Source organism: Bacillus sp. KH172YL63 (assembly GCF_011398925.1).
Lineage (GTDB): Bacteria > Bacillota > Bacilli > Bacillales > Bacillaceae_B > Rossellomorea.
Window position 1 is genome coordinate 301694 of record NZ_AP022842.1, and the last position, 461373, is coordinate 763066.

433 protein-coding genes, 3 rRNA genes, 4 pseudogenes, 7 riboswitches and 3 other annotated features (2 of these 450 only partly in view) are annotated in these 461373 nt (G+C 45.7%); of the genes and pseudogenes, 341 read left to right on the forward strand and 99 right to left on the reverse strand.

All coding sequences use genetic code 11. The annotated features are described in order from the left end of the window. The 69 genes from KH172YL63_RS01630 to purD all read left to right on the forward strand — a co-directional run. A protein-coding gene (locus KH172YL63_RS01630; protein ID WP_173104476.1) for a DEAD/DEAH box helicase family protein crosses the window boundary here: on the forward strand, positions 1–242 show its 3' end. It extends 3100 nt beyond the left edge of the window; the window shows 242 of its 3342 coding nt (coding positions 3101–3342); its start codon lies off the left edge, out of view; it ends in the stop codon at positions 240–242. Between the two features lie 101 nt (positions 243–343). Continuing rightward, entirely contained in the window at positions 344–2077 is a 1734-nt protein-coding gene (locus tag KH172YL63_RS01635; RefSeq protein WP_173104477.1) for an ATP-dependent nuclease, read from the forward strand. Positions 2078–2282: 205 nt separating this feature from the next. Beyond that, positions 2283–4136: a DUF262 domain-containing protein gene (locus tag KH172YL63_RS01640; RefSeq protein ID WP_197747085.1), complete on the forward strand. Its 1854-nt coding sequence runs from the start codon at positions 2283–2285 to the stop codon at positions 4134–4136. A gap of 170 nt (positions 4137–4306) precedes the next feature. Beyond that, positions 4307–5815, forward strand: coding sequence for a hypothetical protein (locus KH172YL63_RS01645; protein WP_173104478.1), 1509 nt, complete (start codon positions 4307–4309; stop codon positions 5813–5815). A 206-nt stretch (positions 5816–6021) separates the two neighbouring features. Beyond that, positions 6022–7110 (forward strand): hypothetical protein, encoded by a 1089-nt coding sequence (locus tag KH172YL63_RS01650; RefSeq protein ID WP_173104479.1) that lies wholly within the window; start codon positions 6022–6024, stop codon positions 7108–7110. 1 nt (position 7111) lies between these two features. Further along, positions 7112–9133 carry an McrB family protein gene (locus tag KH172YL63_RS01655; RefSeq protein WP_173104480.1) on the forward strand — a complete coding sequence of 674 codons (2022 nt, stop codon included), beginning with the start codon at positions 7112–7114 and terminating at the stop codon, positions 9131–9133. Further along, on the forward strand, positions 9117–10901 hold the full coding sequence (locus KH172YL63_RS01660) for a DUF2357 domain-containing protein (RefSeq protein WP_173104481.1): 1785 nt from the start codon (positions 9117–9119) through the stop codon (positions 10899–10901). The genes KH172YL63_RS01655 and KH172YL63_RS01660 overlap by 17 nt, the downstream gene beginning before the upstream one ends. Positions 10902–10969: 68 nt before the next feature. Further along, positions 10970–11983 (forward strand): hypothetical protein, encoded by a 1014-nt coding sequence (locus KH172YL63_RS01665; protein WP_173104482.1) that lies wholly within the window; start codon positions 10970–10972, stop codon positions 11981–11983. Positions 11984–12406: 423 nt separating this feature from the next. Then, entirely contained in the window at positions 12407–15919 is a 3513-nt protein-coding gene (locus KH172YL63_RS01670; RefSeq protein WP_173104483.1) for a UvrD-helicase domain-containing protein, read from the forward strand. A 700-nt stretch (positions 15920–16619) separates the two neighbouring features. Beyond that, positions 16620–19010 carry a DUF4084 domain-containing protein gene (locus tag KH172YL63_RS01675; RefSeq protein WP_173104484.1) on the forward strand — a complete coding sequence of 797 codons (2391 nt, stop codon included), beginning with the start codon at positions 16620–16622 and terminating at the stop codon, positions 19008–19010. A 172-nt stretch (positions 19011–19182) separates the two neighbouring features. After that, positions 19183–19338: a hypothetical protein gene (locus tag KH172YL63_RS01680; protein WP_173104485.1), complete on the forward strand. Its 156-nt coding sequence runs from the start codon at positions 19183–19185 to the stop codon at positions 19336–19338. Between the two features lie 64 nt (positions 19339–19402). Continuing rightward, positions 19403–20596 (forward strand): alanyl-tRNA editing protein, encoded by a 1194-nt coding sequence (locus KH172YL63_RS01685; protein WP_173104486.1) that lies wholly within the window; start codon positions 19403–19405, stop codon positions 20594–20596. A 603-nt stretch (positions 20597–21199) separates the two neighbouring features. Then, entirely contained in the window at positions 21200–21964 is a 765-nt protein-coding gene (gene cpaB, locus KH172YL63_RS01690; protein ID WP_173104487.1) for a Flp pilus assembly protein CpaB, read from the forward strand. 28 nt (positions 21965–21992) lie between these two features. Then, positions 21993–23141: a CpaE/TadZ family protein gene (locus tag KH172YL63_RS01695; RefSeq protein ID WP_173104488.1), complete on the forward strand. Its 1149-nt coding sequence runs from the start codon at positions 21993–21995 to the stop codon at positions 23139–23141. 26 nt (positions 23142–23167) lie between these two features. After that, the gene (locus KH172YL63_RS01700) at positions 23168–24553 is read left to right on the forward strand and encodes a TadA family conjugal transfer-associated ATPase (RefSeq protein WP_173104489.1); all 1386 of its coding nucleotides are present in this window, start codon (positions 23168–23170) and stop codon (positions 24551–24553) included. Next, on the forward strand, positions 24531–25454 hold the full coding sequence (locus KH172YL63_RS01705) for a type II secretion system F family protein (RefSeq protein ID WP_173108015.1): 924 nt from the start codon (positions 24531–24533) through the stop codon (positions 25452–25454). The genes KH172YL63_RS01700 and KH172YL63_RS01705 overlap by 23 nt, the downstream gene beginning before the upstream one ends. Positions 25455–25457: 3 nt before the next feature. Then, positions 25458–26399 (forward strand): type II secretion system F family protein, encoded by a 942-nt coding sequence (locus tag KH172YL63_RS01710; RefSeq protein WP_173104490.1) that lies wholly within the window; start codon positions 25458–25460, stop codon positions 26397–26399. Positions 26400–26416: 17 nt separating this feature from the next. Next, positions 26417–26635, forward strand: coding sequence for a hypothetical protein (locus KH172YL63_RS01715; RefSeq protein ID WP_173104491.1), 219 nt, complete (start codon positions 26417–26419; stop codon positions 26633–26635). A gap of 44 nt (positions 26636–26679) precedes the next feature. Beyond that, entirely contained in the window at positions 26680–28059 is a 1380-nt protein-coding gene (locus KH172YL63_RS01720) for a VWA domain-containing protein (protein WP_173104492.1), read from the forward strand. Between the two features lie 79 nt (positions 28060–28138). Further along, positions 28139–29428, forward strand: coding sequence for a hypothetical protein (locus KH172YL63_RS01725; RefSeq protein ID WP_173104493.1), 1290 nt, complete (start codon positions 28139–28141; stop codon positions 29426–29428). 48 nt (positions 29429–29476) lie between these two features. Beyond that, positions 29477–30280, forward strand: coding sequence for a hypothetical protein (locus KH172YL63_RS01730; RefSeq protein WP_173104494.1), 804 nt, complete (start codon positions 29477–29479; stop codon positions 30278–30280). Between the two features lie 11 nt (positions 30281–30291). Continuing rightward, positions 30292–30984, forward strand: a complete 693-nt coding sequence (locus KH172YL63_RS01735; RefSeq protein ID WP_173104495.1) for a hypothetical protein — start codon at positions 30292–30294, stop codon at positions 30982–30984. 18 nt (positions 30985–31002) lie between these two features. After that, positions 31003–31410, forward strand: coding sequence for a TadE/TadG family type IV pilus assembly protein (locus KH172YL63_RS01740; RefSeq protein WP_173104496.1), 408 nt, complete (start codon positions 31003–31005; stop codon positions 31408–31410). Continuing rightward, complete coding sequence (locus KH172YL63_RS01745; RefSeq protein ID WP_173104497.1) at positions 31400–32095, forward strand: Tad domain-containing protein; 696 nt, start codon at positions 31400–31402, stop codon at positions 32093–32095. Before KH172YL63_RS01740 ends, KH172YL63_RS01745 begins: the two co-directional genes overlap by 11 nt. Before the next feature lie 19 nt (positions 32096–32114). Next, complete coding sequence (locus KH172YL63_RS01750) at positions 32115–32321, forward strand: hypothetical protein (RefSeq protein ID WP_173104498.1); 207 nt, start codon at positions 32115–32117, stop codon at positions 32319–32321. Between the two features lie 88 nt (positions 32322–32409). Continuing rightward, the gene (locus tag KH172YL63_RS01755) at positions 32410–33795 is read left to right on the forward strand and encodes a VWA domain-containing protein (protein ID WP_173104499.1); all 1386 of its coding nucleotides are present in this window, start codon (positions 32410–32412) and stop codon (positions 33793–33795) included. A gap of 226 nt (positions 33796–34021) precedes the next feature. After that, positions 34022–34858, forward strand: coding sequence for a hypothetical protein (locus KH172YL63_RS01760; RefSeq protein ID WP_173104500.1), 837 nt, complete (start codon positions 34022–34024; stop codon positions 34856–34858). Between the two features lie 371 nt (positions 34859–35229). Continuing rightward, positions 35230–35442, forward strand: a complete 213-nt coding sequence (locus tag KH172YL63_RS01765) for a bacteriocin immunity protein (RefSeq protein ID WP_232066091.1) — start codon at positions 35230–35232, stop codon at positions 35440–35442. A 228-nt stretch (positions 35443–35670) separates the two neighbouring features. After that, positions 35671–36321: a pre-toxin TG domain-containing protein gene (locus KH172YL63_RS01770; RefSeq protein WP_173104502.1), complete on the forward strand. Its 651-nt coding sequence runs from the start codon at positions 35671–35673 to the stop codon at positions 36319–36321. Positions 36322–36353: 32 nt separating this feature from the next. Continuing rightward, positions 36354–36776, forward strand: coding sequence for a hypothetical protein (locus tag KH172YL63_RS01775; RefSeq protein ID WP_232066092.1), 423 nt, complete (start codon positions 36354–36356; stop codon positions 36774–36776). A 14-nt stretch (positions 36777–36790) separates the two neighbouring features. Further along, on the forward strand, positions 36791–37207 hold the full coding sequence (locus tag KH172YL63_RS01780; RefSeq protein WP_173104503.1) for an immunity 70 family protein: 417 nt from the start codon (positions 36791–36793) through the stop codon (positions 37205–37207). A gap of 124 nt (positions 37208–37331) precedes the next feature. After that, positions 37332–38138 (forward strand): pre-toxin TG domain-containing protein, encoded by an 807-nt coding sequence (locus KH172YL63_RS21555; protein WP_232066093.1) that lies wholly within the window; start codon positions 37332–37334, stop codon positions 38136–38138. Between the two features lie 124 nt (positions 38139–38262). Beyond that, positions 38263–38538, forward strand: coding sequence for a hypothetical protein (locus tag KH172YL63_RS01795; protein WP_173104504.1), 276 nt, complete (start codon positions 38263–38265; stop codon positions 38536–38538). A gap of 161 nt (positions 38539–38699) precedes the next feature. After that, complete coding sequence (locus KH172YL63_RS21560) at positions 38700–39266, forward strand: pre-toxin TG domain-containing protein (protein ID WP_232066094.1); 567 nt, start codon at positions 38700–38702, stop codon at positions 39264–39266. A 30-nt stretch (positions 39267–39296) separates the two neighbouring features. Continuing rightward, positions 39297–39431 carry a hypothetical protein gene (locus KH172YL63_RS21690; RefSeq protein ID WP_269475183.1) on the forward strand — a complete coding sequence of 45 codons (135 nt, stop codon included), beginning with the start codon at positions 39297–39299 and terminating at the stop codon, positions 39429–39431. 15 nt (positions 39432–39446) lie between these two features. Beyond that, positions 39447–39773: a hypothetical protein gene (locus KH172YL63_RS01810; protein WP_173104505.1), complete on the forward strand. Its 327-nt coding sequence runs from the start codon at positions 39447–39449 to the stop codon at positions 39771–39773. Between the two features lie 461 nt (positions 39774–40234). Beyond that, entirely contained in the window at positions 40235–40840 is a 606-nt protein-coding gene (locus tag KH172YL63_RS01815) for a hypothetical protein (RefSeq protein ID WP_173104506.1), read from the forward strand. Positions 40841–41256: 416 nt separating this feature from the next. After that, a complete protein-coding gene (locus KH172YL63_RS01820; RefSeq protein WP_173104507.1) occupies positions 41257–42030 on the forward strand; it encodes a vWA domain-containing protein in 774 nt (257 codons plus the stop codon). Further along, positions 41999–42469 (forward strand): hypothetical protein, encoded by a 471-nt coding sequence (locus KH172YL63_RS01825; RefSeq protein ID WP_173104508.1) that lies wholly within the window; start codon positions 41999–42001, stop codon positions 42467–42469. Before KH172YL63_RS01820 ends, KH172YL63_RS01825 begins: the two co-directional genes overlap by 32 nt. A 45-nt stretch (positions 42470–42514) precedes the next feature. Beyond that, positions 42515–42658, forward strand: a complete 144-nt coding sequence (locus KH172YL63_RS01830; RefSeq protein ID WP_173104509.1) for a hypothetical protein — start codon at positions 42515–42517, stop codon at positions 42656–42658. 110 nt (positions 42659–42768) lie between these two features. Next, positions 42769–43572 carry a hypothetical protein gene (locus KH172YL63_RS01835; RefSeq protein WP_173104510.1) on the forward strand — a complete coding sequence of 268 codons (804 nt, stop codon included), beginning with the start codon at positions 42769–42771 and terminating at the stop codon, positions 43570–43572. A gap of 59 nt (positions 43573–43631) precedes the next feature. Beyond that, positions 43632–44432: a hypothetical protein gene (locus KH172YL63_RS01840; protein ID WP_173104511.1), complete on the forward strand. Its 801-nt coding sequence runs from the start codon at positions 43632–43634 to the stop codon at positions 44430–44432. A gap of 261 nt (positions 44433–44693) precedes the next feature. Continuing rightward, a complete protein-coding gene (locus tag KH172YL63_RS01845; RefSeq protein WP_173104512.1) occupies positions 44694–46163 on the forward strand; it encodes a nicotinate phosphoribosyltransferase in 1470 nt (489 codons plus the stop codon). 71 nt (positions 46164–46234) lie between these two features. Further along, the gene (nadE, locus tag KH172YL63_RS01850; RefSeq protein ID WP_173104513.1) at positions 46235–47062 is read left to right on the forward strand and encodes an ammonia-dependent NAD(+) synthetase; all 828 of its coding nucleotides are present in this window, start codon (positions 46235–46237) and stop codon (positions 47060–47062) included. Between the two features lie 83 nt (positions 47063–47145). After that, positions 47146–47829 (forward strand): hypothetical protein, encoded by a 684-nt coding sequence (locus tag KH172YL63_RS01855; RefSeq protein WP_173104514.1) that lies wholly within the window; start codon positions 47146–47148, stop codon positions 47827–47829. 337 nt (positions 47830–48166) lie between these two features. Next, entirely contained in the window at positions 48167–49123 is a 957-nt protein-coding gene (locus KH172YL63_RS01860; RefSeq protein ID WP_173104515.1) for an AAA family ATPase, read from the forward strand. Position 49124: 1 nt separating this feature from the next. Then, positions 49125–50342, forward strand: a complete 1218-nt coding sequence (locus KH172YL63_RS01865) for a DUF58 domain-containing protein (RefSeq protein WP_173104516.1) — start codon at positions 49125–49127, stop codon at positions 50340–50342. After that, positions 50339–52543: a transglutaminase TgpA family protein gene (locus KH172YL63_RS01870; protein WP_173104517.1), complete on the forward strand. Its 2205-nt coding sequence runs from the start codon at positions 50339–50341 to the stop codon at positions 52541–52543. Before KH172YL63_RS01865 ends, KH172YL63_RS01870 begins: the two co-directional genes overlap by 4 nt. 40 nt (positions 52544–52583) lie before the next feature. Further along, positions 52584–52685, forward strand: a riboswitch (purine riboswitch). A gap of 127 nt (positions 52686–52812) precedes the next feature. Beyond that, the gene (gene guaA / locus KH172YL63_RS01875) at positions 52813–54366 is read left to right on the forward strand and encodes a glutamine-hydrolyzing GMP synthase (RefSeq protein ID WP_173104518.1); all 1554 of its coding nucleotides are present in this window, start codon (positions 52813–52815) and stop codon (positions 54364–54366) included. Positions 54367–54546: 180 nt separating this feature from the next. Further along, a riboswitch (purine riboswitch) is annotated at positions 54547–54648 on the forward strand. A 118-nt stretch (positions 54649–54766) separates the two neighbouring features. Then, the gene (locus tag KH172YL63_RS01880) at positions 54767–56101 is read left to right on the forward strand and encodes an NCS2 family permease (RefSeq protein WP_173104519.1); all 1335 of its coding nucleotides are present in this window, start codon (positions 54767–54769) and stop codon (positions 56099–56101) included. Between the two features lie 207 nt (positions 56102–56308). Then, on the forward strand, positions 56309–57151 hold the full coding sequence (gene glcT, locus KH172YL63_RS01885; RefSeq protein ID WP_173104520.1) for a glucose PTS transporter transcription antiterminator GlcT: 843 nt from the start codon (positions 56309–56311) through the stop codon (positions 57149–57151). 179 nt (positions 57152–57330) lie between these two features. Continuing rightward, a complete protein-coding gene (gene ptsG, locus KH172YL63_RS01890; protein ID WP_173104521.1) occupies positions 57331–59397 on the forward strand; it encodes a glucose-specific PTS transporter subunit IIBC in 2067 nt (688 codons plus the stop codon). Between the two features lie 455 nt (positions 59398–59852). After that, a 16S ribosomal RNA gene (locus tag KH172YL63_RS01895) occupies positions 59853–61045 on the forward strand. Between the two features lie 193 nt (positions 61046–61238). Next, positions 61239–64175 (forward strand): 23S ribosomal RNA (locus tag KH172YL63_RS01900). A 99-nt stretch (positions 64176–64274) separates the two neighbouring features. Next, positions 64275–64391: ribosomal RNA gene (gene rrf / locus KH172YL63_RS01905) — 5S ribosomal RNA — on the forward strand. The 16S, 23S and 5S rRNA genes sit together here, the layout of an rRNA operon. Positions 64392–65259: 868 nt before the next feature. Beyond that, the gene (locus KH172YL63_RS01910; RefSeq protein WP_232066178.1) at positions 65260–65793 is read left to right on the forward strand and encodes a DUF2179 domain-containing protein; all 534 of its coding nucleotides are present in this window, start codon (positions 65260–65262) and stop codon (positions 65791–65793) included. After that, positions 65790–65990, forward strand: coding sequence for an NETI motif-containing protein (locus KH172YL63_RS01915; protein WP_173104522.1), 201 nt, complete (start codon positions 65790–65792; stop codon positions 65988–65990). Before KH172YL63_RS01910 ends, KH172YL63_RS01915 begins: the two co-directional genes overlap by 4 nt. A gap of 86 nt (positions 65991–66076) precedes the next feature. Next, positions 66077–66178, forward strand: a riboswitch (purine riboswitch). 160 nt (positions 66179–66338) lie between these two features. Continuing rightward, the gene (purE, locus tag KH172YL63_RS01920; protein ID WP_173104523.1) at positions 66339–66818 is read left to right on the forward strand and encodes a 5-(carboxyamino)imidazole ribonucleotide mutase; all 480 of its coding nucleotides are present in this window, start codon (positions 66339–66341) and stop codon (positions 66816–66818) included. Then, positions 66805–67965 (forward strand): 5-(carboxyamino)imidazole ribonucleotide synthase, encoded by a 1161-nt coding sequence (gene purK / locus KH172YL63_RS01925; protein ID WP_173104524.1) that lies wholly within the window; start codon positions 66805–66807, stop codon positions 67963–67965. The genes purE and purK overlap by 14 nt, the downstream gene beginning before the upstream one ends. Further along, positions 67962–69173: an adenylosuccinate lyase gene (purB, locus tag KH172YL63_RS01930; protein ID WP_173104525.1), complete on the forward strand. Its 1212-nt coding sequence runs from the start codon at positions 67962–67964 to the stop codon at positions 69171–69173. Before purK ends, purB begins: the two co-directional genes overlap by 4 nt. Before the next feature lie 107 nt (positions 69174–69280). Continuing rightward, the gene (purC, locus tag KH172YL63_RS01935) at positions 69281–70006 is read left to right on the forward strand and encodes a phosphoribosylaminoimidazolesuccinocarboxamide synthase (protein WP_173104526.1); all 726 of its coding nucleotides are present in this window, start codon (positions 69281–69283) and stop codon (positions 70004–70006) included. Further along, on the forward strand, positions 69994–70248 hold the full coding sequence (gene purS, locus KH172YL63_RS01940) for a phosphoribosylformylglycinamidine synthase subunit PurS (protein WP_173104527.1): 255 nt from the start codon (positions 69994–69996) through the stop codon (positions 70246–70248). The genes purC and purS overlap by 13 nt, the downstream gene beginning before the upstream one ends. After that, positions 70245–70931 carry a phosphoribosylformylglycinamidine synthase subunit PurQ gene (gene purQ / locus KH172YL63_RS01945; protein ID WP_173104528.1) on the forward strand — a complete coding sequence of 229 codons (687 nt, stop codon included), beginning with the start codon at positions 70245–70247 and terminating at the stop codon, positions 70929–70931. The genes purS and purQ overlap by 4 nt, the downstream gene beginning before the upstream one ends. Further along, positions 70915–73149, forward strand: a complete 2235-nt coding sequence (purL, locus tag KH172YL63_RS01950) for a phosphoribosylformylglycinamidine synthase subunit PurL (protein ID WP_173104529.1) — start codon at positions 70915–70917, stop codon at positions 73147–73149. The genes purQ and purL overlap by 17 nt, the downstream gene beginning before the upstream one ends. Next, positions 73125–74546, forward strand: a complete 1422-nt coding sequence (gene purF / locus KH172YL63_RS01955; RefSeq protein WP_173104530.1) for an amidophosphoribosyltransferase — start codon at positions 73125–73127, stop codon at positions 74544–74546. The genes purL and purF overlap by 25 nt, the downstream gene beginning before the upstream one ends. Positions 74547–74557: 11 nt before the next feature. Next, positions 74558–75586, forward strand: a complete 1029-nt coding sequence (gene purM / locus KH172YL63_RS01960) for a phosphoribosylformylglycinamidine cyclo-ligase (RefSeq protein ID WP_173104531.1) — start codon at positions 74558–74560, stop codon at positions 75584–75586. Positions 75587–75622: 36 nt separating this feature from the next. Continuing rightward, complete coding sequence (gene purN / locus KH172YL63_RS01965; RefSeq protein ID WP_173104532.1) at positions 75623–76198, forward strand: phosphoribosylglycinamide formyltransferase; 576 nt, start codon at positions 75623–75625, stop codon at positions 76196–76198. 355 nt (positions 76199–76553) lie between these two features. Further along, positions 76554–78089 carry a bifunctional phosphoribosylaminoimidazolecarboxamide formyltransferase/IMP cyclohydrolase gene (gene purH, locus KH172YL63_RS01970; protein ID WP_173104533.1) on the forward strand — a complete coding sequence of 512 codons (1536 nt, stop codon included), beginning with the start codon at positions 76554–76556 and terminating at the stop codon, positions 78087–78089. Between the two features lie 246 nt (positions 78090–78335). Next, positions 78336–79610 (forward strand): phosphoribosylamine--glycine ligase, encoded by a 1275-nt coding sequence (purD, locus tag KH172YL63_RS01975; protein ID WP_173104534.1) that lies wholly within the window; start codon positions 78336–78338, stop codon positions 79608–79610. On the opposite strand, the gene KH172YL63_RS21795 is transcribed toward purD, so the two are convergent. Then, complete coding sequence (locus KH172YL63_RS21795) at positions 79588–79701, reverse strand: EYxxD motif small membrane protein (RefSeq protein WP_332066905.1); 114 nt, start codon at positions 79699–79701, stop codon at positions 79588–79590. The genes purD and KH172YL63_RS21795 overlap by 23 nt on opposite strands. A gap of 154 nt (positions 79702–79855) precedes the next feature. Beyond that, positions 79856–80326 (reverse strand): YgaP family membrane protein, encoded by a 471-nt coding sequence (locus KH172YL63_RS01980; protein WP_173104535.1) that lies wholly within the window; start codon positions 80324–80326, stop codon positions 79856–79858. Between the two features lie 123 nt (positions 80327–80449). Here KH172YL63_RS01980 and KH172YL63_RS01985 point away from each other — a divergent pair, with 123 nt between their 5' ends. From KH172YL63_RS01985 to KH172YL63_RS02070, 18 genes are all read left to right on the forward strand, one after another. Further along, a complete protein-coding gene (locus tag KH172YL63_RS01985) occupies positions 80450–82189 on the forward strand; it encodes an adenine deaminase C-terminal domain-containing protein (protein WP_173104536.1) in 1740 nt (579 codons plus the stop codon). A 40-nt stretch (positions 82190–82229) separates the two neighbouring features. Next, positions 82230–83267, forward strand: coding sequence for a DUF3048 domain-containing protein (locus KH172YL63_RS01990; protein ID WP_173104537.1), 1038 nt, complete (start codon positions 82230–82232; stop codon positions 83265–83267). Between the two features lie 20 nt (positions 83268–83287). Beyond that, on the forward strand, positions 83288–83587 hold the full coding sequence (locus tag KH172YL63_RS01995) for a YerC/YecD family TrpR-related protein (protein ID WP_173104538.1): 300 nt from the start codon (positions 83288–83290) through the stop codon (positions 83585–83587). Positions 83588–83764: 177 nt separating this feature from the next. Next, positions 83765–84451, forward strand: coding sequence for a heptaprenylglyceryl phosphate synthase (locus tag KH172YL63_RS02000; RefSeq protein ID WP_173104539.1), 687 nt, complete (start codon positions 83765–83767; stop codon positions 84449–84451). Positions 84452–84535: 84 nt separating this feature from the next. Beyond that, positions 84536–86761, forward strand: coding sequence for a DNA helicase PcrA (pcrA, locus tag KH172YL63_RS02005; protein ID WP_173104540.1), 2226 nt, complete (start codon positions 84536–84538; stop codon positions 86759–86761). Positions 86762–86812: 51 nt separating this feature from the next. Then, positions 86813–88819, forward strand: a complete 2007-nt coding sequence (gene ligA / locus KH172YL63_RS02010; RefSeq protein ID WP_173104541.1) for an NAD-dependent DNA ligase LigA — start codon at positions 86813–86815, stop codon at positions 88817–88819. Between the two features lie 15 nt (positions 88820–88834). Next, positions 88835–89986, forward strand: a complete 1152-nt coding sequence (locus KH172YL63_RS02015) for a CamS family sex pheromone protein (RefSeq protein WP_173104542.1) — start codon at positions 88835–88837, stop codon at positions 89984–89986. Positions 89987–91019: 1033 nt separating this feature from the next. Then, positions 91020–92528 carry a sodium/proline symporter PutP gene (gene putP, locus KH172YL63_RS02020; protein ID WP_173104543.1) on the forward strand — a complete coding sequence of 503 codons (1509 nt, stop codon included), beginning with the start codon at positions 91020–91022 and terminating at the stop codon, positions 92526–92528. 250 nt (positions 92529–92778) lie between these two features. After that, positions 92779–94368, forward strand: a complete 1590-nt coding sequence (gene aceB / locus KH172YL63_RS02025; RefSeq protein WP_173104544.1) for a malate synthase A — start codon at positions 92779–92781, stop codon at positions 94366–94368. Positions 94369–94580: 212 nt separating this feature from the next. After that, complete coding sequence (gene aceA, locus KH172YL63_RS02030; protein ID WP_173104545.1) at positions 94581–95861, forward strand: isocitrate lyase; 1281 nt, start codon at positions 94581–94583, stop codon at positions 95859–95861. 222 nt (positions 95862–96083) lie between these two features. Then, positions 96084–97118, forward strand: a complete 1035-nt coding sequence (argC, locus tag KH172YL63_RS02035; RefSeq protein WP_173104546.1) for an N-acetyl-gamma-glutamyl-phosphate reductase — start codon at positions 96084–96086, stop codon at positions 97116–97118. A 14-nt stretch (positions 97119–97132) separates the two neighbouring features. Further along, complete coding sequence (gene argJ, locus KH172YL63_RS02040; protein ID WP_173104547.1) at positions 97133–98362, forward strand: bifunctional ornithine acetyltransferase/N-acetylglutamate synthase; 1230 nt, start codon at positions 97133–97135, stop codon at positions 98360–98362. Then, on the forward strand, positions 98325–99137 hold the full coding sequence (argB, locus tag KH172YL63_RS02045) for an acetylglutamate kinase (RefSeq protein ID WP_232066095.1): 813 nt from the start codon (positions 98325–98327) through the stop codon (positions 99135–99137). The genes argJ and argB overlap by 38 nt, the downstream gene beginning before the upstream one ends. After that, entirely contained in the window at positions 99134–100294 is a 1161-nt protein-coding gene (locus tag KH172YL63_RS02050; protein WP_173104548.1) for an acetylornithine transaminase, read from the forward strand. Before argB ends, KH172YL63_RS02050 begins: the two co-directional genes overlap by 4 nt. A 90-nt stretch (positions 100295–100384) precedes the next feature. Next, the gene (locus tag KH172YL63_RS02055) at positions 100385–101449 is read left to right on the forward strand and encodes a carbamoyl phosphate synthase small subunit (protein ID WP_173104549.1); all 1065 of its coding nucleotides are present in this window, start codon (positions 100385–100387) and stop codon (positions 101447–101449) included. Beyond that, complete coding sequence (locus KH172YL63_RS02060; protein ID WP_173104550.1) at positions 101442–104519, forward strand: carbamoyl-phosphate synthase (glutamine-hydrolyzing) large subunit; 3078 nt, start codon at positions 101442–101444, stop codon at positions 104517–104519. The genes KH172YL63_RS02055 and KH172YL63_RS02060 overlap by 8 nt, the downstream gene beginning before the upstream one ends. Next, positions 104516–105460, forward strand: coding sequence for an ornithine carbamoyltransferase (gene argF / locus KH172YL63_RS02065; protein WP_442858749.1), 945 nt, complete (start codon positions 104516–104518; stop codon positions 105458–105460). Before KH172YL63_RS02060 ends, argF begins: the two co-directional genes overlap by 4 nt. 224 nt (positions 105461–105684) lie before the next feature. Then, positions 105685–106134 (forward strand): YueI family protein, encoded by a 450-nt coding sequence (locus KH172YL63_RS02070; RefSeq protein WP_232066096.1) that lies wholly within the window; start codon positions 105685–105687, stop codon positions 106132–106134. Between the two features lie 43 nt (positions 106135–106177). Here KH172YL63_RS02070 and KH172YL63_RS02075 read toward each other — a convergent pair whose 3' ends face one another. After that, complete coding sequence (locus KH172YL63_RS02075) at positions 106178–106534, reverse strand: cupin domain-containing protein (protein WP_173104552.1); 357 nt, start codon at positions 106532–106534, stop codon at positions 106178–106180. A gap of 1627 nt (positions 106535–108161) precedes the next feature. On the opposite strand from KH172YL63_RS02075, the gene gatC reads away from it, so the two are divergent. From gatC to KH172YL63_RS02095, 4 genes are all read left to right on the forward strand, one after another. Next, positions 108162–108452, forward strand: coding sequence for an Asp-tRNA(Asn)/Glu-tRNA(Gln) amidotransferase subunit GatC (gatC, locus tag KH172YL63_RS02080; protein ID WP_173104553.1), 291 nt, complete (start codon positions 108162–108164; stop codon positions 108450–108452). A 12-nt stretch (positions 108453–108464) separates the two neighbouring features. Next, positions 108465–109925 (forward strand): Asp-tRNA(Asn)/Glu-tRNA(Gln) amidotransferase subunit GatA, encoded by a 1461-nt coding sequence (gene gatA / locus KH172YL63_RS02085; protein WP_173104554.1) that lies wholly within the window; start codon positions 108465–108467, stop codon positions 109923–109925. A gap of 12 nt (positions 109926–109937) precedes the next feature. Continuing rightward, a complete protein-coding gene (gene gatB / locus KH172YL63_RS02090) occupies positions 109938–111368 on the forward strand; it encodes an Asp-tRNA(Asn)/Glu-tRNA(Gln) amidotransferase subunit GatB (protein ID WP_173104555.1) in 1431 nt (476 codons plus the stop codon). A gap of 358 nt (positions 111369–111726) precedes the next feature. Then, the gene (locus tag KH172YL63_RS02095; protein WP_442858763.1) at positions 111727–113340 is read left to right on the forward strand and encodes a M4 family metallopeptidase; all 1614 of its coding nucleotides are present in this window, start codon (positions 111727–111729) and stop codon (positions 113338–113340) included. Positions 113341–113385: 45 nt separating this feature from the next. Here KH172YL63_RS02095 and KH172YL63_RS02100 read toward each other — a convergent pair whose 3' ends face one another. Continuing rightward, the gene (locus KH172YL63_RS02100) at positions 113386–113541 is read right to left on the reverse strand and encodes a hypothetical protein (RefSeq protein WP_173104557.1); all 156 of its coding nucleotides are present in this window, start codon (positions 113539–113541) and stop codon (positions 113386–113388) included. 101 nt (positions 113542–113642) lie between these two features. On the opposite strand from KH172YL63_RS02100, the gene KH172YL63_RS02105 reads away from it, so the two are divergent. The 6 genes from KH172YL63_RS02105 (at position 113643) to KH172YL63_RS02130 (ending at position 117667) form a co-directional block, all read left to right on the forward strand. Further along, positions 113643–114071, forward strand: a complete 429-nt coding sequence (locus tag KH172YL63_RS02105) for a DUF4257 domain-containing protein (protein WP_173104558.1) — start codon at positions 113643–113645, stop codon at positions 114069–114071. Then, a complete protein-coding gene (locus tag KH172YL63_RS02110) occupies positions 114037–114201 on the forward strand; it encodes a hypothetical protein (protein WP_173104559.1) in 165 nt (54 codons plus the stop codon). Before KH172YL63_RS02105 ends, KH172YL63_RS02110 begins: the two co-directional genes overlap by 35 nt. 394 nt (positions 114202–114595) lie before the next feature. Continuing rightward, on the forward strand, positions 114596–115162 hold the full coding sequence (locus KH172YL63_RS02115) for a thioredoxin family protein (protein ID WP_173104560.1): 567 nt from the start codon (positions 114596–114598) through the stop codon (positions 115160–115162). A gap of 180 nt (positions 115163–115342) precedes the next feature. Beyond that, positions 115343–115723, forward strand: a complete 381-nt coding sequence (locus KH172YL63_RS02120) for a helix-turn-helix domain-containing protein (protein WP_173104561.1) — start codon at positions 115343–115345, stop codon at positions 115721–115723. 364 nt (positions 115724–116087) lie between these two features. After that, positions 116088–116855 carry a class I SAM-dependent methyltransferase gene (locus KH172YL63_RS02125; protein ID WP_173104562.1) on the forward strand — a complete coding sequence of 256 codons (768 nt, stop codon included), beginning with the start codon at positions 116088–116090 and terminating at the stop codon, positions 116853–116855. 14 nt (positions 116856–116869) lie between these two features. Further along, complete coding sequence (locus KH172YL63_RS02130; RefSeq protein ID WP_232066097.1) at positions 116870–117667, forward strand: arylamine N-acetyltransferase; 798 nt, start codon at positions 116870–116872, stop codon at positions 117665–117667. Between the two features lie 85 nt (positions 117668–117752). Here the strand turns inward: KH172YL63_RS02130 and KH172YL63_RS02135 are convergent, their stop codons facing one another. After that, positions 117753–118208: a DUF2269 family protein gene (locus tag KH172YL63_RS02135; protein ID WP_173104563.1), complete on the reverse strand. Its 456-nt coding sequence runs from the start codon at positions 118206–118208 to the stop codon at positions 117753–117755. 285 nt (positions 118209–118493) lie between these two features. Between KH172YL63_RS02135 and KH172YL63_RS02140 the strand changes: the two genes are divergently transcribed. Continuing rightward, complete coding sequence (locus tag KH172YL63_RS02140) at positions 118494–119408, forward strand: diacylglycerol kinase (protein ID WP_173104564.1); 915 nt, start codon at positions 118494–118496, stop codon at positions 119406–119408. Positions 119409–119652: 244 nt separating this feature from the next. Here the strand turns inward: KH172YL63_RS02140 and KH172YL63_RS02145 are convergent, their stop codons facing one another. Further along, positions 119653–120009, reverse strand: coding sequence for a hypothetical protein (locus KH172YL63_RS02145; protein ID WP_173104565.1), 357 nt, complete (start codon positions 120007–120009; stop codon positions 119653–119655). Positions 120010–120192: 183 nt separating this feature from the next. Here KH172YL63_RS02145 and KH172YL63_RS02150 point away from each other — a divergent pair, with 183 nt between their 5' ends. The 5 genes from KH172YL63_RS02150 (at position 120193) to KH172YL63_RS02170 (ending at position 122894) form a co-directional block, all read left to right on the forward strand. Beyond that, positions 120193–120498 (forward strand): antibiotic biosynthesis monooxygenase family protein, encoded by a 306-nt coding sequence (locus KH172YL63_RS02150; RefSeq protein ID WP_173104566.1) that lies wholly within the window; start codon positions 120193–120195, stop codon positions 120496–120498. Then, the gene (locus KH172YL63_RS02155) at positions 120498–120860 is read left to right on the forward strand and encodes a hypothetical protein (RefSeq protein ID WP_173104567.1); all 363 of its coding nucleotides are present in this window, start codon (positions 120498–120500) and stop codon (positions 120858–120860) included. Before KH172YL63_RS02150 ends, KH172YL63_RS02155 begins: the two co-directional genes overlap by 1 nt. Positions 120861–120990: 130 nt before the next feature. Then, the gene (gene rlmD, locus KH172YL63_RS02160; protein ID WP_232066098.1) at positions 120991–122367 is read left to right on the forward strand and encodes a 23S rRNA (uracil(1939)-C(5))-methyltransferase RlmD; all 1377 of its coding nucleotides are present in this window, start codon (positions 120991–120993) and stop codon (positions 122365–122367) included. A gap of 67 nt (positions 122368–122434) precedes the next feature. Further along, positions 122435–122665, forward strand: a complete 231-nt coding sequence (locus KH172YL63_RS02165) for an excisionase family DNA-binding protein (RefSeq protein ID WP_173104569.1) — start codon at positions 122435–122437, stop codon at positions 122663–122665. 34 nt (positions 122666–122699) lie between these two features. After that, positions 122700–122894, forward strand: a complete 195-nt coding sequence (locus tag KH172YL63_RS02170; RefSeq protein ID WP_173104570.1) for a YwbE family protein — start codon at positions 122700–122702, stop codon at positions 122892–122894. A gap of 158 nt (positions 122895–123052) precedes the next feature. Here the strand turns inward: KH172YL63_RS02170 and KH172YL63_RS02175 are convergent, their stop codons facing one another. The 3 genes from KH172YL63_RS02175 to pxpB form a co-directional block, all read right to left on the reverse strand. Beyond that, positions 123053–124195, reverse strand: a complete 1143-nt coding sequence (locus KH172YL63_RS02175) for an NRAMP family divalent metal transporter (protein WP_173108020.1) — start codon at positions 124193–124195, stop codon at positions 123053–123055. Between the two features lie 79 nt (positions 124196–124274). After that, the gene (locus KH172YL63_RS02180) at positions 124275–125279 is read right to left on the reverse strand and encodes a 5-oxoprolinase subunit C family protein (RefSeq protein ID WP_173104571.1); all 1005 of its coding nucleotides are present in this window, start codon (positions 125277–125279) and stop codon (positions 124275–124277) included. After that, the gene (pxpB, locus tag KH172YL63_RS02185; protein WP_173104572.1) at positions 125276–125995 is read right to left on the reverse strand and encodes a 5-oxoprolinase subunit PxpB; all 720 of its coding nucleotides are present in this window, start codon (positions 125993–125995) and stop codon (positions 125276–125278) included. The genes KH172YL63_RS02180 and pxpB overlap by 4 nt, the downstream gene beginning before the upstream one ends. A gap of 392 nt (positions 125996–126387) precedes the next feature. Between pxpB and KH172YL63_RS02190 the strand changes: the two genes are divergently transcribed. Both KH172YL63_RS02190 and KH172YL63_RS02195 read left to right on the forward strand, forming a co-directional pair. After that, positions 126388–127581, forward strand: a complete 1194-nt coding sequence (locus KH172YL63_RS02190) for an MFS transporter (RefSeq protein ID WP_173104573.1) — start codon at positions 126388–126390, stop codon at positions 127579–127581. Between the two features lie 244 nt (positions 127582–127825). Then, positions 127826–130564: a GTP-binding protein gene (locus KH172YL63_RS02195; RefSeq protein WP_173104574.1), complete on the forward strand. Its 2739-nt coding sequence runs from the start codon at positions 127826–127828 to the stop codon at positions 130562–130564. 118 nt (positions 130565–130682) lie between these two features. On the opposite strand, the gene KH172YL63_RS02200 is transcribed toward KH172YL63_RS02195, so the two are convergent. Then, positions 130683–131543, reverse strand: coding sequence for an STAS domain-containing protein (locus KH172YL63_RS02200; protein WP_173104575.1), 861 nt, complete (start codon positions 131541–131543; stop codon positions 130683–130685). Between the two features lie 232 nt (positions 131544–131775). Here KH172YL63_RS02200 and KH172YL63_RS02205 point away from each other — a divergent pair, with 232 nt between their 5' ends. From KH172YL63_RS02205 to KH172YL63_RS02215, 3 genes are all read left to right on the forward strand, one after another. Next, positions 131776–132591 carry a basic amino acid ABC transporter substrate-binding protein gene (locus tag KH172YL63_RS02205; protein WP_173104576.1) on the forward strand — a complete coding sequence of 272 codons (816 nt, stop codon included), beginning with the start codon at positions 131776–131778 and terminating at the stop codon, positions 132589–132591. A gap of 162 nt (positions 132592–132753) precedes the next feature. Further along, on the forward strand, positions 132754–133413 hold the full coding sequence (locus KH172YL63_RS02210; protein ID WP_232066100.1) for an amino acid ABC transporter permease: 660 nt from the start codon (positions 132754–132756) through the stop codon (positions 133411–133413). Beyond that, positions 133410–134132: an amino acid ABC transporter ATP-binding protein gene (locus KH172YL63_RS02215; RefSeq protein WP_173104577.1), complete on the forward strand. Its 723-nt coding sequence runs from the start codon at positions 133410–133412 to the stop codon at positions 134130–134132. The genes KH172YL63_RS02210 and KH172YL63_RS02215 overlap by 4 nt, the downstream gene beginning before the upstream one ends. Before the next feature lie 227 nt (positions 134133–134359). Here the strand turns inward: KH172YL63_RS02215 and KH172YL63_RS02220 are convergent, their stop codons facing one another. From KH172YL63_RS02220 to KH172YL63_RS02235, 4 genes are read right to left on the reverse strand one after another with little or no spacing between them, the layout of a single operon-like run. After that, the gene (locus KH172YL63_RS02220; protein WP_173104578.1) at positions 134360–134890 is read right to left on the reverse strand and encodes an RNA polymerase sigma factor; all 531 of its coding nucleotides are present in this window, start codon (positions 134888–134890) and stop codon (positions 134360–134362) included. A gap of 16 nt (positions 134891–134906) precedes the next feature. Next, complete coding sequence (locus KH172YL63_RS02225; RefSeq protein WP_173104579.1) at positions 134907–136883, reverse strand: DUF6449 domain-containing protein; 1977 nt, start codon at positions 136881–136883, stop codon at positions 134907–134909. Next, positions 136858–137757 (reverse strand): ABC transporter ATP-binding protein, encoded by a 900-nt coding sequence (locus KH172YL63_RS02230; RefSeq protein ID WP_173104580.1) that lies wholly within the window; start codon positions 137755–137757, stop codon positions 136858–136860. Before KH172YL63_RS02230 ends, KH172YL63_RS02225 begins: the two co-directional genes overlap by 26 nt. Beyond that, positions 137750–138139 (reverse strand): GntR family transcriptional regulator, encoded by a 390-nt coding sequence (locus KH172YL63_RS02235; protein ID WP_173104581.1) that lies wholly within the window; start codon positions 138137–138139, stop codon positions 137750–137752. Before KH172YL63_RS02235 ends, KH172YL63_RS02230 begins: the two co-directional genes overlap by 8 nt. Positions 138140–138317: 178 nt before the next feature. Between KH172YL63_RS02235 and KH172YL63_RS02240 the strand changes: the two genes are divergently transcribed. The 14 genes from KH172YL63_RS02240 to KH172YL63_RS02305 all read left to right on the forward strand — a co-directional run bounded on the left by KH172YL63_RS02240 (position 138318) and on the right by KH172YL63_RS02305 (position 154298). Further along, a complete protein-coding gene (locus tag KH172YL63_RS02240; protein WP_173104582.1) occupies positions 138318–139103 on the forward strand; it encodes an ABC transporter ATP-binding protein in 786 nt (261 codons plus the stop codon). 2 nt (positions 139104–139105) lie between these two features. Next, a complete protein-coding gene (locus tag KH172YL63_RS02245; protein ID WP_173104583.1) occupies positions 139106–140728 on the forward strand; it encodes a hypothetical protein in 1623 nt (540 codons plus the stop codon). 145 nt (positions 140729–140873) lie between these two features. Next, positions 140874–141686 carry a ZIP family metal transporter gene (locus KH172YL63_RS02250; RefSeq protein ID WP_197747086.1) on the forward strand — a complete coding sequence of 271 codons (813 nt, stop codon included), beginning with the start codon at positions 140874–140876 and terminating at the stop codon, positions 141684–141686. Between the two features lie 78 nt (positions 141687–141764). After that, on the forward strand, positions 141765–142307 hold the full coding sequence (locus KH172YL63_RS02255) for a histidine phosphatase family protein (RefSeq protein WP_173104585.1): 543 nt from the start codon (positions 141765–141767) through the stop codon (positions 142305–142307). A gap of 24 nt (positions 142308–142331) precedes the next feature. Next, on the forward strand, positions 142332–142658 hold the full coding sequence (locus tag KH172YL63_RS02260; RefSeq protein WP_173104586.1) for a thioredoxin family protein: 327 nt from the start codon (positions 142332–142334) through the stop codon (positions 142656–142658). A gap of 430 nt (positions 142659–143088) precedes the next feature. Further along, the gene (locus KH172YL63_RS02265) at positions 143089–143688 is read left to right on the forward strand and encodes an RNA polymerase sigma factor (protein WP_269475184.1); all 600 of its coding nucleotides are present in this window, start codon (positions 143089–143091) and stop codon (positions 143686–143688) included. Beyond that, positions 143669–144820, forward strand: coding sequence for a DL-endopeptidase inhibitor IseA family protein (locus tag KH172YL63_RS02270; protein WP_173104587.1), 1152 nt, complete (start codon positions 143669–143671; stop codon positions 144818–144820). Before KH172YL63_RS02265 ends, KH172YL63_RS02270 begins: the two co-directional genes overlap by 20 nt. 120 nt (positions 144821–144940) lie before the next feature. Continuing rightward, complete coding sequence (locus tag KH172YL63_RS02275) at positions 144941–145240, forward strand: hypothetical protein (RefSeq protein WP_173104588.1); 300 nt, start codon at positions 144941–144943, stop codon at positions 145238–145240. Between the two features lie 68 nt (positions 145241–145308). Then, positions 145309–145407, forward strand: a riboswitch (TPP riboswitch). Positions 145408–145480: 73 nt separating this feature from the next. Next, positions 145481–146077 (forward strand): energy-coupled thiamine transporter ThiT, encoded by a 597-nt coding sequence (gene thiT, locus KH172YL63_RS02280; protein WP_173104589.1) that lies wholly within the window; start codon positions 145481–145483, stop codon positions 146075–146077. A gap of 162 nt (positions 146078–146239) precedes the next feature. Then, positions 146240–147001: a threonine/serine exporter family protein gene (locus KH172YL63_RS02285; RefSeq protein ID WP_173104590.1), complete on the forward strand. Its 762-nt coding sequence runs from the start codon at positions 146240–146242 to the stop codon at positions 146999–147001. A 38-nt stretch (positions 147002–147039) separates the two neighbouring features. Then, positions 147040–147495: a threonine/serine exporter family protein gene (locus tag KH172YL63_RS02290; protein ID WP_173104591.1), complete on the forward strand. Its 456-nt coding sequence runs from the start codon at positions 147040–147042 to the stop codon at positions 147493–147495. A 998-nt stretch (positions 147496–148493) separates the two neighbouring features. After that, a complete protein-coding gene (locus KH172YL63_RS02295) occupies positions 148494–150635 on the forward strand; it encodes a beta-propeller domain-containing protein (protein ID WP_173104592.1) in 2142 nt (713 codons plus the stop codon). Between the two features lie 200 nt (positions 150636–150835). Then, a complete protein-coding gene (locus tag KH172YL63_RS02300; RefSeq protein WP_173108023.1) occupies positions 150836–152524 on the forward strand; it encodes an ABC transporter ATP-binding protein in 1689 nt (562 codons plus the stop codon). Next, on the forward strand, positions 152517–154298 hold the full coding sequence (locus KH172YL63_RS02305) for an ABC transporter ATP-binding protein (RefSeq protein WP_173104593.1): 1782 nt from the start codon (positions 152517–152519) through the stop codon (positions 154296–154298). The genes KH172YL63_RS02300 and KH172YL63_RS02305 overlap by 8 nt, the downstream gene beginning before the upstream one ends. Before the next feature lie 555 nt (positions 154299–154853). Here the strand turns inward: KH172YL63_RS02305 and KH172YL63_RS02310 are convergent. Further along, a complete protein-coding gene (locus KH172YL63_RS02310) occupies positions 154854–155276 on the reverse strand; it encodes a pyridoxamine 5'-phosphate oxidase family protein (protein ID WP_173104594.1) in 423 nt (140 codons plus the stop codon). A 124-nt stretch (positions 155277–155400) separates the two neighbouring features. Here KH172YL63_RS02310 and KH172YL63_RS02315 point away from each other — a divergent pair, with 124 nt between their 5' ends. Both KH172YL63_RS02315 and KH172YL63_RS02320 read left to right on the forward strand, forming a co-directional pair. Next, positions 155401–156045, forward strand: coding sequence for a uracil-DNA glycosylase (locus KH172YL63_RS02315; RefSeq protein ID WP_173104595.1), 645 nt, complete (start codon positions 155401–155403; stop codon positions 156043–156045). 66 nt (positions 156046–156111) lie between these two features. Further along, positions 156112–156627 carry a DUF421 domain-containing protein gene (locus KH172YL63_RS02320; protein WP_173104596.1) on the forward strand — a complete coding sequence of 172 codons (516 nt, stop codon included), beginning with the start codon at positions 156112–156114 and terminating at the stop codon, positions 156625–156627. Positions 156628–156661: 34 nt separating this feature from the next. Here the strand turns inward: KH172YL63_RS02320 and KH172YL63_RS02325 are convergent, their stop codons facing one another. Next, positions 156662–156919: an alpha/beta-type small acid-soluble spore protein gene (locus tag KH172YL63_RS02325; RefSeq protein ID WP_173104597.1), complete on the reverse strand. Its 258-nt coding sequence runs from the start codon at positions 156917–156919 to the stop codon at positions 156662–156664. 173 nt (positions 156920–157092) lie between these two features. Between KH172YL63_RS02325 and KH172YL63_RS02330 the strand changes: the two genes are divergently transcribed. Further along, on the forward strand, positions 157093–158550 hold the full coding sequence (locus tag KH172YL63_RS02330) for an alanine/glycine:cation symporter family protein (RefSeq protein WP_173104598.1): 1458 nt from the start codon (positions 157093–157095) through the stop codon (positions 158548–158550). Positions 158551–158599: 49 nt separating this feature from the next. Here KH172YL63_RS02330 and KH172YL63_RS02335 read toward each other — a convergent pair whose 3' ends face one another. Further along, complete coding sequence (locus tag KH172YL63_RS02335) at positions 158600–159085, reverse strand: hypothetical protein (RefSeq protein WP_232066102.1); 486 nt, start codon at positions 159083–159085, stop codon at positions 158600–158602. 176 nt (positions 159086–159261) lie between these two features. On the opposite strand from KH172YL63_RS02335, the gene KH172YL63_RS02340 reads away from it, so the two are divergent. Beyond that, on the forward strand, positions 159262–160425 hold the full coding sequence (locus tag KH172YL63_RS02340; RefSeq protein WP_332066906.1) for an acyl-CoA dehydrogenase family protein: 1164 nt from the start codon (positions 159262–159264) through the stop codon (positions 160423–160425). A 427-nt stretch (positions 160426–160852) separates the two neighbouring features. On the opposite strand, the gene KH172YL63_RS02345 is transcribed toward KH172YL63_RS02340, so the two are convergent. From KH172YL63_RS02345 to KH172YL63_RS02355, 3 genes are all read right to left on the reverse strand, one after another. Beyond that, positions 160853–161926 carry an aromatic acid exporter family protein gene (locus tag KH172YL63_RS02345; protein WP_173104599.1) on the reverse strand — a complete coding sequence of 358 codons (1074 nt, stop codon included), beginning with the start codon at positions 161924–161926 and terminating at the stop codon, positions 160853–160855. 119 nt (positions 161927–162045) lie between these two features. Continuing rightward, positions 162046–162372: a cyclic-phosphate processing receiver domain-containing protein gene (locus tag KH172YL63_RS02350; RefSeq protein ID WP_173104600.1), complete on the reverse strand. Its 327-nt coding sequence runs from the start codon at positions 162370–162372 to the stop codon at positions 162046–162048. A gap of 171 nt (positions 162373–162543) precedes the next feature. Continuing rightward, the gene (locus KH172YL63_RS02355) at positions 162544–163482 is read right to left on the reverse strand and encodes a glycerophosphodiester phosphodiesterase family protein (RefSeq protein WP_173104601.1); all 939 of its coding nucleotides are present in this window, start codon (positions 163480–163482) and stop codon (positions 162544–162546) included. A 215-nt stretch (positions 163483–163697) separates the two neighbouring features. On the opposite strand from KH172YL63_RS02355, the gene KH172YL63_RS02360 reads away from it, so the two are divergent. Both KH172YL63_RS02360 and KH172YL63_RS02365 read left to right on the forward strand, forming a co-directional pair. After that, positions 163698–164747, forward strand: coding sequence for an ATP synthase beta subunit C-terminal domain-containing protein (locus tag KH172YL63_RS02360; protein ID WP_173104602.1), 1050 nt, complete (start codon positions 163698–163700; stop codon positions 164745–164747). Positions 164748–165037: 290 nt separating this feature from the next. Then, positions 165038–166348 (forward strand): ATP-binding protein, encoded by a 1311-nt coding sequence (locus KH172YL63_RS02365; RefSeq protein ID WP_173104603.1) that lies wholly within the window; start codon positions 165038–165040, stop codon positions 166346–166348. Between the two features lie 39 nt (positions 166349–166387). Here the strand turns inward: KH172YL63_RS02365 and KH172YL63_RS02370 are convergent, their stop codons facing one another. Next, positions 166388–166987 carry a YczE/YyaS/YitT family protein gene (locus KH172YL63_RS02370; RefSeq protein WP_173104604.1) on the reverse strand — a complete coding sequence of 200 codons (600 nt, stop codon included), beginning with the start codon at positions 166985–166987 and terminating at the stop codon, positions 166388–166390. 94 nt (positions 166988–167081) lie between these two features. Between KH172YL63_RS02370 and KH172YL63_RS02375 the strand changes: the two genes are divergently transcribed. Beyond that, positions 167082–169331, forward strand: a complete 2250-nt coding sequence (locus KH172YL63_RS02375) for an ATP-dependent DNA helicase (RefSeq protein ID WP_332066907.1) — start codon at positions 167082–167084, stop codon at positions 169329–169331. 33 nt (positions 169332–169364) lie between these two features. Here the strand turns inward: KH172YL63_RS02375 and KH172YL63_RS02380 are convergent, their stop codons facing one another. Continuing rightward, a complete protein-coding gene (locus tag KH172YL63_RS02380) occupies positions 169365–169802 on the reverse strand; it encodes a ferritin-like domain-containing protein (RefSeq protein ID WP_173104606.1) in 438 nt (145 codons plus the stop codon). 147 nt (positions 169803–169949) lie between these two features. On the opposite strand from KH172YL63_RS02380, the gene KH172YL63_RS02385 reads away from it, so the two are divergent. Beyond that, positions 169950–170105 (forward strand): hypothetical protein, encoded by a 156-nt coding sequence (locus KH172YL63_RS02385; RefSeq protein WP_173104607.1) that lies wholly within the window; start codon positions 169950–169952, stop codon positions 170103–170105. Between the two features lie 60 nt (positions 170106–170165). Then, positions 170166–170405: a YkuS family protein gene (locus tag KH172YL63_RS02390; RefSeq protein ID WP_173104608.1), complete on the forward strand. Its 240-nt coding sequence runs from the start codon at positions 170166–170168 to the stop codon at positions 170403–170405. A gap of 52 nt (positions 170406–170457) precedes the next feature. Here KH172YL63_RS02390 and KH172YL63_RS02395 read toward each other — a convergent pair whose 3' ends face one another. After that, on the reverse strand, positions 170458–171420 hold the full coding sequence (locus tag KH172YL63_RS02395; protein ID WP_173104609.1) for a S8 family peptidase: 963 nt from the start codon (positions 171418–171420) through the stop codon (positions 170458–170460). Between the two features lie 329 nt (positions 171421–171749). Between KH172YL63_RS02395 and KH172YL63_RS02400 the strand changes: the two genes are divergently transcribed. Continuing rightward, entirely contained in the window at positions 171750–172268 is a 519-nt protein-coding gene (locus KH172YL63_RS02400) for a superoxide dismutase family protein (RefSeq protein WP_173104610.1), read from the forward strand. Positions 172269–172312: 44 nt separating this feature from the next. Here the strand turns inward: KH172YL63_RS02400 and KH172YL63_RS02405 are convergent, their stop codons facing one another. After that, on the reverse strand, positions 172313–173656 hold the full coding sequence (locus KH172YL63_RS02405) for a sodium-dependent transporter (RefSeq protein ID WP_173104611.1): 1344 nt from the start codon (positions 173654–173656) through the stop codon (positions 172313–172315). Positions 173657–173731: 75 nt separating this feature from the next. After that, positions 173732–173944: a binding site (T-box leader), on the reverse strand. A 195-nt stretch (positions 173945–174139) separates the two neighbouring features. Between KH172YL63_RS02405 and KH172YL63_RS02410 the strand changes: the two genes are divergently transcribed. Next, the gene (locus KH172YL63_RS02410) at positions 174140–175255 is read left to right on the forward strand and encodes an NAD(P)/FAD-dependent oxidoreductase (RefSeq protein ID WP_173104612.1); all 1116 of its coding nucleotides are present in this window, start codon (positions 174140–174142) and stop codon (positions 175253–175255) included. 96 nt (positions 175256–175351) lie between these two features. Next, a complete protein-coding gene (locus KH172YL63_RS02415) occupies positions 175352–176908 on the forward strand; it encodes an ABC-F family ATP-binding cassette domain-containing protein (RefSeq protein ID WP_173104613.1) in 1557 nt (518 codons plus the stop codon). Positions 176909–177234: 326 nt separating this feature from the next. Here the strand turns inward: KH172YL63_RS02415 and KH172YL63_RS02420 are convergent, their stop codons facing one another. Together KH172YL63_RS02420 and KH172YL63_RS02425 are read right to left on the reverse strand one after the other, a co-directional pair. Then, positions 177235–177918 carry a GntR family transcriptional regulator gene (locus KH172YL63_RS02420; RefSeq protein ID WP_173104614.1) on the reverse strand — a complete coding sequence of 228 codons (684 nt, stop codon included), beginning with the start codon at positions 177916–177918 and terminating at the stop codon, positions 177235–177237. Positions 177919–178025: 107 nt separating this feature from the next. Continuing rightward, complete coding sequence (locus KH172YL63_RS02425) at positions 178026–178871, reverse strand: YitT family protein (protein ID WP_173104615.1); 846 nt, start codon at positions 178869–178871, stop codon at positions 178026–178028. Positions 178872–179115: 244 nt separating this feature from the next. Between KH172YL63_RS02425 and KH172YL63_RS02430 the strand changes: the two genes are divergently transcribed. The 43 genes from KH172YL63_RS02430 (at position 179116) to thrB (ending at position 226688) form a co-directional block, all read left to right on the forward strand. Next, positions 179116–179568 (forward strand): MarR family winged helix-turn-helix transcriptional regulator, encoded by a 453-nt coding sequence (locus tag KH172YL63_RS02430; protein WP_173104616.1) that lies wholly within the window; start codon positions 179116–179118, stop codon positions 179566–179568. Between the two features lie 13 nt (positions 179569–179581). Next, complete coding sequence (locus KH172YL63_RS02435) at positions 179582–181183, forward strand: MDR family MFS transporter (RefSeq protein ID WP_173104617.1); 1602 nt, start codon at positions 179582–179584, stop codon at positions 181181–181183. Between the two features lie 436 nt (positions 181184–181619). Continuing rightward, positions 181620–182945: a phenylacetate--CoA ligase family protein gene (locus KH172YL63_RS02440; RefSeq protein ID WP_173104618.1), complete on the forward strand. Its 1326-nt coding sequence runs from the start codon at positions 181620–181622 to the stop codon at positions 182943–182945. 74 nt (positions 182946–183019) lie between these two features. After that, positions 183020–183988 carry a 1,2-phenylacetyl-CoA epoxidase subunit PaaA gene (paaA, locus tag KH172YL63_RS02445; RefSeq protein ID WP_173104619.1) on the forward strand — a complete coding sequence of 323 codons (969 nt, stop codon included), beginning with the start codon at positions 183020–183022 and terminating at the stop codon, positions 183986–183988. 16 nt (positions 183989–184004) lie between these two features. Continuing rightward, positions 184005–184361, forward strand: a complete 357-nt coding sequence (gene paaB / locus KH172YL63_RS02450) for a 1,2-phenylacetyl-CoA epoxidase subunit PaaB (RefSeq protein ID WP_173104620.1) — start codon at positions 184005–184007, stop codon at positions 184359–184361. Then, on the forward strand, positions 184334–185176 hold the full coding sequence (paaC, locus tag KH172YL63_RS02455; RefSeq protein ID WP_442858750.1) for a 1,2-phenylacetyl-CoA epoxidase subunit PaaC: 843 nt from the start codon (positions 184334–184336) through the stop codon (positions 185174–185176). The genes paaB and paaC overlap by 28 nt, the downstream gene beginning before the upstream one ends. Positions 185177–185179: 3 nt before the next feature. Next, entirely contained in the window at positions 185180–185668 is a 489-nt protein-coding gene (gene paaD, locus KH172YL63_RS02460) for a 1,2-phenylacetyl-CoA epoxidase subunit PaaD (protein ID WP_173104621.1), read from the forward strand. A gap of 58 nt (positions 185669–185726) precedes the next feature. Beyond that, positions 185727–186035: an EthD family reductase gene (locus tag KH172YL63_RS02465; RefSeq protein WP_173104622.1), complete on the forward strand. Its 309-nt coding sequence runs from the start codon at positions 185727–185729 to the stop codon at positions 186033–186035. After that, complete coding sequence (locus tag KH172YL63_RS02470) at positions 186028–186807, forward strand: enoyl-CoA hydratase/isomerase family protein (RefSeq protein ID WP_173104623.1); 780 nt, start codon at positions 186028–186030, stop codon at positions 186805–186807. The genes KH172YL63_RS02465 and KH172YL63_RS02470 overlap by 8 nt, the downstream gene beginning before the upstream one ends. 12 nt (positions 186808–186819) lie before the next feature. Next, on the forward strand, positions 186820–187593 hold the full coding sequence (locus KH172YL63_RS02475; protein ID WP_173104624.1) for an enoyl-CoA hydratase-related protein: 774 nt from the start codon (positions 186820–186822) through the stop codon (positions 187591–187593). 24 nt (positions 187594–187617) lie between these two features. Beyond that, positions 187618–189135 (forward strand): aldehyde dehydrogenase family protein, encoded by a 1518-nt coding sequence (locus KH172YL63_RS02480; RefSeq protein ID WP_173104625.1) that lies wholly within the window; start codon positions 187618–187620, stop codon positions 189133–189135. A 70-nt stretch (positions 189136–189205) separates the two neighbouring features. Continuing rightward, entirely contained in the window at positions 189206–190081 is an 876-nt protein-coding gene (locus KH172YL63_RS02485) for a 3-hydroxyacyl-CoA dehydrogenase (RefSeq protein WP_173104626.1), read from the forward strand. Next, complete coding sequence (locus tag KH172YL63_RS02490; protein WP_173104627.1) at positions 190078–191283, forward strand: thiolase family protein; 1206 nt, start codon at positions 190078–190080, stop codon at positions 191281–191283. The genes KH172YL63_RS02485 and KH172YL63_RS02490 overlap by 4 nt, the downstream gene beginning before the upstream one ends. Before the next feature lie 210 nt (positions 191284–191493). Beyond that, positions 191494–191715, forward strand: coding sequence for a hypothetical protein (locus tag KH172YL63_RS02495; RefSeq protein WP_173104628.1), 222 nt, complete (start codon positions 191494–191496; stop codon positions 191713–191715). Positions 191716–192221: 506 nt separating this feature from the next. Further along, positions 192222–193097 carry a phenylacetic acid degradation operon negative regulatory protein PaaX gene (gene paaX / locus KH172YL63_RS02500; RefSeq protein ID WP_173104629.1) on the forward strand — a complete coding sequence of 292 codons (876 nt, stop codon included), beginning with the start codon at positions 192222–192224 and terminating at the stop codon, positions 193095–193097. 112 nt (positions 193098–193209) lie between these two features. Then, a complete protein-coding gene (locus KH172YL63_RS02505) occupies positions 193210–194166 on the forward strand; it encodes an NAD(P)H-dependent flavin oxidoreductase (RefSeq protein WP_173104630.1) in 957 nt (318 codons plus the stop codon). A 300-nt stretch (positions 194167–194466) separates the two neighbouring features. Then, on the forward strand, positions 194467–195438 hold the full coding sequence (locus tag KH172YL63_RS02510) for an ABC transporter substrate-binding protein (RefSeq protein WP_173108027.1): 972 nt from the start codon (positions 194467–194469) through the stop codon (positions 195436–195438). Between the two features lie 67 nt (positions 195439–195505). Continuing rightward, the gene (locus tag KH172YL63_RS02515; protein ID WP_442858764.1) at positions 195506–196483 is read left to right on the forward strand and encodes an ABC transporter permease; all 978 of its coding nucleotides are present in this window, start codon (positions 195506–195508) and stop codon (positions 196481–196483) included. Beyond that, entirely contained in the window at positions 196458–197252 is a 795-nt protein-coding gene (locus KH172YL63_RS02520; RefSeq protein WP_173104632.1) for an ABC transporter ATP-binding protein, read from the forward strand. Before KH172YL63_RS02515 ends, KH172YL63_RS02520 begins: the two co-directional genes overlap by 26 nt. A 331-nt stretch (positions 197253–197583) precedes the next feature. After that, positions 197584–197979: a thioesterase family protein gene (locus tag KH172YL63_RS02525; RefSeq protein WP_173104633.1), complete on the forward strand. Its 396-nt coding sequence runs from the start codon at positions 197584–197586 to the stop codon at positions 197977–197979. A gap of 98 nt (positions 197980–198077) precedes the next feature. Next, positions 198078–199184: a Leu/Phe/Val dehydrogenase gene (locus KH172YL63_RS02530; RefSeq protein ID WP_173108028.1), complete on the forward strand. Its 1107-nt coding sequence runs from the start codon at positions 198078–198080 to the stop codon at positions 199182–199184. 978 nt (positions 199185–200162) lie between these two features. Further along, positions 200163–201227: a pyruvate dehydrogenase (acetyl-transferring) E1 component subunit alpha gene (gene pdhA / locus KH172YL63_RS02535; protein ID WP_173104634.1), complete on the forward strand. Its 1065-nt coding sequence runs from the start codon at positions 200163–200165 to the stop codon at positions 201225–201227. 1 nt (position 201228) lies between these two features. Beyond that, positions 201229–202224 (forward strand): alpha-ketoacid dehydrogenase subunit beta, encoded by a 996-nt coding sequence (locus KH172YL63_RS02540; protein ID WP_269475185.1) that lies wholly within the window; start codon positions 201229–201231, stop codon positions 202222–202224. Between the two features lie 15 nt (positions 202225–202239). Further along, complete coding sequence (locus KH172YL63_RS02545; RefSeq protein WP_173104635.1) at positions 202240–203400, forward strand: dihydrolipoamide acetyltransferase family protein; 1161 nt, start codon at positions 202240–202242, stop codon at positions 203398–203400. Next, positions 203401–204828 carry a dihydrolipoyl dehydrogenase gene (gene lpdA / locus KH172YL63_RS02550; RefSeq protein ID WP_173104636.1) on the forward strand — a complete coding sequence of 476 codons (1428 nt, stop codon included), beginning with the start codon at positions 203401–203403 and terminating at the stop codon, positions 204826–204828. Positions 204829–204945: 117 nt separating this feature from the next. Next, entirely contained in the window at positions 204946–206061 is a 1116-nt protein-coding gene (gene hppD, locus KH172YL63_RS02555; RefSeq protein ID WP_173104637.1) for a 4-hydroxyphenylpyruvate dioxygenase, read from the forward strand. Positions 206062–206219: 158 nt separating this feature from the next. Further along, entirely contained in the window at positions 206220–207329 is a 1110-nt protein-coding gene (gene hisC / locus KH172YL63_RS02560) for a histidinol-phosphate transaminase (RefSeq protein WP_173104638.1), read from the forward strand. Continuing rightward, positions 207330–207941, forward strand: a complete 612-nt coding sequence (locus KH172YL63_RS02565; protein WP_173104639.1) for a flavin reductase family protein — start codon at positions 207330–207332, stop codon at positions 207939–207941. Positions 207942–207947: 6 nt separating this feature from the next. Further along, entirely contained in the window at positions 207948–208913 is a 966-nt protein-coding gene (locus KH172YL63_RS02570) for a fumarylacetoacetate hydrolase family protein (protein WP_173104640.1), read from the forward strand. Continuing rightward, positions 208879–210024: a homogentisate 1,2-dioxygenase gene (locus KH172YL63_RS02575; RefSeq protein WP_173104641.1), complete on the forward strand. Its 1146-nt coding sequence runs from the start codon at positions 208879–208881 to the stop codon at positions 210022–210024. The genes KH172YL63_RS02570 and KH172YL63_RS02575 overlap by 35 nt, the downstream gene beginning before the upstream one ends. 580 nt (positions 210025–210604) lie before the next feature. Continuing rightward, entirely contained in the window at positions 210605–211504 is a 900-nt protein-coding gene (ilvE, locus tag KH172YL63_RS02580; protein WP_173104642.1) for a branched-chain-amino-acid transaminase, read from the forward strand. Positions 211505–211519: 15 nt separating this feature from the next. Then, on the forward strand, positions 211520–213187 hold the full coding sequence (gene ilvD, locus KH172YL63_RS02585) for a dihydroxy-acid dehydratase (RefSeq protein ID WP_173104643.1): 1668 nt from the start codon (positions 211520–211522) through the stop codon (positions 213185–213187). Positions 213188–213559: 372 nt separating this feature from the next. After that, positions 213560–215281, forward strand: a complete 1722-nt coding sequence (gene ilvB / locus KH172YL63_RS02590; protein ID WP_173104644.1) for an acetolactate synthase large subunit — start codon at positions 213560–213562, stop codon at positions 215279–215281. Next, positions 215278–215802, forward strand: a complete 525-nt coding sequence (gene ilvN, locus KH172YL63_RS02595; protein ID WP_173104645.1) for an acetolactate synthase small subunit — start codon at positions 215278–215280, stop codon at positions 215800–215802. The genes ilvB and ilvN overlap by 4 nt, the downstream gene beginning before the upstream one ends. Before the next feature lie 49 nt (positions 215803–215851). After that, entirely contained in the window at positions 215852–216883 is a 1032-nt protein-coding gene (ilvC, locus tag KH172YL63_RS02600) for a ketol-acid reductoisomerase (RefSeq protein ID WP_173104646.1), read from the forward strand. Continuing rightward, the gene (locus tag KH172YL63_RS02605; protein ID WP_173104647.1) at positions 216870–218417 is read left to right on the forward strand and encodes a 2-isopropylmalate synthase; all 1548 of its coding nucleotides are present in this window, start codon (positions 216870–216872) and stop codon (positions 218415–218417) included. The genes ilvC and KH172YL63_RS02605 overlap by 14 nt, the downstream gene beginning before the upstream one ends. A 50-nt stretch (positions 218418–218467) precedes the next feature. After that, positions 218468–219580, forward strand: coding sequence for a 3-isopropylmalate dehydrogenase (gene leuB, locus KH172YL63_RS02610; protein ID WP_173104648.1), 1113 nt, complete (start codon positions 218468–218470; stop codon positions 219578–219580). Positions 219581–219625: 45 nt separating this feature from the next. After that, positions 219626–221041 (forward strand): 3-isopropylmalate dehydratase large subunit, encoded by a 1416-nt coding sequence (gene leuC, locus KH172YL63_RS02615; protein ID WP_173104649.1) that lies wholly within the window; start codon positions 219626–219628, stop codon positions 221039–221041. Between the two features lie 11 nt (positions 221042–221052). After that, entirely contained in the window at positions 221053–221658 is a 606-nt protein-coding gene (leuD, locus tag KH172YL63_RS02620; protein ID WP_173104650.1) for a 3-isopropylmalate dehydratase small subunit, read from the forward strand. Further along, complete coding sequence (gene ilvA, locus KH172YL63_RS02625; RefSeq protein WP_232066103.1) at positions 221658–222641, forward strand: threonine ammonia-lyase; 984 nt, start codon at positions 221658–221660, stop codon at positions 222639–222641. Before leuD ends, ilvA begins: the two co-directional genes overlap by 1 nt. A gap of 758 nt (positions 222642–223399) precedes the next feature. Continuing rightward, positions 223400–224698 carry a homoserine dehydrogenase gene (locus KH172YL63_RS02630; RefSeq protein WP_173104651.1) on the forward strand — a complete coding sequence of 433 codons (1299 nt, stop codon included), beginning with the start codon at positions 223400–223402 and terminating at the stop codon, positions 224696–224698. Next, complete coding sequence (gene thrC / locus KH172YL63_RS02635; protein WP_173104652.1) at positions 224695–225756, forward strand: threonine synthase; 1062 nt, start codon at positions 224695–224697, stop codon at positions 225754–225756. The genes KH172YL63_RS02630 and thrC overlap by 4 nt, the downstream gene beginning before the upstream one ends. Next, entirely contained in the window at positions 225753–226688 is a 936-nt protein-coding gene (thrB, locus tag KH172YL63_RS02640; protein ID WP_173104653.1) for a homoserine kinase, read from the forward strand. The genes thrC and thrB overlap by 4 nt, the downstream gene beginning before the upstream one ends. A 58-nt stretch (positions 226689–226746) precedes the next feature. Here thrB and KH172YL63_RS02645 read toward each other — a convergent pair whose 3' ends face one another. Next, entirely contained in the window at positions 226747–227049 is a 303-nt protein-coding gene (locus tag KH172YL63_RS02645) for an AbrB/MazE/SpoVT family DNA-binding domain-containing protein (RefSeq protein WP_173104654.1), read from the reverse strand. A gap of 91 nt (positions 227050–227140) precedes the next feature. On the opposite strand from KH172YL63_RS02645, the gene KH172YL63_RS02650 reads away from it, so the two are divergent. The 3 genes from KH172YL63_RS02650 to KH172YL63_RS02660 all read left to right on the forward strand — a co-directional run bounded on the left by KH172YL63_RS02650 (position 227141) and on the right by KH172YL63_RS02660 (position 230944). Then, entirely contained in the window at positions 227141–228415 is a 1275-nt protein-coding gene (locus KH172YL63_RS02650; RefSeq protein ID WP_232066104.1) for a cation:proton antiporter, read from the forward strand. Positions 228416–228478: 63 nt separating this feature from the next. Further along, positions 228479–229801 (forward strand): ATP-binding protein, encoded by a 1323-nt coding sequence (locus KH172YL63_RS02655; RefSeq protein ID WP_173104655.1) that lies wholly within the window; start codon positions 228479–228481, stop codon positions 229799–229801. Between the two features lie 15 nt (positions 229802–229816). Further along, positions 229817–230944: a DEAD/DEAH box helicase gene (locus KH172YL63_RS02660; protein ID WP_173104656.1), complete on the forward strand. Its 1128-nt coding sequence runs from the start codon at positions 229817–229819 to the stop codon at positions 230942–230944. A gap of 166 nt (positions 230945–231110) precedes the next feature. On the opposite strand, the gene KH172YL63_RS02665 is transcribed toward KH172YL63_RS02660, so the two are convergent. Next, positions 231111–232718 (reverse strand): amidohydrolase, encoded by a 1608-nt coding sequence (locus tag KH172YL63_RS02665; protein ID WP_173104657.1) that lies wholly within the window; start codon positions 232716–232718, stop codon positions 231111–231113. A 157-nt stretch (positions 232719–232875) separates the two neighbouring features. Between KH172YL63_RS02665 and KH172YL63_RS02670 the strand changes: the two genes are divergently transcribed. Next, positions 232876–233421, forward strand: coding sequence for a GNAT family N-acetyltransferase (locus tag KH172YL63_RS02670; protein WP_173104658.1), 546 nt, complete (start codon positions 232876–232878; stop codon positions 233419–233421). A 661-nt stretch (positions 233422–234082) separates the two neighbouring features. Here KH172YL63_RS02670 and KH172YL63_RS02675 read toward each other — a convergent pair. Continuing rightward, on the reverse strand, positions 234083–234319 hold the full coding sequence (locus KH172YL63_RS02675) for a hypothetical protein (protein WP_173104659.1): 237 nt from the start codon (positions 234317–234319) through the stop codon (positions 234083–234085). Positions 234320–234564: 245 nt separating this feature from the next. Here KH172YL63_RS02675 and KH172YL63_RS02680 point away from each other — a divergent pair, with 245 nt between their 5' ends. Then, positions 234565–236817, forward strand: a complete 2253-nt coding sequence (locus KH172YL63_RS02680) for a UvrD-helicase domain-containing protein (protein WP_173104660.1) — start codon at positions 234565–234567, stop codon at positions 236815–236817. A gap of 45 nt (positions 236818–236862) precedes the next feature. On the opposite strand, the gene KH172YL63_RS02685 is transcribed toward KH172YL63_RS02680, so the two are convergent. Further along, positions 236863–237009, reverse strand: coding sequence for a hypothetical protein (locus KH172YL63_RS02685; protein WP_173104661.1), 147 nt, complete (start codon positions 237007–237009; stop codon positions 236863–236865). A 521-nt stretch (positions 237010–237530) separates the two neighbouring features. Between KH172YL63_RS02685 and KH172YL63_RS02690 the strand changes: the two genes are divergently transcribed. Further along, positions 237531–237848, forward strand: coding sequence for a MazG nucleotide pyrophosphohydrolase domain-containing protein (locus KH172YL63_RS02690; protein ID WP_173104662.1), 318 nt, complete (start codon positions 237531–237533; stop codon positions 237846–237848). Between the two features lie 60 nt (positions 237849–237908). Here KH172YL63_RS02690 and kynB read toward each other — a convergent pair whose 3' ends face one another. Next, on the reverse strand, positions 237909–238532 hold the full coding sequence (kynB, locus tag KH172YL63_RS02695; protein WP_173104663.1) for an arylformamidase: 624 nt from the start codon (positions 238530–238532) through the stop codon (positions 237909–237911). A gap of 24 nt (positions 238533–238556) precedes the next feature. After that, positions 238557–239840 (reverse strand): kynureninase, encoded by a 1284-nt coding sequence (gene kynU, locus KH172YL63_RS02700; protein ID WP_173104664.1) that lies wholly within the window; start codon positions 239838–239840, stop codon positions 238557–238559. 237 nt (positions 239841–240077) lie between these two features. Between kynU and KH172YL63_RS02705 the strand changes: the two genes are divergently transcribed. From KH172YL63_RS02705 to KH172YL63_RS02715, 3 genes are all read left to right on the forward strand, one after another. Next, positions 240078–241457 carry a sigma-54 interaction domain-containing protein gene (locus KH172YL63_RS02705; RefSeq protein WP_173104665.1) on the forward strand — a complete coding sequence of 460 codons (1380 nt, stop codon included), beginning with the start codon at positions 240078–240080 and terminating at the stop codon, positions 241455–241457. Between the two features lie 115 nt (positions 241458–241572). Continuing rightward, positions 241573–242955, forward strand: coding sequence for a YjiH family protein (locus KH172YL63_RS02710; protein WP_173104666.1), 1383 nt, complete (start codon positions 241573–241575; stop codon positions 242953–242955). A 49-nt stretch (positions 242956–243004) separates the two neighbouring features. Further along, on the forward strand, positions 243005–244378 hold the full coding sequence (locus KH172YL63_RS02715) for an aspartate aminotransferase family protein (RefSeq protein ID WP_173104667.1): 1374 nt from the start codon (positions 243005–243007) through the stop codon (positions 244376–244378). A gap of 353 nt (positions 244379–244731) precedes the next feature. Here KH172YL63_RS02715 and KH172YL63_RS02720 read toward each other — a convergent pair whose 3' ends face one another. Next, positions 244732–245586 carry a MurR/RpiR family transcriptional regulator gene (locus KH172YL63_RS02720; RefSeq protein ID WP_173104668.1) on the reverse strand — a complete coding sequence of 285 codons (855 nt, stop codon included), beginning with the start codon at positions 245584–245586 and terminating at the stop codon, positions 244732–244734. A gap of 285 nt (positions 245587–245871) precedes the next feature. On the opposite strand from KH172YL63_RS02720, the gene KH172YL63_RS02725 reads away from it, so the two are divergent. The 8 genes from KH172YL63_RS02725 to KH172YL63_RS02760 all read left to right on the forward strand — a co-directional run bounded on the left by KH172YL63_RS02725 (position 245872) and on the right by KH172YL63_RS02760 (position 254067). After that, positions 245872–247215 carry a GntP family permease gene (locus tag KH172YL63_RS02725; RefSeq protein ID WP_173104669.1) on the forward strand — a complete coding sequence of 448 codons (1344 nt, stop codon included), beginning with the start codon at positions 245872–245874 and terminating at the stop codon, positions 247213–247215. 90 nt (positions 247216–247305) lie between these two features. Then, the gene (gene gntK / locus KH172YL63_RS02730; RefSeq protein ID WP_173108032.1) at positions 247306–248817 is read left to right on the forward strand and encodes a gluconokinase; all 1512 of its coding nucleotides are present in this window, start codon (positions 247306–247308) and stop codon (positions 248815–248817) included. Positions 248818–248993: 176 nt separating this feature from the next. Beyond that, positions 248994–249713 carry a YebC/PmpR family DNA-binding transcriptional regulator gene (locus tag KH172YL63_RS02735; protein WP_173104670.1) on the forward strand — a complete coding sequence of 240 codons (720 nt, stop codon included), beginning with the start codon at positions 248994–248996 and terminating at the stop codon, positions 249711–249713. Between the two features lie 406 nt (positions 249714–250119). Then, positions 250120–251391 carry an ATP-grasp domain-containing protein gene (locus KH172YL63_RS02740; RefSeq protein ID WP_173104671.1) on the forward strand — a complete coding sequence of 424 codons (1272 nt, stop codon included), beginning with the start codon at positions 250120–250122 and terminating at the stop codon, positions 251389–251391. A gap of 60 nt (positions 251392–251451) precedes the next feature. Beyond that, positions 251452–253416, forward strand: coding sequence for a hypothetical protein (locus KH172YL63_RS02745; RefSeq protein WP_173104672.1), 1965 nt, complete (start codon positions 251452–251454; stop codon positions 253414–253416). 99 nt (positions 253417–253515) lie between these two features. Continuing rightward, the gene (locus tag KH172YL63_RS02750; protein ID WP_173104244.1) at positions 253516–253710 is read left to right on the forward strand and encodes a hypothetical protein; all 195 of its coding nucleotides are present in this window, start codon (positions 253516–253518) and stop codon (positions 253708–253710) included. An 11-nt stretch (positions 253711–253721) separates the two neighbouring features. Beyond that, positions 253722–253871, forward strand: a complete 150-nt coding sequence (locus tag KH172YL63_RS02755) for a hypothetical protein (protein ID WP_173104673.1) — start codon at positions 253722–253724, stop codon at positions 253869–253871. 4 nt (positions 253872–253875) lie between these two features. Then, positions 253876–254067 (forward strand): hypothetical protein, encoded by a 192-nt coding sequence (locus KH172YL63_RS02760; RefSeq protein WP_173104674.1) that lies wholly within the window; start codon positions 253876–253878, stop codon positions 254065–254067. A gap of 48 nt (positions 254068–254115) precedes the next feature. On the opposite strand, the gene KH172YL63_RS02765 is transcribed toward KH172YL63_RS02760, so the two are convergent. Then, on the reverse strand, positions 254116–255648 hold the full coding sequence (locus KH172YL63_RS02765) for a BCCT family transporter (RefSeq protein WP_173104675.1): 1533 nt from the start codon (positions 255646–255648) through the stop codon (positions 254116–254118). Between the two features lie 679 nt (positions 255649–256327). Between KH172YL63_RS02765 and KH172YL63_RS02770 the strand changes: the two genes are divergently transcribed. Genes KH172YL63_RS02770 through KH172YL63_RS02780 form a run of 3 tightly spaced genes read left to right on the forward strand, consistent with a single transcriptional unit; the run spans position 256328 to position 258328 of the window. Next, the gene (locus KH172YL63_RS02770) at positions 256328–257215 is read left to right on the forward strand and encodes an amidase (RefSeq protein WP_173104676.1); all 888 of its coding nucleotides are present in this window, start codon (positions 256328–256330) and stop codon (positions 257213–257215) included. A 15-nt stretch (positions 257216–257230) separates the two neighbouring features. Further along, entirely contained in the window at positions 257231–257884 is a 654-nt protein-coding gene (locus tag KH172YL63_RS02775; protein ID WP_173104677.1) for an NAD-dependent epimerase/dehydratase family protein, read from the forward strand. A 15-nt stretch (positions 257885–257899) separates the two neighbouring features. Then, complete coding sequence (locus tag KH172YL63_RS02780) at positions 257900–258328, forward strand: DUF1284 domain-containing protein (protein ID WP_173104678.1); 429 nt, start codon at positions 257900–257902, stop codon at positions 258326–258328. A 97-nt stretch (positions 258329–258425) separates the two neighbouring features. Here KH172YL63_RS02780 and KH172YL63_RS02785 read toward each other — a convergent pair whose 3' ends face one another. Further along, positions 258426–259280, reverse strand: coding sequence for a TetR/AcrR family transcriptional regulator (locus tag KH172YL63_RS02785; RefSeq protein WP_173104679.1), 855 nt, complete (start codon positions 259278–259280; stop codon positions 258426–258428). Between the two features lie 163 nt (positions 259281–259443). Here KH172YL63_RS02785 and KH172YL63_RS02790 point away from each other — a divergent pair, with 163 nt between their 5' ends. From KH172YL63_RS02790 to KH172YL63_RS02800, 3 genes are all read left to right on the forward strand, one after another. After that, the gene (locus KH172YL63_RS02790) at positions 259444–262563 is read left to right on the forward strand and encodes an efflux RND transporter permease subunit (protein ID WP_173108033.1); all 3120 of its coding nucleotides are present in this window, start codon (positions 259444–259446) and stop codon (positions 262561–262563) included. Between the two features lie 151 nt (positions 262564–262714). Further along, positions 262715–264031, forward strand: coding sequence for an oligosaccharide flippase family protein (locus tag KH172YL63_RS02795; protein ID WP_173104680.1), 1317 nt, complete (start codon positions 262715–262717; stop codon positions 264029–264031). 129 nt (positions 264032–264160) lie between these two features. After that, on the forward strand, positions 264161–266038 hold the full coding sequence (locus tag KH172YL63_RS02800; RefSeq protein WP_173104681.1) for a cation:proton antiporter: 1878 nt from the start codon (positions 264161–264163) through the stop codon (positions 266036–266038). A gap of 14 nt (positions 266039–266052) precedes the next feature. Here KH172YL63_RS02800 and KH172YL63_RS21695 read toward each other — a convergent pair whose 3' ends face one another. After that, entirely contained in the window at positions 266053–266181 is a 129-nt protein-coding gene (locus KH172YL63_RS21695; RefSeq protein ID WP_269475186.1) for a hypothetical protein, read from the reverse strand. Positions 266182–266278: 97 nt separating this feature from the next. Then, positions 266279–267007, reverse strand: coding sequence for a TspO/MBR family protein (locus tag KH172YL63_RS02805; RefSeq protein WP_173104682.1), 729 nt, complete (start codon positions 267005–267007; stop codon positions 266279–266281). Positions 267008–267190: 183 nt separating this feature from the next. Here KH172YL63_RS02805 and KH172YL63_RS02810 point away from each other — a divergent pair, with 183 nt between their 5' ends. The 11 genes from KH172YL63_RS02810 (at position 267191) to KH172YL63_RS02860 (ending at position 278304) form a co-directional block, all read left to right on the forward strand. Next, a complete protein-coding gene (locus KH172YL63_RS02810) occupies positions 267191–268978 on the forward strand; it encodes a M3 family oligoendopeptidase (RefSeq protein ID WP_173104683.1) in 1788 nt (595 codons plus the stop codon). Positions 268979–269161: 183 nt separating this feature from the next. Then, positions 269162–269509: a lmo0954 family membrane protein gene (locus KH172YL63_RS02815; RefSeq protein ID WP_173104684.1), complete on the forward strand. Its 348-nt coding sequence runs from the start codon at positions 269162–269164 to the stop codon at positions 269507–269509. A 47-nt stretch (positions 269510–269556) separates the two neighbouring features. Beyond that, a complete protein-coding gene (locus tag KH172YL63_RS02820) occupies positions 269557–270210 on the forward strand; it encodes a PspA/IM30 family protein (RefSeq protein WP_173104685.1) in 654 nt (217 codons plus the stop codon). A 462-nt stretch (positions 270211–270672) separates the two neighbouring features. Next, positions 270673–271404, forward strand: coding sequence for a cell wall-active antibiotics response protein LiaF (gene liaF / locus KH172YL63_RS02825; RefSeq protein ID WP_173104686.1), 732 nt, complete (start codon positions 270673–270675; stop codon positions 271402–271404). After that, positions 271401–272450 (forward strand): sensor histidine kinase, encoded by a 1050-nt coding sequence (locus KH172YL63_RS02830; protein WP_173104687.1) that lies wholly within the window; start codon positions 271401–271403, stop codon positions 272448–272450. Before liaF ends, KH172YL63_RS02830 begins: the two co-directional genes overlap by 4 nt. Further along, a complete protein-coding gene (locus tag KH172YL63_RS02835) occupies positions 272443–273075 on the forward strand; it encodes a response regulator transcription factor (RefSeq protein ID WP_173104688.1) in 633 nt (210 codons plus the stop codon). The genes KH172YL63_RS02830 and KH172YL63_RS02835 overlap by 8 nt, the downstream gene beginning before the upstream one ends. A 216-nt stretch (positions 273076–273291) precedes the next feature. Continuing rightward, positions 273292–274221: a hypothetical protein gene (locus tag KH172YL63_RS02840; protein ID WP_173104689.1), complete on the forward strand. Its 930-nt coding sequence runs from the start codon at positions 273292–273294 to the stop codon at positions 274219–274221. Between the two features lie 52 nt (positions 274222–274273). After that, entirely contained in the window at positions 274274–274942 is a 669-nt protein-coding gene (locus tag KH172YL63_RS02845) for a DUF4129 domain-containing protein (RefSeq protein ID WP_173104690.1), read from the forward strand. After that, the gene (locus KH172YL63_RS02850; protein WP_232066105.1) at positions 274939–276069 is read left to right on the forward strand and encodes a DUF4350 domain-containing protein; all 1131 of its coding nucleotides are present in this window, start codon (positions 274939–274941) and stop codon (positions 276067–276069) included. Before KH172YL63_RS02845 ends, KH172YL63_RS02850 begins: the two co-directional genes overlap by 4 nt. Continuing rightward, positions 276066–276995, forward strand: coding sequence for an AAA family ATPase (locus KH172YL63_RS02855; protein WP_173104691.1), 930 nt, complete (start codon positions 276066–276068; stop codon positions 276993–276995). Before KH172YL63_RS02850 ends, KH172YL63_RS02855 begins: the two co-directional genes overlap by 4 nt. After that, positions 276946–278304 (forward strand): DUF58 domain-containing protein, encoded by a 1359-nt coding sequence (locus KH172YL63_RS02860; protein ID WP_232066106.1) that lies wholly within the window; start codon positions 276946–276948, stop codon positions 278302–278304. The genes KH172YL63_RS02855 and KH172YL63_RS02860 overlap by 50 nt, the downstream gene beginning before the upstream one ends. Here the strand turns inward: KH172YL63_RS02860 and KH172YL63_RS02865 are convergent. Further along, positions 278299–279195: a stage II sporulation protein M gene (locus tag KH172YL63_RS02865; RefSeq protein ID WP_173104692.1), complete on the reverse strand. Its 897-nt coding sequence runs from the start codon at positions 279193–279195 to the stop codon at positions 278299–278301. The genes KH172YL63_RS02860 and KH172YL63_RS02865 overlap by 6 nt on opposite strands. A 102-nt stretch (positions 279196–279297) precedes the next feature. Between KH172YL63_RS02865 and KH172YL63_RS02870 the strand changes: the two genes are divergently transcribed. From KH172YL63_RS02870 to KH172YL63_RS21700, 3 genes are all read left to right on the forward strand, one after another. After that, the gene (locus tag KH172YL63_RS02870) at positions 279298–280107 is read left to right on the forward strand and encodes an RDD family protein (RefSeq protein WP_173104693.1); all 810 of its coding nucleotides are present in this window, start codon (positions 279298–279300) and stop codon (positions 280105–280107) included. 288 nt (positions 280108–280395) lie between these two features. Continuing rightward, positions 280396–282351 (forward strand): phospholipase D-like domain-containing protein, encoded by a 1956-nt coding sequence (locus KH172YL63_RS02875; protein ID WP_173104694.1) that lies wholly within the window; start codon positions 280396–280398, stop codon positions 282349–282351. 106 nt (positions 282352–282457) lie between these two features. Beyond that, complete coding sequence (locus KH172YL63_RS21700) at positions 282458–282583, forward strand: hypothetical protein (RefSeq protein WP_269475187.1); 126 nt, start codon at positions 282458–282460, stop codon at positions 282581–282583. A gap of 171 nt (positions 282584–282754) precedes the next feature. Here the strand turns inward: KH172YL63_RS21700 and KH172YL63_RS02880 are convergent, their stop codons facing one another. Together KH172YL63_RS02880 and KH172YL63_RS02885 are read right to left on the reverse strand one after the other, a co-directional pair. Next, entirely contained in the window at positions 282755–283042 is a 288-nt protein-coding gene (locus KH172YL63_RS02880) for a hypothetical protein (protein WP_173104695.1), read from the reverse strand. Between the two features lie 192 nt (positions 283043–283234). Beyond that, positions 283235–284035, reverse strand: coding sequence for a VLRF1 family aeRF1-type release factor (locus tag KH172YL63_RS02885; protein WP_173104696.1), 801 nt, complete (start codon positions 284033–284035; stop codon positions 283235–283237). 102 nt (positions 284036–284137) lie between these two features. On the opposite strand from KH172YL63_RS02885, the gene KH172YL63_RS02890 reads away from it, so the two are divergent. Next, positions 284138–284554: a GNAT family N-acetyltransferase gene (locus KH172YL63_RS02890; RefSeq protein WP_173104697.1), complete on the forward strand. Its 417-nt coding sequence runs from the start codon at positions 284138–284140 to the stop codon at positions 284552–284554. A gap of 26 nt (positions 284555–284580) precedes the next feature. Here KH172YL63_RS02890 and KH172YL63_RS02895 read toward each other — a convergent pair whose 3' ends face one another. After that, positions 284581–285015: an RDD family protein gene (locus KH172YL63_RS02895; RefSeq protein WP_173104698.1), complete on the reverse strand. Its 435-nt coding sequence runs from the start codon at positions 285013–285015 to the stop codon at positions 284581–284583. Between the two features lie 153 nt (positions 285016–285168). Here KH172YL63_RS02895 and KH172YL63_RS02900 point away from each other — a divergent pair, with 153 nt between their 5' ends. Both KH172YL63_RS02900 and KH172YL63_RS21705 read left to right on the forward strand, forming a co-directional pair. Beyond that, positions 285169–285402 (forward strand): hypothetical protein, encoded by a 234-nt coding sequence (locus tag KH172YL63_RS02900; RefSeq protein ID WP_173104699.1) that lies wholly within the window; start codon positions 285169–285171, stop codon positions 285400–285402. After that, on the forward strand, positions 285396–285518 hold the full coding sequence (locus tag KH172YL63_RS21705) for a hypothetical protein (protein ID WP_269475188.1): 123 nt from the start codon (positions 285396–285398) through the stop codon (positions 285516–285518). Before KH172YL63_RS02900 ends, KH172YL63_RS21705 begins: the two co-directional genes overlap by 7 nt. A 140-nt stretch (positions 285519–285658) precedes the next feature. Here the strand turns inward: KH172YL63_RS21705 and aldA are convergent, their stop codons facing one another. After that, positions 285659–287107: an aldehyde dehydrogenase gene (gene aldA / locus KH172YL63_RS02905; RefSeq protein ID WP_173104700.1), complete on the reverse strand. Its 1449-nt coding sequence runs from the start codon at positions 287105–287107 to the stop codon at positions 285659–285661. 191 nt (positions 287108–287298) lie between these two features. Continuing rightward, positions 287299–288321, reverse strand: coding sequence for an NADP-dependent oxidoreductase (locus KH172YL63_RS02910; RefSeq protein ID WP_173104701.1), 1023 nt, complete (start codon positions 288319–288321; stop codon positions 287299–287301). A 109-nt stretch (positions 288322–288430) separates the two neighbouring features. Here KH172YL63_RS02910 and KH172YL63_RS02915 point away from each other — a divergent pair, with 109 nt between their 5' ends. Then, positions 288431–289339, forward strand: a complete 909-nt coding sequence (locus KH172YL63_RS02915) for a phosphotransferase (protein ID WP_173104702.1) — start codon at positions 288431–288433, stop codon at positions 289337–289339. Between the two features lie 38 nt (positions 289340–289377). On the opposite strand, the gene KH172YL63_RS02920 is transcribed toward KH172YL63_RS02915, so the two are convergent. Further along, on the reverse strand, positions 289378–289881 hold the full coding sequence (locus tag KH172YL63_RS02920) for a peroxiredoxin family protein (protein WP_173104703.1): 504 nt from the start codon (positions 289879–289881) through the stop codon (positions 289378–289380). Positions 289882–290051: 170 nt separating this feature from the next. Here KH172YL63_RS02920 and KH172YL63_RS21800 point away from each other — a divergent pair. Beyond that, positions 290052–290144: pseudogene (locus KH172YL63_RS21800) on the forward strand (phospholipase); the annotation flags it as partial. Here KH172YL63_RS21800 and KH172YL63_RS21805 read toward each other — a convergent pair. Further along, positions 290145–290408, reverse strand: a complete 264-nt coding sequence (locus KH172YL63_RS21805; RefSeq protein WP_173104704.1) for a hypothetical protein — start codon at positions 290406–290408, stop codon at positions 290145–290147. A 450-nt stretch (positions 290409–290858) separates the two neighbouring features. On the opposite strand from KH172YL63_RS21805, the gene KH172YL63_RS02930 reads away from it, so the two are divergent. Then, positions 290859–291581 (forward strand): 5-formyltetrahydrofolate cyclo-ligase, encoded by a 723-nt coding sequence (locus KH172YL63_RS02930; protein WP_173104705.1) that lies wholly within the window; start codon positions 290859–290861, stop codon positions 291579–291581. Between the two features lie 252 nt (positions 291582–291833). Here the strand turns inward: KH172YL63_RS02930 and KH172YL63_RS02935 are convergent, their stop codons facing one another. From KH172YL63_RS02935 to KH172YL63_RS02945, 3 genes are all read right to left on the reverse strand, one after another. Next, entirely contained in the window at positions 291834–292391 is a 558-nt protein-coding gene (locus KH172YL63_RS02935) for a beta-class carbonic anhydrase (protein ID WP_173104706.1), read from the reverse strand. Positions 292392–292415: 24 nt separating this feature from the next. Next, complete coding sequence (locus tag KH172YL63_RS02940; protein ID WP_173104707.1) at positions 292416–292913, reverse strand: hypothetical protein; 498 nt, start codon at positions 292911–292913, stop codon at positions 292416–292418. A gap of 110 nt (positions 292914–293023) precedes the next feature. After that, a complete protein-coding gene (locus KH172YL63_RS02945; protein ID WP_173104708.1) occupies positions 293024–293674 on the reverse strand; it encodes a cobalamin B12-binding domain-containing protein in 651 nt (216 codons plus the stop codon). 349 nt (positions 293675–294023) lie between these two features. Here KH172YL63_RS02945 and queF point away from each other — a divergent pair, with 349 nt between their 5' ends. Further along, positions 294024–294521 carry a preQ(1) synthase gene (gene queF / locus KH172YL63_RS02950; protein ID WP_173104709.1) on the forward strand — a complete coding sequence of 166 codons (498 nt, stop codon included), beginning with the start codon at positions 294024–294026 and terminating at the stop codon, positions 294519–294521. A 240-nt stretch (positions 294522–294761) separates the two neighbouring features. On the opposite strand, the gene KH172YL63_RS02955 is transcribed toward queF, so the two are convergent. The 4 genes from KH172YL63_RS02955 to KH172YL63_RS02970 are packed head-to-tail and all read right to left on the reverse strand — an operon-like array spanning position 294762 to position 297953. Next, positions 294762–295088 (reverse strand): DUF3862 domain-containing protein, encoded by a 327-nt coding sequence (locus tag KH172YL63_RS02955; protein ID WP_173104710.1) that lies wholly within the window; start codon positions 295086–295088, stop codon positions 294762–294764. Between the two features lie 17 nt (positions 295089–295105). Next, on the reverse strand, positions 295106–295615 hold the full coding sequence (locus KH172YL63_RS02960) for a TlpA family protein disulfide reductase (RefSeq protein ID WP_173104711.1): 510 nt from the start codon (positions 295613–295615) through the stop codon (positions 295106–295108). A 3-nt stretch (positions 295616–295618) separates the two neighbouring features. Beyond that, positions 295619–296161: a MauE/DoxX family redox-associated membrane protein gene (locus KH172YL63_RS21820; RefSeq protein WP_173104712.1), complete on the reverse strand. Its 543-nt coding sequence runs from the start codon at positions 296159–296161 to the stop codon at positions 295619–295621. 22 nt (positions 296162–296183) lie between these two features. Beyond that, on the reverse strand, positions 296184–297953 hold the full coding sequence (locus KH172YL63_RS02970) for an ABC transporter ATP-binding protein (RefSeq protein ID WP_173104713.1): 1770 nt from the start codon (positions 297951–297953) through the stop codon (positions 296184–296186). Between the two features lie 738 nt (positions 297954–298691). Between KH172YL63_RS02970 and KH172YL63_RS02975 the strand changes: the two genes are divergently transcribed. The 10 genes from KH172YL63_RS02975 (at position 298692) to KH172YL63_RS03015 (ending at position 308835) form a co-directional block, all read left to right on the forward strand. Beyond that, on the forward strand, positions 298692–299564 hold the full coding sequence (locus KH172YL63_RS02975; protein ID WP_173104714.1) for an ABC transporter permease subunit: 873 nt from the start codon (positions 298692–298694) through the stop codon (positions 299562–299564). Next, on the forward strand, positions 299554–300570 hold the full coding sequence (locus tag KH172YL63_RS02980; RefSeq protein WP_173104715.1) for a peptide ABC transporter permease: 1017 nt from the start codon (positions 299554–299556) through the stop codon (positions 300568–300570). Before KH172YL63_RS02975 ends, KH172YL63_RS02980 begins: the two co-directional genes overlap by 11 nt. A 57-nt stretch (positions 300571–300627) precedes the next feature. Then, positions 300628–300867 carry a hypothetical protein gene (locus KH172YL63_RS02985; protein ID WP_173104716.1) on the forward strand — a complete coding sequence of 80 codons (240 nt, stop codon included), beginning with the start codon at positions 300628–300630 and terminating at the stop codon, positions 300865–300867. A 242-nt stretch (positions 300868–301109) separates the two neighbouring features. Next, positions 301110–301958, forward strand: coding sequence for a YitT family protein (locus KH172YL63_RS02990; protein ID WP_173104717.1), 849 nt, complete (start codon positions 301110–301112; stop codon positions 301956–301958). A gap of 126 nt (positions 301959–302084) precedes the next feature. Beyond that, positions 302085–303725 carry a DUF2339 domain-containing protein gene (locus tag KH172YL63_RS02995; protein WP_173104718.1) on the forward strand — a complete coding sequence of 547 codons (1641 nt, stop codon included), beginning with the start codon at positions 302085–302087 and terminating at the stop codon, positions 303723–303725. A gap of 77 nt (positions 303726–303802) precedes the next feature. Continuing rightward, positions 303803–303916 carry an RAxF-45 family protein gene (locus KH172YL63_RS21810; protein WP_098351140.1) on the forward strand — a complete coding sequence of 38 codons (114 nt, stop codon included), beginning with the start codon at positions 303803–303805 and terminating at the stop codon, positions 303914–303916. 220 nt (positions 303917–304136) lie between these two features. Beyond that, on the forward strand, positions 304137–306011 hold the full coding sequence (abc-f, locus tag KH172YL63_RS03000) for a ribosomal protection-like ABC-F family protein (RefSeq protein ID WP_173104719.1): 1875 nt from the start codon (positions 304137–304139) through the stop codon (positions 306009–306011). An 86-nt stretch (positions 306012–306097) separates the two neighbouring features. Beyond that, positions 306098–307072, forward strand: a complete 975-nt coding sequence (locus KH172YL63_RS03005; protein WP_173104720.1) for an NAD(P)/FAD-dependent oxidoreductase — start codon at positions 306098–306100, stop codon at positions 307070–307072. 65 nt (positions 307073–307137) lie between these two features. Continuing rightward, a complete protein-coding gene (locus KH172YL63_RS03010; RefSeq protein ID WP_173104721.1) occupies positions 307138–307653 on the forward strand; it encodes a GNAT family N-acetyltransferase in 516 nt (171 codons plus the stop codon). Positions 307654–307767: 114 nt separating this feature from the next. Then, the gene (locus KH172YL63_RS03015) at positions 307768–308835 is read left to right on the forward strand and encodes a nitric oxide synthase oxygenase (protein WP_232066180.1); all 1068 of its coding nucleotides are present in this window, start codon (positions 307768–307770) and stop codon (positions 308833–308835) included. Positions 308836–309243: 408 nt separating this feature from the next. Here KH172YL63_RS03015 and KH172YL63_RS03020 read toward each other — a convergent pair whose 3' ends face one another. From KH172YL63_RS03020 to KH172YL63_RS03070, 11 genes are all read right to left on the reverse strand, one after another. Then, positions 309244–309471, reverse strand: a complete 228-nt coding sequence (locus KH172YL63_RS03020; RefSeq protein WP_173104723.1) for a hypothetical protein — start codon at positions 309469–309471, stop codon at positions 309244–309246. A gap of 89 nt (positions 309472–309560) precedes the next feature. Then, on the reverse strand, positions 309561–310205 hold the full coding sequence (locus tag KH172YL63_RS03025; RefSeq protein WP_173104724.1) for a class F sortase: 645 nt from the start codon (positions 310203–310205) through the stop codon (positions 309561–309563). A gap of 75 nt (positions 310206–310280) precedes the next feature. Beyond that, on the reverse strand, positions 310281–311636 hold the full coding sequence (locus tag KH172YL63_RS03030) for a copper amine oxidase (RefSeq protein WP_173104725.1): 1356 nt from the start codon (positions 311634–311636) through the stop codon (positions 310281–310283). A 148-nt stretch (positions 311637–311784) separates the two neighbouring features. Then, positions 311785–312432, reverse strand: a complete 648-nt coding sequence (locus KH172YL63_RS03035; RefSeq protein WP_173104726.1) for an anti-sigma factor — start codon at positions 312430–312432, stop codon at positions 311785–311787. Further along, positions 312410–312721 carry an RNA polymerase sigma factor gene (locus KH172YL63_RS03040; protein ID WP_173104727.1) on the reverse strand — a complete coding sequence of 104 codons (312 nt, stop codon included), beginning with the start codon at positions 312719–312721 and terminating at the stop codon, positions 312410–312412. Before KH172YL63_RS03040 ends, KH172YL63_RS03035 begins: the two co-directional genes overlap by 23 nt. 330 nt (positions 312722–313051) lie before the next feature. Then, positions 313052–314056, reverse strand: a complete 1005-nt coding sequence (gene mreBH, locus KH172YL63_RS03045) for a rod-share determining protein MreBH (RefSeq protein WP_173104728.1) — start codon at positions 314054–314056, stop codon at positions 313052–313054. 319 nt (positions 314057–314375) lie between these two features. Next, the gene (locus tag KH172YL63_RS03050; protein WP_173104729.1) at positions 314376–316034 is read right to left on the reverse strand and encodes a methyl-accepting chemotaxis protein; all 1659 of its coding nucleotides are present in this window, start codon (positions 316032–316034) and stop codon (positions 314376–314378) included. Between the two features lie 22 nt (positions 316035–316056). Then, positions 316057–317034, reverse strand: coding sequence for a BMP family lipoprotein (locus KH172YL63_RS03055; protein ID WP_173104730.1), 978 nt, complete (start codon positions 317032–317034; stop codon positions 316057–316059). 390 nt (positions 317035–317424) lie between these two features. Beyond that, positions 317425–317928 carry an acyl-CoA thioesterase gene (locus KH172YL63_RS03060; protein WP_173104731.1) on the reverse strand — a complete coding sequence of 168 codons (504 nt, stop codon included), beginning with the start codon at positions 317926–317928 and terminating at the stop codon, positions 317425–317427. A gap of 92 nt (positions 317929–318020) precedes the next feature. After that, a complete protein-coding gene (locus KH172YL63_RS03065; RefSeq protein WP_173104732.1) occupies positions 318021–319214 on the reverse strand; it encodes a NupC/NupG family nucleoside CNT transporter in 1194 nt (397 codons plus the stop codon). Positions 319215–319358: 144 nt separating this feature from the next. Next, a riboswitch (purine riboswitch) is annotated at positions 319359–319460 on the reverse strand. Between the two features lie 186 nt (positions 319461–319646). Then, complete coding sequence (locus KH172YL63_RS03070; protein WP_082386245.1) at positions 319647–319775, reverse strand: YflJ family protein; 129 nt, start codon at positions 319773–319775, stop codon at positions 319647–319649. A gap of 356 nt (positions 319776–320131) precedes the next feature. Between KH172YL63_RS03070 and KH172YL63_RS03075 the strand changes: the two genes are divergently transcribed. Next, positions 320132–321172, forward strand: coding sequence for a hypothetical protein (locus tag KH172YL63_RS03075; RefSeq protein WP_173104733.1), 1041 nt, complete (start codon positions 320132–320134; stop codon positions 321170–321172). Positions 321173–321203: 31 nt separating this feature from the next. Further along, the gene (locus KH172YL63_RS03080; RefSeq protein WP_173104734.1) at positions 321204–322655 is read left to right on the forward strand and encodes a hypothetical protein; all 1452 of its coding nucleotides are present in this window, start codon (positions 321204–321206) and stop codon (positions 322653–322655) included. Positions 322656–322697: 42 nt separating this feature from the next. Here the strand turns inward: KH172YL63_RS03080 and KH172YL63_RS03085 are convergent, their stop codons facing one another. Next, positions 322698–323987 carry an MDR family MFS transporter gene (locus tag KH172YL63_RS03085; protein WP_173108036.1) on the reverse strand — a complete coding sequence of 430 codons (1290 nt, stop codon included), beginning with the start codon at positions 323985–323987 and terminating at the stop codon, positions 322698–322700. Positions 323988–324162: 175 nt separating this feature from the next. On the opposite strand from KH172YL63_RS03085, the gene KH172YL63_RS03090 reads away from it, so the two are divergent. Continuing rightward, positions 324163–324744: a DUF6944 family repetitive protein gene (locus KH172YL63_RS03090; RefSeq protein WP_173104735.1), complete on the forward strand. Its 582-nt coding sequence runs from the start codon at positions 324163–324165 to the stop codon at positions 324742–324744. A gap of 377 nt (positions 324745–325121) precedes the next feature. Here KH172YL63_RS03090 and KH172YL63_RS03095 read toward each other — a convergent pair whose 3' ends face one another. Beyond that, positions 325122–326366 carry an aminopeptidase gene (locus KH172YL63_RS03095; protein ID WP_173104736.1) on the reverse strand — a complete coding sequence of 415 codons (1245 nt, stop codon included), beginning with the start codon at positions 326364–326366 and terminating at the stop codon, positions 325122–325124. Positions 326367–326558: 192 nt separating this feature from the next. Between KH172YL63_RS03095 and KH172YL63_RS03100 the strand changes: the two genes are divergently transcribed. Then, positions 326559–326951 (forward strand): hypothetical protein, encoded by a 393-nt coding sequence (locus KH172YL63_RS03100; protein ID WP_173104737.1) that lies wholly within the window; start codon positions 326559–326561, stop codon positions 326949–326951. Between the two features lie 44 nt (positions 326952–326995). Here KH172YL63_RS03100 and KH172YL63_RS03105 read toward each other — a convergent pair whose 3' ends face one another. Further along, a complete protein-coding gene (locus tag KH172YL63_RS03105; RefSeq protein WP_173104738.1) occupies positions 326996–327454 on the reverse strand; it encodes an RrF2 family transcriptional regulator in 459 nt (152 codons plus the stop codon). Positions 327455–327615: 161 nt separating this feature from the next. On the opposite strand from KH172YL63_RS03105, the gene hmpA reads away from it, so the two are divergent. Continuing rightward, positions 327616–328794 (forward strand): NO-inducible flavohemoprotein, encoded by a 1179-nt coding sequence (gene hmpA / locus KH172YL63_RS03110; RefSeq protein WP_173104739.1) that lies wholly within the window; start codon positions 327616–327618, stop codon positions 328792–328794. Positions 328795–328960: 166 nt separating this feature from the next. Here hmpA and KH172YL63_RS03115 read toward each other — a convergent pair whose 3' ends face one another. Next, positions 328961–329128, reverse strand: coding sequence for a hypothetical protein (locus tag KH172YL63_RS03115; protein ID WP_173104740.1), 168 nt, complete (start codon positions 329126–329128; stop codon positions 328961–328963). Between the two features lie 203 nt (positions 329129–329331). Here KH172YL63_RS03115 and KH172YL63_RS03120 point away from each other — a divergent pair, with 203 nt between their 5' ends. Continuing rightward, positions 329332–329709 (forward strand): DnaJ family domain-containing protein, encoded by a 378-nt coding sequence (locus KH172YL63_RS03120; protein WP_173104741.1) that lies wholly within the window; start codon positions 329332–329334, stop codon positions 329707–329709. A gap of 154 nt (positions 329710–329863) precedes the next feature. On the opposite strand, the gene KH172YL63_RS03125 is transcribed toward KH172YL63_RS03120, so the two are convergent. Both KH172YL63_RS03125 and KH172YL63_RS03130 read right to left on the reverse strand, forming a co-directional pair. Beyond that, positions 329864–330043: a histidine kinase gene (locus KH172YL63_RS03125; RefSeq protein WP_173104742.1), complete on the reverse strand. Its 180-nt coding sequence runs from the start codon at positions 330041–330043 to the stop codon at positions 329864–329866. A 47-nt stretch (positions 330044–330090) separates the two neighbouring features. Next, positions 330091–331572: a methyl-accepting chemotaxis protein gene (locus KH172YL63_RS03130; protein WP_173104743.1), complete on the reverse strand. Its 1482-nt coding sequence runs from the start codon at positions 331570–331572 to the stop codon at positions 330091–330093. A 179-nt stretch (positions 331573–331751) separates the two neighbouring features. Here KH172YL63_RS03130 and motA point away from each other — a divergent pair, with 179 nt between their 5' ends. The 10 genes from motA to KH172YL63_RS03180 all read left to right on the forward strand — a co-directional run bounded on the left by motA (position 331752) and on the right by KH172YL63_RS03180 (position 345147). Next, complete coding sequence (gene motA / locus KH172YL63_RS03135; protein WP_173104744.1) at positions 331752–332543, forward strand: flagellar motor stator protein MotA; 792 nt, start codon at positions 331752–331754, stop codon at positions 332541–332543. Then, positions 332530–333321, forward strand: a complete 792-nt coding sequence (motB, locus tag KH172YL63_RS03140) for a flagellar motor protein MotB (RefSeq protein WP_173104745.1) — start codon at positions 332530–332532, stop codon at positions 333319–333321. The genes motA and motB overlap by 14 nt, the downstream gene beginning before the upstream one ends. Positions 333322–333600: 279 nt before the next feature. After that, positions 333601–334992, forward strand: coding sequence for an alanine/glycine:cation symporter family protein (locus KH172YL63_RS03145; RefSeq protein WP_173104746.1), 1392 nt, complete (start codon positions 333601–333603; stop codon positions 334990–334992). Positions 334993–335280: 288 nt separating this feature from the next. After that, positions 335281–336375 (forward strand): carbohydrate kinase, encoded by a 1095-nt coding sequence (locus tag KH172YL63_RS03150; RefSeq protein WP_173104747.1) that lies wholly within the window; start codon positions 335281–335283, stop codon positions 336373–336375. A 34-nt stretch (positions 336376–336409) separates the two neighbouring features. Then, positions 336410–337339 carry a pseudouridine-5'-phosphate glycosidase gene (locus KH172YL63_RS03155; RefSeq protein ID WP_173108037.1) on the forward strand — a complete coding sequence of 310 codons (930 nt, stop codon included), beginning with the start codon at positions 336410–336412 and terminating at the stop codon, positions 337337–337339. A gap of 140 nt (positions 337340–337479) precedes the next feature. Further along, a complete protein-coding gene (locus tag KH172YL63_RS03160; RefSeq protein WP_173104748.1) occupies positions 337480–339915 on the forward strand; it encodes a PAS domain-containing protein in 2436 nt (811 codons plus the stop codon). 432 nt (positions 339916–340347) lie between these two features. Beyond that, complete coding sequence (locus tag KH172YL63_RS03165) at positions 340348–341664, forward strand: FAD-dependent oxidoreductase (RefSeq protein ID WP_173104749.1); 1317 nt, start codon at positions 340348–340350, stop codon at positions 341662–341664. Then, on the forward strand, positions 341661–342650 hold the full coding sequence (locus tag KH172YL63_RS03170) for a class I SAM-dependent methyltransferase (RefSeq protein WP_173104750.1): 990 nt from the start codon (positions 341661–341663) through the stop codon (positions 342648–342650). The genes KH172YL63_RS03165 and KH172YL63_RS03170 overlap by 4 nt, the downstream gene beginning before the upstream one ends. 599 nt (positions 342651–343249) lie before the next feature. Beyond that, positions 343250–344566 carry a lysine N(6)-hydroxylase/L-ornithine N(5)-oxygenase family protein gene (locus KH172YL63_RS03175; RefSeq protein ID WP_232066108.1) on the forward strand — a complete coding sequence of 439 codons (1317 nt, stop codon included), beginning with the start codon at positions 343250–343252 and terminating at the stop codon, positions 344564–344566. 65 nt (positions 344567–344631) lie between these two features. After that, the gene (locus KH172YL63_RS03180; protein ID WP_173104751.1) at positions 344632–345147 is read left to right on the forward strand and encodes a type 1 glutamine amidotransferase domain-containing protein; all 516 of its coding nucleotides are present in this window, start codon (positions 344632–344634) and stop codon (positions 345145–345147) included. A gap of 80 nt (positions 345148–345227) precedes the next feature. Here the strand turns inward: KH172YL63_RS03180 and KH172YL63_RS03185 are convergent, their stop codons facing one another. After that, positions 345228–345452 (reverse strand): DUF1128 domain-containing protein, encoded by a 225-nt coding sequence (locus KH172YL63_RS03185; RefSeq protein ID WP_173104752.1) that lies wholly within the window; start codon positions 345450–345452, stop codon positions 345228–345230. Positions 345453–345631: 179 nt separating this feature from the next. Between KH172YL63_RS03185 and KH172YL63_RS03190 the strand changes: the two genes are divergently transcribed. The 16 genes from KH172YL63_RS03190 (at position 345632) to KH172YL63_RS03265 (ending at position 360081) form a co-directional block, all read left to right on the forward strand. Further along, positions 345632–346126 carry a low molecular weight protein-tyrosine-phosphatase gene (locus KH172YL63_RS03190; protein WP_173104753.1) on the forward strand — a complete coding sequence of 165 codons (495 nt, stop codon included), beginning with the start codon at positions 345632–345634 and terminating at the stop codon, positions 346124–346126. Beyond that, the gene (locus KH172YL63_RS03195) at positions 346113–346532 is read left to right on the forward strand and encodes a YtxH domain-containing protein (protein ID WP_173104754.1); all 420 of its coding nucleotides are present in this window, start codon (positions 346113–346115) and stop codon (positions 346530–346532) included. Before KH172YL63_RS03190 ends, KH172YL63_RS03195 begins: the two co-directional genes overlap by 14 nt. Positions 346533–346549: 17 nt before the next feature. Further along, positions 346550–347392, forward strand: coding sequence for a YihY/virulence factor BrkB family protein (locus KH172YL63_RS03200; RefSeq protein WP_173104755.1), 843 nt, complete (start codon positions 346550–346552; stop codon positions 347390–347392). 116 nt (positions 347393–347508) lie between these two features. After that, on the forward strand, positions 347509–349248 hold the full coding sequence (locus tag KH172YL63_RS03205; RefSeq protein WP_173104756.1) for a sensor histidine kinase: 1740 nt from the start codon (positions 347509–347511) through the stop codon (positions 349246–349248). After that, a complete protein-coding gene (locus tag KH172YL63_RS03210) occupies positions 349245–349961 on the forward strand; it encodes a LytR/AlgR family response regulator transcription factor (RefSeq protein WP_173104757.1) in 717 nt (238 codons plus the stop codon). The genes KH172YL63_RS03205 and KH172YL63_RS03210 overlap by 4 nt, the downstream gene beginning before the upstream one ends. A 167-nt stretch (positions 349962–350128) precedes the next feature. Next, on the forward strand, positions 350129–351577 hold the full coding sequence (locus tag KH172YL63_RS03215; RefSeq protein WP_173104758.1) for a carbon starvation CstA family protein: 1449 nt from the start codon (positions 350129–350131) through the stop codon (positions 351575–351577). A 322-nt stretch (positions 351578–351899) separates the two neighbouring features. Continuing rightward, entirely contained in the window at positions 351900–352097 is a 198-nt protein-coding gene (locus KH172YL63_RS03220; protein WP_173104759.1) for a hypothetical protein, read from the forward strand. 104 nt (positions 352098–352201) lie between these two features. Then, the gene (locus KH172YL63_RS03225) at positions 352202–352753 is read left to right on the forward strand and encodes a sigma-70 family RNA polymerase sigma factor (protein ID WP_173104760.1); all 552 of its coding nucleotides are present in this window, start codon (positions 352202–352204) and stop codon (positions 352751–352753) included. Then, on the forward strand, positions 352746–353381 hold the full coding sequence (locus KH172YL63_RS03230; RefSeq protein ID WP_173104761.1) for a hypothetical protein: 636 nt from the start codon (positions 352746–352748) through the stop codon (positions 353379–353381). The genes KH172YL63_RS03225 and KH172YL63_RS03230 overlap by 8 nt, the downstream gene beginning before the upstream one ends. Positions 353382–353432: 51 nt before the next feature. Then, positions 353433–353682, forward strand: a binding site (T-box leader). A 62-nt stretch (positions 353683–353744) separates the two neighbouring features. Next, positions 353745–354968 carry an MFS transporter gene (locus KH172YL63_RS03235; RefSeq protein WP_173104762.1) on the forward strand — a complete coding sequence of 408 codons (1224 nt, stop codon included), beginning with the start codon at positions 353745–353747 and terminating at the stop codon, positions 354966–354968. Positions 354969–354990: 22 nt separating this feature from the next. Further along, positions 354991–356016 (forward strand): hypothetical protein, encoded by a 1026-nt coding sequence (locus KH172YL63_RS03240; protein WP_173104763.1) that lies wholly within the window; start codon positions 354991–354993, stop codon positions 356014–356016. Further along, a complete protein-coding gene (locus tag KH172YL63_RS03245; protein WP_173104764.1) occupies positions 356006–356530 on the forward strand; it encodes a hypothetical protein in 525 nt (174 codons plus the stop codon). The genes KH172YL63_RS03240 and KH172YL63_RS03245 overlap by 11 nt, the downstream gene beginning before the upstream one ends. Before the next feature lie 47 nt (positions 356531–356577). Then, positions 356578–356782: a binding site (T-box leader), on the forward strand. Positions 356783–357081: 299 nt separating this feature from the next. Continuing rightward, positions 357082–358512, forward strand: a complete 1431-nt coding sequence (proS, locus tag KH172YL63_RS03250) for a proline--tRNA ligase (protein WP_173104765.1) — start codon at positions 357082–357084, stop codon at positions 358510–358512. Beyond that, complete coding sequence (locus KH172YL63_RS03255) at positions 358512–359105, forward strand: hypothetical protein (protein WP_232066109.1); 594 nt, start codon at positions 358512–358514, stop codon at positions 359103–359105. The genes proS and KH172YL63_RS03255 overlap by 1 nt, the downstream gene beginning before the upstream one ends. 94 nt (positions 359106–359199) lie before the next feature. Beyond that, positions 359200–359373, forward strand: coding sequence for a hypothetical protein (locus KH172YL63_RS03260; RefSeq protein ID WP_173104766.1), 174 nt, complete (start codon positions 359200–359202; stop codon positions 359371–359373). Between the two features lie 147 nt (positions 359374–359520). Next, positions 359521–360081, forward strand: a complete 561-nt coding sequence (locus KH172YL63_RS03265; RefSeq protein ID WP_173104767.1) for a GNAT family N-acetyltransferase — start codon at positions 359521–359523, stop codon at positions 360079–360081. 66 nt (positions 360082–360147) lie between these two features. On the opposite strand, the pseudogene KH172YL63_RS21540 reads toward KH172YL63_RS03265, so the two are convergent. From KH172YL63_RS21540 to fdhD, 3 genes and pseudogenes are all read right to left on the reverse strand, one after another. Next, positions 360148–360333, reverse strand: a pseudogene (locus KH172YL63_RS21540) (hypothetical protein). Between the two features lie 224 nt (positions 360334–360557). Beyond that, positions 360558–361568 (reverse strand): GTP 3',8-cyclase MoaA, encoded by a 1011-nt coding sequence (gene moaA / locus KH172YL63_RS03270; RefSeq protein ID WP_173104768.1) that lies wholly within the window; start codon positions 361566–361568, stop codon positions 360558–360560. Between the two features lie 22 nt (positions 361569–361590). Further along, on the reverse strand, positions 361591–362391 hold the full coding sequence (fdhD, locus tag KH172YL63_RS03275; protein ID WP_173104769.1) for a formate dehydrogenase accessory sulfurtransferase FdhD: 801 nt from the start codon (positions 362389–362391) through the stop codon (positions 361591–361593). 357 nt (positions 362392–362748) lie between these two features. On the opposite strand from fdhD, the gene KH172YL63_RS03280 reads away from it, so the two are divergent. From KH172YL63_RS03280 to modB, 10 genes are all read left to right on the forward strand, one after another. Continuing rightward, positions 362749–364008 (forward strand): L-lactate MFS transporter, encoded by a 1260-nt coding sequence (locus tag KH172YL63_RS03280; protein ID WP_173104770.1) that lies wholly within the window; start codon positions 362749–362751, stop codon positions 364006–364008. Between the two features lie 74 nt (positions 364009–364082). Further along, positions 364083–364442: a Na-translocating system protein MpsC family protein gene (locus tag KH172YL63_RS03285; RefSeq protein WP_173104771.1), complete on the forward strand. Its 360-nt coding sequence runs from the start codon at positions 364083–364085 to the stop codon at positions 364440–364442. 132 nt (positions 364443–364574) lie between these two features. Continuing rightward, positions 364575–366932 carry an FdhF/YdeP family oxidoreductase gene (locus KH172YL63_RS03290; RefSeq protein WP_173104772.1) on the forward strand — a complete coding sequence of 786 codons (2358 nt, stop codon included), beginning with the start codon at positions 364575–364577 and terminating at the stop codon, positions 366930–366932. A gap of 231 nt (positions 366933–367163) precedes the next feature. Continuing rightward, positions 367164–368174 carry a MoeB/ThiF family adenylyltransferase gene (locus KH172YL63_RS03295; RefSeq protein ID WP_173104773.1) on the forward strand — a complete coding sequence of 337 codons (1011 nt, stop codon included), beginning with the start codon at positions 367164–367166 and terminating at the stop codon, positions 368172–368174. A gap of 9 nt (positions 368175–368183) precedes the next feature. Then, a complete protein-coding gene (locus tag KH172YL63_RS03300) occupies positions 368184–369494 on the forward strand; it encodes a molybdopterin molybdotransferase MoeA (RefSeq protein ID WP_173104774.1) in 1311 nt (436 codons plus the stop codon). Further along, positions 369475–369948: a molybdenum cofactor biosynthesis protein MoaE gene (locus KH172YL63_RS03305; RefSeq protein ID WP_173104775.1), complete on the forward strand. Its 474-nt coding sequence runs from the start codon at positions 369475–369477 to the stop codon at positions 369946–369948. Before KH172YL63_RS03300 ends, KH172YL63_RS03305 begins: the two co-directional genes overlap by 20 nt. Beyond that, positions 369945–370178: a molybdopterin converting factor subunit 1 gene (gene moaD / locus KH172YL63_RS03310; protein WP_173104776.1), complete on the forward strand. Its 234-nt coding sequence runs from the start codon at positions 369945–369947 to the stop codon at positions 370176–370178. Before KH172YL63_RS03305 ends, moaD begins: the two co-directional genes overlap by 4 nt. A 15-nt stretch (positions 370179–370193) precedes the next feature. After that, a complete protein-coding gene (locus KH172YL63_RS03315) occupies positions 370194–370703 on the forward strand; it encodes a MogA/MoaB family molybdenum cofactor biosynthesis protein (RefSeq protein ID WP_173104777.1) in 510 nt (169 codons plus the stop codon). 17 nt (positions 370704–370720) lie between these two features. Continuing rightward, on the forward strand, positions 370721–371512 hold the full coding sequence (gene modA, locus KH172YL63_RS03320) for a molybdate ABC transporter substrate-binding protein (RefSeq protein WP_173104778.1): 792 nt from the start codon (positions 370721–370723) through the stop codon (positions 371510–371512). Beyond that, positions 371512–372171 carry a molybdate ABC transporter permease subunit gene (modB, locus tag KH172YL63_RS03325; protein WP_173104779.1) on the forward strand — a complete coding sequence of 220 codons (660 nt, stop codon included), beginning with the start codon at positions 371512–371514 and terminating at the stop codon, positions 372169–372171. Before modA ends, modB begins: the two co-directional genes overlap by 1 nt. Positions 372172–372210: 39 nt before the next feature. Here modB and moaC read toward each other — a convergent pair whose 3' ends face one another. Next, positions 372211–372711 (reverse strand): cyclic pyranopterin monophosphate synthase MoaC, encoded by a 501-nt coding sequence (gene moaC / locus KH172YL63_RS03330; RefSeq protein ID WP_173104780.1) that lies wholly within the window; start codon positions 372709–372711, stop codon positions 372211–372213. 73 nt (positions 372712–372784) lie between these two features. Between moaC and mobB the strand changes: the two genes are divergently transcribed. Together mobB and mobA are read left to right on the forward strand one after the other, a co-directional pair. After that, on the forward strand, positions 372785–373285 hold the full coding sequence (gene mobB / locus KH172YL63_RS03335) for a molybdopterin-guanine dinucleotide biosynthesis protein B (protein WP_173104781.1): 501 nt from the start codon (positions 372785–372787) through the stop codon (positions 373283–373285). A gap of 23 nt (positions 373286–373308) precedes the next feature. Then, positions 373309–373872 (forward strand): molybdenum cofactor guanylyltransferase, encoded by a 564-nt coding sequence (gene mobA, locus KH172YL63_RS03340; RefSeq protein WP_173104782.1) that lies wholly within the window; start codon positions 373309–373311, stop codon positions 373870–373872. A 101-nt stretch (positions 373873–373973) separates the two neighbouring features. On the opposite strand, the gene KH172YL63_RS03345 is transcribed toward mobA, so the two are convergent. From KH172YL63_RS03345 to KH172YL63_RS03370, 6 genes and pseudogenes are all read right to left on the reverse strand, one after another. Beyond that, positions 373974–375653 (reverse strand): hypothetical protein, encoded by a 1680-nt coding sequence (locus tag KH172YL63_RS03345; RefSeq protein ID WP_173104783.1) that lies wholly within the window; start codon positions 375651–375653, stop codon positions 373974–373976. A 221-nt stretch (positions 375654–375874) separates the two neighbouring features. After that, the gene (locus KH172YL63_RS03350; protein ID WP_173104784.1) at positions 375875–377596 is read right to left on the reverse strand and encodes a pyruvate oxidase; all 1722 of its coding nucleotides are present in this window, start codon (positions 377594–377596) and stop codon (positions 375875–375877) included. A gap of 373 nt (positions 377597–377969) precedes the next feature. Beyond that, positions 377970–378758 (reverse strand): endonuclease/exonuclease/phosphatase family protein, encoded by a 789-nt coding sequence (locus KH172YL63_RS03355; protein ID WP_173104785.1) that lies wholly within the window; start codon positions 378756–378758, stop codon positions 377970–377972. Between the two features lie 3 nt (positions 378759–378761). Next, positions 378762–380397, reverse strand: a pseudogene (locus KH172YL63_RS03360) (PTS transporter subunit IIBC). Positions 380398–380688: 291 nt separating this feature from the next. After that, positions 380689–382605: a heavy metal translocating P-type ATPase gene (locus KH172YL63_RS03365; RefSeq protein ID WP_173104786.1), complete on the reverse strand. Its 1917-nt coding sequence runs from the start codon at positions 382603–382605 to the stop codon at positions 380689–380691. Positions 382606–382818: 213 nt separating this feature from the next. Next, positions 382819–384003, reverse strand: a complete 1185-nt coding sequence (locus KH172YL63_RS03370; protein ID WP_173104787.1) for an MFS transporter — start codon at positions 384001–384003, stop codon at positions 382819–382821. 128 nt (positions 384004–384131) lie between these two features. On the opposite strand from KH172YL63_RS03370, the gene KH172YL63_RS03375 reads away from it, so the two are divergent. The 5 genes from KH172YL63_RS03375 to KH172YL63_RS03395 all read left to right on the forward strand — a co-directional run bounded on the left by KH172YL63_RS03375 (position 384132) and on the right by KH172YL63_RS03395 (position 389602). Further along, entirely contained in the window at positions 384132–384515 is a 384-nt protein-coding gene (locus tag KH172YL63_RS03375; RefSeq protein ID WP_173104788.1) for an OsmC family protein, read from the forward strand. A gap of 119 nt (positions 384516–384634) precedes the next feature. Continuing rightward, entirely contained in the window at positions 384635–385693 is a 1059-nt protein-coding gene (gene cax, locus KH172YL63_RS03380; protein WP_173104789.1) for a calcium/proton exchanger, read from the forward strand. A gap of 120 nt (positions 385694–385813) precedes the next feature. Continuing rightward, positions 385814–388330 (forward strand): MGMT family protein, encoded by a 2517-nt coding sequence (locus KH172YL63_RS03385; RefSeq protein ID WP_173104790.1) that lies wholly within the window; start codon positions 385814–385816, stop codon positions 388328–388330. A gap of 145 nt (positions 388331–388475) precedes the next feature. After that, the gene (locus KH172YL63_RS03390) at positions 388476–389324 is read left to right on the forward strand and encodes a YfkD famly protein (protein WP_173104791.1); all 849 of its coding nucleotides are present in this window, start codon (positions 388476–388478) and stop codon (positions 389322–389324) included. 104 nt (positions 389325–389428) lie between these two features. Continuing rightward, a complete protein-coding gene (locus tag KH172YL63_RS03395; protein ID WP_173104792.1) occupies positions 389429–389602 on the forward strand; it encodes a hypothetical protein in 174 nt (57 codons plus the stop codon). Positions 389603–389792: 190 nt separating this feature from the next. Here KH172YL63_RS03395 and yfkAB read toward each other — a convergent pair whose 3' ends face one another. After that, a complete protein-coding gene (gene yfkAB / locus KH172YL63_RS03400; RefSeq protein ID WP_173104793.1) occupies positions 389793–390920 on the reverse strand; it encodes a radical SAM/CxCxxxxC motif protein YfkAB in 1128 nt (375 codons plus the stop codon). Positions 390921–391035: 115 nt separating this feature from the next. On the opposite strand from yfkAB, the gene KH172YL63_RS03405 reads away from it, so the two are divergent. The 7 genes from KH172YL63_RS03405 (at position 391036) to rlmD (KH172YL63_RS03435) (ending at position 398153) form a co-directional block, all read left to right on the forward strand. After that, positions 391036–391218, forward strand: a complete 183-nt coding sequence (locus KH172YL63_RS03405) for an SE1561 family protein (protein WP_173104794.1) — start codon at positions 391036–391038, stop codon at positions 391216–391218. Between the two features lie 129 nt (positions 391219–391347). Beyond that, positions 391348–391794, forward strand: coding sequence for a GNAT family N-acetyltransferase (locus tag KH172YL63_RS03410; protein ID WP_173104795.1), 447 nt, complete (start codon positions 391348–391350; stop codon positions 391792–391794). A gap of 84 nt (positions 391795–391878) precedes the next feature. Beyond that, on the forward strand, positions 391879–393435 hold the full coding sequence (locus tag KH172YL63_RS03415) for a fumarate hydratase (protein WP_173104796.1): 1557 nt from the start codon (positions 391879–391881) through the stop codon (positions 393433–393435). 112 nt (positions 393436–393547) lie between these two features. Continuing rightward, positions 393548–394117, forward strand: coding sequence for a DUF4825 domain-containing protein (locus tag KH172YL63_RS03420; protein ID WP_173104797.1), 570 nt, complete (start codon positions 393548–393550; stop codon positions 394115–394117). A gap of 806 nt (positions 394118–394923) precedes the next feature. Beyond that, on the forward strand, positions 394924–395697 hold the full coding sequence (gene pdaA, locus KH172YL63_RS03425; RefSeq protein ID WP_173104798.1) for a delta-lactam-biosynthetic de-N-acetylase: 774 nt from the start codon (positions 394924–394926) through the stop codon (positions 395695–395697). A gap of 166 nt (positions 395698–395863) precedes the next feature. Continuing rightward, the gene (locus KH172YL63_RS03430; protein WP_173104799.1) at positions 395864–396733 is read left to right on the forward strand and encodes a DNA-3-methyladenine glycosylase family protein; all 870 of its coding nucleotides are present in this window, start codon (positions 395864–395866) and stop codon (positions 396731–396733) included. A 19-nt stretch (positions 396734–396752) separates the two neighbouring features. Further along, entirely contained in the window at positions 396753–398153 is a 1401-nt protein-coding gene (gene rlmD, locus KH172YL63_RS03435; protein WP_173104800.1) for a 23S rRNA (uracil(1939)-C(5))-methyltransferase RlmD, read from the forward strand. Positions 398154–398233: 80 nt separating this feature from the next. Here rlmD (KH172YL63_RS03435) and KH172YL63_RS03440 read toward each other — a convergent pair whose 3' ends face one another. Both KH172YL63_RS03440 and KH172YL63_RS03445 read right to left on the reverse strand, forming a co-directional pair. Beyond that, entirely contained in the window at positions 398234–399844 is a 1611-nt protein-coding gene (locus KH172YL63_RS03440) for a glycoside hydrolase family 43 protein (protein WP_173104801.1), read from the reverse strand. Positions 399845–399871: 27 nt separating this feature from the next. Continuing rightward, the gene (locus KH172YL63_RS03445) at positions 399872–401050 is read right to left on the reverse strand and encodes an ROK family transcriptional regulator (RefSeq protein ID WP_173104802.1); all 1179 of its coding nucleotides are present in this window, start codon (positions 401048–401050) and stop codon (positions 399872–399874) included. Between the two features lie 155 nt (positions 401051–401205). Between KH172YL63_RS03445 and KH172YL63_RS03450 the strand changes: the two genes are divergently transcribed. The 3 genes from KH172YL63_RS03450 (at position 401206) to KH172YL63_RS03460 (ending at position 404312) form a co-directional block, all read left to right on the forward strand. Beyond that, positions 401206–402507: an extracellular solute-binding protein gene (locus KH172YL63_RS03450; RefSeq protein ID WP_173104803.1), complete on the forward strand. Its 1302-nt coding sequence runs from the start codon at positions 401206–401208 to the stop codon at positions 402505–402507. Positions 402508–402595: 88 nt separating this feature from the next. Beyond that, complete coding sequence (locus KH172YL63_RS03455; RefSeq protein ID WP_173104804.1) at positions 402596–403474, forward strand: carbohydrate ABC transporter permease; 879 nt, start codon at positions 402596–402598, stop codon at positions 403472–403474. A 16-nt stretch (positions 403475–403490) separates the two neighbouring features. Next, positions 403491–404312, forward strand: coding sequence for a carbohydrate ABC transporter permease (locus tag KH172YL63_RS03460; RefSeq protein WP_173104805.1), 822 nt, complete (start codon positions 403491–403493; stop codon positions 404310–404312). 177 nt (positions 404313–404489) lie between these two features. Here the strand turns inward: KH172YL63_RS03460 and KH172YL63_RS03465 are convergent, their stop codons facing one another. Continuing rightward, positions 404490–405098 carry a YesL family protein gene (locus KH172YL63_RS03465; protein ID WP_232066110.1) on the reverse strand — a complete coding sequence of 203 codons (609 nt, stop codon included), beginning with the start codon at positions 405096–405098 and terminating at the stop codon, positions 404490–404492. A 247-nt stretch (positions 405099–405345) separates the two neighbouring features. Between KH172YL63_RS03465 and xylA the strand changes: the two genes are divergently transcribed. From xylA to KH172YL63_RS03480, 3 genes are all read left to right on the forward strand, one after another. Beyond that, entirely contained in the window at positions 405346–406671 is a 1326-nt protein-coding gene (gene xylA, locus KH172YL63_RS03470) for a xylose isomerase (protein ID WP_173104807.1), read from the forward strand. A gap of 19 nt (positions 406672–406690) precedes the next feature. Then, entirely contained in the window at positions 406691–408190 is a 1500-nt protein-coding gene (gene xylB, locus KH172YL63_RS03475) for a xylulokinase (protein WP_173104808.1), read from the forward strand. A gap of 112 nt (positions 408191–408302) precedes the next feature. Beyond that, on the forward strand, positions 408303–409286 hold the full coding sequence (locus KH172YL63_RS03480) for an aldo/keto reductase (protein ID WP_173104809.1): 984 nt from the start codon (positions 408303–408305) through the stop codon (positions 409284–409286). Between the two features lie 67 nt (positions 409287–409353). On the opposite strand, the gene KH172YL63_RS03485 is transcribed toward KH172YL63_RS03480, so the two are convergent. From KH172YL63_RS03485 to KH172YL63_RS03495, 3 genes are all read right to left on the reverse strand, one after another. Further along, the gene (locus KH172YL63_RS03485) at positions 409354–410385 is read right to left on the reverse strand and encodes an aldose epimerase family protein (protein WP_173104810.1); all 1032 of its coding nucleotides are present in this window, start codon (positions 410383–410385) and stop codon (positions 409354–409356) included. Positions 410386–410456: 71 nt separating this feature from the next. Continuing rightward, positions 410457–411887 carry a D-xylose transporter XylE gene (gene xylE / locus KH172YL63_RS03490; RefSeq protein ID WP_269475215.1) on the reverse strand — a complete coding sequence of 477 codons (1431 nt, stop codon included), beginning with the start codon at positions 411885–411887 and terminating at the stop codon, positions 410457–410459. 254 nt (positions 411888–412141) lie between these two features. Next, positions 412142–412903 (reverse strand): SDR family oxidoreductase, encoded by a 762-nt coding sequence (locus tag KH172YL63_RS03495; protein WP_173104812.1) that lies wholly within the window; start codon positions 412901–412903, stop codon positions 412142–412144. Between the two features lie 218 nt (positions 412904–413121). Here KH172YL63_RS03495 and KH172YL63_RS03500 point away from each other — a divergent pair, with 218 nt between their 5' ends. Continuing rightward, positions 413122–414219 carry a DUF2087 domain-containing protein gene (locus KH172YL63_RS03500; protein WP_173104813.1) on the forward strand — a complete coding sequence of 366 codons (1098 nt, stop codon included), beginning with the start codon at positions 413122–413124 and terminating at the stop codon, positions 414217–414219. Between the two features lie 53 nt (positions 414220–414272). Here the strand turns inward: KH172YL63_RS03500 and KH172YL63_RS03505 are convergent, their stop codons facing one another. Next, on the reverse strand, positions 414273–415541 hold the full coding sequence (locus tag KH172YL63_RS03505) for an MFS transporter (RefSeq protein WP_173104814.1): 1269 nt from the start codon (positions 415539–415541) through the stop codon (positions 414273–414275). A 113-nt stretch (positions 415542–415654) separates the two neighbouring features. On the opposite strand from KH172YL63_RS03505, the gene KH172YL63_RS03510 reads away from it, so the two are divergent. The 13 genes and pseudogenes from KH172YL63_RS03510 to KH172YL63_RS03570 all read left to right on the forward strand — a co-directional run bounded on the left by KH172YL63_RS03510 (position 415655) and on the right by KH172YL63_RS03570 (position 423522). Then, the gene (locus tag KH172YL63_RS03510) at positions 415655–416212 is read left to right on the forward strand and encodes a helix-turn-helix domain-containing protein (RefSeq protein WP_173104815.1); all 558 of its coding nucleotides are present in this window, start codon (positions 415655–415657) and stop codon (positions 416210–416212) included. A gap of 34 nt (positions 416213–416246) precedes the next feature. After that, a complete protein-coding gene (locus KH172YL63_RS03515; RefSeq protein WP_442858751.1) occupies positions 416247–416846 on the forward strand; it encodes a kinase in 600 nt (199 codons plus the stop codon). Positions 416847–417008: 162 nt separating this feature from the next. Continuing rightward, positions 417009–417281 (forward strand): annotated as a pseudogene (locus KH172YL63_RS03520) (nucleoside 2-deoxyribosyltransferase); the annotation flags it as partial. Positions 417282–417416: 135 nt separating this feature from the next. Further along, complete coding sequence (locus KH172YL63_RS03525) at positions 417417–417974, forward strand: AAA family ATPase (protein ID WP_173108040.1); 558 nt, start codon at positions 417417–417419, stop codon at positions 417972–417974. Between the two features lie 19 nt (positions 417975–417993). Further along, positions 417994–419130 carry a metallophosphoesterase gene (locus KH172YL63_RS03530; RefSeq protein WP_173104817.1) on the forward strand — a complete coding sequence of 379 codons (1137 nt, stop codon included), beginning with the start codon at positions 417994–417996 and terminating at the stop codon, positions 419128–419130. Beyond that, complete coding sequence (locus KH172YL63_RS03535) at positions 419123–420052, forward strand: alpha/beta fold hydrolase (protein ID WP_173104818.1); 930 nt, start codon at positions 419123–419125, stop codon at positions 420050–420052. The genes KH172YL63_RS03530 and KH172YL63_RS03535 overlap by 8 nt, the downstream gene beginning before the upstream one ends. A 36-nt stretch (positions 420053–420088) precedes the next feature. After that, positions 420089–420703, forward strand: a complete 615-nt coding sequence (locus KH172YL63_RS03540) for an HD domain-containing protein (RefSeq protein ID WP_173104819.1) — start codon at positions 420089–420091, stop codon at positions 420701–420703. Positions 420704–420743: 40 nt separating this feature from the next. Beyond that, positions 420744–420923, forward strand: coding sequence for a hypothetical protein (locus KH172YL63_RS03545; protein ID WP_173104820.1), 180 nt, complete (start codon positions 420744–420746; stop codon positions 420921–420923). Continuing rightward, complete coding sequence (locus KH172YL63_RS03550) at positions 420920–421306, forward strand: hypothetical protein (RefSeq protein ID WP_173104821.1); 387 nt, start codon at positions 420920–420922, stop codon at positions 421304–421306. Before KH172YL63_RS03545 ends, KH172YL63_RS03550 begins: the two co-directional genes overlap by 4 nt. 14 nt (positions 421307–421320) lie before the next feature. Continuing rightward, positions 421321–421665 carry a DNA-binding protein gene (locus tag KH172YL63_RS03555; protein WP_173104822.1) on the forward strand — a complete coding sequence of 115 codons (345 nt, stop codon included), beginning with the start codon at positions 421321–421323 and terminating at the stop codon, positions 421663–421665. A 60-nt stretch (positions 421666–421725) separates the two neighbouring features. Beyond that, positions 421726–422280: an ATP-binding protein gene (locus tag KH172YL63_RS03560; protein ID WP_173104823.1), complete on the forward strand. Its 555-nt coding sequence runs from the start codon at positions 421726–421728 to the stop codon at positions 422278–422280. Positions 422281–422450: 170 nt separating this feature from the next. After that, on the forward strand, positions 422451–422750 hold the full coding sequence (locus tag KH172YL63_RS03565) for a TIGR04104 family putative zinc finger protein (protein ID WP_173104824.1): 300 nt from the start codon (positions 422451–422453) through the stop codon (positions 422748–422750). 589 nt (positions 422751–423339) lie between these two features. Continuing rightward, entirely contained in the window at positions 423340–423522 is a 183-nt protein-coding gene (locus KH172YL63_RS03570; RefSeq protein ID WP_173104825.1) for a hypothetical protein, read from the forward strand. Between the two features lie 43 nt (positions 423523–423565). Here KH172YL63_RS03570 and KH172YL63_RS03575 read toward each other — a convergent pair whose 3' ends face one another. After that, positions 423566–425212 (reverse strand): ABC transporter substrate-binding protein, encoded by a 1647-nt coding sequence (locus KH172YL63_RS03575; RefSeq protein ID WP_173104826.1) that lies wholly within the window; start codon positions 425210–425212, stop codon positions 423566–423568. 99 nt (positions 425213–425311) lie between these two features. Between KH172YL63_RS03575 and KH172YL63_RS03580 the strand changes: the two genes are divergently transcribed. The 17 genes from KH172YL63_RS03580 to KH172YL63_RS03660 all read left to right on the forward strand — a co-directional run bounded on the left by KH172YL63_RS03580 (position 425312) and on the right by KH172YL63_RS03660 (position 437309). Further along, a complete protein-coding gene (locus KH172YL63_RS03580) occupies positions 425312–426574 on the forward strand; it encodes an MDR family MFS transporter (RefSeq protein ID WP_173104827.1) in 1263 nt (420 codons plus the stop codon). Between the two features lie 520 nt (positions 426575–427094). After that, the gene (locus KH172YL63_RS03585; protein ID WP_173104828.1) at positions 427095–427868 is read left to right on the forward strand and encodes a GNAT family N-acetyltransferase; all 774 of its coding nucleotides are present in this window, start codon (positions 427095–427097) and stop codon (positions 427866–427868) included. Positions 427869–427886: 18 nt separating this feature from the next. Continuing rightward, entirely contained in the window at positions 427887–428444 is a 558-nt protein-coding gene (locus KH172YL63_RS03590) for a cysteine hydrolase family protein (RefSeq protein WP_173108041.1), read from the forward strand. Then, positions 428441–428806 carry an ASCH domain-containing protein gene (locus tag KH172YL63_RS03595; RefSeq protein ID WP_173104829.1) on the forward strand — a complete coding sequence of 122 codons (366 nt, stop codon included), beginning with the start codon at positions 428441–428443 and terminating at the stop codon, positions 428804–428806. The genes KH172YL63_RS03590 and KH172YL63_RS03595 overlap by 4 nt, the downstream gene beginning before the upstream one ends. Beyond that, complete coding sequence (locus KH172YL63_RS03600) at positions 428803–429399, forward strand: GNAT family N-acetyltransferase (protein WP_173104830.1); 597 nt, start codon at positions 428803–428805, stop codon at positions 429397–429399. The genes KH172YL63_RS03595 and KH172YL63_RS03600 overlap by 4 nt, the downstream gene beginning before the upstream one ends. Positions 429400–429412: 13 nt before the next feature. Then, complete coding sequence (locus KH172YL63_RS03605; protein ID WP_173104831.1) at positions 429413–429868, forward strand: GNAT family N-acetyltransferase; 456 nt, start codon at positions 429413–429415, stop codon at positions 429866–429868. Beyond that, positions 429855–430841, forward strand: a complete 987-nt coding sequence (locus KH172YL63_RS03610) for a phosphotransferase family protein (protein ID WP_173104832.1) — start codon at positions 429855–429857, stop codon at positions 430839–430841. Before KH172YL63_RS03605 ends, KH172YL63_RS03610 begins: the two co-directional genes overlap by 14 nt. Before the next feature lie 37 nt (positions 430842–430878). After that, on the forward strand, positions 430879–431490 hold the full coding sequence (locus KH172YL63_RS03615; RefSeq protein ID WP_173104833.1) for a histidine phosphatase family protein: 612 nt from the start codon (positions 430879–430881) through the stop codon (positions 431488–431490). 20 nt (positions 431491–431510) lie between these two features. Then, a complete protein-coding gene (locus KH172YL63_RS03620) occupies positions 431511–431945 on the forward strand; it encodes a GNAT family N-acetyltransferase (RefSeq protein WP_173104834.1) in 435 nt (144 codons plus the stop codon). A 234-nt stretch (positions 431946–432179) separates the two neighbouring features. Then, entirely contained in the window at positions 432180–432893 is a 714-nt protein-coding gene (locus KH172YL63_RS03625) for an alpha/beta fold hydrolase (protein ID WP_173104835.1), read from the forward strand. A gap of 306 nt (positions 432894–433199) precedes the next feature. Further along, the gene (locus KH172YL63_RS03630) at positions 433200–433730 is read left to right on the forward strand and encodes a sigma-70 family RNA polymerase sigma factor (RefSeq protein ID WP_232066111.1); all 531 of its coding nucleotides are present in this window, start codon (positions 433200–433202) and stop codon (positions 433728–433730) included. Continuing rightward, positions 433730–434137: a PadR family transcriptional regulator gene (locus KH172YL63_RS03635; protein WP_173104836.1), complete on the forward strand. Its 408-nt coding sequence runs from the start codon at positions 433730–433732 to the stop codon at positions 434135–434137. Before KH172YL63_RS03630 ends, KH172YL63_RS03635 begins: the two co-directional genes overlap by 1 nt. Positions 434138–434140: 3 nt before the next feature. Next, positions 434141–435433: an FtsW/RodA/SpoVE family cell cycle protein gene (locus tag KH172YL63_RS03640; protein WP_173104837.1), complete on the forward strand. Its 1293-nt coding sequence runs from the start codon at positions 434141–434143 to the stop codon at positions 435431–435433. 257 nt (positions 435434–435690) lie between these two features. Then, positions 435691–436101: a hypothetical protein gene (locus tag KH172YL63_RS03645; RefSeq protein WP_173104838.1), complete on the forward strand. Its 411-nt coding sequence runs from the start codon at positions 435691–435693 to the stop codon at positions 436099–436101. After that, on the forward strand, positions 436098–436349 hold the full coding sequence (locus KH172YL63_RS03650; RefSeq protein WP_173104245.1) for a hypothetical protein: 252 nt from the start codon (positions 436098–436100) through the stop codon (positions 436347–436349). Before KH172YL63_RS03645 ends, KH172YL63_RS03650 begins: the two co-directional genes overlap by 4 nt. 97 nt (positions 436350–436446) lie before the next feature. After that, on the forward strand, positions 436447–436788 hold the full coding sequence (locus KH172YL63_RS03655; RefSeq protein WP_173104839.1) for a hypothetical protein: 342 nt from the start codon (positions 436447–436449) through the stop codon (positions 436786–436788). 137 nt (positions 436789–436925) lie between these two features. Then, positions 436926–437309, forward strand: a complete 384-nt coding sequence (locus KH172YL63_RS03660; RefSeq protein WP_173104840.1) for a DUF4183 domain-containing protein — start codon at positions 436926–436928, stop codon at positions 437307–437309. A 36-nt stretch (positions 437310–437345) separates the two neighbouring features. Here KH172YL63_RS03660 and KH172YL63_RS03665 read toward each other — a convergent pair whose 3' ends face one another. Next, positions 437346–437720 (reverse strand): DUF4183 domain-containing protein, encoded by a 375-nt coding sequence (locus KH172YL63_RS03665; protein WP_232066112.1) that lies wholly within the window; start codon positions 437718–437720, stop codon positions 437346–437348. Between the two features lie 169 nt (positions 437721–437889). Between KH172YL63_RS03665 and KH172YL63_RS03670 the strand changes: the two genes are divergently transcribed. From KH172YL63_RS03670 to KH172YL63_RS03695, 6 genes are all read left to right on the forward strand, one after another. Continuing rightward, on the forward strand, positions 437890–438267 hold the full coding sequence (locus tag KH172YL63_RS03670; protein ID WP_173104842.1) for a VOC family protein: 378 nt from the start codon (positions 437890–437892) through the stop codon (positions 438265–438267). 8 nt (positions 438268–438275) lie between these two features. Next, positions 438276–438863, forward strand: coding sequence for a YdbC family protein (locus tag KH172YL63_RS03675; RefSeq protein ID WP_173104843.1), 588 nt, complete (start codon positions 438276–438278; stop codon positions 438861–438863). A 298-nt stretch (positions 438864–439161) separates the two neighbouring features. Beyond that, the gene (locus KH172YL63_RS03680) at positions 439162–439941 is read left to right on the forward strand and encodes an SDR family oxidoreductase (RefSeq protein ID WP_173104844.1); all 780 of its coding nucleotides are present in this window, start codon (positions 439162–439164) and stop codon (positions 439939–439941) included. 21 nt (positions 439942–439962) lie between these two features. Then, positions 439963–440403 (forward strand): NUDIX domain-containing protein, encoded by a 441-nt coding sequence (locus tag KH172YL63_RS03685; protein WP_173104845.1) that lies wholly within the window; start codon positions 439963–439965, stop codon positions 440401–440403. A gap of 13 nt (positions 440404–440416) precedes the next feature. Continuing rightward, on the forward strand, positions 440417–441244 hold the full coding sequence (locus tag KH172YL63_RS03690; protein ID WP_173104846.1) for a class I SAM-dependent methyltransferase: 828 nt from the start codon (positions 440417–440419) through the stop codon (positions 441242–441244). Positions 441245–441418: 174 nt separating this feature from the next. Further along, positions 441419–442639 carry an MFS transporter gene (locus KH172YL63_RS03695; protein ID WP_173104847.1) on the forward strand — a complete coding sequence of 407 codons (1221 nt, stop codon included), beginning with the start codon at positions 441419–441421 and terminating at the stop codon, positions 442637–442639. 43 nt (positions 442640–442682) lie between these two features. Here KH172YL63_RS03695 and KH172YL63_RS03700 read toward each other — a convergent pair whose 3' ends face one another. The 3 genes from KH172YL63_RS03700 to KH172YL63_RS03710 are packed head-to-tail and all read right to left on the reverse strand — an operon-like array spanning position 442683 to position 444548. Further along, on the reverse strand, positions 442683–443048 hold the full coding sequence (locus KH172YL63_RS03700; RefSeq protein ID WP_173104848.1) for a GntR family transcriptional regulator: 366 nt from the start codon (positions 443046–443048) through the stop codon (positions 442683–442685). Beyond that, positions 443048–443701 carry an ABC-2 transporter permease gene (locus KH172YL63_RS03705; RefSeq protein WP_173104849.1) on the reverse strand — a complete coding sequence of 218 codons (654 nt, stop codon included), beginning with the start codon at positions 443699–443701 and terminating at the stop codon, positions 443048–443050. Before KH172YL63_RS03705 ends, KH172YL63_RS03700 begins: the two co-directional genes overlap by 1 nt. Beyond that, on the reverse strand, positions 443694–444548 hold the full coding sequence (locus KH172YL63_RS03710; protein WP_173104850.1) for an ABC transporter ATP-binding protein: 855 nt from the start codon (positions 444546–444548) through the stop codon (positions 443694–443696). Before KH172YL63_RS03710 ends, KH172YL63_RS03705 begins: the two co-directional genes overlap by 8 nt. A gap of 361 nt (positions 444549–444909) precedes the next feature. Between KH172YL63_RS03710 and KH172YL63_RS03715 the strand changes: the two genes are divergently transcribed. From KH172YL63_RS03715 to KH172YL63_RS03725, 3 genes are all read left to right on the forward strand, one after another. Further along, positions 444910–445131, forward strand: coding sequence for a hypothetical protein (locus KH172YL63_RS03715; RefSeq protein WP_173104851.1), 222 nt, complete (start codon positions 444910–444912; stop codon positions 445129–445131). Between the two features lie 120 nt (positions 445132–445251). Further along, a complete protein-coding gene (locus KH172YL63_RS03720) occupies positions 445252–445545 on the forward strand; it encodes a hypothetical protein (RefSeq protein WP_232066113.1) in 294 nt (97 codons plus the stop codon). Between the two features lie 46 nt (positions 445546–445591). After that, complete coding sequence (locus KH172YL63_RS03725; RefSeq protein WP_173104852.1) at positions 445592–446023, forward strand: hypothetical protein; 432 nt, start codon at positions 445592–445594, stop codon at positions 446021–446023. Between the two features lie 86 nt (positions 446024–446109). On the opposite strand, the gene KH172YL63_RS03730 is transcribed toward KH172YL63_RS03725, so the two are convergent. Further along, positions 446110–447795 carry a methyl-accepting chemotaxis protein gene (locus KH172YL63_RS03730; protein ID WP_173104853.1) on the reverse strand — a complete coding sequence of 562 codons (1686 nt, stop codon included), beginning with the start codon at positions 447793–447795 and terminating at the stop codon, positions 446110–446112. 60 nt (positions 447796–447855) lie between these two features. Next, a riboswitch (cyclic di-GMP riboswitch) is annotated at positions 447856–447939 on the reverse strand. A gap of 170 nt (positions 447940–448109) precedes the next feature. Between KH172YL63_RS03730 and KH172YL63_RS03735 the strand changes: the two genes are divergently transcribed. The 4 genes from KH172YL63_RS03735 to KH172YL63_RS03750 all read left to right on the forward strand — a co-directional run bounded on the left by KH172YL63_RS03735 (position 448110) and on the right by KH172YL63_RS03750 (position 450351). Beyond that, positions 448110–448382 carry a hypothetical protein gene (locus KH172YL63_RS03735; protein ID WP_173104854.1) on the forward strand — a complete coding sequence of 91 codons (273 nt, stop codon included), beginning with the start codon at positions 448110–448112 and terminating at the stop codon, positions 448380–448382. A gap of 135 nt (positions 448383–448517) precedes the next feature. Further along, a complete protein-coding gene (locus KH172YL63_RS03740) occupies positions 448518–448856 on the forward strand; it encodes a PadR family transcriptional regulator (protein WP_173104855.1) in 339 nt (112 codons plus the stop codon). A 1-nt stretch (position 448857) separates the two neighbouring features. After that, a complete protein-coding gene (locus KH172YL63_RS03745) occupies positions 448858–449199 on the forward strand; it encodes a DUF1048 domain-containing protein (protein WP_173104856.1) in 342 nt (113 codons plus the stop codon). Between the two features lie 360 nt (positions 449200–449559). Continuing rightward, positions 449560–450351 (forward strand): phosphotransferase, encoded by a 792-nt coding sequence (locus KH172YL63_RS03750; RefSeq protein WP_173104857.1) that lies wholly within the window; start codon positions 449560–449562, stop codon positions 450349–450351. Between the two features lie 41 nt (positions 450352–450392). Here KH172YL63_RS03750 and KH172YL63_RS03755 read toward each other — a convergent pair whose 3' ends face one another. The 4 genes from KH172YL63_RS03755 to KH172YL63_RS03770 form a co-directional block, all read right to left on the reverse strand. Then, entirely contained in the window at positions 450393–450767 is a 375-nt protein-coding gene (locus tag KH172YL63_RS03755; protein WP_173104858.1) for an iron chaperone, read from the reverse strand. 278 nt (positions 450768–451045) lie between these two features. Continuing rightward, the gene (locus KH172YL63_RS03760; RefSeq protein ID WP_173104859.1) at positions 451046–452413 is read right to left on the reverse strand and encodes a PTS ascorbate transporter subunit IIC; all 1368 of its coding nucleotides are present in this window, start codon (positions 452411–452413) and stop codon (positions 451046–451048) included. 27 nt (positions 452414–452440) lie between these two features. Then, positions 452441–452707 (reverse strand): PTS sugar transporter subunit IIB, encoded by a 267-nt coding sequence (locus tag KH172YL63_RS03765; RefSeq protein ID WP_173104860.1) that lies wholly within the window; start codon positions 452705–452707, stop codon positions 452441–452443. An 18-nt stretch (positions 452708–452725) separates the two neighbouring features. Further along, entirely contained in the window at positions 452726–454837 is a 2112-nt protein-coding gene (locus tag KH172YL63_RS03770; RefSeq protein WP_173104861.1) for a BglG family transcription antiterminator, read from the reverse strand. A 660-nt stretch (positions 454838–455497) separates the two neighbouring features. On the opposite strand from KH172YL63_RS03770, the gene abc-f (KH172YL63_RS03775) reads away from it, so the two are divergent. The 3 genes from abc-f (KH172YL63_RS03775) to KH172YL63_RS21825 all read left to right on the forward strand — a co-directional run bounded on the left by abc-f (KH172YL63_RS03775) (position 455498) and on the right by KH172YL63_RS21825 (position 459772). After that, on the forward strand, positions 455498–457408 hold the full coding sequence (abc-f, locus tag KH172YL63_RS03775) for a ribosomal protection-like ABC-F family protein (RefSeq protein WP_173104862.1): 1911 nt from the start codon (positions 455498–455500) through the stop codon (positions 457406–457408). A gap of 141 nt (positions 457409–457549) precedes the next feature. Next, on the forward strand, positions 457550–458071 hold the full coding sequence (locus KH172YL63_RS03780; RefSeq protein WP_173104863.1) for a DinB family protein: 522 nt from the start codon (positions 457550–457552) through the stop codon (positions 458069–458071). A gap of 41 nt (positions 458072–458112) precedes the next feature. Then, positions 458113–458196: riboswitch (cyclic di-GMP riboswitch) on the forward strand. 922 nt (positions 458197–459118) lie between these two features. Then, complete coding sequence (locus KH172YL63_RS21825) at positions 459119–459772, forward strand: methyl-accepting chemotaxis protein (protein ID WP_442858765.1); 654 nt, start codon at positions 459119–459121, stop codon at positions 459770–459772. Between the two features lie 39 nt (positions 459773–459811). Here KH172YL63_RS21825 and KH172YL63_RS03790 read toward each other — a convergent pair whose 3' ends face one another. Then, a complete protein-coding gene (locus tag KH172YL63_RS03790; protein ID WP_173104865.1) occupies positions 459812–460648 on the reverse strand; it encodes a LysR family transcriptional regulator in 837 nt (278 codons plus the stop codon). A 104-nt stretch (positions 460649–460752) separates the two neighbouring features. Here KH172YL63_RS03790 and KH172YL63_RS03795 point away from each other — a divergent pair, with 104 nt between their 5' ends. After that, positions 460753–461373, forward strand: the 5' portion of a protein-coding gene (locus tag KH172YL63_RS03795) for a sulfite exporter TauE/SafE family protein (RefSeq protein ID WP_173104866.1). The gene runs 219 nt beyond the window's last position; only the first 621 of its 840 coding nucleotides appear in the window; the start codon lies at positions 460753–460755; its stop codon lies off the right edge, out of view.

Below are 461373 nucleotides of genomic sequence, written 5' to 3' on the forward strand. Positions count from 1 at the left end.
AAGCCTTTTCAGAATTCCTAACCCATGAAAAGCTTAATATTTATCAAAGTAAGTTTGTGAAGCTTATTGTTGATTATGTAGTGAAAAACGGATTAATGGATAAAAAAGTCTTACAGCAAGATCCATTTAAATCTGTAGGTAGTATTGTAGAGCTGTTTAAAGATAATATGGATGATGCTCGGAAGCTTATTGGGGTTATTGATGAGATAAATAGAAATTCGGAAGTTAATACAACCGCATAGTACAGATTAATGTTCTCTCAAGTAAATGCACCTTTAATCCTTAAAGGTGCATTTACCATTTATACAGCAAAAAGAGAATTTATAAAGGAGAAGATGTAAAAATGAAGCTAGTTCGTATAAATATAAAAAACTTTAGGTCTATCAATAGTTGTAGTGTCCAGAATGGAAAAATAACTGCATTAGTAGGAGAAAACAATTCGGGTAAATCTGCTATTCTAAGAGCTCTCAATGCATTTTTTAATTATGAAGAAGAAGAATTGAACTTTATAAATGGGGTACATCAGTATTCAAATAAGAGTCTAGTTAGAATTGAATTAACATTTGAAGATACTCCTAATACAGAACTTTATCAAGATAAGAAACACAATGAGGAATTAATTTTACGGATGACCTATTCATTTACAACAAAGAAAAGGACTCTCCACTATAAAAAAAATGGACTGTATCATCAATTGAATAATGAATTTCTAATTTCATTAAAAGAAAATATTAACTATGTGCTGATTCCACCTAATAGAGATGAAAGAGAAATAATCTGGGCAGAAAATGCATTGATAAGGATAGTGCTAGAAGAATTTTTAAAAAAGAGTACTTCTAGAAGAGATACGCTATCGCCTAAAGTAAAGGATGCAGCTAGGAATTTAGAACGAATAGGTCTTTCAAAAGTACAAGAAGCAATTGAAAAAAATTATTCACTAAACAAAAACTTTGATTTTAAACTAAGCTTTGATAAACAAATTGACTATTCTCTCCTACTGAATGACATTGCTCTTGAAATAGAGGAAAAGGGCTTTAGGTATAAAATTACTGAGAGTGGAAGCGGTATTCAAAGTCTAACAATTATTGCATTATACAGATACCTAGCTGAATTAAGGCATAATAATATCATTCTAGGAATTGAAGAACCGGAAATTAATTTACATCCTCAAGCGCAAAGAGAGTTTATTAAGTCTATAAAAGAAAATAACTCAACTATTGAAGTTCAAATAATTTTCACAACTCATTCAGCTGTTATTGTTGACCAACTTGAACATAATGAAATTATCTTATTTAGAAAGGAAATGGATAGCTCTAGGGGGTTTAAAACTTCCGCCTTTCAAATACCTGCAAATTTTTGGGGAAAACATAATTTAGAAGAATTTAAATATTATCAATTCTACCGCTACAGGAATAGTGAATTCTTCTTTGCTAAGTTCATTGTTATTGTAGAGAGTAAAAATGATGCAGAAGTAGTAAAGTTTTTACTGTCCCAAAATAATATTGATCCTGACTTATTTGGGGTAAGCATCTTAAACCTAGAGGGAATTAAGAACTTATCATATCCCTATTACTTACTAAAATATTTAAATATACCAAATTTTATCATTCTTGATAAAGATTTTTTTGTGCCATACTCCCAGGATAAATTAGAGAATAGCAGATATGACAGTGGCTTTCCAAAGTACAGAAATGAATTTAAAGGTTCATCTCTATTAAATGAATTAATCCCTAAAGAAGTAGACCGAAATAGATTGCTTGGCTTATTTGGAAGAAACCACAGTAAAGCCATGGATTTATTAGAAAAATACAACATCATTTCTATGATGTATTGTCTTGAAATGGATCTCGTAGCATCTAATACGGCCACTAAAGCATACTATCAATTTATTAGTGTACCTGCAGCAGAGGCTGAAAATAAATCTGCAAAGTACTTATTGTTAAATAGGCACAAGCAGATAAAAAAAATCGAAAATATAATGAAAGTACTAAATGCACTACAACATAAAAACTTACCCAATTCTTATAAAAGAATAAAAAAAGTTCTGACAGATAAAATTAAAGAAGTTAACTCTTAATTTTATAAAAGCTTTTATTACAAAGTACAATTAGTTAGGTGTCTTAGTTATTAGACATTAAAGATTTTCATGGCAAAAAACTAAGTCAATCTACTTGAAATAGAAGATCCTATTTTTTCTTGAGTGAAGGGTTGAAATTTGTAAGTACTAATTAGGTAATAAATGGTATGATAATAGTAAAAAAATAAGAGAGGATGATTATTTTATGGGAATGGATGTAACTCCGGATAAACAAAATATCAATACAGTCTTTTCAAACACAACATACTATATCGATTTTTATCAAAGACAATATAAGTGGTCGAATGAACCTGTAAATAGATTATTGGATGATATTTTTTATAAATTTTGTATAGAATACGAGAAGCATAGGAACAATGATATCCCCCTTCACCAGTTAATTGAAGAGTACGGATGGTATTATCTAAATACATATGTGACAAATCCAGTTGGTGGGAAATTATATATTGTGGATGGTCAGCAAAGGTTAACGACTATTACGTTAATTTTAATAAAACTTATGCACCTAGGAGTGAATTTTGGCTCTCCGTTAGTCGATTGGATATCTCAAAAAATTGTTGGTTTCAATGGTTATGAAAAGGAGTTTTGGATGAAGCATGAGCATCACTTATCCACAATGAGGGAATTATATGAGAACAAGGATATCTCTTTAATTAATACCTCTAGTGGTATAACGGCGGTTAACATGGTAAATAATTATGGTGCTATATCCAGATTCATTGATGATAAGTTACAGGATAAACATCAGTATGAAAGTTTTGTTTTCTACTTTTTAAAAAGATTAGTCCTTATTAATTTAAATGTCGAACAAACAGATGTCCCTATGGTATTTGAAGTGATTAATGATCGTGGTGTGAAATTAAAGCCTTATGAAATCTTAAAGGGTAAACTCTTAGGACAGGTGGATAAAAAAGAACTTGAACACTTTCACCTAAACGACCTTTGGGATACTAATATTGGAATGATTAACAGAGACTTTAAAGATGAAGTCGATGAGTTTTTTATGTACCTACTTCGGTCAAAATTTGCTAATACTGTTGGCGAATCTAGAAAGTATGACAAAAACAATTACCACAGAACCATATTTGAAAATGAAGTAAATGCAAAATGGAAATTAAATCATAATGCAAAAGCGGTCAAAGAATTCTTATTGAATGACTTCAAATATTATAGTTCTCTTTATAACAAAACCTTAAATTATTATTCTAAAGAACATGAGCCATTTATACATGTTTATTATAACCGTTTAACTGAAATGGATAGCCAATTTTTATTAACTCTCTCAGTATGTAAATTAAATGATTCTCTAGAAGATGAAAAAATTAAACGAATTTCCTACGAAGTTGATCGCTTTTATGCCCTTTTACAGCTGCAAAAGGGCTATGATAGTAATGATTATAATGAAGCAATATATAAAATAAGTAATAGCATCAGAGAAGAAGATGACTTTAATAATATTCGAAGAGTATTTGACAAGCATTTAATTTCTATGCTCTCAGAGAACCGAGGATTAGAAATAAAAGAACCAATTAGTTATCAATTATTTAAGGATACTGGATTTGAATTAAATAAGAGGTTTAAAAGATATTTTTTTGCTAGAATTGAAAAATTCATTTCAAAGGAAACCAATATGCAAATGAGACATTCATTATACGATTTAGTTTCTAATACAGGTGCTGTTAATGGGTTCCATATTGAACATATTCTATCTGTAAATCCCACAAATTTAGATAAGTTTGATAACGATAATGATAGATTTGAACGTGAAAGAAATAGATTGGGAGGTTTACTGTTACTAAAAGGAAAAGACAATATTTCAAGTAGCAATGAAACCTATAGTGATAAATTAAAAACATATGCAAATACCCTATACTGGAATGAAACTTTAAGACAAGATACCTATAAATCCAAAATTGACTTTAAAAACATGATAAATAATCTTCAGTTAGAATTCGAAGCATTGGATGATTTTGGGCCAAATGAGTTAGAAAAAAGGCATAAATTGCTTTATGCTATTGTTAAAAATATTTGGAAATAAGTAATTTCAATAAAAGTCTAATGCTTTTAATAGTATTAGGCTTTTACTGTAATAGGAGAAAGTGAAATATGCATTCTAAATAGATATTTAGAATGGGCGAGGATTGCGAAAATGATGAACTGGATTCCAAGAGATGTCGAGCTATGCTTAAATGTCAGGGAGAGATTACAATGGGCCTATTCAACTTATCACTAGAAGAATATAAGAAAAAATACGGTGACTTTTTTGAGCCATTAAATAATGATAATGAATTCCTGTTAGAACTTGTTCATCTAGGAAATATAGGAATTAGAAATGGAAATAAAACGAATGAATTCCATAACAAAGTTACTAGATTATTGGAGTATTTACAAAGAACAGCAAATGCTGATCTTGCATTAGTACTTACTGAGACATTGCATGAAATCCGGTTATATACTAAGTTCTATGTTACTGATAATGCGACTAATGTAGGGCAATTATGCACTCTTTTCTCAATTCAATTCGTCCATTCTACAGATAAAATTTATTTTGAAGTTTTAAAGCTGCTAAATTACTGTGAAGGTACTTTAGGTAAAGCGAATATTGATTCTGTCCTTTGTTCAAATATTAAAAAGGTGGATGCTAATATTTATGAGTGGTTTAATTTGGATTTGTCATTAGAACTTTTGCACACATATTTAATTGTGGACCGTGATGCTTTAAAGACTCTGTTTATAGATATGAATGTTGATTGGGGGAATTTTGATGATCAAATAAACGAGAATACCTTTGAAAAATTATTGTGGTATGGGTTTCTATTGAATAATGAAGAACTTCTTAAGGAACAGGTGAACCAATATCCAGAGTTGATGAAGAGTGATAATTGGGGAGTGAAATTCTACCGTTACATTAACAAAAAATTATTAAAAAAAGATAAAATTAATCAAGAGAAAATCGAAGCGCTAATTAAACACTTTAAAAAGTTAGAAGGGTATTCGGTATTTGAAAAAGAAAAAATATCCGAAACAATAATCTCTAAATTAAAAGGTAATAGTTTAGAAATAAGTAAAGGCGATGTTGGTAAAAATAAACAATATAAAGGAATTAAAGAGATTTATAGACTTTCACCTTATAACCTTCCCCCTGGAATTAAATTAGAGGATGTAAATCAAAAAACTAAATTTGAATTGATGGTATATAAGGATGAAAAGATGAACCAAGTTATCAAAACAGTACCTGCAGAGGGTTTATTACATTCCGAGAGAGAAGAAATTTATATAACTAAACCAGTGATGAAAATATTGAATCATCTTGCAAAACCGGGATATATAAAGATTATTGATGACACTAAAAAAAGAAGAATTGAGATGAAGAAAAAAGAGGATCAATTATTTAAATGGCCATCTACTGATGTTTCTGGATCTGGGGAGAACTCTCATAATGAAACAAATGGTTTTGCAGAAATGAGTGCTTTAAGAAAAAGGGGGTATCAAATTACAAATACCACGAGGGAACAAAGGTGGCGTATTTTGCAACTTGCTGTTCCTGAAATAGGATTAAAGAAAGTAGCATACACTATTGCAGGAAATGTAAAGCTAAGAAAAGGCCAGAAAAATGGGACTAAAAAGTTCCGTTATGCTATCTCGGAATGGGAGCATGACTTGGCTAGGTTGAAAGTGAAGTATTATAAAAAAGATTTCATATGGCCCAACACATGAGAAGTAAAGTTCCACTGCCTGAATAGGTAGTGGTTTTTTCTTTATACCCATTCAAATATTTCATTAGGTAGTTCATTATAATTAATTTTTAGTAATATAATCCTATTTAAAGAGTACAAAGTCTTGTAATTATAGGGTACAATTATGTAGATATATGTAATTTTATTACATAATTTGAAGGAAATAGTTGAGGGGTAGGGTGAAAAATGGAAAGAGAGAAATGGAAAGAGGTATTTAGTTCACTATCAGATGAAGAATTAGTTGAAATGATTGGAATATGGGATTTGAAAGTGAAGGGATTTAGAAATATAAACAAAGATAATATTAAAGTTGTTAGGAAGATGGCAATCACTGAGGCTTTGAAAGTTAAGAACCTAAAGTTGATAAAAGGATTTTATAATGTGATGGCAAAAAGCGACAGTGACGAAGAGGATAAAACAGAAAAAAGTATAAGAGATTTAACTTTAGAAGAACTGATAGAATCTTATTCAAACGGGAAGGAGTTACACATTCTTTTAGGTGGACTCATTTCAAGTGAAGAGGAAAAACATCATCAGACCGCTGAAAAATTCATATCAGAAATTTTAAATGAAAATAAAGTGAAGTCATTGGAAGAGCTTACCTTAAATGAAGATTCAGTAGGTGGGTCTGAAGAAGATCCCAATAAAGAAAATAAAAGCGTTAATAGTGATTTAGAGAAAAAGTTTGAGAAAGTTGAATTAAAGAATCAAAAACTTCAAAAACAGAATAATGAATGGGAACAGAAATACATTAACCTGAAGAAGGAATACAAGGAAGAAAAACAACTTTGGATAAAAGAGAAGGCACAGTTACAACATGAGATGGGAAAAGAAAAATCAGATTTAGAAAAACAAATAGGAGAGTTTGAGTCATTAAGAATGGAGAACAGGAAACTACAAGAAGAAATCAAGGAACTTAAAGCTGAAAAAGCTCATTTGCATGCCCAGATGCTTAATTCTCATAAAGAAGTAGCTTTAGCTACGACTGTATCTGAAAAATATGAAGTTGAAAATAATGGAATCACTCAGGTGTTAATGATTGGTGATCCAAAAAATAAAATAATAAAATCATCAAACAATCCAAAACTTTGTGTTCATGAGCCTAATGGAGCAATAGAAAAGATAGATTCAAACAATTTTGATGAGATTTGGATTTTAGAATATCTTGTTTCACCACAAATGAAAAGAAGGATAATGAAAAAATATAAAGATAAAGTTAGAAGTTTTAAAGACTTTACAACATTAAGAAATTTCTTAGAGAAAGGAAGAATATAAGATGAGCACAAAAATATGGGAGAATGATTTAATAGGGGTTTTAGATGTTCCGAGCCTAGATGAAATTCCATACAGAGATTCGATCTTTATTAATAAACAAAATAGTCTTCAGTTTTTGGTTAGGATTATTTCTCAACCATCTGAGAGCTTTCCTAACGTAAAAACTGTTACGTCGTTTTATTCAGACCTTGAGCAGTGGGGTTTTGAAGATGATTATCAGGAGGATGAATATTTTCGTAAAGAAAGATTGAGGGAATGGTTAGATGATCGTCTGCTGGTATTTAAAGTCGAACGCAGAACTAAATATACTCATGAAGAAGTGTTTAATGCGAAGGATGTAAGGGTTTTACCTAAGCTCCCTAGTTTTAATCAAGAATTACGCTTAATTCCTGTCCCTATTTTTAATAAGAATTCTCATAGTATAGATCTTGATGAATTTGTTTATCGTCTTGCTAATAAAAAATTTGTCGGGAGAATTGAGAATATATCCCATGAGACTAATGATACTCCTTCCTTAGTTTTATGGAGGGAAGACCTTGAAGAGGATGAACAGTATAAAGTATTTGGGGAATTCGATAAACACCAGTATGCCTATGGAGGCTTCAGTTTTGAGTTAAGAGAAGATTTGAAAGAGATCAAATTCAAACAAGAATGGATGGATGAATGCTATTTTTGTAACAATATTGAAGAGTTAGTATATGTCCCTCTTTCAGTTTACCAGGAAATTACAGTAGAAATGGAAAATGCGCTTCCGATATCTTTTTCTCCACGAAGAGAAAACAACTTTCAAGAAGAAGTTGTAACTTCTGTTATTAAGAATAAGGAAGATATTAATGACCTACTTAAAAGTGAAAAAGAAGTAGCGGCTACTGCTCAAGAAGTGAAATCTGAAATGTTATCGAGCACACCTCCGTTGGTCAAAGAAGGAGAAAGAGAATTTCTTGAGTTATTTTATGCAAATACACAAGATTCTGGTCTATCTTACCATTTAGAAGACCTTATTAATTTTCACACTTCAATGAAGTCTTCTTCTCTGGTAATTCTATCTGGTATGAGTGGGACTGGTAAGAGCAAATTAGTTGATTTATATAGTTCTTCTTTAGGGTTAAAGGGGGACCAGCATACCGTCATTCCAGTAAGTCCTTCTTGGACATCCGATTCAGACCTAATTGGATACGCAGACACGATGCATATGGTATACCGTCCCGGAGACTCAGGCCTTATTAATGCTTTGAAGAAGGCTGAAAGTCAACAAGACAAATTGTTTGTTATATGTTTCGATGAAATGAATTTGGCAAGAGTAGAACACTACTTTTCACAATTTTTATCTATATTAGAAATGGAGCCAGGTAAGAGAGTTTTAAGGCTATATAATGATGATCTTGAAAGCAGACTTTACAACTCAGCTCAATATCCACCTACTATATCAATACAAGATAATGTTTTGTTTGTTGGTACAGTAAATGTTGACGAGTCAACGTATCATTTTTCAGATAAAGTGTTAGATAGAGCAAATGTTTTATCTCTTGAAGTAATGCCATTTAATCAGCTAAAGGCTCTACCAGAAAAGAAGAAACATATTGCAGGACGTAAAGAAGAAGTTGATTTTGAAACTTACAAATCTTTTAAAAGTGAAAATAGATTAGTAACATTATCAGATGAAGAGTTAGATTTGCTATGGGAGGTCCATCAAGCTCTTCAGCTAGTAAATCGTCAAGTTGGAGTAGGTCCTAGAATTGTTAAACAAATCGACCATTACCTTGCCAACCTTCCAATACAAGAATATGTTTCAAGAGAAGAAGGAATGGATCTTCAATTTGTTCAACGTATATTGACTAAGGTTAGAGGTTCCGAGGAACAATTAAGAAGTTTACTTGGTGTATATACTAAAGAGGGAGATGTAATTGAAAGTCAGTTAATTTCTTTATTGGAAAAATATAACACTATTTCAGCATTTTCACAAAGTATAAAGACAATTGAACAAAAAGCGAAAGAGTTGAAGTTGAATGGTTACACGTTCTAGCAACTTGGATTTCTCAATAGAATTTACACATACATTTAAGGAAGGCGAACAGGAAAGAGTCCCAGTGAGACATTTTGTCAAAGAAGTTCAGGACTGGGATGATAATCTACATTCATACACTATTGTCCGTGAGAATATTAACCTCGAATTATCGTTTAACAGTAAACTGGAAAATGCAAGATGTGCTATGGATGGATTTGATATCTTAAATGATGAGAAATTGAAATTTGATGAGAAGAACTTCCCTTATATTAGTCCGGGATCCCTTACACTATATAAGCATAAAGCTGTAACTGAATATTATCCTTATATTCCAGGAATCTACTGTTTGACTGTCACAATACAGGAGGAAAAATTTTTTTCTTTTATTAAGGTTATATCTAGTAGACTAACAGATGATCAGCTCCAATCAATGCGCATAGAAGTTGAAAATCAACTGAAGGGGTTGGCTCTTGACGTAGTAAGAAAACAAAGTGTTTTTCAAGGTTTGGAAGAGTTAAACCTCGATATGTCATTGTTCCAACAATTTAAAACACTGGATCATTATTTTGGGGATATCTCTACGATTATTGCTGACTTAACTAAAAGAGTGCGTTCTTCTTTGAAAAAAGAGTACATACTTCAGCCTGTTGAGAAGCCCTCTCATGTCGATCCTGTATCAATCCATTATCGATTAAAGCATCCCGAATCAACAAACTACTTAAAAACAAGAAAGAATATAGTAGATTATGATCTGCCTGAAAACAGGCTGTTAAAGCAAATTATTAACAAGTGGATTAGTGTACTTGTTGATTTTATCCAACAAATTGATTACAACTTAGAGAAGTTTAATGGTGACAATGAGATCTTTTCTTCATATACATCAAAAGGGAGGAGGAAAGATTTATTAATCGAATTGGATAGCTTCAGAACACGAGCGACTCAAATGAAAGCAGCTCTGAATCAGTTAAGGATCAGTCCTTGGTATCAAGAAGTTTCAGATAGAGCAGCTTTAGTTGTCACAAATAAAATGTTTATTGATATCAGGTATAACAAGATTTACAAAATCCATCAGCACTTGTCTTTCGAAGAAGTTGATTTATCTTTGCACCCTGGATGGAGTTTTCATTGGAAGAGGACGGATCAATTATATGAGATTTGGAGCTTCTTTAAGGTTCTAAATATCTTTAAAGCCTATCACTTTACGTTTGGTAACGTGCCCAAGTGGTTGCTCAATGGAAGTGAAGAAGGCTTAAAAGATTTAATGGTTATACCGACCATTCCTAAGGGTGCTAGCTTTGAACTACAAAAGGGAGACTTAAAACTGAGGATTGTTTATGATAGGGAGATTCCTAAAGAACCTTCTCAGACCGATCATAAACAAAATCCAATTTATACAACCGGTGAGAATAATACTCCTGATATTCGCATAGATGTATATATTCGAGAAATATTTATTGGAAGTATCATAATGGATTCTAAATACCGTAAAAAACACGTTTTAATGGACTCTAAGTACCAGCTTACTAGTTACGCAGATCATGTTCGGTCACCCTATATATATAACAAAAAACGGTGGGAACGAATTCGGCCGGTGCACCGGGTTTTAGTTCTTTATCCAGATAAGTGGGGAAAGACAGAAGTTGAATATTTGGATGATAAGAGCATCAGTTTGGTACCTTTAACACCTGAAACTGATTTTAAGGAAATTGGTAAGATGATTCAAGGGCTTGTGGATGAATTGGTGTTGGATGCTGAAGATGCGGGAGTTATTCTGTTAGAAGAGTAAGATTTTAATATGACAATGCAAGAGTAGATTAAAAGAGTTTTTTTATTTTTTATAAGGAGATGAACTATTTGAAAGAGGCATTATATTATCCTAGTTTCTATATTGATGATGAAAAGTGGTTAAAGTTTGCTTTGCTTTACTTGGGTGAAGTTGTAACTATTACCCCTAATGAAGCAAGCATTAATCACACGTATATGCATGAAATGGTATTAAGGGAAACAAATCTTTTTTCTAGTCATTCTCCTAGAGAGTCTGAGGTAGAAACAGCTGCATATGGATTAGGTGAGTTCGTATCAAGAATTTCTATGAATCCACTTTACGAAAATCCTCAAAAAAAATGGCGCAATAGAAGCAATAATGACTGGGAAATATACTACGGGAAGATGTCTTATAAGTTACAAGAAATGTTGCTTGAAAAAGAGTGGGCTATGAAAACGGAAAATGGGTTAAATGTAAATCCTGATTTGGCATCTCAGTATATGACTTTATTAGCAAATATTATTGCTGGCAATCGAAATATTCCTACTATCACAGATAAAAAAATGCCAGTGGATTTTTTAAGTATGAATCGGAATGTTAATAAAGAAATTAATAGAGATAACAGAGTGCTGACATTATCTAATGAAATAGAAATTTTTTTACCAAGAAACATAGAGGAAATAAGTATAGAAGAAATTATTGAATTTAGAAACAATCCGGAAAATAGCCGTAATTTAACTGAACTTCATAATGCAATAAAGGATATGAATAATTTAACTGAAAATATTTTTTCTGATAATGAAATGTTAAATCTAAAGAAGAATTTATTTGATGCAAAAAAGCAATATAAGAGTAAGTTAGCCAGTCAATTCACTGTAGGGGCAGGATCTGCTTTTGGGATATACCAGTTGATTAGTGGTGAGGCACCATATTTAGACTTTATAACAGAAGTTCTAGGCTTGGGGGTTATAAGTGGCGTTAGGTGTGTTTATGGCAATTTAAATGGTTATAGGACTACTAATAAAGCGATAGGATATTTATCGGATATTGAAAATTTAACAAAAAGAAGTAGAGGAAGGAGATATATATATCAAAGTAGTTAACAGCTAATATCGGATATATCGTAAAAATACTTTGTGTAAATTCCTCAACGCTTGAAACATAAAAAAGGTCGGGTACCTCGACAGCAAAACCTTGATATAACGCACTATTAGCACACAGGATGAAAGATATTGCACACTCTCACCTTAGGGACGGCATGATGATATCTGCTCCCTAAAAAATCCCTCTGAACTATTATGGTCTGGAGGGATTTTTTGTTGATTAATTTTAAGAGGATGATGGAATCTGATTTATTGATGATATTTAAAATATTTAGATAATTATATAAATTAAAAGTTACAAGCTCCCTAAAGTTTATTACCCCTAACCTTGTTGTTTAGAAGAACCTAAAAATTTTTACTAATATTTCTATTTAAGGTAAAATTGGTATAATTATAAATTTATAGGTATTAGAGGTGGATTTGTTGGGGGTAATCTTAGGTATAAAGATAAATGATGTGAAAAAATTGATTGAACAAGGTAATGCTAACGCAATCAAGAAAAAATTAGAAAAAGGTATGGATCCTAACTTAACAGATGACAATGGTTCTAGTTTGTTAACTCATGCAATTAAATACCAACAAGAAGATATCGCTCATTTGTTATTAAAAAATGGTGCAGATCCTTATTTGAAAAACAAATATAATCTTTCTCCATATGATATAGCATTTAACGATAGCCATAAATCGATATTAACCATGATTGCTAAATTTAATAAGGATATCTTAAAAAGAAAAAAGAAAACTATTTTTACATTTGAAAAAGGTGCTGATACTAAACATGTCCATTTAGAGTATTTAGCCTACCCTAAACTACATGATTTTGAACATCAGTATTATAAAGATACGATTGAGCTTATTGATGAACTTATTGATATCAAAAAGCAAAAACTTAAAACTGACGACTTAGGTGGAGCAAACAAGTATGCCAATGATATTTTATCTAAGGTTTTTGTTAAACAAATTGATGGAATTATTAAACAAAAGAAGAAACCATATTATGCTAGAGTGGATTATATGAACAATCACGGCAAGCTTGAATCTGTATATATTGGTTCTAAAGGAATGGAAGATGATCGATTTTACCCCCCACAATCACATTATGGGGGGCTATTCGCCCAGGGGAAGTTAGGGAAAATCAATCATCCGACTTTAGGTGAAATTGAAGTAACCCTTATTAGACAGATTGAGAATGAAAATGGACGAATTCAGGATATCTTTGATAAAGAGTGGGATGTCGAAAAAGGATATACCGATCTTATTCTTATGAAACGCCTGAATGATAAAGCGAAAGAAAAATTAAATCAGATTTGGGAAACCATCCAGGCCGAGCAAGATACAGTTGTTCGTCTAGGAATCTCAGAGCCAATTATTGTTCAAGGATCAGCTGGTAGTGGTAAAACCATGATTGCACTCCATCGACTTTCGTATTTACTTTATGAATATAAAGATAGGCTGGAAGAGCATAAAGTGATGATTATGGGTCCAAATCAAATGTTCCTTAATTACATACAAGAGGCTTTGCCACATCTGGATATCAGCCACATCAAACAAGCTACATTTGATAGCTTTGTGAAAGAAAGGTTACCTTTTAAAGAAAGTAAATATCAAATAGATTATGAGACTAACCTGGATCGACCAGATTTATATAAAGTCAGTAAATTGAAGGGGTCAATTGGCTTTAAAAGTTTCATTGAAAATTTCATGCAGCATGGTTCACACATTTTTATACCTACCCAAGGGTTATTCTTACATACACCTTATGGTAGTTTTAAATTTTCATTGAAACGAATTAAAGAACTGTTTGAACAATATCGTAAAAGAAGTTCAATAAGCCAGGTTAAAGAGCGTATTATACAAATTCTGAAACACGAAGCAAATAATTTTGTACGCGTGCTTGAATGGGAAGAGAAAAGACCGGAACTACACATAAGTAAAAAAATTGTAGCGAAATTGAACAAGAAAGTACAAGATTTTGAAAAGAGTTGGCATATACCTAACGCTTTTGAAGTGTATAATTGGCTAACCACAAATGAGCAATACCTTAAGAGGAATCTGCAAGTAAATGAAGAGTTGTTACTGAAACTAATATCTGTAAACGAAAGTCAAAAGGATAAAAGAGTCGTAACGAATGATGATTTAGCTGCTCTATTAACCATTCAGCAGTCACTCCATGGCTATACAGGTGCTAATAGTAAGGGGAATCCTCTTGTAATGACGAAAGAAAAATTCAATTATCTCATTTTAGATGAGGTACAGGATTATAGTCCTTATCAATTAGCCTTAATGAAAGATTATACCGTCAAAGGCCGAATCATGATGTTAGGAGATTTGGGGCAAAGTATCTATTCTTATAGGGGGATTGAAAGCTGGGGAGATGTTGCCAAGAGTTTAAATTATCAAAGCAATGAATATAAATATATAGAATTGTCCACGATTTATCGCTCTACAATTCAAATTGTTCGATTCGCAAACGATGTCATTAGACCTTTTGCGAATAGGCGCTACACACTTTCTGAGCCGGTTGGCCGTGATGGAGATAATCCTATTTTTAAAAGGTTTAATGATTATGATGAACAAATGTCGCATTTGAAAATGGAGATTAAAAGCTTCCAGAATGACGAATTTAAAAATATTGCTTTAATTACACGAGACCAACAAGAAGCACAGGTATTATACAAGAAGCTTCTTCAAGAAGGGATCGATTTAAGTCTTTTGATTAACCCATCAGATGAATACGATGGAGGTGTTATCATCACCCCCCTGTATTTATCTAAAGGAATTGAGTATGACGCAGTTATTTTAACAGATGCATCGATGAATAAATATCGAGACACAGATCTATCTAGAAAACTAGTGTATGTAGGGGTAACGAGAGCGCTGCATAAAGTGGTCATCTGTTATGAGAACGAGCTAGCTCTCCCTATATTAGAGATACTTGAACCAGAACGTGCTCAAAACATCAGATTAGAGAATAAAAAAGATGATTCAACGCGAAATATAAAACTACAAAACAACATTTCCTTAAATGATTCTAATGATTCATCGAAAATCGTATCAGAAATAGAAAGTCTTTTAGACCGATTGAAGAATGATAATAATGAAGAAATTATTAGCATGCGAAAGAGAGTGAATAGTTTAGAAGCGGAATTAGAGGAGTATAAAAATAAGAGTTACAATAGTATATATAACTCTTATTTACTTCATCATGCTACGATGGATGAATTAAAAAATTTCCTGACATATGTATCAGATCACCTTAAGAACGAGAATTGGATAACCTATTTAGAATTAATAGATGATTTTATTCGTGTGTCAAATGACTCAGCAGTTAGTTTGATTCTTGAATATATAGAAAAAAACCTTAATGGGATTTCTGAGGATGTATCTAGTCAGCTAATAAATTTAACGGAGTTGTTGTTTGCAAAATTTGATGGTTCTTATGAACATGTTAAAAGTATTTTGGAAAGTTCTATTAAAATCGCAAATCTTTTATTAAATGATGGATTTGATGTGAAGAATACTATATTAGAGTGGGAAATCGAACCAATAGTTGAATTAAATGATAAAGAGATTATCCTTGATTTGCTACAGTTATATACAGAATGTAATATTACAGATCCTATAAAAGAAACGTTAACAAAGCTTTTTCAAGACTGGGTGATATTTGAGCCACTTCTTAATGTTGACGATATGATTAAGTTGTTATGGTACTCAGTAGTTGTTAAGCAGGAAGGTATGTTTTTAAATGCTCTAGAGTATCCTCTATTAGATGAAAAGAATCGTATGGAGATTGAACAATATTTTAAAATATATGATGTTTTGAATGATAATAACTTAACCTTAGAAGATCAACATGGTTTTTTACATTCTAATTTATTTACTAATAAAGAAGGTGAAAATATAAACAAAATTTTGTTGGATAAGAAATATAAATAAATTAAACAGGTTAAAATAGATTGAATATTTTAATGCTGAAGCCAAAGTTTAATATGAATGAATATTATGAAAATTAAAAAACGAAACTTATGCCTATTAGTTAGTCAATCAATTATTGTAGAAGTTTCACAAGATGGTTATATGTATGTAAAAGGTTCAGCACCAAGAACACTGCCTCATATTTTATTTCCTAACAAAGTTTTTGAAGAAAAGAAAGAATTGCTAAAAACGTTAGATATTAAAAAGGATTTAGTACTCTTTCTTCGATTAATTATTTGCTAACATTTTGCTAACGCAATCCAGTGAATAACGATAAAATCTCGTTAAAGATGTTACAGAAAGAAATTAACAAAACCTTAATATAGCGCACTATTTGCATACTCAGTGTAAGATATTGCACACTCGCACCTTAGGGGCGGCATGATGTAATCTGCCAACCGTTTCACACCTGTGAAGCAGTTCGATAATTAAATACCTCCCCTAAAGACTACTTCCCAACCCAAGGAAGTAGTCTTTTTTCATTCACCCCAATCCCAAAAGTAGCGAGATCCACTCCACTATGAGATGCTACATACATAAGAGGGTATTTACCTTATAGCACATTCACAGTAAAAACTTGTATATATATGTTAATGGATGTAGTAGTATATGGGGTAAGTATGAGTCAGTGAAAGAAGACGGATCCTACAGGGTGGCAGACATGAATCGTAAGACGAGAGCGTTTATTATTTTTATGATGGTGTATATCCTTTCTTACTATCTATTGATTGGGTTGTTTCAGGGAAATAGAGAGTTGATGGTGTATATCGGGAGTGCGTTTCAGGTCATTGCCCCGCTTTTTTCCGGGGTCATGCTGCTGAGGCAATTTTATGTGCAGAGGGAAGAGAAGCTGAAGTATTATTGGTTGTTGACTTCGGTTGCTACTTTTAGCTATGCGGCCGGTACGGTCATTTTTAGATATAATTTAGCGGTTCATCATATTGGTACGATTTCCGTTTATTCTGATGCTCTTTGGTATTTGAGCATCTTTTCATTTATCTTTGCGTTGATTTTTGTTTTTTCGTTAAAGAAGGATACGTCGAAAACGATTCAGTATGTGTTTGATATTGTGATTGTGATGGTGGTTGCAACCTCGATCAGTCTGCATTTTGTGATTGAGCCGATTTTCAGTTCGATGTTGAACGTGGGGCTGTTTCAAACCATTTTGTATGTGTGTTATCCGGTGGGGATCCTTGTATTGCTGTTTGCGGTGTTGAGTCTGTATTATTCGAACGTGCCCGTGTTTCCGAGGAAGGTGCTTTTCACCAATTTGACGGGGTTCACGATTTTATTGATTGCGATTATGAACAATTTGTACTTAACGATCAATGATAAATATATGACCGATAATGTGAGTGATCCCCTATGGGCGTTGTCGATATTGTTGTTTGGCCTCGGGAGCTTGTATGATCACCAGAATGTGAAACGGGATTCGAATGTGGGAGAGGTAAGCCTGAAGTATTCAGGTGGAATTTTGAACAGGTTGACGTTGAGGCTGATCCTTCCTTATCTGAGCGTGATGATCATTTTCACGTTCATGATTTTTCAAGGGGTGTTGGAGTTTAACAGCATCGTCATCGGCTCGATCATCTCGACCTTATTGATTATTATCAGGCAAGTGTTCACGGTTATTCAGAATAGTGAGCTGCTGATAGAGACACAGGAATTGAATAAGAAGCTTGAAAGGAAAGTCGCAGAACGAACGAGGGAGCTTTACCTGAAAAATCAGGAATTGGAAGATTCGATGGAGAAGGTGGAGTATATCGCCTATCACGACAGCCTTACCTCTTTGACGAACAGGCGTTATTTCGAGGAGGCCGTGGAGCGGGCGATCGGGGAATCGTCTCCAGGGGAAAGGATGGCTGTTCTGTTCATCGATCTCGACCGGTTTAAATTTATCAACGATACTTTGGGTCACCATATCGGGGATTTATTGTTGATTGCAGTTGCCGATATCCTGAAGAAGATCGTCGGGGAAGATAATATCGTTTCACGCCAGGGCGGGGACGAGTTTATGATCTTATTAATGAACACGTCGAAAGAAGAAGCGGGCTGCATAGCGGATCTTATCGTGAAAGAGCTGGAGAATCCGATCGGGATCAACGGCAACGAGTTATTTATCACGTCAAGTATCGGCATCACCCTTTACCCCGACCATGGAAACGATGTGGATACATTAATCAAAAGGGCGGATATCGCCATGTATAGTGCAAAGGAACTTGGCGAAAATGGATACCAGTTCTTTAATGCCAGCATGGATGAACATATTACACTGCGGGTGAACCTAGAAAACGGGCTGAGAAGGGCGATTGAGCTGAACGAACTGAGCGCAGTCTACCAACCGAAGCTCGATTTGCGCGCCAATCAAATCATTGGCGTTGAGGCCCTGTTAAGGTGGAATCATAGCAAATATGGATTCATCTCCCCTGCTACATTCATTCCACTGGCGGAAGAAACGGGGCTGATTGTGAAGCTCGGGGATTGGATCCTCTACGAAGCTTGTGTGCAGTTGAAGAAGTGGCATGACGCAGGCTTGGATGATTTGTCGGTTTCGGTGAATGTGTCAACGATTCAATTTCTGCAGAAAGATTTTGTCGGAAAAGTAGAGCGGATCGTAGAAGAAGCAAACGTCGATCCGACATATATTGAGCTTGAAATTACCGAAAGCACGATGAAAGATCTTCATTTAGTCGTCGTGAAATTAGAGCAGTTAAGACAACTCGGCTTCAAAATATCGGTGGATGACTTTGGATCTGGGTATTCTTCTTTAAGTCATATTAAAAATCTTCCGATCGATATTCTGAAGATCGACAAAACATTCATTGATGATATTGAAAACGACGAAAGCAATGCAGCAATCGTCTCCACGATTTTGACGTTGGCCAGTAATCTGAATTTGACGGTGATCGCAGAAGGCGTGGAAAATGAGAAGCAATATAAACTATTAAAGGAAAGCGGCTGTGACCAGATTCAAGGGTATTTCCTCAGTAAACCACTACCTGCTTCCGAAATCACCGGCATCGTTTCAACGACATTTCTGATCAATCCATAAGAAGAGATCATTCCCTTGGGGGTGGTCTCTTTTTTGCATAACAGAGAGTTGAAAAGTTTATCTTCTACATAAATAGGAAAAAAGTATTGTATAAAACACATCCAAAAGACATAGATTTACGTATGCTTACACGTAAAACGAATGACAATACAAAATAACAGCAGGTGATCACATGAACTACACAACGATGAGGTTAAGGAAGCTAGTGGAAAGAATCATTGAAGGGGACGAATTGGCGAAAGCAGAATTCGAGCGTAGATGGGAGATCCCGTGGGAACAGGTGGGAACGGTACCGATTTGTACAGAAGGGAAGTACGTGCAGGACTGAATGGTTCTATCCCATTACTCTATGATAAAGTGATAGGGAGAACAGTTCAGAAAGAGGGTTACCGATGACAGCTAAACTTTATTACCAAGATTCCTATATGAAGACCTTCCAGACCTCGATCAAAGATCAGGGGGAGGATGAATCGGGCTGGTACGTTCTATTGGAGGAGACATGCTTTTATCCGACAGGAGGCGGCCAGCCCTATGATAGAGGATTACTGAATGACAAAAGAGTCATAGGAGTAGAGGAAGTGGACGGGGAGATCCGTCATTACATAGAAGACCGATTTGAAGATCTTTCAGAAGTCGTCGAAGGAAGGATCGACTGGGAGCGCCGATTCGACCATATGCAGCAGCATGCCGGACAGCATATCCTGTCCGCAGCCTTTGAAGAAGCACTCCAGTATGAAACGATCAGCTTTCATTTGGGACAGGACACTTTGACGATCGACTTACAGATCAGTGACCTCACTGAAGAGGAAGCGATGAAAGCAGAAAGGTTGGCCAACTCGGTCATTCAGGAAGCGCATCCGATCGAGACGAAATGGATAACGGAAGCGGAGTTATCCGACTATCCCCTCCGAAAGCAACCATCCGTCACCGGTCCGATCCGCCTCGTCATCATCCCGGACTTTGACTATAACGGGTGTGGGGGAACGCATCCCCGTTTGACGAGTGAAGTCGGGGCGATCAAGATCCTTGACTGGGAGAAGCATAAGGGACATATCCGGCTGCAGTTTATCTGCGGGGACCGTGTACTCGGCCGGCTGCACCGAAAGCACGGACTTCTCAAGGAGCTGACGGGCCGTCTGCAAACCCCGGAAGAAACGATGCTTCCGACCGTCGAGCGCCTGCTGACCAAGCAGAAAGAACAGGAAAAAGCTTTGGAAGGATTGAAAGACATCCTCTTAACCTATGAAGCAGAAGGACTGATCGGGGAAGCCGTCCCTCAGGGGGACTGTATGTTGATCCAGGCGGCATACTCGGAAAGGCCGATCCAGGAGCTTCAAAAAATCGCACAGCATATTGTTTCTAAGAGAGAAGACGTCATCTTGACGCTCGTCGTCCATAATGACGACAAATTGCAGCTGGTGGCTGCCAAGGGATCCGCCCCCGGCGCCAACTTAAGGGAAGTGGCGCAAAAAGTCTTTCCATTGATCAATGGAAAAGGCGGCGGAAAGGAATCCTTCATTCAAGGCGGAGGAGAAGCGGTCATGAGTAAAGAAGCGCTCCTTGAAGCAATGACAAGCCAACTATAGCAGAAATAGCCATCCGGCATAGGCCGGGTGGCTATTTTTTGTTGGAAAATGAGCGCATGAAGGAATATCAGCCCTACTCGGTCACACTTCATTCACAAATGATTCCAATTACCTACCAAATTTAATACTTGTAATAAAACACCTAATCATTACCACTCTTACATTTAAATCCAGGGTTGAAATTCCGGAACTGAATCTTTTGTAACTATACAAATGACCCATTTACAGCGACAGGAAAATCCATGACCTAGTTCAAAAATAACAGTCAAAATTCGACAAAATCCCGCCCTCATTGACGCCAATCTTCACCAGTGATAATTATTATATAGCAAAAAAGTATCAAGATTTTCATTTAAAAAAGTTTTAAACATGAAATTCGTGGTAAATAAGGATAGAATTAATTCCATTTTCTTCAAACATCATACGAACGAATCATTTTAAGCTGGATTTGAATCGTTTGATTTGCTGGTTCGTAGATAGGTGTGAAGCGAGGGGAAGATTCTTCATTTAACAAATGGTTGAATGCCATTTCAATTTCCACAACGTCTTAAGGTGGAATCGATCAGAAACCCATCTGCCAAGGGAAAGGAAGGAACGCATAGGATGCTTGAGTCAAAGAGGAAAGCGATTATTTTTATTGTCTTATCCGTATTATTAGCAGTAACAGCAGGTTTTCTTGTACTAAAGAAAGTGCAGGCATTAAATACAAACTTGGGTACAAGCGTGAAGATCTTTGTAGCAAGCAAAGAGATTTCATCCCGTTCTCTCATCACGCCTGAGAATGTAAAAACCGATGAGATCCCAAAGAAATTTCTTAAAGACTACCATATTACAAATGTAGATGAACTTGTTAATAAAGTGTCTGTCGTTCCCTTATCAGAAGGAGATGTCATCACTAGAAATATTTTGAAACAGGCTTCATCAGTCGTTGATGAACACAATCGACTGATTACCCTCATGCAAAACGAACGTGTTTTCTTTGATGAACCGTTAGAAGCATTAGATCGGGTGGACATCATTGTTTCACACCGATTTAACGGGAAAGAAGAAACGACTGTTTTCATGAAGGACGTTAAAGTAGCAAGGACGGCAAAAAAAGATAATAAATTCAAAGGTGTCCAATTGGAGGTTTCCATCGACAAAGCTCCGGAACTTATTCATATGCAAAATTACGCAGACAGCTTGAGGGTCATTAAAGCAAATGTAGGAAAGCAAGAAGCAGATGGAAATGAGGGGGAAGAAGAAAGTCCTCCGGCTGAAACAAAAACGGAGGAACAAAAGAAACCTGTAGAAGAACCTAAAAAAGAAGAAAAACCTAAAGAAGAGTCGAAGCCTACAAAGCCTGAAGAGAAACCTAAACAACAATAGTGAGTGAATTCGATAACGGAGGGACCTTATGAGTAAGGAATATCAGATCTTTCTCATTGGAGAAGAAAATGAATTGTGTCAAAAGTTAATGGGAGGTTTAAATACCACTTACGAAGTCATACACATACCTGCGGATTCCTGGGGCACTGATTTGCGAAAGTATGAACCGGGGGTCGTGATCTTTTATAAAGGTGAAACGGATTCGCCGCAATCTATGATAGAAGAACTGAATCGGGACTTCCCAAACGTCGCTTCTCTATATGTACATACTGAACAGGATTTTAAACTGCTTAGAGAAATGACCCGTGCAGGCGCCGAGGATTTCATCATCTTACCAGACGAAGAGAAATCACTTGGAGAACGAATCAATCATATTTTACAACGGTATCAATCACGAACTGAAACAGCTGTATCTTCTGGTACTTATAAAAGAGGAAAGGGTCAGATCTTTTCTTTTTACAGTGGAAAAGGCGGAGTAGGTAAAACGCTGTTAAGCACGGCTTTTGCTCAAACCTTAAAGCTTGAGTCGACGGCACAGGTTATTCATATCGACTTTAACCTGCAATATGGAGGATCGGAAACATACCTGGGGATAGAGAGCAATCGGTCTCTGATCGATTTGCAGCCGGTTATGAATGAATTAAATGAGCATCACATAAAGAATATTTCTGAAAGCGAGTCATTTTCAAAACTCGAGGTGTTAGTCAGCCCAAGAGATGCAGAAATGGCAGAGAAAATCGATGAAGAATTTGTTATCAGGTTATTGAGGGCCTGCAAACGTTGTTACGACTTTATCATCATCGATCTTCCTTCGACCCTGGATGTGAAAACGTACACGGCTTTAGAAGAAGCAGATCGCATCTATTACGTCATGACTCTAGACACACCATCCATACGGGTGTTGAAACATGTGGAGGATCTGTTAAAGCGCCTTGGACCTCACACGTTGGAGAACATGGAGCTGGTAGTGAATTTGTCAGGAAGAGAGAATGAACTGACAAAGAAGGACTTGGAACGATTTGTCGATCTTCCTGTCTCAGCGGAAATCAGGCGTGATATCAAGGGTGTCCAGGCAGCCATTAATCAGGGGCAGCCACTTAGAAAAGAAATTAAAGAGAAGAAATTGGTTGCACCAGCAAAAGATATACAAAAATGGGTTACTTCCATGTTGAAATAAACATTTGAATAGAGGGAGGTGGAACGATGTCACTCTTTCAACGAAACCCGGATAAGCAAGGCAACAGGAAATATGAATATGAAGGAAATTCAGCTTCAAGCTCAACTAATCCCTATATCGATGAGTTGATAGAGCACTATAAAACTAGATTGTTGACTGAAACTAACTTAGAGGAATTAACAAGCTTGCGAGATGGAGAGAGAAGACTGTCGATTGAGAGACTGATTAATCAATTTATGGCAGAAGAGAAAGTTGTCATTCCCAGCCATGAAAAAGAATCCATGCTCTCGAAATTAATCGATGAAAGTGTTGGATTTGGTCCACTGGAAGCTTTGTTAAAAGACGATACCATTACTGAAATTCTTGTGAACGGTCCTTCAGAGGTCTTCATAGAGAAAAGCGGTAAACTGGAGAAATCGACTATCACGTTTAAAGATGAAGAACATGTAAGACATATCATCGACCGGGTCGTGGCCCCACTCGGAAGGCGTATTGATGAGAGTTCCCCTATGGTGGATGCCCGCCTGCCTGATGGCAGCCGTGTCAATGCAGTCATTCCACCGATCAGTTTGAATGGGACATTGATATCAATCCGGAAATTTAAGAAGACGCCGTTTGAAATGGAAGATCTCATGAACTACAACACCTTTACCCATGAGATGGCATTCTTTCTTGAAGCGATTGTAAAAGCCAAAATGAATATCCTTGTCTCTGGGGGGACCGGTAGTGGAAAGACCACTCTGTTAAACGCCATGGCAAAATCCATTCCCTTGAAGGAACGGGTGATCACCATAGAGGATTCTGCAGAGTTGCGATTGAACCGGTCCAGTGTGGTAGGTATGGAAGCAAGACCGTCCAATGTTGAAGGCACTGGTGAAGTCACGATCAGGCAGTTGGTAAAGAACGCCCTCCGTATGCGTCCCGACAGAATCATCGTAGGGGAAGTAAGGGGTTCAGAGGCATTCGACATGTTACAAGCGATGAATACCGGTCATGAAGGATCCATTACGACGGTCCACGCCAACTCGCCTTCTGATGCCATCAGCCGTGTAGAAGGGATGGTTGTGATGGCCGGAATGGATCTCCCAACCCATATCATACGGGAATATATCGTGGGGGCCCTGGATTTCATCGTTCAGGCCGAACGCCTGTCAGATGGATCAAGAAAAATCATGAATATATCAGAAGTATATGTAAATGACCATAACAAAATCGAGGTGCAGGATATCTTCACTTTCGAAAGAACCGGACTTGGAAAAAACGGTGAGGTAATAGGAGAATTCGTTCCAACAGGGATACGTCCCCGTTGCTTGAACCGACTGAAGGTCCATGGGGTTGAAATAGAAGACAGCTTGTTCGAACCGAAGGAGGGAGTAAACCGTGCAGCTAATGATGGTATCTATTCTTTATAGTTTAGCTGTCCTTTGTTTGCTTTGGGGACTTTACTTCCTTCTTGGCTATCGTAACCAGAAGAAAGAATGGAAGCAGAAGATCAGCACGTGGTATCCGGAGCAAAAGCGAAAGAGTTCTATCAGTGTAATCGGCGATAAATTCGATCAATCCGAGACGGCTAAACCGTTGGCGTTCAAGTTGCAAAGTTCGAATATTGCGCTCCTTCCATCGGAATATTTAGGAATTCATATTCTAGGCGGGCTAGTACTATTGGTCCTGCTATTCAATATCTTTAAACTCCCTATGAATCTGGTCCTGCTCCTGATTCCGGGAATCTTGCTGACTTCACACTTTCTATTATTCTATTTAAGAAAAAATAAATATCAAGAGCGCTTCAACAGCCAGCTTGCCGACATTTGCCGATTACTCGGCAACGGGGCCAGGTCCGGACTTACCATCAATCAAGGAATTGAAATGGTAGCACGGGAGGTAAGTGCGCCAGCAGGAGATGAGTTTAAAAGATTGGCAAATGAACTCAAACTCGGGGTGCCTCTTGAAGTGGCATTGAGGTCGATCCAACAACGAAATAAATCCCGGGAATTTCAATTGTTCATCGCGACCATCCTCATCCAGAAGAAGACCGGGGGGAACTTAGCGGCTACCTTGGATTCTATGTCAAACACATTGGAAGACCGTAAAGTATTAAATCAAACGATCAAGACGATGACCTCTGAACAACGGTATATTTCTATCCTGGTTCCCGCCATGCCGATCTTTATCGTATTGATGATGAACAATATTATTGAAGGGTTCACCGATTCTCTGAAGACGGTGCCGGGAATGATCATCCTCGTCCTCTTTCTGTCAGGAATCGTACTCTCATTCTTCCTAATCAGAAAAATAACGAATATAAAGGTGTAGCCTATGGATGCCATTATTATCTTAGCAATCATTGTCTTTTGGATCACATTTGTCATCGCTATCCGGCATTATTCAGTCTATCTGAAAGAAAAGCGTATGTTACTAGCGCATATATCCGAAGTGACGGAAGTAAGTGCTTTTGATAAAAAGTCGAAAAAGAAAAACAAAACCAGCATCGTTCAAAAACTGACCAAGTATGCAGATGAATTCTCGGATCTTGGACAGCGGATCAATTTCTTCAGTGAAAATCATGATGTAAGGGACTGGCTTCAGAAATCCGGTAATAAATACGGATTAACTGTTGAGCGGTTCCAAGGAATGAAGATTGTTCTCTTAATCATCGGGTTTATCTCAGGAATGCTTTCCCTCGTAATAGGGCTACCATTCTCTCAATATGCGCTGATATTCAACCCGCTGATTGGTTACTTTCTGCCAATCATAGTAGTGAGAAATCAAGCGAAGAAAAGACAAGAAGCTTTGAGATATGACTTACCCGATTTTTTAGATACCATCAGCACCAGCCTGCAGGCAGGTGTCAGCTTAGACCAGGCTTTAAGGGAGGTGATACGGTTCTTTGACGGTCCTCTCAGGGAAGAGTTCTCACGATTCAATCATGAAATCGACCTGGGGGTACAAAGAGAAACCGCCTATCGCAATTTACTGGAAAGAAACGATAACCCTGAATTCCAAAGTCTCATCAAGGCACTGATGCAAGGATTGAAGCTCGGTGTCCCAATCGCTACGACCTTCAAAGTCCAAGCAGAAGACATGAGGCAGTTCAGAGAAGAACAAGTAAAAGAACTTGCAGCTAAAGCTTCCCCAAAAGTAACACTCGTCACCACATTCGTCGTGGCGCCGGTTTCCATACTTATGATTGCCGGGCTGATGTTACTGAACTTAATCTATGGGGAGAACAGCATCATTAAACTATTTGATAACCTATAAAACGGAGGAAAATAATAATGAAAAAACTAACAGAACTTTACACAAAATGCTCAATTAAATTGGATGGAATGATTCGCAATGAAAGAGGATCTCAAACGTTGGAGTGGATTGGGATTGCAGCGGTGATTGTAATTTTGGTTGGGGTTATTTCGCAGGCGTTTGCGAATGATACGTCAATTGGAAGAACTGTACTAAACAAAATTAAAACAATGATCGGCCAAATTGGAGGAGGATGAAAATTAATAATTTATTATAATGTCTGGGGGGTAGAGATCAGCCTATGAGAATTAAAACGATCATTCTCTTTCTCACTGTTTCTCTCTTATTGATAGGGTGTAGTGAAAATGATAATAACAGTGATGCTAAAAAGAATAGTGCACCAAAAGAAAAGGTTGAAGAGAAAGATAATCAAGGGCAATTATCATCATTGAGTGATAGCCGCTACTTCGAAGAACTTCCTGATATACCGCAAAATACACTTGAAGTGATAAATCAACCACCTGGCAAGTTTGCCAACAAAACAGTGTTTCAAGAAGGAGTAACTGAAATAGTTAATAGTGAAATTGAGGATATTCCTCCTCTTCCAGATAATCCAAGTGAAGAAGATTACAACAAGTATTTTAGGTATATCTATTCTTTGGGCGCAAATGATTTTCAGAATCCAGAAGATTTAGTGAAAAAATGGGAATTTTCAATGTTTGGTAGCCCATATCTTCAAGATCCTAAATATCAGTTTAAAGAGAATTATAATGTTGAAATAATATTGGATTCTAGTGGAAGTATGGGAGCAAAAGTTGGTGGGAAGACACAGATGGAGTTAGCAAAGGAAGCCATCAGTGAGTTTGTTTCTACCTTGCCTGAAGAAGTCAACATATCTTTAAGGGTATATGGCCATAAAGGGACAGGTCATGAAAAGGATAAAGAAAAATCTTGCTCCGCTATTGAACAGGTGTACGGTTTTAAAAATTATCAATCTGAAGAATTTAATAAGGCGTTGGACCATTTTCAGCCTAGTGGATGGACACCAATCGCCGACAGCTTAAAAGAATCATTCGCATCATTTAAAAAATATGACCAAAAGACCAATACTAATTTAATATATTTAGTTAGTGATGGAATTGAAACTTGTGATGGGGACCCTGTAAAAGTAGCAGAGGAATTTGCCGATTCAAACGTTTCACCGATAATTAACGTTATTGGGTTTAACGTTGACGCTAAGGCACAAAAACAATTGGTAAAGGTATCAGAAGCCTCAAATGGTATTTATACTACTGTTGGAAATAAAGAACAGTTATCCACTGAATTCGATAGAGCTCAAGAAATATTGCTGAGGTGGGAAGAGTGGAAGGGCAATGCCATGATTGATGCTGAGAGTAAGCGACTAGATAATAACCTTGATATTATGAAATATTCGAATGATTGGAATTTCTCTAAAGATGAACAAATGATCAGAATTAGCGAAATACTTTCTCTTCTAAGAGAACAAAAGAAAATTAACTTAAATCATGAAAAAGAGTTGAAAAAAAGATCTACTAAAGTCTCAAAACTAATTGAGAAGTCTCACAATGAGATATTAAGTGATATGAAAGAAACCAATAAAAAGGAAATTGAGACTTTAAAAGAAGCCATTAAAAACAAATACAACTCTGCAGCTGAATGATGTAAAAAACAAGACTAATCTTGGGGAATTCATCGATGAGTAAAGCATAAAACCTTACACATAGAAAGGAACTGGAACGATGATGGAACGAATAACCAAAAAGGTTTTTGTCCTGTTGGCTCTACTCATCGTTCTTTTCCAATCATTTTCCTTGCCTATATATGCAAGTGCCACCATCAAACCGTGGAACGGAAATCCGTGGACAGGTGGTTCTTGGGAAGGAAGCCAGTGGGACCCTCAGCAATTCAAGTGGGAGGGGAATCCCTGGGAAGGTAAGTCAACACAGGGAAATGATTGGGAAGGTAACGGTACTGAAGGTCAGGGAACTAACGGCCAAGGAACGAATGGACAATCCTGGGAAGGGGTTGATTGGTCAAACGCGCCTTGGTACATGGATCCTTGGGTATTGAATGGTTGGACGCCTAATGGGTTTCAGGGTAATGGAACGGATGGGAATCCTTTTAATGGAAATGGAACGAATGGCAACTCGTTTGGTGGGAATGGAACAAGCGGTAATCCTTTTAACGGTTATGGTACCACCGTAAATCCAATCGGGGGATATGGAACAATTTATGGACCCACCGCAGGTAGTGTGAGGAACTATTCACCGGAAGGATTTGATCCTACACAAGTAAATACGCCTCAAGGGGTAGAAATTGCAAAGTACATCTCAAATGATGTTATTGGCGGACAAGTCAATATGATAAGTGATTATATGAAAGACGGAGTTGACTTTAAGCCTAATGGTTCTTTCTTTTCTTCTTTGGTTCTGAATGGAGTGAAGGTTGGTTTAGGTGATAAAACACCGTCTCTTGTTAATGGAATAGCAGATATTCATGATGGTACTTTAAAGTCAATTGATGCTGCTAAGGCAGTTAAAGATTATAGATATATTAAAGATTTAACAGAGTTAAGAGATGGTTTAGACGCTGCAAGAGGTGTTATTGATGCAGGTAACATTGCAGGGGACTTACCTAATATTGGCGCTATTTCAAAATTAAATATCGCTACTGCTGCATTAGGTGCAGGATATTCCGCTTTTGAATTGGGCTTTAATGGAGCAAAAGCATATGATGTTTTTAATTCGAGTGCGGCTGGAAATGAGAAAGTGTCTGCTATAGCAGAGGCAAGTAGTAACTTGGGTGATTTAGCCATGAACGCCGGAGTAGTGGTTGCTGCAATTCCAGGATTTCAAGTGGCTGGAACTATTATGATTGCAGGAGGAGCGGCTCTTTGGGGAGCTTCTAAGTTAACCAAGCTAGTAGCTGACAATTGGAGTGGTATAAAGAAATTTGCAAGAAATCCAGTAAAAAATACTACTAAAGCTATTAGCAATGGTATAAGTAAGGTGAAGGGTTGGTTTAGTTAGTATCAATGGGAGGCTCTCTGTCTCCCTCATTAGTTAGGAGATATGTTTATGGATGTCCAAGTATTAAAAAGAAATGCAAATAAGCATAAGAAGCTTTTTGAAAATAAGGTATTAATTAATCCTTATAATTATAAAGTAAATAATGTTGGATATTATTTAGTGATTTACAAAAAAGGAGACAAGTTAAAAGGGTATTCGGTTATTTCTGAAAAGGAATACTCAGAGGCGGACGCAATTTTAGCTTTTGAGCAATTGGTAGGTTTCACAGCCCTAGTTAATAATTTCTTCGAACTTGAACAAGCAAAAATGAAACTATCACCAGATTCATTCAGTAATATTTCTATTGTTTTAAAAAAATATCTAGCTACGAATAATAATGATACTTTGTCTAAAGGTGTTGAGGTTTTAAACACTCTTGAATCGAATTTAAAAGATCTACAATATCAAATAAAAAGATACTCACAACATTATGATGACAAAATATTAGTTAGTAACAATATTGACCTAAAGGAAATAAGAAAGCTTATGGAAGTACTCTCACAATTGAATAGAATTCAATATTTACAAGGGAGTATACTTTTAGACACGCATGAAAGTTTGATAGAAGTCTATAAAGAAATGAAGAAGCAAAACTTAATTAAAGAGCTGTCTAAATATGATCAAACGGTAATAAAAGAATTGACAACTGATATCAAAGATGTAGAAAAAGGGGTTAATTCTTTAAAAGTTGAAGCTGAAATTGTAGATTTGCCGGTAGAAGAACAAATAGAAATTCTAATAGGAGAGTTTGAAAAAGCCATTAAAGAAAAACTCCCACGCTACAAACAAGACCTACGCTACCCCAAACCATGAGGTGACACAATATGGATAAACCAATAAGACACACTTTCTCCTTTATGGGGGAAAGGTTTGAAAAGATTTTAGTGATCATTCTCTGTGTGCAACTACCGTTATTGTTGTTGCATTCTCTTATTACGAATTATATCTATGCAGTTACTCCAAACGTAGGAACAATCTATTCTGTAGCGGATATTTATTATGCTCTATTTACCATTCTGTTTTTCATTTACGCTCAAATCCCGTTTGTGAAATATACGTTCAACGAATTAGAAGGCAGGGAGAATTCTTTACGAAACGCTTTATATACTTTTGTGGTAAAGGGCTTTCCTATTTTTATCTTTGCTTGTCTGATCAGCATTCTATCAATAATAGGTTTTGCATTTTTTATCATCCCAGGGATTGTGATTATGGCTGTGTTTATCACCGCACCAATCATTGCAATAGTAGACAACAAATCGGTATGGAAGTCTATTAAAGAAGCAGGTCTATTGTTTAAAAAGAAGTTCATTAAAATTATTCTTCTTCTATTACTATGGGGAATCATAGAGATGGTCGTAGGAATTGTTCTGAATGGGCTTGTTTTAAATATTACTTCTTCGTACGCGGCTATAGCAGGCGTGCAAATGATTACCAATATGCTATTCTACCCTGTTTTTTTAGTGCTATTAACAACCTACACATTAAAATGGAGAGCAGGATTACGCAAGCTTGTGTAGTGAGGATGTGAGAAGGTTATGTATAAGCTGAATGAAAAATTGAAAAGTGAAGAAGGTTCATCTACCATCGAATTCTTGGGAATCCTCCCCTTTATCCTGCTGGTCGTCATGATTGCCTGGCAGCTCATCATAAGCGTGCAAGCTGTTGTGGTTGCTCAATCGGCAGCAAACGAAGCTGCTAAAGTGTACTCAATCACTGAAGATTCATTCGAGGCGACGGAAGCAGCAAAAAGAATAGTCAATGCCGGGGGATCCTATTTAACTTTTTCAGGCGCATCAGGTATGGCTGACAAGGATTTTACAACAAATGTAAACGTAGAGATTGATTTGGTGTTTCTTCCGAAAAAGCTATTTCCAGGAGGGGCTACCCCGTCCATATCGTTTACTTCTACAGCCTCTGGCAAGGTGATCAAAAATGAGAGCTAGCGTTAAAGCGTATCTTCAGGAAGAACGAGGGAATGCGGCGCTCTTTATGATAGGGTTACTGAGTATCATGATGGTCTTGTTTGTCTTTGTATTTAACCTTTCCAAGATCTTCGCGGTGAAGGAAGAAGCGAATACTACCGCGCAGCAGGCAAGCTTAGCAGCCACGTCAGTCCTTTACGATCAATTGGACGAGGCTATTGAAGAATATGAGAAGGGATTAATCGGTACAGTAGACTCATATCCAGAATCTATCGGGCAGAAGATCGAAAAAAAGGAATCACAATTAAGATCTGATCCTGGGTACAATGATTATTCGGAAAATGAAATCAAGCTGGAAGCAATGGACATTGTTTTGACAGAGGAATTACGTCATGGTATCGGAAAAGAAGATCTTGATTATCAATTGGGACAAGATATTTACAACGGAATCTTACCGGAAATGGTCTCCCAAGCTAAATCTACTATATTAGAAAATGGCGGAAACCTAACTGATGCCACTTTAACGATAAAAAACGGACAAGTTTTTGTCCATGCTTCAAACACCATGGACGGAACCGCCTTTAAAGGTTTTTTTCAGGGTATCAAGGAAGATCTGTTTCAAACATCAGCTGGACCTAGAGCGGATTTTATTGAAGAGCTTTCAAACTTTCATAATCAAGAGGTAGAGAGATCCCTTGATTATTAATATGACAGGAGGAATGAAAATGTCCAAAAAAGAAAAACGCTGGAGAAGATTTTATTTATTCCTGATGATTTTCTTCTATGCGATATACGTCCCGGTTTCGGTACTGGAATGGCTGCTAGGCGATGGTGGCTTACCGATAACCGCAGTTGTAGTTGGAATGGCATTGCCATATATGAGGAAGAACCATCTTCATCAGATTCAGATGAAAGAAGGAACAGGAGCCTGAAGTGAACTTCAGGCTTTTTATTAGAAGTAAAATTAGTTTACAAGGTTAATTTGAACATTCTAAAGCATCTTTATTTGGAGGTAGAGAAATGAAGCGTTTGAAGGTACTTCAGATTTTAATAGTTTTATCGATTATTATGGGAGGTTGCGGAAATGAGAACAAAGAGAATCAAACTTCTCAAAAAAATACTTCCCAAAAGGTAGATGATGATAATAAATCATCTAAAAAAGAAACCTCTACTACTTCTTCGAATGAAGAAGTAGAGGTTTCTCCATTACCATCAACATATCAAGAATTAGAAAATTTGCCTGCCGGAAAAGATTCCGAGAGAATTCCAACTTTAACTGAAGAAGACAAGGATAAGGTTGTTGAAAGATTCAAGGATTTACCTGATATTCAGAATAATCCTTCCAAGAAGGAATTGGATTATTTTTATCAGGAATTGTTAAAGAGAGTTCAAAGAGATTTTAAAGGTCCAGATAGCTTAATCAAACAAATGAAGTTTCAGTCTTTCGGGGATCCCGAAATAGAAGATTCCAGGTATCAATTTAAAGAGAATCTAAATGTAGAAATCATTTTAGATGCCTCTGGAAGTATGGCACAGGATGTTGGCGGCACTACAAAGATGGACGCTGCAAAAGAAGAGATTAAGAAGTTCGTTGAAAGCTTGCCTGAAGGGACCAAAATGGGGCTTAGGGTATATGGGCACAAAGGCAGTAATGCAGATTCAGACAAAGAACTTTCTTGTAATAGTTCAGAAATGATGTATTCAATCGAGCCTTTAGAAGATTCTAAATTCCAATCTGCTTTAGACCTAGTTCAACCTAATGGCTGGACACCAATAACGCTTGCACTTAATGAGGCTAAAAAGGATCTATCTACACTTAAAGGTGAAAACAATACTAATATTGTGTATCTAGTCAGCGATGGAATAGAAACATGTGATCAAGACCCGGTAGCAGCTGCTAAGGATCTATATGATTCTAATTTGAAACCTATTATAAATGTTATCGGATTCAACGTGGATGCCGACGGTCAAAGACAGCTTAAGGATATCGCTGATGCCACTGAGGGCATTTATGAGAATGTTGAAGACCAAGCAAGTTTAAAATCGGAGCTTAAGAAGATCCAGAGTGTTGCTGAATCTTGGGAAAGGTGGAAAAGAAAAGGTAAGCAGTCTATAGAATTAAAAGAAGTACAAAACAGCTTGGACATATTTGGATACATTACACAAGAGAGTGTAAAGGTAACAACAGAAAAAACTCAAATAGACTTATTCTTATCTATTCTCGCTAATCATGGGAAGATGGATACAGAATCAAATACATATCTCTCAGAGAAAAACAGAGAGTATCATGAATGGATGTATGCTGAAGTTGAGGAATTTGAGCAAGAATTAAGAGCAATAAACGAGAAAAGTTATAAAGAAGCCATGAAAGCATTAGAGCAGAAGTACAACATTAATACTCAATAAAACTGTGGGAGGGTTACCGATACATTTATGACCCCAGTCACCCTCTAAATGAGGTCGAGCGATCGAGTCCGACGATTCATATAATGGAAGACAAGTTTCAAATTCGGGAAAATAGACTTTAGACGCCCTCGCTAAACAACAGTATTTTTTTCCGAACATTGTATTTTGGTGAGAGAGTTTACTACTGTAGGACCAATTACTACGAGGAATGGGAGGGTGACTGATTATGAACAAACAGGACATATCTAACATTGCTCAGGATCACAAAAAATTATTAGAAAAAGTGGATATATGTCCTTATGAATTTCATAAGGATAGTCATGTTTACAGAATGGCTCATTTTTATAGGTTAAGTTCAAAGTTGTATGGTAGTTTTGTGTTTACCCCATATGATATATCATTTGAAGATGTGAAAATGGTATTTTACAAATTCATCTTATTAGAAGAGTACATGAAAGATAAACTATCTAAAGTAAATGACTATGCTTCTACTGATTTTACTGCAAGCTACTTAGGTTACCGTCAAGAATTAAATGAGAAAATTGAGGACTCAAGCTTTATTGATGCACAGGAAATTATACAAGAAATGATAAAGGCAATCGATTTTTTTGAAAGTTCGTTAAAAAACATTAGGGAGACGTATTCGGATTTTAAAAAGATGATCAAGAAGATTGAAACTACTAATGTTTTTATTGAGGAGCAGCTATCCGATATTCAACGGTTATATGGTAAAGTACATGCCTATCAATTTCTCCAAGCAGCAAAACAAAAAGAGCTAATTCACTCTTCGAGGGAATTAGTTGTGTACATGGATAAAAAAAAGCTCTTTACTAATGGGTTGGTAAACTTTTATAAGAAAACTAAAATAATGGCGAGTGAAGACTCAGAAAATAGATTAGACCATTCTATAAAAGGTTTTGGTGATTACAAAGAAAACCTTACACTCACCTTTAAAGAATTAGAAGAGAAATTTGTTAAGAAAAATGAAAAGGACTTTTATCAAGCTTTAGATGAGAACTTTATTAAGAGGAGAGTTAGAAACCCTTCGGTACAGAAGTTGTAAGGTGATTTAAGCTTTTAGGGATAGTTGGATATTATATACTAATAAATTTTAGGGTGTCATCCTCCTCTCACTATTCTATTTCCTTTATTAATAATTAAATAAATACATACATTAGTAGATAGGTGTTTTCTATGGACATAGCTATCGAAATGAAATCAATCCCAAAATTCAATCCGTTAGTACAATACAGAAGTGGTACTGTGAGTAAGAACTTGACACGTTGGATCAGTTCTCTAATAGTCTTTTTCTACTCAGTACGATTCTCCCACTATCGACATCTGCAGACATACAGCCTTGGAAGGGAAATCCGACATACTTGATAAACGTTACCATTTTGGTAGATGAGCATCACTAAAAAAGGAGGTTATAACTTGAGACTTCATAAAGAAGAATTAATTAAAATTGTGGAAAAAATAATTAATGCTGAGGGTTCGGAGGAAGAACTTGATAATTTGATAGATGTTGTGGAGAAAAATGTTCCACATCCAAATGTTAGCGACTTGATATTTTGGAATGAAGATGAATTAAGTGCCGAGGAAATAGTCGAAAAAGCAATGAAGTATAGACCAAATCTACTTTCGTAGGATAAGTGAGGAACACGAAAAAAACTACTTTTTTGAGGTTACTTATAAACAGACAGGATTAAATAATATACTGTTGGAACGAAAATGAAAGTTTTTATGCTTACCATGATTGGCTATATGTCTTTTAAGGTTTTTCAAGTACTATTCAATATCGAGTAAACCACTCATTATAAAGATATGGATATCTGTCTTATTTGATCTTAGAACAAATAATAAAACGAAAGAATTATGGGGCAGTCCTCCTTCATACTATTGCGTAATAGTGACGGGGCTGACCCATTTTTCTCGGTCTTTCTTGAAGAGCTTGGAAATAGGGGATGGGAAGAAGAAGATATTGAAAATCTTCAATATACTGATCCTGACTTATGGGAATTCCTCACAAGCTCACAAGAATGGGAAAACTACTTCAAGCGTGTCGGGAACGGGCTGGGAGACACTGCAACCGGCCTATGGGAATGGATAAAGAGCAGCACCAAATCCATGTGGGATTATGTCTCTTCTGGGGACATCTTCAGCGATGCCAAACAATCCACCATAGACAAATTTCACTATGTCATGGATGGAGGGATTTGGAAGGACACAAAAAGCACAGCCCGCTACCTTTTTTCCAAAAACGCCTGGAACGATGTGAAAAGCGGCTTATTCTCCACATGGGAATACACGAAGAACATCGGAAGCTACCTCTTCTCCAAACAAGCGGTCAAAGACGCCTATCAATATGTCACTTCGGGTGAGATCCTCATGGATTACATGGAAGACTTTGAAAGCTTCGCGACAGGGGTCAACCCGGAAACCCAACAAAAAGTCTCAGGCATGGAACGAATCATCGCAGCCGGAAGCATCGTCTTCAAACCTATTAAAGCTCTCTCGATAAAATAGACAAAGTCGGGAAAGCAGTGGATAAGGCGAAGATGTTGGCGAAGGTTGAGGATAAGAAGAAGCCTGGGGTAGATTCTAGACCATCTTGGAGACAGTCTGAAATTGATGTAGAGAAGGATTTTCCTGAGTATAAAGCACAAAAATCCTTCAAGGAAGGTAAAGTAGTACCTTATGGAGAAAAAGGCAGTTCTAGACCAGACTTATATCAGGCTGGGCATAGTATTGAGGTGAAAAATTATAAGGTTACTACTATTTCGAGAGGACGGAGTAGGTTAGTTAATAATGTATCAAAGCAGGTAGAAAAAAGAGTAAATGATTTGCCTAAAGATACAAAACAGTCTGTAATAATTGATATTAGGGGACAAAATGTATCAGATGAAACACTAGATGAGGTATATAAAAAGATTATGGAAAAAACAAATGGTAACGTTGATATAAGATTTAAAACAAATTGATCGAGGTGAGAAAAATGGCTGTGGGATTTAAGGTGAAATTTTCCTGGTATCAAATTGGGCATGGTGATTTCTTACACTCTTTTTTCTCTAACATAAGTTATCATTTAGAGCAAGATGGCTGGGGCACTGAGTATCCATTATTATTAGTCGAACTCTATAATGGGAAACTTGAGCATAAGAAAATTGATCGTGCTATAAATGAATTAGAATCCATTAAAAAGAAGTTACAGAATTTTAGCCCTTCACAAGTAATCTGGGATATTGAAGACTTATCTAAACGACCACCGTGGGGTGATAATATTAGTAAGGATATTACGAATTTATCTAATTACTTTGTAACAAGTGATGGTGAGGACTTAATAGATATGTTAATGAAAGCATTAAATAAAGGACTAGAAACTAACTCAGATGTTTATATAGAGAGCTTATAAAATTCCTTCTATTAATGACCTTGATATATTTCAAGGTCATTTTTTATATTAACAGCGCGTAGAAAACTTCATCGCGTACATTACAAACAGCCATTAAGAACAGATAAGAGACAACACCAAATCCATGTGGGATTATGTCTCTTCTGGAGATATCTTCAGCGATGCCAAACAATCCACCATAGACAAATTTCACTATGTCTTGGACGGAGGAATGTGGAAGGATACAAAAAGTACAGCACGCTACCTCTTTTCCAAAAACGCCTGGAGTGATGTGAAAAGCGGGTTATCCTCCACATGGAAATACACCAAGAACATCGGAAGTTACCTCTTCTCCAAACAAGCGGTCAAAGACGCCTATCAATATGTCACTTCGGGTGAGATCCTCATGGATTACATGGAAGACTTTGAAAGCTTCGCGACAGGCGTCAACCCGGAAACCCAACAAAAAGTCTCAGGCATGGAACGAATCATCGCAGCCGGTAGCATCGTCTTCAAACCGATTAAAGCTCTTGATAAAATAGACAAAGTCGGGAAAGCAGCGGATAAGGCGAAGATGTTGGCGAAGGTGGAGGAACGTAAGGGTATTAAAAGAAAAAAAACAGTTGCTAACATCAATCCAAAGTATGTAACTGCAATTGATAACAAAGTAACAGTAAAAGAAAAAGATCATTTACCTGAATGGCTCAAGGAGACTTTTACAGATTCTCAATATAGAACAGTAATTACAAATGAAAACATAACAGTCTATAGAACTTACGGCGGAAAGGCAAATCCTAAGGGAGCTTTTGCTACTACAACTCCTGCATCGAATAGAATTAATAGTAAGATAGATTCAGCACTATTACCGGAATGGAAGAATAATAGAGAGTATGAAGCTGTTATTGAAATTCCAAAAGGAACAGAATTAAACATTGGTAAAGTAGAAAAGTAAACTACTAAAGGGGGTACACTTCTTGCCGGAGGAGCAGATCAAGTTCTACTACCTCAAAATTGGGATGAAGACTGGATAAAAGAAACAAGGAAAGTGCCAAGTCGGTAGAGGGGATGGATATTGGATGGATTCGAAAAAAATCGTCATACAGATAAAGAAAGCTTTAATTCTCCTGGAGGACAAGTATAAGTCAGAACCAACTGATATGCTTAAGATGATAATTAAAAAATATAGAGAGGCATGCTATATCTTAGAAAATAATAAAGTGGATCGTCTTTCCAAAGAAATGATTAGTTTACGTGGGCTGAGTAGAGCATATTTAGAAGCGTATAGTGATTATCTTAATCCTGTTTTAGATGAAATGAATAAAGTAGAAAAAATGATAGATAGCACTAATTGAATTTTAGTTAGTTATGAAGCACTGGGAGCCTAGTGCTTTTGTCTTTAACGTTAAAAACAAAGCACCAAATCCATGTGGGATTATGTCTCTTCTGGGGACATCTTCAGCGATGCCAAACAATCCACCATAGACAAATTTCACTATGTCATGGATGGAGGAATTTGGAAGGACACAAAAGCACAGCCCGCTACCTTTTTTCCAAAAACGCCTGGAACGATGTGAAAAGCGGCTTATTCTCCACATGGGAATACACGAAGAACATCGGAAGCTACCTCTTCTCCAAACAAGCGGTCAAAGACGCCTATCAATATGTCACTTCGGGTGAGATCCTCATGGAGTACATGGAAGACTTTGGAGGCTTCGCGACAGGCGTCAACCCGGAAACCCAACAAAAAGTCTCCGGCATGGAACGAATCATCGCAGCCGGTAGCATCTTCAAACCGATTAAAGCCCTCGATAAAATGGATAAAGTCGGGAAAGCAGCGGATAAGGCGAAGATGTTGGCGAAGGTGGAGGATAAGAAGAAGCCTGGGGTGGTTGTGGCTTGTAAGGGTATAGGTAAATATGATTATGGATGGGATACGCCTCGTGGTGGCGGTGAGATAGGTGGAAGAAGATATTCAGAACACTCACTAGAAAGAATGGCACCTCATACTATCCAAGTTGGGGTTGAGTTAGAAAAAAGAGCCCTTGAAAAGGGATTAAAGCCAGGTGCTAAAGAATTTTAAAATTTTGTTGACCCAAGGGGTGTTCCACCTATGGTTGTAGAGGAAACAATTAGAAATGTAAAACCTACTGCTGGAAATAGACCAAATACATTAAAATATGATGGTAAAGACGTTACTGTAATTACTAACACAAAAGGTGATGTTATTACGGTAATTCCAAAGTGAGTGAGGGGTGTTTGCATGGCAATTAAATACAATGAATATTTAATGCTGGAATTATTCAATAGTGAACCAATAATAATTGATAGAGAAGCTGAAATTTACAAATATCAAATGCAAGGTTTCCTAGGATTAGAATTAGCATTTTCTTTCTCGGTTTATGACCAATATGTAACAATAAGATTGGACCACAACCAACTCCAAAATCCATTATATGACATTGAAATACAAAATGTAGAGGAAATTAGGGTAGAGAAATCAAAACTAATAGTACTAAAGCAACAAAGTAAAGAGCCAGTAATCGAACTTAATATTACACCTAACTTTATGCTTGATTTAAGTATCTAACTAATAATAGGTCACGAGGATATTTTAGTTCTCGTGACCAATATTTTTTTGTAGACACAGTACCGAATAACTTACTCTTTATATTATAAAAAGTGTGATGAATAAAGGTGGCGGTGTTCTTCAACTATTACCATTATCTAATGTTTAATTTTAGATAGAACTAAGGGTACGGGTGAAGTTTCGAAGAAGGGTGCAAATAGATTTTTATATAATTTCGGGCTACCTAGTGCCGAATGGACCTTAATCCTGCAGAGTAGAAAGTGAGAATTTATACATGGTATATACGGCTCTTGTTAAAAGACTAGACCCACAAAGAGGGGGAGGATTCTTTAAGGCGGCAGAATATTTTTCATTTGTCTTTGGCGATAAAGCCACTCTCTACTATTTTTGTTCATAGTAATCGAAGGGAGTTTCAATGAGATTCTGTAATTAGGACAATGTTGGGATGGAGAATCAATTTTATGAAGAATGGATGGGTGAAAACAATGACTTTCAAAAAGAAGGTGCCTCTAAAAGAAAGTAGGATTGATACAATAGCTTTCCTTCTGATTTTGATGGGAGCCCTATGCAGTGTCGTACCTGACGGATCTTGGCTTTTATTTGGTTTGAACATGACTATTGCCATCATTGCATGCATCACTTCTTTTATTTTGTGGAAATTTAATCGCAATGACAGCGTAAGGTATTTCTCCTTGAATGCTTATGTAATGCTGGTAGCGTTGTCGCTTTATTTTGCCATCCCTTTATTTAGGGTGTTTACCGGAACCATCGTCTTTTGGGCGGGTTTGCTGGTCATTATCATTATGGCATTGGTCCCTTATCTTTTTGCTGAAAACATTGCTTATGGAGTAAAGAACCCAACACGAACAGCTTTGGGACGAGTATATATGGTGACGGTTCCTCTCATAATTACGTTTGGTTCCATCTTATTCACTAATGTGAGGGCCAGTGGTCACCCGAGTGCTGTGCCAATAGCGATTTTCCTTTATGTTGGGGCCTTATTCTTCCTGTTTATTGCTCCTATTCTTCTGATTACTCCTGAGAGGATGGAGGAATTAGAGAAGTGAAGTAACAGTTGAGTCTGAAATATCTACACTACCAAAAAACTGAACTTAAAAGGATAACAGGTTAATAGCTTATTCAAGCTTGAAAGCACATTTCAAGCTTTTTATTGATGGTTTTTCTTTAGTTATATTAATAATAGATACCCCTCTATGGCTTCCAAATAGTTCTTCCCCAACTCCCACTAGATAATAGGATGCATACAAACCCCTCAATCATTAAATTTCCACCAACAAGTTTCAAAACCCACCCCTGTGGTAAATAAGATATGAGTTATTACCAAAAAATTGAAAAAGTAATACATAAGTCTCATTTCTAACTATTTTTGACATCACATTCAATTGTGAACCGTATATAGGTCTATTGAAAAGAAATGAAGGGACCTATTATACAATCATCACCGCTCAAAGGAGAGAAAACTATGAAAAAGTTATTTACACTGTTGATTAGCTGTTCACTGATAGGGATGGTCGGGTGTTCGGGAGAAGAGATAACAAAGAAAGACCCGAAAGAAACATCCTCAGAGGAGGCAAAAAAGCCAAAAGGAAAAGAAGAAGTGGATTTCCCTGAGGCTCCGACTGACCCCGAAGAAATCGTCAAGCAGCCATATGGAGAGAAGATGCAGGATGTTGTGATGAAGGTGAAAAGTGGGGACGAAGCGGACATTGATAAAGTGGAAGACATCATGAAAGATTTCCCTGCTGAGGGGCTTAGTGTAGAGGAAATGTTTAACGGGGTGGTTAATTGGTTTGCCCTGGATTATTCGGAGCCCTATCAGGCATTGAAAAATTATGAGCCGGATTTCGGTAAATACGATATTGAAAAAAAGAATGATAAACGAAAGAATGTCGTCATACTCATTGACTCAAGCGGAAGTATGGCAGCAAAGGTAAGTGGCGGCCAGAAAATGGAACTTGCTAAAGAGGCTGTCAGTAAATTCGCGGCCGGTTTTCCAGAAGATGCTACGATCTCTCTTAGAGTCTATGGGCATAAAGGAACGGGGGCAGATGAAGATAAAAAAACATCCTGCTCCAGCGATGAACTGGTCTACGAACCCAATGCATATGATCAGTCCTCCTTTGAAAAAGCATTGACTCAGTTTAAGCCGAGCGGATGGACGCCGCTGGGGGCTTCGTTGAAGTCCTCCTACGAAGAACTCCGATTTGAACGCCCAAGTCAATATTATTGGATTTGATGTCGATGACAAAGGCCAGGAGCAGTTGAAGGCAGCGGCAGAGGCCGGAAAGGGTCAATACTTTACTGTAGGTAATAAAGTAGAGCTCGAGAAGTCACTACAGGAATTGCTGGATAATGCCGTTCAGCAGATCGAAGAGAATTTCACTAAAGCAAGCAACGGAATCGAGATCAATTACAAATCCGTCGAGCTCCAACAACAGGTGGATGACCTGGGCCGAACATTTGATGAACTTTCATCAGAGGAACGGACGATCTTTAACAAGGCCATCTTATCACTTCAGAATCAGGAGAAAATTGACCGGGATAAAGCGATGGAAATAGAAGATTTAGCAGATGAAAGACTTCAAGCATTGGAAGCTTTTGCGGAGGAACTGGAAAATGAGGCAAGGGAGAAAGTAAAGAATAAGAGGGAGAGTCTGTTTAAAGCGATGGAGTGAACGGGACATGATGAAGATGAATGAAAATGGAAGGGGCATTAAAACATGAATATGATCGATGCTAAAAAAAGAGTCAAAACTATGGGAATTGTGGCTGCTGTATTATTAGGGGGCCAGGTATTCTTCCTACTGGCAATTGTGACCCTGGGACAATCCTTTTTACCTGGATTAGATCGAATCTGGAAGTAGCGATCTAGAAGGGCAGGTTCCTTCAGGAAATACAAACATCAAGATTGAAGGAACAGGAAATTTACTCTTTTGGGTTTATTATTAAATGATAGAAAAGGAGGATTTGCAATTTGGATACTCAAATATTACCAGATAAAGCGAAAAAACATAAAAAGTTATTTGAGCAGGTATTTATTAACCCTTATGGCTACGAAGTTAATGGTAGTAAATATTTTTTGACTCTATACAAAAAAAGTAAAAAAACAACAGGATACTCCATTATTACTTCTGAGCAATTTAATAACGAGGATGCTATGGAAGCCTTTGAACATTTAATAATTTATACGATATTTGTTAACAATTTCTTCTCAATTGGTGAGAAAAGAGCCCGAATAAGTGCAGATTACTTTTTTATTCCTGCAAAAAAAATTGATCAATATCTTCAAGTCCATGGAATGGATGAGATTTTAAAGAAGGGTAAAAATATTTTAATTGAGTATGGGGATTTACAAGAAGAATTTAAAAATATAGCAAATGAATATACGCACTACTATGACACTACTATCCTAGGTAGGAATGAAATTAGTAAGGACGACATAAAACAACTGCTAACAGTGTTATCTCATCTCAATAGAATTCAATATTTACAAGGGAAAAAATTTATTGAATCATATAATGAGCTTAAATTGTTAGAAAAGGAAATGAAGGAAACGAATATTTCTAAAAGTATTCCTCCAGATAATCTAAAGTTCTTAACAGAATTATTAAGTAGCAAAAAGGATACTGAGATAACTTTAAGGGACCTAGATGTAGAGAAAGAAATAGAGCACTTAGAAGTAAATGAGCAAATTAAGATATTAGTGAGCGAATTTAAGAAGGCTGGGTATGAAAAAATGCCACGCTACAAACAAGACCTGCGTTATCCAAAACTTTGAAAAGAGACCGCTTGGGTTAACCAAGCATATACTATATCTTGCTTGAAAGGGAGAAGGAAATGAACCTGTCCACTCTAAAAATAGAAGCAAATAGACATAAAAAGTTTTTAGAAAATAAAGCGTTAATGAATCCTTATAGTTATAGAGTTAATAACGTTGACTATTTTTTGGTCGTCTACAAACGCAATGAAAAGTTTAAAGGTTATGCTGTCATAGCTGAGAAGGAATTTTGCGTTAATGATGCAAAGGCGGCTTTCGAGAAGTTGATTATATACAATGTGTTTGTAAATAGATTCTTTGAGATAGAAGAGGCAAAAATGAAACTATCTCCCGACTCATTTGGAAATATAGCTGTTATCTTAGAACAATTCCTTGAAACAAATAACAATAGCGTTCTTTTAGTTGGTAAGGATATTATAAGAAAGCTTGAACAATTGTTAACCAGTCTACAGAATGTAATCAAAGATTATTCCCATTATTACGATTGTAAAATACTTGAAGATAATGAAATTGATGACGATGAAATAGAAAAACTTTGGAGAACCCTTGCCCATATAAATAGAGAGCAATATCTTCAAGGAAGAGAATTAATAGAGAAATTCGATGAGTTAAGAAACATGTTTAATGAGATGAAAATACATGGTTTAGATAAAGAACTGTCACAATATGATTCTACAGTGTTGAAAGAATTGACCAAAAGCATTAAAGATACAGAGAGGACCATTAAGTCTTTAAATATTGAAAAAGAAATTGCCCCTTTACCAGTAGAAGAGCAAGTGAAAATGTTAATTGAAGAGTTTAAAAAGGTAGCGAGAGAAAAGTTGCCCATTTACAAGCAAGACTTGCGTTATCCTAAGTAACCTTGCTAGAAAGAAATGATGGAAGTGCCAAGTATGTGAAGAGGGGCGGATTTAAAAGGTCATATATCATTAATGACTGTACAAATTTAGATTCAGCCTAGTTATTGCTAAATTACTTCCTTCTATAAAGAATGTGAATTTTAATCAAGCGTTGTTTGTCCAAACCCAACCCTAAACCCTCGATATCCCACCCAATATTGGTTAAAATAGATAAGACACATCATGATCAACAAATGGCTATAGCTTAAAGGAGAGAAATACATGACGAACTATGCAGATGATAGTTTAGCGTTGCATACAGATTTGTATCAGATAAATATGACGAAGGCGTATTGGGATGATGATTTCCATAATCGAAAGGCTGTTTTTGAAGTGTTCTTTCGAAAGCTGCCTTTTGGCAATGGATATGCGGTGTTTGCGGGGCTTGAAAGGATCATTGAATATGTGAAAAACTTTCATTTTTCCGAGAGTGATATTGAGTATTTGCGTGAATTGGGGTATGAGGAGGCATTTCTGGCTTACTTGGCTGATCTTCGTTTCACTGGGACGATTCGATCGATGAAGGAAGGGGAAATTGCCTTTGGGAATGTTCCGCTTGTTCGGGTGGAGGCACCTCTTGCCCAAGCGCAACTTTTGGAGACGGCGATTTTGAACATTGTGAACTACCAGACGCTGATTGCGACAAAGGCGAACCGGATCAAGCAGGTGGTGCAGGATGAGGTTGTGATGGAGTTCGGAACAAGGCGTGCCCACGAGCTGGATGCGGCGATCTGGGGGACCCGTGCTGCGTATATCGGCGGTTTCGATGCAACGAGTAATGTCCGGGCTGGAAAGTTGTTCGGGATGCCTGTTTCAGGTACTCATGCCCATTCGATGGTTCAGGCGTATCGGGATGAGTATCAAGCGTTTCATAAATATGCCGAGAGCCATAGGGATTGTGTGTTCTTAGTGGATACCTATGATACGTTGAAATCTGGTGTGCCGACGGCAATTCAGGTGGCGAAGGAGCTTGGTGACAAGATTAATTTCAAGGGGATCCGCCTTGATAGTGGAGATATGGCGTACCAGTCGAAGAAGGCCCGTAAGATGCTTGATGAGGCAGGCTTCACGGAAACGAAGATCATCGCTTCGAACGATCTTGATGAATACACGATCCTGAATCTGAAAGCGCAGGGAGCGAAGATTGATGTATGGGGTGTCGGGACGAAGTTGATCACCGCCTATGATCAGCCGGCATTGGGTGCTGTATATAAGCTTGTGTCCATCGAAAACGAAGCCGGAGAGATGGAGGATACGATTAAAATATCGAGCAATGCCGAGAAAGTTTCGACTCCCGGGATGAAAAAGGTTTATCGGATCGTCAATACGGTTAATCATAAATCAGAGGGTGAATACATCGCGTTGGAGCATGAAGAGCCTCAGCGTCAGGAACGGTTGAAGATGTTCCATCCCGTTCATACGTATATCAGCAAATTCGTCACGAATTTTGAAGCGAGGGAGCTTCATGTGGATGTATTCAAAGAAGGAAAACTTGTCTTTGAAGCACCTCCGTTGGAAGAAATGAGATCGTTCGTCAATGAAAATCTCGGGTTGCTTTGGGATGAGTACAAGCGGTCGATGAATCCGGAAGAATATCCGGTCGATTTAAGTGAAGAGTGTTGGAACAACAAGATGAACCTGATTCAGCAAGTGAATGCTGAAGTGAAAGAAAAGCATAGCGGAAATTGGTAAGTTTGCCTGTGATTGGGTAATATAAAAAGATATACTGTGATGTAATATAACCTAACATGGAGTGTGAAAACATGGATTCTCTTCAAAAACAAATTGTAGAAGAAATGATGGTATCGCCTGAAATCAATCCCCAGGAGGAAATCCGCCGCAGCGTCGACTTTATGAAGGCTTACCTTAAGAAGCATTCATTTATGAAAAGCCTGGTCCTTGGGATCTCAGGCGGCCAGGATTCCACTTTGCTCGGAAAACTTGCACAGACGGCAATTGATGAGTTAAACAAAGAAACTGGCTCGTCTGATTATGCTTTCTACGCAGTAAGATTGCCGTACGGGGAACAGGGAGATGCCCAGGATGCCATCGATGCGGTGGAGTTCATCAACCCAACTGTATCCCTGACGGTGAATATCCAGCCTGCAGTCGATGCGAGCGTTGAGACATTGAGTAAAAGCGGGATCGAGCTGTCCGACTTTGTGAAAGGGAATGAAAAGGCCCGCGAACGGATGAAGGTGCAATTCGCCATCGCCGCTATGAAAAACGGCGTGGTACTCGGTACCGATCACTCTGCTGAAGCGGTCACCGGTTTTTACACCAAGTATGGTGATGGAGCGGCAGACCTTGTGCCCCTTTTCCGCCTGAATAAACGTCAAGGAAAGCAGCTGTTGATGGAGCTTGGCTGTCCGGAACACCTGTACAACAAGAAACCGACAGCGGACCTTGAAGAAGATCGTCCTCAGCTTCCTGATGAAGAAGCCCTCGGCGTCACATACGATCAGCTCGATGATTATCTGGAAGGGAAAGAAGTGCCTGCTGATGTGGGGAAAACGATCGAAGGCCACTATCTGAAGACGCAGCATAAACGTCATCTGCCGGTTACGGTGTTTGATGATTTTTGGAAATAAACACAATCTGGTTGATCTGCTTAGAGGTAGATCAACCTTTTTTTTTGAAGATGGTCAAATAAAGCTTAAGGAGAGAGTGTGAAATGATTGAAATGCAGGGTGGGGAAGACTTGCGGTATACGAACCAGCTGCCAGATTATGCTCTGAGGTTTCATAGAGGTTTAATCACCGTGTTTGGCGTCGCGTCCTTGGGGTTGCTTTGGTTAGTCTTCTATTTTTTAGTCTTGGATTTTATACCCGTTTTGGCAGGCTTGATGTTCTTTGTGTTTGCCTTATTGGCATTTTTGACAAAGTTTTGTTATAACAATTTAAAGCTTTATACGAACCTGACAATCGTTAAGCATCTCAATCATGAAGGTTATTATTTTTATTATAGAAATGAAAAAACAAAAGAAGAAATAGAAGAGCTCATTACATACGAGCAGATGGACCAAGTCATTATCGGCCATACGTTGAGATATATCCCGAACACGAGCACTGCCGTAAAGAGCCTTCGCATCATTGGGGCGAGGATCATCATTGTTTGGGAGAATGAAGGCGAAATGGATTTTCGGATTTTCGATATTGAAGTACAGGATCAGCTTGATGGTTGGATCGACAGACTTCGTCTCCATGATATCCCACTATACATGACCGAAAAAGATATAGGGAGTGTACCAGGAGATGAATATGTAAAGAAGTTCCTGGGGGAAGGAAGAGACCTGAAAGAATTATCAACTCCATTCACGGTCGGTGGAAGAACAACGGAGAAGCTGGAAAAATATTAATCTTTCTCAACATCTTTTGTGGGGTAGGGATTCCAGGGTGAGACAAAAGTTAATAGATCATGGAAAATCCGGATGATGATTCGACACCCTTTGGTGAAGATCGAATGCATTCGGATTTTTATGGTTTATACCTATTAAAGGAATCAAGGTTTCAAATTGTGATCACTCCTGATGAAAAAGCTTGTAGGTTAGATGTCAATAGGCGCCAGCGACGATTTCCCCCCCTCCCAATTTCCTATTCACCCACTATATTTTTCCCAAATAATAGAGGATTTTCGACTTTTTAAACGAAAGTAGTAATAGTTAAAGTCGATTTGAATCATTCAGGAGGGGTACGATGTCACACGAAATGGTAAATCCGAAGTTACAAAGTATCATCGATAATATAGAGAAAGTCATGATCGGAAAGAGGAATGTAGCGGAGCTGAGCATCGTTTCCCTGCTTGCCGGCGGGCATGTGTTGCTTGAGGACGTCCCAGGTGTAGGGAAGACGATGATGGTCCGGGCGCTGGCGAAATCGGTGGGGGCGAGCTTCAAGCGTATCCAGTTCACGCCGGACCTGCTCCCGTCAGATGTTATCGGGGTGTCGATTTACAACCCGAAGGAAATGGAGTTTACGTTCAGACCGGGGCCGATCATGGGGAATATCATCCTTGCCGATGAAATCAACCGTACATCGCCGAAGACTCAATCTGCCCTGCTTGAAGGGATGGAAGAGAGCAGCGTGACGATTGATGGGGAGACCCGGAGTCTGGATAAACCCTTTTTCGTGATGGCGACCCAGAACCCGATTGAGTATGAAGGGACTTATCCGCTGCCGGAAGCCCAGCTTGACCGTTTTCTGTTGAAGATGAAAATGGGCTATCCTGAACCGGAGGAAGAGATGGAAGTCCTGCACCGTGCACAACGGACGCCTCCGATTGATGAATTGGAGCCGGTGATGACCCTGGAAGAGTTGAGATATATCCAGGGAGATGTGAGGGAAGTGCTGGTGGATGACACCATTAAGAAATATATTGTGGAAATTGCGACCCGTACGAGAATGCATGCGAATGTGTACCTTGGCGCAAGTCCCCGTGGATCGATCGCATTGATGAAGGCTTGTCAGGCGTATGCCTATTTAAGGGGAAGGGACTATGTCGTTCCCGATGACGTGCAATATCTGGCGCCGTTTGTGTTTTCCCACCGGATTATTATGAAATCCGAGGCGAGGTATGAAGGGATCACGCCGGAGGAAGTTGTGGAAAGAGTGATGGCAAGAATCCCGGTACCGGTACAAAGGCTTGTGAGATAGGATGAAGAAGACATTACAATACCTTAAGCCGCTGGGGAAATTTCTGCTGCTCCTTTTCTTGATCGGCATCACCTTTTCGTTCGCGATGTTCCAAGGCGGGTTTGTGAGCTGGTTCTTGTTCTACAGCTTTATGCCATTCGCTCTTTATTCGTTGTTTGTATTCCTGTACCCCCTGTCGGCGTTCTATGTTGAACGGAGCTTTGAAGCCAATGAGTTCAAGGCGGGGGATGAGCTGAAGGTGACCGTCACCCTTTCGAGGAAGATTCCGTTTCCGTTGTTCTACATGGTGATGGAGGATGTGGTCACCGATTCCATGTTTCATCATTCCGGTTTTCAGAAGGCGAAGGCGATGATTCATCCGGGATTCAGGAAACGGATCACGCTGACGTATATCGTTGACGAGCTGCCCCGGGGAGAGCACATATTCTCTGCAGTTCGCTTCAGGACGGGTGATTTCTTCGGTGTGTTTGAAAAAGAGGCAACGGTTGAATGTAAAGATAAGCTCCTTGTCTATCCGTCGACGGTGGACGTGCCGTATCGTCCCCTCGAGAGCCGGTATGATCAGGGCATGACAACTTCCAATGTGAAGATACAGAAAGACACGACAATGGCAACAGGTATCCGGGAATATCAGCCGGGCGACCGGTTCTCCTGGATTCATTGGAAAACCTTCGCGAGGACCAATGAGCTGATGACGAAGGAGTTTGAAGAACGGCAATCCCATGATGTCTTGATCGTGCTCGACCGGGAAGTGTCCCCTGCTTTTGAGGCGATGGTGACATTCACGGCGTCGATGATCCGCTCCATTGTGAAAAAAGGGGCGCAGGTCGGTCTCGTCTCGATTGGTGAGGATCATGTTTCGTTTCCGATCCGGGGCGGTGAGGAACACCTGAGTCAGCTGTCCTATCACCTGGCGAAGGTGAAGCACGACAGCCGATTCGGATTGGGGAAAGTGCTGCAGGGGGAAGGGTTGAACTATTCCCAGTCGGCTGCTGTCCTCGTTGTCACATCGTCGGTTTCGAAAAAAATGATCATGAGTGTGAATCAATACGCAAAGCGAAACAGCTCGGTCGTGGTCTTTCTCGTGAAACGCGTCGGTGAAATGGTCACAGAGGAAGAGAAATCAGTGAAGGCTTATGCTTCGTCACGGGGCATCCGGTTGAAGGTATGCCATGAAGGCGACTTCTCTTCCGCGTTCTTGGAGGTGAAACGGGCATGAATCATGATCGATCAAAGCACCAATTTTTCAAGCTGATCATTTACGTGTTTGGGTTTTTACTTCTGTGGGAATGGCTGAAGCCCCTGAAGGTCGTGACCGATACAGGCAGTCTGACGTACTTTGTCGTATTTATCGCCATGGCCCTGACACTGTCCTATTTCAGGATTCATTACTATATCTCGGCACCTCTCAAAATTCTTTTTATCTTATACAGCCTGCACGCATTGTATTATAAAGGTTCGTTCATCTCACTCAAGTGGGTGCGGGATTTCGGCAGGAACCTGTGGGAAAACCTCGGCTTTACCCTTGGGCGTGAATGGTCGAATCTTTCATTTGAGTACCGGAGCCTGCTGTTCTTTATATTGCTCTGGCTGATGACGTATCTCATTTATTATTGGTTGTCTGTAAGAAAGACGATTCTTCTCTTTTATATCATGACGGTGACGTATATATGCCTCATCGATACATTTACTGCTTACGAAGGGGACAGGGCGATCGTCCGTATCGTCATATTCGGATTCCTGCTCATGGGACTTCTTGCATTGGAGAGGCTGATGCAAAGGGAGAACCTGTTTGGGTCCAGGATGAGCCGCCACCGTTGGGTTGTTCCTTTGACTGTCCTCCTTGGTGTGAGTTCGGTCGTCGCCTTCGCGGCCCCAAAAGCCGACCCCGTCTGGCCGGATCCAGTTCCTTATCTGCAATCTTTCTCTGAAGATGCAGGGGGGACCGGTGTGAACAAAATCGGCTATGACAGTGATGACTCCAAGCTCGGCGGTCCCTTTGTGGGGGATCCGACCGTTGTATTCAATGCCGAAGTGACAAGGGAGCATTACTGGAAAATCGAAACGAAGGACCTTTACACAGGGAAGGGATGGGAACAGTCCATTCCGGATGATCAGCAGTCTGCACTGCCTTTTAAATCAGGTGAAGCGGTACCGATCCCGTCATCGGAAAGCGATGAAGAGCGGGACCTGGAAAGTGAGAAGATTACTGTCGAGCGGAAGTATACCCATGTTGCCTATCCGTATGGGGTGGAAATGATCACCGGGAATGAAAATGGGTACTTCAGCTTTAATCCCATCAATGAAAAGGTGACGAGCTATAAAGAGCTTGATGAGACGGTGAAGCTGGATGGTTATGAGGTTTCCTACCGCTCTCCATTCTACTCACAGAAAAAAATGAAAGCGGCCAATGAGGATCAGGAGATCATGCAGGTTCCTGATTTCGTCGACCGCTATACCCAGATCCCTGATTCCACCCCGCAACGGGTGCTGGACCTCGCCTTTGAGATTACTGCGGAAGAAGACAACTGGTATGACAAAGTAAGGGCGATTGAAGGGTATTTTTCGAAGAAAGCGTATGTTTACGATCAGTTTGACGTCCCTGTCCCTGAAGAGGGAGTGGATTACGTCGATCAATTCCTGTTCGATACGCAGCGGGGATATTGTGACAATTTCTCCACCTCCATGGTCGTTCTCGTCCGTGCCCTGGGAATCCCGGCAAGATGGGCGAAGGGCTACACGGAAGGGGAATACAGCAGACAGGTGGATTCGGTCACGAAGCTTTATGAAGTGTCGAACAACAATGCCCATTCCTGGGTGGAGGTCTTCTTCCCGGAAGTGGGATGGGTTCCTTTTGAGCCGACCGTCGGCTTCAGCAACAACGTTTCTTATCAGTACGATTTGGACCTTCCTGATGCTGAGAAGGACGAAACACCGGCCCCCGAAAAGGAAGAGACGCCGAAGAAGCCTCTGCAACCTGATGAAGGCAGTATGGCAGAAAAAAGCTTTTCCCTGTCTAAGCTTTGGGACGACATGAAGTACTTCCTTGAGGAAAACTGGGGTAAGATTGTGATGGGGACGATCCTCCTTGTCATCATCATCATGGCTTTATTCCTGATGAGAAGACGGTGGATGCCGTACCTGCTGATATTCTATTACCGCAGAAAGTCGTCTGAAGACGCATTCCCGGATGCCTATCTCTCCCTCATGAAGCAATTGGAACGATATGGGATGAGGATAGAAGACGGGCAGACGCTGAGAGGCTATTCGAGACAGATAGATACCTTCTTCGGCACCCGGGAGATGACGAACCTGACCAATCATTATGAGCGCGTGCTGTACGGTCAGAACCCTGATTCGGGAGACTGGATTAAGATGAGGGAATTGTGGGAAAATTTAATTAAAAGAACAACTGGTTGACCCGGGTCAACACAAAGTATAAAATGATGTCAAATTCATAATAGTGTTCGTTAGCATCCTTCGTATATCCTCGATAATACGGTTCGAAAGTTTCTACCCGGTCACCTTAAATGACTGGACTATGAAGGCAGTGTTCTATTTTGACATCCGTGTATGCAAAAGACTAGAATTCTGCCTTTTTTTAGGCGAAGTCTAGTTTTTTTTATATTTTTTTGGAATGCTAACAACAATAGATAAGATAAGGTAAATAAACTGAAGAGGTGAACTGAATGCTTGGTAAAGAAGAATTGCACAATCAAGAAATGATCGTCGTTTTGGACTTTGGAAGTCAGTATAATCAATTGATCACGCGAAGAATCCGTGAGTTTGGTGTTTACAGTGAGCTCCACCCGCATACAGTTACCCTTGAAGAAATCAAGGAAATGAATCCAACCGGGATCATTTTCTCCGGCGGACCGAACAGCGTGTACGGCGAAGATTCATTCCGCTGCGATGAGCGCATTTTTGACCTGGACATTCCGATTCTCGGGATCTGCTACGGCATGCAGCTGATGACAATGCATTTTGGCGGCAAGGTAGAGCGGGCGAAGCACCGTGAATACGGGAAGGCAGCCATCAACATCGAGAAACAGTCAAAATTGTTCTCAAATCTTCCTGAAGAGCAGGTCGTGTGGATGAGTCATGGAGATTTAGTCGTTGAAGCTCCGGCAGGATTTGAAGTGAACGCAACAAATCCGTCATGCCCGATTGCTTCCATGAGTAACGAAGAACAAGGCCTCTATGCCGTTCAATTCCACCCGGAAGTACGCCATTCTGTACACGGGAACGAAATGCTGAAGAACTTCGTGTTCGAAGTGTGCGGCTGCACAGGTGACTGGTCAATGGAGAATTTCATCGAAATGGAAATGGACAAGATCCGTCAAACAGTCGGTGACAAAAAAGTTCTATGTGCGTTAAGCGGAGGTGTCGATTCTTCCGTCGTGGCGGTGTTGATCCACAAAGCAATCGGTGATCAGCTGACTTGTATCTTCGTCGATCACGGGCTTCTTCGTAAAGGCGAAGCAGACAGCGTCATGAAGACATTCGCCGACGGCTTCAATATGAACGTCATCAAAGTGGATGCACAGGACCGCTTCCTGAATAAATTAAAAGGCGTATCCGATCCGGAACAAAAACGTAAAATCATCGGAAACGAATTCATCTACGTATTTGATGACGAAGCAACGAAGCTTGAAGGCATCGACTATCTTGCCCAAGGTACGCTGTATACAGATATCATCGAAAGTGGAACGGCGACTGCGCAAACGATTAAATCCCACCATAATGTCGGTGGATTACCGGAAGATATGCAGTTCACCCTCATTGAGCCGTTGAACACATTGTTCAAAGACGAAGTGCGCGCACTTGGATCTGAACTGGGTATCCCTGATGAAATCGTATGGCGCCAACCGTTCCCTGGACCGGGTCTTGGCATCCGTGTGCTTGGAGAAATTTCTGAGCAGAAGCTTGAAATCGTAAGGGAATCTGATTATATCCTCCGTGATGAAATCAAAAAGGCCGGCCTTGACCGCGATATTTGGCAATACTTCACGGTTCTTCCTGACATCCGGAGCGTCGGGGTGATGGGGGATGCGAGAACCTATGATTATACAATCGGGATCCGTGCTGTTACGTCCATCGACGGAATGACGTCTGACTGGGCACGTATACCGTGGGATGTGCTCGAGAAAATCTCGACCCGCATCGTAAATGAAGTGGATCATATCAACCGCGTTGTGTATGATGTGACGAGCAAGCCGCCTGCAACGATCGAGTGGGAATAAGGCAAGAAAGCTAAGTGACGGGACCCTTCCGGCCGGAGTCGACAAATGTCGGCAAAGGCAGGGAGGTGCCTGTCGCTTTTTGTATTTAACGAACATTCTTCCGTTATTTATAATGAACGTTCGTATTTTAGGTTGACGGACACGGTTTCCCTTGGTACAATAGTACTGTAATCATAATAAAACATATCATAAGTATTACGTCGTATAATTTCGGGAATAGGGCCCGAGCGTTTCTACCAAGCTACCGTAAATGGCTTGACTACGAGGTGATGGATGATAGGGCCTTTTTTGGGTACCTGTCTATCTTGATCTTAACAGTCAAAGCCTCGAACTCTGGTAGTTCGGGGCTTTTATATTTGAAGTGTAGACTCTTACGACGACTCACTAGGAGGAGTGCAGAATGAAGAATTTCTTTCAGTTTGAGCAGTTAGGCACGAATTATAAAAGGGAGATCATCGGTGGCTTGACCACCTTCTTATCCATGGCCTATATCCTGATCGTCAATCCCCTTACATTGACGCTTCAGTCTGTTCCGGATCTTCCGGACAGCATGAGAATGGATTATGGTGCAGTATTTGTCGCGACAGCCTTGGCTGCTGCGATCGGTTCCTTGATTATGGGCTTGATAGCCAAATATCCGATTGCGCTCGCACCGGGGATGGGGTTGAATGCCTTCTTCGCGTACACGGTCGTTTTGACAATGGGTGTACCCTGGCAATCGGCTCTGACCGGCGTATTGATTTCAGGATTGATCTTTATCGCCCTCACATTATCGGGCATCCGTGAGAAAATCATCAATTCGATTCCGGCTGAGCTGAAATATGCGGTCGGAGCAGGGATCGGACTATTCATCACGTTCATCGGGTTCCAAAATGCAGGAATCATCGTCAACAATGAAGCTGTCTTGGTCGGCCTTGGGGATTTAACGAACGGCACGACACTGCTTGCGATTTTCGGCATCATCATCACCGTCATCCTGATGACTAGAGGTATCAAAGGCGGTATCTTCATTGGGATGGTTGTAACGGCCATCGTCGGCATGATCGCCGGTTTGATCGACACGCCGGAGAAAGTAGTGGACGCAGCGCCAAGTCTTGCGCCGACATTCGGTGCGGCACTTGACCCATTATTCAACGATGCCGGAAGCATCTTTACAATTCAGATGCTTGTCGTTATCCTGACATTCTTGTTCGTGGACTTCTTCGATACAGCAGGTACACTTGTAGCGGTCGCCAATCAGGCAGGGTTAATGAAAGACAACAAGCTGCCTCGTGCAGGCAAGGCGCTATTCGCAGATTCATGTGCAACAGTCGTCGGGGCGATCCTTGGGACGTCTACGACCACATCTTATATTGAATCCTCTGCAGGGGTTGCAGCAGGGGCTAGAACAGGATTTGCGTCCGTGGTGACCGCCATCTTATTCATTCTCTCGATTTTCTTCTTCCCGCTGCTTGCTGTGATCACATCAGCTGTGACAGCACCGGCACTGATCATTGTCGGGGTCTTGATGGTTTCATCACTGGGTGAAATCGACTGGAAGAAATTCGAGGTGGCTGTGCCGTCATTCCTGACGATCGTCGCCATGCCGCTCACATACAGCATCGCAACAGGGATCGCCATCGGATTCATCTTCTATCCAATCACAATGATCATGAAAGGCCGGATGAAAGAAATCCACCCGATTATGTACTTCCTGTTTGCTATATTCGTTCTGTATTTCTTATTTCTTGTGTAAATCTTATATTGAAAGCCGATCTTGTATGAGATCGGTTTTTTCTTATTTTTAAAAGGGAAAGATTGAAAGATAATAAAGGGAACAGCACTGCCCTTAGAGAAGATAGTACAAAAGAAAGAAGAATGAATTGAAAAAAGGGGAAAAATTCGTTAAAATCATGGAATCGGGTAGTGTCGAAAATGGTCGAATAAATAGGGAGAATTGCGTATGTCTACTTTAAATGTAAAAAAAGTATTGAATAATAACGTACTGATAGCCGTTCACGATAATTATGGTGAAGTCGTGCTGATCGGAAAAGGAATAGGATTCAACCGAAAAAAGGGAGATCCCATCCAAAATGATATCGCTGAAAAGATGTTTGTCCTTAAAGGGGAAAAAGAACAGGAGCAGTATAAAAATCTTCTTCCTTTCCTGAATGAGGATATGTCGAACGTCATCATTTCCGCTATCGAGCTGATCAGGAAACGGACCAACTCATTTCTGAATGAGCACATTCACATCGCCCTCACCGACCATATCCTTTTCGCCATTAACCGACTGATGAGAGGGATGGAAATCCGCAACCCTTTCCTGGTCGAGACGAGGACACTTTATCCTTTTGAATATGAAATAGCCAGAGAAGTGGTCGGCATGATCAATGACATGACCGATGTTCATCTGCCGGAGGGGGAAGTCGGCTTCATCGCCCTTCACATCCACAGCGCCATGATGAATAAAGATCTGTCTGAGGTCAACCAGCATTCCCAATTGATCGGCCGTTTGACAGGGATGATCGAGCAGCAGCTTGATGTTGAAATCAACAAAGAGAGTGTAGACTATATGAGGCTTGTCCGTCATATCCGCTATACGATCGAGCGGGTTTTGCGAGGGGAAAAAGTAGAAGAACCAGAAAAAATCGCAAAACTGTTGAAAGAAGAATACCCTGTCTGCTATAATTTATCATGGAAGCTGATTAAGATGATGCAGCAAACATTACAAAAGCCCGTTTATGATGCCGAGGCAGTTTACCTCACCATGCATCTCCAACGGATACAAAATAAAGTAAATTAAAGAACTTATCTTTCTTACGTGTTACTGATTCGATCAGGCATGAGTGAAGAAGATAATTGAAACGTGTATTTTGGGGTAGTCTATCCTTATACGTTCATTATCTCCTTTTCTCATGCCTTTTTTGTTTGGCGCAATCATCTAATTAGTCGAAAACAGAAAAAATAAGGGAGGAAACTCACATGTTTAAAAAGGCTTTTGGTGTACTACAAAAAGTCGGTAAAGCATTAATGCTTCCTGTTGCGATCTTGCCTGCAGCGGGACTACTGCTTGCGTTCGGTAATGCTCTTCAAAACCCGACGCTTCTAGACATTGCCCCATTCCTTAATAACGGCGGCGTTGAAACCGTTGCCAGCGTAATGGAACAAGCGGGTGGAATTATCTTCGGAAACCTGGCACTGCTCTTCGCAGTCGGTGTTGCCATCGGATTGGCCGGTGGAGAAGGGGTTGCCGGATTAGCGGCGATCGTTGGTTTCTTGATCATGAACGTCACAATGGGTACTGTAGAAGGACTGGCTATTCCTGATGTAACAGGCGACGGAGTAGATCCTGCCTACGCACTTGTCCTTGGGATCCCGACGTTACAAACGGGTGTATTCGGCGGTATCATCGTCGGTATACTTGCAGCTTATATGTATAACCGCTTCTTCCAAATCGAACTTCCTTCATACTTAGGATTCTTCGCAGGAAAGCGATTCGTTCCAATTGCAACAGCAGCATCTTCAGTTGTATTAGGATTATTGATGTTATTGATTTGGCCTCCGATCCAGGAAGGGCTGAACACATTCTCAAACTTCATGCTCGGTGAAAACAGAGCATTTGCAGCATTCGTATTCGGTGTAATTGAACGTTCACTTATTCCATTCGGATTACACCACATTTTCTATGCACCATTCTGGTTCGAATTCGGTTCTTACACATCTGCAGCGGGAGACGTTGTACGTGGAGACCAGGCAATCTTTATGAAACAAATTCAAGATGGTGTACAAGACCTGACAGCAGGTACATTCATGACTGGTAAATTCCCATTCATGATGTTCGGTCTTCCGGCAGCGGCATTGGCGATCTACCAAGAAGCTAAACCGGAACGTAAAGCAGTTGTAGGTGGAATCATGGCGTCTGCTGCCCTGACTTCATTCTTAACAGGTATCACAGAGCCAATAGAATTCTCATTCTTATTCGTAGCTCCTGTACTATTCGGTATCCACACGATCTTCGCAGGTCTTTCATTCCTGACGATGCATCTGTTAGATGTAAAGATCGGTATGACATTCTCAGGTGGATTAATTGACTACGTACTATTCGGACTGATCAATCCACAAACAAATGCTTGGATCGTCATCCCTGTAGGTATCGTATTTGCATTCATTTACTACTTCGGATTCCGTTTCGCGATCCGCAAGTTCAACCTTATGACACCAGGTCGTGAAGATGTGGATGAAGATGATGACGCACCGGCAAGCTCTGCTGGAGATCTTCCATACAACATCCTTGAAGCAATGGGTGGACAAGAAAACATCGCTCACCTGGATGCATGTATCACACGTCTGCGTGTTTCTGTAAATGACGTAAAACAAGTTGATAAAAACCGTCTGAAAAAATTAGGTGCATCAGGAGTCCTTGAAGTTGGAGACAACATCCAGGCGATCTTCGGACCGAAATCAGACACAATCAAATCACAAATGCAAGACATCATCCGTGGAAAAGCACCACGCAGAGTAGAAACAAGCGCAAATGAAGAAGTAGAACAACAAATCGAAGAAGTGAACCCTGAAGCACTTCAAACAGAATTGGAAAACGAAAAGTTCGTTGCGCCAATCACTGGTGAAATCAAAGACATCACAGAAGTACCTGACCAAGTATTCTCAGGCAAAATGATGGGTGACGGTTTCGCAATCGTACCGACAGAAGGAACAATCGTTTCTCCTATTACAGGTAAAGTCGTAAACGTCTTCCCGACAAAGCATGCCATCGGACTTGAGTCCAAAGCAGGCCGTGAAGTATTGATCCACGTGGGGATCGACACAGTCAAACTGGAAGGTAAAGGATTCGAAGCGCTAGTAAAAGAAGGTGACCAGGTAGAAGCAGGTCAACCATTACTAGAAGTAGATCTTGACTACATCAAAGAAAACGCACCTTCTATTATGACGCCGATTGTCTTCACTAACCTGAAAGAAGGAAAACAGGTAACACTCGAGAAGTCTGGTAATGTAAATCGCAACGACGAAAACATCATTAAAATCGACTAATCGATCAGAACGGCCCATTCTCCGTTAGGGGAGTGGGTCGTTTTTTTGTTTTTGTTTTGAGAGGTTTCTTGTGATTAACGGGTTTGATGAGGTTCCGCTTTCTTAAATTTTAGGCGGGGACATTTATATCTATCATACTTCTATTGAAAGACACCTCGCGTTTGATAGGGATGAAAGTTTAGGGATTCGTTAGAGTGAAAAGGAAGTTTTTAAAATAAATCTATTAAAACCATTGACGAAAGTCTAATAGCTTGATATACTTTAAAAACCGTCGCAAGAGAGCAGCGGGTTACATAATAGACAACAGCAAGTTTTAAAAAACATTTTAAAAAAGTTGTTGACAAACACACTGCATTCTTGATATGATGGTCAAGTCGCTTCGAGAGAAGCACTTACACATTGAACCTTGAAAACTGAACAAAACAAGACAATACGTCAACGTTAATTCTAGATTTATTTTAAAGAGCTGAGAGGATCCTGGCTCAGGACGAACGCTGGCGGCGTGCCTAATACATGCAAGTCGAGCGGATTGATGGGAGCTTGCTCCCTGTCAAGGTGAGGCGTTTCCGGAATTGTTGTGGCTTTAGCACTTAAGAAGCGCATTAGCTAGGTGGTTCGATGCGTTAGGGTGATCGGCCACAGACTGACTCCTACGGAAAGGGCCGCACGAAAGTCTGACGGAGCAACGCGTGATGAAGGATCGTAAATTAGGGGACAACTAGGGCGGCAACTACCTGCGTGCAGAAGAGGAGCAGGTGGAATTCTCAACCGTGGAGGGTCATTAGAACGAGTGAAATTGCGTAGAAATGCGTATATTTGAGGAACACCAGTGGCGAAGGCGACTTTCTGGTCTGTAACTGACACTGAGGCGCGAAAGCGTGGGGAGCAAACAGGATTAGATACCCTGGTAGTCCACGCCGTAAACGATGAGTGCTAAGTGTTAGGGGTTTCCGCCCCTTAGTGCTGCAGCTAACGCATTAAGCACTCCGCCTGGGGAGTACGGTCGCAAGACTGAAACTCAAAGGAATTGACGGGGGCCCGCACAAGCGGTGGAGCATGTGGTTTAATTCGAAGCAACGCGAAGAACCTTACCAGGTCTTGACATCCTCTGACAACCCTAGAGATAGGGCTTTCCCCTTCGGGGGACAGAGTGACAGGTGGTGCATGGTTGTCGTCAGCTCGTGTCGTGAGATGTTGGGTTAAGTCCCGCAACGAGCGCAACCCTTGATCTTAGTTGCCAGCATTCAGTTGGGCACTCTAGGATGACTGCCGGTGACAAACCGGAGGAAGGTGGGGATGACGTCAAATCATCATGCCCCTTATGACCTGGGCTACACGTGCTACAATGGACGGTACAAAGGGCTGCAAGACCGCGAGGTTTAGCCAATCCCATAAAACCGTTCTCAGTTCGGATTGCAGGCTGCAACTCGCCTGCATGAAGCTGGAATCGCTAGTAATCGCGGATCAGCATGCCGCGGTGAATACGTTCCCGGGCCTTGTACACACCGCCCGTCACACCACGAGAGTTTGTAACACCCGAAGTCGGTGAGGTAACCTTTGGAGCCAGCCGCCTAAGGTGGGACAGATGATTGGGGTGAAGTCGTAACAAGGTAGCCGTATCGGAAGGTGCGGCTGGATCACCTCCCTTCTAAGGAAGATTTACTAAAACGTTTGACAGTCGAAGTTTTGTTCAGTTTTGATGGTTTAATTATCATCAAAACTTTTTGTCTCTTCTGAGACAGAAATTTGTTCTTTGAAAACTAGATAAAGATAAATTGATAGTCAAGAAAATTACCGAGTATCGCCATTTTAGGTTTTAAACCTTATGTAACAACCAATTCGGTTAAGTTATGAAGGGCGCACGGTGGATGCCTTGGCACTAGGAGCCGACGAAGGACGGGACTAACACCGATATGCTTTGGGGAGCTGTAAGTGAGCTTTGATCCAGAGATTTCCGAATGGGGGAACCCATTGTTCGTAATGGAACAATATCCATACTTGAATACATAGAGTATGGAAGGCAGACCCAGGGAACTGAAACATCTAAGTACCTGGAGGAAGAGAAAGCAATTGCGATTCCCTGAGTAGCGGCGAGCGAAACGGGATGTAGCCCAAACCAAGAGGCTTGCCTCTTGGGGTTGTAGGACACTCTATACGGAGTTACAAAGGAATGGGGTAGACGAAGAAGTCTGGAAAGACTCGTCAAAGAAGGTAACAACCCTGTAGTCGAAACGTCATTCCCTCTTGAGTGGATCCTGAGTACGGCGGAACACGTGAAATTCCGTCGGAATCTGGGAGGACCATCTCCCAAGGCTAAATACTACCTAGTGACCGATAGTGAACCAGTACCGTGAGGGAAAGGTGAAAAGCACCCCGGAAGGGGGAGTGAAATAGAACCTGAAACCGTGTGCCTACAAGTAGTCAGAGCCCGTTAACGGGTGATGGCGTGCCTTTTGTAGAATGAACCGGCGAGTTACGATCCCATGCAAGGTTAAGTTGATAAGACGGAGCCGCAGCGAAAGCGAGTCTGAATAGGGCGAATTGAGTATGTGGTCGTAGACCCGAAACCAGGTGATCTACCCATGTCCAGGATGAAGTTCAGGTAACACTGAATGGAGGTCCGAACCCACGCACGTTGAAAAGTGCGGGGATGAGGTGTGGGTAGCGGAGAAATTCCAATCGAACTTGGAGATAGCTGGTTCTCTCCGAAATAGCTTTAGGGCTAGCCTCATGTGTAAGAGTCTTGGAGGTAGAGCACTGTTTGGACTAGGGGCCCTCATCGGGTTACCGAATTCAGACAAACTCCGAATGCCAAAGACTTATCCATGGGAGTCAGACTGCGAGTGATAAGATCCGTAGTCGAAAGGGAAACAGCCCAGACCACCAGCTAAGGTCCCAAAGTATACGTTAAGTGGAAAAGGATGTGGAGTTGCTTAGACAACCAGGATGTTGGCTTAGAAGCAGCCACCATTTAAAGAGTGCGTAATAGCTCACTGGTCGAGTGACTCTGCGCCGAAAATGTACCGGGGCTAAACGTATCACCGAAGCTGTGGATTGACACCTTTAGGTGTCAGTGGTAGGAGAGCGTTCTAAGGACTGCGAAGCTAGACCGTAAGGACTGGTGGAGTGCTTAGAAGTGAGAATGCCGGTATGAGTAGCGAAAGATGGGTGAGAATCCCATCCACCGAATGCCTAAGGTTTCCTGAGGAAGGCTCGTCCGCTCAGGGTTAGTCGGGACCTAAGTCGAGGCCGATAGGCGTAGACGATGGACAACAGGTTGATATTCCTGTACCACCTCTTTTCCGTTTGAGCAATGGGGGGACGCAGGAGGATAGGGTAAGCGCACTGCTGGATATGTGCGTCTAAGCAGTTAGGCTGATGATGAGGCAAATCCCGTCATCGTGAAGGCTGAGCTGTGATAGCGAGCGAATTATAGTAGCGAAGTTCCTGATTCCACACTGCCAAGAAAAGCCTCTAGCGAGGAAAAAGGTGCCCGTACCGCAAACCGACACAGGTAGGCGAGGAGAGAATCCTAAGGTGAGCGAGAGAACTCTCGTTAAGGAACTCGGCAAAATGACCCCGTAACTTCGGGAGAAGGGGTGCTCTGGTAGGGTGCAAGCCCGAGAGAGCCGCAGTGAATAGGCCCAGGCGACTGTTTAGCAAAAACACAGGTCTCTGCGAAGCCGTAAGGCGAAGTATAGGGGCTGACGCCTGCCCGGTGCTGGAAGGTTAAGAGGAGTGCTTAGCGCAAGCGAAGGTGCGAATCGAAGCCCCAGTAAACGGCGGCCGTAACTATAACGGTCCTAAGGTAGCGAAATTCCTTGTCGGGTAAGTTCCGACCCGCACGAAAGGCGTAACGATCTGGGCACTGTCTCAACGAGAGACTCGGTGAAATTATAGTACCTGTGAAGATGCAGGTTACCCGCGACAGGACGGAAAGACCCCGTGGAGCTTTACTGTAGCCTGATATTGAATTTTGGTACAGCTTGTACAGGATAGGTAGGAGCCTTGGAAACCGGAGCGCCAGCTTCGGTGGAGGCATCGGTGGGATACTACCCTGGCTGTATTGAAATTCTAACCCGCGCCCCTTATCGGGGTGGGAGACAGTGTCAGGTGGGCAGTTTGACTGGGGCGGTCGCCTCCTAAAGAGTAACGGAGGCGCCCAAAGGTTCCCCTCAGAATGGTTGGAAATCATTCGCAGAGTGTAAAGGCACAAGGGAGCTTGACTGCGAGACCTACAAGTCGAGCAGGGACGAAAGTCGGGCTTAGTGATCCGGTGGTTCCGCATGGAAGGGCCATCGCTCAACGGATAAAAGCTACCCCGGGGATAACAGGCTTATCTCCCCCAAGAGTCCACATCGACGGGGAGGTTTGGCACCTCGATGTCGGCTCATCGCATCCTGGGGCTGTAGTCGGTCCCAAGGGTTGGGCTGTTCGCCCATTAAAGCGGTACGCGAGCTGGGTTCAGAACGTCGTGAGACAGTTCGGTCCCTATCCGTCGTGGGCGCAGGAAATTTGAGAGGAGCTGTCCTTAGTACGAGAGGACCGGGATGGACGCACCGCTGGTGTACCAGTTGTCTTGCCAAAGGCATCGCTGGGTAGCTATGTGCGGAAGGGATAAGTGCTGAAAGCATCTAAGCATGAAGCCCCCTCGAGATGAGATTTCCCATCACGTAAGTGAGTAAGATCCCTAGAAGATGACTAGGTAGATAGGTCAGAGATGGAAGCATGGCGACATGTGGAGTTGACTGATACTAATCGATCGAGGACTTAACCACAAAGAGTCATATTTATATGAACAACAGGCTGATATTCGGCTTTCTTGACATCAATTCTTTATCTAGTTTTGAAGGAACAAACCTTCAATTAAATATTCGTCTGGTGATTATGGCGAAGAGGTCACACCCGTTCCCATGCCGAACACGGAAGTTAAGCTCTTCAGCGCCGATGGTAGTTGGGGGATCTCCCCCTGTGAGAGTAGGACGTCGCCAGGCAAATAGTAGGAAAGAGCAGCTCTTTAGGGGGCTGCTTTTTTTTGTGTTGGTTTTTTTGGAGTGGGGGCTTCCGGGGATGGTGGTCAGAGCTTGATTGGGTTGGTCGTGGGGAGCAGGAAGACGAAACAGGCGAAGAGATTTGCGGTACATCATTAGTAGCAGTTTTAGCGAAGATATTAGTTAGGGTTCGATATTAGACAGTTGGCCGTCGCCAGGCGAATAGTTAGAAGGGTGGCTCTTTGAGAGTTACTCTTTTTTAGTTGGTTTGAATGTGGGAGGGGAATGGTTGGTGAGAAGGGGGGCTCCCGGGGAATGAACGTTGTAGGGAGGTATAGAGCTAATATTGGTAAAACGGAGACTGATATAGATTGTGAGGAAATGGGCAATATTGTTAAAAGACTCATAAACCAAGTAAAGTGACGCATAAACGACCCAAAGAGACGCAAAAAAGAAAAAAACGACGCATAAATTTTTAAAATGACGCAATAACCACCGAAAACGACGCATAAATCGTTGGGGGGCCCTTTCTAATCATGGAATCAGCATGACTTTCAAGGGTTGCCGGCCCCAAATCATCAGTTGTGGAGAGAAAATCGACTCAAGTGCTTCATATTTAAGAGAAAAGATAGTCAATTTTTAATAAAAACCAATTCAAACTATATATGCTCACAAATTCACAATCATGAAGAGCACCATTCCCCCAAAAAAACTACAGCACCCTACCCACCCCTTCCAAAAACAACCAAATCAATTTCTTTTCCCCAAATGGTTCATATTCTGTCTTTTTTCTAGTAAAATAGGAACTTAATTTGAGCATACTACTGGTAGTAGTGAAGAGAGGAGCATCTTGGTGTTAGACAATAGTTTTATGATGGTCGCAATCATTTTAATCATCAATGTTGTGTATGTATCCTTTTTTACGATCAGAATGATTTTGACGTTGAAGGGTTATAGGTATATTGCGGCCTTTGTGAGTACGTTTGAGGTTGTCATTTATGTAGTAGGTCTTGGACTGGTGCTTGATAATCTGAATGAGATCCAGAATTTGATTGCCTATGCTGTCGGTTATGGTCTGGGTGTCATTGTCGGGATGAAGATTGAGGAGAAGCTTGCTCTTGGGTATATTACGGTGAATGTGATTACGAAGGAGTATGATAAGGCGCTTCCGAATGAGCTTCGTTCACGTGGATACGGGGTGACGAACTGGGAAGCGAATGGCCTTGAGGGGAACCGGATGGCGTTGCAGATCCTGACTCCCCGGAAGTATGAGATGAAGCTGTATGATACAATTAAGGAGCTTGATCCGAAGGCGTTCATCATTGCCTATGAACCGAAGGCGATTCACGGCGGGTTCTGGGTGAAGACGGTCCGAAATATTCGTAAAGGAAAGTTAAAAGAATGAGTAAAAAGAAGTTACTGTTTGAAGTGCAGGAAAATGAGACGATTTCCGACTGCCTCGATCGTATGAAGGAAATGGGATATATGCCGGTGAGGCGGATGGAGAAGCCCGTTTTTGAAGAGCAGCGGGAAGGGAATCAAACCGAGTATGTCCCTATTAGGCAGACAATTGTGTTTGAAGGGAAGAAGATTGAAGAGTAAACGCTTCAAAGCCGAACATTAATTTTCAGACATTTATTATCGTTCGATTTTTCGTTGACAGAGTGTCTATATCACGTTATGATGAAGACAAATAAACCGAACACCCTCATATAATAATGGGAATATGGCCCATGAGTCTCTACCTGACTACCGTAAATGGTCGGACTATGAGGGAAAGTAGATGTCTGGATACGGATGTCAAGGTATGGCCCCGGGCCTTATTTAGGGGACCCTTGTCTGTAAAATACCCAGATCAATTGCTTTCTCTCATGAAGTGGAGAGCAGTTGATCTGGGTATTTTTGTGTGATGGGGATTCGGATATACTACGGGAGGTGCCTGTCACCATTATGATTTCAGTGATCATGGGGAGTACGTCGGACTGGGAAACGATGAAGCATGCGTGTGAGGTATTGGAGGAGCTCGAGGTTCCGTTTGAGAAGCGGGTTGTATCGGCTCACAGGACACCAGATTATATGTTTGAGTTTGCAGAAGGTGCGAGAGAGAAGGGCGTGAAGGTGATCATTGCAGGTGCAGGGGGCGCAGCCCATCTCCCTGGGATGGTGGCCGCGAAGACGACGCTGCCTGTGATCGGGGTGCCGGTTCAGTCGAAGGCGCTGAACGGGATGGATTCATTGCTTTCGATCGTACAGATGCCTGGCGGTGTTCCGGTTGCGACTGTGGCAATCGGGAAGGCCGGGGCGACCAATGCGGGACTTCTGGCAGCACAGATTCTTTCGGTTGAAGATGAAGGGTTGGCGGCAAGGTTGGATGAACGACGTGAAGCGCTGCGGGAAAAAGTGATGGAAAGTAGTGATGACCTTGAATAAGAAAAGGATACTACCGGGACAGATGATCGGAATCATTGGAGGCGGACAGCTCGGCAGGATGATGGCCCTTGATGCGAAGTTAAGAGGCTTTCGGGTGGCGGTGCTCGACCCTTCCCCAGACTCACCGTGTGCCCAGGTGGCAGATCTTGTGATCACGGCAGGCTTCGACCAGTATGATGCACTGTACAGGCTGGCGGAAGAGTGTGATGTGATTACATATGAATTCGAGAATATTGATTATGAGGCCTTGAAGTGGCTGTCAGAACGGGCCTACGTACCTCAGGGAGCCGAGTTGATCCGGATCACGCAGGACCGGATCATGGAGAAGGAAGCGTTGACGCTTGCAGGGGTGAAGGTGGCTCCTTATGCTGTGATTAAACAACAGAAGGATATCTATGATAATATAGAAAAGCTTGGCTATCCAGTGGTTCTGAAAACAGCCCGTGGCGGTTATGACGGGAAAGGGCAGTATGTGATACGGGAAGCGGATGGAATAGAGGAAGCTGCACGGTTATTGGAGAACGGTCCATGTGTGCTGGAGAAATGGATTCCATTCGAGAAAGAGCTATCCGTGATCATGACGCGAAATCCCGACGGACAGCAGACGAATTTTCCGGTTGTGGAGAACATTCATGTTGATAATATCCTGCATGAAACGATCGCACCGGCGAGGGTGACGGAAGAAACGGCAGATAAAGCGATCGAGATGGCGAAGCGGATCAGTGAGACGCTTGATCTTGTAGGGACGCTTGCGATTGAGATGTTCCTGACAAGTGATGGGGACATCTACATCAATGAGCTTGCACCAAGGCCGCATAATTCTGGCCACTACTCAATCGAAGCATGTGATTTCTCTCAGTTCGCCCAGCACGTCAAGGCTGTCTGCAACTGGCCCCTTGTTCAACCTGTCTTATTAAAGGACGCTGTGATGGTTAACCTATTAGGAGAGCATATCGAGCCTATTATGAAGGCTGTTCCAAATCATCCAGACTGGTTCATCCATTTATACGGGAAGGATGTACCGAAGCCGAAACGGAAAATGGGTCACGTCACGCTGTTAACGAACGATGTGGAAGAGACGTTGACCGATATAGCGGAAGCTGGAATTTGGAAGGTGCAAGAAAAGATCGGAGGACAAAAGGTATGATAGAACGTTATACACGCCCTGAAATGGGGGCAATTTGGACAGAAGAAAATCGTTTTCAAGCTTGGCTTGAAGTGGAAATCCTGGCTTGTGAAGCATGGGCTGAGATCGGTGACATTCCGAAAGAGGATGTTGCGAAGATCCGTGAGAACGCCGGGTTCAATGTGGACCGGATTAAAGAAATCGAAGAAGAAACCCGTCACGATGTGGTGGCATTTACAAGAGCGGTATCTGAAACGCTTGGGGAAGAAAGAAAATGGGTTCATTACGGACTGACTTCAACAGACGTTGTGGATACGGCACTTTCGTATCAGCTGAAGCAGGCGAACGAGATCATTTTAAAAGATTTGGAGCGCTTTGTGGAAATCTTGAAGAACAAGGCGATAGAACATAAGCATACGGTCATGATGGGACGTACACATGGTGTCCATGCTGAGCCGACGACTTTCGGTTTGAAGCTTGCCCTGTGGTATGAAGAGATGAAACGTAACGTGGAGCGCTTTAAAGCGGCAGCTGACGGCGTGGAGTTCGGTAAGATTTCCGGTGCGGTCGGAACGTATGCGAATATCGAGCCATTTGTTGAATCGTACGTGTGTGAAAAGCTTGGCATCAAGCCGGCACCAGTTTCCACTCAAACACTTCAGCGTGACCGCCATGCCCATTACATGGGGACGCTTGCCCTGATTGCGACGTCCATCGAGAAGTTTGCTGTTGAGGTCCGCGGTCTTCAAAAGAGTGAAACACGTGAAGTGGAAGAATTCTTCGCGAAAGGCCAGAAAGGGTCGTCGGCGATGCCTCATAAACGTAACCCGATCGGTTCTGAGAACATGACGGGAATGGCCCGGGTGATCAGAGGATACATGATGACAGCTTACGAGAACGTGCCGCTGTGGCATGAGCGGGACATCTCTCATTCATCAGCAGAGCGTGTGATCCTGCCGGATGCAACGATCGCCCTTAATTACATGTTGAACCGTTTCGGAAATATCATCAAGAACTTGACGGTGTTCCCGGAGAATATGCAGCGTAATATGGACCGTACACTAGGCCTGATCTATTCCCAGCGTGTGCTTCTTGCCCTGATCGATAAAGGCATGACCCGCGAAGAAGCCTATGATACGGTGCAGCAAGCTGAAAGCAATGACTGCTTCGATTACAATTATCACTTAAAGCATGTAGATACAATTTTTGAACGTTGCGGCTTGGTATAAGTCCTTCTGATAAAAGAATAAGGCAGGGGTTTTTAACGGAATCCCTTCCTTTTTTTATGAAAATATAGACTGAAGATTGCTAATATTCAGGAATAGAGGGGATTTCCGTGGAAAAAGGAACGCTTTTATATGAAGGGAAAGCAAAGCAAATCTTTGCAACGAACGATGAAGAGGTTGTCTGGATCCAGTATAAAAATTCGGCGACGGCTTTCAATGGGGAGAAGAAGGCGGAGATCGACGGCAAAGGGGTTTTGAATAATAAGATTTCGAGTTTACTATTTTCAAAGCTTGCCGAGCATGGCATAGAGAGTCATTTCATCAAGCAGTTATCGGAGAATGAGCAGCTTGTCAAAAAGGTAGAGATCATCCCACTTGAAGTGGTGGTCCGTAACGTGATCGCAGGAAGCCTGGCAAAACGGCTCGGGAAAGAAGAGGGGACACCCCTTCCACAACCGATTATCGAATTCTACTACAAGGACGATGATCTTGGAGATCCTCTGATCACCGATGATCATATTGATTTCCTGGAAATCGCATCACGTGAAGAACGTGCCGGGATCAGAAAGATGGCGCTCGGTGTGAATGAAGTGCTTCAAGGGATTTTCAAAGATGCGGGCGTCACGTTAGTCGATTTCAAATTGGAGTTTGGCAAAGACCGTAATGGAAGAATTCTATTAGGGGATGAAATCTCACCCGACACATGCAGGTTATGGGATGCAGAGACGAACCAGAAGCTTGATAAAGATGTTTTCAGAAGAGATATTGGCAGTTTGACAGAAGTATACGCAATCATTTTAGAACGCTTAGGAGGAAAAGGATTATGTACAAAGTAAAGGTTTATATCACATTAAGAGAAAGTGTATTGGATCCTCAGGGAAGTGTTGTGAAACAGGCGTTGCACGCTATGGAATTTACGAGTGTGGAAGATGTGCGCGTCGGGAAGTATATGGAGTTGACGCTTCCGTCAAGTGTCGAAAACATTGAAGCTGCAGTGGAGGAAATGTGTCACCGCCTGCTTGCCAATCCGGTCATCGAGGACTACCGATATGAAATCGAGGAGAGTGTCGCCCAATGAAGTTCGCAGTGATTGTATTCCCAGGCTCAAATTGCGACATCGATATGTACCATGCGATCAAGGATGAAATCGGGGAAGAAGTGGACTACGTTTGGCACGATGCTGATTATCTGGAAAACTATGATGCAATTCTGTTACCAGGGGGATTCTCGTACGGGGATTACCTTCGTTCAGGGGCGATTGCCCGCTTCTCGAACGTGATGAAAGAGGTCGTGAAGGCGGCAGAGCAAGGGAAGCCGGTTCTCGGTGTATGCAACGGATTCCAGGTTCTACTCGAAACAGGGCTGCTGCCAGGGGCGATACGCCGGAATGACAGCCTGAAATTCATCTGTAAAACGGTGCCGTTGACCGTCGAAAACAATGAAACGATGTTTACCAATGGCTATGAAAAGAATGATGTGATTCAAATTCCGATCGCCCACGGTGAAGGAAACTATTTCTGTGATGAAGAGACGATGATGTCATTGAAGGAAAACAATCAAATTGTCTTCACTTACAGTGATGAAAATCCGAACGGAAGCGTGGAGAACATTGCCGGGATCACCAATAAAGCAGGGAATGTGCTCGGGATGATGCCTCATCCGGAACGGGCGATGGACACTTTACTAGGTAGTGAAGACGGGAAGAAACTATTTCAATCGATTGTGAAACACTGGAGGGAAAAACATGTCGTTAATGCTTGAACCAACTTCAACACAAGTGAAAGAAGAACAGCTTTACCGTGAGATGGGTTTAACAGACGAAGAATTTTCAATGGTGGAAAACATCCTCGGGAGAACGCCGAACTACACAGAAACCGGCCTGTTCTCGGTTATGTGGTCAGAGCACTGCAGTTATAAAAATTCGAAGCCTGTACTGATGAAATTCCCGACGACAGGTGAGCGTGTTCTTCAAGGACCTGGAGAAGGAGCTGGGATCGTTGACATTGGCGATGATCAAGCAGTTGTGTTCAAAATCGAGAGTCACAATCATCCGTCGGCGATCGAGCCTTATCAGGGAGCGGCAACGGGTGTCGGCGGCATTATACGGGATGTATTCTCGATGGGGGCAAGACCTGTCGCACTCCTCAACTCTTTACGCTTTGGAGAGTTGGATTCTCCTCGTGTTCAGTATCTATTTAAAGAAGTCGTAGCAGGTATCGCCGGATACGGTAACTGCATCGGGATCCCGACGGTCGGCGGGGAAGTTCAGTTCGATGCCGCTTATGAAGGCAACCCACTTGTGAACGCCATGTGTGTCGGTTTGATTGATCATAAAGATATTAAAAAAGGTCAGGCACACGGTGTCGGCAATACGGTCATGTATGTCGGGGCGAAAACAGGACGTGACGGCATTCACGGTGCCACATTCGCTTCCGAGGAATTGAACGAGGGATCGGAGGAGAAGCGCCCTGCTGTTCAGGTGGGAGATCCATTCATGGAGAAATTACTGCTTGAAGCGTGTCTGGAACTTGTAAAGAGCGATGCCCTTGTCGGTATTCAGGATATGGGGGCTGCCGGTCTTACAAGCTCATCAGCGGAAATGGCCAGTAAAGCGGGATCCGGGATCGAGATGGATCTTGATCTTGTCCCTCAGCGTGAAAGAGGCATGACAGCCTATGAAATGATGCTGTCAGAATCACAGGAACGCATGCTGATCGTCGTGGAAAAAGGCCGTGAACAGGAAATCGTTGATCTTTTTTCAAAATACGATTTAGAAGCGGTGTCGATTGGAAAGGTAACTGATGATAAACGTCTCCGTCTTCTTCACAAGGGTGAAGTCGTGGCGGATGTGCCGGTCGATGCCCTTGCCGAAGAGGCGCCTGTCTATCACAAGCCTTCTCAAGAAGCGGCTTATTATAAAGAGTTTCAAGCGATGGAAACAGTTGCACCGGCAGTCGCCGATCATAAAGAAACGCTTAAAGCGCTTTTGCAGCAGCCAACGATTGCAAGTAAAGAATGGGTATACGATCAATATGATCACCAAGTAAGAACGAGCACGGTTGTGACCCCCGGTTCTGATGCGGCGGTCGTACGGGTACGTGGGACGAGAAAAGCCCTTGCCATGACAACGGATTGTAATTCACGTTACTTGTACCTGGATCCGGAAGTCGGAGGAAAGATCGCGGTAGCAGAGGCAGCCCGTAACATCGTCTGTTCCGGAGCGATCCCGCTTGCGATCACCGACTGCTTGAATTTTGGAAACCCTGAGAAGCCTGAAATCTTCTGGCAGATCGAAAAATCCGTCGAGGGGATGAGCGAGGCGTGCCGTGAGCTGTCGACGCCGGTTATCGGAGGGAATGTTTCCTTATACAACGAATCGATGGGGACCGCCGTTTATCCGACACCAGTCGTAGGGATGGTCGGACTGATCGAGGATATTGATCATATTACGACGCAAAGCTTCAAAGAAGCAGGCGATGCCATCTATGTGATCGGTGACACACATGAAGAGTTCGGTGGAAGCGAGCTTCAGAAGCTGACAGAAGGAAAAATCTTCGGTCAGGCACCGAAAATCGATTTGAAAACCGAGCTTCGTCGGCAAATGCAGTTGTTAGAAGCGATTCAAAAAGGTTTTGTGGCATCTGCCCACGATATCGCTGAAGGTGGTTTCGCCGTGGCTCTTGCAGAATCGACGTTTGGAACAAAAGGGTTGGGAGCAGACGTTGTGATCTCAGGTGAGAACAATGTGGCAGACCTTTTCAGTGAAACACAATCGAGATTCATCGTATCGGTGAAACCGGAACATAAACATGAGTTTGAGAAGCTGGTTCCAGAAGCGAAGAACATCGGTGAAGTGACCGGCCTTGGAGCGGTCAAGGTATCATCACAAACCGGGGATGCTATTTTGGAAGCGGATGTTGAAGAATTAGAATCAGCCTGGAAAGGAGCGATCCCATGCCTGCTGAAATCAAAGGGTTAAACGAAGAGTGCGGCGTGTTCAGTATTTGGGGGCACCCGAATGCTGCACAGATCACCTATTACGGACTTCACAGTCTGCAGCACAGGGGACAAGAAGGAACGGGTATCGTCGTCTCCGACGGCTCAAAGTTACGGTGCTTAAAAGGGGAAGGCCTCGTGACGGAAGTGTTCCAGGAAGGTACCATCGAGAAGCTTGAAGGGAACGCGGCCATCGGTCATGTCCGATATGCGACTGCAGGGGGCGGAGGATATGAGAATGTCCAGCCCCTCCTTTTCAACTCGCAGAATGGAAGCCTTGCACTTGCCCATAACGGGAATCTCGTCAATGCGAACGCCTTGAAGCATCAGCTTGAAGGACAGGGGAGTATTTTTCAAACAAGTTCAGATACTGAAGTGCTCGCACATTTGATCAAACGAAGCGGTTATTTCAACTTGAAGGACCGTGTGAAGAACGCACTTACGATGTTGAAGGGCGCCTATGCGTTCGTCGTGATGACGGAAACCGAGATGATGGTGGCCCTTGACCCGCACGGTCTTCGCCCATTATCACTCGGTAAGCTTGGGGATGCTTACTGCGTGGCGTCTGAAACGTGTGCCTTTGATATCGTCGGGGCTGAATTTGTTCGGGATATCGAACCGGGGGAGCTTGTGATCATCAATGATGAGGGGATGACCTCAGAACGGTTTAGTTTTTCAGGGGGAAAGGCGATGTGCACGATGGAATATGTGTACTTCTCGAGGCCTGACAGCAATATACAGGGAATCAATGTCCACTCTGCAAGAAAACGGATGGGGATGGAACTTGCGAAGGAAGCGCCGGTCGAAGCGGACGTCGTGACGGGCGTGCCTGATTCCAGCATTTCAAGTGCGATCGGCTATGCGGAAGCATCGGGGATCCCTTATGAAATGGGGCTCATCAAGAACCGGTATGTCGGACGTACGTTCATTCAGCCTTCCCAATCTCTCCGTGAGCAGGGTGTGAAGATGAAGCTTTCACCTGTCAGAGGCGTGGTGGAAGGGAAGCGGGTCGTCATGGTCGATGATTCCATCGTACGGGGAACGACATCGAAACGGATCGTTACCATGTTAAAGGAAGCGGGCGCGAAGGAAGTGCATGTGTGCATCAGTTCACCGCCGATCAAGAATCCTTGCTTCTACGGCATTGATACATCGACTCATGAGGAGTTGATCGCCTCTTCCAACTCAGTGGAAGAAATGCGCCAGATCATCGGAGCGGACTCATTGACATTCTTGAGCACAGACGGTGTGATCAAAGCCATCGGCCGGGATGATTCTTCGGAAAACCGCGGCCAGTGCATGGCTTGCTTTACAGGCAAATATCCGACTGAGATTTACCCGGATACACTTCATCCACATGAAAAAGAGTTAGTGAAATAGGGGGGACCATGATGGCAAATGCGTATCGTCAAGCAGGAGTAGATATCGAGGCAGGATATGAATCGGTCGACCGGATCAAAAAGCATGTCAAACGAACGGCAAGGGAAGGTGTCCTCGGTCAATTGGGAAGCTTCGGGGGCATGTTCGATCTGTCGTCCCTGAACTTGAAGGAGCCTGTCCTGGTTTCTGGCACGGACGGGGTCGGGACGAAGCTGAAGCTTGCTTTCATGGCGGACAAACACGATACGATCGGGATCGATTGTGTCGCCATGTGCGTGAATGACATCGTCGTTCAAGGAGCGGAGCCACTGTATTTCTTAGATTATATAGCGACCGGGAAAGCACTTCCGGAGAAGATCGAAGGTATTGTAAAAGGGATTGCGGACGGATGTGAAATGGCGGGCTGCGCGTTGATCGGCGGCGAAACCGCTGAAATGCCGGGAATGTATTCAGATGACGAATATGATATCGCCGGATTTGCGGTAGGGGCCTGTGAAAAAAAAGAGATCATCACAGGTGAACAAATTTCTGAAGGAAATGTGTTAGTCGGACTGGGGTCGAGTGGTATACACAGTAATGGATACTCGTTGGTCCGGAAAATATTCTTCGAAGATCAGTCGTTCTCTTTGGAAGAATCAATCCCGGAGCTTGGGACCACACTAAAAGAGGCATTGCTTACACCGACAAAGGTCTATGTGAAACCAGTATTAGCGGCACTGAAACAGTTTCCCATCAAAGGGATGTCCCATATTACAGGCGGAGGCTTCATTGAGAATATCCCCCGGATGCTGCCGGATCATCTTCAGGCGGAGATTACCGAGGGAAGCTGGGAGATCCCGGGCATTTTCACTCTCCTTGAGCAGTACGGGAATATCCAGCGGAGCGAAATGTACAATATTTTCAATATGGGGATTGGATTTGTGTTAGCGGTTGAGGAACATCAAGCAGAAGACCTTCTTCGATTCTTCGGCGAACAGGGAGAAGAAGCCTATATCATCGGACGTGTGTCTGCCGGTGAAGGTGTCCGTTTAGTTCGCTGAAACGAAAGGTGAGCATGTCATTAACGGGGGCGAGTCATGAGACAGGTTGCCATATTTGCATCAGGAAGCGGAAGTAATTTTCAAGCATTGGTGGATGCGGTTCAAGCAGGGACGCTGAAAGCGAATATCAGACTGCTGGTTTGTGACCAGCCCGGGGCATTCGTTATTCACCGCGCCCAGTCGGCCGGTATCCCCACTTTCGTTTTCCGTGCGAAGGATTACGAAAATAAGCACGCATTCGAACAGGAAATCCTAAATGAGCTCGCTCATTTGGGTGTTGATTTTATTGTATTAGCAGGGTATATGAGGTTGGTCGGCCCTACGTTGCTCGAAAGCTTCGGCGGCCGGATCGTCAATATCCATCCATCGCTTCTCCCGGCGTTTCCAGGTAAAGACGCCATCGGACAAGCGATCGAGGGAGGAGTGAAGATCACCGGCGTCACGGTCCACTATGTGGACGCCGGCATGGATACAGGCGAGATCATCGCACAGGAAATCGTCCGCGTCACAGCAGGCGAAACCAAACAATCACTCCAGGACAAAATCCAGCACGTCGAACACCACCTATACCCAACAACCCTCAACCACCTCTTCCTCACCACCGGCTACTAACTGCCGGAGATGAGGAAAAGAGGTTGCTTTATCATGGTAGTGTGATAAAGTGGTGAGGGACGGACCTTGGATCGGGAACGTTTGAGTGAGACCGGTGGAGCGTGGCATGGTGAAATGCCCCATTGCCATGGCGGTGAGCGGCCTGGCTTTGCGGAGGCGCATCGGGAAGAACGGTGATGTGTCACTCTGGGGGCCAAGTGTATCGACACTATGGCGGGTATTGCGGCCTTTTTGCTGTAAGAAGTGAAGAGCGTGAAGCTGGGCGGACTCAAGAGAGTTCCTTGAAACCAAGGTTGAATCATAAAGAAATAATGGAATAAAATCAGCATTTCAGAAGTCAGAGGAGGATCAGACATTGAAAAAGAGAGCATTAATCAGTGTTTCAGATAAAAGCGGAGTCATCGAATTCGCAACCGAGTTAAAGGAATTAGGATACGAAATCATCTCGACAGGCGGGACGAAGAAGCTCCTTTTAGAAAATGGAGTGGACGTAATCGGTGTCGAAGATGTAACGGGATTCCCGGAAATCCTTGAAGGACGGGTGAAGACGCTCCATCCTAACATCCACGGCGGACTCCTTGCCAAGCGGGGTGAAGAAAGGCATCTGAAACAGCTCGAGGAACAGGGGATCGAAGGCATCGACCTTGTTTGTGTCAATCTTTATCCATTCCAGCAAACGATCGCAAAGCCGAATGTCGGCGTGGAAGAAGCGATCGAGAATATTGATATCGGCGGTCCGACGATGCTTCGTGCGGCAGCGAAAAACCATCAATATGTCACGGTGGTCGTGGACGCCCTTGATTATGATGAAGTGCTTGCGGAATTGAAGCTTCAAGGCGAATTATCTTTGGAGAAGCGCCGTAAGCTTGCTGCGAAGGTGTTCCGTCATACAGCAGCCTACGATTCATTCATCGCACAATATATGACCGACATTTCAGGTGAAGAAAACCCGGAGCGCTTCACCACAACATACGAATTGAAGCAGACGCTCCGTTACGGGGAGAATCCTCATCAGCAGGCATCCTTCTACCGTGCGCCCCTTGGGTCTGAATTCTCGATTGCCATGGCAAGGCAGCTTCACGGCAAGGAGCTTTCTTATAACAATATCAACGATGCGAATGCGGCACTTCAAATCGTGAAGGAATTCACTGAGCCGACGGCAGTGGCAGTGAAGCATATGAATCCGTGCGGTGTCGGCGTGGGAACATCGATCAGCGAAGCATTCTCAAAAGCATACGAAGCGGATTCCACATCCATTTTTGGCGGAATCATCGCGTTGAACCGTTTGGTGGACGGGGAAACAGCAAAGCAGCTACATGAGATTTTCCTTGAGATTGTCATCGCACCAGCTTTCAGTGATGAAGCGTTTGAGATTCTTTCAAGCAAGAAAAATATCCGTCTGTTGACGGTGCCGTTCGACTCTACGAACAAAATCGAGCGGAGACTGACGACTGTCGAAGGTGGGCTGCTTGTACAGGCTGACGACACCTTCACCCTTGACGATGCAGACATCAGGGTCGTGACGAAACGTGAACCGACAGAAGATGAATGGGCGAGCATGAAGCTTGGCTGGAAAGTCGTGAAACATGTGAAGTCGAACGCCATCGTCGTAACCGATGCACAGATGACCCTCGGCGTCGGTGCAGGACAAATGAACAGGGTTGGTGCAGCAAGCATCGCGCTCGAACAAGCGGGAGAAAAAGCAAAAGGGGCCGCGATGGCATCCGATGCATTCTTCCCGATGGATGACACCGTAGAAGCAGCCGCTAAAGCGGGCATCACAGCCATCATCCAGCCTGGAGGCTCCATCCGCGACGAAGACTCCATCAAAAAAGCCGACGAATACGGCATCACGATGGTATTGACGGGGGTTCGTCACTTTAAGCATTGATGAGTTGGAGTTTCTTTGGGGGATAGTTATTGGGGACGGACCTCACCAGTAGTTTCAGGGGACGGACCTCCAAAACCGGAAGCAATCCACATGACTTAAAACACGAAACCTTGCCACAGCAGGGTTTCACCATTGAAAGTATCTGCTTTCAAGGCAGCGACTGGAGGTCCGTCCCTCCAGTCTACAAACCTCTCCTCCGCCATCACGTCAGGGGAGAGGTTTTTTAAAAAAAGGGGGCTTTTCAAGATGAAGGTACTTGTAATTGGTCGCGGAGGACGCGAGCATGCGATTTGTAAGAGATTTGCGGAAAGTGAAAGTGTGTCGGAAGTTTTTTGTGCACCAGGGAACGCCGGAATTGCAACTGTTGCGACAAACGTGCCGTACAATGAATCAGATGTGGACGACCTTATCGGATTCGCGAAACGGGAAGACATTGCCTTTACGTTTGTGGGTCCTGAAAATCCACTTCTGGACGGCATCGTCAACCGCTTCAAAGATGAAGGCCTCAAGATATTCGGCCCAACGAAAGAAGCGGCCATCATTGAAGGAAGCAAATCCTTTTCAAAGGATCTGATGAAGAAGTACGGCATCCCGACCGCCGATTATGAAGTATTCACAAGTGTTGAAAAAGCGATCGACTATGTAAAGTCGGTCGGCGCCCCGATTGTGGTGAAAGCTGATGGACTGGCAGCCGGCAAAGGTGTCGTGGTGGCAGAAACCGAGGAGGAAGCGGTCGGCGCATTGGAAAACATGCTGCTGGATGAGAAATTCGGTGAGGCTTCTGCAAAAGTGGTCGTCGAGGAATGTCTGGTGGGCGAAGAGTTTTCACTCATGGCTTTTGTGAATGGTGAATCGGTTTATCCGATGGTGATTGCCCAGGACCATAAGCGTGCTTTGGATGGTGATAAAGGACCGAATACCGGCGGGATGGGTGCATATTCACCAGTGCCCCACATCCCGGATGATGTGGTCCAGAAAGCGGTGGCCACCGTTCTCCGTCCGACCGCACAGGCGATGATCAGAGAGAATCGTTCATTTACAGGGATTCTTTACGCCGGCCTGATGCTGACTGATGCAGGTCTGAAAGTCATTGAATTCAATGCCCGCTTCGGTGATCCTGAAACACAGGTTGTGCTGCCCCGTTTAACCTCGGATTTCGGTCTGATCGTGAAGGATTTGATCGAAGGGAAACCAGTGGAGCTGGAATGGTCGGAAGAGGCGGTCCTTGGAGTCGTGCTCGCTGCAGAAGGCTATCCCGGTGAGTATGAAAAAGGTATACCTCTGCCTGACATAGAGGGGACGGTCGATGCTGACACGCTTGTGTACCATGCCGGGACGGACCTGAATGAAGACGGTGCCCTTGTTTCAAACGGGGGAAGGGTGCTGCTTGTCGCGTCGAGCGCTGCGACAGTGGAAGAAGCCCAGGCTGACGTGTATAAGCAATTGTCCAAAGTGGAATGCAGCGGACTATTCTATAGAAGTGATATCGGCCAGAAAGCTATCGCGCGCGTCTCTTCCTAGACTTTCGCACATACACATACGTAATGGCCACAATGCCGCCGATCAGGGAAAACAGCACGTACGACATATCCGTCAAATACTCCCAGAACATACAGTACAACTCCTTTTTAATAAAATTAAATCAGTTGCCGGGGAAAGTCCTTTTTGGGGGACGGACCTCGGCATTTTGTGTTTCTAAACGTGCTCAAACTCAAAGGAAACGCGTCATAAAAGGAAAAGGAGGGGGAGGTACGTCCCCCAATCCTTTAAGAAGGAAGGTCCGTCCCTCTAGAAATTGTCCCTCCAGAACTTGTCTCCCCGTTCCCGCCGAGGGCGTCCATGACTTCTTGGTTGGTGAGTTGTTCGGGGTTGAAGTTGGTTTCTTTTTTGGTGTTGTTGAGCGGGTCTCCGCTGTGTTGTGTGTGTTCGGAACGGTGCTGGTCCGGTGTGGTTTTGTCGGTTTTGAGCATGTCTTTGAGGTTGGTCATGTCCATTCCTTTAAAACCTGCGAAACCGCCACTTCCGTTTCCGCCAGCTGTTTTCTCAAACAGTGCTGTGATAGGGCAGTAGCGGAGGATCCCTTCTCCGACTTTCATGGCGCCGATCACTGCCATGACCAGGTAGGAATCCCTCCATGGCCGTCTTGTGAGTTTCGATGTGCTCCATGCGAGGATGGTAAACCCGATGGTGATGCGGATGAGGGCGTTGATGATCCCGATATTTGATGATGCTTTCATGTTGCTTCCTCCTTAATAGAAAATTCACATAATTGTTGGAAACCTTTAATGCGTTAAATAGTAAAATATGTTACCATAAAATGAAACTTAACCTAATACCATTCCACTAGAGGAGTGTTCACATTGGAACAGCGCTACAGATGGAAGAACAAACAACTGCGAGAACATGTACAAGTACTGAATGGGGAATTGTCCCCGAGTCTTCTTTTGAAGAATGCAACGTATCTTCACTCAACTTTGAAAAAATGGGTGCAAGGTCACATCTGGATCTATCAGGACCGGATTGTCTATACAGGAGAAAAGCTGCCTGAAAACCTTGGGCACTGCGAAGTAGTGGACTGTGCCGGCCAGTATCTCGTGCCCGGATATATAGAACCGCATGTACACCCGTTTCAGCTTTATAATCCCCAATCCTTTTCCAAATATGCATCTCAGTCAGGTACGACGACATTCGTCAATGATAACCTGATGATGTTTTTACAATTAGAAAAAAAGAAAGCGTTTACTTTATTGAGTGAGCTCAATGAACTGCCGGTTTCGATGTACTGGTGGACACGCTTTGATTCCCAGACGGAGATGATGAATGAAGAAGTCACCTTCTCTAATGGTGAGGTGAAATCGTGGCTCGAGCATGATTCAGTCCTGCAGGGCGGTGAGTTGACTGCCTGGCCGAGACTGCTGCAGGGGGATGATCTCCTCCTTCATTGGATGCAGGAAGCGAAGCGTATGGGGAAAGTCATCGAAGGTCATCTGCCGGGGGCTTCCGACAAAACGATTGCCAAGCTGCGACTTCTCGGGATCGATGGCGATCATGAAGCGATGAGCGGTGAGGATGTGTATAAGCGCCTGATCCAAGGATTGACTGTGACACTGCGTCATTCTTCGATCAGGCCGGATCTTCCTGTCCTATTGGAAGGGCTTAAAGAGCAGGGCATCGATTCCTATGATTCCCTCCTGTTCACAACGGACGGATCCACACCTGGTTTTTATGAACAAGGGGTGCTGGATTTCATGATTAAAATGGCGATCGAGAAGGGGGTACCCCTGATTGATGCCTACAATATGGCAAGCTATAATGTGGCGAATTATTATAACATCACACACCTGCACGGAATGATCGCTACAGGCAGGGTCGCGAATATCAATTTCCTTTCTGCACAGGATGAACCGACTCCTGTCTCTGTCCTGGCAAAGGGTAAATGGGTGCGCTTGGCAGGGGAACAGGTGGAGGATACGACGACGATCAACTGGGGTGAGAATGGCTTCAAGCCCCTGGACCTCGATTGGGAAGTCGGATATGACGACCTCCAGTTCTCGATGCCGTTCGGGATTGAAATGGTGAACGATGTGATCACCAAGCCGTATTCGATTTCGATCAATCCATCCACTGATTTCCTTGATGGAGATCATGATCAGTCATTCCTCATGCTGCTCGACCGGAAAGGCGAGTGGAGGATCAGTACGATGATCAAAGGATTCGCAGGCGGCGTCATGGGCTTTGCGTCCTCGTATTCCAACACAGGTGACATTATCCTGATTGGAAAAAGCAAACCGGATATGATTGCGGCCTTCAGGAGAATGAAGGAAATCGGAGGCGGCATTGTCCTGACGGAAAATGGTGAAGTCCTCCACGAAATTCCGCTTCCGTTGAGCGGCCTGCTTTCACAAAAGGATATGCCTGAGCTGATTGAGGAAGAAAAGGTGCTTAAAAGTTTGTTGAAAGAAAGGGGCTATCGTTTTGCAGATCCGATTTATACATTATTGTTCCTTCAGTCCACCCACCTGCCTTATATCCGGATGACACAGAAGGGAATCTATGATGTAATGAAGAAAACGGTACTCTTTCCAACGATAATGCGTTAAAATAATAAAGTATAGGGAAAGTAATAGGGGTGTTTAAAACATGCTGAAAAGAGCTTTGATTATTGCGTTAAGCTCGCTTACACTTGTCGCATGTAGTTCAGATAAAGAGATAAAGAAAGAATCTGATAAAGAAACGGCAACGAATGCAGTGAAGGAAGAAACTGGCGTCGAAACCGAAGAGAGAAGTCAGGCACCTTTGACAGGGGTCGCCGAGGAAGAAGCGACGGCATCCCGGGCGGTTGCCGTCATGGTGAACAACCATCCGAAGGCCCGGCCCCAATCGGGTCTGTCACAGGCAGACGTCATTTATGAAGTGCTGGCGGAAGGGGATATCACCAGGTTCCTGGCGATTTTTCAAAGCCATCAGCCTGAAGAGATCGGTCCTGTCCGGAGTGCAAGGGACTATTATATAGAACTTGCGAGAGGGTACGACGGACTTTTTATCGCTCACGGTTACAGTCCCGAGGCGAAGGATATGTTGACGGGCGGTTATATCGATCATCTGAACGGTATGCAATACGACGGAACATTATTTGAGCGGGCAAGTTTCCGCAAAGCCCCTCATAATTCTTATATTTCATATAAGCATATTTCTGAGGGAGCAGAGAAGAATGATTTTGACATGGAGCGCACCCCGCAATCACTGAATTTCAGTGACAAAGGCGATGCTGGCGGGGAAGCGGCACAGTCGGTCATGGTCACTTACAGTCGCAATCAGTTGTTTAACGTCATGTATGACTATAATGAAGAAGAGGGCAAATATGAGCGATACTCGGACGGGGAACAGACCATCGATTACAACGGGAATGTCCCGGTGCTTGTAAAGAATCTTTTCATTGTGGAGACGGACCATACATTAGTGGATGATAAAGGAAGACGTGACATCGATCTCGAGTCCGGCGGTGATGCCTACTTGATGCAAGAAGGCAAGCTCAGGAAAGTTCAATGGAAGAACATCGATGGACGGATCCTTCCATATGAGAATGATCAGCCGGTCAGCTTCCTGAAGGGATCTACCTGGATCAATATCATCCCGAGTTCACCAGGATTGACTGGTGCTGTATCTTATCAACAATAGATGGAAAAGGAGTCTTATTCATGCAAATAAATAAATTAAGAGGTAAAGAGCTGGATCAGTTATTCAATGCTGTTCTGTCTCTGCAGGACCTGGAAGAATGCTATCGATTCTTTGATGATCTTTGCACAATCAATGAAATACAATCGCTTGCCCAGCGACTTGAAGTGGCACGCATGCTTCAGGATGGGAAAACGTATCATAAGATCGAAACCGAAACAGGCGCGAGCACGGCGACGATTTCCCGCGTGAAGCGCTGCTTGAATTACGGTAACGATACCTATCAGCTTGTGCTCGATCGGGTACATCAGAAAGAAAAATAATCAAAGGACCGCTGTCATCATGATGGGCGGTCTTTGTTTTTGCTGTAGTGAAATATGCCTCCAAGGAGAAAGAATCCATCCATTTTACGACAATTCTTAACAAAGGATGATCTAATGCGACTCCCTTCCACACATGATATAATACGTTAGATGGAAGTATGAATGGAGGAACAAAGCATGTATGATGTCAAAAAATGGAGCCATGTGTTTAAACTAGATCCGAATAAATCGATAGACGACGGAGATTTAGAAGCAGTTTGTGAATCAGGGACAGATGCCATTTTGGTAGGGGGAACGGACGGTGTAACCCTTGAAAAAGTCCTTGATTTGATGGCGCGTGTGAGACGATATACGGTTCCTTGTATTCTGGAGGTCTCGAATCTGGAGTCGATCACTCCGGGCTTCGATTTGTATTTCATTCCGATGGTGATGAACAGTCAGAACACGAACTGGGTGACGGGACTGCATCACCAGGCTGTAAAGGAATATGGAGAAATCATGAATTGGGACGAAATCCTCGTAGAAGGATATTGTATATTGAATCCTGACTGCAAAGCGGCACAGGTGACAGAAGCCGACACCGGTATTTCTGGTGAAGATGCGGCTGCTTATGCGATGATGGCAGAGAAGATGTTCAACCTGCCGATTTTTTACCTTGAGTACAGCGGAACCTATGGAGATGTTGAGACGGTGAAAGAGGTAAGGGATGCGCTTGTGGACACAACGCTGTTCTACGGAGGCGGCATCGAGACCGTGCAGCAGGCGAAAGAGATGGCGGCTGTATCAGATGTGGTCGTCGTTGGAAATGCTGTTTATGATAACTTGAAGGAAGCTTTGAAGACTGTTAAAGCGGTAAAGGGGTAAGAATCTGTACTGGAGGTCCGTCCCCCGATACGATATAATGGTATTAAAATATAGAACGTATGTTCGTTATGGTGGTGTGAGAGTATGCAATTTTTGACTGATCGATTGTTGAATGGAATGAACCCGCAGCAGGCTGAAGCGGTGAAGGCGACGGAAGGGCCGTTACTGATCATGGCAGGGGCAGGTTCGGGAAAGACGAGGGTGTTGACGCACCGGATCGCATATTTGATGGTGGAAAAAGGGGTTAACCCGTATAACATCCTGGCGATCACTTTTACCAATAAAGCAGCCCGGGAGATGAGGGACCGTATTGAAAACATCCTTGGAGGGGCCTCTGAGAACATTTGGATCTCGACCTTCCACAGTATGTGTGTGAGGATCCTCCGCCGTGATATCGACCGGATCGGAATGAACCGGAACTTTACGATCCTCGATTCTACGGATCAGCAATCCGTCATTAAATCAATTTTAAAAGAAAAGAATATTGATCCTAAAAAGTTTGATCCCCGTTCTCTGCTGGGATCGATCAGTTCTGCGAAAAACGAACTGACCACTCCTGAAGAATTATCGAAGCAGGTCGGCGGATATTATGACCAGGTTGTTTCTGATGTGTATACCGAGTATCAGAAGCGTCTACGTAAGAACCAGGCCCTTGATTTCGATGACTTGATCATGACGACGATCCACTTGTTCCAACGGGTACCGGAAGTGCTGGAATTCTATCAACGGAAATTCCAATATATCCACGTCGATGAGTATCAGGATACGAACCGTGCCCAATATATGCTCGTCAAGCTCATGGCGTCACGGTTCCAGAATCTGTGCGTCGTAGGGGATTCGGATCAGTCGATCTATCGCTGGCGCGGTGCGGATATCGCAAATATCCTTTCCTTTGAGAAGGACTACCCGAGAGCGAACGTCATCTTCCTTGAACAGAATTACCGTTCCACGAAGCGGATCCTTCAGGCGGCGAATGAAGTCATCCAGAAGAACTCGAACCGTAAACCGAAGAATCTGTGGACGGAAAATGATGAAGGGGAGAAGATCTCCTATTTCAGGGCGGATACAGAACAGACAGAAGCCCAGTTCGTCACCGGTAAAATCAAAGAAATGATGCAGGACGGGAAGCGGAAGTATGCCGATTTCGCCATCCTCTACCGTACAAATGCCCAGTCCCGTGTCATGGAGGAAGTGCTCCTTAAATCGAATATCGAGTACTCCATCGTCGGCGGCATCAAGTTCTACGACCGTAAAGAGATCAAGGATATCCTCGCATATCTCAGACTCATCTCCAATCCGGATGATGATATCAGCCTTCAGCGCGTGATTAACGTACCGAAGCGTGGAGTCGGTGCCACATCCATCGATAAAATCGCACGTTATGCACAGGAGCATGATATCTCCATGTTCCGGGCACTTGCAGAGGCGGACTTCATCGGCCTGAGCCCCAAGATCACGAAATCGGTGATTGAATTCATGGAGATGGTGAAAGGCTATACGAATATGCAGGAGTATCTGTCGGTAACGGAGCTTGTCGAAGAAATCCTTGAAAAATCAGGCTACACCGATATGCTCAAAGCGGAAAAATCGATTGAATCCCAATCACGACTTGAGAACTTGGATGAGTTCCTGTCTGTCACGAAGAGCTTCGAGGAAACGAATGACGATAAGAGTCTCGTGGCCTTTTTGACAGACCTGGCACTTGTCGCTGATATAGACAAGCTTGATGAAGATGATCAGCCGAAGGATTCTGTCATATTAATGACGCTTCACGCGGCAAAGGGTCTTGAATTCCCTGTCGTCTTCCTGATGGGGATGGAGGAAGGTGTATTCCCTCACAGCCGTTCCCTTATGGAAGAGGATGAAATGGAAGAGGAGCGCCGTCTCGCATATGTGGGGATCACCCGGGCAGAAGAACATCTCTTCCTCACGAACGCCCAGATGAGGACCCTCTTCGGACAGACGAAGATGAACCCTGTATCCCGTTTCATCAGTGAAATTCCTGCTGAATTGTTGGATGACGTCATGGCAGAAAAGAAAAGTGCCTTCACGCCTTTCGGCAAATCAGCTGCAAAATCGCCTTCACGGCCTGCACCGAGAAAGCCTGTTTCACGGCCGGTCCAGACGACCACAGGCGGAGAATCCGTTGCCTGGCAGGTTGGGGATAAGGCACAGCATAAGAAGTGGGGTACCGGAACGGTCGTCAGCGTGAAAGGATCAGGAGACAGTATCGAGCTCGATATCGCTTTCCCTAGTCCGACGGGAGTCAAGCGTCTCCTTGCCAAATTTGCGCCGATTGAAAAAGCGTGACACGGACCGTGTTTGAATAAATGACGATATAAGCAAGAAAGGGTTGTGGAAATGGATCGACAATCAGCCGAAAAGCGTATCAATGAATTACATGAACTGTTGAATCAATATAACTTTGAATATCATGTACTGGACAAGCCGTCCGTGCCTGATGCTGAATATGACCAGCTTCTTCGGGAACTGATCGGGCTTGAAGATGATTTCCCTGATTTGAAGACGGCAGACTCCCCTTCACAGCGTGTCGGCGGGGCGATCCTGGATGCATTTGAAAAGGTGGAGCACCGGAGTCAGATGCTGAGCCTTGGGAATGCCTTCAACGAAGAGGATCTCCGCGATTTTGACAGGCGCATCCGTCAGGCGGTCGGTGACGACTTCTCATATGTATGTGAGCTTAAGATCGATGGCCTCGCCGTGTCCCTCCGTTACGAGGACGGGGTGTTCGTGCAAGGTGCGACAAGGGGGGATGGATCGATTGGAGAAGATATTACATCCAACCTGAAAACGATCCGCTCGATCCCGTTGAAGATTTCTGAGCCCCTCACCTTTGAAGTGCGGGGAGAAGCCTTCATGCCTAAAGGATCCTTTGAGGCATTGAACAAAATAAAAGAAGAAAAGCAGGAAGAGCCTTTTGCCAACCCGCGCAATGCAGCGGCAGGCTCTCTCCGGCAGCTGGACCCGAAAATCGCTGCATCCCGAAATCTGGATATCTTCCTGTACGGACTTGCCGATATCGGGGATACGGGGATCGATTCCCACAGCGAAGGACTGGATACATTAGAGAAGCTCGGTTTTAAAACGAATCAGGAGCGGAAGAAATGTGCGACGATCGAAGAGGTGCTGGAGTTCGTCGGAAAATGGACAGATGAGCGGCCGAACCTTTCTTATGATATCGACGGAATCGTCATTAAAGTCGATTCCTTGGAGCAGCAGCAGGAGCTCGGAACGACAGCGAAAAGCCCGAGATGGGCGATTGCCTATAAATTTCCTGCTGAAGAAGTCGTGACCGTATTGAGAGACATCGAGCTAAGCGTCGGACGTACCGGAGTGGTCACCCCGACGGCAATCTTAGAACCTGTGCGCGTCGCAGGGACGACTGTTCAGCGGGCTTCCCTTCATAATGAAGACCTGATCAGGGAGAAAGATATCAAACTCGGCGATCATGTTGTCATTAAAAAGGCGGGGGATATCATCCCTGAAGTCGTCAATGTACTCGAAGACAAAAGAACAGGTGACGAACAGGAATTCAAGATGCCGACCCACTGCCCCGAATGTGAAAGTGAGCTCGTCAGGCTTGAAGGGGAAGTGGCGCTGCGCTGCATCAACCCAAAATGTCCTGCCCAGATCCGTGAAGGTCTGATCCATTTCGTGTCCCGGAACGCCATGAACATCGATGGCCTCGGAGAAAAAGTGATCAGCCAATTATTCCGTGAAAAGCTGATCGAAGATGTGGCCGACTTATATCGATTAGAGCGGGAACAACTTCTGCAGCTTGAGCGGATGGGTGAAAAATCCGTCGACAACCTCCTCGAAGCCATCGGGAAATCGAAAGGGAATTCTCTGGAGAAGCTGTTATTCGGCCTCGGCATCCGTCACGTCGGAGCAAAGGCGGCAAAGACCCTCGCCCAGGAGTTCGGGACGATGGATGCACTCATGATAAAAGGCAAGGAAGAGCTGACCAATATTAACGAAATCGGCGATAAGATGGCGGAAGCCGTTGTCGCATATTTCGAAAACGATGAAGTGAAAGAACTTATCCAGGAACTGAAGGATGCCGGTGTGAATATGGAATACAAAGGGCCTAAGCCAGTCGCAGCAAGCGATGTGGACTCCTATTTCGCCGGGAAGACCGTTGTGTTGACGGGGAAAATCGAACGGCTGAGCCGGAATGAAGCGAAAGAAAAGATCGAAATGCTCGGCGGCAAGGTCACCGGCAGTGTCAGTAAGAAAACCGATCTTGTCATCGCCGGGGAGGACGCCGGCTCCAAGCTTTCAAAAGCAAATGAACTGAACATCGAAGTGTGGGATGAGGACAAGCTGATGGAAGAACTTAACCGATAAGAGGTGTAACGAGTCATGAAAAAGAGGATATCGGTCGCGCTTTCCGCCTTCTTGCTTCTCGGCGGTTGCGCACCGACATTTGAAAAACAGGATCAGGTCGTCCAGGAAAACCAGGATAAAGAGTCAAAGAAGGCCATCATACCGAGCTTCCAGATCTCTAAAGACTATTATAAGACGATGCTTCCCTATGAAACGAGCAAAACCCGCGGGGTCGTCGTCAATGATTTAGGTTCCCGGTATGACATCAACGAAATTGAAACAGGCTTGCTCCGGGTTGCCCAAAAGCGCTTCTCTACGGATGAGTACTTTTTCAAGGAAGGCCAGTTCCTGACGAAGAAAAAAGTCGACAGCTGGCTTCAACGCAAGTATACGGCTGAACAGCTGAAGGAAAAAGGGTTGAAGGAGTCTGAAAATGTCGGGCTCAACCCTGTACAATCAAGCGGAGAGAACGCACCGATTTACCTTGCACATGTGATTGAACACAATTACCTGATGAAAAAGGAAGACAATAAGGTGCGCCTCGGCGGAGTGGCGATCGCCCTCTCACTGAACTCTGTACAGTACGAGACCAACCTTTCCAATGGGACAAGAACGGTGAATAATATAAGCAATGAGGTCCTGAAAGAGCAAGGGGCCAAAATCGCAGGCGAAGTCCTCGACAGGCTCCGTCAGCAAAAAGAGCTTCAAAAGGTCCCAATCATGGTCTCGCTTTATAAGCAGGCACCGAAAGATCAAGTTGTCCCGGGGCACTTCTTTGCCACGACCACCGTTGAACCGGGGGAATCAGGCATCCAGGACTGGGAAGGAATCAATGAAGATTACTACCTATTCCCTTCACCGGAAGCACAAGAGAATCATCCGAACGATTACAAAGTGTTCAATGAATTGAAAACCGACATAGAAAAATATTTCCCTGTTTACACAGGATTGACCGGACAGGCGCTTTATCAGGATCAAAAGCTGTCCACCATGAAGTTCGAAGTCGCCCTTTCCTTTGAAGGAAAAGCGGAAACGATCGGATTCGCACATCACCTCACCAACATGATCGGCAAACAGACGCCGGACAGCTGGGATGTGGAACTCCTTGTCTCCTCTTCCTACGGACCGGAAGCGCTGATCGTGAAGAAACCGGGAAGCAAAGAGACTTATCTGCACATTTATGAATAGAGAAGAGGGAAGGATCAACCTTGTTGTGGGGTTGGTCTTTTTTTTGTGAATGGCTGTTTTCGTAAAGATGGTTGTTATTACTAAACATTAATGTGAGCATCTTCGGTAATTTGAGACTGTGGAATAAAAAAATGCCATAGAAATGAATCAAGGGCATTGTATTTGAATGACATTGATCACTACTATTCAGAAGATGAATAAGCAGTTTATCCAATGAATTTTGGTTTTTATCTTCAATGGTTGATTGGAGCGGAAGATGCTCGACTCCTGCGGGAACTGATGGACAGGTGAGACCCCGCAGGACGAAGTCCGAGGAGGCTCACCGCCATCCCTGCGAAAGCGAGCATCTGGAGCGGAAATCAACCGCATCTCGCTTGTCTAAAAGCTACAATGTTAACGTAAACAGCCTTTTAAAATAAAACCCTGAAGAGAAACATTGAAAGGACCTCATCAACGATTTGCAAGGGGACAATACAATCAATATCACCCTCAAACATAATGTCAGTTCCATTCTGCAGTTTCAAAAAAACGATGATTGTTCCTTTCATCGATGACCTCATTTCCACTAAAAAATATCCCTCCATATGTCATGTATAGAATGAATCTCTTTGTTGCAAAATAAAATCGCTAACGTTAGTGAAAATAATGGAATTGAAACAGATTTGTGAACAAAAGGTAACTTAATTTTATAAATTTTTATGAATAGATATTGCTTAAATAGCGCTTTCATAAAAATATATGCATTTTATCTGTATAATTATTCATATGGGTAAATGTAATCAGAAAATTCAGTATGACTCGCCTGTGAATGTATGTTAGTATTAATAACGTTGTGAACTTGTTACGGAAATTCGCTTCGCAGAAAAAACTTTTTCAAACATTTATGAGTGAATAAGTTTACAACCCGTATGCATGGGGTAAAGAACTGTTGGAATGACATTTAATAAGTTCTTTTAGCATGGTTCTAAAGTTAGATTAAGCACCTAACGATTATTCAATTCAAATTCACTGAAAGGAGAATGCTAACTACACAATGGATATAGCTACTTTAGTTACATTTATCGTTTATTTAATTGGAATGCTCGCAATCGGTATTATTTCTTACAAATTAACAAGCAACTTATCGGATTACGTTCTTGGAGGACGTAGTTTAGGACCGGGGGTTGCTGCACTAAGTGCCGGCGCGTCTGACATGAGCTCATGGTTATTGCTCGGACTGCCTGGTCTTGCTTATGCAATTGGTTTAGGTTCAATTTGGTTAAGTATTGGATTGGTAATTGGTGCTTATTTAAACTGGAGGTTCGTTGCTTCAAGATTACGTTCATACACAGAGGTCGCAAACGACTCGATCACGGTTCCGGATTTCTTTGAAAATCGTTTTAAAGATGGATCCCGTCTTCTTCGTGTGATTTCAGCAGTGATTATTTTAGTATTCTTTACCTTCTATACATCTTCAGGTCTTGTAGGCGGAGCGTTATTATTCCAGGAAACGTTCGATATGTCTTACAATCAATCCCTTTGGATTGGTGCGATTGTAATCATCTCTTACACTTTCCTTGGAGGATTCTTAGCGGTAAGCTGGACTGACTTCGTTCAAGGGATCCTTATGTTCCTGGCACTTGTCATCACGCCTATCGTGGCAATCGCAGAACTTGGCGGCTGGAATGCGACAGTTGACGCCGTACGTGCTGTTGATCCTGCCAATCTGGATACAATGAATACGATGACAGGCATCGGAGTCGTTTCACTTCTTGCCTGGGGACTTGGTTACTTTGGTCAGCCCCATATCATCACTCGTTTTATGGCTCTTAAATCCACGAAAGATGTACCGAAAGCACGTTGGATCGGTATGAGCTGGATGACATTATCAATGATCGGTGCCGTATTGGTCGGTTTCTCTGGTCTTGCGTATTTCGCAGACATGCCATTGATCACGGCTGACGTTGATAATTCAGAGAAAGTATTCATCTTCTTTACGGATGTTTTATTCAACCCTTGGGTATCAGGTATCCTGCTGGCAGCGATCCTTTCTGCCATCATGAGTACAATCGATTCCCAGCTGCTGGTTTCATCAAGTGCATTGGCGGAAGATTTCTACAAAGCCATCATCCGCAAAAATGCGTCTGATAAAGAGTTGGTATGGGTTGGACGTATCGGCGTACTTCTCATCGCGTTCATCGCGATCATGCTTGCGATTCAAGGTAACCCTGCCAATGGCGGCGGTACGAAGATCCTTGATCTCGTCAGTTACGCATGGGGTGGATTCGGTGCAGCATTCGGACCGATCATCCTGTTGTCTCTATACTGGAAAGGCATGACACGAAACGGTGCACTGGCAGGTATGATCACTGGTGCTGTTACAGTTGTCGTATGGAAGCAGCTGACTGTAGCTGAAATCATTCCATTCTCACTGTATGAGATCGTTCCAGGATTCATCCTAGCGGTCATTGCAATCGTCATCTTCAGTAAAGTTGGACCACAGCCAAGCGCTGAAGTTCAAGCTGAATTCGACGAAGCCGTTGCAAACGACATCGTCAAATAATAGTACAATCATTCAAGAGGTCCGTCCCCCGTCACAAAAGTGACAAGGGGACGGACCTCTTTTTGTGTTGATGGCCGGTTTATATGTGCCTGATATTCAGCGATCCTGGGGTGGTTGCAAATTTTGTCGAAAGAAAAGTTGTAAAAAGTTGTTCCAAAATAATCCGCTCTGTTATACAATACAAACATGTTAATAAAACTGTATTATAACAATTGATTTGTGTAATACACTCAAGGAGTGAGGATGTTCCATGTCTACCAAAATGGTTGGAATCAATGTAACAGGAGAGATGAAGCCGGGTTTTGATGACATTTTATCCCCGGAGGCATTGCAATTTTTAGAACAGTTGGAGAGGCGATTCGGAGACCGGCAAAGGGAACTGTTGCACAACAGGGATCAACAGCAGGAACGGATCAACCGGGGAGAGCTTCCCAGCTTTTTACCGGAAACGGAATCGATTCGACAAAGTGAGTGGAAAGTCAGCCCGATTCCGCAGGCACTTCAGGATCGCAGGGTAGAGATCACCGGACCGGTCGACCGGAAAATGGTCATCAATGCATTGAATTCCGGAGCGAAATGTTTTATGGCATGCTTTGAAGATGCCACGTCACCAACATGGACCAACCTCATAGAAGGACAAATCAACCTCAGAGATGCTGTGCATCACACCATTGACTTCGAAACAAACGGAAAGCGTTATGAATTGAAAAAAGATCATGCGGTCCTCATCGTACGGCCGAGGGGGCTTCATCTGGAAGAGAAACATATTGAACTGGATGGGAAACCTCTTTCGGCAAGCCTGGTGGATTTTGGTTTATTTTTCTTCCATAACGCGACTTCTTTAACCTCACAGAATCAAGGCCCTTATTTTTACTTACCTAAACTAGAAAGTCACTTAGAAGCAAGATTGTGGAATGATGTGTTTGTCTACGCCCAGAAGTACGTCGGGATTCCGCAGGGCACGATCAAAGCAACGGTACTGATTGAGACGATCACGGCTGCGTTTGAAATGGATGAAATCCTTTATGAATTGAAGGAGCATTCGGCAGGATTGAACTGTGGAAGATGGGATTATATTTTCAGCTATATCAAAAAGCTCCGTGAGCAGGAAGATGTAATCCTGCCAGATCGATCATCGGTCACAATGACGTCGCCATTTATGAGAGCGTATTCACTACTGACGATCAAAACGTGTCACAGAAGGGGTGCCCCGGCGATTGGGGGAATGGCGGCGCAGATCCCAGTCAAGAATGATCCGGTCAAAAACGAGGAAGCGTTCAATAAAGTGAGAGCGGATAAAGAAAGGGAAGCCCGGGATGGCCATGATGGTACTTGGGTCGCCCATCCGGGACTTGTGCCTGTTGCGATGGATGTGTTCAATCAGGAAATGGAGAAGCCGAATCAAATTGATCTAAAGAAGCTTGAGGATCTGGAGGTATCAGCAGAAGAACTCCTCGCGGTTCCGGAGGGGCGTATCACCGAAGAAGGTGTAAGGCTCAATATCAACGTCGGCATTCAATATATTTCTTCATGGCTGAGCGGGCAGGGCGCGGCCCCGATCCACAACCTGATGGAAGATGTGGCAACTGCTGAAATTTCACGGGCCCAGCTTTGGCAATGGATCCGCCATCCAAAAGGCGTGCTCGATGATGGCCGTGACATCACCATCGGATTATATGAGCAGCTGAAGCAAGAAGAGCTCACCAAACTCAAAAGCCAACTGGGTGACGAACACTACAACCAAAGACGATTCCATGAAGCCGTCCAGCTATTCGACGACCTCATCCAGAACGATACCTTCACAGACTTCCTCACCATCCCAGGCTACCGCATCCTTTAGAGGGACGGACCTTGCAAGGGGAACGCACACTACAAAAAGGCGGCATGGTCAGGGAGCGATGCTTTAATGAATCATCGCTTCAGCGTGATGAGGGACGGACCTCGCTCCGGCCCGCACGCATCCCTGCACCCGCAAGGAAGCCGGGCAAAGCACCAAGGCCGAAGAACTGCTTTTTAAAATAAAAATCAAAAAACAAAAGGGAGAGATTTTCAATGGTAAAAGCAAATAACGAACGGGTAACAACGCTTCAGGAAGCTTGGGAAATGGATGAAAGATGGAAAGGGGTAACCCGTACGTACTCAGCAGAAGACGTAATCCGTTTACGTGGATCGATCGATATTGAACATACTTTGGCCCGCCGTGGATCTGAAAAGCTGTGGAACCTCCTTCATAAAGAGGATTATATCAACGCCCTTGGTGCATTGACGGGTAATCAGGCGGTCCAGCAGGTGAGAGCGGGACTGAAAGCGATCTACCTGAGCGGCTGGCAGGTTGCGGCTGACGCCAACTTATCAGGACACATGTATCCCGATCAAAGTCTGTATCCGGCAAACTCGGTACCATCGGTTGTCAAAAGGATCAATCAGGCGCTGCAGCGTGCCGACCAGGTTCATTATGTGGAAGGGGACGAATCGATTGATTGGTTCGTGCCGATCGTGGCCGATGCGGAAGCAGGCTTCGGGGGTCAGCTGAATGTGTTTGAATTGATGAAAGGCATGATTGAAGCCGGTGCATCAGCCGTCCACTTCGAGGATCAGCTTTCTTCTGAAAAGAAATGCGGTCACCTGGGAGGCAAGGTGCTCCTTCCTACGCAAACGGCAGTGAAAAATCTCATCTCTGCCCGCCTGGCAGCGGACGTCATGGGCGTTCCGACATTGATCGTCGCACGGACGGATGCGAATGCGGCAGATTTGATCACGAGCGATGTGGATCCTTATGATGCACAGTTCATCACAGGCGATCGTACGCCGGAAGGCTTCTTCCGTACCAATGCTGGTCTTGACCAGGCGATTGCGAGGGGGCTTGCGTATGCTCCGTATGCGGATCTTGTGTGGTGTGAAACGTCTGAACCGAATCTTGAGGAAGCCCGCCGCTTTGCAGAAGCGATCCATGCGGAACACCCTGGCAAATTACTTGCCTATAACTGTTCACCGTCCTTCAACTGGAAAAAGAAACTGGATGATGAGACGATTGCCAAGTTCCAGGTTGAGCTTGGGAAGATGGGCTACAAGTTCCAGTTCGTCACGCTTGCAGGCTTCCATGCCCTGAACCACAGCATGTTTGAGCTTGCACGTGGATATAAAGACCGTGGCATGGCAGCTTATTCTCAGCTTCAGGAAGCAGAGTTCGCAAGCGAAAAGCACGGCTATTCTGCAACAAGGCATCAGCGTGAAGTCGGAACCGGTTATTTTGATGAAGTGTCGATGGTCATTTCAGGCGGAACATCCTCTACAACAGCATTGAAAGGTTCGACTGAAGCCGCTCAGTTTTAATATTCCTAATATAAAATGAATGGTATACAGGAGGTCCGTCCCTCAAAGGTATTTAACCTTTGAGGGACGGACCTTTCGTGTTTCAGGGAGGACTGGTACTATCGGATTAATTTTGTGAATAGAGTAACATTTTAAAAATATTTATAAATATACTATTGATTTTATTAATATACATCCATATAATAGGACCTAATTTAAATTTATTATGTGTGGTGAATGTTTGTGAATGTTGGAATTGTAGGTAGTACAGGTTATGGAGGGGTAGAGCTGTATCGGTTGTTATCGAAGCACCCCCATGTGCATGAATGCATTTTGTATTCATCTTCTTTAGAAGGCACGCCTTATGTGGATCAGTACCCCCATCTGGCCGGTCTGTCACAGGAAATGGTGAAGCCGATCGTGATCGGGGAAATGCAGGAGCTTGATTTTGTCTTTTTGGCCGTACCGTCAGGCGTATCAAAAGAGTTGTCGCCGAAACTCGTCGGAAAGAAGGCGAAGGTGATTGACCTGTCCGGAGACCTCCGCTTAAAGGATCCGTCACAATATGAAGAATGGTATAAAGGAGAATCTGCACCGGAGGATATTCTGAATGAAGCGGTATACGGTTTGACCGAAATGAACCGGAATGCGGTCAAAGAGGCGAAGTTGATTGCCAATCCCGGGTGTTTTCCGACGGCGACCCTTCTCGGCTTAGCCCCATTGCTCCATCACGGGCTGATTGATCCCGGGTCGATCATCATCGATGCGAAAACGGGATTATCAGGGGCCGGAAGGAAGGCAAGCCTTGCCAGTCATTTTTCAGAAACGCAGGAAAATCTGCGAATCTATAAAGTTCATGAACATCAGCACATCCCGGAAATTGAACAGCAATTGAAGGAATGGAATGTAGAGACGGGACCGATTTCGTTTACGACACACCTTATTCCGATGACCCGGGGCATTATGGCGACGATGTATGCACAGTTGACGGATGACATCGCAACCGGAGCGCTGCATGACATCTACAGTGAATTTTATCATCATCAGCCATTCATCAGAGTGCGTCCGTCAGGTCAATTCCCGGGTACAAAGGAAGTGTTCGGCACTAACTTCTGTGATCTGTCGGTCAAGGCAGATCCGCGGACGAACCGGGTCACGGTCGTCGCGGTCATCGATAATCTGATCAAAGGGGCGGCAGGTCAGGCTGTCCAGAATATGAACGTGATGTTAGGGATCGACGAAACGACCGGCTTGCATCATGATCCAATCTATCCGTAAGAGGGGGAGAATCTATGAAACTAGTTAAAGGGCAAGCGGTCCAACAAATCAAGGGAGGAACGATTCTGACGCCTCGCGGATACAAGGCAGGCGGGATGCATATCGGTCTCCGGTACGCAAAGAAAGATTTCGGGGTCGTTTACAGTGAGAAACCGGCGCAGTGCGGGGCCGTGTATACACAGAGTCACTTTCAGGCAGCGCCGCTGAAGGTCACCCAGGAAAGCATCTCTGCATCAGGACAGCTGCAGGCGATCGTCGTGAACAGCGCCATCGCAAACGCTTGTACAGGAGAGCAGGGCTTAAAGGATGCCTATCAGACAAGGGAGTGGATCGCAGAGCGCTTCCAGATCGCAGAAGATCATGTAGCCGTTGCTTCCACAGGGGTCATCGGTGAGTGGCTTCAGATGGAAAAGATGGAGCAGGGCTGCCGGGAGATCGAGGTCGAGAGCGGTCAACAAGGCGCAGATGCGTTCCATCAAGCCATCCTGACGACAGATACGGTTGAAAAATCATCCTGCTATCAAGTGGAAATCGACGGAGAAACCGTCACGATCGGTGGATGTGCCAAGGGATCCGGGATGATCCATCCGAATATGGCGACGATGCTCGGCTTCATTACAACCGACGCGCATATCGATTCTGCCACGCTTCAACAAGCTCTTCATGCATCGATCAATCAATCATTCAATCAAATCACTGTAGACGGAGAAACGTCCACCAATGATATGGTCATTGTCATGGCAAACGGAATGGCAGGGAATGATCTCCTTCATGAGCATCATCCGGACTGGCTGCAGTTTCAACAAGGTTTGAACGCCGTTTGTGAGGACCTTGCGAAACAGATCGCACGTGACGGGGAAGGGGCAACGAAGCTGGTGGAAGTGAATGTCACCGGCGCCCATACCGATCAGGATGCCAATATCCTCTCAAAGAAAGTGGTAGGATCCAATTTAGTGAAGACGGCCATCTACGGCTGTGACCCGAACTGGGGGAGGATTGTGGGTGCCATGGGGCACAGCGACGTCACGATCGCGCCCCAGTTCTGTGACATCTATATCGGTGATACCCTCGTATTCTCAAAAGGGACGCCGCAGGCATTCAATGAGGAAGCTGTCAGCAATTATATGCAGGCTGAGAAGGTCGTCATAGATATCCTGTTGAACGATGGGGACGGAAAAGGAAAAGCATGGGGGTGTGACCTAACGTATGATTATGTCAAAATCAACGCCAGTTACCGGACGTAAGCCTGCAATTGTCGTCAAATTAGGGGGCAGCGTCCTCTCCAAGCTGACTGATTCCTTCTTCAGGAGCATGAAGGAGCTGCAACAGCAGTTTGAGGTGATCATCGTCCACGGCGGCGGGCCCCATATTTCATATATGCTTGCCAATCTCGATATTGAATCCACTTTTATAAACGGACAAAGAAAAACAACCAGGGATGTTTTCGGGGTTGCAGAACAGGTGTTGAAAGGAAAGGTGAACGGTGATCTGACCCACCGGCTGAATATGGCGGGACTGGACGCGGTCGGGCTTTCGGGATACGACGCCGGACTGCTGAAGGCATCCTTCATCGATGAGGAGACGCTCGGGTATGTCGGCAAGGTTGAAGAAGTCAATCAACTACTGCTGCACACCCTGCTTTCCCAGAACTATCTGCCGGTGATTGCGCCGCTCGCGACAACAACCGATGGGGAAAAACTCAATGTCAACGCCGATCTTGCAGCCTCTGCCGTAGCAGAAGCGATCCAGGCAGAAAAGCTTGTGTTTGTCACCGATGTTCCCGGTATTTTAAAAGACGGGGAGCTTGTTTCACGTGTAACAAAGGATGCGATCCTTCATTATATAGAAGCCGGCGTGATCTACGGCGGAATGATCCCGAAAGTTCAGGCGGCATTATCTGCTCTCGATGGGAATTTGAATGAAGTAATGATCGTCGGCTGTCAGGATGCATTCATCCAGGACGGGGAAATGGTAGGAACACGAATTACAGAAGGAAAAGAGGAGGTTGGGGCGGTATGAGTCATGTATTTCCGACATACAATCGATTGGGCATTGAATTGGTTTCAGGACAAGGCACGAAGGTTCAAGATCAACACGGGAAGTCATATTTGGATTTCATTTCAGGGATCGCCGTCTGTAATTTAGGCCACGTCCCGACAGTCGTGAAGGAAGCAGTCGAAGAGCAGCTTGGGAAGTTGTGGCATGTATCGAATCTGTTTCCGATTACGAAGCAGGAGGAGGTCGCGACCCTTCTTGCGTCCGCTACCGGCCTTGACGCGGTGTTCTTTTGCAACAGTGGGGCAGAGGCGAATGAAGCGGCGATCAAGCTGGCGAGAAAGCACACAGGGAAATCGAAAATCCTTACGTTCAAGCAATCCTTTCATGGCCGGACATTTGCAACAATGAGCGCGACCGGTCAGGAGAAGATCCACAGCGGGTTCGGTCCGCTGCTTGAGACATTTGAATACCTTCCATTCAACGATGAAACCGCCCTTTCCCACATCGTAGAAAAAGACACGGCGGCGATCATGGTAGAGGTGATCCAGGGCGAAGGCGGCGTGAATCCGGGAACCCTCACCTTTTTAAAGGCGGTGGAAGAAAAGTGCCGGGAGCTTGGTGCTTTACTTATCATCGATGAAGTCCAAACGGGCATCGGGCGTACAGGAAAGCCGTTTGCTTACCAGCATTTCGATCTCGATCCGGATATTGTCACTGCAGCCAAAGGATTGGGGAGCGGATTTCCGGTAGGGGCCATGATCGGGAAGAAAGAACTCATCCCTTCATTTTCGCCAGGTACACACGGGTCGACATTCGGAGGGAATCCATTGGCGATGGCCGCTGCGAAGGCGACGGTTGAAACGATTTTCGACGGGAGCTTCGAGAAGGAAGTGCAGCAGAAATCAACGTACTTCATCAACAAGTTGAAAAAAGAGCTGCAGGAATACCCAATCGTCCAAGAAGTGAAAGGAATCGGCTTCATGATCGGTATCCTGTTCGACCAGGAAGTGAATGACATCATTTATGAGCTGAGACAAAATGGATTGTTGACGCTACCGGCAGGGACGCATGTGATCAGGCTTCTGCCGCCGTTAACGGTCACCAATGATGAGCTTGATCAAGCAGTGAAGATTGTTGCAAATACGGTCAAAGAACTGCAGGCGGCAAGTGTTTCTTAGAAGTTTGTTCTGCCGGCAATGCAAATTTTTTTGAATATGAATGTATAAAAATACTTAAATATAATTAAATATTCAACAGGAGGTAAGCTCATGAAGAGTTATCTATGCTTGGAAAACGGCAGCACCTTTACAGGTGAGGTCACGTGGGATGCAGACGGGCCCGTTCAGGGTGAGATCGTATTTTTCACAGGAATGACGGGTTATCAGGAAGTGCTGACCGACCCATCTTATAAAGATCAAATCGTCGTCTTCACCTATCCGCTCATCGGACAGTACGGGGTGAATGAAGATGATTTCGAAAGTGAAAAGCCCCAGGTGAAAGGGGTCATCATGCTTCGGTCTCCTGAGCTTTATTCCCATTACCATGCCACATCGTCCTTGAAGGATTATCTCTTGAAGTGGAAGATTCCTTTCATGACGGGAGTGGATACCCGTGAGGTAGTGAAGGAAATCCGTAACGCAGGGAGTCAGAATGCATGTATCTCCCATACAAAAACGCTTCCCGACAAAAAGAAGCATACGGGACAGATTGAGCAAGTGGCCCTTTCACATATCCGCAAGCTCGGGCATGGTGACAAACATATTGCCGTCATTGACTTCGGCGTGAAGAAGTCGATCATATCGAGCCTGGTCAAAATGGATTGTCAGGTCACGGTCATTCCGTATGATCAACTGGACGTACTGGACCAATTGAACGTCGATGGCCTGGTGCTGTCAAACGGTCCCGGAGACCCGAAGGATATGATGAAATATCTGCCGGCGCTGAAAGAGAAGATGCTGAAGCTTCCGACACTCGGAATCTGCCTCGGTCACCAGTTGATCGCCCTTGCATTCGGTGGGGATACGGAGCGTTTGTTATTCGGTCACAGAGGGGCGAACCATCCGGTGATCGATACGGAAAGCGGAGAAGTGTTCATCACTTCGCAAAATCATAACTATGTCGTCAACCGGGATAGTCTGGACGGGACAGGATTGAAGCCCCGGTTCATGAATGTGAATGACGGTTCTCTGGAGGGCCTTCAACATGCGAACAAGCCGATCCTATCCGTTCAATTCCATCCGGAAGCGCGTCCGGGTCCGGAAGATGCTTCATGGATATTCGAACATTTCTATCAAAGTATCAAACAACCAGGGAGAGAGAAGATGTATGCCTAAAGAATCTACTATACAAAAAGTCCTGATCATCGGATCTGGCCCCATCATCATCGGGCAAGCAGCAGAATTTGATTATTCCGGAACGCAAGGATGCCTTGCCTTGAAAGAAGAGGGCTATGAAGTGATCCTGGTGAACCACAACCCGGCCACAATCATGACAGACACGACCTATGCAGACAATGTGTACTGTGAGCCGCTTACAATTAAAACGTTGACCGCCATCATTGAAAAAGAACGTCCAGACGGCCTCGTAGCCAATCTCGGGGGCCAAACCGCCCTTAACCTGGCAGTCGGCCTTGATGAAAAGGGGATTCTGGCCAAATATGGTGTCAAGCTGCTCGGCACATCGGTGGATTCTATCCAAAAAGGGGAAGACCGTGAAAAATTCCGGACCTTGATGAACACATTGGGGCATCCGACGGCAGAAAGTGCGATTGTCCATAATTTAAAGGAAGCCCTCGTTTTCGCTGAAACGATCTCCCTGCCGATCATCGTCCGCCCTGCTTACACCCTTGGAGGAAGAGGCGGCGGGATTGCCTCGACCCACGAAGAATATTGCAAGCTCGTCCAGACCGGGCTGAAGGCAAGCCCGATCACTCAGGTGCTGGTGGAGAAAAGCATAGCCGGGTTCAAAGAAATCGAGTATGAAGTGATGAGAGATTCGAAAGGAAATTGTATATCCGTCTGTAATATGGAAAACTTCGACCCTGTCGGTGTCCATACCGGGGATTCGATCGTCGTCGCACCATCCCAGACGCTGACCGATCAGGAGTTCCACATGCTCCGCACAGCAGCATTTGATATCATCAGTGCGTTAGAGGTAGTGGGAGGATGCAATATACAATTTGCTTTAGACCCTGACAGTAACCAATATTACGTCATCGAAGTGAACCCACGTGTGAGCAGGTCTTCGGCACTTGCTTCCAAAGCGACCGGCTATCCGATCGCGAAGATCGCCGTCAAGCTTGCCGTCGGCCAAACGCTGGATGAAATCATCAATCCGTTGACACGCACCACGTTCGCAAGCTTCGAACCGGCACTGGATTACGTCGTTGTCAAATTCCCGAGATGGCCGTTTGATAAATTCCCTGAAGCAAATCGCGTGCTTGGGACGAAAATGAAGGCGACCGGTGAAGTGATGGCGATCGAGCGTTCGTTAGAAGCAGCTTTCCAAAAAGCCCTGCACTCACTGGATCTGTCCCTCGAATCGATCAGTGACGGCTTGAGCCAATTATCTTCAGAAGAACTGTTCACGAAGATCGCGACGCCGACAGACCTCCGTTTCTTTGAATTGGTGGAATTGTTCAGACGTGGCCATACAATAGAAGAAATTCACGCTGCAACAAAAGTCGATGTGCTGTTTTTATCCATTCTCCAACATATCGTCTCGATGGAAAAGAAGCTTACCGGGGCGACGCTCACACCTGAGTTGTTGAAAGAAGCGAAGGAATATCGTTTTGAAGATGACATGATCGGCGCGCTCACTGGGAACGACGCCGGATCGGTTCACAAGCTGAGAGAAGAGCACGGCATACTGCCCGTCTTTAAGATGGTCGATACATGTGCCGGCGAATTCGAGGCAATCACGAATTATGCGTACTCAACCTATTATGGAAGCAATGAAATCGAACCGCTTCAAGGGGAAAAGAAGGTCCTGATCATAGGTGCCGGACCGATCCGGATTGGCCAGGGTGTCGAATTCGATTACAGTGCCGTCAAAGCGATCCAACGCTTGAAAGCACATGGTTATACCACCATTATGGTCAACAACAACCCAGAGACCGTCAGTACCGATTACGAAACGGCGGATCGTTTGTATTTTGAACCGATCACAGAAGAGTCGGTCCTGTCGATCATCGCACATGAGCAGATCGATTCAGTGCTCGTCCAATTCGGTGGACAGACGGCATTGAACCTTGCTGAAATACTGGAAGAAAAGGGTGTCAGCTTACTTGGGACCTCGTCAGACATCATCGACCGGGTTGAGGACCGTGAACGCTTTTATCAATTCCTCGATGAATGGCAGATTCCACGTGTAAAAGGGGATATCTGTCACAGTAAAGAAGAAGCGCTGCAGGTTGCCGGGCATCTTGCCTTCCCGCTCCTTTGCCGTCCTTCTTATGTCATCGGCGGGAAAGGAATGGTGAAAGTCCAGACCCCGGAAGAAATGCAAGCCTTTATCCAGGGGGCGGAAAAAGCATACTTCCCGATCCTGATCGATGAATTCAAAGAAGGCAGGGAAGTCGAAATCGATCTTGTGGGAGACGGAAAAACAGCGTACGTACCAGGCGTGATGGAGCATATCGAACGTGCCGGTGTCCATTCAGGCGACAGCATGTCGATCTTCCCTTCAGAATCGTTATCGAGAGCCGTCAAGGAAACAATCGAAGACTATGCCGGAAAAATCGTATCCGGCCTTCAATACAAGGGGATCATGAATATTCAATTCCTCCTGCAGGGTGAGGAAGTCCTCGTGCTTGAAGTGAACCCCCGTGCGAGCAGGACGGTACCGGTCATCAGCAAGATCATCGGTTATCCGCTGATCGATATGGCCACAGATCTGATCTGTGATCATCAGGCTGCGATCTATTGCTTTACCCCGCCGACTGAAATCGATTTGGTCGGTGTGAAATATCCTGTATTTTCATCCCACGCCCTGCCGGAAATCGATCAAATACTCGGCGCCAACATGAAATCGACGGGAGAGGGATTATGCCTCGGTGAAACCGTTGAAGAAGCGCTGTTCAAAGTGTTCGAGGAAGTCCACGAGGGCATCACGGCAGGCGGCACCATCTTTGTAGACAGTGAATGTGCAGACTTAAAGGCATATCAAACGGCAGGCGAATCCTCTTTTTATGAGTGGGTCGAATCAGATCACGCCACCGTCTATTACAGCCAGGAAGAAACAGCAGAAATGAAGAAAAGAAGGATGGCGGCACTGGAAGCGGGAATCACTGTATTAACAGAAGCGGACACGCTGAAAGCATTCATCCGGAGCGCGGATGCACCGAAAGTCCAGCCGATCCCGCTGGCCCAGTCCAAAACGATACAGGGAGTGAGCAGAGTATGATGAATTCACAACTTGCACCAACACCGGTCTCTCTAAAAGGGAGGGACCTCATCACGTGGCTTGATTATAGTACGGAGGAAGTGCATGAACTGCTGTCCCTTGCACAGCAATTGAAAAAACATCCCCACTCTAAGGCGCTTGAGGGAAAAACCCTGGCGATGATCTTTGAAAAATCGTCCACAAGAACCCGGGTATCCTTTGAAGTAGGGATGCTTCAATCAGGCGGGCACGCCATCTACCTGAATTCCCGTGATATCCAGCTTGGAAGGGGAGAATCGATCGCCGATACGGCGCGGGTCCTTTCATCTTACGTAGACGGGATCATGATCCGTACCTTTGAGACGGAGAAAGTGGAACAGCTTGCCGAATACGCAAGTGTGCCCGTCATCAACGGCCTCTGCGACACGTATCATCCATGCCAGGCATTGGCCGATGTCCTGACGATCCTTGAACTGAAAGGCAAGCTGAAGGGAGAAAAGGTCGTCTATATCGGGGACGGTAACAACGTCGCCCACTCCTTCATGATCCTTTGTGCAAAGCTTGGGATGGACGTCGTCGTCTCTTGCCCGAAAGGCTATGAACCTGCCGGGAAAATCGTCAAAGAAACAGAAGCCCTCGCAGCTGAAAGCGGCGGCAGTTTCTCACTTATTTACGATCCGGTCGAAGCGGTGAGCAGTGCAGGCATCGTCTACACCGACGTATGGGCGAGCATGGGACAGGAAGAAGAAGCGGCCAAACGCCTCGAGGACTTCAACGGCTACCAAGTCAACGAAGAGCTCATGGAACACGCAGCGGAAGATGTGAAATTCCTCCACTGTCTCCCGGCCCACAGAGAAGAAGAAGTGACAGCGGCCGTCATCGACGGACCAAGCTCCGCCGTCTTCCAACAAGCAGAAAACCGACTTCATGTTCAAAAAGCGATTTTACAATCCGTTCTGTAGAAATCCAGTGTCCGGACGATCCATTGAGATCGTCCGGATTTTTTTACAGTGGAAAGCGGAGTTTTGTCCGAAAATTGACAGGACGCCATATTCAATGGAAATCCGTCTGTTTTTTAGTTGCCTGAACGCCTTTTCATAAGAGAAAATGGGACATACCCGAATACACACATGGAAACATATAGTGTAGGAGAAACTGAGGATAGATGTTTTGGAGGTGCCGTGCATTGAACAGACCGACAGTCGATGATTACTTGGAAAATGGAATATACGGGCAGAAACAGACGAAGCCCGATGAAAGAAGAAAGTTCCTCGGAACCCTGAGGGAACGGATCGTCATTGCCCTCACCCAAAGTCAGGTAAGGGAAAAGGGCGTCTATAAGGAAGTCCAGGAAAGCCTGAAAAAGCATCCCGATGCCAAGCTTTTACTCAACGGGAATATGAGCTACACATTCCTGTCAAAATACATCAAGCTCGCAGATTCCCACCACGTCCCCTTCTCAATGGTGACGAACAAAGAAACCGAAACCGAAATCGGACTCGTCCTCGCCTACGACCACGCCATCGACAAGGAAGAAATCTACGTGAAGAAAAAAAGTGGTGACGGAAAACCGGCGGAACAAAAGAAAAAAAAGAATAGCCTGTTATCATCGCTTAAAAATAAGCTTCTTAAGTAGAAGGAAGGAGGGGCCGTGCAGCCGTTGGTCCCTCTTCATTTCACTAACGGACCGGTAGATAGCGCTCCGGGTCAAGCTTACCCCCTTCGGCCACAACCGCCGTCATCCCCTCATCTGAGCCTGACTCGTGCATTTCTCCTTTTTCCCAGTAAATCGCTGTACCGGGCCCGACCATGACTCTTTCTTCCCCCTCAACCCTCACCCACCCACGGCCGGATGTCACCATCAAAAGCTGATCGCACATCGCCGGATGCATCCCAAGGACGCTGTTTGCCTCTAAATAAAAATACCCGATTTGAAAAGATTCATCTGGTTTTAATAAAGGATGGATGGTCACATTTTGACTGTTGAATTGACCTATGGATTTTCCCGTTTGTTGATGAAAGCTGTATATTTTCATGAAATCACCTCTTGGTATAGGTTCGTGGTTGGGTGGGGGAATCCTTTAATGGGGAATGGTGCGAATACAGTTTGATTAGACGGAGAGAGCTGTCGAATATGAAGGGGAACCGACGTGGAAAAGAAGGAACTTCCTGGATTTTGGATGGGAAGTTACAAAAAATCTTTTTGTGAAATTGTCTTTTAACTACTTTTGGAGTGGGGGTTTTTGTGGAAAAGTGATTAGATTATAAGGGAGGGGGTGATGCATAAAGGGTAATGCTTCTGGATAAAAATGGTAAATGACGCAAATACCCTCTATTTAGACGCAATAAAAGAAAAAACGACGCAATCAAGGACGAAACAGACGCAATTAAGGTCCAGAATGACGCAATCAACACCAAAAACGACGCAATCAGAGACCGACAGCTGGTCATCATGACCGGGAACCGACCCTAGAAAGGGGGAAACTCCTAATTTTCGATGACAGCAATACCGATTACAAAAATCTTTTGTAATTTTGTCTATTAACTACTCTTAAAGCAGGAAATTTTACAAAAAACGTGATCAGATTATAAGGAAAGAAGGTGACAGAGGGAGTGACGCATAAAAAAGAAAAGTGACGCATAACAGGCCGAGACCGACGCATAAAACTGAGAACTGACGCATAAGGGCCAATACCCGTTATGTATAAAAATGGAAATATACGCAAATACATCCTATTCAGACGCAATAAAAGAAAAAACGACGCAATCAAGGCCGAAACAGACGCAATTAAGGTCCAGAATGACGCAATCAACACCAAAAACGACGCAATCAGAGAACGACAGCCGCCGATCATGACCGGGAACCGACTCTGGAAAGGAAGAAACTCCTAATTTTCGATGACAGCAATACCAATTACAAAAATCTTTTGTAATTTTGTCTATTAACTACTCTTAAAGCAGGAATTTTTACAAAAAGCGTGATCAGATTATAAGGAAAGAAGGTGACAGAGGGAGTGACGCATAAAAAAGAAAAGTGACGCATAAAGGTGATGTGGCGACGCATAAAAAGAAAAAGTGACGCATAACAGGCCGAGACCGACGCATAAAACTGAGAACTGACGCATAAGGGCCAATACCCGTTATGTATAAAAATGGAAATATACGCAAATACATCCTATTCAGACGCAATAAAAGAAAAAACGACGCAATCAAGGCCGAAACAGACGCAATTAAGGTCCAGAATGACGCAATCAACACCGAAAACGACGCAATCAGAGACCGCCAGCTGCCCACCCTGACCAGAAACCGACCCTGGAAAAGAACAAACTCCCCAATTTACCGCCAAAAAAGCCCTCCACCATTACCGAAACCCACTCCCAAAAGAAAAAACGATCCCAATTCCACAAAAAAACGCTCCCCAATCCCCCACCAACTTCTCGCAAACCCCAATCGCTCAATAAAAAAGAATTCACCGCCATCAGTACCCACCATCCCAACCCAAGGTCCGTCCCCCATAAAATCACACCGGCTCTCCTTTTCGTGATAGAATGGAGGGAGGTATGGACAACTGTTGGGGTCACTTATCATAGTTGCTTTAATGACGCGAATTTTGGTATTATCAATAGTATTGTGAGTGTTCGAACATATACGGAGGTGAAGAAGATGTCTAGAATTTCTGAAGAGCAGGTGAAGCATGTAGCGCATCTTGCACGACTAGCCATCACGGAGGATGAAGCGAAGAAGTTTACGACTCAGCTTGATGCGATTATTGGGTTTGCCGAGCAGCTGAATGAGTTGGATACAGCGAATGTGGAAGCGACGAGTCATGTGCTTGATATGAAGAATGTTATGCGTGAGGATGAGCCTGTTGAGGGTCTGCCACGTGAAGAAGTGTTGAAGAACGCACCAGATAAACAGGATGGACAAGTTCGCGTTCCATCGATCTTGGACTAAGGAGGGGAACTCATGTCATTATTTGACCATAAATTATCAGAGCTTCATGAGCTTTTACATAAGAAGGAAGTTTCTGTTACGGATTTAGTAGACGAGTCTTACAAACGCATTGATGCGGTTGAGGATAAAGTGAAGGCATTTTTGACTTTGGATGAAGAGAATGCCCGCAATAAGGCGAAGGAAATGGATGCCAAGCTTGGTACGGATGAATCGAAGGGGCTTCTTTTCGGAATGCCGATCGGGATCAAGGATAATATCGTGACGAAGGGTCTTCGTACGACTTGCGCGAGTAAGATTCTTGAGGATTTCAATCCGATTTATGATGCGACGGTCATCAATAAGTTACATAGTGCCGATACGATTACGATCGGTAAATTGAATATGGATGAGTTTGCGATGGGTTCATCTACGGAGAACTCCGGTTTCCAGAAGACGAGCAATCCGTGGAATCTTGATACGGTTCCAGGCGGATCTTCAGGTGGTTCGGCTGCTTCTGTTGCTGCAGGGGAAGTTCCTTTCTCTTTAGGTTCTGATACAGGCGGATCGATCCGTCAGCCGGCTGCATTCACGGGTACGGTCGGATTGAAGCCGACTTACGGACGTGTGTCCCGTTTCGGTCTTGTGGCATTTGCTTCATCTCTTGACCAAATCGGACCGATCACCCGTAATGTCGAGGATAATGCGTACCTGCTACAAGCGATTGCAGGACTAGATCCGAACGATTCCACTTCTGCAAATGTAGAGGTGCCGAATTACGCAGAGGCCCTGACTGGTGATGTGAAAGGCATGAGAATCGCTGTGCCGAAAGAATACCTTGGTGAAGGTGTCGGGGAAGAAGCCCGTCAAGCTGTTCTTGCTTCACTGAAAGTATTGGAAGGCATGGGTGCAACATGGGAAGAAGTGTCTCTTCCACACTCTAAATATGGCGTATCGACGTATTATTTACTTGCGTCTTCTGAAGCTTCTGCCAACCTTGCCCGTTTTGACGGTGTCCGCTACGGTTACCGCTCGCCGAACGCAGAGAATCTTCTTGATCTTTACAAGAAGACACGTGCGGAAGGATTCGGGGATGAAGTGAAGCGTCGTATCATGCTTGGGACGTTTGCGTTAAGCTCTGGTTATTATGATGCTTACTACAAGAAGGCCCAGCAGGCACGTACGCTGATCAAGAAAGACTTTGAAGATGTATTTGCGAAATATGACGTCATCATCGGACCGACGACACCGACTCCGGCTTTCAAAATCGGGGAAAAAATCGATGATCCACTGACGATGTATGCAAATGATATTTTGACGATTCCAGTGAACCTTGCAGGGGTACCGGGGATTTCTGTTCCATGCGGATTCTCTTCAACAGGTCTTCCACTTGGACTTCAAATCATCGGAAAGCACTTTGACGAAAGCACGATTTATCGCGTAGCCCATGCATTCGAGCAGGCTACAGATTTCCATACAAAAAAACCACAACTGTAAGGGGTGAAATCAATGAACTTTGAACCAGTAATCGGACTAGAAGTCCACGTAGAATTAAAGACGGACAGTAAGATGTTCTCTCCGGCACCGAACCATTTCGGAGCGGAGCCGAATACGAATACGAACGTGATCGACCTTGGATATCCTGGTGTCCTGCCGGTCGTGAACAAACGTGCCATTGAATTCGGAATGAAGGCGGCGATCGCACTGAACTGTGAGATCGCAACGGATACGAAATTTGATCGTAAAAACTACTTCTACCCGGATAATCCGAAGGCATACCAAATCTCCCAGTTTGATAAGCCGATCGGTGAGAACGGCTGGATTGAAATCGAAGTGAACGGTGAGAAGAAACGAATCGGTATCACTCGTCTTCACCTTGAGGAAGATGCAGGGAAACTGACTCACTCTGGCGACGGCTATTCTCTTGTCGATTATAACCGTCAAGGAACGCCGCTGATCGAGATCGTATCTGAGCCGGACATCCGCACACCGGAAGAAGCGTATGCTTATCTTGAAAAGTTGAAATCCATCATCCAATACACAGGCGTATCTGACTGTAAGATGGAAGAAGGGTCACTTCGCTGTGACGCCAATATTTCCCTTCGTCCGATCGGTCAGGAGAAATTCGGTACGAAAGCCGAGCTTAAGAACCTGAACTCCTTTAACTTTGTGAAAAAAGGATTGGAGTATGAGATCGTACGTCAGGAGAAGGTACTTTTATCTGGAGGATTGATTCAGCAGGAAACGCTTCGTTTCGATGAATCGACAGGTAAAACGATCCTGATGCGTGTAAAAGAAGGATCCGATGACTACCGTTACTTCCCTGAACCGGATCTATTACATCTTCACATCGATCAAGAATGGATGGACCGCATCCGTGCCGAGATCCCTGAACTTCCGGATGAGCGTAAAAAGCGCTATGTAGAAGAGATGGGACTGCCTGCTTACGATGCGATGGTTCTGACATTGACGAAGGAGATGTCAGATTTCTTCCAGGAAACGGTTGATGCAGGAGCAGACGCGAAGCTTGCGTCTAACTGGCTGATGGGTGAGGTATCTGCTTACTTGAACGCCGGACAGAAAGAGCTTGAAGACGTGAAGCTGACGCCACAAGGACTTGCGGGCATGATCAAGCTGATCGAAAAAGGAACGATTTCTTCGAAAATCGCGAAGAAAGTGTTCAAAGAATTGATTGAAAACGGCGGAAATGCTGAACAGATCGTGAAGGATAAAGGTCTTGTTCAAATCTCTGACGAAGGCGCCCTGTTGAAGATCGTGACGGAAACGCTGGATGCGAATCCACAATCGATCGAAGACTTCAAGAACGGGAAAGACCGTGCCATCGGCTTCCTTGTCGGTCAAATCATGAAAGCGACAAAAGGTCAGGCCAACCCGCCGCTTGTGAACAAATTATTGCTTCAGGAAATTCAGAAACGATAATCATATAGAAGAGAGCCCCATGGAAACGTGATGTTTCCATGGGGCTTTTTTTCGTTCGCGGCGTGGGATCGTTTCGACCAGTGGTTGTGTGTATGGATATTTATTCCAACAACGAGTGAATCAGGCGGTGCTCCCCCCATTCCGTTCAAGTTTTCCTAAAATGTGCGTTTTTTGCCCGTTTAGCATAGGTGATTGAACCCGCATTTGAAAAATGAAAAATCCGGGTCTTTAGGCTCGTTCGGAACGGGAGGGCTTTGTATTATAGTGTGATTAATGTTTTGAAAAGTTAGAAAATTCGGATGAAGAGGTGTTGTAATTGAAGAAAAAAGTCGTTGCGTTAAGTTTGACAGCCGGATTGATGATGAGCCCTGCATTGGCTCCGGAAGCTTTTGGAGCATCCAAGGTTAGCGAGAAAGTGAACTTTAATTCACAGATGGGGACGCCCCAATTCATTTCCGGTCAGTTGACAAAGGTGTCTTCAAAGGCCCCGGAAACGATTGTGTTCGATTATTTAACGGCGAAGCAACAGACGTTTAAATTTAAAGGGGACGCTAGATTGTCCTTCAAGGTAAAAGATAAACAGAAAGATGACTTGGGATTTACATATTTGCGGATTCAGCAAGTGTATAAAGGGACGCCTGTGTACGGTGCCGAGTTGACTGCCCATGTGAACAGTGATGGGGTCCTGACGGCATTATCCGGTGCACCGGTGGCAAACCTGGACGGCAAACAGGATCTGAAGAAGGCCAAGAAGATTTCTAAAAAAGAAGCCGTATCAACGGGTGAAGGAGATCTTGTGAAGGCAGTGGACGCTCAGCCTGAATATGAGTATGCCCCTACATCTGATTCGGTGATTTATGTGAAGGATGGAAAAGCCCATTACGCTTATCTCGTAAACTATAATTTCCTTGCACCGGAACCAGGGAACTGGCATTATTTCGTGGATGCCGCCTCCGGAGATATCCTTGATAAGGTGAATGAAATCCATGAGGCCGGTAAACCTGGCGGGGGTGCTGTAACAGGCGGTACGAATACGGTTGGTTCAGGTAAGGGCGTACTGGGGGATACGAAGTCATTGAATACGTATCTTGCTTCGTCCACTTATTATCTCCAGGACCTTACGAGAGGTTCAGGCGTCTTCACATATGATGCGTCAAATCGTACCCGCCTGCCGGGATCGCTTTGGGCAGACAGTGACAATGTATTCAATGCGAGCTACGATGCGGCTGCGGTAGATGCCCATTACTACGCTGGAAAAACGTATGATTATTATAAAAACACCCATAACCGGAACAGCTATGACGGAAATGGCGGTGCCCTCAATTCAACCGTACACTATGGGAAAAACTATAATAATGCATTCTGGAACGGTCAGCAGATGGTATATGGTGATGGAGACGGTTCGACGTTCATTTCCCTTTCAGGCGGATTGGATGTTGTGGCGCACGAGCTGACTCACGCGGTAACCGACACGACAGCCGACCTGATCTATCAAAATGAATCAGGAGCCATCAATGAATCCATGTCTGATATTTTTGGTACATTGGTAGAGTTCGATGCCAACCAGAATCCGGATTGGGAGATCGGAGAAGACATCTATACACCGAATAAGAGCGGGGATGCCCTTCGATCCATGTCTGATCCTGCGAAATACGGCGATCCGGATCACTATTCTGTTAGATACACAGGAACTCAGGATAACGGTGGGGTTCATATCAACAGCGGTATTGGAAACAAGGCGGCTTACCTGTTAAGCCAGGGTGGCACACACTACGGGGTGAGCGTTTCTGGAATCGGGACGGCTAAGACCGGGAAAATTTATTACCGTGCCCTCACTCAATATTTAACACCATCTTCAAACTACAGCCAGCTCCGTTCAGCAGCCGTGCAGGCGGCGACAGATTTATATGGTGCCGGAAGTGCTGAAGTGACAAGCGTGAAGGCAGCGTATCATGCAGTGGGCGTAAACTAAGTAAGAAAATGAAAGAGAAGGGCTTTCGGGCTCTTCTTTTTTTGGCTACATTTGCTGCTTCTTGGCTTTTTCAAGGATCTGCCTGGCCAGCCGGTAATACGTATCGGCTTCGACTTTCGTTTCTGCCCGTTTTAACTGCATCATATAGTTTTGGTATCGAAGTTTGTCGACAGCCGAGACTTTCAGCACAATTTTTCTCATAATGGGGCTCCTTTAGTGGACAAAATTGCGTCCAATTATCCATTCTGAATTTTCTGTAAATAATATATAATAATAGTAAATGATTCCAGAGGGTGGATAGAATGTCCTTATTCGAAGTGATTCTGTTGCCAATGTTAATGGGTGGTATTGGAGGCTTGGGACATATTCTGGTTTTCAAAAATGGTCATTTCACTTTTCCACGAAAGTTTATCGATGATCAAGGTGAGAAACATTATCTATTTGGTTCAACGAAGGATATTATCATAGGCGTTCTGGCAGGGTGTCTGTCGGTGTTGCCGGTGGTCGATACGGTCCCGATCTGGTATGTGATTTATATCAGTTTATTATCGGGGATCGGTGGAAGTTCCGTCATCACCCGTAAAATCGAACAAAATTTGGCGAATACGAAGGCATCCTATATTCAAGAGCTATCTCATTATCAGCTCGAACCGACCTCTAAGGGAGGATCACCAAACCATAATGAGGTGAAACCTGTTGGCGAAGTGGAAGAAAAGAAGAATCAAGGTTGAACTGCCACCAGAAGACTATGAAAAAGCGAATCAATATTTAAAGAGGCTGAAGGAGGCAGATAACCTAGTCGAGCTGAACTACTACTATAACAAAGTGACAAAAATAATTGAAAAATCACAGGATGTGTAAGGTGGTTCAATGAAAGGAGTCATCCTATATCCATCTACTTTAACCAAAAATATAAAGGATGAAACTGACAATTGAGTCAGCTTTTTTTCTGTAAAGGAAAGATGTATATGATTTCATTCTTTACTGAACCTTTCCCACCCCTCTGGAATAGGTAAGGAGTAGCGAGGCGCTATTCCTTTTTTTGTTGCGGTTACAGTCCAATCGAACCTGTTCAGTCTGGGGCTTTTCTTATATTATATTCCTACAGGCATATTCAGTACAATTGAAATTTAAGGATGGGATTGTAAGAAGATTCCCCTTGTGGATTGTTACAAACATGAATATGCTAGAGAGAGATGCCTGTTGAAGGTTTAGGTGCTTCGTCAATCGGTGAAGCGCTGAAGGAGGAATGAACATGAATGTAGAACAGTGGTTTGACAAAGGAATGACATCGGAAGAATACATAGATGGTATGAAGGTTCATAAAGAAAATGTGGAAGCGATCCGGAAAGGCTTTTCGATTCCCGTTGAAGACAAGGACGTACTGGACAAGCTTGGTGAACATTCACTGCGGGTGATTGCCATTACGGAAGATTGGTGCGGAGACGCCATGTTGAACATACCCATCCTGCTTAAAGTGGCAGGTGCAGCCGGTATGGACGTCCGCATGATCCTCCGGGATGAAAACCTTGAATTGATTGATCAATATCTAACAAATGGTACGTCGAGGGCGATACCGATTTTTATATTCATCGACACGGATGGAAACGAGAAGCTTGTCTGGGGTCCGAGAGCCCCGATGGTGAAGAAGATCGTCGATGATGAACGGGCAAAGCTCCCGCCGAAGGATCACGAACTTTTTCCTGAGAAGCAGAAAGAAATGGTTGGCCGCCTGACGGCCCAATATCGGGAAGATAAGGCGTTATGGCAGGAAGTATATGAAAGTTTGAAAACGAGTCTGGTTCAAAACATATTAATGTAGATTTAAGTAAAGGAGGAGGCGTTGGGTCTAAATGCCTGCCCCTCTTCTGTTCGGTTCAAGATGCCCTCATGTCCATCCTGATAACAGAATGGTGAAACACCCGGTGTGATGGCATTTTTTGCCGGTTCACGAATGGGTGAAATCACGTTAATATGGTATAGGATGAGGAGTTGAAGCATCATGATTCACCAAAAAACAAATACAATTGTCATAGAAGCGCTAGATAAATTTCCCCACAAAATTCATATTAAATTGGGAGAAATCCTGCGTGAAAGAGGATTGACACAAGGCGATTTACACCGCTTGACAGGATTGAGAGTGGCGACGATCAATGAACTGGTGAATTTCAAAAAGAAATCACTGACGGTTGCCCACCTGGTCTCGATTATGATCGCCCTTAGAATAACAGACATCCGTGACCTGATCGAAGTGGAATTCGATCAAGAAGTGCAGAACTACTTCAATGAAGAAAACCAACGGATGAAAAACGGTTTCACTCCAGACCTGATCAAAACCGCCGAACAAAACGTAAAGCGCATCGCATCTGGAGCAAACAACTAAGCACACCACACCAAACGGTCATCACAGATGACCGTTTTTTTTAGGTTTGACCTCCATTTCCCACCCGAAATCCCCAATATAATGATAGAAAGATAATATTGTACAAGGTTTATCCACAGGACAAATAGGATATTTTCATATAGTGGACGTAAAGTAAACTGCTTAAGAATGATGACGATATAATAAACGGCAAGGTCCGTCCCCAAAGAGAGGTCCCAAAAGAGAGGAAATCCTCATAAGGGTATCGAATATGTAAGGATGATGTGTCCTTTGGGACGGGCTTGGTTGTGGTTATGGTTGGCATTGACATGAAATCGTAACGTTCAGTTGTGTGAAAATCCATTATGATAGGGGAAGAGAGTGAATGGAAGTGAATTTGGGTAATATGGCCGTCGATTGTGCTGCGTTTTGTGAGGATGTCCCGCACCAATACTTTGATTCGTTGAAGATTAGGGGGATTGTGTGGGAAGGTAGGAAAGTGGCTGAGATCGGTTCAGGGACCGGTGCCCTGACGAGAAAGCTGCATAAGCGTGGAGCGGAAGTGATCGGGGTCGAGCCTTCCCAAGAACTTAGAGACACCGCCAAGGCATTGGAGAGTAAGCAATACCTGGAAATTCCATATCTTACCGGCACAGCTGAATCAACCAATCTCCCGGACTGCTACTATGATATGGCGATGGTACATAGAAGCTGGCATTTGTTCGACCGCCCGAAAGCGATTGATGAAATGCAGCGGATCCTGAAGGACGAAGGCACGTTCATCGTCAGTGATTCAGAAATTCTTTCAGATCATGAAATCGTCAAGGATACGATGACGTTTTTACAGGCACCGACAGGGGAAACACCGTCTCAATCACCGGATCAGGTCAATGGATTTCCGGTGGAGTGGTTGTTAGAATGGCAAGGAGCAGGCTTTATGGTGAAAGACTTCTATTCATTTCATTATCGGGTCGACTATTCGTTGAAATCCTGGTGTGAAAGGGTCGGGGCCTCACCGTGGCTCGGTCATATGGATGATGCGGAGAAGGAGGATTGCCTTCAATCCCTTCATGCATTCCTTGCGACAAGGCACGACGCTCTCCAAACCTTCTCCCTGCCGCACCGGTTTACGGTGTGCCTGATGAAAAAGTAGAAAGAGTGATCCGATTGGATGCAGTTAAGAGATATATAAACTATTTAAATATGGATATAGAGCGCCCTACACTGAACTATTTGCAGCGGCTGATTCAGCAGCACTTGATCAGGATCCCATACGAGACATTCAGTAAATTTTATTATTTCTCTAAAGGGGATTCCTTTGTGCCGTCCCTTTCCACTTTTGCAGAAAATCTCCACTTGAAAGGGTGGGGAGGGACATGCTTCACGTTAAATATCAATTTCGGGAGACTGCTGAAAGAATTGGGCTACGACTGCCGCTTTGTACGGGTGAACCCTGGACATCTCGGGTTGATGATCACGATTGATTCACGCAAGTTCTACGTGGATGTCGGCTACGGTTCGCCAATCATGAAACCGGTGGAGCTCGAGGCGAGGCAGCGACATCTTCTTCATGGATTCGGGGAAGAAATCACGTTCATCCAGAAGGATATCCGTGAATTCGAGGTCGACCGGCGCTCAAACGGCAAATCTTTTGTGAAAAAGACGATTGAATGGCTCCCCCTTGAGGAAGAAGAGCTGGAGGCTGATATCGAGGCTTCCTATCTGGATTCCGATGATAATATCACGATGAGAAGGATCACGGCTGTCCGCTTTCAGGGAAATCAGTGCTATTTCCTCCGCAACCAGACACTGAAAGTCATGACGTACCGGAATATAAGGGAATATCAAATGAAGGACGTTGAAAAATGGAAAGATATCATCGGGGAAGTGTATCACTTTGATACGACATCCCTTGAAGAATCCATACAATTCCTGCAGGAGCGAAATATAAAGCTATTTTTATAACCATTCAGAATATCACAGGGATATTCTGGATGGTTTTTTGTTTGGGCGCATCCCGTCAGAAAATCCACCCATTTTCCCCCACTAATCACGGTTTCAGGATCATACATATGAATAAAAGGACCCCAAGTGCAGATGTCATATACATGTAACGGTTGAAAAGGCTCAAATGCCGCTGAATCTCTTCAGGGGGCGCACCTGTCAGGAATTCATTTTCCGGCAGGGTGAGCCATGTTGAGACTTTCTTTGCATTCGGATTGATGAGGAGAAAGACCGACAGCTGGATTAGAAGGTAAAGGGTGAATGATCCCGCTATCCAAAGCTGGGTGAAAGGGCCGTAGTCCCCGGCAAAGAAAAGGATGAACCCGGTTAACAGAGCTAGGCTTCCCCCTATTTTCGGGAAGAATTCCAACCGCTGATACAGGGCCATTGAGACTTTTAGCTGCTCCACGTTCTGGGACGGGCGGGTGAGGACGTGGGTGAAAAAAGTAGGGCCGATCCCGATGATCGCAGACAGTACATGCACCAACACCAATGCTTTCATATGAGCACCTCCATGACGGGTTATCTATTAACTTTACGAGGGAGGGGCCCTAATTATGTATTTTTCATGAAGAGGTGCCGGAAATGTCCGTGACGGAATTGACAAATTTTATATTTCATTAGATTTTTCCAGAGAAAAGAGTTATGATATTGACCGGTAGAAGGTTTATGAAAAATGAACCTGCCGGACATACTTTGCATGAAAAAAATGATTTGGTATAAGATGTTAAAAGATGGAATATAAATGGACGATTTTTGTGAACTAATACAGATTAGGATGATGGGTATGAAACGAGCAAGAATAATATACAATCCTACTTCGGGACGTGAGCTGTTCAAGAAGCATCTTGCGGAAGTATTGATAAAGCTAGAGCAGGCCGGTTATGAGACCTCCGTTCACGCAACCATTTGTGAAGGGGATGCGACAGAGGCTGCCCGGATCGCGGTTGAGAGAAAGTATGATATCGTTGTCGCAGCAGGCGGCGACGGCACATTAAATGAAGTAGTGAACGGCTTGGCCGAACAGGACTACAGACCAAAGCTTGGAATTGTTCCGATGGGGACGACGAATGACTTCGCCCGCGCCCTCCACATTCCAAAGGATATCGGAGCGGCCATTGATGTCATTACCAAGGGTGAAACGATCCCTGTCGATATCGGACGCATGAACGAGCGATACTTTATCAATATCGCCGGTGGCGGAAGAATCACCGAACTGACATATGAAGTGCCAAGCAAGCTAAAGACAATGATGGGGCAGCTCGCCTATTATCTAAAAGGCATCGAAATGCTGCCTTCCATCAAACCGACCGACGTATCGATCGAATACGACGGGAAGTTATTTGAAGGGGAAGCGATGCTATTTCTCATCGGCCTCACCAATTCGGTCGGAGGCTTTGAACGACTGGCCCCGGACGCATCGATCAATGATGGATTATTCTCACTGTTGATCTTGAAAAAAACCAACCTGGCTGAATTCATCCGCATCGCGTCATTGGCCGTACGGGGAGAACATATACATGACCCGAACGTCATTTACACACAGGCCAATCGAATCAAAATCAAGGCAAAAGAAAAAGTCCAGCTGAACGTAGACGGCGAGCTCGGAGGCGTTCTTCCTGCAGAGTTCGAAAACCTCTACCGCCACCTGCAAGTATTCGTCCCGCTGGATAAAATCCGCCCGGAAGATAAAGCTGAATAAGGAAAAAGGAATGCCGTTTTGAGTGGCATTCCTTTTTTGTGTGGTTGTATGATTTGGGTGTTTCTTTTTAAAAGGGGTAAGGGGACTGAGATTGGGTTTATGCGTCACTTTTCAGATTTATGCGTTGGAATCCGGGTTTATGCGTCACTTTTCGGATTTATGCGTCGGAATCCGAGTTTATGCGTCACTTTCCCGATTTATGCGTCAGCACCCAAACCCAGCATCACGCCTCAAAACCCATCCATCACCATCCCCGAATCAGCAAAAACAAACCGAACATCAGCGGGAAGCCTATCAAAAATCCCCAGCCGATTCGCTGTTTGTGGCGGAACGGGAGCTTTCTTACGATCCATGACAGGATATGGGCGACGATGACGAAGGCGAACACCCAGATCAATTGTCCGACGACGAATACGAACAAATAGGCGAGGATGGATTCTATATTTAAAACGAGTGTGATTCCGAATCCGAAGGTCAAGGTTAGGAATGTGAGAGCTATGAATATGTATGGAAGCCACCATCTTCTTGATTTAAGGGCAAACAATACGCCAACAAAGACGTTCCCGATCAGGATCAGGTTTACTAAGAAGTCAGGGTTCATGTTAATCTACCTTTCCAGATTGAATGCACATACCATTTTACCCTTAGTTCATCGGCTGAAACGCGGTAAGTTTTGACAGGTTATCTAGGAAAAAGAAGAAATTTGTACTATTCTGTTTCCCTGGCACTCATTGGCTGTGGTACAGTGGATAAAAAGAGTGTGGCGTGGAGGAGGATGAATTCTATGTATATTGTACATTCAACGTTTGTAGTGCCGGATGAAAAGGCGGATGAGGTTATATCAATCTATCATTCACGGTCGGGTTTGGTTGATGAAGCTGAAGGGTTTCAGCGATTCCTTCTTTTGCAAAATGAGAAAAAGCCGGGTGAGATCACGGTCCATATGGAATGGGATACGAAGGAAGATTTCATGAGCTGGGTGCAGAGTGAAGATTATAAGCGGATCCACGAACTGGAGAAGAAATATCCGGATCAGCAGCTGGCCTCCATCGTCCCATCGATCGACCGCTACAAGGTGGTGGCTTACTGATGCAGACATATACAGCTGTGATTGATGCAGCGATAGAGAAACTGTATGACAGGTATCCTGAACTGGATGAAAAGTTCGGAGAAGCCGGCCGGAAGAAATGCTATGAAGACAATCTCCACCATTTCAACTATCTTAAAGCTGCTTCAGACGCAGGGGAATCAAAGGTATTCTCCGATTATGCCCTCTGGCTGAACAGCGTGCTCGTCAGCAGGGGCATGAAATCAGACCATCTGATTGATAACTTCAACTGCATCATCGAAGTATTTGAAGAAAATGAAATGGAAAAGGGAAAAGAATTCACATCCCACCTGAATGCAGCGATTCAATCGATCCAAAAAGCGGACAGTGAAAACACCCCCTGAACACCAAAAGCATCGGCTACACGATGCTTTTTTCATTTATGGGGACGGACCTCCATCAATTTCATTCTCTGCCGTCATTTATGGTACAATCAGTAGAGTCTTAAAAAGGAATTCGAAAAGGAAGATATCAGTGAGTAAAAAAGCACCAGTTCAAAAAAATGATTATATAGATGAAGCGGTATTCGAAGATCTGACCCATGACGGCAACGGGGTGACGAAAGTCGACGGATATCCGTTGTTCGTGCCGGATGCACTGCCGGGTGAGGAAGGCCGCGTGAAGGTCGTGAAGACGAGCAAGGGATACGGGTTTGGCCGTCTGACCGAGCGGACGAAGGAAAGTTCTTTCCGGCAGGATCCACCGTGCCCGATTTATAAGGAGTGTGGAGGCTGCCAGATTCAGCACATGACCTATGAAGGACAGCTGCTGGCAAAAGAAAAGAATGTCCGGGATGTGATGCAGCGCATCGGAAAGCTTCACGACGTTGACGTGCACCCTGTCCTTGGAATGGAAGATCCATGGCGTTACCGGAATAAAGCGCAAGTGCCCGTAGGCGAAAAGGACGGCAGGTTCGTTGCGGGATTCTATCAGAAGCGGAGTCATGAAATCATCGATATGGACAAATGCATCATTCAATATGAAAAGAATGATGAAGTGATCCAGCAGGTGAAGGATATTTGCGAAAAGCTGAAGGTCCGTCCCTACGATGAGAAGAGCCATAAAGGGACGCTCCGTCATATTATGACCCGGACGGCTTATACGACTGGGGAAGTGATGGTGGTGCTTGTGACCCGGACGCAGGATCTTCCTCATAAAGAGGCGATCGTTGAGGTGCTTGTGGAGAATATTGAGGGAATCACGTCGATTGTCCATAATGTGAACCCTAAAAGAACGAATGTGATCATGGGGGACACGACCCGCGTGCTGTGGGGAGAAGAAGTGATCCATGATTATATCGGAGACGTGAAGTTTGCGATTTCTGCACGTTCTTTCTATCAGGTGAATCCGGAACAGACGAAGGTGCTGTATGATAAAGCACTTGAATATGCGGATCTTCAAGGGGAAGAGACGGTCATCGATGCTTATTGCGGCATTGGGACGATATCGTTGTTCCTCGCCCAGAAGGCCAAGAAGGTGTACGGGGTTGAAATCGTTCCCCAGGCGATCGAGGATGCGAAGCAAAATGCGGCATTGAATGAGATGACGAATGTGGAATTCAAGGCGGGACCGGCAGAAGTGGTCATTCCCGATTGGTATGAAGAAGGAATACGTGCGGACGTCCTCGTGGTCGATCCGCCGCGTAAGGGATGCGACGAAGCGCTCCTCAATACGATCCTTGCCATGAAGCCGAAGAAAGTCGTATATGTCTCATGCAATCCGGCCACGCTTGCCAGGGACCTGAGGATCCTTGAAGACGGTGGATATGAGACGACAGAAGTCCAGCCTGTGGACATGTTCCCGCAAACGATGCACTGTGAAGCGGTCGCGAAAATAGAACTGAAGGAATAGCTGCTATGCAAACTGGCGATCAGTTTGCACAGGGCGGATCCTATAAGTAAAGTGAGGAAGAAATCGGATGTATCTCACCATTAAAGAAACGGCAGAATATCTGAATCTGCCTGAATCCTATATCGAAAGCCTCGTCCAGCAAAGGAAAATACGTGCGGTCCACGACGGGGAGCAGTACTTATTATACCGGGACCAATTCAATCAGCATCTGGAGCAGATGGAAAAGATGAAGCAGCAGCTTGCTGAGTATTTGAGTGAACCGATCCCGGAAGATATCGACGTGAAGGACGAGGATTAACCGCAGGAAACTACTTAACGAAATGGAGAATTCAATGAGCGGACAACAGCGTGCCAATATCAAACCCGGTCTTGAAGTGGACATCGTCCTGAAAAAAGACCAGCGTACGAATAAATTGACCCGGGGGATCGTGAAAGACATCCTTACCAATTCACCAAACCATCCCCACGGCATCAAAGTCCGGTTGACAGATGGACAGGTCGGCCGGGTGAAGAATATTATTCAGTAAGATAAGAGAGGGGCCCTTTGGGTCTCTTTTTTTATGTTTGAGCCAGTAAGGATTTTTGCAGGATTTCTATTACTTTTACAAAACAAAAAAACCGAACCCCTCCGATTTTCAATAAAGAATCTCGAGTAAGGGTTCGGATTTTTCTATGTTCAGTCAGCTTAACTGAATAACTGTGGAATGCCTTGAATGAGCGCATACACACCCATATAAGACATGGCCGCGACGATCAACACGCCGAAGACGGTCATCCAGACAGGATGCTTGTAGTCGCCGATGATGTTTGTTTTGTGGGCGGCGATCAGCATGACGCCCAGTGCGATCGGCAGGATCAAGCCATTCAGGGAGCCGACAAGGATCATGATGGCCACCGGTTTTCCGACAATGACAAAGACCAGGGTGGATATCGTGATGAATCCAACGATGAGCCATTTATGGTATTTTTCTAGCAGCGGGCTGAATGTACGAATGAATGATACTGACGTATAAGCTGCCCCTACGACGGAGGAAACAGCTGCCGACCACATGACGATCCCGAACATTTTGTACCCGATATCACCGGCGGCGAGCTGGAATACAGATGCCGGTGGATTGGAAGCATCAAGGGTGAACCCTTGTGCGATGATCCCAAGCGCTGCCAGGAAAAGAAAGATTCGCATGATCGAAGCAATCCCGATGGCAGATACGGAGCTCCTGGTGATCTCGGGGAGTGCCTGTTTCCCTGTGATCCCTGCTTCTAATAAGCGGTGGCCGCCGGCAAAGGTGATATACCCTCCGACGGTCCCGCCGACTAATGTGATGATGGCAAGGAAATCGATCGTGTCCGGTGCGAATGTCTTCGTCACAGCTTCTCCTACAGGAGGATTTGCGGTGAACATCACGTACACGGTAAGGATGATCATGAGAAAGCCGAGGATCTGTGCAAACCGGTCCATGAGTCTGCCTGCTTCTTTCACGAGGAAAATCCCTACGGCGACGATTCCGCTGAAAAGGGCCCCCATTTCAGGAGAAATCCCAAAGAGGACGTTCGTCCCTAATCCGGCACCGGCAATGTTCCCGATGTTAAAGGCCAGGCCGCCGGCGACGATGAGGATAGACAAGAAGTAGCCCAATCCCGGTAACACGTCGTTGGCGATGTCCTGTGCCCGTTTTTCAGAAATGGCGATGATCCGCCAGATGTTGAGCTGTGCCCCGATATCGATGAGGATGGAGATCAAGATGACGAAGCCGAAGCTTGCGGCAAGTTTCTCCGTGAAGACGGTTGTTTGAGTGAGGAAGCCTGGTCCGATGGCCGATGTGGCCATAAGGAACGCGGCTCCGAGCAATAAACTGAAATTTGATTTTTTCTTCAAGTGGTTCGCTCCTTTGCTGTTGTGAGTGGGCTTATGATGTGCATTTCAAGGCGATGCCCTGCTTTAGATGATTCAATTGTCTTTCCCGGTCTATGTATAGCTCCTGTGCCTGTTCATGGGAAATCATCGTGAACGTCAATTCTTCCCCGGGCTTTGTCTGGGCGATGATCGGGAGGTCCACTGAGGCAATGTATCCGATCCGTGGATAGCCCCCTGCAGTCTGCCGGTCAGCAAGCAGAATGATCGGCTCACCATTCGCCGGAACCTGGATCGTCCCGAACACCACCGCTTCCGATATCATATTGAATGCTTCTTCCAACTGGAGGGACGTACCTTCCAGGCGGTAGCCCATCCGGTCAGATTGTGCCGTGACCTTGAACGGCTTGTGAAAGAATTGTTGCCGGCTTTCTTCTGTGAATAGCTCATACTCGGTTCCAGGAATGACCCTGATCGGCTGCTTCTGGTGATAGGAGGAGATGAATTCAGAGGAAATCGACCAGTCGATTTCTGTGAAATCCTCTTCTCCAAGGTAAGGAAGCAGATAATTGATGATGTTTTTCGATTCTTGATTGAGGGGACCTGCTTCTAAGATGTCTCCTTCCTGAAGGGCACGCCCTGCCATTCCGCCGATTCCCGCTCTTATGTAGGTCGATCTGCTGTTCATGACAGGTGGGACATTGAATCCCCCTGCAACAGCTAGATAACTCCGACAGCCGTTTTTGGCAGATTTGAAACGGAGGGTGCTTCCGGCTTTAATTAATAATGATCTTCTGAGTGGGACAGGCTTTCCGTCAATGGACGGCGACAGATCTCCGCCACAGATCGAGATCAGGGAGGTTTCCTTGAACTGAAGTGCAGGTCCCATCAACGTGATTTCGAGGGTGGCTGCACTTTCTGGATTTCCCACCAATAGGTTCGAGATCTTATGGGCAAGGGGATCCATGCTTCCGCTTACGATGACTCCGTGCTTTTGATGACCGTACCTTCCGAGGTCCTGTATGGTCGAAAGGAGGCCGGGTTTTTTGACAGCAATCATTGTTCCTCCTCCAATGCTTTGAATTCTTCCGGTGAAATGGCCTTGAAGCGAATTTGATCGCCGGCTTTTAGAAGGCTTGGTTCATGCTCTTGTTCCGGTTTGAACAGCTTCAGCGGCGTCCTTCCGATCAGCTGCCAGCCACCAGGTGTTTCTATCGGATATACCCCTGTTTGCTCTCCTGCTATGCCGACGGAACCTGCCGGGATCTTCAGCCGGGGTGATTCCTTCCGTGGTGTGGCGATGTCAGGCGACATGCCTCCGATGTAAGGGAAGCCGGGGGCGAATCCGATCATGTAGACGAGGTATTCCCCGTTCGTATGTATTTGAATGACTTCCTCTTCAGTCATACCGTGATGGTGTGCGACTGATTCGAGGTCGGGTCCGAATGCTCCACCGTAGCAGACCGGGATGGTGATGACCCGGGACTGGTGCTGCCCGTTTACTGTCAGTGTGGAAAGCATGCGTTCGATTTCTGCGCAGACGACTGAGTATGGCAGGGTGTGTTGAAATGGTTTGTTGAGATCGGTGATGGTGATTGGGTCGTAAAGGATGGTGACGGTTGTAAAGGCCGGGATGATTTCAACGAACCAGGGGATTGTTTGGTTTTCGAGAAAATGTGTCACCGCTTTTACTTTTTCGTGGGTTTCCTGATTGATTGCATGTCCCAGCTCAATGACGACTGCATGGTCGCCTGATGGTCTAATCGTGTATTTCAATGATCTGCCTCCAGTCTGGATGTGATATGGTCTCACAAATGAGATTATTCAGAAATTTCGACCATGTTGCTATTATAGTATAATTTCAAGTCTTTTCAATGACTGGCTGAGGGAATGGGGCTTTGAGACTAAGAGAGTTGGTGATTTGCACAGCTCATCAGGCAAGGGAAATGTCTGGGGCATACAGAGGAAGAAAATGTGTTTCAGGATTATTTTATTGGATAAAAGAGCGGGCAGAATCCCCGAAGAGTGTGTAAAAAAACACCAGTCTCATATGAGTGCAATTCGTATCACAATTTTGTTTTATATGCTATTATTTAGTAATGCGAAATATTATCTTCCTTATGTTTTATGGGAGAATTATTGATAGATGTTGGAAGGGGGTTTTATGTATGGATAAGGTGAAAGATCGTCTGTGGACGAGGTCTTTTATTATGTTGATGGTCGGGAATTTATTCGTGTTTATGTCATTTCAGATGCTGATTCCGACACTGCCGCCTTATATTAAATCGATTGGGGCATCAGGTCTTGAGATTGGTCTGGTAACGACCTTGTTTTCAATCGGGGCTGTATTGAGCCGGCCGTTCATTGGTTTTATGCTGGAATACAGGGACCGGAAGCCGCTAGTGTTAATAGGGGTCATATCACTGTTGGCGATTACGGTCATTTACCCGTTGTCGAGTGTTGTATTCATATTCCTCCTGTTCCGGTTTGTCCATGGTCTGGCATGGGGATGGTCGACGACGGTGAACGGGACCGCTGCCGTTGATGTGGTCCCGAAATCCCGGTTGGGTGAAGGGATGGGCTATTACGGCTTGTCAATCACGATCGGGATGATCATTGCGCCAAGTCTTGGAATCTATTTATTCCAGGAGACGACGTTCACGAACCTGATCATCACGTCAAGCGCCCTTGGTGCCGTTGCCATCATTTTGCTAGGGATCGTTCATTACCGGACACCAAAGGCGGTGCAGGACACGAAGAAAGAGGATCTGACGTTTTCATATGTGGGCTCTTTGATTGAGAAATCAAGCTGGTTCCCGGCGTTCATCACCATCATGGTGACGTTTGGGTACGGTTCGATTGTCACGTTCATCGTCATTTTCGGGGAAGAACGTGGAATTCAGCACATCTTCCTGTTCTATCTGTGCAATGCGATCATGGCATCATTGTCGAGGCCGATTGCCGGTAAATGGTTTGATGAGCGGGGGCCTAAGGGGCTTGTCCGTTTCTGTATCGCGATCACATTCATTGGAATGTGGGTGTTATCCTATGCCCATTCTGATCTTTTGATCGTTGTGGCCGGAATCCTGTTTGGCGTCGGATTCGGTTCGCTCATCCCGACCCTCCAGTCATGGACGCTTTCCATGACACCGGACCATAGAAGGGGAGTGGCGAACGGTATGTTCTTCTCTTCCATCGATCTTGGTATCGGACTGAGCGGATTGGTATTTGGCGTTCTGGCCCAGTATGTCGAGACGGGGATACTGTTCCAGATTTCCAGTCTGTTCCTACTTATCGCCCTTGTCGTGGCCATACTTGAAGGCCGTAAACATAAAAAGCTCGTCCACCAGACGTCAAGCTAGTTTGATGCTTCAGGTTTGGTGGTAAGTAGAAAGGACTATCTGTCAAAAGGTGTTATCGAGCCTTTTGTAACGGGTGGTCCTTTTTTCTGTAATGGAAGTGATACCAACGCATCACGGCAGATAGTATCAATCGGCAAATGAAAAGGAAATGAAATTTTATCACGATGAAATTCTGTTAGAATGATAGAAATAGACAAGTCTGTGGGTCTGCCTGACGGGAGGTCCACATATAACGGAGGACATTATGACAGAAGAAAAATTACTGATGGAAAAGTCATTTTATGAAACATTTTTAGTGGATCATGACGTTGCGTCCCATCCCATCGATGTGCTTGGCCAGGCATTCGTGGAGGAGCAGCAGAATGAACCTTACGATTTGACGTTCATCCGCTTTGCACAGGGAGAAGTGTATTTTCACAGCAAGGATTATGAAGCAGCCATCTTTAAGTGGGAAAGCATCATGAATGACCTGGAACCGTGGGCGAAGAAGAATATTGCCGATTCGTACTATGAATTAGGTATGCTTTCGTCTGCAGAGGATGCTTACACCGCGATCCAGACAGAAAGCACGATCCTCACGATGGAAGTGTCCCTGCAATTATTCTCCCTCTATATTGAGCGGAATAAGTTGAAGTCTGCCTATCGCATCATTGAGAAGGCTTTATCTATCGACCCTGATTATCCGAATGTTTCTGCGCTTGCGCGAACATTTTATGAAGAGCAGGGAGATTGGAAGAAAGCCGTTGAACTTGCGGTACAGGAGGCGCTTCGGACAGGTGACCTTTCCTGGTTCGAGGTGCTGAAGGGATATGCCGAAGAAGGCCATACAGGTTCTTTTGCGCCGAATGATTTCTATGATGTATTGATCTCAGGGTATGAAAGGGACCGAAGGCAGTTCAAGGAGCTCGTATCAGCTCTATGGATGAGCTACAGAAGTCAATCGACCGGTCATATCGAATGGATGCAGACGGTCAATACGGTGTTCGAATATGTGGAAGTCCTTCCCAATGAACCGTGGCAGGACGTGCTTACACAATTCGAAGAAGCTTACCTTGGATTCCTTGAAGGTGACCACCTTGTGAAGGAACTGGAGAATTTCATGCCCGGCATGCTGACCAATTGGCTGAAAGTGAGCAGAAATCATGATCCGCTCTTCCCGGCAGCAGCTGTTCTGGCCTGGAACGATGTGTTTTCTTACAGCATCGATCAGGAAGTGACTGAAGAAGCTGAAGAAGTGGTCATGGAAAGTGACAAACATCAGGCCCGTTTCGAGGAAATCCTCCTGTTCCTGAACAAGATCATTGTTTGGTCTGAGCGTAACGATTCGCCTGTAGGCTATAAAACACAGTGGATCGCCGAACAGTTACTCGATCTCGGCGAACAGCATCTCGTAGTGGCAGGAAGCGGATCGAGCGGGAAATCTTCCTTCGTCCAATCTGTACTTGGCGAAAGCGTCGGGGAGGCAGAAGGATCCACCGTCATCTACCGTTATCACAACGAGCAGGTGGAAGTGCAGGAGATCCATGACAAGGGCATCCACAAGGTAGAAAGCATCGCAGATTTTGAAGAACTGATGCAAAGAGAAGCATTCATAGAGTATAGGATCCCATCTGAATTTCTTAAAGAAAACCGGACTGCGATCATCGATGTCCGGACTGGACAGAAGGATCTTGATGATCTGACTTCCTTCTATCCTGCGGCAGACGGATTACTCTATGTGCTGAATGCCGATGCCCCGTTCAATGCAGAGGACCGTCATATCCTCCGGAAATTATCAGACATCGGGCAGCCTGTGAATGTCCATTTCTTATTGAACAAAATGGACAAGGTATCGGATCACACGGAAGAAATCATTGAATCAACCCGGAACAAAGCACGTGAATGGTTCCCAGATGCAGAGGTGCTTCCGTACTCATCCCTCGAAGCTGTCCATCTCCAGCGCAGGGATGTAGACATGTTCATGAACGAACTGCTTGGGGCAAAGGAGCGCAACCTCAAGGCTGACCGGGCTGAGAAGTTATTTTATCTCGTGAGAAAAACGTTAAGAGACCTCTACTCTAAACGAAAGACACGTGAAAATGATTTGAAAGAGACGATTGCCAAAAATGAAGATATCCTTTCCCGACTGAACGGTTTCGAGCATTACTTAGGGGATATGCAGGCGGAAAAGGTATCGGTCATCAAAGATTCTTTCCACGAAAAGAAAGAAGCGATGAAAAAGGAAATCACCGAAAGGGTCCCTGCCATCCTCAGCGGCTGTTCCGAATTGATCAGTGAAGAAAGTGACTTTAGGCAGATTCACATGGAATTGAATGAGGCCATGAACAAACGGATCCAAGAGTATATACAGGGTGATCTGATGCCCCGCTATGTCGCATCCCTTGAAGAATGGCTGGCATTTTCAAAGCACGAACTCCAGGACAGCCAGGTGTATCTGGAGGAAATGAGCGAGACTTTCAATACCCTGTTTGGGAAGGATAAAGTCGTGCTTCAATGCGACTTTCAAGTGATTGATGACTGGCGCAGGGATGTGAACAGAATGGGAACAAGGGCGCAGATCGATAAAGAAAATATTCTTTTGAGATTCAAGCCTGCCCAATTCCTCCTGAAGAGTGCCGGGAAGCTACTAGGCGTCCTGCCCCAGAACAAGTCGCTTCTTCACAATCAATATAAACGCTATTTGGAGAACGAAGATTATCAAGATATCACAGCATCGGTTGTCGATAAATTCTTCCTTCAATTCGACCTGTTCGAGAAATCACTGCAGCAGGATGTCCATTCCTTCTTTGCGGAGCCTTTCAATCAGTTGAAGGTGACGATCAGCGATACGGAAAGAGATATTGCAGCAGATGAAGAGTCATTGAAGAAAATGAAGGCCAATCCGGAACGCTATTTCGATCCGATCACATTGTTTGAAGTGAAGCTGCTTCAGCATGAATATATGGTGAAGGCTGGGTTTGAGGGTTCGCGGAATTATTCTTAACAAAGAGCAGGAGATTCGCCCGATTCATACATGGTTACATTCATAAAAAAAATCCGAACGAATTCGATATTCTCAAGGAATATCGAATTGTTCGGATTTTCTTTTGTCTGCCGTCAGATTAGATCCCTGCGAACGCACCGTCCTGAATGACACGGCCAATAATCCGCTCAAGGGAGTTTTCGGTGTGGATGGAGGAGAAATCCAACCCTAAGTGAACGGCTGTCTGAGCGACTTCGGGGCGGATGCCGGTGAGGATGGTGTTCACGCCCAGCAGGTTTGAAGCATCGATGAGATGAAAGATTTGCTGTGCAACCATCGTATCGATCAGAATCACCCCAGAGAGGTCGATGACCAAGAGGGATAACTGGGCGTCTGCGCTTTGCTTAAGTGTAGAGTCAACGATTGTCCTTGCCCGGTCTGTATCGATGTCCCCGATGATCGGAAGGAGACCGACCCGGGAGGTCAAGGAAATGACAGGGGCGCTTAATTCTTTGATCAGCGCAGACTGGGCTTGAAGCCTGGTCATGAGGATCGACAGGAATGTGGATGTGAAGGTTTCTAAAATATAGTCCAGGGCGAAATTGAGCTTCCGTTCCCATTCGAAAACATCTTTCAGCTGGATGTCCAGTCCGCTTTCATTGACGAACTTTTCGATATATGTCCAGTAAATTCTTCTGAATATACCTGAATTATGAACCACCTCATCCAAGGTTGTATTTGACTTGCTGCGGTCAGAAGCCGTTTCCTTCGTCCAGTCGGAAATCAGAATCTTCGCCTCTTCGGTGGAAACGAGCAGGCATTTGGCCATTACTTTTACATAGTGCCCGTTCTGCTCCTTGATCTTGTCGAGAACTTCCTGAGGAGAATCAATAGAGTAGTCGGATCCGGGTTTGATCTTCTGGCAGCCCAGCCAGTCTTCAGTGATATGTGAGGCGTGACGTACTAAATAATCATGTAATTGAGACGAGTGTGTATGCATACATTCTCCCTTTTAAATCAGCTTATTCTTCTATTTTCCAATCTTATGAAAGGGCTGTCAATCACTATAGGGAAAAATACTTCCCTATGATTTCAACCGATAGAAAGATAGGATAAATGTCCCTTGAAAATATTCTCAATTCTAGTAATTTTCTAATAATAGTTGGTTTTATGAGAAAATGTATGTATAATTATAAATATTAGAAAAAACAAAAAACTTTAGGGGGACAACGATGAAAAAGAAATTCAAGGGATTATTATTAGTGGTAATGATAGGAATGGCAGGGGTTTTAGGGGCCTGCGGAAGCGATGAAGCGAGCGGTGATGGAGACAAAGCAAAAAAATTGGTCGTGGGAACAGATGCGGCTTTTGCACCATTTGAGTATATGAATAAGGGGGAAGTCGTCGGATTTGATATTGATTTCCTTGATGCAGTGATGGAAGAAGCAGGTTATGAATATGATGTGAAAAATATCGGTTGGGATCCATTGTTCGCGGCTGTTCAAGGCGGCAAGGAAGTCGATATGGGGATTTCCGGCATCACGATCAATGATGAGCGCAAGCAAACATACGATTTCTCAAATCCTTATTTTGAGTCGACTCATATGATCATGTTTGGAGAAGATGTGGATATCAAGAGCGCCAATGATCTAAAAGGCTTAAAGATCGGGGTTCAAAACGGTACGACCGGTCAGGAAGCAGCAGAAAAGATCGTCGGAAAGAACAGCTCTGCCATCTCGAAATATGAAAATAACGTCGTTGCCATCACGGCACTGAAGCAAGGACAGGTAGACGCGGTCGTGACGGACAATACGGTTGTAAATGAATACGTGAAAAACAACCCGCAGGATAATTTCAATACGCTGGAAGATCCGGAGAACTTTGAATCTGAATTCTACGGCTTGATGTTCCCGAAAGACAGCGACCTGAAAGCAGAGTTTGACAAAGCGATTAAAGCCGTGATCGAAAGTGGTAAATATGCAGAGATATACAAAGAGTGGTTTGGGAAAGACCCGAACACTGACACATTATTAGAGCAAGCAGAATAAGGAGCAAGGGGCATAGTGAAAGAGGTGAATGCTGGGCCTTCTTGACAGAAGTGAAGGAGGCCCTGATCCTTCTTGGACTATGCCCTTTGTGCATGTCTCATAACCTACTACTATCGAAGCGGTAAGCGGCAGAGCCGCTGACCAGACAAAAGGAGTCATACTATGCTGGATTTCAGATGGGATATTATTGGAGAATATTTACCCTTCTTCTTGAAAGGGGCACTATTGACAATCGGTTTATCGGTGGGCGGTATCTTTCTTGGGATGATTTTCGGACTCCTCATGGGGATCCTGCGGATTTCACCTTACTTGCTCGTACGCACACCTTTCATATGGTACATAAACTTTTTCAGGGGAACGCCTCTGTTCGTACAGATGCTCCTCATCCATTTTGGCGTCATGCCGATGATCATGTCGGAAATCAATCCGGCCGTTTCAGCACTTGTCGCATTGACGTTGAATGCGACGGCTTATATCGCCGAAATCTTCCGGGGCGGGATTCAGTCCATTGACCGTGGCCAGATGGAAGCGGCACGCTCCCTCGGGATGACCAATATTCAGGCGATGCGCTATATCATCATCCCGCAGGCATTCAAACGGATGATCCCGCCACTTGGCAATGAATTCATCGTACTGTTGAAGGATTCATCTCTTGCAGCGGTCATCGCTGCACCGGAGCTCATGTACTGGGGCCGTGCCATGCAGGGGCAGTATTACCGGGTATGGGAGCCGTATCTCGCGGTGGCAATCATTTATTTAATCCTTACTCTATCACTTACGTATCTACTAAACTACATTGAGCGGAGGATGGCAACCGAATGATTAAAGCAGTGAATCTAAAAAAGTCCTTTGGGGAATTAGAAGTATTGAAAGATATCAACGTAAAAGTGGAGCCCCAGGAAGTGGTCGTCGTCATCGGCCCATCCGGTTCGGGGAAATCGACATTCCTCCGGTGCCTGAATCTATTAGAATCGATCACCGACGGTCATGTATATATCAAGGGTCAGGACATCACCGATAAGAAAACGGATATCAATAAAGTGCGGACAGATGTCGGAATGGTTTTTCAACAATTCAACCTCTTCCCTCATAAAACCGTGATTCAAAACATCATGCTCTCTCCCATGAAGGTGAGAAAATGGTCCAAGGAAAAGGCAGAACAAAAAGCATTGGAACTTCTCGAGAAGGTGGGGCTTGCAGAGAAGGCGTACGTGTATCCCGACTCTCTATCGGGCGGGCAGAAGCAGCGTGTCGCCATCGCCAGGGCACTCGCCATGGAGCCTGAAATCATGCTGTTCGATGAACCGACCTCTGCACTCGATCCTGAGATGGTCGGAGAAGTGCTTGAAGTCATGAAGCAGCTCGCCAAAGAGGGGATGACCATGGTCGTCGTCACCCATGAAATGGGCTTCGCAAGAGAAGTGGGGGACCGGGTGATCTTCATGGACGGCGGCTTCATCGTCGAAGAAAACAAACCGGCCGAGCTCTTCGGAAACCCGAAACATGAACGCACCCAGGCATTTTTGGGGAAAGTATTATAGAAAAGAGTGCTTGTGAATGAGAGAGGTCCTGTATGGGGCCTCTTTTGGTGTATATATGTAAGTAAATATGGGGGTGTGACGGGTATATTTTCAAATCTCCCAGGTTTGTTTTCAAAAATGAGGATTTATTTTCAAAACGCGCAGGTTTATTTTCAAAAACAAACATTTATTTTCAATTCCACCCCTCATATGTTCGAAAAAGGAGCCCCACAGAGAGGCTCCTTTTCTTATGCAGACAAATTCCTGTGCACAATGGAGTAAAGCTGTTTACGTGCCCGGTGAAACCGGGTTTTGACCGTTGCGGGTGAGAGGTTCAGCATGAGGGCGATCTCCTTGTCACTCAGGTCGGACGTTACTTTCAGACGCATGACTTCCTGCTGGGATGCTGGCAGTCGGTCGATGTTGGATTGGACGCTGCTCTTGAGGAAAAGGGCTTCGACTGTCTCTTCCGTCCCGTTCTGTTCCTGAAGGGGATGCCGTTCTTCATGACTTTCAATGCACACTTCATTGCGCTTCGATTGTTTCCGCAGGAAGTCGATGGCCGTACAGCGGGCGATCGACGTGAGCCATGCTTTGATCTTCCTTCTGTCCATAAGCGTGTCGATTTTCATATAGGCTTTCAGGAAAGTTTCCTGGACGATGTCCTGAGAGAGGTGGACGTCCTTTGTCAGGTTGTATGCGATATGGTAGATCAGCTTGTGAAATTGTTCGTACATCTCCTCAAAGCGGGGAGGAGGTGATGATTCAAGAATATCCATTTGGTCACCTCGCGTTCTAGTGTAGGTTGTTTAATTGCTCCACGATACCAGAAGGTGCATCGTCGGCTTTCAAGCTTCTGATTTCAATTTGCCGGGCCATTTTATATTTGATGGCCACTAAATATTTATTCGCCTGTTGCGGATACCTCAATTGCTTCAAGAGCGGACCGATTTCGGCAGGGTCATCCAATTTGATTCCTTTGTTGTCCCTGATCAGATCCAGGACCTCTTGTTCTGCTTCCATACTGTTGAGAACTTGTTTGCCGTCGCGCTCCTGATCAATGACATACATCCAATCGATGTCGGAATCTTTGGTCGTCACATCATCGAAATACCCGTTGTCTTTCAACCAAGCTTCGAATGCTGTGTAGTCAGGGTTGATCTCTACTTGAAACCATTGGTCTTCTGAGAGCTCGAAATTGACACTGCAAAGGTTGACCCTGTCCCTGTCTTCAACCGTAGTGGAATAGATTTCTTCTTTTAAAATCTTTAATACTTCGTTGATTTGTCTCGGATCGGTGACCTCTACGCTTTCCCTCATGCCCATGTCAGGAGAAATCGTCAGCCTGTCGATCTTTTTTGGATTCACACTATAAATCTGCTCTGTATTTTCTTTGAAATCCTTCATTTCATAAAGTGAGGCGTAGGCGGCTGCCACTTCATCCATGTGAAGCGAATAATTTCTAACCAGTTTGCTGCCATCCTTCATTTTGTAATAAAGAAAGACTTGCTCCCGGCGGTCGTCCGTCGAAGAGATAAGTTCCTCTTTCCGGATGATTTCACTATGAAGATTGATCACGGCTTCAATCGCCTTCGGATCTGTCATAAACGGATCCTTGATCAGGTTATCCGGGTTGTCGACCAACGAGTAGTAGCTCTGACTGATGTGTACTTTTTCCACATCGGCGACATCCGGTACCTTTTCTTCATATTGAAAGAGGTCAGTCTGAATCAGGAAACAGATGAGGGCGAATGAAACGGCGAATCCTGCATAACCCTTCCAGTGGCGGAACACTCTCCAGTTCTTCTGCAGGATCATTTCTCCGATATAGTAACCTATGAAAGAACCAATGAAATAACCGAACCAGGACCACTCTTGCGACTGATACAGCGCAAAAAAATACGAGCCGCCAATGAGCGTAAAACATAATGCGACGCCGTATTGGAACACGGGTCTCAAGAAAGGATAGACAATGGTCTGTGAAGCGAACTCCGCTTTTCTTATGTCGTACAGCTTATATGATAAACCGTAGAATATGAGCGTGATTGCTGCGAACAGCACGATATCGGTCCGGGTGAACAGCGCATTCTCCAGGTATACCGCCTTGATGAGCGGAGAGTATTTCTCGATTTCGACATTGAAAAAATAATCCTCTGGAAATCCGAATAACAGAGTGTTCAAGCTGGAGGAGATGAGCATGAAGATCCCGGCCGGCAGCAGGAGCAGAATATACGTCAAGGCTCCCTGCACGGCAGTCAATCCTGTGATCATCGCCACAAAGGTTGCGAAAGTGAATAGAAGCAGGCTCATGATGGACATATCTCTGCACCATAAGAGGATGTCCTTGATGTCAATGTATTGTTGCAGGTCAGTGACCGTATATAGCGTGATCAGAATGATCGTATTGAGTACAATCGGTATGATGAGAAGGGCAAACCCCAACCATGTGTAATGGAAAAAGAGGGTTCCTCTTCTGATCGGGAGACTGTGCATGAAGTCTCCTGATTGCTTCACATGTACATAACGGAACAGGAATAATGAGAGAATGACCGGAATAAACAGCATCAATCCCATTTGGAACGGATATTGCACCTTGAATAAATTCTCGTATATCGCAACCGGATAGAATTGCGGGTCTCTCGATAATTGACCGATGATATTCACCGGCAGTGCAAACAGCAGTCCCACAAAATAAACGATGCCCACCCATCCAACATTCCGAAGGCTTTGTATAATGATTTCTTTATTAATCCATGATGTTTTGGATGGCATAGCCCACGTCCTCCATTTCATAAATGAATATTTCCTCCAGGGTAAGCGGCAGCAGATCAAAAATCACCGGATGATAGGTGTCGATGATGCTTCTTACCTGGGTTTCGTCGCCCCGGACAATGCATAGTGACACACTTCCGCGAATTTCCCGGTGCAGGAGGTCCAATTGCATGAACAGCTCTTCCGGTATGTCACCTTTGAATGCGAGCTGGACTTTATGGATGCCTGATTTGAGGTCATCAAGCTCCTTCTCGAGTAAAAATGTCCCCTGGTGCAAAATCCCGATATGATCACAAATGTCTTCCACTTCCCGCAGGTTGTGAGAAGAAATGATGATCGTCATGTCCCGGTTGGCCACTTCAGAAATCAGGACGTTTTTGACTTTTTTCCTGACGACGGGATCCAGTCCGTCCATCGGCTCATCCAATAGGAGGACATCCGGCTGTGTGGCGAGGGCGAGGATGAATGCCGCCTGCCTCTGGACACCTTTTGAGAATTTGTGAAGCTTCTTTTGCGGGTCGATCCCGAAAGAATGCGTCAAAGACTGATAGAATCCCTGATTCCAACGACTATATGTGCTTTGATAGAAACGCGCCATTTGGGTCAACGTATAATGGGCAAAGAAAAAGGGTTGATCAGGGATGAAAAACAACGTTTCCTTCGCATCGATATTTTCATAGACACATTCATTCCCCACGCTGACCTCGCCTTTTTCAGGATGAAGCACGCCGGCAATCGTCTTCAACAAGGTTGTTTTACCTGCGCCGTTTGATCCGAGCAGGCCATAGATTGAGCCCTGCTCCACGGAAAAGGTGATATCATGAAGGATTTCGGTATCTTCGAAAGATTTACTGACTTCTTTAATGTCAATCATCCGTTTGGTTCCCCCCTGTCGACGCCTCGATTTCTGCAATCATCTGCCGTAAGTCTTCCGGTGTGATCCCGAGATACAGCGCTTCAGATAATAATTTGGCCAATTCTTCTTTTACTTTCATGATTTTCTCACCGTTTTGAATGTGGCTTGAAGGATTAACAAAGCTCCCCCGTCCTTTCACTGAATAAATGTACCTTTGCGTTTCCAATTCTCTATACGCTTTTTGGATTGTGTTTGGATTTATGGTCAGCTGCTGGGCCAATGCACGAACAGAAGGTAACTGTTCGTCCGGTTTCAGCACTTCATTGATGATCAGTTCCTTTAATTTCTCGACAAGCTGCTCATAAATGGGCTTGCGACTTCTTAAATCAAGCTCAAACATATCCACCCTCCCAACTGTATGTACTGTACTATTTGTCTTAATACAGTTTAGTATATAGTAAGTTCTTCCATTTTAGAAGAGGGAAAATAAAAAATTTAAGGTCAGGTATCCGTATCCCTTCAGTAAAAGGAAATTTATGTTAGCATTAAATCATAACTTAGTGGAAAAGGAGATTCATATGAACGGACACGAACCGATTTTATCAATCAAAGATTTAAAGAAGAGTTACGGTAGTAAGGATGTGTTGAAGGGCGTCGACCTGGATGTCTTCGAAGGACAGATCATCGGCTACATCGGGCCGAACGGTGCAGGGAAAAGCACAACCGTCAAAATTATCCTTGGCCTAGAAGAAGGCTATTCGGGCCGGGTGACACTGTTCGGAAAGGATATTTCCTCCGGATCGGCAGCATACAAAAAAAGAATCGGGTACGTTCCTGAAATGGCAGACTTATATGATAATCTGACGGCAGAGGAATACCTTACCTTCATGGGCGAGTTATACGGGCTCGAGCAGGAGAAGGCGGGGGAGAAGGCCGGAAAGCTCATGGAGTTATTTGGATTATCCCAAGTCTATGACTCAAGGATCGCATCCTTTTCAAAAGGGATGAAACAGAAGGTCCTGATCATTTCGAGTTTATTACATAATCCCGATGTGTTATTCCTCGATGAACCGATCAACGGACTGGATGCCAATTCTGTCATGATCTTTAAAGAACTGCTGGCCCAGCTGGCCGCTCAGGGAAAGACGATCTTCTATTCTTCCCACATCATGGATGTTGTAGAAAAGATCAGTAACCGTATCATTCTTCTGCACAACGGACAGATCATGGCAGATGGAAGCTTTGAAGAGTTAAAGAATCAGAATATGGAAGGGTCCCTTGAAGAAATCTTCAACCAATTAACCGGGTTCGATGAACATAAGGAAACGGCTGCAGACATCGTCTCTGTCGTGCAAGAGGTGTGAGTATGAAGGAATTCCGTACACTGCTGTTCTTGGATTGGTTTCGCTGGTTGTTTACGAGATTGGGGGTTGATTACCGTCTGCTGAGAAAGATCCTGCAGGTGAAACTGACGATGGACCAAAGGCGGGTCCCGACGATTTTTCAGCAGCAAGGAAGCAGGCAGGGGAAGGATGAAAACCGCTTTATTAAATCCCTGTGGGTATATGCCCTGTTTGGGTTGTTCGTCATCCCGTTCATTCTGATGGAGGATCAATACCTCTTTCAAATGAGCATCACCTTTGCCGTTTTGATGTTCATCGTCATGACCTCGATGATTTCCGATTTTTCGGTCGTGCTCCTTGATATCCGGGACCATACGATTCTACATACAAAGCCTGTTGAAAGAAAAACGATCAGTCTCGCCAAAACACTTCATATATTCATTTATCTCTTTTTCCTGACGGGCTCCCTGACGGCGATTCCGCTGGTGGTGGCCTTGATCAATCAAGGATTTCCATTCTTCCTGATTTTCCTGGGGGAAATCATTTTGATGAACATATTCATTGTCGCGTTGACGGCCATGCTCTATTATTTCATCCTGCAGTACTTTGACGGGGAAAAGCTGAAAGACATCATCAACTATGTGCAGATTGGATTATCGATCGGGCTTGCGGTCGGGTATCAGGTTGTGGCCCGCTCCTTTGAATTTGTTGATGTGTCTATTTCGTTTACACCGAGCTGGTGGAATTTGTTTCTGCCTCCGATGTGGTTCGGTGCCGTATTTGAATGGCTGCTGAACGGGAATGGGCAGGGGATGATCCTGCTCCTCTCATGCATCGCCGTCATCGTCCCGTTCACTGCCCTGATGCTGTATGTGAAAGTATTGCCTGCTTTTGAGAAGAATCTTCAGAAGCTGTCTTCCCACAGCGGGAAAAAGAAGAAACGTTCCTTCCGGTTCGGAGACAGGCTGATGCAGGTCTTTTCCCACTCAAACGAAGAGCGGGCATTTTACCGGTTTGCCGGTGACATGATGAAAAATGAAAGGGAGTTCAAATTGAAGGTGTATCCATCCCTGGGATTCGCGATTATCATACCCTTCATTTTCATCTTCAACGGGCTGATGGGACGGTCAAGGGAGGATCTACTGACGTCCCCGATGTATTTATCGATCTATTCATGCTTCATCGTCATCCCGACCGTGGTGATGATGCTGGGCTATTCAGGTAAATACAAAGGCGCGTGGGTGTATAAAGTGGCACCTGTCAAAAGCAGGGCTTCCATTTATAAAGGCGTATTGAAAGCATTCCTGGTGAAGCTGTTCCTTCCGTTATTTGCCCTGATCAGTACCATATTTATCTTTCTATTCGGGTTCCGCATCATCCCGGAGATCATCATCGTGCTCATCAGTGCGTGTATCTTCACCGTCGCATGCATCGGTTTAATGAAGGGGAAGCTTCCTTTTTCCGAAAGCTTCGAAGGCATCCAGCAAAGCGACAGCTGGAAGGTGCTTCCCTTTTACCTGATCGCCGGCGTGTTTTTCGGCCTGCACTATGCAGCCCTTCAGCTTCCCTTCGGTGTCCCGGTCTATCTCATCCTCCTGTTGATCACGAACTTGGTTCTTTGGAAAACGGTCATCAAGGAATCATGAGCGCTGCGTCATTTGGGCTGCGGTGGTATAAAGTGCTACCGGTTTGGAAGGATAAATGATAGATCTTCTTATGCCTTATCTTTGACAAAGAAAGTTCATTGCGTGCAAAATGATAGTATTCAAAATATGAAGAGGGGAGGAGAGAGTGATGGATTGGTTCAGTGAATTAAATCCTGCTGTACAGGCTTTGTTCGGAGGCATGCTGACGTGGGGGCTGACGGCCCTCGGGGCAGCGACTGTGTTTTTCTTTACGAAAATTGAAAAGCATACGTTGAATATGATGCTGGGGTTTGCGGCAGGCGTGATGATCGCCGCATCGTTTTGGTCGCTGCTAGCTCCTTCGATCGAGTTCAGTGAGCAGAACGGCCAGATTCCATGGCTCGCTCCTGCCATCGGTTTCCTGCTTGGAGGATTATTTATCAGAGGATTGGATTTCGTCGTTCCCCATCTGCATCTCGGAAACGAATCGGAAAAGGCGGAAGGTCCTCCGACTAAATTCAAGAAATCCACATTATTGTTTCTCGCCATCACCCTTCATAATATACCTGAAGGCCTTGCCATCGGGGTGGCATTCGGTGCTGCTTCCCTTGGTCTCGGCGATGCAACGCTGGTAGGGGCGATCGGTCTGACGATCGGGATCGGCATTCAGAATATGCCGGAAGGTGCCGCCCTTTCGATTCCGCTGCGGGGGGACGGCATGTCCAGGGTGAAATCCTTTCACTACGGACAGCTCTCGGCCATTGTCGAACCGATTGCCGCTGTAATCGGCGCGGCTGCGGTCCTGTTGGTGCAGCCGATTCTCCCATACGCCCTGGCATTTGCGGCAGGTGCAATGATATTCGTCGTGGTAGAGGAACTGATTCCCGAATCTCAATCTTCTGGAAGTACGGATCTTGCCACCTTAGGCCTGATGCTCGGCTTCGTCGTCATGATGATCCTCGACGTCGCATTGGGATAAGTCAAGAAAGCATGCGGTTTCGGCCGGATGCTTTTTTCATTTCCAATAAATAGTATAATGGTGGGAGGAGGGGAATGTATGAAAATAGGACTCGTTCGTCATTTTAAAGTAACAAGGGGTTACCCGGCGTCACGTGTGAACAGCGAAGAGCTGATGAAGTGGGTGGAAGAATACGATGCCTCTGATGTAGAAGAGAATGAAGTGGATCTTGGAGGTGTCAACTGGGGGAGCTGCTATTCAAGTGACTTACAGAGGGCCCGAACCACTGCAGAAACCGTGTATGGCGGCGACATTCACTACTTGGAGGAATTAAGGGAAATCAGGCTTGCCCCTTTATTCCGTTCAGAGCGGAAGCTGCCACTCTTCCTCCATCTCTTGATGATAAGGCTCGCCTGGTGGTGTAACCACCGTTCGCAGCCTGAAAGCAGGCGTGAAGTGGAGAAAAGAATCAACATCATCGTCGACCGGCTCATCGAGGAAGGGAAGGATGTCCTCGTTGTGGGACACGGCGGCATCATGATGTATATTAGGAAAGCTTTGCTGAAGCGGGGGTTCACAGGTCCGTCTTTCAGAAGGCCCGCCAACGGAAAAGTGTACATGTATGAAGATAAAATCAGTTGATTCCGTAGAAAGGAGGCAGCATATATGGAAAGAGTACATTCATTAGACAGCATCCAATCCACACTGGAGAAGGAAACCATCGTTTTATTATACATATCAAGGCCGGACTGCTCTGTATGCTACGGACTCCTGCCCCAGGTGGAGCGGGTGTTGGAAGCGCATCAATCGGTCGTTTCCATCCAGGCAGATGCAGATGAAATCCCGGAAATCGCAGGAAGATTCTCTGTCTTCACCGTTCCCGTGATCATCGTATTTGTTGAAGGGAAGGAAATGTTCAGAAAGGCACGCTTCGTTCCTATAGACGAACTGAACAGCCAAATCGGCCGCCTCACCGGCATGATGGAAAATTAAACAAACGTTTGTTTAAGAACTGAAAACGTGACAACAGCAACCCTGAACGGACTAAACGATCGTTTAACAGATTGAATGAACAATCACCGGGAACAAAGTTTGGAGCTGGTAGTGGACGGCTCTTTTTTCTTTGTGGTGAGTGCTGTTCACTGGACACTGAAGGAGGGGAAGATACGCCATGGAGAAAAAGAAATGTATGCTTCACGTGAGTGGAATATTCATCTGTTTTATCATGTTCGTTTTAGGAATGATATTTTATGATCGATCCGCTCTATTTATTCTGATGGGAATATGGGGATTATCAGGTGCTTCTATTCTGTTATTCAGACTGTTAATGAAAAGGAATATTGGGGAATTCATCGATAAATGATTAAGTAAAAAGAGAATTAGCACCACAAGCCGGGTCCCGAAGTAAAAATTATCCCCACACTTGAAACCATTCCATCCGATCAAACGACTAATAAGGACAGTAAAGGAGGGGTGGCCATTGAAAGAAGATCATGCCGGGCTGGAAGAACTTTACGAAACGTATTTTAATGATGTGTATCATTATTTACTCTACTTCACCAACAATCAATCCGAAGCAGAAGACCTCACGCAGGACACCTTTATGCGGGTGTTCAAAAGCTACCACAGCTTCAATCATCATTCCTCGCCGAAAACATGGATTATCTCCATTGCCAGGCGTACAGCCATTGACCACTATCGAAAGCGAAAACTCATTTCACTGCTGCCGGACGTCATCTTGAATCTGCGGAGGAGTGAAGAGGGAATTCCTGATGAAGAAATGGAAAAGAACGAAGAATGGGAAGTGGTGCAGCAGGCCCTTTTAACATTAAAGCCCGATTATCGAAATGTCGTGATTCTCAGGGGTTTAAGAGAATACTCTGTGAAAGAAACCGCAGCCATCCTCGAATGCAAGCCATCGAAGGTGAAGGTGGATTATCACCGGGCAATCAAATTGTTGAAGAAGCAGCTGGGACATTCCATTGGAGAGGCGGTGCTGGAACATGAGCGGAAAATCCAATGATAAATTTCTTCAGTCTTTGAAAAACAGACCAGATCTTGCTCCGCGGAAAGCATTCAAGCAAGAGCTGAAAACCAAATTATTCGAAGAAATGGAAGGTCAGAAAATCAGCAGGCCACAATGGGGCAGGTGGATCCCGAATCTGCTGGCGGCAGCATTTATCATGGCGGGAATCCTTTTTACAGTTGAACTGATTGATTTCGGTAAAGACGGGCAGAATGCAGAACAGCAGGTAGACATTGTGAAACAAGACCCGGCTCCCCAGGAAGTAACTGAACTCAGTGAATCGCTCGCCGACAAACTGATCGCAGTGGCGTTCAACCGCTATGATTCCATCCTGAATGATGAGGGTGGAGAAACATTTACGTATAAAGGCGAAACGTACCGATATATGAGTGAGCCATTTGATTCAGAGGAAAAGGTGATCAGCTACCTGGCCGAAAGCTTTACCGTCGACGCTGCCCGGCAAATGATCAAGGATCATCCCTTTGTGGTGCACGACGGGAAACTGGCGCAGCCGGATGTCGCCTATCAAAGCGATGATATGTGGACTAATACGTTAGCGGTCAAAGTGAAGACAACCGACACGATGGGTGATGTCACCTATGAAATTCCCAATGCCGGGCACAGGGATGGAGTGACCGTCGAAAGCTTCAGGGTGATATTTGATCACGGATGGAAGTTCAGCGTGGTGATGCCATTTTCACACAATGAAATCGAGAAAAGCGATAATGACGGATTCTCTTTGACGGTGGAGGAAAAGGAAGCGTACCAGGCATTTGCAGAAGACCCGACCGAAGTCCATCTTCACGGACTGTCACCGATCAGTATTGCAAAGGTTTATGTGCAGGCATTATTGGACGGACGACCGGACCTTGTTTATGAATTGTACACAGACCGACGTGAATTTGTTCAGTGGTCAAAGGAAGAAGATGAGAATATGACCGCATCACACCGGGCTACAAAGGAACATATTCTGCAAACCTATAAGGGGATCGGCAGCGGAGAATTCATTCAAACGAGTGATAAAACTGGATATATCAAATATGATAACGGAAGGGAAGGTGGAGGCGGTTTTCAGATGGTGAAGGACGAAGACGGCTACTGGAGCGTAAGGTTCATGCCGATTCAATAGATGCATATTTAATAGTGAAAATGGGGGCTGCAGTTGAAGCAGCCCTTTTGTCATGGGAGGGGATAGGCATATAATAGATGGAATAAGAGTATAGTAGTCTTAAGGAAGGGGGAGTGTAGATTGATCAGGATATCAAGAGCGAAGAAAGTCTTATTGCTCACTTTGGCCATCATCATCTTCATCATCGCCAACCGGATCTCGAGCGTGCAGCATTTGACAGCAAGATTCGCCGCCAGTATGTATGTGAGCTTGAAATATCAAGAACTTGACCTCGAATACCAAAACGTGGAATATTCACCCCAGTTCGAAGATTACTCTGTCGCCTATAAGGACAGGGATGGCAGGGTATACGGCTTTATGGTCACTCCTAAATCAATGCCTGTCATCATCATGCATGATCCCCTCAGTGAGACTCCTTAGAAATACAAACTATTTTTCTTTCAATCTTTCACGAATCATGTATAATAAATGAATAATAACTTAATGAACGTAACCACAAGGGGAGCGAAAGCTGAGAGTGAACACATTGTTCTGACCCTCTGAACCTGTTAGTTAGGACTAGCGTAGGGATGTGGAAAATAAGCAATGAATGGTCTAATTCATGCTGTATCTTCATTCCCCCTTTATGGTTTCGGTTCAATATTCCAGGGGGATTTTTTTATGAAAAATTTACGTCTTGTCGTACTGCTGGAAGCTTCATTGATGGCGGCTTTCGCTGTGATCCTTGATCTGCTTCCTTCTATTAAACTGTCACCGAGCATCTCTATTTCAATCGCGATGGTGCCGATCTTTCTACTATCCTATCGAAGAGGCATGACAGCCGGTATCCTGGCAGGATTTGTTTGGGGGATCCTGCAGATTGCCCTCGGAGACGCCTGGATTGCGACACCTGTCCAAATGGTGATCGAGTATTTCATCGCCTTCGCTTTCATCGGATTTGCCGGGCTCCTTTCCGGTAGAATTCAATCGGCATTAGGAGAGAACAGAAAATCCAAAGCGATTCTGTGGGTGATCCTTGCTACGTTTTTAGGCAGCCTGGCGAGGTATTTCTGGCATTTCATCGCAGGCTTTATCTTTTTTGCCGAATATGCACCGGAAGATATGTCTCCGGTACTTTTCTCATTCGTCGTAAACGGCATCACGATGCTCGGCTCGGCGATCCTTTGTGCACTGACACTGGTGATCATCACCAATATCGCACCGAGACTGATCAAAGTGCGTACAGCACGTCAGGAAATGACCCGCAAAGCTTCTTAATATGCCGGACCGGTCCTTTTGGGGCCGGTCTTTTTTTGAGGAGAGATCATATTCAGCCTCTCATATTAAATCTCCGTTAAATCATGATGTTCCTCATTGCTTACACACTCTCTTTCCGATAAACTAAACCTATTCAAAAAATAGTACGTGTGGAGAGATCGTATGGAAGCAAAAATGATAAGAAGATATGACATTATGGAGGTCAGCCTCCTCGCAGGGAAGATCATGCTGCAAAGCGGGGCCGAGACTTACCGGGTGGAAGATACGATGATGCGGATCGCCGCTTCCTATGGTATCTCCGAATCCCATAGCTACGTGACCCCGACCGGGATCATCTTCTCGATTGAAACGTCTGAACCGACAAAAACGAAGCTGATTCGAATCAACGAGCGTTCAACGGACCTTGAAAAGGTGACCCTCGTCAACAGCATCTCCCGGCAGATCAGCCTGGGCCACCTTACGATTGAAGAAGCGTACAACGCCCTTGAAAAGTTGGATGAATCCGACCTGTCTTATTCACTCCTGCTTCAAGTCGCGGCAGCATCGATCGCCAGCGGCTGCTTCCTCATCATGTTCCAGGGGATCTGGAAGGATTTCATCCCGGCGTTGATCACTGGGGGCATCGGATTTACAAGCCTGATCTATTTCCACCGCTTCGTACCGATCAAGTTCTTTGCAGAATTCCTGGCGTCCTTCATCATCGGGATGCTTTCCTTCGGTTTCGTACAGCTCGGATATGGACAGGAATTGGATAAGATCATCATCGGATCCGTCATGCCGCTTGTACCCGGACTGTTAATCACGAACGCGGTCAGGGACCTCATGGCCGGACATCTCGTCTCCGGTTTATCAAAAGGGGCAGAAGCCTTCCTGACCGCCTTTGCGATCGGCACGGGCATCGCGGTCGTATTCACGCTCACGTAGAGTGAAAAACGTTAAGAAAGATTTGAGGTGAAAAAGGGATGCTCATCATCGAACAATTAATCACAAGCTTCATTTCCGCAGCGGCATTCGGCATCATCTTCAATGCCCCGAAACAATCCCTTTTCAAATGCGGAATTGTCGGGATGCTTGGGTGGATCATCTATATCATCATGATCCTGAACGAAGCAGACACCGTGCTTGCCACGCTGCTTGCCTCCTTTGTCGTCGCCGTGGTCAGCCAGGTGTTTGCAAAGATGTACAAAACCCCGGTCATCATCTTCTCTGTTGCCGGGATCATCCCCCTCGTTCCGGGAGGGCTTGCTTATGATGCAATGCGAAACTTTGTTCAGAACGACTACAACGCTGCCATCAACCTGGCGGCCAAAGCCTTCATGATCTCAGGCTCCATCGCCATCGGACTCATCTTCTCCGAAGTCATCAACCAGCTCATCCGAAACGCCAAACTGAACGCCAGCGCCCGGCGAATGAGATAGAGGGACGGACCTTGCTTGTGTGAGGTCTTTTTTTGAGGTTGGCATGGGGGTGTGGTACTGCTCGTCGTTGCGATAGCGATTTTTCGACAAAGAGATCATATATTGAGCATCACGCTCATATATCAGGATTCGAGCTCATAAATTAAAAATCCGGCTCATATTTTTCGAAAGCGGCTCATAAATAGTGGAAACCGGCTCATAAGTGAGGGAAGAGAGCCGGTTTTGGTCTGTCTGAAGGGTTCGACAGGTCTTCAATAAGGTGAATTCTGGTTGGATATGAGCATGAAATCGATTTTTCATCAAAAGAACAGCTAAAGTTGGACGGTTTTCTATAAAAATAAACTACCAGTAAAGCGGCAGACACTTGGATATGAATATCGTATAAGTGTTTAGCCTCGCACAGAGATTTTTCGACAAAGAGATCATATATCGAGCATCACGCTCATATATCAGAATTCAAGCTCATAAATTAAAAATCCGGCTCATATTTTTCGAAAGGGGATCATAAATAGTGGAAACCGGCTCATAAGTGAGGGAGAGAGCCGGTTTTGGTCTGTCTGAAGGGTTCGACAAGTCTTCAATAAGGTGGATTCTGGTTGGATATGAGCAGGAAATCGATTTTTCATCAAAAAAACAGCTGAATTCGGACGTTTCTCCATAAAACTAAAAGAGGCAGACACTCTGATATGCATATCCGTTAAAATCCTCATTGCCAACGATTTCTCGACAAAGAGATCACATATAAGTAACACCAATATAACTCAAGCTTCCGGCTCATAACTTGTCAAAACCACCTCACAAATGAGACAGCCAGTTCTTAACTCTCTGATCAGTCCGCCACCTCTCACATACCTCGCTAAACCCTACATAAAAACAAAAACCTATTTTCAAAAAGCTTTCCACCACAATTCCTCCCTTAAACCCGGACAACTCCCCATGTAACGAATCCCCCTTCACAACGTCTAATGACCTAATAAGACGTATAGGAGGGTCATACCATGAGGAAAAAGTACTTATTCATTATGGCAGCTGTTGTTCTGCTTTTAGCGCTAGGGACGTTTGTGTACAGCCAGAGGCCTGTAGTAGAGACGGATGGGAAGTTCGCTGATGAGTCTCTTTTGATGGAGAATGACGCATGGACATTGCGGTTCTCGAAGGCTCTTAGCAAAAATACCGTCACGCGGGAAAACATCTTTGTTGAAGACTCAGACGGCAGGAGGGTCGACGTTTCCCTGACGCTGAGTGATGACCGGAAGTCCCTGGAGGTGGCCCCGCCATCAGAAGGATATCCGTCAGGACAGCAACGATTCATCCTTCATATTTCTCCAAAAGTGAAAACCACATGGGGCCTTTCGTATGATGGAGACACGGAAATCCCCTTTACCGTCACCTCGCAATTACCAAGCATACAATCGAAACAGGCACTGACGAATTATTTTAAGAAAATCATCAAAGAAAATAAAAAGCATGCCGGTTTATTTAGAACGATGGAGTTGGAAACGAAAACGGCTGAGGATTCTGCAGAAATGGAATCTTCTCAATCGACCTCCGAGTTTTCAGGAACGAATAATCAGGTTGAGGGTGTCGATGAGGGAGATGTGGTGAAGACAGACGGCCGGTATATTTATCAACTGACGGACCGGAAGCTCGTCATTACGGAGGTAAAGCCTTTGAAGGTGCTCTCGACACTTCCGTTTAAAGAAAATTTCAACCCCCACCATCTCTTTGTGGAAAAAAATAAGCTGCTTGTCATCGGCACGAGCTGGTCACCCCCTTTTTATGAAAAGGGAGACCGGCAGTCCAGTCCGCCGATCATGCCGGTTGAAGGGATGACGGTCGCGATGATGTATGATATCTCGGACAGGGAGAAACCCGCCCTTCTCAGAGAGGTGGAGCTTGAAGGCGGGTATGTGGCATCAAGGAAAGTCGATTCTCATATTTACTTAATTTCAAATATGTCCCCGAACTACTGGATGCTTGAACAGGATGATGAGGTGGACTTGAGGCCCCGGGTGAAGGACAGTTTGAATGGGGAGGGAATGAAAAGGATACCTGCAGAGGATATACAGTACTTCCCACAATCTCAATCGCTTCAGTACACATTGATTACAAGCCTGGATATGGAGGAGCCGGAAGCTTCTATTACGGTTCAAACCTATCTTGGCGGCGGACAGAATGTCTACATGTCAGAAGAAAACTTGTACGTCGCCGTTGAAAAGTACAGGGAAAACGGAGATTGGGCGTCTGCTGATACGGGGATTCATAAGTTTGCCGTCCGTGACGGGGATATCCGCTATACTGCATCAGGGAGTGTAGACGGACGGGTGTTGAATCAATTCTCGATGGATGAGCACGAAGGAAATTTCCGGATCGCCACGACAGAAGGGGAAGCGTGGGACGATGATCACCCGTCATCCAATTCGCTTTATATATTAGACTCCTCTATGAGAAAGGTTGGGGAAGTAGAGAAGTTGGCACGGGGGGAAAGAATATATTCGGTCAGATTTATGGGAGATAAAGCGTATATCGTCACCTTCAAGCAGGTGGATCCGTTATTTGTTATCGATACATCGGATCCTGCCAATCCAAAAGTGGAAGGAGAGCTGAAAATACCCGGTTTCAGCACCTATCTTCACCCGATTGATGAGCATCACCTGATCGGATTCGGCTACGATACGAAAGTGATCAGTGAGAAAATGTCCGATGAGCCTAGAGTCAGCCGAAATGGAATGAAAATGTCTCTCTTTGATATCACCGATTTCGAGAATCCAAAAGAAATGGACACAGAAATCATCGGGGGAAGCGGGACCCATTCTACTCTGTTGGAAGACCATAAAGCCTTATTGCATATGAGAGAGAGAAATCTTTATGGATTTCCGGTCACTGTTTACGATGAAAAAGAAAAAAGCAGCCGCGAGCTGGATTTTGATTATCAGGGCGCACTCCTTTATGAAATCACCCCTGAAAAAGGCATCGTAAGAAGGGCAAAGTTCACCGAAAAAGAGCTCTATGAAGAGTGGGAGAACCAAATCCAGCGGCTCATCTATATTGATGAAGAGCTTTACACCGTTTCACACAGCGAGATCACTGCGTATTCGCTAAATGATTTTGAGAAAGTTGGTTTTATTGGGATTGATTGAAGAAATGGGCCCTCGGAAACGAGAGGCCCATTTTTTATTGGACAATGAGGAAAGCTGTTTTTGCCTTCGGTCACCTGGAGGCTCCCAACTACCCCGAAGACCTAAAAAACGGTAAAATGGTACACATATAGAAAACAGTTTGACGTAAGAGGGGTGTCGAGTTGAAGGTCATACATTTTTTGAAGCCTTACAAGGTGTCGATGGCGATAGCCTGGACGTTGATGCTTGTAGAGCTTGCCGTGGAATTGTTGAATCCGCTGTTTATGGCGCGGATCATTGATGATGGAATCATGAAAGAAGATATGGATGTTGTGCTGATGTGGGGGGCGGTCATGGTCGGGATGTCTCTCCTTGCCTTCGTTTCAGGGGTGACGAATTCGTTTTTTGCCGCTCATACGAGTCAGGGGTTTGGTTATGATGTGCGGGATCGTCTGTATCGGAAAGTTCAATCGTTTTCGTTTGCAAGCTTCAATAAACTTCCGGCTGCGTCTCTTATCACGAGGATGACGAATGACGTAAGGCAGCTGCAAAATACGATTTTTATGAGTCTTCGGATCATGCTCCGGGCCCCGCTGCTCGTCATCGGATCAACGATCATGGCTTTGACTGTGAATGCCCGTCTGTCCCTGGTTTTACTGCTTGTGATCCCAGTGCTGTGGGTGTTTCTGTTATGGGTGTTGAAAAAGGGATGGAGCCTGTTTGAAAAGGTTCAATCCCGTCTGGATAAAGTGAATGAGGTCATGAAGGAGAATCTATCGGGGATCCGGCTGATCAAGGCATATACCCGGAGCCGATATGAAGAGAACAGGTTTCATGAGGCGAGTGGGGAATTGAAAGATCGGACGGTCTCTGCCCTCCGCTTCATGGAGATCATCATGCCCCTGTTGATGCTTGCGATGAATATCGCCCTTCTTTTCGTACTGTGGTTCGGGAGTATCGAGGTTGCTGCAGGGGGAGCGGGTGTAGGGGAAATCGTGGCCATCGTCACGTATGTCACGAGGATTTCTTCGGTCTTTTCGATATTCTCCTTTATCATCACGAGCTTTTCCCGGGCCAGGGCTTCAGCCGCCCGGGTCGAAGAAGTCCTTCAGACGGAAGTCGATCTGATGGACGGGGAAGAAGTAAACCGGGAGGCAGTGGAATTGAAGGGGAGCATTCGCTTTCAAGATGTTTCCTTCCACTATCCTTCCACCCGGGGCGAAGTACTCCAGGATCTTTTATTTAAAGTGGAGGCAGGTCAGACCGTATCAGTGCTGGGTGCGACAGGGTCGGGGAAAACCTCCCTGTTCCAGCTCATTCCCCGTCTGTATGATGCGACGGCGGGGACGGTCGAACTGGATGGCAGGCCCGTCAAAAAGATTCCTTTGGAGGTGATCAGGGGGAATATCGGATATGTCCCTCAGGAAGTGATCCTGTTTTCCGGATCCGTTTCAGAAAACCTGCTATGGGGGAAGGAAGGTGCGACCCGGGAAGACATGATCCAGGCGGCAAAGGATGCACAGATTCATGGCACGATCATGAATCTTCCGAAAGGGTATGATACCGTCCTTGGTCAAAAAGGGATCAATCTGTCTGGCGGTCAGAAACAGCGGCTGTCGATTGCGAGGGCACTCATCCGGAAACCTAACATCCTGCTGCTGGATGACAGCACGAGTGCATTGGATTTGAAAACTGAATCCAGGCTGCTTCACGCCTTGAAGCAATATCGATGCACCACCATGGTCATCACCCAAAAAATCAGTACAGCGATGGAGTCGGATCGCATTCTGCTCCTTGAGGACGGCATGTTGATCGGAGAAGGTTCCCATGAGACCCTTCTGGCAGAATCCCGTCTGTATCAGCGCATCTATCATTCTCAGTTCGGAGAGGGGGAGGTCCATCATGTCTAGGCATGTCGGTAAAAAGTTGGGGAAGAAAGATAAAGCGAAAGACGCAAAGGGTACCCTCAGGCGTTTGTGGCACTATCTCTCTGAAATGAAAGTGATTCTGTATCTCGTCATTTTGATGGTCGTCATTTCATCTGCGGCTGCGCTGCTCGGACCGTTCCTTGTCGGGAAAGCGATCGATGAGTATGTGGTGACGAAGGAGCCTGCGGGATTGGCCGGGCTGGTTCTCGGGTTGATCGGGGTATATATGTTACATTCCCTCTCTGTATGGTTCCAGAACTATTGGATGATCGGCGTTGCCCAAGATACGGTCTACCGGATGAGAAAGGATCTGTTTCATCACCTTCACCGCCTGTCGATCCCGTTTTTTGATAAGCGGAAACATGGAGAGCTGATGAGCAGGGTGACGAATGATATTGATAATGTAAGCGCCACGTTGAACAGTTCGTTCATCCAGATCATATCGAGTGTCCTGACGCTCGCAGGCACCGTCTCGATCATGCTGTGGCTGAGCCCGCTCCTCACACTGATCACGATGACGATCGTTCCCCTGATGGTCCTTGGCATGAAGTGGATCACCAAGCGGACGGGACCATTATTCAAAGAGTATCAGCAGAATATCGGGGAATTGAACGGCTATATAGAAGAAACCATTTCCGGACATGCAATCATCAAAACCTTTTCACGTGAAGAAACGGCGATCAAGGATTTCAGTGAAAAGAATGAGCGCCTCAGGAAAGCTGCCTACTGGGCGGATACTTACTCAGGATTCATCCCGAAACTCATGAACGTATTGAACAACGCAAGCTTTGCCGTCATTGCAGGCGTCGGGGGCATCTTCGCATTAAACGGGATGATCACAATCGGGGTGATCGTGATCTTTGCTGAATATGCCCGTCAATTCACGCGCCCGTTGAATGAGCTGGCGAACCAATATAACACGCTGCTATCGGCCATTGCAGGAGCCGAGCGGGTATTTCAGATCCTCGATGAAGAGGAAGAAGCCCGTGATGAAGGGGATAGTGTTGAAATTGATGCGGTTGAGGGGGAAGTGGCGTTCCGTGAGGTTTCTTTTTCTTATGAAAAAGGAGAAAAGACGCTGCGGGATGTCTCGTTTTCGATTGCGCCGGGTGAGACGGTCGCCCTGGTCGGACCGACCGGGGCAGGGAAAACGACGATTACGAGCCTCTTGTCCCGTTTTTATGAGCCTACTGAAGGAAAGATTGAAATCGACGGAAGAAGCATCTCATCGATTAAGCGGCAGAGCCTCCGCCGGCAAATGGGATTTGTGCTTCAGGATAGCTTTCTTTTCAAAGGGACGATTGCCGAAAATATCCGGTACGGAAGGCTCGACGCCAGCGATGAAGAGGTGAGGGAAGCAGCGAAGCTTGCCAATGCCCATTCCTTTATCGAAAAGATGCCGGACGGTTATGATACAGAGCTCCGGCCGGACGGGAACGGGATCAGCCAGGGGCAGAAGCAGCTATTGTCCATCGCCCGGGCGATCCTTTCCGATCCAGCGATCCTCATCCTCGATGAAGCGACAAGCAGTATAGATACGATCACTGAGCTGAAAATCCAGGAGGCCCTGAAGCGGCTGATGGCCGGACGCACGAGCGTGGTGGTGGCCCACCGCCTGAACACGATCCGCCAGGCCGATCAAATCCTCGTCCTTGATCAGGGGGCGATCATCGAACGGGGATCCCATGAAGAACTGCTGAAGAAGAAAGGGTTCTATCACGGGCTGTATCATAGTCAGTTGAGTGAGAGCAGTTAGGTGTGGTGGCCGTTTTCGTTTTGAAAGTAAAATCCGGGAATTGAAAATAAAGTCGTGTGATTTGAAAATAAAAATGAATTTTTGAAAATAAAATCATATGTTTGAAAATATACACCTGCTTTTTGAAAATAAACGCCCGGAAACCCGGTCGAACACACGCCGAAACATAAAAAAACCCCTCAAAAGCAAAAGCTTTTGAGGGGTTTTTTTTGTCAAGGGCTGAACATCCTGTCAGTGATCCCTCACGTGTTGCCTTCATCGGATAAAGACAACTCTGTAACTTGCAACATCACAAGTAATATATTTATATCTTGAACGTTGTTTGCAGATAATAAACAGCCGCGGGCAATTCCTTGAGTCGTTTGATATACCTAAACGACGTAAGCCCTACCTCTCTTACATCCTAACGGCTCCGAAGCCGATCCAGTGTGAATAAGTTGTTAAATCAAAACAGAATAGAATTACGAATTATCTTCTATATCGTTTCAATGTATGTTACAAGATTACAATAAATAAATATAACATCATCATTGTATTATGTCAAGGGATTGTTGATTATAATTCAAGCGACTGTGGTGAATCTTCTTCATCGTTCATTAAGCGGATCGCAGTCGGTTCGATTTTCAACACGATATAGTTCGGGTCGTTCGGACCGTCGAACCACTTGTTCATATGTTCATTCCATAGTTTTTCCTTATAGTGGGCAGATTCTTCGATTGATGCCTTTCCTTCGACTTCGACGAATGTATCCCCGTAGCCTTCCCCTTCATATCCGAGAAGGATGTGGACATGTGGGTTCGCGTCGATCTCTTCTGTCTTATGGGTGTCTTTGTGAGTAGGCGTATACATCGTAAGGTCTTCATGTGAGAAGGTCATATAGCGTGAATGTGGCTTATTGTTTTTAACCGTTGCAAGGGTCCCGATCTTGCTTTCATCCAGAACCTTTAAGATTTGTTGCTTCAGTTCAGCTTGTGACACGTTCATCCATCTCCTTATTTCATCAGATAACCATACTATTCCTTTATTGATGTGGAAATAAACATGGAAATGTGTATAAAGTGCGGGAACCGGGAATAACGGAATCAATAAGAAGATAAGGAGGATGACCGTGCTGCCGGAGGAATTGATTGAACGATGTAAAAAGAGAATGGAACCTTTTCACTGTGAAGGATTTGTATATGGGAGAGGCCCTCATGATCCTGTCATCATGGTTGTCGGGGAAGCGCCGGGAGAGACTGAAATCCATAATGGCATGCCGTTCAGTGGACGTGCAGGGAAGGTGCTCGACGGGTTCTTTCATTATTTGGGGATTTCAAGGGAAGGGATTTATATCACTTCCGCTGTGAGGAGCAGGCCGTACAAGATCGTTCCGAAGCAGACCCGTGACGGGGAAATCATTCATAAGAAATATAACAGGGCGCCAAATGCAAAGGAGCAGCTTGCCCATGCACCGATTCTTGATTATGAAATCTGCCACATCCAGCCCGAGCTGATCGTGACGCTCGGAAATATCGGATTGCAGCGATTGTTGGGGAAGAGATACAAGATATCGAACGTCCACGGTGAGCTGATCCATTCTCCCGTAAGGCGTCTCGTGGATCCGGAGGGAGATGAGTGGACGGTGAGTGAGGAGACCTACCGCATCTTTCCTACTTATCACCCTGCGTCCATCTTCTATAATCGCTCATTGGAAAAGGAAATCTACAAAGATCTTGATGTGCTGAAAGGCATCATCGGCAAAAGTTGAACCTGCCATGTTTTAGCTCCCTGCTGAATGGGAAACGTAAGAAAAAAGAATGTAAGGTGATGACAGATGTTTTTTGGAACGTGGTATGGAATATATCGAATCATAATTGTAGGGGTGCTTGCCTACCTGTCCCTCGTTGTCCTGTTAAGGATGTCAGGTAAAAGAACCCTCTCTAAGATGAATGCCTTTGACTTGATCGTGACGGTCGGGATCGGCTCGGTCCTTGGTATCATCCTTTTAAATAAGAAAGTTCCCCTGATGGAAGGGATCACCGCGTACCTTGTACTGATCGGCATGCAGTATGTGGTCGCCTGGTTATCCGTTCGTTCACATACAGTCGATCAGCTGGTGAAGTCTTCACCGAGCCTGTTATATTACCGTGACCAATTCGTCGATGAGAAGATGAAAAAGGAAAGAATCGCCGAAATGGATGTCTTTCAAGCTGTCAGGGACTATGGTTACGGATCCCTGAATGATGTGGAGATGGTCATCCTTGAAGCGGATGGAGGGTTCTCGGTCATCGGTAAATCGAAGGAAACTGATGGTGAAGTGATGAAGCATGTGAGAGGATACTCTGAATGAAAAGAAGGCATTTCGTGGAGAAATGCCTTCTTTTTTATTGTTTTTTTGTCAAATTCTCCTGAGCCATCCGGACAAGCTCTTTTACCATGCTTCCCCCGATCCTCCCGCCGACTTTCCCGGCCTGCTCGGAAGTCAATTTTCCGTTATAGCCCCGTTGAAGAGGGATCCCCTGTTCTTTTGCAATTTCATATTTCGCTTCATTCGGGTCCTGTGTCCCTGACACTTTTGCTTTCAATTGATCCATGGCGTTCCGTGCTTCAGGTACGAGAAGTTTTCTTTTGGACATCATCATCACCCCTTCCCTTAGGTTGTCCCAAACTTTTTTTATAAGTAAAAAGTCTTGTTCTAAAAGGATTTTCATTTGGTGATAGGAAAAAAGGAAGAAAAAAAGATTGTCTATATTGTGTCAAATAAAATATAATTCTTAATAGTTAGATAATTTTGTAAAGAAAAGGGGGAAATGCCATGGAAGATTTCGTTGGCAAGTTGGTAGGGATTCTTTGGTCTCCGGTCATGATTTACTTCTGTTTAGGTGTAGGCTTACTATTTTCTATCTTAACGAAGTTTTTACAAGTGCGATTGATTAAAGACATGGTCGTTCAAATGTTCAAGGGAGGAAGCTCGAAAGCCGGGGTATCGTCATTCCAGGCGCTGGCACTGTCATTATCGGGACGTGTCGGGACAGGGAATATCGCCGGTACGGCAACTGCGATTGCTTTCGGGGGACCGGGTGCGGTCTTCTGGATGTGGACGATTGCGTTCATCGGTGCGAGCAGTGCCTTTATTGAATCCACTCTTGCTCAAATTTACAAGGTGAAGCAGGATGGAGAATACCGGGGAGGACCAGCCTACTATATTGAAAAAGGGATTGGCTGGAAATGGTATGCTGTACTCTTCTCTTTTGCAACCTTGCTTGCCATGAGTATTTTGATGCCCGGAATCCAGTCGAATTCGATTGCATTGGGTCTTGAAAATGCATTTGACCTGAGCACGACGGTAACGGGATTAGGTCTTGTCGTATTAATTGGAGTCATCATTTTTGGTGGAGTCAAACGGATTGCCGGAGTGGCTTCTTATGTTGTTCCATTTATGGCCATTGCCTATATCCTTCTTTCACTTATTATTGTGGGAATGAATATTACGGAAATCCCTGCAGTATTTTCTCTGATTTTCAAAAGTGCATTCGGCTTTGATTCAGCTTTCGGTGGAATCATTGGGATGGCCGTATCCTGGGGTGTGAAACGTGGAATCTACTCCAATGAAGCAGGTCAAGGTACAGGTCCTCACGCAGCGGCGGCTGCAGAGGTTTCCCACCCTGCCAAACAGGGTCTCGTTCAGGCGTTTTCGGTTTATATCGATACACTTCTTGTTTGTACGGCAACAGCTTTCATGATTTTGTTCACAGGTTCTTTCAATACAGAAGGGCCGGATGGGAACATGATCGCCAATAACCTGGAGGGGGTTGAAGCTGGACCGGGTTATACACAGGCAGCCATCGAAACGGTGCTTCCTGGATTCGGTGCTTCATTTGTCGCGATCGCCCTGTTCTTCTTCGCATTCACGACGATCATGGCTTACTATTACATGGCAGAGACGAATGTTGCATATCTGCTGAGAGGGAAGAACTCTAAGGCTGCGATGATCATCTTGAAGCTCGTCCTCCTTGGCGCCACTTTCTACGGTGCTGTAAGAGAAGCGGCATTGGCGTGGGCATTGGGTGATATCGGGCTTGGCCTCATGGTATGGCTGAACTTGATCGCCATCCTTATCCTGGCGAAACCTGCCCTGAAAGCCTTGAAGGATTATGAAGAACAGAAGAAGCAAGGGTTGGATCCAGTCTTTAATTCAACCAAGCTCGGCATCAAAAATGCAGAGTTCTGGGAACAGGAATATAAGGTGGAAGACAAAGAGAATGCATCATAATCAATAAGGGAAACCTGCTGCCGAAATGGCAGCAGGTTTCTTTTTGTACTTATGAAGTCTGACTTTTCCCTGCAAAATAAATCCTGTCCCCGATGTATTTTTGGAAAGCATACATGAAAAGGGACTTGAGAAAAAACAGAAGAGATAACTGGTACTGCTTTAGGTGGATCAACTTCCAAACGCCAAGCTTTTTGAAAAGAGCGTAAAACGGGTACGTAAAGAATGAGTCGATCAGGAGGTTCATAAAGAGGTAAAGATAAAAGTTCCCATAGAATAATTTAAGGATCCAGACTGAACCGCTCGGGAATATCCCTAAAATAAAGGGGATGATGCCATTGCCTTTCGGAAAGATTTTCGTCGTGATGGTCCACCATTTGATTTTTTCAGCCAAAACGCCTTCAAGGAATACGAGTCCTGACATGAACAGGGCCGCCGGCAGGTATTTTTTGATGCTTTCCTTTCCTGCCAATAAGAGTAATATCCAGGAGAGGGCCATCAATATCAATAAGTATCGTTTATTTTTATGATTGCTCACGGTGATTCCCCCTAATAAGAGATGTGGGTGGTTTATGTATAGAATGATACAGCGCTGTGGCTTTTATGCGGAAAGAAGAGAAATGTATTCCGATCAGATTACTGAACAATATTTTTGAGTTGAGACCCGAATTTGATTATGATAAAGAAAACGGAAGGAATCGGAGGTGCGTTTCAGTGGATTTATATGAACCGTTTATTCAAAGTGACCGACAAAGGAAGCTTGTGGAACTGGCTGCCGGACTGGCAGACGTGTTCGCTGGCCGCGGGGAGGCCTATGACCGGGAAGAGGCTTTTCCTTATGAAAATTTCAATGACTTAAAGAAAAGCGGTTACGGGGCGTTATCGATCCCGAAAGAGTATGGCGGCGAAGAGATCAGTTTATATGAGTTTGTCATGATCCAGGAAAGGCTTGCGGCTGGGGATGCTGCCACAGCATTGTCGATTGGCTGGCATCTCGGTGTGCTGATGGAACTGACGGAAACAAGGTCATGGAAAGAAGGGGTATTCAAGGTGCTGTGTGAGGAGATCTCTGCAAACAGCGCGCTCATTAACAGGGCTGCTACAGAACCGGCTACAGGAAGTCCGACACGGGGCGGGCTGCCGGAAACTAAAGCTGTGAAAGCAGAAGGAGGATGGACGCTGACCGGAAGGAAGTCGTTCACTTCGATGGCAAGGATGCTGGACTACTCCTTGGTATCGGCTACCCTGGATGATACAGATGAAAAGGGGTTCTTCCTCGTTGATCATACGAGGGAAGGAGTAAGCGTAGAAGAGACGTGGGACACGATTTCCATGAAGGGAACAGGAAGCGATGACCTGGTCCTGAAAGATGTCAGCCTCCCCGATTCCGCACTTGTAGAGCGGGACAGCGCGCAAGGGAAGAAGGGAGACCTCCCTAAAGCATGGCTCCTTCACATTCCTGCCTGCTACATAGGTGTAGCAATCGCAGCAAGAAACGAAGCGATCCGGTTCGCTAAAGAGTATTCCCCAAACAGTTTACCGGGACCGATCAAGGATGTGCCAGAAGTTCAAAGGAAAATCGGGGAAATGGAGCTGGAGCTGTTTAAAGCGAGACAGATTCTTTATTCAGTGGCTGATAAATGGGACAAGGAACCTGACAAGCGGCAGCATATGGCAGCAGAGCTTGCTTCTGTCAAACATATCGTCACAAACAGCGCGTTTCAGATCGTCGATACAGCCATGAGGATTGTCGGGGCGAAAAGCCTGTTCCGCTCAAGCCCGATGCAACGGTATTACCGGGACGTGCGGGCAGGGCTCCATAACCCGCCGATGGATGATATGGTCATCGGGATGCTTTCGAAACAGGCGTTGTCCTGAGTAATGAAATTCATTATAAAAAATCCGGACGGCCATTCGTAACGAAGCCGTCCGGATTTTTTATATTTATGCTGTTTTCGTAAACATTCTGGCTTTTAGACAAGCGAGATGCGGTTGATTTCCGCTCCAGATGCTCGCTTTCCGCGGGGATGGCGGTGAGCCTCCTCGGACTTTGTCCTGCGGGGTCTCACCTGTCCATCAGTTCCCGCAGGAGTCGAGCATCTTCCGCTCCAATCAACCATCGAAGATAAAAACCAAAAATCCACTCAATAATCTGCTGATTCATCTTCTGAATAGAAGTGATCAACTTAATTCATGTACATTGGCCTTGATTCATTGCTATGACAATTTTTCATTCCACAGCCTCAAATTTCCTAAGATGCTCACCTTAACGTCTAATAATAGCAACAATCTATGCGAATGATCTTCATTCAGGATGCAATGTCTTCTCCAATAACGTTTGATGCTGTTCCTCCAGGATGTGTACTTCATTAAGCTCTTCAATCAAATCATGAATCGACAGAAGTTCGTAGAGCATGACCGTTTCACATGAGAAATGGTGCTTCATGGATTGAAATGGCTTCATATGAAGGCCTTCATGATCTTCCCAGAACTCATCCAGCAGATTTTTCATCAGTGTGAAATGCTGCTCAGGTATATGGAAAGACGGGTGGTGCATGATCGCCTTGATGCTTTGGGTCGCCTCTAGTATCCGTTCTTTTTCATCGTCACTGAATGTGTATTGGACAGGGAGGTAGATCAGGTTGCCGATATGAAACAGGATTTGCCTCAACAGGTTCAGCTTCTTGTATTCATAATGAAAATAGCGCATCTCCTGACGGCTGTACCGGTGAAGTTTCCATTCTTCTTTCTGATATTCGCACAGGGTATCGGTTGATTCGATCTCCCTCAAAATATCATTGAAAATCAGCTTGGTGTCTTTATGGAGAGAATGATTCTGAAGAATCTCAGACCCTCTTTTCTCCAGTAGGTTCCCTGTTTTGAAATAGAGATTATGAATGTTGGTGGAAATGGTGTTGCTGTATTTTGGCGGCAGGATCCACAAGTTGACCAGTGTGGATACAATCAAGCCGATCGTGGTCGTTCCTAGCCGAATGAAAAACGTGGCCACATAGTGATCGTGTATCGTAGGGACCATCGCGATCCCTGTCAGGGTGGCAACGAGAATCCCTGCCCCGAGATGGAGCTTATGGCATGTAACGATGGTAAGAAGTGCAACGAGTGCATACGTGATGGCGTGATCCCCGAGTGCGTGGGTGATGATCACGGCAAACAGTGCTCCAATCGCCGATGCCGGGAAACGGATGAACGCTTTTTTGATAGAATTGGCAGCAGTCGGCTCGATGGTCACGATAGCGGTGATGACCGCAAAGGTAGCCGGCCAGTCCATCAGCTCACAAATCAGCGCTGTAAGGAATACGGCAAGTCCCGTCTTCGCAATCCTTCCTCCGACAAACTGAAATTTTTTAAGAAAATCCATAATCAAACCCTCTTTAACAGTATTCGATCACCTATATTATATAGGATGTAAAAAAAGATGGAAATGAACCGACAAAAAAGAACTGTTCGAAAGTGAACAGTTCTTTTATATATGATCACTCATCTAAGAGGCAGTGGCCTTAATAAAATCTTGATGGATTGAGGCATCTTACTTTCATTCTGAGCATCTTTCAAATACCTGAACATCTGTTTACCAGCGACAGAGTTAGCGGAATGAATGGTGATCCTTTCAGCGAATAACTGTTTTTCCACCATGTAATGTACGAGCATTAGTCCATTCCGGGTCTTGCTTTCCAAGTCGTGATCCAATGAAAGGTGATCGATCGAAAAATGAAGCAGAAGGTCAATACATTCATCGATATCTTTCGCGAGAATGTACCCTTCAGGACAGTGTCGATAGTCGTCTAAAAATACGTTTACTGTCATAGTTATTCTTCTTTCGTCATTTGACTTAATTCAACCCTATCAGATATTGACAAATACTTATATAGGCAAATAGTATGAAAAATACCAATATACTGGTAAATTTTTTGGTGGTGTATAGTGGATAATCATTGTAACAGATGGAGCTGATAAGGAAAAAAGTAGTGATACCGCTTATTGGGATAGGACTTCCATTAACAGGTCCGGTCGATCGGTAATGATTCCATCGGCACCGAGATCAACGAGTCTCTCCATTGTTTCTTTATCATTGATCGTCCAATAGTGAAGATAAAGGCCGATGCGGTGGGCCCCGTGTATCAAGACAGGGTTGGTCAGATCGAACCTTCCCTCCTGAAGTGGCAGCTGAAAGGCATCAACGTTCGATTTATATAAGTTTCTAAGGAATAGTTTATGAAGCAGGACGAATTTCTTCGCTTCCTGCTTCCCCCCCTGAGTCGCCACCCGGCCATTTGAGTGAGATTCGAAGAGGTTGATGATCTTCTGATCGAATGAAGCGATAAGAACTTTGTCTTCCATCTCATACTCCTCGATGAGCATCCATAACTTTTCAATGATTTCTTCCATCCTGTCTTCAGGGTTGTCATCTTTGATCTCTATATTGACTCTCATATCCGGAAACCGCTGAAACACTTCTTCAAGTGTCGGTACATAGACGTGCTTGCCCCGATAAGAGAAGTTCCCTTCAAGATCTTGAAAGTAGTACGCTGCATCCAAGTGCTGAAGCTCTTTCAGCGTGTAATCCTTCACAAAGCCGGTTCCGTTTGTGGTGGCATCCACCGTCGGATCGTGAATCGTTACCAAGTGGCCGTCCTTCGTAATATGTATATCCGTTTCAATCACATCGACGCCGAGCGCTGTCGCATTCCGGAATGCTTCGATTGTGTTGCCGGGAGCAAGGTGCTTGCCTCCTTGATGGGCGATGACGAGGGGACGGCCGTCTTTCTGTTGAAAGAACGGGGGAGGAGCGGCTTTTTGGACAGGCATCCAATATGAGATCACAGGCACCGAAAGAAAAAAAATGACAGCGAACATGATGAAGATGAAACGATGTTTTTTAGGAGATTTCGAGATTTTTGGATATGTCGGGTTCATTCCACGGTCATCCTTTTAATGTAAAAGTTTGTTATTTTCTATTATAAGTAGGAGGGTGGTCATTTAGGACAAGAAATTGTGGGGAGAGGGGAATCGTTCTTGGTTAAGTTCGGGTTATTACTTTAAGGAGTAAAATAATTACGTTTTAAGATAAAAAACTATTGCTTTTGAAAGTAAAATGAATTACCTTATTAAGTAAGGAGGGGATATTTTCCATGAAAGATCATTTACGCTTGAACGTTCCGCTGCTGCGCCGACGGGTGCCCAACCTGACGACTGCAGCCAAAACGGTCGGACTCCGTCCTGCCACTGTATCAAATTTATGCACAGGTAAAATTTCGGTCGGCCGAGCCGAAGTGAAGACGCTTGTGACGCTTGCCAACCTGGCCGAATGTACGTTGGATGAATTGATTATTCAAGGAGGGAAAGTAAGTATGATAGAAACGGGGATTAAACCGATTGACTTATTTGCACCGATTGTACAGGGGGGGACGAATGGATTCGTTGCCCGGTCACAGATCGGCCAGTTTGTTGTGTTGGCTGAACTGACAAGTGTGTTGAAGAAAAAGGGTTATCATTCGATTTTACTGACGCCGGACAAATCATATCCAGGCTTGAGCGACCTTGAAGCGTTCGTCGATGTAAAATGTCATGGCATTGACGATGCGTTTGCTGAAGTGTCCCTCATCGGGGATAAAGACAAGGTTCTGTTATACGTCGACCGTTCCTTTGTCCTGTCCGGCGAACTGTATGACCTGAGGGAACGTTTCGAAGCCGACGGTTATGCGGATATTACAACATTCTTATTCGACCCGAGCGGCGAAGCGGTTGATGAGGACGATCCATTCGGACCCCTTGATACACTGTGCTACTTCGATATAGACCTGGCCACGAGGGGAATCTATCCTGCGATCCATCCAGTACAGTCGACGTCTGTCCTTCTGGAGGATGATGCACTGGAATCAAGTCATACCTCGACGAATAAAAAGGCGAAAACATTACTCAGACGTTACAAAGAAATCCGTGTACTCATGAACACACTCGGCAAGGAGAAGATCCCCGAAGCCGATCTCGAGCGCTTCCACATCGGGGAGAGACTCGAAGCCTACTTAAGCCAGCCCTTCTATGTGGCAGAAGAATTCACCAAAGTCAAAGGCCAAACCGTCCCGGTCCAACACACCATCCAAGACATCCAACACATCCTGCAAGGCCAATACAACAACCAGGACCCCAAAGACCTTACCTACAAAGGCAAACTGACCTAAAGCCTGAGGGACAAAGCCTGAGGGACGGACCTCCCCGGTGAAGAGAATAAGCATCAAAAGTGGGTCAAAACGAGGAGGGACGGACCTCCTCGTTTTGACCCGATACCAGGAACCGAACCCGTTCCCAAGCCTTTTCAATGCCGGTAAGGAGTGGGAAACAGTTGATTTTGAGGCACGGACCTCTACTGAAAAGTGGAGGTCCGTCCCTCTTTTTTGGAAGATAAAAGAGGATTTAGGAGTATTTTGTCGTATGTGTATGGTAATACATTTTTTTCGTGGGAGATTTATTGATGCTGGTTGAGAAGTTGTTATTGCATGTATTGATCATATTGGCGCCTGTACTCGTTCAGACGTCTCTCCTTGAGAATCATAAGCTGGGGAAATCTCCTGTGTTCATTGGGGTGCTGCACGGGTTGGCGGCTTTTATGTGCCTGATCTTTGCATATGAAAGCTTCGGTTTGTACTGGGATTTTCGTTATATTCCCTTGGTTCTTTCGATGCTGTACGGCGGAAGGAAAGCGGGGGTCATCGTATTTCTGTTTATTATCGCTGCCCGGATCATCAATGGGGGGGATGCCCTCGTCTTCGGTTTCATCAGTGCGTTTTTGGCCGGATTCATGCCGTTTTTGATTTCCAATCAGTTCTGGTCTTTTTCCCCTAAAAAGCGTGTGACGTTCGCCGTCTTGCTTGGGTTCTGGCCAGCACTTGTCATGTTGGCGATCCTCCTGTCATATGCGTTCATCACGGGAGTCCCTGTGTCGGGGAATCAAGAGATGGGGATCTATGTCGTGATTTTCGGTGGCATCCAGGTATTGGGAGTGGGACTTGCAGCTCAGTTGAACGAATGGATGATTGAAAAGAAGCAGTTGAGAGAAGAGATCATGAAGTCGGAGAAGCTCAACACCCTCGGGGAGCTGGCTGCTTCGATTGCCCATGAGGTCCGGAATCCGTTAACGGTCGTGAAAGGCTTTCTTCAATTGATGAAAAAGCAGGTGAAGGGCGACCATGATGAATATTTGAAAATCGTGCTGAGTGAGCTTGGAAGGGCTGAAGATATCATCAATGATTACTTGAACTTTGCCAAGCCGGAGCTTGAAAAGGTTGAAAGGGTCAATGTGAAGGACGTCTTAATGGACGTCAATTTCCTTCTGAACGCCTATGCCTTGAAAGAAGGGGTTCATTTGGAGGCGGATGTGGAGGAAGAGGGTCTGTTGTGGACAGACCGGAACAAACTGAAACAGGCCTTCGTCAATATCATCAAGAACGCGATCGAAGCGACACCTCCGCAGGGAAGTGTGAACGTCAGCCTGGAAGTGAAGGACGCTTTGGCTCTGATCACCGTGAAGGATACGGGAAAAGGGATGACAAAGGAACAGGTTGCGAAACTTGGGACATTATTTTATACAACGAAAGATCATGGAACGGGCCTTGGTACATCGGTCTCCATCCGTATCATTGAGGCAATGGGGGGCAATGTCCGTTACTCAAGCGTTGTGGGAAAAGGAACGACTGCGGTCATCACCCTGCCGATGAATAGTGAAAAGATAGCCAGGTTACATCCTGAATCAAATAAAAAGTTCATGCATAAACAAAACGCTTAGCTTAAAGGACTAAGTGTTTTTTTGTTGATTTTAAATAGTTCAACTCCATTTCCCGTACATACGTTCCATGATAGGATAGAAGATATGAATGATGAAACCGAGCGTGCAGGCGACGATCACGGTGCCGATGCCGACCGCTCCATGGAAGACCATGGCGAGTGTGATGGCGATTGCCTCATTCAGCAAACGTGCATTCCGTAAATTCAAACCGAAACGATGGTGGATGGCGACCATGAACGTATCCATCGGGCTTGTAGGGAGTCCTGCCTGCAAGTAAACGGATATTCCGATGCCGAGTAACAATATCCCGGTCAGCACGAGGGTCAATTGTTGGCCCAATCCAACCGGTTCGACCATGACGAGGCCGATCGAAATCCAATAATCCACCATCATCCCAATGACAAAGATCGAGAGGGCGGCGAGCCACTGGATCCTTTCTTTCAGAAGTACGGCGTTGACGCAGATGAGGACGCATCCGTTCAAGAAGATGCATGTCCCAATCGAAAGCTGGAGGAGATTTGATTCCCCCACTGCCAGTGCGTCCCATGGGGCTGCCCCGAGATCCCCTTTGATAATGAGTGAAACACCCAATGATAAAGCAAGTAATCCTATGATATAAAAGACGAATCTTGTCTTCATTTTCCCAAATCCCCCGTTCCAAAAAGCTTGTCTAATGTATATGAGGTCAGGAAAAGAGTTAGAATCAAAAAAATGAAAGCCGGAGGTGATGAACATGAAAATCTCTGTCAGGGAACTGGTTGAATTTGTATACAAGGAAGGAAGCATCGATGCGCGCTTCCAATCCAGGTCTTCCATGACGATCGGAACCAGACTCCATCAGAAGCTGCAAAAGGAATACAAGGACGGCGATGAAAAAGAGGTATTTCTGAAGGGGGTCAAAGAGATCGAAGAGATTTCCTACCAGCTCGAGGGCAGGTGTGACGGCATCCATTATGAAGAGGGAAGCGTGGTAGTGGAAGAAATCAAATCCACGGCAAGGAAGCTGGAAGAAATCGACTCCGGTTCACGTGTCCACTGGGCGCAAGGGGAATGTTACGCATACCTTTTGGCGAAGGAAAAAGGGCTCTCTCATGTAGGGGTTCAGCTTACTTATATCGAAGTCGAGTCGGAAAATACGAAGTCATTCAACCGAATGTATGGGGTGGAAGAGCTTGAACTCATCGTGAACGAGATCCTGATCGCTTATACGCCATTTGCCCGGGTAAGACTTGAGAATCAGAAAAATAAGAAGAACAGCATCGAAAATCTTTCCTTTCCTTTTCCTCACTACCGGAAAGGGCAGAAAAAGCTCGCCGGTGCCGTGTACAAAACGGTTTCTGAATCCAGGACCCTTTATGCGAACGCGCCTACCGGAACAGGCAAGACCATTTCCACCCTGTTCCCAACCATCAAAGCGATGGAGGCTGATTCCCATTGGTTTTATTTAACGGCAAAAACGATTACCCGGACAGTTGCAGAAGAAGCGCTTCTCCTTTTGGAAAAAGGGGGTTTGTCCCATCGGACGGTTACAATCACGGCAAAAGATAAAATCTGTTTTAAAGAAGAGACGATCTGCCAGAAAGAATATTGCGAGTTTGCAAATGGCTACTATGATCGAATCAACGATGCACTGATCGATATCCTGAAGAATGAAAGTATCATCACCCGACCAGTCATTGAGACGTATGCGAGAAAGCATAGAGTTTGTCCCTTTGAATACTCGATCGATCTTTCCTATCTGGTCGACGGGGTCATCTGTGATTACAACTACCTCTTCGATCCAAAGGTTTCATTGAAAAGAATGGGAGAGGACCGGAAAAAAAGGACAACGGTTCTGATTGATGAAGCTCATAATCTTGTCGGGAGAGGAAGGGAGATGTACTCAGCCTCCGTGAAAAAATCAGCTTTCCTGGAAATGAAACGTCGGTATCCCGGGCACCCGGCGCTGAAGGACAGTCTGACCGGAATCAACAAACATTTCCTCCGGCTGAAAAAGGACCCGGGGGAGGACGTTCGGGAGGATCTGGATATGGAACTGATCGAAGCGTTGGAACTCTTTGTTGAAATCGCAGAGAAGCTTCTTGCGGAAGGGGACGGAGAATGGCCGGAGGAGTTTCTGCAGCTGTATTTCGATGCCCTTGCCTTTATCAGGATCTCTCACCTTTTTTCTGAGAACCATCGCTTGATCATCAACCGGAACAACAATGATGTGGAAGTGAAAATCTATTGTATCGACCCTTCAACACTGATTAAGCAGACAACAAAACACTATTCCTCTGCGGTGTTTTTCTCCGCCACCCTTCATCCTTTTTCTTATTACTTTCAGCAATTGGGTGGAGGGGAAGAGGATTACCGGTTCTTGATTCCTTCGCCATTTGAAAGGGAACAATGGCAGGTCGGTATCCACCCGATTTCGACCAGGTTCAAGGATCGGGAACGGACCCTCCCAAAAATCATCTCTTCCATAGAAGAGACATTCCGCCGGCATACCGGGAATTACCTTGTTTTCTTTTCCTCCTATGCCTATATGAAGGAGGCCTACGGGAGAATGGATATGACGGATGCGGTCTTGATGATGCAAGAGCCGAATATGACCGAATCTGAACGGGAAAAGTTCCTCGAAGAGTTCAGGAGCGGCAGGGAGTGTCCTGTCATTGGGTTCGCTGTATTGGGCGGGATCTTCTCAGAGGGAATCGATCTGAAGGGAGACCGGCTTGAAGGCGTGATCATCATCGGTGTAGGTTTGCCCCAGCCTGATATGGAGCAGGAAATCATCAAGGATCATTTTAATGAGCGGGGGCACAACGGGTATGATTATGCCTATGTCTATCCCGGATTGAATAAAGTCTTTCAGTCAGGGGGGAGGCTGATCCGGTCCGAGGAAGACCGTGGCGTACTGAAACTGATTGATGACCGGTACTTGTCACCTAAATACCAGTCGCTGCTCCTTGAAGAATGGATGAATTTCAACATCCACACATAAAAAAGACCGCTCCCGGGAGCGGTCTTTTATTTATCAGTTGAAAGAAGGGTCTTTCAATAAACGGTCAAATTCCTCAAGGTGATGCGTTTCGTCTGCGATCATATCATCAAGTTTGATGCCAAGCTCGACAAGGCCCAATTCTTCTGCTTGTTCTTTACGCTTTTTATAGCGCTCAATCGTATCCGCTTCTGCTTTGCGGCCTTCTTCCAGCATTTCTTTCACATTGTCAGTCTGCTTAACAGGAGCAGGCGTCGTTGTCGGCTGTCCGCCCAGTGTTTTGATTTTCTCCGCCAGGTATAAAGCGTGTCCCTGCTCGTCTGGGATTTCTTGTTCAAAGAAAGGCTTTAATACTTGTCGATATAAACCGCTGACTACGGCAGCGTAATTTGTATAAAGGATAACTGCAGCATATTCATTTGCTAAATCTTCATTTAAACCTTCAATCAATTCATTTAATTTTGCTTGATCCATGTAAAATACCACCCTTTTGATTTTTGTTATATACATGATTTACCCGGCACCGAAAAAAATAAACATACTGATTGGAATCTCGGCTCCTTCAAATATTTTGTCTGAAAGTGGGGATTCTAATTCTATAAAAGTGCGAGGAGGGATGATATGTCTAAACAGGGAAAGAAAAGTATGGACCAAACATCTGAGCAGCTTGCGAAACAAAAAGCAAAGAATGATGTGGAATTTGCATCAGACAGCGGTGTGACAAGCGGGAAAAGTTACAGTCAGAAAAAAAGTGGGACACAGGTAAATAAAAAATAATCGACGAATATCTTTTTCGTCAAAAGAAAAACTATATGTAGAAACAGGAGGTGTAAAGGCATGAGAATTGGTGTTGAACAATCCTTACAAAACGTCGTACAGGCCTTGCGTGAAAAAGGGCATGATGTAGTCGAGCTTAAACAGGAGTCAGATGCAAACGGATGTGACTGCTGTATCGTGACCGGGATGGATTCGAACGTCATGGGCATTCAAAACGTGGCAACCCAAGGTCCTGTCATTGAAGCGAGCGGATTAAGTGCAGATCAAATCTGTCAGCAAGTCGAAAGCAGACTTCATTAAGATTAAGCATAGAAAAAAGGACGGCGCGCCGTCCTTTTTTCTATGGATTCATTTATCCGATATGTGCAAGGGGCTGGTTCCTCAAATGCTCCCGTAAAAGGTCCGGTGCTGTCAGGAACAGCAGTCCATTCCCTTCCAGCGTTTTTGGGAAACCGATCGGCACCGTCCGCTTGATGAGTTGTGCATATACTTCACACTCTGAGAGCGTCCGGTCGAATGAAATCTGTTCATACTCTTTGATAAGGGCAAGTGCCCCGGATACGTGGGGTGCAGACATGGAGGTTCCGCTGAGTTTAGCATACTTGTCACCTGGGATTGTCGACAGGATTTGTTCCCCAGGTGCCACTAAATCAACTTCATTGTTGGAATTGGTGAAGTAGGACGATTTTCTTTGAAGGTCAATGGCCCCGACGGATATGACCTCATTGTATGAAGCCGGATAGGAGAACTCGTCGGTGTCGCTGTTGGCGTCACCTTCATTCCCTGCGGCGCAGACGACGGAAATATTCACAGCCACTGCCTGTTTGATGGCATCGTGGAGCGGGGCATAGTCAGAAGGACCGCCGAGTGACATGGATATGATGTCCACTTTTTGCTCGATCGCATACATTATGCCGTTAACGATCCAGTCGTATTGACCGCTTCCCCGGTTGCCGGCAAGTACTTTGATCACCACAAGATCAGCCAATGGTGCAACACCGATCACGCCGTCCCCGTTTTCCCGGGCGGCGATTGTGCCGGCCACATGTGTGCCGTGGCCACTGTAATCGGTCACGTTATCTTCTGCTCCGTCATCGTCATCGGTGAAATTCCGGAATGCTTTTACTTTCCCTGTAAGATCAGGATGATTCATGTCACAGCCTGTATCGAGGATGGCAATCGTCATCCCTTTTCCTTTACACCCATTCTTCCACATGCTTGGGGCCTGGATCAGATCGATCCCTTTAGGAATTTCGTTAGCATCAACCATTATTTCATGCGTGAAGTATGGAATTAACCTCATTTCACCCTGCATTTTCATCCCTCCTAAAATTCTTGTAGATTAGAAATCAGAAGTTTCTGAAAATATAACATTTTTTGGACGAAATGAAAAGGGATAATGGTAATAGGTAAATAAAACCAATAAAAATTCTTTCGTTAAACCAAGAAATAAAGAGCAGCTGCAGAAGCGGTTCAATTCAGGGTATGAAAAATTAACTAAACGTTTGATTAGTCCTGTAAACCCATATATACAAGGGTTTTCAGAAGTTAATCAAACGTTTGTTTAAATTTATAGTACCGTCTTTTTCAACATGACGGTCTGCTTTCATACATAAAATATAAGGATGGGAGGGGGAAGTGAATATGGATTATTATCAATACGGTTATCCTGCATATGTCCATTACAGGAATGTACCGAAGATGGCTTACGCCCATATTCAGGGAGGGCCGTTGGCTCCTGGTCTGAAGGGATTTGTATTCTTTCGGGAAATGCACAATGGGGTGGAGGTATTTGCGGAGGTGACGGGACTGCCTGCTTATCAAGCAGGAGAGGGGGGACAAAAGCCAATCGGTCCTCATGGATTTCATCTTCATGAAAACGGTGTGTGTGATATAGGGGATCCGTCAGAACCATTTAAAGCGGCAGGGGGTCACTGGAATCCGGCAAAGCAGCCACATGGGAATCATGCAGGGGATTTCCCGGTCCTTTTTTCAAACGACGGTTACGCAAAAATGTCTTTTTTCACTAATAAATTCAATGTGGGGGAAGTGATCGGCAAAGGGATCATCATCCATCAAAACCCCGACGACTTCCGTTCACAGCCTTCGGGTGATGCAGGAAAGAGATTGGCGTGCGGCGTGGTCATGGGGTATGGGATGTAATAGAAAAGGTCGACCCTATAAAGAGTCGACCTATTTACATTCAATTAAAATACACCAAGCACATCAAGCATCACGACAACGATCAGGATCGGTGCAACAAAGCGGATGAGGAAGAACCAAGTTTCAAATAATCCCTTTTTCAAGCCGCTTCCTTGCTTTAACTCTTCGTATAGAGCTGTTTTCTTCATTTTCATCGGCACGAATAGCGCAATGAGTAATGCTCCGATCGGAAGCAGGACATTGCTGACCGCGAAGTCGGCCAGGTCAAAGACCGTTTTTCCAAACAGGGTGACATCACCGAGAATCCCGAACGATAACGCAGAAGGAATCCCGCAGACAAAGATGGCCAGACCGATGATCCAGGACCACTTTTTACGCTCCTGTGCTTCTCCCTTTGCAATGACCGCCACGATGATCTCAAGCATGGAGAATGCAGAAGTCAACGCTGCGAATAAGAAAAGGACAAGGAATGCGATGAAGAAGAACATTCCGAAAGGCAATTGACTAAAGATCGTAGGCAGTACATTGAATAACAGTACCGGACCTGCACCAGGCTCCAAGCCGAATGAAAAGACGGCAGGGAAGATGGCCAAGCCTGCGAGCAGTACGATGAAGATATTCATCCCGACAATCGAGATGGCTGACTTCGGCAGACTCTGGGTTTTCGGTAAATAAGAACTGTAGGTCACCATTACTGATACCCCGACACTCAATGTGAAGAACGATTGCCCCATCGCTTCTAGGATCGTCTGTGACGTCACTTTAGAGAAATCCGGCTGCAGCAGGAAGGTGATCCCTTCAAGGGCGCCATCAAGTGTGACGGCACGGATGACTAAAAGGATAAATAAAATAAATAAAGCCGGCATCATAATTTTGCTCGCCAGTTCAATTCCTTTCTGTACGCCTTTTGCAACCACGATGATGGTCATCAAAATGAACAGGAACTGAACGAATACACTTGTAACAGGGTTTGAGATCGTCGCACCGAACACCTCGGCGTATTCATCGGATGTAAGGTGATTCAATTGTCCCGTTACGGCTTTGAATAAATACACCACAATCCAACCGCCGATTACACTGTAGAAGGAAAGTAAGATGAAGGACGTCGCCATCCCAAGTTTTCCGACCCAGTGCCATTTGGAACCAGGGGCGATTTTCCGGTAGGAATCGACTGCATTGCTGCCGGCAGTCCGGCCGATTGAAAATTCGGCAAGAAGTAATGGAAGACCGAGTAATAAAGTAAATAGGATAAAGATCAGGAAGAATGCTCCGCCTCCATTTTGCCCGGCAGTATAAGGGAACTTCCATATGGCCCCCAATCCGATTGCAGACCCGGCTGCCGCCAGGATAAAGCCGATTTTCGATGACCATTGTTCACGCTGACTCATATTCTTTCTCCTTTCTGATTGTATTGATGTGCGGGCAGGGGATTTCAGACAAATAAAAAAATCGCCCCTACATATCGTAGGGACGATTTGGATATCGCGGTACCACCCTAGTTATGAGAAACAAGTTCTCATCACTCTTCGCACATAACGGCATTCACCGTCTTTTGATCTCGTCAAAAGAAGCTCGGGAATCGAAATTCACAAAACATTTGTGTACCGGTTCACACCAACCACCGGCTCTCTTCCACAGGGAAATGTCTGCTACTGTCTTTCCTTCAAAGCTTATTCAATATTAGGTTATTCAATTTTTATCATGAATCAAAACGACTTGTCAATGTATTTCGGAAAAAGGTGTGAGAATTGTCTGGAATTGATGGATGTTTCTGGTGATGGGGGCGGGGTTAGAGACAGTGGACCTTCATTGAGTTCCGTTATCTTCTCAAGTAAAATAAAAGAAAAATCCAATGAAAAGGTGTTTTACATATGAAATCATATATTATCGTCGGCGCAGGCATCCTGGGTGCGTCTACGGCATATCATCTGGCCAAGGCCGGGGCGCGGGTCACGATCGTTGACAGGCAGGAGCCGGGGCAGGCAACGGATGCAGCAGCGGGGATTGTCTGTCCATGGCTGTCTCAGCGCAGGAATAAAGTGTGGTACCGTCTGGCAAAAGGCGGGGCGAAGTATTATCCGGAGATCATCCGTGAACTTGAAGCGGACGGTGAGACAGAGACAGGCTATAAGCGTGTAGGGGCGGTTTCCCTTCATACCGATGAAGATAAGCTTCAGAAAATGATAGAGCGGGCAGAGAAGCGGCGGGAGGAAGCGCCTGAAATCGGGGAACTTACCCTTTTGACATCGGAAGAGACGCGGCAGCGCTTCCCGCTCCTGTCTGAAGAATTCAAGGCCGTTCACGTCAGCGGCGCTGCCCGGGTGGATGGCAGAAGGATGCGTGATGCCTTATTGAACGGGGCGAAAAAGCATGGCGCTACGGTCCGCTGCGGGGATGCATCCCTCAGATGCGAGAATAAAGAAATCACAGGCGTGAACGTCGGGGAGGAAGTGCTGGAAGCAGACGGTGTCATTGTGACAGCCGGTGCTTGGGCCGGCGAACTCTTTCAGCCTTTGGGGATCAACTTCCTCGTTTCCTCCCAAAAAGCGCAAATCCTCCATCTCGAGGTGAGTAATGAAGAAACCGGGGACTGGCCGGTTGTCATGCCTCCGAATGATCAATACCTGCTTGCGTTTCCTGAAGGGAAAGTCGTGGCAGGTGCGACCCATGAAAATGATGCCGGGTTTGACAGGCGGGTGACGGCAGGGGGAATACATGAAGTGCTTCATAAAGCGATGGGGGTCGCCCCGGGGATCGGTGATGGTACGGTCGTCGAGACAAGAGTCGGTTTCCGTCCGTTCACCCCTGGATTTCTGCCGGTTTTCGGAGCGATGCCCGGGCTTCATCGCGTATGGGTCGCCAATGGTCTCGGAGCATCTGGACTGACGGTCGGTCCCTACCTTGGCGCAGAGCTCGCAAGACTTGTACTCGGTGAACCGACTGAGCTCGACCCTGCAGATTATGATGTGGCGGGGGCAGTCGAGTAAAGGGAAACCCCAGTCATTTCCCTCTATCTTCTGTGGGAAATGACCTTTATAATAGAGAGAGCGAATTTAAGAATAGGAAGAAAAGGTGTTTACGATATGAGTTTATTGACAGTGCAAAATTTAACCCACGGTTTCGGTGACCGTGCGATTTTTAACGACGTATCTTTCCGTCTATTAAAGGGTGAACATATCGGCTTGATCGGTGCCAATGGAGAAGGAAAGTCGACATTCATGAATATCATCACCGGAAAGCTTGAGCCTGATGAAGGGAAAGTCGAATGGGCGAAGCGGATCCGGATCGGATATTTGGATCAGCATGCCAAGCTGAAGCAGGGGATGACGATCCGTGACGTACTGAAGACGGCATTTCAATATTTATTTGATATGGAAACGGAAATGAACGACCTGTTTGCCAAAATGGGAGATGCCTCTCCTGAAGAGCTGGAAGAGCTGCTTGAAGAAACAGGCACGCTTCAGGATGCTTTGACGAACAATGATTTCTATATCATTGACGCGAAGGTGGAAGAAATCGGACGTGGTCTAGGATTGGACGATATCGGATTGGAGAAGGATGTCCACGACCTGAGTGGCGGACAGCGCACGAAAGTCCTGCTTGCCAAGCTGCTGCTTGAAAAGCCTGACATCCTCCTTCTCGATGAGCCGACCAACTATCTAGACGAGCAGCATATCACCTGGTTGAAGCGCTACCTGCAGGAATATGAAAATGCATTCATCCTGATTTCACATGATATCCCGTTCCTCAACAGTGTCATCAACCTGATCTATCATATGGAAAATCAGGAATTGAACCGTTACGCCGGTGACTATCATGAATTCAAACGGGTTCATGAAATGAAGAGGCAGCAGCTAGAGTCTGCCTTCAAGAGACAGCAGCAGGAAATTTCCGAGCTGAAGGATTTCGTTGCCCGCAACAAAGCCCGGGTATCAACACGGAATATGGCCATGTCACGTCAGAAGAAGCTCGATAAGATGGACGTGATCGAACTGGCTGCCGAGAAGCCGAAGCCCGAATTCAATTTCAAACTGGCGAGAACAGCAGGCAGGGTCATCTTTGAGACGAAGGATCTTGTGATCGGGTATGACGAGCCGTTGTCCAAGCCACTCAACCTGAAGATGGAACGTGGTCAAAAGATTGCCCTCTCCGGAGCGAACGGAATCGGGAAAACGACGTTACTGCGCAGTATTCTGGGAGAAATCAAACCGATCTCTGGTTCTGTGGAGCTTGGAGACTATCTTCATATCGGATATTTCGAGCAGGAGATCAAGACGAAGAATAATCAGACTTGTATTGAAGAAGTGTGGAATGAGTTCCCATCCTTCAATCAGGCAGAAGTCCGTGCTGCCCTGGCGAAATGCGGCTTGACGACCAAGCACATCGAAAGCAAGGTCGAGGTGCTGAGCGGCGGGGAGAAGGCGAAAGTCCGCCTCTGCAAGCTGATGAACAAAGAATCGAACGTCCTTGTATTCGATGAGCCGACCAATCACCTCGACGTCGAGGCGAAAGAAGAATTGAAGCGTGCCCTGAAGGAATATAAAGGCACCGTCCTCCTCATCAGTCACGAACCGGATTTCTATCTCGATGTCGCCACAGAAGTATGGAACTGTGAAGACTGGACGACAAAATTATTTTAATGACAAGGCTTTTACGCATAGATTGTTGTTGTTTGACTATAATAGGGCCTGGCAAATCAGTAAAGTTCAATGTACTTGATTACCGTTGTGCACTGCCTTAGTCAGTTGATTGTAGCGGAAGATGCTCGACTCCTGCGGGAAACGCTGGAAAGGTGAGACCCCGCAGGCGAAGCCGAGGAGGCTCACCACCAGCCCCGCGGAAAGCGAGCATCTGGAGCGGAAATCAACCACCGCTCGCTTGTTTACAAGCATCAATGTATACGAAGAAATCCAATGACAAAAAAGCCTCATCCAGCATGATCACATGCAGGATGAGGCTTTTTAATCTATTCCTCCAACACTTCCTCCAAGGTGGAATACCCATTATCCTCAAGGCGGAGATCATCGAAACTGTGCTTCATATGAAGATCGATCAATTCAAGGAGCGTCTGGCCATCCTTGTTTTCGATTGCCTTCACCATGTCCTCATGTTCCCTCGAACGGACATTTTCCCCTGGCTCGATATGATAGAATACATCGAATAAAAACAGGTACACGTTGGACTGTGTGAGCATTTCGTCCATATAACGGGTGAGGAATTTATTCCCGCTCACTTCGGCAAGAAACAAATGGAACTGCTTATTCAACTCGACATATTTCAACAGATCTTTTTGTCTGTAGGTTTCCTGCTCTTCTTCAAGAAGTGTATACAGCTTCGGGATATCGGACTTTTTCACTTTTGGGAGACCGTATTTCACGGTGAGGAACTCTATTTCTTTTCTTAGTTCAAAGAAAGAAATGATTTCTTCCCTGGAAGGGTGGACGACAAAGGCACCCCGGTTCGGGATGATCTGAACGAGCCCTTCTGCTTCCAGCCGTTTCAGCGCATGCCTGATAGGTGTCCTGCTCACTTCCATTTTCTCAGAAATGATTTGCTCGACAAGCTGGGTTCCCGGTGCAATCTTCCTTGCGAGCAGCGCGTCTTTTAAATGTCCATAAACCCTCAGCTCTGTTGTTTGTCTTTTCTTCACGATCATCATCCATTCAATCTAATTTCCTACTTCTATCATATATGAAAAAGAGGCTGATCCACAATCAGGTGTCCTCTATCGTGAAGACACCTGAAAGAACCAGCCTCTTAAGCGAATGATTTAAAGTTTTGACCCCAAATTTCGTTCATCGTATGAACGGTGATAAAAGCTTTCTCATCAGTGGATTGAATGTAAGACTTCAATCTGGAGAATTCCTTCCGGCCGACGATGGTGGTGATGACTTCTTTTTGGTCATCTGAAAAAGCACCTTTGGCAGAATGGACCGTCGCGCCTTTTTCCAGATCGCCGACGATGAAGTCCTTGATTTCTTCACTGTGCTCACTGATGATCACGACTTCTTTGTTTTCATTGAAAAATTGAAGCGTCCGGTCGATCATCATGCCTTTCAGCAACAGTCCGAAGAATGCGTACAATCCGATCTGCAGCCCGAAGAACCATGCTGATGCAACGACGATCAGGATGTCTGAAGCGAGAACGGCCCTTCCGAGATCAAGTCCGGTGAACCGGTGGATAATCTTTGCAAGCACCCCGGTTCCACCTGCGGATGCTTCCTGATTAAAGATCAATGCGACCCCGATGGCCCCGATGAGCGTCCCGATCACAATCTGGATGAGCACGTCATGGCCGATTGGGTTCGTAAGAGGATGGAAAGCTTCCAATCCCCACACCATTCCGCTCAGGGTCAGACTTGCGAATACCGACTTTATCCCGAAACTCGGACCGATCAAGAGTAATCCGAGCAGGAACAACAGCATATCAAGTGTGAACATGATGACGCCGACAGGCAAGTCCATGAACTGGGCGAGAACGATGCCTGCTCCGCTCGTGCCCCCTGTTCCGACTTTATTCGGTGACAGGAAAAAATGTATATTCAGTGCGATCAAAAACGCACCAAGCGCTATATTTAATAAGGATTGAACTTGTTTCATCATGGAGCAAGCTCCTTTCAGTAACGGTAGTTTGAAAAACAATCAACCCGATTATAAAGAGTGAAAAACATGATGTAAATGATAAATTTCTGTGAAAGCATTTTCTTATAAAAGTTTTTAAAATGGATGTTTTCTGACTATTTACAGAAGGGGATTTGACGAAAAAAAATGTTGACTTATTTGGAACACCTCATTAATATTTAAGTAAGTTAAATATTAATTGGTTGAACTGAAATGGAGGGCTACAGTGGATTCTGAACATATCCAACATTCGTATATAGATCGCCTGTTCACTGCTTTTCAAGTGTCAAACAGGCAGATCCAGCAGGAAATGTCCACTCGGTTGAAAGAGATGAATCTGACCGTTCCCCAGTTTTATATCCTTTCGCTCCTGTCGGCATCCGACGGAACCAAGTCAACGGAACTGGCGGAGAAGCTGGAAGTGAAGCCGAGTGCCATCACCGTCATGATCGACCGCTTATTGAAGAGTGACCTGGTCATCAGGGAGAGGGACGAAAATGACAGGAGAATTGTCAATTTAAAGCTTTCGCCTGAAGGTCAGGCAGTATTCATGAAAGCGAAGGATATGAGAAGGGAAGTGTTTTCACGCTACCTTTCATACTTGGACGAAGAAGATGTGAGCCAGCTTGTAACGATTTACGAAAAGCTGGCCAGAGCTGTAGAGAACATAACAGAATAAGGAGAGAATCAATATGACAGTGCAACAACCAGGGATTAACAGACGCTTGGTGCTGACAGGTTTGATCATCGGGATGTTCTTCAGCGCCCTTGAACAAACCGTCGTCGGTACAGCGATGCCGACAATCATCGCTGAATTGAACGGATTTTCCATCTTTGCGTGGGTGACGACCGCTTACCTGATCACATCCACGACGGTGACACCGATTGTCGGAAAACTATCAGACTTATACGGAAGACGCCTGCTGTATTTAATCGGCGTCGTCATTTTCATCATCGGTTCGGGTCTTTGTGCCACGGCCACATCCATGGAGCAGCTTGTCCTTTACCGGGGACTGCAGGGGATCGGCGGAGGAATGATCATGCCCCTTTCCCAAACGATCATCGGAGATATCTTCACCGCTGAACAGCGTGCCAAATGGCAAGGTGTGTTCGGGGCATTATTCGGATTAAGCTCCGTCATCGGCCCTTTCATCGGCGGATTCATCGTCGATACGATCAGCTGGCATTGGATCTTCCTGATCAACGTACCATTTGGTGTATTATCTGCCCTTCTATTATTCGTCGGGCTGAAAAACGAAAATATTGGCCGTCCTACAGACAAAGTGAGCATTGATTACCTGGGGATCATCACCCTCATCCCGGCGCTCGTCCTGCTGTTGATCGGATTGAACTTCGGCGGGGACAAATTCGGATGGACGTCAGCAACAAGCTTCATGCTGTTTGGGGGATCTCTCCTCCTGCTCGTCCTGTTTGGATATATCGAAAAGAAAGCGAAAGAACCGATCCTTGATTTAAGCTTGTTTAAAAACCGTGTGTTTGCAACAACGAATGCCCTCGGCTTCCTGTTGGGACTCGGGATGTTCGGAGCGATCATGTTCGTGCCGATGTTCATGCAGGGTATCCTCGGCGTAACACCGACACAGGCAGGATCGACAATGACACCGATGATGATCGCCCTCATCATGGCAAGTATCATCGGCGGCAGATTATTACTGAAACTTAAATACCGTACCGTCCTCACAACAGGAATGTTGATCACGGTCGTCGGATTCTTCCTGATGAGTACGATGGGGCCGGATTCCAAAGAATACACAGCCTATATGTTCATGATCGTCATGGGCTTCGGTATGGGGCTTGTCATGCCGACACTCATGATTGCCGTCCAGAATGAGTTCCCGAAATCACGCCTCGGTGCCGTCACATCATCGGCCACCTTCTTCCGTTCCATCGGGGGGACGATCGGAATCACTGTACTGAACGCAGTCATGAACCAGTCACTTCAAGATAATATGAAAGAAGTCGCGGAACAGCAGCAGAATCCTGCAGCTGCCCAGATCCTTACAGGCTTAAGCGAGAAAACAGATGCACTCTTCGGCCTGCTCGTCACACCAGGGCTGCTCGAAGTACCGAAAGAAATCGGCAGCATCGTCATCGCCTCCATTGAAACAGCATGGTCCGACGCCTTCACGAGCGTATTCCTGTCAGGCTTGATCTTCATCGCCATCGGCGTAGGCGTCGCCCTGTCCGTCGGAAATGGAAAAATCAAACGTGATAAAGAATTAAAAGAAGAAGCGTCCCAAGAAGGACCCGTACTTGAACCGGCAACTGAATAAATGTTGATGAAATCCTGCTTTGACGTCACTCAAAGCAGGATTTTTTTACGGATTTGGTCGATTTTGTTCTTGGGAAGGTGATTTTCCATTTAGGAGGACGCTTTTATAAATGTGAGGGATGCTGTTATGTCAGGGTAACGGCGAAATTTTCAATTTAACGGCGAAATCCCGGATATAACGGCGAAAATCTGATTTTAACGGCGATATTTCAAATATAACGGCGAAATCAGGATTTTAACGGCGAACCCAATATGAAACGAAAAAACTGACCCCATCTCAACTCACCACACCCTCAACCAATTATTTAATTTTCTGAAAATATATTGACAATTTTACACAGACACGTTATCTTTTGAGTAGTTAAATATAACACGATTTTACACATGCGAATAAATAACGTTATATAAATATATTTTTATAGAAGGGGGCTCATACGTTGATTTTGCATGAGATTGAAACAGCCGGTCGCTCGCAAATGGAACGCCTTCAACTGGAGAGACTTCAATATGTTGCGTCGTATGTGTATGAACGGGTGCCTTTTTACCGGAAGCAGTTTGATGAGAGGGGACTGAGTCCGGGGGACATCAAGTCTTTGGCAGACTTAAAATTGTTACCGCTTACATATAAGAAAGATCTTCGGAATCATTATCCGTTCGGTCTGTTTGCGGTGAAGCGTGAGGAAATGGTGAGGGTGCACGCTTCGTCGGGTACGAGCGGTAAGCCGACTGTGGTGGGGTATACCCAGCGTGATATCGATATGTGGGGTGATATTGTTGCCCGTTCGATTGCGATGGCAGGGGGGAAACCGGGAGAGGTTCTCCATAATGCCTACGGGTATGGTCTGTTTACAGGTGGACTGGGTCTTCATTATGGAAGCGAGAAGCTCGGGATGATCACCGTACCGGTTTCAGGCGGGAACATGTCCCGGCAGATTACCTTATTGGAAGATTTTCAGCCGACGGTCATCTGCGGCACCCCGTCATACGTACTCAATTTAGCGGAAACGATGGAAGCGGACGGAAAGGACCCTGCATCCCTTTCGTTGCGGTACGGGATATTCGGGGCTGAGCCATGGTCGGATGCGATGAGGAAGACGCTTGAAGGAAAACTTAGGATCAAGGCATGCGACATATACGGGCTGAGTGAAATCATCGGACCGGGAGTGGCGATGGAATGTCATGAGGTACAGGACGGACTGCATATCGCAGAAGATCATTTCCTCGTGGAAGTCATCGATCCGGATACATTGGAACCACTGCCGGAAGGGGAAACAGGAGAGCTTGTGTTTACGAGTTTAACGAAAGAAGCGTTCCCGATCATCCGTTACAGGACAGGTGATATCGCTTCGATCCAGCATGGCACATGTCGATGCGGCCGGACGACGGTGAAGATGTCCCGTGTGAAGGGCAGGGTCGATGACATGCTCATCATCAGGGGTGTGAACGTATTTCCGTCCGAGATGGAACATCATCTCCTCCAGGTCGAAGAACTCGCTCCCCATTATCAGGTTCATCTCAAAAAACACGGTGCACTCGATGTAGTCGAGTTGCAGGTCGAGGTCACGGATGAATACTTCATGGGCATGGATAAAGATTTACATCACGAAAATATGGAACGACTGAAGTCTAAAGTGAAAAGCCTGATGAAAGATCGCTGCTACGTTTCCATGGAAGTGAACATCAGGGGACCGAAAGAGATACCCCGTTCAGAAGGGAAAGCCATCAGGATTGTAGATTTAAGGGAAGAGGCTATGTTCCAATAAATTTTTTTTGAATAAAAAAGTTATCACGACTTTTGCTTTGCACGTGATGACAGTGTGATAAAGGAGGGTTTGGAATGACTGACATATTATCGAATCAACAGCTGACTGAAGAAGAGCGTATGGCTCATTTCATGGATAAAATCGAAAATGATATTAAAATCGAGGCGGATGACTGGATGCCTGATGAGTATCGGAATGCTTTGATCAAGTTGATTTCCATGCACGGGATCAGTGAAATCATGGGGGCGCTCCCTGAGAAGGAGTGGGTGCCGAAAGCCCCGACGCTCAGAAGGAAGCTCGGGATCATGGCGAAGGTACAGGACGAGATGGGTCACGGCCAGCTTCTGCTTCGTGTGGCGGAAGATCTGATGAAGCCGTATGGGAAAACGCGGGAGCATATTATGCGGGATCTGTTTTCCGGAGATTTAAAATTTCATAACGTCTTTCATATGGAGGCACCGACCTGGGGCGATGCAGGGTTGATCGGATGGCTCGTTGACGGGGCTGCAATCATCACGCAGACGAATATGCTTCATGCTTCATACGGACCATACGCCCGTGCGCTTAAGCGAATCTGTGCCGAAGAAGTGTTCCACGCACAGCACGGTGAAGCGATCATCATGGCGCTCACTGAAGGAACGCCTGAACAAAGGGCGCTGGTTCAGGATGCGGTGGACCGATGGTGGGAATCGCTCCTTATGTTCTTTGGGCCGGGGGATGCGAAGACGACGGGTTCATCCAAGCAGGATATCACCATCAAGTACAACATCCGGACGAAAACAAATGAACAGCTGCGGCAGGACTTTTTCACAAAATATGTGCCGAGAATGCTGTCATTGGGGCTGACGCTCCCTGATGAGACGATGTACTTCGATGAAGAAAAAGAGCAGTGGATCTATCAGCAGCCTGATTGGGACCGCTTTAAGGAAATCATCCGCAATAAAGGGCCGAAATCCAAGGAACGCCTCCGCTTGAGGGAATTATCTTATGACAACAATGCCTGGGTCCGGGAAGCACTGAGCCCTGGTGGTCAAGTAAGTTAGAAGGGGATGAGTTGGGATGTCTGATAAAGGTCAGAATTTTTATCAGGAGTTTGAAGTGTTCAGTAAAAGGACCGGCGGGGCACAGATGCAGCATCAATTCAGCCTGCTGGCACCGAATCATGAGCTTGCCATGGTGATGGCCCAGGAGAACTTCATGAGGCGGGAGCCTGTGTCGGATATATGGGTCGTGAAGCGTTCGGATGTGCGCATGATGACGCCTGAAGAAAGGGAAAGTGTGTCGCGCCTTGATAATAAAGATTACCGGAATGCGAAAGGGTACGGCTATTTGAAGAAGAAGTGGCGACAGTATGAACAGGAAATGTTAGACGAGAAGGAAATCATGTCATGGGGAGAGTTGGTGAAGAAGAAATGAAGGTGAAAGGTCCACAGGACATCCCGAATGCAGATTATAAAGAAGCCCTACTCAGTCTCCTCTATCAATTGGCAGATGATGATTTCATCCTTGCTTACCGGGGGTCTGAATGGCTGGGGCTCGCTCCCCATATTGAAGAAGATGTCGCGTTTTCATCCATCAACCAGGATACGATGGGGCACGCCACGATGTTTTATCAGCTACTGGAGGACCTGGGCGAAGGGGATCAGGACGCTCTTGCCCACGGGCGTAAGGCGGATGACCGAAGAAATGCCATTCTCCTTGAAGAGGTGAATGGACCCGGGCATTATCTGGAAGAACCACGATACGATTGGGCTTTCACCGTGGTGCGGCATTATTTCTACAGCGTCGCGAAAAAGGTACGGATCGATGCGCTGAAGAACTCGTCCTATGAACCGCTGGCCGACATGGCCGTCAAGATCAATACGGAATTATACTATCACCTGCTGCATTGGAAAACCTGGTTCATTCAGCTGATGAATGCGGGAAGTGAAGCGAGGGGACGGATGAATGAGGCGATCGACAGGGTGCTGAATGAATTCCAGGGGGTCCTCACTCTTGGGCCAAAAGGAAAAGAAATGGCACTCATGGCCCTGATCGAAGGAGAAGAGAGCATGACGAAGCGCTGGGAGTCTGCACTTCAGCCGGTCTTTCAATCTGCAAATCTCGCTTTTCCCCCGCAAATCAGGATGCAAAAAGGGAACGGACGCCTTGGGGAACATACCGGGGATCTGAATCAGGCGCTTGCCACTTTAAGTGAAGTGTATCAAACAAATCCCCAGGCGAGCTGGTAAAGGATGAGGGAGATGACGGTAACCGTGTTGGATGTGCTTCATACAGTGAAAGATCCTGAAATCGACTCGATCAGCATCGTGGATCTTGGGATGGTCCACCGCATCGAGCATGAAAAGGATGAGGTGTTGATTGAACTCCTCCCGACTTTTGTCGGCTGTCCCGCCCTGGATATCATCAGGGGCAATGTGGAAAAGGCGTGCAGGGAGAAGCTTGGGGTTGAAAGGATAACGGTGAACTTCGTCTACTCCCCGCCATGGACTTCGGAAAGACTGACCGAAAATGGACGGGAGAGACTGAAGGAATTCGGCATCGCGCCGCCACCTGAGCATTTTACAGGAGAAGAAGACTGGGAAATTCACTGTCCCTATTGTGATTCACCTTATACGTCGATGGAAAATCTATTCGGCCCGACTGCCTGCAGAAGCATTCTGTACTGCAAACAGTGCCGGAATCCGTTTGAAGCGATGAAACCGATATCGACAATGATGTAAGTAACCCGCTGCATGCAGCGAGGAATAAATGATTGATAATCAAAGGAGAGATTTCATTATGGTAAAACTGATCGCATTATACAAGCACCCTGAAAACAAAGAGTCATTCGATGAGCATTATTTCAACACACACGCTCCGATCACTGCAAAGATCCCTGGTCTTAAAAAGATGGAAGTGACAAGGATCGTCGGCTCCCCGATGGGTGGAGAAGGCAAGTATTACTTAATGTGTGAAATGTATTATGACAGTCATGAAGCATTGAAAGCGGCCATGAAGTCCGATGAAGGAAAAGCATCAGGAAAGGATTTAATGGGATTCGCAGCAGACCTTGTCACACTCATGATCGGCGAAGAAGTGAATGAGTAGGCAGTACGAATATATCGTCGTCAACGAAAGGGACGGACTTGGTTTCGTTGAATTGAACCGGCCGAAAGTACTGAATGCAATCAATCGCCCGATGGTGTCGGAACTGGTCCATGCCTTGGAGACATTGGACCGGAACGATTCAGTGAAAGTGATTCTGCTGACAGGAAAGGGCAGGGCGTTTGCTGCAGGTGCCGATATCGATGAAATGGCAGAGGACGGGGCCATTGATTTGGAGTTGTTGAATCAATTCACTGAGTGGGACCGCCTTGCCTGGATCAAAAAGCCGATCATCGGGGCGGTTCAGGGATTTGTGTTGGGTGGAGGGTTCGAGCTTGCCCTTTGTTGTGATCTGCTGTTTGCCTCCGAGGATGCGACATTCGGCTTTCCGGAAGTGAATCTTGGCGTCATGCCGGGGGCGGGCGGAACCCAGAGGCTCACGAAACTGATCGGGAAATCCCGGGCGATGGAATGGCTGCTGTCAGGAGAGATGTTCACGGCAGATCAGGCGCTTCAATGGGGGATCATCAATCGGACGATCCCTAAAGAGTTATTAATAGAAGAAACAGAGAGATTTGCCAGAAAGCTGGCTTCAAAGCCGCCACTTTCCCTGCGGTTGATCAAGGAGTCGGTCCATAAAGCGGTGGACTCTTCGATCTATGAAGGGATGCAGTATGAAAGGAAGAATTTCTATCTCCTGTTTGCATCCGAAGACCAGAAAGAAGGCATGAAAGCTTTCGTGGAAAAACGAAAACCGGATTTTAAAGGGAAATAAGGAGGCTGCCCCATGTACGAAACGATTAAGTATGAAGTGAAGAATAACGTGGCATGGATCACGATGAATCGCCCGGATAAGCTGAATGCTTTCATCCGCCAGCTCAATCTCGAGATCCAAAAAGCGGTGAAGGAGTCTTCCCGGAATGAAGAAGTGAGGGCGATCGTCATCACGGGGGAAGGCAGGGCATTCTGCTCGGGGCAGGATTTAAGTGAAGTCGATGAAAGCATGGATCACGGTGAAGTCCTCCGACATAACTACGGACCGATGGTGAAGGAAATCGAACAGTGTGAAAAACCAGTCATCGCCGCCGTCAACGGAGTGGCGGCAGGTGCCGGATTCAGCCTTGCGCTTGCCTGTGATTTCAGGCTTGTGTCAGAGAAAGCAAGCTTCGTGCAGGCATTCGTACATGTCGGACTGGTCCCGGATTCAGGGAATCTCTATTACTTATCAAAAATCGTAGGATACGCCAAAGCCATGGAGCTTGCTGTATTCGGGGAAAAGATCAAGGCAGAGGAGGCAGAGAAACTGGGTCTCGTCACGAAGATCATCCCTCTCGAGGCGTGGGAGGAAGATACGGCCCGCTTCGCAGAACGGATCGCCTCGATGCCAACGAAGGCAATCGGCTTGATGAAGCGGTTATTGAAGGGAAGCGGTGATGCATCCTTCAATGAATACTTAGAAAAAGAAGCCTGTGCCCAGCGGATCGCAGGTCTGACAGATGACCACCGGGAAGGTGTCACGGCTTTTATGGAAAAACGAAAACCGGTCTTTCACGGTAAATAATTCAATCACAAAGGAGATGGAGTTATGTCTACAGTTAAAGAGCAAAGCTTTGAAGTACTTGAAATGAAAAGGGATCATTATTCATTGGTGATCAACGGTCAGCGCATGGAGAGCGGGGCGGGAGAAACCTTTACTACTTACAATCCGGCAACGGGAGAACCGATTGCGACGGTATCACTTGCATCGGTTGAAGACGCGGAAAAAGCGGTCGAAGCGGCAAGGCATGCGTTTGACTACGGGAAATGGAAGAAGTTCCCGATCAATAAGAGATCCCGGGTGCTGAACAAAATCGCCGGCATCATGAGATCCCGTTTCAATGAGCTTGTTTCCCTTGAGATCATGGACAGCGGGAAGTCACTGACTGCTGCACAGGGACAGGTGATGCAGGCGATCGAAGACTTTGAATTTTATGCTGGGGCGATCGTTGGTCACCGTGGGACGGTCAACAACGTGCCTGGTCAATTCACAAACGTGGCTGAGAAAGAGCCAGTTGGTGTGTGCGCCCAGATCATCCCATGGAATTATCCGCTGATGATGGCGGCGTGGAAGATTGCACCGGCGATTGCAGCAGGCTGTTCGGTTGTCGTGAAGCCGGCGACACTGACGCCGCTTACGGCCATCGTCCTTGGCGAAATCTGCATCGAAGCCGGAGTGCCTGAAGGGGTCGTCAACATCATCCCGGGAGCAGGCTCGACAGTCGGAAACTACCTGGTAGAGCATGAGAAGGTCGACAAAGTGGCTTTCACAGGTTCAACCCCAATCGGTAAAAACATCATGGAAAAAGCATCCCAGACATTGAAGCGTGTCACCCTTGAATTAGGCGGGAAGTCACCGAACATCGTGTTTGAAGATGCCGATGTGGATGCAGCCGTAGACGGATCGCTGTTCGGAATCTTCTATAATACAGGTCAATCCTGTGAAGCCCGTTCCCGTTTATACGTCCATGAAGATATTTATGATGCGTTCATGGAAAAGTTCGTAGAGAAGACGAAGAAGCTGAAGCTTGCCGATCCACACGATAAAGGGACACATATCGGGGCGATCATCAACCAGTCTCAGCTCGATACGATCGACGGTTACGTACAATCGGCGAAAGAAGAGGGAGCGACAGTCCTGGTCGGAGGAAAGCCTGCCACCGTAGAAAACTTTGAAAAGGGCTACTGGTATGAGCCGACGATCATCACTGATGTGAACCACGAGATGAAAGTCGTCAAGGAAGAAATCTTTGGACCCGTTGTCGTAGTGATGAAGTTCAAGGATGAAAAAGAAGCGATCAAGCTTGCAAATGACAGTGAGTATGGACTTGGATCAGCCGTCTGGACTCAGAATCATGGCCGTGCGACGCGGGTTTCGAAAGCGATCCAGGCAGGTATCGTCATGGTGAACTGTCCGTTCTCCGCATTCCCGGGCACGCCGTTCGGAGGCTACAAGCAATCAGGATTCGGCCGTGAGCTCTGTGTTGAAACGCTTGATCTCTACACAGAAACCAAAAGCATCATTTCCTATTTCGGTAACCGTCCGTTGAATCCATTCGGAGTATAATTCCGCATAAACAAGCAGGGGGTTGTCCTATCATGGTCAACCCCTTATTGCTAGAAAGGGGAAAATGAATATGACACAGCATATCGTAGTCGTTGGTTCCGGCGTAATGGGGAGAGGGATCGCCTATGTCTCCGCGACGGGGGGATTTCGCACAACCCTTGTGGATATCAAACAGGAGCAGCTGAATCATGCCAAGGATGAAATTCAGCTTCTTTTCCAAAAGGGTCTGGAACGTCAAAAACTGACACAGCAGCAGTATGTAGAGGCCATGGAGGGTCTGGACTATTCAACGAACCTGTCCATTGCCGTACGGGATGCGGATGTGGTGATTGAAGCCGTCCCTGAAAAAACCGATATCAAACAAGGTGTCTTCCAAGTACTCGATGCCCATGCCCCTGAAGCATGCTATTTGGCAACGAACACTTCGACGATGAGCCCGACTGAAATCGGCTCCTTTACAAAACGGCCGGACAAAGTGATCGCCATGCATTTCTTCAATCCTGTACATAAAATGCCCCTTGTTGAGATTGTAAGGGGATTGGAAACGAGCGATGAAACAGCGGCGGTGATCCAGCAGGTCGCTGAAAGGATGGGGAAAGAAACGGTTGTCATCAATGAGTTCCCAGGCTTTGTCACAAGCAGGATCAGCGCGCTGGTCGGAAACGAAGCATTTTACATGCTGCAGGAAGGGCTCGGTTCTCCGGAAGAAATCGATAAAGCGATCAAGCTCGGCCTCAACTACCCGATGGGCCCATTTGAGCTCGGGGACCTTGTTGGATTGGACACACGCTTGAATAACCTGAAATACCTTCACGAAAAGCTTGGGGAAAAGTATCGCCCGGCACCGCTCCTGGAGCAATACGTAAAGGCAGGCCGTCTGGGGCGGAAAACAGGCAAGGGTGTTTATGACTATCTGAAGGTGAAAGAAAAGGAGCATCAGTCATGAGGGAAGTCGTCATTGTCGATGCCGTCAGGACACCGATTGGCAAATATAAAGGCTCCCTGAAAGAGGTGCGGCCCGATGACCTCGGTGCCCATGTCATTAAAGCGCTTGTGGAACGGAACCCCCATGTGGCCCCGGAGAGCATCGAGGAAGTCGTTTTCGGGAATGCGAACGGGGCAGGGGAGGACAACCGGAACGTAGCCCGGATGTCTGTACTTCTTGCCGGCCTGCCGGTTGAAGTCGGTGCGACCACAATCAACCGGCTGTGCGGATCAGGCCTTGATGCCGTCAACTATGCGGCAAGGGCGATCCTCGCTAACGAAGGGGATATTTTCATAGCGGGCGGGACAGAAAGCATGACCCGTGCTCCCTACGTCATGGCCAAATCTGCACAGGACTTTCCGAGAGGGAATATGGAAATGTTTGATACCACGATCGGCTGGCGGTTCGTCAATCCAAAGCTGAAGGAAGAATACGGCACCGATTCCATGCCTGAAACCGCCGAAAATGTCGCGAAGCAGTTCGGCATCTCCCGGGAAGAACAGGACCACTTTGCCTACTGGAGCCAAATGAAAGCAAAACAGGCGATGGATGAAGAACGGTTCAAAGATGAAATCGTCCCGGTGGAGCTCAGGGACCGCAAAGGAAATTCAACCACCTTCGGGAGGGATGAACATCCAAGACCGGAGACGAATCATGAGAAATTACAGAAACTGAAGCCTTTATTTCCAGGAGGGACCGTGACGGCAGGGAACGCCTCAGGGGTCAATGACGGGGCATCGGCCCTGTTGCTCATGAGCAGGGAGAAGGCGGACGAACTGGGCATCACCCCCCTTGCACGCTATATGACGTCTGCCACGGCAGGTCTCGAACCGTCCGTCATGGGCCTTGGACCGATCTATGCCACAAGGAAGGTGCTGAAGCGTTCCGGTCTCGAAATGGACCAGGTAGGCCTAGTCGAGCTGAACGAAGCCTTTGCCGCACAATCCATCGCCTGCATCCGTGAACTCGGTCTCGATGAAGAAAGGGTCAACGTCAACGGAGGAGCCATCGCCTTTGGCCACCCACTCGGTGCAAGCGGTGCCCGCATCCTTACCACCCTTATATATGAAATGAAAAGAAGAAACGTACGCTACGGCCTTTCCACCATGTGCATCGGTGTCGGTCAGGGGATCGCGACACTGGTGGAAAACATGCAATCGTAATACGGGGCCGGGACAAAAAAGTGCCCGCCAATGAAAAATCCAAACGAATGATTTGTCAAGAATCCACTTCGTTCGGATTTTTTCATGCTATCAATTCTTACCTGCCTCTGGCAGGTTCCAGCTGTAGATTGGAGGGCAAAGCTATGTCCCATCCTCTTTTTGTGATTAAGACCTTTCTATTTTAGAAAGGATAGACATGAGGTGAAAGGTATGGAATTCGAAATCATGACAGTAGAAAGCGAAATCCCCTGTCTCGTCGTCGTGGACGAAGATAACGGACGATTTATGATCAGAAAAGCTGACACAAGCGGGGAAATATTCAACAGCCAGGAGGAACTTGTACAGTGGATCGAAACCAACTGGTCCAAAGAAAAGGTGGTCAACACCTATGATTTTGTGAAGATGCTGGAGATGTTGAGGTTGTATCATTGAGAAGGCTGTGGAAACAGCCTTCACGATAACGTGAAATCCGATCTGAGATTCTATGAGTTCGGATTTTTTTATTAGGCTTTATTTGAAAGACTCTTTTCGAATAGATTGTTGTTATTAGACGTTAATGTGAGTATCTTCGGTAATTTGAGCTGTGGAATAATTAAATTGCCATAGCAATGAATCAAGGACAATATACTCAAATGACGTTGGTCGCTACTATTCAGAAGATAAATAAGCAGTCTATCCAATGAATATTTGGTTTTTATCTTCGATGGTTGATTGGAGCGGAAGATGCTCACTGCCATCCCCGCGGAAAGCGAGCATCCTTCGCTGCAATCAACCGCACCTCGCTTGTTTAAAAGCAACAATGTTTACATAAACACACTTAATATTTTACTGAAATAAGAATATTCATTTTATTTTCATATCATATTTATGATAATATATTACTCAAACGTAAAATGAACGTCATGAAAATTTGAGAGATAACCAAAGGAGAGCCAGCAATGAATACAAGATCAATGATCTTCACACTGTATGGTGATTACATACGCCACTATGGAAATAAAATCTGGATCGGCAGCCTGATCCGTCTTCTCAATGAATTCGGTCACAACGATCAGGCGGTGCGGGCCGCGATTTCGAGGATGAATAAGCAAGGCTGGGTCCAGGCTGAGAAGCAGGGGAACAAAAGCTACTATTCCCTGACTGAGCGGGGGGCGACCCGTATGGAAGAGGCGGCCAACCGGATCTTCAAGCTTAAGCCCGAGCAATGGGACGGCAAATGGAGGATCCTCATGTATTCAATCCCCGAGGAAATCAGAAGCATCCGGGACGAATTGAGGAAAGAGTTGGTGTGGAGCGGATTCGGCACGCTGTCCACGAGCACCTGGATCTCACCTAATAATCTGGACACCCAGGTTCGCTCTTTGATTGATAAATATGATATTAAAGACTATGTCGACTTCTTCATCGCTGAGTATGAAGGTCCTAACGAGAATCAAAGATTGATTGAAAAGAGCTGGGACCTGAATGACATCAACGACCGTTATCAGGAATTCATCTCCCACTACAGTCAGCGATATATGATAGATAAAAGTAAAATCGGGAAGGGGCAGATGACAGACGCAGAATGCTTCGTAGAAAGAACGAAGCTCGTCCATGAGTACCGGAAATTCCTGTTTGTCGATCCAGGACTGCCTGAAGAGCTCCTTCCCGAGAAATGGCTCGGTGCCCACGCAGCCACCCTGTTCGGTGAGTACTACAAAGAGCTTGCAGAACCGGCTTCCCGTTTCTTCGAGAGCGTATTCGAAGACGGTAACGAATTAAAAAACAAAGACCACAGCTACAACGTCATGACCCATCCTTTACTTCTTGATTGACCCACCCACCTGCCGACTCGTTTCGGCAGGTTTTTTTGAGGGACGGACCTCTGCAACCCTTGTCTAAAAATTCTAAAAAGTATAACATGATTTTAACGAAGGGGGATTATAAATGAATAAACTCACGGACGTATTACAAATCAAGTATCCAATCATACAAGGCGGAATGGGGAATATCAGCAATGCACCGTTGACGGCGGCCATATCGGAGGCTGGGGCGCTCGGCACGATCGGTGTCGGGACGATGGAGGTAGAAGAGGTGGAAGGGATCATCATTGAAACGAAAAAGCGGACCCGTCAGCCATTCGCCCTCAATATCCCGGTTTCCATCACGCCTCACCTGAAGGAAATGGTGCGGCTGGTGGTGAAGCACGGCATTCCGGTCGTGTCTTTATCGGCAGGAAATCCGGCGCCTCTCATTCCTTATTTTCATGAACATCATGTGAAGGTGATCTGTGTCGTCGCTTCTAAACGCCAGGGAATGAAGGCTGAAGAAGCAGGTGCAGATATCATCGTGGCGGAGGGGTATGAGGCTGCGGGCATCAACTCCAATCTTGAAACGACTACACTTGCGCTCATTCCCCAGCTTATCGATACGGTGAGCATCCCGGTTGTGGCAGCAGGCGGAATCGGTGATGGAAGGGGGCTTGCTTCCATGCTTGCCCTTGGCGCGAGCGGCGTACAGATGGGAACGAGATTCATCGCAACGAAGGAAGCTCCTTTTCATGCAAACTATAAATCTGCCCTGGTGGAAGCAGGTGACAACAGCACGGTCATCGTCGGCCGTTCCGTCGGGAAGGTAAGGCGGGTCATGAAGACCCCGTATGCTGCAAACTTGCTTCAAAAGGAACTGGAGGGAGTGGCACCTGAAGAATTCAATCAAATGACTTCAGAAGACTACCACCGGATCGGTGCCTTAGAAGGGAAGCTGGATGAAGGCTTCATCAATGGAGGTCAGGTATCAGGATTGGTGGCTGACGTTCCTTCGGTGAAAGAATTGATTGAAAGAATGATAGGCGATGCCTCGAACATTTTTAAAAAGCTATCTGAAAATAGTGTTGGATCATAAGCAAGCGCTCTTCGGGGCGCTTTTTTTATAGGAAAAAAATCATGGCAGGCTGGACCGGTAAATTTGTCATTTCCTCTGGATAATCCGGCAGATACCGACTATACTAGTATTAATTTTTAATTTTTCTGAATATTATTGACTATTTTGTGACAGGAGTGATAATATAACGTTGTATTTACGCAGGTCGATATTTTTATCACAAACGGATTTGCTAGTCTACTAGACTACTGATCATATATCAGGTAAAGAAAAAGGGGGATTTCTGTGAAGAAGAAGAGTTTATTGCTTATTGTCGTCTCGATGTTATTGGGAATGCTGGCTCTGTCAGGGTGTGGCAGTGATAAGAGTTCCGGTGGTGAAGATGGAGAGAAACAGTACGTCATCGGGGTGACCCAGATTGTCGAACATCCATCTTTGGATGCAGCGTTTGAAGGATTCAAGAAAGCACTCGCTGAAAATGGGTTCAAAGAAGGGGAAAATGTAAAATTTGATGTTCAAATCGCCCAGGGTGATCAAAGTAACTCACAAAGCATCGCGAAGAATTTCGTCGGGGACGGTGTGGACCTCATCTTTGCAAACTCGACCCCAAGTGCACAAACGGCATTGAACGCAACGAGGGATATCCCGATCATTTTCACCTCAGTAACCGACCCTGTGGGTGCTGAATTGGTCAAGTCATTTGACGAGCCTGGTGAGAATATTACCGGAACAACAGATACGCATCCGGAAGCGATCTCCAAAACACTGCATTTTATCACGGATGAAATGAAGGCGAAGAAGATCGGGATTGTTTATAATTCCGGTGAACAAAACGCTGTCGTGCAGGTAGCTGAAGTGAATAAGCTTGCAAAAGAAAGCGGAGTCGAAGTGGTAGAAGCCACGGTTTCAACGTCTGCCGATGTTAAACAAGCGACTGAATCCCTCGTGGGTAGAGTCGATGCCATTTATATCCCGAAAGACAATACAGTCGTGTCGGCGCTTGAATCCGTCATCACTGTAGCGAACGAAAAGGATATCCCTCTATTCGTAGGAGAGCTTGATTCACTGAAAAAAGGTGCGATCGCAGCGAGCGGATTCAGCTACGAAGACCTTGGTTACCAAACCGGCTTGATGGCCGTGCAGGTTCTAAAAGGGGAGAAAAAACCTTCTGAAATCCCTGTACAGGCTCCGGAAAACTTTGAGTTGATGTTCAATAAGAAAGCAGCTGAAGAACAAGGTGTGGAAGTGAAGGAAGCCTGGTCTGAACTAGGGAAGTTTGTAGAAGAACAATAAGAAGGGATGATGATTCGTGCCAACTGCAATATTTGCCTCCTTTGAATCTGGAATCATATACGCAATCATGGCCCTCGGAGTCTATCTGTCCTTTCGGATACTGGATTTTCCTGATTTAACGGTCGACGGCAGCTTCGTGACCGGGGCCGCCGTCGCAGCGACCATGATTGTCAGCGGGGTTAACCCGGTCATCGCCACGCTGACAGCGATCATTATCGGATTTGTCGCGGGCTGTATCACAGGATTGCTTCATACGTTTGGAAAAATCAATGCGCTTTTATCCGGGATATTGATGATGATCGCCCTCTATTCGATCAATCTCCGGATTATGGGAAGATCGAACGTGCCCCTCCTGAACCAGGACACGGCATTTACAGGCGTGGAAGGGTTCTGGTCCCCGCTCGGGATCGACGCAGCCCTCAATAAGCTGTGGATGGCAGTGGGACTCGGGAATCCTGTCCCTGGCACATGGAGCATCCTTTTCGTCATGACAATCATCACACTGCTGATCAAATTTTTGACCGACGGTTTCCTGAAGACAGAAGTCGGATTGGCACTGAGGGCGACCGGGGATAATCAGCGGATGATCCGCAGTTTCTCGGCCAATACGAATTTGATGATCATCCTTGGATTGGGGATCTCAAATGGGATGGTCGCCTTATCCGGGGCACTGATTGCCCAGTACAGCCGGTTCGCCGATGTCGGAATGGGAATCGGGATGATCATCATCGGTCTTGCTTCGGTCATCATCGGTGAGGCGTTATTCGGTACCAAAACGATTGCACGTACGACGCTCGCAGTCATCGGGGGCGCGATCATTTACCGTTTGGTCGTATCGATGGCCCTTCGAGTCGATTTCCTTGAAACAGGGGATATGAAACTGATTACGGCGACGATTGTCATCCTTGCCCTCGTCATGCCAAAGGTGATGGATCGCTATAAAGATAAGAAACGAAAGTCCCAGCGGCTGGCAGAACGGATGAACAGGGCCCCGATAACGGATGGAAAGGGTGAGAGCGGTGTTACAGTTAAATCGAATCCATAAAGTATTCAACGAAGGGACACCGGATGAAAAAATCGCCCTCGATGACATCCAGCTTTCCCTTAAACCGGGTGATTTCGTCACCGTCATCGGGAGTAATGGGGCAGGGAAATCAACGCTGATGAACATCGTGTCAGGCGTCCTGCTCCCGGACATCGGAAACGTGGTGATTGATGATCACGACGTCTCGAAGGTGTCTGAATATAAACGCTCGAAACTGATCGGGCGCGTCTTTCAGGACCCAATGGCAGGAACGGCGCCGTCCATGACGATCGAAGAAAATCTCGCCATGGCCTATTCGAGAAACCGGACAAGAACCTTTAAACTTGGGGTCACCAAAAAGCGTAAAGCTTACTTTAAAGAAGTCCTTGAAACCCTACATTTAGGACTGGAAAACAGGTTAAATGCCAAAGTGGGATTACTGTCCGGCGGAGAGCGGCAGGCGCTTTCACTCTTGATGGCGACGTTCACAGAACCGTCGATCCTCCTGCTGGATGAACATACGGCGGCGCTTGATCCGGCCCGTGCCGACCTGATCACGAACCTGACCAAGGAAATCGTCGAGAAGTACAAGCTCACGACGCTCATGGTCACCCATAACATGCAGCAGGCACTCGACCTTGGAAACAGGCTGATCATGATGGACAAAGGACAGATCATCCTTGAAGTGAACGAAGCCGAGAAGAAACACCTGACAGTCGAAGGCCTCCTCCACGAATTCCAGCGAATCCGCGGAAGCAAACTGGCCAGCGACCGGGCGCTCCTCTCCTGAAAAGACAAACAACCTTCAACAAAAAAGCAGCGGGCCACGCCCTGCTGCTTTTTTGCTTTAAAGGAGAGAGGGACGGACCTTCCGCTTCGCTGGAAGGTCCGTCTGGTTGGTCGGGTCTGGGGTCAGTGCGGGTCGGTGGGGCGGTCTTGTGAAGGTTCGGACTGATCGTGGAGACCGTTTTGTTGGAGGTCCGTCCCTCTGCATAACGTATACCGATATAATATTTTAAATTTTAACAATTTATTGACTATTTATAAAACAAAATGTTATTATATCGTTGAATTAACGTTATATAAAAAATTATTGTCTGTTCGTTTAAAGGGGGAAAGCAATGAAGCCTGGATTAGCAGAAGGACATTCGGCCGCCGTACTGACGGAAGTGACCTCCGATATGTATGCCCAATTCGAAGGAAGCGTTGTGCACCCGGTCTATTCAACGGTCTCGATGGTGTACCACATGGAGTGGGCATCCAGGAAAATCATCCTTCCCTTTCTGGAAGAGCATGAAGAGGGAATGGGCGCACAAGTGAACGTGGAGCATATGGCACCGGCGAAAGAAGGTTCACGACTTGAAATCAAAGCGATCGTCATCAAATATGAACGAAACATCATCCTGACCGAAGTGACGGTCCTGGATCGAGAGAATGCCAGAGTGATAGGGAAAGGCGAAGTGAAACAAGTCGTGCTGGCAAAAGAAAAAATTAACGAAAGAATAAAAGGGAGTTAGCTCCATTTTGACGAAAGGTAAAAGGGGGAAGCTACGTGTCTAACACATCGACAAAACTGAAAGCGTTTACAAATGACGGGCTTGCAGGGGGAAATGACATGGATATGTTTCAAAAGATACAAAATCATGAGCAGGTTATATTCTGCAATGATGAAGAAACAGGGCTCAAAGCCATCATCGCCATACATAATACCACGCTCGGTCCAGCCCTTGGCGGCTGCCGGATGAGACCTTACGCATCGGTCGATGAAGCGTTGGAAGATGTCCTGCGACTGTCAAAAGGCATGACGTATAAATGTGCAGCAGCCGACGTGGATTTTGGCGGAGGGAAAGCGGTCATCATCGGCGATCCTCAAAAAGACAGACACCCTGAACTTTTCCGGGCATTCGGTCAATTCGTAGAATCCCTCAACGGCCGATTCTACACGGGAACCGATATGGGCACGACCCCGGAGGATTTCGTCTATGCCCTGAAAGAAACAAACTGCATCGTCGGGGTCAATGAAGAATACGGCGGAAGCGGGGATTCATCCATCCCGACAGCGATGGGGGTCATGTACGGATTGGAAGCGACAAATCAAAACGTCTGGGGCTCAAAAGACCTTCACGGCAAAAGCTACGCCATCCAGGGACTGGGGAAAGTAGGCTTTAAAGTAGCCGAACGCCTGATGGAAGAAGGAGCTGATCTCTACGTCACGGATATCAGTCAGAAATCGATCGACCAACTGCTTGCAAAAGCAAAGCAGATCGGTGTGGGTATCAAAGTCGTATCAGGAGAGGAAATCTACTCCGTCAACGCAGATGTCTTCGTCCCATGTGCCATCGGGGGGATTATCAACGATCATACGGTAGATCAATTGAAAGTAAAGGCGGTCGTAGGTTCAGCCAACAATCAGCTACTGGACATATCCCACGGAAGGAAGCTGCATGAAAAAGGAATCCTATACGCACCCGACTACATCGTCAACGCAGGCGGCCTGATCCAAGTAGCAGACGAATTGTACGAACCGAACAAAGAGCGGGTCCTGCAAAAAACAAGCGCGATCTATAACAGCCTTCAAAATATTTATCTTCAATCAGAAAATCAGCATCTGACCACGGTAGAGGCGGCGAATCGCTTTTGCGAAGACCGGATCCACTCCCGGACAAAGCGGAACAGCTTCTTCTCGCATGGGAAGCGTCCGAAGTGGTCGGTTAGGAATTAGGGTTGATGGTTGTGGTATGGAGGGGATGGGTTGGGCGATAGTTTGGGGAAGTTGCTGACTGGGCATTGGGGAAATTGGATGAGGGGTTTGAGGTTAAGTTACGCAATGGAGGCGGAAAGTTACGCAATGAACGTTAAAAGTCACGCAATAACCGGTGAAAGTTGCGCAATAACCAGTCAAACTCACGCAATTAATGTACTGAGCAACACTGAAGAGTGACGAGTAGAGTAAAAAACGTCCTCTAGAAAGAGAGTTATAGTGAAAAGTTACAAATTTTTCAGATATGGCGGCGCGCAAACATTAAAAATTGCCCTTCTCCAAAGTGAAAATGTCCAAATTGCATGAGTGATTTGAAGTTACGCAATGAACGTTAAAAGTCACGCGATAACCAGCGAAAGTTACGCAATAAATGTTCAAAGTTGCGCAATAACCAGCCAAACTCACGCAATTAACGTACCGAGCACTCCTGTAGAGTGACAAATAGAGTTAAAAACGTCTTCTGAAAAGAGGGTTAGGGTGAAAAGTTACAACTTTTTCAGATATTGCGGCGCGCAAACAGTAAAATTTGCCCTGCTCCAAAGTGAAAATGTCCAAATTGCATGAGGAATTATAAGTTACGCAATAAACGTTAAAACTCACGCAATAACTAGCGAATCTCACGCAATAAATGCCCAATATCACGCAATAACCACCCAATCTCACGCAATAACCGTTCCAAGCACCATCCCAAAAGCTAAAAAAACAGCAAAAATGCCCTCCCAACACAAAAAGAGACGACGAAGTTACACTTTTTCATCCTTCAAACCGAACAAACATTGAAACGACCTTACTAATCAGCACGACACCATCAGAATGCAGACCTCCACCCAAGACCCCACACATCTCCCTGCACAAGAAACCGGCAAACCTATATACGAGTAGACAGGAATCCTGACCGGATTCCTTTTCCTAAAAATATGCACCATAAGAGGTGATGAGATGATCGAGGAATTTCAGCTGGTCCAGGTCATGGACCGGGAAGGTGAGTTAGTTGAAAGCGGGTATGAAAAGGAAATTTCAGAGGACTTGGCCAGAACGTTTTACCGGCATTTGATGAGGATCCGGACGTTTGACCGGAAAGCGGTGAGTTTGCAGCGTCAGGGGCGGATCGGGACGTATGCACCGTATGAAGGGCAGGAGGCTTCCCAGGTGGGGAGTGCGCTTGCTCTTAAGGAGAAAGATTGGCTGTTTCCGTCTTACCGGGACCATGGTGCGACGATGACGTTTGGGCATTCGTTGCTTCATATCCTTCTTTTTTGGAAGGGGAGGAATGAAGGGTGCGTGCCTCCTGAAGGGAAGAATATTTTCACGCCGGGGATTCCGATTGCGACACAGCTGCCTCATGCGGTCGGAGCGGCGTATGCGGAGAAGCGGAAGGGAACCGGGAATGCGGCGATTGTTTATTTTGGAGACGGCGCCACTTCCGAAGGGGATTTTCATGAAGGGTTGAATTTGGCCAGCGTATGGTCGGCTCCGGTTGTCTTTTTTAATCAAAATAATCAATACGCGATTTCTGTACCTATCCATAAACAGATGAAGACGAAGACGATTGCCCAGAAAGCCCTTGCCTACGATATGCCTAGTGTCCGGATCGACGGCAATGATGTATTTGCGGTTTATTTCGAGACGCTGAAGGCATTGGAGGGGGCAAGGAAGGGGGACGGACCTTCCCTGATCGAGTCGGTGACGTGGAGATACGGTGCCCATACGACTGCCGATGATCCGACGAAGTATCGGGATCAGCAGGAGAGTGAGTCGAGGCGGAAGGAGAATGATCCGGTCGATCGCCTGACCAGATTCATGGAGCGAAGAGGATGGATTGATGAGGATTGGAAGGTTTCTGTGGAGAAGGAGTGTGCGAAGGAAGTCGATATGGCGGTTGAGGCGCTGGAAGCTTATCCGGAAGCAGAGCCAAGTTTGATTTTTGATCATGTGTTTGCAACTCCGACATGGACGATCCAGGAACAAAAAGAAAAGCTCCTTGAGCAATTGAGAGGTGAATAGGATGAGCACCTTAACGAAAATGAAGACGTTGACGATGGTTCAGGCCATCACGGATGGGATGAGAGTGATGCTTGAGGAACATGATGATGTCCTGTTACTGGGTGAGGATATCGGAACGAATGGAGGGGTGTTCCGGGCGACGGACGGGCTGCAGCAGGAATTCGGGGAAGACCGGGTCATTGATACCCCGTTAAGTGAAGCCGGGTTCATCGGTGCGGCCATTGGAATGGGGTTGAACGGCTTCCGTCCCGTGGCTGAGGTCCAGTTCCTCGGGTTCATCTACCCTGCATATGAGCAGATCATGACACATGCTTCACGCCTACGCTCACGTACCCTTGGCCATTTCACGTGCCCATTGGTGATCAGGGCTCCGTATGGGGCTGGAGTGAGGGCACCTGAGATTCATTCCGACAGCACAGAGGCCCTTTTCACCCATATGCCGGGAATCAAGGTGGTATGTCCTTCGTCGCCTTACGATGCAAAGGGACTGCTGATTGCAGCGATAGAAGACCCTGATCCGGTTTTGTTCCTTGAGCCGATGAGATGTTACCGATCGTCCAGGGAAGAAGTGCCGGAAGAGAAATATACGGTGGAGATCGGAAAGGGAAAGGTAGTCAAAGAGGGGGAGGATGTGACCCTCATTGCCTGGGGGGCGATGGTCAAGGTTGCAGAAGATGCTGCAAAAGCAGCGGGCGAGAAAGGCATCGACTGTGAGGTCCTCGACCTTAGGACACTCTACCCTCTAGATAAAGATCTGATCGCTGACTCTGTACAGAAGACAGGCAGAACGGTGATAGTCCATGAAGCGCATGCAACGGGCGGTGTCGGAAATGATGTGCTGGCGATCATCAATGACACGTCATTTTTATATCAGAAGGCGCCGACTGAACGGGTGACGGGATTTGATACCCCGGTTCCGTATTTCGGATTTGAAGATTTCTATTTACCCGACAGTAAACGTGTGCTCGCTGCAGTTGAGAAAGTGGCACGCTATTAGACGAGGAGGGAGTTCATGGAAGTAAAGCTTCATGATATCGGAGAAGGCATGACCGAAGCCAACATCAATCACTTTCTTGTGAAGGTCGGGGATGTGGTGAGAGCGGACCAGCCATTGGTGGAAGTACAGACGGATAAGATGACGGCGGAGATTCCTGCGCCTTTTTCCGGTGTGATCAAGGAAATCACAGTCAGGGAAGGTGAGACGATACCGGTCGGCTCGACGGTCCTGCTGATGGAAGAAGGAGCCGGGGGAAGCAGGCGGATCGTTCCAGCCAGCACTCAGGTGGTCAGGAAAAAGAGGATACTTGCATCCCCGTATACGAGAAAGATCGCCAGGGAACATGGCATCAATATAGAAGAAGTGACCGGTTCCGGAGCAGGTGGCCGGGTGCTGGATGAAGATGTCTTTCTTTATATGAAAGAAGACAAAGGGCCGGTTCCGGAAAGGGAAGAAGAAGCGCCGATTCTCCACGAGGAAGAGCCACACACGATCCCGTTCCGGGGCAGGAGAAAACAAATCGCTGCGAAAATGTCCCAGTCGCTGAGGACGATCCCTCACTGCACACACTTTGAGGAAATTGACGTTACGAATCTATTAATCTGGAAAGATTCAATGAAAGAAAGCGGACAGAGCATTTCAATGGGGGCTTATTTTATCAAAGTCCTGTCGGTTTGTTTAAAAGAGTTTCCTATTTTCAATGCCCGTCTCAATGAAGAGGAAGAATGTGTCGTGCTTCAGTCTCAGCATCATATCGGCATCGCAGTCGATACGGATGAAGGATTGATCGTTCCGGTCATCAAAGGGGTACAGGAAAAATCAATGAAAGACATTCACAGTGAGATGAAGGAACTGACCAGGAAGGCAATTGAAGGCAAGCTTTCGATGGCCGACATCAAGGGAGGGACGTTCACCGTCAGCAATGTCGGACCGTTGGACGGATCGATCGGTGCAACCCCGATCATCAACGATCCGGAAGTCGCCCTTGTCGCTTTCCATAAGACGAAGAAGCGGCCGATGGTGAACGAAAAGGATGAAATCGTCGTCCGCTCGATGATGAATGTGTCGATGTCCTTCGATCACCGGGTCGCAGACGGGGGAACGGCCGTGAAGTTCACAAACCGATTAAGGGATTTGATCGAACAACCTCAATCCATGCTTCTGGAGTTGATATAAATGGTAGTGGGAGAAATTACAGAAGAAAAGGACATCATCGTCATCGGGGGCGGTCCCGGCGGGTATCATGCTGCGATCAGGGCAGCGGCCCTCGGCAGACAGGTCACATTGATCGAGCGGGAGGAGCTTGGGGGGACCTGCCTGAATAAAGGGTGCATCCCCTCAAAGGTATTCACCCATTTTGCCCAGGAATTTAAAAAGACGGCGCATCTGAAGGAAATGGGTCTGGAGTATGGAGAAGTGGAAGCGAATCTTGCCTCTCTGCAACTCTATAAAAATAAAAAAATATCCCAGCTCCGGGCAGGTGTGGAGTCACTTTGTAAAGCGAATAAGGTGGAGGTCATGAAAGGATCGGCTGCCTTTCTGTCAGAATCCCGTATCGGGGTTGAAAACGGTCATGAGTTTTCCCTTTTCAACTTCAAGGAGGCGATCGTGGCGACGGGTGGGGTCTTTCATTATCCTGAAGGAATCAAGTTTGATGGGAGCTATATCCTGAAGGAAAGGGAAATCTTTCAGCTCGAGGAAATCCCGGAAGAACTCATCATCTGCGGAGCCGATTATATTTCATTGGAAATCGCATCGGTGTTCGCCACTCTCGGGAGTGCCGTCACGTTGCTCCTCACCGGCGACCTGCCATTTGATCCGGCGATTACGAAAGAACTCTTCAGGCAGCTGAAAAAACAGCGCATCAACGTCATCAAAGATGCCGCCATCGAGGAAGCCTTCGGGAGGGACGGACACGTCATCGTCACACTCGAAAAAGCGTCTGGGGAAACAGTATCCATCCAGGGTTCACATTTTGTCGTCAGCGGTGAAACGAAGCCAGACCTGACAAACACCGGCCTCGACCGCCTGTCGGTTGCCCTGACGGACAGTGGCTATATCAAGACAGATCGGGAGGGACGGACCTCGATTCCACATATTTGGGCGATCGGGGACGTCACGGAAGGTCCGTCCCTCGCAGTGAAAGCGATCAAGCAGGGGAAGGCGGCGGCTGAGGCGGCGGCCGGGTTGAAGGTGGAGGTGGATTTGGGGTTTGTGCCGAGTGTGGTGCAGATGAGTCCGCCGATTGCGTGTGTGGGGCTGACTGAGGAGGAAGCGCGTGAGCTGGGGTATGCGGTGTCAGTGAGTGAGAATCCTGTCAGGGGGAATGGGTATGCCCTGCTGACGGATGAGAAGGATGGTCTGGTGAAAGTCGTTTCAGACAGTGAATCGGACGTGATCCTCGGCATCCATATCATCGGTCAGGGTGCGGTGGAGCTCATCACATCAGGCATCCTTGGTCTTGAGATGGGCGCACGGGATGAAGATTTCCGATTTCCTCTCTATCCTCATCCGAGCATGAATGAAAGCCTTTTAGAAGCGGTTGAAGGACTGAAGGGGGATGCCGTGCATATGCCTCCGAGGAAAAAACAGCCGGTGAGGTAGTGGATGATGGACTTCATCGCAGAGAAGCGTTTCAGCTTTACCGGCCGCTCTTGAGAAGTTCTATGAAACTATTTAATATAATATTCAGAATATACTAACGTTTACGGAGGGATAACGATGCAAGAACGTGTAGCTAAAAAGCAGGAAAAAGTAGAAGAGATCTTCCCGGTAAGAGATGTTGATTATTTAGAGTATTATTCCGGAAATGCAAAGCAGGCGGCTCATTTCTTCTGTACGGCTTTCGGCTTTAAGGCCGTTGCCTATTCAGGTCTTGAAACAGGGAATCGTGACACTGTGTCTTACGTTCTCCAACAAAATAAAGTCCGTCTGGTGATCACAGGAAGCCTGCATGAAGGAAGCCGCGTTGCCCAATTTGTCAAAGCTCACGGGGACGGCATCAAAGACATCGCGCTTGTCGTGGATGATGTTGAAAGTGCTTACAAAGGAGCGGTGACGCGTGGCGCGATTGAAATCATGCCTCCTTCCACACTTGAAGATGATAACGGCACAGTCAAAAAAGCCGTGATCGGTACATACGGGGACACAATCCATACACTTGTTGAACGAAAAGATTATAAAGGGATCTTCATGCCGGGCTTTGAAAAGTATGAGTCTTCCCTGAACGTTGAGGACGCAGGGATCATCGCTGTCGATCATGTTGTCGGCAACGTGGAGCGCATGGAAGAGTGGGTGGAATATTACGAGAAAGTCATGGGCTTCAAAGAAATGCGCCATTTCACAAACGAAGACATTACAACCGAGTACTCTGCCCTCATGTCCAAGGTTATGCACAACGGCGGCCGCATTAAGTTCCCGATCAATGAGCCGGCAGAAGGGAAACGGAAATCGCAGATCCAGGAATATCTTGAGTTTTACGGAGGCCCTGGTGTGCAGCATATCGCGATCCTGACAGAGGACATCGTGAAGACGGTCGGCATCCTGAAAGAAAACGGAGTTGAGTTCCTGAGCACGCCTGCTTCATATTACGACATGCTTTCAGAGCGGGTCGGTGAAATCGATGAAGAGATTTCGAAGATCAAAGAGTTGAATATCCTCGTGGACCGGGACGACGAAGGGTATCTGCTGCAAATCTTCACCAAGCCGATTGTGGACCGTCCGACGCTGTTCATCGAAGTGATCCAGCGTAAAGGTGCGAGAGGATTCGGGGAAGGGAACTTCAAAGCGCTGTTCGAGTCGATTGAACGGGAGCAGGAACGAAGAGGCAATCTATAAAGAGACAGATATAACGGGGGTCAAATGACCGGTCAGGGGGTTCACTCATGATAGAGATCAGCTGCTTTTTCACTCCACCAATTGAAGGTGGGGACGGCGAAGACAAGCTGACACATGGGTTAACCCCCTTCATCCATGGAGAAAGCGGGGATGCATGAATGACATTAAAGTTTAAAACAAGGGAAGCGGTCACCCATATCGCTCCATATGTGCTGGGAAAGACGCTTGGGGAACTACAGAAAGAGCACGGTCTGAGTTCGATCAGAAAACTGTCGGAAAATGAAAACATATACGGATGCTCGCCGAAAGTGAAACAGTGGTTCAAAGACATTGGAAGTGATCTGTTTCTGTATCCGGACGGTGCGGCGGTCAATCTGAGTGAGAAGGTATCGGAATTCCTGGGGGTGCAAAGGGAACAGCTTCTGTTCGGAAACGGCTCGGATGAGGTGATCCGCTTGTTGACGAGGGCCTACCTGAGCTGCGGGGACGAAGCGGTCATGGCGGAGGTTACGTTCCCGAGGTACAAGACGAACGTACTATTGGAAGGAGGCATTCCGGTCACTGTCCCCCTCGTAGACGGGACACATGACCTCAAGGGGATGTACAGATCCATCACGGCAAAGACGAAGCTCATCTTTGTGTGCAATCCTAATAACCCGACCGGCACCATCGTCGGGAAGAAAGAACTTCTTCAATTCATCGAAAGCATTCCGTCTCACATCCTTGTGATCGTCGATGAAGCGTACATGGAGTATGTGACGACCGACGATTATTTAGAAACGCTGCCGCTTCTATCTTCATTCGACAACCTGATCGTACTCCGGACGTTTTCAAAGATTTATGGCCTTGCAGGGCTGAGGGTCGGTTTCGGCGTCATGAATGAAGAAATTGCTGAGCAGCTCCGTAAAGTGAAGGATGTCTTCAATGTCAATACGGTCGCACAGCAGTCGGCTGTCATTGCCCTGGGGGATCAGGGGTTCATAAGGGAATGTACCCATAAGAATGAAAAGGGCAGGATGTATCTGGAAAAAGAATTCGACCGTCTCGGCATCTCTTATTTTCCGTCACAATCGAACTTTATCATGCTGGATACGGGGATGAACGGGGAGCGGGTTGCTTCCGAACTTGTGAAAAGGGGGCTCGTCGTCCGGTCCGGCACGCTGCTCGGGTATCCGACAACCGTCCGGGTTACGATCGGGACAGAAGAGGATAACGAGCGGTTCGTTGAAGCGATAGAGGATATTTTGCAAGCTGAAGGGGTGAAGTAAATGGATATCAGGCCAGATACGCTCGAGTGGCAGGCTGCTTATAAGCTCATGATCGGCTCGATTTTGCCGAGGCCGATCGCCTTTGTTTCCACCCTGGATGAAAAGGGTGAGGCAAACCTTGCACCGTACAGTTTCTTTACGGCAATTTGCGCCGATCCGATGCTCGTCTGCTTCTCTCCGATGAGAAGGGGGAAGGACGGCAGCAAGAAGGATACGCTTTTGAACATCGAGAAAACGAAGGAATTCGTCATCAATATCGTCAGCGAAGGATTCGTGGAAGAGATGAATGACTGTGCAGTGGAATTCGCCCCTGATATCGATGAATTTGAACAGGTCGGACTGACGAAACGACAGTCGGTCACCGTGAAGCCCCCTGGAGTGACGGAAAGCAAGGTGCAGCTGGAGTGTGTCCTTCATGACGTCCTTCACTTCGGCGATCACCCCGGGGCAGGGAGCCTTGTCATCGGCAAGGTGGAATGTGTCAGGGTGGAAGATGAACTCTTCTACGATGGAAAGATCGATTCAGAGAAACTCAAACCGGTGGGCAGGCTTGCCGGTCAGATGTACACCAAACCATTATCCGATTCATTTGAATTGATACGAAAAAGGTGATGTCTTGTGAAGCTGGTCAGTTTTTTAACAGATGGAAGTGTAAGAGCCGGAATGCTGCAGGGAAACCTTGTCGCCGATATCCATGCGGTGAGCGGCGGATCACTCCCGAAAGAGATGGCGGCCGTCATCGAACTGGGTGATGAGGGGCTGTCTGAAATGAGGGGGCTCGGCCCTTTTTCAAAAGGGGAAACAGGGGTGCATGAGCTGAAAGATGTCACGCTGAAATCGCCAATCCCGCGGCCCGTAAGCATCAGGGACTTCTATGCATTTGAAGAACATGTGAAGACAGCCCGGAAGCGGAGGGGGCTCGATGTGGTACCGGAATGGTATGACATCCCGGTCTTCTATTTTACGAATCACCTGGCTGTCAAAGGCCCGCTTGATACGGTCGAGAAGCCGGCTGATTGCGGGTGGCTCGATTATGAGCTGGAAATCGCCTGCGTCATCGGGAAAGAAGGAAGGGACATCACGGCGGATGAGGCGGATGATCATATATACGGGTATTTGATCATGAACGATTGGAGTGCCCGGGACATTCAGAAGCATGAGATGAAAGTCGGACTCGGTCCTGCGAAAGGGAAGGATTTCGCGACATCCCTCGGCCCATATCTGGTCACGAAGGATGAACTGGAACCATACCGGCAGGGCGACCGTTACGACCTGTCCATGACGGCAAAAGTGAACGGGCAGCTGTTGTCCGAAGGGAACTACCGGGACATTCATTATACATTCGGGGAGATGATCGAGCGGGCATCGAAGGGGGTCACCCTGTATCCCGGTGAGGTCATCGGCTCCGGTACGGTCGGAACAGGTTGCATACTGGAACTCGGGACAGAGGTCCACCGCTGGCTGGAGGCCGGTGATGTAGTGGAGTTGGAGATTACCGGATTAGGATTATTGAAGAATAGAATTGCAGAGAGAAGAGAGGGGGAAGTTCATGTACTATCGTCAACTGGGGAGCATACCCCATAAACGTCATACTATGTTTAAAAAGGATGATGGCACGCTGTACAGGGAGCAGGTGATGGGGACGAAGGGATTCTCGGGCACACAGTCGATCCTCTATCATCATCATTTGCCGACAGCTGTCGCGAAAACCGAATACTTAGGAAGTTATATGCCGGAATTTGAAGAAGACAGTGCCCTTCGTCATCGTCATTTCTTCACAGACAAAGTCGAGAAAAAAGGCTGTGCCTTAAAGAGCCGGGAATATTTGCTCGGTAATTCGGATCTGTTGATCGGAACCGCTTATGTCACCGAGGAAATGGGCAGCTTCTACCGGAATGGTGACGGGGATGAAATGCTCTATATCCATTTTGGCAAAGGGAAAGTGGAGACGATGTTCGGTACCGTCACATACGGAAAAGGTGATTATGTGGTGATCCCGATCGGAACCATTTACCGTGTCGTCCCGGAAGAAGATACGAAAATGCTGATCGTCGAGTCCTTCTCTCAGATCACGACGCCCCGCCGTTACCGTAACGAATACGGGCAGCTGCTTGAGCACAGCCCGTTTTGTGAACGTGATATCAGGGGACCGGAAAAGCTTGAAACGGTGGATGAAAAGGGCGAATTCGAAGTGATCACGAAATCAAGGGGTGCCCTTCATTCACACGTATTGAACCATCACCCCCTCGACGTCGTCGGCTGGGATGGATATTTGTATCCTTGGGTGTTCAATATCGAGGATTTCGAACCGATCACCGGCCGCGTCCATCAGCCGCCTCCTGTCCATCAAACGTTTGAAGGCCATAACTTCGTTGTGTGCTCATTCGTGCCGCGGTTATATGATTATCATCCTGAATCGATTCCGGCCCCATATAATCACAGCAACGTAAACAGCGATGAGCTCCTGTACTATGTGGAAGGGAACTTCATGAGCCGGAAAGGGATTAAGGAAGGATCGATCACCCTTCATCCAAGCGGGATTCCCCACGGCCCTCATCCAGGAACGACGGAAGCGAGCATCGGCAAAAAAGAGACCCTCGAGCTCGCCGTGATGATCGATACATTCAAACCGTTGAAGATTGTCAAACAGGCACACGATGTCGAAGATCCCAATTATATGTTCACATGGGTATAAAAAGAAGAATTAATCCAAACACCAGCTGGTGGTTTGGGTTGATTCTTTTTTGTGTTATCGGTAAATGGATGGACAGGGAATGGCCGGCCTTCCTTCATGGCAAGGTTTGTACAGATCTGGCAGACTGGTGGCAAGATTTTATAATTGAAAAAGGTGAAATGACATTCTCAATTATAAAAGATATTTGAGAATGTGTCAGTCGTGTTGAAGGCTCCTAATCCCCGGCACGAAGGAATTTGTCGAAAAATATTAATCCGAATCTTGCCTGCGGAGAGAAGCGGCTGATCATAAAAAAATTCAAAAAATTTTTTCGACCGACAAAGTCGATAAGGACAAAGATGTAAGCGTTTACCTGTAATCAGATTAATCTAAATAGTCAAACAATTTACAAAAAGGCTGTTGACCTTCCCGGAAAACGGGCGTAATATTGTCCTCAATATAAAAATCCTGAGTCAAGAAAGGACGGCAGTCACCGGCGGAATCGGCCGGCTGCACGTCGCCACGGCTCAACGCAATCATGCTATAAGAATAAATTTCTGAATAATCAAAATAAATAGTGAACATGAAAGGGATGATGAACATGAACGAACAATGGATCTACTTAGACGGACAATACGTAAAAAAGGAAGACGCAGTTGTATCTGTGTACGACCATGGTTTTCTATATGGAGATGGAGTGTTCGAAGGCATTCGAATGTACGACGGCAACGTATTCCGTCTGGAAGAACATGTTGATCGCCTTTATGATTCTGCCAAATCGATCATGTTGCACATCGAAGTGTCGAAACAGGAGATGGGTGACATCATTGTGGATACATTGAAGAAAAACAAGCTGGAAAATGCCTACATACGGGTGGTCATCTCCAGGGGAGTCGGAAATCTGGGTCTGGACCCTTTCACCTGCAGGAAGCCGCAGATCATCGTCATTGCCGAACAGCTGGCCTTGTTCCCGAAAAGCCTGTATGAAACTGGGATCGATATCGTGACGGTAGCGAGCAGGCGGAACCGGGCGGATGTCCTGTCACCGAAGGTTAAATCATTAAACTACTTAAATAATATTCTCGTAAAAATCGAAGCGAATCTGGCAGGTGTCAGTGAAGCCTTGATGCTGAACGATCAGGGATATGTCGCGGAAGGGTCTGCAGACAATATCTTCATCGTCAAAAAAGGGAAGATCCTGACGCCGCCTGGATATGTCGGGGCGCTTGAAGGGATCACCCGTAATGCGATCATCGAGATTGCGGAGAAATTAGGCTTCGAGATGAAAGAAGAAGTTTTCACCCGTCACGATGTCTATACAGCGGATGAGGTGTTCTTGACGGGAACCGCAGCCGAAGTCATCGCCGTTGTGAAAGTGGACGGCAGGGTGATCGGTGAAGGAAAGCCCGGGAAGTATACAAACCAATTATTGCAGGAGTTCAGAAACACTGTCACGCAGGATGGAAGAAAAGTTTACAAACAAAATGCACAGGTTGGCTAAGTTGGAGGTGATGACGTGCGAAGTGACATGATCAAAAAAGGAATCGACCGTGCTCCCCACCGCAGTTTACTGTATGCGACGGGAGTGAAGCTGGAAGATTTGGAGAAACCATTCATCGGTGTATGTAACTCGTATATCGATATCATCCCCGGTCACATGCATTTAAACGGATTTGCTCAAGTCGTGAAAGAAGCGATCCGGGAAGCAGGCGGGATCCCGTTCGAATTCAACACAATCGGTGTCGATGACGGGATCGCCATGGGACATATCGGGATGAGATATTCGCTCCCGAGCAGGGAACTGATTGCAGACTCAGCGGAAACCGTCATCAACGCCCACTGGTTTGACGGCGTATTCTATATCCCGAACTGCGATAAGATCACACCGGGAATGCTGATGGCCTCGGTCAGGACGAATGTCCCTTCCGTTTTTGTATCGGGAGGTCCGATGGAAGCTGGCGTATCAAGTGAAGGGAAGCCTTTATCACTCGTATCCGTTTTCGAAGGCGTCGGTGCCCATCAGTCTGGAAGGATGACGGCGGAACAGCTGCTGGATATCGAAGCTAATGCTTGTCCGACTTGCGGATCGTGCTCCGGGATGTTCACGGCGAACTCGATGAATTCCCTGATGGAGATGCTCGGAATGGCACCTCCCGGAAATGGGACGATCGTCGCAACATCCGAAGAGCGGCATCAATTGATCAAGGATGCAGCGAAATACCTTGTAGACATGGTAAAAAAAGACATCAAGCCGAGGGATATCATCACCGAAGATACGATCGATGACGCGTTCGCCCTGGATATGGCGATGGGAGGCTCGACGAATACGGTCCTTCACACGCTTGCGATTGCCAATGAAGCAGAAATCGATTATGACATCAACCGGATCAATAAAGTGGCTGAAAGGGTCCCATATCTGTCCAAGATCAGCCCGGCCTCCGACTACTCCATGCAGGATGTGCACAATGCCGGAGGGGTCAGCGCCATCATTAAAGAGCTGTGCGAGATGGAAGCCGTACACAAAGACCGGATCACCATCACCGGAAAATCACTGTATGAAAATGTGAAGGATGCCCACATTCAAAACGATGACGTCATCCGCCGTAAGGAAAACGCCCACAGTCCGGTAGGCGGATTATCCGTCCTGTTCGGAAATATCGCCCCTAACGGCGGTGTCATCAAGGTTGGGGCAGTGGACCCATCGATCAAGACATTCATGGGAGAAGCGATCGTTTACGAATCACAGGATGCTGCCCTTGCCGGAATCGAAAGTGGCGAAGTGAAGGAAGGTCATGTGGTGGTCATCAGGTACGAAGGGCCAAAGGGCGGTCCTGGCATGCCTGAAATGCTTGCCCCGACAGCTGCGATTGCAGGGCGGGGATTAGAAAAGAAAGTGGCCCTCATGACAGATGGACGATTTTCCGGGGCATCCCGGGGCATATCCATCGGACACGTATCACCGGAAGCGGCTGAGGGAGGGCCGATCGGGGTCGTGGAAAATGGCGATCCGATCTTCATCGACCTGACCAATCGGACAATTTCCCTGATGGTGTCAGAAGAAGAGCTGAAGTTCAGGCAGCAGGAGTGGGTACAGCCTCCTCCGAAAATCAAAAAAGGATATCTTGCAAGATATGCAAAGCTTGTGACATCAGCGAGTACAGGCGGCATCTTGAAAACCGAATAGATCGTAAAGCGTTGAAGAGGTAAAAGGATTGGAATCCGTATTTTCAGAGAGCTGGTGGTGCTGTGAACCAGTAATACATCCAATACCGACATCCCCTCTGAGTATCGTTCTGAACGTCTCAAGTAGGAACGGTCGAGTAGATGTTACTCGTTACAAAAACAAAGGCTGATGAAACCGGTCAGCCTGCAAAGGGAGATCAATCGGTCTCTGAATGAGGGTGGTACCGTGGAAAGGATGTAAGACCTTTTCACCCCTGCGAAAGATGAATTCTGTCGTAGTGGGTGGGAAGGTCTTTTTTGTTTGAATCAGTTGGGTGAACAATGCTCAGGCAAAATCAAACCAGCTTTTAAAAAAGGAGAGGAGAGATAGGCAATGAGAGCGAAAGTTGAGGCAGAACCGGCTTCACAGACACTGACAGACAACGTCAACGGTGCTGATATGCTGATGATGGCTTTAAAGGAAGAGAGAGTTGAGATTCTGTTTGGATATCCTGGAGGCGCGGTATTGCCGATTTACGATGCTCTTTACAAAGCTCCGATCAAGCATGTCCTGGCACGGCATGAACAGGGCGCCATCCACGCGGCGGAAGGGTATGCGAGGGTATCCGGGAAACCGGGAGTCGTCATTGCGACGTCAGGCCCAGGGGCGACGAATCTTGTCACCGGGATTGCAGATGCGATGATGGATTCCCTGCCACTCGTCATCTTCACCGGTCAGGTGGCTTCAGGTGTGATCGGGACCGATGCCTTTCAGGAAGCGGATGTTGTCGGCATCACGATGCCGATCACGAAGCATAATTATCAGGTCCGGGACATCAAGGACCTGCCGAGGATCGTCAAGGAAGCCTTTCATATCGCCTCGACAGGCAGGCCGGGACCGGTGCTTGTCGATATACCGAAGGATCTCACATTGCAGCAGGCTTACCTGCCCCACGAGGTGGAGATGGACCTGCCGGGTTATCAGCCGAACTTCAGCCCGAATCCACTACAAATCAAGAAGATGGTCGACGCCATCCAGGTGTCGAAGCAGCCGGTCATCCTAGCCGGTGCCGGTGTCCTTCACGGAAAGGCAACGGAGGAACTGAAAACATTCGCAGAGCAGTATGATATCCCGGTGATCCATACCCTCCTAGGGCTGGGCGGATTTCCGGCAGATCATCCGCTGTTTCTCGGAATGGCGGGAATGCATGGTTGTTATGCGAGCAATATGGCCATCCATGAATGTGATCTTCTTATCAATATCGGTGCCCGGTTCGATGACAGGCTGACAGGGAATCTCACCACGTTCGCGCCAAGGGCGAAGGTGGTCCATATCGATATCGACCCGGCTGAGATCGGGAAGAACGTGGATACTCAGATTCCAATCGTGGCCGATGCAAAGCAGGCACTCACCAAGCTCCTTCAACATGAAGTCGTAAAGCCGGATTTCGATGCCTGGCACCATCATCTCAAATCGTACAAAAGGGACTATCCATTCTGGTATAACCAGGCACAGGACGTATTGTCCCCGCAGCGCCTGATCGAGCAGGTATACGAAATGACGAACGGGGAAGCCGTCGTCACGACAGATGTCGGGCAGCATCAGATGTGGGCGGCCCAATACTACTCTTTCAAAAAGCCGAACAACTGGGTCACATCCGGCGGACTCGGGACGATGGGCTTCGGTTTCCCGGCTGCGATCGGTGCACAATTGGCGAACCCGTCCAGTACCGTCGTCGCTTTCGTCGGGGACGGCGGATTCCAAATGACCCTGCAGGAGCTGGTTCTCTTGAAAGAGCTGAATCTTCCAGTCAAGGTGATCCTGCTCAACAACGGCACGCTCGGAATGGTCAGACAGTGGCAGGAAACGTTCTTTGAAGAGAGGTACTCTCAATCGGTATTTTCCATGCAGCCTGATTTCGTGAAGCTGGCCGAATCATACGGCATCAAAGGATATCAAGTGAAAACCCAGGAAGAAGTCGATGCTGTTTTAAAAGAAGCGCTCACAAATGATGAGCCGGTACTCATCGACTGCTGGGTGAATCCAAAGGAAAACGTCTACCCGATGGTGGCCCCAGGGAAGGGATTACACGAAATGTTAGGGGTGAAACCATGAGGAAGCGGATTGTCACAGCCCTTGTCCACAACCGGAGCGGTGTTTTGAACCGGGTGACAGGATTGTTCACGAAGCGTCAGTTCAATATCGAAAGCATCTCGGTCGGATACACGGAAGTCGAAGGGATATCCCGGATGACCTTTGTCGTCAACGTGGAAGATGACCGGAAGATTGAACAGCTGTTAAAACAGCTCCATAAACAAATCGATGTCCTCAAAGTATCGGACATCACCGATCAGGGTGTCGTTGCCAGGGAGCTTGCCCTCATCAAGGTGCTGAGCACAGGTCAGACCCGGTCCGAAATCAACGGGATCGTAGAACCGTTCAGGGCTGCCATCATAGATGTCGCAAGGGACAGCGTGACCGTTCAGGTGACAGGGGAAACGTCTAAAATAGAAGCCATCATCGATCTGTTAAGGCCATATGGGATCAAGGAAATCGCACGTACAGGGATCACGGCATTCGCCCGTGGCAATGGAAAACCGGTCACCGATCTGAAACAGTATTCAATCGTGAATTAATACCTTTTAAATAAACTTATTATTCAAAAAAATGGAGAGGATGAGGGAAATGGTAAAGGTGTATTATAACGGAGATGTGAACGAAGAGGTTCTAAAAGGGAAAAAGGTCGCGGTAGTAGGCTATGGTTCACAAGGTCACGCACATGCACAGAACCTGAAGGAAAGCGGATTTGACGTTGTAGTCGGTTTACGGAAAGGGAAGTCATGGGACCAGGCGGAAAAAGACGGCTTTGATGTTTATCCGGTCCGGGAAGCGAGCGAACAGGCCGACGTCATCATGGTCCTTCTGCCCGATGAACATCAGCCGAAAGTGTATGAGGAAGAAATCAAGCCGGCCCTTTCCCCTGGAAAAGCACTTGCATTCGCCCACGGCTTCAATATCCATTTCCATCAAGTCGTTCCGCCGGAAGAGGTTGACGTCTTCCTTGTCGCACCAAAAGGACCGGGGCATCTTGTCAGACGAACGTTTGAAGAAGGGGCCGGGGTACCTGCCCTCTTCGGGGTATATCAGGATGCAACAGGTCAGGCGGCGGAACTCGCACTCGCGTATGCAAAGGGAGTCGGGGCAGGCCGCGCAGGAATCCTTGAGACATCCTTCCAGGAAGAAACGGAAACCGATTTGTTCGGTGAGCAGGCAGTCCTTTGCGGCGGGGTCACATCCCTTGTAAAAGCAGGATTTGAAACCCTTGTCGAAGCAGGGTATCAAAAGGAAGTCGCCTATTTCGAATGTTTACATGAGCTGAAGCTGATCGTCGACCTGATGTATGAGCAAGGGTTGGAAGGGATGCGCTATTCGATCTCCGACACGGCTCAATGGGGAGATTTCGTTTCAGGTCCACGGGTCGTGAATGAAGAAACGAAAGCCCGCATGAAGGAAGTATTGACGGATATCCAAACAGGAAAATTTGCGAAGGGATGGATCCTGGAGAATCAGGCGAACCGTCCGGAATTCAACGCCATCAACCAGCGTGAAAGCAGACACCCGATCGAAGTCGTCGGGAGGGAGCTTCGTAAAATGATGCCGTTTGTACAAAAACCTTCTAAAAAGGAAAAGGAAGTGGTAGCGAGTGCGAACCATTGAAATCTTTGACACAACCCTTCGTGACGGTGAACAGTCAGCCGGTGTGAATCTGAATACAATCGAAAAGATCGAGGTGGCAAAACAGCTGGAAAGACTCGGTGTCGATGTCATTGAAGCTGGTTTTCCTGCAGCTTCAAAAGGGGACTTTGATGCGGTGCAGCGGATCGGTGCAACCATTAAACACAGCTCGGTTACCGGACTTGCAAGGGCACAGCAGCGTGACATCGACGCTGTGTGGGAATCCCTTAAAGGGACCGCCGAACCGAGACTGCATGTGTTCCTTGCCACTTCACCGATTCATATGACCCATAAGCTGAAGATGAGGCCGGATCAAGTCATCGAGACAGCAGTCCAGGCCGTGCAGTACGCAAAGAAATTTTTTCCGGTCGTCCAATGGTCGGCAGAAGATGCGTGCAGGTCGGATCTCAACTTTTTGGTGAACATCATGGAGAAGGTGATCGACGCAGGCGCTTCGGTCATCAATCTGCCTGATACCGTGGGCTATATTACGCCCCATAAATACGGAGAACTGTTCCGGTATGTCAGGGAGAATGTCCCGAATATCGATGGGGTGAAGTTATCTGCCCATTGTCATGACGACCTTGGGATGGCGACGGCCAATTCACTCGCGGCGATTGAGAACGGGGCAGACCAGATTGAAGGAACGATTAATGGAATCGGCGAGCGTGCCGGCAATGCGGCACTTGAAGAAGTGGCGGTGGCCCTTCGGATCCGTGAAGATTTCTACGGGGCGACGACCAGGCTGAAGCTTGATGAAATCAAGAAAACCAGTTCCCTTGTCAGCAAGCTCACGGGGATGAGGGTCCCTGCCAACAAAGCGGTCGTGGGGGACAATGCTTTTGCCCATGAATCGGGCATTCACCAGGATGGCGTCCTGAAAGAGAAGACCACATACGAAATCATCACCCCTGAACTAATCGGAGTGACTTCCAACCGTCTCGTTCTCGGGAAACACTCCGGCCGTCATGCATTTAAAAATAAGGCAGTCGAACTCGGTTTTGAACTGACAGAGGAGAAGCTGAACGAAGCATTCCGCACCTTTAAAGACTTGGCGGATAAGAAAAAGGAAATCGTCGAAGAAGATCTGTTCAGCATCCTGACGAATAAACAGACTGAAATGACCGAGGGGGCAGGATACACGTTAGAAAGGATGCAGGTCCAATACGGCATGGACAATATCCCGACCGCGACAATTCAGTTGAAATACGAGGACGGAAACGTATCCCGCCTCGCTTCGACCGGCTCCGGAAGTGTGGAAGCCATCTACAACACAATCGAAAAGATGCTGCCGGGACCTTCCAAGCTGCTTGATTACAAAATCAACTCTGTCGGAGGCGGCCGGGATGCCCTGGCTGAAGTGTATGTCCGCCTCGAATATAACGGGGAAAAGACAAGCGGACGGGGTACGGCACAGGATGTATTGGAAGCTTCTGCCCGGGCATACTTAAACGCCGTGAACCGGTCGGCCCTGAAACCGGTGAGGGAAAAAGAAGCGGTGAAAGCAAGTCTATAAATGAAGGGAGTCTTGGGACTCTTCTATTATAAAAACAGGAGGTAATTCTAATGAAGAAGAAAATCGCTGTACTACCAGGAGACGGGATTGGTCAGGAAATCATGGACGGGGCATTGGAAGTACTGAAGGCAGTCGGTGACTGGTTCGGGCATGAGTTCGAAGTCGAAAAGGGCCATATCGGCGGCTCTGCCATCGACCGTTACGGCGTACCATTACCTCCTGAAACGATCAAGCTGTGCAAAGAGAGCGACGCTGTTTTACTGGGTGCAGTCGGAGGGCCGAAATGGGAGCACCTCCCGAAAGAGGTACGGCCTGAAAAAGGGCTGCTCGGGATCAGGAAAGAGTTTGACCTGTTCGCGAATCTTCGTCCGGTGAAAGCCTTTGAAAGCCTTCTGGGGGCCTCTCCCCTTAAACGGGAAATCGTCGAAGAAGTGGATTTGGTGATCGTCCGTGAACTGACGGGCGGCCTGTACTTCGGTCAGCCGTCCGGACGCCAGGGAAAACAGGATGAAGTCGCCATCGACACCCTCGTGTATGAAAAGAGCGAAATCGAACGGATCGTTCATAAAGCCTTCAAGCTTGCACAAAAACGGAAGAAAAAAGTCACCTCCGTCGACAAGGCCAATGTGCTGGAAACAAGCCGAATGTGGCGGGAAGTCGTGAATGAAGTGGCGGCAGAATACCCTGATGTGGAAGTGGAGCACATGCTTGTCGACGTCGCTGCCATGAAGCTGATGTATCAGCCGAAGCAATTCGATGTGCTTGTGACGGAGAATATGTTCGGGGATATCCTCAGTGATGAAGCATCCATGATCACCGGCTCACTCGGCATGCTCCCTTCCGCCAGTCTGAGAGGCGACGGTTTCGGACTGTATGAACCGGTCCACGGCTCTGCACCGGATATCGCAGGTAAAGGAAAAGCCAATCCACTGGCGATGATCCTGTCGGTTGCGATGATGCTCAGACACTCCTTCGGTTTAAAAGAAGAGGCTGAAATGATTGAAATGGCCGTCCAGGAAGTGCTGAATGCAGGATACCGAACAGGCGATCTCTGGACGATGGGACGGGGGACCGTTGTCGGCACCGGTGCCATGAGTCAACTGGTTGTCGAAAGGCTGGAAGCGGATCATGCGCTGTCCTCGATCCTCGCCGCCTACTTATAAGAATAGATTGTGAATCAAAAAACGAAATCAACCGGGAGGGAGTCCATGGCAGGGAAAAATATCATCGAAAAGATATGGGAAAAACATATTGTACACAGAGAACAGGGCAAGCCGGACTTATTATACATTGATCTGCACCTTGTGCATGAGGTGACGTCTCCCCAAGCATTTGAGGGGCTCCGTATAAAAGAGCGAAGCGTCCGGCGGCCGGACTTGACGTACGCCACGATGGATCACAACGTACCAACGAGGGAGCGTCACATCATCAGGGATGAAATCGCCCGCCTGCAAATGGATACGTTGAAGCGAAACTGCGAAGAATTCGGTGTCACCCTTGCCGATATCGATCATCCCGATCAAGGGATCGTCCACGTCATCGGGCCGGAACTCGGGCTTACCCAGCCTGGGAAGACGATCGTGTGCGGGGACAGCCATACGTCAACACACGGTGCATTCGGCGCCCTTGCCTTCGGGATCGGCACGAGTGAAGTGGAGCACGTATTGGCGACCCAAACACTTTGGCAGTCAAAGCCGAAAACCCTCCAGGTGGAAGTATCCGGGGAGACCGGGTTCGGCGTCACTGCAAAAGACGTGATCCTGCACATTATTTCCGCGCACGGGGTCGGGTTCGGCACCGGATATGTGATCGAGTTCACCGGAGACGTCATCCGCAATCTGACGATGGAGGAAAGGATGACCGTCTGTAATATGAGCATCGAAGCAGGGGCAAAGGCGGGGCTGATCAGTCCCGATGAAACGACGTTTGCCTATTTGGAAGGCAGGAGATATCTTCCACAGGATAGATCATTTGAACAATGCAAAGCAGATTGGACTGGGTTGAAGAGCGATGAAGACGCGATCTATGACCACAGAATCCATGTGAAAGGGGAAGAGATCGAGCCCCATGTCACATGGGGAACAAATCCAGGCATGGGCGCCGGAATTTCAAGGTCCGTCCCTCATCCAGAAGACTACAGTGACCCGTCTGACAGAGACGGGGTGGAGCGGGCCCTCGATTATATGGGACTCGAAGCGGGGATGAGGATGGAAGACATCCCTGTTGATTATGTGTTCATCGGTTCCTGTACCAATTCACGTCTAAGTGATCTGAGGGCGGCGGCCGAGGTCGTGAAGGGACAAAAGGTCCATGCCGGGGTAACGGCACTGGTCGTGCCTGGATCTTTTAAAGTGAAACAGGCGGCAGAAGAAGAAGGGCTCGATCTCATTTTCAAAGAAGCCGGATTCCAGTGGAGGGAAGCAGGATGCAGCATGTGCCTTGCCATGAACGATGACATCGTCCCTCCCGGCAAGCGCTGCGCTTCGACGTCCAACCGGAACTTTGAAGGCAGGCAAGGTAACGGATCAAGAACACACCTGTTAAGCCCGTCCATGGCTGCCGCGGCTGCCGTGACCGGAAAGCTGACCGATGTGAGGAAACTGGAGAAAATGCCGATTTCATAGGAGGTGTACAAGTGGCAATCAATCATGTGGAAGGAAGGGTATTTCCTTTAAGGCGTGACAACGTCGATACAGACCAGATCATCCCGAAGCAATTCCTGAAACGAATCGAGCGGAAGGGCTTCGGTCAGTACTTGTTTTATCATTGGCGATTTGAAGACGATGGGAAATCGCTCAGAAGCGATTTTGCCCTTGATACACCGAGATATCAGGATGCCGAAATCCTTCTTGGAGGCAAAAATTTCGGCTGCGGATCTTCAAGGGAACACGCACCGTGGGCCCTTCAGGATTTTGGATTCAAGGTCATACTTGCGAAAAGCTTTGCGGATATCTTTTTTAACAACTGCTTGAAAAATGGAATCCTGCCTATCCGGCTAGACGATGCCATCGTGGATGCGTTCATGAAAAATGAACGACAGTCCGATTCCTATACAATTGACGTCTCACTTGAGAAACAGGAGATAAGAGATTCTGAAGGGCTGACCGCCCGGTTTGAAATCGATCCGTACTGGAAGACGATGCTCCTGAAGGGGCTTGACGAAATAGATTTGACCCTGCATTACGGCACAAAAATCGAAGAATACGAAAACAAATATGAGGTGAGTGACTTGGGAATTTAATGGATAGCACTGAAGTTGTAGAAGCGATGGAAAGAATCAGTCATCAGGTGCACCGGACACCTTTGAAACAATCATCGACGCTGAATTCGTTCACAGGCGGAGAGGTTTATTTGAAAATGGAAAACCTGCAGAGAACAGGTTCATTCAAAGTCAGGGGCGCAATGAATAAAATCATGTCATTGTCAGAAGAAGAAGCAGGGAGGGGAATCATCGCCGCATCTGCCGGCAACCACGCCCAGGGGGTGGCACTAGCCGCCTCTAAGCGGGGGGTCCCCTCAAAGATCTTCATGCCGAAACGGACACCTTCAACGAAAGTGGCGGCAACGAAACATTACGGAGCCGAAATCGTCCTGACAGGCGACACCTATCAGGAAGCCTACGGGGCAGCACTCGAAGAGAAAGTCAGAAAGGGCTCAACGTATGTTCATGCATTTGATGACCATAAAGTGATGGCCGGTCAAGGGACGGTCGCACTGGAAATGCTTCAGCAACTCAGTGATCTGGACATGATCCTTGTACCCGTCGGGGGAGGCGGGCTGCTTGCAGGCATGGCCCTTGCCGTAAAGGCGTTCAACCCCCGGGTGCAAATTGTCGGCGTGCAGGCACTGGGAGCGCCTGCTACGTACAACTTCTTTACCGGGAGGAACAAAGGTCCCCTCGAACACGTACACACGATCGCAGACGGGATCCTTGTGAAGAAGCCGGGAGAACTCACATTCCCGATTATTAAAAAATACGTAGATGACATGGTCACGGTCACCGATGAAGAAATCTCCTACAGCATCATGTTCATGCTGCAGCGGGAGAAAACCCTCGTCGAAGGAGCCGGTGCCGCATCCCTTGCGGCAGCCATGTGCAAAAAAGTCAACGTGCAAGGAAAGAAAGTCGGCTGCGTCATCAGCGGCGGCAATGCCGATCCGAGCAAAATCCCCGTGTACAGGGACTTATCGAAAATGGCGCGGCAACTGCACCATATCGTTTAATAATGAGACGGCTTCCGGCTATGGGCTTAGTCGGGGGCGGTTTTGTTTTTTTAAGGGGGGGGTTGTGCGATTGGTGTGGGGGCAGCGGCAATATGGCGCTTGCGCAATGTATGGGGGGAAGTGGCGGAACATGGAAATTAGGCAATATGCATCAGGGGCAGCGGCATAACATGGAAATTGCGGAATGCGCATGGGGGGCAGTTGCACAGCATGGCAATTGCGATATGCGCATGGGGGGCAGTTGCACAGCATGGAAATTGCGGAATACGTATGAGGGGAAGCGGCACAACAAGGCAATTGCGCTATACGCATGGGGGGAACGGCACAACATGGCAATTACGCAATACATGCTGAAAGTCACGCAATAAATGTCAAAACTCACGCAATAAATACCGAAAGTTGCGCAATAACCAGTGAAAGTTACGCAATTCACCCTCGATGAGACCCGGTAAGTGGTCAATAGACGCCACGAACGGGGGCTCTCACTATTAAACTTTGAAAAATGGCAAACATTTTCCCGAAATCAGTTCAACTCGAAGCGAAAATCCCCATTCTTAAGCAGAAATAATAGAAACGACACGTCCCTGCCAGGCAATAGACTGACCAAAATAACCAATCCCCCAATCTATTAAAATTGAAAGCTCTTACATTTTAAAAACAAACAAATACCTATTGTAATAGGTAATTTTTTCAACTATAATGTCCACTATAGAAGAACAAATGTACATCAGAAATATACAAATGGAGGTTTTCGACTTATGGAATCAATTTCAATCGGACTTTTAGGACTTGGGACGGTAGGAGCCGGAGTGGTGAAAATTGTTGAGAGTCATCAGGATAAATTATCCCATCAAATCGGCTGTCCTGTGAAAGTGAAGAAGGCGCTCGTTCAGGATATGAACAAAGACAGGGGAATGGATATTGAGCGCGGCATTCTGACCTTGAACCCTGACGATGTCCTGTTTGATCCGGAGATTGATATCGTGGTCGAAGTGATGGGCGGCATTGAAGACACGAAGGAACATCTCCTTCAGGCGCTAAACGAGAAAAAGCATGTGGTGACGGCGAACAAGGATCTGATGGCACTCCATGGACCCCAATTGCTGAAGGCGGCGTCGGAAAATGGCTGTGATCTATTTTACGAAGCGAGTGTCGCAGGGGGCATCCCGATTTTAAGGAGTTTAGTAGACGGCCTTGCTTCTGACCGGATCACGAAAATGATGGGGATCGTCAACGGGACGACCAACTTCATTTTGACAAAGATGACAAAAGAGGGACGGACCTTCGATGATGTCCTGAAAGAAGCGCAGGACTTAGGCTATGCGGAGGCAGACCCGACAGCTGATGTCGGCGGATTGGATGCGGCGAGGAAGATGGCGATCCTTTCGACGCTCGGATTTTCGATGAATGTGGATCTTGCCGATGTAAAAGTGAAAGGTATCACGGGGGTGACCGGTGATGATATCCAGTACGCCGAACAATTTGGCTACACAATGAAGCTCATCGGCTATGCCCACCGTGAAGGGGATAAGGTGGAAGTCAGCGTGGAACCGACATTGTTGAAAAATGAGCATCCGCTCGCCTCTGTACATGATGAGTACAACGCCGTCTATGTGTACGGTGAAGCGGTAGGAGAGACGATGTTTTATGGACCGGGCGCAGGGAGCCTTCCGACAGCGACTGCCGTCGTATCGGACATGGTGGGGATCATGAAGAATATGAGGCTCGGCGTCAATGGGAAGAGTGCAGTGAATCCCCAGTTCCCGAAAAGACTGAAAGAGCGGGATGAGATTCATTCAAAGTATTTCCTGAGACTTCATGTCAAAGATGAAGTCGGCGTATTGGCCAAATTGACGTCTATCTTCTCGGATCACGGAGTCAGTTTCGAGAAAATCCTTCAGAACCCGCTGGACCGGGAAGGCTTGGCTGAAGTCGTCGTGGTCACTCATAAAGCATCCCTTGATCATTATGAAGATATTTTGATGGAGCTGAAGGATGACGGGGCGATGCATGCAATTGTAAGTTCATACCGTGTGGAAGGGGGCGAAAAAGGATGAGATGGAAAGGACTGTTGGAAGAGTACAGAGAGCATCTGCCGTTAAAGGCTGATACACCATTGTTAAGCTTAAATGAAGGCAACACGCCGTTGGTCGAGCTGAAGACTCTGTCGGCAGAATGGGGCATCGAGCTGTTTGCGAAGGTCGAGGGCGCGAATCCGACAGGCTCCTTTAAGGACCGTGGGATGGTACTGGCAGTGGCGAAAGCGGTGGAAGCGGGAAGTTCGACGGTCATCTGTGCATCAACGGGCAACACTTCGGCATCCGCTGCCGCCTATGCTGCACGGGCAGGCATCAAATGTATCGTCGTCATCCCCGAGGGGAAAATCGCCCAGGGGAAACTCGCACAGGCTGTCATGTACGGAGCGGAGATCATTTCGATCCAAGGGAATTTTGATGAAGCCCTTGAAATTGTACGGGAATTAAGTGAAACAGAATCGGTCACACTCGTGAATTCGGTGAACCCGTACAGACTGGAAGGACAGAAGACGGCTGCCTTCGAGGTCGTTGAAGGACTCGGTGAAGCGCCTGATGTGCTTGCGATTCCGGTGGGCAATGCCGGTAACATTTCTGCTTACTGGAAAGGGTTCAAGGAATACCATGAGCATAAAGCCACGAGTCTGCCCCGGATGTTCGGATTTGAGGCATCCGGTGCGGCAGCGCTCGTTCACGACCGGGTGTTTCCGGAGCCTGAAACGGTTGCGACGGCGATCCGCATCGGAAACCCGGCAAGCTGGAATCTCGCGGTGGATGCGCTGAAGGAATCGGACGGTCATATCGATGAAGTGACCGATGAAGAGATCCTTGAAGCCTATCAGCTCCTGGCAAGCAGGGAAGGGATCTTTGCCGAACCGGCTTCATGTGCTTCGATTGCAGGAATCAAGAAATCTTTAGAAAAAGGGCTCATCGAAAAAGGAACGAAGATCGTCGCAGTCCTGACGGGCAATGGATTGAAAGATCCTGTGACAGCGATGGAGTGCAGTCCGGTCAGACCGATTACCCTCCCCCGGGACCGTGAATTGGTCAAGGACCATATTAAAGGGACAATCGGGGTATGAGAGGCCGGGAGCCCCGTTCCTTCAAAATCACCGTCCCGGGAAGTACGGCTAATTTAGGTGCCGGCTTCGATTCGCTCGGCCTTGCGTTGAATATATTTTTGACCGTAGAAGCACATGAAGCGGAAGAATGGAAGGTGATTCCGCTTTCGGCCGCTCTTGAAATCTTTCCATCCGATGATACCCACTTCATCGTTGAAGTGGCAAAGGAGGTGGCAGCGGAATATGGGCGGAAACCTGCTCCATGCCACCTATATGTGAAGAGCGATATCCCTTTGACAAGGGGACTGGGATCGAGTGCGGCTGCGGTCGTCGCAGGAGTGGAGCTTGCCAATGCCTTGTGCGGGCTGAACTTGTCACTGGATCAGAAGCTCTCCATTGCAAACCGGTTTGAAGGTCATCCAGACAATGTCGGGGCATCTCTTTATGGCGGATTCGTCGTCAGCTGTCAGCATGAAAAGGGTGTAGGTATGATTTCGGTGCCGGACCTGCCCATCGATGTCGTATGTGTCATCCCGAAAGACGAACTGAAAACATCCGATTCGAGGAATGTCCTTCCATCCACCCTTTCCTTCGGCGAAGCCGTGGGGGCTGGTGCGATATCGAATGTGTTGGTTGCGGCGTTTCTGACTGGGGATTGGGAGACGGCCGGAAAGATGATGAAGCGTGATCGCTATCATCAACCATATAGAAAGAAGCTCATCCCCCATTACGAGGCAGTGGAAGAGGTGGCCAACCGATTCGGTGCATTTGGAACCGCCCTGAGCGGTGCCGGACCGACGATTGCCTGCTTCGTGGAGCGGGAAGCAGGGGAATGGCTTTTCAGGCAATTGGAGCAATCCTTCCCCCGTATGGACGTGCGCAGGCTCTCGATCGCCCAAAGCGGAAGCACAATCACCAACGTACAACCGAAGGTCCGTCCCTCATCGCTTTAATGCGTTGAGGGGCGGACCTTCACTTTTGTTCATATGGCTGAGATCCGGTGGGAGCGTGCTACTCCGTCTTGATCACAAAGCATTTTTCTTTTTCGTTGATGTGTATGGAGTAGGGGGAGTGATGGGTGATGCCCATTTCGTCCCGGAGTTCTTTTGGGATGTGTACCGTTCCTTTTTCTGAGATGTACCGCTTGTTATGGGTGGATTCGGTCACAGCCTGCTTGATCGTCAGGCAATTGTTCCGATAGATGAGCTCTGCGAGTCTTCCCGGAAGCAGTCCGAACTGCTGTCTCCATTTATATGGAAGGGTGATTGTGCCGCTTTTATTGAATGTTCTGGTTTCGCACACCATGCTCGACATGTTGTCACCTGCTTTCAAGATCATTGCTTCTTCTTTTTCCTTTCAGATGAAAAATAAACGTGAATTTGAAAAAATAGGAAGAAGGTTGGGTGTGAAGTTTAGTAAAATATTGAGAGAGGAATACATACATAAAGACGATTATGAACGTATGGAGGTGTGGAGAATCGAACCTGTCCATCTGTTGTTTTTACTGGTGATCGGATATAGCGTTTTTACCATTGATAAGAAGAAAAAGAGTTTCCCTGTTCCAGTCATACTCCTACTCATTGGGATCGGGCTTTCATTTGCGCCTGCTTTTTCCGGGATTACGCTGACGAAAGAGACGATTTTTGAGTGGTTCCTGCCTGCGTTGTTATTCATTTCTGCATATCAGTTCCCTACAAAGGCTTTGAAGAAGCATGCCGGGATCATCACATTTCTCAGTACCATCGGAATTATTTTGACGACGCTGCTGATGAGCCTGCTTTTTTATTACGGACTGCACCCTTGGCTTCCGATTTCGTTTACTGAAGCTTTATTGATCTCGACCATCCTGACACCAACCGATCCGGTGTCTGTTGTGTCGATACTGAAAGAGTCATCGAATCGACAGGATATTGCGGATGTGGTGGAAGGGGAATCCATGATCAATGACGGAACGAGCATCGTGCTGTTTACGGTCGTGGCGGGCATTTACTTTGGAGGGGAGCGATTTTCTGTCTCTTCCTTTCTCGGTGAATTCCTCCTCGTTTCTCTTGGGGGAATCGCAGCGGGCGTCCTCCTCGGGTGGCTAGCAAGCAAAGCGATCCATTTCACTTCAGATTCCAGGTATCAAATCATGCTGAGCATCATCCTCGCTTACGGCACCTTTTATATTGGAGAAGAACTTGGGGTCTCCGGGGTACTTGCGACCGTCTCGGCAGGCATCATGCTTTCCTATGAATACGGTAAAACGAAGAAAGAGAATCATTTCAGGAAGGACCTGGATGGATTTTGGACCGTGATTGAGCCTACAATCCTTACCCTTCTGTTTTTATTGATCGGGATCCAGACGACGCGATATTTATCATTTTCATTAACCGGTTGGATTCTCTTGCTATTTGTTCTCTCCTTATTCGTTCGCTATGTTATTATTATTGGTGTTGTGAAAATGAAAAGAACGTGGAGAAAAACATATGGATGGAAAGAAGTTTTCATCTTGACGTGGTCGGGCATTAAAGGAACCATGTCAGTTGCTTTATTATTGGGACTCGATAAACAAGGTCCATTTCTTCTTCACTCCCTAACATTTGGGGTTATCCTGTTGTCACTCGTCATACAAAGCGTTGGAATCTACCCCCTATCCACTTTGTTTCTAAAAGGTGAGGAGAAGGGGAAAGATTTTTGATAAATTGGTAAGTACTGTGAAAACATAGGGGAAAGACTAATTGAATTTAGGTGAAGAGTCCAGATGAAAAAAGCAAAAGAAATTGCCTTGAAAGTTTCCATCACCTATGTGTTATTTGGCGTTTTATGGATTGTGCTTTCCGACTATTTTTCCATCGTCGTGGCGCATGAAAATTTAAGTATGTATATTTACTATCAACGGTATAAAGGCTGGCTGTTCATCCTTGTGACAGGTATCTTCATTTTTTTACTCGTGTACAGGAGAACCCATGAACTCATCCTTTCCAATCAGAAATTGAAGAACAAGGAACGCCAGCTTCAAATCAGGAATCAGCATTATCATTCACTGTTTGAACAAAACCCCGATGCCGTCATGGAACTGAGCCTCGATGGAAAAGTGAGGTCTGTGAACTCAGAGGCTGAAGGGATGCTTGAATCGACCCATGAACAGTTGAAAGAAGTGAAGTTCAGCAATTTTTTGAATGAAAATGAAATGAAGCGGGTCACCAACTATTTTCTTGGGTCCATCAATGGTATCCCGGCGACATTCGAAACGACGATACATCTTGGTGAAAAGAATAAGAAGCTGCTTCGCTGTTCTCTTGTGCCGATCATCATTGATGATAAAGTGACAGGGATGTTCGCGATTGCACGGGACATCACACTGAACCGTGAAAATGAAGAGATGGTGGTGGCATCTGAGAAGCTTTCAGTCATTGGTCAGCTTGCAGCTGCAGTCGCCCATGAAATCCGGAATCCGCTCACTTCTCTCAAAGGATTCATTCAGCTGATGCAAACGACCAACTCCATTAATCATGATCATTTGGATATCATGCTTTCTGAAGTGGATCGGATCGATTTGATCTCAGGTGAGATGCTCATACTTGGAAAACAGCAGGAAACGTTCTTCAGTCATGAAAGGCTGGACGAGATTCTTAGGCAGGTCCTTGTGTTGATGGAAGCCCAGGCACATCTTGATAATGTGTCGATCGCTTACGAAAATCTTTCCGAAAGGCCGTTAGTGATATTAGGGGAAGTCAATCAGCTTAAGCAGGTGTTTATTAACATCATCAAAAATGCTGTGGAATCCATCCCTAAAGGCAAGGACGGCCGTGTGACGATCACCCTCTTGGATGAAGGGGCGGATGCTCACGTCATCGTGCGGGATAATGGGATCGGAATGGAGCCGGAACGATTGGAACATCTGGGTGAGCCGTTTTATTCCACAAAGGAAAAAGGGACTGGCCTTGGACTTGCCGTATGCAAAAAAATCATTGAACGACATAATGGACATATCCATTTTCAAAGCGAAAAAGAAAAAGGGACAGCAGTCGAAATTCACCTGCCGATAGAGGAGAAGGAAGTTTCCGCTGATGTGTCCGATTAAGAAGGGAAGAAAAGAATGAACTCAATTTCAACTATCATCCATCACCCGGCGCTGCAGAAGAACTGGGAAGAATCAGGATTTGCTACATTAACACCCGTACAGGAAAAAGTGGTGCCGATGATCATGGAAGGAAAAGATGTCGTATGCGAGTCGCCGACGGGTACAGGTAAAACCCTGGCGTACTTACTGCCGATCATTCAATCGATCGATCCGTCAAGGAAGCAGGCACAAGCGGTCATCATTGCACCGTCACGTGAACTTGTGATGCAGATCCATCAGGAAATCCAAAAATGGGCGAAGGGGACCGACGTGACGAGCGCAGCCTTCATCGGCGGTGCCAATATCAAGAAGCAGGTTGAAAAGTTAAAGAAAAAGCCTCATATCGTCGTCGGTACAACCGGACGCCTCATCGAACTGATGAAATTAAAAAAGCTGAAGATGCATGAAGTGAAGACAATCATCGTGGATGAGTTCGACTTAATGATTGCTCCGGAACATATCAGGGAAGTGAAGGATATCATTAAATCAACCTTGAAGGAACGTCAGGTACTCTTTTTCTCTGCGACTTTATCAGATGAAACCGAGAGTGTGGCGGAAAACCTCCTCCAGAACCATGAAACGGTTAAAATGGAAGCGAACCTGGATAACCCGAAAGTGGACCATGTCTTTGTGTACAGTGAACTCCGGGACAAAATGGAAGCCCTTCGCAGCATTTCATACTTCAAAGGAATCAAGGCACTCGTATTCTTCAACCAGTTGGAAAAGCTGTCTGAGATTGAAGAAAAGCTTAAATATAAAGGCGTAGAGCTTGAAGTTTTGGCAGGAGAATCGAATAAGATCGAGCGAAAGCAATCATTGGATCGCTTCCGTTCAGGAAAGGTGTCATTGCTTCTGACAACAGACGTGGCTGCACGTGGACTGGACATTTCTGATGTCACCCATGTCATCCATTACGACTTCCCGAGCGATACGAAACAATATATCCACCGTTCAGGAAGAACAGGACGGATGGGAGCAGAAGGAACCGTCATCTGCCTCGTATCCAAACGTGAGCTGAGCTTCCTTGAAAAACTCAGCAAAGAACTCAACCTCCCATTCCAGGAAAAACACATCCGGGGTGGCGGGCTTCAAGATCCGAAATAACGACATCAATACATTTCTAACCGCTGTTTATATCCAATCAACAGCTTGTACCTGCTAAAACATGAAGCGCTAGCGCTGAAAAATCCGAACGAGTCATTCAATCACTCGTTCGGATTTTTTATTGGAGAAAACTTTTTGTACCAGCCTCTTTGGTTCATCCAGACGCCTAACGGCCAAACACCACTTCCCCGTCCATCATGGTCAGCCAGACCTTTGTGTCGAGAATTTCTTCAGCCCCGATGGTGAAAAGATTCCGGTCAAGGACGACGAGGTCGGCTTTCTTTCCGGCCTCGAGTGTACCCAGATCATGCTCCCTGAAATTCCCGAAGGCAGGGGATTTCGTGTAGTGAATCAGGGCATCACTGAGCTGGATTTTTTCATCAGGATTCCAGCCTTCCCGGGGCGTGCCGTCTTCGTGCCGGCGGGAGACCGCCCTGTATATGCCGAGCATCGGGTTGATGTCGACAATCGGGAAGTCAGTACCGAAAGCGACATGTGCCCGGCATTCTTGCAGGGTGCCGATCGGCCATGTATATCTTGCCCTGTCTTGACCGAGCCGGTCCAAATAGGCATGGGTTTCCATCGACCCTGACGTCAGATGCTCAGGCTGGATCGATGCGATGACCCCCAGTTCCGAGAAACGGTCAAAGTCAGCGGGATCACAGACTTCAATATGCTCGATCGTATGGCGGGAATCCCTGATTCCATTTACCGACCGGGCATGCTCATATAAATCGAGGGCCAACCGGACCGCTCCGTCCCCACATGCATGAAGCCGGACCCGGAACCCTTCCCGGTCGGCAGCTTCTATCCATTGCCGGTACACGAGCGGCTCATAAATGGTGCCGCCCCTTTCTGATGGACGGTCTGCATAGGGCTTCAGCAGATACCCGGTATACGTGAGGGGGACCCCGTCGAGGAACTGCTTCAGCCCGGAGAATTGAAGCTTGTCTGAATGGTAGTTTTTCCTGAAGCGGACACCCCGTTCAAGGTCACCATTCAACACATCAAGGAAATGAATCCTTGTGGTCAGTTTCCCTTTTTCCTCAAAGCTTCTGTAGAAAGCCGGGTCCCCGAGCGTATATCCAGGGAGGGGAAGCATGTCTGAAACAGAGGTGATCCCATAGGATGACAGTTTGGATAGCATCCCGTCCATCAATCTGTTCTTCACTTTATCCTGAAAGGCGAAAGCTTTAATCACATATTTGACCGCCGTTTCGTATAGAAAACCAGTCGGCTCCCCGGATTCATCTTTTTCGATTTTTCCAAAAAGGGGTTCGGGCGTATCCCGGTGAATCCCCAGTTTCTCAAGGGCTGCTGTATTCAGCCACGCGCTGTGCGCTTCTTCATTCAAGAGCACGACGGGACGATGGGGGATATACCGGTCTAACGAATGGCGGGTGGGGAGGGTTTCATTCGGCCAGCGGACATGATGCCATCCGAAACCAAGCACCCATTCTTCATCCGGATGCCGGGAAGCATAATCTGCGACCATTTTGGCGGTAGCGTCTTCCGTATGGCCGGAAGTCAGCTGACAGAACCCTTCGAACATCGCCCCTAAAAATAAATGGAGATGAAAATCATGAAATCCCGCCATCACAAGGCGGTCGCCGACATCCCATGTTTCCGTGGACGCTCCGATAAAGCTTTCCATCTCAGAGCGGGGGCCTGTCCCGATGATGATGTCATCCCTTACAGCAATGAACCCATCCGCCGGTAAGGGCGTGTTCCCGGTGAAAATTGTGGAACCTACAATGATTTTTTGTGCCTTCATCTGTTTCACCCAACCTTCGTATGCTAGTATCTCGATTGTAACCAGAATAAGGGAATAAGACAATGTCGGGCTGGTTGTGAAAAGTTTCTTCCTCTAGAGGGCTTTCAGACCCCGATGTGGAATTAATAAGGAGAAGATGTAGAAAAGGAGAATGGATATGCTCACAAGAACCTTTCCGCTGCTTGAAACCGAAAGATGTGTGTTAAGGGAGATGACGGCAGGGGATGCTCCCCGGGTATTTGATTATTTCTCAAGAGACGCTGTTACCCGATATTACGACCTGGATACGTTCCAAGAGGAAGGCGAGGCGATGGCACTCATCCAAAAATGGAACGAGCGCTTCCGGATGAATGAAGGGATCAGATGGGGCATCGCGCTGAAAGAAACGGGTGAAATCATCGGAAGCTGCGGCTTTCATCAATGGGAGAAAGAACATTTCAAAGCAGAAGTGGGATTTGAAATACATCCTGATTACTGGAGACAAGGAATAATCACCGAGGCCCTTCGATCCGTACTGAACTATGGGTTCGGGGAAATGGAACTGAACAGGATCAAGGCTTACTATGATCCGAGAAACCTGGCGTCGAAGAAAAGTCTTGAACGAGCCGGTTTTACATATGAAGGCGTATTGCGGAAATCAGCGTATGAAAAAGGCGTATTTTGTGATGCTGCGGTATGCTCGTTGTTGAGGGAAGAATGGTAAGAACAAATTTAAGACGCTGCTTATGCCTATACCACATAAACAGCGCCTTAACTTAAGTAAACCTTATTCAATTAACGTTCCTATCCTTTCTTACTAATACACATACTCAACATTCAATTTTCATTAATGGTATTGCATGTATGATTTAGTTTATTTTCACTTTCCGCTGAGTTCCCCACACGCCCACATGTTACGAAGATAGTTTTCACCGGCTATCCTCTTGCGTACCATGATGTTAGCATGCTTCGCTTACATTCTTCATTGGAATCCTCTCCCGAAATAAGATTGCGCATTCCCACATATCCACACATTCTGAAATCAGTTTTCACGGGCCGATCTCACAAGCTGAATGTGATGTTGATATGCTTTGCTAACTCACTTCATTGGAATCACGCCTTCCTGTTGGTGTGTTGTTTGTTAATGATTTATTAATTACATATTAACAAATTATAAAATTAATGCAAATGTTCAGAATAATCAATATAATGTGATTTTGGCGGGTTTTTACTGCGAAATGATCTGTTTTCTCAGTTTATCTCATTTTTTCTGTTTTTTTATAGTTTTTTTGAAAAGCAGTCATTTCCTGCTGTCTTTTTTCATGGGGCGTGGATTGAACGTTCACGCCCTTGAAGCAGTGTAAACGCTTCTTGTGAAGAACCTGCTATTCACTCATTCTCCTATTAATATAGTATTGCTCCAGATCCAGCTCCCGGTTGACGAGCAGTTCCATTTCTTCGAGGTCGTGTGTTTCAACGATTGGATCAAGTTCGGACCAGTGGACTTTATTGACGAAATAATAGTTTCTGATTTTCCTCAGGATGACCAGGGAGTGGGGGAAGTGGTCGAACTCTGCTTTTATACTGTTGAAGCGGGTAAAGCCCCATTTTGTCAATTTCATCATTCATCACCTGATACTCTATTCCTTTTTTGTACGGGTGTTAATCATCCGGCAGCCCATACAATTTAAACAAACGTTTGTTTAACGATTCAAAGTCCTTATTTTACAAGGGTTGGCGGTATTAAACAACTGTTTAGTATGCTTTTAGTTCATCCGGTCGCTCATAGATTGTCATTGCCATGATCCGAGGGCTCTTGTTATGATGAGAAGGTTATGAATCGAATCGTAAGCTAGGAGAATGAGCTTTGAATAAAGTACTGACCAACTATTCCATCTACCCATATGATGCGGAAAAAAAGGAAATACCGGTCGCCGCGCTCCATAAAGGAGAGACCACGAAGGAATTGGTATCCTCCGAAGAAGAGGATGCTTTTTTCTTTCGGACGATGGAGGAAGCAGGCATCCACCTCAATGCTTCCCAAATCGAAGCGGTACGCCACGTGGACGGACCATGCCTTACCCTTGCAGGGGCGGGGACTGGGAAGACGACGGTTCTGGTCTGCCGTGCAGGCTACCTGATGGCGGTGAAGAAGATTCAGCCAAGAAACATTCTGCTGGTCACATTCACTAAAAAAGCAGCGGAAGAAATGAAGCAGAGAATCGCAAAGCTGCCAGGGACGGAAGCTGGGGGAGCGGTTCATGCCAGCACTTTTCATGCCTTGTTTCTCTATTTGTTAAGGTCCCGCCATTACACGCAGGAAGTGATGGGGAACGAACGGTACAAACAAATCATCCTGAAGCAGATTCAAAGGGAAATGAATATATATGATCCTTATGATGCAGAAACGCTTCTTGCAAAGCTGTCTCACTATAAGCTGAATCAGAAAGATATTTCGGAGCTTCCTGAGAAATCTAAATCGGAAAAAGAAATCCGCAGCATCCTTCTGAAATATGAAGAGTGGAAACGGATGAATCATAAGATGGATTTTGATGATATTTTGACAGAGGCCCACCAGTTGTTATTGGGGAATCCGAACCTGTTGACTTCACTTCAACACCGTTTCCAGTATGTGATGGTGGATGAGTTTCAGGATACGAATCTCGTACAATATGAACTCATGAAAATGATTGCGGCCCACCGGAATCTGTTCGTCGTCGGCGATGATGATCAGACGATCTATACCTTCAACGGCGCACGGAACGAGTTCATCCTGGATTTTGATGAGGAATTCCCGGATGCCAAAGTCGTGGCGCTGAAAGAGAATTACAGGTCCGATGCGTACATCATCGGATTGGGGAATGAAGTGATCGGCCGGAATGACCACAGACGGAAGAAAGAACTGATCGCAACAAAACCTGATGGCCAGAAGCCCCTGTACTCAAGACCGGCCACGGCAGACGAAGAAGCGATTTGGATCACCGAAGAAATCCAACGATTAATAGAAGAAGGGTATACGTACCGGGACATGACGATCCTTCACCGGACGATGAGCAGCGGCCGGGCCGTTTTTGAGCAGCTCCTGCTGAAGGAAATCCCTTTCACGCCATATAACCAAAAGGATTCCCTCTTTTATGAGAACTGGACCGTGAAGCCTGTCGTCGATTACTTGAGGTTATCGATTGTACCGAGGAATTTTTCTGCGATGGAATCGCTGCTGCCGACCCTTTTCATCAGAAGGGACCGGGGGATCGCCCATATCATGCAGGAAGAAAGCAAAGAAAGAAAGAAGTATCCGCTCATCCACCTGACGACACTGTCCGGCTTGAAGCCGTTCCAGGTGAAGAACATCAAGGAGCGGATGAAGTTCCTTAAGTCGATTGCCGACCAGTCTCCGGAAACGGCGATTAAACGGATCCGGAAAGAATTTTATCATCAATACATCGATGCCCAGGAATCACATGTCGTGACGGAGCAGAAGGAGCTCATCAAAGAAATGCTGGACGAACTTGAAGGCTCGGCCAAACGTTTTGATACGATTTCAAGCTTCATCACGTTCATTGATGAAATGAAAGCGAAGTATGAAGAAATCTATTCGAATCAGCATCAATCGAAAAATACGGACAGCGTGTCCCTCATGACGATTCACCGTTCGAAGGGGCTGGAATTCCCGGTTGTATTCCTGATCGGGGCGATTGAAGGGAACCTGCCACACAGTTCCGCTCTAAATGCCAACAAGCTTGAGGATAAAGTGTATAAGGACCCGAACGTAAAGGAAAAGGCAAAGGGCGCGCTGGAGGAAGAACGGCGTCTTGCATATGTGGCCATCACCCGTGCAAAAGAGAAGCTCTTCATCTCTTCCCCTGCCTATTATCAGGGAGAACAGCGGAAATGCTCACGCTTCATTGCCGACTTGTTCAAAGAGGTTCCGCACACTGACAGCCCTGCCCCGGCGAAAAAGACAAGAACCGGCAAAGTCACCCGAATCCTTGCCTGGGTCTGTACACACTCTACGTGCATTGCATGGCAGAGACCGGAAACCCATGAGGATACCGAATCTAAAGAGTGCCCACTTTGTTCAAGCCCGATGAAGCTCGGCGAAAAAGAAATCATGGAATAAATAAACCCCGGCGTCCTGAATACAAGGACACCGGGTTTTTTGCCGTCACTGTGAAAAATGATCGTGGTCACGGTCATAAGTATCAATCTTTTTCGAATCATCCGAATCCAATGCTTGTCTTAAGAAATAAATCAGAATACCCATAATCATCCCAAGCATCACAATCAAACCGATCGTAATCGTCACGCCCATGAAAATCCCTCCTTTATTGTCACAGCTATCGTCCATTTTTCAGCATTTTAAACCTTTATATGGTTAGTGTATGAGGTGGGGGAGGGGAGATATGCTGGGTTGGGGAGAAATTGTGTACAGGAAGGCTTCTTTTAAGAAGGCTGTTTTCGTAAACATTGTGGTTTTAAAAAAGCGAGGTGTGCTTGATTTTGATTGCAGCGAGAATCAACCATCGAAGGTAAAAACCCAAATCCACTGAATAACTGCTTATTCATCTACTGTATAGTAGTGATAAACGTAATTCTGTATATTGCCCTTGATTCATTGCTATGGAAATTTATTTATTCCGCAGTCTCAAATTACCGAAGACGTTCCCATTCTAATAATAGCAACAATCTTTGCGAAAAGAGCCTTTAAGAAAAATATGATGGCTGATTTTAGATTTTGACAGGTAATGTCCAAGGTTTTATAGAAAAAGTACTAAAATCACCTGTTTGAGTAAGACAGTTAATATGAAATTATTTATTAATAGAGGGGTATTTATGAAGCAACTAACATTCCGTGATTTACAGAGCTATTTAGCACTCAAATACAAAGAAGGTCGCACTTCCTCTGCATTGTTTATGAAACTAGCAGAGGAAATTGGGGAGGTCGCAGAAGTACTGAATCAATTAGAAGGGAGAAAAGAGCATAAATCGAATACTTCTTTAGCAAATGAACTAGTTGATGTTATCCACTATGCCGTAGCCATTGCCAGCATAAATGGTATTGATTTAACAGAGGCGATCATACATAAGGATAAACTAGCCGCGATTAAATATAAACAATCTCCAAATTTAGAAGAGTTTTTATTAGACTAGGCTTAATGTTTTAAAAAAACCAGATCCAAATTCGGACCTGGTTTTTTACATTCATTGAACCTACCCACGCTCCACCAACACCGCCCGCACCGGAGACCCGTCCCCGTCCTGAAGCGGCAGGGGAAGTGCGACCAATTCGTACCGGCCCGGGTTGACGTCTGTCAGGACGATTCCTTCCAGTATCCCGATCCCGTTTGCATGGAGGGAATGATGTGCGTTCAATTCCTTACTGTCCAGCTGGTCGACAGAAGGAAGGTCGACCCCGATCAGGTCAATGCCATTTTGTTTCAGAAAAGGACCGAGTTCTTCTGAAACAGGGGGGATCTCTTCTGGGAATTGATCGGGATTTTTCCATGCATTCGTCTTGAATAAAATTTTCGTAACGCCTGAAAAGTCGATATCCTTCAGCTGTTCAGGCGTGATTTCCTCAGCGCCTTCTACCGATACGACGACAGCCTGTCCCATGAAGCGTTCCAAAGGCAGATCGAGTATCCGGTTTCCATCTTGATCAAAATGGAAGGGGGCATCCACATGGGTCCCTGTATGAGAACTCATCGTGACTTGTCCGACATTCACCGATCCGGTTTCTTCTTTCGTCCAATTCAATGAAAAGGAGAAAGGTGTATCTCCGGGCCATACAGGGGTGTCGTTGTGCAGTGGTCTTGATATGTCTATGATCTTCAAATGAATTCATCCTTTCCGTTCATGTCAGGCAACAACATTCCGCGTGTTTTCAAATTGCTTGTATTCTTCATTTTCCATGATGCTCTTCAGAATCTGAACCGTTTCCCATACATCTTTGTACGATGAATAAAGGGCGACAGGTGCAAGGCGGATCACGTTCGGTGAACGGAAATCAGGCGTGACGCTGTTCTCCTTCAGAGCTTTACATATTCTTGCCGCTTCGTCATGCTTCAGGCTGATATGGCCGCCCCTTTTTTCATCTTGAAGCGGATTGCAGATCGAGAATCCGTGTCCGGAAAGCTCCTGGTGGATCAAATCGATCATGAATTTTGTAAGTGAAAGGGATTTTTGTCTTAAACGCTCAATGCCCGCTTCTTTAAACAACTCTAGGGATCCGAGCAGCGGTGCGCTGCTAAGGATATGAGGGGTCCCAATCTGGAATGCGCCGGCTGATTCTTCATGGGTCAATGTGTGATCCATATCAAACTGCTTATCCTTCCGGGAACTGAACCAGCCTGAGAGCCCTGGCTTCGTGCCGGCATGCTTTTGGTGAACGAAGAGACCGCCGACTCCGCCTGGCCCGCTGTTCAAATATTTATAATTGCACCAAACGGCGAAATCGACACCGTCATCGTGCAGTTGATGGGGAAGCGCTCCGATCGAGTGGGCAAGATCAAATCCAATCACGATGCCCCGTTTATGGGCTTCTCCCGTCAACCGCTTCATGTCAAGAAGCTGCCCGCTCCTGTAAAGAACCGACGGCAATAGTATCAGTGCGATATCATCTGTCATGCAAGAGATAATATCCTCTTCCTCCAACGTATAGCCGTCCCTGCTTTTCACCTGGATCAAATGTTCATCGGGAGAGTATCCTTTCAGCTCCAGCTGACTTTGGATCGCATATATATCCGAAGGGAAAGTCAGCTCATCAGCCAGGATCTTCGTCCGATTGCCCTTCGGTTGATAAAAGGTTGCAAGCAACTGGTGCAGATTCGTTGTAATCGAACCTGTCACGATCACTTCTTCCTTCCGTGCGCCGACCAATGGCGCAGTCATTTCCCCAAGCTTCTCGGAGAAATAAAACCACGGCTCCTGCCCGTCCATCCAGCCGTCGATTCCGTGCTCCTTCCAATCATTCAAGGAGGTCAATAAAGAAGCCTCCGCCCGTTTCGACAGAAGCCCGAGCGAATTTCCATCCATATAATAATGCCCGTCTTTTATGTAAAATTCATCGCGGAAATGAGCCAATCTATCCTTTTGGTCCAACTCCTGTGCGTGTTCCCACGTTAATTTCCCACTATGTGTCATCCCAATCCCACCTTTTACAGTTCTATCAAAATCATAATCTAAATTCTGTGAATAGTAAAATAATGGTCTGGCTCTTGCTATGGCAAATTCACAAGGTTGACCGACGAGGAGGAATATTTGTTTTTGAATAAATTATTTAAAAATGTATAAAAACTCAGAATAGTCTGGTATAACTGAATGGATATGATAAAACCCAAGAAAATTATTCATAAGTGAATAACTAAGGAGTGACACTAGATGTCTGAACATAAAAAAACCTGGAATGAAAATGAAGCGATCCTACATTCTCTGCAAGATGATATTTTAGTCACGAATACAGATGGAATCATTTTGAAAGTCAGTGATGCAACAGGTGATATATATAATGTCAACTCGGAAGACATGGTAGGGAAATCAGTATACGAGCTTGAGAAGCAAGGCGTATTCACCCCGCTGCTGACTCCCATCGTATTAAAGGAAAAAAAGAAAATTACACTTGTTCAAACGAGTAAATCAGGGAAAAAGCTGCTTGTCACAGGTATCCCGGTATTGAATGAACAGGGTGATTTAGTAAGAGTCGTCAGCTATTCTCACGATGTAACCGAATTACTGAATCTGAAAAAATACTTGATGGATATGGAAGACGAGATGGAAAGGGTGAAAAGTGAGCTGGACCTTCTCAGGAGCCGTCATTATTACTCAGAAGGGATCATCGCCACAAGTGGTGAAATGAAGAAGGTGCTCCAGGTCGCCCTGCAGGTGGCGGAAGTGGACGTGAATGTCCTGCTGTTGGGGGAATCGGGTGTCGGAAAATCGCATATTGCGAAATTTATACATAATAAGAGTCATAGGAAAAAGGGGCCGTTCATTGAGGTCAATTGCGGTGCGATACCCGAGTCTTTGTTCGAGGCAGAGTTTTTCGGGTATGAACCGGGCGCTTTCACAGGAGCGGATCGAAAAGGGAAGATAGGACTCGCGGAACTTGCTGAAGGGGGGACGCTCTTTCTGGACGAAATCGGTGAATTGTCCCTTCCGAACCAGGTGAAAATTTTAAAATTCATACAGGAGAAGTGCTTTTACCGGGTCGGCGGGACAAAAGTAAGGAAGGTGGATTTCCGCGTGTTGGCTGCGACAAACAAAGATTTAGAGGAAGCAGTGGCGGAAAGATCATTCAGGGAAGACCTCTTCTTTCGATTGAATGTTGTACCGATCATCATTCCTCCTTTAAGGGAACGGCCGGCTGATATCATGACGATGATCGAGTACTTTCTCAAACATTTCTCTGAAAAATACGACCGGGAAAGAAAGTTGGATGAAGGGGTCCTGCATCGTTTATTAGTGCAGGAATGGAGAGGGAATGTGAGAGAGCTGATGAATGTAATCGAGCGATTGATTGTCACTTCTTCCAAACAGTTGATTGAGATGGAGAATCTGCCCCGCCGCTATGTGAAAGATCACAGTGATCTGACAAGTTACGAACAAAGCGGGGGCTCCTTAAAGGATATTTTGGAAGGAGTCGAAGCCGAAGTGTTGAGGAAAGCCAGGGAGTCTCATGGGACAACTACTCAAATGGCTTTGAGACTGGGAATCAGTCAGCCATCTGTTGTCAGGAAGATGAAAAAATACAACATCAAATAAATACTGGCATGGAACTTGCAGGTATAAAGGTGAAAAGTTGAAAAAATGAACTAAGGAGGTCGCGGTACGGAGCGTTCAATAGGGGTGGAATATATTTCAAAGGGGTGTTTGAAGGATGGAAGTGGGAAAACAAAATGTTAGCAGGCTGCAAACCGAGTCAGGCAGGACGGTACGTGAAGCGATGAAATTTATCATCCCTTCCTTGTTTGGGGTATTGCTGTTCCTCGTACCGGTTACGTATGAAGGGAACATGACCATTGGTGTCGGGATCTTTGCTTCTTATTTCCAAGGGATGCTTGAAGGTGTATTACCGTTATTCATGACTGCTGTTTTTGGGTTATCTGCCCTCATGGCCATTTATACAAAAATATTTAAACCTCAGTGGATCATAAAGCAGGCATTTTTAAAGGGACTTTTCGATGTAGGGTATTTTTGGATTGCGATCCGCGTCATTGGCTCTGTTTTCGCTGTCATGACTGTGAATGGAATCGGTCCTGAGTGGATCACTTCTGAATTCACAGGGGGAACGGTGTTGTATTCACTGGTTCCTGTCTTAACGACATGGTTCTTATTTGCAGGTTTATTGATGCCTCTATTATTGGATTTCGGATTAATGGATTTCTTCGGGACATTGCTTCAGAAAATGATGAAGCCCCTTTTCCAGCTGCCGGGCCGATCTTCCATTGACGCCCTTGCTTCCTGGATGGGGAGTGGGACCGTTGGCGTTCTGATTACGACGAAACAATTCGAAGAAGGCTATTATACGAAACGGGAAGCAGCCGTGATTGCCACGAATTTTTCTGTCGCGTCGATTGCTTTCAGTCTTGTCATTGTAAGCTTTATCGGATTGGAATCCATGTTTGTACAACTGTATGGAACGGTCGTCATCGCAGGGATTGCCGCTGCCGTGATTTGTCCGCGCATACCGCCACTTTCCCGAAAGAAAGACACGTATTATGAACCGGTAGGCATGCAGATTTCTGAAAATGTACCGGACAACGTATCACGCCTGCAATGGGGATTCGAAAAGGCAGTGGAGAAAGCGTCGGAAGTGAAGAGTATCGGAGAAGTGACGAAAAAGGGCTTGCAGAATGTATTGGATATCTGGTTTGGACTGATTCCACTGGTCATGGCCCTTGGTACGATCGCATTGGTCGTAGCAGAATATACGCCTGTATTTGACGTGCTGGCCTACCCGATTGTCCCACTCCTTGAGCTCCTTCAAATTCCGCAGGCTGCCGATGCAGCACCTGCAATGATTGTCGGCTTTGCAGATATGTTCCTGCCTGCCGTGGTGGGAAGCGGGATAGAGAGTGAGTTGACCAGATTCGTGATTGCTGCGATGTCGTTGACTCAATTAATCTATATGTCTGAAATCGGGATTCTTTTAATCAAGTCTAAGATACCGATCAGTTTCTTGGATCTCTTCATCATTTTTATACAGAGAACAATCATTACGCTGCCGATCGTAGCGTTGCTCGCTCATTTGTTTATGTGATTGTTTGTCCAACTTGACTATACAGAATCAATACATGGGGGTTATGGGAATGAAACGCACATTTGAACAGCTTATCCAGCGAATGCCTGAGAGACTGGCACCGAGTATGGCAAAGGATCATCCCAATTTGCCGGTGGTGAAGGAAGAAGGATGCTATTACTATGGAGTGGACGGAAGGAGATATCTGGATTTCACCTCAGGTATCGCTGTCACGAATGTAGGGCACCGCCACCCTAAAATCGTCCAGGCAATCAAAGATGCAGCAGATGGGCTGATGCACGGACCGTCGGGCGTTATCATGTATGAATCGATTCTAAGACTTGCTGATGAATTGGCAGATATCCTTCCCGGTGATTTAGACAGTTTCTTTTTTGCCAACAGCGGAACAGAAGCGATTGAGGGCGCAATCAAGCTTGCCAAATATGTGAAGAAGCGTCCTTATGTGGTCTCCTTTACCGGATGTTTTCACGGCCGTTCTCTCGGTGCGTTGAGTGTCACGACATCGAAGAGCAAGTATCGTAAGTTCATGCAGCCATCGGGCCTTGCCTATCAGATTCCGTATGCGGATGAAAGGGCGTGCCCTGAAGGTGAGGACGCTGTCCGGTATGTAGTGGAGAAGCTTGAGAGAGATTTTGAAACGCTGTTCAATCATCAGGTGACACCTGAGGAAGTGGCGTGTGTCATTCTCGAGCCGGTTCTTGGGGAGGGGGGCTATATTGTCCCTCCTAAAGCGTGGCTTAAGAAAGTAAGGGAGATTTGTGACCGTCATGACATCCTATTAATCTTCGATGAAGTGCAGACAGGTTTCGGGCGCACTGGGGAATGGTTTGCGGCTCAGACTTTTGATGTCACGCCTGATATTATGGCGATAGCAAAAGGCATAGCCTCCGGTCTTCCGCTGAGTGCGACTGTAGCATCCAACGCCCTGATGAAGCAGTGGCCCCTCGGAAGCCACGGCACCACATTCGGAGGGAATCCGATTGCATGCTCAGTCGGGCTCGCTACATTGGAGGTTATGAAAGAGGAGGGTCTCCTTGATAACACCAAATCAATGGGCGCATATGCCGTTTCCAAACTTGAATTGTTAAAGGAAAAACACCCGGTTATCGGAAGCATCCGGGCTGTGGGGCTGATGATTGGAATTGAAATCATCCATCCCGAAACCGGAGAACCGAACCATGAAGGACTAATGGACATTCTCGACCGGGCGTTGGAAAAAGGTGTTTTATTCTATCTTTGTGGAAATCATAGTGAAGTGATCAGGATGATTCCCCCTCTTACTGTATCAAAGGAACAGATTGAAGCAGGGATTGAGATGTTGGATGAAGCATTAAGTGAATACGAGAGTGGAAGGATGAACCATTTGGATAAGGCTCTACCTGCCGGGAAGACTGACTGTGGGAGGCAGGCTTCTTCAAGTTAAAGGTTTATGGGTTGTTGAAATAACGATTTTTCGACAAAATGCTCATATTTTCGAAAAGCCGCTCATATATCAGGAATCACGCTCATAAATCCTGAAACCGGCTTATAAAATCAAAAAGGGGCTCATAAAAAGGGAAAACCGGCTCATAAATGAAGAGGTAGGGGGTATTGGCTCCCTGATAAACAATAGATTGAGCCGGTTTTATAGATGAAACCCGACCTTCATCATGATTTTTCAAAGAAAATCGTTAATAATTGCCCTTTTTAACCAATAATCAGCCACATAAAACACAACCCTGCTCAGGATCCGGAGCAGGGTCTTTTTATCATGGTCGAAGTATCAATCTATCAACCTTACAACCTCTTCACCGATATCGCTTTCCGCATCTTTCTCAATGCTTCCTGACCTTCGCCTTCCCGTCTCATCATGAGATTCACATAGAGGGCATCAATCAGCGTTAATTGTGCGATCCGTGAAGAAAGGGCTTCCGAGCGGTAGTCGGTTTCTTCCGAGACGGTGAAAAGGGGGATGTCGACCCTTTTACTTAATGGCGATTTGGCGAAATTGGTGATGCCGATCGTCTTAGCGCCGCTTTCTTTGACGATGTCCATGACCTGCAGGATGTCTTTGGTCGACCCGGAATGGGAGATGAAGACGGCGCAATCTTCGCCTGTCATCTGGGATGCGGTCATCAGCTGGATGTGACTGTCGCTTGCAGCGTGGACACGGAGACCGGTCCGGATGAATTTATGGTAGGCGTCAAGGGCGATGACGCCGGAACCCCCGCTGCCGAAGAATTCGATCGAGCGGGCGTTGAGCATGACGTCGACGGCCTTCATGAGATTTCTTTCATCGATGACCATCAGCGTATCTTCTATCGTTTTAATATTGGACCGGAATACCTTGGTGGCGATGGTCTGAGCGGTGTCCCCTTCATCGATGCGCTCGTGGATATCCTTCAGACCGGTAACGATTTCAGAGGCAAGGGCGATCTTCATCGCCTGGTAGCCTTTGAAGCCGATCCGTTTGCAGAAGCGGAATACAGTGGAATCAGCCACTCCTAAATCTTCCGCAACGCCGTTGATTGTCGAGTGGATGATGTCATTCGGGTTTTCGAGTATATAGTCGGCAATTTTTTTCTCGGTCACACTGAAATGGGAATAGTGGGCCCGGATACTTGCCAGGCAGTGCTGATGTTCTGGTTTCATAGACATCTCTCCTGTAAGTGTTTTCATACTTTCATTATACAAGAATGATAGAAAAATAAAAATAATTTCTGTAAACGGTTGCAAAAAGAAAAAATTTTTTTATAATAGAGTTAGGTAGAAAATAATTTCCTCTCAGATTTAAAGCCGGGAAAAAATTTTCAAACAGAGGCTGGATGTGTGATTGGGAGTTACACAGGAAGAATTGCAAACGCTTTATCCGGTAGATTGAACCGGGTCGAAAATAGGCAGCCAAGCTGTCGGGAGAAAAGAAAGGTAGGGATTAATATGTCAGATCAAATGCTCATTTTAGTGGCACTGGCCGGAATTTTTCTATTATTATTTTTAGTAATTAAAACAAAGCTGCACGCTTTTGTTGCCCTGTTGCTTGTCAGCTTGATCGTAGGGATTGCAGCTGGGATGCCGCTTCAGGAAGTCGTGACATCGATTCAAAGCGGAATGGGTGGCACCCTCGGATTTGTCGCAGTGGTTGTCGGTTTAGGTGCCATGTTCGGCCGCATGCTTGAAGTATCAGGCGGGGCAGAACGGCTTGCCCAGACGCTTATTAACAAGTTCGGTGAAGATAAAGCACAATGGTCACTTGGTATCACTGGTTTCCTTGTTGCCATTCCGGTATTCTTCGATGTAGGATTCATCATATTAGTACCGATTGTATATGGTTTAGCCCGTAAAACTGGAAAGTCACTATTATACTATGGAATTCCGTTGCTTGCAGGTCTTGCTGTTACACACAGTTTCATCCCGCCGACACCGGGACCGATTGCGGTTGCTGACTTGATCGGTGCAGACCTTGGCTGGGTTATCCTGTTTGGTGCGATTGCAGGGGTTCCATCCATGATCATCGCAGGTCCGCTTTTTGCAAAATGGATTTCAAAACGCATTCATGCCGTCGTACCTGAATATATGAAGGCAGAAGAAATGGAATACGATAAAGAGCTTCCAAGCTTCGGATTGATTGCATCTCTTATCTCGATTCCATTAGTATTGATTCTATTGAACACGCTTTCCGGCGTTGTGCTGGATGAAGGAAATACGGTTCGCTCGATTCTGACCTTCCTTGGTCATCCATTCGTAGCGTTAACGATAGCGACTCTGCTGACATTCATCTTCTTAGGGACAAAGCGTGGATACTCACGCCAGGATGTTCAGGATATTGCGACAAAAGCACTTGAACCGGCAGGAATCATCATCCTTGTAACTGGGGCCGGTGGCGTATTCAAGCAAGTATTGATCGACTCTGGCGTTGGTGCGGTGCTTGGTGAAATGATGGCAGGTTCAAGCCTGCCGCCGATCGCACTTGCATTCCTGATTGCAATGGTTGTGCGTGTGGCGCAAGGTTCAGCGACTGTATCAATGGTTACGGCAGCAGGCCTAATGAGTCCGCTGATTGCGACCCTCGGAATGGAAGGACCGGTGCTTGGCTTGATGGTGATCGCGATTGCATCAGGTGCAACCGTCTTCTCCCATGTGAACGACAGTGGTTTCTGGTTGGTGAACCGCTACTTCGGATTAGATGTGAAAGATACGCTGAAGTCATGGACAGTGATGGAAACACTGATCGGTTTCGTAGGATTTACCGTTGTGTTCATTTTAGGGATGTTCATTGGCTAAAATAGGTTAAAATGATAGTAGAAGAGGGAAGAGCCGTGTCGCTTCTTCCTTTTCTCTATTTCTTAGGAGGAACGAGATATGTCAGAATTCATGATTGGTGTCGATATCGGAACGACCAGCACGAAAGCAGTTCTCTTTAATAAAGAAGGAGAGGCCCTCGATCGTCACGGGGTGGAATACCCATTACATACACCGGCGCCTGGAACCGCAGAGCAGGATCCGGAAGAAATCTTCCAAGCTGTGATGAAATGCATCAAAGAGGTGACAGCGAATACGGATGAAAAGATTTCATTTGTATCATTCAGCTCGGCGATGCACAGCTTGATCCTCGTGGACGGGAATGATCAGCCGCTTACCCCTTCGATTACCTGGGCAGATAACCGGAGCGCGGACTGGGCAGAGAAAATCAAGAAGGACATGAACGGGATGGCGATCTACCGGAGGACGGGAACGCCGATCCATCCTATGTCACCACTGGTGAAGCTCGCCTGGCTGAAGGATGAAAAACCGGAATTATTCAATAAAGCAGCCAAGTTCATCTCAATCAAGGAATTCGTTTTCCATCGCCTGTTCGGTAAATATGTTGTGGATTATTCGATCGCATCGGCAACAGGGATGTTTCACCTTGAAAATCTAGCCTGGGATGAGGAAGCATTGGGCGTTGCAGGCGTCACGAAGGATCAGCTCTCGATTCCTGTTTCGACGACTGAAAGCCTGACCGGGCTGAAAGCGGAATACACCGAATTACTCGGATTACCTGCAGACACGCCGTTTGTGGTCGGAGCAAGCGACGGCGTCCTTTCGAATCTTGGCGTGAATGCCATCGAGCCTGGCGTGGTCGCAGTGACGATCGGTACGAGCGGAGCAATCAGGGCAGTCACGGACCGTCCAGTGACCGATCCGAAAGGCCGGATTTTCTGCTATGCCTTAACCGATAAGCATTGGGTGATCGGGGGACCGGTCAACAATGGCGGCATGATTTTCAGATGGGTGCGGGACGAACTTGCATCCGGAGAAGTGGAAGTGGCGAAGCGGTTGGGCAAGGATCCGTATGAAGTGCTCACCGACATTGCGTCTAAGGTAGAGCCGGGTTCAGAAGGACTCCTTTTCCATCCATATATGGCAGGGGAACGGGCGCCTCTTTGGAATGCAAAAGCCCGGGGGTCTTTCTTCGGCCTTGGGATGCACCACAAGAAAGAGCATATGATCCGTGCGGTGCTTGAAGGGATCGTTATGAATCTGTACAGTGTGCTCCTTGCCCTTGAAGAATTGATTGGCGAACCGAAACGGGTACAGGCGACAGGCGGATTTGCACGATCAGAGCTATGGCGCCAGATGCTTGCAGATATATTTGATCAAGAGGTGGAAATCCCGGAAAGTTTCGAAAGCTCCTGCCTAGGTGCAGTTGTGCTTGGGATGTACGGAAGCGGAATGATCGATTCCCTCGAGGAAGTGAGCAGCATGGTCGGTTCGGTCCACTCTCACCAGCCTGATCCGAAAGCGACGCAGGCATATACGAAACTGATGCCGATCTTCATCCGTGTGCCCCGTTTATTAGAGGAAGAATACGAAGCGATCAGTGCTTATCAGGAAGGAAGCTGACTCAGTTGAGTCGGCTTTTTTTCAGAAGCGGGCAGAAGGTATGCCGGATCGTGAACGGCGCTCACCTGAAAGGAATCACTTCGGCAAAAAATCTATTTTTCATGTATAATAGAATTGAAAATCATTATTATTATCCGAACCAGAATATAGATAAATGAGAAAGAGAGTGAAACGAAATGGGACGTAAGTGGAACAATATCAAGGAAAAGAAAGCGTCTAAAGACGCCAATACGAGCCGGATCTATGCAAAGTTCGGCCGTGAGATCTATGTGGCAGCGAAGCAAGGCGAGCCGGATCCTGAATTGAATCAAACGCTTAAATTCGTTCTTGAGCGTGCGAAAACATATAGCGTACCGAAACATATCGTGGACCGTGCCATTGAAAAGGCGAAGGGCGGTTCAGAGGAAAACTTCGATGAACTCCGTTATGAAGGCTTCGGACCGAATGGCTCAATGGTCATTGTCGATGCCCTGACGAACAACGTAAACCGGACAGCTTCAGAAGTCCGTGCCGCATTCGGTAAGAACGGCGGAAACATGGGTGTGAGCGGATCGGTTGCTTACATGTTCGACGCAACGGCGGTCATCGGTATCGAAGGAAAGAATGAAGAAGAAGCGATGGAAATCCTGATGGAAGCGGACGTCGACGCCCGTGACATCATCGAAGAAGACGATGCGGTCATCATCTACGCAGAGCCGGATCAATTCCATGCTGTTCAGGAAGCATTCAAAGCTGCCGGTGTCACTGAATTCACAGTGGCTGAGCTTACGATGCTTGCCCAGAATGATGTCGAGCTTTCAGAAGACGACCAAGCCCAATTCGAAAAAATGATTGATGCGATTGAAGACCTGGAAGATGTTCAGCAGGTTTATCATAATGTCGATTTAGGTGAATAATAGAGAGAGTTGGAAATCCCCTGTGCTGTGTGCATGGGGGATTTTGTTTTTGGTAGATGAGGAAATATATTAAGAGACGCATAAATTTTGAAAGTGACGCAAAAAATTGGATTCTGACGCATAAATCTTGAAAGTGACGCATAAATTCAGGATCCGACGCATAACCCTTCTGAGTATACTTCCTCCTCAACCGAACGCTCTCCATGCATCATTCCCTTCCTTCAAAAAACTTCAAAAGCAACTCATTCTCTCCTATCAACCACCACCCATCACAACGCCGATTATGTCGCATTCACGCTTTGTTTGTCGAATTGATTGAAAATTCAGCAAAATACTTCATTATCCCAATTTGCTTTGTTATGCTAGGGGAGAATTGGAAGAAATCGTGAAAAAGGGAGAGGAAACTATGGGACTAGATCAACTCGAATTACAGCAGGCAGAACAGAAGGTAGATCGTAAGGACAAGACCAAACCCTATTTAACGGCATTGATCGGGTGGAGCCTGCCGGCGATCGAGGCGTGTGCAAAGCTTGAGCGGCCGTTTGTTGTGGTCGGGCCGGCAGATTTCGAAGCTTACGCGGAAAAGCATGATATTGCGTTCATCGGGTGGGACTTTGACCGGCTGAATGAAGGATCTGATCATTTGTATAAGCAGCTGAAGGCGATGGGGGCAGAGGTGGCGATTCCTTTGTATGAAGAGTGTGTAGAGTGGGCAGGGGCACTGAATTCCCGTTTCCGCAATGAGCCGCGCATCTTTAACCGCTCACTCCTTTTAAGGGATAAAGGGATGATGAAGCGGAAGGCGCAGATTGCCGGTATTAAAGTCGGGGTGTTTGAGGAGGCGCGTGACAAGGAAGATGTGCGCCGTTTCTTGAAGCGTGTGAATGAAGCCCTGTTAAAAGTTGAAGGAGATAAGAATGATCCTATTCACGTGAAGCCCCTGGATAAAGCCGGTTCAGTCGGGCACAGGGCGATCGAGAATCCAGAAGATATTGATGCCCTCACAGAATCCGAATTTCCGCTTTTGATGGAAAGTCATCTGGACGGGCAGGAATTTTCGTGTGAAGCGTTCATCCATAAAGGAAAGATACAGTTTTTGAATATCACAGAGTATGTCCGGTTAGGGTACTCCAATTTCGTTCCCGCATCCCCTACCCTGGAGGAAAAGCGTCCGCTCATCCGGGCTGCGATCCAGCAGCTTATCGATGCATTCGAGATTGAGTACGGCGTGATCCATCCTGAATATTTCATCACGTCTGATGGTACGCTGCATTTTGGTGAAGTTGCAGCGAGGGTGCCAGGCGGTCATATTTTCGATCTGATCGAACGGGCTTACGGGTTCAATGCCTATCAGGCCCAGATCCTGTGCGGAGATCCAAATACGACGGAAGAGGAATTAAGGGAGTTCTTCCCATCCACAGGCGAGAAAGCAAAGGCTCATGCAGGCTGCCTGATGGTCCATCCTCACGTTCAATATGTAGAGAAGCTTGAGGTTCCTGATGAACTGGAGAATCATCCTTATTTTGAAAAGCATGATATGTTCAGTCCGGCACAGGGGAAAGTGGCCCAGCGGATCGGTTTCGGGAATCATTACGGAACGATTTTCTTCTACGGGGAAGACAGTGAAGTGATGAGGGAGTTACTGAAGGAATACGAACAATTTGACTTTTATATTTGAGAATCCGGGAGAAGTCAGCTTCATAATTTTAGGCAAACTGAACGATAAAGGAGTTTTGAAATGGCATTTGAATTAACGTCTAAGCTGGAAGAGCGTTTTTTGCAGGCGCTGAATGAACTGGAAAGTGCCGCTTCTTTCGCGAAATCGATGTATCAAACGGACGTCTATCAAGAAGCGCAGAGACTGCTCGATACTGAAGAAGGACTCGATGTATTATACCGGAGCGCAAGCCGTTTCGAACAAGCCGGGGTGTTCCAGGACGGCCCCTGGGAAAAAGCATCGAAGCTTCAGCCTCCGCTCGTGGCAGGCTCCCTTCAGGCGAAGGGGCTGCCGTCCATCATTGAAATCCTGAGTGAACTGAGGATGCTTGCAATTGCGGACGGCCAATACGCTCACCCCGATGTCTCACAGGAGATGGCGGAGGATTTCCTCAATGAAGTGATGGTGCTAAACTTGAATCTGCTGTTCCCGGAAGCGACCGAAGCTTCGAGGATCGAAGGCGGGGAGCAGACGGAAAGAGCCACGGGATTGTTCCGGTTTCTTTCAGAAAAGCTGTCTTATCAAGCGTTGACAACCACGCTGATCAAGGAAATCGAGCGGTTGACCGCACAGCGTCCGATCATGGTGAAGCGGACGGTTTCGATGATAGAAACCGCCAAAAAGATGCTTCATTCCGATTTAAGCGTGGCTGAGAGGCTTGTGTTGGAGAAGTATGTTTCAGCGATTGAAGGGCCTTCCCCGCTGAGCAAAAGCTACCCTCAGCCTGGGGAGTACCGGAAAAAGCTGATGGATCTGTCTGAGGAAGACCTTGAGAAAGAAGCGGTCGCCTTTTCCCAATCCATGCGGGGAACGGGACTGGTCGCCCCTCAGCATGCGATCCTGCTCCGCTTTCTGGCAAGGAAAGTGCATAAGCTTGTTCCGGCTGCGCTGCAGTTGAATGACAAAGGAAAAGCCAATCTTGATGAACATCAGGAATTGGTGTTCCAGCTCATCAAAGTATCGATTTTCCCTGCGACAAAACAGTCAGTCTATGGACTTTCCCTCATGCTCGAGCGGGGCGTCCTTTCGTATTCTCCGGTTTCACCTGGGTTGAAAAGGCTCATCGAGCTTGATATCCGCCCCGAAGTGAGGAATACATTGCTGAACTGCTGCAGAGCGGGAGATGGGATCACGGCAAACTCTGTGCTCCTTGCCGGTGTGATCAATGTGCTGGGACAACCGATCGGGATCGGCCAGGGATTGAATCCGACCTGTCAATCAGCAAGGGGCATCAGCCTGTGGGCACAGCACGCCCCGGGATATCTGCTTGAATTGATCCCCCGGGCTGCGAGGGACGGCGACATCGATATCATGTTTGAGGGGACGCCTGTACACTCCCGTGAATTAAGCGGAGGGCTGGCCCCTGAACTTCATCAGGAGCTTGATCCTGTATCCCTTGTGCTCGTTCCCCACCTCGACCGGATTTACAGTGAAATGATGAGAAGGGTGTCATTAAGGGGAGAGGATGGTCATCGCTGGGTGAATCCTGAGTTCTATGGAGATTGGGTCCAAAAGGGGTTCAGCAATGTCATTGATCCTTTGTCGGGACTCATTTCTGACTATCCGGGCTTCGTGAGGCTGTTCTATGCGACTCACCATCCTGAGTACAATGATGACCACGGCTTGATTTATCCGAATCCGGTTGGCATCTTTATCACCAATGTCCATGGGAAGCTGCTTGGATTCCATGCTGTGTCCATCCTGAGGATCACCCGGGATCCGGAAGGTGAATACCGGATTTATTTCTACAATCCGAACAACGACGGGTCCCAAAATTGGGGTCAGGGCATCGAGCCTTCCGTGATGGACAACGGGGAAATGGAAGGAGAATGCTCCCTTCCGTTCCAGGCGTTTGTCTCCAGGCTTTATGCCTTTCATTACAATCCGTATGAACAGGGTGATGCGTTCGCGGTTGAAGAGGATATCGTCGCTGAGATCAAAACCCTCGCCCGGGAGAGCTGGGGCAAGGACTATACATGGGTATAAAATAAACACGGTGCGCCGGGCGATGCAGTCCGGCGCTTTTTATGCTTCCTGCATGTTTCCTTTTTTCGCTAGCCATACTAATGGATGGAGGTGGAAATGATGAATGATCATAAGAAACCGGAAGAAATATCGATGGACACGCCGTTGAATCCGACATTCACCATGAATGGGCGGATTCGGGATACGAGCCAGGTCTATGTGCCGGGTGAGTCGCTCGACGAACACTCAGCCGTAGAAGAAAGCAATGTATTCATGGCAGAAAAGGAAATCGGACAGGCAAATGAAAACGGGTGAGAGGTGAAAAGATGAATAGAGAGGATATTTCGATCGCATCCCTTACTGATGATGCATTGACGAAGGTAAGAGATATGGAAAGAGACCTTCGTCAGGAAACCAATGAAGATATCATCCTCATCGCTTATAAAAATGGCGGTCAATCCGCTGAAGGGAGATGATCACATGAACAAGGACAAACCTGATTTCAAGCAATTGAATGACCGGATTATCGCAGAGGAACCAAAGGGGCCTTTTTTAGCGATCAAAACGAATATGGATACTGCAGGAGTAAAGGATAATCCCTACTCTTCTGAAAAAGCGGATCCTGAACAAGAAGAAAAGCTGCAGCAGTTTTTTGAAAATGAAGAGCTGTAGTGACGCATAAAAAAGCGCCAGTCGACAATGGACTGGCGCTTTTGGTCCTTATTTTTTATCACGGGATTGCTCAATCAATAGCTCTTTAGACACTTTCGGTGCGAGCCATAACATTGGCAGTAATAAAAGTGAAACCGGTACAGCTGTGACGACGATGAAGCTTTGAAGTGCGCTGACACTGCCGTCACCGATATAAAGAAGGATGGCGGCGATGGACCCCATCAGGATCGACCAAAATACACGGAGGGAAACTTTTGGATTCCCTTCCCCTGAAACAGCCATCGCAATCGTATAAGACATGGAATCCCCCGTTGTGACAACAAAGACGATGGTCAGCAATAAAAACAGGGGTGAAATGATTGCTGCAAGCGGAAGTTGATTGGTTATGGCAATCATAGCAGCCGGCATGCCTCCGCTCATTAGCTCCTCCGAGACACTCCCTGGATTTTGCAGTTCGTAAAAGATCCCGGATCCCCCGACAACGGTAAACCAGAACGTCGTGACAATCGGTGCGATAATGGCAATCGCCAGAATGATTTGACGGATCGTCCTGCCCCGGGATATCCGGCTGACGAGGATCGCCATCATGGGTCCGTACCCGATAAACCATCCCCAGAAAAAGACGGTCCAGCTACCAAGCCAGCTCTTATCTGACCGGAATGTACTGATTTGGATAAAGTGATCCACATAATATCCGAACGACGAAACGAATGAGTCGATGATGAATCCACCAGGACCGAAGAACAGAACAAAGACAATCAGTCCGAATGCCAGTCTGACATTGAAGTTACTGAGGAATTGAATCCCTTTGTGAATCCCTGTTGCAGCAGATATGGTTGAAACGATCACTAAACAAATGATAATGGTGAGCTGTGTAGAGAACTGGTCAGGAATGTTGAATAACGCAGACAGACCATAGCTTGCCTGTAAGCCGAGGAAACCGATCGGCCCGATCGTACCTGCAGCGACGGCGATGATGGCGAATGCGTCTATCAGTGTTCCTAAGATGCTGTTCTTCAGTTTCTCCCCGAATATGGGATAAAGCAGAGTTCTGGGTTTCATCGGCATGCCTTTATGGTAATGACCGTACATCATTACAACGGCACTCAATGTTCCCAGGATCGCCCAGGCAAGAAAACCCCAGTGCATGTAACTTTGTGCAAGGGCAGGCATGATGGCTGCCGCAGATTTTGCGGCGATCCCTTCGTGCATCGGCGGTACCGTCATGAAGTGGTACATCGGTTCAGCAGCAGCCCAGAATACGCCGCCGCCGGCAAGTAAAGTAGCCATAATGATCGACAACCATTTATACGTACCGATTTCCGGTTGATCAAGATGACCCAGCCTGACTTGGCCGAATTTAGAAAAAGCAAGATAAAGGGCTACGATAAAATGAACAAGCATCAATACCTGCCAGAAAGCCCCGAAGTATGTCGAAGACCACGCAAAACCTCCGTTTACAAATGCTGTCACATGATCAAGACTAAAGAAAGCCATAATCACGAACGCGATCAATAACCCGCCACTGATGGCCAGAACCGGCCAGTCAATCTTGGAAGTTTGTTGCTGTTTATTAAACATATGGGATAAAAGCTCCTTTGAATAAAATATGGTGATCTGTTCACAGGCGTATTTCAATGCTGAAAAACCGGTGAACGAGTGTGATGAAAAAAACACAAGGTCCTACTATCTCACAGGAAGAAAAGTGCTGTAAAGTAAATGAAAATATTTTAAAAAGACAATTTTTTTATATGGCTCTTTTCGCATTGATTGTTGCTATTATTAAATGTTAATCTGAGCATCTTTGGGGATTTGAGACTGTGGAATGAAAAATTGTCATAGCAATGAATCAAGGGCAATGTACTTCATTGACTTTAATCACTCCTCTTTAGAAGATGAAAAGCATTTAATTCAGTAAATTTCCGGTTTTTATCTTCGATGGTTGATTGGAGCGGAAGATGCTCGACTCCTGCGGGAACTGATGGACAGGTGAGACTCCGCAGGACGAAGTCCGAGGAGGCTCACCGCCATCCCCGCGGAAAGCGAGCATCTCTCGCTGCAATCAACCGCATCTCGCTAGTCTAAAAGCCACAATGTTTACGAAAACAGCCTTTTATAAATAGAAATGAGAAAATTACATCTTTTCATAAATGGAAAAGGATTATACTATTGAAGGAAGAATAAATCATCCATGAAAAGGAAACCGTGGTAAAATCAGCCGTCAATCAGTACCGTGAATTCATGAAGAGGAGAATGACCGATGAATAAAGGTTGGAAATGGGTTGTGGTATGGATCGTGATGATGGTGGTCATCTCTTTCCCCTCGACAGAAAAGGCAGCTGGTGTGGATATGAGAAAAAGCACGTGGCTTTGGAATACGTGGGAAATTGTTTCTAATCATGAGGAAATCATCGGTTTCTTGACTGCTCATGGAGTGGACGAGGTATATCTTCAGGTGGATCCTGAGGTAGAGACGGTGTATTATCATCAATTCATTGAGAAGGCTTCAATAGAAGGAATTGCAGTCCATGCGCTGGACGGTGCACCAAAATGGGCAACCGTTAAAGGCCGGTCATCCCTTGTTTCTTTTTTTGACTGGCTAAAGAATTATCAGGATGCTGCTGCAGAAGGGCAGAGGTTTAAGGGCGTTCATTTGGATGTTGAGCCTTATCTTTTACCTGCATGGTCGACAGCGTATGGAAATACAGTGTTGAATTATCAAAGGATGGTGGCTGCTGCAGCAGAACTGTCTGCTGAGCTTCAGCTGCCGCTTGCAATGGATATCCCGTTTTGGTTCGATGAGAGGAAATTCAATAATGAATTCGGCAAAGGGAATGTGGCAGAGTGGGTGATCGGGAAGACTGATGAAGTGGCAGTCATGGCTTATCGGGACTTAGCCAATGGCCCGAATGGGATCAATGAGCTAGTCCGGAACGAAATTCAATTTGGTCTTTCTCAAGGAAAAAAGGTGAAGGTGGGGGTCGAAACTGCGCCTTCTGCTGAAGGGGATTTCCTGACTTTTTATGAAGAGGGAGAGGCCTTTATGAGTGGTGAACTGGCGCTTGTGGATGACAGGTACAGAGCCTACCAATCTTATAATGGAATCGCCGTTCATCATTATGAAAGTTGGAAAAGCTTAAAGGAATAGGAAGGGGGAAGGGAAATGACGAAAGTTGCCCTGGTGGCAGGCGGGACAGGATTGGTCGGATCGCATCTGATCGAAATACTCCTGAAGAGCCCTGAGTATCGGAAGGTGATTTCGCTTGTCAGGAGAAAGAGCGGGGTGGAGGATGAAAAGCTGGATGAACGGCTCATTTCATTCGACGGGATGAAGCTCTTGCCTCACGAAGAAATCGATGATGTATTTTGTTGTTTAGGGACGACAATCAAGAAAGCGAAAACGAAAGAAGCGTTCAGAGAAGTCGATTACAGCTATCCCCTTCAACTGGGGAAAGTCGGGAAGGAACATGGAGCGCACCGGTATATGGTCATATCTGCGATCGGGGCAAGCCCGTCTTCCCGATTCTTTTACAGCAGGGTGAAAGGAGAGCTCGAAGAAGAGCTGAAGGCTCTGCATTATCCTGTTCTCCACCTGTTCAGGCCCTCCCTGCTAGTAGGAGAGAGGCAGGAATTCCGACTGGGAGAAAAAACAGGAGAAGTGTTTGCGCGGGCCGTTCGCCCACTGATGGTAGGAAAGTTGAAGCGTTACAGAAGCATCACGGCCCGGCAGGTCGCATTCGGCATGTATAAGGCAGCCAATACGGCCACTGATGAAACAGTCATCATTCATGAATCAGATCATATCCAACAGTTTTAAAAAAGGGGGATCAGAATGAAAAGGATCATCAGAGGCCATCATCTCCTTTGTACCCATGGGTTTAAAGGGATGGGCTACAGCGAAGCGTTTGTGAAAGTGATGGGGGATATCACCGGCGATATCAGGAACGATGAAATGGACTTTCCGATCCAGGTTGTACAAGCCTTCGATGACGCATGTCAAGCCTGTCCCCATAAGGGCGCATCGGCATGCGAGAAGAGCGAAGACTCCAATGCCCATGTCCTTTCTTTAGACGGCAGGGTCATTGAACATCTAGGTTTGGAGCATGGAGGCATCTACATGAAATCCGATCTTGTTAAACTCACGGCGCAGAAGGTCAAGCCGTCTGATTTAGATCAATTATGTGAAGGGTGTTCATGGCTTGAGTATGGTGTTTGTAAGGAAGGGATTGGGGAGTTGCGGGGGAAGTGGCTCTCAGCTTAAATCCATATGTATCAAATTGTACATAAAAGAGCTTGGATACTGGATTCCAAGCTCTTTTGCTTTCATATGGGAAACTTACAACTTCAAATTTCTTAAATCAAATCTCAAAATATTGCTTCAACCCATTCACCACATGCTTAAGTGAAGGATCTTCCTCCAGATTCATGATCATTCCTTTAATGACGGCGTTCCTGGTTTCATCCTTTTTCATCTCTTCCTGGATGACTTCCAATGATACACGGCTGTTTTCGTCTTCTGTGACTTCCAGGGCGTCCTCAATGATATGAAGGACGGTGGTTTCGGTGAATCTTGCGGAGGAGGTGAAGTCCTTCACGAGGTCATCCAATTTGTCAAAGGAAAGGACGGGCTCATCCCCGCTTTTTAACAGGCCGTCGACGAGATCATCTGTCCGTTTCAGGATAAAGCGTGACAGATAAGCAAAGTCGAGTTCGATTTTATCAAGCATGGCGAGTTCCAAATAAGAATGGAAGAATCCCTGAATCATCATCGTGATGTCCCAGAAATAAGGCTCGATTTTTTTTCCGTAGATGGCAAATAGTCTTCTTTTATAGAAACGATGGGTATCCATCTTCATCTCGCTCAGGAGGCTGTGGATTTCATCATTGAATGGCATCGCATTTTCTCTGATCTGCATGATGATGAATTCTTTATGTTTGCAGATCTCGATGAATTGGCACTCTAATTGCTTCTGGAATTTTTCATAAGGAGGCAGATCCTGGTTTTCGATTTCGTTCACTTTAGCGGTGATCATTTTGAAATAGTAATTCATGATGGCAAGCAGCAGTGCTTCCTTTGATTTGAAATACAAATAGAACGCACCTTTAGAGATTTCGCATTCGCTGACGATTTCTTGAACAGAGGTAGCGTTGAATCCTTTTGTTGCAAACAGCTTGATCGATGTTTCAATAATTAACTTCTCTTTTTCCTTCATGCTTTCCTCTCCTTGATAAACTCCTTATCTATATTATGACCGATTGGTCACAAAAAATAAACCTTTTATTTTGTAATGTTATTGACTTATGACTATGTGGTCAGTTATATTAGAGGATGTTATGACTAGTTGGTCAGAAAAAGATAGAAGGGATGAATACAGCGTGAACAGTATTATCAATTTCGTACTTAAGAATAAGTTTGCGGTCTGGTTAATGACGATCATCGTCATCATTGCAGGCTTATATTCAGGATTTAATATGAAACTTGAAACCCTTCCGAACATCAATACACCGATTGTGAGTGTCACAACCGTGTATCCTGGAGCGACTCCGGAAGATGTGGCGGATAAGGTTTCAGAACCGATTGAAAAGCGGTTGAAGAATTTGGACGGGGTAAATGTCGTCAGCTCGACATCTTACCAAAATGCTTCAGCTGTACAGATAGAATACAAGTTTTCGAAAGATATGGATGAAGCGAAGACTGAGGTGGAAGAAGCCCTGTCTGACCTTCCGTTTCCAGAGGGAGTCAATGAGCCGGACGTATCACGGTTGAGCTTCAATGCCTTTCCGATTATCGCTCTAAGTGTTGCGAATGAGGGGCAATCTTTAGCTCAATTAACAACTACGGTAGAAGACACCATCATTCCTCAGCTCGAGGGAGTGGATGGAGTTGCTTCTGTTCAAGCATCAGGCCAACAAGTGCAAGAGGCGCAACTCGTCTTTGACGAAGATAAGCTTGCCAAGTATGGATTAACAGAGGAAACCGTTCAAAATATCATTAAAGGATCTGACGTAACAGCTCCATTAGGACTGTATACGTTCAAAGACAGTCAGAAATCAGTAATGGTTGACGGCAATATTACAACAATTGAAGATTTGAAAGAAATGAAGATCCCCGTGACGCCAAATACCGGCGCTTCCATGGGGCAGCCCGCTCAGGGGCAGGCACCTGCAGGGGGATCTCCAGAAGGTATGAAAATCCCGACGGTTACTCTATCAGATGTTGCAGATATTGAACTGATCGGAAAGGCAGAGTCCATTTCAAGAACGAACGGCCAAGAATCCATCGGACTGCAAGTCGTGAAAACGGCTGATGCCAATACGGTGGATGTCGTCAATGCCGTGAAAGAAGAAGTCAAAGGTTTTGAGAAAGACATTGATGGTGTAGAAATCATTTCTACTTTTGACCAGGGTGAACCGATCGAAGAATCTGTCAGCACAATGCTGAATAAGGCGTTATTCGGTGCCGTCTTCGCGGTCATCATCATCCTGTTATTCTTACGGGACATTAAATCGACGCTGATTTCGGTCGTATCGATTCCACTTTCGCTTCTGATTGCGATCATGTTGCTGAAACAGATGGATATCACACTGAATATTATGACGCTTGGTGCAATGACCGTTGCAATCGGACGGGTCATCGATGACTCGATCGTTGTGGTTGAAAATATTTACCGGAGAATGTATCTGAAAGGTGAAATGCTGAAAGGGAAAGACCTGATCCGTGAGGCAACGAAAGAAATGTTCGTTCCAATCGCATCATCGACAATCGTTACGATTGCTGTATTCCTTCCATTAGGACTCGTTCAAGGGATGATCGGGGAATTATTCCTGCCATTTGCCCTGACGATCGTATTTGCACTGCTTGCATCTCTTCTTGTAGCGGTGACGATCGTACCGATGCTTGCCCACTCCATGTTTAAAAAGGGTGTAGGGAAGAAGCACGTTGAAAAGAAAAGCCGATTGGCACAGTGGTATAAAGGCGTATTGAATTGGACGCTGAATCATAAGATCATCACATCGGTCCTTGCGATCGCGATGCTGGTAGGTAGTTTGTTCCTCGTACCATTCATCGGCGTCAGCTTCCTGCCTTCTGATGAAGAAAAGATGGTCATGGCAACATATAAGCCGGATCCAGGTCAAACAGAAGAAGACGTCAACAAGATTGCACAGGATGCGGAAGAATACTTCATGGGCCGTAAAGGTGCCGAAACGATTCAGTACTCCGTCGGCGGAGAAAATCCGATGAGTCCTGGAAGTTCGAATAACGCAATCTTCTATGTTCAATACAATGACGATACAGAAAACTTCTCAGAAGAAAAAGAAAAAGTCATCAAAGATTTACAGAAAAACACGGATAAGGGTGAATGGGCTTCTCAGGACTTCTCTGCAAGTGCCGGCAGCAATGAAATTGTCGTGTACGTGTACGGGGAAACACTGAAAGACATCGAGCCTGTCGTAAACGATATACAAAGCATGATGGAAGAAAAGAAAGACTTCAAAAAAGTCGGATCAAGCATCTCTGAATCGTATGATGAGTATTCCTTCATCGCAGATCAGGAAAAGCTGAGCGAACTTGGCCTAACAGCCGGGCAAATCGCCATGGAGCTTGGCCAGACACGTCAGCGTCCGGTCATCACCACCATCGAAAAAGACGGTGAAGAAGTGAACGTGTACCTCGACGTTGAGAAAGAAAATTATGAAGGCATCAACGATTTAACGGATAAAACGATTCAATCACCACTCGGCGTGGAAGTGCCGATTAAAGATGTGGTGGAAGTGAAAGAAGGAAAAACATCCGATACCGTTTCAAGACGTGACGGTAAAGTCTTTGCTCAGGTGAGCGGAGAATTGAAAACAGATGATGTTTCCAAAGCATCACAAGACATCCAGCAAGAAATCGATGAAATGAAGATTCCATCCGGCATCGACGTGAACATGGGCGGGGTGACGGAAGATATTCAGGAATCCTTCACACAGCTTGGACTGGCGATGCTCGCAGCGATCGCGATCGTCTACCTGATCCTTGTCGTCACATTCGGCGGCGGTCTTGCACCATTTGCCATCCTGTTCTCACTGCCATTCACGATTATCGGTGCATTGGTGGGGCTGTTGATTGCAGGGGAAACGATCAGTATCTCCTCCATGATCGGTGCGCTTATGCTGATCGGTATCGTCGTGACCAATGCGATCGTCTTGATCGACCGTGTGATCCATAAAGAAAACGAAGGTCTATCAACACGTGAAGCATTACTGGAAGCGGGATCCACCCGTCTTCGTCCGATCCTCATGACCGCCATTGCGACAATCGGAGCATTGTTCCCGCTTGCGCTCGGTCTCGAAGGAAGCGGATTGATCTCGAAAGGCCTCGGAGTGACCGTTATTGGTGGATTGACCAGTTCAACCCTACTGACGCTTGTCATTGTACCGATCGTCTATGAAATTATGATGAAAATCAAAGGGAAGATCGGTGGCCGTAAACGCAAGACAGTGAAAGAATAAATGTTGAAAGAAGCAGTCCTTTTGGGGGCTGCTTTTTTTGTTGGGACGGGTATGGACGAATCACCACTCAGCACCGACTTGCCCCGTCACATATTCCCCGGACAACCATCATAGAATAGACCATCCTACACTGAAGGCAGGGTACAGGCATATGAGTCTATTTTTAAGGGGTACGTTGGTACTGGTGGTGACGGCGTTCGCAGGTGAATGCCTGGAGTTTTTAATTAATATGATATTGGCCCGTGAGCTTGGGGAAGCGGGTCTTGGAACATATATGTCGATTTTGCCGACGGTATTTCTTATTGTGATTTTATCAAGCATGGAGCTGCCGATCAGCCTTTCGAAGTTTTTCGCAGAGAAAGAAGAGCATTTTCACCGGGGGATGCTTCATTATGCCTTCCGCTTTGCCGTGGTCACGACATGCAGCCTTTTACTTCTTATGGTGCTGCTTTATATGTGGACGCCATTATTTCAAGGGTACCATCCAGGGATACGATGGCTCGTCCTGATCGTGATTCCGATTGTGTCTTTTACCTCGATCACCCGTGGATATTTTATGGGGATCCACCAGATGGGGAAGATTGCGGCGGCGAATTTTCTCCGGAAAGGCATTCAATTAGCTCTTTTGATATCCATTTATCAATTTCTATCCTTCAGCACGGCAGCGTCGATCTTCATTGCCCTTGGCACGCTGGTTGCGAGTGAAGGTGTTGTATTTGTTTACCTGATTCATGCTTACATCCTGGAGATTAAGGGTAAAAGAAAGGACAGCCATTCTAACCTGACAACAGCAGAAATGAGAAAGTCAGTGCTGTCGGTATCCGTGCCGACGACAGTACTGCGCCTCTTCCACGCCATCACCCATGCCATACAGCCTTTCCTGATTAAATGGGCGTTGGTTCATTCTGGAATGGGGGCGCTGGAAGCAAACGAGCATTTTGGCATGCTCGCAGGGATCGCACTTACCATCGGATTCTTTCCTTCCTTCATTGCATTTTCCATGCTGACGGTGTTGATTCCGACCGTTTCAGGAAAAGCTTCGGCGAATGATCATGCCGGGATTCTGAAACATCTTAAACAAGTGATGTGGATGACCTTTGGTTACGGGATACCTGCCGTGTTTATTTACTATATTCTTGGGGATTACTTAACAGAGACGTTCTTTCACTCTGCATCCTCCGCTTATTACTTAAAATTGCTCTGGCCGTATTTTCTATTTCATTTCCTGGTGTTCCCCCTTCAGGCTTTCCTGATCGGATTGGGATTGGTGAAGGATGCCCTCGTCCATACAATCTGGTCCAGCACATTTTCCTTTGCCCTGATCTATATATTGGGATCCAGGTTTGGGATGGAAGGGGTCATCGTAGGGATGAACGGAGGTGCCGTCCTGATCACGCTTTTACACTACGTCACCATCTGCAGGACACTGGAAACGACACTTTGGTTAAAATCGGCCATTAAAATGTAAACTATATAAAAACAAATGTGCTGATCTGCGATAAGGGGGACGGACCTTTTATCCAAATGGGAAACAAGCACTTGTACATACTATTTGCTGGTAGTATGGCTGATTTCATCACCTCCAAAGGAGAAGACCATGATTGATTCTATTCTATTTAATATTATGTTAGTCGGCGTGTTGGGGATTGCCTCCCAATGGGCAGCCTGGAGATTCAGGCTGCCGGCCATCGTCGTCATGTCGATCGTTGGATTGCTTGTAGGTCCATTCTTCGGACTCATCAATCCAAAGGACGATTTTGGCGAAGTATTCAAACCTATCATATCGATGGCGGTTGCCATCATCCTGTTTGAAGGGAGCCTCAATCTTGATTTCCGGGAAGTGAGGGGACTTGGGAAACCGGTGTTCCGGATCGTCACGTTCGGTGCCCTTCTTGCCTGGCTCCTGGGCTCGCTCGGTGCCCACTATGTGGCCGGTCTGTCATGGGCGGTCGCATTCGTCATCGGCGGTCTTTTCATCGTGACGGGTCCGACGGTCATCCTCCCGCTTTTAAGACAGGCCAAGCTGAAGCCGCGTCCTGCGGCAATCCTCAAATGGGAAGGGATCGTCGTCGATCCGTTTGGTGCACTCATAGCTGTATTTGCATTTGAAATCATCAACTTTTTAATCAGCGATGACGTCACAGGGCTTTCGCTGCTCTTATTCTTCGCCGCGTCCCTGTTTGCGGTCATATTTGGCTGGGCGCTCGGGAAATTTACCGGCTTCATTTTTGAAAATGGACATGTTCCTGAATTCTTGAAATCACCGGTCGTATTTGCCCTTGTCCTCGCCTGCTTCACGATTTCAGATCAGATCACCCATGAAACCGGCCTGCTTGCAGTCACGGCGATGGGGATGACCCTTGCGAATATGCATATCTCTTCGATTGACGATATGCGCCATTTTAAAGAAAACATATCCGTGCTGCTCATTTCGACCATCTTTGTCATGCTGACAGCATCGTTGACGATCGACACCCTGCTTGAGATCTTCAACTGGAAAATCATCGCATTTGTCCTGCTCATGCTGTTCATCGTGCGTCCGGTCTCAATTTGGCTGTCCACGATAGGGACGGACCTCTCCAACCGGGAAAAAATCCTTGTCGGATGGATTGCACCGAGGGGGATCGTCGCATTGACCGTATCAAGTTATTTTGCGGCAGTGTTGTTGGAGAAGGGGTTCGAGGATGCTTCCATCCTGACTTCCCTGACGTTCGCCCTTGTATTCTCGACGGTATGCGCACACGGCTTCTCGATTAAATGGCTCGCTAAAAAGCTCGATTTAGCCATCTCTGAACAGCCTGGAGTGGTAATTGTCGGGGGTAGCAAATTCAGCACTGAATTTGCAAAGACCCTTCAAGACCTGAAGATTCCAGTACTGATAACCGATTCATCCTGGCAGCGACTGTTTTCAGTCCGGAAGGCAGGCATTCCTTTTTACAGGGGAGAAATACTGTCAGAGCAGACCGAGTATTATCTCGATATGACACCGTATGAATATATGATCGCAGCGACAGAGCTCGATTCTTATAACGCGCTTGTCTGTACGACATTTGTCCCTGAAATCGGAAGGAATAATCTGTTCCAGCTGAGCCTTCGCAGCAAACGGGACGATGATCTGGAGGATATGGTCCATACGATCGGCGGGCGCATCCTCTTCCAGGACCATGTCACGTGGGAGGAACTGAATAAACGGATCGAGCGTGGAGACGTATTCAGAAAAACGAATATCACGGAAAAATACACCTTTGAAGAGTATTTACAGGAAAGGGATGAACATACACTCTTGATGTTCGCCCTCAAACCGACCGGAAGAATCGAATTCTTCACGGAAAGTGCATCACCGAAGATTGAACAGGGAGATGTAATTGTCAGCCTGACCCAGCCGTGCAAAGAGCTGAACAAGATCCAGGAAAAGCTCACCGTTCAAAGGGAAAACAGTGAAAATGAAAAGAGAAAAAGAGAAAGCGCCGATTGATCCGGCGCTTTTTCTTATTTTTTATGGAGAAATTGCTCAGCTAACTTTTCCTTCACTTGATTATACGTCAATCCAGACTGTTTATTCTTGCGTTTCACCTCATCAATATCCGTACCTGATTTCGAGTTGTTTCTCTCCTTCATCGCCCTCGCACCCCCTTTCTTCTTAATGTAGGTCAGCCCGTGATGATCTATGCACGAAGGTCCGTCCCCAAACATGGAGGGACGGACCTTGTCATTTTCAGGTCACCGAACGGCGGGTCCGCTTGTACACAAGGTCGAAGACGACGATGATCAAAGCGAGGGCGTAGGCGGTATAGGCATAGGTTGATTGATCCCCCATGTTTTTGATCCCGATTCCGATGAATGCCCATACGATGACGAGAGGGTAGAGGAAATCATGGAAAGCGATGCGGAAAGAAAAGGCGAGGATCGATGCGGCAATCAATCCAAGGTAAGCCCAAACCAATGCCGACACACCGAATCCGTCCCAGCCGATATCGGTCAAATAATAGGTGATGTTCACGATTGTCGCAACAGAAATCCATCCCAGGTAGATCGAGAACGGGGCCCTATCCAGGAGGGACGGACCTATACTCAGGAGCCGCTTATAAAGGGCGATTAACGTACCGAGAAGACCGAGCATCACAAACACAGAGATCAGGAAAAAGTGATAGTGCCATACAAGGATCCATGAAGCGTTCAATATACTGCTCAAGACGAAAAGTCCACTCGTATCCTGGTACAGCGGTAACTCCCGCCGGTCTTTCGGAAACTGCCGGATTATCCAGAGGGCGAGAAGCAGATAAATCAGGCTCCAGATGGAAAAGACGTACCCTGCAGGTGTGATCATGATATCGAGCCTGTCACTGATTTCTGATGTGGATTGATCATTCAACGGCAGCGTGACAGCGAGCGTGTTCATCACAATCATCACTGCGAAGGCGAGAATATTCAGGATGAGTCTCATAGTATGTCCCCCTTTGATAACTTGTGTCATTTCTATATACTATTCCACTTTTGCTCATGCAAAAACCATCGGAAGAGAGTTTGAGTGAGAAGGGGTTTGAAAAGAAGATGGAGGAATTGGCGCATTTATCGAGAATTAAAATGAAATAGGGATCATTTTTAACAAACAATTTAGGGGGACATTATGAACCGTACAACTCATACCTATTCAGATAAGTGGGATTTAGATGTTTTTTTCAGCGGAGGAAGTGATTCAGAGGAATTCAGGGAGCACCTTGATACTTTAGCGAAAAAGAAAGATGACTTCGCAGACAACGCCTTGGCCTTCCATCCGCCTCAATCGGCGAAGGACGGGGACCTGGTGTGGAACCTCATTGAGGAAGCGAAAGAAGTGATGCTGTATTTGCGCCAGGCCGGTGCCTTTGTCAGCTGTCTTGAAGCCCAGAACATGCATGACCGCAAAGCTGATTCTCTCCGGGGGGAAGTGACGAGCCTGAGCGCCGACTTCTCTTCCACATTCACCAAGTTTCAGCAGCAGCTTTCCGACTGCACCGAGGACGTCTGGAATGACTTGCTTCAGCACGAAAGGCTCAGTGAGATTACGTTTGTGCTCAATGAGTGGAGAAAGAAAGCAAAAGATAAGCTGTCGAGCACAGAGGAATCCTTGATCCAGGCATTGGCCGTCGACGGCTATCACGGTTGGGGCCAGATGTACGATACGATCGTGGGCGCGATGGAAATCAGCCATGACGGAAAAACATTGTCAGTGGGGCAGGCGAATAATCTGCTTTCAAGCCCTGACGAAAAGACGAGGAAAGAGGTTTTTGACAAATTGGAGAGCGCATGGGAGGAGAAAGAGGACCTGTTTGCGCGCACCCTCAACCACCTGGGCGGATTCCGTTTGAATGTTTATAAAAAGCGGGGCTGGGATGAACTGATGAAGGAGCCCCTTGAATATAACAGGATGAAGCAGGAGACCCTCGATGCAATGTGGGGGGCGATTTCCAAACACAAGCAGCCTTTCGTAAAATATTTAAATCGTAAAGCGAAGCTGATCGGAAAGGACAAGCTTGACTGGTATGACCTTGACGCACCGGTCGCAGAGTCAACGGGTACGATGTCGTATGATGAAGGAGCGGCCTTCATTCTCAAGCAATTTGCCCGTTTTGGCGAAGAAATGGCCAAGTTTGCCGAAAAAGCATTCCAGGATGAGTGGATCGAGGCGGAGGACCGTCCGGGGAAACGTCCGGGAGGCTTCTGCACATCCTTCCCGTTAAGCGACCAATCAAGGATTTTTATGACCTACTCCGGATCGATGTCGAATGTATCGACACTTGCCCATGAACTGGGCCATGCATTCCACTCATACGCGCTGAAACCGATGCACACCTTGAATCGGAATTACGCGATGAACGTGGCGGAAACGGCTTCGACTTTTGCCGAAATGATCGTGGCCGATGCAGCCGTGAAAGAAGCAGGAACGAAGGAAGAGAAGATTGCCCTTGTTGAAGATAAACTGCAGCGGAGCGTCGCTTTCTTCATGAATATCCATGCCCGCTTCTTATTCGAGACCCGTTTTTATGAAGAACGGGCGAAGGGAATTGTCTCTGTCGAGAAGCTCAATGAACTGATGGTGAAAGCCCAGCAGGAAGCGTTCGCCGATTCACTGGGTGAAGTGCATCCCCGCTTCTGGGCATCAAAACTTCATTTCTATATTACAGGTGTGCCGTTCTATAACTTCCCGTACACATTCGGCTACCTGTTCTCCCTGAGCATTTATGCAAAGGCCCTCGAAGCAAACGAGAACTACGAAGAGAAATACATGGCGCTCCTCCGTGACACGGCCGTCATGAACGTGGAAGAGCTTGCCATGAAACATCTCGGCGAAGACATCACCAAAGAAGCCTTCTGGGAAAAAGGCATCAAGCTCTGCATCGCAGACGTCGACGAATTCCTTGAACTGACAAAATAACGAAGAGATAGAGGTCTGTCCCCGGATTTGAGGGACGGACCTCTTCTTTTTTGGGCGATTGCACGACATTGTCCTAGCTTCCCTAAGCCTCAAGTCTGATACGAAAATAAAGCTCCGGCTCGTTATGGGAAACCGGGAAAGTAGGTAGGATAAAGACATGAAGAAGAAAGGAGGCAACACCCAATGAAGAAATTTGGATTGCTACTGGCAGGAGGAATCGCAGCGATTGTGCTGCTTGCGAATGTAGGACCGATCATCGGTCTCGCCATCTCCCTTGTGGTTATGTATTACAGCTTTAAAGGGTTTATCAAAACAGACTCTACCGGTAAGAAAATTCTATGGGCTTTGGTCGGACTGATTGCAATCAGTGCAACGGTGTCAAACTTCCCGGCGATCATCGGTCTTGTCGCTCTGTATGTGCTGTATGTGGTGTATCAGAACTGGAAAAAAGAAGAGGCCGGCGTGGTGGACGAGAGCTCGTCCGATCCATTCACCAATTTTGAAAGAGAATGGTCTCAGTTGAAAAACTAAGCCGGTGAAAAGCCGCGCCGATCAATAAAAAAAGGAGAGATATCATTATGCTAAACTTATTTCAACGTATGAAAAATACGGTCATGTCCGACCTGCACGAAGCGCTGGACAAAAAGGAAAAGAAAAATCCGATCGGAGTCCTGAACCACTATTTAAGACAGTGCGAACAGGAAGTCGAGAAAGTACGCAAGCTTGTGGAAAGACAATACCTCCTGAAGAAAGAATTCCAGAAAGAGCACCAGGAGGCTTCGGTCCTTGCCGAGAAGCGCAAATACCAGGCGGAGGTCGCCTCAAAGGCCAATGAAGAAGGCTTGTACGAATTTGCCCGTCAGGAACAAACATACTACGAAGAACGTTCGGTACGGATTCGGGAATCGATGCTTCAAGCGGGTAAAGAGCTCGAAGAACTTGAAAGAAAATACGGGGAGATGAAACACAAGCTGAAGGACATGTACATCAAGCGCATGGAACTGATGGGCAGGGAAAACATCGCACGTGCCCACCACAAAATGAACGCTGTCCTTGAGTCCTCTTCAGGATATGACAACCAGTCGTTCTCCAAGTTCGGTGAGATCGAAACCTATTTAGATCAGCTGGAGCACGGAGTCAACTCCTCCTATTACCGGAACACAATTGACGCGAAGATCGCGAAACTGGAAAAAGACGTGAAAAATGAGGAAACAGAAGCCATTCCTTCATGAAACATGGTATTCTAGGGTAGTGCATACTTGAATAAAAAAACAGGGGGAACTCGTGGAGGGTTCACCCCCTTTTACCCTTTTTGAATTTTTGAATAGGACGGGATTTTGCGCCAAAATACCTGGTCTTGGACGAAATGAACGTGAAAGTTCGTCATTTTGGAGTGAAGAGCCAATATTTTTCAAAATATATATGTAAAAACCGTTGTGTGATTCATCCATGGGCCGATATATGAGCCGAAATATAAATATATGAGCGTGATTTCAAAAATATGAGCTCGAATTTTCATATATGAGCCGGATTTTTAAAATATGATCCTCAATCAAGAAATATGAGCACTTTGTCGAAAAATCTCGGCGGACAGCGGGCGGGCAGGCACTCACCCAGCCACACACCCATACCACACCACCCAACTCTCCACCCACAAACCAAACACCTACATAACAAGAAAGGAGGAGCCCCTTATGTTTAATCGTTTACGTTCTGACGGAATCAGCTGGATCATATTAATCGGTACGCTCTTAATCCTGTTGGAAGTGTCCTTTTATGACGGGGGGGTTCTTGTCTTTCTTTCGATTGCCGCCTTCTGCATTTATATCGGGCGCAAGAAGCTGCCGAGGACGTCGGGGAAAATCCTGCTGTGGTTCGGGATCATCAGCCTTGCGATCAATATTTTCAACACGGTGGCGTTTAAGTTCCTTCTGTTCGGCATCCTGCTTGTGATCATCGTCCGATTTGCCGATTCAAAGAAGCATCCTAAATACATCACCCCAACAATCAAAGAAACGTTTACACAAAGCCATGAACCGCTTGTGTTGAAGCGGGCCGCCCTGCAAAATGAATGGTTTGGTCAGAAACGTACGCCGGATGATGTGTATGAATGGAATGATATCAATATACAGGGATTGATCGGGGATTCGATCATTGATGTCGGGAATACGGTGCTGCCAAAGGGGACGTCGGTCGTGTCGATCCGGAACATCCTTGGGAATATAGAGATCCTCATCCCTTACGATGTGGAAGTGAGCATTCATCACTCGGTTCTCGCCGGTTCGATCGAAATTTTTGATGAAGTGGAGCCGAAAGCCATCAATCAGTCGCTCTATTATCAGACGCCTGGTTATGATTCGGCCGTTCAACGGGTGAAGATCGTCACCTCCATGTGGGTCGGGGATTTAGAGGTGAAGAGAATATGACTACAGTCAGTAAGCAGGTGCTTGCAGGCATCGCCTTTTCCCTTGTGATGGTCGTGTTTTTTTCCCTTTCATTCTTTTATTTATATCCTTTGCAGGACTGGTCACTGCTGTGGGAAGTGGAGATCATGGACTTGCCGGGGGCAGGCTTCATCCTCGTTGTCAGCATCTTCATCGGTATCATTTTCGGGGTTGGAACGGGCTTGAAGGATAAGCGGCAGCTGAGGGAGCTTGAGGATGCACTGTTGTACATCGAACAAGGAAAAAGCATCTCCATTCCGGAAACGGCGACGCCTGAAGTGAAACAGGTGTGGAAAAAGGTCGATGCACTGGGGAAGCATCTTGCAGAGCAGGCAAGATATTCACGAAAGCTTGCGAATGAAAAGGCAGAAGAGCAGGAAAAAAGGATTCAGGAAATCGTGTCCCAGGAAAGAAACCGGTTTGCCAGGGAGCTGCACGATTCGGTCAGTCAACAACTGTTTGCCGCGTCGATGCTGATGTCTGCGATCACAGAAACCGGTCAGCCCGGCAGGACCCCTCATGAAGAGAAACAGCTGGGGATGGTCGAGCGGATGATCCACCAATCCCAGCTTGAGATGAGGGCACTCCTTCTCCACCTCCGCCCTGTGGCGCTGAAGGGCAAGAACCTTCAGGAAGGGATGAAGGAGCTGTTGATTGAACTTGCTCAGAAGGTCCCTCTGGATATTGAATGGAAAATCGAAGAGATGACCCTTGATAAAGGGATCGAAGACCATCTCTTCCGGATCTTGCAGGAATCGGTTTCCAACACCCTCCGCCATGCCAAGGCATCCTCCCTGGATATCCGATTGATTAAAAGGGAATCCATCATCATATTGCGGGTGGTGGATGATGGAGAGGGCTTTGATGTGAATGAATCGAAGGTGACAAGCTCCTATGGTCTTCAAAATATGAGGGAGCGTGCGATTGAAATAGGCGGGACGTTCAAGATCATCAGCGTACCGAATAAGGGAACAAGCTTGGAAGTGAAGGTTCCTGTTACAGAGGAGGAAGGTGAAAGCAATGATTAAAGTGGTATTTGTGGACGATCATGAAATGGTCCGGATTGGGGTATCATCGTATTTGTCTGCCCAGGCTGATATCGATGTGATTGGGGAGGCATCAGACGGAAAAGAAGGCGTGCAGCTTGCCCTTGACCTCCGACCGGATATCATCCTGATGGATCTCGTCATGAAAGAAATGGATGGCATCCAGGCGACGAAGGAAATCATCGGACAATGGCCGGACGCCAAGATCATCATCGTCACGAGCTTCCTCGATGACGATAAAGTATATCCGGCCCTTGAAGCAGGCGCCGTCAGCTATATGCTGAAAACGTCGAAAGCGAGTGAGATCGCAGAAGCCGTCCGGAAGACGCATAGTGGCCAATCGATCCTTGAACCGGAAGTGACGGGGAAGATGATGACCCGTATGAGGCAGAAAACCGTTTCCCATCCCCATGAAGAACTCACGAACCGTGAACTCGAAATCCTTCTCCTCATGACGCAGGGGAAAACAAATCAGGAAATCGCCGATGAATTGTTCATCGCCCTTAAGACAGTGAAGACACACGTGAGCAATATCCTTTCCAAGCTCGCCGTACAAGACCGGACGCAGGCTGTGATATATGCGTTTAAACATCATTTGGCTGAATGATCATCGAAAGGACTCGAAAAGTTAAAACTTTTCGGGTCCTTTCTTCGTATAGAAAAGAAAGACATGAGCTTTCAATCGAACAATATATATGGATGGAGGGGAGCGGCAAACAAGATTGAAGAAATGACAAATATTTCATCAAAAAGGGTAGGAATAATGTTAAAATAAGCGATATATTGTCAAAATTTGAAAAATTACCGTGAGGGGGATACATCCGTGAACGCACAATTCAGCAAGCCTAAAGGGTTCGGTGAGATACTGGATCATACTTTTCGTTTAAGCAAGAACCATTTTAAAGATTTTTTCCTCGTATTTTTGATTTTATTGGGACCTGTTTACTTATTGCAGGCACTCATTGAGCTCGCAGCCGGCGTCAGCTTTTTCAGGAGCATCGGTGGCGGTGAAACGTGGCTTGAAGGAGTGATGAGCAGCTTTACAGGCGAGCTTGATGCCGAAGATGGGCAGTCTGTGAATCTGGGGGCTGAGCTTGGTACAGGTCTAATTGGACTGATCACCATGATCCTGACGCCTATTACGCAGGCGGCGATTCTTTTTGCTCTGAACCATATGCGGAAAAATGAAGAGTACTCGGTGAAGCTTGTGCTCAAAGAGGCATTTTCCCGCTTCTGGCCGCTCATCGGAAGCAGTCTGCTGTTCGGAGTGATTATGTTTGGACTGATTGTTGTACCAATGATCGCCATCTTCATGGGAGGAGCCTTCAGTGCGTTGGCTTTTGATTTTGGTGTCGGGACGATCGTCACGATCATCTTAGTGTTCCTGGTTTTTGCGGTGGGTATTGGTTACCTGTTAACGCGCTGGAGCTTCTATCTCGGAGCGGCTGCCATCGAGGAGGATGCACCTGGACTCGGGAGAAGCTGGAATTTAACGTCGAAACGGGCTTGGACGCTGATCGGATTGTATATCGTATTCAGTTTGATATTTGCCGTGATCAGCCTTGCATTTGAATTCACATTCGGCTTATTGCTCGGACAGAGCGTGCTGTACAATATGATCGTCAATATCATCAGCCTGTTCACTTCAATGCTGTTCGCTGTCGGTTTCGCCGTCATGTTCTTTGATTTGAAAACAAGGCATGATGCGGATGATCTGAACGAAATGATCGATGATTATCATACGATTCAATAGGAGAACCATAAGGGAGTTCTAGACGTCTGAATTTGAAAGCCGGGTGAAAAATGTGTTGGATGAAAACAAAGCAAGGGATCACATCGAGGACATCCTGAATGGAAAAGAGTACAGAGCTTATCGGGAAAGAAATGACGACTTGATGACAAGCCTGTGGGAAAAAGCAAAGGAATGGATAGAGGGACTGCTCGGAAAGATCAATCCTGCTTTCGAGCCGACAGGCGCTGCTTCATCAAGCATCCTGATCATATTGATTGTGATCGCGGTGGCTGTCCTCCTCGTCTTCACTTTCGCTGCAATCCGCAACGGGGCAAGAAGGAGAAAGTTCCGGTCCAATAAGCCCCTTCAATCCTTGAATGAAATGAATTGGTCCTATTCAAGGCATCTGGAGGAAGCATTGAAGCAGGAATCACTCGGGGATTACTCAAAGGCGACCCGCCACATTTTCCTGGCACTTCTCCTGTATTTCCATGAACAGTCGTATCTTGAAGCAAAGGCATGGAAAACGAACTGGGAATATTATGATGAGCTAAGGAAAGTGAACCAAGGGTGGGCTGATCGCTTTTATGAGCTTGCCCTTTTATTCGATGAAGTGGCATATGGGGAACGTGAAGTGGAGGCGACTGAGTATCTCCACTGTAAAGAGGAAGTCCTCCGCTGGGTGGATGCCGGGAATGATCCGGCATTCAATCGTGTCATAGAAAGGGGAGGGGAACATTGAAGGCGACGATCAAAACGTGGATACCGCTGGTGGGACTGATCGGTCTTTTCATCGTGGCCGGAATGTTCCTTTCGCCCGACAAGCTGAAGGAGTATCCTGCCTATGTGTCTGATTCTCCCTCTCCTTCAGGTGTAAAAGCACTCTACACCTATTTGGAAAACGAAGGGGATTCGGTGCGGCGATGGACGCTCTCACCTGACCGGCTTCCCAAAAAAGGATCCGGGCAGCTGCTCGTCATCATAGAGCCTTTTTCCATGCCGGGACAGAAAGACTTGAACGAGTATAAGGATTTTATGAAGCAGGGGAATACCGTCCTTCTTTTGAAAGAGAATCCAAAAGGCATGTTCGATGTAAAAACAAGCAGAGTAGAGGCAGAGGGATCTCCTGCAGTGCTCCATGATCGTGACGGTCATACATACGAGACAGCCATTCTCCCCGATTTCAGGTTAGAAACGGGTGAAGGGGACACAGTCCTGTTGAAAGATATCGAAGGTGCGATTGCCTACTCGTCTCCTATTGGAAAGGGTCAATTGATCGTTTCCACCGCGCCCCAATGGGTGACCAATGAGAATCTCCTTGAGAAGGACCACCTTCCCTTGGTTCTTCTTCTGTTAGAAAAAGGAGGCGTGGAGAAGGGGATTATCCTCATCGATGAATATCTCCACGGGGGAGAAAGCAGGGAAACCTTTGTCTCACTGTATCCCCAGTGGCTATTGCTCCTTCTCCTTCAATTGGCGATTGCTGCCTTGCTCGGGCTTTGGATGAGAGGAAAGCGGTTCGGGGGCATTCTCGTCCCACGTGAAGAGATGGTGCGTTTCAGTGATGAACGGATCCAGGCGCTGTCTGCATGGTATGTAAAAGGGAAGCAATACAAGGCGTCGCTTGAGATCCAGTCTGACTATGTCAGGGTGCTGTTTCAGGAACGCTGGGGGATCCCGACAGGAAAAGACTGGACCGAACTGAAGGAGCCTCTCGGTCGGCGCATGAACGGTGTGTCCGAGAAGGAACTCCGATCATTCCTCTCAGGGATAAAGAGCGTACTTGGGAAAGAACGGATCAACAAGCAGGAATATATATGGTGGTCAAAGAAGATTGATAGATTCAGGAAAGAGGTGGAGGATCGTTGAAACCAGAAATCACATCCTTAATGGAGAAGTATGAAGAACGCATCGTTGGACAGGGAATGAATCTTAAACTCTTATTATCTTCCATTCTTGCAGGGGGACATGTGCTGATCGAGGGTGTCCCGGGAACGGGGAAGACCCAGATGGTGAAGACACTGTCCCGGCTGCTTGGTGGCAGCTTTAACCGGATTCAGTTCACCCCGGACCTGCTGCCGAGCGATATTACCGGCAGCACAATTTACAATCTGAAGGACAGCAGCTTCCAAACGATCAAGGGGCCGATCTTCACCAATGTGCTGTTGGCCGACGAAATCAACCGGACGCCGGCGAAGACCCAGGCTGCGCTGTTAGAGGCCATGGAAGAAAAACAGGTCACAATCCAAGGGGAGACGTACCCGCTTGAAGAGGTCTTCTTTGTGGTGGCAACCCAGAATCCGATCGAATTCGAGGGGACGTACCCACTCCCGGAAGCACAGCAGGACCGGTTCCTGTTTAAACTGAATATCGATTTTCCATCGTTTAAAGAAGAGAAAAATGTACTGAAGCAGGTAATCGAGTCTCGTATCGAAACGAGTGAAATCGGAGCGGTCCTCGATATGGAAACCTTTTTAACAATCAGGAAGGAAATTGAAGACGTCACCCTCAGCGATGCGGTCCTGGATTATATCATGCAGATTGTCAGGAAAACCCGTGAAACCGAGTCGATCCGCTTCGGGGCAAGTACAAGGGCGGCGATCTCGATCGGGAAGGCGGGAAGGGCATGGGCCTATCTGTCCGGGCGGGATTATGTCACACCGGACGATATCAAGCTCGTGGCAAAACCGGCGCTGAGGCACCGCATCCAGTTATCCCCGCATGTAGAATTGGAGGGAATGACCATTGACCAAGTCATCCAGGAGCTTATCGGGTCGATTACTGTTCCAAGATAAAGGCATCCTGCCGACAAAGAGACTGCTGTTGTCCTTTCTTCTTTTTACCCTTGTGATGCTTGTTGCATCACTGGTTGGATTGTCATGGACGATGATCTTTATGCTGAACGGCCTCTTCATCGCGGTGAGTCTCATAGACCTGGCTTTCTCCCCTACTAAAAAAGAGGTGGACGTAAAACGGGGAATCCCTGAACAGATGGAAAGGGGCCTCTCATATCCAATTCAATTGAATATGAAAAATGTATCCCGCCGTGACATGTCATTTCGTATCATAGACGGTACGCCGCAAAGCTTTCAAACCCCATTTCCATTACAGGGGAACCTCTCTGGAGAAAGTAAGGGGACGCTTACGTATGATGCAGTTGCGCCGGTAAGGGGTGACTATCATCTGGAAAAGATTTATCTCCGTTATCGGAGTTCTTTTGGATTATGGGAGAAACAAAAGACGGTGAAGCATCACGATCAAGTGAAAGTCATACCAGATTTGACCGAAACGAAAAAAGTATTGGAGGATGCCCAGAGGTACCTCCTGTATGAAGGCACGAAGATAAGAAAGCAGCAGAGCGGGACCGGAGAATTCGCCAAGATCAGGAATTACGTCCTCGGAGACGATCCCCGTAAGATCAACTGGCGTCAGACAGCCAAGCTCAGGGAAGTGATGACCAATGAGTACGAGCCTGAGCATGGAAAATATATGACGATCCTGATCGACTGCGGCAGGATGATGGGAGCCGAGCTGAAGGAAGGGAACCGGCTGGAGAAATCCATCGAGGCGGCCCTGACCGTTGCGGCCGCAGCCCTTCAAAACGGGGACTATGTATCGGTGCTTGCTTTTAGCAAAGGCGTGCATGTGTACATCCCGCCTGCAAAAGGAATGGCCCACTTGCAGACGATTCTTCAGCGCATCTACAATCTGGAGGTGGACGGAGCAGAATCCAATTATGCGTCGGTTCTTCATTACGTCCAGACGGTGCAAAAGAAAAGAAGTCTGCTCTTGTTATTCAGTGATATCCACAATTTTCTCCATGAGAACAGTGCCCTCTATTATTTACAGCGCTTAAGAAGACAGCATATGTTCATGATGATCGGGATTGAAGACGAAATGATCATGCGCCGGATCAAAACAGAGCCTGTCGATATCCGGCATGCGATGATGAAGAGCATGGCACAGAAGCAGATGCTTGTGAAAAAGAGGGAAAAAGCCAAATGGGAAAAACAAGGCCTCCTGATGGTGGAGACCCGTGAAGAGAAATTGGCCGCGACGGCCGTATCATACTATATCGATATGATGAACCGGGGGCTATTATAGCCTCCCACGGCTCATCCGCATCTTGCCGATCACCATATAAGCGATCAAGCCGATGACGGTCAGAAAAGCAACCGCATATTTGGCCGGAAGGGAGATGGCGGCAGGCGTAATGAAGCCTTCGATGATGCCGGCAATGACGAACAATGGAATCGTACCGAGGAGAAGCTGGACTGATCGCTTTGCCTGTTCTTTCAATTGAAAGCGCCCTGCACCCCCAGCGATGAAGATCGCAGTAAGCTCGATATAAGCCCAGAACTCATAGCTCATCCCGTGATGCCAGAAGACGGCGGCGAGTGCCCCGACAATGATGCCGTTGTATACGAGAAGATAAAGCGTCAATAACCCGAACGTCACACCGCCGGCAAACGCCAGGAAGGACACTTTGATATTATTGGTCATGATCGAAGCCGACATAAGCGAGGAGTCCACTTCCCCGTCACTGCTGCCAAGATTTCCCGGATCCACTCCCTGGGCCATTTCGGCTGGCAGGATTGAATACACATGAACAGGGTCATTCATGACGGAAAGAAACGCCCCGCAGGCACCGATTGTAAATAAGACCGCTGCGATGACGATGAATTTCCACTGATCAAGGAGCAGCCCGATAAACGCGGTGGAAAAAAAGTGACCGATCTGCTTACCGCTCGACATTTGATCTTTATATAATAGATTATGAGACTTCGAGACGAGGCCGTTTAAATAATCGGTCACCTCTTCTCCCGGAAAATACGTCTGGCTGTAAGATAGATTCTGTGCAGCTTTCTGATAGAGGGAGTTGAACTGATCGATGGATGCGCTTGTCATGTTCTTCTTTTTCCGAAGCTGACCGAGGAGGTCCTCAAGCGCCTTCCAATCACCCCGGTGCTGTTTGACAAATTGCTTCACGTTCATTTTGACACCTACTTGTCGTTTTATTTCTTATCTTTTATTATAGTAATTTTAGAAAAAAATAGAAACTGTTATAGGTAAAATCATCCATAAGGAGGGGATATTTTGCACGAAGAACAAGTAGATATCAGAACCCCCGAATTTGTGTCCCTTCAATTTCAACCGGCCGGATTAGGGAGCAGGGCCACAGCCCTGATGATTGATCAACTGATACTGGGTGTGTTCAATACACTGGTTGTGCTGCTCACCATTTATATCACCTGGGGGAGCGTAGCACCATTCGGTATTCCGATGTTCAGCGTGGACTCTACGCTGTGGTCACTTGTCATCATCCTCTTATTTGTCGTGAACTGGGGATACTTCTTCGCACTCGAATACTTCTGGGCAGGAAAGACAGTGGGAAAAAGACTGCTTGGCATCCGGGTCATGCAAGAGAATGGTCACAGTGTTACGCTCCTGTCCTGCTTCATCCGGAATCTCCTGAGAATCATCGATATGCTGCCGATCGCTTATTTCATTGGGATCATGATGATCTTCCTCCATTCCAAGCATAAGCGGCTTGGGGATATTGTGGCAGGCACCCTTGTCGTGCATGAGCGCAGGGTGAAAGGGAAGAGGAAAGAAAAGGGCATCGAAAAAGAAATCCGCAACCGGGGACTTTCCCAACAAAGTCTACCGGTGGACGAGTGGGCCATCAAGCAGCTCGGCACGAAGGAATGGAATCTCGTCAAAACGTACGCGAACCGTTTCAGGCAGCTGCCCCTGGCAGAACGGAATGCCCTTACCAAAAAACTCGCCGCAATCCTGTTCCCGAAACTCGAATTGCCGATGGAAGGAAAAACCTACGAAGAATTTGAAGATACACTGCTCCTCCTCTACATGGCATTGAGGGAAGAATGGGAAATTGAATTGTAGGTAAGCAAAGTCCGTATGTGGCTTTGCTTTTTTTATTGGATTCGCTTCCCTGTTGGGTATAGGTCTTAAGGCCTGAATGAACGAGCGCTCCGCTATCAGTGTTTACGGTTTGAATAATAGTAAATTCAGTAAGAATACTGGGTAAATCGTTCGAACGGTTTACATTTGTTATGCAAAATTTACGAAATGTTAAGAAAAATAGCGCCTTTTCTCCCATTACATTACAAAATGCGACAAAATATACTTGTACTGTAATCATTTTTATATCGTTTTGAAAGGGGAAAGGGTATGAGGACAAAAAGAATATCATTAGCGGTCATCAGCAGTCTATTTCTACTGACGGGCGGGCTCGTCCAGCCACAGGAAGGGATGGAGGCGGAAGCAGCAACACAGTCGGCCGTCATCAGCGAAGTGGCATGGATGGGCACGACAGGGTCTTATAACGATGAATGGATCGAATTACATAACCCCACTTCATCCCCCGTCACGCTGGATGGGTGGGTCCTTGAAGCGCAGGACGGATCACCAAGCATAAACCTTACTGGATCGATTCCGGCAAATGACTATTTTCTGTTGGAAAGAACGAGTGACAGCACTATCTCAACGGTCACAGCCGATCAGATTTATACTGGGAGCCTAGGCAATTCAAACGAAATCCTGTATTTAAAAGATGCTGCCGGTACGGTTGTGGATGAAGTGGACAGCTGGTATGCAGGGGACAACTCGACAAAGGCGGCGATGGCACGGGTCGATTCCTCTGTCAGCGGGACGGTATCAACGAATTGGAGCACGGCAACCGCTTCCTATGAAGGCGGGTTCGGCACCCCTAAAGCGGCAAATGGCGGCGGGGCACCTGCAACCGGCACTGAATCCCTCACCAATGTAAGCGAGGAGCCCGGTGCGATCAACGTATATTTCAATAAAAGTGCGTCTACACAATATGCGATGCCTGGGAACGAAGCAAATTACAACGTCAATCTTGAAGATCGCCTGCTGAAAAGGCTGAATGAAGCGACGACTTCCATTGACCTGGCCACCTATGAAATCAACCTGCCGCGGATCATCGATGCGCTCATGAACAAAGCGGCGCAGGGAGTGGACGTCCGGATCCTCGCTGATGCGAAGGACGGCACAGACCCTCATTATGCAGAACGCTATGAAACAATGCGATTGTACCTGGAAAAACTCGTCCGGGGCCAGGACGGGACAGTCGGTACAGCCGATGATGCCCATATCCTGTCCGATTCACCGATGTTTGTCGTCGAAGACGCAGCGAAACGCTCAGACTACAATCTTCCGGCAGACTTCACAGACTTCCCCCAGCGCAGCGTCACGGTCGGAAGCACGGCAACAACCGGCTATATGTTTGTTGAAGGAGAATGGAAAGCTGCAGACAGCTATTACTCTCCTGGCAATCAGATGCACAATAAATTCGCCGTCGTTGACGGAAAATGGGTCTTCACAGGGAGCTGGAACTACACCATCACAGGACTGTACGGGTCTGAAGAAAATATGAACCAGGGCATCCTGGATGGCAATCAACAACATGTTGTGGAAGTGCATTCCCCGGAGCTTGCGGCCATTTACAAAACCGAATTCGATGAAATGTGGGGAAGCGGGACAACAACCCCTGATAACAAAGTTTCCAACTTCAGCACCCGGAAAATCGATAACACGCCTCATTCCCTTACAATTGGCGGAGATACGGTAGAAATCTACTTCTCATCCGGTGACGACGCTGTCGGCCGCATGACCGAACTTGTAAAAAACGAAGCCGACGAAAATGCATACTTCACCATATTCGCCTGGAGTGACCAGGCACTGGTAGATGAACTGAAGAACAAGTGGGAAGGCAGCTATACAGATAATCAAGGGACGCTCACAGGCTTTGATGTAAAAGGACTGTTCGATCCGAGCTTCTGGAACCAATGGTGGTCTGCAAGCATTGAAATGACCGGCAGAACCGCTTCCCAGACAAGTACAAACAATCCAAACACACGCTGGGCAAACCCGGCACCAGTCTATGCGGCCAACGAAACCCGCAAGCTCCACGCCAAAACGATGCTCATCGACGCTGACACCGACAGCGACCCGACCGTCATCGTCGGCTCAACAAACTGGAGCGAAAACGGCAATAACGTAAACGACGAAAACATGCTCATCATCCATGATGCAGCCATCACCAACCAATTCCTCCAAGAGTTCAACGCACGATACGTGAACGCCGGCGGAGCGGTGCAATAGGTTTGAGACTTGGGGAGATTCCTGTTTAGGGGAATCTTCCTTTTTTTGGTGGGAGGAGTGGTAATTTTCACGTTGTAAAGGAGGATTTTCGTAGGAGGATGATGTGATGGAGAAGAATCTGGGTCTTGGGGTGGCGTGGAGACGTTTAGAAAGGCAGGGAAGAAGCGGTTATCGGCGAAATATTGAATTTAACGGCGAAATCCGAGATATAACGGCGAAATTTTCATTATAACGGCGATATTTCGGATATAACGGCGAAATCCAGATTTTATCGGCGAACGGCCCATTTCACGCCAAAACATGATTCACCTTTATAGAGTGCATCTTTAAAAACCTGCCCCCTGAACCACCCAACCAGCACAAAAAAGATGACCCTCATAACAAGGATCATCTTTCTTACCCGTCACTCCATCCCGGGGGCCTTTTGAATTTCGAAGATCAGGACAATGGCGGTGACCGCATGGGCGATCAATCGGATGATCGGGAAGAAATTTAAGAAGGAAGCGAGGATGCCTAGGATGCTTCCGAGGATCGGCTGATCTTCCGATTTGGAGATATAAAGGACGCTTGCATGCCACAGGGCGATTAAGCAGAGGAGAAACGGGATCGCTTCCCCAGCGATATTGCCGAAGATTGGGACGGCAAGAAATAATTCAATTGAAAATGATAACCATTTGATTCGTGATAGCACGGACACACACCTCCTAACTTCAGTGTATGAACGGAAGGGAAGGATGTGCCTGGTTGAAGGGGAAATATCGGATTCACGTCCGATTTATCCAGCTTGTGGGATGGGTGATATATCCGACAAACAGCCTGATACTTATCAAATTCAAAAAAACAAAAACCACCGTCCAAAAGACGGTGGCCTCTCCTAAAATCTTTAAGCGAGCAGCTTCTCCACAACTTTATGCTCATTTTCATTTAATAGGTTTTTACCGATTGTTTCATGGACTTCTTTGTTCATATTCTCCTCGAGGACAGCGGCTTCCTCCTTATCACCGACTAGGACGATGCGCTCCCATTTTTCATCGGCGGCCTTTTTGTCGAGGATGCTGCCGAGGCTTTTCCACCAGCGTTGCTGATTGGCTTTCAGGCGGCTTTCGAATTCTTCCTGCTGATTGGCTTTTCCGCCGCCGCTCCCCATGCTCGCATCGGAATGGTGTGGACCTTCATGCTTTCGCCAGTCGTCTGTTTCCAAATCGAACTCCATGAACTCGCTGGATTGGATCTCTCCAAATGCTGAAGTAAGGATTTTGATCTGATTTTGCTGAAGCAGCACAAGTCCTGTATATGGATACTCCTCATGCAATGATTTCAGTTGATCCAGGTGAGGGTTCTCTTCCCAGTAAAAGTTCGTTTCAACCGGAACCTGCAGTTCGAAAGTTTCCCAGATACCGCTGTCTGCTGAAGCGAAGATGATGAAGCTTCTTGGCAGTTCTCGTTCCAGGCTGTGCACGTAGTTTTCCACTTTGGGACGGATGGCTTGAAGCCTTTCTTTTTCTTCCGGTGTGCTTTCAAGGTATTCTTCGAGGCGGTTGAAGCCGTTTTTCAGGGCGATCTTCCATTCCCCGCCCTGCTGATCGGGGTCGCTCCGGTCTGTGTTCAGGTAAACGGTCAATAATTTATCAGGTTTCTGTAAGTACAAATTCTCCAAGACGCTCAGTGTTTTTTTGAAAGACATGGAATTCCTCCTTATAGAAATCTTATTCTTCATATAAACGGTTGAAAGTGTCGTTAAACATTTTTTTGAAAAAAAGGTAGAATGAAGGAAGGGGAGATTCTAATGAAAATAGAGAAGCAATGGATCCAGGAAGACAGTGATTACATACGAAAAAAATTAGTAGAATACAATATGAGCCAGATTGATGACAGCAGCAAGACACCTCTGGAAAAAGTGAGTTTCGTTATGAGGAATGACGGGGGAGAAATCGTTGGTGGGGTCGTAGGGGAAATGTTTTGGCATCACCTGCACATCGATTTTCTTTGGGTATCGGAGGAGCACAGGAACGGGGGATATGGGTCAAAACTTCTTCAACAAATTGAAGAGCATGCCAGGGAAAAGGGCTGCTATCTCGTGATGCTCGATACATTAAGCTTTCAGGCGCCGGAATTTTACAAAAAAATGGGCTACCGGGAGTTCGGTTTACTGGAAGATTTCCCAAAGGGACGGAGCCGTCATTTCATGGAGAAACGATTGTGACAACCAGCCGGATGGCTGGTTGTTTTTTATGCGTCGAGTTTACTCGACATTTCTGCAGGGGACACTTTCGTGACGTAGGTTCCCGCCATCAGATCGTGAATGGCCCGCTTGTCTTCACGAAATACGACGAACATGATACTCAGTAGGACGCCGAATCCTAATGTAATAATATAAAATAATCCTGCTACTGCATTCCTCATCAGCATGTTGCCAATATGTACGTTACTTCCGTCTTTCTTTACGATCCGGATGCCCATCGTCTTTTTCCCTACATCGTAACCCTTCCAGAAGACCGGGGTGAGCAATAAATATAGGAACAAGATCAGAGAGACGATCGAATTGTCGGGATCGAAATCATCGGTGATGATACCGACCAGGATGAGGAGGGGAAGATTGATGAAAAGGCCATTGGCAATCCCTGCGCCCAGTCTGATCCAAAAGCCAGCCGGTTGAATGATCATTGCATTTTCCTCCTTTCCAACACGTGATATGAAAATTGTAGCATAGAGTGTGCTGTGGAATGATAAAAACCTGAAGAAATCTGTTAAATCATGTTTTATGGCTGTACCATCGGGTAAATATGAACTAAATAACTTTCGACGGGAGAGAAATTGATGGGCTATATTAATCAGGGTAAAGAACGGATTCAATTTGATCGGAAAGGGAAGACAAAGGATCTACATATTTTAGAATGTACACAGTGTGCGAATGAATTCCGTTCAACGATGAACGTGAACGAAATAGAATGTTCCAATTGCTCAACGTCAACCGATCCTCAAATGGACCTGTCCCTGTTTAAGGTCATCGGTTTCATCGAAAATTTTCAAGGGAGTGAAGCACGTTGCTAAACAAAGACAAACTTGCAGAGCTGAAAATGGATTTTAACGATATTCTGTGGATGAGTTCCGGGGTCGCCATCATCCTGTCTTTAATCGCGTTGGCAAATTTCTTTATCTTGGCTTGAGGGTTTAAACATGAATAGTATGATGGTGTAAGCTGGCTGTGATCCGTTATAGGGACACAGCCAGCTTTTTGTTTTTAAAGGATGGCATTGAGAAGAAAAACGGACCCGCCTTTATCTTCAAGGCGGGTCCGTTTATTGAATTATCCTTTATAGTCTTCATCGTACTCAAGATATACAACGTGGGTTTCGAGGTATTCATTCAGGCCGTGCTTCCCATCTGCTCCGCCGATTCCTGATTGGCCACGGCCGGCATGGAAGCCATTGATCGCTTCGAAGTTTTCACGGTTGACGAATGTTTCCCCGTATCTGAGCTCGTTTGCCGCTCTCATGACTTCATGTAGATTGTCACTGAAGATCGACGAAGAAAGCCCGTATTCCGTATCGTTTGCAAGTTGAATCACTTCGTCAAAATCCTTGTACGTCATGATCGGGAGGACCGGTCCAAAGATTTCCTCCTGGATGATGTCCATATCCTGTTTTACGTCCACAAGTACGGTAGGCTCAAAGTAAAATCCTTTTTCCACATTGAGCGGCTTGCCGCCTGTCAGGATCTTGGCTCCATTTTCTACTGCTGCGTTCACCATTTCTGTCATGGTATCCAAGCGGTTTTTGTTCACAAGTGGGCCGATCTCATTGTCACGGTTCGTTGGATCGCCGACTGCTGTATTTCTCATCGCTTCCGTCATTTTTTCAATGAATTCTTCGGCTACATCTTCGTGGACATATACCCGCTCTGCATTTGTACACGCCTGTCCGGAGTTGGTGATCCGGGACGTTTTGATCTTTTCAACGGCAAGATCAATATTGGCATGCTTTGTGACGATCGCCGGTGCTTTTCCTCCAAGCTCCAGATTTACTTTTGTAATTGATTTGGACGCTGCCTCCATCACCTTTGAACCTGCAGGGTAACTTCCTGTCATCGACACCATGCGGACTTTCGGATGGCTTGACATCGGATTGCCGATATCAGATCCTTTACCAGTCACGAGATTGAACACGCCTTTAGGAAGATCGACTTCGTCTACGATCTTGGCGAATTCACATGCTGTATTCGGGGTGTACTGACTCGGTTTCAGCACAATCGTACAGCCGGTCACAAGTGCAGGGGCAACCTTTCTTGCAAGGATGAACATCGGGAAGTTCCACGGGACGATTCCCGAAACGACACCGATCGGTTTTTTATATACCAGGATGTTTTCGTTGGAGCGTTCGCTTTCAAGGATTTCCCCTTCATAGCGGAGTGCCCAGCCGGCCATATAGCGGAAATACTCAATGGCAAGGTCGACCTCTCCCTCTGAGGCATCGAGGGTCTTCCCGTTTTCTTCCGTCAGCATGTGTACAAACTGATCCCGGCGTTCTTCCAACTTGTCTGCGATACGGTATAAATAAGAGGCACGTTCCTTTGAAGGCACTTTGCTCCAGGAAAGGAAGGCCGTATGAGCTGCATCGACTGCATGATTGACATCCTCTTCCGTCCCCAGCTGAATGGACGAAATTGTCTCCTCATTCGCAGGATTGATCACATCCCACGTTTCGTTCGACGTACTGTTTACAAACTCTCCATTAATATACAACTGATACTTCTGCACAAATGACTCCTCCTCTATAAATCTGTTTCTTCATCTATCATCTACTCTTCCCGCAGAAGGGGGAGAAGTAAACCTGAGGATGTGCAGACGAAGGGACAAAGATAAAGGGACGGACCTCCCTTTCCGGCACCTGAATGTTGATATGACAGGATTTCGGTCTGGAAATGGAGGTCCGTCCCTCAAAAAGAGACTCAGCTGTTTGGGTCGGCGATTTTGACGAGTTGTTTGCCGATGTTTTTTCCTTGGAAGAGGCCGAGGAAGGCGTCGGTTACGTTTTCCAGGCCTTCTGTGATCGTTTCTTCGTATTGAAGCTTCCCTTCGGAGAGCCATTGGCCGAGTGCGGTCGCGCCTTCTTTGAAGCGGTCGCTGTAATCGTTGACAACGAAGCCTTTCATGAGTGCGCTTGATTTAATCAATCTCGTTTGAACGCGGGGACCGAGGTCACGGTCGGTCTTGTTATAGGAAGAGATCGCCCCGCACACTGGAATGCGTGCATGTTTATTTAGTAAACTAAGGGCAGCGTCCCCGATTTCGCCTCCGACGTTTTCGAAGTACACATCGATGCCGTCCGGGCATGCTTCTTTTAGTGCAGCGTAAATATTATCGGTCGTTTTATAGTTGATTCCTTTGTCGAAGCCGAGTGTATCTGTCAGGTAGTTGACTTTTTCATCAGATCCTGCAATCCCGACGACCCGGGCACCTTTGATTTTGGCGATCTGACCAACGACGGAACCAACTGCACCGGCAGCTCCGGACACGACAACCGTTTCGCCTTCTTTCGGCTGACCAATGTCGATCAGGCCGAAATAAGCCGTCAATCCGGTCATACCGAGGATGCTTAAGTGGGTCGAGATCGGCGCGACATTTGGATCGATGGAACGGACTTCTTTTTCATTCGCGACAGCATATTCCTGCCAAGGCAGCATGCCGACGACAAAGTCCCCTTTTTTAAATAGATCTGATCGTGATTCTACGATTTCACCTACAGCTCCTCCTGCCAGCGCTTCGTTTAATTGAAAAGGAGCGACATAGGATTTCGCGTCAGACATCCTTCCCCGCATATAAGGGTCCACTGATAGATACAAGGTCTTCACCAGCACTTCACCGTCGGACGGCTTTGGCACCTCGATCTCCTTGTAAAGGAAGTCCTCTTTTACAGGCATTCCTTCAGGACGGGATATCAATTGGATTTGTTGCTGTTTTTCAGGTAGCATAGTTGTTCCTCCTTTTTATTTAACTAACTTAATATTTTCGGTTACTTGAAACTTATCACAAGACGCTTGATCTTCACAAAGAATTGAACTTGGTAAAGGAGTGGGAGTGATGGCAAACGTATGGGATGCAGAATTGACAGTGAATGCCCATCAGGCTGCGGAATGGATTACGGCTCAATTTCCAGAGCTTGCACCAGTCAAGGCCGACATCATTGATTATGGCTTTGATAATACAGTCGTGAACGTAAACAGGGACTGGATCTTTCGTTTTCCAAGAAGAGAGGTTGCGGTTGGGCTGATTGAAACAGAGGGAAAGCTTCTGCCTCTTCTAGGATGTCGCAATCTTGGTCTGCAGATACCGGTTCCTGTTTTTCACGGGAAGCCGTTCTCTCAGTATCGGTGGCCTTTTCTTGGATACCGACTTGTGGAAGGGATGATCCCGTCCAAGGCACAAAAGGTTAACCGGACGGACTCAGCACCGGGTTTGGCCAAGTTTCTTAAGAGGCTGCACGGAACAAACGTGACGGAAGCGAAGCAGCTCGGTGTCCCCGATGATGAACTGGAGCGTTTGAATGTGGAAAAACGTCTTCCGGTCCTGGAGAGGAACATCCGGGAAGTGAAAGCGCTCAAACTCTTTCATCAGTCGGAAAATTTGGAGCGGTATCTTCATCGGCTGCCTCAGGGTTCCCTGCCTCGAGAACCTGTATTGGTTCATGGCGATCTTCATTTTAAAAATATTATCGTGAACAGGGAAGGGGTCCTATCCGGGGTGATCGATTGGGGAGATGTGCACATTGGCCACCGGGCTGTGGATCTCAATTTGATTTTCAGTTTCCTTGATGGGGCTGGCCGCAAGGTATTTTTCGAAGAGTACGGGGAAATCGATCCGCTCGAGCTTGAATACGCCAGATTTAAAGCCATCTACACAAACGTCGTGCTGCTTCTGTATGGCTATCATGAAAATCAAACACATACCGTTGCGGAAGCCCGGAAAAGCCTGGAGCTTGCCCTCACATGAAGAAAGCGGGATCGACTGCAGCGTCGATCCCGCTTATTTTACTTCACGTTCTTTTGGATATATTTCACGATCTTTCTTAGTTCATTGGCATGCGGACGGCCGAACGGGCTCGTTTGTCTTTGCTGATACATCGCCTCTCCCTTTTCGTTGATGAGGAAGTAAGCCGGCTCCCCGTGCTGTCCATGATCTTCATAAGGGGCGTCTTCTCCGTGATAATAAACCTCGTATGCTTTGATGGCTTCCAGGTTTTCATCAGATAAAATCGGGAAAGTGAGGTCTTCTTTGTCCGCGAATTCCTGTAAGTTTTCCAACTTATCACTGGAAATCGTCAACAGGTGGACATTGTGCTTCTCGAAATATTCCTTATTTGCCTGAAGTTCCCGCAATTCTTCCTGACAGACCGGACACCATGATCCCCTGAAAAAGACAAGAAGATGCCAAGCATTATGTTCTTTTTGATGCTCCTCAAACGAGAACGTCTCACCAGAAACTGCAGGGAGCGTGAAATTTGGTACCGTATCTTTTAATTGAAAAGTTGCCATTCTTCATTCCTCCTAAACGAATTTTCTGTGAACTGGGCATTGGGACAAACCTTCCGGCAGCAGTGTGCATACCGTATAGTAATTTATTTTTCCTACATAGGGTGTAATTCCCGTTGTGGAAGAAATAAAACGTACGAACTGCAGAGAAGTTCAAAGGAGACGAAGATTCCATGAGAAAAAACTGTGATTCTCCATCATTATGCATATTTCCCGAATACAGATGGTGCGGACCGGGATGCAGCGGACCCGGTGCGCCCGTCAATTCAGTCGATGCCGCATGCCAGGCCCATGACCTGTGTTATGAACGATACGGTCCCACATGCGCATGCGACCAAATGTTTCTGAAAAAACTCAGAAATGAAATCAATCCCCATACCCGGCAAGGCCGCCACGCCTTCCTCTTCTACCAGTACATGAAGCTTCAGACCGGCGTGAAATGTAGCAGGACAAGATGTAGCAGGGACAGATGCAGGGGCTCTTGGATCTGAAGCGTTGTTTGTGGAGGAAGAAGAAGGTCCGTCCCTCAAATGAAGATACTCTTTGAGGGACGGACCTTTATATCGTATTCAAGGTAGCGTCTTGCACCGTCCTTGTCTGATGACTGTTGGTAAAAGATACGAAAAGCATCAAACTAAGTCCCCAAGCCCCTCCAAATCTGACAGTCGAGCGCGAAATGTCTTCATGGGATCACTCCTTTCACATTTGATTTTATGAGTTTGGTGGGGGAACATGACGGGAATGTGTGAATCAAGGATGAAACCGTGGGAACGGTATGGTAAAATAAGGGAGACAGCTTTGGTCAGGAAGTGAATTGCGTCTTTTTTTAAGTTATTGCGTCGTTTTCAAGCATATTTGCGTCATTTTTTATGTAATTGCGTCGTTTTCAAAAGTAATTGCGTCTCAATCATAGTTATTTGCGTTTTTATACATATTATGGAAATCAAAACAACAAACCAACCCCAAAGGAGGTCTCCAAAATGACCAACAAAGATGAAATCAGGCACAAAGTGTGGAATACACTGACAGAAAAGAAGCTTGGAAGATTTCCTTTTCCCCTGGTCGGCAGGATCCCGAATGTCAAGGGGGCAGAGAAAGCTGCTTCATTTGTACAGAGCATGGATATCTACAAAGAAGCAAGCGTGGTGAAAGTCAATCCAGATGCACCACAGCTGCCCCTTCGTGCGGCAGTCATCAAAGATGGGAAAACGTTGCTGATTCCAACCCCTCGCCTGAAGGATGGGTTCGTCATGATCAAGCCGGAGTGGGTCCCTCATGGGGAGGAGAGAAAGGCAGCGAGCATCAAGCATATGAATACATATGGAAAAGTCGTGCCCTTGACCGATATTCCTGGAATCGACCTCATCGTAGTAGGATCTGTCGCCATCCACGCTGACGGCAGAAGACTCGGAAAAGGAGCGGGATACGCCGATCGTGAATATGCAATCCTTAGGGAAATAGGGAATAAGCCGGTTCCCGTCATCACAACGATCAACAGCCAACAGCTGGTAGAGGATGACATCCCGAGGGACTCCTATGATCTCGCAGTCGACTGGATCATCACGGAAGAAGGCATTACTGAAACCCGCACTCCCTATGAAAAACCACAGGGCATCGAATGGGACCACGTCACCGAAGAAGAAATGGAAAACATGCCGATCCTAAGAGAATTGAAGGGATTCCATCGAGGGACGGACCTCTGATTTAATAGAGAGATCCTTGTTACAAGCGGGTTTGTGGAAATGAAGTGAGGGTTTTGGGAGGTCCGTCCCCAAAAACAACGCCTAATACCTCCACAAATCGCGATAGGATAAGCTTTTTGAAAGGTCCGTCCCCCAAAAAAACTCCCCAAAAAAATCCATGCAGACCCCAAGTCTGCATGGATTTTTATCTTACTATCATATTACCTCACTACTACTATTCATTCTTCCCCTGACACAAATCTGATCCGGTTTTTAGTACCCGTCCACAACCAGGTCGAGTTTCCCTGTTTCAGGGCTGATGACGAGTCCGTGAACCGGGATGTTCTTGTCCATCAGCGGGTGGTTTTTGATCATGTCGACGCTGTGGGCGACGCTTTCCTGGACTGAGTTGAAGCCTTTCAGCCAGTCATGCAGGTCGATGCCTGAGTAGTTGACGGTGTTGAGTGTTTCGTCTGTGATGCCACGGTCTTTCATTTTGTCGATGATCTGGTTGCTGTTGATGGCGCTCATGCCGCAGTCGTGGTGTCCGATGACAAGTACTTCGTCAGCTTGAAGTTCGTAGACTGCAACGAGCAGGCTGCGCATGATACTTCCGAAAGGATGGCTCATGATGGCGCCGGCATTTTTAACGATTTTCACATCGCCATTTTTCATGTTCATGGATTTAGGCAGCAGTTCAACTAAACGAGTATCCATGCAAGTAAGAATCACTAAGCGTTTGTCAGGGAACTTGGTTGTTCTGTACTCTTCATACGATTGTTCTTGCACAAATTGCTGGTTGTATTCAAGGATGTTCGTTAATAAAGTCATAGCGTCTTCTCCTATACCTAAGTATTATTTCACCGATTGCTGCAGGTGATGTTCAATCTCTTTTATTTTATCCATAACTTCTTGGCGATTCCAATCAGAAGTGTTGGCAAGTTTCAAATATAATGAAGAAACCTTCGCGAGTACTTCTGTCAAATTCGGTTCTTTCCGGGGGTATGTCGACTTCCCCATCAGATCGAATAAGCCGTTCATCTGCTCTGAAACTTTTTTGTATTGATCATCTTTCGAAATGAGGGCAACGTGAAAGAGCTGCTGGACCTCTGAAAATCGGTAGTAGATGTCGAAAAGCTCGAAGGAGTCATTGCTCTTCAGGTTCAGTTCCATTTCACCTTCTCCATGTTTGTGGATGAACCGGGCAAATTTCGGTGAGCTTTCTTCTTCGATGATCCCCATGAAATTTTCTCCCGGCTTTAAAAGATCATAGCCTGAATTTGATGCATCTATCAGGTGGAACTGTCTGTCTAACAGTAGATAGGGAATCGGGCACAAATGTAGGTTTTCCACATGATCACTCCTTTATTGCAAGGTTATTGGATGTCATTGCCCCAAAAACCCCGTCCCGCAGGTGGGAAAGGTGCCATGTGGATAACATACGTTGGATTTGGTCGTTCGGCTTACCCTTTCAGGGAAACAAACTGTCCTCTGAGGTCGGTCAAATATTCGTTGAGTTCGACTAGGTCGTAGAAAGTTGAAACACTCGCTTCCTCGAGGAAATCAAGTGTGTAGTTTGATATGAGCCTGCCGCCGACCAGGATTTCGATGTCTGGGTGGTGATGCCTGATTTCACCGACACAGTTTTTCAAGCGTACGAGCTCGGTGGTCATGCCGATGGAGATGCCGATCACCTGGGGCTGCCATGCATCGATGAAGCTTAATGCGTCTTTAACCGGGACATTGGAGCCAAGATAACGGGTATTCCATTGCTTTTCTTTAAACACTTCGTTTGCAAGCTCGAGGCCCAGGCTGTGATGCTCACCCTCGATACAGAATAATAAGGCTTTCGGCTGGTCTTCATAAGCTTCCTGATGGGTGAAGAGGGTGGCGAGCAGATATTTAAGGGTTGCAGTGGCCAAGTGCTCATCTGCAACGGTTATTTGATTTTTCTCCCAAAGCTCACCTACTCTGTACATGGATGGCTTGACGACTTTTTCGTAAAAAGTGAAAGAATCCATCTTTGAGTGAATGGAGGAGGCATGCAATTCCAGCAGGGCTGGCACGTCCCCGGCGAGAATGGCTTTGGTGAACGTCTTGACGAGCTGATTCATGTCTCATCACTCCTGAATCGTGAAAATATCACATTATATATTCAATTTCGGGTGGTGAAATTCCTGCCAAGGAGGTCAATCAGCGGTTGCTGTTGACTTTCCCTTTATTCTTATTTAATATAACGTCAGTAACACTATATGACGCTCAAATATTGAGAGAGGTTCATAGCATTAACCCTCTATAAAAAACTATGGTTCTTTGAATCTGACTTGGCACAATCGAGGCCAAGTTATCCTTTAAGCGTAACAGGAAAGCATTGTTTGTGCAATTGTCCAGCCTGTTATCACGATTCTTAGGCTAATGCTATGTCCTCCTTACATTCGGGTCACTTTGAAGGAGGATTCACACATGTCAGGAAGAAAAGACGAAGAATTACCGGATTTAACTCTATTAGGGAACCAGGGGACAAATTATTTATTCGAATATGCTCCCCATATTTTGGAGTCATTCGACAATAAGCACCCAAACCGCGACTATTTCGTGAAATTCAACTGCCCTGAATTCACAAGCCTTTGTCCGAAAACAGGCCAGCCGGATTTTGCAACCATCTATATCAGCTATATCCCTGATCAAAAGATGGTGGAAAGCAAATCATTGAAGCTATACTTGTTCAGCTTCAGAAATCACGGTGATTTCCATGAAGACTGCATGAATATCATCATGAATGATCTGATTGAATTAATGGATCCACGTTATATCGAAGTGTGGGGTAAATTCACACCTCGTGGCGGAATCAGCATCGATCCATACTGCAACTACGGAAAGCCTGGTACGAAATATGAAACGATGGCCGACCACCGCATGATGAATCATGATCTGTATCCAGAAAAAATCGATAATCGGTAATAGAAGGGAACGATTCTGTGTCAGGATCGTTCTTTTTTAGTAGTAGGAATTTCGGATAAATGGAAGGAGTGTCGGGATGAAGCCGTTGCATGCATCGCTTTGTATACTGATTGGACACAGCTGTCTGGAAGGCGCAGAGAAAAGACTGCCTCTCTATGAAAGCAGTCTTTTTTGAACCTGAAGTTACTCCTAAGAGTGTACTAATCAACAGCCATACATTGTTAATTTTAACGCTGGTGATTACTTTAACCCGTTTTGAATCTTTTCAGTCAATTTACCGTCTTTGAAAGTCAATGCCATGAATGAATCCGGAGCTACCCCATCCCATGCGTACATCGTGGTGCTTTCTGTTTCTTCAGTCATTGGTTCCCCTTCAACCCCTGTAATATCCACCACTTCATCATAACTCATACCTTTTTCAACTTTATTGAATTGCTGTAATGTAATGAGTTTTGAACCTTTATTTTCTACATCTTCTTTTGCCTCATCATTGCCGGAGCATCCTGCAAGAAGATTTAATAGAATTAGAATAATGAACATACTCTTGATCGGTTTTTTAGTCTTCATGTTAGTCCTCCTATTTTTTAAGCGGTTTTTTTAAGCTCCTCTATTGCTTTTAATGAAGGAGCAGGTCCTTTGGATACAATTTTTTGTTTTTTTGTAACAACACCAAAAGGGAAACCTTTAATCACATAATCCAAGTATATCTGTTCTGTTAACCGTTTACACTCTATTTGAAAGGAAGAAATTTTCTTTTCATATTCTTCATAAACCTCTTTATCATCATCTTTTATCAAAACAATGATGTTTTGATATTCTTCTTTCACCTTTTGCAGGTCATTAATGACATTTTTACAAAAGTGACAGCCGGTAGAAAAGAAAAGAATCAATGTTTCTTGATTGCTGAGTTGCATATTCCCTAGTGGTTTACCTACACTTCCAATTGGCGGACCAATGACATTTGGGTCTTTGCTATTTACGTTCTGTAAACTCTTTGACAGGTTTTGTACCTTTTTTATAAGATTAAAGACCATATAAAACAACACCATACTGAATAACCAAAGTACTATTTGTGAAATCACTAAACCTTCCATTTATTACATCTCCTTTAGCAAATTTTTAAATTTGTTGTATACATAATAAGCCACCATTATTGTACTTAAAGTAATGAACACCAAACCATCCGTCCACTGAAATATGTCAGGCTCTGTTATATATTGTTCGATGGAAAACAGAGAAGGTGTTTTCAGTATTTGCACCAAAATGAGTGACATTAAAACCAAATTCCTGATAATCGTCTTATACGATATACGATCGTTCCCAATTATCCCTCCACACCCACAAGACAGTTCATGCCGCCCTCTATTTAAGTTAATAGATACTGCTAGCGTGTATACAATTAAGAGCATCAAGGAAACAGCTAAAGACCACTTAATATACAGACCCACTAAAAGAGTGATTGAAACAGTCAATTCAATAACTATCAAAAAAATCACTAGTGGTGTAATATATTTCCTTTTTATTATCCGGTAATTCTCCACGATCCCAAGATGTTGAGTATAATTGGAGATTTTATGATAAGCTGTCGAAAGAAATAGGTAAGCTGTTAAACCTCGTAAAACTAGTAGAAAGTAATCCATTCTATCACCACTGTTTCCGTGTTTATTGATACCACTTTGCCTGTGCACTGTACATATTGAAATACGTTCCTTCTTGAATCATTAATTCATCGTGAGTGCCTTCTTCTATGATTCTTCCTTTATCCATTACCAATATTCTATCTGCCAATCTGGCTGAAGCCATCCTATGTGATATATATATGGTTGTTTTCCCTTTAGATAGCTCCTTGAATTTTTCAAAAACCTCGAGCTCTGCTTTTGGGTCTAAAGCTGAAGTAGGTTCATCCAGAATGAAAATTTCGCCCTCTTTAAATAAAGCTCTGGAAAGGGCTAAATTTTGCCATTGACCCCCTGAAAGATCCACTCCTTTTACATAGATCTTTCCTAACACAGCTTGGTATCCATCATCTAGTTGCATAGCAAGATTATGTATTCCGGTAGCTTTTGCAACCTTCTGGATTTTCTCTTCGTTGTTAATATCCTGAATATTCCCTATTGCAATATTCTCATAAATGGATAAATTATATTTAATAAAGTCTTGAAAAATTACTGTTATTTTTTTATATAAGCTCTCTTCTTTTATTTCACGAATTTCAAGCCCATCGATAAAAATTTCCCCTTTTGTGGGGTGATATAGCCCCATTAAACATTTTACCAATGTGCTTTTTCCAGATCCATTTGAACCTACTATTGCAATTTTCTCATTAGGCTTAAGAGAAAAATTAATCTCTTTTAAGACATTTTTATCGCTGAGTGGATATTTGAAATCGACATTTTTAAACTCAATTCCTTTTGAGGCAGTTTGTGTAAATTCTTTAGTTGCTCTTTCTGTAGATATCCCCTCTGTATAGTCTAGAAAATCGAACAAATCTTTAATGTACAGCTGCTCTTTATAAATTTTTGAAATATTGACCCCCAACATCTTGATATTTACGAGAAACGTAGTCATGGATTGAGTGATAGCTACATAAGCTCCGACACCCAGAGACCTTGATTTAAGTACATATATCGCAAATACCAAGCTGATAACATAAAAGATTGAATTTAGAAATTGAAAAAAGGCTTGATTCCCCTCTAAACTCCTCGTCAGTTTATATGCCTCATCATTAGTCTTTCTAAATAATTGAGACCATTTATTCAGAAAATAATCCCTCAAACCGAATATTCTTACCTCTCTAATCGATTGTCTATTGCTGAGGAGGGAATTATAATATCTTGACATTCTAATATCTGGAGTTTGTTTGACCATCAGATTAAATTGTTTTTTCCCGTATCGATTCTGCATGAAGATTAACGGAATAGATACTACACAATTAAGAACCACCAATGCCCAATGTATTTCGATAAGATAATATACAACAGAAAGTATGGAGAGGGTGTACTTAAATATTTCAATGTATGACTTTACAGGTGTCATTAATCTAAGTCCCAGGTTCCCATCTAACCTACTTAACTTATTGTGGAAATCAGGTATATCATAATAACTAATTGGTACGTTTGTGGCCTTATATGAAACCTTATGTTGAATATGTAAATTTAAAATATTTTCGTATTTTTTATCAATGATGACAATCAAGCTTCCAAAAATCAGGGGAAGTGCTTGAACGAATAGCAAAGCTATTAGATATATGAATAAATCATTTATCGTGGCATCATCACTTAATACTTTCACGATACCGTTAACTAGATTTTCAGTTGTCCATAGACTAACGTAAGGAACCAATCCTAGGATCAAACTTGACAAGATTCTTGCAAACAACCATCCTTTAGCGCTGCTAAACAAAATAAAAGAAACCTTTTTAATATATAACATATTTTCCCTCATAAGATGTGTTAAAGGGGATAACTTAGTTAGTTATCCCCTTCTCATTTTTAAATACCTTTCTTAGGTATTAACAGTAGTTCCAGTGAACCTGTCCAGAACAGCACCACTCGTATCCATTGTAGCAACACATGGAAAACCCTTGAGGGCATCCTGGGTAAGGTACGTAATTTGGATCTACTGTTCCGCCAACATCTTTGCTTCCTTTTTCTTCTAACATTTGAAATTCCTCCCGTTTCTTCGGTGCTAATTAATTAGTACCAAAGAGTAGTTTTTATTAAACACCACCAATAATTCTAATTTATGTAAAAAAATTAGTACTTTTTGTCGGTGTTATTGGTATCATATAACAATTTCAGTTTTAATTGTTTAAATATTCCTAGAATTATATTTTTTTAGGTTCTTCGTGTTTTAAAGAGTTAATCCAGTAAATAAACAGGTTCTCACTAGATTTTTTATATGTATTTTCCAAATTTTATAATTATTTTTGGGTTTTTTTGAGAAAAATGAAACAATTTGATGGTAATGTAAGTACTATATTAGAAGGGGGAAATAGATGAATGAGGTTTTGTTAAAGTTGTAATTAAATAAAAAAATTATGAACGCATTTCTATCTCCAAGGATATACATTTAAAAATAAAAAAAGAGCTGAAGAGGAATCAAAACCTTTCAGAATCTCGGGAATAGTTCGGATTATTGAAAAATAATCAACGAAAGGAGCACGATGGATTGATAAACGTTTTGAGGTTTTTCACAGAATTTCTCATTACACTTCTGGTCATTATCTTTGTCAGTTGTCTTCCATTATTTGGACAAACATTGCGAATCTCAGAATTTATGCGTGCATTTATTAGTAGTTTTCAATACCTGTTTAATCCGGGTGCTTTACAAATACCTCAGTATTATGGAGAAGAACTGGCATTCTTTAATATTATTGGAGAAAAATATTTCAACACGATGATTATATTAATAACTTCATTTCTGATTGCAATCATACTGTCACTGGTTGTTTCTTTTCTTTATATCAAGTCTAATGAAAAGATAAAAAGAACATTCTCATCTTTCTTTTTTGTTCTTGAATCTGTACCTGATGTATTAATGGTCATCATCCTTCAATTCTCATTTGTTATGGTTTACAAGTTTTCTGGGTGGTCTCTTGGCATTACAGCCATCACGAATGACGGATCGCTATATTTACTACCCATTATTTGTTTAAGTGTCATCCCTACTATTCAACTCTTCAAGTACTTTTCTTCATATGTAGAAGAAGAGCAAAAAAAGACATACAGTGAATTCCTTAAAGCAAAAGGGTTAAGTGAAAACTACATCATCGTCTTCCATTTATTCAAAAACTCCCTCATACAGTTTATCAGCCAGTCCAAGAACATCATTTTATTTATGTTGTCAAATTTACTCATATTAGAGTTGGTATTAAATATAGACGGCCTGATGGGATTCATAAAGACATATGGGATAGGGGACCATCGTATTTTAATGTGGTGTTTAATCCTCATCTATTTACCGTTTTTACTTTTCTATAAATCGATACATCTTATCACAGAACATAGAACGAGTAATGGGGGATCGAGGAATGGCGCATAAAAGAATAAATGTAAAGCTATATATAGGCTTGGCTTTACTTGGTGTATTAATGTTTCTTAGCTTTTTTCCTTCTTCTTTATACCCATTCTTTCACCATGAAACAACCACCCTTCTTTATGACACAAAAGGGAATCTAGTTGGAGCACCACCATTTTCGCCTGGTCAGGTAGCACCGCTAGGAACAGACAAATTTGGCGTGAGTTTACTTTATATGTTAGTGAAAGGGGCAAAGTTTACATTTATATTTGTAGTCATTATAAGTTTTTTGAGGCTATTTATTTCACTTGCTTGCGCATTTTTCTATGCATTTTATTTAGGGAGATACATAAATTGGATTAAAAAATCTTTAGATGTCATTTATTTCATCCCACCTGTATTCATCATATTCTTTGTAATGGGACCATTGAATCATCACTATACGAATTCTCAATCCATCAATTATGAATTGATTATGATTGAAATAGCCATTTTCACCATCCTGGCAGTCCCACCCCTCACGATACAATTAGGAGATGAGATTCGCAGATATTTCAGGGAAGAGTTTATACAAATTTGTATGTTATCAGGAGCAGGGTATCTGTATATTCTGAGAAAGCACCTTTTCTTATTGATGAAACCTAGAATCGTGATCTTGTTTTTACAACAAATTATTCAGCTGTTATTTCTCCTCATTCATTTGAGTATTTTAGATATTTTCATTGGCGGTACTCAAAAAATTAAAACGTCTATGACAGGCGGGGCGTTTGAAAGAATTTCTTTATCAAATGAATGGGCTGGAATGATCGGTACACATTATAAGGATATATTTCTATATCCCTGGCTTACGTTAGCACCACTTATTGCATTCACTCTTTTAATTCTATCTGTAAAACTAATCTTATCAGGATATGAAAATTATGCCTCAAAACAAAAGCATACTTCTAATAGCCAAACTGAATACAACCGGGAAATCCATGGAGAAAAATTTTCATTAATAAAACAGAGCCATCAACACATTAATAATTAATTGGTCAGAATTTGCATTGAAGAGAAAAATTTATTCCCCAATTGGTGTGAACATGTAGTGAAACAAAAGAGGGTTGTTTTCATTGTATTAATCACAGGAATCACCCCGCATCTCGACTCAACCCTCTCCACCATCATCGGCGCAGCCGAGCTTCCGGCAGCGATTCTTGCAGCCATATGGATCCTTGGGGAACAGGTCGCTTCATTGCAGGTTGTTGGTATCGTATTCATCCTTGTCGGCATCTGTATCCCTCAATTCCATATAAGGAATGTCCCAATCCGTAAACAATTTGGTTAAGCTCCCTCCGTGAAAGGAAGGGAGCTTTTTAAATGATTCGGTGTCGGGAATATCCAGACGATTTTACCAAAGCCTTAATCCTGTCGCCACAGGATCTGCAAACCCTTCCAATTTTCGCAATTATTAAACCTTATTTTTTTGGCTCTATTCCCTTTACAAAGGGTTGTGATGGGCTTTATAATCCCGTTGTTCAACTATTTACGGAAAACCAAAAAACTTAAAAGAAAAAGGAGGTTGCGGTGATGCGACAAAGAATATTTTCCTTCTTAATGATGAATTTCGGTGCATTCCTTGTTTCGGTGAATGTCCATTTTTTCTTATCGCCTAATAATTTAGCGACAGGGGGCGTCAGTGGATTGTCGATCATCATGAACGATTTGTTCCCGGGCATGTCGCTTGGACTGTTCATGATTATTATCAATATTATTTTATTCATCATTGGTGTGATCTTTCTCGGCTTTAATTTTGGTGCGAAAACCATTTACGCGAGTTTCGCCCTGTCATTCTATGTTTGGTTATTAGAAGAATTTGCTCCGATGAGCGTTCCATTAAGTGATGATATCCTGATTCAATTGATCATCGGACAATGTATTGCCGCAACCGGTATGGCGATTGTGTTCAATCAGCAGGCATCCACTGGTGGAACGGATATCGTTGCCTTGATCTTTAATAAATATTTCAATATAGATGTAGGACGTGGCGTTCTGTTGGCGGACTTGTCGATTGCCCTGTCCTCTGCAGTCCTATTCGGTCCTCAAGTCGGTATGTACGCATTCTTCGGTGTCATCCTGAACGGTTTGGTCATCGATTACGCACTGCAGCAGTTCAATACGAATAAAGAGATTGTCATCATCAGCCGTCACAGTGATGAAATCAAATCCTATATCGTCCACGAGCTTGGAAAAGGAGCGACGATCCATACGGCGACAGGTGCCTTCACTTCAGATGAAAAGGAAGTCATCACGACCATCCTTGGCCGCAAAGACTTCACCAGGCTGAAAGGATTCATCACCGAGGTGGATAACCGTGCCTTCATTACGGTCCACACGATGAATGAAATCCTCGGGCAAAACTTTAAACGACTGGCTTAATAACGGAGCTTCACCTTTTATAAGGGTGAAGCTCTTTTTGTATGTAAAAATAATCTGTTCACACTCTCAAAAATAAAGGTAAACCTACCCCTGGTACAGTATAAATAGAAGTAAGGGGGTGGAAAGATGGAGAAGGAAGAGTTTGAAAGATTAGAGAAGAAAATCGGTGCCTTGGAAAGAGAGCTTTACGCAGTCAAAAGGGAGTTGCTCCACGCGAAGGGAAAGGCTGAACCAACGGTCATCCAAAAAGCGGCAGTGCATGAAGAGCGGGAGCGGGTTCCGATCGTAGACCCGTCAACTGCGCCGGTGACAGAAAAAGAACGCTTCGATTTTTCAGTGGAACGCTGGCTTCCGAAGGTGTTCCTGTTCGTCCTGCTGATCGGGAGTATATGGGGGTTCATGGCCGCTTCCCAAAACGGCTGGGTGACACCGGGACTGAGGGTGCTGACAGGAGCGGTGATCTCTGTTGCCATGTATGCGTTAGGCGAAAGGTACAGCCGCGATCAGCGGAAATTATCTCTTACACTATTATCAGGAAGCATCATCCTTGCCATCATCACACTGTTTTCAGCCAATATTCTTTACGGGTATATCGGCGGATTGATCACGAATCTGCTTTTGCTGGTCATTATTTCAGTCGGGCTTTGGGCTTCACATAAACATGGGTCACAGTTGATCCTGTGCTTGATCGGGGCAGGCGCGTATCTGTTTCCGTTCATTTTTGCAGGGGACGAACGGAATGAGTGGCTGTTCTACGGTTACGAGATGGTGCTGTTCTTTGTATTGATGACGTTCAGCACGATGAAGAGATACCGGATTGCCTGGAATATTCACTATTATTTACTTTATTTTTCACTGTTTTTCTTTGCGGCGTTCGGGATCGGGGAAATGACGCTCACAGTATTCATCCCATTTGCCATCCAGCACGGATATCTTCTGCTGCTGATCGTACTCAACCGGGATGAGAGGGTGAGCGCTGAAATGATTCCGGCCATGGTGTCGGGGTGCTTCATCCTGCTGGGGCTGCTCAATGATATATACGTTGAGATTCCCCTTTATTACTATTGGATCTTCGCCGGCGTGTATATCGGGGCATCCTTTGTAGAGCCGAAGGAGAAGAAACGAACGAAGGATGTATTGCTTGTCCTTGGATTTATGCATGTACTGCTGTTCCTATTCCAATATTACGAATACGAGTGGCGCTTCGTCCTTGTCGCACTGCAGGCAATTGCCTTATTATGGCTTGCAGGCAGGCGGGAGAGCTATATCGGTCTTGCGGGCTCGGTGTTGCTCATCGTCATTTCTTTATTATCCGTCTTGGTTGGATCATCTGTTGATTTCATGACGGACGAATTGCCGATTTTTGCAGCGGCATTCGGATATGTTTATCTCTATGCTTATTACAATCAGAGCGCATCATCATTTTTGAATGGTCCAATCACGTTGGTGAAAGTCGTCCTGACAGGACTGGTCACGTTCTTTGTTTTCAGGATGACGGATTATATTGTCCTTGACTGGGCATACACGCCGCGGACCACGGCTTTCACGGTAGCGATTGCGACGCTTTCGATCCTGTACCTGATTTATGCGGAAACGAAGAAGGATGTCTTTTACCGGTGGGCGGGAATCAGCTTTCTCGCACTTGCCCTCGTGAAGTTCTTCCTAGCAGACCTGGTGTTCCTCGACTTCACGATCCGTGCCATGATCCTGATTCCGATCGGGGTAATCGGTCTGGTGTTATCGAGGGTGCTTTATAAAAAGAAATAACACATTGCAAAACATTTCAGAATAATTATATAATAGAGATATCAAATGTCAGTATTTTTAAAGGAGGTGGAATTGAGATGAATCGTTCAGTAGGATTGCGTGGAAAGTATTTAGATTATATCTATATCTGCCGTGCAATTTTTCATGCGTTTGCATTCAAGGGGACACGTATGCCCTTTTTCAGCAAATGAATATGATTACTGAACGGTAAGAGGTCTCAATTCTCATCACTTTCTATGAAAGAGTCGGAAAAAGGGGGCGTTTTCGCCCTCTTTTTTTGACCCCTTTTTAGAAAGGAAGGAAGTGCGGTAAAGCCCGCATTTCCCATCAGCCACGGGAGAGCTCTCTGCTCTCCTGTGGCTTTTTTGTACGGCCTCTTACCTCTAAACCGGATATGAAAGGAAGAGGAACATGATGATATGCAGCGCACAGGAATTAAGCAAGATGTTTGGGGGTCACTTAATATTTGAGGACCTGTCCTTTGAAATACAAGAAAAAGACCGGATCGGACTGGTTGGTCGCAATGGATCCGGGAAAACGACGATCTTTAAGCTTTTATCGGGAGAGGAATTCCCTGATAAGGGGCTCATTCATTTGAAGAAGGGGGCGAAGGTTGGATACCTCGCGCAAATTCCCCGGTACGAAGACGGTACGACGGGAATGGAGGTGCTCCGCTCAGCGTTTTCCGAATTGCTCACATTCGGGGAAAGGTTGAAAGAACTGGAAATGAATATGGGGCGGGAAGGGGATCCGGCCGCACTGAATTCTTTACTGGAGGAATACGGAAGGGTTCAGGATCGCTTCACACTAGATGGGGGATATGAAATTGACGCTGCCATTTCTAAAATTGTCAATGGCCTTGGCATCGGTGACCTGGTGGATAAGGATTTCAATGACTGCAGCGGCGGGGAGCAAACGAAGCTTTGCCTGGGACTGATTCTCCTGCAGAAGCCGGATTTGCTGCTACTGGACGAACCGACGAACCACCTTGATATCCGGGCAGTCGAATGGCTCGAAGGATTTTTGAAAGAGTATGAAGGGACAGTGCTCTGCATTTCCCATGACCGTTATTTCCTCGATCACGTCATTACGAAAATCTACGACCTCGAGGATGGGGAGCTTTCGGTTTATCATACTGATTATTCCGGTTTTGTGAAGGAAAAGGAAGAGCGATTGATGAACGAGTTTCAGGCATATCAAGAGCAGCAGAAGAAAATTAAGAAAATGAAGGAAGCGATCAAACGATTAAGGGAGTGGGCGAATCAAGCCAATCCTCCAAACGAAGCCCTTCATAAACGTGCCCGGAATATGGAAAGGGCCCTTGAGAGGATGGAGAAGATCAAGCGGCCGATCATCGACCGTAAGAAAATCGGCCTGGAGTTTGAAGAAACGGACAGGAGCGGCAAAGTTGTATTTTCTATGGAAGGTGTATCAAAAGCATTTGGAGAGAAGCTGTTGTTTGATGATGCAGGGATGCTCGTTCATTTCAAGGACCGGACAGCGATTGTTGGGGAAAACGGGACGGGAAAATCAACGATCATCAAGATGCTCCTTGGAAAAGAGGATGCAGATGCAGGCACTGTCAAGCTCGGCAGTAATGTGAAGCTCGGATACCTTTCGCAGCATTTCACAGTGCGTGATCCACATGTGCGGCTGATCGATGCTTTCAGGGAAGAGGTTCCTGTGACAGAAGGGGATGCCCGTCATATTCTCGCCAAGTTCTTATTCTATGGACCGAATGTGTTCAGGAAAGTCGGGCAGCTCTCCGGCGGGGAGAAGATGAGGCTGCGCCTTGCCCAATTGATGCATCAGGACATCAACTTCCTTGTCCTCGATGAACCGACGAATCACCTGGACATTGACTCCCGAGAAGTGTTGGAAGATGCACTTGAAGATTTTAAAGGAACGATATTGGCTGTTTCCCATGACCGGTATTTCCTGAACAAGCTGTTTACGAAAACGTACTGGATCGAGAAAGGGAACCTCTATTTCTTCGACGGTCCATACAGCTGGGCAAAGGAAAAACTGCCTGAAATCGTACCTGCAGAGCCTGTTGTGCAGGTGATGAAGAAAGCCCCGGTGGAGAAAGCTGTGGATAAACTGTCCCCGACGGCGGAGGAAATAGAAGCAGCCCTCGAGCGTCTGGAAGAAGAGCTCTATTCCATCGAAGAAAAGCTTCTCACAGAGGAGAAGCTGGACGTCCTTCAAGATCTGTACAAGGAAAAAGAGCAGTTAGAAAAAGAAAGGGACCGACAGTATCAGACATTGGAAGCATTGTTGGCATAGGAAAAGGGAGATGGCTGTCACAGTCATCTCCCTTTCATTTTGGAAGTATAAATCCGTATAATGGACAGAAAGAGAGGATGAGGAACATGGAGAGAAGAGAAGTGATCGTGATCGGAGGCGGCCTGTCTGGCATCATGGCAGCCAGGACACTGATGGAAAAAGGGGTCACAGACATCCTGATTGTGGAGAAGGGAAGAAGCGTAGGCGGCAGGCTTGCCACAAGGCGGATCGGAAACGGAAAAGCCGACCACGGTGCCCAATTTTTCACCGTGAGGTCTCATGAACTTCAGCACGATACAGAAAAGTGGCTTGAAGCAGGATGGGTGAAAAAATGGTTTGGCACCCCCTATCCACGCTACACTTCCGTCAATGGAATGAATGGCCTGGCCAAACACCTTGCACAACCCCTTCCGGTACGCCTGAACACGAAAGTCACGGCCATCCGCGACGGGGACGGACCTCTGGAAGTGGAAATAGAGGATGGCCGGGTCATGTCTGCTGAACATTGTATCGTAACGGTCCCGGCACCGCAGGCTTCCTCCCTGCTTGCAGAAATCGGGGACGCATCCACGGTTTCCTTTGCACCCTGCTTTGTGGGTATGTTCACATTCGACGGGGCAAGCAGCATCCCGGCACCAGGTCATCTGGATGGTGAACTTCCCGACGGAGTGGAAAGGGTGGCGGACCACTTCCAAAAAGGAATTTCCGATACGGTGACTGTGGGTGTGTATATGACCGGTGGCTGGTCTCAGGAAAATGAAAGACGGACTGATCAAGACATATTGGCAAGCATCCAAACGGTGGCTGAACGCTACCTTGAAGACGGCAGCCGGGTGAGCGGAGCAGAGCTGAAACGGTGGACATATGCAGAAGCAAAGTCGGTTGTGAATAAGCCTTTTATTGAAACAGGTGGCGCTCGACGGATCCTCCTTTGCGGAGATGCTTTTCTCCGGGAGAATGACCAGGCAGGGAGGACCCGGTTCGAAAGTGCTTACTTATCAGGGATTTCAGCAGGGGAAAGGGTGGCTCGGAAGCTGAAGGGAAATGATCCCTCCGCATAACGCCAGGAATCCTGACAAACACTACTGAAAGATACATAACTCATTAGATAAGCAGGGGACAAATGATGACAATACAATTAGTGAAAGCAAGAAAAGAGCAGATGGATACGATTATGGATGTGTATGAAAGGTGCAAGAAGCAGCTGGACGAACAGGGACTGCGTCAATGGGACAAAGCCTATCCGAGCAGGGAGTATTTTCAGGAAGAGCTGGATAACGGAAACCTCTATTTATTGACAGTGGATGGAGAAGTGGCAGGGTCGGCCACATTGAATGATTGGCAGGCACCTGAATGGTCTGACATCCCATGGAAGCTTGATCATGAATGGGTCATCCATGCGTTATTCCTCGATCCCCTGCAGCAGGGAAAGGGACTTGGGAAGGCATTCATGGAAAAATGTGAGGAACTGGCCGGTGAAAAGGGATATAAAAGCATCCGGTTGGACGCTTATGCAAGGAACGAAAGTGCAAACGCACTTTATAAGAAAATGGGGTATGAGTACCGTGGGTCGGTCTATTTCACATCGAAACCAGAGGGGCATCAGGAATACCGATGCTATGAAAAACAAGTGAATCACTAGATTTCAACTGTTGTTCAAATGTACCAGGGAAATCTGGTTGTGAAAAATGGTATACTTGAAGGTACAGTATGCGCTGAATAAGATAGCAGGGAAGCGATGATATTGACACGGATCATGGATGAGGCGAAAGCCTTTATCGAACAGTGTTATCAGGAACTGAATAAAAGCGGTGAGGAAATCACTCAACGCATAAACCAAATAGAGAAAGAATTAGAAACAGAGGGTACGTATACCCATACCCACGAAGAACTTGTACACGGGGCGAAGATGGCGTGGAGGAACAGCAACCGTTGTATCGGGCGGTTGTTCTGGCATTCGTTGAATGTATTTGACGAGCGGACTGCGGAAACTGAAGAGGAAGTGTTCCAGGCGTTGGAGAGACACTTGGAATTTGCGTCCAATGGCGGCAGGATCCGTCCTACCATCACCGTATTCCGGCCGTCGCAGCAGGGGAAGCCGGACATTCGGCTGTGGAACCACCAAGTGATCCGATATGCAGGCTATGAAGAGGATGGCCGGTATACAGGCGACCCTCATTCCATCCCATTCACGAAAAAATGTCACGAACTCGGCTGGAAGGGAGAAGGGACGGACTTCGATGTCCTTCCGTTGGTCGTACAAATTGGAGACCGTCAGCCCCAGCTGAAAAGCATCGATCCCGGTTTGACGCTTGAGGTACCCCTTCACCATCCGGAATTTGAGTGGTTCTCTGATCTGGGCTGGAAGTGGTACGGAATCCCGATCATTTCTGATATGGAAATGAAAATCGGCGGGATTTCCTATAAAGCTGCACCTTTCAACGGCTGGTATATGGAAACGGAAATCGGCGCACGGAATCTGGCTGATGAAGCCCGCTATCACTTCCTTCCAAAGGTGGCAAGCTGTATGGGGCTCGATACGTCAAGAGCGGCGACACTGTGGCGTGATAAAGCGCTGGTGGAATTGAATATTGCCGTCCTCCATTCCTTTAAGGAAATGGGTGTCAGCATTGTGGATCATCATACAGCGGCACAGCAGTTCCGACTGTTTGAAGAAAATGAAAAGAATGCCGACCGTGACGTCACTGGGGATTGGACGTGGCTGATCCCGCCAGTTTCACCGGCAACGACCCATATCTTCCATAAAGAATACGACAATACGTGGAAATCGACGAACTATTTCTATCAGGATACCCCTTATTAAAGAAAACTGTTTTCTGTTTCGTGCAGGAAGCAGTTTTTTTATTTTGTTCTTTTTGTATAGATTGTTGCTATTATTAGACGTTAATGTGAGCAACTTAGATAATTTGAGACTGTAGAATGAAAAATTTCCATAGCAGGAATCAAGGGGAATTTACTTGAAATGCGTTGACCACTACTATTCAGAAGATAAATAAGCAGTAAATCAAGTGAATTTATGGTTTTTATCCTAGATAGTTGATTGGAGCGGAAGATGCTCGACTCCTGCGGGAACTGATGGACAGGTGAGACCCCGCAGGGCGAAGTCCGAGGAGGCTCACCGCCAGCCCCGCGGAAAGCGAGCATCTGAAGCGGAAATCAACCGCATCTCGCTTTTTTATAGCCACGATGTTAACGAAAACAGCCTTTTATTTTAAAGAGAATAAGGCGGACGCTTAGAAACCTGGTAATATTGAAACCAAAATCTGAATTCGTCGAACAACACCGGCTCATCAAAGGAGAAATTCTCGAAAAAGTCCTCCAGCAACTCGGTGTCTGCATCATCCATGATTCCCGTCACATAAAGGGGTGTCTTGAATCGTTTATATAAATCTTCATATCCATAAAAATGAAACAGATCTTCCAGTTGTTCCTCGTTCATGGTATCACCGTCCTTCCTACTAGGATTGCTGTTTTCACTAAAATTATCCATATAAAAAACAGCAGCGGAGGGTGTCCGTGCTGTTTCAGTCAGGATTTTAATTCAGTGTAAACGACGAGGCGTTTGCTGTAATTACGAGAAGAACGGTCAAAGTCGCCTGTGCAGGTGATCAGGTTTAGGGAGCTTGCAGGGGAATAACCAAAGATCGATTGAAGAGGTGCATCATCCCAAGGATATTCTTTCTTATTTGTGACAACGAAGACCCGTTTTTCACCTTCTTTATTGCTTACGATGATTTCATCGCCTTCAGAAAGCCTGTTCAGCTTATAAAAAACAGCGGGACCGTTTCTGCTGTCCACATGACCGCCGATCACAGCATTTCCAGGTTCGCCGGGTTTATATCCTCCCTGATACCATGCAGTCGTTTCGAAACTTTCGGTTACGGCCATTTCCCCATTTCCCTTCAGTCCTACAGCTTCGATTGATGTAGAGACACCGATTGCAGGTATGTCAATCCTACTCGGTTGAATCCCGGTGCGCTCATCTTTTACAATTTGATCAGCGAAGGGAGAAGGGGTGGTCGTGGTACTGGCCATTTCAACTTTCGGCTTTTCCTGTTTTCCGGTCGCTTCTGACGTCTCGGAATTATTTGCAGGGTTCGAACTCATTCCCGCAGAACATGCAGAAATGGGCAATAGTACAAGCACAAATAGTACAACCCTCATAGTATACATTATGTGAAGCCACTCCTTTCATCTTCACACTGGGGGACGGACCTTTAATAGGTCCGTCCCTCTCATCTTTTAGGATTATTGTTTGTGTGATGCGTATTTTTTCATTCCAAGGGTTGTTCCGCCAGCGATGATCAGAAGGGCTGCGAGAAGGAATTCGAATGGGAATCCGCTGTCGTCTGCCGTACCGCCCATACCGGTGTTCGGCATTTCAGAAGGCATGTTCGCTTTGAATTTGTCAGGGAATTGATCGACGAATGCGCCTGATAATCCTTTTGCAGGATTCAGCATGTGCTCATAGGCCATGCGGATGCCATCCCAGGCTTTTTCATAGTCACCTGCTGCGTAGCTGTCGAAAGCACCGGTCAGCTGTTCAACATGCATTTGAAGGCCGTCTGCCAGAGCGTCGGACTTCAAGCGTCCGTCCGTTGCAGTTTCAAGGAAGTTGGAGAACTCTGCACGGTAGCCGTCAAGGTTCTTGATCGCTTCTTCTTTCGCTGCTTCATCTTCAGCTCCTGTTGCTTTTACATAATCCACGAAGAATCCGATATGCTTTGTCCACATTTCTTTGAACTGGTTACCTGCTTCTTCACCGTATACAGAAGCGATTGCTGCGGACAGGTCTTCCGTGTTGGCGTTCAGGGCATTCACTGAAGCGTCGAAGTCTTTTGATCCGTCGATTCCATTTTGCATCGCCATTGTTGCCAGTGCAGCGTGCTCTGTTAACAGATGGTTAAGAGTTGAACGGAGATCCGCTGCAGGCGTAACGGCCATCGTTTGTTCAAATTTATCCGGGTATTGGTCCGTGATGGCGCTCGATAATCCTTTGGATACCATGGACATATGCCCGATTGCTTCACGCTCGTATTCATAAGCTTTCTCATAGTCACCGGCCACATAGCTGTCAAACGCCCCGATCAATTGGTTGATATGCATTTGAAGGCCTTCTGCCAGACTATCGGATTTCAAACGTTCACCAGTAGCTGTTTCCAGGAAGTTAGAGAACTCTCCTTTATAGCCTGCGAGATTCGAAAGCGCTTTATCTTTCGCAGCTTGATCATTCGCCCCGGTTGCTTTTACATAGTCGACGAAGAAACCGATGTGATTGGTCCAGATTGTATTGAACTGGTTACCTGCTTCTTCACCATAAACGGAAGCGATCGCACCTTTTAAGTCTGCTGCGTTATCATTTAAAGCTCCGGCTGCCGCTTCGAAGTCTTCAGCGCCTTCAGCACCTCGTCTCATCGCTTCTACTGCAAGGTAAGCATGTTCAGTAAGTAATCGGTCCAGCGTGGTGCGCAATTCCGCTGCCGGCGTATCTACCTTCGCGTCGTGGGAATGATCTTCACCATTATGTGCTGATACTGCACCTGCAGTTGGAATTAGTAGTGTCATGCTTAATGGGACAGCTAAATAACTTTTTTTCATTTTCATAAGTAAATCTCTCCTTTTGGTTTTTTATATTTTCATAGAGCTAACGGAAGGATGGGAGAGATGGATCACTATTTTCAAATGAATGGGGATGAAATTCTGAATAAAAAAACCGGCAGTAGCCGGCTGCCGGTTGAAAAAACGATATTGTTCAGATCTCAGAAGCCAAGACGATATCCCCCTGTGGGAGCTGGCTGTTGGCGTCAGGTTCTAACGTAATTGCCACGGTATCCCAGTCTTTCTCCGTGAACGCTTCGTTGAACTTGAAGATGACCGATCCTTTTCCGTCTTTGCTCGGGACAAACGTTCCGGCACGTTCGGGTTGATCATCTTTGATGAGCCATACCTGGTATACTTCATCGTTGGACAGCTTCTGCAGGTCTGCTGCCTGGATGACCATGCTTGTTTCCGTTCCTTGTTTGATGATACTTGCGGTACCCTTTGCGTTTCCGCTGACAGCGGCTAATTCCACATATTGCTCGACCTGATCGATTGTCGCCTGTTGAATCACTTTCTCCTGATCCTCGATCTGAGTATAAAGATAGGCGTTTCCTATCAAGGCTGCGACTGATCTTGCCGGGATTGGCGTGTCAAAGGACGCTTTTTTCTCTTCTCCTAAAATAGATGCCATTACACGGTCTTCGAGGTCTTCCGGAGGTTGAACCGTATCTGAAGCATATGGCAAATATTCTGCTAGCTGCCTCAGTTCAAAGATCCAGGTCGATAGATGCTTTCTCTCAAGTTGAGATAAATGACCATTGTAGTAATCAAGTAAGTTATCGCATGGTTGAGCAGTCATTCAAATTTCGTGCCAAGCGGATTCTTCCTTTCACGGTTCCGAGCGGAATATCGGCGGAATCGGCGATCGACTGTTGAGTCAAGCCTTTAAAGTAGAATAATTGGACGATCCGTTGCTGATCCTTCTTTAATGTCTGGATGCAATCCCTGATCGCCATTCCTTTTTCCTTCCACTCTAATTGATCGGCAGGGGTGTCATACGATACCTGCATGGAGTCCTTCTCGATATATTCGACAGACTCATGCTTCTTCCGCTTCCGGAGGGCGTCCAGGCACGTGTTTCTCGTCATCGAAAACTTTCCCTTTCCGTGATCATACGGAGCGTGCTTCTTCCACAGTTCTACAGCTCTTTTTAAAATCTGCTGTAATACGCTCCTTGTCTTTGTCATAATATAATAAGGATACTAAACAACGGAGCTTAACTCAATTTTAATAAGCTAACGGATGGGCGTGGGGTTTGGATCACTTTCATGTTTGAAAAATGAATTGTGGGGAATAAGAATATGTTTCAGATTTGAACATTCCATATAACTAGCTAATAACCTTGGGACACAGGTACGTGAAGGGAAAAAATAAAAGAACGCCGAACGAATGATCGTTCGGCGTTCTTTTTTCATTCATTATTTTACTTTCTGCAGCTTATCAATCACCGACAGTGAACGTCCTGTTCCGATTGCGACAGACTCCAATGGGTTAGGCGCTAAGTGTACAGGTACGACGATTTCCTGGCTCAGCCAGTCTTGCAGGCCGTTCAGGAGTGCGCCTCCGCCTGTCAGGATCACGCCGCGGTCGACGATATCACCGCTCAGTTCAGGAGGACAATTCTCCAATGTGGCACGGATCGTTTCCAAGATGTGAAGAAGTGATTCTTTCAGGGCATCCTGGATTTCGTTTGATGATAGCTCGATCGTTTTTGGAAGACCGGTCACAAGGTCCCGTCCGCGGATTTCCATCGTTCTTTCTTCATGGTCGATCAATGCCTGACCGACTTCGATCTTCACCAGTTCAGCCGTTCTTTCACCGATGAGGAGATTGTAACGCTTGCGCACGTATTGGACGATATCTTCATCCATCTGATCCCCGCCGATGCGGATCGTGTTGCAGGAAACAACCCCGCCGTAGGAGATGATGGCAACTTCCGTCGTACCGCCGCCGATGTCGACGATGACATTTGCCACAGGCTCGCCAACAGGCAGATCTGCACCGATTGCGGCTGCAACAGGTTCTTCGATGAGCGTGACAGACTTCGCGCCGCTTCCTCTCACCGCATCCTGGATCGCACGTCTTTCAACGCTTGTCGCACCAGAAGGCGTACAAACGACCACGGTTGGTTTACGGATGGAGAAACCAAGCTTTTTACTCGCCTTTTTCATCACTTGCTTCAGCATTTCAGTCGTTACGTCGAAGTCTGCGATCACCCCATCTTTAAGCGGGCGTACCGCGACGATCTTTCCTGGTGTTTTTCCGATCATGTTTTTCGCTTCAGTACCGACTGCAAGGACGGTTTTATTTTCAGTATCAATGGCCACAACAGATGGCTCGTTCAGGATGATTCCTTTATTTTTACTATAAACAAGTATATTGGCAGTTCCTAAATCGATTCCGATTTCAGAGTTTGATAACATCAATATTCCTCCAACTATAAGAATTCTAGACAGTATAACCTTCTATACAGTATAGGAGATTTTTGAGGGTTATGAATGTGGAGAAATTTACCACCGACATAATGTTACAAACTGTGACAGAACTGAAAGCGCTGCAATAAAAATCTGACGTGATGAAATAGGGGTTTTATATACCTGCGGGTGTATTAGGGGACGGACCTTGTAGATCAGTGGGATAAAAAAATTTAAACGTTCTGTAATAATTGCAGAGGTCGTGGGAGGGGAGATTGATCATAATAGAAAAGAAAATGCCCCCGGAAAGGAGGCATTTTCTTTTCTATCAGAGCGTAAAACGCTCTAATTCTTTCTTCATTTCAACGGTCATATCGTTCAAACGGCCGACTTGTTCATTCATTTGTTCGAAGTAACGAAGCTGCTCTTCTGTGGATGAAGAGATCTCTTCGGTACCGGCGGCTGTTTCTTCGGTAATTGCAGAAATATTTTCTACTGCTGAAATAACCTGATTCGTACGTTCAGTGGAAGCGTGCATACCTTCTTCAAGCTTCGACAGGTTGTCAAAAATCGTCGAAACATTGCCAGAGATTTCAGCAAATGCACGCTCGGTCACACTCATGGAATCCACTTGCTGAGTAGAGAGTGATTGTCCGTTTTGAGATGCATCCATGATTGCCTGGATGCCGTTCTTAATATTTCCGACCATGCTGCCGATCCGTTCTGTCGCAACAGATGAATCTTCTGCAAGCTTACGGACTTCCTGGGCAACGACCGCGAAGCCTTTTCCAGCGTCACCTGCACGTGCAGCTTCGATGGCAGCGTTCAGTGCCAGTAGATTCGTTTGTTCAGCAATCTCTCTGACGGCATGGGCAGCATTTTCAATTTCGCCGGTATACTGGGCGAATGATTCAACTGACTCCATGATTGTAGAGGAAGAGTCTGCAATCATTTCGGCAAAATGCTGCTGCTTGTTTAATGAAGAGCGGCCGTTCTCGACCGATTCAAGTGCCACTTTACTGCTGGCAGCTGACTCGCTGCTCTGTTGCACATTTTGGGCAAAGTCATCACCCATGACAGCCATAAGTGCAGCTGTGGATTGAATGTCTTCAGAGATGGATTGACTGCCCTTTGCAAGCTCCTCAGTGGATAAGGCAACCTGGTTGCTGCTTTCCGTCAAGCTTTCCATTTGGGACCTTACATCCTGGGTGAACCGTTCAACATTGGAACCAATATTATGGACGGATTGAACTGTATTCCGCAGGTTTTCCACCATATGATGAAAAGCGGTTTGCAGCTTATCCACTTCAAATCGGCTGTTCTTTTCATTTACATTCTCGATTGAAATCGTCAAGTCCCCATCGGCCATTCTTTCGGCGTTGTGGACCATGCGATTCAATGGGTTGACGATGCGTCGGCTGAGCATGTTGGATGCACCTAAAGAAAGAACGGCTACAACGATGAAACCGATGATCGATGCCCAGACGATGAACTGGATCTTGTTTTTATTTTCTGTTTGAGAATTTTGATACCAGTCATTGGTTTGTTTGCTTAACAAATGCATATCATTCAATACCCCGGAAATCCGGATCGATTGACGTTTGATCTCGGCTTTATTCATTTCGCTGAGCGCTTTGTCAGAAACCGATTTCAAATCTGTGAACTTTGTTTCTATCGATGAAAGTGTTTCCTTTTGTTCCTTGACGGAAATTAGCTTTTGCAGCTCAGAAATCTGCTTGGATGTTTCTGCCAAGAGACCATCGACCATCTGCTTATTTTCTTCGGTTGAATTGACCGAATAGTTGGATAAAGCCTGCTTCGTCACTATCAAATCTCCACGCAATATTTCTGTCTCAAGCAGGACCTGAACGTCTTCGCTGGCAGAACTTTGCAGTGAAATCAATTGTGAGACAATGTAGCCAATGATGATGGTAGAAAGGACAAGGGGGATGAGCCCCAATATCAGTAAACGTTTTTTCAGTGCCATAAAATTGCTCCTTAGGTGAGATTTATTGCATATTAACGGTTATATCTCCTGAAATGATCTTGTTTTTGGCATCTTCAAGCTTCTTTGTTTCTTCAGGTGTAAGAGTCGTTACCCGAATAGGAGCCAGTCCCACTCCGTCTTCTTTTAACCCGAGTTCATAAGCGTGCTGTGAAATTTCATTCGTGGTGATGAACTCATTGATCAGATTGAAAACGGCGTTATCGATTTTCTTTACCATGGAAGTGGCAACCGACTTTTCAGCAATGAAGTATTGATCTGAATCGACCCCTCCTGATAAAATGCCTGCGTTCTGTGAAGCCTGAATCGCCCCGACCCCTGTAAAACCAGCGGCAGGATAGATGAAGTCGACCCCTTCTTTAATCTGCTTCTCAGCGATTGTACGACCTAATTCGGAATCCCCGAAGTTGTTGGCAGTATCTTTCACGATCGTAACAGATGGTTTAACATACTTGGCACCTTGCTCAAAGCCTTTCTCGAAACGTTGGATGACTGGTACATCTGCACCGCTGATGAACCCGAGTTTATCCGTCTTCGTCTTCATTGCGGCCACCATTCCGAGAAGGAAGCTTCCTTCATGCTCTTTGAAAGTGATCGACGTAATATTATCAAGCTCTGAAAATCCATCAATCAAAAGGAACTTTTGATCAGGGTTTTCCTTCGCGATTTTCTCAAGTGGCTCCTGTATCGAGAATCCAAGGCCGATGACAAGATCATGTCCTTCATCGACAAGATCCTGAAGCTTTTGATCAAAGTCTCCGTCCGGTGCTTCTCTATAATCAAATAAAATACCTAATTCATCCCGTGCCCGTTCCAGACCCCGGAAAGCCGAATCATTGAATGACCCGTCCCCAAGTCCTGTATCCGAAAGTAGGATTCCTACGCTCTGCTGCTTTTCTGTACTTGCTTCTTTTTCATTCGAACTAGAACAACCTGCCACCAAAAGAGTGACTAGAAGAAACAAACTAATTAACTTCTTCAAACCGTTACCCCCAACTATATAATGATAAGACACTTATCATGTCCGTACCTCTCTAATATCGGAGGGACGGACCTTTTTTGAAGAGAATGTGAAAAAAAAGTAATGGGTAAATGGGAGGGTGTTTCTGGAAAGGCAAATGGAGGGGGATTCTTTGAGCAGGGAGCTAGGGATCAAGGGTTAGTGTATAGTGATAGATTGTGGAAATGAGCATAATGAGAGAGGGAGGATAAGTCTTGGGGGAAGAGATTTGATTTAACGGCGGAATCTGAATTTTAACGGCGAAAAATTCAATATAACGGAGAAATCCAAATTTTATCAACGCCAAAAAATTGCCTAGCCAACACACCTCTCCATAAAAAAAGAGACGCCCCTGACAGGCATCTCCAACAATCAATAAGCTTTCCGGAAAAACTCCGCCAGCTCTTGACTATGCTTTTTTCTTGCTTTACGGTGCTCTGCACGATTTTTGGCTGTTTCATTCAGCCATTCCTCTTCCTCTGTCTCTGGTACGACTTCAGGTATGACAGCGGGTTTATTACCTTCGAGTGCGACAAAGGTCAGGAAGGATATTGCCGCTACATTGGTTTCACCTGTTAAAAGAACCTCTGAGGTTACTTTCACACAGATTTCCATGGAGCTGCGTCCGGTGTAGGTGACGATTGCTTCTAGAGTGACCGCATCCCCGACCTTGATCGGCTGAAGGAAATCGACGGAATCGGTCGAAGCCGTCACGACAGGCTTGCGGGCATGACGTGTGGCTGCGATCGAAGCGACATCGTCTATATAGGCCATGAGCTTTCCGCCGAACAGCGTACCGTGATGGTTCGTGTCCGGTGGAAGCACGTGGGTCGTTTTACTTGTTTTCGTTTCTTTCATGAACTTTTTTTCTCTCATTGGTTTCACCTTCCGTAATCAATATGAAAAAAGAGTGCTATCTTTTACTATTCACTAATTGATGCCGAAAGAAACACAAATATGAGAAAAAATTATAGAAATATACTAATGATGATCGCCGTAATAAAGCTTGCAAGTGTCCCGGCAAGGACTGCCTTCATGCTTAATTTAGAAACCATCGGGCGTTGGGACGGCTCCAATGAACCAAGTCCCACGATCAGTTGACCGATGGAAGACAGATTGGCAAAGTTGCAAAGTGCAACGGACAGAATCGCGATTGTCTTCGGTGAAAGCTCGTCCATCATGCCGGAAAGATCTTTATAAGCGACAAATTCATTCACAGACAGCTTGGTACCGATGATGGAAGCTGCGCGGAACGCTTCATCGACTGGAATCCCGACCAATATAGCAAACGGATAGAATAGATAACCGAATACAGTCGAAAGGCTAAAATCAAACATTCCCAATAATCCGTTGACAGCTGCAAGGATACCGATGAAAGCAATGAGCAGCCCACCGATGTTCACCGCAAGCTGGGTACCGCTGAGGGCACCTTCGGAAATCGCTTCAAACACGTTCGTATGAGTGGTTTTCCCTAATGAAATATCTCCATTTGTTTCTGACTCTTCTGTTTCAGGCTCGATGATTTTTGCCATGATAAGCGAAACGATCGGTACACTGAACACAGACAGGAGCAGGAATTTCATATCGATTCCCATCAGGGAGTATCCGATCAGGATCGCACCACTTGCAGAAGCCGTTCCACCGACCATGACGGCAAATAATTCAGAACGGGTCAACTTTGCAAGGTAAGGCTTGATCAATAGAGGCGCTTCTGCCAAACCGAGAAATGAATTCCCGATGGCGTTGAACGACTCAACCTTCGTTGTACCGAGGATTTTCCCAAGTCCAATCCCGATGTACTTCACGAAAAACGGAATAATCCGTAAATAATAAAGAGCAGAAATAAGGGCAGAAATGAAGATGATTGCACCCAGCACATTGATCGCGAAAACGAAAGAAATATTCGTGCCTTCTTCGAAAAAGCCGCCGAACACAAACATAATTCCTTCATTGCTGTAATCAATGACCTTCTGGACACCAAGGGCAGCTTTCTCCAGCACCTTTTGCCCAAATGGGACCTTTAAAACAAATAAAACAAGCAGAAACTCAAGGCAGATGCCGATGATGATGGTGCGCCACTTAATGGCCGAGCGGTTGCTGCTCAACGTCCATGCTAAAAATAATACGCCTACTAATGATAAAATGCCGTAGATCAAACTCACAATACCAATCCTCCAACATGTATTCTTCAATGAATCCTCGTGTAAAGTCGTATGATGTCAGACTTCTCTACAAAAAATAAAAAAGTGCATGAAGACATTCTCTAATAAAAATAGGGAAAGTCTCCATACACTCTAAATATCGCATATAGAAAAGACTTTCCTTATAGTCTGACATTTTACGGGCGTCAGGTAGAGACTTATGGTCCATATCACCATAGATATATAAGGAATTCGTATGAAGTTATTTTTAAAATATGTTCCTAACTGTATCACAGGGATAAAGCGTATCACAACAGTTTTTTTTAAAAAAATAATGGAAAAGGAAGGTGGTTCAATATTACTAAAATTCTATCAATTGCAACAAAAAGAGGGACGGACCTTCATTCCTATGACCAGGTCATAGGAATCGAGGTCCGTCCCTCTAAGCATTGTTTATTTTGTACGTTCTAATAGGTTTGCAAGAACGTGTTTTTTGTAGGATTCAACATAGCGTTCCTCGTAGTGGCGTACGCCTGCTTTTTTTAGTTCTTGTACGTACCAGCCTTTGCTTCCGATATGCATTGAAATCAACATCCTTTCTTTGCGTAGTATTGATTGGAATCTCCGACTAACTCGCGTACGAGCTACGTTAAGATTGCTTACGGTTGTACATTGTAACATCTCAGTATGGATGAAAAAAGGGGGGGAAGGGAATTTTTCGGATTCATCCTTTTCTGAAAATTAGTCTATAAAAATTTATAAAAAAAGTGATCCAACATTCAACCTCCTGCGTTAGCTTAGTGAAAAATGGATCCAAATACCGGTTCGCAAGGATGTTTAACGAATAGTATCGGGGGTATTAACCCATACCAGGTACATCAGAACGATCCTTTAATATGGATCCGATCAACTGAATCGGAAGGAGGTGACAAGACGCAGTGCATAAACGCCTCATGCAGGCTTTACTCTTTCTTGGCGTGATCAGTATTCCAACCTTTGCATCAGCAGAGGGAGGGCTTCTTTCAACAGTGACCAATGAGGTCAATACAGTCACCGATGAAGCGACGTCCACAGTGGATGAGGCCATATCCGCTCCTGACGAGGAGAGGGACGGACCTTCCACCAAGACGACTTCAAAGGATGAGGATCAACAAAAAGGCAGTATTCTTACAGATACCGTTGATCAGGTGACAGGAACCGTTACTAATACAGTTGAAAAAACGGCGAAAGCAGCCGGTGATACTGTTAATAAAACCGTGCAACGTACTACTGAACCAGTTACGAAAATCGCAGGGGATTCAGCGGCTCCGGTAACGGATACCGTGAACAATACCACGAAGGCCGTTACCACAACTGTTGAAAAAACAACGAAAAATGTAACGGACACGGTCGAAGCGACCTCCAAAAAGGCCATCGATACGGTGGAAGAAACGGCAAGACCTGTCACTGAATCAGACGGCAAGCCTTTAACGGAATCAAATCCGACAGATGAAGCCGACACTGTAATCGTTGAAGAAGTGAATATGGAAGATGACAAGGGGAAAGTGAAACAAGTAGAACCTCCAGAATCATCTTCTGTAAAGATTGATCAACATTCAATCAGAGTAACCAAAGCCAAACAAATAAAAGAAAATATACTTACACAGCCATTGGAGGCTGAGCGAGGACAAAGGAACAATCAGCAAACAGCTGATGAGACATCAGAAACAGATGGAAAACGTCCTTTCACGCCGGCCAAACAGATTGAACCGATGCTCACGACAACCAACATGAACACGACCAATCAGTCTACAAGTGCAAATGGAGTGAGTGGGCATAATGCCGGATCAACTTCAATCTGGTATGTGGAGCAGCAGGCGATGGCCGTCAACCTCCAAAAAGCGAGCGTATATGAGAAAAAGAATCTCTATTACGATCAATGGTTAAACGCACCACCGTCCCAACCACCTCAAACATCTCTTCTTTTCAAAAGTATATAAAACTAAAACTTTTAAAAGGAGAGAAAATAAAATGAGAAAAAACGTATTTAGAACATTGGTCATAACAGGTGGATTAGCAGCAAGTCTTGCAATCGGAGGTCACACAAGCTTAGCGGCAGGGAATGATTCACTGCTAAACAGTGATGATGGATTATTGGAAAACGTCAACATCCTTGATTCTGAAGATGGTTTATTGAATGGACTTACCATTGGTGAATCAGACAAAGAATCGAGTACGGGTGCCAATGCTGATGCAAACGTCGTAAATGAAACGGTTGTAGATGAAGAGAATGATTCTGTTACGACTAACAATGGTGCAGAAGCAACTTCAAATGTGAATGCGAACGTAGAAGGAGAAGACGAGTCGGCAGAAGTGAATGCAGACACTGAAGCTGCCGTGATGAACGAAACAATGGTGGAAGAAGATTCAGCTGCTTCCAAAACAGAAGCTGGTGCATCTCAAGATGTTAACGCAGCTGTTGAAGGAGAAGACGAATCAGCAGAAGTGGATGCAGACACAGACGCTGGAGTCATGAACGAAACAATGGTGGAAGAAGATTCAGCTGCTTCTAAAACAGAAGCTGATGCGTCTCAAGATGTCAACGCAGCTGTTGAAGGAGAAAACGAATCAGCAGAGGTGAATGCAGACACTGAAGCTGCCGTGATGAACGAAACAATGGTGGAAGAAGATTCAGCTGCTTCCAAAACAGAAGCTGGTGCGTCTCAAGATGTCAACGCAGCTGTTGAAGGAGAAGATGAATCAGCAGAGGTGAATGCAGACACTGAAGCTGGAATCATGAATGAAACCATGTACAATGAAGAAAATGATTCTTTTGCGTCGACTACTTCCGGTAACCTTGCTTCAGATCTGAGTGCTTCTGCATCTGATGAAGATCAGGAAGTGATGGCCGATGCTATGACTGACTCTGATGTGTGGGCTATGACAGAAAGCAATGAAGAAACCGATTCTTCTAAAAAATCAATCGGTACTGAATCTGCAAATGGTCTGGTACTTGGTGCAGAAGACAAAGAAGATGGTGATGCTTCTAAAGTAGAAGCAATGAACACTACTTCTGCTATGACGACAGTTGAAAATAACGACGAGTATTCAAAGTTTGAAACAAACGCTTCAAATGATTTAATGCTTGGTGCTATGACAACGGATGAAGACAATGAATCATCAGGTCATGTCATGAACGCAGTGAATGCAGGACTATGGGCTGAGTCAATGGATACTGAAGAAGAAGAGTATACAAGTGCCGGATTGAATGCAGGTACTGATACAGCTCTAGGATTTTTATCTTCTTCTGAAGAAGATGAAGCTTCCCTCATGTCCAACCTTGGTGTGAATGCAGAGGCAAGCTATACGCAATGGGAAAACGAAGATTCTTCAGATTCTGAGTTAAACCTTGGTCTTTCAACTGATCTTGGTCTAAATACAATGTTGCAGTCTGACGATGAAAATGTTGATTTAGGACTTTAATATAAAAGAAAGGAATGATCCGCTCTGGATCATTCCTTTTCTTTATTCAACCGCTTTTTTCAAACCCGACTGTTCTTTCTCAAACCGCTCAAACATGATGTAGAAAAGAGCGGCACTGACAAGCGCAAGGATGGAAAGGATGATGAAAGTCCAATCATATCCCGCATAAAGTGAAAGGGTGATCGATAACGGTGCAATTGTCCTTGCGATCGTGAAACGGAGGCTCGCCGCGGCAAAGTACTGTCCCCGCATATGATCCGGTGCAAGCTTTGAGACGAAGCTCTGCTGGATGCCTGCTGTCATCAGTTCCGCAAACGTGAAAACGGCCATACTGATCACAAACATCCATACCGACGCCGTTTGTCCAAACATAAAGATCGAAATGGCGTAGATGACGGATGACAGGATGAATACGTTCCGCTCACGGAACTTCGTGATCCAGCGGGTGATGACAACCGTCAGGAGTGCGACCAGGAACCCGTTTTCAGACAGGATCAGACCGAATACCTGCTCACTCACAAGCGTCAGCGACCAGTCCCCGAAGCTGAACAGGGTGGCCTGGTCCATCACATCCTTGATATATACAGGGATCAGCAGGTCCAATTGCATGAACGTCTGACCAACGAGAACCCCGGCCAAAATAAATAATAAAAACGTCTTATCATTGAAAATAACTTTGTAATCCCTGAATTGATCCGTCATGGCACCATACCAGGCTTTCTTTTTTCCTTCAGTGACAAGGAGCTTGCTATGATCTGCCGGTGCCGTTTCCCTCGTCATTTTATATAAAAGAAGTGCAAGGAATATGCAGATGAGTCCTGCCGCAATCAATAATTGAAAACGGTAGTGAACATAGAATATGCCGCCTAAAACCGGACCGATGACGACCGCGATATTGATGGAGGTGTAAAAGACAGCAAACACATGGCTCCGGTCCTTCTCCTCCACAACATCGGCGACCATAGCCTGACTCGCAGGCCAGTAAAATGAACCAAAGACACCGACAAGGCTGAAGCAGATGAAACCGATCATGGCTGAATCGAGCCAGGGTGAACTGGCGAGCCCAAAGATCAGAAATGCAAGCCCTTGTCCAAATGCAGAAATGACCATCATCCGTTTACGTCCGAAACGGTCAGCGCAATAACCACCCATTAAATTCGCGAGCACCGCGAATACTTGTGAAAGTACTAATAATAATCCAGCCGTCTGCTTTCCAAACGACTCTGCAAAATATATAGTCAAAAACGGAAAAAACATCCAAAATGTAACGTTGATCGCTGCTTCCCCAAACAGCCGGACCTTTAAATTACGGTCCCAATCCCGAATCCTCATCATTCTTCCTCCCCCTCTAAACTAGAACATCATAGCCCGACAGGACAAAATAAACAAGACTTCTTTACTGGTATTTTCAATTTTTTGACTGGGAGTGATTCGGACGCTTAAGATACCTTTTTCATATTTTTGAATACATTAACAGTACTGATGTGGAAAGGAACGGTGGTCGGAGGTGATTGATAGGCTTATTCTCATTACCGGCGCATGGACCCAGGTGGCCGGAACGGTGATCGCTGCAATCGGGGAAACGATGATCATCCGGGAAGAACGATTGAACCAGGAGCCAGTCGGACTGCGCTTAGTCTCTATCGGAAACGGATTTGAAGCGGCAGGAAACTCACTCCAGGCGGTAGGAGCAGAAAAGCTTTCCGATGGATCGATCGGTGAAACATACAGAGTGATCGGCGACTGGATCCAGGCTTCAGGGAACGTGACCAACGTCATTGCGGCAGAAGTGCAGCTTAAAGATAGCGAATTCGAAGGCTTGAACCTTGATATTTTCGGAGACACGATCCAGTCAATCGGAGCCGGTTTGGAAGCATATGGAGCCACTTTGATTACGAGGGATTATGCAAGACTCCTCGCTGCCGGGAATAGCCTCCAATCACTGGGCGCCGCGTTGGAAGCAATAGGGGAGGTTTATATATTAAAAGAAATGCGGGAAACCGGTTTGCTGATCACCGCTTTCGGCAGCTATGCCCAGGCGGCAGGAGCAACAATTGCCGCGGTCGCGCTGACGAAGGAGTATGGGTAGATAGGGCATGTTTAGGGATTATTCGTGAGGGAGATATTGTTTTTTTGAGGAGAATGATCTATTAATCATGTAGTTTGCCAGAATTGAAACCTGTAATGTTGCTGCAGTGGGTGATGTCAGCAGTGGATTGCGTCGATTTGGCCGTTTATTGCGTCAAAATAAAAATTTATGCGTCGTTTTTTTGATATTTGCGTCTTTTAAGGGTGTGATTGCGTCAAAAATTGATTATATGCGTCTTTTTGAAAAAATACCCATTTGACCAAGCGCTCAGTCAACCAGGAGCAAGTATTCAGTCAACCAGCACCAAGCACTCAACAACCACTCCAACAAAAAAACCCCCAAAAAGACAGCCAAGCCATCTCTCCAGGGGATCCTCTCTAAAACCTCAACTTAAAAGCCCATCCGCCATCACGGAATACTGCTTCAGTTGATCCGTCTTCTTTCACGCCGTCGATGTTCATCTTGTCTGAACCGATCATAAAGTCAACGTGGGTGATACTGTTGTTCAAGCCGTTTTTCTCAAGCTCTTCTTCACTCATCTTCTTGCCGCCTTCAATACAGAATGCGTATGCATTTCCGATTGCAAGGTGGTTCGATGCGTTCTCATCAAATAATGTATTGTAGAACAGCACATTTGATTGAGAGATCGGTGATTGATGAGGGACAAGGGCGATTTCTCCCAGGTAGTGAGAGCCTTCGTCTGTGTCGACAAGGCGTTTCAGGATTTCTTCGCCTTCTTCAGCCTTCACGTCCACGATGCGTCCGTTTTCGAATGTGATGGTGAAGTTGTCGATTACGTTACCACCGTAGCTGAGCGGCTTCGTGCTTGAAACGGTGCCGTTCACGCCCGTTTTCAATGGAACCGTGAATACTTCTTCCGTCGGCATATTGGCCATGAATGTTGTGCCCTGCTCGTTCACGCTGCCGGCACCGACCCACAGATGACCTTTAGGAAGCTCGATTGTAAGGTCCGTCCCCGGGGCTGTGTAGTGAAGCTTTTTGTAGTTCTTTTCGTTCAGGTATTCCACTTTTTCGTGAAGGTTGGCATCGTGATCTTTCCATGCCTGCACCGGATCTGCCTGGTCGGCACGCACTGCTTTGAAGATGGCATCCCATAATAGATCCACCTGCTCGTCTGCAGAAGCATCCGGGAATACTTTGGCAGCCCAGTCTTTTGAAGGGGCAGCGAGTACACACCAGCTCACTTTGTCGGATTGGATGAACTGACGATACTTGGACATCGCTTTTCCGGCCACTTTTTGGAAGTTTGAAATGCGTTCAGGATCTACGCCTTTCAACAGGTCAGGGCTTGAAGAAACGATGCTCATGAATGCAGCGCCGCCTTCAGCAAGCTCTTCCACTTCACGTGCTTTCCACTGAGGGAACTCCTGGAATGCTTCATTTGGGGCAAGATCGTATTTTGTGCGGTTGACGATATCGTCACTCCAGTTTACATATACATGCTTTGCGCCTACTTCGTAGGCTTTTTTTACTACGAGACGTACGAACTCTGCAGAATCGATGGATGTGTTGATGACGAGCGTTTGACCCTTCTGGATATTCACGCCGACTTCAACGGCAAGACTTGCGTATTTTTCAAGATTTTCTTGGAATGTGGACATATGTATTCTCCTTTTTCAGAATGTTCTATTACATCCTTATTGTATCAGTGCCTACACGGTTTGCAAGTGTTTACACCTATCTATGTATCATATGCAACAGGATCGGAAAGTATTTGCGGTCGAACGTGGCGGGACTGTGGACAACTATATTATAATGTGTGGAGCATGATGTTACTAAAGGGGGAAGAAACCATGCAGTGGAATGTATTATTGTTAAGGATGGCGGCCATTTATGGGTTTATCGGCGCATTTCTCGGGTCTCATATGGCCGGGGCAGGATCGTATGCATTCAAGCCCATCCACGCACATATTTTAGTGGTGGGCTGGCTGAGTCTGTTTGCGTATTCGTCTTATTACCGGTCCTATCACGTGCCGGAATCTTCTAAACTGGCATTCGCCCACGTATGGACGGCAATACTCGGTTCAATCGGACTGACGGTCGGAATGTGGATGTACAACCTGAATCCGTTCAACCTGTCAACCGGATTCATCACGGTCTTCTATATCGTTGGAGGAAGCACACTGTTACTCAGCTTCCTACTGTTTGTGTTCATGACATTCCGTTACAGTGAAAGCAGGGGATGACCCCATCAGAAAACGCCGCTCGGCACAGAGCGGCGTTTTCATGTTTACATCAAGTTTTCTTCCTGCTGCCTTTCCTGGAAGAGGAACCGGTATTCCATTGGATCCTGGATGATATCGGCAAGGGTATATTCCTCAAGGACAGAAAGATAGGCGCTCAGCGCTTTCCCGAGCACATGCTTTAAACCGCATACCGGCGTGATGATGCATGAATTATTCTTTGGGTCGAAGCATTCGACCAGGTGAAAGTCCTCTTCGGTTGCACGTACGAGTTTTCCTATATTTATCGCTTCAGGGGGCTTTGCAAGCTTGATGCCGCCGTTTCTTCCGCGGATCGTTTCAATCATCCCCATTTTTCCCAATTCATACGTCACTTTCATCAGGTGATTCTTTGAGATGCGATAGGCATCGGCAATTTCCTTTATGTTTGAGAGCTCATTCGTTGGTTTTGATGCCAGAAAGATCAGTACCCTCAATGAGTAGTCCGTGTATAAAGTTAGTCTCATGTATCTCACCTTTCCGTTCCGTTCTCTTTATTATACAAAAGGAAACGAGCTTGTGTCTAAATGTGTCTTTTTTATTAAAGATGTATTTATGATATTGCTTTAGTGCGGAGGGAGGAGTACTTTAAAGATGTATTTAAAATAAATCTTTAGAGGTGACCGTCATGCTATCTCCTAAAACCATTGAAATCGTGAAATCGACAGCCCCAATTTTAAAAGACAGAGGAAGGGAGGTTACAACTGCCTTTTATAAAAATCTTTTCGCACAGCATCCGGAGCTGTTGAATCTATTCAATCACGCCAATCAAGCGAAAGGAAGGCAACAGGCTGCGCTTGCCAATAGTATTTATGCAGCGGCACAGCATATCGACCAGCTGGAAATGATCTTGCCTGCCGTGAAGCAGATTGCACATAAGCATAGAAGTTTAGGCGTGAAGCCTGAACATTATCCGGTCGTCGGGGAGCATCTTCTTCAAGCGATAAAAGAAGTGCTGAAGGATGCTGCGACAGATGACATTCTCCATGCATGGAAAGAGGCATATGATGTGATAGCCGGAGTGTTTATCGATGTAGAGGAAGAGATGTACAATGCAGCTGGCTATAAGGACTTTAAAAAGTTTGTTGTCGCAAAAAAGCAGAAGGAAAGCGATGTGATCACCTCTTTCTTTCTTAAGCCGAAAGATGGGGTGCTTCCAGACTTTCTGCCAGGCCAATACCTTTCAGCGAGGGTGACGATTCCTGGTGAAGCTTACACACTTATCAGGCAGTACAGCCTGTCGAACGCACCTGGGAAGGATTTCTTCAGGATTTCTGTCAAAAAAGAAGCTGAATGTGATCCGAAAGGAAAGGTTTCAAATTTCCTTCATGAAAAGATCGAAGCCGGGAGTGAAATAGAGGTCAGTGCACCGGCCGGAGATTTTTATTTGGAGGAGGGAGACTCGCCCGCTGCATTGATCAGCGGAGGCGTCGGTATCACACCGATGATGAGCATGCTTGAATACATAGCCGGGAGATCCCCTGGAAGGGTCACGTCATTTATCCATGCCTGCAAACATGAAGGTGTCCATGCATTCAAGGAGAGAGTCGGGGAGCTCATGAACGGATTGGAAAACGGACAAAGCTGTGCAGTGTATGAGGAAGCAGAAGGTGATTTTACAGGCTTTATAACCACAGAAATCCTTTCGCGGTATGTGGATGAAAAAACGATTTGTTATGTGTGCGGCCCCCCGCCGTTTATGAGAAATGTCATCTCCTCATTGAAGGAAATCGGCGTTTCCTCCATCCGGTATGAGTTTTTTGGCCCGGGAATGGATTTGTCAGAGAAGGAAAAGGTGTCAGTGTGAGGGTTTTGAAAATAAACTGTGGAATTTGAAAATAAACGGTCCAGTTTTGAAAATAAAATCCAAATTTTGAAAATAAATTGCCCAACTTTGAAAATAAACAGTCTCGTAATGCAAAAGGAACCTGTTCAACGTACAAAAAAGCCGGGAATTCCCGGCTTTTTCGTTTCTATAAACGATGTTCGTCGTTATCTTCCCGGTTTTTAAAGGCTTCCTGGGTTACAATCAGTTCCTCATCCCCGGCAGCATCTTCCGCGTGCTTTGCAGATGTGCTGTTTTGAGGGAAGTTTCCTGGATGTCCTTTTTTCTTTGAATCGAATGATTTACCTCGTGCCATGTCAACATCTCCTTTGATTACGATAGTATAGATGTAGTTTTTCCAGCACCGTCTAAAATATGTGGGTTGAATTGTCAGAAAATAGACTCATCTTATCCTTTCGACACACTGTCACAATGGATATACTGGTGTTAACAGGAGAAGAGTCACCGCTTCAATAAGGTAGGTGATTCGATGCCGCTGAATGTGTAGGAGGGATAGAGTTGGACTTTTCAACGATTGTGTCTGAACATTTGATTAAGAAGGCTTATGAAGACGGGGATTTCAAAGCACTGCCGGGATTCGGGAAACCACTCAATCTGAATGATGATGTAGGGGTGCCGGAAGAGTTGAAGATGGCCCATCGAATGATGAAAAATGCAGGGTTTTCTCAGGAAGAGATGAATGTGAAGAGAGAAATGTTGCGGATCGAAGACATGATCAAGGTATGTGATCATGATGGGGAAAGGCAGGAACTGCAACAAAGCCTGAATGAGAAAATGTTGAAGTATAATGGGATGTTGTCGAAGAAAAGGATCAATACAAACAGCTCTCTGTTTAAAAATTATGAGCATAAGCTGGAAAGCAAGCTGTTGAAATGAAGAGGAGAATTAGCTGATTCAGGTCACGGAAAAGGCGTACAATCCCTACGAATTCTCCCCGCAACACCTTCCAGACTGGTCCTTAGATGAAACGTAAAAAAATCCGAACGAGCTTTCGATCACTCGTTCGGATTTTTATTTGGTGGAAAAACGCTTATCTCTCATCCTCTTTGAACAAAAAGAATGAAATTACCCCGGATAAAAGGGCGCCGCCGATGATCAGCATGGTTTTTGAGCCTGCCGGGATTTCAGCGTATTGTTCGCCGAGGAGCCAGTTGGACGCCAAGGCTACGATGATCATGATGGGAATGACTATGGTGAGTCGTTTCTTCAAGACTGACACATCCTTCATAAACGTAAATATCGCTATTATAGCACAGTTTATCCCTCTACACTCCGTTGAATCCGTTCCGCGCTTGTGGCTGTATCCTGGACATATTGAGCGATCGTCGCGTTATCCCCGTGAAGGGTTTCGATTGTGGCACTGATTTCTTCAAGTCCTGCAGAGGCCTGTTGGATGACGGCCGCCAGTTCTTTCGTCGAAAGTTCAGCTTCTTCTGTCTGTCCCTTTACATCTGATGCAGTATCAGTCAAGTGCTGGAATTCGCTGGATAGTGCTGAAAGCTTTTCACGAAGGGTTGTGAAATAGTCGGTCACTTCACTTGTCGCCCCTACATTTTCATTCAGTTTCATCGAGCTGAGGTTCATGATTTCGACGGCTGTGGAGTTTGCAGAGTTCACAGACGCAAGATTATCGTTGATCTGGGTAGCCGTGTTACGTGTGATTTCTGCAAGCTTACGGATTTCGTCTGCGACGATGCTGAAGCCCCGTCCTGCTTCACCGGCCCTCGCTGCTTCGATGGATGCATTCAGTGCGAGCAGGTTGGTTTGATCGGTAATGTCCTGGATGCTTCCGATGAATGTATTGGTTTCTTCGATTTTGCTTGTGAGCTCCTTGAATGTCTGGTGGAGTCCTTCAATAATATTCTTCAGCTCGATCATGTTTTCTTGAAGGTCTGTGACCCGCTCACTTCCTGAAACGGCAATGTCATTTGCATCGGTGGAGTGAACCGCAAGATCTTGAGAAAGTTTGGTGACTTCCTCCATTTTCCGCATCGTCGTTTCTGTCACAGAAGCGATATTATTGATCTGGTCGCTTTGGGTGACGCTTCCTGCCGAGATTTCGCCCACAGCGGTTTTCATCTCTTCGTGAGACATAAGATGAGTTTGGATCTGGTCATTGATTTGGTGGATGCTGCTGGTGATGGTCGTTAATTCTGTCTGTAATAATTGGCGCTGGTCTTCTTTTTTCTTGCCTTCGCTTTCTGTTAGGTAGATGAATTCCTGAAGCTGTTTAAATTGTGTCCGGTTGAGATGGATGACGACCCCGAGGACGATGCCGAGCAGTACATAGCTTAAGAGTGCCGGCACAAATAATTCGGCGAAGATTGGATCTCCTTCAGGCGCAAGTACACCATTGAGCACAAGCAGGATCAGTCCCGATGTGAAGCCGATGCCGAAGATCACTGTATTGAAATGGATGGCAGAGATCACTGCTAAAAAGAGCAGGATGATTAAATCTGGTGCATTGGCTCCTTCAAGGAAGACCCAAATCCCCATGATTGTATAAATCGTCGGAATACTGAAATATACAAATAAATGCGGTTTCTTCATGACGATTTGAAGGATAACAAAATACCCTGAAAGTAACACGAGCTGGGATGCAAATGCGGTTACGGTAACCGTGCCCGATTCATTGATGATCGAATACACCAGGGCTGCTGCGAGGCTGATTCCATAAGTGATCAGCATTAGAAGATTCTTTTTCTTATTATCGACTTCTTTCACTTGCTTTGGGCTCATGACAATTCTCTCCTTTAATTAAAAAACACCTCTATACCATATATCGACAAGAATAGATGGCGCTTTCATAACGGAAAACGGTAATTTTTAGAAAAATTTTGAAAGCATCTTTCACTCAATAATCCAAAGTTCCATCCGATATTAAAAGTAGACTACGAGAAGTTAGGTGGAGCGATCAGATGGATAAAACGTCTTTAATAGGACTCATATTAGGGATCATAGCGGTTGGAGTGGGGATGGTGTTCAAGGGTGTAAGCCCTGTAGCGCTGCTGAACCCTGCGGCCATTTTGATTATTATACTGGGGACGGCTGCGGCAGTGGTCATTGCCTTTCCAACCCATGAAATTAAAAAAGTACCAAAGCTTTTCGGCATCTTGTTTAAAGAACAAAAAGTGCAGGATCCGAAACAAACGATTCAATTTTTCTCACAGATCGCTGATTTGGCGAGAAAAGAAGGCTTGCTTGCCCTTGAAGCCAAAACTCAGGAAGTGGACGATCCTTTCTTGAGGGACGGACTTTCCTTGGCTGTGGACGGTCAAAGTGCCGATTACATCCGGGATGTACTCCATGAGGAAATCGATGCGATGGAAGAGCGGCATAGTGCAGGGGCCCTTATCTTCACACAGGCAGGTACATATGCCCCGACACTCGGTGTTCTCGGTGCCGTCATCGGGTTGATTGCGGCCCTTAGTCACATGGATAACACTGAAGAACTGGGACATGCGATTTCAGCAGCATTCGTTGCGACTCTCCTGGGGATTTTCACCGGATATGTCCTTTGGCATCCGTTTGCAAATAAGCTGAAACGAAAGTCGAAGGTGGAAGTGAAGATGAAGATGATGGTCGTAGAAGGGATCCTTTCGATCATCGAGGGCGAATCTCCGCGGGTGATCGAGCAGAAGCTTGCCTCTTACTTGCCGGCAAGTGAACGGATCCAGTTGCTAAAGGGGGATGAGGATGAAGCGGCGTAAGAAGAAACATGACGATGATCATATGGATGAATCCTGGCTGATTCCGTATGCGGATTTACTTACACTGTTATTGGCCCTCTTTATCGTCCTGTATGCATCAAGTTCAGTGGATGCAAAGAAGTTCGAGGAGCTGTCAGAGGTTTTCAATGAGATCTTTACCGGGGGATCGGGCATGATGGAATATCCAAGTCCGGCGGCTCCTAAAGAGCCTAGTGATCAGGAAGAAAAGCAGGCAGCTTCATCAGAAAATGATGAGGAGAAAGAAAAGGAATTAAGCAAAGACGAACTGGACAAGCAGGCTTTCCTCAAGGATCAGGAAGAATTGAAAGAGATTCAGGAAAAAATAAATGCGTATATCAAAACGAATCACCTTGAAGTTCAGTTTGTCACAAAGCTGACCGACGAAGGACTGCTTTTGACAATCAGGGACAATGTCCTGTTCGATTCAGGATCTGCGACGGTGCAGGGAAGTGATTTGGGAGTGGCTGAAGAGTTATCCGGTCTTCTGGAAATGAATCCGCCCCGGAATATCATCATCAGCGGACATACCGATAATGTACCGATCCGGAATGCAGAATTTGATTCCAACTGGGAACTGAGCGTCATGAGGGCGGTCAATTTCATGAAAATCATCCTGCACAATCCGGAACTTGATCCGAAGTGGTTCAGCGCCAAAGGATTCGGGGAATTTGAGCCGATTGCCGATAATGGAACGGCAGAAGGACGTGGACAAAACCGTCGTGTGGAAGTATTGATACTGCCGAGGGTCACACAATAGCGTGAAGAAACTGCAGCTCTAACCGGGCTGCGGTTTTTTTGTATTCGACATATTTCCGGGGGAATCTGTCAGCATATGTCGGAAGCATGGATCATAAATCTCCGACTGTCATTTCCTTAAAAAGGTTTTGGTTTTCCTTTTTAAGGGAAAGGTTTGGTAGACCATTTAGTGGCATGGGCTCATTCATATGGATATGCGGTCAGTCAGTTATACATAACATTTCTTCGCCAATAACCGCGCCAATGATGAGCCAATGTTTCTACCAAAGGAGGAGCAGCATTGGATACGTTTTTTGACATCATAGGAGATATTTCTGCATGGTTATGGGGTCCGCCATTGATCATCGTATTGGGTGCGACGGGGTTATATCTGACATTTCTGCTGAAGTTCATTCAGTTCCGGTACCCGCTTTATATTTTTAAACAAACGGTGGGGAGCGTGTTTAAAAAACCAAAGGGTGAAGGAACGGTGACTCCGCTTCAGGCACTGACATCTGCCCTGTCGTCAACGATCGGAGCGGCGAATATCGTAGGTGTGCCGGCGGCGATCATGTTCGGCGGGCCGGGCGCTGTTTTCTGGATGTGGGTGATCGCCCTCATCGGGATGGCCCTCAAATTTTCGGAAAGTGTCCTGGCCGTTCGGTACAGGGAGAAAAATGAAAAAGGTGAATTTGTAGGCGGTCCGATGTACTACATGACAAAAGGATTGAACATGAGATGGCTCGGTGTCTGGTTTGCCTTTGCCCTGATGATCGAATTGATCCCGAGCGTCATGGTCCAGGGGAATGCTGTGGCATCCACAGTGGAGGAAACTTTTCATGTAAACAGTTTGATCACAGGCATCGTGGTCGCCCTCATTGTGGTCCTGATCGTATTCGGAGGAATCAAACGCATCGGTAAAGTGACCGAGATCTTTGTTCCGTTCATGGCATTGATCTATGTAGGAGGAGCCTTGGTCATCCTGTTCATGAATATGGATGCGGTACCTGAATTCTTCCGCTTGATCTTCTCCAACGCCTTTCAGCCGATGTCGGCAATGGGTGGATTCGCCGGGGTGGCGGTAGCCGAGACGATCCGTTGGGGATTCGCGCGCGGGCTGTACTCCAATGAGGCAGGTCTCGGGACAGCTCCGATTGCCCATGCTGCTGCCCAAACCGATCATCCGGTGAGACAGGGGTTGTGGGCAATCATAGGGATCGTGATCGATACAATCATTGTCTGTACGGCTACGGCGTTCGTTGTATTGTCATCAGGTGTGTGGACCGCTGAAAATGCCCTCGATGATCCGTCAGCCCTTACGACAGAGGCATTCAGCAGTTACTTTGGAGAATTTGGCGGCATTCTGGTGACGGTTTCCCTCATCTTCTTCGTCCTGTCGACGATTATTGTCATCGTCTTTTACGGTGCAAAGCAGGCAGAATTCCTATTCGGCTGGAAAGCAGCCCAGGGCATCAAACTGGTGTATACGATTGCCATCGTACTCGGCTCTGTTGGAGCGGCGAAAGTCATCTGGCAATTCCTTGACCTGGCATTGGCGGCAATCCTGATACCGAATATTATCGCGGTCCTGCTATTGAGCAAAGAGGTCAAGCGACTGACCGATGAATTCTTTACATCCGAACACTATTACCTGAAAGATACCGGTAAGGTAAAAGAGAAAAAGATATCATAATGAGAAGAGTCTGAAACCACACTTCTTAAGGCAATAGGAAATCCGAATGATGATTCGACAGTCTTTGATGAAGAGCGAATCCATTCGGATTTTTTGTATGCATTCAGCCTCCATATTTGAACAGAGGTCTGCAAAATGAAGCCACATTATATGAAAGTTCGTGTTTAAAAAAGAAGGATGGGTGATGTGCAAGTTTTTTTACATCCCCGTCATTTCCAACTTGTGTAAATCAAAACAAAAGTTTAGAATATTAACAAAAGTTACTTTTCTTTACAGGGGTGGAAAATTTTGAATGAAAAAGAAAAGCTTTTACTGACGTACATCGAAGAAAATCCGTTTATGACACAGCAGGAACTTTCAGAGAGAAGTGGCATATCAAGATCAGCAGTGGCGGGGTATATCTCGAGCCTTGTAAAGCAAGGAAAGTTGTTGGGCCGTGCCTATGTGCTCCCGAAGAAAAATGGAATTACGTGCATAGGGGGCGCGAATATCGACCGGAAGATGCAGTTGGATGGTGACTTGATCCCAGGGACGTCAAACCCTGCGAAGACCGATCAAACGAGTGGAGGGGTGGCGAGGAATATCGCAGAGAACCTTGGCCGGCTTGGGAGAGAGTCCAGTTTGATCACTGTAGTGGGAGAAGACACAGAGGGCAGCTGGTTATTGGGGCAAACAAAGTCATTCGCGGATATTTCCGGATCCCATAGAGTATTGAATGAATCTACGGGCACATATTCGGCGATTCTCGATGAACATGGAGAAATGATGTTTGCACTGGCTGATATGAATATTTATGAAAGCGTTGACATCGGTTTTATTGAAAAGCGATGGGGGTTGATTTCATCATCTGAAATGGTGCTGCTGGATACCAATTTTCCAGAGCATGTCCTGAAGTACATCATCCGCAGATGTCACTCGGAAGGACTTCCGCTGACAATCATCCCGGTTTCAGAACCAAAGGTAAAGAAGCTCCCTCTTTCATTGGAAGGTGTCACCTGGTTCATCTGTAATAAAGGGGAAGCGGAAGTATACTTAGATATGAAGATTGAAACGGAGGGTGACTATTTTAAGGCAGCGAAAGCACTTACCTTAAAAGGGGTTGAACGGGCAGTCATCACCAGGGGCGATCAAGGGCTGATTTATTATACGGCACATAAAGAAGCAAGGGCCGTCCTTCCTCCGAAAGTGGATGTAGAGGATGTGACCGGGGCAGGTGATGCCCTTGTGGCAGGGATCCTTTTCGGTTATTTGAAGGGTTCTGATACAGATGGTGCCTGCCGGATTGGCGTGGTGTGTTCATCCATCACCCTTCAATCAAAATATACAGTCGCACCGACATTGAATAAAAGTAAGCTTCAAAAAGAATTCAGTCTTTATTATTAATAGAGGAGAAATAGAGGAGGACAAGTAGATGGACATGATGTCATATATAGAGTATTCAGAGGAAGTCAAAGAAGCGAAAAGAACGGGAAAGGCCATCGTTGCATTGGAGTCAACGATCATATCTCACGGAATGCCTTATCCCCAGAACGTGAAGACCGCCCGGGAAGTGGAAGATATCATTCGGGCAAAGGGGGCAGTACCGGCAACGATTGCCATTTTAAACGGAAAGATCAAGATTGGGTTATCGCACGAGGAACTTGAGTATCTCGGGCAGGCTTCAGGAGTCATCAAAGCAAGCCGCAGGGACCTTCCGTATATCCTCGCTTCCAAAAAGGACGGCGCGACAACGGTTGCTGCCACGATGATTTGTGCTGAGCTTGCAGACATCCCTGTGTTTGTGACCGGTGGGATTGGAGGAGTACACCGAAATGCAGAAGTGACAATGGACATCTCTGCAGACCTGGAGGAATTGGCCCTGTCGAATGTAGCGGTCGTGTGTGCAGGGGCGAAATCGATTTTGGACATCGGCTTGACTCTTGAATACCTTGAGACGAAAGGGGTGCCGGTGCTCGGTTATAAGACCGATTCCCTGCCTGCTTTCTATACAAGGAACAGCGCATATGACGTCAATTATAGAGTGAACACAAGCTTGGAAACAGCAGAAATGTTAAAAGCAAAATGGGATCTTGGTTTAAAGGGCGGAGTCGTGATTGCAAATCCAATTCCTGAAAAAGATGCCTTGGATGAAAAAGAAATGGACGAGATCATTGAGCTCGCCTTGAAAGATGCGGAGGAACAGGGAGTCACAGGAAAGGAAACAACGCCTTTTCTGCTTGGGAAAGTAAAAGAATTAACCGCTGGAAAAAGTCTTACCGCCAATATCGCACTTGTGAAGCATAATGCAGAAATCGGGGCGGAAATCGCGCTTCAATATGCCGGACTTAGTAAGGTAGAGGCTTTATAACAGAAGATAAAGAAGAGAGAAACCGGACGGATCGGCTCGTCCGGTTTTTGTGTGAAATGAGATTGGTCGTTTATATGTTGTCTGAGGTAGGGTATGATGGTGTTAAATAATGTTATGGAAAAGGAAGGTATTAGGTTGATATGCACCCCTATCATGCACTGAACGTTGAATCAATCCCAGTCCCGGCAGCAATCATTGATATAGCGGCTCCCTCAATCATAGAAGAGAATGGGGAATGGAAAGAGATGGCGAGAGAAGAACATGATCTCCTTGCAAAAATATTGGAAGAAGGGGAGAACGTGATCTTTATCGACCGGCAGCCACACAGTATCAAACGGAAGAGTATCCAGTCTTCCAAGGAACTTGTGATGATCGTGCCACAAGCCCCGGGGGAAAATGTTCCCCTGCCCGGTGGAGAAACCCGGCATTCCCAATCGGCCATTTATGCATCGCTCATACATAATACCCCGACTTGTGTATGTATCCTTGATATGAACAGCAGGGTGATGGAAATGAACGATTCATTCCAGGAGCTGTTCCAGATATCCGACGCCATTCTAGGAAAGTCCCTTTACACCCAGAAGCCCCTTCAGCATGAAGACTTCATCACTTTTGTGGAGGACGGATTGAGGGGATATAATACGTCTGGTAAAGAAGTGACATTCGGGATGCCTTCCAACAGGAAAATCACATGCAATATTACGATTTCACCGGCTGATTATAGAAGTGATGGAACGGTGGAGAGTGTCGGAATCATCCTTCACGATATTACGGAAAAGAAAAAATATGAAAATGAACTGATGTCCCTGAAAGTAGAGCTTGAGAACACCCTCAGGCTCCAAAAGACGATTACCTACAAGATAAGAAAGAAGAACAATGATTTTGTTATTGAAATGGCGGCCGGTGAGCTTTTGAAAAAACTGAATCTGACTCCTTCCAAAGTGATCGGGAAAACTATCCAGGAAGTGTTCGATTCCCATCATCTCGGAAAGATCCAGCCTAAATTAAAGCGGATATGGGAGACCGGAGAAGAACTCACGTATGAAGATGAATACAAAGAGTTGGAGTATTTAGCCTCCATCGTTCCGATCCTGCAAAATGGAAATGTCATAGAAATCATCTGTTCGATTTCCGATATTTCACTTGTCAAGGACATACAGCGCAAGCTTATCGAGAGTGAGCAGAAGTATAAATCGATTGTGAAATACAGCCCTGATAACATTTATATGGTCGACACGAATGGGATCATCCAGGAAATCAATCCAGCGGTGAAAGCCCAGTGGAACCATATCTCACCGATGATGATCGGCAGCCACTTCAGTACCTTCATTGCTGAGGGAAGCAAGAAGGCAGCCATCGATCAATTTGAAATCGCCCTTCAAGGAGAAGCCTCCCGATTTGTGACCACCTTTGAAAATGGAGAAGGTGGAAAAAGTCATGTGGCCGTGACCAATATTCCGATACGGGTCAAAAATAAAGTCATCGGAATTTACGGATTCGGCCAGGACATCACGGAAAAGTTGAAGATGGAAGAAGAATTGAAAGAAGCAAAAGAGCTGCTCGAAGCCTATTTCGAGCATGCCGGGGACGGGATCGCCCTTCTTGACCCGGAAGGCAAAGTGTTGAAGGTCAATCAGCAATTCGAATCGATGTTTGGCTGGACGAAGGATGAAATCACCGGCAGGGAAATCACCTTCCTGCATCAGGAAGATCAGGTGGGGCAGTTCAAACAAAACCTGATTACGGTGAAAGCGGGCAAACGGATCAAAGATTACGAGACCGTCCGCTACCGGAAAGACGGCTCCCCGATCGAAATTGCCTTTAATATGAATCCAATCATTAACGATAACGGCAATCTAATCGGAATCTCGGCCATCATACGGGACCTATCCGAAAAGAAACGAAATGAAGATTTACTGAAGAAATCGGAGCAATTGGCGATGATCGGCCAACTCGCAGCCGGTGTTGCCCACGAAATCAGAAACCCGTTGACCACGCTAAAAGGGTTCCTTCAGCTCATGAAGGAAAACGCCGAGGACGATTTTTACCTGGGTGTCATTCAGGGCGAACTGGACCGAATCGAAATCATCACCAATGAATTCCTGGCACTTGCGAAACCGAGGGCAGTCAAATTTTCGTTAACGTCACTGACGACGTTGCTGACAAGTTCAGTTGAGTTCATCAAAATGGAATGCCTGAAGCAAGGTGTCGATGTAAGATTTTCAGTTGAAGAAGCGGAAATTGATTGTGATGCCCATCAGATGAAGCAGGTCATCCTGAACGTCATGAAAAATGCATTGGAAGCCATGCCTGGCGGTGGTCTTCTCTGCGTTCATCTGGAGAAGGAAAATCAGCATGCCAAGATCCTGATCAAGGATAACGGAAATGGCATCCCGCCTGAACGGATGAAGCATCTTGGTGAACCTTTCTACAGTACAAAAGAAAAAGGGACAGGACTAGGATTGATGATCTGCCAAAAAATCATCAAAGAGCATCACGGTTCCCTCACCATCCGCAGCAATGTGAGCGAAGGGACCACCGTGACGATCTTGCTGCCGATTGCGGAGAAAGAGTAATTGAAGGGAAAATAATGACGCTGACAATTTAACGTGATTACGCTGCTAATTGATGTGCATGGACGTCGATTAACAGTCTGTATTGTCTTATTGCTTAAAGATAAATGATATAAAAGAAAAATCCGGACGCATTCGATTTTCGTGGGGGAAAATCGAATGTTTGTCCGGATTTTTTTGTCTTACAGGCTGCACTTCTTCTACACATATTCCCTGGAAATGTCGAAAGCCCGAAGAGTGACCATCCGACAAATTGCGTAGGCGAATGAATGAGGAACCTTTATATTTTCCGGGAAATATCCCGTTCTACAAATTTCTTATTCTTTGTTTCTATGGGCCAAAGCTGTCTGTTCCTGACGAATATGAAGAAACACATCGCCAAGTTTCAACATAATGGAAATAGGATATAGAGAGGGAAAGAGGTGATGAGAAGAGATGAAGACGGACGTTTTGATCAGCGGTGGTGGAATCGGAGGTCTGACGCTAGGTTTGAAGCTCGCTGCGTGCAACATCGATGTGACGATTGTCGAGCGTTTACCTGGACCGGGATCGGTGTATAAAGGAGAGCTTCTGCAGCCTAAGAGTCTGGAAATATTCGAGTCACTGGGCGTCCTGGATGCAGTTTCCGAGAATGGACACGCCATATCTGATTTAGAACTCATAGAATTGAAGCGGGATGAATCAGACGCCGACCGCTCGATGATGAGCTATTCGATCCTCCCGAGCCGTCACCCCTATTCGATGATGATCCATCATGAAACGTTAAAGGATATTCTACGGAAACAAGGGGAGCGTTACCCGACTTTTCACTACTTGCCGAATACAGCCTGTAAGAAGATAGACGGGCATCAGGTGACCGTCGAAGACAGAGAGACGAAGGGAGAATATGAGATTCATAGCGACTTTATCATAGGAGCAGAAGGAAGGAGTTCGGTCACTCGTGACTATATGGGGATCGATGTGAAGGAAAAGAAGTACAATCATCATTTTCTGACGGTGACCTTTCCGAGACCGAAGGAGATGGTAAAAGGCAAGATCATTTCTACCTATCAATCCTTCCTAGGGTTATTTCCGCTCCCGAATGACGAAGTGAGGTCAGTTTACCTCATTCCTGCCGGTGAGTATAAAACACTCCGGAAAAAGCCGATCTCAGAGTTTCATAAGCTGTATGTCCACCTGTGCCCCGATCTTGAAGGCTATGTGGATCAAATAGAAGATTGGAAGAAAATCCAGCTGATGGTCCCGATGAAATACCATGTAGATACATACGTCAAGGATCATCTGGCCCTCATCGGTGACGCTGCCCATACGGTCCATCCGATGGCGGGAGAGGGCATGAATATGGCCATTCAGGATGGCAGCATCCTGGGGGAATTGTTATGCGATATGTATGGACAGAAAAAGCTGGATCCGGTCAATTTACAATGGTATCCGAAGGTTAGGAAGCGGAGGGTTTCCCACCAGATGCACCTTAGTCATCTGTCTGCCCTCGCCTACTCATACCCCTATCGACCGATAGGCTGGCTCAGGAACAAAAGCCTGCAGCGGATGGAGAGGGATGCCATTTCCCATTATAAACAGATGCTGAATATATCCGGGCTCGGGATGTGGCGGGAAACATTATACGATCGCATGATTCAAGGCGGCGTGCTCCCTTTGAGGAAAGACCCGTTGACCGATGAAGAAAAGAGAATGCCCGCATTTACAGAACAAGAGGATTACCCATGGAAAGGAAAGGAGGCATTACAATGATAGGTGAAATTGTGAAAGTATGGAGGGCCAGGAGCTGGATGAAGAAAAATGTCCCTTTCCTATACAGCTGGCATGCATATGTCGGATATGAAATGGAGCTGTTTGAAAGTTTTACAGAACCCGCAACGATTCAGCAAGTGGCACTGGCCAGGAACATTGAAATGGATTTGCTCGAACAATGGGTGGAGGTCGGCATCACGATCAAGCACCTGAAGCGGGTCGAGGATGATAAAGTCACGACGAGGAACAGATGGAAGCTGCCTTCATCGAAGAGTGATCCCCATTCTTCAGGCATTTTATTAAAAGAAATGATGGAGCTCCATATTCCGGCGCTGCTGTCTTATCCACAATTGTTGCGCAACCGGACCAAGCAGCACTTCAACTCGAATATTCATGGTTCCACGGTCGCGAAAACATCGATTCTCCTCGAGAGATTTGCTTTTCCAAAAGTCCAAAAGGCTATCAAGAACTACGGAGTGAAATCGATTCTTGACCTGGGGTGCGGAGAAGGTGGATACGTGAAGAGAATAGGGGAAAGGCATCCTGAGATGAGGATGGTCGGAATTGAAATCCATGAAGCGGTCGCCAAGGCGGCAGAAGAGTCGCTGCAGGCATATCAGAACGTGGACGTCATGTGTAAGGATCTTCATGAGTATGATCCGGAAGAACGCTTTGACATGATCATGGCCAACAACCTCTTTCACTACATCGATCCGTCGGAACGGCTGCAATTTTTCGAGAAAGCCTCCACTTGGCTGGAGCCGGAAGGCGTGTTCTTCGTCCTGACCCCGATGCAGAAATCCAAGCACGGTAAACAATTTTCCAGTGCCTTCAACAGCTTCTTCATGACATTTCAGAACCTTTACCCGATCCCGTCCCAGAAAGAGATGGAAACACTCGCCGGGAAAACGGATTTTACAGTTGATTCGGTGGAACCGATTGTAAAAGAAGGCGGCTGGTACGTAATGATTTTCAGGAAAAACTGATCTTGTGGAGGGGATTGGTTTTTTTGGTTGGGGGCGGGCATTTATTTGGGGGAAGTTGGTGGTAGGGGGAGTGAGGCCGCTTATTGGGGGAGTTGATGGTAAGAGGAGAGTTAGGGGAGAGAAGTCGGTCATCTGGGGAGTTGATAATAAAAGGGGAGAAGTCGATAATATATCGTCAAAGTCGATAATATCCACGTCGAAGTTGATAATATATCCGGAAACTCGATAATATACGGGGCAAACTCGATAATATATCATCAGACCCGATAATAAACACCCCAGACCAGGTGGAAAACGCCCCCAACCCTCTAATAAACGCTCCAATCCAAGCAATAAGCACTTCAAACCCGATAATAAGCGCCCAGACCAGGTCATAAACGCCCCAACCCCTCTAATAAACGCCCCAATCCAAGCAATAACCACCCCACCCCCGATAATAAACAACCTCAAACCCAGCCCCCACCCAAAAATCACCCTCCATATCCACCAAAAACCACGCTCCACCACACCTCTCCGGCAAATTTTCCCCTAAACAGGGTAATCGCCGGCCCTTTTGGGGTAAAAATAGAAGAGATGTCATGAAGATGGAGGGAAGTCACGTGAATAGAGAGGATATGTATGATTGTATCGGGATTGGGATCGGTCCGTATAATTTGAGTTTGGCGGCGCTGATGGAGGAGAAGACGGATCTGAAGGTGAGATTTTTTGATCAGACGCCTGAGTTCCAGTGGCATCCGGGGATGCTGATCAATCTGACCGATTTGCAGGTGCCGTTCATCGCTGATTTGGTGACGTTTGCGAATCCGCAGAGCCGGTACAGTTACTTGAATTATTTACATACACACAATCGTTTATATAAGTTTTTTTTCTTTCAAAAGTTCGAGATGCCGCGGCAGGAGTACAATGATTACGCCCGCTGGGTGGTGGGGCAGCTGCCGTCGTGCCAATTTCAGAGTGAAGTGACCGCGGTCACGGATGAAGGTGATTTTTATAAGGTGGAAGTGAATAACCGTCTGACCGGTGAAGGGGAAGTGTACCACGCCCGGAATGTCGTGATGGGGACTGGCAGTAAGCCATTGATTCTGGACGGGATGGACGGGCTCCCTGATGAGGATATCTATCATACGAGTCAATATCTGTTTCGTAAAGAGGGTACGATGGAAGGTTCGTCGATTACGATTGTCGGTTCGGGGCAAAGTGCTGCCGAGGTATTCTACGATTTATTGAAGGAGCAGAGACATCATTCGTATGAGCTTACGTGGCTGACCAGGTCCGAGGGGATCCTGCAGCTCGAGTCGTCGAAGCTTGGGCAGGAGTTCTTCGCGCCGGACTATGTGGATTATTTCCACGGGCTGACGTATGAAAAACGGATGGAGGCCTTGGAGACGCTGGATCAGCTCAGGAATGGAATCGATCCGGATACGCTCAATCAAATCTATAACATCCTGTACAATCATTCGGTCAGCGACCGTTCACCGCGCATCACGATCCAGCCTCTGACGGAAGTGAATGAGATCCGGAAAGAAGGTGACGGGTATATGCTGAGCTGCCGTCAATGGCAGGAGGACCGAACGTTTTCCTATGGAAGTGACAAGGTGATATTGGCGACAGGGTATAAACCGAATATCCCTCAATGGTTCTTCGATGCGTTCAACGACAAGATCGTGTGGGAGGATGACAAGAAGTATAAAGTGTCCCGGGACTACCGGCTTCAATTCAAGGAGAACCCGGATCGGGACCACCGGTTTTATACGGTGACGAACCTGGAGCATTCCCACGGTGCCGGTGCGACGAACCTCGGACTCGCAGTAGACCGGAATATTCAAATCATCAATGATATGGCAGGGAAAGAAGTATATAAAGTGCAGAGGAATACGATTTTTTCTCAATTTACGATGGATAATAAAGGGTTTTGATTTTTGCATGGCGGGTAAAGTACATGTGTGAAGAAAACAAACGATAAATAGGAGTGTTATATTTTATGGCTAAAATCGCTACATTGATTACAGACATGTTTGAAGACGTAGAATGGACAGATCCTGAAAAAGCGTTTAAAGAAGCGGGACATGAAGTGGTGACGATTGAGAAGGAAAAAGGGAAAACGGTGAAAGGGAAGCAGGGGGATGCGTCGGTGACAATCGATCAAAGCATCGATGATGTCAATCCATCCGACTTTGATGCCCTGTTGCTGCCTGGGGGATTCTCACCGGATCAGCTTCGTGCCGATGAACGCTTCGTCGCATTCACGAAGCATTTCATGGATGAGAAGAAGCCGGTCTTCGCCATCTGCCACGGACCGCAATTATTGATTACGGCTAAAGCCTTGGAAGGACGGAAGGCGACAGGCTTTAAATCCATTAAGGTCGACATGGAATATGCAGGCGTGACATATGAGGACAAAGAGGTCGTCGTGTGCGGAGATCAGCTCGTCACGAGCAGGACACCGGATGATCTTCCTGCATTCAACCGTGAATCTCTGAAGCTTCTGTCTAAATAGGACATATACATGAAAGGGGACATTCCCCAAGGTATTTATTACCTTTGCGGGAATGTCCCCTCTTTAAGTGGGTAATCTTCTTATTTACGGCGAAGATTGCCCATTTCTTCGATAATGGCCGTCATTTCACTCGGGCTGAACCGTTCTTTGCGGTCGACCATGACGTACAAATCATGAAGGTCTTCGTACATCGCTTCATCGAAATCTTCTGGTTTGACGGCACCGGCGTTGACTATTTTTAATTTTTCTTTGATTGCTGTTACCATGAATTCGATATTCTCTGCTGTATTTTGAGATAAATCCACTTGAAATCGTCCTTTCTGACGTACCTGTTTTATATCATTTATCTTTCCATGATTTGGCCCCACTGTCAACATGACTTCACACGATGTAGTTTTTGTAAGGATTTTTTCCGGCTAATGTTTTACACTATTATGGAATGGGGAATAAGTAGATAAGCTAAAACGTTGGAGGAGGCGTGCTGATGGTATCTGTTTTGTTCGTGTGTCTCGGGAATATATGCCGTTCCCCGATGGCAGAAGCAATCTTCAGGGCGAAGGTGAAGGCCGGGAACCTTGAAGGAGTCATTGAGGTGGACTCTGCTGGCACAGGCGACTGGCATACAGGAAAGAAACCTCATGAAGGAACTTTGTCCATCCTTAGCGAAAATAACATAGACAGCGATGGCCTCAAAGCCCGCCAGTTTACGGCGGAGGATAGGGAGTATGACTACATCGTTGCCATGGATTCATCCAATGAACAGCATGTGATGGAGATGCTTGAAAAAGAGCATCACGGCAAGGTGTTCAAGCTCCTTTCGCTCATAGAGGAAAGTGATCTGCAGGATGTACCTGATCCGTATTATACCGGGAATTTTCAAGAAGTGTACGAATTAGTGGAAACCGGATGCGGGCTGTTGCTGAATAAAATAATAAAAGACAATGGATTGAAGGAGGGCAATACATATGGGAAGCAATAAATTTTTCAAAGGGGTCATGTTAGGAGCCGTTGCAGGGGGACTTCTGTCTCTGCTGGACAAAAAAACACGTGAGGAAGTCGGTACCTCCCTGAAAAATGGCGGCGAATACCTGTCTGCCTATACAAGAAATCCCCAAAGCCTGGTCGATGCGTCGAAGGACGTGTATGAAAAGCTGCGGACAACCGCAGATCAGGTGGGCAGGGATATTCAATTCATCAGTGAAAAGGTGGAAGAAATCAAAGGGATGTCCCCGCAGGTGAAGGAAATCATCGATGAGACGAGAGAAACGTTTGAAGATTCATCAGAAGCATACAAAGAGACGTTCTCAGATCGGGAAACATCAAATGAACTGACCCTGTCAGATGAAGAAAATCAACCGATTGCATCATCTTTCAAGGGCTACTAATCAAACGGGGTGAGAAGATGTCTGAAGAAACGGTTAAAGGAGGATGGAAAGGATTTTCAAAAAGTCTTTTCTCGAATATCAGTGAGAATGATGTAACGGGTCTTGCGGCTCAGATTGCTTATTACTTTCTATTGTCACTCTTTCCGCTGCTGATCTTCATCGTGACCCTCTTGCCATATCTGCCTGTCGAACAGGGGGATCTGCTCGGCGTCGTCAGGGATTTCGCACCGGGCGAGACGATGGCGATGATCGAGGAGACGCTGGAGGATGTCATGACGAATCGTAATTCCGGATTGCTGTCTATCAGTATCATTGCCACGATCTGGTCAGCTTCGAATGGGATGAATGCGATCGTGAAAAGCCTGAACAGAGCATATGATGTGGGAGAATCAAGGTCGTTCATCGCCACCCGCCTCATGTCGATCCTTTTGACGCTCGGCATGATTTTAGTATTTGTGGTAGCCCTTTTGCTTCCAGTATTCGGAAAGCAGATCGGCATATTCCTTTTCTCCCAATTCGGATTTTCCGAGCAGTTCCTGTCGATATGGAATGCGATCCGCTGGGCGATCAGTCCGATCATCCTTTTCATTGTGTTTGTCGGATTGTATTATTTCGCTCCAAGTAAACGGATCAAGTGCTTAAGTGCCTTCCCGGGGGCAATCTTTGCGACGCTCGGCTGGGTACTCGTTTCCCTGGCGTTCTCCTTTTATGTAGGGAGCTTCGGAAATTACTCGGCGACCTACGGGAGCATCGGGGGGATCATCGTCCTCATGATCTGGTTTTATCTAACCGGGATCATCATCATGATCGGCGGTGAAATCAACGCATTAGTCACCATTAAGGAGCATGATTCGTGTTAAAATAGGGGAAATTGTTCCCCGGACATAGGAATGGATAAACAAGGGGAAGATGCTATTGAACACATTGTTCGGTAGGTCTTCTTTTTTTATGCTTAAACACAAAGGAGGTGGGACGCATGTTGGTAGCGGCAATGATCGAGCGGCTCGGCATCATCGTGACGATTGCATTTGTGATGACGAGGATCAGCTTTTTCCGTCACTTGATCGAGAAGCGGAATCATGTGAAAAAGAGGCAGACGATCCTGATCATCTTATTATTTGGTTTCTTCGGGATCGTCGGTACATATACAGGCTTGATTGTGAATCCATTTCAGGAGGAGTACACCAAATGGCAGTGGCATCTCCAGCAAAATGAGGCGATCGCGAACTCAAGGGTGATCGGGGTCGTGGTGGCTGGTCTCCTTGGGGGACCTTGGATCGGGCTCGGTGCAGGACTCGTTGCCGGTGTTCACCGCTATTTCCTTGGCGGTTTCACAGCCTTCTCCTGTGGGATTTCGACGGTGCTCGCAGGTCTTTTGGCAGGATGGATCGGGAAGCGGGAAAAGAAAAACCGGCTCGTTTCCCCGCAGAAAGCATTTCTCGTCGGCTTTATCGCAGAAGGGATGCAGATGCTTCTCATCCTGCTGTTATCCAAACCATTCAACGATGCCTACCTGCTCGTTTCCGATATCGGCTTGCCGATGATCCTCGCGAACGGCGTCGGCACCGGTATTTTTTTGCTGATCATCAAGAGTGTATTCCATGAAGAGGAGCGGATGGGTGCGGCCCAATCACAGAAGGCACTGCGGCTCGCCGATTCCACCGTCAAATATATGCGCAAAGGGCTCAATGCCGTGTCGGCACAGGCTACTTGTGAAATTCTGATGAGGGATGTAAATGCCCTCGCCGTTTCGATCACCAACACGTCCCATATTCTTGCCCATGTGGGACTTGCATCGGATCATCATCACGAAGGCAGGCCGATTCAAACCGAAGCGACGAAGAAAGTGATCGGAACCGGTGAACTGATGAAAGTAGGCAGGGAGGATATCCAGTGCGACCGGGATGGGTGCCCATTGGGCGCAGCGATCATGGCGCCTCTGCTCAAAGGGGATGAGATCGTCGGGACGTTGAAATTCTATTTTCACTCTGAAAAGGAAATCACCCCGATCCTGATGGAATTGACCAAAGGAATCGCGACCCTTCTCAGTCACCAGCTTGAGCTGGCAGAGATCGATACACATAAAGAACTGGCGAAGCAGTCAGAAGTGAAGGCCCTTCAAGCCCAGATCAATCCCCACTTTCTGTTCAATACGATCAATGTCATCGTATCGCTTACAAGAATCAATCCGGATAAGGCAAGGACGCTGCTGATCGCCCTTTCACAGTTTGTGAGGCAGAACCTGACCGGAAGCACGAAATCCACCTCGACACTGAAGGAAGAATGCCAGCATGTGCAGTCTTATCTTGCGATTGAGGAGGCACGGTTCTTTGACAGGCTGAGCGTTGTCTATGAAATCGATGAAGACGCACTGCAGGCGAAAGTCCCTTCCATCACCCTTCAGCCGCTGGTTGAGAATGCGATCAAGCATGGAATGAAGAATGTGGAAGAAGGATTTGTTCTGAAAATCACCATCTCTGAAAGCGGGGGCGGTGTGACAGTTTCGGTATCGGATAACGGATACGGCATACTTGAAGACAGGTTGGATCAGCTGTTGGAAGCTCCCGTTGAATCACATTCAGGCACAGGGATCGGACTTTATAACGTAAATAAAAGATTGGAAATGATGATGGGGAAAGACGCCGGACTGTCGATCTCTTCCTCAATTGGCAAAGGCACGACTGTCAAATTTACGCTAAGGAGTGAAAAGGGATGAAAGTCGCCATAATCGATGATGAACCGTATAGCCGGGAGGAAATGAAGCACCTTTTAAGCGGATATCCGTGGGTGGATGTTGTAGGGGAAGCAAGCTCAGCAGAAAAAGGCTTGGAAATCATCCTGACGAAGGAACCGGACGTCTTATTCCTCGATATTGAAATGCCAGGAATGAGCGGAGTGGATTTGGCAGAAGCACTTCAGAAAATGAAGCGGAAGCCTCAAATCGTCTTTGCCACTGCGTATCCTGACTACGCCCTGAAAGCATTCAGGGTGGAAGCTGTCGATTACCTTCTGAAGCCGTTCGAGGAAGAGCAGCTTGCCCGGACGATGGAACGGTTGAAACATGTGTTGAAAGTCGAGGATAAAGAGCAGTCACCTTCGATTGGAAAGCTGGCTGTGCAGGATGAGGACAAAATCGTTTTCATCAACCCGAAAGACATTCTATATATTTACCGTGAGGAGCGGGAAACCGTCATCTGTACGGAGAAAAAGAAATACACATGCAGGCTGCCGATCAAGGATCTGGAAGCGAAGCTGACGACCTATCCATTCTTTCGGGTTCACAAAAGCTATCTCGTACAGCTCCCGTTTGTCGACGAACTGATTCCATGGGGGAGCGGCGTCTATCAGCTGAAAGTCCACGGCGCAGGCGAGTCTATCCCGGTGAGCAGGAACTATGTGAAAGAGCTTCGAGAACGGTTGGAGCTGTAAGTGGTACCAGGCAGAAAGACGGCCTGGTACTTTTTTTCTGCATGTCAACCGCGCCAACCGACATGTCGACCTTGATTTCTGACACGTTAAACAGAATGTGACGAAACGGTGAATATGGTTGCTATAATGAAAGCGTATTCATAAACGAACGAAAGGGGATCACTTGAATGATCACATTTCTGGTCGCAATCATTGTTTTAATCATCGGGTATTTCACATATGGAAAATTAATTGAAAAGATTTTTGGCATCAATGAAAACAGGTCGACGCCTGCGTATGCAAAGGCGGACGGAGTGGATTACGTTCCTATGGACACGAAGCGTAATTCCATGATCCAGTTATTAAATATTGCCGGTGTCGGACCGATATTCGGACCGATCATGGGCGCATTGTACGGACCGGTTGCTTTCCTTTGGATCGTGCTCGGTGCAATCTTTGCAGGAGCGGTTCATGATTATTTGACCGGTATGATTTCCATCCGTAACGGAGGGGCTCACTTACCGGAGCTTGCAGGGAGGTTCCTTGGCAAGACGATGAAACATGTCGTCAATGCATTCTCGATTCTGTTATTGGTCCTTGTAGGGACTGTGTTTGTAACGGCACCTGCAGCACTGATTGCGAACTTAACGCCTGCTTGGATTTCACTGGGTGTCATCATTGCCGCAATCTTTGTGTATTATATTGTCGCTACGCTCTTGCCGATCGATAAAATCATCGGAAAAGTCTATCCGCTATTCGGGGCGCTTCTTCTGATCAGTGCGGTCGGAATCGGAGCAGGATTGGTGATCACAGGAGCAGACATCCCTGAAATGTCACTCACGAATATGCATCCTGATTCAGTAGCGATCTTTCCACTGTTATTCCTGACGATTTCATGCGGGGCACTGTCAGGTTTCCATGCCACACAGTCACCGATCATTTCAAGAACGACTCAAAATGAAAAGAACGGACGTAAAATTTTCTACGGTATGATGATCCTTGAAGCGATCATCGCGATGATCTGGGCAGCGGCAGCGATGAGCCTGTTCGAGCCGGGTGAACTGAGCGCCGTGCTTAAAGAAGGCGGACCTGCAGCGGTCGTAAGTGAAGTATCGGTCTTGATGCTTGGTTCGATCGGCGGTACACTTGCGATCCTTGGTGTCATCGTCCTTCCTATCACATCAGGTGATACATCATTCAGAAGTGCACGTATGATCATCGCTGATTACATCAAAGTCGGACAGGTGAAGATGAGCAACCGACTATGGATCGCGGTTCCACTGTTTATCGTATCAGTTGTGCTTACACGAATGGACTTCAACCTGTTATGGAGATACTTCTCCTGGGCAAATCAATCCACGGCGATGATTGCCCTATGGGTAGGTGCCATGTACCTCGGCCTTCAGAAGAAGCCGCACTGGGTAGCAACCATCCCGGCGATCTTCATGACGATGGTGACATTCACTTATATCCTGAGTGCACCGATCGGCTTTGGCCTTTCAATGGGCACAGCATACATGGGCGCATCTGCCGTGACGATTATCGTGATATCAGCCTTTATCTACACATTGAGAAAGCGCTTAAACGACGGAAGCGTCATCCAGGTTGACGAAGAAGTGCCACAGCCTGCAGCATAAATGGAGAGTTTTCCGGTAATTACCGGGAAACTCTTTTTCCTTTTCGCACACAATAAGAATGGTTCACAAAACGCTTCATAGGAGTGATTCCCCATGACAAAGAAAACGAAAAAAGACGGCGGTACGAAACAAAACGGAAAGCATAAACCGACACAGAAAACATCAGGTTCTGCAAACGGTCAGAACGGATACCACTAGAAACAGATTGCCAATCCTTTATGGATTGGCTTTTTTATTTCACTGCCGAGATGTTTTATTCAACATGATGGTTTATAATAAAGGGAGTTTCAAAAAATTTGCAATCTCAAAAGGAGATCCCATTATGTCGAATAATGATCAACCAATACAGCCAGAAAAGAAAAAAATCAGCCTGCAGGAAGCAATGAAGCAACAGCTTGCGAAGAAGAAAGAAGCCCAAGCCGGCGGAAAACAATCAACAGGCGGACTGGCTTCAAACCAACGCATGCAAAGCCAGCAGACGAAGAAGCCAAGCAACACTCGTCGCAAGATGGGAAGCTGATGAAGGGGGAGCGCTCGTAAAGACGAGGGCTCTTTTTTTATACAAAAAACCAAACCTTTTCCCTGCGAGCATCGTCAAAGTACTAGAAATGAGGTGATGACCCAATGAGTGAAGACCAGGCATATGACATTTCCCTGACAAAGGATGACCTATTGGAAGAAGTCATGAGTCGATACGGGAAAGAAGTGCTGTACATTGCCTACACTTATGTGAAGGACCACAGTGTGGCGGAAGATATCGCCCAAGAGGTGTTTGTGAAGTTTTATCAACGTTATGATTCGTTCCGGCACGAGTCATCCCTGAAGACCTGGATCATTCGGATCACAATCAACCAGAGCAAGGACCACCTCAAGAAATGGGAAACGAAGAAGCTGCTGTTTACCAACAAACTTCATGACGTGATTCAAGTTGGGAAGGGAAATAGACCTGATGAGCAGGTTCTACATAAGGAAACGGGCAGGGAACTGCATAACAGATTATTATCCCTTCCCGTCAAGTACCGTGAAATTCTGTTCCTGTATTATTATGAGGGATTGAAAATACATGAAATCGCCGACTGTTTGCACATTAATATCAATACGGCCAAAACGAGATTGAGGACAGGGAAAGAGAAACTTAAAAAATTGTATCCAAAAAGGGGGGAACTCCATGGATAGAGAGCTGCAGAGACAAATTAGGAAGATGACGGAAGAAGGACTGGACGGGTTCGATTTTAATGACAGACTGAAGGGTGGCGTAAGGGAGAGGCTCGCAAATGGAAAGCCGAAAAAAGAGTATCGCCGCAGGTGGTATGCCCCGGTGATCAGCTTGATGATCATGTGTCTCCTCGTTTTTTTGTTTGCCGTCGTGAAGGGTGAGCAGTGGGGGCCGTTTGGAAATGGGAAGCTGAGCGGCTTTTTTTCGAATAAAGCCAACTTTGACGTGGAGCTTCGCTATGATGAAGGGCCGGTCATCAGCACGTTTACAGACACAATCGTAAACGGAGATGAACAAAAGCCTTTGGCACTCACCCCACATGAAATGAACGTCATGTATGAAAAAGTGGAGAGTATGAATCTGCATGAGAGCCAGCCGGTTTCCGGCAGTGGAGACTGCCTGATCCTGGCGAGCAGAACCTACACAATGAAAATCAGGATGAACAAAGATGTGTACGAATATCACTATTCAGATTGTGGGACGGACCGTGACAGAAGAGAGTGGGAGGAACTCCGTGAACTGATCATCTCAATCCTCAAAGAAAAGGGAGGGTATGAGGAGATGTTAAGGCAGAAGCTCGTGATGTAAACTTTCCATTTACTTCCTGAAAGATGTGTGATACTATAATGAAAATTTCAAAAAAATGCCACGAAGAGAAGAGTAAATACCGAGAATTCTTGAACAGAGAGCCCCGGCAGCTGAAAAGGGGCAGGAAGGACGGTATTGAAGCAAGCCTCTGAGCAGTGCACCGGAACCGGTCGGGGATGGTATGACGGAAGCTCCCGTTACTGAGCTAGGGTATAAGCCTGACGGCCGTACCTGAAAAGGTTAATATGGTGACATATTAGCGAACTGGGGTGGCACCGCGATATACAATCTCGCCCCCAAGACCAACGTCTTGGGGGTGGGATTTTTTTGTTTTTCACTACAAATCGCGGGGAGGAAATGTAAATGAAGAAGTGGAAAAATCCTTTACTTTTGCTGACTGGAATCGGCATTTCGAATATTGGCGGGTGGATCTATTTGATCGCCCTGAACTTGATTGTGCTGGATGAATGGGGTTCGCCCCTTGCCGTGGTGATGCTTTATGTGCTTAAGCCCGTGGCGTCATTGTTGACGAATGGCTGGTCAGGGAGCTTGATCGACCGGGTCGATAAGCGGAACCTGATGGCTGGCCTCGACTTTTCGAGGGCCGTGCTGATTGCCATGCTGCCGTTTCTTTCGTCGACCTGGTGGATGTTTGTTGTCGTGCTTTTCATCAATATGGGAAGTGCGGTGTTTTATCCGGCATCGATGAGTTATATCACGGCTTTCATACCGAAGGGAAACAGACAGCGGTTCAATGCGCTCCGTGGATTGATCGGCTCAGGCGCGTTTCTCATCGGACCGGGTGTTGCCGGCTTGATGTTCATGATGGGTACGCCTTCATTTGCCATCTACATGAATGGATGCGCCCTCCTTTTGTCAGGTGTGATTACCCTGCTTTTACCGAGCATAAAGGCAGAAACTCCTCTGGGAACAGCTGAAAGCAACTGGGAGGTCATCAAAGGGGATTGGCTGATTGTCAGGCGTTTTAGCGGACGTAACATGTACGTGATGCTTCTGTACGTATTGTTCACCTCTATGATCGTGATGACGGCGGCAATCGATTCATTGGAGGCAGCATTTTCTAAAGAAGTACTGGGGCTGTCGAATAGCACATACGGATACCTGGTAAGCATTGCGGGAGGAGGATTTGTCGCCGGATCGCTTTTGAATACTGCACTTGCACACAAGCTTCATTACAGGCACCTGATGGGAGTTGGATCGCTGATCGTTTCCCTCGGATATACCTTTTACGCCTTCACGGCAGATTTTCTCGGTGCGGCAATCGGCTTTGCCCTTTTATCCTTTGCCCTCGCCTTTGCGACGACTGGTTTTGAAACTTTCTATCAAGAGCATATCCCGGTTGAAATCATGGGAAGGGTGGCAAGCATCTATGGATTACTCGAAGGTGCCCTCGTCATCCTGTCGACGATCCTCATCGGCGTTGGTGCCGAATTGGTGTCGATCCGCTTCATCGTGGCATCAAGTTCTCTCGTCATGCTCGGGATCACCGTGATTTTATTCGTTACCATGATGAATAAATATTGGAAAAAACAGTTAAAGAAGTATTCTGAATGTTATAATAAGTAAAAAGAAACAAGGGGGTCAGCAGATGAAGATGACGGTGGATCAGTACTGGGATAAATGGGAAGAGTGGATGAACCAGGAAGAACCAAGCTTTGAGAAATGGGACGGCTTGGAGAAGCTGTTGAACATTGCCCAACAGGAAGGGGATCTATATAAAGAATTCTGCTGCCGTTTCGGCATCATGAGAACCGTTAACTATCTTGGGGAATATGAAGAGCTCTTCGATCATTTTGAATGGTGCAGCGGATTCTTTTTGGATAATGAAGAGAATCTGCAGGATTGGGTTGAATACTTTTTCTGGATTTACAAATGGATGGCCGAGCATCTTGTGAAAATGCCGGGAATCAGCACGGAGCTGATCCAGTCCTTTTTCGATGATTTTAAAGAAGCTTATGAAAAATACGGGTACAGCCTCCGTCCTTATTATCAGCACCAGCATAAGATGGCGTTGAAAACAGGGGACATGAAAGGTGCAAAGAAATATTACAGCCGATGGATTGAAGCAGAAAGGGACGCACTTGCAGACTGCGAAGCATGTGAATATCAGACGCAGCTGGAATATTTCCATCTGATCGGGGAGATTGACAAGGCTGAACCGATCGAGAAGCTGTTATTATCCAAAGAAGTGAGCTGCGGTGAAATCCCCCACCTCACATACAGCAAGCTGCTTCTCCCTTATTTGGAAGGCGGACGCATTGAGGAAGCGGCACGCTATCAGTCCGAGGGCTATTTTTTCATCTATGATAAACCTCATTTCCTGGTCGAGGCATCGGAACATATCCGTTTCCTTGCCATGACGGACCCTGTGAAAGGGATCAAGGTGTTAGAGCGCCATATTGAGTACGCCGACAGCGCCAAGGACCCATACGGCATGTTCTATTTTTACATGAGCGGGGTCATCCTTCACCGCAAGCTGATAGAAGCGGGACACCGTCCGGGATTTGCCGTCGATATGATGACCGAAATCGCCGAAGAGATTGCAGGTGATTTCGATGAGCGGAACGGAAATGATTTCTTCAGCAGGGAGATGGAGAAGATTTATGCGATGTAAACAGGGATGCGGCATTGTCCTAGCCTTCATGTGTATCCTTGCTTTATTCTCCTGCAGCAATGAGGACGACCGGGAATGGTTTGAAACGAAGGAAGAAGCCATTGAATATGGAACGAGCAAGGTCGAAGGTGACCTCAAATCGACCCTGCTTTCCACCGAAGAGTATGAAGGAGAAACAATCGTCTTCTATGACTATGGAGGCGCTTTGGGAGTCGCAAGCATCTCACGGGGCGAAGAAGGATACAGCTGGTACCGGTCGAACGCCTACCTGGATTTTGAAAGCGACGGCGAAACCTCATACACGACAGCAGGCTTCGACCTTGAAACCGAGAGCGGATTAAAAATTCCGATCTTATGTGGAGAAGCCGTGGATCCTTCCATTGAAAAAATGTTGCTTACCGGGGACGGACCTCAAAGGGAACTCGATATTTTGGGTGATGCCCGACATTTTTATGCCATCCATGATTCAGCATTTACCCAGCTCGAAGTGACAGCGGTGAAACCGGGTGAATAAAATGCAATTGACACCCCTTTTAAATCTCTATATAATCATCTCAAATATATGAAACATTGCCGAGGATCAGTAAAGGGACCTTGTCTTTTCAGAGAGGGGGCGGCTTGGTGAAAAGCCCCTATGGATGAACCTTTGAACCTGCCTCTAAGTTCTGTATCGATTGAAGATATCAGCGGTTCGAGACCGTTATCATGGAATGAGTGTAAAGCTTTGCTTTGAATCAGGGTGGTACCGCCAGAAATGGTCCCTGATGAGAAGCAGGGCTTTTTTTGTTGTATGGGTTGCGGTCATTTTAGTGGGCTCTTCTGGAGAAGGGGAGATGGTGTTGAAAATGGATATCGCCGTTATATTCGGAATTTCGCCGATAAAAATGGGATATCGCCGTTATATTCAGAATTTCGCCGATAAAAGTGAGATTTCGCCGTTAAATGAAAAATATCGCCGATAAACCCATCCGCAGCCCCAATCCCATACCCAAAATCATTCCCAACCAAGCGACGACAATGCTGAAATCAACAAATAAATCAAATAAATCAAACGAGGTGCACAAAATGGCGAAAGAATTTGTGAAAGATGTGACGGGCATGGAGGAAGACTTTGCCCAGTGGTATACGGATGTGGTGACGAAGGCTGAGCTTGTCGATTATTCAAGCGTACGGGGGTCGATGATCATCATGCCTTACGGATATGCGATTTGGGAAAATATCAAGGAGGCTCTTGATGCCAAAATCAAGGAAACCGGTCATGAAAATGTGTATATGCCGCTTTTTATCCCTGAAAGTCTGCTGCAGCGGGAGAAGGATCATATTGAAGGATTTGCGCCGGAAGTGGCGTGGGTGACCCATGGCGGGGAAGAGGAATTGGCGGAGAGACTGTGTGTGCGGCCGACGTCTGAGGTCCTGTTTGGCGAGCATTATAAAAACATTATCCACTCCTATCGTGATCTGCCTAAATTGTACAATCAATGGGCGAATGTGGTGCGCTGGGAAAAGACGACCCGTCCATTCCTCCGTACGCTGGAATTTTTATGGCAGGAGGGGCATACGTGTCATGAGACCGATCAAGATGCCCATGATGAAACGGTAAAGATGCTGGAGGTGTACGCAGAGCTTTGTGAAGAGCTGCTCGCAATCCCTGTCATTAAGGGGCAGAAAACGGAAAAAGAGAAGTTTGCCGGTGCGAAATATACGTATACAATCGAGAGTCTGATGCATGACGGGAAAGCCCTTCAGTCGGGAACTTCCCACCATTTGGGGGATGGATTCGCCAAAGCGTTCGGCATTCAATTCACCGATCGGGAAGGGAAGCTTCAGCACGTGCAGCAGACGTCTTGGGGGCTAACGACCCGCATCATCGGGGCGATGATCATGGTGCATGGAGATGACCGGGGCCTTGTCGTTCCACCAAGGATCGCACCGACCCAGTTGATGATCGTGCCAATTGCCCAACACAAGGAAGGGGTACTTTATTTTGCCTATCAATTGAAGGATCAATTATCAGGACGTGTCCGTGTGGGAATCGATGCGAGTGACAAGAAGCCGGGATGGAAGTTCAATGAGTATGAAATGAAGGGGATCCCTCTCCGTTTGGAAGTTGGTCCACGGGACATCGAGAATGGACAGGTGGTGCTTGCAAGACGGGATACCGGTGAAAAGATCACGGTCTTAATAGAGGAGATTGAGAGGAAAGTCAGTGAATTGCTGCAGGACATCCAGGCAGGTCTGCTTGAAAAAGCCAGAACGCATCGTGAAGAAAAAACGAAGGTTGTGACTTCATTTGACGGATTCAAGGAGACGGTCTCTGAAAAAGGCGGCTTCATTAAAGCGATGTGGTGTGGCGACCGGGTATGTGAAGACAAGATCAAAGAAGAAACCGGTGCGACTTCCAGATGCATGCCTTTCGAGCAGGAAATGATCGCTGATACATGCGTGTGTTGCGGCAAGGGAGCAAAACATCTGGTGTATTGGGCAAAGGCATACTGATGTTGGGGAAAAGCATACTGATCCTGTCGATTACAGCCAGTGTCCTCATGATTGGACTCGCCTTTCTCCAATGGAATCTCGTCGAAATCCTGACTCCTTTTCTCATGCCTTTCGCCTGGGTGGCATCCTGGGGATATTTTCTGACAGTGGCGGTGTTCTCCCTCATCCTCCTGTTTAAGGAACGGAACGTGAAACCCGCTCTGATCCAGACCATCACGGTTCTTTTGCTCGTCTTTTTTCCGTTCACAAAAGTGGTACTGGACATGGACTTCAAGTTAAATAAAGGGGACCGTGAAACGGTTGTGAAAAAAGTGGAGAGCGGAGACCTCGTGCCGAATGTCGCTCATAACGATACCCTCATCCATCTTCCAGAGGAGTATGATGGACTTTCAAAAGGGGGAGGGGAGATTGTCGTAGAGGAAAAGAATGGGGAAACGATGATTCTGTTCTTTACCTTTCGGGGGATCCTTGAGGGCTTCACCGGTTTCGTCTATTCATCCTCGGATGAAAAGCCCCGGACAGGTGATTTCGGTGGGGACTTCATTGAAATCGAAAAGCTTGAAGATCATTGGTATGTCGTCTCTTCTGGGTGAAGGGGGACTTTCTAACCTTTCCTGATTTTTTCGTGAATAAGCCTTCTTTTTCCTCTGTTTACTTAATAAACATAGGTAAAGGAGGCGTGATTATATGGAATTTGGACTCATCGTCATTTTATTCATGGTCTTCGTGGGAATCAGCCTTTGGGTCGTTCATTTCAAGCTTAACCGCATCACCGAGCATGTACAGCAGCTCGATGAAGAATATCTGTCTGATGAGCAGATTGAGCGGGAGTTAGAGGAAGAATGGAATAAGGATAAGTAATGATGCAGGCGTTTCTCGGCAGAGGAGCGCCTTCCGTCTGTTAAAATGTGGTAAATCTGCGGTGTTGGAGCGAGAAGAATAAAATCTATCATTCTCCCACTTCCATTGATACTATTAAAATAAGACCATAAAAGAGGACGTGTGAGTGTGAAGCATAGAGACTTAACGATTGAAACACCACGGCTGGTGATCAGGCCTTTCACCAACAGTGATTACGGCAACTGGATAAGGGAGCATATGAACAGGCTTCCGTCACAGCATAAATACGATGTCGGCTTTCAGGATATGAGAGAGTGCACGGAGTTCTGGTTCCGTGACATGCTGGAGAAGCAGGAGGAAATGATGGAAAAGGATGAAGTCTATATTCTTGGAATCTTTCTGAAGGAAGGACCGACCGTCGGGACGATCGATTTCTCCACGCTCATGAGGTACAACTTTCATTGGGGCCGGGCCGGGTACACCGTCCATAATACTTATTGGAACAGGGGATACGGGAAGGAAGCGATGCGTGCAGCGCTTCAGCTCGCATTCACCAAACTGGGCTATCACCGGATCGAAGCCCATATCAATCTTGACAACACACCCTCCATCAAGCTCGCAGAAAGCATCGGCATGCAGTATGAATGCACAAGAAAAGGCTTCATCTATGAGTTCGGCAAATGGACGGACAATCTTGTGTACTATGCGAATGCAGGGGAGAATGATTGAGGTATGAAGGAGTTCTCTGTGGGGAAATCAATCAATACTTTTAATTTGATGGTAGGTTGAACATCATCACCTGTAGGATAAAGGCGAACAATCACTGTGAGTTTCTTGCATCACCAGATACACCGCTGTTGATTTCCGTGCAAGACTTCGCTTTCCTCGGGCGGAAGGCGAGCCTCCTCGTCGCTAGCGCTCCTGCGGGGTCTCACCTTTTCCGCTTTTCCCGCAGGAGTCTTCGTCTTGCACTCCAATCAACAGCTGGAACCTGCAGAATACATGTATGAAGCAGTATTGTTATAAAAGAAAAATCCGGACGATTTAGATTATAATCAAATCAATCGTCCGGATTTTTTGTGAATGAAACGCTTATGTTCAGCTACATACAACTGCTCGTTCACTCTTGAGTGGAGCGGAAATCAACAGCGGTGTAATGCGTGTCTCAAAAATTAATACCTCAATTTTGTTATATCAATATAACATCATCCGCCGATATGATGCATTTCAACTTTCTTTCTTTCAAGGGACTTGTTCTCACGGTCTTCTGAATAGCGGTCCTGGCGGCCGAACCATATATTCTTGATTTCGTCGGTGATTGTGCCGGCTTCGTCTGAACGAAGAATGGTCTTGAGATCATGTCCGTTCGATGCGAATAAGCAGGTGAACAATTTTCCGTCTGCCGATAAACGGGCACGGTTGCAGCTTGAGCAAAAGGCGTCAGATACAGATGAGATCACGCCGATTTCTTCCTTGCTTCCCACATAACGATACCTTTTGGCGACTTCTCCTTTGTAGTTCGGATCGATCGGTTCGATGGGCATCACTTTGTGGATGTCGTCCAGGATCTGCTGCTTAGAATAGACTTCGTCCAGCTTCCACTGGTTGGAGTTTCCGACATCCATATATTCTATGAACCTTAGAATATGGCCTTTTTCACGGAAGAATTCAGCCATTGGAACGACTTCCTGCTCGTTCATCCCCCGCTTGACGACCATATTGATCTTCACCTTCAGGCCTGCTTCAGAGGCTGCGTCGATGCCGTTCAATACTGTTTGGACCGACACACCCCGTCCGTTGATGCTTCCGAATATATCATCATTCAAGGAATCCAGGCTGATTGAAACCCGGTCCAATCCTGCAGCTTTCAAATCTTTTGCAAACTTAGGCAGAAGGGATCCGTTTGTTGTCATGGCGATATCGTTCAATCCGTCAATTTGTTTTAATTTACTGATTAACATGGGTAAGTCTTTCCGCATGAGGGGTTCTCCTCCGGTGATGCGGAGCTTTTTTACACCGAGTTCCTTCACGAAGATGTTGGTCAGGTGCTCGATTTCCTCGAACGAGAGCAGCTCTCCTTTTTTCAGGAAAGGAAAGTCAGGCCCGAAAATCTCAGCAGGCATGCAGTATGTGCATCTGAAGTTGCATTTATCCGTGACAGATATGCGCAGGTCGCGGAGAGGGCGCTTGAGCTTGTCCAGCACTGGTTGATTCATGTTGAGGTTCCTCCTTTCCAGGTTACACTTCTGGCTGATCTATGATTCTTTCTGGATGTGAATAGACATTGAAAGATGTTCCACGGATGAATCCGACTGTCGTGATATTCAAGTCATTGGCGAGCTTGATGGCAAGATCGGTCGGGGCAGACTTGGAAAGCACCATTCCGACTCCGATCTTGGCAGCCTTCAATAACACTTCAGAAGAAATCCTGCCGCTGAACACGAGGATTTTATCCCGGACGGAAATTTTGTTGATTAAGCTATATCCGTATAATTTATCGAGGGCATTATGCCTGCCGATGTCTGCCCGGTCAATGAGCACTTCACTGGTGGTACATAGGGCTGCGTTGTGAACGCCGCCGGTATTTTTGAACACATGGCTGTTTTCTTGCATCGCCTTCATCAGTTGTATGCACTGTTCCGGGTGGATCGTCGTCTTCATCATCGATGTCTTGGCAGTGCGGGCATCGTTTTGGAAATAAAACTGTCTGCTTTTCCCGCAGCAGGATCCGATGACCCGTTTAGCATATTGCCTTTGATCCATATCAATCTTTGTTTTGAGCTTGACGTAGGCGAAGCCCCCGTCTTGATCGATTTTGAAATCGGTTATGTCATCTTTAAAAAGGATGGCGCCCTCAGAGGCGAGGAAGCCAATGACCAGTTCTTCTAAATGAGTAGGGGAGCACACCATTGTGGCAAACTCTTCTCCGTTGATGAAGATGGTAAGGGCAAATTCTATGACGATATCATCTTCCAACTCTTCCAGTCTGCCATTTCTATATTTCGTGATGGACCGTTGTTGGCTCATCATTTCATCCATATTGTTCACACCCATTACTATTAAATGATAATTAGTATCATCTAAACACAAAAAAATTGAGAAAACAAGCGGGAGCGTTTTCCTAAAATTTAAAAATAAGTTGAAATGTCAAACGTTTTCATGCTATTATTTTTACAAGTTCACAAATCTGTAACATAAATTTGATTCGGGATAGCGCTCCTGTCTTCGGTTATATTTATGTGGAGATTTATTTAAAGATTGTAACTGTTGGGCCAATAGTAGCGAATCCTGCTGTTTACTAACCGTTAATCTTCCAAAAAAAGAAATGCCTTTTTGCATTTTTTTTGGAGGTTAGCGGTTTTTGTTTTGGAAAAAATAATAGAGGGCGTGGGAATCATGCAAAAAAAAGCAAAGAATCGATGGTTAATCGCAGCTTCTGCTGTAGGGATCCATATTTCAATCGGATCGGTTTATGCTTGGAGTAACTTCACTACTCCATTGATGGAGGAGTTTGGCTGGACAGCCAAGCAGGTCCAGTTCACATTCAGTTTAGCTATTTTATTTTTAGGTTTATCTGCAGCGTTTATGGGTCACTTTGTTGAAAAATATGGACCGAAAAAATCAGGTTTACTTGCTGCACTCTTCTTTGGCGTGGGGATCATTGGTTCCGGCGTGGCAGTGAACACAGGTTCATTGACTTTACTGTATTTATTTTATGGTGTGTTTGGTGGAATCGGATTGGGTGTAGGTTACATCGCACCGGTATCAACACTTGTGAAATGGTTCCCTGACCGTAGGGGTCTTGCAACCGGTCTTGCCATCATGGGCTTTGGTTTTGCAGCTGCAATTGCCAGTCCGATCATGAATGATCTCATTTCAGGAGTAGGGATTGCCAACACATTTTTTGTTCTTGGGATTTCATACTTCATCATTATGACATTATCTTCTCTTTACCTGGCGAAACCTGAAGAAGGCTGGGTGCCGAAAGGGTTCAGCGAAGGCGGGAAGAAAATTCCTCAGGATTTATCTCAATTAACAGCAAACGAATCGATTAAAACAAGAAGATTCTATTACTTATGGATCATGTTATTCATCAATGTCACTTGCGGGATTGCCGTCATATCTGCCATGAAGCCACTTGCGGTTGAGAGCATCGGCTTGACGAAAGAAGCGGCAGCAGCACTTGTAGGCGGACTCGGAATTGCGAATGGACTTGGAAGGATCGGATGGGCATCGATTTCAGATTACATCGGCAGGGCCAATACATATACTGCATTCTTCCTGCTGCAGATTCCGATTTTCTTCTTCCTTCCTAACATTACGACACAATCGATTTATGCTGTGATGGTTGTCATTGTGTATGCATGCTATGGTGGAGGATTCGCGTCGATCCCGGCATTCATCGGGGATTTATTCGGAACGAAACAACTGGGTGCAATCCACGGTTATATTTTGACCGCCTGGGCGGCAGCGGGGCTTGTCGGTCCACTGTTTGCAGCGTATATCAAGGACTCAACAGGAAGCTACGCAGGAAGCTTGACGTTCTTTGCTGGATTATTTGTCATTGCCCTCGTCGTTTCATTCTTGATCCGTATCGATATTAAGAAATTACGGGCGAAGCTGGATGAAAAAGTAAAGAACTCGGTAGCGAGCTGAGTTTAAATAGTCTTATATTCTGAAAGAGTGTGGTAATATAGTTGTAGACACACTTGTTTTAGCGGGAGGGTTCAATGAATAAGTATGAAGCAGAATTCAGTAACTTAGTCCGTTCTTTCAGAAAAAAACATATGGGAAAGGGTCCGAGTAAGATCAATACGACGTTCTGTAAAAATTGGGCGATTTGTGAAATGGAAGGGAACCTCTCTCCTGTTGAAAAATTCATTTCAGGAACAGATAAAGGGAAACAAATCCTGAAATCAGCCCGGACAGAAATGGTCAAAGATTTATACCGGAACAATCCTCCTAAAGAAATGGAAGAGTTTCTAGGATGTGCATTTGTCGATTTATTCGTCGATATAGATATTGATCGAGATTTTGGGATGTCCATCTTCATCTTTGAGGAAAATATTGAAATGAAATATTGCAAATAGAATACCAGGATTGGCACTTGGCAGCGACCCTGCTAAAGACTAACCACCGTAACAATTTCCGCACAGGGAGATTACGGTGGTTTTTTATTTATTTAGAAAAGTTTGTGTAATCAACATGAGGAGTGATGTGAAATGGGTAAAACAAAACACCCGGGACCACAGAAAAAGCAGATAAAACCAGACCCGTCATTATGGGTAAGTCCGATACCGTTTGGATTAGGAAAAGTAAAGCCGAAGCATATTCGGGATACAATGAAAATCGCTTGGGATAACAGGGATAATATGGGGTATGCAACCCGGATCCTGACAGAAGGGGTATGTGACGGCTGTGCGCTTGGTGTATCCGGTCTGAACGACCAGACATTGACTGGCCCACATATTTGTACGACACGGATGAATGTCCTGAGATTGAATACGATGCCGGCGGTCAAGCCTGAAATTCTCCATGCTGATATCGATGAGCTTCGTCAATACGACAGCACCGAGCTGCGGAAACTGGGACGGATTCCATATCCGCTCATCCGCCGCAAGGGAGAGCGTTCATTTTCAAGGTTGACATGGGATGATGCGATGGATATGATCGCGGATAAGATGAAGTCACTCGATCCAAAGCAGTATGCTTTTTATTTAACGTCAAGAGGGATCACGAATGAGAGCTACTATGTAGCGGCGAAAGTAGCCCGTTTCTTGGGGACGAATAACATCGACAATGCGAGCCGCATCTGTCACTCCCCTTCAAAGACGGCACTGAAGCGTTCGGTCGGCGTCGGGGCTTCGACTTCAAACTATTTAGACTGGATCGGAACAGATGTCATTTTAGTATGGGGAAGCGTGGCGTCAAACGCTTCACCTGTATCGACCAAATATATGCTGGAAGCGAAGAAAAAAGGTACGAAGATCATCGTCATCAATCCTTATAAAGAACCGGCGATGGATAAGTATTGGATACCGTCAAACGCAGAGTCTGCGATCTTCGGCACAAAGCTTGCCGATGACTGGTATCAGGTAAATATCGGCGGTGATATCGCCTTTATGCACGGTATCATGAAGCACTGGTTCGAAATGGAAGAGAACAATCACGGATCTGCCATCAATCATCAATTTGTGAGCGAGCACGTGAATAACTACGAAGAATTGAAGAATACCGTTCAATCTCAATCATGGGAAGAAATCACTGCTTCTTCAGGCATTACACAGGAGCGCATCGCTGAACTGGCTGAACTGCTAGCTAAAAGTGAAAATGCCGTGTATGTGTGGGCACTTGGTTTGACGATGCACTCGTTTGCAACGGATAACATCTCGCAGGTGGCGAACCTTGCACTGCTTCGCGGTCACCTTGGCAGAAAGTATGCAGGATTGATGCCGTTCCGTGGACACTCAAGTGTTCAGGGAAGCGGAGAGATGGGTGCTGACCCATTTGTTCTCCCAGGCGGTGACTTTGCCGGTGAAAATATCAACCGCATCGAAAAGCTATGGGGCTTCGATCTTCCGAAATGGCAAGGGGATGTCGTCGGGATCACCCTTGAAAACATCTTATTGCCAAGCGACCATGAGCGTAAAATGAAGCTTTATTATATGAGCGGCGGTAACTTCCTTGAGACGATGCCAAACCCTGATTTCATCGAAAAAGCTTTATCCGAGCTTGAAATCCGCGTTCATCAGGATATTATCCTGAATACGTCCACATTGGTGGATGCGAAAGAAGCGGTCATTGTGCTGCCTGCGCAAACACGCTATGAGCAGGAAGGCGGCGGAACGAGTACGTCAACGGAACGGATGGTGTACTTCTCTCCTGAAATTAAAGGAAATAAGAACCTGGTTGAAGAGGCTCGTGCCGAATGGAAGATATATATCGATTTGGCCAAGCGTGTAAAAGGTGAAGAGGCAAGCCTGGTTGAGTTCAAGACCGGTCAGGAAATCCGTGACGAAATCGCCCTTGCGAATCCAAGCTATGACGGCATTCAAAACCTGAAAAAGAAAGGGGACGTCTTCCAATGGGGCGGAGCCTGGTTATGTGAAGGCGGAATCTGCCCGACGCCGGACGGAAAAGGGAACCTGATCTCTGTAGAAATCCCTGATCTGAACAAAAAACCTGATGAGTTCTATTTGACGACACGACGAGGGAAGCAATTCAACTCAATGGTGTATAAAGAAACAGATCCATTCAACAACGCTGAACGATACGATGTGCTGATCAATAAAGAGGATGCACAGGAGTTGAGTGTTGCTGAAGGAGAAGGCATCGTCCTTCACAATGGCTATGGTGTGTTCCAGGGCCGTGCGAAATTCGTTGATATCGCGAAAGGAAACATCGAAGTGCATTTTCCTGAAGGAAACTGCCTGCTTCCGAAAGGCCGATATGAACAATTCTCGAAAATCCCTGATTACAACATTGCCATCACTGTTGAAAAAGCAGACCGCTATACAGCGAAAAAAGATGTGAACTATTTAGAAAAGAGGATTGATGATCTGGAAATGGAAGTCAACTAACTTTCATTTTCAGGGCTCTGTCCCTTTATGTTATAAATTTGAATCCTATTTAGGTTATAATGACCGCAATAGGATTCATTTTTTGCTATCTTCGCAAAACTTGTCGTTTTATAATATTCAGGATTCTGGGGTGTCGGTGTGCGGAAAGCAACCTCCCATCGCTTACATAAACAACAAGGTTTACAATACAGCCAAATCATAAAACAAATATAATAGAAGGGAGGGATTGAGATGAACGAACGGTATTCACGCCAGATCCTATTTAAACCGGTTGGTGAAAGTGGACAGAAGCGTATCAGTGAAAAGCACGTCTTGATTTTAGGATGCGGGGCGCTTGGGACGGCCAATGCGGAAATCCTTGTCCGTGCGGGGATCGGGAAACTGACGGTGATCGACCGGGATTACGTCGAGTACAGTAACCTGCAGAGACAGCAATTGTTTACAGAACGGGACGCAAGGGAACAGATTCCGAAAGCGGTCGCCGGGAGGGACAGGCTGGTTCAAATCAATTCTGAAGTTGAAATTGATGCCCATATCATGGATGCCACTCCTGAGAATCTCCTTCCTTTACTTGACGGGGTCGATCTCGTCATCGATGCGACCGATAATTTTGACGTGCGCTTCATGATGAATGATCTCTTCCAGAAACACAACATCCACTGGATATTCGGTTCCTGTGTCGGAAGTATGGGGATGAGTTATACGATTCTGCCGGGGCACACGCCGTGTATCACGTGTTTATTACATGCCATGCCCTATTCCGGGGCAACGTGCGATTCGGTCGGCATCATTTCCCCGGCGGTCCAGATGGTTGCTGCCCATCAAACGGCCGAGGCGCTGAAATTGCTTGTTGGGGACCACGATTCATTAAGGTCCCGCCTCGTACTCTTTGATCTTTGGAATAATCATTATCAAACTATCAAGGTAGACCGGGCCAAAAAAGAGGATTGCCCGACATGCGGGGTAAACCCAAGCTTTCCATATTTAAACTACGAAGCACAAACGAAAACGGAAGTGCTGTGCGGCAGGAATACGGTCCTCATACGTGCAGGACAACCGTTTCATATTGATGAATTGTCGGCGAGGCTTGAAAAGCTCGGAAACATAAAGAAAAACCAATATTTGATTTCACTCGAATACGGATCTCACCGCTTGATGTTCTTTAAAGATGGAAGAACGATGGTCCACGGCACAAACTCAATCGATCACGCAAAAAAAATATATTATCAGATTATGGGGTGAGAAGGAGCTATGGTGAAGAAAAGAAGTCCGATCAAAGTACATGAAGCCATTGAACGGGTAATGACATTTGCAAAACCCGGCAGTGTGGAATTTGTTCCGATTGAACAAGCGAATGGACATTTTCTGGGGGAAGATCTGCTTGCCGATCACGATGTCCCAAGCTTTAACCGCTCTCCGTACGACGGATTTGCCCTCAGGTCCATCGATACACAACAAGCTTCTGCCGATCAACCGGTCCAATTCAAAGTGGCCGGTGAAATCGGGGCTGGAAGTGTTTATGAACCTACGGTCGCGTCAGGGGAAGCGGTCCGCATTATGACCGGCGCTCAAATTCCAGAAGGCTGTGACGCAGTCGTCATGCTTGAGCTGGTCAAAGAACTGAAAATCGACGGAATGGATTTCATCCAATTGAAGCGGGCCTATCCAACGGGTGCCAACATTTCATTCAAGGGTGAGGATACAAAGCGGGGGACGGTCCTTGCAGAAAAGGGGACCTTTATCAATCCCGGCATCGTCGCACTGCTTGCGACCTTTGGATATAAAAGCGTGCCGGTCAGCAGAAAGCCGAAGGTAGGGGTGATCGCGACGGGAAGTGAGCTGTTGGAAGTCGATGAACCGCTTGTGCCCGGCAAAATCAGAAACAGCAATGCCTATATGGTCAATGCCCAAATTGAACGTGCCGGAGCGCTGCCTGTCTATTTAGGGCAGTTCAGCGATGATTTTGATACGTGCTACGAGAAGGTAGTGGACGCCCTTTCGAAAGTCGATATCCTCATTACGACCGGTGGCGTTTCTGTAGGGGATTATGATTACTTGCCGGCAATTTACGAAAAGCTGGAGGCGAATGTCCTTTTTAATAAGGTAGGGATGCGACCGGGAAGTGTCACGACGGTTGCCGAGAAAGACGGCACATTGTTGTTCGGATTATCAGGGAATCCTTCCGCCTGTTATGTCGGATTTGAACTCTTTACAAGACCAGTCATCCGTACTTCCATTGGATGTGAAAATCCGTTCATAAAGAGCATCACTGCTGCACTTGGTGCAGACTTCACCAAGCCGAATCCATTTGATCGCTTCGTGAGGGGCCATATGGCATTCCAAGACGGAGAAGTGAAGGTGTATCCGAATGGTCTGGATAAGTCAGGGTCTGTCGCTTCTTTGGCGGGGACAAACGTACTCATCATTTTGCCCGCCGGGACAAGAGGATACGAAAAGGGGATGAAAGTGAGTGCTCTCCTCCTTGAAGACCAAGAAGGATCCGCATCATACCGTTACAAAGAAACGGGAAAGGGGAATGGACGTGAAAGAAGTACTTTTTAACGTGACAGACGAACCGATCGAGCTTCAAGAGCTGGTGGATAAGGTTACGAGAAGAGAAGCAGGGGCTGTCACGACGTTTATCGGAACGGTCCGGGAATGGACAAAAGGGAAGAAGACCGTTTATCTGGAGTACCAGGCGTATAAACCGATGGCGATCAAGATGCTGCAAACGATCGGAGATGAAATCCAAGCCAAATGGCCAAACACCATCGTTGCGATTACACACCGTGTCGGAAGACTCGATATTTCAGACATTGCCGTGATCATCGCTGTTTCATCCCCCCACCGAAAGGCTTCTTATGAAGCGAATGAATACGCGATTGAACGGATAAAGCAAATCGTGCCGATATGGAAGAAGGAGCACTGGGAAGACGGGGAAACGTGGATTGGCGATCAATTGGAGAATGTTCCATATCCGGAAGGAAAACCTAAGATAAAGGATGAAACCCAATGATAACAGTATTACTTTTTGCCCACCTGCAGGAAGAAGCAGGCACTGACAAGCTCTCATTACCAATGGACGGGGTGACGATTGAAGAATTGAAGGCTGAGCTTCAAAACACCCACCATCTCACACGTTTGGATGCTGTAATGGCAGCAATCAATGAAGAATACGCAGGAAATGAAGATACAGTCCAATCAGGTGACACCGTGGCATTGATTCCACCTGTAAGCGGCGGATGATGAGGAGGGAAAGACATGCTGAAAGAACATAGAAGAAAGTCTCCGAAAATCGTTCAGTGTGGAATCATCACAGTAAGCGATACGAGGAATCAAGAGACTGATAAAAGCGGGAAGCTCCTTCATGAGTTATTGAAGGAAGATCATCACGACATCCTTGCGTATGACATTGTCCCTGATGAAAAAGGGCTCATTCAGGACGCGGTGAAGCGTCTGGTGGAGAATGAGAAGATTGAAGCGATCATCATCAATGGGGGAACGGGAATTGCCAAGAGGGATGTCACGATAGAAGCGGTGCAGCCTTTACTTGAGAAGGAAATCCCCGGCTTTGGAGAGTTATTCCGCTATTTGAGTTACGAGCTTGATATCGGTTCTGCAAGCATGCTTTCCCGTGCGATTGCAGGAGTCGCAAATCATACAGCCATCTTTTCCACTCCCGGTTCAAGCGGTGCGGTCAAGCTTGCGATGAATAAGCTGATCCTGCCTGAGCTTGGCCATATGGTCATGGAGCTCAACAAAGACTTGTAGAATAAAGGATGAACACATTGAAACGGATCAGTATTTCTCTCATACTATTTTCAATATTATTCATATTCGGGTGCAGTCCTTTTACAAAAGATACAGACGCACCTGTCAATATTACGGTCTCTGCTGCCTCGAGTATGACCGAAAGCTTAAATGAATTGAAAGACAGGTTTGAAAAAGAGCACCCTGACATTTCCGTCACGTATAATTTTGGCGGCACCGGCACCCTTCGGAAACAGGTGGAGCAGGGAGCACCGGTGGATCTGTTCTTCCTGGCCTCACAAAAAGATTATGTACTTCTTGAGGAAAAGGGCTTCATACAGAAGGGATTCCCGATCTTTGAAAATCGCCTTGTGTTGATAAAGCACAAGGAGGTGGCAATCGACAGTTTCGATTCTTTCCTGTCATCGGATGAAAAAGTTGCCATCGGTACGCCGGATGCCGTTCCAGCCGGAACCTATTCAAAGCAGATGCTCCAGGCTGTCGGTGCGTGGGATATGTTGTCAGGGGATAACCGCCTCGTATTCGCAAAAGATGTTCACCACGTGCTGAATTTGGTGGAAACAGGCGCAGTTGATATCGGCTTTGTATACGCCAGTGACACACTCCATGCCGACAATATCGACATCGTGGAAGAAATCGATCCAGAATTACATGAACCGATTACATACTATATGGCTGAGATTGACGGCCGCGGGTCCTCGAATGAAGATGAGATTGAAACCTTCTATGAATATGCACTGTCTGCCAAAGGGTTGAAGCTGTTCAAATCATATGGTTTTGCAGCCGAGAAAAAGTCGGGTGGCTCTTGATGGAATGGTCCTGGTTTCCTGTTCAATTATCCATTACCGTCGCGTTAACGGCGACCGTGATCACATTCATACTGGGGCTTACCGCCGCATACGGGGTGGCGACCAGGAGGATAAAAGGAAAAGCGGTCATCGAAACGATTTTCTTCATGCCATTGGTGCTGCCGCCTACGGTCATCGGCTTTATTCTCATTGTTGTATTCGGAATGAACAGCCCCGTCGGACAATGGGTGGAGTGGATGACCGGCAGAAGCCTGTTATTTACGGCGACTGCCGCCACCATCGCTGCCACAGTCGTGGCTTTTCCGTTGATGTATCAGTCGATCAAGACCGGATTTCTGTCAGTGGATCAACAAGTTGTCGATGCCGCCATGGTCGACGGGGCATCTGAAGGGAAGCTGTTGACCCATATCATCCTGCCGTTATCCCACCGATCGATTATCACAGGCGTGATCCTCAGCTTCACGCGGGCATTTGGGGAATTTGGGGCGACCCTCATGTTTGCAGGAAACATACCGGGCGTCACGCAAACGATCCCAACGTCCATTTACCTTGCCCTCGAAACAGGTGAAACCCGGATTGCCTGGTATTATGCGCTGATCAGCATCGGGATTTCATTTCTACTCCTGCTATCCATCAACCGGACGAAGGGCTCTTCATAAAGTCGTTTCCTTCGGCTGCAAAAAAAAGGACGCCGGAAATCATTCCGGGTCCTTCTCCATACGTTTGAAATCACCATTTTTGCCGCCGCTCTTTTCAAGTAGATAGGTGGGACCGATGATCATTCCTTTGTCTACTGCTTTACACATATCATAGACAGTCAGCGCTGCTACGGAAGCGGCCGTCAATGCCTCCATTTCAACACCCGTACTGCCGACCGTTTTCACCTCGGCTTCGATCACCAACTCATAGCGTTCTTCTGAAAGAGACTCCCAGTTGAAAGTAAGATCAACCCCGCTGATTGGAATCGGGTGGCACATCGGAATGACAGAGGATGTCTGCTTGGCTCCCATGATGCCGGCAATTTGGGAAACGCCCAAAACGTCCCCTTTTTTATTATTCTGGTGAATGATGTTCTCATATACTTCTTTCGTCATTTGCACACTTGAACGGGCCAGCGCCTTTCTGGCACTTTCTTTCTTATCGCTGATATCAACTATCTTGGCTCTGCCGTGATCATTGAAATGAGTGAATTCGCTCATGCTGTATCATCCTTTAATATAGAAATAGTCTAGTTTCATCCTATCACAAGTAGAACAATTAGGAGAGATTAATATGTTCATTTTTCAGATTGCCGGATATAAGCGGAGCGGGAAGACAACATTGGTCAGTGGGCTCATCCAATTCTTCTCGGAAAAAGGGTTCAAGGTTGCGAGCTTGAAGCATCATGGTCATGGAGGAACCCCTGCCGCTGTTGAAAACACCGATACGAGAAAGCATGAAGAAGCAGGTGCCGTCATGACGGGTGTCGAAGGGGAAGGGGTCTTACAACTGACCATGAGCAAACCCTCATGGAAACTGGATCAAATCCTCTCATTCTATCAGCTGATGGAGGTTGATGTACTTCTGATTGAAGGCTATAAGGAGCATGATTTTGATAAAGTGGTGCTGATACGGGATGATCACGACCTGCCGCTGCTGGACCACTTATCAGGAATCAAAGCAATCATGACACCATTGCCATTGAAACATGAAGACTATGACATACCGATCTTCAGGTCGGATGAGACAGAAGCGTTTTGTGAATGGCTGGGAGAGAGGGTTGAAGATTTATAATATAAAAGAAGGAAGTGGTGTTTATGACAATAGAATGGACAGGCATCCTGCTGGCAGGAGGCGAATCAAGGAGATACGGTTCTCCGAAAGCTTTTGCCAAACGGGACGGAAAAGCCTTTTATCAATATTCCCTCGATGCGTTAAAGCCCCTTTGTTCGTCGATCATCGTCGTGACCCGGCCTGAACTTCTCCATTTGTTCGATGAGGCGCAAGGAATCGGCATCATGACTGATAAGGAAACGTACAAAGGTCAAGGCCCACTCGCAGGTATATTCACCGCCATGGATGAAGGGGATGCTGAATGGTATATCGTGCTGCCGACGGATGTGCCTTTTATCGGGGAGAAGATTTGCCGGTACTTGATGGAACAAATAGAACCGGGTGTGGAGGCAGTGGTCCCGGTCGCAGCAGGCAGGGAACAGCCGCTTATCGCTGTGTATCATCACACCGTGAAAGATGTAATAGAAGGTCAGCTGTCCTCAGGGAAAAGATCTTTAAGAAGCCTCTTTACACACATCAACGTGAAATATGTTCAAATGAAAGAGGAAGAGTACTTCCGCAATATCAATCGACCGGAAGATTTATAGCCCATGAAAAAATCCGAACGGACTCGAAGCCTGCCAGGCATGTCGAGAAACCGTTCGGATTTTCTTCTGTTCAATCATCTTGTTTCAGTGCTGGATGGATTCTACAATCCGTCAATCGTCAGTTCTTTCACAGGCAGGAATGCTTCTCCCGTATCCAAGTAAGTGACGTTCACTTTGTCATTTTCCTTCAGATAGATGGCAAGCAAGTTGTTTTCAGAAGAAACGATATAGTTCTTCCCATTATCGAGCAGGAAGGATACGACGGTGTAATCACCTGACTTTTCCTTGTAAACCCGGACGACCGTGCCGTTGGCCTGCTTTTCCTCTGCCTTCGAGCTGCCGTCTACGCTGCCGCCGCCACGTTGAAGTGCTGTTTTATAAGCTTTAAGCGCCTGGTTCGGCGTACCTGCATACGCAGAAATTTCCGGATTGGCAGCCGATACGATGAAATAGTTCTGTAAGAAGCCATTGGCATCAAGGACAGGTGTCAGCCAGCTTGCTTCTCCGTAGAAGTTATACAGAACCGGCATTTCCCCGTCCCATTTCTTCTCGATGAATTTCTTCTGGATGATCTGCAGGGCACCTTGGGAATCCATATAAGATTCTTCAAGATTACCTGTGTAGAATGTCGATTCACCGGTTCTTGAGTTTGTCAGGGAATAACCCAACATGGAATCGACGCCTTCTTTCGGCGATGTGAAATCCGTGAAGTAGTACATGTCGCCATTTTCGTCAAAAATAGGGCTCACGTTCGCTTCCGTTCCTTCATCTGAAGGAAGCTTTACATCAGACTTACCGAAGCGGCTGTTCCAGAAGCCTTTCACATAATTACCGAAATAACTGTTCTGAAGGCTGACCGTTTCAGGTGAGACGGCTCCGTCGATGAATGCCGGAACCTCGTCAATCTTATATGAGTCGGTTTTACCGGTTTTCGGATCCACCATGACGATCCCGTCAACTTCAAATCCATTCCGTGCAGAAATGAAATCCCCGTACGTCTGGATGTAGAACGGCTTCCCATCATCATCAATCTCAAGCTGGACATCTCCATTGAAGATTTGCTTCGGATAGTTCAAACGGATATGCCTTTCGATCTTTTTATTAAAGAAAGCGGAAGGTGTGTAAACCATTTCTTCCTTGATGAATTTAGGATTCGCATTGGAATCGGTGGCACTCAGCTTGAAGTACCCAGGGGTAACGTCCCCTTTGAACCATTTGAAAAATCCTGAGAACTCGACAGGTGCAATATACACATATTCACCGTCAATCTTCTGGATCTGCAGATTCCCAAGCTCGTAATAACTGGTGTTCGGAACCTGACCGAATGCTTTCTTCATTTTATTCCGTGCAAACTGTGGAGGGACGCTTGCAGGCGTCTCTTTCTCATCAAACGCCTGGATTTCCGTTTTGACCTCCATCTTGGCTGATTCAAACTTCTCATCGGCATTAAAGATGAACGCAGTCATGAAGTAAGCCCCGACACATAAACTTGCCAGGAACAATACCCCTTTCGCCATTCGCTCCTTGCCGGTCGCAAGTGTTGCCCCGAATCCAGAAGCGACAATCAGGAAGATCCACACACTCGTGAAATTCTGATCCAGATTCGTCAGGTAATAGCTGACAAATACCACCACGGTGGCAATCAGGAATGTTCCCCCAAATAAAGCAGTGAAGGAAGGATATCCCTCTTTTTTATTTTGCTTTTTCATGATAGTGACCGGTACAAGCAAGAGCGCCATCACCAATCCGACAATCACTGAAAATAGTAATATGTTTCCCATAATGTTCCCCTTTCAAGGTTGTGATTCTGTTTATAGTGTATATACGGATGAGGGGGCGGGAAGGTTTCAAAGGATTTATTGGGTGGGGGAGATTATTACCGGAGATCGGCCGGTGGTTGTGAACGGACAACACTTGGAAAGTGGTATTTACAAATAAACCGGACGATGATTCGACCCCGAAAATGGGTTTCGAATCATCGTCCGGTTTTTACCCACGCCTGTTAAAACAGACGTTTCAATGCCTTCCGCAATGGCGGCATGTCAACTTCATGATCTTTGAAAAACTTTTTCATGACGTGCTTGGAGTATCCTTTCGCTTGTTCAAAATTGATTTTCCCCGGAAGCGGTGGCTGATCTTCAATGACGCAGTCGATGATGACCGGTTTGTTTGATCTGAGAGCCATGTCAAAAGCCGGCTGCAGGTCTTCATGCTTGATGACCCGGTATCCTTCCCCGCCACATGCTTTGGCAAATTGAGCGAAATCGATGTCTTCTAGATCGGTTTCATATTCCAGATGTCCGCTTGCTTCCTGTTCGTATTTGATCATACCGATTTTACGGTTATTTAAAATCACGACGATAATCGGAAGCTTGTACTTAACCGCTGTAACGAAATCCTGCATCACCATGGTAAAGCCACCGTCTCCGCACACAGCGATCGCCTGGCGTTGAGGCTCCGCAAGGGCACTGGCGATTGCTCCGGGAAGGCCGCAGCCCATCGTCGCCATCCAGCTTGAGAAAATCATCCGTTGATTGGTGACTTTGAAATGCCTGGCTGTCCACACCGTCACATTTCCCACATCGACGGATAATGTGGCATCATCAGCAGCGATCTTCCTAAGGGCTGCTATGACCTGGGGAGGCTTGATAGGTGGGGTATCCCCCGATTCATCTTTTTCAACATGCTTCCACCAATTCTTCATATTAGATTGACACTCTTCCAAAAAGGATCTGTCTTCTTTACGTGTCAACTGCTCATTCCACTGTTTCAACACAAGCTTTGAATCCCCGACGATGCCGACGGAAACCGGATAACGCTTTCCGATTTGAGCAGGGTCAGCGTCAATCTGCACTGCCGGCGTATCATCAGGAAGGAAATCACGATACGGGAATGAAGTCCCGATCATGATGAGCAGATCGGCTTCTTCCATGGCTTCATAAGCAGGCTTTGTCCCGATCTGTCCCAGCTGCCCGAGGTTGTGGGGATGTTCATCCGGGAGGGTTCCTTTGGCTGGAAGTGCAAAGATGACCGGAGCTGCGATCTTCTCAGCAAAGCTCTCAAGCTCCCGGGCGGCATGCCTGGATCCGGTTCCTGCCAGGATGACGGGACGTGTCGCTTTATGTACCAACTCCATCCCTTTCTTGACATCCTGTTCAAGGGGTGCGGCGATGGTGGCAGCAGGGATGCTGGATGTATCCTTCACGCCAACGTCGATCTTTTGTGCCGGGAGATCATCCGGGATGATTAACACAGATACCCCTTTCTTTGCATAGGCGGTACGAATCGCCTGATTCATCAGATCGGGGAATGCTTCAGGTGATGAGACACGTTCACAGTAGACTGAAACATCTGCAAACAATCGGTCCAGATGAACCTCTTGAAACGAATCCATCCCGAGCTCATCCGTCGCCACCTGACCGGCAAGAACCAACACAGGAGCACTGTCAGCTTTTGCGTCATACAACCCGTTTAATAGATGGATGGCTCCGGGTCCGCCGATGGACAAACAAACCCCGATGTTTCCAGTGAGCTTTGCATAAGAAGAGGCAGCCAGTGCCGCGACTTCCTCATGCCTGACCTGAATGAAGTCAATCTCCTCTTTCTCACTCCGCAATACGTCGACAAAGTGATTGATTGAATCACCGGGAAGACCAAATACATGCTTAATATTCCACGTTTCCATGATATTCGCTGCAACCTGCCCTGCGCGTTTTTGAGCCATGGTAGAACCTCCTTTGATTGATATAGTGATTTGTACCACTGATGGGGATTTGCTAAACGTTGGGGGGAGTGGGGGCTTTGGCGAAACCGGGAGAGCTGGGTGAAAAGGGGTTTCGATGTTAAAGCTGGGATAACAGCGTGAAAAGGGGTTTCGGCGTTAAAGCTGGAATATCAGTGCAAAAAGAGGTTTCGCCGTTATATCCAGGATATCGCCGATAAAAATGATATTTCGCCGTTAAATCAGAGATATCGCCGTTAAAATGAAATTTTCGCCGTTATATCCAAAATATCGCCGATAACCATCCCCCACACCCCTCTCATCAGCAGCTAATCCCCATAAAAAAGCAGCCGATCAAAGATCAGCTGCTTTTTCATTACCCAAGAACCACTTCCACGCCGAAATGATCTGAAATAACGGGTTTATTATCCGAATTAAAGATGACTTTTGAGGATGTCACCGCCGTTTTTTCGCTGGCAAGGATGAGGTCGATGCGTAAATTGTGTTTATTGTCGTCCCAGCCGGCGATTTTACCTTCGACGGTGATGCCCTGGTCATGATCGGTTGCTTCAACGAATGTATCGACAAGCCCTTTTGACATGAGGTAATCGTAGCCTTCATGTCTGACATGTGCGTTGTTGTTGAAGTCCCCCATAAGGAAGAAAGGTGTTTCTCCGGTCACTTGTTCCAAGAGGGAATCGACCTGGTATTTAAATGGTTCTTCTTCATCCGACCACCAGCCGAGGTGGCAGGAGTAGAAGGTGAGGGGGGTTCCTTCATATAATATGGTGGCCCCTACGATTTTACGGGTCTTCCAGTATGATTGATCCTCACTCTTTGATATGAAAAAGGAGTGTTCTTTCACTACCGGGTGCTTCGTCAAGAGGGCGACGCCTTCCTCATAAACGTCGTAGCCGATATGGGCGAAGTCCCAGGTGAGTGAGTAATCGGTGACGCCGCGTTTTTTCAGTTCGTCGAGAAGGACGACGGCGTAATTGTCCCGTTTCACGAGCCCGTGGAGGATGTCACTGTCGATGAGCTGACTGACTTCCTGAAGGGCGATGACATCGTAGGATTTTTCCGCGATGTCATCTGCTAAAATAGCGATTTTTTCGAGCTGGTTGTTTTCTTGCCATGAGTGGCAGTTCAACGTGAGTAATTTCATAGATCAGGCTCCAAGGAGGTCTTGGATATCAGACTTGATGACATCTGCTTTTGGACCATAGATGGCCTGTACGCCTTTGTCTTTCATGATGAGGCCGAGTGCCCCGTTTTTCTTCCATTCCTGTTCGCTTCCGACAAGGCTTGTATCTTTTACCGTGACACGGAGGCGGGTCATACACGCATCCACGTCGACGATGTTTTTCTTTTCCTCCAAGCATGGCCACCACTTGTGGTGCGATGGAGTCGGCACTGACGGTTGCTCCGCCTGATGAAGCTTCATCTTCGATATAGTTACCGTTTCGGCCAGGTGTCGGGAAGTTGAACTTCTTGATCAGGAAGTTCGCAACCGTGAAGTTCAAGCCAAAGAATACGAGACAGGCAATGACGAAGTTTACCAGGTCGAGCCACAGTCCTGCTTTAATGATCATCGGCACACGGGTCAACAGCTCAATTGATCCAAATGAATGGAGGCGGATGTGAATGAGATCCACAATCGCGAATGCAAGACCGGTCATGACTGCATACACAACATATAGAAGCGGTGCAGCGAACATGAACATGAATTCGATCGGCTCTGTGACACCGGTCAGGAATACTGCCAGGCCGGCAGAGAAGAACATGGATTTGTATTTCTTTCTTTTATCTTTATCCACATTGCGGTACATGGCATAAGCGATCCCGATCAATGCAGCGGAAGAAAGGATCATTTGACCGACTTTGAAGCGGGCAGGTGTGACGTCTTGCAGAAGCTGGTTGTAGCTTGCTGTGTCACCTGCAGCCAGGAAGTTGTTCAGGTCGGCGATCCACGCAAGCCATAATGGGTCTTGTCCTGCTACTGTCGATCCAGCGCTAGAACCTGTCAGGATCGTATAAGTCCCGCCAAGTTCCGTGTAGTTGATTGGAACCGTTAACATGTGATGCAATCCGAATGGCAACAGCAGGCGTTCTAAAGCACCGAATACAAATGGTGCAATGATCGGTGCCGAGTTGCGGGAAGTTGCGATCCATTGACCGAAATCATTCAATGCTCCCTGGATGAACGGCCATACGAGCGCCATCACGATTGCGATCACAACGGAACCAAGGATGACCACAAATGGTACGAAGCGCTTTCCGTTGAAGAAGGAAAGGGCATCCGGCAATTTACTGTAGTTATAATATTTGTTGAATAGGTTGGCACCAAGGAAACCTGAAATGATGCCGACGAATACGCCCATATTTAATGCGGGTGCCCCAAGCACCGATGTGAAATAATCTGAAACGATCAGCGTCTGGCCGAATAGGGAGGAGACGGTTGCTTCCGGATCTCCGAGCATATCTCCGCTTACGCCGAAGATCGCCCCTGTTATGCGGTTGATCAGGATGAAGGCGATCAGTGCGGCAAATGCCCCGCCGGCACGCTCCTTCGCCCAAGATCCACCGATGGCTACTGCGAACAGGATGTGAAGGTTCGTGATGACACCCCAACCAATGTCCTCCATTACTCTTGCAATCGTTTGCATTAATGTGATGTCTCCACCCATCATCGCAATCAATTTACCGAGGGAAATCATGATTCCTGCAGCGGGCATGACGGCTACGACCACAAGCAGTGCTTTACCGAATTTTTGCCAAAAATCAAAAGACAGTACATTCTTCATAAACTCATTTCCTCCTTTAATACCAATCTATTGGACTATTTTTTCTATGACTTCTTATATGTGTGCGTTTACATTTCAGGGTAAATTGAAATGAGAGAATACACCTTCTGTGGAACAATCTATTATGTAAATATTTTACGAACAAAAGGATGCAACCGTTTGCACTAACTAACTACACACATTTTATGATATCCCTTTCAAGAAAGCAACAACAAAATATTATTTTAGTAAAATATTGTAGGGGGGGTGCCAAAAAAAGCACCCAATCCTGAAGATTGGGTGCGAAGCTGATTATTTTAACAGGCGAAGCCCGTTTAGGATGACGAGGATCGTACTTCCTTCGTGGCCGATGACCCCGTATGGGAGGTCAAGGATTTGCAGGAAATTTGATGCAATGAGCAGCATGATGACGGCGATGGAGAAGACGACGTTCTGCTGTACGATCCGTTTCATTTTTTTTGAAAGTTTGATTGCTTCTGCAATTCGGGTAAGATCGTTTTTCATCAGTACGACATCTGCCGTTTCCAATGCGACATCGGTACCTTCACCCATGGCGATCCCTACGTTGGCAGTTGCCAGTGCCGGGGCATCATTGATCCCGTCTCCAACCATCCCGACCGTACCGAATTGATGTTTCAGCTTTTTCAATTCGTCTACTTTCGTTTCCGGCAGGCACTCGGCGATAAAAGAGGAGACACGTGCTTCTTCTGCAATGGCACGGGCTGTTTTTTCGTTATCTCCTGTAAGCATGATTGTCTGGACGCCTTCAGCTTTGAGAAGATTCAGGGCTTCGATCGTTTCTTTCCGGACCACGTCTTTCAGGGCGATCATGGCGACGATATCCTGTTCTATTGCAACAAATACCGTAGTTTTTCCTTCAGAGGCGATTTTTTCATAGGCACCGTTCATAAATTGACCTGCCTGTTTTTGGCCCACAAAATCTGGTTTACCGATCTTCCACGTGGCACCATCCACAACAGCTTTCACGCCCCAACCGGATACATCTTCAAGGGAGTCGGGCTGGAACATGGTGATATCTGCGCTGCGTCGTACATGTCCGACGATTGCTTGTGCGAGAGGATGATTGGATTGGCTCTCAATGGAAGCGACGGTGCGCAGCACGTCATGTTCATTCATTCCTTCTGCAATCAGGACATCGGTCACTGCCGGCTTTCCTTTTGTCAGCGTACCGGTTTTATCAAAGGCAATCGCCTTGATATTGCTCAAGTTCTCAAGATGGGCACCGCCCTTGAACAGGATACCGTGACGGGCACCGTTTGAAATGGCCGATAAGCTTGCCGGCATGATCGCCGCGACGAGTGCGCATGGTGATGCAACCACAAGGAGAACCATCGCACGGTAGAAGGTTTCCGTCCAGCTCCATCCAAGGATGAAGTGAGGGAGGAACATCATCAGGAATACAACGGCGAGTACGACTTTGACATACGTTCCTTCAAAACGTTCGATGAACTGCTGGGAAGGGGACTTTTCGCTTTGTGCCGATTGGACAAGGTCGATGATTTTTTGGAACAGGGTTTCGCTGCTCGGTTTCGTCATTTCAATCGTGATGGCACCGTTGATATTGACCGTCCCGGCGAAAACTTCATCTCCGTCTGCCTTTGTGACCGGAACGGCTTCACCGGAGATGGCCGCCTCATCAATGGACGATCTCCCTTTTACCACGACACCGTCCGTCGGTACCCGCTCACCGGGCTTAATCAGGATGTGGTCACCGATTTTAAGTGTCGACACGCTTACTTTCTTTTCTCCCGATCCGGTAACCAGCCATGCTTCTTCAGGCTGAAGCTCCATGAGGGCTGAGATTTCCTTTTGACTTTTATTCATCGTATACGTTTCAAGTGCGCCACTCACGGCGAAGATGAAGATGAGGATTGCTCCTTCTGTCCAGTAGCCGATGATAGCTGATCCTACAGCGGCAAAGATCATGAGCATTTCTACATTCAATTCTTTATTTTCGATGGTTTCTTCGATTCCTTCTTTCGCTTTGGCAAAACCGCCGATCGCAAAAGCCAGGATATAGAAGAGGACGCTCAAGCCCGAATCTTGCTTGGCCGTCAGCCATCCAAGCAGGATGAATACACCGCTGATAACGGCGGCGATCAATTCGGCATGGGGTTTTATTTTTTCAAGTAAGTTCATTTTTTCATCTGGTGAATGCATTGACAGGGCTTTGGATTGTGAACTCATTACTATTTCCTCCTTAAGGTAAATGAAAATATGGGTTTCTCATTGAGAATAATAATCAACGTCAATACCCCTATAAAACGACGAAAGCTGCCACCAGTAAAAGGTGACAGCAAAACTGCACGTGCTCTTAGTTGAAGCTATATGAAGTTATTAATTTATAATCATTATAATCTAATCCTATCACATGTATATGAGGAAGGAAAGCTTTTTGTGCTAGTTGTTCTGGGTTATTTCTCCACGTCGGTGTTGGAATGTGAAGACGAGCAGGCTGATAAAGATCAGGAACATCATAAAGGCGATGAGGTAAAAGAAGCTCGAGCCTTTTAACCAGTCGATCGTAAGCCCTCCAACAAATGGTCCGATCATGCTTCCGAAGCTGAAGAAGATCCCGCACATGATATTACCGGCAGGAAGCAGCTCTTTCGGCAGCAGGTCAGTCATATAGCTGATGCCGAGTGAAAAAGTAGAACCGACGGCCATGCCGGCCAGCGTGAAGCAGATGAATAAGCCGGTGGTGGAGCCAGATACAATGCCTGCCGCGGAAAAGCACAGGAAGCCGATCATCATCACCGTCAGAAGGACAGGCTGCCTTCCATGTCTGTCACTGAGCATGCCGAGTGGGACCTGGGAGATGATGCTTCCGATCGCAAATGCCGGCAAGAGGATTGCGACAGCGTCAATTGATAAGCCGTTCCGGAGGGCGAAAACGGGAAAGTTCCCATTTAAGGACGCTTCCAGAAATCCATATCCAAGCGGGGGAAGCAGCGCTGCCCATGCATAAGTAAGTACTTTTCCAAACCGGTGGAAGGAACCGAGGAATGATGCGCTGCCGATTCCTTGGTCTTCCGGAAACTCGTTTTTCAATTTAAAGACGAAAGCCCACACCGTTACACTTAATAAGGAAGAAATGACGAACGGAAGGGCTTGGTGGATGGAGATGAGCTGAGTCATCATCGGCCCGGCGGCAAATCCAATCCCGAATGACACACCGTATATGGAAATGTTACGTCCGCGGCGCTCCGGCGGTGAAAACGATGTGATCCATGTCTGGGTGGAAAAGTGAAGCATCTGATCGCCTATCCCGATGAACATGCGGAGGATGAACCAGAACCAAAAGGACTGCCAAAGCGGGAATAATAAGAGCGAAAGGGCGACGATGATGCCTCCGATGATGATCATCGGCTTGTAGCCAATTCTCTGCAGTGGCCTTTCCATTAAAGGCGAGGCCAGAAGTATGCCTATATAAAGGGCGGTTGCATTTAACCCGTTCAGGGAGGAGGAAAGTCCGTCCTGCTCTAATATGATGGCGATGAGCGGCAGGAGCATACCTTGTGAAAAACCTGATATGGCGACGATCGCTACCAGCACCCTGAAACGGAAGGATAGTGATTCATTCATTGTGAAAACTCCCAATCATTGTGGATATCTTTCTTGATGGTACCCCCAATTTCAATGTTTGGCAATACGAAGGGAATAGAGTAAAATCAAAACATCAACGAAGTATATAAGGAAGGAATGATGATTTTATGGAATATATCATGCAAGACGGAGGATTTTACACAGATTTAGGGTTTGGCAAACTGGAAGTATCGGGTAACGAAGAATATGGCTTCCGTCCCTACCAACTGATGGTGTCATCAGTAGCAGTCTGCAGCGGCGGCGTTCTCCGCAAAGTCCTGGAAAAAATGCGCATCCAAATTGACGACATACATATCAAAGCAGACGTCACCAGGAACGAACAAGAAGCCAACCGCATCGAAGCCATCTCCCTCCACTTCACCATTCGAGGGACGGACCTTAATGAAGCGAAGATCGAAAAAGCGATGAAGCTGACTCGGAAAAACTGCTCCATGGTCCAATCGGTGCAGGACAGCATCAAAATTGAAGAAACGTTTGAGCTGGTAGGGTGATATTTCTTTGGGGACGGACCTCAAATAAGGGATTTTCTTATGTTTTCAGGTGCGTTTGAGGTCCGTCCCCCAACTCTAGTCCCCCAACTCTAAATTTATAGCAAAGGGTGATCGTATACGTGAATAGGGTGTTTACTTTGCTGGTATTTGCAGGGGTACCGGTTTCGGTGATCGGTTCTCTGCTTCATTGGCCTAGTGTGATCATGTTTGTGATTTATTGTGTGACGATTATTGCACTGGCAGCCTTTATGGGGCGGTCGACGGAAAGCCTGGCGGTTGTGTCCGGCCCCCGGATCGGCGGTTTGTTGAATGCAACATTCGGGAACGCGGTCGAGTTGATTATTTCGATTTTCGCCTTGAAGGCAGGGTTGATCGGGGTTGTGCTTGCTTCCCTGACAGGGTCTGTCCTTGGGAACCTGCTTCTTGTTGCCGGTTTGTCTTTCTTTGTGGGCGGCATCAAGTACAAGCGCCAGAAATTCAATGTATATGATGCCCGTCACAATTCAGGACTTCTTATGTTCGCAGTGATTGTGGCGTTCGTCATACCGGAAGTGTTTTCGATGGATATGAACGAAACGAAGACGATGAGCCTATCAATCGGTATCTCGGTCATCTTGATCGCCCTTTATTTATTTGCTCTGTTCTTTAAACTCGTGACCCACCGTGGGGTGTATCAGACGGAAAGTGGGGAAGACGGACACGGTCATGACGAGGAACCGGAGTGGAGCAAAGGAAAGGCACTGCTGATCCTGGCTGCCTCAACGGTTGCAGTCGCCTATGTGTCAGAACGTCTTGTTCATACGTTTGAAGAAGTCGGTGAAGCGTTTGGATGGAGTGAACTGTTCATCGGGGTCATCATCGTCGCCATCGTAGGGAATGCCGCCGAGCATGCTTCTGCCATCATCATGGCTTATAAAAATAAGATGGACGTGGCAGTGGAGATCGCAGTTGGATCAACCCTGCAGGTCGCCATGTTTGTGGCACCGGTCCTTGTATTGATTTCCTTATTCTTTGAGAAAAGCATGTCCCTTGTGTTTACTTTACCGGAACTAGTGGCGATGGTGTCGGCGGTCCTCGTCACGATCATCATATCCAATGATGGGGAGACGAACTGGTTTGAAGGCTTGACCCTTCTGGCGGCCTATTTGATCATGGGAATCGGATTTTATCTATTATAATGGAAGGCCCGGCAGAAGGATGTCGGGCTTTTTTTTATGGGTGAATGAAAAATGTGGGAACCGCCTACTCATTTTGGAATAAAATAACAAGATAGTTTTTGGATAAAGGAATGAGTATAGGTGAGAAAAAAGAAAAACATGTCTCCCGGTAAAATCATTGACTGCAAACTTGACATCCCACCACGCGGATGCTCTGGAATTTTTCCTTATGATGGATGTGAAGATCCGACACTCCAACTAGATGATATCGATTCGATCAGCTGTGAAGGGGTGATCAGCGGCAGGGTGCTGTGTGATTATCAGCCCCTTCAAGGTGTGACGGTCACCCTTGCGTCATCGTTCCCCGGTCTCACTTTTGAAAATGCCCAGCCGGTGACTGACAGTACGGGAAGGTTTCAAACAAGAGTAACAGTGAATCCAGGTACGCCGATTACGCCTAATGTGATTGTTTCGGCGACGGCAGTTGTAATTGGTAAAACGATACGGGATTCTATTTCAATCAGAGTGGATTGTATTAAATGTAAGAATCCCGTGCTTATATTGGATTCCATCCCTTGTCCTGTCAAATGCAAGGGCGCGCAGATCAGTGGAAGGCTCACATGTGATGGAATGGCGATTGGTGGTGCTGCTATTAGCTTTATTATAGAGTCGGCTTCAAATCGAGTCGTCATCACGCCAAATCCTGCCATTACCACAAATGACGGCAGATACACGGCAACCCTGGTCCCATTTCCGGATATAAATGAAACCATTACGATCACAGCCACGACAAAGATTGGGGGTAAACAGGTATCCTCTGAAATAAGAGAAGTGAATGTGCATTGCGTCAAATGTAAAAATCCTTCCATACAATTGAAAAAAATAAAAAAAATCGATTGTCGGGCCATTGTATCAGGTAAAGTGACGTGTGATGGGGTTCCTCAGCCAAATGTCCCTGTCACACTATCCGGTTCTTCCATACTGGCGTTTGACCCTATAAATCCTGTTACGGATGAAAATGGATTTTTCTCTTCTTCTATAACAGTAGAGGAGGGCACACCTTTTCAAAAGGCTGTCTATACAGCGACAGTGAAAATCGATGGGAAATTGATCAGTGCCACAGATACCGTGAAAGCAGGCTGTGAAAAATGCAGAAAGCCAAAATTAACATTAGAAGTTCCCTGTGAAACCGTCACATGCAAGGGGGCGAAATTGACAGGTAGATTAACGTGCGACGGTGTGCCTGTTCAAGGTAAAAGTGTTTCATTCATTATTTCGGCTTCCTCTCCAGATATAGTGGAATTACAGCCCAATCCAGCGATAACCGACCAAAACGGAAATTATGTTACAAAGCTCGACGTATCCCAGGGTGTGATGGAAACCATTTCTATCAAGGCGGTAGCGACTATTGATGGAGCCCCTGTTATTGCGTTTGCAAAAGTTACGATTGATTGTCGGTGTGAAAATCCCACCTTCCATATGAGAAAAATAAAAAAACTTGATTGTAAGGGGATCGTGTCTGGTTGCCTGACTTGCGATGGAAAGCCTATATCATACCAAACAGTATCCTTCTCCAGCCCTGTTTTAACATTTAAACCACGGGCAGTCGAGACGGATGAAAACGGTGAATTTTCAACCCTTGCCTTTGTACCACCGCATCCGCCCTTTAGGGAAGTTCCTTATACTGTGTCAGCAAAGGTAGAAGGTAAGCCTATTTCTGAGGTGTTCTTCGTATATGCAGGTTGTCAGCGATGCGATCATCCTAAGTTGACGTTGTGTGTTCCAGACTGTATTGATTGCGAGGGTGCGAAAATTACAGGTGAATTCTCATGTAACGGCCGGCCTGTAGGAAACGCAAAGATCGAATTGAAAGTATCCCCCAAGGTAGCGACGATCAATCCTGAAAAGGTGATAACCAATGAACATGGTGAATATGAAGCATGGATCCATCCTGATGGGGATGTTAATGAAGATGTATTGATTCAAGCAACCGCACGCTTAGAAAAAAAGGAGATCGTTTCTGTAAATAAAATGACAAAGATTCATTGCATTTGCAAACATCCTGTGGTGGAACTGGATTCTGTCACAGAAATTATTTGTTGTGGAAGGATCGGAGGGACCGTCCTCTGTGACGGAATCCCGGTCCCGGATATTGATATTGAGCTTGACAGTCCGCTTCTTGAATTTGAAAAGAAAATGGTAACGACGAATGAACAGGGCAGGTTTTCAAGTGAAGTCACAGTGCCGGAAGATACAGACTTTCAGGAAATCCCTTATACTGCGACAGCCATTGTTTCGGGAGAAGTGATTTCTGCAAAGGGCTTTGTGTACGGAGGGTGTCTTCTATGCGAGGATCCTGACATATCACTACGCGTTCCGTTGTGCATCGACTGCAAAGGGGCAACGATCACTGGTAAAGTAATGTGTGATGATATCCCCCTTGAAGGAGTGAAAGTCTTCTTTGAAGTGATGGAGAAAGATTTGAAAAAAATCATCCAGCCAAACCCTGCGGTAACAAATGCATCCGGCAAATATTCGGCGAGAATCACCTCTGTCCACGGAATGGATCACTGTCTCACCCTCAGGGCGGGAATACTTTGGGGAGGCAGGAAGATTTACACCAAACCGTTTTATACAATCATTGAATGTACGTGTTAACCACCAACACCTAACAGCGGAATCCGATTATAGGAATCCGCTGTTTTTTTTGGAAGCAATTGATAGCAGTTTTGGGGGATAAGCTATGTCTTGTAGGAAAAACTAACGGCAAAACCTTAAGTTTAGTTTGAAAGGAGTCAATGATATGAAAATCATGCGCACTGCTCTTATGATTATTCTCGCATTCTTCGTTACCACATCAGGTCTCCATGCTGAAAATAATCCTAAAAAAGCGAATGAAAAAGCACCAAAGACAACTGAAAAAGCTCCACAGGCTGAAGATACACGGGTGAAAATTCCAAACTCGGTCTTAAACATCGCCAAGGAAAACACGTATCCGAACTCCACACAAGATCAGCCATACCTTCAGCCCAGCGAATGGTCCCAGGAACTCATCGAAACATCAAATGTTAGGATTGAAAATCCAAACCTGATCAGAATGTTGAACGAGTCGACCATGAATAAAGCGCCGACAATCGGTCTCAGGGCGACCATTTACCTAGGTGAGTGGCCTTTAAACTATGCATCGTCGGAAACCTCCCCAAATTGGGAATATCAGAAGGTGAACACAAACTACTTCGATAACCGTGGAGGTAAGTCCAATTACCAAATCCACTACGTTCAAGAAGCACAAAAAGTAGTAAAAGGCGGACTCACGGCTAAGGTGCCGCACGCAGATGATGTAGAAAAAATGATGCTCATCAAAGCCATGGATAAATCAAAACTTCCCCTCGCATTTCAAACGATTGTCGGTGCAGGGACAAAGAAGGACCATGTGTACAACATCTCTCCTAAAAGACTTGGATATCTGTACGCCTTTGCCCCGGCCATAAACGAAAAAGGAAAAGTGACATATGGGGAAGTATTCCTCGTCATGAAAGGAACAAAGCGCTCCATCGTTGTCAAAAACGTCACTTCACAAGGCGTGGGAGCATGGATACCGGTTCAGGATCATGTCCACTTCGGCTTCATGGCCAGCGAATCACCAAGATAAAGGTTTAAAAAAGAGTGAATGCGGGTAAATCCATATTTCACTCTTTTCTTATTTTCCTTAATATGTTATAATAATTAGAATATTCAGAATTAGGAGGGGTATCAATGGAATATCTTATGATCTTTGGTGGACTGCTTGTAGCATTCATTACACTGAGAGTTTGGTTCGGGGCAAGACGTGCGAAAATCTATGCGGAAATCAAAAAACAAAAATACAACGCCATAGACCCGGCACTCGAAAAAATCTCCCCAACCAACAACCGCACAACCATCAACTAAAAACACATTGGACCCCGATCCAATGTGTTTTTTTCTCTTTTGTGAGGGACGGACCTTGGTTTTTTAGATGAAAATGGTGTCCTAAAGGGGTTAGTGGTTCCGTTGTGGGGGACGGACCTCCATGGGTGGGATCACTTGGAAGCAAAAAGAAAACCCAAATCCACAACCAGATTTGGGTTTCCTTCATTATTTATCGTGATATTTTCGCTTCCCGCTTTGAAAAGTCGACATCCTGATAGTACATGGATTTCACCAATACGTTCGGTCCGAGGCAGCGGGCCATCGGGCAGTGGCAGTTCAGTTCCTTGGCAAGGGGCTGATCTTTCCACTTGTTGAAGATATCGGGAAGCGTGTCTGTCGTAATATTACCAAGCGGCGCTGTGTCTCCGAAGTCTGTCACGATCACGTCTCCGGTGAAGATGTTGACGTTGAGGCGGGATCGTCCGTCCGGGTCATTTCTGACACTCACATTCTTGGCTGCATAGAGCTCAGTCAAGAAATCAAGATCATCTTGAGATGAGCTGCATGGATAAAAGGGCAGTGTGCCGAACAGCATCCACACGCTGTCATCACGGAATGCAAGGATGTTCCGGATTGCTTCACGGGTTTCTTCTAATGAAAGTGTCTCAAGGCTTGAAGCGAAGTCTGAAGGATACATCGGATGTATTTCGTGACGTCCGCACTTCATTTCGTCAACTATCTGACGATGGATCTTCTCGAGATAAGGCAGGGTATTTTTATTTAACATCGTTTCCGCCGAGACAAGCACGCCACGCTCAGACAGGGCACGACTGTTTTCAATCATGCGGTCGAACAGCTTCTTGCGCTGCTCCCTTGTCGGCTTTCGTTCCATGTTGGCAAACCCGACATCGATGAATTCATCGATCGTTCCCCAGTTATGGGAGATGTGCAGCACATCGAGATACGGGGCGATCAGTAAATAGCGGTCGAGATCAAGGGTGAGATTAGAATTAATCTGTGTATGTACGCCCCGTGAATGTGCGTACTTCAATAATGGAAGAACATAATTTTCAACCGATTTCTTAGACATCATCGGCTCTCCTCCGGTAATACTAAGGGAACGGAGCGTTTTGATATCATCAAGTTTCTTAAGGATCAGTTCAATGGGAAGGGCGCTCGGGTCCTTCGGTGAAAGGGTATAACCGACGGCACAGTGCTCGCATCTCATGTTACAGAGCGTCGTGGTGGTGAATTCAATATTGGAAAGCGTGATGTCACCGTGTTCATCCACGTCTAAATATGCCTCCCAAGGATCATGCTCAATCGACATTTTCTTGGTGAGAGGTTCAGTTTTCATTCGTAAAAGCTCCTTTATTAATCAGTCATCTATCCATTATTGAGAAAGGGTAAGCCCTTGTCAATCCGAAAATTATTGGTTACGATAGTAATCGAACTGAAAGGAGAGAGGACCATTGGGTAAAGCAGTCAACGATAAAGACTCACAAGTGAGTTATTTGAAACAACGCCTTAACCTTTTCGTCGACGTTCTGGATTCAATCGACCCTGAACAGGCTGACATTGACGATATCGACCGCCTGATCGCGATGATCGATGATATAGAAGTAAAATGCGAACAATTCAAGAAAAGTGAGTAAGAGTCCAGAGCGGGCTCTTATTTTTTTAGGGAAGGACCTCTGCTCGTCCACAACCCCCACCAAGCAGGAATTCTCTTCCAATAGGTCTAACTTTAAATACGATACCAATCATTAAAGGAGAGACGCCCCATGATCATCACACCCATCGACAGAGATCAATGCGAACAGGCCAAGAATGTAATATTAGCAGGATTTATGGAACGTTTCGGCTTCATCGACCACACATTAAATCCTGATATTCAGGACATTTCCTTAGAGTATGACGGCATACAGCATCATTTTTTTGTAGGAAAAGAAAACGGCAGACTCATCTGTACCGGAGCGATACGTAAGGAAAAGGGAGATACATACCAGATTGTCAGGATGTCGGTTCTTGCTTCACACAGAAAACGTGGTCTCGGACGCATCATGCTCAAGTTTTTGGAAGAAAAAGCCCAAACGCTTGGAGCCCGGCGCCTCATCTTGGAAACGAATAAACAATGGTCGGATGCGATCCGATTTTACGAAAATAATGGGTTTGTCTATACCGGTGAAGACGACGATTCCTGTTATTTCGAGAAGGAAATTCCGTTGTGAAATCCCTTTCAATCTCAATCTTATAGGAGTATAATGATGTATGAAAATTAAGACTGTTATTGAGATCTTTAGAGGGGGAGAACGATGAATAAAGAGACATTACAGCAAAGCATGTACGACTTGATTGTGGAAACGTCCACGAACCTGCCGAAGGATGTCAGACGCGCGATCCGGTCGGCGAAAGCCCGTGAGAACGCAGGCACCCGTGCGGCAATGAGTTTGGACACAATTTCAAATAATGTAAAGATGGCCGATGACAATGTATCACCGATCTGTCAGGACACCGGTCTTCCAACTTTTAAAATAAAAACACCGGTTGGCGTGAATCAGCTTGAAATCAAAGAAGCGATTTATGCAGCCATGGTACAGGCGACAAAGGACGGAAAGCTCCGCCCGAACTCTGTTGATTCTCTCACTGGGGCAAACTCCGGGGACAACCTTGGTCTTGGGACGCCTGTCATCAAGTTCGAGCAGTGGGAAAAGGATTATATCGATGCACGCCTGATCTTAAAGGGCGGTGGTTGTGAAAATAAAAACATCCAGTACAGCCTTCCTTGTGAGCTTGAAGGACTGGGCCGTGCAGGACGTGACCTGGACGGGATCCGCAAATGTGTGATGCATTCTGTGTATCAGGCCCAGGGACAAGGCTGCAGCGCCGGATTCATCGGCGTTGGCATCGGTGGAGACCGTTCGTCTGGATACGATCTTGCAAAAGAGCAACTCTTCCGTTCCGTTGATGACGTGAATCCAGTTGAAGATCTTCGCAAGCTGGAAGAGTATGTGATGGAAAATGCGAATGAGCTAGGAATCGGAACGATGGGATTCGGCGGGGAAACGACGCTTCTTGGCTGTAAGGTCGGCGTCATGAACCGTATCCCGGCAAGCTTCTTCGTGTCGGTTGCCTACAACTGCTGGGCTTTCCGCCGCCTCGGCGTGAAGCTTGATGTGGACACTGGCGGAATCGACGAATGGTTCTATCAGGAAGGCGAAAAGATTGACCTGACACAAGGATCTGAAGCCGAGCTTGAAACAGCTGCTGCATCATCCGGCGAACAGCCGAATGTCGTGGTTCTTGAAGCGCCGATCACGGAAGAGAAAATTCGCGGATTGAAAGTGGGAGACGTTGTTCAGATCAACGGCCGCATGTACACAGGACGGGACGCAATTCACAAGCATCTGAGCGAAAACGATGCGCCGGTCGACCTTGATGGTCAGATCATCTACCACTGTGGGCCCGTGATGTTAAAGGACGATGAGGGCAACTGGCATGTGAAAGCGGCCGGTCCAACGACATCGATTCGTGAGGAACCTTACCAAGGCGACATCATGAAGCGCTTCGGTATCCGTGCTGTCATCGGTAAAGGCGGTATGGGTCCTAAAACCCTTGCTGCCCTGAAAGATCACGGCGGCGTGTACTTGAATGCCATCGGCGGCGCGGCCCAGTACTACGCAGATTGCATCAAAGGTGTAGACGGCGTCGATTTGATGCAGTTCGGCATCCCTGAAGCAATGTGGCATCTGAATGTTGAAGGCTTCACAGCGGTCGTGACAATGGATTCGCATGGAAACAGTCTCCATGAAGAAGTAGATAAATCTTCACTGGAAAAACTGGCACAGTTCAAGGACCCTGTATTCAAATAAGAAAAAGGTACCATCCTGCACAAGCTGCGGGATGGTTTTTTTAATGGGTAATTATGTTAATATAGGTGGAGATATGAAACACTGAACGCAGAAAAATATTGGAGGATGACAGATGAATTTCTATAAGGTAATGGGCATGATGATTCTCGTGTTGATGCTGATTTTAACAGGCTGTGGTAGCAATCCGGAAAAAGAAGCAGACATCACTTCTATTGAAGATGTGAATCTGGATAGTTTAAAAGATCATAGCGGAACCTATGTAGGAGACAACTCAAACGTACAAGCGATCCTACAGGAGCTCCCTGGTGGTGAAACGATCAAAGAAATCGATCTTTCTAATGAAAGCCTGGACGTAACCTACGGATATAAAGAAGGAAACCTGTCAGAATCAGACGTAAATGAATACTGGTTCGACGGTACCAACGTCAACCGTAAGAACTTTTACTACAACGCCATCTACCTGACACTTCTCGTTCCAAACGCTAAAGAATATCATTTTACCGTCGACGAAGCGAAAGTGTCAGTATCCCGTGACAAAATGGTCGCAGGCCTGTCCAAAGAATTCAGCGACTTCCCAAAAGGAGAAGACATCTGGGACCCAAAAACCGTCTCTGCCTTCATCGAAAAACACCAAGGCAAAATGACCGAGATGGCAACTCAGTATCAGACTTTTTTTGAGTAGGGGGGAGTGATTAGGGGGACGGACCTTTGGGGGTAGTTGGTTTTTCAATTAGGGTTGGGGGCTGCCAGCCCTAATTACGCAATAAACCTTGAAAGTCGCGCAATTGATGGCGGATTTCACGCAATAAAGGGTGAAAGTTGCGCAATAAGTGGTGAAAGTTACGCAATTAGCTCTGGGAAGCAGGGTGCGGGCCGGAGCTTTACCTGTAAAACAGTGATTTAAGAGGTGGCTGGTCAAAAATAAGCATAGTACTGACTAAAAGGTATGAGGAGAAGGCGAAATTTGGCTGTGAATTTGCATTTTGAACCCTGCCTACCGTCAATTACGTAGGGATCAGCCCGCGGAACTAGTTGAAGCATCAGGCCTTCCATATCAATCGCAGTGATCTAAGAATTCACTAATTAATATTACGAAAAAAAATCATCCAAAAGGTAAGACGAGAAGCTGAAATTCAGCTGCGAATCCACCATCTAAACACCCTCAACAGCAATTACGCAATAACCCCTCAAAGTCACGCAATAAGTACTGGATTCCACGCAATAAAGCCTCAATCTCACGCAATAACCATCCATTCTCACGCAATAACCATCCATTCTCACGCAATAACCACTCCACCGTCCATAAACCATACCCCATTCCCCATGCCGACGGCCAAAACTCCCCCTGCACCAGCACAAAAGACCATTCCGCCACCCTTTTTACCACTAAAATTCGCAGATCCACCCAATGCTGGATACTATTAGTACACATGAATCCTCTCTGTTCTCAGGAAACTAAGGGAAACGGTAGTGAAAGAAGGGTTCAATTTGCGAAAATCGCTTAAAGTGCTGCTGATCGCGTCCATTTTAGTATGTCTCATCCCGGCCCAGGCTTATGCAGTATCGAATAATCCGATCGGGTGGGGCTTCAAGAAAAGTCAAAACGAAGTACAACCGGAGGCAGGTCCAGAATATGACCAACTCCTTGAAAAATACGGAGCCTTTTATAAAGGTTCACCAGATGAAAAAGTGCTGTATGTCACCTTTGATAATGGATATGAAAATGGCTACACGGAAAAGATCCTGAACGTGCTGAAGCAGGAAAAAGTGCCGGCCACGTTTTTTGTAACCGGCCATTATCTGTTAAGTGCAGAGGACCTCGTCAAGCGGATGGTAAAGGAAGGGCATATTATCGGTAACCACTCCTGGCATCATCCGGACTTCACGGCAAGTTCCGACCAGAAGATCAGGGAAGAGCTGGAGAAAGTCAAAGTGAAAACAAAGGAGTTGACCGGGCAGAAAGAGATGAAGTATTTGCGTCCACCACGTGGCGTCTTCTCTGAGCGGACGCTTCAAATCGCGAAGGAAGAAGGCTACATCCATGTGTTCTGGTCGCTTGCTTTCATCGATTGGAAAACCGATCAGCAAAAGGGCTGGCAGTATTCATACGACAACATCATGGCCCAAGCCCATCCAGGTGCGATCATACTGCTCCACTCCGTCTCAAAAGACAATGCTGACGCACTAGAAAAAGCTATTAAAGACCTCAAAAAACGTGGATATACCTTTAAAAGCCTAGATGAGCATCCAAAGATGAAGTAAGAGGGACGGACCTTCATTCCTAAGACCTGGTCCTAGGAAATGAGGTCCGTCCCCAAAATGGAATATTTTTCACAGTGGGATGGACCTTTGAAGGTCCGTCCCTCTTTAGTTCCACGGGGTGTGTGCTATAATACACATACAAGTTTTGTGCGGAGGGATGAGGACAATGGCAGTTAGGAATGTTAAGATTGAGGGTCCGTATGATTTTGATCGGGTGTTGGAGCGTTTGGCGCTTGATCCGTTGAATAGTGTGGATCAGCTCGACCGGAGTGTGAAGGTCCCGTATTATCTTCAGGATGGTGGCGGGGAGGTCATTACGGTGCAGGCTGTCGGTACGACGGATGAGCCGGAGTTCACGATCACGTTTGAGAGTGAAGAGGGGATTGAAGAGAAGCAGCAACGCATGTCGGATATCTTCCAATGGGAGACGGGTCTCATGGATATGCACGAGCACTTTCTTCAAACAGATCTCAGACCGATTTTTGAAGAGCATGTCGGAACGCCTATCATGCTTGAATTCGACCCGTTTGCGACGATCGTGAAGAGCATCATCCATCAGCAGCTGAATCTGAAGTTCGCCTTCACCCTCACCCATCGTTTCGTTACGACTTACGGATGGGAGAAAGACGGCGTTTGGTTCTATCCGTCAGCTGAGAAAATCGCCGGTCTTACGGTGGCTGAACTTCGTGAGCTTCAATTCAGTCAGCGGAAAGCGGAGTATGTAATCGGGCTTGGGCAGAAAGTGTCCAGTGGTGAACTTGATTTAGATGCTTTGGCGAAGCAATCCGATGAGGAAGTCATCAAAGAGCTGACGAAAATCCGCGGCATTGGTCCATGGACAGCCCAAAGCTATCTGTTATTCGGGCTCGGCCGGCCGAATTTATTCCCGAAAGCGGATATCGGCATCCAGAACGCCATCAAACAATTATTCGAAATGGAGCAGAAACCGACGATGGACGAACTCGATCGCTTCAGCGCGGACTGGCATCCTTACTTAAGCTATGCATCCTTGTACTTATGGAGAAGTATTGAATAGATAGAACGGACGTGAATCAATGAAAAAGCAATATGCAAAAAAGCATCACAGTAATGAAGTGAAAATAGAGCTGAAACAGCAGTTTCCCCTGACGATAAAGAAAATCGGAATCAACGGTGAAGGAGTCGGGTTCTTTAAGCGGAAAATCGTCTTCGTACCAGGCGCCCTCGCAGGTGAAGAGGTGGTCGTGGAAGTGACCAAGGTCCACCCGAAATTCACAGAAGCACGCATCAAAAAAATCCGCAAGAAGTCACCGCAGCGAACGAAAGCGCCATGCCCGGTATACGAGCTGTGCGGAGGATGTCAGCTGCAGCATTTGTCCTACGAGGGTCAGCTTGATGCGAAACGGGACATCCTGCTTCAATCACTCGAGCGCCATACGAAGCTGAAGCTTGAAGATATGGACATCCGCCCGACGATCGGTATGGACAACCCTTGGCATTACAGAAACAAGAGTCAATTCCAGGTGGGCACCCAGAATGGGAAAGTCATTGCAGGCCTGTACAGCATGAATTCCAATAAGCTCATCGATATTGACGAGTGTATCGTTCAGCACCCGCTGACAAACAAGGTGACTACTGAAATCAAACGGATCATCAATGATTTCAACATTCCTGTTTTTGATGAGAAAAAGAAAATGCCGATCATCAAGACGATTGTCACCCGGGTAGGATTTGAAACAGGAGAGGTCCAGGTGGTACTGGTCACGACGGAAAAGAAAATCCCTCGCAAGGAATTACTGATCAATGAAATCCAAAAGCGCCTGCCGGAAGTCGTGTCGATTGCACAGAATATCAATCCGAAGAAAACGGCACTCGTCTTCGGCGACGAAACGATTCATTTGTCGGGTAAAGAAAGTATCGAAGAGCGTCTCGAAGAATTCACATACGAGCTTTCTGCACGTGCCTTCTTCCAGCTTAATCCGATCCAGACGAGCAAGTTGTACAATGAAGCCAAGAAAGCGGCCGGGCTCACTGGTGAAGAAAAGGTTGTCGATGCTTATTGTGGCGTTGGGACGATCGGTCTTTGGCTTGCTGACGGGGCGAAGGAAATCCGGGGGATGGACCTCATCAAGGAAGGGATCGATGACGCCAAGAAGAATGCGAAGAAATTCGGCGTCGATCATGCTGAATACTTTGTCGGAGGAGCGGAAACGCTCATGCCTAAGTGGAAGAATGAAGGCTGGCGACCGGATGTCGTCGTAGTCGATCCACCGCGGACGGGGTGTGACAACAAGCTGCTTGATACCCTGAAAGAAGTGAAGCCGAAAACGTTTGTCTACGTTTCCTGTAACCCTTCGACCCTGGCGAAGGATATCGATTATTTGAAGAAGCAATATCGGGTCGAGTATTTACAGCCTGTGGATATGTTCCCGCAGACGGCACACGTGGAAGTTGTGGCAAAGCTTGTATTAAAATAAGAAAATATATAAATACCAAAAAGCCAAGAATGCGTATCAAACGACATCCTTGGCTTTTAGTTTTATACAAACGTCAACCCTTACTTATCTTCCCGATACATAAAATAATCAAAGTCTGCATGCAGTTTTTGACCGGAAGTATCCTGGCACTGCATGCCGACGAAGGCTCCGGTGAAGAATCCTCCACCTTGGATGTAATCATCAGAAAGCTTGTGTGATGGAAGGGAGACAGGGATCTCAGTCCAGTCCTGTCCATCAAAGGAGTAAGAGTATTTGTATAGAGTTTCTTTGACGTTGACCCGTAGATAGACGGATTCGATGTCATCAGGGATTTTGATGACGTCTGCCCCTAATGGTTGATCGAAAGTGAAGTTGTCACATGTGGTGAGATCCAGGATCCGTCCTTTTTCTTCATGCCAGGTGATTTGAAGGGCGGTCCAGTTTTGGGTGTTGTAGTAGTTGACCAGGCCTGCTGCCTGTTGGAACGTTTCAGGTCTGAATGAGACTTTCGTTTCGGCAGTGAAATGGAAATGCTGCCAGCGTCTTGCGATGTGGGCCTGTGTGAATTTGGATGTAAGTGACTCGGCTCCGTAAAGGCGGAGGTGCCCAGGGTTATCACGCAGTGACATGATTGTTTCATTTAGCGGGATACGCAGCGATTGAAAGTGAAGGTTGAGCGTGTACGAGTTGAAATCGTCTACTTCCTCAACATCATCCTCCCATACGACTTCATCCATGGCAGGTGCCTGTATGTTGACGGAAGGATGGCTGCCTCCGACCACATATGGCCAGTCTTGTTTCCACTCCAGCCGTTGGATCGCGGTCTCCCTGCCAAGTGGACAATAGCCTCTTGGATCGAGTAAAGGTTTATTTTCCTGCTGAAGAGGGCGTCCTGTTAAATGGACAAGGTACCATTCGTCGGTATGGGTGTGAACGATGGACGCATGGCCAGCTTTTTGCAATGGATTTCTTGGGGTTTGAAAGGACGAAATCAATGGGTTCTCAGGATGAACCTCATATGGCCCCCATAAATCCTTTGATCGTGCGATGGTTGCTTGATGATCGTATTTTGTGCCGCCTTCAGCTGTAAGAAGATAGTAATAACCGTTCATCTGATAAAGGTGGGGGGCTTCTGTCAGCTTGACATCGGTCCCTTGGAAAATGATTTTCTTTTTCCCGATCAGCTTTCTCTCGCTCACGCTGTATTCCTGCATGACGATACCGTAAAAGGGATGATGACCCACCCGTTGGTCCCACATCATATTGACGAGATATTTCTTCCCGTCATCATGATGGAAAAGGGACGGGTCAAAGCCGGAGCTGTTCAGGTGGATTGGTTCTGACCATTCTCCATCAATGGAGGCGCATGTGACAAGGTAGTTATGGCAGTCTTTCCATTGTCCATCAACGACTTTCACATCGGTATAGATCAGCCAGAACTTCCCGTCGGCGTATGAGAGGGCAGGTGCCCACACGCCTCCAGAATCCGGATTTCCTTTCATGTCAAGCTGGGTGATACGGTTTAATGGTCTTGAAACAAGGTGCCAATTCTTTAAATCCTTTGAATGGTAGATGCCGACTCCAGGAAACCATTCAAATGTGGATACAGCAATATAATAATCTTCGTCTACCCGGCAGATGCTCGGGTCTGGATTGAAGCCTTGCAGAATCGGATTTTGAATCATGTTCATTGTGAATCCCCCTTCAAGTATCAATGCTTACAGTAAATCGATCGTTAAAAAGTTTTCACTTGCATAAGCGGCTACACCCAAAGCTGTTGAATGGGTGGATAACTGTGAGAAATCAATGCTCAGATCTTTTTGATGTGTCCAGAGTGTCTGGGTTTTTTTCTTGCTGATTGGTTCATTAAGCCACCGGGAGGAAGAAGCCAGGCGATTCCCGATGATGACTTGCTCGGGGTTGAATATATTAATGATGTTGTTGATGCCGGTGCCAAGATAAGCACCGATTTCTTCAAAGATCGAAATGACTGCTTTATCTCCGTTTTCAGCGAGTTCATTCAAGCTTTCCAGGGAGAGGTTATCACCGTCATCCGTCTTGATTTGTTGATTGGCGGCGCTGCTCAGCAGGGCTTTTTCAGAAGCGAACAGCTCCCAGCAGCCAAAGTTTCCGCATCGGCATTGCGGTCCATCTCCTTCAATTGTCATATGACCAAGCTCGCCGGAAAAACCGTTGTTTCCCTTATAGAGTTCACCGTTAAGGATAAGGCCAACACCAATACCGATGCCGACGCTTACATAAATGATGTTATCGGCGTCTTTCCCTGCACCGAACTTTTTCTCTCCGTAGGCTCCGGCGTTGGCTTCGTTCTCGATTTGGACAGGAACGTTATACTTTTCCTCAATGATGTTCTTAAGATGGATGTTTTTCCAATTTAGATTGGGTGCAAGGAGGATCTCTCCGTCGGTGCTGACTGTACCCGGTACACCAACCCCTATGCCGACGATCCCGTAATGGCTCGGGGGAGCGGCTGCAATGAGCGCATCCACAATCACAAATAATTCTTGAAGGATTTCTTCATAGGTGAAGTCATTGAATTGAATCATTTTTTCATCGCATATATTCCCTTGAAGATCTGTTAGGATACCGAGGATATAATTGACACCGATATCGACTCCGATGGAATATCCGGCTACTTGATTGAACAGGAGCATGACCGGTCTTCGGCCTCCGCTGGATACACCTGGTCCGGATTCAAGGATGAGGTTTTCTTTTAACAGCTCACTTACCTGGGAAGATACCGTACCTTTGTTCAGTCCTGTTTTGTTCGCGATGTCGGCACGGGAAATGGGGGTGAAGTCCTGTATCGTCTGGAGGACGAGGGACTTGTTGCCTTTTTTCACAACGTGCTGATTATACGTTTGGGTCGTTTTCATGTACAAGCTCCAATCTTTCACTTTTGTCTAAGTGTATCACTATATGTTTATATTATAAACTTAGTTTATCCACTAGACAAACATTCTTTTCGGTGGTAATCTTGAAATAGTAGCAAGTTCCTATGTCAAAATATGAATATTGGGGGTATTTAATTTTGAGGAAAAAGAAAGCGGTTACAACGTTTTTTGCCATTTGTTCGTCTCTGATCCTTGTCACTGGCTGCTCTGGTTCTGATGAAAAAGCTTCGGGCTCCAAAGGGGAAAAAACGATCGAGTTTATGCATTTATGGCCTGAAGGAAGCTCAAAAAAACACAATACGATTGTCAGTGAAATCATCAATGATTTTGAAAAGGAACATCCTGATGTGAAAGTGGATCTTGAAGTACTCAGCAATGAACAATATAAGGATAAGCTAAAGGTGCTTTCGACTTCGAATGAATTGCCGGATGTAGGGATGACGTGGGCAGCAGGATTCATGGAACCTTATGTAAAAGGGAAGAAGTTCGCTTCTTTAGATGATCTGGTGGAAGGTGATTTAAAGGATCGTTTCGTTGCAGGGACCGCAGAAGCATATGCTGTGGATGGCAGCACCTATGGCTTACCTCTTGAATTAAATATCGCCACAGTATTTTATAACAAAGAAATCTTTAATAAATACGGATTAGAAGCGCCAAAAACGTATGAAGAGCTTCAACAAGTAGTAAAAACGCTGAATGAAAATGATGTCGCGCCGATTGCTCTTGGAAACAAAGACCGATGGACAGGTTCATTATGGTATATGTATCTTGCAGACCGGATCGGCGGCGCGAATACATTGCCTGATGCGATTCACCGTAAAGGATCTTTTGAGGATCCGGCACTTGTGTCAGCAGCTGAAAAAGTCCAGGAGTTAGTGGATGAGAAAGCTTTTGTCAAAGGATTTAACGGTCTCTCAGATGAAGAAGCAAAGAGTATGTTCATGAACGAACAGGCCGCCATGTATCTGATTGCGACATGGGACCTGCCGAACTATACAACCAATGAGGATGTGCCAAAAGAATTCAGGGATTCCATCGGCTACTTTAACTTCCCGACGGTTGACGGTGAAGGGGATATGAACAGCTTTGTCGGTGGTCCAGGGGTTGGATTATTCGTTGCCGAAGATTCAGATGTAAAGGAAGAAGCGAAAGAATTTGCTTCATTTTTCCTTCAAGAGTGGGGAGAAAAATTGGTTACAGAAGCAGGGGTCATTCCAGCCACTAAGTTGGACGCTGAATCATTGGATTTACCTGAGATGTATGTTGATGTGCTGGAAGATCTGAATAAAGCAAGCAATATCACATTATTTGCTGATGTTCAGATGAGTGCAGATGTGGCCCAGGTTCATTTAGATATGATCCAGGCATTGTTTGGAAAAGAAGTTTCTCCAAAAGAGTTTGCCAAGGAGCATGAAAAGGCCCTTTCGGCAGAAGAATAATGTAGACCAAATATTATTGATGAAAGAAAAGGACATACCTTTTTGGCGGCTTGTCCTTTTCTATTTTTAACATATGGGGTTGAATATCATGAATAAAGTAATGTCGAATAAATGGATCATTGCATTATATGTCCTTCCTGCCCTTTTGCTTATCGGTCTCTTGATTTTTATCCCGCTTATTCTGACAGGGTATTATGGGCTGATGGATTGGGACGGGATCGGCACCATGGAATTCATAGGGTTAGAGAATTATATTCAGGCCGTCCAGGATAAAAAGTTCTGGGACAGTGCACTTCATTCATCCTTATTAGCGCTATTTTCAACATTAAGCTTAATCATCTATCTGATTATCTCCTTGATCTTGGCTTCAAAGATAAAGGGTGCGGATTTATTAAGAAAGATCTATCTGATCCCGATGCTCCTTTCATCTGTCGCGATTGCCCAACTGTGGATCAAAGTGTTCAATCCATCAAATGGAGTTTTGAATAGCCTGTTGATGTCGGTCGGCTTTGAAAATCCTCCGGCGTGGCTCGCTGAACCTTCCGTTGTACTGTACGCAATCTTCATCCCCATTCTATGGCAATACGCCGGTTTTTACATTCTGATCTATTACGCAGCATTGAAGAACATCCCGGAATCCCTAGTGGAGGCAGCAAAAATTGATGGTGCCACACCTTTTCAAATCGCTTATAAAATCAAGCTCCCGCTGATCATGGGGGTGGTGAAGGTCACCATCGTCCTTGCAGTAGTGGGATCCTTGAAGTATTTTGATTTGATCTATGTGATGACAGGCGGGGGACCGAACGGGGCAAGTGAAGTAATGGCTTCTTATATGTATAAATTAGCTTTTTCAAGTAATGATTTTGGCTATGGGAGTGCCATCGGATTCTTACTGCTGATCATTACACTCATTGTGACCGTCATCATCCGGAAGTTGACGGCGACAAAAGAAGAAATCCAATATTAATGGGAGGTATGGTCAAATGAAGCGCGCTGGCTATTCGTTACTCTATCTATGTCTGGGGATCGTCGCTCTCCTTCAATTGTTTCCGATCGTATGGCTCTTTCTCTTCTCATTGAAAGATAACCGTGACATCTTTTCTAACTCTCCTTTCTCCCTTCCTTCTGAGTTTCATTGGGAGAACTACGGAAAGGTATGGGAGGGGGGAATAGGCGTTTATTTCTGGAACAGTATTTGGATCACAGGCATCGCGATTGTGTTCACAGTCATTCTGGCAAGCATGGCCACGTTCGCGATCACGAGAATGAGGTGGAAATGGAGTAAATGGGTGCTTGGCTTATTCATGGTCGGGCTGATGATCCCGATCCACTCATCGATCATTCCGTTGTTCAGTATGTTCCTGAATGTCAATTTAATTGATAATCCATGGTCGATCGTCATTACATATACTGCCTATAACCTGCCGATTACGATGATGATCCTGCTTGGCTTTTATTATACGCTTCCCCGTGAAATAGAGGAGGCTGCGATCATGGATGGATGCTCTGTGCACAGGATGTTCTTTAAGATCATCCTGCCGATGACGATGCCGGTTATGTCCACAACGGTCATCATTAACATGATTTATAATTGGAACGAATTTGTCTTCGTCAATACGTTCGTCAGCTCAGATGAATATAAGACCCTGACAGTCGGGATCCAGAATTTCATCGGACAATATATGACCGATTGGGGCGCAATCGGCGCAACCCTTATCATCAGTGTACTGCCCATCCTGCTTGCATTCTTCTTCTTTAGCAATAAAGTGGTGGAAGGGATTTCTTCAAGTGCAGTGAAAGGGTAGGGGTTATATTCATGTTTAGTTTAAGAGTTTAATAGAAAAAGGTATACATGCATGAGTGAAAGCATGCTTAGGTGAGTAAAGCGGAAAGTGAGCACCTGCAGACCCAATGAATATCCAACCAAAAGAGATCGTCCTCTATTTATTAGGAGACGATCTCTTCGTCATGCTACCTCATATTCATCGTGCCTGCTTTCGTTGAAGCCGGTCAAATGCGTTCAGGGAAATCCACATGGTCACAAAGGCAGATGTGCTTCCGCCAAAGAATACCGCCAAAGCCGGGAATAGAAACATGATGTAAAAAAATGAGCCTAGACCAATCAGGATTGCGAGCGTATGTAATGGATGAATGATCATGATGAGGAGTGCTTGTTTCATGACGCCTGCCACCCCCAGCTGGTAATGAACATAAACAGGAAAGAGATAAAACAGGATGAATAGAAAAAACAGTGTGAACGAGAATAGTAGAATATGGGCACCTGATATGAGCTCATCCATCTTCAATTGGAAATAGCGGATATCAAGGACGAGCAGAAAAAGGGCGAAAAAAATGGAGAAGCCCATCCGATTGCTTTTCCAGAACTCTTTTTTATAATATCCGAAAAAGGAAGGGAAAAGGGGGGACACGGGACCGTTTCTTATCCATCCCCTTATGACGGCAAACATGGCCACCGTGGCTGGGAAAAAACCGAATAGCACGCCACCTGCCAATGTAAAGCCGATCCATAATAAATTGAGATATGCGAAGCGGGTGATCCACTCGATCATGTTGTGCAAGACGTTATTCAATCTTAGAACCTCCCATATGGTTAGCAGGTATTTGTGATTATTATAAAGCATTTGAATGGATATTACAGTAGTTTAGAAACTTTGTTTATTCAATAGACAAACTAACCATGTGTTGCTATAATGTTCTTGTAAGCATTTACATTCCATATATAAACAGCACTGTTCGAGCAGCGGGTTTGACCGCACCGACTGCGGTGTCTCGCATGACTAAGCAGTGTGCTACATTACATTTTAGGAGGAACGATCAATGGCATATTTTCAACACATCGACAAAATCAAATTTGAAGGTTCGAATTCTACCAATCCGTTTGCGTTTAAATTTTATAATCCAAAGGAAGAAATCGGCGATAAAACGATGGAGGAGATCCTGCGCTTTGGAGTAGCCTATTGGCACACCTTCACGATGGACGGTTCTGATCCGTTCGGTAGCGGCACGATGATACGCCCTTGGGATAAGTTCACTGGAATGGATTTAGCGAAAGCGAGGGTGGAAGCAGCTTTTGAATTCTTTGAGAAGCTGGATGTCCCGTTCTTCTGTTTTCATGATATAGATATCGCACCAGAAGGAAGCAATCTGAGAGAGACGAATCAAAATCTTGATACCATCGTCAGTATGATTAAGGAATATATGAAAGATAGCAAAACGAAGCTGCTGTGGAATACGGCCAATAATTTCACACATCCACGATTCATTCATGGTGCGGCGACGTCGAATAGCGCAGACACGTTTGCTTACTCGGCAGCGAAGATCAAGAAGGGCCTAGAGGTCGGGAAAGAGTTGGGTGCAGAAAACTATGTGTTCTGGGGAGGCCGTGAAGGATACGAAACACTCCTTAATACGAATATGCAGCTTGAGATGGATAACCTGGGACGTTTCCTTCATATGGCGGTTGATTATGCGAAAGAAATCGGCTTCGATGCCCAATTCCTGATTGAGCCGAAACCGAAAGAGCCTACGACCCATCAATATGATTTCGATGTGGCGACAGGCTATGCATTCTTGCAACATTACGGTCTGCAGGATCACTTCAAGTTCAATATTGAAGCGAACCATGCGACATTGGCAGGACATACATTCGAGCATGAGTTACGCTATGCCCGGGTAAACAATATGCTGGGATCGGTGGATGCGAATCAGGGAGATCCACTATTGGGATGGGATACAGATGAGTTTCCGACTGACTTGTATTCTACGACACTCGCAATGTATGAAATTCTGAAAAACGGTGGTCTTGGTCGGGGCGGATTGAACTTCGATGCGAAAGTCAGAAGGGGTTCATTCGAGCCGGAAGATCTATTCCATGCACATATCGCCGGGATGGACAGTTTCGCAGTCGGTTTAAAGGTTGCTCATAAGCTGATTGAAGATCATGTATTGGACGGTGTAGTGGAGAATCGTTATAAGAGTTATACAGATGGCATCGGTCTTGATATCGTCGAAGGCAGAGCCGATTTCCATAAGCTCGAGGAGCATGCGCTCGGATTAACTGAGATCAAGCATCAATCAGGGCGTCTGGAAAACATCAAGGCAACGATCAACCAGTATTTGTTGAAGGCTTATGCAGGAGAATGAAGAAGCTGGGGGTGCGGACATGAAATGCGTCATTGGGATTGATCTCGGAACAAGTGCAGTGAAACTCTTGCTCATGAATCAAAAAGGAAAGATCATCGATGAAGTATCGAAGAGTTATCCTGTGATTCAGGAGAAAGCAGGATACAGCGAACAGGATCCTCAATCTTGGGTAGAGCAAACGGCAGCCGGGCTTTCGGACCTTTTACGAAATTTCAAGGGGAACCCGGAGGACATCGAGGGCATCAGTTTCTCTGGACAGATGCACGGCCTTGTCCTGCTGGATGAAAACAATGAAGTGCTGCGTCCGGCGATCCTGTGGAATGATACGAGAACGACAGAAGAGTGCAGGGATATTTATGAGGCACTGGGAGAAGAGCGCCTGCTTGCAATCACTAAAAATCCGGCATTGGAAGGGTTCACCCTGCCGAAGTTATTATGGGTAAAAAAACATGAACCGAAAATCTATGAGAAGGCAAAGACGTTTGTCCTTCCGAAAGATTATGTGCGCTATAAACTGACAGGTGAATTGCATATGGACTACTCTGATGCTGCCGGGACGCTGCTTATGGATATCAGTAAAAAAGAGTGGAGCAAGGAGATCTGTGACATCCTCGGAATCGATGAGAAACTTTGCCCTCCACTGGTCGCTTCTTATGAGAAGGTAGGAAACGTCACCTCTGAAATGGCGATTTCAACTGGCCTTTCAGCATCCACGGCCGTCATTGCCGGAGGGGCAGACAATGCATGCGGGGCGATTGGTTCCGGCATCCTTGAAGATGGCAAGACATTATGCAGTATCGGGACGTCTGGTGTCGTATTATCTTATGAATCAAGCGACGATAAAGACTTTCAAGGGAGAGTGCATTATTTCAACCACGGTACGCCGGATGGCTATTATACGATGGGGGTCACACTTGCTGCCGGAGACAGCTTGAGCTGGTTCAAAGAAGTGTCCGGTAAGGATGAATCGTTTGAGGAATGGATGAGTGACGTCGGGCGTGTTCCTGCAGGAAGCAATGGACTCCTTTTCACTCCTTATGTGTCAGGCGAAAGGACGCCTCATGCTGATGCTGCTATACGGGCAAGCTTCATCGGGATGGATCGCTCACATGAAAGAAAAGATTTCATCCGTGCTGTCATGGAAGGAATCACATTCTCATTGAATGAATCACTCGCCATCTTTCGCGGGAACGGCAAGGAAATCAACACCATCGTATCGATAGGCGGAGGAACGAAGAACGAAGAGTGGCTTCAAATGCAGGCAGACATTTTCAATGCGAAGATTGTCAAGCTTGCAAGTGAACAAGGTCCGGGAGTAGGGGCAGCCATGCTTGGCGCTTACGGTTGCGGCTGGTTCCCTTCATTAAAAGAATGTGCAGCCGAATTCATTTCCGTAGAAAAAGAATTCCTGCCTGATCCTGAGAAGGTTAAAGTGTATAAAGCGTTGTTTGAGGTGTATCAAGACGTTTATCAAGCTACCAAGTCAATGAACGATAAGTTGGTCAAATTCCGAAAGTAAATCCACAAGGTCAAGGCAGGCTGTCTCAACATCACGCTGATTCACTGGAGCATGATCGGGACGGCCTTCCCTGTTTGACAGGACAAATCATGAGGAAGGTTGGGAAAACACGATGAAATATAATCGGTTAGGGAATACAGATCTGAAGGTAAGTGAATTGAGTTTTGGCACATGGGCAATCGGAGGGTCATGGGGAAAGGTCAATGACCGTGAAGCGTTAGACGCATTGGACCGGGCCATGGACGAAGGGGTGAACTTCTTTGATACTGCCGACGTTTACGGGGACGGACATAGTGAAGAATTATTGGCGAAGGCGACAAAGGGAAAGGAATCGTCGGTGCATGTGGCGACTAAATTTTGCCGGAGCGGAGACATCCATGATCCGGAGACGTATTCAATGGACCGGGTAAGAGCTTTTTGTGAAAACAGCTTGAGACGCTTGAATCGGGAATCGATCGACCTTTACCAGATTCATTGTCCGCCGATGGAAATACTGAAAGATGGCAGGGTATTCGAGGTACTGGAGAAATTAAAGGATGAAGGGAAAATACGCCATTATGGTGTCAGCGTAGAAACGATAGAGGAAGGTATTTTCTGCCTCGAACAGACACAGGTCAGTTCATTGCAGGTGATTTTCAACCTGTTAAGGCAGAAGCCGCTTGAGAAGCTGTTCCCGATGGCAGCTGACAGGAATGTCGGGATCCTTGCCCGCGTCCCATTGGCCAGTGGGCTTTTAACTGGTAAGTTTACGAAGAATTCAACGTTTGAGCAGGATGATCACCGTCACTTTAACCGCAACGGGGACGCATTCAATGTCGGGGAAACATTCGGCGGCCTGGCGTTTCAAACCGGCGTTGAACTGAGCGATGAACTGGATTGGATTGGTCATGAAAGAGGAAACCGGACAAGGGCTGCCATCAAATGGATCCTTCAACAAGAAGAGGTGACCACTGTAATCCCAGGCTTCCGCAATGTAAAGCAGGTAGAGGATAACCTCGCCGCCCTGCATGTAAAAGACTTCAGTCAGGAAGAAATGCAGAAACTTCACGACTTTTATAAGCAAAGGGTGCATCCTCATATCAGGGGTGCCTATTGAGTCTTAAAAAGTAATAGAACAGCCAGGAATGCATTATACATCCGCATCCCTGGCTTTTTTTGTTGGATCAGTCTGTCGAAAATCGAAACACGGTACGCTGTTTATAAGTATCTTCTGGACGTAGAATGATCCCGGGCAAACCGTCATGGTGGAGGGAAGCGGGAGAGCCCTGGGCCTCGAAGCATACCCCTCCATAGGGAGAAGAAGGTCCTTCAGAAAGTGGAAGATCATCCGGCAGATTATTTCCTGTATAAAGAATGAAGCCAGGCTGGTCGGTTTTAACGGTCATCACCCGGCCAGATGTGTCATCTTTTACAACAATGCTCTGATCACATTCATGATCCAATAAGAAATAGTGATCAAATCCATTGCCGGCAATGACCGTTTGTTCGAGCCCGGCTGTCATCCCTTCGCGCAAGGTCCGTCCCTCACGGTAATCAAAAGGTGAGCCGTTGGTGTCTATGATGGTGCCGGTCGGGATGAGGTCGGCGTCCAACTGGAGGATTTGATGGCTGTCGATTGAAACGGTGTGCTGGTGGATGGTATCCTTCCTATCTCCGTGTAGGTTGAAGTACGTATGATTCGTCATCGTCAGAGGGGTGGTGTGAGAAGTTTGGGCTTCGTAGTCGATGATGAATTCATTGGCATCAGTAAGGGTGTAGGTAACTGAAACGTTAAGTGTACCTGGATAACCACCTTCCAAATCGGAGCGGCAATGAGTCAGTCGGATCCCTGCCCTATCTTCTCCGTGAAAGGGTTCTGATTGCCAAAGAACCTTATGGAATCCGTTCGATCCCCCGTGGAGATGATTCACACCGTCATTTGCTTCAAGGTGATAGGGCGTTCCTTCAATTTCGAAAGAAGCTCCTTGTATTCTCCCGGCAACAGGTCCGATCACTGCTCCGAGAAATGCGGGATCGTTACGATAATCCTGTATATCCTTGTAACCGAGGACGATATTTTCCACCTTGCCTTCACGATCAGGCACCATCCATTTCGTGATGATTCCCCCGTAGTTTAATAGACTGACAGACATGTCTTCATGACTTAATGTATATTCTGTCCAACCGTTTTCCAAATCGTATGTTTCAATTTTCATAGTGATTCACCTCTTCGTATGGATTCAAGAAAAAGGAGCATCTGTATCTGAACAGATGCCCCGATGTACGGTTATACCGCTTTTGATTTCTTCGGGACTGGCGCTTTCCACAGATCTTCCATTTGTTCGAGCGATTTCCCTTTCGTTTCAGGCACCATCTTCCAGACGAATATTGCTGAAAGGATACTCATTACTCCGTAGATGCCGTATGTCAATCCACCGCTGTACTCCATCATCATAGGATAAGTGGAGGAAACAAGGTAGTTCGCAGCCCATTGAACAGCGACGGCGATAGCCACTGCCTGCCCGCGAATCCGGTTCGGGAAGATTTCAGAAATCAACACCCAGCAAATCGGTCCCCAGGACATCATGAAAGAAGCGGTATATACAATGATGAACAGCAGGGTACTGATACCGATAATGTTAGCAAAGGCAAGTCCGGATACACCGAACATCCCGATGGCCATCCCGATCGATCCAATGATCAATAATGGTTTCCGCCCCCATTTGTCGACGGTCATGATGGCGATCACGGTGAAGATGACGTTGATCAAACCCATGACTATCGTTTGCAGCATCGAAGCATCCTTGGCAGCCCCCATGCTTTCAAAAATCCGTGGCGCGTAATAAAGGGCGACATTGATCCCGACGAATTGTTGGAAGAGGGAGAGCAGGATCCCAATGATGATCACGGTCTTACCGTATGCAAATGTTGACAGCTTTTCAGTTGAAACATTCACCGATTGTTTAATATCACTCAGGATTGATTTAGCGACTGCAGCTCCGTTGATTTTCGTTAAGATCTGAAGTGCGTGATCATCTTTATTTTTCAAAGATAGATATCGTGGTGTCTCCGGGACGAAAAATAGGAATACACAGAATAAAAGGGCAGGGATGGCTTCAGAGGCAAACATGTATCTCCAGCCGACATCATTGATCCAAGCGAGTGATTGCCCGTTTGCGATGCCCCAGTTAACGAAGTAGACGACGAGCATACCGAAAATGATGGCGAATTGGTTATACGAAACGAGCCGCCCCCGAATGGCGGCAGGTGCGATTTCTCCGATATACATAGGAACGATGGCAGAAGCCAATCCTACCCCGATTCCCCCTATAATCCGGTAGAAGTTAAAAGCAAACAGCAAGCCCATCGTCGGTTCACCCTTCGTGAAAAAGAAGATTTCAGGATAAGCAGATCCGAGGGCCGATAGAAGAAACAAAATCGAAGCGATGATAAGGGATCTTTTGCGTCCGAAAGCAGAAGAGAAGTAACCGGAAAGAATCCCGCCGATGATACATCCGATAAGCGCAGAGGAAATCGTCGCGCCGTGTAAAAAAGAACTCAAGCCCAAGCCTTGGATAAGATAGGCTTCAACTGATTTTTCTGCACCGGAAATGACAGCCGTATCATAACCAAAGAGCAAGCCTCCAAGAGTGGCAACCAATGTAATGGACAAAATGTACAGCGAACCTTTTTGTTTCGTCATAATGATTGAAGACAGATGTGTCTCATGAACCGGATGGATAACGCTTTCATTTCAACGTAAAAAAATAAAGCGTTTCCAAAAAGAGTCATGATCTGCCTCTTCCCCCTTTTCCTTTTTAAATTGTTTAATGATTAACTGAATTATATCAAAAGTAAATTAGTTTGTCTAATGGATAAACTAAGTTTTTTGCATGAATGAAAGAATGATTGCGATTGTCAGATTCATCAAAAGGTCCGCCCCCAGGGACGGACCTTTTGATAGGTATTCGCTTACTCAATGCTCTTCTTGGTGTTCTCATATATTTCTTCGACAGCCTGGTCGATTTCATCCCTCGACATTTTCATCGCATGTGCAGACCTGCCATATCCGATTTCTGTTTTACCTGCCTCCAGATCTTGAAAGATGCTGTCAGCAAATTCATCAACCGGTGCACCGAATGTATGAAGGCCGACTCCACCAAGATCTGTATTCACAGCCGGCGGGGCTACTTCGATCACTTCTATTCCTGTATCCGACAGTTGCAGCCTGATGCTTGTTGAGAAAGAGTGAAGTGCTGCTTTGGTCGCTGAATAGATCGGGGCAATCGCCATCGGTGTGTAGGCAAGACCAGACGTTACATTAACGATTGCGGCATAAGGTTTGTTTTTGAAAAAGGGAGCAAACAAGAAAGCGAAATGCATCGGTGCCTCGATGTTGGCGGTGATTTCCTTGTTGTAGTAGCGCCAATCCTCTTTAACGTCGGTGTTGAGAACATGGTACCGCTGTTGGATCCCTGCATTGTTCACAAGTACATTCACTTCAGGATGATGAGTAGTGACCCAGTCAAACAACTCAATCCGTTCTGTTTCCTCGGTTATATCGCATACTTTTGTAACGATGCCCGGATGTTTTTCCCTGGCTGCCTCAAGTTTTTGTTCATTTCTACCACAAATGATGACCCGGTTTCCCTTCTGTATGAAACGTTCTGCGAAAGCGTAGCCGATACCGGAGGCTCCCCCGGTAATTAAAATCGTGTTTCCGGTCAATTTCATCCTTCAACCCTCATTTCTTAATAGCTGTTTTTTACTTATCATCCATTTTAAAGGGAGGTGGGGAAGAATGCGAATGATAGGATTGTGATGTGAGTGTGGGTTGTTTTATAAACTTTATGTTAATTAGTTTGTAAAAAAACAAACATAATTAAAAAGTGTTTGTTTTTATTTTGTTTAAATAGTATGATGGAAACAATCAATCATGACGGAGGGCAATTATGAACAATTATTTTAATCAGGACCTTTCCATTGAAGTATTGGAGAAGGGGTATACGGAAGACGAAAGAGGTTTCGCTTGTATATTTTGTGTAGAGAAAGCGGCCAAAGGCAGGATTTATCAGGTGGAGGGACAATTGTATGAAGCGTGGTACTATATGGAGCTTCATATTAAGGAAGCGCACGGGGATGTATTTGATGTGCTCCTTTCAGGAGGAAAGGACCATACAGGCCTGACGGAACAGCAGTCCAAGATGCTGAAGCTGATCTATCAAGGGAAAGATGATGGGGAAATCCAGAAAGAGTTGAACATCGGGAGTCTGTCGACAGTCCGGAATCATCGTTTTGTGCTTCGGAAAAAGGAGCGACAGGCGAAAGTGATGGGCGCATTGATGTCGCTGTTGAATAAACAGATGGGCGTGCCGCAGGATATTGGCGCCGACGAGATCGAAAAGCCGATTGAACCGTCAGATGAGATCTCACGTTTATTCTCAGAAGAAGACGGCCGCCTGAAAACCTATCAGATCAAGGAGTACGAGAAGGAGAAAGTTTTATCCGAGATCATGGGCCTGTTCCATTACGGGAAGAAATACTCTGAGAACGAAGTCAATCAGATATTAAGTGAGGTTTACGAAGATTATGCACTGTTGAGGCGGGAGCTTGTAGACAGAGGACTCCTGTCCCGTCATGATGACGGCAGCCAATATGAAGTGGTGCATCCAAAAGAGGGAGAGGGAATGAAAGTGGACAGTAAAAAGGAAATGAAGCTGAAAGCAAAAGAAGAAAAGCCGGAGAGCGGTGTATATCAGCTGGTCAATAAAGAAAATGGAAAACGGTTTGTCGGGAGTTCCCCAAACCTTAAATCCTTGAACGGCCTGAGATTCGAGCTGAACCTCGGGAGTCATCAGAATAAAGAGCTTCAGCAGGACTGGAAACAATACGGGGAAGACGCATTCGAATTCGACATCCTCGAACGCATCAAAGAAAAAGACCTCCAAACCAATAACAAAAAGAAACTGCTCGAAGACCTCAAAGAAAAATGGCTCACCAAACTCCAGCCATACCAGGAAAAAGGCTACAACCGTCCTAAGAAAGATTAAAGAAGAGGGACGGACCTCTGTTTTTAGGCAGGAATCCCCATATGGCGGGATTCTTAGCTGGAATTTGAGGTCCGTCCCTCTTGTATTGGACGTTTCTTGATGATGATGACAAAGAGGCTTGCGAGTGCACAGAATATGCCGGCCATGAGGAAGGCCCAGGTGTATGAGCTGAGTCTGTTGAATATGACTCCGGCACCAAAGGCGGCAACGGCAGCGCCTGCTTGATGGGCGGCGAAGATCCAGCCATAGATGATACCGCTTTTGGAAACGCCAAAGATCTGCCTCGAGATGTTAATCGTAGGTGGAACGGTGGCAATCCAATCGAGTCCATAGAAAATGGAGAAAATCATCAGCAAAGTCACCGAACCTTCAGATAAGGCAAGGGGCAATAGAATAAGGGAGCCTCCCCTTAAGGCATAATACCAAAACAGGAGCCACCGGCTGTCAAAGCGATCAGACAGCCAACCGGATAAAGTAGTACCGACAAGGTCGAAAATCCCCATAAAGGAAAGCAATGAAGCAGCCGTCACTAAAGGAATTCCGTAACTTAAACAATAAGAGACAAAATGAGTTCCGATAAGTCCACTGGTGGAAAGGCCGCAAATGAAAAAACTTCCCGCCAGCAGCCAAAATTCTTTCACCTTAATAGCTGTCGTCAATCCATTGAATGCGATGATGATCGGATTCTTTTTTGTACTTTCTTCGTTTTCTTTATCGTTCTCTTCACTACCGTATGGTTGAATGCCGATATCACTTGGAGAGCTTTTCATAAAAAGGATGATGATGACGAGCATGACGATACTTAGGCTGGAAATGAGGCTGATGGCTCCCCTCCAGGAATAATGGTCAATGATGATGGCCAGTATGGGTAGAAGTATTAACTGTCCGGTTGCGGTGCTCGCAGTTAAGATTCCTACTGCAAGGCCCCTTCGTTTCACGAACCAGCGATTGGCGACATAGGGGCTAAGAACTGTCAGGAAAAGTGAGGACCCGAGGCCAATGACGATTCCCCAAATAATAATGAGCTGCCAAGGCTCATTCATGACGAAAGTAAAGAGTGTTCCAAAAAACAAGGTCCCCATCGACAGGAGCATGATTTTCTTTAAACCGAGCACTTCTATTAGTGCTGCCATAAAGGGACCTGAAATTCCGTATAAAAAAAGACCCACAGCAAAGGCGAGGGAAATGACAGACCGGTCCCATCCAAATTCGTTCTCGAAAGGCTCGATAAAGACACCTGAGGAAGAGCGGACAATTCCGGCAACGATAATCGAGAAGAAACAAATGACTAAAATAATCCAACTGTAATGAAGACGCTTCACACCTATCACCCGCCATTATCTTATGATAAAATTATTATAATGAACAAATTGTTTATTATATTGATTTCATTGTACACTATGGAAACGATCCCGTTCAATAGGAGGTTTTACATTTGGAAAATATTCAAGGCATCATTTCAGAAAACCTGACAACGATCCGAAAGAAACGAAAGATGAGTTTAGATGAGCTGGCGTCAGTGACAGGTGTAAGTAAAAGCCTGCTCCGGCAAATTGAAAAAGATGAATCCAACCCAACGATCTCTACGCTGTGGAAAATTGCCAACGGATTAAAGATTCCCTTTACGTCACTGATGAAATACGAACTTCCCGATACAGAACTCGTAAGGAAAAATGACATATCCCCCCTTACTGAGCAGGATGGAGCATACCGGCTGTTTCCTTCTTTTACATACGAAGATCGAAAGCCTTTTGAAATGTATGAGGTGGAAGTGGATCCGGATGCAAGACTAGAAGCAGCCCCACACAGCCCTGGGACGATTGAGTGTGTGACTGTCTTCAGCGGAACACTTAGATTAACCGTTCAAGGGAAGGAACATATGTTAGAAACGGGCGATTCGATTAAGTTCAAGGCGGATTATGCTCATACATATTTAAATCCGGGCAGCGAATTGACCCGTTTGAGCATGGTGATTTATTATCCTGAAGAGTAAGATATAGGTAAAGATAACATTTCGTCACGAAGGAGTGAAAAGAGTGAACACCGACTTTGACCTGGTCCACTTCATCTCTTCCCATCAACTGCATTCAAGGTTCATCCTAGGAATAGACGGCTTAAGCCGTTCAGGGAAGACTACACTTGTAAATGAGTTGAAAACGGCCTTAACCAAGGAAGCATTGCCGTTTCGCATCTTTCATATTGACGATCACATTGTGGAGCGTGCCCGCAGGTATGGTACCGGCCATGAGGAATGGTATGAGTATTATCAATTACAGTGGGATACGGAGTGGCTGCGAGGAAATTTCTTTGATGGATTGAAGGATCGTGATGAACTCCATCTGCCTTATTATAATAGCGAAAGTGATACTCAACAGTTTAAACGCATCACTCTTCCGAAAAAGTGCGTCGTCATCGTGGAAGGCGTGTTCCTGCAACGCAAAGAATGGAAAGAATATTTTGATACGATCATCTACCTTGACTGTCCGAGGGAAAAGCGTTACGCACGTGAATCCGAATCCACTCAACAGAACCTGTGGAAATTCGAGAACAGGTATTGGAAGGCGGAAGACCATTATGTGAAAACGTGCGACCCGATTGGCCGTGCTGATTTTGTCATACATTATTAAAAAGAAACCAGGAAGCTCATTTTGTATTCAATGTGCTTCCTTTTTTTGTGAAATAAAGGATTGAGTTGTTTGGAATATTTTGAAATAATTGATAGTGGCTATCGGGAACATTTGAATGTCAGTCGACATAATAGAGAGAGGCCGATAAGGAAGGGGAACATCATGAAATTTTACCTTGCTTCAAGCTTCGCCAATAAACAACAGGTACGTGAAATAAGTGAACGGCTGAAGCAATCGGGCTGGAAGCATACATATGATTGGACAAGAAATGAAAAGGCAGTGACACTTGAAGACCTCATGGAAATCGGACAAAAAGAAAAGGATGGGATTGCCGAATCTGATATTGTCATCCTTATCCTGCCGGGTGGGAAAGGGAGCCATGTAGAACTGGGACTGGCGCTCGGACTCAATAAACGGGTGATCATCTACTCACCAAACGATGAAGTAAGCGACTTCTCACAAACGACGACTTTTTATCATTTGCCTGAAGTGGAAACATGCACTGGGAGCATAGAAGATTTACTGAATAAAGTGACGGAAAATCAGAATCAAACAGTGAAAGATTCAAATATGAAATTTGTATTACTCTTCGGTCCTCAGGCTGTCGGGAAGATGACGGTCGGACGTGAGCTTGAGAGAATCACTGGATTGAAGCTGTTTCACAACCATATGACCATTGATTTACTGGAGCCCTTCTTCGGATTCGGGCCTGAAATGTGGAAATTATCAGGATTGTTTCGGCAGGAAGTATTCAACACTTTCGCAGCCGGTGACCAGAAAGGGATGATCTTCACGTTTGTATGGGCATTTAATGAAGAAAGTGACTGGAAAGCGGTCGGGAAAATGTGCGATACATTCAGGTCGAAAGGCGCGGACATCTATTTTGTCGAGCTGGAAGCGGGAGTTGAAGAAAGGCTGAAACGAAACCGGACGCCTTACCGTCTCCAGGAAAAACCGACGAAGAGAAATATTGAGCAGTCGGAACAGCATCTCTTAAGCACGATGGATACACTCCGTTTGAACTCTGTAGAAGGGGAAATCAAAGAGAAGCACTATTTGCGGATCAACAATGAGAACCTTGAGCCCTCGCAAGTGGCAGAAATGATTAAGCAGACATTCAACTTTTAGACGTGAGGAGGAAACACCATTGGACAAGAAAATAGAGTTGCCCCTTCCTGAGGATGCAAGGGTAATCGTGGTTTCGGACATTCACGGGGAACTGGAGCTTTTCAAAAACCTGCTCGAAAAAGTGGATGTAGGGGAAGAAGACTACCTGATCATTAACGGGGATCTTTGTGAAAAAGGTGAAAACAGCAAAGGCGTTGTCGAATTTGTCATGGAGCTTGAAGCAAGCCACCCCCATGTGTATGTGATTGAGGGCAACTGTGACACGTTGGTGGAAGACCTGCTTGAGGAGAATCCTAAGTTGATGGGTTATTTACATGCAAGGAAGCATACTCTTATTGCTGAGTGGCTTGAAGAAGTCGGCTTTGTCATGGATCATGCTACCACCGTCCAGGAAATCAAGGAGATCCTGACGAGGCATTATATGGATGAAATCAATTGGCTCATGGAGCTGCCTACTTTGATTGATACGGAAGACTATGTGTTTGTCCATGCAGGGATTGAAAATCGAGAAGATTGGAAGGAAACGGACCGGCTCGCTGCCATCACCATGCCTTCATTCCTCGATCGATCCCACCAGGCTGACAAATATGTCATAGTCGGGCACTGGCCGGTCGTGAATTACGCTACCCATATTCCTTCAAACAATCCCATTGTTGACCATGAGAAGAAAATCATTGCCATCGACGGAGGGAATGTCATTAAACACACAGGTCAGTTGAATGCATTCATCATTCATAGAGCCGCGACGGGGGATACGTTTTCTTATACGTATGTAGACAAATTCCCGGAATACGAAGTGGAAAATGATTTCGAACCCGATCGGCAAATGAACGGTGCACTTACCTATCCTTATTATGAGCTCAAGCGGATCCAGGAATATGAGCACTTTACACTGTGCGAGCAGCCGGATACCCATACGCGGCTTCTTGTGAAAAATGAGTATATCCAACAAAGAGAAGATGGACAATTTCAAGGGAAGACTGGTGTTTCTTGTGGTCAGATCACTGTTGAAAGAGGGGACATCGTTTCTGTTTTAGACAGCAGCTGCACAGGCTATGATCTGGTCAAAAAAGATGGGGTGGAGGGATGGATAGAAAAAGGCAACCTCCTTCGATTAAACCCGTATATGAAAAACACAGAAACAATGAATGTCTGAAAAGGTGGTGGCAGAAATCTATCATCAAGTTCAAGTACACCACAATAAATTAGAGGTGCTTCTTAAAGGGAATACCGGACCATACGTTGTCATTCTAACCGGTATGGGGTGCTCATTTGATGAATGGCATGAAGTGACTGAGGTGTTAGGCGTGACAAACCGGGTTCTCATGTATCACCGGCCCGGACTTGGCGAAAGTGAGCTTGGAGTTCGGAAGAGGAATACAGAAGCGACTGTTCAAGAGCTGTATGAACTGCTTGCCTATTATGAAATAAATGAACCTGTGTATCTGGTAGGTCATTCTTATGGTGGGTTAAGTGCGCAACACTTTGCCAGACTATTCCCGGATAAGGTAGCAGGCATGGTCCTTGTTGATTCCACGTCTACGGATCTGGCCCGTTTAGACGAATTGGATCTGCCGATGTTAGATGAAGAATCTGACGAGAAATGGATAGAGAAATGTTTACGATACGCTGCAATGGACCAGGAGCAATTAAGAAAAATCATAAAGCCTTCTTTAACTGATCAACAAAAGAAGTTTCCAAAGACTCTGCAAAATAGACTGATTGATTTTCAAGTAAATCCCCTTCTTTACAAAGCGATGGCATCAGAAATTCAGTGCTGGAAACAAGATGCGAAAGTGATACAAGGACTTGGGGAGTTCCCTGATGTTCCGTTAATCGTCATGGGACGTGATAAAGAGTGGAGCATTCAGTCCCAATTGCAGTCAGGGATTCCGGAATGGGAGTTAAGGTGTTTTGAAGAAATGTGGGAAGATTTAATAACGAAACAGGCGGAACTTTCTACTTGTAGTGAATTGATCTTTACTGAGCGCGCGGGACACTCTGTTTATCTAGACCGTGCTGACTGTGTTATTGAGTGGATCTACAAGGTAATGCGACAGAAAGTAAACCTGCAATAATGGAATAATAGACGCTTGTTGAATGGAGGAACCCATATGAAAACCAATCTGCAAAACATCCTGAAAATCATCAAGCTCGCGGAAAAGCTGAAAAGCGAATTGAGACACAGCTGGCTGTCAGATGGGAGGCAGGAAAGTGTCGCCGAGCATACGTGGCGGGTATCATTGATGGCTGTGCTGGTCGAACCGTATTTAACAGACAGAGTCGATATAACGAAACTATTGAAAATGATCATCATTCACGACCTGGTCGAAGCAGAGGCTAGAGATATTCCTGCCTTTTATACAATGGATAATGAGGAGAGGAAAAAAGAAAAACAGGCCAATGAATTAAAAGCGATCGACCGGATCAGGGACACGCTGTCAGGGGCTATCGGGGAAGATATCCATGCTTTGTGGATAGAGTTCGAACGGAAAGAATCCTATGAAGCGAAGGTTGCCAATGCCCTGGATAAACTTGAAGTCCAAATCCAGCATAACGAGGCAGACATTGATACGTGGCTTGATGTTGAATACGGGATGAGCTTTATGATGGGGAAACACACCGATTTTGACCCGGTTCTTTCCGAATTGAAAAGGCTGATCGAAGAAGAAGCGGAAATGAAGATGCGAAGTGCAGGTATTCAGGTTGATGAAATCAAGCATGCATGAAGCAAGGTTTAAAGATTACAAGGAAAGGAGACATCATGATATGAAAAAAGGTATGGTGTTTGTGCTATCAGGATTGGCATGTCTATTAGTATCATTGCTGGTCGTACTGCCAACCCCTATATTTGCAACAGTTCTGGGAGTCAGCATCCTCTTCAATGTATATGGTACTGTCCTGCTGATCGGGTTCATAAGAGGTACTGAGAAAATGAATCCAGAATGAGAAGAAGCATCATTCTATCTGTCATCATCCTGGCATTGATCTTCTATTATTTATACGCAGGGATAAGGGTCCCCTATGAAGATATAACGTTAGAAAATGCGCCATCCTCCATCCGGGAAAAGATAGAGGGAAATGAGGACCATATTGGATATCAACTCATTCAAACCGGTACCTCTACCTATATTTATTACCGAGCCAATGATGATCCGAATGATTATATCACCACAAGTGTGGATGTCAGGTCCAAGTTTGATCAGGTAGTCGTGACTGCGACGGTGATGTATGCCAGTAATGATGGATATGTCAGTGACTACAAATTAATAAAGCTCGATAAAGTGTCAGAAGATCGATTATTCTTTAAGGAATACAATAAAGCAAACTAAGAAGGGGGCTTAACATGAAAGAGTATGTGATGAGTATAGCCGTATTTTCGCTGGCCATTGCAATTGTCATAGGAAGCTGGCTGATTGCAGATGGAATGAAACAAGAAGAAACAGCGGCAAAAGAAGAAGTGAAGACCGAGATCGTGCTGCAAGAGAAAAAATTATTAACGCCGGGGGAGCTGAAGGAGTATCTCGGCATTACAGATGAAGAGTTGGCAATCATCATGCCGAGAGATGGTGGAGACGGGACAACAAGCAGTCAAATCCCGAATATCAGAATCGGAAACAGTTATTATTTTCCCCGGGCTGCAGTTGATAGCTGGCTGCTTGAGATGGAGATGGTCGGGTTTTATAGATAAGTGTACGCGATGAACTAAAAGCATGTTAGAACACAACACCAATGAAAAGGAGAACCTTTCATGTTAAGACTTTTCATCATGACCGTAGGAAAAACCCACAGCGGCAAAACAACATTCGCAAAGAAGTTGGAAAAACAATTGATGAATTCGGTTGTGATTGATCAGGACAATCATGCTGCATTCATCAACACCCATTATAAGCATATCCTTCCATCAGAAGGCCCGAATACTTTGAAATATGCCATCAGTCAAGCAGTGGTGGACTATGCGATTCAGGAAACCTCCCATCATATGATTCTGTGTAATTCAAACCTTAGCAAAAGTGGAAGGGCAGCCCGTTTGAAACAATTCCGAGAAAACGGTTTTCACACCATACTTGTCCATTGCGACACCCCGGAAGAGGTCCTTAAAGAACGGGTGGCAAACAGTGAGCGGAGCAAGTCCATCTTCAGGAGTGAGACGTCCTTCGAAGAAGTATTGAGAAGGCAACAGTCTCATTCCTATTTTAAGGACACTGGGGATCCGGTTGAAGGAGAAGCAGATCGATTGTTTGTCATTCAGAGTGAGGGTGAAGTGGAAGGGGTTATCCGGGAGATTGTGGGGATTTTGGTGTGAAAGGTGAGAGTGTTACTCCAAAGGATGGTTTCTAGGTGATGATGTTGAACCCTTTGAAAAGGATATGACGGACGCACTATCAGGAATGAGCGAATCTGGCGTATTTAAAGAGAAGATGAATCTGACTATGCTCGGCACCAAGGCGGCAAACATGTGAAGGAGGTTCACGTATGGCACGATGCACCCGATGTGACGGTAAGCTCTCATGGCATAAAATGTTTTCAGCGTTGATGATCAAGAAGCGGCATGCTTTTGACTGTCAGCACTGCGGTCAGGAACTATATTTCACCCCTGGATCGGTAAAATGGATATTCGGGGTGACGGCACTCATTCCCATAAGCTTTGCTTTGTCTATGATTCTGAAACCGACAGCGTCTTCCTTCGTCTTTCACGTTATAGTGGTATTCTTATACGTTTTGATTGTCCCGTTCTGCGTAAGGGTGACGCATAAGGAGGAGCCACTATTTTAGCTCATCAGGAGGTGATCATGCTGAAGATAAACAGAATGACAGAGGTGGCTGGCTGTTATTAATCGCTTTTTGGATGGTACGAAGCTTGTATGGTTTGATACAGCATATAAAAGAGCAGGACAAGAAGTTCGCCATAATCGAATGCTTTTTGTTGACGTTACGGTTGGTGTGCTGTACTGGCAGGGGGTCATCACTATAACCTGATATGTATTTGGCGTGAATAAGAGGCCCCCTATACCATCCTTATCTTAAGAAGGGGAATCCTCCAGAAGGCAGCTGCAATTGGATGTCTATATTAAAAATTTTTCTTTCGATCTGCTTTTCTTCTAAAATAGCTTATTGTGATTCCGATGATGCCTGCAATGACTAATAGAGGAATGATAAAATAAACAATCGCTCCTGTAGTTCCAATCATGGTTGTTCCTCCTCTCGATTGATTCATAGCCATATTCCCCTTTTTTAAGGTTTTGAAACGGGTGGGTGTGTTGAGAATAAGGATGTGGCCAATATAGATAATAAAGAGGATTATCGTCATTAAAAATAACAAAAATAAACCGTACGAGCGTGACGGATTGTAGGAGGCCCACAAATGAAACGACTCAAAAACAAACCATACTGGATCCTCATGCCCCCATTTCTCATATTATCCTTCATCTTGATCTACAACCTTCCTCCGGAAAATCAGCACTATGCCTATATTCCGGTCATCGTCTTTTGGATCGTCTATTATAGTTGGAACCTCTATTCAGGAAAGAAAAATAGAAATAGATAAAGAGAAGGAGCCGTGCCCCAAGTACGGCTCCTTCTTTCGTTTATCACACCACGGGGCGCACCCACAGCTTTGAAAAATCCACGTATCCAAAATGTTTGATTTCGATGTTCATGATATCGGTGGTAAAGGGGATGAACCTTTTTTCGTAATAGAGTGGGATCATGATCGATTCTTCCATGAGCATTCTTTCCACTTTCATGTTCAGTTCTGTCCATTGTGCAAAAGGTGTGTGGGGGTAAGCGGCCAGCGCGCCCTTCAGCTTTTCACTTTTTTCTACGATGTGGTGCAGCGGGGAAAAGCCGTTCATCATGAAATGGTAAAATGAAAAGTTTTGGCTGGATTCGAAAATCTCTCCGTGAATGAATAGGTCCACTTCAAGTGTTTTCGGGTGCTTGATGAGCGTATCTTTGAATGAAAACCACTGAAGGTCCACCGGAATGTTTTCTTTTTCGAAGACGTCAACGAGCCACTGTGTTGTCCTTGCTGTATGTTTGGCACCACGGATTACGATGGGGGCAGTGAAGGACGGTCTTCGAGCTTCCCTGATATGCATGTGTTGATCCTGTCCTGCCAATGTGCTTTTGTCATTCGTTGCGGCACGGGGTTCGTAATCTGAAATGCTGTGACGGTATTTCGCGATGATCCAGTGGAGAAAGTCCCTCACTTCTTTCCGCCGGATGTCTGAGTCCCGTGTCGGGTCCATGACAACGATTCCGAAGCCTGAGTCGCTTTCCACTTCAACCGAATCCCCATCATGTTGTTCGTGATGTGACTGGTACATCCCTTTAAAATCATGGGGAACCTGGACGAATTCCACGGCATCAAGAAGGGGCCTTTCCCTGAAATGATTTTTAAAGGCGGCAAGCGTCGTCTTTTCATCCTTGTTTTCTTCAATGGAGAAGCTGCCGGTACCAAGGACGCGTCCCTTATTTTCTTTATAAATGCTTGCATACATCATACTGAGCATCGGGAGTACGTAGCTGCATCCGCTTGGGTGGTGAAGATCGATGACGTGTGGCGCTTTGACTTCGATCTTTTCGACCGGCGTCCATAGTCCTTTGTAATGGGGATCATGTCGGACTCTGTCCAAGCAGTCGACCACGTCCTTTGCCGTCAGGGAGGACCCGTCATGAAATGTAATGTCTTTCCGTAAATAAAGACGAGCTTTCTCTGGCGACACATCCCAGCTGTGGGCGAGTTCCGGGAGGATGTCTCCATTTTCAGTGATGGAGACAAGCCTGTTGAACACATTCGCGACGAGATGGGCACTGAGGACATCGGCTGCCTTCAGCGGGTGGATGGAGAAAAAGGGGTGCCTTTTCGGGACGATCAGCTTGTCCGCAGACTCCCTGATGAATCCAAGCTTCGTATGAAATTGATTCATCAACCGCAGCTTCGTATCGGTGGACCATTCGTACATCAGATATTTACTGCTTTCTGCGACAGATTTCTGTTCGATCTCCTTCATGGCTACTTCTTCAAACGCTTCTTCCACATCCTTTTTCCAGGAAAGCTTCGAAACATTGCCACGGCCGCGACCCGGTGTAAAGACCATCCATCCTTCTTCATTCCATTTTTTTAAGTAGCGGGTCGTCTGCTTCAGGCTCAATTGAAGGGTTTCAGAGATTTCCTCGACTCGGATATTTCCAGAAGGATAGTACCTCCAAAGGGTGAGTAATTTATTCTCCATCGTGTGTTTCCTCCTAAAAGGGGACATGAATATATAAAGTGTCTATTTTTATAATATTTCGTCTAGTTTAATATACAGTAAACAAGGGGAGGGAACAACATGAAGTGGAAAGAATTACCTCAGAATATTAAAGTGAGGATGATCACCTCATTTTTTAATCGTGCCGTATCATCAGCCGTCATGCCATTTATGGCCCTGTTTTTTGCACAGGAACTGAACAAGATTTGGGCGGGGGCATTCCTGATCACAACAGTGGTGATCGGATTTTTCATCAATTTGGTAGGCGGTTATATATCAGATCGCTTTCCCCGGAAGAAAGTGCTGCTGACCACATCCTGGCTGAACGCTTTCTTCTTCCTGATCATGACGGTCAGCTTATTGCCGGCAGAGAATCTTATCTGGCTGTTTGCAGGTGCATACATAGGTTTCATCATTACGAGCAGTCTGGGCCGCCCGGCTATGCACGCCATCATCATCGATTCCACGACGCCTGAAAACCGGAAGGCCGTTTATGCCCTGGATTACTGGCTCGTCAACTTGTCGATGGCAATCGGGGCGGCACTTGGAGGATTACTCTACATCAATCATCAAACAGAATTATTCATGATGCTCACATTCACGTCGACGATGATTCCGATCGCATATGGAATCTGGCTGCAGGATCATTTTAAAGATCAGCTTCAAAAGAAGCATCAAAATGTCTTTGTGGATCTTATCAGCAATTATCGTGTTGCCTTTCGTGATTCTGCTTTCGTGAAAGTGGTTTTCGGCTCCACCTTCATTTTTGCGGCAGAATTCTCTTTGAACAGCTATATCGGCATCAGGCTCGCTGAAACATTCGACGCCGTAAGTGTGGGGAGTTTTGAAATCGTAGGGGTGAGGATGCTGAGTATCCTGAACATCCAGAACATGCTCCTTGTCGTATGCTTTACATTCATCATCAACCGGTTTACGGACCGAATGAACAAGAAGCATGCGTTGTTAGTCGGGCTGCTTCTGTACGGAATAGGCTATATGACCATTACTTCTGCAAATACGTGGTACGTGTTGGTTGCATTCAACCTGATTGCGACAATGGGTGAACTGATTTACTCACCGATCCGAAACGCGGAACAGGCCAACATGATCCCGAGCGACAAACGGGGATCATACTCAGCCTTTTCAAACCTTTCCTTTAGCGGGGCCGACATGATTGCCCGGTCCACCATCATCATCGGCGCCTTCCTCATACCGACCATGATGAGTGTCTATATCGGGTCGATCGTCATGATCGGTACGTTCTTCATCTATACCGGATTATTTGTCCGGAGCTGGACTTCAGGGAAAGTCCTTGATGAGGGTGTGACGGCAGGAGGAAAGTAACGATAAAAAGGAGTGTAAGAAGCTTATCCTGTGGAGATAAGCTTCTTTTTTAATGGTTCTTTTCACATAGACTGTTGCTGTTATTAGACTTTAATGTAAGTATCTACGGTAATTTGATGCTGAGGAGTAAAAAATGGTTATAGCAATGGATCAAGGGAAATGTACTTGAATTACGCTAATCACTACTATTCAGAAGAAGAACAAGTAGTTAATCCAGTGAATTTTTGGTTTTTATCCTCGATAGTTGATTGGAGCGGAAGATGCTCGACTCCTGCGGGAACTGATGGACAGGTGAGACCCCGCAGGACGAAGTCCGAGGAGGCTCACCGCCATCCCCGCGGAAAGCGAGCATCTGGAGCGGAAATCAACCGCACCTGACTTGTTTAAAAGTCACAATATTTACGAAAACAGCCTTTTTAATAATTTTCGTTGAAGTATTCTAAGTATTTTGAAATAATTGATAGGAAGAAAATGTTAATGTATATCATTGGATACTGTTAAGAAAGCGGGATATCCCAATATGAAAAAAATGAATCATCATGACTACGTTAAAATAAAAAACCTCATACAAGCAGACTCGATCGCTGTGCCAACCTTTGTGAATTCCGTTCTCGACGGGGTGATAGACGGCATTGTTTATGCTGACTCATCGGTGCCGGAAACATTTTTCATCGGTACGGGTAATGGCATTTATTTTGCCGGGGGGAGACCTGAAGGCAATCTTGCAGAAATATTGAACGGAATCTATCGAGATAGGAAAAATCAATCACTGCGATTCACTTTGTTCACCTCATCATCAGATTGGTATCACCTGATCAATAGACATCTCAACGGTGAGGTGAAGTCAATGAGAAGATATCAATTTGCCTATATCGGAGGGACGGACCTCTCCAAGAAGGACACGCTGCCAGAAGGCTATTCCATTTCACAGATCAATCCTTCTCTCATAGAACGAAGTGAAGCGTTCGGGCCCAGATATTATGAAGAATATTGGGGAGGGACGGATCCGTTTATTCACAATGGTTTCGGATTCTGTCTCTTACATAACGGAAACATTGTGAGTGAGTGCACGTCGATCTTTGCTTCGAAACACTATGCGGAAATCGACATTGAGACGATGACTGAGTATCAGGGAAAAGGGTTGGCGAAAGTTTTGACGGCCAGGTTCATCTCTGAATGTGACAGAAGGGGGCTCCAACCACGCTGGGACTGCGGTGTGGAGAATGGGGCGTCCATTCGGCTCGCAGAAAGAGCAGGATTTCGCATGGAGAATGAGTACAGTATTTTGGTGTAAAGGGAGAGGAATTCTGTGATGGGAAAGAAAGCGTTGGTTCTTGTAGATGTGCAGGAAGCGTTCAAGGACAGCAAGTGGGGAGAACGGAACAACCCCGATGCGGAGTTGAATATTCAAAGGATCCTCCACCTTTGGCGTGAAAAGGGATATGAAGTGATTTATATTCAGCACGAATCGGATCAGCCATCGTCCCTGTTCTACCCTGGGAATAAAGGGTACGAGTTGAATCCGCTCGTAACGCCTAAGGAGAAGGAGGTCATTTTTTCAAAGAAAGTAAACAGCAGCTTCATCGGGACCGGTCTGGAATCATATTTGAAAGAGAACGGGATATGCGAACTGGTCATAACCGGATTGACCACCCCTCATTGTGTATCCACGACTGCCAGGATGAGTGGAAATCTTGGGTTCACAACATATCTTATTTCCGATGCGACGGCAGCATTTGGCCTGACTGATCACAAAGGGGTGTATCATCGTCCCGAAGTGATACATGAAATCACTTTAGCCACCCTGCATGATGAGTTTGCCACCATTCTCACCACCGATGAAATGATGAAGGAGTTTGACCTGGTATGAGGGGATTGGTCATCAAGTCTCCTTGGGTCGACCTTATTCTGGATGGGAAGAAGGTGTGGGAAATCAGGGGCTCAAATACGAAGATCAGAGGTACGGTCGGCTTGATTAAAAGTGGGTCAGGTACCGTTGTAGGGACGGTGAAGATCGTCGATAGCCAAGAGCTGACCCTTTCACAGTATAGGAACGGGTCAGCACGGCATGGTGTCGAAAGTGAAGCGAGTCTTCAGCTGCCATACAAAAGGACGTATGCCTGGGTGCTGGAGGACCCCGTGATCTATCAAACCCCTCGTCCTTATAAACATCCAATGGGAGCCGTCATATGGGTGGATCTTTCAAAAGCGATGGAGGGAAAATTAAAATGAATCGTCATGTGTTCACTGCACCGCCGATACTTGAGAACGAAAAGATAAGGCTTGAACCGATGACAGAAAGTCATGCCCAGGATCTTTACAAACTGAATACGCCAGATATTTGGACGTATATGCTCAGGGAAATCGTGACGCTTGAAGAAATGCAGGCCTGGATGGGAGAAGCGATACAGCTCCGTGAGAAAAAGTTAGCCCTTCCATTCATCGTCAGGGTGAAAGGGACGAATAAGATAGCGGGGACGACAAGGCTCTTTGACATCAACCCCATTCACAGGTCATGCGAGCTCGGCTCTACCTGGTATGGCCGGGAATATCAGAGGACGTTCGTGAATTCTGCCTGCAAAGCCATGCTCTTAGGTTATTGTTTCGAAACATTAGGGATGATCAGGGTCCAGTTCAAGACAGATGAGCGAAACGAGAGATCGCAAAAGGCGATTGAGCGTTTGGGCGCCGTGAAAGAAGGCGTCCTCCGGAATGAAAGAATCTTATCCAATGGATATATCCGGAACGCCGTGGTTTACTCTATCACCAACGAGGAGTGGCCGGCTGTGAAAGAACAGTTTGGGAAAAGGGAGAAACGATATTAAAGGAGGAGTGCACATGTACCAGTATTTCAACGGTCTTACCATTCGGGAGGGGACAGAAAGTGTGCCTGCTGATGCGGTCGAAGCTCTCTTTCAAGATGCAGGATGGGCACGGAACACCCCTGACTGGCAAAAAGAAAAGTTCTCCCTAATCTTCACGAATTCAACCTGGGCATTTACCGTATGGGACGGGAACGACATGATCGGGATGATCCGGGTGATTTCAGACAGAATCATGGCAGCCAACATCATGGACCTGGTCGTTCTGACAGGATACCGTGGCCGGGGGATAGGGAAGAAGCTTGTTGAATTATGTGTTCAAAAGCTGCCTCACGGAGATTGGTTCGCCCACACATCTGCAAACAACTTCCCTTTCTACAAAACATGCGGATTCGAAGTGAAGAACCTGGCTGAGAACGGCACTTGTGCATATTACGGGTATATTCAGGCGAGGAAAGATGGGCACAGGTGAGAAACGGCCGGAAAATGAAATCACAGCCATGATGTCACCGTTAGAACAAAGGATGAAAGATAAAAAGTGGAAGCTTGTGAATAAAGAGAGGATTCACGGTGCCCATGCCGGTCAAATTTTCAGGGTTCTTGTAGATGAAGGGGATAACCGGAAAGACTCTTATGTTTATAAAGAATTTGCCGATGGTCGTGAGAATGAAGTGGAACTTTATTTGAAGATACCGGTCCAGATGAATAGGTTCGGTGTGATCGAAGATGTCTGGGATGAGAAGCCTAAGGCGATGTTAATGAAGGATCTGGCTTCCCCTCTGAAGGGCAGCTTTTCACTTCTATCATTCAAAGAAAAAAAGAACGTGCTGCAGGAAATTTTACAAAGACTCTCTGACTTACATACTTCAGATTTGCCTGAAAAGGACATGGAAATCCATACGCTATCTTTTGAATGGAAAACATGGTGTGTGGAGGAATTAACCAAAATATGTGAGAGATATCAGTGGGCATCCCGGCAATGGATAGACGTGATAGAAGAAATAGACAAAGGGCGGTCTGCTGGAAAGAAACGATTGAAATGTCCGCTTGTGTTGACACATGGAGATCCTCACATGGAAAATGTTTTCCGCTATAAAGGTGAAATTTGCTTCATCGACTGGGAGTGGGCAGCCCTCGGATCACCGTTGAGGGACCTCACCATTCTGATGCAGGACCTTTATGATGTTGAGTTGATCCAATACGCTACACAAGGCTATCGAAGCATGTTGAAGTCAAAGAATCTTTTTATTGAAAAAGAAGACTACCAATCCGACTTCACTCTCCTTTATCTCGCCCACACGACCATGATGCTTGCCTGGGAGATACATAAATTCTTTAAAGGCTATCTGACAGAAGCGGACATTCAAAGAATCATAGAGTTTAAGATAGGAGAAATCAGGCGTGTTGCAAGTGAGCGGCCAGACGATACGGATCCGAAAGAATAGAAGATGTGATTTTTAGTGTGAAGGAGGTGCAGTGTGTTTGACAACGATTGGATTTATAAGGCATGGCATCACTGAGTGGAACATTCTTGGCAGAGCCCAGGGTACGTCTGATATCCCTTTAAATAAAGAGGGAAGAAGACAAGCTTCCCTCATGGGAGAAAGACTGCTGAATGAAGCAGATTGGGATGTGATGATTGCAAGTGACTTATCGAGGGCGATCGAAACAGCCGGCATCATAGGAAACAAAATCAATATGCCCATCCATCACTATGAAACGAGAATCAGAGAAATAAACTGCGGGGAAATAGAAGGAACGACGGAAGAAGCCAGGCTAATGCGGTGGGGCAGTAACTGGCGTAATCTGGACCTTGGGATGGAGAGATTTGAAGACGTAGGCGAAAGAGGGAAAGAAGTAGCAGAGGAGTTAGTCCAACTTTATAACGGGAAGCGGATATTAATCGTGAGCCACGGTGCCCTGATTGGGTTGACCCTCAAAGCATTGCTTCCTGCAGCGTTTGAGCGTACATATATCGATAATGCTTCCATGACCATACTCAGACAATCTGAAGGCGGATGGAAGTGTGAGTTATACAATTGTACGGAGCACTTGACCCGAAACACTTCAACCTCCGTCATTCAACAAAACTAAATGAAGAGAGGGATTGAACCATGCAACTGAAATTAAAAGATGACATGCTCATCACTGTGAGAAAATATGAATCTAATGATTTTGATAAAATCAATGAGCTGAATGCAGAGGAACAATGGAACAACCTGGTGAACAAGAAAGAAGATACGAAAGACGCATGGAACCAGTCGAATATCGCGTATGTTGCGATTCATGACGGGCAGCTGCTCGGTTATATCCGTGGAATGACTGATGGAGCGATCACAACCTTTATTTGTGAATTATTGATCCACCAGGATTTCCGGGGATTCGGTATGGGGGATGCACTTCTCCAATATGTCCATGGACTGTATCCGAAGACAAGGGTCGAAATGCTCGCGAGCTCTACTTCTCATACATACTATGAGCAGAAGGGGTACAGGCCGTTCTATGGATTCCGGAAGACGTATGAGGAGCAGGCAGTTGTTAGGAAGTAATCATCATTCAGTGGATATTGGGGATGGTCCCTTAAATAGGTAAGTTGATAATAAATAGGTAGAAGTCGATAATATAACCGGAAAGTCGATAATATGTGGGTGAGAACTCGATAATATATTTGAAAACTCGATAATATATGAGGAGAAGTCGATAATATCACGCCAAACCAGGCCGATTTATGGGTTTCGGAAGACGCTTCAGACGTAACTGACTGTTAGAAATCAGCAAAACACTTGAATTCAATAACAGGAGTGATCACCATTAAAAGAATATACATGCTGCACGGGTTCATGGGGACCGCGCATACACATTTTTCTCACCAGATTTCTTACTTCGGGGAGAGCTATGAGCTGATTACGCTCGATTTACCGGGACATGGACATGCAACGGTGGCATCGTCGCCTGACTATATAGAGGATACAATCACATATCTCATTCATCAGCTAAGAAGTACGGGACCCGGCTTATTGATGGGTTTATCTCTCGGTGCATCCCTGGCCATACATACTGCCTTAAGGGCACCGGAGCAAGTGGAAGGGGTTGTGCTGACAGGGTACTCTCCTTTTATACCTGAGGAGCTGAAAGGGATCATGGAAAAACAGCACGAATTCTTTCTGAATATCGAAGAACATGATGAGGAGGCGGCCCGTCATTTTCACGACCTGCACGGGGAGAAATGGAAGGAAACGATTCAGCACGTTCTCCACACGATGACCTTTCATTATCCTGCCGTCACAAAGGAAGATCTGCTTTCTATCAAGACTCCCGTGCTCCTGCTGAACGGCAGCCATGATGTGCATGAAGTAGAAGCCGTGTCTTTTGTTAATAAGTCAAACCCTGAAATAGAAGTCGGCCTCATCCCTGATGCCGGTCATACCGCCAATATTGATCAGCCGGAAATATTTAATAGAGTAGTAGGAAGTTTCCTGAACAGGCATTCTCACTAGAAAATCATCAAAGAAAGGACAATCATATGATAGAGACAATAGGATATATCATCATTTGTGCAGCAGGATTAACACTGTATTTCGGAGGACGGTCCAGAGAGAAGGAAAAAGTGAAAGGAATCGGGATCGGTCTCCTGATTTGCTTAGTCTTGTTTCTCGCACCGGACTTTTTTCGAGGGTTTGTTGATGGATTTATAGAGGGATTTGTTGAGTGATGAAGGGAATGGATTCTTGAGGGAATCCATTTTCTTTGTGAGGAAAACCTTTCCTGATGTTGTTTCGTCTATTCATATGGGAGGGAAGAGCGTGGAAGAATTATCAAGAACAAAGTTTGAAGAGGCGGCTGTGACGATCGAGGATGTTGTAGACCAGTATGGGGAAGACGTATGGAAGCTTGTATTTTCGTATGTACGTCATGAACAAACGGCAGACGATCTGACACAGGAAATCTTCATTAAGATTTATAAAAAAATAGATACATTCGCCGGCCATTCCACCATGCGCACATGGATATGGAGAGTGGCGATCAATCACTGCAAGGATTACTTGAACAGCTGGTATAAACGGAGAGTATCTCCAGAGGAAGATCGCCGTTTTGAAAGGATGCGTTCAACGAGCTGTGTTGAAGGAGATGTTGTTCAGCGGGATGAAGACCGTGAATTGGAAGCAGTTGTGATGGGACTTCCTTTGAAATACAGGGAAATCATCTATCTATATTACTATGAAGAATGCCCGATAAAGGAAGTGTCTTCTCTTCTCGGTGTAAAGGAAAATACAGTGAAAACGAGATTAAGAAAGGCAAAACAGTTGATGAAAGAAAGGCTGGTGAACGGATGATGGAAGATCGGTTTAAAAATCTGAAGAGAGCAATGGATGGCGGAAGCTTCCGGGACATGCCCTTTACCGAAGAGAAAAAGCAGATGATCAAACATACCATCAATACCTCCAGGGAGAGTGATGATGATATCCAGGTGCATATTCTGCAGTTGCTTCTCAAGGAAAAAACAGGTCATGAATTACATGTCTATCTTCGTGCCAGAGGAATCAAGAAATATGAGGAAAGACAAGGTTTCCTATATACGGTCCTTCACAAATTGGAGCAGGAAAGGATACTGGAATCGATATGGAGTGACGGAGAGAAGCGATATGTCATTTCAAAGCGGGGAAGGAAACTCCTTCAACAAATAGAAGAAGGAAATGTGAGACAAAGACTATCCTTCAAAGGCTTGCTGGAGGGGGAATGACACATGGGTACAAAGCGAAATGAATACTTGGACAAAGTCATAGGTTATGTAAGAAATAAAGAAGCAAAGCACTTTGTGGCAAGGGAACTCCAACATCATCTGGATCAAGAGAAGAAATACTTGAAGGATAGCGGGCTGGAAGACAGTGCTGCAGAAGAAAAAGCGATCCTTCAAATGGGCAGTGCTGAGCGGCTGGGCCATGAAATGAACAAACTGCACCGTCCAAAAGTGGATTGGATCATGATCGGACTGGTTTTGGTGATTTCGTTGATTGGGATTCTTCCGATACTCCATATGGAAGAAGCATATTACAAGGGTGACGAATTTTTAGTTAGGAAAGTTTTTTATCTAGCTGTTGGCGCGGTTATTAGTCTTTCCTTAATGTTATTTAATTACAAACATTTGCAAAAGTTAAAGTGGTGGATTTATTGTCTTACATCTCTAATTCTGATTGCTGTAGCGATCTTTCCTAATCAATATATCAATGGAGAAGGTTATTTCGTTATATTAAGTTTCCCGATAGATAGTACAGTTGCTTTGACTTCATTAGTTCTCTGTTGGGTTATATTCTTAGGGGGAACTAGAAAAAAAATTTGGTGGACACTTCCTTTTCTATTTGTCAGTATTTCTTCGTTGTTCATAATTCCTAGCATAACAGCGGCATTTGTATTTGTATTGACAATAACAGTATTACTCTGGTTTAGATACAAAGAAAATAGAAAGCATATGGTGTTAGGTTATGGAATAATTACAATTATTGTAGGATTCATGCTGAGTACGGCCGATCTAAAGCCTTATCAATACGAAAGGATTTCAGCCTTCCTGCACCCTGATGAATATAAAAGAACGAGTGGTTACATGTACATTCGTAATCAAGAATTACTGTCTCGTGGAGGATGGTTTGGGAATAGTGGAGATGCTGAAGCAATAGCAGATGCCCATTCAGAGTATGCTTTGACTTTTATTACATATTTTTACGGGTGGATAGCAGGAGGCATACTAATCATAACTGGGCTTTTCATTATGTACAGGATGATTCGCAGTATAAAGAGCATCAAAGACCCCTTTGGCCGCATCATCATCATTGGCGGAGTCACCTTGTTTGCGACCCAATTTCTCTATAATATCGGTATGATTCTGGGCTTCCTGCCACTCACTGGAATGTCTCTGCCTTTTGTAAGTTATGGCTTGAATCCGACTATACAGGTTTCTGTGGTAGTTGGTTTATTTTTGAGTGTGTACAGAAGAAAGAATCTTGTGTATGTGGATGCTGAAAATGTTCATGTGAAAAATTGAATGAGCGTACAAGAAGGAGAGGGGCTCTGTGGAAAATCTAGAGAAGCAATACAAACTTCCAACGAACATCCAAACGAGGATTATCATTCATGAAAAACATAGTATGAATAAGCAAGAAACTGGTTTTCGGTGCAGCGAAATAAAAGATAAAATACCCAACGCCCTGTTTTAATAACGAGGCGTTTTTTTATATGTGAAATATTTATTCGACTTTAAGAATAATATTTGAAATAATTGGATAAAAAGAGGTGAACAACTTGAAAACAAAAATGTTCATCATCATTACCGCAGCCCTGATTGGATTGTTCATTTATTCTATTCTTTATAACGGGTTTTCCGGAGCAGAGAGCATGGTCATGCGCCAAACCGATGACCCGCCGGATATATCCTATGAAACAACGGATGAAAAGACCATCAAAACAGTAATGGGTATATTGAATCGTTCGAATAAAGTGACTAACACCCAGTATAAACTTGCGGTGACGGAAACTTTCACGTTAGAGCTTGCTGGGGAGGAAATCGAAAAGGAAACGTTATATTTTCACGAAGGATTTTCAAGGAACACAACGTTGATTTCGAGTAACGTGAGACATGCGTATTTTAAAATCAGTGAGAAAGAAACGGAGACAATTTTTAATCTTCTTAAAGGTAAGGGGGAAACAAGATGATGTGGTTTGTGGTTCTTATTGGCGGGACATTACTGTTTGCGCTGGGGATCGAGGTGAAGCGGAGAAGAAGAAGCAATGACTGGCATGTACCTGGCATCGATCCCGGGGAGAGGCCTGGGGAGGACAAAAATTATACAATGGGAGGCGGCCGTGATTCCGGGGGAGGGAGCGGTCAGTTATATGAAGTCCAGAGTGAAACGTTCTGGACTTTTTTTATTTTCTCCAGCAAGTGGAAGCGGATTTGCTAGATACGCGCACAATTTGAATAGAAATGAATGAAAGACCTATACGGATTTTTATTCGGTTCATATACTAGATTATCCCTTTATGAAAGGAGGGGAAAGTATGAGTAAATATAATGATTGTAACTGCAAGAAATGTAAAGAGGACAAGTATGATGATCATAGTGACCATCAGCAGGTAGATACGTGTAATTGCTGTGTCATAGGATTAGAGAAGACGATCAGAGATCACTTCCGTTGTGGAGATACGATTGGTATCACTTTGTTCGGGGAAGCAGGAGCCGGGATTTTCATTGGAAGATTCAGAGGTTTGAAGTACAGTGTACTTGAAATTGATGACCTGCTTGTTCCAGGGACAACCAGTTTTGTTCCATTATGCGAAGTGAATAGTGTTGAAAGAGGCATTCCGTTCCAAGAGCAGCCGCTGCAAGTAGAAAAAAAATAATAGAGTTGGATCAAGAGCTCAGAGTGGCATACTCTGAGCTCTCTTGTACTATTTTTGAATAAATCCCAATCACTTTACTAGATTCAGCATATGAATAATAGTGTAATACTATTTTCAAAGCGAAGGGGGGAATTGACTTGGCACTACAATTAATGAAAATACAAGCGAGTGCGAGTTCGACGATTTCAGTGGCACCGTCTGCTACTAAATTCTTCAATGTCACCAGTGCTGAAACGGCTGCAGGGGCTACTTTGTCTATCGATGCTGCCGATTTCTTCGATGATACAGGGGCTGCAGCAACGGCACTGCCGGCATTAGGTGCGAGTAATAGTTATGTAAATGTCTTTATCAACGGTGTTCTTCAAATGAGTGGAATTTACACATACACAGCAGGAGCAACTGGTGTAGGATCACTGGCCATTGATGTACCGGCAGGGGGAGACCCGATTATTCAGGATTCTTCGATTGTGCTGGAAGTCATCAACTATGTACCGACAGCTTCCACGACAGTCACCACTTAATGAATGAAGAGCGATGAGAGTTTTCATCGCTCTTTCTTATTCTTGATGGATGATGACGAATTGCAGGATGATCGGTGTACCAGCCGGCGGGATATCTGAAGAGGTGAGGGTGAGAACCCCTTCCCTGACAGAGTATAGGAAAGGCGGTTGGAGCATCGCGTTGATAAAGAGATTCATATATGACACATTGTCAGGTGAAAAGATTCCGGAAGTGCTGTATTCATTGGAGCCGTCCCCGTTGGTGAACATCCGCTTCAGTCCATCCGAGAATGCTACATACTGATATGTGCTGGTTTTTAATATAGAGGTAGTCTTTTCAGGCGTTAGGTACGGATAAATATTTTGACACCCTTTGGGAGGCAGTAGGGGAGCGTAGTTGATGCCATTTTGGATGAATCTGCTTTTTCTCACGTTCCTTCCTCCTTTATTCATAGCTCTTGATATATTTAATGTATGTGAATTGGAAGAGTATAGTGCTGTGTTGGAAGCCCTTTTTAATAGAGCACATAAAAAATAATTGAATTGACAGACGTGATTTGAAATAATTGGTAGATAGATAAGCGGATAGGGGGAGCAAGATATGAAATTAACACATACCCGTTTGCTGGTAGACGATTATAAAGCGTGTTTTATTTTCTACCGAGATGTTTTGGGGTTTGAGGTTTCCTGGGGAGATGAATCCTCCCTGTACGGTCAATTTAAGACTGGGGATACACAATTGGGGATATTCGAGCGTAAACAGATGGCCGATGCGCTTGGAGTGGAAGATCGTTCTGACGGGGAGCGGGACTCGGTTGCCCTGGTCTTTGAAGTGGAGAATGTAGAAAAGTCCTACACAGAGTTAAAAGAAAAAGTCAGCTTCATCACTGAGCCTGTGGAGAGAGGGGACTGGGGAATCAAGGTCGCTCATTTCCGGGATCCAGCTGGGAATCTCATTGAAATCTACGAAAGTATATAGGTGAAGACATGCTGATCAAAAGAATCAACTGCAGAGTGCAGGAAAATCAGAAGGAAGCTTTTCACGAGACACAGAAGCAGTGGAGTCGATTAAGCATGGTGAAAGGATTTATTGGTCAAATCGGCGGCTGGAGCCATGCCGATCCACTAACAGCGTGCATCTATGCATTTTGGGAGAGCCGAAAGGATTATGACAGCTTTATGGAGGATGTCCATGACGAAATCTTTGATGATTCAGGTCAAGGAAATACTTATACGTCCATCGATGTTCAACTATTTGATGGAGAGAGCGGAGAAAATGAAAAGGACCTGCTGGGTGTGTTGAAACACAGTGCGTTCATGCTCGCCATTTTATCAGAAGGTCTGAAAGGAAAGCCGGGAGAAAGTCTTGTTCCACAACCCTTCTTCAGATCAGGCGAAGCGGACGCTAAGTTAGTCGGAGTATCTTCATCTTTACATACAGCTAAAGCCTTCAAGCTTGTATTGACTGGTTGGACCGACGAAGCTTCATGGTTACAGGAAGTTGATGGGTGCGAACATTTTTCAGAAGGATGTCGGCTGGAGGAAGAGTGGCGGGTGTTGAGAAAGAGAGTATGATTGTTATTGAATATTGGGAAAATTTCTTTTATACTTCTCATAAGAGATGTGGACGGAAGGGGAAATCATGCAACATGTGGACTATTCTGTAATGATGAATCAGCTGAATGGACAATGAACCGGTCAATCCGACGGGAGAAGTCTGTTTACCCATCATACAGGAGGAGCGCCAGGTGGGATTGACAACCCGACACTTAGGTGGATACTTGTGTATCCGCTTTTTTTTATTTGTACAGGGATATATACATCTCTTCATGATGTCTGGTCGTGCCCTCATCTAAAACAGGAGGACGATAAAATGACAAACCTTACAGGAAAAGTAGCCATCGTGACAGGAGCGAGCCGTTCGAAAGGAATCGGGGCAGCGATTTGCCGCTCCCTCGCCCATGCAGGGGCTGATGTGTTCTTTACCCACTGGGCCCGGTTTGATGAAAGTAGTGGAAACGGTTTGGAGGAAGTATTTCCACAACGTTTATGTGAAGAGTTAAGAAGGAGCGGAGTCCGTGCCGGTCACATGGAAATGGACCTTAGCAAGGAAGCATCGCCGGTCAGGCTAATGGATCGGGTTGAGAAGATGCTCGGTACGCCCTGCATTCTGGTGAACAATGCCACCTTCGAATCCCCGTCCGATTGGCGAACGCTGAATAAAGAGATCCTGGACAGCCACTACAATGTGAATAACAGCGGGACCCTGCTTCTGACGATGGAATTTGCAAAGAGGTATGAAAGGACCTTTGGTGGAAGAAGGAATGGCCGGGTCATCAACCTGGTATCCAAAGGACCGGACCCGAATAATCTGGCATATATCGCTACAAAAGGGATGCTGATTGCCATCACAGAACCATTATCCGTAGGTCTCGCCCCAGTCGGGATCACCGTCAATTCAATAGATCCCGGTCCGACAGACACAGGCTGGATCAATGATGACCTCAAAAGACAATTGCTTCCGTTGTTCCCAACAGGACGATTGGGGAAGCCGGAAGATGCGGCAAAACTGGTGACATTTTTAGCTGGTGATGATTCAGGTTGGATTACCGGACAAACGATAAAGTCTGAAGGCGGCTTTTTGGGAAAATAGAATGAAAGACGGTGAGCAGACATGGGAGAAGTGTTTGGGGAGAAACACAGCGGGTGTTCTTACAGTGTGAGAAAGGGCGTCTATGCAGTGATTCTTGATAAAAAGAAAGAGAATGTATTGACTGTTCAAACAGGGATCCAGCATCATTTCCTTCCCGGTGGTGGGATGGAAGAAGGTGAAGGGAAGGAAGACTGTTTAAGGAGAGAATTATTAGAGGAAACAGGGTACCGAATCGAGTTGGCTGGCTTCATCGGTAACGCAATGAGATATTTCATAACCAGGAAAGGTGAATATCAGCTTAGTGATGGATATTTTTATAGAGCGGCATTACTCGAGCAGATTCAGGAACCTGTGGACGCCGATCATCGTTTGAAATGGATAGGGGTGGATGAGGCGGAAGCGAAGCTCTTTCATGAGCATCATATTTGGGCAGTGAAGAAGGTTAAATCAGCATACAGTTAGAGGAGTGAAGAGGATGATGGATTTAATGAAGCAGCTCCAGAAGCCAGAAAAATTCCAACAATCGGATAAGATGTTCTGGCAAGAGCCACACATTGCAAAGTATCTGCTGGAAGCCCATCTTGACCCGGATTTCGAGGGGGCAAGCAGGAATCATGTTTTTATTGATCAGTCTGTTTCTTTTATTACGGAAGTGGCAGCAAAAAAAGGTAATCTCAACTTCATTGATTTTGGTTGTGGGCCAGGGCTTTACTGTGAACGCTTAGCCTCTCGAGGTTATGATGTGACCGGCGTTGACTTTTCTATAAGTTCCATCCAATACGCCAGGAATAGTGCGGAAGATAAGAATCTCCTTATTACTTATCGCCATGAGGACTATTTACATGTGTCCGATGAGAATCAATATGATTTTGCCACGCTGATATATTGTGATTATGGAGCGCTTGCCCCTCCTGATCGCCAACGATTGTTAAGGAATATTAGCAAAAGCCTGAGAAAAGGCGGTAGGCTTCTTCTGGATGTATTTACAGAACAAAAATACAATGATTTCTCAGAAGGGAATCACTGGTCCCTTAAAGAAAACGGCGGGTTTTGGTCTCCTGAAGAACATATCGTACTGACACAAAATGTGAAGTACGATCATGCCTGTTCTCTTGAACAAACAACGGTCGTAACAAATCAAAAGATGGAAACCTACAATATCTGGCATCAATATTTTACAAAAGAAATGATTTTAGCTGAATTAGAAGGAGCAGGCTTTACTGTCATATCGGTATACGGTGATGTGACGGGTAAGGAGTATACGGTAGGAAATGATACGGTGGCCGTGTTGTTAGAGAAGTGACGGGGAGCGGGTATGTAATCGTTATGAAAAAAGGTCAGCGTAAAGTTAATGATATGTACAATTTATGACAACGGTAAAATCTCAGAGGTGTTTTTCCAATAATTGTAGAAAGGGTATCCATATAGAATGTGATAAGCAGGTGTTACTATCAGCCAACCTAACATTTCCTCAAAAATGAATTCGTATCTACTACTCTTTGGAATGGGCATTTCGAGTTTAGGGGATTTTATTTATCTTGTCGCCATCAACGTATTGGTTTTCAAACTAACAGGTTCAGCTGCGGCCGTGGCAGGCTTGTGGATTATAGGTCCGATCGCTTCTGTTTGTACGAAGTTTTGGTCTGGAAGTATAATCGACCGTCTCAATTTAAGAAGGATCATGATTGGAACAGATATCATCCGGGCATTATTAGTCGCGACCATTCCTTTTGCGGACTCTATATGGTTCATATATGCATGCCTGTTCCTGCTATCCTTTTCGAAAGCCTTCTTTGAACCTGCAGCAATCACTTATATAACATATGTTGTGCCGGGGAGTGAACGGAAACGGTTTAACTCTTTCAGAAGTTTGATTACCTCAAGCGCATTTTTGATCGGTCCTGCTATATCAGGGGTACTGCTGCTTATGACTTCTGTGAATATGGCGATTTGGATAAATGCCATTTCCTTTATTGTTTCAGCGATTATGTTGTATGTATTGCCAAATGTCACAACAGTGGTGGACCAGAAGGAAAGTAAGTTTAGTTTTACTATGCTGAGAAGTGACTGGAAAGAGGTGTTCCGTTTCAGTCAGCGTTATCGGTATGTTGTGAAAGTGTATTTCTTGGCTCAGCTGTTTATGATTGTTGCACTGGGGATGGATGCCCAGGAGGTTGTTTTCACTCAAAAGGTTTTACATCTATCCGAGACTGACTACGGTTTGCTCATCAGTATAACCGGGGTGGGTTCCATTTTAGGTGCAGCAGCTGTATCGCTCTTGGCTGACAAGTTATCGATAAAAGCGCTTATGTCCATTGGCTATTTAATGGTTTCCGCAGGCTATCTTGCATATGCTTTCTCGTTCTCTTTCTGGAGTGTAGCGGCTGGATTTATGGTACTTGGATTCTTTAACTCTTTTTCCGGAACAGGATTTATGACTTTTTATCAAAATAACGTACCAGTTCAGATGATGGGGAGGATTTCCAGTATATACGGAATCTTTCAAAGCATCCTTCAAATCCTCTTTATTTTATTGATTGGTTTCACCGGGGAAATCATTCCTGTAAGGGTTAGCATCATTGCTGCCTCTACACTTATGCTGGCGCTCAGTATTTTTCAGATTAAGCTGGTCTTTACGCCTGGGAGTGGGGAATTTTTTGAAGAAGAAACAGGGTTGAATAGTACGGCCTCACATTAAAATATGAAAAATCCCACCTAGTTGCGAGGTGGGATTTTCATATTCAATACACCTTCTTCAAAAGTTCAATAACTTCTTCCAACGTAAGCCCAAAAGACTTGTAGTAAGAAGTATCCTCGACCATTTGCTTGACGATCATGTCGTTTCGTTTTTGAAGGATTTCTTCAGGGGAAAGATCGACGACAAAGCATCCCTTACCGGTTACGGTATAAATCAACCCGCACCGTTCCAGTTCTTCCCACGCTTTCTTGATCGTGATGATGCTGACACGCAGTTCTTTAGATGCTTGCCGAATGGGTGGCAGGTTATAGCCTTTTTCGATTTCACCTTTAAGGATTTGTGCGCTGATTTGCTCAAAAAGCTGCTGATAGATCGGTTTATCAGACGTATTAGAAATGGCGATATTCATCAGATGTCCAATTTCTTAAACTGCTTGATGGCGATATGATAAGCAGCTATGGTACAAACAGCAAACAGCGCAATTCCTGCGAACAGGATGGATAGGTGAATCCCCATTTGATCGGCGCCGCTGCCTTTGAAGAGGTCAAACAGCGCAGCATTTTTTATTCCAAGCCATTCTGCACCTCCGGCAAATAACATTGCAGCTGTAATCGCAACGATTGACGGGGCACCGTATTTATAGGCTGTCTTGAAGTACATTGAGATGAAAATGAAGTTGAAGATGGCAAGCATCACAAAGCAAAGACCCCAGAAGCCTATCGTTGGTGCAAAGAACAGGTAGGTTAAGTCAGGATAAAGATGGGTAGTGATGATCCCGAAGATGACTGCAATGATGACATGCAATAATTCGAGGATCACAATGACGGCTATCTTTGCCTTTACATAGTCTTTCCTCGTGACAGGCAGCATGAATGAAAAGATTAAATCATTCTGTGCTTTATAGGTGGAAAACATATTTGGAATCGTAATCCAGCAGAAGTAGAGGATGACGATGAAGTATAGCCAGCCTGGTATGAGCATCAAAGCACCCGTCAATATGGGTAATACATAAAATATAGGACTTACGCCAAGTTTCAAGTCTTTCATCAGTAAGTTATACATACATATACTCCCTTTTTGAAAAGTAAATCATAATTTCTTCGAGATTTGGACGGGCAGACTTGATATCGGTGGATGGATCAAAATCTTCCGTGTGAATCAAGCCTGTGAAGCCAAAGGAATTGGTTTTGTAGGAAATCAAATGATCTTTCACCAGTTCGAGCTGACTTTCATCTCCATTCAACAATCGATAGTTGTCAATGAATTCATCTTTCTCCGCACTATTGATGATCTGGCCATTATTAATAAAGGTAATAAAGTCGGCACATTTTTCTAAATCGGAGGTGATATGGGTCGAGAACAGGATACTGATTTCACCGTCATGCACCAGCTCCTGAAACAGGTCCAATAAATTGTCCCGTGCGACCGGATCTAATCCACTTGTCGGTTCATCAAGGATAAGCAGCTTCGAGCCGTGTGATAACGCGAGGGCCAGATTGTATTTCACCTTCATCCCTGCCGATAATTCATTGATCTTCTTATTCTCATCGAGCTTGAACCTTTTTAAATAATTGTAGTAGGTCTCTTCCTCCCAATGCTCATAAAACGCCTTCACTACATTCGTGACCTGTTTGATCTTGTGCCGCGTATAAAAATCGATCCCCCCAAATGCATACCCGATGACTTGTTTTAATTCGAGCTCATTCTCCATGAACTTCTTGCCCAGCACACTGATTTCCCCGCTGTCTATATGGACCATGTTCAGGATCGATTTAATGGTTGTTGTCTTCCCGGCACCATTCGCGCCGATAAACCCCATGATATATCCTTTTTCTAATTGAAAGGAAACATCCTTTAACTGGAATCGCTCATATTTCTTATTCAGATTTTTCACATCCAAAGCCAACATATGAAAACCCCTCCTTTAAATTGTGTATATCGTATATACACACTATACTCTCGAGGCGAAGAAAATGTCAACCGGCTTTTGGGATTTATCTGATATTTCATTGGAGGGGGAGCTGGGATTGCCAACTTGGGATTGTTAAATATTCGCAGGTTTGAAATAATTGGTAGGATGAGGGTTTATTTTTAATAGAGGAAGGTAATGGAGCATGATATTAAATCTCTTAGAGGCACTGTTAATAGCATTTTCTTTGTATCTATTAATTGAGACAGAAAGACCCAAGGGGGATAAGGTAATTTTCTATTTGACTATCGCAATCATGTTGTTCTTGCTTTCGAGGGGATAGCATGTAAGGAGGAATGAGATGTATTTATTACTTTCAATTGTGCTTAGTATTGGTTTAGGCTTCATATTATGTATGATGGGCCCCTTAATTGGAGGGATCATCGCTTTTGGAATCATCGCAGGCTGCCTGTTTAGAGGGCTGTACTTGCTCAATGACATACATAAAAGAATATCGCACCAGCTGCCTAAAGAAGATAAGGTACAACAAGCATACAAAACCTATTTAGAAGAGAGGGGGTAGAATTGAAGCATGTGCTGAAAGAACATTTGTGCCGGTTTCATCGCGCTATCAGTTGGTTATTATCTGGGGGAAATGGTGCTTGGCGTCTTTTACAAGTAAGCCGGGAAGGGAGATTTCCGTTTGAAGAGAAGAATAAAAATAGTGCTGCTTATCTTCATACCACTTTTCGTAGGGGGAATGGCGTTCCTGACCAATCCATCCCCAACAGAATATCATCAATACATGAAACAATCAGCAGGGGAAGACAAGCCGACAGAGTTTCAAGTTGAGCATGTGAACTTTTATATGTTTTCCGCCTACACCCCGATTGCATATGGAGAGTACGGCATCACTCATATTGGGGTATTCGGCCGGTTCTTTCCAATCTCTGATGGGCAGTTTGATTATCCGGTTTGGCTGGAGCCCTTTCATTAGCATTCCGTTTTATACATCCTGAATCGCGGGAAAAGGAGGTGAGAAAGTGAAGTTAAACATGATTGTTCTTATGTTATCTTTAGTATTTTTACTGTCGGCATGTAATGGAAGCGATGACCCTGAAGGTTCACCTTCCCCGGAGGAAGCGTTAAAGAAGATTGGAAATGAAGAAAGAAACATGACTGTGTACGGAACATATAAAGTGAATGATGATCTCGTGCTGTTTGTTTTCAGAGGGGCAATGAATGAAAAGGACATCTGGATTGCTGATGTTCACCGGGAAGATGGGCGATGGACTGCACAAGGCATTGTCCAAATGAATGGACCGATTGAAGGGAATGGTGATAGGCAAACCGTCATTGTTAATGAAGAAGACGGGTATGAAGCAGGGTATATCACCAGTGCTGCATCTGACACGGAAGATTTGAAAATGATTGATATTGATGGGGTTGGGGATTGGAAGATTTGGTTTAAATAGAACCTAAAAATGAGGGGGGAGATTCTGATGAATATTAATAAGAAAAAACATGACAGGATCATCAAACCCCGTCATGTTTTTTAGTGTTAATATTTGAATCGATTTACAATGACCTGTAATTCTTCAGCTAAGTGAGAAAGAGAGGAAGCTGCGTTTGATATTTCCTCCATGGCACCCAATTGTTCCTGGGAGGCTCCGGCCATTTCTTCGGTGCTTGCTGATGTTTCCTTTGCACCGGTCGCTAGATTGACAATCGTATGCTGAATGACTTCGGCACTTGCCGTCAATTGCTGAGAGGCGGCAGCCACTTCCTGGATTTGGGTTGTGACTTGTTCCACAATGTTCAAGATTTCACTGAATTGAGTGGATGTTACATCCGCAAGATTTATTCCGGATACTACATTTTCCTGTACAGTGTTGATATTGGTTTCTGTGCCTTTTGATTCTTCTTGGATTGACGAGACCAACACTTTTATATGACCAGCTGACTTATTGGTTTCATCTGCAAGTTTGCGGACTTCTTCTGCCACAACGGCAAAGCCTTTTCCGTGCTCACCGGCACGCGCCGCTTCAATGGCTGCGTTCAGCGCCAATAGATTGGTTTGTTCTGATATGTCGGTGATGAGAGTGGAAATATTACTGATCTCTGTTGTACTTGTTACGAGTGCCTGTAATCCTGTGCCTGCTTCCTGGACAGAACGATGGATGATGCTCATCTGATCAGACATATTATTCATGGATGCTGAACCGATTTCAGCCTTTTCACCCAAGAAAGATGACTTTTCTGCGATGCTGCTTGTATTCACTGCGACACTTGAAAGGCTTTCTAAAATTTCAGTGATGGATTCAGAACTCTTCTCTGTCATGCTTTGCTGATTTGAGTTCGTCACTGCGATTTCTCCCATCGCAAGTGACATCTGTTCTGTTGTAGATTTAGATTGCTCTGCGGTAGCCGATAATTGCTCTGATGATGCTGCAACCTGCTCCGAAGAACTGCTGATTTGCTTAATGATCTTCGCAAGGGAGTGGAGGAAAGCGTTGAACGAAAGAGCGAGCTGTCCGAATTCATTTTTACTTTTTACCACGATTTCTTTTGTTAAATCCCCTTCTCCTTGAGCAATTTCTTCAAGCTGTTTGTTTAAGCTTTTAAGCGGAAGAAGAATTGAACGTAACAGGAGGATGCTTAACCAGATTCCAAGAGTGACGGATAGGATGGTGACAGCACCAATAATCCATTCACTCACTACACCGTACTGATGGATTTCATCCTTTAAACGGTTCACGTCATTATCTAAAAGGTCTACCAGTTCATTGACGGAAGGATCTAAAACATCCTTTCTTACTGACCTTTCTTCCCCGAAGTGAAGGGACTGGGCCTGGTCTGGGCTCGAGGCGGCCAGTGATATAACCTCCTGGTTCAAAGCCATATACTTGGTCACATTCTCTTTAATATCTTCTACATTTTTACTGTAGCTTTGTGTATGGATGATGGATTTGATTTCATCAAGGTCGGAGAAAATGTTCTCTGCTTTCTCATTGATTGACTCAATGAATTTCGGATCTCCTGTGATAAGAAATCCCCGCTCGTCATTGGATATGCCGGCAAGCTTAAATTGAATATCCTTAATATCATTTTCAAAAGCCATTTTATCTTTTAACACTTCGTTTTTATTAATCGTCGTTGTAATGATAAAAATCGATGCCACTCCAATTAAAAGTAGCGCACTGACTAAAATAGAGATAATGCTTAATAATTTTGTCCTGATCTTCAACTGTCATCTTCCTTTCTCCTGTGGGATTGGTGGAACGAAAAAAGGCCAATTAAACAATACAGTTCAATCAGCCGGTTGCGCTACTTGCTCCGGATTATCCAAGCGCCCATTTACAGATAATCGTTCATCGCATCCAATTATTCTATTTCAATAAATTTATCGACAAAATTAGACAAAGTTTGATGCTTTTTATAAAATATTTATGACTAAAGTATGAACAGGCCATTTCTTGTTCATAAGACCACTTATAATGGAGAAAATAGCATACTGTTAGGAGATTTTTTAAATATTTCTTAAGGGGAAATGATTTCTGGATGAATGATCAGCAATTGGAACTGTCTAATATACTTGAAGAATGTCAGGGGGAAATACGTTCGAGACTATACTTGGAATTACCGGCCGAAGAGTTGGCCAAAATGGTGACAGACAAAGTAACCGGTCTTCAGCTCAATCACATCCTGCAGGATATGTCCATCATTAAAAGGAGAGGCGGGGAGCCCTGCCATTATGTCATCCGTCTGCTTTTGCCGTTCATTGAACGTGAACATGGAGAACTTAATTTATTTAAAAAAAGAAAACGCACTTGAAGAATCCTGTTGCTTTATGGAACAGGATTTTTTTATCAAAAAGATCCCTTCTTGACTAAGTACTTTGTTATACTATATACTGGTAGTGAGTGATACTAAGTACGATGATATCAATGAGCTCACGGGGGTGAACAATTGGAGAATAATACAGAATTACTCAAAGGGGTTCTCGAGGGGTGTGTGCTTGAAATCATCAGCCGGGGAGAAACGTATGGCTATGAAATCACCCAGCAGCTGAGAGAGCTGGGTTTTACCGATGTGGTGGAAGGCACAGTTTACACCATCACAATGCGCCTAGAGAAAAACAATCTGGTTGAAATCGAAAAGAAGCGATCGACAGTCGGACCGCCGAGGAAGTTTTACACACTGAACGAAGCTGGCAGGGAGAAGCTCCAGTCCTTTTGGAGAAAGTGGGATTTCCTCACAAGCAAAATGAATGAAATCAAAACGATGGAAATGAAAAGGAGAGATTAAGATGAAGTTTATTGAAAAAGTAATCGGAAGTTTTGCTGATAAGCGGGAATGGAGGGAAATGGAGGCCCGTTCGAAGAATCTTCCGAGTGAGTATCTTCACGCTTACAACGCGATCCAAAAGTATATGTGGACTGCTGGCGGCCCTGTTGACTGGAAAGAAACCAGCCGTATCTTTAACGGCATTCTTGATTTGTTCGAAGAAGGTGCGGCCGAAGGAAAGAAAGTGACTGACCTGACGGGAAAGGATGTTGCGGCTTTTTGTGATGAGCTTGTGAAGGACTCCGAAACATGGAAGGATCAGTATCGTAAGAAGTTGAATTCTACGATTGATCGGGGGGAGTAGAGCAGGAGCATTTCACACTGGCAGAAATTTTTTTTGCATCAGTAGTAAGTGATACTTATTAGTTAAATTTTTCCTTTATCTGGTTTATCTTATTTGCTATGATGTAAACAGAGATGAACGAAAGGGGAATCTATAGGGTACATGTGGAACTTGTCATGATTGGGTAACTGGATAAAGGCAGTTGCGTTCCTTTTTGGAGGAGGCGTTTATTTGTCTATCTAAAATCATTCAAGGGATACATGATGTGGCCAATGATCTCCCCATTGCCAGGCAGTTACCTCTGTGTAGCTGTTTTTATTTTTGGGAAAACAATCATCTCGATTGACGGATCATCATGTCCCTATTTTAGGGGGATTTTATATGAAAAACGAAATGGAAGAAAAGTTGTCAGGGGGAAATGTTTCAAGCGTCTATCGTTTGAGAGACACCGTTCGACGTGCAGTAAAACCTGAGAGTGGGAATATCCATCAGCTCCTGAAGCACTTGGAGAGGAAAGGATACAATCATGCGCCGAAATTTCTTGGAATTGATGAACGGGGCAGAGAAATATTATCCTTTATTGAGGGAGAGGGTGGTAACTATCCTTTGAAGGAATATATGTGGTCCGATGAGTCTTTAAGAGAAATTGCGAAAATGATGCGCCTTTACCACGATGCCGTCAGTGATTTCCCGGTGCCTGATGATTGGCAGCCGATGGACAACACGCCTGACCCGGTGGAAGTGATCTGCCATAATGACTTTGCCGTTTACAATATTATTTACCAAAATGAGAAACCGGCGGGGATCATTGATTTCGACGTTGCCGCACCTGGACCGAGGCTGTGGGATATCGCCTATACCCTTTACACGTGCATTCCGTTAAGCAGGCATTATCATAACGAAGCAGGCGAGGCCGTTCACTATGATGAAGGGAAAGATGCTGCAGGGAAAAAGCAAAGGATAGAAGTGTTCTTTGAAGCGTATGGGATGGAAGGAATCGAAAATGGTTTCGTAGAGATGGTCATTCGTCGGCTGGAAGGATTATGCCACTACATGAAACGAAAAGCAGCCGAAGGGGACAGTGCCTTTCAAAAGATGATCGAGGAAGGACATTACGATCATTATCAAAAAGATATAGCATTCATACGTCAAAACGGGAACGACTGGCGATAAAAGGAGAGGCGTGATCATCTACGATCACGCCTTTTCCTTATTCACGATTTTCTCCAAAATGTCTCACAATCTGCTTTTTCCGCGATGTTGAACTCAATCATCTTTTCGAGCAATGAGTAATCAACAGCTCGATCCCACGGGATACGCATCAACATTTTCGTATGATCATATCCACTCTTCACGATTTCATCGGAAAAATGAACGATGCCTTCCTTCTCAGGAGACACGGCCAAATGCTTCTTAGATATGCTAAATGCAATGATAAACGTGCCGTGATCGGTGAACATAGGCTGATTCCAAGCGATCTTCGGCACGAGGTTTGGGTATTTGTCTGCTACCCAGGTTAATACTTCTTTAGTGCGGGCTTGTTGGTGGGGATCTGGGATGTTGGATAGGTATTCGGTGAAGGCTTTCATGTTTGTTCCTCCTGGTTTAATTTATCCTTATTCAAGAAAACTGCTCACTCACAATATTATAGAATTTACAATTTTAACTATATAGTGTATAACTCAGGGAGTCAAAGACCCTTGTGGTATCGAATTTAAACAGTATAGTCAGATAATAAATTGTTCAAATAGAGAAATGGGAAACCATATGGAGACCGGTGATAGGTGAAGTATGCACCCGGTATTTATTACTCGTATAACAAAAGAACACCCGTAACCTGAAGAGAGGAAACGAGTGTTTTGAATACTTATGCTGCTTCTGTCTGTTTTTTGTTTTGGCTTGTCTTTGATTTAAAGCCTATGATAAACAATGCTGCTAAAATGAAGATAACAGCTGAGAATACTACAATATTTGAGCCAACAATATTTACTAAATTACCAAGAGCAATTCCTACTATACCAAAGTCTGCGTCTCCAAACGTCGTTCCTTGGAATCCAAGTGAGCCTAATACAGGTAGTAATAGGGCTGGAAGGAAACTGATCATCACGCCATTTGCCATAGAGCCTAAGACAGCACCTCTTCGTCCACCTGTTGCGTTGCCAAAGACACCGGCTGCTGCTCCTGTAAAGAAGTGAGGTACAAGTCCTGGTACGATTACTTTCAACCCTAATAAAGGGAGAAAAATCATACTCACCAGACCGGCAATAAAGCTGAATAAGAAACCGATGATGACTGCGTTTCCTGCAAAAGGGAAGATGGCCGGGCAATCAAGTGCGGGTTTAGCATTTGGGACGATTTTGTCAGCGATTCCTTTGAACGCTGGAACAATCTCTCCAAGTAGCATACGCACTCCTGCTAAGATGATATAAACACCTGCTGCAAATGTAATACCCTGCATAAATGCGAAGACAAGGAAATTCTGACCACCGCTCAATTCTCCCTCAACGAAGGAAGGTCCTGCTGCACCTGCCACGATGAAGAATAGGATGACCATTGTTAGCGAGACAGAAACGGATGTATCTCTTAGAAAACCGAGTGATTTCGGAACTTTGATTTCTTCTGTAGATTTTGACCCCTTTCCAACCACTTTACCGACAAGTGCGGAAGCCAAATAACCAATTGAGCCGAAATGACCTACAGCAAAATCATCAGAACCGGTGACTTTCTTTGTGAATGGCTGTAGCATCGCAGGAGATAATACCATGAGTGACCCTAGGATAATCGAACCGAGAATGATCAGCGGTATTCCGGAAAAACCTCCTGTGGTTAAGATAACAGCGATCAAGCAGGCCATGAACATGGTATGATGGCCGGTTAGGAATATATATTTAAAAGGACTGAAGCGGGCTATGAGAATGTTAACAATCATACCGAACAGCATGATCATCGCGGTTTCTGTTCCAAAGCTTTCCTGGGCAAGGGCCACAATGGCCTCATTGTTAGGTATAACACCGTCTACTTCAAAAGCTTTATTGAACATGCTGCTGAATTGACCTAGGGATTGAACGAGTACACCTGCCCCTGCTCCCAAAATCACAAAGCCCATGACCGTTTTAAGAGTTCCGGCAACGACATCCCCGGAATTCTTCCGTTGGACAAGTAGTCCGATCAAGGCGAATAGGCCGACAAGTATCGCAGGTGTACCTAAAATATCCTTCATTATAATATCAACCATGTATACTCCTCCTTTGTTTATCTAGGATTACATATTTTGTTCCAATGCTATACGGAGTTCGTTCTTGTCCATTAAATTTTTCAACTTCACCACATTTTTTCGTCCATCTTCCAGGCTTTCTACAATATCTTCTGAACCAATAAATAGATCTGCTTGTTCAGTCTTAGCTGTAGTTAAATCTGTGTGTGACACATCCGCTTCTTTCCCCATATCTTTAAGTGCCGCTTTTACATTCATTTCTACAATCATGCTGCTTCCTAAGCCGTTTCCGCATACTACTAATACTTTTTTCATTATTTTTCCTCCTCGAAATTATACTTCAACTGTTTGATTGATTAATTTGACTATAGTCTGAGCGTCGCTTGCTGAAACTAATCTTTCTACATTACCTTCACTGGATAACAATTCTGTTAGTTGTGCCAATGCTTTAAGGTGGGTTTGATTATCGATTGCCGCAAGAACAATGATTAGCTGTGCCCGGTGTTTCTCCTTTTTTGAGAAGTATACTGGCTCTTTAAGCCTCAAGAAGCTCATGCTAAGTTGTTCGACTCCAGTTTCTGGTCGTGCATGGGGAATGGCAATATTGGGAGCAATGACAATGTAAGGGCCTAAATCTTTCACATTTGAAATCATTGCGTCAACATATTCAGGGCGGATCGATTGTTTGTCTATTAAGGGCTGACTGGCCACTTTAATTGCTTCTTCCCAGCTGGTTACGCTGTCTTTGAGTTTTATAGTTTGTTCTGTCAATAGTTCATTGAGCATAGGCTTTCTGAGCTCCTTTACTCGTGGAGTAGTTTGTTCTAATAAGCTGACCAATTCTTTTCTTAATGAATCCTCATGGTGGATGGTCGCATATTGTTTAATTAATTCCATTAAGTGATCGGTGGTGCTTTTTTTAGGTGCCTTGGAGATAAAAAGCTTGTTCATCAATTGAATGACACGTTCTTTTTCTTGGTTAGTTAATATTGCCGGGACATGGACAACGGGTGTATTTTTCTCTTTGATATAATTTGTTGAAAATATGACGTCTACTTCATAATCATTTGTTCGATATTCCCTCATGGAAATCGTGTTGATAACATTTAAACCGGCAATCAAATTTTCTAATTGTGTACGAAGCATATTGGAAGTGCCTATCCCATTTTCGCAAACGATAAGTGCTTTGAACTTTGTCTCGATCTTCTTTTTCTCTTTCGTTAACCAGCCACCAAAGTGCAAGGTAATATAAGCTACTTCTTCATCAGGAATATTTTTACCGACATACAGCTCTAGATGTTTCATCACCTTTTTAGTCAAATGAAAGATATCAGGATAAGCATTCTGGATACTGTCTGCTAAATCGTTCACAATCTGAAGACCGTATTTAAGCCGATAATATGTTGGTTTGATATGAGATATCAGATTTTCTTTCAGTCCATGTCGGTCATCAAACACTACACAGGAGTAAAGTTGAAAATCATCAATCATCAGTTGAACGACTTTCTTCAGGCCGGCTAATTCTTTTTCTGTATAGCGATTAAAATTGTCATGCTGAACCTTTGAACCCAGCAGGTTCATAGTAATAAAAGAAACTTCATCATCAGGAAAAGAAATTTTTCTTGTCTCTTCAAGTTTTCTCGAAATATGCAAGGCAGCTTTAAATGCTTCAGTTTGTTTCAAGATATCTTTTTCTGTCTGTGGAACATGTATATATTGGTTAAGCTCCATTCGTTTTATAATCATCAAGATCTGTAAGGTGAGTATCTCTACCATTTCATCTGTCAACGTTAAGCCTAACTCAGTTTCAGCTTCAAAAAGAACCTCTCTTACCAAGTGTCTTTCGTCCGTTTCTTCAGACCAAGTAGCAGCTTCTGGTTGAATCATCTTATAAACTTCATTCCGAACATTTTGCCACTCTGGATTGGAGAAAATGGTTGCCAGGATGTTGGAAAGCATTGTTCTCTTTGCGTCTTCAGGTCCTTCCAATTGATAGCCTGTTCCTTTCTGGTAATAAAGTAGTAAGCCCGATTCATTGAAGTCTTGCTTAATCGATTTAATAACCTTTGAAATCGTGCCTCGGCTCAAACTTGTTAGATTCATAAACCTTTGCATAGAGGCGCCATCTTCTTCTAATAAGATGGCCGCCTTAATCAGGACTTCTCTTTCAGGCTTAGATAATAAATACTGCCAATCTTCAAAACTATGATCTTGGTAATGCAACAGCTTGGATTTAGATGTTGCTGGTAAAAATAGACCCTTTCCATGTCTACTCTCAATTGGTTCTAAGTTTTTTATTGTTAACCAGCTATTAATATGTTGAATGTCATAATAAATGGTTCTTTGGGATAAATTCATTTTGGCAACCAATTCTTTTGTAGGAATTGGTTCGGTCGAACGCTGAATGATGGATAATAAGTGTGCACGTCTTTTATCCAATACCATGAGGATCCTCCTTATTCATTTTCGTTAATTATTGTTTTTTGCAATATTGTACTGTTTGAATTTGATGATCATCATTTGAGATAAGTATAAGTGCTATTTGAACATAGTGAAAGGGGTTTCAATGTATAGAGTTTGTCTGTGGTATTTTTGCAAAAGTGAACAGTTGGGAATTCATATCGATACGGAGGGTTCTTAGGAAAAGGGAGAGTATCAATCTGATTGAAAAATATTTGTTATAGAACATACAAGATCTCATTTACAAAGACACAAAAAAATGCGACAATTAAGAAAATTTTGGAGGTGAAGTAAGTTTATGGAACCAACTAATTGCTGATTAATTTAATTTTAAATTAATACCGATTTTCTATTGAGCTTGAAAGGGCCTATTTGGATAGGTTTATTTGTTATGCTCTTTATGGAATCCGGGCAATTAGAAGGTAACTTACTTTACTGATATCGGATGATGCTTGTTATGGAGTGCCTGCAGACAGGGACACAGATGTGTTTCTTTAGCATGCTTTGCTTCATGAACAAGATGATACTGGGACTGTGAGGAGGAAACCCTTCTTGCGGTCTTTTTTTATTAATGAATAGAGTAAGCCTTCTTGATCCCGTCCATAAGCAGCGTAGCTACTAATATGGATGAAAGAAGGAACGCATATGTTGGAACTGAAAGTGAATGGGATGAAAAAATATATGGACGCTACGCTCGTTGTCGAAGATGTTTCGTTAGAAGTGTATCAGGGTGAAAAGATCGGCATCGTGGGTGCGAACGGGAGTGGAAAGAGTACGGTGCTAAAGTTGATTGCCGGTATTGAACCGATGCATTACTATCCGGGATATCCACAAACGTCCAGTCATGGGTACGATGAAGGTTTGATTCACATGTCCCCCGGGGCGACGACCGCTTATCTGGAGCAGGCTCCCCGGTATCCATATGGGATGAGCGTCAGGGAAGTACTGAATGGGGCGTTTGAGGAAATCGATCGACTGGAGTGCAAGATGCATGAGTTGGAAGAACAAATGAAGGTGTTACAGGGGGCAGAGCTTGAGAAAACGTTGAATCAATACAGTGAATTGACTCAATTGTTTGAGGTGAAGGGTGGATATGAAAGAGAAGAGAAAACAAATAAAGTGTGCACGGGACTTCGATTTACCGAGGGCTTCTTGGAGAGGGATTTCGATCAGTTAAGCGGAGGGGAGAAAACGACGGTCGTGCTCGGGAAGCTCCTGATACACCAGCCTGATATCCTGCTGCTGGATGAGCCGACGAACCATCTGGACATGGAAGCCATCCAGTGGCTGGAAGGTTTCTTGAAAAGTTACAAGGGGATGGTCATCGTCGTTTCCCACGACCGCTATTTCCTTGATCACGTCGTGACGAAGATTGTGGAAATCGAAGATAAGAAAGCAATCACTTATAAAGGGAACTATTCTTCATTTGTCCTTCAGAAGGAAGAGAACATGCGCATCCAATATGAGCATTTCAGGGAGCAGCAGAAGAAGATCCATCGTATGGAAAAGACGGTGATGAGTTTAAGGGACTGGGCGAAGAGAGCGGATAATACGAAGTTCTATAAGCGGGCGGCAAGTGTCCAGAAGAAGCTCGACAAAATGGATCATATTGATAAACCGATATTTGAGCGAAGGAATATGCGGCTGGATATAAAGTCTGTTGAGAGGTCAGGAAATGAGACGATCAAGGCATACGGCGTATCGAAATCCTTTGGCGACAGGATGATTTTTAACAACATGGATGTGATGATCCGGTTCGGGGAAAGAGTCGGTCTTCTCGGTCCGAATGGGAGCGGGAAAACGACTTTCCTCAAAATGCTCGTTGGTGAAGAAACGCCTGAGGATGGAAAAATTGAATTTGGCGCAAACGTAAAGGCGGCCTATCTTCCTCAACATATCACGTTCAACAGGGAAGAAAGCACCGTCCTCGACTGCTTCAGGGAAGACATTTCAATCGTAGAGGGTAAAGCCCGAGAATATCTTGCAAAGTTTATGTTCTATAAAGGGAGTGTCTTTAAGAAAGTAATGCATTTATCAGGGGGAGAGAGGATCCGATTAAAGCTTGCGATGCTGTTATTCCAGGACGTCAATTTGCTAATCCTTGATGAACCGACCAATCATCTTGATATCGACTCCATCGAGACCCTTGAGGAAGCGATAGAGGATTTTGAGGGAACGGTCTTCTTCATTTCCCACGATCGCTACTTCTTTAATCGTATGGCTGAAAGGATACTCGCTATAGAAGACTGTGGGATGAAAAGCTATGACGGCAATTACGACGACTACAAACGAGAAAAAGAAAAGCAGTCACCGCCGCAAAGAAATGCAACAAGTGAAAAACCAGCATTGAAGTCAGGGGATACCAGCATTGAAGCAGTTCGGGAAAGGGTATTGAAGAGAATCAGCCGCCTCGAACAAGAAGTGAGCGAACTGGATCTCACAATGGCTGAAGAACAGCTACCTTACGAAGAACTGAATCATTTGCATGGAAGGAAGCTTCATCTCGTACAGGAACTCGATGAAGCAATGATGTTATGGCTGAGCTATGAAGAATGACAAACAAGAGGTCCGTCCCCGAATCGGGGGGACGGACCTCTTGTATAATTTCATTATACCATTTTTAACCAAAGATTATCAGTCTATTCTTTTTACAGGAAATTGGTAATGTTAAAGGAGAAATGAACAGGGGGTTATAACATGGTTGATTATCGGGTGAAAACGGATCAGGGATTTACTGAAAGAATAGGAGAGCTTGTGTGGATGCTGGAGCATGCGAGGGGAGTGACGCTTGAAGAGGTCAAGGGGTTGAAGCAGGTTGAGCTGGACGGGAGAGTGGATGAAGATGCTAATACGATTGGGGCCCTGCTGATGCATATGGCTGCGATCGAGTATGTTCATCAGGTGATTTCCTTTGAAGGAAGAGATTTGACTGAAGCGGAACTTGGGAAATGGGGGCCAGCGCTGGCTTTGGGAGAAGAGGGAAGACGGACCATCAAACATCAGCCCGTTGAATATTATATCGATGAACTTGCAGAGGTGAGGGACCGTACGCTTTCCTGCCTGAAACAACGAAACGATCAATGGCTTTATGAAGAAGGGAAATGGGGCAACGGGGTTCCCTATAATCACTATTATCTTTGGTTTCATGTGATGGAAGACGAAATCAGTCACAGGGGGCAGATCCGGATGTTGAAGCGGGGTCTTTCTTCTGTGGAGTAGCTAAACAAAGCGTCGAACGGGTCGATATACTCTTTATACATAAAAAAACGAGGGACGAAGAAGGATTATCCGTATTTGGGCGCTTGGATAATGTGGAGTTAGTAGCGCAACCGACTAGTCAGACACTTGTGTTTGATTAGTTTTTTTATGTCAATTTTCGTGCAGAAAAGGGGACATAAAATGAAAAAACATAAAGTTTTGCTCTATTTGGGATTGTTTTCAGTACTTCTCTCGATCGGTACGCACGTATTGCACCGTTATTTCGGTTTTCTTGAAACATATATCAATATGAAGGGGATAACAGGAGCACTGACGCCTTCTTTATCACTCATGCAGAACGTCATCATGCTGCTTCCTGTCCTGTTTTTCATCGGGGCGCTGTATGTGTATAAAAAGGATGAAGGAGACAAGGGCGCGGTCTTATTAACCCTGGCGTTTACATTCAGCAGTATTTCAATCATTGCAGGCGGGGACGGATTAGTAGAATATCATTTTTCGATCTTTATGGTTGTCGCTTTTATCGCTTTCTTTGATTCTATAAAATTACTTGTCGTCAGCACCGTGATCTTTTCGGTTCATCATCTGCTTGGCTATTTTTTATTTCCGGAACTGATTTGCGGGACGAGTGACTATCGTTTTTCTTTATTGATGATTCACGCATTGTATTTAATCTTTACGAGTGGGGCCACGATTCTGTTGATCAACTCCAAGCAAAAGCAGACAAGAGTCCTTGAAGAAGAGAATCAGCTTCATCAACAGAACACCGAGCGTCTGCTCCGTCACTTGAATGAAACGGTGGCGGAAGTGAATGCATATAGCGATAACCTTGCTACCGGGGCAAAGGAATCGACGCTTGCCAGTCTTGAGGTTTCTTCATCCATGGATGAATTGACGTCAGGGGCCAGAAGCCAGCTGAGAAGCAGTGAACAAAGCGAACAGGTTTTCCAGGAAGTCAGCTCAGCGATCACGACGATCATTGATGCCTTTAAGTCAATCCAGGCATCATCGGAAATCACGACCAGGCAGGCGGATACAGGAAAGCGGTCGATGGATCACATTGTGGGGAAAATGAACGCCATTCATGGGTTGGTGAATGAAGTAAATGCTCTCATTGTCGGATTTAAAGAACAATCTGGGCGAATCGAGCAAATTTCGACGACGATTTCAGATATCTCAGGGCAGACGAAGATGCTTGCCCTCAATGCTTCCATTGAGGCAGCAAGGGCCGGGGAGCATGGAAGAGGCTTTGCAGTTGTAGCCGAAGAAGTCGGGAAATTGGCTGATGAGACAGAAGAATCCACCAAAGGAATCGGCGGCGTCGTTTCAAAGTTAAGGGAAGAGATGGAGAAAATGACGCAGGCCATCGCTGAAAATGCGAAAGAAGTGGAAAATGGCCTGGCTGCCGTTCAACAAGGAAATGAAGTCTTCCAGGGGATCATCGAAGCAAACAGCCGTGTGGAGAAACAAATCACCGATGTGGGGGAGACAGCGGAAAAGCTAAAGTCATCTTCACAGCAAATGATGAATAAAATCTCGGAAATGCACGGGTTCTCAGAAGAAACACTGTCCAATACAGAAAGAATCTCCACGTATTCGACTCAACAGGCTGCAACCGTATCGTCCGTTGACGAAATCGTGAATGCATTACAGGACAGAGTATCCTCACTGAAACAAGTCGTCGGGGAAATCACGAAGAATTGATAAGAGGGACGGACCTCCATTTGGAGGTCCGTCCCTCTCTCACTTTCCTTCAATGACGCTCACCAGTTCTTTTATGATGGAGACCAGGGCAGCGTCTTCCTGGTAGACGGCATAAAAGGGACGGTGGATGACGTATGGGTCGATGGGGACGAGCTTTCCTTGCTGCACTTCTTCTTTGACCATGGAGCTTGACAGGAAAGCGATGCCGAGGCCCCTGACGGCAAGCTGCTTGATTAAGTAATGACTGCTTGCCTGTAGGATTTCAGCGGGGATGATCCGTTCTGATCGCAAGAATTCATCGGCATATTCCCTTGTTCCTGATCCGATTTCCCTGAGGATCATGGGGGATGAGCGGAGATTCATCCGGCTGCTTGCGAAGAACCTGAGTTCATCACGGCTGATCACTTCGGCGTGAAACGGGTCCAGTCCCTTTGTTCCTTCCACAAGGGCAAGGTCAAGTTCCTGATCATGGAGTGCTTCTACAATCGTGTCATGGTTATGGATCATCAGCTGAAGGCGGACGTGTGGATAAAGGACCTTGATTTTTTTGACAAAGTCGGGAAGGAGTACATCGCTTACCGTGTGTGTGGATCCGATCCGTAATTGGACTTCCTCTGTTTTCTCTGTCACTTGTTCAATCGATCTCCACAGGTCGATCATCTGTTTCCCTTGTTCAAACACCTTCTCTCCTGCCGGCGTCAATTGAAAGAGCTGGTTGTTTGAGGTTCGGTGGATGAGCGCGACACCCAGATATTGCTCGAGCTTCTTTATATGGACGCTTACAGTCGGCTGAGACAAGTTCAAGAATTCACTTGTTTTTGTAAAATGCTGAAGCTGTGCGAGGGTGACAAAGCTCCTGATCCAATCCAGTTGCATAAATATCCTCCTCTATTAAGAAACGTAATCGTTTATATTATCATTATTCATTTCTATTATAAGTGAGCGGGATGTATAATGAAAGACGAAGGAAGTGAAACGACATGGAATGGATTTTATTTATGACAGGCGGTGCCGTCATCGGCATCATGTCAGGATTTTTTGGAATAGGAGGCGGGATTGTCCTGACACCGACCCTGCTCGTCCTTGGGTATGAACCGAGCCAGGCGATCACCTTATCCCTGATGCTTACATTGGGATCGACGGTGACAGGGACGCTGTCACATATCCGCTTGAAGAATGTAAATGTGAAATTAGCGATAATGCTGGGTGTTTCGGGAGTCGTCGGATCAGTCGTCACCGTCCCTTTTGTGAAATGGCTTGATGAAATCAACGGGGCATCCACTTTTATCTCGGTCGTATATATTGGTATATTGAGCTGGTTTGCGTATCAGTTCTTAAGTAAACGGCAACAGAATTCAAAAACAAAAGGAAAATCGGCTGTTCCGGTCATCGGCTTATCGACCGGGATCATTTCATCCCTGATGGGCGTCAGCGGTGGTTTTGTGATGACGCCATTACTGACAAAGTGGCTGAAGCTCAACCTGAACAAAGCGATCGGCACGAGTATTTCGGCCGCATCCATCATTGTTTTATCCGGTATCACGTCGTATATGTACTCGGGGGAAACACTGGATTACCGGCACGGGATCCTGCTCATCATC

Excerpts from the sequence above, each read along its gene's own strand:
- KH172YL63_RS02190 (WP_173104573.1), top strand. The coding sequence starts at position 126,388 with ATGGATAAGGTGAAAGATCGTCTGTGGACGAGGTCTTTTATTATGTTG.
- KH172YL63_RS02540 (WP_269475185.1), top strand. The coding sequence starts at position 201,229 with ATGAGCACCTTAACGAAAATGAAGACGTTGACGATGGTTCAGGCCATC.
- KH172YL63_RS03620 (WP_173104834.1), top strand. The coding sequence starts at position 431,511 with ATGCAACTGAAATTAAAAGATGACATGCTCATCACTGTGAGAAAATAT.
- paaC (WP_442858750.1), top strand. The coding sequence starts at position 184,334 with ATGGGGAGAGTTGGTGAAGAAGAAATGAAGGTGAAAGGTCCACAGGAC.
- KH172YL63_RS03570 (WP_173104825.1), top strand. The coding sequence starts at position 423,340 with ATGAAACGACTCAAAAACAAACCATACTGGATCCTCATGCCCCCATTT.
- KH172YL63_RS01730 (WP_173104494.1), top strand. The coding sequence starts at position 29,477 with ATGGATGTCCAAGTATTAAAAAGAAATGCAAATAAGCATAAGAAGCTT.
- KH172YL63_RS01845 (WP_173104512.1), top strand. The coding sequence starts at position 44,694 with ATGACGAACTATGCAGATGATAGTTTAGCGTTGCATACAGATTTGTAT.
- KH172YL63_RS01860 (WP_173104515.1), top strand. The coding sequence starts at position 48,167 with ATGTCACACGAAATGGTAAATCCGAAGTTACAAAGTATCATCGATAAT.
- KH172YL63_RS01660 (WP_173104481.1), top strand. The coding sequence starts at position 9,117 with ATGGTTACACGTTCTAGCAACTTGGATTTCTCAATAGAATTTACACAT.
- modB (WP_173104779.1), top strand. The coding sequence starts at position 371,512 with ATGGAATGGTCCTGGTTTCCTGTTCAATTATCCATTACCGTCGCGTTA.
- KH172YL63_RS02780 (WP_173104678.1), top strand. The coding sequence starts at position 257,900 with ATGAAAAGGATCATCAGAGGCCATCATCTCCTTTGTACCCATGGGTTT.
- KH172YL63_RS02435 (WP_173104617.1), top strand. The coding sequence starts at position 179,582 with ATGACAGTGCAACAACCAGGGATTAACAGACGCTTGGTGCTGACAGGT.
- leuC (WP_173104649.1), top strand. The coding sequence starts at position 219,626 with ATGGCAGGGAAAAATATCATCGAAAAGATATGGGAAAAACATATTGTA.
- KH172YL63_RS01865 (WP_173104516.1), top strand. The coding sequence starts at position 49,125 with ATGAAGAAGACATTACAATACCTTAAGCCGCTGGGGAAATTTCTGCTG.
- KH172YL63_RS03680 (WP_173104844.1), top strand. The coding sequence starts at position 439,162 with ATGACAAACCTTACAGGAAAAGTAGCCATCGTGACAGGAGCGAGCCGT.
- KH172YL63_RS03600 (WP_173104830.1), top strand. The coding sequence starts at position 428,803 with ATGAATCGTCATGTGTTCACTGCACCGCCGATACTTGAGAACGAAAAG.
- KH172YL63_RS01780 (WP_173104503.1), top strand. The coding sequence starts at position 36,791 with ATGGCTGTGGGATTTAAGGTGAAATTTTCCTGGTATCAAATTGGGCAT.
- KH172YL63_RS02260 (WP_173104586.1), top strand. The coding sequence starts at position 142,332 with ATGGAAAGAGTACATTCATTAGACAGCATCCAATCCACACTGGAGAAG.
- aceA (WP_173104545.1), top strand. The coding sequence starts at position 94,581 with ATGGTAAAAGCAAATAACGAACGGGTAACAACGCTTCAGGAAGCTTGG.
- KH172YL63_RS02375 (WP_332066907.1), top strand. The coding sequence starts at position 167,082 with ATGAAAATCTCTGTCAGGGAACTGGTTGAATTTGTATACAAGGAAGGA.
- KH172YL63_RS01815 (WP_173104506.1), top strand. The coding sequence starts at position 40,235 with ATGAAGAATGGATGGGTGAAAACAATGACTTTCAAAAAGAAGGTGCCT.
- KH172YL63_RS03300 (WP_173104774.1), top strand. The coding sequence starts at position 368,184 with ATGGTGAAGAAAAGAAGTCCGATCAAAGTACATGAAGCCATTGAACGG.
- KH172YL63_RS02210 (WP_232066100.1), top strand. The coding sequence starts at position 132,754 with ATGCTGGATTTCAGATGGGATATTATTGGAGAATATTTACCCTTCTTC.
- KH172YL63_RS03760 (WP_173104859.1), bottom strand. The coding sequence starts at position 452,413 with ATGGTTGATATTATAATGAAGGATATTTTAGGTACACCTGCGATACTT.
- KH172YL63_RS01745 (WP_173104497.1), top strand. The coding sequence starts at position 31,400 with ATGAGAGCTAGCGTTAAAGCGTATCTTCAGGAAGAACGAGGGAATGCG.
- KH172YL63_RS02145 (WP_173104565.1), bottom strand. The coding sequence starts at position 120,009 with ATGAACCCTGACTTCTTAGTAAACCTGATCCTGATCGGGAACGTCTTT.
- KH172YL63_RS02410 (WP_173104612.1), top strand. The coding sequence starts at position 174,140 with ATGAAATCATATATTATCGTCGGCGCAGGCATCCTGGGTGCGTCTACG.
- KH172YL63_RS03390 (WP_173104791.1), top strand. The coding sequence starts at position 388,476 with ATGAAAATCATGCGCACTGCTCTTATGATTATTCTCGCATTCTTCGTT.
- ilvC (WP_173104646.1), top strand. The coding sequence starts at position 215,852 with ATGGTAAAGGTGTATTATAACGGAGATGTGAACGAAGAGGTTCTAAAA.
- KH172YL63_RS03765 (WP_173104860.1), bottom strand. The coding sequence starts at position 452,707 with ATGAAAAAAGTATTAGTAGTATGCGGAAACGGCTTAGGAAGCAGCATG.
- KH172YL63_RS02390 (WP_173104608.1), top strand. The coding sequence starts at position 170,166 with ATGAGAATTGGTGTTGAACAATCCTTACAAAACGTCGTACAGGCCTTG.
- KH172YL63_RS03060 (WP_173104731.1), bottom strand. The coding sequence starts at position 317,928 with ATGAGAGAAAAAAAGTTCATGAAAGAAACGAAAACAAGTAAAACGACC.
- KH172YL63_RS02820 (WP_173104685.1), top strand. The coding sequence starts at position 269,557 with ATGCTAAACTTATTTCAACGTATGAAAAATACGGTCATGTCCGACCTG.
- purK (WP_173104524.1), top strand. The coding sequence starts at position 66,805 with ATGACCTTGAATAAGAAAAGGATACTACCGGGACAGATGATCGGAATC.
- KH172YL63_RS02180 (WP_173104571.1), bottom strand. The coding sequence starts at position 125,279 with ATGATTGCTGTCAAAAAACCCGGCCTCCTTTCGACCATACAGGACCTC.
- KH172YL63_RS01795 (WP_173104504.1), top strand. The coding sequence starts at position 38,263 with ATGGATTCGAAAAAAATCGTCATACAGATAAAGAAAGCTTTAATTCTC.
- KH172YL63_RS03640 (WP_173104837.1), top strand. The coding sequence starts at position 434,141 with ATGGGTACAAAGCGAAATGAATACTTGGACAAAGTCATAGGTTATGTA.
- KH172YL63_RS02490 (WP_173104627.1), top strand. The coding sequence starts at position 190,078 with ATGAGGGAAGTCGTCATTGTCGATGCCGTCAGGACACCGATTGGCAAA.
- KH172YL63_RS02165 (WP_173104569.1), top strand. The coding sequence starts at position 122,435 with ATGTATCTCACCATTAAAGAAACGGCAGAATATCTGAATCTGCCTGAA.
- KH172YL63_RS02425 (WP_173104615.1), bottom strand. The coding sequence starts at position 178,871 with ATGATGAAACAAGTTCAATCCTTATTAAATATAGCGCTTGGTGCGTTT.
- putP (WP_173104543.1), top strand. The coding sequence starts at position 91,020 with ATGGATATAGCTACTTTAGTTACATTTATCGTTTATTTAATTGGAATG.
- KH172YL63_RS02995 (WP_173104718.1), top strand. The coding sequence starts at position 302,085 with ATGGAGAAGGAAGAGTTTGAAAGATTAGAGAAGAAAATCGGTGCCTTG.
- KH172YL63_RS01735 (WP_173104495.1), top strand. The coding sequence starts at position 30,292 with ATGGATAAACCAATAAGACACACTTTCTCCTTTATGGGGGAAAGGTTT.
- KH172YL63_RS03105 (WP_173104738.1), bottom strand. The coding sequence starts at position 327,454 with ATGAGACTAACTTTATACACGGACTACTCATTGAGGGTACTGATCTTT.
- paaA (WP_173104619.1), top strand. The coding sequence starts at position 183,020 with ATGACTGACATATTATCGAATCAACAGCTGACTGAAGAAGAGCGTATG.
- purF (WP_173104530.1), top strand. The coding sequence starts at position 73,125 with ATGCCTGCTGAAATCAAAGGGTTAAACGAAGAGTGCGGCGTGTTCAGT.
- KH172YL63_RS02890 (WP_173104697.1), top strand. The coding sequence starts at position 284,138 with ATGAAAATAGAGAAGCAATGGATCCAGGAAGACAGTGATTACATACGA.
- KH172YL63_RS03575 (WP_173104826.1), bottom strand. The coding sequence starts at position 425,212 with ATGGAGAATAAATTACTCACCCTTTGGAGGTACTATCCTTCTGGAAAT.
- ilvA (WP_232066103.1), top strand. The coding sequence starts at position 221,658 with ATGGATAGCACTGAAGTTGTAGAAGCGATGGAAAGAATCAGTCATCAG.
- KH172YL63_RS01775 (WP_232066092.1), top strand. The coding sequence starts at position 36,354 with ATGTTGGCGAAGGTTGAGGATAAGAAGAAGCCTGGGGTAGATTCTAGA.
- KH172YL63_RS02240 (WP_173104582.1), top strand. The coding sequence starts at position 138,318 with ATGAACGGACACGAACCGATTTTATCAATCAAAGATTTAAAGAAGAGT.
- KH172YL63_RS03655 (WP_173104839.1), top strand. The coding sequence starts at position 436,447 with ATGAGTAAATATAATGATTGTAACTGCAAGAAATGTAAAGAGGACAAG.
- KH172YL63_RS01760 (WP_173104500.1), top strand. The coding sequence starts at position 34,022 with ATGAACAAACAGGACATATCTAACATTGCTCAGGATCACAAAAAATTA.
- KH172YL63_RS02655 (WP_173104655.1), top strand. The coding sequence starts at position 228,479 with ATGAAAAAAGCAAAAGAAATTGCCTTGAAAGTTTCCATCACCTATGTG.
- KH172YL63_RS21820 (WP_173104712.1), bottom strand. The coding sequence starts at position 296,161 with ATGGATTACTTTCTACTAGTTTTACGAGGTTTAACAGCTTACCTATTT.
- KH172YL63_RS03420 (WP_173104797.1), top strand. The coding sequence starts at position 393,548 with ATGAATTTCTATAAGGTAATGGGCATGATGATTCTCGTGTTGATGCTG.
- KH172YL63_RS03605 (WP_173104831.1), top strand. The coding sequence starts at position 429,413 with ATGTACCAGTATTTCAACGGTCTTACCATTCGGGAGGGGACAGAAAGT.
- KH172YL63_RS02765 (WP_173104675.1), bottom strand. The coding sequence starts at position 255,648 with ATGTTTAATAAACAGCAACAAACTTCCAAGATTGACTGGCCGGTTCTG.
- KH172YL63_RS02150 (WP_173104566.1), top strand. The coding sequence starts at position 120,193 with ATGTATATTGTACATTCAACGTTTGTAGTGCCGGATGAAAAGGCGGAT.
- KH172YL63_RS02515 (WP_442858764.1), top strand. The coding sequence starts at position 195,506 with ATGGCCCTCGGAGTCTATCTGTCCTTTCGGATACTGGATTTTCCTGAT.
- purB (WP_173104525.1), top strand. The coding sequence starts at position 67,962 with ATGATAGAACGTTATACACGCCCTGAAATGGGGGCAATTTGGACAGAA.
- paaX (WP_173104629.1), top strand. The coding sequence starts at position 192,222 with ATGAATACAAGATCAATGATCTTCACACTGTATGGTGATTACATACGC.
- KH172YL63_RS02960 (WP_173104711.1), bottom strand. The coding sequence starts at position 295,615 with ATGGAAGGTTTAGTGATTTCACAAATAGTACTTTGGTTATTCAGTATG.
- purS (WP_173104527.1), top strand. The coding sequence starts at position 69,994 with ATGTACAAAGTAAAGGTTTATATCACATTAAGAGAAAGTGTATTGGAT.
- KH172YL63_RS03050 (WP_173104729.1), bottom strand. The coding sequence starts at position 316,034 with ATGGCACTGAAAAAACGTTTACTGATATTGGGGCTCATCCCCCTTGTC.
- KH172YL63_RS02735 (WP_173104670.1), top strand. The coding sequence starts at position 248,994 with ATGGGACGTAAGTGGAACAATATCAAGGAAAAGAAAGCGTCTAAAGAC.
- KH172YL63_RS03095 (WP_173104736.1), bottom strand. The coding sequence starts at position 326,366 with ATGTCCACATTCCAAGAAAATCTTGAAAAATACGCAAGTCTTGCCGTT.
- pdhA (WP_173104634.1), top strand. The coding sequence starts at position 200,163 with ATGATCGAGGAATTTCAGCTGGTCCAGGTCATGGACCGGGAAGGTGAG.
- KH172YL63_RS01910 (WP_232066178.1), top strand. The coding sequence starts at position 65,260 with ATGATGGTCGCAATCATTTTAATCATCAATGTTGTGTATGTATCCTTT.
- KH172YL63_RS02935 (WP_173104706.1), bottom strand. The coding sequence starts at position 292,391 with ATGACTTTATTAACGAACATCCTTGAATACAACCAGCAATTTGTGCAA.
- KH172YL63_RS02745 (WP_173104672.1), top strand. The coding sequence starts at position 251,452 with ATGGCATTTGAATTAACGTCTAAGCTGGAAGAGCGTTTTTTGCAGGCG.
- KH172YL63_RS01770 (WP_173104502.1), top strand. The coding sequence starts at position 35,671 with ATGGGGCAGTCCTCCTTCATACTATTGCGTAATAGTGACGGGGCTGAC.
- KH172YL63_RS03180 (WP_173104751.1), top strand. The coding sequence starts at position 344,632 with ATGGCTAAAATCGCTACATTGATTACAGACATGTTTGAAGACGTAGAA.
- KH172YL63_RS02170 (WP_173104570.1), top strand. The coding sequence starts at position 122,700 with ATGAGCGGACAACAGCGTGCCAATATCAAACCCGGTCTTGAAGTGGAC.
- KH172YL63_RS02095 (WP_442858763.1), top strand. The coding sequence starts at position 111,727 with ATGATGAGCCCTGCATTGGCTCCGGAAGCTTTTGGAGCATCCAAGGTT.
- nadE (WP_173104513.1), top strand. The coding sequence starts at position 46,235 with ATGGATTCTCTTCAAAAACAAATTGTAGAAGAAATGATGGTATCGCCT.
- KH172YL63_RS03590 (WP_173108041.1), top strand. The coding sequence starts at position 427,887 with ATGGGAAAGAAAGCGTTGGTTCTTGTAGATGTGCAGGAAGCGTTCAAG.
- KH172YL63_RS21690 (WP_269475183.1), top strand. The coding sequence starts at position 39,297 with ATGGTTGTAGAGGAAACAATTAGAAATGTAAAACCTACTGCTGGAAAT.
- mobB (WP_173104781.1), top strand. The coding sequence starts at position 372,785 with ATGTTCATTTTTCAGATTGCCGGATATAAGCGGAGCGGGAAGACAACA.
- KH172YL63_RS02470 (WP_173104623.1), top strand. The coding sequence starts at position 186,028 with ATGAGTAGGCAGTACGAATATATCGTCGTCAACGAAAGGGACGGACTT.
- KH172YL63_RS21695 (WP_269475186.1), bottom strand. The coding sequence starts at position 266,181 with ATGAAGGAGAGAAACAACTCGAAATCAGGTACGGATATTGATGAGGTG.
- KH172YL63_RS02830 (WP_173104687.1), top strand. The coding sequence starts at position 271,401 with ATGACTACAGTCAGTAAGCAGGTGCTTGCAGGCATCGCCTTTTCCCTT.
- liaF (WP_173104686.1), top strand. The coding sequence starts at position 270,673 with ATGTTTAATCGTTTACGTTCTGACGGAATCAGCTGGATCATATTAATC.
- KH172YL63_RS02665 (WP_173104657.1), bottom strand. The coding sequence starts at position 232,718 with ATGAAGGCACAAAAAATCATTGTAGGTTCCACAATTTTCACCGGGAAC.
- KH172YL63_RS03580 (WP_173104827.1), top strand. The coding sequence starts at position 425,312 with ATGAAGTGGAAAGAATTACCTCAGAATATTAAAGTGAGGATGATCACC.
- KH172YL63_RS03240 (WP_173104763.1), top strand. The coding sequence starts at position 354,991 with ATGAAGATGACGGTGGATCAGTACTGGGATAAATGGGAAGAGTGGATG.
- KH172YL63_RS02320 (WP_173104596.1), top strand. The coding sequence starts at position 156,112 with ATGTTTTTTGGAACGTGGTATGGAATATATCGAATCATAATTGTAGGG.
- KH172YL63_RS02955 (WP_173104710.1), bottom strand. The coding sequence starts at position 295,088 with ATGAAGACTAAAAAACCGATCAAGAGTATGTTCATTATTCTAATTCTA.
- KH172YL63_RS02140 (WP_173104564.1), top strand. The coding sequence starts at position 118,494 with ATGAAACGAGCAAGAATAATATACAATCCTACTTCGGGACGTGAGCTG.
- KH172YL63_RS21700 (WP_269475187.1), top strand. The coding sequence starts at position 282,458 with ATGGAGAAGAATCTGGGTCTTGGGGTGGCGTGGAGACGTTTAGAAAGG.
- KH172YL63_RS03460 (WP_173104805.1), top strand. The coding sequence starts at position 403,491 with ATGAAGCGCGCTGGCTATTCGTTACTCTATCTATGTCTGGGGATCGTC.
- KH172YL63_RS02395 (WP_173104609.1), bottom strand. The coding sequence starts at position 171,420 with ATGCAGGGTGAAATGAGGTTAATTCCATACTTCACGCATGAAATAATG.
- KH172YL63_RS21825 (WP_442858765.1), top strand. The coding sequence starts at position 459,119 with ATGGATCACATTGTGGGGAAAATGAACGCCATTCATGGGTTGGTGAAT.
- KH172YL63_RS03020 (WP_173104723.1), bottom strand. The coding sequence starts at position 309,471 with ATGAACGAGGAACAACTGGAAGATCTGTTTCATTTTTATGGATATGAA.
- KH172YL63_RS03415 (WP_173104796.1), top strand. The coding sequence starts at position 391,879 with ATGAATAAAGAGACATTACAGCAAAGCATGTACGACTTGATTGTGGAA.
- KH172YL63_RS03770 (WP_173104861.1), bottom strand. The coding sequence starts at position 454,837 with ATGGTATTGGATAAAAGACGTGCACACTTATTATCCATCATTCAGCGT.
- hppD (WP_173104637.1), top strand. The coding sequence starts at position 204,946 with ATGCAAGAACGTGTAGCTAAAAAGCAGGAAAAAGTAGAAGAGATCTTC.
- KH172YL63_RS01715 (WP_173104491.1), top strand. The coding sequence starts at position 26,417 with ATGAAAAAACTAACAGAACTTTACACAAAATGCTCAATTAAATTGGAT.
- KH172YL63_RS02805 (WP_173104682.1), bottom strand. The coding sequence starts at position 267,007 with ATGAGACTCATCCTGAATATTCTCGCCTTCGCAGTGATGATTGTGATG.
- argJ (WP_173104547.1), top strand. The coding sequence starts at position 97,133 with ATGAAACTAGTTAAAGGGCAAGCGGTCCAACAAATCAAGGGAGGAACG.
- queF (WP_173104709.1), top strand. The coding sequence starts at position 294,024 with ATGTCAGGAAGAAAAGACGAAGAATTACCGGATTTAACTCTATTAGGG.
- KH172YL63_RS03070 (WP_082386245.1), bottom strand. The coding sequence starts at position 319,775 with ATGCATATCGGAAGCAAAGGCTGGTACGTACAAGAACTAAAAAAAGCA.
- KH172YL63_RS03480 (WP_173104809.1), top strand. The coding sequence starts at position 408,303 with ATGAAATATAATCGGTTAGGGAATACAGATCTGAAGGTAAGTGAATTG.
- KH172YL63_RS03650 (WP_173104245.1), top strand. The coding sequence starts at position 436,098 with ATGATGTGGTTTGTGGTTCTTATTGGCGGGACATTACTGTTTGCGCTG.
- purN (WP_173104532.1), top strand. The coding sequence starts at position 75,623 with ATGAGACAGGTTGCCATATTTGCATCAGGAAGCGGAAGTAATTTTCAA.
- gatB (WP_173104555.1), top strand. The coding sequence starts at position 109,938 with ATGAACTTTGAACCAGTAATCGGACTAGAAGTCCACGTAGAATTAAAG.
- KH172YL63_RS03280 (WP_173104770.1), top strand. The coding sequence starts at position 362,749 with ATGCAAAAAAAAGCAAAGAATCGATGGTTAATCGCAGCTTCTGCTGTA.
- KH172YL63_RS02920 (WP_173104703.1), bottom strand. The coding sequence starts at position 289,881 with ATGGCAACTTTTCAATTAAAAGATACGGTACCAAATTTCACGCTCCCT.
- KH172YL63_RS01740 (WP_173104496.1), top strand. The coding sequence starts at position 31,003 with ATGTATAAGCTGAATGAAAAATTGAAAAGTGAAGAAGGTTCATCTACC.
- lpdA (WP_173104636.1), top strand. The coding sequence starts at position 203,401 with ATGGTAGTGGGAGAAATTACAGAAGAAAAGGACATCATCGTCATCGGG.
- KH172YL63_RS02480 (WP_173104625.1), top strand. The coding sequence starts at position 187,618 with ATGTCTACAGTTAAAGAGCAAAGCTTTGAAGTACTTGAAATGAAAAGG.
- KH172YL63_RS02690 (WP_173104662.1), top strand. The coding sequence starts at position 237,531 with ATGAAGCAACTAACATTCCGTGATTTACAGAGCTATTTAGCACTCAAA.
- KH172YL63_RS03210 (WP_173104757.1), top strand. The coding sequence starts at position 349,245 with ATGAAAGTCGCCATAATCGATGATGAACCGTATAGCCGGGAGGAAATG.
- KH172YL63_RS02530 (WP_173108028.1), top strand. The coding sequence starts at position 198,078 with ATGGATATGTTTCAAAAGATACAAAATCATGAGCAGGTTATATTCTGC.
- KH172YL63_RS03700 (WP_173104848.1), bottom strand. The coding sequence starts at position 443,048 with ATGAATATCGCCATTTCTAATACGTCTGATAAACCGATCTATCAGCAG.
- KH172YL63_RS03165 (WP_173104749.1), top strand. The coding sequence starts at position 340,348 with ATGAAGACGGACGTTTTGATCAGCGGTGGTGGAATCGGAGGTCTGACG.
- KH172YL63_RS03220 (WP_173104759.1), top strand. The coding sequence starts at position 351,900 with ATGTCGAATAATGATCAACCAATACAGCCAGAAAAGAAAAAAATCAGC.
- aceB (WP_173104544.1), top strand. The coding sequence starts at position 92,779 with ATGTCTACCAAAATGGTTGGAATCAATGTAACAGGAGAGATGAAGCCG.
- KH172YL63_RS02705 (WP_173104665.1), top strand. The coding sequence starts at position 240,078 with ATGTCTGAACATAAAAAAACCTGGAATGAAAATGAAGCGATCCTACAT.
- purD (WP_173104534.1), top strand. The coding sequence starts at position 78,336 with ATGAAGGTACTTGTAATTGGTCGCGGAGGACGCGAGCATGCGATTTGT.
- motB (WP_173104745.1), top strand. The coding sequence starts at position 332,530 with ATGAAGCGGCGTAAGAAGAAACATGACGATGATCATATGGATGAATCC.
- KH172YL63_RS02875 (WP_173104694.1), top strand. The coding sequence starts at position 280,396 with ATGAGGACAAAAAGAATATCATTAGCGGTCATCAGCAGTCTATTTCTA.
- KH172YL63_RS02350 (WP_173104600.1), bottom strand. The coding sequence starts at position 162,372 with ATGACAGTAAACGTATTTTTAGACGACTATCGACACTGTCCTGAAGGG.
- KH172YL63_RS03025 (WP_173104724.1), bottom strand. The coding sequence starts at position 310,205 with ATGTATACTATGAGGGTTGTACTATTTGTGCTTGTACTATTGCCCATT.
- KH172YL63_RS01990 (WP_173104537.1), top strand. The coding sequence starts at position 82,230 with ATGCTGAAAAGAGCTTTGATTATTGCGTTAAGCTCGCTTACACTTGTC.
- motA (WP_173104744.1), top strand. The coding sequence starts at position 331,752 with ATGGATAAAACGTCTTTAATAGGACTCATATTAGGGATCATAGCGGTT.
- KH172YL63_RS02895 (WP_173104698.1), bottom strand. The coding sequence starts at position 285,015 with ATGATCATTCAACCGGCTGGCTTTTGGATCAGACTGGGCGCAGGGATT.
- KH172YL63_RS02055 (WP_173104549.1), top strand. The coding sequence starts at position 100,385 with ATGAAGAGTTATCTATGCTTGGAAAACGGCAGCACCTTTACAGGTGAG.
- thiT (WP_173104589.1), top strand. The coding sequence starts at position 145,481 with ATGAAAAATTTACGTCTTGTCGTACTGCTGGAAGCTTCATTGATGGCG.
- rlmD (WP_173104800.1), top strand. The coding sequence starts at position 396,753 with ATGAAAAAGCAATATGCAAAAAAGCATCACAGTAATGAAGTGAAAATA.
- KH172YL63_RS03365 (WP_173104786.1), bottom strand. The coding sequence starts at position 382,605 with ATGAGTTCACAATCCAAAGCCCTGTCAATGCATTCACCAGATGAAAAA.
- KH172YL63_RS03735 (WP_173104854.1), top strand. The coding sequence starts at position 448,110 with ATGAATGATCAGCAATTGGAACTGTCTAATATACTTGAAGAATGTCAG.
- KH172YL63_RS03790 (WP_173104865.1), bottom strand. The coding sequence starts at position 460,648 with ATGCAACTGGATTGGATCAGGAGCTTTGTCACCCTCGCACAGCTTCAG.
- KH172YL63_RS03440 (WP_173104801.1), bottom strand. The coding sequence starts at position 399,844 with ATGAACATGATTCAAAATCCGATTCTGCAAGGCTTCAATCCAGACCCG.
- KH172YL63_RS01880 (WP_173104519.1), top strand. The coding sequence starts at position 54,767 with ATGAAGAATTTCTTTCAGTTTGAGCAGTTAGGCACGAATTATAAAAGG.
- KH172YL63_RS02015 (WP_173104542.1), top strand. The coding sequence starts at position 88,835 with ATGAAAAAGAGGATATCGGTCGCGCTTTCCGCCTTCTTGCTTCTCGGC.
- glcT (WP_173104520.1), top strand. The coding sequence starts at position 56,309 with ATGTCTACTTTAAATGTAAAAAAAGTATTGAATAATAACGTACTGATA.
- KH172YL63_RS03715 (WP_173104851.1), top strand. The coding sequence starts at position 444,910 with ATGTATTTATTACTTTCAATTGTGCTTAGTATTGGTTTAGGCTTCATA.
- KH172YL63_RS03170 (WP_173104750.1), top strand. The coding sequence starts at position 341,661 with ATGATAGGTGAAATTGTGAAAGTATGGAGGGCCAGGAGCTGGATGAAG.
- KH172YL63_RS02565 (WP_173104639.1), top strand. The coding sequence starts at position 207,330 with ATGGATATCAGGCCAGATACGCTCGAGTGGCAGGCTGCTTATAAGCTC.
- KH172YL63_RS02710 (WP_173104666.1), top strand. The coding sequence starts at position 241,573 with ATGGAAGTGGGAAAACAAAATGTTAGCAGGCTGCAAACCGAGTCAGGC.
- KH172YL63_RS03500 (WP_173104813.1), top strand. The coding sequence starts at position 413,122 with ATGAACAATTATTTTAATCAGGACCTTTCCATTGAAGTATTGGAGAAG.
- KH172YL63_RS01640 (WP_197747085.1), top strand. The coding sequence starts at position 2,283 with ATGGGAATGGATGTAACTCCGGATAAACAAAATATCAATACAGTCTTT.
- KH172YL63_RS03080 (WP_173104734.1), top strand. The coding sequence starts at position 321,204 with ATGAGAAAAAACGTATTTAGAACATTGGTCATAACAGGTGGATTAGCA.
- ptsG (WP_173104521.1), top strand. The coding sequence starts at position 57,331 with ATGTTTAAAAAGGCTTTTGGTGTACTACAAAAAGTCGGTAAAGCATTA.
- KH172YL63_RS02485 (WP_173104626.1), top strand. The coding sequence starts at position 189,206 with ATGACACAGCATATCGTAGTCGTTGGTTCCGGCGTAATGGGGAGAGGG.
- KH172YL63_RS02365 (WP_173104603.1), top strand. The coding sequence starts at position 165,038 with ATGCTGGTTGAGAAGTTGTTATTGCATGTATTGATCATATTGGCGCCT.
- KH172YL63_RS02125 (WP_173104562.1), top strand. The coding sequence starts at position 116,088 with ATGGAAGTGAATTTGGGTAATATGGCCGTCGATTGTGCTGCGTTTTGT.
- KH172YL63_RS03290 (WP_173104772.1), top strand. The coding sequence starts at position 364,575 with ATGGGTAAAACAAAACACCCGGGACCACAGAAAAAGCAGATAAAACCA.
- KH172YL63_RS03350 (WP_173104784.1), bottom strand. The coding sequence starts at position 377,596 with ATGGCTCAAAAACGCGCAGGGCAGGTTGCAGCGAATATCATGGAAACG.
- KH172YL63_RS01675 (WP_173104484.1), top strand. The coding sequence starts at position 16,620 with ATGAATCGTAAGACGAGAGCGTTTATTATTTTTATGATGGTGTATATC.
- paaB (WP_173104620.1), top strand. The coding sequence starts at position 184,005 with ATGTCTGATAAAGGTCAGAATTTTTATCAGGAGTTTGAAGTGTTCAGT.
- ilvB (WP_173104644.1), top strand. The coding sequence starts at position 213,560 with ATGAGAGCGAAAGTTGAGGCAGAACCGGCTTCACAGACACTGACAGAC.
- KH172YL63_RS02285 (WP_173104590.1), top strand. The coding sequence starts at position 146,240 with ATGGAAGCAAAAATGATAAGAAGATATGACATTATGGAGGTCAGCCTC.
- KH172YL63_RS03780 (WP_173104863.1), top strand. The coding sequence starts at position 457,550 with ATGGTTGATTATCGGGTGAAAACGGATCAGGGATTTACTGAAAGAATA.
- KH172YL63_RS03370 (WP_173104787.1), bottom strand. The coding sequence starts at position 384,003 with ATGAATGAATCACTATCCTTCCGTTTCAGGGTGCTGGTAGCGATCGTC.
- KH172YL63_RS02325 (WP_173104597.1), bottom strand. The coding sequence starts at position 156,919 with ATGATGATGTCCAAAAGAAAACTTCTCGTACCTGAAGCACGGAACGCC.
- KH172YL63_RS01755 (WP_173104499.1), top strand. The coding sequence starts at position 32,410 with ATGAAGCGTTTGAAGGTACTTCAGATTTTAATAGTTTTATCGATTATT.
- KH172YL63_RS03485 (WP_173104810.1), bottom strand. The coding sequence starts at position 410,385 with ATGAAAATTGAAACATACGATTTGGAAAACGGTTGGACAGAATATACA.
- gntK (WP_173108032.1), top strand. The coding sequence starts at position 247,306 with ATGATTGGTGTCGATATCGGAACGACCAGCACGAAAGCAGTTCTCTTT.
- KH172YL63_RS02100 (WP_173104557.1), bottom strand. The coding sequence starts at position 113,541 with ATGAGAAAAATTGTGCTGAAAGTCTCGGCTGTCGACAAACTTCGATAC.
- argB (WP_232066095.1), top strand. The coding sequence starts at position 98,325 with ATGATTATGTCAAAATCAACGCCAGTTACCGGACGTAAGCCTGCAATT.
- KH172YL63_RS02715 (WP_173104667.1), top strand. The coding sequence starts at position 243,005 with ATGAAACGCACATTTGAACAGCTTATCCAGCGAATGCCTGAGAGACTG.
- KH172YL63_RS03285 (WP_173104771.1), top strand. The coding sequence starts at position 364,083 with ATGAATAAGTATGAAGCAGAATTCAGTAACTTAGTCCGTTCTTTCAGA.
- KH172YL63_RS02050 (WP_173104548.1), top strand. The coding sequence starts at position 99,134 with ATGAGTCATGTATTTCCGACATACAATCGATTGGGCATTGAATTGGTT.
- KH172YL63_RS01695 (WP_173104488.1), top strand. The coding sequence starts at position 21,993 with ATGAGTAAGGAATATCAGATCTTTCTCATTGGAGAAGAAAATGAATTG.
- KH172YL63_RS01680 (WP_173104485.1), top strand. The coding sequence starts at position 19,183 with ATGAACTACACAACGATGAGGTTAAGGAAGCTAGTGGAAAGAATCATT.
- KH172YL63_RS02865 (WP_173104692.1), bottom strand. The coding sequence starts at position 279,195 with ATGAACGTGAAGCAATTTGTCAAACAGCACCGGGGTGATTGGAAGGCG.
- KH172YL63_RS02795 (WP_173104680.1), top strand. The coding sequence starts at position 262,715 with ATGAGTCTATTTTTAAGGGGTACGTTGGTACTGGTGGTGACGGCGTTC.
- KH172YL63_RS03705 (WP_173104849.1), bottom strand. The coding sequence starts at position 443,701 with ATGTATAACTTACTGATGAAAGACTTGAAACTTGGCGTAAGTCCTATA.
- KH172YL63_RS02305 (WP_173104593.1), top strand. The coding sequence starts at position 152,517 with ATGTCTAGGCATGTCGGTAAAAAGTTGGGGAAGAAAGATAAAGCGAAA.
- KH172YL63_RS03160 (WP_173104748.1), top strand. The coding sequence starts at position 337,480 with ATGCACCCCTATCATGCACTGAACGTTGAATCAATCCCAGTCCCGGCA.
- KH172YL63_RS03610 (WP_173104832.1), top strand. The coding sequence starts at position 429,855 with ATGGGCACAGGTGAGAAACGGCCGGAAAATGAAATCACAGCCATGATG.
- leuB (WP_173104648.1), top strand. The coding sequence starts at position 218,468 with ATGAAGAAGAAAATCGCTGTACTACCAGGAGACGGGATTGGTCAGGAA.
- KH172YL63_RS03750 (WP_173104857.1), top strand. The coding sequence starts at position 449,560 with ATGAAAAACGAAATGGAAGAAAAGTTGTCAGGGGGAAATGTTTCAAGC.
- KH172YL63_RS03545 (WP_173104820.1), top strand. The coding sequence starts at position 420,744 with ATGAAAAAAGGTATGGTGTTTGTGCTATCAGGATTGGCATGTCTATTA.
- thrC (WP_173104652.1), top strand. The coding sequence starts at position 224,695 with ATGAGATGGAAAGGACTGTTGGAAGAGTACAGAGAGCATCTGCCGTTA.
- KH172YL63_RS03315 (WP_173104777.1), top strand. The coding sequence starts at position 370,194 with ATGCTGAAAGAACATAGAAGAAAGTCTCCGAAAATCGTTCAGTGTGGA.
- KH172YL63_RS03235 (WP_173104762.1), top strand. The coding sequence starts at position 353,745 with ATGAAGAAGTGGAAAAATCCTTTACTTTTGCTGACTGGAATCGGCATT.
- KH172YL63_RS03230 (WP_173104761.1), top strand. The coding sequence starts at position 352,746 with ATGGATAGAGAGCTGCAGAGACAAATTAGGAAGATGACGGAAGAAGGA.
- KH172YL63_RS02345 (WP_173104599.1), bottom strand. The coding sequence starts at position 161,926 with ATGGATTTTCTTAAAAAATTTCAGTTTGTCGGAGGAAGGATTGCGAAG.
- KH172YL63_RS02740 (WP_173104671.1), top strand. The coding sequence starts at position 250,120 with ATGGGACTAGATCAACTCGAATTACAGCAGGCAGAACAGAAGGTAGAT.
- KH172YL63_RS01685 (WP_173104486.1), top strand. The coding sequence starts at position 19,403 with ATGACAGCTAAACTTTATTACCAAGATTCCTATATGAAGACCTTCCAG.
- KH172YL63_RS03535 (WP_173104818.1), top strand. The coding sequence starts at position 419,123 with ATGTCTGAAAAGGTGGTGGCAGAAATCTATCATCAAGTTCAAGTACAC.
- KH172YL63_RS03015 (WP_232066180.1), top strand. The coding sequence starts at position 307,768 with ATGGATGAGGCGAAAGCCTTTATCGAACAGTGTTATCAGGAACTGAAT.
- KH172YL63_RS03675 (WP_173104843.1), top strand. The coding sequence starts at position 438,276 with ATGCTGATCAAAAGAATCAACTGCAGAGTGCAGGAAAATCAGAAGGAA.
- KH172YL63_RS03215 (WP_173104758.1), top strand. The coding sequence starts at position 350,129 with ATGATCACATTTCTGGTCGCAATCATTGTTTTAATCATCGGGTATTTC.
- KH172YL63_RS01810 (WP_173104505.1), top strand. The coding sequence starts at position 39,447 with ATGGCAATTAAATACAATGAATATTTAATGCTGGAATTATTCAATAGT.
- KH172YL63_RS02835 (WP_173104688.1), top strand. The coding sequence starts at position 272,443 with ATGATTAAAGTGGTATTTGTGGACGATCATGAAATGGTCCGGATTGGG.
- KH172YL63_RS02990 (WP_173104717.1), top strand. The coding sequence starts at position 301,110 with ATGCGACAAAGAATATTTTCCTTCTTAATGATGAATTTCGGTGCATTC.
- KH172YL63_RS03155 (WP_173108037.1), top strand. The coding sequence starts at position 336,410 with ATGATGTCATATATAGAGTATTCAGAGGAAGTCAAAGAAGCGAAAAGA.
- KH172YL63_RS02785 (WP_173104679.1), bottom strand. The coding sequence starts at position 259,280 with ATGAAGGAAAAAGAGAAGTTAATTATTGAAACATCGATCAAGCTGTTT.
- KH172YL63_RS01645 (WP_173104478.1), top strand. The coding sequence starts at position 4,307 with ATGGGCCTATTCAACTTATCACTAGAAGAATATAAGAAAAAATACGGT.
- KH172YL63_RS02475 (WP_173104624.1), top strand. The coding sequence starts at position 186,820 with ATGTACGAAACGATTAAGTATGAAGTGAAGAATAACGTGGCATGGATC.
- KH172YL63_RS02945 (WP_173104708.1), bottom strand. The coding sequence starts at position 293,674 with ATGAATCAGCTCGTCAAGACGTTCACCAAAGCCATTCTCGCCGGGGAC.
- KH172YL63_RS02225 (WP_173104579.1), bottom strand. The coding sequence starts at position 136,883 with ATGCCATCCAAAACATCATGGATTAATAAAGAAATCATTATACAAAGC.
- moaA (WP_173104768.1), bottom strand. The coding sequence starts at position 361,568 with ATGAATCAACCAGTGCTGGACAAGCTCAAGCGCCCTCTCCGCGACCTG.
- KH172YL63_RS02415 (WP_173104613.1), top strand. The coding sequence starts at position 175,352 with ATGAGTTTATTGACAGTGCAAAATTTAACCCACGGTTTCGGTGACCGT.
- KH172YL63_RS01700 (WP_173104489.1), top strand. The coding sequence starts at position 23,168 with ATGTCACTCTTTCAACGAAACCCGGATAAGCAAGGCAACAGGAAATAT.
- KH172YL63_RS02575 (WP_173104641.1), top strand. The coding sequence starts at position 208,879 with ATGTACTATCGTCAACTGGGGAGCATACCCCATAAACGTCATACTATG.
- KH172YL63_RS02300 (WP_173108023.1), top strand. The coding sequence starts at position 150,836 with ATGGCGATAGCCTGGACGTTGATGCTTGTAGAGCTTGCCGTGGAATTG.
- KH172YL63_RS21795 (WP_332066905.1), bottom strand. The coding sequence starts at position 79,701 with ATGTTCTGGGAGTATTTGACGGATATGTCGTACGTGCTGTTTTCCCTG.
- KH172YL63_RS01635 (WP_173104477.1), top strand. The coding sequence starts at position 344 with ATGAAGCTAGTTCGTATAAATATAAAAAACTTTAGGTCTATCAATAGT.
- KH172YL63_RS02370 (WP_173104604.1), bottom strand. The coding sequence starts at position 166,987 with ATGAAGACAAGATTCGTCTTTTATATCATAGGATTACTTGCTTTATCA.
- KH172YL63_RS03190 (WP_173104753.1), top strand. The coding sequence starts at position 345,632 with ATGGTATCTGTTTTGTTCGTGTGTCTCGGGAATATATGCCGTTCCCCG.
- KH172YL63_RS02630 (WP_173104651.1), top strand. The coding sequence starts at position 223,400 with ATGGAATCAATTTCAATCGGACTTTTAGGACTTGGGACGGTAGGAGCC.
- hmpA (WP_173104739.1), top strand. The coding sequence starts at position 327,616 with ATGCTATCTCCTAAAACCATTGAAATCGTGAAATCGACAGCCCCAATT.
- fdhD (WP_173104769.1), bottom strand. The coding sequence starts at position 362,391 with ATGGATGAAATGATGAGCCAACAACGGTCCATCACGAAATATAGAAAT.
- KH172YL63_RS02360 (WP_173104602.1), top strand. The coding sequence starts at position 163,698 with ATGAAAGATCATTTACGCTTGAACGTTCCGCTGCTGCGCCGACGGGTG.
- KH172YL63_RS02675 (WP_173104659.1), bottom strand. The coding sequence starts at position 234,319 with ATGAAATTGACAAAATGGGGCTTTACCCGCTTCAACAGTATAAAAGCA.
- hisC (WP_173104638.1), top strand. The coding sequence starts at position 206,220 with ATGACATTAAAGTTTAAAACAAGGGAAGCGGTCACCCATATCGCTCCA.
- KH172YL63_RS02670 (WP_173104658.1), top strand. The coding sequence starts at position 232,876 with ATGCTCACAAGAACCTTTCCGCTGCTTGAAACCGAAAGATGTGTGTTA.
- mreBH (WP_173104728.1), bottom strand. The coding sequence starts at position 314,056 with ATGTTATCAAACTCTGAAATCGGAATCGATTTAGGAACTGCCAATATA.
- KH172YL63_RS02775 (WP_173104677.1), top strand. The coding sequence starts at position 257,231 with ATGACGAAAGTTGCCCTGGTGGCAGGCGGGACAGGATTGGTCGGATCG.
- KH172YL63_RS03695 (WP_173104847.1), top strand. The coding sequence starts at position 441,419 with ATGAATTCGTATCTACTACTCTTTGGAATGGGCATTTCGAGTTTAGGG.
- KH172YL63_RS03205 (WP_173104756.1), top strand. The coding sequence starts at position 347,509 with ATGTTGGTAGCGGCAATGATCGAGCGGCTCGGCATCATCGTGACGATT.
- KH172YL63_RS01725 (WP_173104493.1), top strand. The coding sequence starts at position 28,139 with ATGATGGAACGAATAACCAAAAAGGTTTTTGTCCTGTTGGCTCTACTC.
- KH172YL63_RS03295 (WP_173104773.1), top strand. The coding sequence starts at position 367,164 with ATGAACGAACGGTATTCACGCCAGATCCTATTTAAACCGGTTGGTGAA.
- KH172YL63_RS01650 (WP_173104479.1), top strand. The coding sequence starts at position 6,022 with ATGGAAAGAGAGAAATGGAAAGAGGTATTTAGTTCACTATCAGATGAA.
- KH172YL63_RS03245 (WP_173104764.1), top strand. The coding sequence starts at position 356,006 with ATGCGATGTAAACAGGGATGCGGCATTGTCCTAGCCTTCATGTGTATC.
- KH172YL63_RS02815 (WP_173104684.1), top strand. The coding sequence starts at position 269,162 with ATGAAGAAATTTGGATTGCTACTGGCAGGAGGAATCGCAGCGATTGTG.
- KH172YL63_RS03410 (WP_173104795.1), top strand. The coding sequence starts at position 391,348 with ATGATCATCACACCCATCGACAGAGATCAATGCGAACAGGCCAAGAAT.
- KH172YL63_RS01840 (WP_173104511.1), top strand. The coding sequence starts at position 43,632 with ATGAACCTGTCCACTCTAAAAATAGAAGCAAATAGACATAAAAAGTTT.
- KH172YL63_RS02255 (WP_173104585.1), top strand. The coding sequence starts at position 141,765 with ATGAAAATAGGACTCGTTCGTCATTTTAAAGTAACAAGGGGTTACCCG.
- KH172YL63_RS02000 (WP_173104539.1), top strand. The coding sequence starts at position 83,765 with ATGTATGATGTCAAAAAATGGAGCCATGTGTTTAAACTAGATCCGAAT.
- KH172YL63_RS02105 (WP_173104558.1), top strand. The coding sequence starts at position 113,643 with ATGTCCTTATTCGAAGTGATTCTGTTGCCAATGTTAATGGGTGGTATT.
- KH172YL63_RS02885 (WP_173104696.1), bottom strand. The coding sequence starts at position 284,035 with ATGTCTTTCAAAAAAACACTGAGCGTCTTGGAGAATTTGTACTTACAG.
- KH172YL63_RS02270 (WP_173104587.1), top strand. The coding sequence starts at position 143,669 with ATGAGCGGAAAATCCAATGATAAATTTCTTCAGTCTTTGAAAAACAGA.
- pcrA (WP_173104540.1), top strand. The coding sequence starts at position 84,536 with ATGCAATTTTTGACTGATCGATTGTTGAATGGAATGAACCCGCAGCAG.
- KH172YL63_RS21810 (WP_098351140.1), top strand. The coding sequence starts at position 303,803 with ATGAATCGTTCAGTAGGATTGCGTGGAAAGTATTTAGATTATATCTAT.
- KH172YL63_RS01655 (WP_173104480.1), top strand. The coding sequence starts at position 7,112 with ATGAGCACAAAAATATGGGAGAATGATTTAATAGGGGTTTTAGATGTT.
- KH172YL63_RS03085 (WP_173108036.1), bottom strand. The coding sequence starts at position 323,987 with ATGAGGATTCGGGATTGGGACCGTAATTTAAAGGTCCGGCTGTTTGGG.
- KH172YL63_RS02405 (WP_173104611.1), bottom strand. The coding sequence starts at position 173,656 with ATGAGTCAGCGTGAACAATGGTCATCGAAAATCGGCTTTATCCTGGCG.
- thrB (WP_173104653.1), top strand. The coding sequence starts at position 225,753 with ATGAGAGGCCGGGAGCCCCGTTCCTTCAAAATCACCGTCCCGGGAAGT.
- KH172YL63_RS02380 (WP_173104606.1), bottom strand. The coding sequence starts at position 169,802 with ATGGATCAAGCAAAATTAAATGAATTGATTGAAGGTTTAAATGAAGAT.
- KH172YL63_RS02330 (WP_173104598.1), top strand. The coding sequence starts at position 157,093 with ATGGAAGATTTCGTTGGCAAGTTGGTAGGGATTCTTTGGTCTCCGGTC.
- purE (WP_173104523.1), top strand. The coding sequence starts at position 66,339 with ATGATTTCAGTGATCATGGGGAGTACGTCGGACTGGGAAACGATGAAG.
- KH172YL63_RS02400 (WP_173104610.1), top strand. The coding sequence starts at position 171,750 with ATGGATTATTATCAATACGGTTATCCTGCATATGTCCATTACAGGAAT.
- KH172YL63_RS03565 (WP_173104824.1), top strand. The coding sequence starts at position 422,451 with ATGGCACGATGCACCCGATGTGACGGTAAGCTCTCATGGCATAAAATG.
- KH172YL63_RS03670 (WP_173104842.1), top strand. The coding sequence starts at position 437,890 with ATGAAATTAACACATACCCGTTTGCTGGTAGACGATTATAAAGCGTGT.
- KH172YL63_RS03255 (WP_232066109.1), top strand. The coding sequence starts at position 358,512 with ATGTTGGGGAAAAGCATACTGATCCTGTCGATTACAGCCAGTGTCCTC.
- KH172YL63_RS02290 (WP_173104591.1), top strand. The coding sequence starts at position 147,040 with ATGCTCATCATCGAACAATTAATCACAAGCTTCATTTCCGCAGCGGCA.
- gatC (WP_173104553.1), top strand. The coding sequence starts at position 108,162 with ATGTCTAGAATTTCTGAAGAGCAGGTGAAGCATGTAGCGCATCTTGCA.
- KH172YL63_RS02725 (WP_173104669.1), top strand. The coding sequence starts at position 245,872 with ATGTCAGATCAAATGCTCATTTTAGTGGCACTGGCCGGAATTTTTCTA.
- KH172YL63_RS02230 (WP_173104580.1), bottom strand. The coding sequence starts at position 137,757 with ATGATTGACATTAAAGAAGTCAGTAAATCTTTCGAAGATACCGAAATC.
- KH172YL63_RS01915 (WP_173104522.1), top strand. The coding sequence starts at position 65,790 with ATGAGTAAAAAGAAGTTACTGTTTGAAGTGCAGGAAAATGAGACGATT.
- purL (WP_173104529.1), top strand. The coding sequence starts at position 70,915 with ATGTCGTTAATGCTTGAACCAACTTCAACACAAGTGAAAGAAGAACAG.
- KH172YL63_RS02220 (WP_173104578.1), bottom strand. The coding sequence starts at position 134,890 with ATGGATATTCTTGAATCATCACCTCCTCCCCGCTTTGAGGAGATGTAC.
- xylB (WP_173104808.1), top strand. The coding sequence starts at position 406,691 with ATGAAATGCGTCATTGGGATTGATCTCGGAACAAGTGCAGTGAAACTC.
- KH172YL63_RS01710 (WP_173104490.1), top strand. The coding sequence starts at position 25,458 with ATGGATGCCATTATTATCTTAGCAATCATTGTCTTTTGGATCACATTT.
- KH172YL63_RS03355 (WP_173104785.1), bottom strand. The coding sequence starts at position 378,758 with ATGAAATTACTCACGTTGAACTGCCACTCATGGCAAGAAAACAACCAG.
- KH172YL63_RS03560 (WP_173104823.1), top strand. The coding sequence starts at position 421,726 with ATGTTAAGACTTTTCATCATGACCGTAGGAAAAACCCACAGCGGCAAA.
- KH172YL63_RS03035 (WP_173104726.1), bottom strand. The coding sequence starts at position 312,432 with ATGACTGCTCAACCATGCGATAACTTACTTGATTACTACAATGGTCAT.
- KH172YL63_RS02755 (WP_173104673.1), top strand. The coding sequence starts at position 253,722 with ATGAATAGAGAGGATATTTCGATCGCATCCCTTACTGATGATGCATTG.
- KH172YL63_RS02750 (WP_173104244.1), top strand. The coding sequence starts at position 253,516 with ATGAATGATCATAAGAAACCGGAAGAAATATCGATGGACACGCCGTTG.
- KH172YL63_RS02060 (WP_173104550.1), top strand. The coding sequence starts at position 101,442 with ATGCCTAAAGAATCTACTATACAAAAAGTCCTGATCATCGGATCTGGC.
- KH172YL63_RS01830 (WP_173104509.1), top strand. The coding sequence starts at position 42,515 with ATGAATATGATCGATGCTAAAAAAAGAGTCAAAACTATGGGAATTGTG.
- KH172YL63_RS03635 (WP_173104836.1), top strand. The coding sequence starts at position 433,730 with ATGGAAGATCGGTTTAAAAATCTGAAGAGAGCAATGGATGGCGGAAGC.
- KH172YL63_RS02215 (WP_173104577.1), top strand. The coding sequence starts at position 133,410 with ATGATTAAAGCAGTGAATCTAAAAAAGTCCTTTGGGGAATTAGAAGTA.
- KH172YL63_RS03345 (WP_173104783.1), bottom strand. The coding sequence starts at position 375,653 with ATGGGAAACATATTACTATTTTCAGTGATTGTCGGATTGGTGATGGCG.
- KH172YL63_RS02930 (WP_173104705.1), top strand. The coding sequence starts at position 290,859 with ATGACCAACAAAGATGAAATCAGGCACAAAGTGTGGAATACACTGACA.
- KH172YL63_RS02135 (WP_173104563.1), bottom strand. The coding sequence starts at position 118,208 with ATGAAAGCATTGGTGTTGGTGCATGTACTGTCTGCGATCATCGGGATC.
- KH172YL63_RS03395 (WP_173104792.1), top strand. The coding sequence starts at position 389,429 with ATGGAATATCTTATGATCTTTGGTGGACTGCTTGTAGCATTCATTACA.
- KH172YL63_RS02900 (WP_173104699.1), top strand. The coding sequence starts at position 285,169 with ATGGGCTATATTAATCAGGGTAAAGAACGGATTCAATTTGATCGGAAA.
- mobA (WP_173104782.1), top strand. The coding sequence starts at position 373,309 with ATGACAATAGAATGGACAGGCATCCTGCTGGCAGGAGGCGAATCAAGG.
- KH172YL63_RS03010 (WP_173104721.1), top strand. The coding sequence starts at position 307,138 with ATGACAATACAATTAGTGAAAGCAAGAAAAGAGCAGATGGATACGATT.
- KH172YL63_RS02800 (WP_173104681.1), top strand. The coding sequence starts at position 264,161 with ATGATTGATTCTATTCTATTTAATATTATGTTAGTCGGCGTGTTGGGG.
- KH172YL63_RS03030 (WP_173104725.1), bottom strand. The coding sequence starts at position 311,636 with ATGAAAATGAAAAAAAGTTATTTAGCTGTCCCATTAAGCATGACACTA.
- KH172YL63_RS03550 (WP_173104821.1), top strand. The coding sequence starts at position 420,920 with ATGAGAAGAAGCATCATTCTATCTGTCATCATCCTGGCATTGATCTTC.
- ilvE (WP_173104642.1), top strand. The coding sequence starts at position 210,605 with ATGAACGAACAATGGATCTACTTAGACGGACAATACGTAAAAAAGGAA.
- KH172YL63_RS02810 (WP_173104683.1), top strand. The coding sequence starts at position 267,191 with ATGAACCGTACAACTCATACCTATTCAGATAAGTGGGATTTAGATGTT.
- KH172YL63_RS02235 (WP_173104581.1), bottom strand. The coding sequence starts at position 138,139 with ATGTTTGAGCTTGATTTAAGAAGTCGCAAGCCCATTTATGAGCAGCTT.
- KH172YL63_RS02200 (WP_173104575.1), bottom strand. The coding sequence starts at position 131,543 with ATGCATACACACTCGTCTCAATTACATGATTATTTAGTACGTCACGCC.
- KH172YL63_RS02315 (WP_173104595.1), top strand. The coding sequence starts at position 155,401 with ATGACCGTGCTGCCGGAGGAATTGATTGAACGATGTAAAAAGAGAATG.
- KH172YL63_RS02155 (WP_173104567.1), top strand. The coding sequence starts at position 120,498 with ATGCAGACATATACAGCTGTGATTGATGCAGCGATAGAGAAACTGTAT.
- KH172YL63_RS02510 (WP_173108027.1), top strand. The coding sequence starts at position 194,467 with ATGTTATTGGGAATGCTGGCTCTGTCAGGGTGTGGCAGTGATAAGAGT.
- KH172YL63_RS03755 (WP_173104858.1), bottom strand. The coding sequence starts at position 450,767 with ATGAAAGCCTTCACCGAATACCTATCCAACATCCCAGATCCCCACCAA.
- abc-f (WP_173104862.1), top strand. The coding sequence starts at position 455,498 with ATGTTGGAACTGAAAGTGAATGGGATGAAAAAATATATGGACGCTACG.
- KH172YL63_RS02685 (WP_173104661.1), bottom strand. The coding sequence starts at position 237,009 with ATGGGCGTGACGATTACGATCGGTTTGATTGTGATGCTTGGGATGATT.
- moaD (WP_173104776.1), top strand. The coding sequence starts at position 369,945 with ATGATAACAGTATTACTTTTTGCCCACCTGCAGGAAGAAGCAGGCACT.
- KH172YL63_RS02645 (WP_173104654.1), bottom strand. The coding sequence starts at position 227,049 with ATGTCGAGCATGGTGTGCGAAACCAGAACATTCAATAAAAGCGGCACA.
- abc-f (WP_173104719.1), top strand. The coding sequence starts at position 304,137 with ATGATGATATGCAGCGCACAGGAATTAAGCAAGATGTTTGGGGGTCAC.
- KH172YL63_RS02195 (WP_173104574.1), top strand. The coding sequence starts at position 127,826 with ATGACAGAAGAAAAATTACTGATGGAAAAGTCATTTTATGAAACATTT.
- KH172YL63_RS02115 (WP_173104560.1), top strand. The coding sequence starts at position 114,596 with ATGAATGTAGAACAGTGGTTTGACAAAGGAATGACATCGGAAGAATAC.
- yfkAB (WP_173104793.1), bottom strand. The coding sequence starts at position 390,920 with ATGAAAACTGAACCTCTCACCAAGAAAATGTCGATTGAGCATGATCCT.
- KH172YL63_RS03115 (WP_173104740.1), bottom strand. The coding sequence starts at position 329,128 with ATGGCACGAGGTAAATCATTCGATTCAAAGAAAAAAGGACATCCAGGA.
- KH172YL63_RS02970 (WP_173104713.1), bottom strand. The coding sequence starts at position 297,953 with ATGTTATATATTAAAAAGGTTTCTTTTATTTTGTTTAGCAGCGCTAAA.
- KH172YL63_RS02760 (WP_173104674.1), top strand. The coding sequence starts at position 253,876 with ATGAACAAGGACAAACCTGATTTCAAGCAATTGAATGACCGGATTATC.
- KH172YL63_RS02545 (WP_173104635.1), top strand. The coding sequence starts at position 202,240 with ATGGAAGTAAAGCTTCATGATATCGGAGAAGGCATGACCGAAGCCAAC.
- KH172YL63_RS02525 (WP_173104633.1), top strand. The coding sequence starts at position 197,584 with ATGAAGCCTGGATTAGCAGAAGGACATTCGGCCGCCGTACTGACGGAA.
- KH172YL63_RS03455 (WP_173104804.1), top strand. The coding sequence starts at position 402,596 with ATGAATAAAGTAATGTCGAATAAATGGATCATTGCATTATATGTCCTT.
- purM (WP_173104531.1), top strand. The coding sequence starts at position 74,558 with ATGGCAAATGCGTATCGTCAAGCAGGAGTAGATATCGAGGCAGGATAT.
- KH172YL63_RS02385 (WP_173104607.1), top strand. The coding sequence starts at position 169,950 with ATGTCTAAACAGGGAAAGAAAAGTATGGACCAAACATCTGAGCAGCTT.
- KH172YL63_RS03585 (WP_173104828.1), top strand. The coding sequence starts at position 427,095 with ATGAAAAAAATGAATCATCATGACTACGTTAAAATAAAAAACCTCATA.
- KH172YL63_RS02720 (WP_173104668.1), bottom strand. The coding sequence starts at position 245,586 with ATGAAACCAGAACATCAGCACTGCCTGGCAAGTATCCGGGCCCACTAT.
- KH172YL63_RS02910 (WP_173104701.1), bottom strand. The coding sequence starts at position 288,321 with ATGCTACCTGAAAAACAGCAACAAATCCAATTGATATCCCGTCCTGAA.
- KH172YL63_RS03225 (WP_173104760.1), top strand. The coding sequence starts at position 352,202 with ATGAGTGAAGACCAGGCATATGACATTTCCCTGACAAAGGATGACCTA.
- KH172YL63_RS02355 (WP_173104601.1), bottom strand. The coding sequence starts at position 163,482 with ATGAACCCGACATATCCAAAAATCTCGAAATCTCCTAAAAAACATCGT.
- KH172YL63_RS03540 (WP_173104819.1), top strand. The coding sequence starts at position 420,089 with ATGAAAACCAATCTGCAAAACATCCTGAAAATCATCAAGCTCGCGGAA.
- KH172YL63_RS01820 (WP_173104507.1), top strand. The coding sequence starts at position 41,257 with ATGAAAAAGTTATTTACACTGTTGATTAGCTGTTCACTGATAGGGATG.
- KH172YL63_RS03495 (WP_173104812.1), bottom strand. The coding sequence starts at position 412,903 with ATGAAATTGACCGGAAACACGATTTTAATTACCGGGGGAGCCTCCGGT.
- KH172YL63_RS02465 (WP_173104622.1), top strand. The coding sequence starts at position 185,727 with ATGGTAAAACTGATCGCATTATACAAGCACCCTGAAAACAAAGAGTCA.
- ligA (WP_173104541.1), top strand. The coding sequence starts at position 86,813 with ATGGATCGACAATCAGCCGAAAAGCGTATCAATGAATTACATGAACTG.
- KH172YL63_RS01750 (WP_173104498.1), top strand. The coding sequence starts at position 32,115 with ATGTCCAAAAAAGAAAAACGCTGGAGAAGATTTTATTTATTCCTGATG.
- KH172YL63_RS03260 (WP_173104766.1), top strand. The coding sequence starts at position 359,200 with ATGGAATTTGGACTCATCGTCATTTTATTCATGGTCTTCGTGGGAATC.
- KH172YL63_RS03745 (WP_173104856.1), top strand. The coding sequence starts at position 448,858 with ATGAAGTTTATTGAAAAAGTAATCGGAAGTTTTGCTGATAAGCGGGAA.
- moaC (WP_173104780.1), bottom strand. The coding sequence starts at position 372,711 with ATGAGCGAATTCACTCATTTCAATGATCACGGCAGAGCCAAGATAGTT.
- KH172YL63_RS03100 (WP_173104737.1), top strand. The coding sequence starts at position 326,559 with ATGCAGTGGAATGTATTATTGTTAAGGATGGCGGCCATTTATGGGTTT.
- KH172YL63_RS03005 (WP_173104720.1), top strand. The coding sequence starts at position 306,098 with ATGGAGAGAAGAGAAGTGATCGTGATCGGAGGCGGCCTGTCTGGCATC.
- KH172YL63_RS01870 (WP_173104517.1), top strand. The coding sequence starts at position 50,339 with ATGAATCATGATCGATCAAAGCACCAATTTTTCAAGCTGATCATTTAC.
- KH172YL63_RS01720 (WP_173104492.1), top strand. The coding sequence starts at position 26,680 with ATGAGAATTAAAACGATCATTCTCTTTCTCACTGTTTCTCTCTTATTG.
- KH172YL63_RS02660 (WP_173104656.1), top strand. The coding sequence starts at position 229,817 with ATGAACTCAATTTCAACTATCATCCATCACCCGGCGCTGCAGAAGAAC.
- gatA (WP_173104554.1), top strand. The coding sequence starts at position 108,465 with ATGTCATTATTTGACCATAAATTATCAGAGCTTCATGAGCTTTTACAT.
- KH172YL63_RS03375 (WP_173104788.1), top strand. The coding sequence starts at position 384,132 with ATGGAATATATCATGCAAGACGGAGGATTTTACACAGATTTAGGGTTT.
- KH172YL63_RS03130 (WP_173104743.1), bottom strand. The coding sequence starts at position 331,572 with ATGAGCCCAAAGCAAGTGAAAGAAGTCGATAATAAGAAAAAGAATCTT.
- KH172YL63_RS01980 (WP_173104535.1), bottom strand. The coding sequence starts at position 80,326 with ATGAAAGCATCATCAAATATCGGGATCATCAACGCCCTCATCCGCATC.
- KH172YL63_RS03195 (WP_173104754.1), top strand. The coding sequence starts at position 346,113 with ATGGGAAGCAATAAATTTTTCAAAGGGGTCATGTTAGGAGCCGTTGCA.
- KH172YL63_RS02915 (WP_173104702.1), top strand. The coding sequence starts at position 288,431 with ATGGCAAACGTATGGGATGCAGAATTGACAGTGAATGCCCATCAGGCT.
- kynU (WP_173104664.1), bottom strand. The coding sequence starts at position 239,840 with ATGACACATAGTGGGAAATTAACGTGGGAACACGCACAGGAGTTGGAC.
- KH172YL63_RS02495 (WP_173104628.1), top strand. The coding sequence starts at position 191,494 with ATGGAATTCGAAATCATGACAGTAGAAAGCGAAATCCCCTGTCTCGTC.
- KH172YL63_RS03525 (WP_173108040.1), top strand. The coding sequence starts at position 417,417 with ATGAAATTTGTATTACTCTTCGGTCCTCAGGCTGTCGGGAAGATGACG.
- guaA (WP_173104518.1), top strand. The coding sequence starts at position 52,813 with ATGCTTGGTAAAGAAGAATTGCACAATCAAGAAATGATCGTCGTTTTG.
- KH172YL63_RS02175 (WP_173108020.1), bottom strand. The coding sequence starts at position 124,195 with ATGGCCACATCGGCCATCGGACCAGGCTTCCTCACTCAAACAACCGTC.
- KH172YL63_RS03430 (WP_173104799.1), top strand. The coding sequence starts at position 395,864 with ATGGCAGTTAGGAATGTTAAGATTGAGGGTCCGTATGATTTTGATCGG.
- KH172YL63_RS02075 (WP_173104552.1), bottom strand. The coding sequence starts at position 106,534 with ATGAAAATATACAGCTTTCATCAACAAACGGGAAAATCCATAGGTCAA.
- KH172YL63_RS02505 (WP_173104630.1), top strand. The coding sequence starts at position 193,210 with ATGAATAAACTCACGGACGTATTACAAATCAAGTATCCAATCATACAA.
- paaD (WP_173104621.1), top strand. The coding sequence starts at position 185,180 with ATGAGGGAGATGACGGTAACCGTGTTGGATGTGCTTCATACAGTGAAA.
- KH172YL63_RS02245 (WP_173104583.1), top strand. The coding sequence starts at position 139,106 with ATGAAGGAATTCCGTACACTGCTGTTCTTGGATTGGTTTCGCTGGTTG.
- xylA (WP_173104807.1), top strand. The coding sequence starts at position 405,346 with ATGGCATATTTTCAACACATCGACAAAATCAAATTTGAAGGTTCGAAT.
- KH172YL63_RS01995 (WP_173104538.1), top strand. The coding sequence starts at position 83,288 with ATGCAAATAAATAAATTAAGAGGTAAAGAGCTGGATCAGTTATTCAAT.
- KH172YL63_RS03200 (WP_173104755.1), top strand. The coding sequence starts at position 346,550 with ATGTCTGAAGAAACGGTTAAAGGAGGATGGAAAGGATTTTCAAAAAGT.
- KH172YL63_RS03555 (WP_173104822.1), top strand. The coding sequence starts at position 421,321 with ATGAAAGAGTATGTGATGAGTATAGCCGTATTTTCGCTGGCCATTGCA.
- KH172YL63_RS03040 (WP_173104727.1), bottom strand. The coding sequence starts at position 312,721 with ATGACGAGAAACACGTGCCTGGACGCCCTCCGGAAGCGGAAGAAGCAT.
- KH172YL63_RS03685 (WP_173104845.1), top strand. The coding sequence starts at position 439,963 with ATGGGAGAAGTGTTTGGGGAGAAACACAGCGGGTGTTCTTACAGTGTG.
- KH172YL63_RS01855 (WP_173104514.1), top strand. The coding sequence starts at position 47,146 with ATGATTGAAATGCAGGGTGGGGAAGACTTGCGGTATACGAACCAGCTG.
- KH172YL63_RS01705 (WP_173108015.1), top strand. The coding sequence starts at position 24,531 with ATGATGGTATCTATTCTTTATAGTTTAGCTGTCCTTTGTTTGCTTTGG.
- KH172YL63_RS02120 (WP_173104561.1), top strand. The coding sequence starts at position 115,343 with ATGATTCACCAAAAAACAAATACAATTGTCATAGAAGCGCTAGATAAA.
- purQ (WP_173104528.1), top strand. The coding sequence starts at position 70,245 with ATGAAGTTCGCAGTGATTGTATTCCCAGGCTCAAATTGCGACATCGAT.
- KH172YL63_RS02205 (WP_173104576.1), top strand. The coding sequence starts at position 131,776 with ATGAAAAAGAAATTCAAGGGATTATTATTAGTGGTAATGATAGGAATG.
- proS (WP_173104765.1), top strand. The coding sequence starts at position 357,082 with ATGGCGAAAGAATTTGTGAAAGATGTGACGGGCATGGAGGAAGACTTT.
- KH172YL63_RS03445 (WP_173104802.1), bottom strand. The coding sequence starts at position 401,050 with ATGAAAACGACCCAAACGTATAATCAGCACGTTGTGAAAAAAGGCAAC.
- ilvN (WP_173104645.1), top strand. The coding sequence starts at position 215,278 with ATGAGGAAGCGGATTGTCACAGCCCTTGTCCACAACCGGAGCGGTGTT.
- KH172YL63_RS02770 (WP_173104676.1), top strand. The coding sequence starts at position 256,328 with ATGAATAAAGGTTGGAAATGGGTTGTGGTATGGATCGTGATGATGGTG.
- KH172YL63_RS03710 (WP_173104850.1), bottom strand. The coding sequence starts at position 444,548 with ATGTTGGCTTTGGATGTGAAAAATCTGAATAAGAAATATGAGCGATTC.
- KH172YL63_RS03595 (WP_173104829.1), top strand. The coding sequence starts at position 428,441 with ATGAGGGGATTGGTCATCAAGTCTCCTTGGGTCGACCTTATTCTGGAT.
- KH172YL63_RS02295 (WP_173104592.1), top strand. The coding sequence starts at position 148,494 with ATGAGGAAAAAGTACTTATTCATTATGGCAGCTGTTGTTCTGCTTTTA.
- KH172YL63_RS02980 (WP_173104715.1), top strand. The coding sequence starts at position 299,554 with ATGGCGCATAAAAGAATAAATGTAAAGCTATATATAGGCTTGGCTTTA.
- KH172YL63_RS21555 (WP_232066093.1), top strand. The coding sequence starts at position 37,332 with ATGTGGGATTATGTCTCTTCTGGAGATATCTTCAGCGATGCCAAACAA.
- cpaB (WP_173104487.1), top strand. The coding sequence starts at position 21,200 with ATGCTTGAGTCAAAGAGGAAAGCGATTATTTTTATTGTCTTATCCGTA.
- KH172YL63_RS03690 (WP_173104846.1), top strand. The coding sequence starts at position 440,417 with ATGATGGATTTAATGAAGCAGCTCCAGAAGCCAGAAAAATTCCAACAA.
- argF (WP_442858749.1), top strand. The coding sequence starts at position 104,516 with ATGATGAATTCACAACTTGCACCAACACCGGTCTCTCTAAAAGGGAGG.